Source organism: Micromonospora sp. AP08 (assembly GCF_008085935.1).
In the GTDB taxonomy this organism is placed as follows: Bacteria; Actinomycetota; Actinomycetes; order Mycobacteriales; family Micromonosporaceae; genus Micromonospora; species Micromonospora chersina.
In genome coordinates this window covers 279,680-682,504 of sequence record NZ_VSEZ01000002.1, presented here as the reverse complement: position 1 = coordinate 682,504, position 402,825 = coordinate 279,680, and the positions used below count along the sequence as shown (strand labels likewise).

At 70.7% G+C, this 402,825-nt stretch carries 362 protein-coding genes and 5 pseudogenes (1 of these 367 running past the window's edge); 190 read left to right on the top strand and 177 right to left on the bottom strand.

Going from position 1 to position 402,825, the window contains the following annotated elements; translation table 11 throughout:
• The first annotated feature begins 1,029 nt into the window (after nt 1–1,029).
• The 4 genes from FXF50_RS06370 to mshC all read left to right on the top strand — a co-directional run bounded on the left by FXF50_RS06370 (nt 1,030) and on the right by mshC (nt 4,627).
• Nucleotides 1,030–1,743: a histidine phosphatase family protein gene (locus FXF50_RS06370; protein ID WP_148426254.1), complete on the top strand. Its 714-nt coding sequence runs from the start codon at nt 1,030–1,032 to the stop codon at nt 1,741–1,743.
• A 184-nt stretch (nt 1,744–1,927) separates the two neighbouring features.
• A complete protein-coding gene (locus FXF50_RS06365) occupies nt 1,928–2,506 on the top strand; it encodes a DUF3090 domain-containing protein (RefSeq protein ID WP_148426253.1) in 579 nt (192 codons plus the stop codon).
• Nucleotides 2,503–3,321, top strand: coding sequence for an SCO1664 family protein (locus FXF50_RS06360; protein ID WP_148426252.1), 819 nt, complete (start codon nt 2,503–2,505; stop codon nt 3,319–3,321). Before FXF50_RS06365 ends, FXF50_RS06360 begins: the two co-directional genes overlap by 4 nt.
• Before the next feature lie 67 nt (nt 3,322–3,388).
• Nucleotides 3,389–4,627: a cysteine--1-D-myo-inosityl 2-amino-2-deoxy-alpha-D-glucopyranoside ligase gene (mshC, locus tag FXF50_RS06355; protein ID WP_148426251.1), complete on the top strand. Its 1,239-nt coding sequence runs from the start codon at nt 3,389–3,391 to the stop codon at nt 4,625–4,627.
• A 101-nt stretch (nt 4,628–4,728) separates the two neighbouring features.
• On the opposite strand, the gene FXF50_RS06350 is transcribed toward mshC, so the two are convergent.
• Both FXF50_RS06350 and FXF50_RS06345 read right to left on the bottom strand, forming a co-directional pair.
• Nucleotides 4,729–5,520: a GntR family transcriptional regulator gene (locus tag FXF50_RS06350; protein WP_148426250.1), complete on the bottom strand. Its 792-nt coding sequence runs from the start codon at nt 5,518–5,520 to the stop codon at nt 4,729–4,731.
• Nucleotides 5,521–5,635: 115 nt separating this feature from the next.
• The gene (locus tag FXF50_RS06345; protein ID WP_030504102.1) at nt 5,636–6,505 is read right to left on the bottom strand and encodes a PAC2 family protein; all 870 of its coding nucleotides are present in this window, start codon (nt 6,503–6,505) and stop codon (nt 5,636–5,638) included.
• Between the two features lie 215 nt (nt 6,506–6,720).
• Here FXF50_RS06345 and metH point away from each other — a divergent pair, with 215 nt between their 5' ends.
• Complete coding sequence (metH, locus tag FXF50_RS06340; RefSeq protein WP_187399551.1) at nt 6,721–10,236, top strand: methionine synthase; 3,516 nt, start codon at nt 6,721–6,723, stop codon at nt 10,234–10,236.
• Nucleotides 10,237–10,293: 57 nt separating this feature from the next.
• Here the strand turns inward: metH and FXF50_RS29730 are convergent, their stop codons facing one another.
• A complete protein-coding gene (locus tag FXF50_RS29730; protein WP_255509915.1) occupies nt 10,294–10,611 on the bottom strand; it encodes a hypothetical protein in 318 nt (105 codons plus the stop codon).
• A 281-nt stretch (nt 10,612–10,892) separates the two neighbouring features.
• Between FXF50_RS29730 and FXF50_RS06330 the strand changes: the two genes are divergently transcribed.
• The 4 genes from FXF50_RS06330 to FXF50_RS06315 all read left to right on the top strand — a co-directional run bounded on the left by FXF50_RS06330 (nt 10,893) and on the right by FXF50_RS06315 (nt 13,488).
• A complete protein-coding gene (locus FXF50_RS06330) occupies nt 10,893–11,555 on the top strand; it encodes a DUF402 domain-containing protein (protein ID WP_148426249.1) in 663 nt (220 codons plus the stop codon).
• 207 nt (nt 11,556–11,762) lie between these two features.
• Nucleotides 11,763–12,158, top strand: a complete 396-nt coding sequence (locus FXF50_RS06325; RefSeq protein WP_148426248.1) for a hypothetical protein — start codon at nt 11,763–11,765, stop codon at nt 12,156–12,158.
• Between the two features lie 236 nt (nt 12,159–12,394).
• Nucleotides 12,395–12,847 (top strand): hypothetical protein, encoded by a 453-nt coding sequence (locus tag FXF50_RS06320; RefSeq protein ID WP_148426247.1) that lies wholly within the window; start codon nt 12,395–12,397, stop codon nt 12,845–12,847.
• Nucleotides 12,848–13,062: 215 nt separating this feature from the next.
• Entirely contained in the window at nt 13,063–13,488 is a 426-nt protein-coding gene (locus FXF50_RS06315) for a nucleoside deaminase (RefSeq protein ID WP_148426246.1), read from the top strand.
• Between the two features lie 64 nt (nt 13,489–13,552).
• On the opposite strand, the gene FXF50_RS06310 is transcribed toward FXF50_RS06315, so the two are convergent.
• On the bottom strand, nt 13,553–14,212 hold the full coding sequence (locus tag FXF50_RS06310; protein WP_148426245.1) for an HNH endonuclease family protein: 660 nt from the start codon (nt 14,210–14,212) through the stop codon (nt 13,553–13,555).
• Nucleotides 14,213–14,427: 215 nt separating this feature from the next.
• Here FXF50_RS06310 and FXF50_RS06305 point away from each other — a divergent pair, with 215 nt between their 5' ends.
• Complete coding sequence (locus FXF50_RS06305; RefSeq protein WP_148426244.1) at nt 14,428–16,254, top strand: glycoside hydrolase family 15 protein; 1,827 nt, start codon at nt 14,428–14,430, stop codon at nt 16,252–16,254.
• Nucleotides 16,255–16,453: 199 nt separating this feature from the next.
• The gene (locus tag FXF50_RS06300; RefSeq protein WP_148426243.1) at nt 16,454–16,633 is read left to right on the top strand and encodes a hypothetical protein; all 180 of its coding nucleotides are present in this window, start codon (nt 16,454–16,456) and stop codon (nt 16,631–16,633) included.
• Nucleotides 16,634–16,712: 79 nt separating this feature from the next.
• Here the strand turns inward: FXF50_RS06300 and FXF50_RS06295 are convergent, their stop codons facing one another.
• From FXF50_RS06295 to FXF50_RS06280, 4 genes are all read right to left on the bottom strand, one after another.
• Nucleotides 16,713–17,450 carry a class I SAM-dependent methyltransferase gene (locus FXF50_RS06295; RefSeq protein WP_148426242.1) on the bottom strand — a complete coding sequence of 246 codons (738 nt, stop codon included), beginning with the start codon at nt 17,448–17,450 and terminating at the stop codon, nt 16,713–16,715.
• A gap of 129 nt (nt 17,451–17,579) precedes the next feature.
• Complete coding sequence (locus tag FXF50_RS06290) at nt 17,580–18,821, bottom strand: RNA polymerase sigma factor (protein ID WP_148426241.1); 1,242 nt, start codon at nt 18,819–18,821, stop codon at nt 17,580–17,582.
• Nucleotides 18,822–18,824: 3 nt separating this feature from the next.
• Nucleotides 18,825–19,226, bottom strand: a complete 402-nt coding sequence (locus tag FXF50_RS06285; protein ID WP_148426240.1) for a YciI family protein — start codon at nt 19,224–19,226, stop codon at nt 18,825–18,827.
• An 88-nt stretch (nt 19,227–19,314) separates the two neighbouring features.
• The gene (locus tag FXF50_RS06280; protein WP_148426239.1) at nt 19,315–20,130 is read right to left on the bottom strand and encodes a class I SAM-dependent methyltransferase; all 816 of its coding nucleotides are present in this window, start codon (nt 20,128–20,130) and stop codon (nt 19,315–19,317) included.
• Nucleotides 20,131–20,182: 52 nt separating this feature from the next.
• On the opposite strand from FXF50_RS06280, the gene FXF50_RS06275 reads away from it, so the two are divergent.
• Entirely contained in the window at nt 20,183–20,398 is a 216-nt protein-coding gene (locus FXF50_RS06275; protein WP_148426238.1) for a hypothetical protein, read from the top strand.
• Nucleotides 20,399–20,434: 36 nt separating this feature from the next.
• Here the strand turns inward: FXF50_RS06275 and FXF50_RS29215 are convergent, their stop codons facing one another.
• A complete protein-coding gene (locus tag FXF50_RS29215; protein ID WP_187399550.1) occupies nt 20,435–20,575 on the bottom strand; it encodes a hypothetical protein in 141 nt (46 codons plus the stop codon).
• Between the two features lie 56 nt (nt 20,576–20,631).
• Between FXF50_RS29215 and FXF50_RS06270 the strand changes: the two genes are divergently transcribed.
• The 3 genes from FXF50_RS06270 to FXF50_RS06260 all read left to right on the top strand — a co-directional run bounded on the left by FXF50_RS06270 (nt 20,632) and on the right by FXF50_RS06260 (nt 22,735).
• Nucleotides 20,632–21,126 (top strand): hypothetical protein, encoded by a 495-nt coding sequence (locus FXF50_RS06270; protein ID WP_148426237.1) that lies wholly within the window; start codon nt 20,632–20,634, stop codon nt 21,124–21,126.
• 97 nt (nt 21,127–21,223) lie between these two features.
• Entirely contained in the window at nt 21,224–21,973 is a 750-nt protein-coding gene (locus FXF50_RS06265; RefSeq protein WP_148426236.1) for a neutral zinc metallopeptidase, read from the top strand.
• 114 nt (nt 21,974–22,087) lie between these two features.
• Nucleotides 22,088–22,735 carry an HAD family phosphatase gene (locus tag FXF50_RS06260; protein ID WP_148426235.1) on the top strand — a complete coding sequence of 216 codons (648 nt, stop codon included), beginning with the start codon at nt 22,088–22,090 and terminating at the stop codon, nt 22,733–22,735.
• Between the two features lie 6 nt (nt 22,736–22,741).
• On the opposite strand, the gene FXF50_RS06255 is transcribed toward FXF50_RS06260, so the two are convergent.
• The 6 genes from FXF50_RS06255 to FXF50_RS06230 form a co-directional block, all read right to left on the bottom strand.
• Nucleotides 22,742–23,116, bottom strand: a complete 375-nt coding sequence (locus tag FXF50_RS06255) for a carboxymuconolactone decarboxylase family protein (RefSeq protein WP_255509914.1) — start codon at nt 23,114–23,116, stop codon at nt 22,742–22,744.
• A 103-nt stretch (nt 23,117–23,219) separates the two neighbouring features.
• Nucleotides 23,220–25,769: an ABC transporter permease gene (locus FXF50_RS06250; protein WP_148426233.1), complete on the bottom strand. Its 2,550-nt coding sequence runs from the start codon at nt 25,767–25,769 to the stop codon at nt 23,220–23,222.
• A complete protein-coding gene (locus tag FXF50_RS06245) occupies nt 25,769–26,536 on the bottom strand; it encodes an ABC transporter ATP-binding protein (protein WP_148426232.1) in 768 nt (255 codons plus the stop codon). The genes FXF50_RS06250 and FXF50_RS06245 overlap by 1 nt, the downstream gene beginning before the upstream one ends.
• Nucleotides 26,537–26,792: 256 nt before the next feature.
• Entirely contained in the window at nt 26,793–27,476 is a 684-nt protein-coding gene (locus tag FXF50_RS06240) for a response regulator transcription factor (protein ID WP_148426231.1), read from the bottom strand.
• Between the two features lie 29 nt (nt 27,477–27,505).
• Nucleotides 27,506–28,699 (bottom strand): sensor histidine kinase, encoded by a 1,194-nt coding sequence (locus FXF50_RS06235; protein WP_148426230.1) that lies wholly within the window; start codon nt 28,697–28,699, stop codon nt 27,506–27,508.
• Nucleotides 28,700–28,775: 76 nt separating this feature from the next.
• The gene (locus tag FXF50_RS06230; RefSeq protein WP_148426229.1) at nt 28,776–29,693 is read right to left on the bottom strand and encodes a PD-(D/E)XK nuclease family protein; all 918 of its coding nucleotides are present in this window, start codon (nt 29,691–29,693) and stop codon (nt 28,776–28,778) included.
• 138 nt (nt 29,694–29,831) lie between these two features.
• On the opposite strand from FXF50_RS06230, the gene FXF50_RS06225 reads away from it, so the two are divergent.
• From FXF50_RS06225 to FXF50_RS06215, 3 genes are all read left to right on the top strand, one after another.
• Nucleotides 29,832–30,974 (top strand): site-2 protease family protein, encoded by a 1,143-nt coding sequence (locus FXF50_RS06225; protein WP_148426228.1) that lies wholly within the window; start codon nt 29,832–29,834, stop codon nt 30,972–30,974.
• Nucleotides 30,971–31,927 carry a tRNA (adenine-N1)-methyltransferase gene (locus FXF50_RS06220; protein WP_148426227.1) on the top strand — a complete coding sequence of 319 codons (957 nt, stop codon included), beginning with the start codon at nt 30,971–30,973 and terminating at the stop codon, nt 31,925–31,927. The genes FXF50_RS06225 and FXF50_RS06220 overlap by 4 nt, the downstream gene beginning before the upstream one ends.
• A 167-nt stretch (nt 31,928–32,094) precedes the next feature.
• Entirely contained in the window at nt 32,095–32,667 is a 573-nt protein-coding gene (locus FXF50_RS06215) for a hypothetical protein (protein ID WP_091308775.1), read from the top strand.
• Nucleotides 32,668–32,718: 51 nt separating this feature from the next.
• Here FXF50_RS06215 and FXF50_RS06210 read toward each other — a convergent pair whose 3' ends face one another.
• A complete protein-coding gene (locus FXF50_RS06210; protein ID WP_107077135.1) occupies nt 32,719–33,012 on the bottom strand; it encodes a ferredoxin in 294 nt (97 codons plus the stop codon).
• A gap of 177 nt (nt 33,013–33,189) precedes the next feature.
• Here FXF50_RS06210 and arc point away from each other — a divergent pair, with 177 nt between their 5' ends.
• The 7 genes from arc (at nt 33,190) to prcA (ending at nt 40,153) form a co-directional block, all read left to right on the top strand.
• The gene (arc, locus tag FXF50_RS06205; RefSeq protein WP_148426226.1) at nt 33,190–34,971 is read left to right on the top strand and encodes a proteasome ATPase; all 1,782 of its coding nucleotides are present in this window, start codon (nt 33,190–33,192) and stop codon (nt 34,969–34,971) included.
• A 94-nt stretch (nt 34,972–35,065) separates the two neighbouring features.
• A complete protein-coding gene (locus tag FXF50_RS06200) occupies nt 35,066–35,830 on the top strand; it encodes a hypothetical protein (RefSeq protein ID WP_148426225.1) in 765 nt (254 codons plus the stop codon).
• 161 nt (nt 35,831–35,991) lie between these two features.
• The gene (gene dop, locus FXF50_RS06195; protein ID WP_148426224.1) at nt 35,992–37,509 is read left to right on the top strand and encodes a depupylase/deamidase Dop; all 1,518 of its coding nucleotides are present in this window, start codon (nt 35,992–35,994) and stop codon (nt 37,507–37,509) included.
• A gap of 106 nt (nt 37,510–37,615) precedes the next feature.
• Nucleotides 37,616–37,822: a ubiquitin-like protein Pup gene (locus tag FXF50_RS06190; protein ID WP_073836803.1), complete on the top strand. Its 207-nt coding sequence runs from the start codon at nt 37,616–37,618 to the stop codon at nt 37,820–37,822.
• A gap of 13 nt (nt 37,823–37,835) precedes the next feature.
• Nucleotides 37,836–38,495: an endonuclease VII domain-containing protein gene (locus tag FXF50_RS06185; protein ID WP_148426223.1), complete on the top strand. Its 660-nt coding sequence runs from the start codon at nt 37,836–37,838 to the stop codon at nt 38,493–38,495.
• On the top strand, nt 38,414–39,253 hold the full coding sequence (gene prcB, locus FXF50_RS06180) for a proteasome subunit beta (RefSeq protein ID WP_187399549.1): 840 nt from the start codon (nt 38,414–38,416) through the stop codon (nt 39,251–39,253). Before FXF50_RS06185 ends, prcB begins: the two co-directional genes overlap by 82 nt.
• Before the next feature lie 63 nt (nt 39,254–39,316).
• Nucleotides 39,317–40,153: a proteasome subunit alpha gene (gene prcA, locus FXF50_RS06175; RefSeq protein ID WP_091308756.1), complete on the top strand. Its 837-nt coding sequence runs from the start codon at nt 39,317–39,319 to the stop codon at nt 40,151–40,153.
• A gap of 91 nt (nt 40,154–40,244) precedes the next feature.
• Here prcA and rfbB read toward each other — a convergent pair whose 3' ends face one another.
• The gene (gene rfbB, locus FXF50_RS06170) at nt 40,245–41,222 is read right to left on the bottom strand and encodes a dTDP-glucose 4,6-dehydratase (RefSeq protein WP_148426222.1); all 978 of its coding nucleotides are present in this window, start codon (nt 41,220–41,222) and stop codon (nt 40,245–40,247) included.
• A gap of 118 nt (nt 41,223–41,340) precedes the next feature.
• Here rfbB and pafA point away from each other — a divergent pair, with 118 nt between their 5' ends.
• From pafA to FXF50_RS06155, 3 genes are all read left to right on the top strand, one after another.
• Complete coding sequence (gene pafA, locus FXF50_RS06165) at nt 41,341–42,699, top strand: Pup--protein ligase (protein WP_091265859.1); 1,359 nt, start codon at nt 41,341–41,343, stop codon at nt 42,697–42,699.
• Nucleotides 42,700–42,760: 61 nt separating this feature from the next.
• Nucleotides 42,761–42,982, top strand: coding sequence for a hypothetical protein (locus FXF50_RS06160; RefSeq protein ID WP_148426221.1), 222 nt, complete (start codon nt 42,761–42,763; stop codon nt 42,980–42,982).
• 139 nt (nt 42,983–43,121) lie between these two features.
• On the top strand, nt 43,122–43,670 hold the full coding sequence (locus tag FXF50_RS06155) for a carboxymuconolactone decarboxylase family protein (RefSeq protein ID WP_148426294.1): 549 nt from the start codon (nt 43,122–43,124) through the stop codon (nt 43,668–43,670).
• A gap of 4 nt (nt 43,671–43,674) precedes the next feature.
• On the opposite strand, the gene FXF50_RS06150 is transcribed toward FXF50_RS06155, so the two are convergent.
• Nucleotides 43,675–44,760, bottom strand: a complete 1,086-nt coding sequence (locus tag FXF50_RS06150; RefSeq protein ID WP_148426220.1) for a DUF3866 family protein — start codon at nt 44,758–44,760, stop codon at nt 43,675–43,677.
• Nucleotides 44,761–44,817: 57 nt separating this feature from the next.
• Nucleotides 44,818–45,831 carry a cation diffusion facilitator family transporter gene (locus tag FXF50_RS06145; protein WP_148426219.1) on the bottom strand — a complete coding sequence of 338 codons (1,014 nt, stop codon included), beginning with the start codon at nt 45,829–45,831 and terminating at the stop codon, nt 44,818–44,820.
• A gap of 150 nt (nt 45,832–45,981) precedes the next feature.
• On the opposite strand from FXF50_RS06145, the gene FXF50_RS06140 reads away from it, so the two are divergent.
• The 6 genes from FXF50_RS06140 to FXF50_RS06115 all read left to right on the top strand — a co-directional run bounded on the left by FXF50_RS06140 (nt 45,982) and on the right by FXF50_RS06115 (nt 50,248).
• Entirely contained in the window at nt 45,982–46,980 is a 999-nt protein-coding gene (locus FXF50_RS06140) for a YafY family protein (protein ID WP_148426218.1), read from the top strand.
• Nucleotides 46,977–47,984, top strand: a complete 1,008-nt coding sequence (locus tag FXF50_RS06135; RefSeq protein WP_148426217.1) for a YafY family protein — start codon at nt 46,977–46,979, stop codon at nt 47,982–47,984. The genes FXF50_RS06140 and FXF50_RS06135 overlap by 4 nt, the downstream gene beginning before the upstream one ends.
• A gap of 10 nt (nt 47,985–47,994) precedes the next feature.
• On the top strand, nt 47,995–48,243 hold the full coding sequence (locus tag FXF50_RS06130; RefSeq protein WP_148426216.1) for a hypothetical protein: 249 nt from the start codon (nt 47,995–47,997) through the stop codon (nt 48,241–48,243).
• 214 nt (nt 48,244–48,457) lie between these two features.
• Entirely contained in the window at nt 48,458–48,739 is a 282-nt protein-coding gene (tatA, locus tag FXF50_RS06125) for a Sec-independent protein translocase subunit TatA (RefSeq protein WP_148426215.1), read from the top strand.
• A gap of 20 nt (nt 48,740–48,759) precedes the next feature.
• On the top strand, nt 48,760–49,713 hold the full coding sequence (gene tatC, locus FXF50_RS06120; protein WP_148426214.1) for a twin-arginine translocase subunit TatC: 954 nt from the start codon (nt 48,760–48,762) through the stop codon (nt 49,711–49,713).
• Nucleotides 49,714–49,852: 139 nt separating this feature from the next.
• Nucleotides 49,853–50,248, top strand: coding sequence for a hypothetical protein (locus tag FXF50_RS06115; protein ID WP_222866008.1), 396 nt, complete (start codon nt 49,853–49,855; stop codon nt 50,246–50,248).
• A 121-nt stretch (nt 50,249–50,369) separates the two neighbouring features.
• On the opposite strand, the gene FXF50_RS06110 is transcribed toward FXF50_RS06115, so the two are convergent.
• The gene (locus FXF50_RS06110) at nt 50,370–51,254 is read right to left on the bottom strand and encodes an ABC transporter substrate-binding protein (RefSeq protein WP_148426212.1); all 885 of its coding nucleotides are present in this window, start codon (nt 51,252–51,254) and stop codon (nt 50,370–50,372) included.
• Between the two features lie 160 nt (nt 51,255–51,414).
• On the opposite strand from FXF50_RS06110, the gene FXF50_RS06105 reads away from it, so the two are divergent.
• The 5 genes from FXF50_RS06105 to FXF50_RS06085 all read left to right on the top strand — a co-directional run bounded on the left by FXF50_RS06105 (nt 51,415) and on the right by FXF50_RS06085 (nt 56,865).
• Complete coding sequence (locus FXF50_RS06105; RefSeq protein ID WP_187399548.1) at nt 51,415–51,792, top strand: SCP2 sterol-binding domain-containing protein; 378 nt, start codon at nt 51,415–51,417, stop codon at nt 51,790–51,792.
• A complete protein-coding gene (locus FXF50_RS06100) occupies nt 51,789–53,840 on the top strand; it encodes a glycogen debranching N-terminal domain-containing protein (RefSeq protein ID WP_148426210.1) in 2,052 nt (683 codons plus the stop codon). The genes FXF50_RS06105 and FXF50_RS06100 overlap by 4 nt, the downstream gene beginning before the upstream one ends.
• A gap of 146 nt (nt 53,841–53,986) precedes the next feature.
• Nucleotides 53,987–54,685, top strand: a complete 699-nt coding sequence (locus FXF50_RS06095) for a hypothetical protein (RefSeq protein WP_148426209.1) — start codon at nt 53,987–53,989, stop codon at nt 54,683–54,685.
• Between the two features lie 137 nt (nt 54,686–54,822).
• Nucleotides 54,823–55,866, top strand: coding sequence for a zinc-dependent alcohol dehydrogenase family protein (locus FXF50_RS06090; RefSeq protein WP_148426208.1), 1,044 nt, complete (start codon nt 54,823–54,825; stop codon nt 55,864–55,866).
• Between the two features lie 72 nt (nt 55,867–55,938).
• Nucleotides 55,939–56,865 carry a diacylglycerol kinase gene (locus FXF50_RS06085; protein ID WP_148426207.1) on the top strand — a complete coding sequence of 309 codons (927 nt, stop codon included), beginning with the start codon at nt 55,939–55,941 and terminating at the stop codon, nt 56,863–56,865.
• On the opposite strand, the gene FXF50_RS06080 is transcribed toward FXF50_RS06085, so the two are convergent.
• A complete protein-coding gene (locus FXF50_RS06080; protein WP_148426206.1) occupies nt 56,828–57,793 on the bottom strand; it encodes a DMT family transporter in 966 nt (321 codons plus the stop codon). The two genes, FXF50_RS06085 and FXF50_RS06080, sit on opposite strands and share 38 nt — an antisense overlap.
• Before the next feature lie 68 nt (nt 57,794–57,861).
• Nucleotides 57,862–58,626 (bottom strand): HAD family hydrolase, encoded by a 765-nt coding sequence (locus tag FXF50_RS06075; protein ID WP_148426205.1) that lies wholly within the window; start codon nt 58,624–58,626, stop codon nt 57,862–57,864.
• Between the two features lie 86 nt (nt 58,627–58,712).
• On the opposite strand from FXF50_RS06075, the gene FXF50_RS06070 reads away from it, so the two are divergent.
• Both FXF50_RS06070 and FXF50_RS06065 read left to right on the top strand, forming a co-directional pair.
• Nucleotides 58,713–61,514, top strand: a complete 2,802-nt coding sequence (locus FXF50_RS06070) for an RNA helicase (RefSeq protein ID WP_148426204.1) — start codon at nt 58,713–58,715, stop codon at nt 61,512–61,514.
• Nucleotides 61,515–61,680: 166 nt separating this feature from the next.
• Nucleotides 61,681–62,565: an MHYT domain-containing protein gene (locus FXF50_RS06065; RefSeq protein ID WP_148426203.1), complete on the top strand. Its 885-nt coding sequence runs from the start codon at nt 61,681–61,683 to the stop codon at nt 62,563–62,565.
• Between the two features lie 55 nt (nt 62,566–62,620).
• Here the strand turns inward: FXF50_RS06065 and FXF50_RS06060 are convergent, their stop codons facing one another.
• Nucleotides 62,621–63,544: a 5'-3' exonuclease gene (locus FXF50_RS06060; protein ID WP_148426202.1), complete on the bottom strand. Its 924-nt coding sequence runs from the start codon at nt 63,542–63,544 to the stop codon at nt 62,621–62,623.
• A 100-nt stretch (nt 63,545–63,644) separates the two neighbouring features.
• Between FXF50_RS06060 and FXF50_RS06055 the strand changes: the two genes are divergently transcribed.
• Both FXF50_RS06055 and FXF50_RS06050 read left to right on the top strand, forming a co-directional pair.
• Complete coding sequence (locus FXF50_RS06055; protein WP_222866007.1) at nt 63,645–63,941, top strand: hypothetical protein; 297 nt, start codon at nt 63,645–63,647, stop codon at nt 63,939–63,941.
• Nucleotides 63,942–63,998: 57 nt separating this feature from the next.
• Nucleotides 63,999–65,072, top strand: a complete 1,074-nt coding sequence (locus tag FXF50_RS06050; protein ID WP_148426201.1) for a DUF4037 domain-containing protein — start codon at nt 63,999–64,001, stop codon at nt 65,070–65,072.
• A gap of 48 nt (nt 65,073–65,120) precedes the next feature.
• On the opposite strand, the gene FXF50_RS06045 is transcribed toward FXF50_RS06050, so the two are convergent.
• Entirely contained in the window at nt 65,121–65,966 is an 846-nt protein-coding gene (locus FXF50_RS06045; RefSeq protein WP_148426200.1) for an MBL fold metallo-hydrolase, read from the bottom strand.
• A 54-nt stretch (nt 65,967–66,020) separates the two neighbouring features.
• Here FXF50_RS06045 and FXF50_RS06040 point away from each other — a divergent pair, with 54 nt between their 5' ends.
• Nucleotides 66,021–66,392: a helix-turn-helix domain-containing protein gene (locus tag FXF50_RS06040; protein ID WP_148426199.1), complete on the top strand. Its 372-nt coding sequence runs from the start codon at nt 66,021–66,023 to the stop codon at nt 66,390–66,392.
• Between the two features lie 6 nt (nt 66,393–66,398).
• On the opposite strand, the gene FXF50_RS06035 is transcribed toward FXF50_RS06040, so the two are convergent.
• On the bottom strand, nt 66,399–67,661 hold the full coding sequence (locus FXF50_RS06035) for an MFS transporter (RefSeq protein WP_148426198.1): 1,263 nt from the start codon (nt 67,659–67,661) through the stop codon (nt 66,399–66,401).
• 83 nt (nt 67,662–67,744) lie between these two features.
• Between FXF50_RS06035 and FXF50_RS06030 the strand changes: the two genes are divergently transcribed.
• Complete coding sequence (locus FXF50_RS06030) at nt 67,745–68,635, top strand: winged helix-turn-helix transcriptional regulator (RefSeq protein WP_148426197.1); 891 nt, start codon at nt 67,745–67,747, stop codon at nt 68,633–68,635.
• A 10-nt stretch (nt 68,636–68,645) separates the two neighbouring features.
• Here FXF50_RS06030 and FXF50_RS06025 read toward each other — a convergent pair whose 3' ends face one another.
• The gene (locus tag FXF50_RS06025; RefSeq protein ID WP_148426196.1) at nt 68,646–69,362 is read right to left on the bottom strand and encodes a TetR/AcrR family transcriptional regulator; all 717 of its coding nucleotides are present in this window, start codon (nt 69,360–69,362) and stop codon (nt 68,646–68,648) included.
• A 102-nt stretch (nt 69,363–69,464) separates the two neighbouring features.
• Here FXF50_RS06025 and FXF50_RS06020 point away from each other — a divergent pair, with 102 nt between their 5' ends.
• On the top strand, nt 69,465–70,448 hold the full coding sequence (locus FXF50_RS06020) for an NAD(P)-dependent alcohol dehydrogenase (RefSeq protein WP_148426195.1): 984 nt from the start codon (nt 69,465–69,467) through the stop codon (nt 70,446–70,448).
• Between the two features lie 24 nt (nt 70,449–70,472).
• Here FXF50_RS06020 and FXF50_RS06015 read toward each other — a convergent pair whose 3' ends face one another.
• Nucleotides 70,473–71,042: a GNAT family N-acetyltransferase gene (locus tag FXF50_RS06015; RefSeq protein WP_148426194.1), complete on the bottom strand. Its 570-nt coding sequence runs from the start codon at nt 71,040–71,042 to the stop codon at nt 70,473–70,475.
• Nucleotides 71,043–71,293: 251 nt separating this feature from the next.
• On the opposite strand from FXF50_RS06015, the gene FXF50_RS06010 reads away from it, so the two are divergent.
• From FXF50_RS06010 to FXF50_RS05995, 4 genes are all read left to right on the top strand, one after another.
• Nucleotides 71,294–72,631, top strand: coding sequence for a PHB depolymerase family esterase (locus FXF50_RS06010; RefSeq protein WP_148426193.1), 1,338 nt, complete (start codon nt 71,294–71,296; stop codon nt 72,629–72,631).
• Between the two features lie 216 nt (nt 72,632–72,847).
• Nucleotides 72,848–75,433 (top strand): discoidin domain-containing protein, encoded by a 2,586-nt coding sequence (locus FXF50_RS06005; protein WP_148426192.1) that lies wholly within the window; start codon nt 72,848–72,850, stop codon nt 75,431–75,433.
• A 110-nt stretch (nt 75,434–75,543) separates the two neighbouring features.
• Nucleotides 75,544–75,666: a 50S ribosomal protein L36 gene (locus tag FXF50_RS06000; protein ID WP_091265774.1), complete on the top strand. Its 123-nt coding sequence runs from the start codon at nt 75,544–75,546 to the stop codon at nt 75,664–75,666.
• Between the two features lie 4 nt (nt 75,667–75,670).
• Nucleotides 75,671–76,444, top strand: a complete 774-nt coding sequence (locus tag FXF50_RS05995; protein WP_148426191.1) for an SDR family oxidoreductase — start codon at nt 75,671–75,673, stop codon at nt 76,442–76,444.
• On the opposite strand, the gene FXF50_RS05990 is transcribed toward FXF50_RS05995, so the two are convergent.
• From FXF50_RS05990 to FXF50_RS05975, 4 genes are all read right to left on the bottom strand, one after another.
• Nucleotides 76,404–77,162, bottom strand: a complete 759-nt coding sequence (locus FXF50_RS05990) for a glycosyltransferase family 2 protein (protein ID WP_148426190.1) — start codon at nt 77,160–77,162, stop codon at nt 76,404–76,406. The genes FXF50_RS05995 and FXF50_RS05990 overlap by 41 nt on opposite strands.
• Nucleotides 77,163–77,230: 68 nt before the next feature.
• The gene (locus FXF50_RS05985) at nt 77,231–77,899 is read right to left on the bottom strand and encodes an ElyC/SanA/YdcF family protein (RefSeq protein ID WP_148426189.1); all 669 of its coding nucleotides are present in this window, start codon (nt 77,897–77,899) and stop codon (nt 77,231–77,233) included.
• A gap of 55 nt (nt 77,900–77,954) precedes the next feature.
• On the bottom strand, nt 77,955–78,230 hold the full coding sequence (locus tag FXF50_RS05980) for a DUF4873 domain-containing protein (protein WP_148426188.1): 276 nt from the start codon (nt 78,228–78,230) through the stop codon (nt 77,955–77,957).
• Entirely contained in the window at nt 78,227–78,943 is a 717-nt protein-coding gene (locus tag FXF50_RS05975; protein ID WP_148426187.1) for a TetR family transcriptional regulator, read from the bottom strand. The genes FXF50_RS05980 and FXF50_RS05975 overlap by 4 nt, the downstream gene beginning before the upstream one ends.
• 48 nt (nt 78,944–78,991) lie before the next feature.
• Here FXF50_RS05975 and FXF50_RS05970 point away from each other — a divergent pair, with 48 nt between their 5' ends.
• The gene (locus FXF50_RS05970; RefSeq protein ID WP_148426186.1) at nt 78,992–79,894 is read left to right on the top strand and encodes a diiron oxygenase; all 903 of its coding nucleotides are present in this window, start codon (nt 78,992–78,994) and stop codon (nt 79,892–79,894) included.
• Between the two features lie 26 nt (nt 79,895–79,920).
• Here FXF50_RS05970 and FXF50_RS05965 read toward each other — a convergent pair whose 3' ends face one another.
• Together FXF50_RS05965 and FXF50_RS05960 are read right to left on the bottom strand one after the other, a co-directional pair.
• Complete coding sequence (locus FXF50_RS05965) at nt 79,921–80,211, bottom strand: BON domain-containing protein (RefSeq protein ID WP_148426185.1); 291 nt, start codon at nt 80,209–80,211, stop codon at nt 79,921–79,923.
• A gap of 44 nt (nt 80,212–80,255) precedes the next feature.
• Nucleotides 80,256–80,795: an STAS domain-containing protein gene (locus FXF50_RS05960; RefSeq protein WP_148426184.1), complete on the bottom strand. Its 540-nt coding sequence runs from the start codon at nt 80,793–80,795 to the stop codon at nt 80,256–80,258.
• 86 nt (nt 80,796–80,881) lie between these two features.
• On the opposite strand from FXF50_RS05960, the pseudogene FXF50_RS05955 reads away from it, so the two are divergent.
• The 3 genes and pseudogenes from FXF50_RS05955 to FXF50_RS05945 form a co-directional block, all read left to right on the top strand.
• Nucleotides 80,882–81,256, top strand: a pseudogene (locus FXF50_RS05955) (GerMN domain-containing protein); the annotation flags it as partial.
• Between the two features lie 155 nt (nt 81,257–81,411).
• Nucleotides 81,412–82,224: a SigB/SigF/SigG family RNA polymerase sigma factor gene (locus FXF50_RS05950; RefSeq protein ID WP_148426183.1), complete on the top strand. Its 813-nt coding sequence runs from the start codon at nt 81,412–81,414 to the stop codon at nt 82,222–82,224.
• A gap of 278 nt (nt 82,225–82,502) precedes the next feature.
• A complete protein-coding gene (locus tag FXF50_RS05945; protein ID WP_370464082.1) occupies nt 82,503–86,954 on the top strand; it encodes a HAMP domain-containing protein in 4,452 nt (1,483 codons plus the stop codon).
• Nucleotides 86,955–87,006: 52 nt separating this feature from the next.
• On the opposite strand, the gene FXF50_RS05940 is transcribed toward FXF50_RS05945, so the two are convergent.
• Nucleotides 87,007–89,040, bottom strand: coding sequence for a glycosyl hydrolase family 28-related protein (locus tag FXF50_RS05940; RefSeq protein ID WP_148426181.1), 2,034 nt, complete (start codon nt 89,038–89,040; stop codon nt 87,007–87,009).
• Between the two features lie 253 nt (nt 89,041–89,293).
• On the opposite strand from FXF50_RS05940, the gene FXF50_RS05935 reads away from it, so the two are divergent.
• From FXF50_RS05935 to FXF50_RS05910, 6 genes are all read left to right on the top strand, one after another.
• Nucleotides 89,294–90,295 carry a LacI family DNA-binding transcriptional regulator gene (locus FXF50_RS05935; RefSeq protein WP_370464081.1) on the top strand — a complete coding sequence of 334 codons (1,002 nt, stop codon included), beginning with the start codon at nt 89,294–89,296 and terminating at the stop codon, nt 90,293–90,295.
• Nucleotides 90,296–90,632: 337 nt separating this feature from the next.
• A complete protein-coding gene (locus FXF50_RS05930) occupies nt 90,633–92,012 on the top strand; it encodes an ABC transporter substrate-binding protein (protein ID WP_148426179.1) in 1,380 nt (459 codons plus the stop codon).
• Between the two features lie 84 nt (nt 92,013–92,096).
• The gene (locus FXF50_RS05925; RefSeq protein ID WP_148426178.1) at nt 92,097–93,053 is read left to right on the top strand and encodes a carbohydrate ABC transporter permease; all 957 of its coding nucleotides are present in this window, start codon (nt 92,097–92,099) and stop codon (nt 93,051–93,053) included.
• Nucleotides 93,054–93,065: 12 nt separating this feature from the next.
• Nucleotides 93,066–93,953 (top strand): carbohydrate ABC transporter permease, encoded by an 888-nt coding sequence (locus tag FXF50_RS05920; RefSeq protein ID WP_148426177.1) that lies wholly within the window; start codon nt 93,066–93,068, stop codon nt 93,951–93,953.
• 115 nt (nt 93,954–94,068) lie between these two features.
• Entirely contained in the window at nt 94,069–95,694 is a 1,626-nt protein-coding gene (locus tag FXF50_RS05915; protein ID WP_148426176.1) for a glycoside hydrolase family 13 protein, read from the top strand.
• A gap of 118 nt (nt 95,695–95,812) precedes the next feature.
• Nucleotides 95,813–98,689 carry a discoidin domain-containing protein gene (locus FXF50_RS05910; protein WP_148426175.1) on the top strand — a complete coding sequence of 959 codons (2,877 nt, stop codon included), beginning with the start codon at nt 95,813–95,815 and terminating at the stop codon, nt 98,687–98,689.
• A 159-nt stretch (nt 98,690–98,848) separates the two neighbouring features.
• On the opposite strand, the gene FXF50_RS05905 is transcribed toward FXF50_RS05910, so the two are convergent.
• From FXF50_RS05905 to FXF50_RS05885, 5 genes are all read right to left on the bottom strand, one after another.
• Entirely contained in the window at nt 98,849–99,907 is a 1,059-nt protein-coding gene (locus FXF50_RS05905) for an SRPBCC domain-containing protein (protein WP_148426174.1), read from the bottom strand.
• 49 nt (nt 99,908–99,956) lie between these two features.
• Nucleotides 99,957–101,288 carry a low temperature requirement protein A gene (locus tag FXF50_RS05900; RefSeq protein ID WP_148426173.1) on the bottom strand — a complete coding sequence of 444 codons (1,332 nt, stop codon included), beginning with the start codon at nt 101,286–101,288 and terminating at the stop codon, nt 99,957–99,959.
• Between the two features lie 66 nt (nt 101,289–101,354).
• Nucleotides 101,355–101,981 (bottom strand): N-acetyltransferase, encoded by a 627-nt coding sequence (locus FXF50_RS05895; RefSeq protein ID WP_148426172.1) that lies wholly within the window; start codon nt 101,979–101,981, stop codon nt 101,355–101,357.
• 28 nt (nt 101,982–102,009) lie between these two features.
• Nucleotides 102,010–102,372, bottom strand: coding sequence for an MmcQ/YjbR family DNA-binding protein (locus FXF50_RS05890; protein WP_148426171.1), 363 nt, complete (start codon nt 102,370–102,372; stop codon nt 102,010–102,012).
• A 30-nt stretch (nt 102,373–102,402) separates the two neighbouring features.
• Complete coding sequence (locus FXF50_RS05885) at nt 102,403–102,993, bottom strand: TetR/AcrR family transcriptional regulator (protein ID WP_148426170.1); 591 nt, start codon at nt 102,991–102,993, stop codon at nt 102,403–102,405.
• A gap of 101 nt (nt 102,994–103,094) precedes the next feature.
• Here FXF50_RS05885 and FXF50_RS05880 point away from each other — a divergent pair, with 101 nt between their 5' ends.
• The 3 genes from FXF50_RS05880 (at nt 103,095) to FXF50_RS05870 (ending at nt 106,233) form a co-directional block, all read left to right on the top strand.
• Nucleotides 103,095–103,565, top strand: a complete 471-nt coding sequence (locus tag FXF50_RS05880) for a MarR family winged helix-turn-helix transcriptional regulator (protein WP_222866006.1) — start codon at nt 103,095–103,097, stop codon at nt 103,563–103,565.
• Complete coding sequence (locus FXF50_RS05875; RefSeq protein WP_148426168.1) at nt 103,562–105,202, top strand: MDR family MFS transporter; 1,641 nt, start codon at nt 103,562–103,564, stop codon at nt 105,200–105,202. The genes FXF50_RS05880 and FXF50_RS05875 overlap by 4 nt, the downstream gene beginning before the upstream one ends.
• A gap of 98 nt (nt 105,203–105,300) precedes the next feature.
• Entirely contained in the window at nt 105,301–106,233 is a 933-nt protein-coding gene (locus FXF50_RS05870) for a phosphatase PAP2 family protein (protein WP_255509911.1), read from the top strand.
• Between the two features lie 12 nt (nt 106,234–106,245).
• Here the strand turns inward: FXF50_RS05870 and FXF50_RS05865 are convergent, their stop codons facing one another.
• Nucleotides 106,246–108,321 carry a cellulose binding domain-containing protein gene (locus FXF50_RS05865; RefSeq protein ID WP_148426167.1) on the bottom strand — a complete coding sequence of 692 codons (2,076 nt, stop codon included), beginning with the start codon at nt 108,319–108,321 and terminating at the stop codon, nt 106,246–106,248.
• A gap of 246 nt (nt 108,322–108,567) precedes the next feature.
• Here FXF50_RS05865 and FXF50_RS05860 point away from each other — a divergent pair, with 246 nt between their 5' ends.
• A complete protein-coding gene (locus tag FXF50_RS05860; RefSeq protein WP_148426166.1) occupies nt 108,568–109,311 on the top strand; it encodes a lytic polysaccharide monooxygenase in 744 nt (247 codons plus the stop codon).
• A 71-nt stretch (nt 109,312–109,382) separates the two neighbouring features.
• On the top strand, nt 109,383–109,940 hold the full coding sequence (locus FXF50_RS05855) for a DUF305 domain-containing protein (RefSeq protein WP_148426165.1): 558 nt from the start codon (nt 109,383–109,385) through the stop codon (nt 109,938–109,940).
• A 12-nt stretch (nt 109,941–109,952) separates the two neighbouring features.
• Here the strand turns inward: FXF50_RS05855 and FXF50_RS05850 are convergent, their stop codons facing one another.
• Nucleotides 109,953–110,453, bottom strand: coding sequence for a DUF1772 domain-containing protein (locus FXF50_RS05850; RefSeq protein ID WP_148426164.1), 501 nt, complete (start codon nt 110,451–110,453; stop codon nt 109,953–109,955).
• 81 nt (nt 110,454–110,534) lie between these two features.
• On the opposite strand from FXF50_RS05850, the gene FXF50_RS05845 reads away from it, so the two are divergent.
• Together FXF50_RS05845 and FXF50_RS05840 are read left to right on the top strand one after the other, a co-directional pair.
• Nucleotides 110,535–111,467, top strand: coding sequence for an AraC family transcriptional regulator (locus FXF50_RS05845; protein WP_148426163.1), 933 nt, complete (start codon nt 110,535–110,537; stop codon nt 111,465–111,467).
• Between the two features lie 163 nt (nt 111,468–111,630).
• Nucleotides 111,631–113,217, top strand: a complete 1,587-nt coding sequence (locus FXF50_RS05840; RefSeq protein WP_148426162.1) for a DHA2 family efflux MFS transporter permease subunit — start codon at nt 111,631–111,633, stop codon at nt 113,215–113,217.
• Between the two features lie 82 nt (nt 113,218–113,299).
• Here the strand turns inward: FXF50_RS05840 and FXF50_RS29205 are convergent, their stop codons facing one another.
• Complete coding sequence (locus FXF50_RS29205) at nt 113,300–113,815, bottom strand: DinB family protein (RefSeq protein WP_187399546.1); 516 nt, start codon at nt 113,813–113,815, stop codon at nt 113,300–113,302.
• Between the two features lie 117 nt (nt 113,816–113,932).
• Here FXF50_RS29205 and FXF50_RS29200 point away from each other — a divergent pair, with 117 nt between their 5' ends.
• The 5 genes from FXF50_RS29200 to FXF50_RS05815 all read left to right on the top strand — a co-directional run bounded on the left by FXF50_RS29200 (nt 113,933) and on the right by FXF50_RS05815 (nt 117,408).
• Nucleotides 113,933–114,346 carry a nuclear transport factor 2 family protein gene (locus tag FXF50_RS29200; protein ID WP_187399545.1) on the top strand — a complete coding sequence of 138 codons (414 nt, stop codon included), beginning with the start codon at nt 113,933–113,935 and terminating at the stop codon, nt 114,344–114,346.
• A 60-nt stretch (nt 114,347–114,406) separates the two neighbouring features.
• Nucleotides 114,407–115,345, top strand: a complete 939-nt coding sequence (locus FXF50_RS05830) for a sigma-70 family RNA polymerase sigma factor (RefSeq protein ID WP_148426160.1) — start codon at nt 114,407–114,409, stop codon at nt 115,343–115,345.
• A 55-nt stretch (nt 115,346–115,400) separates the two neighbouring features.
• Nucleotides 115,401–115,958: a dihydrofolate reductase family protein gene (locus FXF50_RS05825; RefSeq protein ID WP_148426159.1), complete on the top strand. Its 558-nt coding sequence runs from the start codon at nt 115,401–115,403 to the stop codon at nt 115,956–115,958.
• Nucleotides 115,959–116,041: 83 nt separating this feature from the next.
• Nucleotides 116,042–116,269, top strand: coding sequence for a hypothetical protein (locus FXF50_RS05820; RefSeq protein WP_148426158.1), 228 nt, complete (start codon nt 116,042–116,044; stop codon nt 116,267–116,269).
• A 35-nt stretch (nt 116,270–116,304) separates the two neighbouring features.
• On the top strand, nt 116,305–117,408 hold the full coding sequence (locus tag FXF50_RS05815; protein WP_148426157.1) for a PIN domain-containing protein: 1,104 nt from the start codon (nt 116,305–116,307) through the stop codon (nt 117,406–117,408).
• Between the two features lie 19 nt (nt 117,409–117,427).
• Here FXF50_RS05815 and FXF50_RS05810 read toward each other — a convergent pair whose 3' ends face one another.
• Entirely contained in the window at nt 117,428–118,630 is a 1,203-nt protein-coding gene (locus tag FXF50_RS05810; protein ID WP_148426156.1) for a hypothetical protein, read from the bottom strand.
• A gap of 90 nt (nt 118,631–118,720) precedes the next feature.
• Between FXF50_RS05810 and FXF50_RS05805 the strand changes: the two genes are divergently transcribed.
• Nucleotides 118,721–119,194, top strand: coding sequence for a molybdenum cofactor biosysynthesis protein (locus FXF50_RS05805; RefSeq protein ID WP_148426155.1), 474 nt, complete (start codon nt 118,721–118,723; stop codon nt 119,192–119,194).
• 153 nt (nt 119,195–119,347) lie between these two features.
• Nucleotides 119,348–119,923 (top strand): sigma-70 family RNA polymerase sigma factor, encoded by a 576-nt coding sequence (locus FXF50_RS05800; RefSeq protein ID WP_148426154.1) that lies wholly within the window; start codon nt 119,348–119,350, stop codon nt 119,921–119,923.
• A gap of 25 nt (nt 119,924–119,948) precedes the next feature.
• Here the strand turns inward: FXF50_RS05800 and FXF50_RS05795 are convergent, their stop codons facing one another.
• Together FXF50_RS05795 and FXF50_RS05790 are read right to left on the bottom strand one after the other, a co-directional pair.
• Nucleotides 119,949–120,686 (bottom strand): zf-HC2 domain-containing protein, encoded by a 738-nt coding sequence (locus tag FXF50_RS05795; protein WP_148426153.1) that lies wholly within the window; start codon nt 120,684–120,686, stop codon nt 119,949–119,951.
• 58 nt (nt 120,687–120,744) lie between these two features.
• Nucleotides 120,745–121,086, bottom strand: a complete 342-nt coding sequence (locus FXF50_RS05790; protein ID WP_187399544.1) for a hypothetical protein — start codon at nt 121,084–121,086, stop codon at nt 120,745–120,747.
• A 261-nt stretch (nt 121,087–121,347) separates the two neighbouring features.
• Between FXF50_RS05790 and FXF50_RS05785 the strand changes: the two genes are divergently transcribed.
• From FXF50_RS05785 to FXF50_RS05775, 3 genes are all read left to right on the top strand, one after another.
• A complete protein-coding gene (locus tag FXF50_RS05785; RefSeq protein WP_148426152.1) occupies nt 121,348–121,893 on the top strand; it encodes a GNAT family N-acetyltransferase in 546 nt (181 codons plus the stop codon).
• A 98-nt stretch (nt 121,894–121,991) separates the two neighbouring features.
• Nucleotides 121,992–123,080 carry a hypothetical protein gene (locus FXF50_RS05780; protein WP_148426151.1) on the top strand — a complete coding sequence of 363 codons (1,089 nt, stop codon included), beginning with the start codon at nt 121,992–121,994 and terminating at the stop codon, nt 123,078–123,080.
• Between the two features lie 103 nt (nt 123,081–123,183).
• Nucleotides 123,184–124,161, top strand: a complete 978-nt coding sequence (locus FXF50_RS05775) for a hypothetical protein (protein ID WP_255509910.1) — start codon at nt 123,184–123,186, stop codon at nt 124,159–124,161.
• 143 nt (nt 124,162–124,304) lie between these two features.
• Here FXF50_RS05775 and FXF50_RS05770 read toward each other — a convergent pair whose 3' ends face one another.
• On the bottom strand, nt 124,305–124,604 hold the full coding sequence (locus FXF50_RS05770) for an adenylyltransferase/cytidyltransferase family protein (RefSeq protein WP_255509909.1): 300 nt from the start codon (nt 124,602–124,604) through the stop codon (nt 124,305–124,307).
• A gap of 57 nt (nt 124,605–124,661) precedes the next feature.
• On the opposite strand from FXF50_RS05770, the gene FXF50_RS05765 reads away from it, so the two are divergent.
• Nucleotides 124,662–125,159 carry a DinB family protein gene (locus FXF50_RS05765; RefSeq protein ID WP_148426150.1) on the top strand — a complete coding sequence of 166 codons (498 nt, stop codon included), beginning with the start codon at nt 124,662–124,664 and terminating at the stop codon, nt 125,157–125,159.
• 38 nt (nt 125,160–125,197) lie between these two features.
• Complete coding sequence (locus FXF50_RS05760) at nt 125,198–125,695, top strand: YcxB family protein (RefSeq protein WP_148426149.1); 498 nt, start codon at nt 125,198–125,200, stop codon at nt 125,693–125,695.
• A gap of 2 nt (nt 125,696–125,697) precedes the next feature.
• Here the strand turns inward: FXF50_RS05760 and FXF50_RS05755 are convergent, their stop codons facing one another.
• A complete protein-coding gene (locus tag FXF50_RS05755; protein ID WP_148426148.1) occupies nt 125,698–126,303 on the bottom strand; it encodes an SLATT domain-containing protein in 606 nt (201 codons plus the stop codon).
• A 243-nt stretch (nt 126,304–126,546) separates the two neighbouring features.
• On the opposite strand from FXF50_RS05755, the gene FXF50_RS05750 reads away from it, so the two are divergent.
• Together FXF50_RS05750 and FXF50_RS05745 are read left to right on the top strand one after the other, a co-directional pair.
• Nucleotides 126,547–127,545 carry an RNA polymerase subunit sigma-70 gene (locus FXF50_RS05750; RefSeq protein WP_148426147.1) on the top strand — a complete coding sequence of 333 codons (999 nt, stop codon included), beginning with the start codon at nt 126,547–126,549 and terminating at the stop codon, nt 127,543–127,545.
• A gap of 54 nt (nt 127,546–127,599) precedes the next feature.
• Nucleotides 127,600–128,055 carry a DUF6069 family protein gene (locus FXF50_RS05745; protein WP_148426146.1) on the top strand — a complete coding sequence of 152 codons (456 nt, stop codon included), beginning with the start codon at nt 127,600–127,602 and terminating at the stop codon, nt 128,053–128,055.
• Nucleotides 128,056–128,084: 29 nt separating this feature from the next.
• Here FXF50_RS05745 and FXF50_RS05740 read toward each other — a convergent pair whose 3' ends face one another.
• Nucleotides 128,085–129,494: an acyl-CoA synthetase gene (locus FXF50_RS05740; RefSeq protein ID WP_148426145.1), complete on the bottom strand. Its 1,410-nt coding sequence runs from the start codon at nt 129,492–129,494 to the stop codon at nt 128,085–128,087.
• Nucleotides 129,495–129,723: 229 nt separating this feature from the next.
• On the opposite strand from FXF50_RS05740, the gene FXF50_RS05735 reads away from it, so the two are divergent.
• Complete coding sequence (locus FXF50_RS05735; protein ID WP_148426144.1) at nt 129,724–130,860, top strand: CaiB/BaiF CoA-transferase family protein; 1,137 nt, start codon at nt 129,724–129,726, stop codon at nt 130,858–130,860.
• A 4-nt stretch (nt 130,861–130,864) separates the two neighbouring features.
• On the opposite strand, the gene FXF50_RS05730 is transcribed toward FXF50_RS05735, so the two are convergent.
• Nucleotides 130,865–131,440 carry a TetR/AcrR family transcriptional regulator gene (locus FXF50_RS05730; RefSeq protein WP_148426143.1) on the bottom strand — a complete coding sequence of 192 codons (576 nt, stop codon included), beginning with the start codon at nt 131,438–131,440 and terminating at the stop codon, nt 130,865–130,867.
• Nucleotides 131,441–131,582: 142 nt separating this feature from the next.
• Here FXF50_RS05730 and FXF50_RS05725 point away from each other — a divergent pair, with 142 nt between their 5' ends.
• The gene (locus tag FXF50_RS05725) at nt 131,583–132,776 is read left to right on the top strand and encodes an acetyl-CoA C-acyltransferase (RefSeq protein ID WP_148426142.1); all 1,194 of its coding nucleotides are present in this window, start codon (nt 131,583–131,585) and stop codon (nt 132,774–132,776) included.
• A 14-nt stretch (nt 132,777–132,790) separates the two neighbouring features.
• Here FXF50_RS05725 and FXF50_RS05720 read toward each other — a convergent pair whose 3' ends face one another.
• The gene (locus FXF50_RS05720) at nt 132,791–133,219 is read right to left on the bottom strand and encodes a PPOX class F420-dependent oxidoreductase (protein WP_148426141.1); all 429 of its coding nucleotides are present in this window, start codon (nt 133,217–133,219) and stop codon (nt 132,791–132,793) included.
• Between the two features lie 136 nt (nt 133,220–133,355).
• Here FXF50_RS05720 and FXF50_RS05715 point away from each other — a divergent pair, with 136 nt between their 5' ends.
• Nucleotides 133,356–134,555: an LCP family protein gene (locus FXF50_RS05715; protein ID WP_255509908.1), complete on the top strand. Its 1,200-nt coding sequence runs from the start codon at nt 133,356–133,358 to the stop codon at nt 134,553–134,555.
• 9 nt (nt 134,556–134,564) lie between these two features.
• On the opposite strand, the gene FXF50_RS05710 is transcribed toward FXF50_RS05715, so the two are convergent.
• Nucleotides 134,565–135,230, bottom strand: coding sequence for a DUF402 domain-containing protein (locus FXF50_RS05710; protein ID WP_148426140.1), 666 nt, complete (start codon nt 135,228–135,230; stop codon nt 134,565–134,567).
• A gap of 49 nt (nt 135,231–135,279) precedes the next feature.
• Nucleotides 135,280–135,720 (bottom strand): VOC family protein, encoded by a 441-nt coding sequence (locus FXF50_RS05705; RefSeq protein WP_255509907.1) that lies wholly within the window; start codon nt 135,718–135,720, stop codon nt 135,280–135,282.
• A gap of 326 nt (nt 135,721–136,046) precedes the next feature.
• On the opposite strand from FXF50_RS05705, the gene FXF50_RS05700 reads away from it, so the two are divergent.
• Nucleotides 136,047–137,366: a hypothetical protein gene (locus FXF50_RS05700; protein ID WP_148426139.1), complete on the top strand. Its 1,320-nt coding sequence runs from the start codon at nt 136,047–136,049 to the stop codon at nt 137,364–137,366.
• 19 nt (nt 137,367–137,385) lie between these two features.
• Here FXF50_RS05700 and FXF50_RS05695 read toward each other — a convergent pair whose 3' ends face one another.
• Nucleotides 137,386–137,853, bottom strand: coding sequence for a hypothetical protein (locus tag FXF50_RS05695; RefSeq protein WP_255509906.1), 468 nt, complete (start codon nt 137,851–137,853; stop codon nt 137,386–137,388).
• A gap of 75 nt (nt 137,854–137,928) precedes the next feature.
• On the opposite strand from FXF50_RS05695, the gene FXF50_RS05690 reads away from it, so the two are divergent.
• The 3 genes from FXF50_RS05690 to FXF50_RS05680 all read left to right on the top strand — a co-directional run bounded on the left by FXF50_RS05690 (nt 137,929) and on the right by FXF50_RS05680 (nt 140,164).
• A complete protein-coding gene (locus FXF50_RS05690) occupies nt 137,929–138,543 on the top strand; it encodes a DinB family protein (protein WP_148426138.1) in 615 nt (204 codons plus the stop codon).
• A gap of 216 nt (nt 138,544–138,759) precedes the next feature.
• Nucleotides 138,760–139,578 carry an SDR family NAD(P)-dependent oxidoreductase gene (locus tag FXF50_RS05685; RefSeq protein ID WP_148426137.1) on the top strand — a complete coding sequence of 273 codons (819 nt, stop codon included), beginning with the start codon at nt 138,760–138,762 and terminating at the stop codon, nt 139,576–139,578.
• Nucleotides 139,568–140,164: a TetR/AcrR family transcriptional regulator gene (locus FXF50_RS05680; RefSeq protein WP_148426136.1), complete on the top strand. Its 597-nt coding sequence runs from the start codon at nt 139,568–139,570 to the stop codon at nt 140,162–140,164. The genes FXF50_RS05685 and FXF50_RS05680 overlap by 11 nt, the downstream gene beginning before the upstream one ends.
• A 51-nt stretch (nt 140,165–140,215) precedes the next feature.
• Here the strand turns inward: FXF50_RS05680 and FXF50_RS05675 are convergent, their stop codons facing one another.
• On the bottom strand, nt 140,216–140,806 hold the full coding sequence (locus FXF50_RS05675) for an NADPH-dependent FMN reductase (protein ID WP_148426135.1): 591 nt from the start codon (nt 140,804–140,806) through the stop codon (nt 140,216–140,218).
• An 87-nt stretch (nt 140,807–140,893) separates the two neighbouring features.
• Here FXF50_RS05675 and FXF50_RS05670 point away from each other — a divergent pair, with 87 nt between their 5' ends.
• Nucleotides 140,894–141,415, top strand: coding sequence for a MarR family winged helix-turn-helix transcriptional regulator (locus tag FXF50_RS05670; RefSeq protein ID WP_148426134.1), 522 nt, complete (start codon nt 140,894–140,896; stop codon nt 141,413–141,415).
• Nucleotides 141,416–141,505: 90 nt separating this feature from the next.
• Nucleotides 141,506–141,760, top strand: coding sequence for a hypothetical protein (locus FXF50_RS05665; RefSeq protein ID WP_222866005.1), 255 nt, complete (start codon nt 141,506–141,508; stop codon nt 141,758–141,760).
• Between the two features lie 57 nt (nt 141,761–141,817).
• Here FXF50_RS05665 and FXF50_RS05660 read toward each other — a convergent pair whose 3' ends face one another.
• The gene (locus FXF50_RS05660; protein WP_148426133.1) at nt 141,818–142,030 is read right to left on the bottom strand and encodes a hypothetical protein; all 213 of its coding nucleotides are present in this window, start codon (nt 142,028–142,030) and stop codon (nt 141,818–141,820) included.
• Nucleotides 142,031–142,601: 571 nt separating this feature from the next.
• Here FXF50_RS05660 and FXF50_RS05655 point away from each other — a divergent pair.
• Nucleotides 142,602–142,910: a TraR/DksA C4-type zinc finger protein gene (locus tag FXF50_RS05655; protein WP_148426132.1), complete on the top strand. Its 309-nt coding sequence runs from the start codon at nt 142,602–142,604 to the stop codon at nt 142,908–142,910.
• A 19-nt stretch (nt 142,911–142,929) separates the two neighbouring features.
• Here the strand turns inward: FXF50_RS05655 and FXF50_RS05650 are convergent, their stop codons facing one another.
• Entirely contained in the window at nt 142,930–143,817 is an 888-nt protein-coding gene (locus FXF50_RS05650; RefSeq protein WP_148426131.1) for a S9 family peptidase, read from the bottom strand.
• Nucleotides 143,818–143,939: 122 nt separating this feature from the next.
• On the opposite strand from FXF50_RS05650, the gene FXF50_RS05645 reads away from it, so the two are divergent.
• Nucleotides 143,940–144,470 carry a GNAT family N-acetyltransferase gene (locus FXF50_RS05645; RefSeq protein WP_148426130.1) on the top strand — a complete coding sequence of 177 codons (531 nt, stop codon included), beginning with the start codon at nt 143,940–143,942 and terminating at the stop codon, nt 144,468–144,470.
• Between the two features lie 20 nt (nt 144,471–144,490).
• Here the strand turns inward: FXF50_RS05645 and FXF50_RS05640 are convergent, their stop codons facing one another.
• Both FXF50_RS05640 and FXF50_RS05635 read right to left on the bottom strand, forming a co-directional pair.
• Complete coding sequence (locus FXF50_RS05640) at nt 144,491–144,808, bottom strand: DUF4326 domain-containing protein (RefSeq protein ID WP_107077330.1); 318 nt, start codon at nt 144,806–144,808, stop codon at nt 144,491–144,493.
• A 45-nt stretch (nt 144,809–144,853) separates the two neighbouring features.
• Complete coding sequence (locus FXF50_RS05635; protein WP_148426129.1) at nt 144,854–145,894, bottom strand: LacI family DNA-binding transcriptional regulator; 1,041 nt, start codon at nt 145,892–145,894, stop codon at nt 144,854–144,856.
• Nucleotides 145,895–146,172: 278 nt separating this feature from the next.
• Here FXF50_RS05635 and FXF50_RS05630 point away from each other — a divergent pair, with 278 nt between their 5' ends.
• Together FXF50_RS05630 and FXF50_RS05625 are read left to right on the top strand one after the other, a co-directional pair.
• Complete coding sequence (locus tag FXF50_RS05630) at nt 146,173–147,123, top strand: LamG-like jellyroll fold domain-containing protein (RefSeq protein WP_148426128.1); 951 nt, start codon at nt 146,173–146,175, stop codon at nt 147,121–147,123.
• 38 nt (nt 147,124–147,161) lie between these two features.
• On the top strand, nt 147,162–149,267 hold the full coding sequence (locus FXF50_RS05625) for a sorbosone dehydrogenase family protein (protein ID WP_305069328.1): 2,106 nt from the start codon (nt 147,162–147,164) through the stop codon (nt 149,265–149,267).
• Nucleotides 149,268–149,369: 102 nt separating this feature from the next.
• Here the strand turns inward: FXF50_RS05625 and FXF50_RS05620 are convergent, their stop codons facing one another.
• Both FXF50_RS05620 and FXF50_RS05615 read right to left on the bottom strand, forming a co-directional pair.
• The gene (locus tag FXF50_RS05620) at nt 149,370–151,763 is read right to left on the bottom strand and encodes a DUF4132 domain-containing protein (protein WP_148426127.1); all 2,394 of its coding nucleotides are present in this window, start codon (nt 151,761–151,763) and stop codon (nt 149,370–149,372) included.
• Nucleotides 151,763–152,149 (bottom strand): hypothetical protein, encoded by a 387-nt coding sequence (locus tag FXF50_RS05615; protein ID WP_148426287.1) that lies wholly within the window; start codon nt 152,147–152,149, stop codon nt 151,763–151,765. Before FXF50_RS05615 ends, FXF50_RS05620 begins: the two co-directional genes overlap by 1 nt.
• Nucleotides 152,150–152,212: 63 nt before the next feature.
• Between FXF50_RS05615 and FXF50_RS05610 the strand changes: the two genes are divergently transcribed.
• The 3 genes from FXF50_RS05610 to FXF50_RS05600 all read left to right on the top strand — a co-directional run bounded on the left by FXF50_RS05610 (nt 152,213) and on the right by FXF50_RS05600 (nt 154,478).
• Nucleotides 152,213–152,764 carry a YciI family protein gene (locus tag FXF50_RS05610; protein ID WP_148426126.1) on the top strand — a complete coding sequence of 184 codons (552 nt, stop codon included), beginning with the start codon at nt 152,213–152,215 and terminating at the stop codon, nt 152,762–152,764.
• Nucleotides 152,765–153,061: 297 nt separating this feature from the next.
• Complete coding sequence (locus FXF50_RS05605) at nt 153,062–153,652, top strand: GrpB family protein (protein ID WP_148426125.1); 591 nt, start codon at nt 153,062–153,064, stop codon at nt 153,650–153,652.
• A 313-nt stretch (nt 153,653–153,965) separates the two neighbouring features.
• Nucleotides 153,966–154,478, top strand: coding sequence for a hypothetical protein (locus tag FXF50_RS05600; RefSeq protein WP_148426124.1), 513 nt, complete (start codon nt 153,966–153,968; stop codon nt 154,476–154,478).
• A 492-nt stretch (nt 154,479–154,970) separates the two neighbouring features.
• On the opposite strand, the gene FXF50_RS05590 is transcribed toward FXF50_RS05600, so the two are convergent.
• Genes FXF50_RS05590 through FXF50_RS05560 form a run of 7 tightly spaced genes read right to left on the bottom strand, consistent with a single transcriptional unit; the run spans nt 154,971 to nt 161,967 of the window.
• Nucleotides 154,971–156,062, bottom strand: a complete 1,092-nt coding sequence (locus tag FXF50_RS05590) for a glycerate kinase (RefSeq protein ID WP_148426123.1) — start codon at nt 156,060–156,062, stop codon at nt 154,971–154,973.
• Nucleotides 156,062–156,901: a sugar phosphate isomerase/epimerase gene (locus FXF50_RS05585; protein ID WP_148426122.1), complete on the bottom strand. Its 840-nt coding sequence runs from the start codon at nt 156,899–156,901 to the stop codon at nt 156,062–156,064. The genes FXF50_RS05590 and FXF50_RS05585 overlap by 1 nt, the downstream gene beginning before the upstream one ends.
• Entirely contained in the window at nt 156,898–158,061 is a 1,164-nt protein-coding gene (locus tag FXF50_RS05580; protein WP_148426121.1) for a dihydrodipicolinate synthase family protein, read from the bottom strand. Before FXF50_RS05580 ends, FXF50_RS05585 begins: the two co-directional genes overlap by 4 nt.
• Complete coding sequence (locus tag FXF50_RS05575) at nt 158,058–159,209, bottom strand: Gfo/Idh/MocA family protein (protein ID WP_148426120.1); 1,152 nt, start codon at nt 159,207–159,209, stop codon at nt 158,058–158,060. Before FXF50_RS05575 ends, FXF50_RS05580 begins: the two co-directional genes overlap by 4 nt.
• A gap of 19 nt (nt 159,210–159,228) precedes the next feature.
• The gene (locus FXF50_RS05570) at nt 159,229–160,050 is read right to left on the bottom strand and encodes an ABC transporter ATP-binding protein (RefSeq protein ID WP_091308372.1); all 822 of its coding nucleotides are present in this window, start codon (nt 160,048–160,050) and stop codon (nt 159,229–159,231) included.
• Between the two features lie 5 nt (nt 160,051–160,055).
• Nucleotides 160,056–161,072: an ABC transporter substrate-binding protein gene (locus FXF50_RS05565; RefSeq protein ID WP_148426119.1), complete on the bottom strand. Its 1,017-nt coding sequence runs from the start codon at nt 161,070–161,072 to the stop codon at nt 160,056–160,058.
• 16 nt (nt 161,073–161,088) lie between these two features.
• Complete coding sequence (locus tag FXF50_RS05560) at nt 161,089–161,967, bottom strand: ABC transporter permease (protein WP_148426118.1); 879 nt, start codon at nt 161,965–161,967, stop codon at nt 161,089–161,091.
• A 229-nt stretch (nt 161,968–162,196) separates the two neighbouring features.
• On the opposite strand from FXF50_RS05560, the gene FXF50_RS05555 reads away from it, so the two are divergent.
• Both FXF50_RS05555 and FXF50_RS05550 read left to right on the top strand, forming a co-directional pair.
• Nucleotides 162,197–163,195, top strand: a complete 999-nt coding sequence (locus tag FXF50_RS05555; protein ID WP_255509905.1) for a LacI family DNA-binding transcriptional regulator — start codon at nt 162,197–162,199, stop codon at nt 163,193–163,195.
• On the top strand, nt 163,192–164,358 hold the full coding sequence (locus FXF50_RS05550; protein ID WP_148426116.1) for a mandelate racemase/muconate lactonizing enzyme family protein: 1,167 nt from the start codon (nt 163,192–163,194) through the stop codon (nt 164,356–164,358). The genes FXF50_RS05555 and FXF50_RS05550 overlap by 4 nt, the downstream gene beginning before the upstream one ends.
• Nucleotides 164,359–164,374: 16 nt before the next feature.
• On the opposite strand, the gene FXF50_RS05545 is transcribed toward FXF50_RS05550, so the two are convergent.
• From FXF50_RS05545 to FXF50_RS05535, 3 genes are read right to left on the bottom strand one after another with little or no spacing between them, the layout of a single operon-like run.
• Nucleotides 164,375–164,947: a TIGR03086 family metal-binding protein gene (locus FXF50_RS05545; RefSeq protein WP_148426115.1), complete on the bottom strand. Its 573-nt coding sequence runs from the start codon at nt 164,945–164,947 to the stop codon at nt 164,375–164,377.
• On the bottom strand, nt 164,934–165,416 hold the full coding sequence (locus FXF50_RS05540; protein WP_148426114.1) for an SRPBCC domain-containing protein: 483 nt from the start codon (nt 165,414–165,416) through the stop codon (nt 164,934–164,936). The genes FXF50_RS05545 and FXF50_RS05540 overlap by 14 nt, the downstream gene beginning before the upstream one ends.
• The gene (locus tag FXF50_RS05535) at nt 165,349–165,744 is read right to left on the bottom strand and encodes a metalloregulator ArsR/SmtB family transcription factor (protein WP_148426113.1); all 396 of its coding nucleotides are present in this window, start codon (nt 165,742–165,744) and stop codon (nt 165,349–165,351) included. Before FXF50_RS05535 ends, FXF50_RS05540 begins: the two co-directional genes overlap by 68 nt.
• Before the next feature lie 144 nt (nt 165,745–165,888).
• Between FXF50_RS05535 and ggt the strand changes: the two genes are divergently transcribed.
• Nucleotides 165,889–167,691 carry a gamma-glutamyltransferase gene (gene ggt / locus FXF50_RS05530; RefSeq protein WP_148426112.1) on the top strand — a complete coding sequence of 601 codons (1,803 nt, stop codon included), beginning with the start codon at nt 165,889–165,891 and terminating at the stop codon, nt 167,689–167,691.
• A gap of 71 nt (nt 167,692–167,762) precedes the next feature.
• Here ggt and FXF50_RS05525 read toward each other — a convergent pair whose 3' ends face one another.
• The 4 genes from FXF50_RS05525 to FXF50_RS05510 form a co-directional block, all read right to left on the bottom strand.
• A complete protein-coding gene (locus FXF50_RS05525) occupies nt 167,763–168,707 on the bottom strand; it encodes a sugar phosphate isomerase/epimerase (protein ID WP_148426111.1) in 945 nt (314 codons plus the stop codon).
• A gap of 18 nt (nt 168,708–168,725) precedes the next feature.
• Entirely contained in the window at nt 168,726–170,837 is a 2,112-nt protein-coding gene (locus FXF50_RS05520) for a PQQ-dependent sugar dehydrogenase (RefSeq protein ID WP_148426110.1), read from the bottom strand.
• A gap of 223 nt (nt 170,838–171,060) precedes the next feature.
• Complete coding sequence (locus FXF50_RS05515; protein ID WP_222866004.1) at nt 171,061–171,783, bottom strand: GNAT family N-acetyltransferase; 723 nt, start codon at nt 171,781–171,783, stop codon at nt 171,061–171,063.
• 16 nt (nt 171,784–171,799) lie between these two features.
• Entirely contained in the window at nt 171,800–173,626 is a 1,827-nt protein-coding gene (locus FXF50_RS05510; RefSeq protein WP_148426109.1) for a long-chain fatty acid--CoA ligase, read from the bottom strand.
• Between the two features lie 201 nt (nt 173,627–173,827).
• Here FXF50_RS05510 and FXF50_RS05505 point away from each other — a divergent pair, with 201 nt between their 5' ends.
• Nucleotides 173,828–174,199, top strand: coding sequence for a YciI family protein (locus tag FXF50_RS05505; protein ID WP_148426108.1), 372 nt, complete (start codon nt 173,828–173,830; stop codon nt 174,197–174,199).
• A gap of 43 nt (nt 174,200–174,242) precedes the next feature.
• The gene (locus FXF50_RS05500) at nt 174,243–175,469 is read left to right on the top strand and encodes an RNA polymerase sigma factor (protein ID WP_187399543.1); all 1,227 of its coding nucleotides are present in this window, start codon (nt 174,243–174,245) and stop codon (nt 175,467–175,469) included.
• Here FXF50_RS05500 and FXF50_RS05495 read toward each other — a convergent pair.
• Entirely contained in the window at nt 175,434–176,600 is a 1,167-nt protein-coding gene (locus FXF50_RS05495) for a P1 family peptidase (protein ID WP_255509903.1), read from the bottom strand. The genes FXF50_RS05500 and FXF50_RS05495 overlap by 36 nt on opposite strands.
• Before the next feature lie 234 nt (nt 176,601–176,834).
• On the opposite strand from FXF50_RS05495, the gene FXF50_RS05490 reads away from it, so the two are divergent.
• On the top strand, nt 176,835–177,926 hold the full coding sequence (locus FXF50_RS05490; RefSeq protein ID WP_148426107.1) for a CapA family protein: 1,092 nt from the start codon (nt 176,835–176,837) through the stop codon (nt 177,924–177,926).
• 21 nt (nt 177,927–177,947) lie between these two features.
• On the opposite strand, the gene FXF50_RS05485 is transcribed toward FXF50_RS05490, so the two are convergent.
• Entirely contained in the window at nt 177,948–178,373 is a 426-nt protein-coding gene (locus FXF50_RS05485) for a DUF2809 domain-containing protein (protein ID WP_148426106.1), read from the bottom strand.
• Between the two features lie 58 nt (nt 178,374–178,431).
• On the bottom strand, nt 178,432–181,263 hold the full coding sequence (locus tag FXF50_RS05480) for an MXAN_6230/SCO0854 family RING domain-containing protein (RefSeq protein WP_148426105.1): 2,832 nt from the start codon (nt 181,261–181,263) through the stop codon (nt 178,432–178,434).
• Between the two features lie 441 nt (nt 181,264–181,704).
• On the opposite strand from FXF50_RS05480, the gene FXF50_RS05475 reads away from it, so the two are divergent.
• Nucleotides 181,705–182,181, top strand: a complete 477-nt coding sequence (locus FXF50_RS05475) for a hypothetical protein (protein ID WP_148426104.1) — start codon at nt 181,705–181,707, stop codon at nt 182,179–182,181.
• Nucleotides 182,182–182,211: 30 nt separating this feature from the next.
• On the top strand, nt 182,212–184,041 hold the full coding sequence (locus FXF50_RS05470) for a glycoside hydrolase family 15 protein (RefSeq protein WP_148426103.1): 1,830 nt from the start codon (nt 182,212–182,214) through the stop codon (nt 184,039–184,041).
• 86 nt (nt 184,042–184,127) lie between these two features.
• Here FXF50_RS05470 and FXF50_RS05465 read toward each other — a convergent pair whose 3' ends face one another.
• Complete coding sequence (locus FXF50_RS05465) at nt 184,128–185,501, bottom strand: MFS transporter (protein ID WP_148426102.1); 1,374 nt, start codon at nt 185,499–185,501, stop codon at nt 184,128–184,130.
• Nucleotides 185,498–185,845 (bottom strand): nuclear transport factor 2 family protein, encoded by a 348-nt coding sequence (locus FXF50_RS05460; RefSeq protein WP_148426101.1) that lies wholly within the window; start codon nt 185,843–185,845, stop codon nt 185,498–185,500. The genes FXF50_RS05465 and FXF50_RS05460 overlap by 4 nt, the downstream gene beginning before the upstream one ends.
• Nucleotides 185,846–185,923: 78 nt before the next feature.
• Between FXF50_RS05460 and FXF50_RS05455 the strand changes: the two genes are divergently transcribed.
• The 4 genes from FXF50_RS05455 to FXF50_RS05440 all read left to right on the top strand — a co-directional run bounded on the left by FXF50_RS05455 (nt 185,924) and on the right by FXF50_RS05440 (nt 191,446).
• Complete coding sequence (locus FXF50_RS05455) at nt 185,924–188,539, top strand: helix-turn-helix transcriptional regulator (RefSeq protein WP_148426100.1); 2,616 nt, start codon at nt 185,924–185,926, stop codon at nt 188,537–188,539.
• 397 nt (nt 188,540–188,936) lie between these two features.
• Complete coding sequence (locus tag FXF50_RS05450; protein ID WP_148426099.1) at nt 188,937–189,395, top strand: GNAT family N-acetyltransferase; 459 nt, start codon at nt 188,937–188,939, stop codon at nt 189,393–189,395.
• Nucleotides 189,396–189,535: 140 nt separating this feature from the next.
• Nucleotides 189,536–190,039, top strand: a complete 504-nt coding sequence (locus FXF50_RS05445) for an NUDIX hydrolase (RefSeq protein ID WP_148426098.1) — start codon at nt 189,536–189,538, stop codon at nt 190,037–190,039.
• Nucleotides 190,040–190,882: 843 nt separating this feature from the next.
• Entirely contained in the window at nt 190,883–191,446 is a 564-nt protein-coding gene (locus FXF50_RS05440) for a dihydrofolate reductase family protein (RefSeq protein ID WP_148426097.1), read from the top strand.
• Between the two features lie 210 nt (nt 191,447–191,656).
• On the opposite strand, the gene FXF50_RS05435 is transcribed toward FXF50_RS05440, so the two are convergent.
• Nucleotides 191,657–192,316, bottom strand: coding sequence for a hypothetical protein (locus FXF50_RS05435; protein WP_148426096.1), 660 nt, complete (start codon nt 192,314–192,316; stop codon nt 191,657–191,659).
• Nucleotides 192,317–192,479: 163 nt separating this feature from the next.
• Here FXF50_RS05435 and FXF50_RS05430 point away from each other — a divergent pair, with 163 nt between their 5' ends.
• Complete coding sequence (locus FXF50_RS05430; RefSeq protein ID WP_148426095.1) at nt 192,480–193,211, top strand: hypothetical protein; 732 nt, start codon at nt 192,480–192,482, stop codon at nt 193,209–193,211.
• Between the two features lie 180 nt (nt 193,212–193,391).
• On the opposite strand, the gene FXF50_RS05425 is transcribed toward FXF50_RS05430, so the two are convergent.
• From FXF50_RS05425 to FXF50_RS05415, 3 genes are all read right to left on the bottom strand, one after another.
• On the bottom strand, nt 193,392–193,973 hold the full coding sequence (locus tag FXF50_RS05425; RefSeq protein WP_148426094.1) for a GNAT family N-acetyltransferase: 582 nt from the start codon (nt 193,971–193,973) through the stop codon (nt 193,392–193,394).
• Between the two features lie 225 nt (nt 193,974–194,198).
• Entirely contained in the window at nt 194,199–194,735 is a 537-nt protein-coding gene (locus FXF50_RS05420; RefSeq protein WP_148426093.1) for an alpha/beta hydrolase, read from the bottom strand.
• Between the two features lie 38 nt (nt 194,736–194,773).
• Entirely contained in the window at nt 194,774–195,352 is a 579-nt protein-coding gene (locus FXF50_RS05415) for an alpha/beta fold hydrolase (RefSeq protein WP_148426092.1), read from the bottom strand.
• 612 nt (nt 195,353–195,964) lie between these two features.
• Between FXF50_RS05415 and FXF50_RS05410 the strand changes: the two genes are divergently transcribed.
• Both FXF50_RS05410 and FXF50_RS05405 read left to right on the top strand, forming a co-directional pair.
• Entirely contained in the window at nt 195,965–196,291 is a 327-nt protein-coding gene (locus FXF50_RS05410; RefSeq protein ID WP_148426091.1) for a TraR/DksA C4-type zinc finger protein, read from the top strand.
• A 318-nt stretch (nt 196,292–196,609) separates the two neighbouring features.
• Nucleotides 196,610–197,272 carry a Type 1 glutamine amidotransferase-like domain-containing protein gene (locus FXF50_RS05405; RefSeq protein ID WP_148426090.1) on the top strand — a complete coding sequence of 221 codons (663 nt, stop codon included), beginning with the start codon at nt 196,610–196,612 and terminating at the stop codon, nt 197,270–197,272.
• Between the two features lie 196 nt (nt 197,273–197,468).
• Here the strand turns inward: FXF50_RS05405 and FXF50_RS05400 are convergent, their stop codons facing one another.
• Entirely contained in the window at nt 197,469–197,948 is a 480-nt protein-coding gene (locus FXF50_RS05400; protein ID WP_255509902.1) for a heme-degrading domain-containing protein, read from the bottom strand.
• Nucleotides 197,949–198,239: 291 nt separating this feature from the next.
• Between FXF50_RS05400 and FXF50_RS05395 the strand changes: the two genes are divergently transcribed.
• Entirely contained in the window at nt 198,240–198,845 is a 606-nt protein-coding gene (locus tag FXF50_RS05395) for a YdeI family protein (protein WP_148426088.1), read from the top strand.
• A 125-nt stretch (nt 198,846–198,970) separates the two neighbouring features.
• Here the strand turns inward: FXF50_RS05395 and FXF50_RS05390 are convergent, their stop codons facing one another.
• The 3 genes from FXF50_RS05390 to FXF50_RS05380 form a co-directional block, all read right to left on the bottom strand.
• Nucleotides 198,971–199,960, bottom strand: coding sequence for a BtrH N-terminal domain-containing protein (locus tag FXF50_RS05390; protein ID WP_148426087.1), 990 nt, complete (start codon nt 199,958–199,960; stop codon nt 198,971–198,973).
• A complete protein-coding gene (locus FXF50_RS05385) occupies nt 199,957–200,802 on the bottom strand; it encodes a MerR family transcriptional regulator (RefSeq protein ID WP_148426086.1) in 846 nt (281 codons plus the stop codon). Before FXF50_RS05385 ends, FXF50_RS05390 begins: the two co-directional genes overlap by 4 nt.
• Nucleotides 200,803–201,035: 233 nt before the next feature.
• Nucleotides 201,036–202,022 carry a serine hydrolase gene (locus FXF50_RS05380; protein WP_148426085.1) on the bottom strand — a complete coding sequence of 329 codons (987 nt, stop codon included), beginning with the start codon at nt 202,020–202,022 and terminating at the stop codon, nt 201,036–201,038.
• A 203-nt stretch (nt 202,023–202,225) separates the two neighbouring features.
• On the opposite strand from FXF50_RS05380, the gene FXF50_RS05375 reads away from it, so the two are divergent.
• A complete protein-coding gene (locus FXF50_RS05375; RefSeq protein ID WP_222866003.1) occupies nt 202,226–203,182 on the top strand; it encodes a sulfotransferase in 957 nt (318 codons plus the stop codon).
• 100 nt (nt 203,183–203,282) lie between these two features.
• Here the strand turns inward: FXF50_RS05375 and FXF50_RS05370 are convergent, their stop codons facing one another.
• A complete protein-coding gene (locus FXF50_RS05370; protein WP_091308247.1) occupies nt 203,283–203,741 on the bottom strand; it encodes an Lrp/AsnC family transcriptional regulator in 459 nt (152 codons plus the stop codon).
• Nucleotides 203,742–203,850: 109 nt separating this feature from the next.
• Here FXF50_RS05370 and FXF50_RS05365 point away from each other — a divergent pair, with 109 nt between their 5' ends.
• The 3 genes and pseudogenes from FXF50_RS05365 (at nt 203,851) to FXF50_RS30225 (ending at nt 205,939) form a co-directional block, all read left to right on the top strand.
• Nucleotides 203,851–204,909 carry a Glu/Leu/Phe/Val dehydrogenase dimerization domain-containing protein gene (locus tag FXF50_RS05365; RefSeq protein ID WP_255509901.1) on the top strand — a complete coding sequence of 353 codons (1,059 nt, stop codon included), beginning with the start codon at nt 203,851–203,853 and terminating at the stop codon, nt 204,907–204,909.
• 46 nt (nt 204,910–204,955) lie between these two features.
• Nucleotides 204,956–205,351 (top strand): annotated as a pseudogene (locus tag FXF50_RS30230) (DUF2000 domain-containing protein); the annotation flags it as partial.
• A gap of 138 nt (nt 205,352–205,489) precedes the next feature.
• Entirely contained in the window at nt 205,490–205,939 is a 450-nt protein-coding gene (locus FXF50_RS30225) for a DinB family protein (RefSeq protein ID WP_148426284.1), read from the top strand.
• Between the two features lie 137 nt (nt 205,940–206,076).
• Here FXF50_RS30225 and FXF50_RS05350 read toward each other — a convergent pair whose 3' ends face one another.
• Complete coding sequence (locus FXF50_RS05350) at nt 206,077–207,075, bottom strand: DMT family transporter (protein ID WP_148426083.1); 999 nt, start codon at nt 207,073–207,075, stop codon at nt 206,077–206,079.
• Between the two features lie 80 nt (nt 207,076–207,155).
• On the opposite strand from FXF50_RS05350, the gene FXF50_RS05345 reads away from it, so the two are divergent.
• From FXF50_RS05345 to FXF50_RS05330, 4 genes are all read left to right on the top strand, one after another.
• Entirely contained in the window at nt 207,156–208,055 is a 900-nt protein-coding gene (locus tag FXF50_RS05345; protein WP_148426082.1) for a LysR family transcriptional regulator, read from the top strand.
• A gap of 661 nt (nt 208,056–208,716) precedes the next feature.
• Nucleotides 208,717–209,445 (top strand): GntR family transcriptional regulator, encoded by a 729-nt coding sequence (locus FXF50_RS05340; protein ID WP_148426081.1) that lies wholly within the window; start codon nt 208,717–208,719, stop codon nt 209,443–209,445.
• A gap of 11 nt (nt 209,446–209,456) precedes the next feature.
• Nucleotides 209,457–210,146: a deoxyribose-phosphate aldolase gene (gene deoC / locus FXF50_RS05335; protein ID WP_255509900.1), complete on the top strand. Its 690-nt coding sequence runs from the start codon at nt 209,457–209,459 to the stop codon at nt 210,144–210,146.
• Nucleotides 210,147–210,179: 33 nt separating this feature from the next.
• Nucleotides 210,180–210,542 carry a hypothetical protein gene (locus FXF50_RS05330; protein ID WP_148426079.1) on the top strand — a complete coding sequence of 121 codons (363 nt, stop codon included), beginning with the start codon at nt 210,180–210,182 and terminating at the stop codon, nt 210,540–210,542.
• Nucleotides 210,543–210,667: 125 nt separating this feature from the next.
• Here the strand turns inward: FXF50_RS05330 and FXF50_RS05325 are convergent, their stop codons facing one another.
• Both FXF50_RS05325 and FXF50_RS05320 read right to left on the bottom strand, forming a co-directional pair.
• Nucleotides 210,668–211,513: an alpha/beta fold hydrolase gene (locus FXF50_RS05325; protein ID WP_148426078.1), complete on the bottom strand. Its 846-nt coding sequence runs from the start codon at nt 211,511–211,513 to the stop codon at nt 210,668–210,670.
• A gap of 493 nt (nt 211,514–212,006) precedes the next feature.
• Nucleotides 212,007–212,390 carry a hypothetical protein gene (locus FXF50_RS05320; RefSeq protein ID WP_255509899.1) on the bottom strand — a complete coding sequence of 128 codons (384 nt, stop codon included), beginning with the start codon at nt 212,388–212,390 and terminating at the stop codon, nt 212,007–212,009.
• Nucleotides 212,391–212,685: 295 nt separating this feature from the next.
• Here FXF50_RS05320 and FXF50_RS05315 point away from each other — a divergent pair, with 295 nt between their 5' ends.
• Nucleotides 212,686–213,222, top strand: coding sequence for a barstar family protein (locus tag FXF50_RS05315; protein ID WP_148426077.1), 537 nt, complete (start codon nt 212,686–212,688; stop codon nt 213,220–213,222).
• A 31-nt stretch (nt 213,223–213,253) separates the two neighbouring features.
• Here FXF50_RS05315 and FXF50_RS05310 read toward each other — a convergent pair whose 3' ends face one another.
• Nucleotides 213,254–213,868 carry a dihydrofolate reductase family protein gene (locus FXF50_RS05310; protein WP_148426076.1) on the bottom strand — a complete coding sequence of 205 codons (615 nt, stop codon included), beginning with the start codon at nt 213,866–213,868 and terminating at the stop codon, nt 213,254–213,256.
• 635 nt (nt 213,869–214,503) lie between these two features.
• Here FXF50_RS05310 and FXF50_RS05305 point away from each other — a divergent pair.
• Nucleotides 214,504–215,199 (top strand): hypothetical protein, encoded by a 696-nt coding sequence (locus tag FXF50_RS05305; protein WP_148426075.1) that lies wholly within the window; start codon nt 214,504–214,506, stop codon nt 215,197–215,199.
• Nucleotides 215,200–215,543: 344 nt separating this feature from the next.
• Nucleotides 215,544–216,152, top strand: a complete 609-nt coding sequence (locus FXF50_RS05300; RefSeq protein ID WP_148426074.1) for a hypothetical protein — start codon at nt 215,544–215,546, stop codon at nt 216,150–216,152.
• Nucleotides 216,153–216,182: 30 nt separating this feature from the next.
• Here the strand turns inward: FXF50_RS05300 and FXF50_RS05295 are convergent, their stop codons facing one another.
• Both FXF50_RS05295 and FXF50_RS05290 read right to left on the bottom strand, forming a co-directional pair.
• Nucleotides 216,183–216,464 (bottom strand): hypothetical protein, encoded by a 282-nt coding sequence (locus FXF50_RS05295; protein WP_148426073.1) that lies wholly within the window; start codon nt 216,462–216,464, stop codon nt 216,183–216,185.
• 344 nt (nt 216,465–216,808) lie between these two features.
• A complete protein-coding gene (locus tag FXF50_RS05290) occupies nt 216,809–217,624 on the bottom strand; it encodes an inositol monophosphatase (RefSeq protein WP_187399541.1) in 816 nt (271 codons plus the stop codon).
• Between the two features lie 279 nt (nt 217,625–217,903).
• Here FXF50_RS05290 and FXF50_RS05285 point away from each other — a divergent pair, with 279 nt between their 5' ends.
• Nucleotides 217,904–218,641, top strand: a complete 738-nt coding sequence (locus FXF50_RS05285) for a hypothetical protein (RefSeq protein WP_148426071.1) — start codon at nt 217,904–217,906, stop codon at nt 218,639–218,641.
• Here the strand turns inward: FXF50_RS05285 and FXF50_RS05280 are convergent.
• Nucleotides 218,565–219,260 carry a cysteine hydrolase family protein gene (locus FXF50_RS05280; protein WP_187399540.1) on the bottom strand — a complete coding sequence of 232 codons (696 nt, stop codon included), beginning with the start codon at nt 219,258–219,260 and terminating at the stop codon, nt 218,565–218,567. The two genes, FXF50_RS05285 and FXF50_RS05280, sit on opposite strands and share 77 nt — an antisense overlap.
• A 59-nt stretch (nt 219,261–219,319) precedes the next feature.
• Here FXF50_RS05280 and FXF50_RS05275 point away from each other — a divergent pair, with 59 nt between their 5' ends.
• From FXF50_RS05275 to FXF50_RS05260, 4 genes are all read left to right on the top strand, one after another.
• The gene (locus tag FXF50_RS05275) at nt 219,320–220,336 is read left to right on the top strand and encodes an aldo/keto reductase (RefSeq protein WP_222866001.1); all 1,017 of its coding nucleotides are present in this window, start codon (nt 219,320–219,322) and stop codon (nt 220,334–220,336) included.
• Nucleotide 220,337: 1 nt separating this feature from the next.
• Complete coding sequence (locus FXF50_RS05270; RefSeq protein ID WP_148426281.1) at nt 220,338–220,802, top strand: MarR family winged helix-turn-helix transcriptional regulator; 465 nt, start codon at nt 220,338–220,340, stop codon at nt 220,800–220,802.
• 193 nt (nt 220,803–220,995) lie between these two features.
• Entirely contained in the window at nt 220,996–221,214 is a 219-nt protein-coding gene (locus tag FXF50_RS05265; RefSeq protein ID WP_148426069.1) for a hypothetical protein, read from the top strand.
• Nucleotides 221,211–221,690, top strand: a complete 480-nt coding sequence (locus tag FXF50_RS05260) for an Imm1 family immunity protein (RefSeq protein ID WP_148426068.1) — start codon at nt 221,211–221,213, stop codon at nt 221,688–221,690. Before FXF50_RS05265 ends, FXF50_RS05260 begins: the two co-directional genes overlap by 4 nt.
• Nucleotides 221,691–222,003: 313 nt before the next feature.
• On the opposite strand, the gene FXF50_RS05255 is transcribed toward FXF50_RS05260, so the two are convergent.
• Nucleotides 222,004–222,666, bottom strand: a complete 663-nt coding sequence (locus tag FXF50_RS05255; protein ID WP_187399539.1) for a hypothetical protein — start codon at nt 222,664–222,666, stop codon at nt 222,004–222,006.
• 263 nt (nt 222,667–222,929) lie between these two features.
• On the bottom strand, nt 222,930–223,625 hold the full coding sequence (locus FXF50_RS05250; protein WP_255509898.1) for an MOSC domain-containing protein: 696 nt from the start codon (nt 223,623–223,625) through the stop codon (nt 222,930–222,932).
• Between the two features lie 241 nt (nt 223,626–223,866).
• Between FXF50_RS05250 and FXF50_RS05245 the strand changes: the two genes are divergently transcribed.
• From FXF50_RS05245 to FXF50_RS05230, 4 genes are all read left to right on the top strand, one after another.
• On the top strand, nt 223,867–224,334 hold the full coding sequence (locus FXF50_RS05245) for a hypothetical protein (protein WP_148426067.1): 468 nt from the start codon (nt 223,867–223,869) through the stop codon (nt 224,332–224,334).
• A gap of 432 nt (nt 224,335–224,766) precedes the next feature.
• Nucleotides 224,767–225,972: a cytochrome P450 gene (locus FXF50_RS05240; protein WP_148426066.1), complete on the top strand. Its 1,206-nt coding sequence runs from the start codon at nt 224,767–224,769 to the stop codon at nt 225,970–225,972.
• Nucleotides 225,973–225,974: 2 nt separating this feature from the next.
• Nucleotides 225,975–226,925 carry an alpha/beta fold hydrolase gene (locus FXF50_RS05235; protein WP_148426065.1) on the top strand — a complete coding sequence of 317 codons (951 nt, stop codon included), beginning with the start codon at nt 225,975–225,977 and terminating at the stop codon, nt 226,923–226,925.
• 231 nt (nt 226,926–227,156) lie between these two features.
• Nucleotides 227,157–227,588 (top strand): RidA family protein, encoded by a 432-nt coding sequence (locus tag FXF50_RS05230; protein WP_187399538.1) that lies wholly within the window; start codon nt 227,157–227,159, stop codon nt 227,586–227,588.
• Nucleotides 227,589–227,719: 131 nt separating this feature from the next.
• Here the strand turns inward: FXF50_RS05230 and FXF50_RS05225 are convergent, their stop codons facing one another.
• Nucleotides 227,720–228,361: a tetratricopeptide repeat protein gene (locus FXF50_RS05225; RefSeq protein WP_148426064.1), complete on the bottom strand. Its 642-nt coding sequence runs from the start codon at nt 228,359–228,361 to the stop codon at nt 227,720–227,722.
• A gap of 858 nt (nt 228,362–229,219) precedes the next feature.
• Between FXF50_RS05225 and FXF50_RS05220 the strand changes: the two genes are divergently transcribed.
• Nucleotides 229,220–229,657, top strand: a complete 438-nt coding sequence (locus FXF50_RS05220) for a hypothetical protein (protein WP_148426063.1) — start codon at nt 229,220–229,222, stop codon at nt 229,655–229,657.
• 326 nt (nt 229,658–229,983) lie between these two features.
• Nucleotides 229,984–230,769, top strand: a complete 786-nt coding sequence (locus FXF50_RS05215; RefSeq protein WP_148426062.1) for a maleylpyruvate isomerase N-terminal domain-containing protein — start codon at nt 229,984–229,986, stop codon at nt 230,767–230,769.
• A 149-nt stretch (nt 230,770–230,918) separates the two neighbouring features.
• On the opposite strand, the gene FXF50_RS05210 is transcribed toward FXF50_RS05215, so the two are convergent.
• The 4 genes from FXF50_RS05210 to FXF50_RS05195 all read right to left on the bottom strand — a co-directional run bounded on the left by FXF50_RS05210 (nt 230,919) and on the right by FXF50_RS05195 (nt 233,295).
• Nucleotides 230,919–231,311 (bottom strand): hypothetical protein, encoded by a 393-nt coding sequence (locus tag FXF50_RS05210; RefSeq protein WP_148426061.1) that lies wholly within the window; start codon nt 231,309–231,311, stop codon nt 230,919–230,921.
• A gap of 185 nt (nt 231,312–231,496) precedes the next feature.
• Entirely contained in the window at nt 231,497–232,153 is a 657-nt protein-coding gene (locus FXF50_RS05205; protein ID WP_222866000.1) for a hypothetical protein, read from the bottom strand.
• Nucleotides 232,154–232,314: 161 nt separating this feature from the next.
• Complete coding sequence (locus tag FXF50_RS29720; protein ID WP_255509897.1) at nt 232,315–232,845, bottom strand: hypothetical protein; 531 nt, start codon at nt 232,843–232,845, stop codon at nt 232,315–232,317.
• A gap of 231 nt (nt 232,846–233,076) precedes the next feature.
• Entirely contained in the window at nt 233,077–233,295 is a 219-nt protein-coding gene (locus FXF50_RS05195; protein WP_255509896.1) for an AAA family ATPase, read from the bottom strand.
• A gap of 219 nt (nt 233,296–233,514) precedes the next feature.
• Here FXF50_RS05195 and FXF50_RS05190 point away from each other — a divergent pair, with 219 nt between their 5' ends.
• A complete protein-coding gene (locus tag FXF50_RS05190; protein ID WP_148426060.1) occupies nt 233,515–234,138 on the top strand; it encodes an HIT family protein in 624 nt (207 codons plus the stop codon).
• Nucleotides 234,139–234,329: 191 nt separating this feature from the next.
• Here FXF50_RS05190 and FXF50_RS05185 read toward each other — a convergent pair whose 3' ends face one another.
• The 5 genes from FXF50_RS05185 to FXF50_RS05165 all read right to left on the bottom strand — a co-directional run bounded on the left by FXF50_RS05185 (nt 234,330) and on the right by FXF50_RS05165 (nt 242,425).
• Nucleotides 234,330–234,692, bottom strand: a complete 363-nt coding sequence (locus tag FXF50_RS05185; protein ID WP_148426059.1) for a hypothetical protein — start codon at nt 234,690–234,692, stop codon at nt 234,330–234,332.
• A gap of 851 nt (nt 234,693–235,543) precedes the next feature.
• Nucleotides 235,544–238,213, bottom strand: coding sequence for a DUF6493 family protein (locus FXF50_RS05180; protein WP_148426058.1), 2,670 nt, complete (start codon nt 238,211–238,213; stop codon nt 235,544–235,546).
• On the bottom strand, nt 238,206–239,552 hold the full coding sequence (locus FXF50_RS05175; RefSeq protein WP_148426057.1) for an SWIM zinc finger family protein: 1,347 nt from the start codon (nt 239,550–239,552) through the stop codon (nt 238,206–238,208). Before FXF50_RS05175 ends, FXF50_RS05180 begins: the two co-directional genes overlap by 8 nt.
• Before the next feature lie 694 nt (nt 239,553–240,246).
• A complete protein-coding gene (locus FXF50_RS05170) occupies nt 240,247–241,572 on the bottom strand; it encodes a hypothetical protein (protein WP_148426056.1) in 1,326 nt (441 codons plus the stop codon).
• Between the two features lie 166 nt (nt 241,573–241,738).
• Nucleotides 241,739–242,425 carry a response regulator gene (locus tag FXF50_RS05165; RefSeq protein ID WP_370464080.1) on the bottom strand — a complete coding sequence of 229 codons (687 nt, stop codon included), beginning with the start codon at nt 242,423–242,425 and terminating at the stop codon, nt 241,739–241,741.
• A gap of 305 nt (nt 242,426–242,730) precedes the next feature.
• On the opposite strand from FXF50_RS05165, the gene FXF50_RS29195 reads away from it, so the two are divergent.
• The 5 genes from FXF50_RS29195 (at nt 242,731) to FXF50_RS05145 (ending at nt 250,295) form a co-directional block, all read left to right on the top strand.
• Nucleotides 242,731–242,934: a mersacidin/lichenicidin family type 2 lantibiotic gene (locus FXF50_RS29195; protein ID WP_187399537.1), complete on the top strand. Its 204-nt coding sequence runs from the start codon at nt 242,731–242,733 to the stop codon at nt 242,932–242,934.
• 63 nt (nt 242,935–242,997) lie between these two features.
• Entirely contained in the window at nt 242,998–246,201 is a 3,204-nt protein-coding gene (locus FXF50_RS05155) for a type 2 lanthipeptide synthetase LanM family protein (RefSeq protein WP_148426053.1), read from the top strand.
• The gene (locus FXF50_RS05150) at nt 246,198–248,402 is read left to right on the top strand and encodes a peptidase domain-containing ABC transporter (RefSeq protein WP_148426052.1); all 2,205 of its coding nucleotides are present in this window, start codon (nt 246,198–246,200) and stop codon (nt 248,400–248,402) included. The genes FXF50_RS05155 and FXF50_RS05150 overlap by 4 nt, the downstream gene beginning before the upstream one ends.
• Before the next feature lie 97 nt (nt 248,403–248,499).
• A complete protein-coding gene (locus FXF50_RS29190) occupies nt 248,500–249,069 on the top strand; it encodes a hypothetical protein (RefSeq protein ID WP_187399536.1) in 570 nt (189 codons plus the stop codon).
• A complete protein-coding gene (locus FXF50_RS05145; RefSeq protein WP_187399535.1) occupies nt 249,066–250,295 on the top strand; it encodes a sensor histidine kinase in 1,230 nt (409 codons plus the stop codon). The genes FXF50_RS29190 and FXF50_RS05145 overlap by 4 nt, the downstream gene beginning before the upstream one ends.
• A 224-nt stretch (nt 250,296–250,519) precedes the next feature.
• On the opposite strand, the gene FXF50_RS05140 is transcribed toward FXF50_RS05145, so the two are convergent.
• Nucleotides 250,520–250,846 carry a helix-turn-helix domain-containing protein gene (locus FXF50_RS05140; protein WP_148426050.1) on the bottom strand — a complete coding sequence of 109 codons (327 nt, stop codon included), beginning with the start codon at nt 250,844–250,846 and terminating at the stop codon, nt 250,520–250,522.
• A gap of 144 nt (nt 250,847–250,990) precedes the next feature.
• Between FXF50_RS05140 and FXF50_RS05135 the strand changes: the two genes are divergently transcribed.
• On the top strand, nt 250,991–252,091 hold the full coding sequence (locus tag FXF50_RS05135; protein WP_148426049.1) for an HAD family phosphatase: 1,101 nt from the start codon (nt 250,991–250,993) through the stop codon (nt 252,089–252,091).
• Nucleotides 252,063–252,440, top strand: coding sequence for an EthD family reductase (locus tag FXF50_RS05130; protein WP_148426048.1), 378 nt, complete (start codon nt 252,063–252,065; stop codon nt 252,438–252,440). The genes FXF50_RS05135 and FXF50_RS05130 overlap by 29 nt, the downstream gene beginning before the upstream one ends.
• Nucleotides 252,441–252,732: 292 nt before the next feature.
• On the opposite strand, the gene FXF50_RS05125 is transcribed toward FXF50_RS05130, so the two are convergent.
• A complete protein-coding gene (locus tag FXF50_RS05125) occupies nt 252,733–253,656 on the bottom strand; it encodes an AEC family transporter (RefSeq protein WP_148426047.1) in 924 nt (307 codons plus the stop codon).
• Nucleotides 253,653–253,883, bottom strand: coding sequence for a hypothetical protein (locus tag FXF50_RS05120; RefSeq protein WP_148426046.1), 231 nt, complete (start codon nt 253,881–253,883; stop codon nt 253,653–253,655). The genes FXF50_RS05125 and FXF50_RS05120 overlap by 4 nt, the downstream gene beginning before the upstream one ends.
• 1,124 nt (nt 253,884–255,007) lie before the next feature.
• Here FXF50_RS05120 and FXF50_RS05115 point away from each other — a divergent pair.
• Entirely contained in the window at nt 255,008–256,003 is a 996-nt protein-coding gene (locus FXF50_RS05115) for a phosphotransferase enzyme family protein (RefSeq protein WP_187399534.1), read from the top strand.
• 73 nt (nt 256,004–256,076) lie between these two features.
• Here the strand turns inward: FXF50_RS05115 and FXF50_RS05110 are convergent, their stop codons facing one another.
• Nucleotides 256,077–256,838, bottom strand: coding sequence for an arginase family protein (locus tag FXF50_RS05110; protein WP_222865998.1), 762 nt, complete (start codon nt 256,836–256,838; stop codon nt 256,077–256,079).
• A gap of 224 nt (nt 256,839–257,062) precedes the next feature.
• Between FXF50_RS05110 and FXF50_RS29510 the strand changes: the two genes are divergently transcribed.
• The 8 genes from FXF50_RS29510 (at nt 257,063) to FXF50_RS05075 (ending at nt 262,639) form a co-directional block, all read left to right on the top strand.
• Nucleotides 257,063–257,332, top strand: coding sequence for an Lrp/AsnC family transcriptional regulator (locus FXF50_RS29510; RefSeq protein ID WP_222865997.1), 270 nt, complete (start codon nt 257,063–257,065; stop codon nt 257,330–257,332).
• Complete coding sequence (locus tag FXF50_RS30220) at nt 257,265–257,501, top strand: Lrp/AsnC ligand binding domain-containing protein (RefSeq protein WP_370464079.1); 237 nt, start codon at nt 257,265–257,267, stop codon at nt 257,499–257,501. The genes FXF50_RS29510 and FXF50_RS30220 overlap by 68 nt, the downstream gene beginning before the upstream one ends.
• Nucleotides 257,502–258,241: 740 nt before the next feature.
• A complete protein-coding gene (locus FXF50_RS05100) occupies nt 258,242–258,580 on the top strand; it encodes a YbaB/EbfC family nucleoid-associated protein (protein WP_148426043.1) in 339 nt (112 codons plus the stop codon).
• 25 nt (nt 258,581–258,605) lie between these two features.
• Nucleotides 258,606–258,929, top strand: coding sequence for a hypothetical protein (locus FXF50_RS05095; protein ID WP_148426042.1), 324 nt, complete (start codon nt 258,606–258,608; stop codon nt 258,927–258,929).
• A 15-nt stretch (nt 258,930–258,944) separates the two neighbouring features.
• Nucleotides 258,945–259,760, top strand: a complete 816-nt coding sequence (locus FXF50_RS05090) for a hypothetical protein (protein ID WP_148426041.1) — start codon at nt 258,945–258,947, stop codon at nt 259,758–259,760.
• Entirely contained in the window at nt 259,760–260,260 is a 501-nt protein-coding gene (locus tag FXF50_RS05085) for a hypothetical protein (protein ID WP_148426040.1), read from the top strand. The genes FXF50_RS05090 and FXF50_RS05085 overlap by 1 nt, the downstream gene beginning before the upstream one ends.
• Before the next feature lie 468 nt (nt 260,261–260,728).
• Entirely contained in the window at nt 260,729–261,892 is a 1,164-nt protein-coding gene (locus FXF50_RS05080; RefSeq protein WP_148426039.1) for a VCBS repeat-containing protein, read from the top strand.
• A gap of 288 nt (nt 261,893–262,180) precedes the next feature.
• Nucleotides 262,181–262,639, top strand: coding sequence for an SRPBCC family protein (locus FXF50_RS05075; protein ID WP_148426038.1), 459 nt, complete (start codon nt 262,181–262,183; stop codon nt 262,637–262,639).
• A 136-nt stretch (nt 262,640–262,775) separates the two neighbouring features.
• Here the strand turns inward: FXF50_RS05075 and FXF50_RS05070 are convergent, their stop codons facing one another.
• Nucleotides 262,776–264,248: a tetratricopeptide repeat protein gene (locus FXF50_RS05070; RefSeq protein ID WP_148426037.1), complete on the bottom strand. Its 1,473-nt coding sequence runs from the start codon at nt 264,246–264,248 to the stop codon at nt 262,776–262,778.
• A 276-nt stretch (nt 264,249–264,524) separates the two neighbouring features.
• Between FXF50_RS05070 and FXF50_RS05065 the strand changes: the two genes are divergently transcribed.
• From FXF50_RS05065 to FXF50_RS05055, 3 genes are read left to right on the top strand one after another with little or no spacing between them, the layout of a single operon-like run.
• Nucleotides 264,525–265,361 (top strand): ABC transporter ATP-binding protein, encoded by an 837-nt coding sequence (locus FXF50_RS05065; protein ID WP_148426036.1) that lies wholly within the window; start codon nt 264,525–264,527, stop codon nt 265,359–265,361.
• Nucleotides 265,358–266,119, top strand: a complete 762-nt coding sequence (locus FXF50_RS05060) for an ABC transporter permease (RefSeq protein ID WP_148426035.1) — start codon at nt 265,358–265,360, stop codon at nt 266,117–266,119. Before FXF50_RS05065 ends, FXF50_RS05060 begins: the two co-directional genes overlap by 4 nt.
• Nucleotides 266,120–266,149: 30 nt before the next feature.
• Nucleotides 266,150–266,920 carry a MerR family transcriptional regulator gene (locus FXF50_RS05055; protein ID WP_148426034.1) on the top strand — a complete coding sequence of 257 codons (771 nt, stop codon included), beginning with the start codon at nt 266,150–266,152 and terminating at the stop codon, nt 266,918–266,920.
• Nucleotides 266,921–267,415: 495 nt separating this feature from the next.
• On the opposite strand, the gene FXF50_RS05050 is transcribed toward FXF50_RS05055, so the two are convergent.
• On the bottom strand, nt 267,416–268,168 hold the full coding sequence (locus tag FXF50_RS05050) for a serine hydrolase (RefSeq protein WP_255509895.1): 753 nt from the start codon (nt 268,166–268,168) through the stop codon (nt 267,416–267,418).
• A 206-nt stretch (nt 268,169–268,374) separates the two neighbouring features.
• On the opposite strand from FXF50_RS05050, the gene FXF50_RS05045 reads away from it, so the two are divergent.
• Both FXF50_RS05045 and FXF50_RS29185 read left to right on the top strand, forming a co-directional pair.
• The gene (locus FXF50_RS05045) at nt 268,375–268,791 is read left to right on the top strand and encodes a hypothetical protein (protein WP_148426033.1); all 417 of its coding nucleotides are present in this window, start codon (nt 268,375–268,377) and stop codon (nt 268,789–268,791) included.
• A gap of 358 nt (nt 268,792–269,149) precedes the next feature.
• Nucleotides 269,150–269,287: a hypothetical protein gene (locus FXF50_RS29185; RefSeq protein WP_187399532.1), complete on the top strand. Its 138-nt coding sequence runs from the start codon at nt 269,150–269,152 to the stop codon at nt 269,285–269,287.
• A 355-nt stretch (nt 269,288–269,642) separates the two neighbouring features.
• Here the strand turns inward: FXF50_RS29185 and FXF50_RS05040 are convergent, their stop codons facing one another.
• Entirely contained in the window at nt 269,643–270,035 is a 393-nt protein-coding gene (locus tag FXF50_RS05040; RefSeq protein WP_187399531.1) for a nuclear transport factor 2 family protein, read from the bottom strand.
• 90 nt (nt 270,036–270,125) lie between these two features.
• Here FXF50_RS05040 and FXF50_RS05035 point away from each other — a divergent pair, with 90 nt between their 5' ends.
• Together FXF50_RS05035 and FXF50_RS05025 are read left to right on the top strand one after the other, a co-directional pair.
• Complete coding sequence (locus tag FXF50_RS05035; protein WP_148426031.1) at nt 270,126–270,575, top strand: MarR family winged helix-turn-helix transcriptional regulator; 450 nt, start codon at nt 270,126–270,128, stop codon at nt 270,573–270,575.
• Nucleotides 270,576–271,482: 907 nt separating this feature from the next.
• Nucleotides 271,483–271,893 carry a DUF2267 domain-containing protein gene (locus FXF50_RS05025; protein ID WP_187399530.1) on the top strand — a complete coding sequence of 137 codons (411 nt, stop codon included), beginning with the start codon at nt 271,483–271,485 and terminating at the stop codon, nt 271,891–271,893.
• Between the two features lie 86 nt (nt 271,894–271,979).
• Here FXF50_RS05025 and FXF50_RS05020 read toward each other — a convergent pair whose 3' ends face one another.
• From FXF50_RS05020 to FXF50_RS04965, 12 genes are all read right to left on the bottom strand, one after another.
• Nucleotides 271,980–272,489, bottom strand: coding sequence for a hypothetical protein (locus FXF50_RS05020; RefSeq protein WP_148426028.1), 510 nt, complete (start codon nt 272,487–272,489; stop codon nt 271,980–271,982).
• A gap of 7 nt (nt 272,490–272,496) precedes the next feature.
• Nucleotides 272,497–273,015, bottom strand: a complete 519-nt coding sequence (locus tag FXF50_RS05015; RefSeq protein WP_148426027.1) for a hypothetical protein — start codon at nt 273,013–273,015, stop codon at nt 272,497–272,499.
• Between the two features lie 76 nt (nt 273,016–273,091).
• Nucleotides 273,092–273,532, bottom strand: coding sequence for a DUF4190 domain-containing protein (locus FXF50_RS05010; protein ID WP_148426026.1), 441 nt, complete (start codon nt 273,530–273,532; stop codon nt 273,092–273,094).
• Nucleotides 273,529–273,933: a hypothetical protein gene (locus FXF50_RS05005; RefSeq protein ID WP_148426025.1), complete on the bottom strand. Its 405-nt coding sequence runs from the start codon at nt 273,931–273,933 to the stop codon at nt 273,529–273,531. Before FXF50_RS05005 ends, FXF50_RS05010 begins: the two co-directional genes overlap by 4 nt.
• Nucleotides 273,930–276,419, bottom strand: coding sequence for an AAA family ATPase (locus tag FXF50_RS05000; protein WP_148426024.1), 2,490 nt, complete (start codon nt 276,417–276,419; stop codon nt 273,930–273,932). Before FXF50_RS05000 ends, FXF50_RS05005 begins: the two co-directional genes overlap by 4 nt.
• A 111-nt stretch (nt 276,420–276,530) precedes the next feature.
• On the bottom strand, nt 276,531–277,391 hold the full coding sequence (locus tag FXF50_RS04995) for an RNase H family protein (RefSeq protein WP_148426023.1): 861 nt from the start codon (nt 277,389–277,391) through the stop codon (nt 276,531–276,533).
• Between the two features lie 103 nt (nt 277,392–277,494).
• Nucleotides 277,495–278,424, bottom strand: coding sequence for a hypothetical protein (locus FXF50_RS04990; protein ID WP_148426022.1), 930 nt, complete (start codon nt 278,422–278,424; stop codon nt 277,495–277,497).
• 81 nt (nt 278,425–278,505) lie between these two features.
• Nucleotides 278,506–279,033: a DUF4352 domain-containing protein gene (locus tag FXF50_RS04985; RefSeq protein ID WP_148426021.1), complete on the bottom strand. Its 528-nt coding sequence runs from the start codon at nt 279,031–279,033 to the stop codon at nt 278,506–278,508.
• A gap of 465 nt (nt 279,034–279,498) precedes the next feature.
• Complete coding sequence (locus tag FXF50_RS04980; protein ID WP_148426020.1) at nt 279,499–282,708, bottom strand: type I restriction endonuclease subunit R; 3,210 nt, start codon at nt 282,706–282,708, stop codon at nt 279,499–279,501.
• Between the two features lie 30 nt (nt 282,709–282,738).
• Nucleotides 282,739–283,875 carry a restriction endonuclease subunit S gene (locus FXF50_RS04975; protein ID WP_187399529.1) on the bottom strand — a complete coding sequence of 379 codons (1,137 nt, stop codon included), beginning with the start codon at nt 283,873–283,875 and terminating at the stop codon, nt 282,739–282,741.
• Nucleotides 283,868–285,484, bottom strand: coding sequence for a class I SAM-dependent DNA methyltransferase (locus FXF50_RS04970; RefSeq protein WP_148426018.1), 1,617 nt, complete (start codon nt 285,482–285,484; stop codon nt 283,868–283,870). The genes FXF50_RS04975 and FXF50_RS04970 overlap by 8 nt, the downstream gene beginning before the upstream one ends.
• A gap of 20 nt (nt 285,485–285,504) precedes the next feature.
• Nucleotides 285,505–287,541, bottom strand: coding sequence for an N-6 DNA methylase (locus tag FXF50_RS04965; RefSeq protein WP_148426276.1), 2,037 nt, complete (start codon nt 287,539–287,541; stop codon nt 285,505–285,507).
• A 164-nt stretch (nt 287,542–287,705) separates the two neighbouring features.
• Between FXF50_RS04965 and FXF50_RS29180 the strand changes: the two genes are divergently transcribed.
• The 6 genes from FXF50_RS29180 to FXF50_RS04935 all read left to right on the top strand — a co-directional run bounded on the left by FXF50_RS29180 (nt 287,706) and on the right by FXF50_RS04935 (nt 301,409).
• A complete protein-coding gene (locus tag FXF50_RS29180) occupies nt 287,706–287,870 on the top strand; it encodes a hypothetical protein (protein WP_187399528.1) in 165 nt (54 codons plus the stop codon).
• A gap of 325 nt (nt 287,871–288,195) precedes the next feature.
• Nucleotides 288,196–290,655, top strand: coding sequence for an AAA family ATPase (locus FXF50_RS04955; RefSeq protein WP_187399527.1), 2,460 nt, complete (start codon nt 288,196–288,198; stop codon nt 290,653–290,655).
• Complete coding sequence (locus tag FXF50_RS04950; protein ID WP_148426016.1) at nt 290,652–291,038, top strand: hypothetical protein; 387 nt, start codon at nt 290,652–290,654, stop codon at nt 291,036–291,038. Before FXF50_RS04955 ends, FXF50_RS04950 begins: the two co-directional genes overlap by 4 nt.
• Before the next feature lie 260 nt (nt 291,039–291,298).
• The gene (locus FXF50_RS04945) at nt 291,299–294,541 is read left to right on the top strand and encodes a hypothetical protein (RefSeq protein WP_148426015.1); all 3,243 of its coding nucleotides are present in this window, start codon (nt 291,299–291,301) and stop codon (nt 294,539–294,541) included.
• Complete coding sequence (locus FXF50_RS04940) at nt 294,538–299,466, top strand: DEAD/DEAH box helicase (RefSeq protein ID WP_148426014.1); 4,929 nt, start codon at nt 294,538–294,540, stop codon at nt 299,464–299,466. The genes FXF50_RS04945 and FXF50_RS04940 overlap by 4 nt, the downstream gene beginning before the upstream one ends.
• A 122-nt stretch (nt 299,467–299,588) precedes the next feature.
• On the top strand, nt 299,589–301,409 hold the full coding sequence (locus FXF50_RS04935) for a hypothetical protein (protein WP_148426013.1): 1,821 nt from the start codon (nt 299,589–299,591) through the stop codon (nt 301,407–301,409).
• Nucleotides 301,410–301,615: 206 nt separating this feature from the next.
• Here the strand turns inward: FXF50_RS04935 and FXF50_RS04930 are convergent, their stop codons facing one another.
• The 4 genes from FXF50_RS04930 to FXF50_RS04915 all read right to left on the bottom strand — a co-directional run bounded on the left by FXF50_RS04930 (nt 301,616) and on the right by FXF50_RS04915 (nt 308,808).
• Nucleotides 301,616–304,246 carry a helicase-related protein gene (locus FXF50_RS04930; protein ID WP_148426012.1) on the bottom strand — a complete coding sequence of 877 codons (2,631 nt, stop codon included), beginning with the start codon at nt 304,244–304,246 and terminating at the stop codon, nt 301,616–301,618.
• Nucleotides 304,247–304,335: 89 nt separating this feature from the next.
• On the bottom strand, nt 304,336–306,339 hold the full coding sequence (locus tag FXF50_RS04925) for a hypothetical protein (protein ID WP_148426011.1): 2,004 nt from the start codon (nt 306,337–306,339) through the stop codon (nt 304,336–304,338).
• Nucleotides 306,336–307,592, bottom strand: a complete 1,257-nt coding sequence (locus tag FXF50_RS04920) for a hypothetical protein (protein WP_148426010.1) — start codon at nt 307,590–307,592, stop codon at nt 306,336–306,338. The genes FXF50_RS04925 and FXF50_RS04920 overlap by 4 nt, the downstream gene beginning before the upstream one ends.
• Before the next feature lie 283 nt (nt 307,593–307,875).
• The gene (locus tag FXF50_RS04915; protein ID WP_148426009.1) at nt 307,876–308,808 is read right to left on the bottom strand and encodes a type II toxin-antitoxin system Phd/YefM family antitoxin; all 933 of its coding nucleotides are present in this window, start codon (nt 308,806–308,808) and stop codon (nt 307,876–307,878) included.
• 340 nt (nt 308,809–309,148) lie between these two features.
• Between FXF50_RS04915 and FXF50_RS04910 the strand changes: the two genes are divergently transcribed.
• Entirely contained in the window at nt 309,149–311,467 is a 2,319-nt protein-coding gene (locus FXF50_RS04910; protein ID WP_148426008.1) for an AAA family ATPase, read from the top strand.
• Between the two features lie 273 nt (nt 311,468–311,740).
• Here FXF50_RS04910 and FXF50_RS29175 read toward each other — a convergent pair whose 3' ends face one another.
• A complete protein-coding gene (locus FXF50_RS29175; protein ID WP_187399526.1) occupies nt 311,741–311,899 on the bottom strand; it encodes a hypothetical protein in 159 nt (52 codons plus the stop codon).
• Between the two features lie 249 nt (nt 311,900–312,148).
• Here FXF50_RS29175 and FXF50_RS04905 point away from each other — a divergent pair.
• Nucleotides 312,149–312,914 (top strand): annotated as a pseudogene (locus FXF50_RS04905) (IS256 family transposase); the annotation flags it as partial.
• Between the two features lie 40 nt (nt 312,915–312,954).
• Here FXF50_RS04905 and FXF50_RS04900 read toward each other — a convergent pair.
• The 8 genes from FXF50_RS04900 to FXF50_RS04865 form a co-directional block, all read right to left on the bottom strand.
• Nucleotides 312,955–315,027, bottom strand: coding sequence for a hypothetical protein (locus FXF50_RS04900; RefSeq protein WP_148426007.1), 2,073 nt, complete (start codon nt 315,025–315,027; stop codon nt 312,955–312,957).
• The gene (locus FXF50_RS04895) at nt 315,024–317,315 is read right to left on the bottom strand and encodes an AAA family ATPase (RefSeq protein WP_148426006.1); all 2,292 of its coding nucleotides are present in this window, start codon (nt 317,313–317,315) and stop codon (nt 315,024–315,026) included. The genes FXF50_RS04900 and FXF50_RS04895 overlap by 4 nt, the downstream gene beginning before the upstream one ends.
• The gene (locus FXF50_RS04890; protein ID WP_148426005.1) at nt 317,299–318,525 is read right to left on the bottom strand and encodes a hypothetical protein; all 1,227 of its coding nucleotides are present in this window, start codon (nt 318,523–318,525) and stop codon (nt 317,299–317,301) included. The genes FXF50_RS04895 and FXF50_RS04890 overlap by 17 nt, the downstream gene beginning before the upstream one ends.
• Nucleotides 318,503–321,583: a DEAD/DEAH box helicase gene (locus FXF50_RS04885; protein WP_148426004.1), complete on the bottom strand. Its 3,081-nt coding sequence runs from the start codon at nt 321,581–321,583 to the stop codon at nt 318,503–318,505. The genes FXF50_RS04890 and FXF50_RS04885 overlap by 23 nt, the downstream gene beginning before the upstream one ends.
• 116 nt (nt 321,584–321,699) lie before the next feature.
• A complete protein-coding gene (locus tag FXF50_RS04880) occupies nt 321,700–323,064 on the bottom strand; it encodes a hypothetical protein (RefSeq protein WP_148426003.1) in 1,365 nt (454 codons plus the stop codon).
• Nucleotides 323,012–323,683, bottom strand: coding sequence for a VWA domain-containing protein (locus FXF50_RS04875; RefSeq protein ID WP_148426002.1), 672 nt, complete (start codon nt 323,681–323,683; stop codon nt 323,012–323,014). Before FXF50_RS04875 ends, FXF50_RS04880 begins: the two co-directional genes overlap by 53 nt.
• A gap of 9 nt (nt 323,684–323,692) precedes the next feature.
• On the bottom strand, nt 323,693–324,727 hold the full coding sequence (locus FXF50_RS04870) for an FHA domain-containing protein (RefSeq protein WP_187399525.1): 1,035 nt from the start codon (nt 324,725–324,727) through the stop codon (nt 323,693–323,695).
• A 349-nt stretch (nt 324,728–325,076) separates the two neighbouring features.
• Nucleotides 325,077–325,562: a hypothetical protein gene (locus tag FXF50_RS04865; RefSeq protein WP_148426000.1), complete on the bottom strand. Its 486-nt coding sequence runs from the start codon at nt 325,560–325,562 to the stop codon at nt 325,077–325,079.
• Nucleotides 325,563–325,682: 120 nt separating this feature from the next.
• Here FXF50_RS04865 and FXF50_RS04860 point away from each other — a divergent pair, with 120 nt between their 5' ends.
• Nucleotides 325,683–331,664 carry a DUF4011 domain-containing protein gene (locus FXF50_RS04860; RefSeq protein WP_148425999.1) on the top strand — a complete coding sequence of 1,994 codons (5,982 nt, stop codon included), beginning with the start codon at nt 325,683–325,685 and terminating at the stop codon, nt 331,662–331,664.
• Between the two features lie 372 nt (nt 331,665–332,036).
• Here FXF50_RS04860 and FXF50_RS04855 read toward each other — a convergent pair whose 3' ends face one another.
• Nucleotides 332,037–332,435 (bottom strand): helix-turn-helix domain-containing protein, encoded by a 399-nt coding sequence (locus FXF50_RS04855; RefSeq protein ID WP_148425998.1) that lies wholly within the window; start codon nt 332,433–332,435, stop codon nt 332,037–332,039.
• A 756-nt stretch (nt 332,436–333,191) separates the two neighbouring features.
• Here FXF50_RS04855 and FXF50_RS29715 point away from each other — a divergent pair.
• A complete protein-coding gene (locus FXF50_RS29715) occupies nt 333,192–333,818 on the top strand; it encodes a leucine zipper domain-containing protein (RefSeq protein ID WP_370464078.1) in 627 nt (208 codons plus the stop codon).
• On the opposite strand, the pseudogene FXF50_RS29710 reads toward FXF50_RS29715, so the two are convergent.
• A pseudogene (locus FXF50_RS29710) lies at nt 333,746–334,120 on the bottom strand (DDE-type integrase/transposase/recombinase); the annotation flags it as partial. The gene FXF50_RS29715 and the pseudogene FXF50_RS29710 overlap by 73 nt on opposite strands.
• Here FXF50_RS29710 and FXF50_RS29705 point away from each other — a divergent pair.
• Nucleotides 334,089–334,229: an integrase core domain-containing protein gene (locus FXF50_RS29705; protein WP_370464077.1), complete on the top strand. Its 141-nt coding sequence runs from the start codon at nt 334,089–334,091 to the stop codon at nt 334,227–334,229. The pseudogene FXF50_RS29710 and the gene FXF50_RS29705 sit on opposite strands and share 32 nt — an antisense overlap.
• A gap of 185 nt (nt 334,230–334,414) precedes the next feature.
• On the opposite strand, the gene FXF50_RS04845 is transcribed toward FXF50_RS29705, so the two are convergent.
• Both FXF50_RS04845 and FXF50_RS04840 read right to left on the bottom strand, forming a co-directional pair.
• Nucleotides 334,415–335,458, bottom strand: a complete 1,044-nt coding sequence (locus tag FXF50_RS04845) for an NAD(P)H-quinone oxidoreductase (protein ID WP_148425997.1) — start codon at nt 335,456–335,458, stop codon at nt 334,415–334,417.
• A complete protein-coding gene (locus FXF50_RS04840; protein WP_148425996.1) occupies nt 335,446–336,240 on the bottom strand; it encodes an IclR family transcriptional regulator in 795 nt (264 codons plus the stop codon). Before FXF50_RS04840 ends, FXF50_RS04845 begins: the two co-directional genes overlap by 13 nt.
• Nucleotides 336,241–336,395: 155 nt before the next feature.
• Here FXF50_RS04840 and FXF50_RS04835 point away from each other — a divergent pair, with 155 nt between their 5' ends.
• From FXF50_RS04835 to FXF50_RS29170, 10 genes are all read left to right on the top strand, one after another.
• Nucleotides 336,396–337,334 carry an ABC transporter substrate-binding protein gene (locus FXF50_RS04835; protein ID WP_187399524.1) on the top strand — a complete coding sequence of 313 codons (939 nt, stop codon included), beginning with the start codon at nt 336,396–336,398 and terminating at the stop codon, nt 337,332–337,334.
• Nucleotides 337,335–337,527: 193 nt separating this feature from the next.
• The gene (locus FXF50_RS04830) at nt 337,528–338,250 is read left to right on the top strand and encodes an ABC transporter permease (protein WP_148425994.1); all 723 of its coding nucleotides are present in this window, start codon (nt 337,528–337,530) and stop codon (nt 338,248–338,250) included.
• A complete protein-coding gene (locus FXF50_RS04825; protein WP_148425993.1) occupies nt 338,247–339,011 on the top strand; it encodes an ABC transporter ATP-binding protein in 765 nt (254 codons plus the stop codon). The genes FXF50_RS04830 and FXF50_RS04825 overlap by 4 nt, the downstream gene beginning before the upstream one ends.
• A gap of 86 nt (nt 339,012–339,097) precedes the next feature.
• The gene (locus FXF50_RS04820) at nt 339,098–340,330 is read left to right on the top strand and encodes an FAD-dependent monooxygenase (protein ID WP_148425992.1); all 1,233 of its coding nucleotides are present in this window, start codon (nt 339,098–339,100) and stop codon (nt 340,328–340,330) included.
• Between the two features lie 27 nt (nt 340,331–340,357).
• Nucleotides 340,358–341,905 carry a class I adenylate-forming enzyme family protein gene (locus FXF50_RS04815; RefSeq protein ID WP_148425991.1) on the top strand — a complete coding sequence of 516 codons (1,548 nt, stop codon included), beginning with the start codon at nt 340,358–340,360 and terminating at the stop codon, nt 341,903–341,905.
• Entirely contained in the window at nt 341,902–343,428 is a 1,527-nt protein-coding gene (locus FXF50_RS04810) for a methylmalonyl-CoA mutase (RefSeq protein WP_255509893.1), read from the top strand. Before FXF50_RS04815 ends, FXF50_RS04810 begins: the two co-directional genes overlap by 4 nt.
• Nucleotides 343,429–343,434: 6 nt before the next feature.
• Nucleotides 343,435–344,154: a sulfite exporter TauE/SafE family protein gene (locus tag FXF50_RS04805; RefSeq protein WP_148425990.1), complete on the top strand. Its 720-nt coding sequence runs from the start codon at nt 343,435–343,437 to the stop codon at nt 344,152–344,154.
• An 84-nt stretch (nt 344,155–344,238) separates the two neighbouring features.
• Nucleotides 344,239–345,420 carry a thiolase family protein gene (locus FXF50_RS04800; protein ID WP_148425989.1) on the top strand — a complete coding sequence of 394 codons (1,182 nt, stop codon included), beginning with the start codon at nt 344,239–344,241 and terminating at the stop codon, nt 345,418–345,420.
• Entirely contained in the window at nt 345,420–346,301 is an 882-nt protein-coding gene (gene pcaD, locus FXF50_RS04795; RefSeq protein WP_148425988.1) for a 3-oxoadipate enol-lactonase, read from the top strand. The genes FXF50_RS04800 and pcaD overlap by 1 nt, the downstream gene beginning before the upstream one ends.
• 17 nt (nt 346,302–346,318) lie before the next feature.
• Nucleotides 346,319–346,594: a hypothetical protein gene (locus tag FXF50_RS29170; protein ID WP_187399523.1), complete on the top strand. Its 276-nt coding sequence runs from the start codon at nt 346,319–346,321 to the stop codon at nt 346,592–346,594.
• Between the two features lie 239 nt (nt 346,595–346,833).
• Here FXF50_RS29170 and FXF50_RS04785 read toward each other — a convergent pair whose 3' ends face one another.
• On the bottom strand, nt 346,834–347,172 hold the full coding sequence (locus FXF50_RS04785; RefSeq protein ID WP_148425986.1) for a hypothetical protein: 339 nt from the start codon (nt 347,170–347,172) through the stop codon (nt 346,834–346,836).
• 573 nt (nt 347,173–347,745) lie between these two features.
• On the opposite strand from FXF50_RS04785, the gene FXF50_RS04780 reads away from it, so the two are divergent.
• The gene (locus tag FXF50_RS04780) at nt 347,746–349,227 is read left to right on the top strand and encodes an ADP-ribosylglycohydrolase family protein (protein ID WP_148425985.1); all 1,482 of its coding nucleotides are present in this window, start codon (nt 347,746–347,748) and stop codon (nt 349,225–349,227) included.
• A gap of 1,044 nt (nt 349,228–350,271) precedes the next feature.
• On the opposite strand, the gene FXF50_RS04775 is transcribed toward FXF50_RS04780, so the two are convergent.
• On the bottom strand, nt 350,272–350,466 hold the full coding sequence (locus FXF50_RS04775; RefSeq protein ID WP_148425984.1) for a transposase: 195 nt from the start codon (nt 350,464–350,466) through the stop codon (nt 350,272–350,274).
• 384 nt (nt 350,467–350,850) lie between these two features.
• Between FXF50_RS04775 and FXF50_RS04770 the strand changes: the two genes are divergently transcribed.
• Entirely contained in the window at nt 350,851–351,801 is a 951-nt protein-coding gene (locus FXF50_RS04770) for a hypothetical protein (protein WP_148425983.1), read from the top strand.
• Between the two features lie 737 nt (nt 351,802–352,538).
• Entirely contained in the window at nt 352,539–352,811 is a 273-nt protein-coding gene (locus FXF50_RS04765) for a hypothetical protein (protein ID WP_148425982.1), read from the top strand.
• Between the two features lie 151 nt (nt 352,812–352,962).
• Here FXF50_RS04765 and FXF50_RS04760 read toward each other — a convergent pair whose 3' ends face one another.
• On the bottom strand, nt 352,963–354,495 hold the full coding sequence (locus FXF50_RS04760; RefSeq protein ID WP_255509892.1) for a class I SAM-dependent methyltransferase: 1,533 nt from the start codon (nt 354,493–354,495) through the stop codon (nt 352,963–352,965).
• Nucleotides 354,496–354,593: 98 nt separating this feature from the next.
• Between FXF50_RS04760 and FXF50_RS04755 the strand changes: the two genes are divergently transcribed.
• Together FXF50_RS04755 and FXF50_RS04750 are read left to right on the top strand one after the other, a co-directional pair.
• Nucleotides 354,594–355,376 carry a hypothetical protein gene (locus FXF50_RS04755; RefSeq protein WP_148425981.1) on the top strand — a complete coding sequence of 261 codons (783 nt, stop codon included), beginning with the start codon at nt 354,594–354,596 and terminating at the stop codon, nt 355,374–355,376.
• A gap of 70 nt (nt 355,377–355,446) precedes the next feature.
• Nucleotides 355,447–357,336, top strand: a complete 1,890-nt coding sequence (locus tag FXF50_RS04750) for a hypothetical protein (RefSeq protein ID WP_148425980.1) — start codon at nt 355,447–355,449, stop codon at nt 357,334–357,336.
• A gap of 127 nt (nt 357,337–357,463) precedes the next feature.
• Here the strand turns inward: FXF50_RS04750 and FXF50_RS04745 are convergent, their stop codons facing one another.
• Genes FXF50_RS04745 through FXF50_RS04735 form a run of 3 tightly spaced genes read right to left on the bottom strand, consistent with a single transcriptional unit; the run spans nt 357,464 to nt 360,251 of the window.
• Nucleotides 357,464–358,621, bottom strand: a complete 1,158-nt coding sequence (locus FXF50_RS04745; protein WP_148425979.1) for a 3-dehydroquinate synthase — start codon at nt 358,619–358,621, stop codon at nt 357,464–357,466.
• Entirely contained in the window at nt 358,618–359,457 is an 840-nt protein-coding gene (locus tag FXF50_RS04740; RefSeq protein WP_187399521.1) for an NTP transferase domain-containing protein, read from the bottom strand. Before FXF50_RS04740 ends, FXF50_RS04745 begins: the two co-directional genes overlap by 4 nt.
• A complete protein-coding gene (locus FXF50_RS04735) occupies nt 359,454–360,251 on the bottom strand; it encodes a phytanoyl-CoA dioxygenase family protein (RefSeq protein WP_187399520.1) in 798 nt (265 codons plus the stop codon). The genes FXF50_RS04740 and FXF50_RS04735 overlap by 4 nt, the downstream gene beginning before the upstream one ends.
• Nucleotides 360,252–360,338: 87 nt before the next feature.
• Here FXF50_RS04735 and FXF50_RS04730 point away from each other — a divergent pair, with 87 nt between their 5' ends.
• From FXF50_RS04730 to FXF50_RS04720, 3 genes are read left to right on the top strand one after another with little or no spacing between them, the layout of a single operon-like run.
• Nucleotides 360,339–361,589, top strand: coding sequence for a hypothetical protein (locus tag FXF50_RS04730; RefSeq protein WP_148425976.1), 1,251 nt, complete (start codon nt 360,339–360,341; stop codon nt 361,587–361,589).
• Nucleotides 361,574–362,551: a BadF/BadG/BcrA/BcrD ATPase family protein gene (locus tag FXF50_RS04725; protein ID WP_148425975.1), complete on the top strand. Its 978-nt coding sequence runs from the start codon at nt 361,574–361,576 to the stop codon at nt 362,549–362,551. Before FXF50_RS04730 ends, FXF50_RS04725 begins: the two co-directional genes overlap by 16 nt.
• Nucleotides 362,470–363,645 carry a Gfo/Idh/MocA family protein gene (locus FXF50_RS04720; RefSeq protein ID WP_370464076.1) on the top strand — a complete coding sequence of 392 codons (1,176 nt, stop codon included), beginning with the start codon at nt 362,470–362,472 and terminating at the stop codon, nt 363,643–363,645. The genes FXF50_RS04725 and FXF50_RS04720 overlap by 82 nt, the downstream gene beginning before the upstream one ends.
• A gap of 164 nt (nt 363,646–363,809) precedes the next feature.
• On the opposite strand, the gene FXF50_RS04715 is transcribed toward FXF50_RS04720, so the two are convergent.
• The 22 genes from FXF50_RS04715 to FXF50_RS04610 all read right to left on the bottom strand — a co-directional run bounded on the left by FXF50_RS04715 (nt 363,810) and on the right by FXF50_RS04610 (nt 391,304).
• Entirely contained in the window at nt 363,810–364,400 is a 591-nt protein-coding gene (locus tag FXF50_RS04715; protein ID WP_148425973.1) for a 5'-nucleotidase C-terminal domain-containing protein, read from the bottom strand.
• 235 nt (nt 364,401–364,635) lie between these two features.
• The gene (locus tag FXF50_RS04710) at nt 364,636–365,247 is read right to left on the bottom strand and encodes a DUF6745 domain-containing protein (protein WP_148425972.1); all 612 of its coding nucleotides are present in this window, start codon (nt 365,245–365,247) and stop codon (nt 364,636–364,638) included.
• A 118-nt stretch (nt 365,248–365,365) separates the two neighbouring features.
• Nucleotides 365,366–368,404 carry a DUF6519 domain-containing protein gene (locus FXF50_RS04705; protein ID WP_148425971.1) on the bottom strand — a complete coding sequence of 1,013 codons (3,039 nt, stop codon included), beginning with the start codon at nt 368,402–368,404 and terminating at the stop codon, nt 365,366–365,368.
• A gap of 21 nt (nt 368,405–368,425) precedes the next feature.
• A complete protein-coding gene (locus tag FXF50_RS04700; protein WP_148425970.1) occupies nt 368,426–370,510 on the bottom strand; it encodes a hypothetical protein in 2,085 nt (694 codons plus the stop codon).
• Nucleotides 370,507–372,924, bottom strand: a complete 2,418-nt coding sequence (locus FXF50_RS04695; RefSeq protein ID WP_148425969.1) for a putative baseplate assembly protein — start codon at nt 372,922–372,924, stop codon at nt 370,507–370,509. The genes FXF50_RS04700 and FXF50_RS04695 overlap by 4 nt, the downstream gene beginning before the upstream one ends.
• 84 nt (nt 372,925–373,008) lie before the next feature.
• Nucleotides 373,009–375,555 carry a putative baseplate assembly protein gene (locus FXF50_RS04690; RefSeq protein WP_148425968.1) on the bottom strand — a complete coding sequence of 849 codons (2,547 nt, stop codon included), beginning with the start codon at nt 375,553–375,555 and terminating at the stop codon, nt 373,009–373,011.
• Complete coding sequence (locus tag FXF50_RS04685) at nt 375,555–375,917, bottom strand: GPW/gp25 family protein (protein WP_148425967.1); 363 nt, start codon at nt 375,915–375,917, stop codon at nt 375,555–375,557. Before FXF50_RS04685 ends, FXF50_RS04690 begins: the two co-directional genes overlap by 1 nt.
• Before the next feature lie 10 nt (nt 375,918–375,927).
• Nucleotides 375,928–376,161, bottom strand: coding sequence for a hypothetical protein (locus FXF50_RS04680; protein ID WP_222865994.1), 234 nt, complete (start codon nt 376,159–376,161; stop codon nt 375,928–375,930).
• 85 nt (nt 376,162–376,246) lie between these two features.
• Nucleotides 376,247–376,786, bottom strand: a complete 540-nt coding sequence (locus FXF50_RS04675; RefSeq protein ID WP_148425965.1) for a phage baseplate assembly protein V — start codon at nt 376,784–376,786, stop codon at nt 376,247–376,249.
• 12 nt (nt 376,787–376,798) lie between these two features.
• A complete protein-coding gene (locus FXF50_RS04670) occupies nt 376,799–377,926 on the bottom strand; it encodes a hypothetical protein (protein ID WP_148425964.1) in 1,128 nt (375 codons plus the stop codon).
• Entirely contained in the window at nt 377,923–378,297 is a 375-nt protein-coding gene (locus FXF50_RS04665) for a hypothetical protein (RefSeq protein WP_222865993.1), read from the bottom strand. Before FXF50_RS04665 ends, FXF50_RS04670 begins: the two co-directional genes overlap by 4 nt.
• Nucleotides 378,294–378,938, bottom strand: a complete 645-nt coding sequence (locus FXF50_RS04660) for a hypothetical protein (RefSeq protein WP_148425963.1) — start codon at nt 378,936–378,938, stop codon at nt 378,294–378,296. The genes FXF50_RS04665 and FXF50_RS04660 overlap by 4 nt, the downstream gene beginning before the upstream one ends.
• Nucleotides 378,935–379,201, bottom strand: coding sequence for a hypothetical protein (locus FXF50_RS04655; protein WP_148425962.1), 267 nt, complete (start codon nt 379,199–379,201; stop codon nt 378,935–378,937). The genes FXF50_RS04660 and FXF50_RS04655 overlap by 4 nt, the downstream gene beginning before the upstream one ends.
• Complete coding sequence (locus FXF50_RS04650; RefSeq protein WP_148425961.1) at nt 379,198–382,956, bottom strand: DUF4157 domain-containing protein; 3,759 nt, start codon at nt 382,954–382,956, stop codon at nt 379,198–379,200. Before FXF50_RS04650 ends, FXF50_RS04655 begins: the two co-directional genes overlap by 4 nt.
• Nucleotides 382,956–384,833, bottom strand: a complete 1,878-nt coding sequence (locus tag FXF50_RS04645) for an ATP-binding protein (RefSeq protein ID WP_148425960.1) — start codon at nt 384,831–384,833, stop codon at nt 382,956–382,958. The genes FXF50_RS04650 and FXF50_RS04645 overlap by 1 nt, the downstream gene beginning before the upstream one ends.
• Nucleotides 384,830–386,089, bottom strand: coding sequence for a DUF4255 domain-containing protein (locus FXF50_RS04640; protein WP_187399518.1), 1,260 nt, complete (start codon nt 386,087–386,089; stop codon nt 384,830–384,832). Before FXF50_RS04640 ends, FXF50_RS04645 begins: the two co-directional genes overlap by 4 nt.
• Complete coding sequence (locus FXF50_RS04635; RefSeq protein WP_148425958.1) at nt 386,086–386,817, bottom strand: hypothetical protein; 732 nt, start codon at nt 386,815–386,817, stop codon at nt 386,086–386,088. The genes FXF50_RS04640 and FXF50_RS04635 overlap by 4 nt, the downstream gene beginning before the upstream one ends.
• A 7-nt stretch (nt 386,818–386,824) precedes the next feature.
• Nucleotides 386,825–387,526 (bottom strand): hypothetical protein, encoded by a 702-nt coding sequence (locus FXF50_RS04630; RefSeq protein ID WP_222865992.1) that lies wholly within the window; start codon nt 387,524–387,526, stop codon nt 386,825–386,827.
• Nucleotides 387,526–388,050 (bottom strand): phage tail protein, encoded by a 525-nt coding sequence (locus tag FXF50_RS04625; protein ID WP_148425956.1) that lies wholly within the window; start codon nt 388,048–388,050, stop codon nt 387,526–387,528. The genes FXF50_RS04630 and FXF50_RS04625 overlap by 1 nt, the downstream gene beginning before the upstream one ends.
• Before the next feature lie 36 nt (nt 388,051–388,086).
• On the bottom strand, nt 388,087–389,634 hold the full coding sequence (locus tag FXF50_RS04620; protein ID WP_148425955.1) for a phage tail sheath C-terminal domain-containing protein: 1,548 nt from the start codon (nt 389,632–389,634) through the stop codon (nt 388,087–388,089).
• A gap of 35 nt (nt 389,635–389,669) precedes the next feature.
• The gene (locus FXF50_RS04615) at nt 389,670–390,449 is read right to left on the bottom strand and encodes a hypothetical protein (protein ID WP_148425954.1); all 780 of its coding nucleotides are present in this window, start codon (nt 390,447–390,449) and stop codon (nt 389,670–389,672) included.
• Between the two features lie 198 nt (nt 390,450–390,647).
• The gene (locus FXF50_RS04610) at nt 390,648–391,304 is read right to left on the bottom strand and encodes a response regulator transcription factor (RefSeq protein ID WP_187399516.1); all 657 of its coding nucleotides are present in this window, start codon (nt 391,302–391,304) and stop codon (nt 390,648–390,650) included.
• 497 nt (nt 391,305–391,801) lie between these two features.
• On the opposite strand from FXF50_RS04610, the pseudogene FXF50_RS04605 reads away from it, so the two are divergent.
• A pseudogene (locus FXF50_RS04605) lies at nt 391,802–391,984 on the top strand (site-specific DNA-methyltransferase); the annotation flags it as partial.
• Between the two features lie 23 nt (nt 391,985–392,007).
• On the opposite strand, the gene FXF50_RS04600 reads toward FXF50_RS04605, so the two are convergent.
• On the bottom strand, nt 392,008–392,742 hold the full coding sequence (locus tag FXF50_RS04600; RefSeq protein WP_148425952.1) for a hypothetical protein: 735 nt from the start codon (nt 392,740–392,742) through the stop codon (nt 392,008–392,010).
• Between the two features lie 302 nt (nt 392,743–393,044).
• Between FXF50_RS04600 and FXF50_RS04595 the strand changes: the two genes are divergently transcribed.
• Nucleotides 393,045–393,569: a DNA cytosine methyltransferase gene (locus tag FXF50_RS04595; RefSeq protein WP_148425951.1), complete on the top strand. Its 525-nt coding sequence runs from the start codon at nt 393,045–393,047 to the stop codon at nt 393,567–393,569.
• Here the strand turns inward: FXF50_RS04595 and FXF50_RS04590 are convergent.
• From FXF50_RS04590 to FXF50_RS29165, 5 genes are all read right to left on the bottom strand, one after another.
• Nucleotides 393,555–393,863 carry a protealysin inhibitor emfourin gene (locus tag FXF50_RS04590; protein ID WP_148425950.1) on the bottom strand — a complete coding sequence of 103 codons (309 nt, stop codon included), beginning with the start codon at nt 393,861–393,863 and terminating at the stop codon, nt 393,555–393,557. The genes FXF50_RS04595 and FXF50_RS04590 overlap by 15 nt on opposite strands.
• Nucleotides 393,864–393,919: 56 nt before the next feature.
• Nucleotides 393,920–395,143, bottom strand: a complete 1,224-nt coding sequence (locus tag FXF50_RS04585; RefSeq protein ID WP_148425949.1) for a M4 family metallopeptidase — start codon at nt 395,141–395,143, stop codon at nt 393,920–393,922.
• Between the two features lie 894 nt (nt 395,144–396,037).
• On the bottom strand, nt 396,038–399,157 hold the full coding sequence (locus tag FXF50_RS04575) for a patatin-like protein (RefSeq protein WP_187399515.1): 3,120 nt from the start codon (nt 399,155–399,157) through the stop codon (nt 396,038–396,040).
• A 176-nt stretch (nt 399,158–399,333) separates the two neighbouring features.
• Nucleotides 399,334–402,501 carry an NACHT domain-containing protein gene (locus tag FXF50_RS04570; RefSeq protein WP_187399514.1) on the bottom strand — a complete coding sequence of 1,056 codons (3,168 nt, stop codon included), beginning with the start codon at nt 402,499–402,501 and terminating at the stop codon, nt 399,334–399,336.
• A 278-nt stretch (nt 402,502–402,779) separates the two neighbouring features.
• Nucleotides 402,780–402,825: the 3' portion of a hypothetical protein gene (locus FXF50_RS29165; RefSeq protein ID WP_187399513.1), read on the bottom strand. 233 nt of this gene lie beyond the right edge of the window; only the last 46 of its 279 coding nucleotides appear in the window; its start codon lies off the right edge, out of view; the stop codon is at nt 402,780–402,782.

The window sequence follows — 402,825 nt, the reverse complement described above, 5'->3', positions numbered from 1 at the left end:
AAAGTCTTGGGGGATCATCCGGCGTGCGGGGCGGGGCCTCTTCGTCGCTCCGGGACCAGGTACAACGACCGGCGGCCCACCATCATTCCGGGCCCGGGACACCCGCGTCGGCGGGCCATCCTCCTCGGTCGTTCACGGGGATACAACGACGCCCACCCGCCGGCCATTCCGCCGCCAGAGTGCCGCCGACCACCGGCGAACCGGACATCCGGCCCCAGGTTGACACCCGTCGGTGGAACGCCATGGGCGTATCCCGGCGCCGGAGACAGTCATGACGTTCCGCCCAAGGGCCGCCGTCCCCGTCAGTGGAACGATATGGAGGTATCACGGCCTCGGAGACATCCATAGCGTTCCACTCACGGCCCGGACTCCGGCGCAGACCGGACATTCGTGCCAGATCCCCGAGATAGGCCCGGATCGCCCGACCAGCTCCGGATCACTTGCGCGGCCCCTTTGCTCTGCAGCCACATAAGCAACACGACCGAATCTCGGGCGTTGCGTGGAGGGCTGCAGAGCAAAGGCGGTGTTGACCATCGGCCACCCGCGCTGGTGCGATCGCACGTGATCCGTCCCGACCTCATTGGCACAGCGGATGGGGCCGAACCCAGCAGTCCGGGGGCAGGCCCCCTCCGGAGTGCGAGGGGAGTGGGCGGAAACAACAGCGCCGCCCGGCCCCGGAGGGGCGGGCGGCGCTGTAGGTGTCGGTGTGCAGGTCGCCTCTCGGCGAGTGGCGCGACGCGGCTCCAGCCGAACGGTATTCCGCGAAGGCAATTTAGGTGAGGCCCGGGGACACTGGGCACACCGACGCTCTGCACAACGACCCGACCGGGTCCGGTGTTCCGGGCGGCGACGTGTCCGCCGTCACGCCCGCCAGGTGGAGCGCACGAACTGACTCCGTCGCGGCGCGACCGGATTCCTTGCGGCCCGCCCGCCCGCTCCACACCAGGTCGGGGAGGTGGGGGTGTCGAAGGTCCGGTGATACCGCCACATCGCGTGGTGGAGTCGATCAAGGGGGTGGAAGCGCCTAGGGTGGTCAGCGTGGCGACCCTTCTGCTTCTGCGACACGGCCGGACCACCGCGAACGCCGATGGGGGCCTGGCCGGTCGGCAACCGGTCGAGCTGGACGAGACCGGGCGCGGCCAGGCGGCGGCGGTCGGCGAGCGGCTCAAGGGGTTGCCCCTCGCGGCCGTGGTGACCAGCCCGCTGATCCGCTGCCGGCAGACCCTCGAGCTGGCCCTGCCCGGCGCCGAGCCGGTGGTCGAGGAGGGGCTGATCGAGTGCGGCTACGGCGCCTGGGAGGGCCAGCCGCTGAAGAAGCTGGCGAAGGAGCCGCTCTGGCCGGTGGTGCAGCAGCACCCGAGCGCCGCCGTCTTCCCCGAGGGCGAGTCGATGGCGGCGATGTCGGCGCGGGCGGTCGCCGCGGTGCGCGCCTGGGACGCCCGGATCAGCGCCGAGCACGGGCCCGAGGCGGTCTGGCTGGCCTGCAGCCACGGCGACGTGATCAAGGCGATCGTGGCCGACGCGCTTGGCGTACACCTGGATCTTTTCCAGCGGATCGTGGCCGACCCGGCGTCGGTGACCGCGATCCGCTACACGGCGCTGCGGCCCTTCCTGGTGCGGCTCAACGACACCGGCGGCGACCTGGCCAGCCTGGTCCCGCCGCCGCGCAAGCGGCGCCGGCGGGCGACCCGGGCGACCGACTCGGACGCGGCGGTGGGCGGCGGCGCCGGGGCGGCCCGATGAGCGGCCCCAGCACGCCCAGGAGCGACAGCCCCGTGAGCGGCACCACCACGACCAGGAACGGCAGTCCCGTGAGCGATCCCGCCACGCCCGGGGACGGCCGGGGTCGGCCATGGCGTTTCGCCCTGGGCGGATTCGGCGTCGGTGCGCTGCGCGACGGTTCCACCCGCCGGATAGGGTCGTGGGTATGACCCACCAGGTGCACGCCTTCGAGCCGCCGGAGCGGTTCGTCGCCGGAACCGTCGGCCCGCCGGGGGAGCGCACGTTCTTCCTCCAGGCGCGCGGCGGTGGCCGGCTGGTCAGCGTCGCGCTGGAGAAGGTCCAGGTGTCCCTGCTCGCCGAGAAGCTGGAGGAGTTGCTCTCCGAGGCGCAGCGCCGGTTCGGCGTCGACCTGCCGGAGACGGCCCCGGTGACGGGCGACAACGACCCGCTCGACACCCCGGTCGACGAGGAGTTCCGGGTGGGCACCCTGGGCCTGGCCTTCGACGTGGACACCGCCACCGTGGTGATCGAGGCGATCGCCGCTGGTGAGGCGGAGGTCGAGGTCGAGCTGGGCGAGGCGGACGACGACACCGACGAGGACCCGGACGAGCCGGACGACGACCTCGACCGGCTCCGCGTCCGGTTGACGCCCGAGGCGACCCGCGCGTTCATCGAGCGGGCCCGCCGGGTCGTCAACGCCGGTCGCCCGCCCTGCCCGCTCTGCGGCCAGCCGCTCGACCCGGCCGGTCACCTCTGTCCCCGGCACAACGGTTATCACCGGTGACCTCGTCGGAACTTCAGCCCCGACAGGACGCCGCCGGCTCGCTGCGACTGCTCACCGACGGTGAGCTGACCCTGGAGGGGCGGCTGGTCGACGCCTCCAACGCCACCCTGCGCGGCATCATCACCCTCGACGGGGTGACCGCGCACTGCGTCTACAAGCCGGTCCGCGGCGAGCGGCCGCTCTGGGACTTCCCGGACGGGACGCTCGCCGGCCGGGAGGTGTTGGCCTACCTGGTCTCCCAGGCCACCGGCTGGGACCTGGTGCCGCCGACCGTGCTGCGCGACGGCCCGTTCGGGCCCGGCTCCTGCCAGCTCTGGATCGACGAGCCGGAGGACGCCGAGCCGCTGGTCGGTTTCGTGCCGGCCGAGACGGTGCCGCCGCGCTGGTTCCCGGTCGCCGCGGCGCGCGACGACGACGGGGCCGCGTACGCGCTGGCGCACGCCGACGATCCCCGCCTGGCCCGGCTGGCGGTCCTCGACGCCGTGATCAACAACGCCGACCGCAAGGGCGGACACGTGCTCGTCGGCCCCGATGACCGGATCTACGGGGTGGACCACGGGGTCTGCTTCCACGTCGAGGAGAAGCTGCGCACCGTGCTCTGGGGCTGGGCCGGCCGGCGGCTCCCGCCGGACGCCGTGGAGATGCTCGACGGGCTGGCCGGGCAGCTCACCGGGGCGCTCGGCGACGAGTTGGCCGAGCACCTCACCCTCGGCGAGGTCGCCGCGGTGGCGGCCCGCGTGGACCGGCTGCGGGAGACCGGGCGGTTCCCGCTGCCCCCGGAGGAGTGGCCGGCCATGCCCTGGCCGCCCATGTGAGCCGTTGTCGCGTTGATCACCCGAGGCGCGCCACCTGAGCGCGTGACGGCTCGTTAGGCTGGCGTTCATGGAGTCTTGGGCGGGACATGAGGTGCCACGGCTGCCGGGCAGGGGCGAGCCACTGAGGTTGTACGACTCGGCGCGGCAAGGTCTCCACCCCAGTCAGCCCGACGGCGCGGCCAGCATGTACGTCTGCGGCATCACCCCGTACGACGCCACCCACCTCGGGCACGCCGCCACCATGATCACGTTCGACCTGGTGCAGCGGATGTGGCGGGACGCCGGCCTGACGGTGCGGTACGTGCAGAACGTCACCGACATCGACGACCCGCTGCTGGAGCGGGCCGAGCGCGACGGCGAGGACTGGAAGGTCCTGGCCATGCGGGAGACCGCCCTGTTCCGCGAGGACATGGAGGCGCTGCGGATCATCCCGCCGGCGCACTACGTCGGCGCCGTCGAGTCGATCCCGGACATCGCCGAGAAGGTCCTCGTGCTGCTCAAGGACGGCGCGGCGTACCGGCTCGACGACGGCACCGGCGACGTCTACTTCGACGTGGCCGCCGCACCCGCGTTCGGCTACGAGTCCAACCTGTCCCGCGAGCAGATGCTGGAGATCTTCCCGGAGCGCGGCGGCGACCCGGGCCGGGCCGGCAAGCGTGACCCGCTCGACCCGCTGCTGTGGCGCGGCGCCCGCGACGGCGAGCCGTCCTGGCCGGGCGGCGAGCTGGGCGCCGGCCGTCCCGGCTGGCACATCGAGTGCGCGGTCATCGCGCTGAACCTGCTCGGCGACCGGATCGCCGTCCAGGGCGGCGGCAACGACCTGCTCTTCCCGCACCACGAGTGCTCGGCGGCGCACGCCGAGCGGCTGACCGGCCAGGCGCCGTTCGCCGACCACTACGTGCACGCCGGCATGATCGGCCTGGACGGCGAGAAGATGTCGAAGTCCAAGGGCAACCTGGTCTTCGTCTCCCGGCTGCGGGCCGACCAGGTCGACCCCATGGCGGTGCGGCTGGCCCTGCTCAGCGGGCACTACCGCAGCGACCGCTCGTGGACCGACGAGCTGCTCGTCACGGCCCAGGAGCGGCTGGCCCGCTGGCGCCGCGCCGCCGCCGTGCCGGCCGGCCCGTCCGGCGAGGAGCTTCTGGCGGAGGTACGCGCCCGTCTCGCCGACGACCTGGACACCCCGGGCGCCCTGGCCGTGGCCGACTCCTGGGCCGCCCAGGCCCTGGCCGGCGTGGCCGACGACGCGGAGGCCCCGAAGCTGTTCGCCGAAACGGTGGACGCCCTCCTGGGCATCGCCCTCTGACCGACGCCCCTCCCACCCGGTCGATCTTGCACTTGTGGCCCCTCGGATGTCGTAGATGTCCCATCCGTCGGGGCGGAAAGTGCAAGATCGCGGGAGGCGGGTCAGCCCAGCACCAGGCCCGGGTCGGGGTCGGGGTCGTCGGCCGGGGCGGGGATCCGGTACTCCTCGGTCAGCGTGGTCATCGGGCCGGGCCAGGTGGCGTGGGCGACCTCGATCGGCTTGCGCTGGGCGTCGTAGGCGACGTGCAGCAGGTGCAGCACCGGCGTGTCCGGCCGGATCTGGAGGATCTCGGCCTCCTCCCGGCTGGGCTGGCGGGCGCTGATCGTGTCGGTCGCGGTGACGTACCGGCGGCCGGTGGCCTCCTCGGCCTCCTGGTAGAGCGGGCGGCCGAACGCCTCGGCCCGTTCGAGGGCGGTGCCGGCGGTGTCGGCGGGCAGGAACCAGGAGGCGCCCACCTCGACGGGTGAGTCGTCGGTGCGGACGAGGTGCCGGCGGCAGAGCAGTTCGGTGCCGTCGGCCACCCCGAACGCGTCGGCCACCTCGGGCGGGGCGGGGGCGCGGCCCACGGAGACGAGCTGCTGCCGGTACCGGGCGGCCAGGTCCGTGTGATAGCCGCGGAAGCCGCCGTACCGGCCCCGGGAGAGCCGGTTGAGCCGGCGCCGGGTGCCCCGGACGTACGTACCGGAGCCGGGTTTGGTGATCAGGATGCCCTCGACCCGCAGCTGGTCGACGGCGCGCTGCACGGTCTGCTTGGCCACGCCGAACATCTCGGCGATGGCCGGGATGGACGGCAGCCGCTCGCCGGGCCCCCAGTCGCCGCGGCGCACCTGGGCCTTGAGCTGCGCGGCGATCTGCCGGTGCGGGAACTCGGCCGCGCCGGGATTGATCTGCATGCCCGCCTCCTCATGACAGCTAGGTTCCTAGGATGCCGTAGAGGGGGTGAGGTCGCCACCCCGGACACGAAGAAGCCGGGCCCTCAAAAGGACCCGGCCTCGTCGAAAAGGGGTTCTACCAGGAGCCGGCGGTGGGGCCTGCGGAGCCGCCCCGGCGGCGCAGGTACTTCTCGAACTCCTGGGCGATCTCGTCACCGGTCAACGGGGTGATGCCGGCGTCGCCGACCCGCTCCTCCAGCTCGCGCACGTACTCGCCCAGCTCGGCGTCCTGCTCGGCGGCGCTGCGCACCCGCTGCTCCCACTCGGCGGCCTCCTCGGCCAGGTCGGCCATGGGCACCGGCAGGTCGAGCACCTCCTCGACCCGGTGCAGCAGCGCCAGCGTGGCCTTGGGGCAGGGCGGGTTGTTGGCGTAGTGCGGCACGTGCACCCAGAACGACACGGCGTCGACCTCGGCCCGGGTGCAGGCGTCGTGCAGCACCCCGACGATGCCGGTCGGCCCGTCGTAGCGGGTGGGGGTGAGCTGGTAGCGCTTGGCGGCGTCGGCGTCCGAGGCGCTGCCGCTGATCGGCAGGGGCCGGGTGTACGGCACGTCGGCCAGCAGCGCGCCGAGCAGCACCACCCGTTCCACCTCCAAGCTGTGGCAGATCTCCAGCACCTGCTCGCAGAAGGTGCGCCACCGCATGCTCGGCTCGATGCCCCGGATCAGCACCACGTCCCGCTCGGTGCCCTCCGGGCTGGCCACCATGAAGCGGGTGGTCGGCCACTCGACCCGGCGGGTCTCCCCGTCGGCCATCGTGATGGTCGGCCGGCTCACCTGGAAGTCGTAGAAGTCCTCCGGGTCCAGCTCGGTCACCTGCCGGGCCTGCCAGACCTGCTCCAGGTGTTCCACGGCCGCGGTGGACGCGTCCGCGGCGTCGTTCCAACCCTCGAAGGCCGCGATGGCGACGGGAGACCGCAGCACCGGCAGTCCGTCGAACTCGGTCACGCCGTCACCCCACCCGTCGCACGGTCGCGTCGCTGATGTCCTTCACGTCCGCCAGCCTACGTGCCGCCGCGGGACGCGGCCCGTCGGCCGCGCCGGTCGGCCGGCCGGACCACTCGGGCGAACCGGATGAAACGTACGCGGTGATCCCGCTGACAGTATGTGGGAAGCCGAGGTTGCGGTGACCCGTCGAGGCCGCGCCGCACTAACCTGGCCCTGTGCGGACTTCGTTGCTCGATGTGCTGGCGGACCGGATCCTGATCGCCGACGGGGCGATGGGGACGATGCTGCAGGCGGCCGACCTGACCCTGGACGACTTCGACGGCCTCGAGGGTTGCAACGAGATCCTCAACGTGACCCGGCCGGACGTGGTCCGGAGCGTGCACGAGGCCTACCTGGCCGCCGGGGCGGACTGCGTCGAGACCAACACCTTCGGCGCCAACCTGCCCAACCTCGCCGAGTACGGCATCGCGGAGCGGATCCGCGAGCTGTCCGAGGCCGGCGCGCGGCTCGCCCGGGAGGCCGCCGACGCGTACGCGACGCCGGAGCAGCCGCGGTTCGTGCTCGGCTCGATGGGCCCCGGCACCAAGCTGCCCACCCTCGGGCACGCGTCGTACGCCAGCCTGCGGGACGCCTACCAGGAGAACGCCGCCGGCCTCATCGCCGGTGGGGCGGACGCGCTGATCATCGAGACCTGCCAGGACCTGCTCCAGGTCAAGGCCGCGGTGGTCGGGTCGAAGCGGGCCCGGGCCGAGCTGGGGCGGGACGTCCCGATCATCTGCCAGGTGGCCGTGGAGACCACCGGCACCATGCTGCTGGGCAGCGAGATCGGCGCGGCGCTGACCGCCATCGAGCCGCTCGGCGTCGACCTGATCGGCCTCAACTGCTCGACCGGCCCGGCCGAGATGGGCGAGCACCTGCGCTACCTGTCCCAGCACGCGCGCATCCCGGTCTCGGTGATGCCGAACGCCGGCCTGCCCGTGCTGACCGCCGACGGGGCGTACTTCCCGCTGAGCCCGGTCGAGCTGGCCGACGCCCTGGAGCAGTTCGTCACCGACTACGGCGTGGCCCTCGTCGGCGGCTGCTGCGGCACCACCCCGGAGCACATCCGGGTGCTGGTCGAGCGGCTGGGCGGGCGGCGGCCGGTGGCCCGCGAGCCGCGCCCCGAGGCGGGCGTCTCGTCGATCTACCACCATGTGCCGTTCGCCCAGGACGCCAGCATCCTGATGGTGGGGGAGCGGACCAACGCCAACGGGTCCAAGGCGTTCCGTGAGGCGATGCTCGCGGCCGACTGGCAGGCCTGCGTGGAGATCGCCCGCAGCCAGGCCCGGGACGGCTCGCACCTGCTGGACCTGTGCGTCGATTACGTCGGCCGGGACGGCACGCAGGACATGCGCGAGCTGGCCGGCCGGTTCGCCACGGCCTCCACCCTGCCGATCATGCTCGACTCGACCGAGCCGGCCGTGGTCGAGGCGGGGCTGGAGATGCTCGGCGGCCGCTGCGTCGTCAACTCGGTGAACTTCGAGGACGGCGACGGCCCGGAGTCCCGCTACGCGCGGGTCATGCCGGTGGTCCGGGAGCACGGCGCCGCCGTGGTGGCGCTGCTCATCGACGAGGAGGGCCAGGCCCGCACCCGCGACTGGAAGGTACGCGTGGCGTGCCGGCTGATCGACGACCTGACCGGCCGGTGGGGGCTGCGGCGTGAGGACATCCTCATCGACGCGTTGACCTTCCCGATCGCCACCGGCCAGGAGGAGACCCGCCGCGACGGGATCGAGACGATCGAGGCGATCCGGGAGATCGCCGCCCGCTACCCGGGGGTCAACTTCACCCTGGGCATCTCGAACGTCTCCTTCGGCCTGAACCCGGCGGCCCGGCAGGTGCTCAACTCGGTGTTCCTGCACGAGTGCGCGCAGGCCGGCCTCACCTCGGCCATCGTGCACGCCAGCAAGATCCTGCCGATGTCGAAGATCCCCGACGAGCAGCGCGAGATCGCGCTCGACCTGGTCTACGACCGGCGCCGCGAGGGTTACGACCCGGTGCAGCGGTTCATCGAGGTCTTCGAGGGCGTCGACGCCGCCTCGGCGCGGGCCACCCGGGCGGAGGAACTGGCCGCGCTGCCGCTGGACGAGCGGCTCAAGAGGCGGATCATCGACGGCGAGCGCAACGGCCTGGAGGCCGACCTGGACACGGCCATGGCCGAGGGTCGCACGCCGCTTTCCATCATCAACGACCTGCTGCTGGACGGCATGAAGGTGGTCGGTGAGCTGTTCGGCTCCGGCCAGATGCAGCTGCCGTTCGTGCTCCAGTCCGCCGAGGTGATGAAGACCGCGGTGGCCTACCTGGAGCCGCACATGGAGAAGACCGACGACGACGGCAAGGGGCGGATCGTCCTCGCCACGGTCAAGGGCGACGTGCACGACATCGGCAAGAACCTGGTGGACATCATCCTGTCCAACAATGGCTACGACGTCGTCAACATCGGCATCAAGCAGCCGATCAACGCGATTCTCGACGCCGCCGAGGAGCACCGGGCCGACGCCATCGGCATGTCCGGCCTGCTGGTCAAGAGCACGGTCATCATGAAGGAGAACCTGGCCGAGATGGCCTCGCGCGGGGTCGCCGAGCGCTGGCCGGTGCTGCTCGGCGGCGCGGCCCTCACCCGGGCGTACGTGGAGGACGACCTGCGGTCGGTGTTCCCCGGGCAGGTGCACTACGCCCGGGACGCGTTCGAGGGACTGTCCCTCATGGACCGGGTCATGACCGCGAAGCGGGGCGGCGCGCCGGTGGTGGACCCGGAGCGGGAGGCCGCCCTGGCGGCCCGCCGGGAGCGCCGGGAGCGGCAGCGGGCCCTGGTCCGCGAGGCGCTGCCGGAGCTGGACGACGCCTCCGTCCGCTCCGACGTGGCCGTCGACGTGGAGGTGCCCACCCCGCCGTTCTTCGGCACCCGGGTGGTCAAGGGCGTGCCGCTGGCCGACTACGCGGCGCTGCTCGACGAGCGGGCCACCTTCCTGGGTCAGTGGGGGCTGCGCGGCGCCCGGGGCGGCAAGGGCCCGTCGTACGAGGAGCTGGTGGAGACCGAGGGGCGGCCGCGGCTGCGCTACTGGCTGGACCGGCTCATCGCCGACCAGGTCCTGGAGGCGGCCGTGGTGTACGGCTACTTCCCGGCCTACTCCGAGGGCAACGACCTGGTGGTGCTGGACGAGAACGGGCACGCCGAGCGGGCCCGGTTCTCGTTCCCCCGGCAGCGGCAGGAGCGCCGCCTCTGCCTGGCCGACTTCTTCCGGCCGAAGGGCGAGCAGCTGGACGTGGTGGCGTTGCAGCTGGTCACCGTCGGGCAGCCGATCAGCGAGTACACGGCGAAGATGTTCGCCGGCAACGAGTACCGCGACTACCTGGAGGTGCATGGCCTGTCGGTGCAGCTCACCGAGGCGTTGGCCGAGTACTGGCACCGGCGGATCCGCGCCGAGCTGGTGCTGCCGGGTGGGCGTACGGTCGCCGACGAGGACCCAGGGGACCTGGCCGGCCTGCTGCGCACCGACTACCGGGGCTGCCGGTACGCGTTCGGCTACCCGGCCTGCCCCGACCTGGAGGACCGGGCGAAGATCGTGGAGCTGCTCGGCGCCGAGCGGATCAACGTCCAGCTCTCCGAGGAGTTCCAGCTCGTCCCCGAGCAGGCCACCGACGCCATCGTCGTCCATCACCCCGAGGCCAACTACTTCAACGCCAAGTGATCGCCGCAGGTGCCCTGACCTGCGGCGGAGCGCCCGGAACCGGCCCGATTTCCATGATCATGCCGTTTCCAGGCCGTCGGGGGTCTGCGGGTCGTCGGCGAAGGCGTGGTCGATCGCGCGCCGGGTGCGGTCCTCGCTGGCTGGCAGCAGGTGGGTGTAGATCCGGAGGGTGAAGCCGGGGTCGGAGTGCCCCAGGTACGCCGAAAGGGCTTTGACGCTTTCGCCAGCGTCAAGGCGGCCCGCGCGGCGGGCCGCTCGCGCCGCCGAACCTGGGCCGGGCCGATGGCCCGCCGCCGCGCCTCTGGCCTTCGGCCGCCAGCGCGACGGTGATAGCCCGCCGGCGGCGCGACATACGACGAAGCCCCGGGCCGCCATGATTGCTGGCAGTCCAGGGCTTTGGGTATGTCGAGACACAGGCAGCGCCTCCGGCGGGGGCCAGACGACTCCAGGATGGAGTTTGCCGACGGTTTCGGTTCGTGGTGGTTGAGGGGGGAGCCATCCCGTCAGCCGTCGACCCAGGCAGAGCCGAGCAGACCAGGGCCAGGGCGACAAGGTCGCTCGTCCAGCTGGGCGCTCCACCTTGTCGCCCTGGCCCTGGCCCGCTCCACCAAGGCGTGGGTCGGCGGCGGACGGGATGGCTAGCTTAGGGTTGGCGGATGTCTTTCCGTCCGGGTCAGGCCATCGTTCGCCGCTATCGCAAGCGCGATGTCGTTACGTGGGTTCAGGCCGCCATGGTTGTCGCCGACAACGACGACGGGCTGTTGCTGTGGGAGCCTTGCGGCGCCCCTCTGGTGCTCTACCGCGATTCCGCCGGTCGGAGCCTCAAAGACGCACCGATCGACGAGTTGGTCGGAGCTTCGTACATCCATACCAGCTTTCAGCATTACAGCGCGCTGATGTTGCACCCTGCAGGCGCGAGCTATTCCGTGTGGTGGATGTTCGCGGGTGAGCGCTTCGCCGGCTGGTACGTCAATCTGGAAGCACCGTTCGAGCGGCATGCGATAGGTATCGATACCACGGACCATGCGCTCGATCTGGAGATTGATCCGCAACGCCATGTGTCCTGGAAAGACGAGGCGGAGTTCGTTGCCCGGACCGGTCATCCCTGGTACTGGGATGCCGCCGAAGCGGCGACGATTCGGGCTACGGCCCAGCGAATCGCTGCACTGGCGGCCGCAGGCGCGTACCCGTTCGACGGCACTCACTGTGACTTCCGGCCGGACCCCGCCTGGACCATGCCGGAACTACCCGATGGATGGAACCAAGCGCCGGCGTCGCCGCCCTCGAAGGCAATGAACCTGTCCGGCGGAGCCTTATAGGGCCAAGATCATGCCGTTGCCGGGCGGTCGGCGGCGACCACGGTTGACCAACCATGACAGTTCGCGCCGCAGGTCAGAGGCATCACGTCCGGTTTGATCGACTACGCCCATGGCCTAGATCAATACCGCTGGAAGTGGCCAGCCGTCGGAAGGTCTACTGATCAAGGATCTTCACGTTTCGCGATCACGTCGGTACTCTTCGCACCCATGGCGTCGCGCGAAAAGTCGAAGCTTTGGCAGTACTGGGGCTATGGCGTCCTGGCAGTGCTCCTCCTGTCTCTCGGTAACAACGCGGTCGGCCCCGGCCTCTACGCTGTGCTCGTCGGCCTACTGATTCTCTTCGTCCTCTTCCAAGCGCCCGTGTACTGCGGTGCAATCAACCGGAAGCGGAGCGGTGTCGTGGAGTTCTGCCGCAACAACTCGGCCGGCTTGGTCCTGGGCTGCCATCTTCGACAGCACAAGTGGCAGAAGTTCGGGCGTGACTGGTGGTCTCTCGGCTGGCGCGAGAAGACCAAAGGCATCTGGACCGGGGCATCCGCGAAGCTGGCGACCGTCAGTGGCGTCGTCGGTACCGTCACCGGGGTCATTGGCGTCTTCAAGTAGCCACCCGCCTGCCGCAGCGAGCGATGCAGACCGTTGAGCAGCGGAAGGCTGGCGGCCGGCGAGGCTAAGCGGTACAGCAGCGGAATACAGCAACCGACCACACCGAGCGGAACGATGGTGACCACCATCGGACCGTCGACCAGCGGTGCGAGCCGCACCCGACCGCGTTGCCGATCTCTGGGGTCAAAGGGTCGACGAAGACGAGGTCCCGGGCGCTGCGGCTGTACCATCCGCCGGTGGACCTCGATGGATCTCTCAGGTTGGCCGAGGAACTAGTTCGGCGGGCCTACCCGCCGCAGCGGGTGACGCGGCATGTCGGGCAGGGCATGGACGTCAGTGGCCCCGGTTACCACGTTGTCTCCGTTGCGGTCAGCGACGACTTCTGGGAGGAGTCGGCCGAGCGGTGGGAAGAGGTCTGGGCCCACTTCGAGACCAAGCGCGCACGGCTCGTGGCGGCGCTCACGGCCACGTGGGGACTGCCCCGCCCTCGGTCCTTCCGCAACGACCTTGATCGGGCGATCCGAGGCGAGCTGCTGCCACCGCTCACCGATGTCCTAGTCGAGTTCGTTGCGGACGCCGACACTTGGTACCGCGACGACCGAAGCATCTGCGTCGGCATCGGTCAGTGGGACAAGGAGTTCCCGATCCAACTCGTCCTGGCGGTGGGCGAGCTCGGTGCGGCCGAGTAGTTGAGTCAGACACGCGGTTCGCCACGGCCGCCAGGCGGTCGCCAAGATCATGCCGTCTACAGGCCGTCTGAGGTGAACCAACGGTGACCAATGACGACGATTGACGGCGGTGCTCCGTGCAGGTCAGCAGCCGTTCGGTCCGATTGCCGTTGGTATGCCGAGCGCCTTCCACATTGCAACGCCAAGTGATCGCCGCAGAAGGGCCAGGAGGACGCGTGACCCCCGACGACGAGACGTTTCTCCGCCGTGCCGTGGAGCTCGCCAGCATGGCCGGGGCGTCCGGCGAACGGCCGTTCGGCTCGTTGCTGGTCGGCGCCGACGGCGAGGTCCTGGTCGAGGACCACAACACGGTGGTCTCGGAATCCGACATCACCGCCCACCCGGAACTGAAGCTGGCCCGTTGGGCCGCTCGGGAACTCGCCCCTGACGTGGCGGCCGGCACCACGATGTTCACCAGTTGCCAGCCCTGCCCGATGTGCGAGACGGCGATCGCCCGCTCCGGCCTCGGTCGGGTGGTGTACGCGCTGTCCGCGGAGCAGTTCGAGGCGGTCAAGCCGGCCACCCCGCCGCTGCCTCCGGTGCGGTACGAGGGGCCGGCGCTGTTCGACGAGGCGCGCCGGCCGATCGACAACTACTACTAGGGCCGTCCGCCGCCGCCTTGGAGAGTCGTCGTGAGGCTCTCCAAGGTCGGGGGAGGGGCGATCGTCAGTAGGCGTAGGTGACGGAGATGGTCGCGGCGGGGCAGTTGTTGGCCCAGCTGGTCAGGGCGCTCTTCTCCGCGCTGTCGACGGTGAGCCGCCACCGGACCTTCACGGCGACCCATTCGCCGATGTAGCGGCAGCGGGCGGAGGCGTACGACGGCATCCAGGTGGCCGGGTCCTGGTCGCCCTTGGCCTGGTTGACGTTGTCGGTGACCGCGGCGAGCGCGCGGGAGTCGCCCAGGTCGTTGGCGTACGCCTGGCGGCGGCTGGTGGTCCAGTTGCGGGCGCCGGAGTCCCAGGCCTCGGCGAGCGGGACCATGTGGTCGATGTCGAGGTCGCCGGTGAGCGTCCAGTAGGCGTTGTCGTAGTAGGAGTACCAGCGGCCCCCGGAGAGGGTGCAGGTGCCGCTGATCGTGGGCTTGGTGGTGGCCTCGGCGTAGAGGACCTCGTTTCGGGTGTTGCAGCCGTCACCGTCGGCGTCGATCCAGTGTGGGAAGAGGTCGCGGCTGTAGCCGGTGCGGACCTCGGTGGCCACGGGGAGTCCGGCGACGGCGGTGGTCAGGGAGGCGGAGTAGCTGGCGGCCCAGGCGGGCTGGGTGAGGCCGAGGGTGGCGGCCAGGATCGCGGCGAGGCTGATGGCCGTGGCGCGCAGCGTGCGGGTCATGGGACTCCATCCGGATGGGATTGGCATGTGCTGGCACCCATATAGACAGAGCTGGAAGTAATGGTCTAGATCAAGTTCTGTGAACAGCGGATGACGGGAACCGGACGAACGCCGCTTCGGGCCCGGAACCGGTCGGGATCGCCGCAGCTCAGGTGTGTCCCGGCGGGGCGGGGGTAGACGCCGGGGGCAGCGGCGAGACGAGACGGGAGGTCCCGGTGCAGTCGTACCCCGCGGTGGAGGACCACGGACTGATCGGCGACCTCCAGACGGCGGCGCTGATCACCACGGACGGCACGCTGGACTGGTTCTGCGCACCCCGGTTCGACTCGCCGAGCATCTTCGGCGGCCTGCTCGACCGGCGTCGCGGTGGGTACTTCCAGCTCTCACCGGACGGCGTCGACTACACCAGCAAGCAGCTCTACCTGCCGGGGACACCGATCCTCATCACCCGCTTCCTGAGCGCGGACGGGGTGGGCGAGCTGGTGGACTTCATGCCGGTCACGGGTGACCGGGCCACCGACAACCACCGCCTGGTCCGGATGCTGCGGGTGGTGCGCGGCAGCATGCGGTTCCGGTTGGAGTGTCGCCCCCGGTTCAACTACGGGCGGGACCGGCACGAGCTGGAGGACCACCCGAACGGCACCGTCTTCCGCAGTCCCGGTCTCTCGCTCACCGTGCATCCCATCCAGTACGAACGCCTCTCCGCGGAGCACGAGCCCGAACGGACCGAGGAGGGCGTCCACCTGGTCGCCACCCTGCACGAGGGCGAGGCCGGCGGCGTGGTCCTCGAGACGGGGTGTCCCGGCCCGCCGCGTCCCTACCCGCCCGAGGAGGCGCGGGAGCTGCTCGAACAGACGCGCGACTTCTGGCGGGGCTGGATCGGCCGCTCCTCCTACAAGGGACGGTGGCGGGAGATGGTCGAGCGGTCGGCCATGACGCTCAAGCTCATGACGTACGCGCCGACCGGCGCCCTGATCGCCGCCCCTACCGCCGGGCTGCCCGAACAGGTGGGCGGAGAACGCAACTGGGACTACCGCTACACCTGGCTCCGGGACGCGTCCTTCTCGGTGCACGCCCTGCTCAGCCTGGGCTTCACCGACGAGGCGTGGCAGTACCAGCAGTGGGTCGACGACCGGATACGGGAGGCCGAGGCCGGGGGAGTGCCGTTGCAGATCATGTACCGGGTCGACGGCTCGCCGGACCTCACCGAGGAGGTGCTCCACCACTTCGAGGGCTACCGCGGGTCCGCGCCGGTGCGGATCGGCAACGGCGCGGCGAACCAACTGCAACTCGACATCTACGGCGAGATGCTCAACTCCCTGTACCTCGCCAACGAGCACGGCCTGAAGGGCTCGCACGCGGCCTGGCGGAGCCTCGTCCGGATGATGGACTGGCTCTGCGCGCACTGGGACCAGCCCGAGGACGGGATCTGGGAGACGCGGTCCGGCCGGCAGGACTTCACCTACGGGCGGCTGATGTCGTGGGTGGCCCTGGACCGGGCCGTCCGGTTGGCCGACCGGTGCGGGCGTCCCGCCGACACCGCCCGCTGGACCGAGACCCGGAACCGGATCTACGAGCAGATCATGGCGCGGGGCTACCACTCCGGACGCCGGGCCTTCGTCCAGCACTACGCCACCGACGTGCTCGACGCGTCCCTGCTCGCCATGCCCTCGGTCGGCCTCGTGGCGCCCACCGATCCGATGTGGCAGTCGACGCTGCGGGCCATCGACGGCGAACTGGTCTCCGACAGCCTCGTCTACCGCTACGCCCCGGCCGCCTCGCCGGACGGCCTCGCCGGCCGGGAGAGCACCTTCACCATGTGCAGCTTCTGGTACGTGCAGGCCCTGGCCGCGTCCGGGCGGCTCGACGACGCGCAGTTGACGTTCGAGAAGATGCTCACCTACAGCAGCCAGCTCGGCCTCTACTCCGAGGAGATCACCCCCGCCGGGGAGCAGGCCGGCAACTTCCCGCAGGCGTTCAGCCACCTCGCCCTCATCAGCACCGCGGCGAACCTGGACCGGCTCCTCGACGCCCACGGCTGACCGCCGCGCGTGGTAAACCCGCTGTGCCGCCCGGCGCGGCCCGCTACGGTGACCGGAGTACGCGTTACCGGCCCCGCCCGGGCGGGTAAGCGCCCCCGACCAGCAGCGGACCCCGGCCCGCCGTCCACGGCGGCGCAGCCCGGGAGATGCGGCTGTGACGTCCGAGGACGAGCATGGGGGTACGACGAGAGGGGCGGACATGACCGACGACATCGCTTCGAAGGTTCCGCCGGACCCGGCCCCCGTGCTGAGCGCGCCGGCCGGCCCACCGCCTGTCGAGCCGCCGAGCAGCCTGGACCTGTGGGCCCGGGCGCAGACCCTGCACCGCTGCTTCGGCGACGACGACGGCGAACCGCACATCATGCGCGGCCTGGACTGAGGCCCGCCACATCACCGGCGCCCCCGCGTGGGCGCCGGAATCCGCGCGTCGCCGATCAGTGGTGCGCGACGTCGGTCCGTCAGTCCGGTCGGCGGGCGACCACCGCCAGGGCCATGCCGAAGAACTTCAACGGCGACCGCTCGATGCCGTCGGTCACCGGCCGGATGCGACGCCCGAAGCCTGACCGGTCGAACGGCGGCATGATGTAGTCCATCGCCACCGGCTCCAGCCCGGCCCGGCGTAGGTGGGTGGACAGGCCACGGGCGGTGAAGGAGCGGGCGTCGGCCAGCCGCCGGTGCAGCGGCACGATCCACGGCAGGAACGGACCCCGCGCCGGCCGGTAACGCTTCCCGCGGATGAGGAAACCGTGCGTCTCGAAGGGGAACCACCGGTTGGGCGTGGTCAGCGCGAACCGGCCGCCGGGGGCGAGCACCCGGTGCACCTGACGGAGTGCGGCGTCCAGATCGTCGATGTGTTCCACCACCTCGATGGCGGTGACCAGGTCGAAGCTCTTGTCCGGGTAGTCCAGCTCGGTGGCGGACAGCTCCCGCACGTTGATCTTCTGGGCCGCCGCCGGGTCGGCGGCCAGCCGCTCCCGGAACAGCTCCAGCCGATCCTGTTGAATGTCGACCGCCTCGATCTGCGCGAAGGCGTCGACCAGCCGCATCGTGTAGGTGCCGTCCCCGCAGCCGATCTCCAGCAGCCGCCGGCCGGTCAGTGGGGTGTGCCGGCCCAGCGTGCCCAACCGCTTGGCCACCCCGCGCTCGCCGAACGCGCTACCGTGCCCCAGTCCCAGGTGTCGCGTTGCATCGGTCACGATCGCCGACTCTAAACGCGCCGGCCGCTCCCGTGGGGGCAGCCGGGCACGACCCAGCCCGATGACGACCACCCGGGGCGCCGCCGAGAACCGCGAGCCCCGGCGAGTTCCGTGTGATCCGACGCCGGATCAGTCGTCACACCCCAGGCGGGCCGCCCGCGCGTGCAGGTAGCGCTGCTGGGCCAGGTTCATCGACCGGCGGGCCGCCGCCAGGTACGCCTCCCGGGCCGCGTCCGGCTCCCCGGCCAGCTCCAGCAGGTGCGCCCGGGCCGCGTGGCGGCGGTGGCCCTGGGCGACCCGGCGGTCGGCCGCCAGCGCGTCGAGCAGCGCCAGGCCCGCCCGCGGCCCGCGCGCCATGGCCACCGCCACCGCGTGGTTGAGCCGGACCACCGGGTTGTCGTGCAGGGCCAGCAGCATCTCGTAGAGGGCGACGATCTGCGGCCAGTCCGTCGCCTCGACGCTGGGCGCCTCGTCGTGCAGCGCCGCGATCGCCGCCTGGAGCTGGTACGGCCCGACCTCGCCCCGGGGCAGCGCCGCGCCGACCAGCCGCGTCCCCTCGCCGATCCGGTCGGCCCGCCAGCGCCGCCGGTCCTGCTCGGCCATCGGCACCAGCATGCCGTCGGGGCCGGTCCGCGCCGGCATGCGCGCGTCGGTGAGCAGCATCAACGCCAGCAGCCCGGTCACCTCCGCGTCGTCGGTGAGCCGGTGCAGCAACCGGGCCAGCCGGATCGCCTCGGCGCACAGGTCGGGCCGGTGCAGGCGCTCCCCGCCGGTGCTCGCGTACCCCTCGTTGAAGATCAGGTAGAGCACGTGCAGCACGGCGTCGAGCCGGGCGGCCCGCTCCGGACCGGCCGGCGGGGCGAACGGCAGTCCGCTGTCGCGGATGCGCTGCTTGGCCCGGGTGATCCGCCGGGTCATGGTCGCCTCCGGCACCAGGAACGCCCGGGCCACCTCGGCGGTGCTCAACCCGCCGACCGCCCGCAGGGTCAGCGCGATCTGCCCGGCCGGCGGCAGCGACGGGTGGCAGCAGAGGAACAGCAGGACGAGGCTGTCGTCGGCGTCGTCCGGCACGCTGTCCGCGGGCGGCGCCACCCAGCGGTCCGCCGGCGCCTCCCGGGCCACCCCGTCCTCCCGGCGGCGCCGGGCCTGCTCGGCCCGCAGCAGGTCGGTCAGCCGGCGGGACGCCACGGTGATCAGCCACGCCCGCGGATCGTCCGGGAGCCCGTCGCCGGGCCAGCGGGTGGCGGCGGCGAGCAGCGCCTCCTGGGTGGCGTCCTCGGCGGTGTCGAAATGCCCGTACCGGCGGACGAGCGCGCCGAGGACCTGCGGCGCCAGGGCGCGCAGCAGGTCCTCGACACGCTCGGCCGGCACCGGTCAGCCCTGGAGTTCCTCGACGCCGTCCACGACCGGCCGCACGTCGACGTACTCACCCTCGGCGTCCGGGTTGACGAACCGGGCGGCGATCTCGGTGGCCCGGTCGAAGCTGGCGCACTCCACCAGCGTGTAGCCGGCCAGCACCTCCTGCGTCTCGGCGTACGGGCCGTCGGTGACCACGGGCGCTCCGCCGCGCAGCCGGACCCGGCGGGCGTGCACGGGCGCGGACAGGCCCTGCGCGTCGACCAGTTCCCCGGTCTCGGCCAGGTCCTTGTGGATCGCCTCCATGTGGGCGTGCATGGCGGCGAGCTGCTCCGGGCTCATCGGCGGCTCCTCGCCGGGCCGCCCGGACATCGCGTCGTAGTCCCGCTGGCTGCCGTAGAGCATGATCAGGTACTTCACGGTGTCTCCTCTCGGCGGGCGCCCCGCGGCGCCGCTCACCCGGGACGTCGGAGCCAGGGAGCCGCCGCGGACACCAGCCTAGGGCGAATCAGTCGACCCGGGCGGCGGCGAGCAGCGCGGCGGTGGGCAGCGCCAGGCTGCCGTCGGCGTGCTGGTAGGGGGCGGCGAGCCGTTCGTACTCCCGGCGGATGCGTTCACGCACGGCCACCGGCTGCCGTTCCAGCACCAGGCCGATGGCGCTGATTCCGGCGGCCGGGCCGGCCCACCAGTCCTCCGGGTCGGTGCGGTGCGCCCAGGTCAGGGTCACGCACCGGACGTCCGCCAGCCCGGCCGCGGCCAGCAGCCCGGCGAACCCCGCCTCGGTGCGGGGAAAGTCCCGTTCGGGCGCCAGCCGGGGCAGGTCGGGGGGTGTCGCGACCCCGGCGGCGGCGACGGCCTCACCCCAGAGCCGTTGCAGGGGCGGGTGCGGGGACGGCCAGACGGTCACCGCGACCCGGCCGCCGGGGCGGACCACCCGGCGCAGCTCGGCCACTCCCGCGGCCGGGTCGCCGACGTGGTTGAGCACGAAGTTCGCCACCGCCGCGTCGAAACCGCCGGGCGGGAACGGCAGCTGCGGCAGCACCGCGGCGCGGACCTCGGCACCGGGCGCGGTCCGCCGGGCGGCGTCGCGCATGCTGGGTTCGGCGTCGACCGCCACCACCTCGGCGCCGCGGGCCAGGGCCGCCGCCGCGACGGTGCCCGGTCCGGTGCCGACGTCGATCAACCGCCGTCCGGCCCGCACCGCCGCCGCGTCCAGCAGCGCCTCCGCCGGGTACGCGCAGAGCCGGCCGAAGCTGCGTGCGTACGCCTCGGCCCGGCCCGCCCACCGCGACCGTTCATGTGCGTCGAAGTCCGTGTCGATCATCGCGGCAGCGTAGCGGCGACCCGGGGTGCGCGAGTGTCCTACCGTCATGGGCATGACGACGGTGCTGGTGACACTGGCGGTGGTCGCCGTGGTGGTGGCCACGGCGTTGGGCTACGTCTCCTGGCGGGACCGGCGACGGTCCACCCCGGACGAGGACCGGACCGCCGCCCGCAGCGCACGGGTCCGGCAGTTGAGATACGAGGGCGACCGCCACGCCGCGCAGGGCGACGCGGTGCAGCGCGCCCAGCGCGAGCACAACACCTTCTGACCGGTCGGCTCCGCCGGGTGGGACCGTCCGGCGCGGTCAGCGCACCCCGGCCCCGCCGGCGGTCAGGGCGGTGCGCCACGAGCGGGTGTTGAAGGCCGCGGCGCCGTTGAAGAGCTGGTCGAGGAAGCCCGGCCCGTCGCCGGTAGACGATGCTGGCGTGGGCACGTGGTGGGTCACGCGGGGACTGTACCGGGGCGCCACCAGGGGTGGCCGGCGACGGCTACCCTGCCGGCGTGAAACGCAGACCCCTGCTCGTGACCGTCGTCGCCGTGGCGGGCGTCGTCCTGCTCGCCGCCTGCGGAGGGGTGTTCTGGCTGGCGCGGGCCGATCGCGGGCAGGAGCGGGACTGCGCGGCGCAGGTCGCCACCGAGGAGGCGAAGGTCCGCACCGACCGGCACTGGACGGCGAAGGAGGTGCCCGGCATCGGGGAGTACGCCGAGATCCACTGGCAGGTCGACTTCCCGAGCTTCGCCTGCTCCCGCGCGCCCGGGCCGACCGACAGCCGGTACCAGGGGATCGTGCGGCTGGCGCCGGCCGACGCCCGCGCCCTGGCCGCCGGCTACCCGTGGGCGCCCGTGACCGGGGCCGTGGAGGTCTGGCCGGGCCTGAGCGCGTACGTGCCGCCGCAGGTGCGCTGGCGCCGCAGCCCCGCCTACGACGGGGGCACCCGGGCCAGCGTCCAGTTCGACCCCGACCGGGCGCTGCTGCTGTTCACCGCCGCGGACTGATGAACGAACGCCCGCGCGGGCACGTGATCCCCGGTGGGCATCAACCCCGTGCGGTGGGGGTACTGCGCTGACACAGCGACTCAGCCGGGAGGCAGTGGTGGGGGAGAAGGCGGGACGTCGGCGACCGGGACCACTGGCCGGGCTGCTGGTGGCCGTGGTGGTGGCGGCCGGATGCATGGGCGGCGGGCTGGACCAGGGCGAGCCGGAACAGCCCGGCCCGCGGCAGAACGGCCCGGCGGACTCCCCCGGAGCGGGCTCGACCCGCGCCGACGGCACCACCAGCGTGGCCGAGTTCAAGCAGGACTTCTCCGACGCCGTGGGCATCGCCGAGCGCTACTGGACCGACCGGTTCCGGGCCTCCGGGAAGCAGTTCCAGCCGATCCGGCGGGTGGTGCCGTACACCAGGTCCGGCGAGGTCTCCTGCGGCGGCGAGGGACTGCCCCGCAACAATGCGGTCTACTGCTCGGCGGGTGACTTCATCGCCTACGACGTGAACTGGTCGGTGGGGGCGTTCCGGCAGGTCGGCGACGCCTTCCTGTTCTACCTGCTCGGCCACGAGTACGCCCATGGCGTCCAGGTCCGCCTCGGCATCCGCTACAACTTCACCATCCAGCAGGAGTTGCAGGCGGACTGCATGGCCGGGGCGTACATCGGTGACAATGTGCGCTCGGGGACGTTGAGGCTGGCCGAGGGCGACCTGGACGAGTTCCGGGAAGGGCTGCTGGCGGTCGGCGACGACCCGAACCAGCCCTGGTTCGCCGAGGGCTCGCACGGCACCGCCGAGCAGCGCACCGACTCGTTCTTCCGCGGCTACGAGAACTCCCTGGACGCCTGCGGCCTCGGCTGATGCCGCAGGTCACCCTCGCCGGGGACGGTGGTCGCCCGGCGGGGCCCGGCTGAGAGGATCGGCGGGTACCCGCACCCGAGGAGGCCCCCGCTGAGCAGCAGACATCCCGCCGCCGTGCTCTTCGACATGGACGGCACCCTGGTCGACAGCGAGAAGCTCTGGGACGTCGCGTTGCAGGAACTCGCGGCGGTCTACGGCGGCACCCTCTCCGAGGACGCCCGCACGGCGATCATCGGCACCAGCATGGCCGTCTCGATGCGGATCGTGCACGACGACCTGGGCCAGCCCGAGCGGGACCCGCAGGCCAGCGCCGACTGGATCAACGCCCGGATCCTGGAGCTGTTCCGCGACGGGCTGCGCTGGCGCCCCGGGGCCCTCGCGCTGCTGCGCGCGGTCCGCGCCGCCGGCATCCCCACCGCCCTGGTCACCTCCAGCACCCGGCCGCTGGTCGAGGTCGCCCTCGACACCCTGGGCCGGGACAGCTTCGACGCGGTGGTGTGCGGCGACGAGGTGGTGGCGGCGAAGCCCCACCCGGAGCCGTACCTGACCGCGGCGCGGCTGCTCGGCGTGCCGATCGGGCGGTGCGTGGCGATCGAGGACTCGCCGACCGGGGTGGCCAGCGCCCTCGCGGCCGGGGCCGCCGTGCTGGCCGTCCCGGCCGAGGTGCCGCTGCCGCCGACCGACGGCGTACACCAGGTGGAGAGCCTGACGGCGGCGGACCTGGAGCTGCTGGCGGCCCTGCTCGGCGAACGCCCCGCCTGACCCCGGTCAGCGGGACTCGCCGAACACCGCCACGGCGATCTGGTAGCTGTCGAAGGCGCGCGCGGCGCCGGCGTAGGCGGCCAGGTGGATGAAGAGTTCGACGATCTCCTCGCGGCTCACCCCGGAGTGCAGCGCGATGCGCAGTTGTCCGCGCAGCGGTTCGTGGGTGCCCAGCGCCGCGGCGATCGCCACCGACACCAGGCAGCGGGAGCGCAGGTCCAGGCCCTCGCGGGGCCATACATCACCGAAGGTGTGCTCGGTGGCGAGCCGCCGGAAGTCCGCGCCGACCGCCGGCTCGCCGGGACCGAGCGGCAGGGTGAGCGGCTGGCCGAGCAGCCGCTCGGCGTGCTCCAGCGCCCGCGCGTAGGCGTCCTCCGTCACGACCCTCACCCCCGTGGTGCGAGCCTGGCAGAGGCGGGGAGGATCGGCGACGGAAACGGCCCCCGCCACCGGAAGGTGGCAGGGGCCGTCGTGCGTGCCGGGGTCAGTCGTGGGCGATGGCGCCCAGCACGTTGATCCGCGCCGCGCGGATGGCGGGCAGCACCGCGGCCACCACACCGATGATCGCGGCCAGGACCAGGAACGTCACCATCTGGCTCCAGGGCAGGACCAGGTCGGTGATGCCCTCGTCCTTGAGCGCCCGGACCACGGCCGCGCCGAGGCCGGTGCCGACCACGACGCCGAGCAGGGCGCCGAAGATCGAGATCACCACCGCCTCCACGGTGATCATCCGCATGGTCTGCGCCCGGCGCAGGCCGATGGCCCGCAGCAGGCCCAGCTCGCGGGTGCGTTCCAGCACCGACAGGGCCAGGGTGTTGATGATGCCCAGCACCGCGATCACGATGGCCAGCGCCAGCAGGATCTGGATCATCCGCAGCGGGGTGTCCAGCTGGCTGGTCTGCTGCTTGATGAACGCGGCCCGGTCCGCCACCGACACCTCGGGGCTGTCCGCGAGCAGCCGCTCGATCTGCGGCTGCACCGCGTCGACCGAGGTGCCCGGGGCCAGCTGCACGAAGCCCTGGATGGGCTGCGGGATGGCGAAGTCGGTGGCCGCCTGCGGCGGCAGCACCACCGGGTTGGTCAGCTGCGAACTCTCGTAGATGCCGCTGACCGTGTAGGTGTGGGCCTCGCCCCGGGACAACTGCACGGTCACCGTCGAGCCGACCGACAGGTTGCGGGACTTCGCGGTGTCGGAGCTGAGCAGCATCTGGTCCGGGTTGAGCCGGCTGATGTCACCGGCGTTGGCCTTCGCCCCGAAGATCCGCTCCAGCGCGGCCACGTCGCTGGATGCGGCCACCCAGGTCCGCTCGCCGTTCATGGTGGCCATGTCGCCGTACTCGCCGTCGACCAGCTGCACCCCCGGGATGTCGGCGGCCTTCTCCAGCACCGCCGGGTCGAAGCTCGCCGGCCGCGGGCCCGCCTGGGCGCCGGAGATCACCAGCTCCGCCTTGATGGTGTCCTCGGCCAGCGCGCTGATGCTGCCCTTGGCTGAATCGAGGATCACCGTCACCCCGGTCACCAGGGCGATGCCGACCATCAGCGCGGCGGCCGTGATCGCGGTGCGGCGGGGGTTGCGGCCGGAGTTCAGCCGGCCCAGCTTGCCCGGCACCGACCAGGCGAAGATCGCGCCCAGCAGGGCGACGACCGGCCGGCTGATCAGCGGGGTCAGCAGCGCCACGCCGATGAAGGCGAACAGCACGCCACCGAGGATGGTGGCCAGGGTGTTGTCGCCGGCGTGGCCGCCCAGCCCGAGGAAGAGCAGGCCGGCGCCGATCGCGGTGACCACGGACCCGCCCACGGTCACCTTGGTCAGCGGCCGGTCCGGCGTGGCGACGTCCTGCATGGCGGCGATCGGCGGGATGCGCGAGGCGCGCAGCGCCGGCAGCAGCGCCGCCACCACGGTGATCACCAGACCCACCGCGAAGGCGCCGATCACCGCCGCGGGCGGCACGCCGAGCCCGGCGAGGGTGAGCCCGCCGGCGAGCTTGCCGAACAGGTACGCCAGCAGCGCGCCGACCCCGATGCCGGCGGCGAGGCCGAGCACGGAGGCGATCAGGCCGACCGCCACGGCCTCCAGCACCACCGAGCCGATGACCTGCCGCCCGCTCGCGCCGATGGCCCGCATGAGCGCCAGCTCGCGGGTGCGCTGGGCGACGATGATCGAGAAGGTGTTGAGGATCAGGAAGGTGCCGACCAGCAGCGCCACCGCGGCGAAGCCGAGGAGGATCTTGTTGAAGAAGGACAGGCCCTCCTTCAGGCTCGCGGACGCGTCGTCCGCGAGCTGCTTGCCGGTCTTGACCTCGTAGTCCGTGCCGAGGGTGCGGGCCACGTCGTCGCGCAGCGCCTCGGGCGTGGTGCCGTCGGCGGCCTGCGCGGTCACGTTCGAGAACACGTCCGGCTTGCCGAGCATCAGCTGCTGGGCGACCGGGGTGGTGAAGGCGACCTCGTTGACCCCGCCGACCGAGTCCCGGCCACCGCTGTAGCCGAAGACGCCGACCAGGGTGAACTCCTTCTTCGGCGCCAGGGTCAGCACGCCGACCCGGTCGCCGACCTTGACCTTGGCCGCCTCGGCGAGCGCGACGTTGACCACGATCTCGTCGTCGGCCTGCGGCGCGCGCCCCTCGCGCAGCTTCAGCAGATCGCTCTCGCCGAGCCAGTTCTCGCCGAGCTGCGGCGGGCCGAACGAGGTCACCACCTTGCCGTTGCTGCCGATCAGCCGGGCCCCGTCGGCGTTGACGACGCCCCGCACGTCGGTCACGCCCGGCACCGCCTTGACCCGGTCGACGACCGACGCGGGGACCGGCGCGGCCACCTGCTCGCCCTCGACCTCGGACAGCGCGACCTTCGGCTTCGCGGCCACGTTGACGTCGACTTCGGAGAACGCGTCGGAGAAGACCGCGTCGAAGGACCGGCCGAGAGTGTCGGTGAGCACGAACGCGCCGGAGACGAACATGACGCCGAGCACCACCGCCAGGCCGGACAGCAGCAGCCGCAGCTTGCGCGCCAGCAGGCTCTTCATCGTGGCCCGGAACATCAGCTGCCCACCTCGGCCGGCGCGTCGAGCTTCTTCATGGTGTCCAGCACCGTGTCGGCGGTCGGCTCGATCAACTCCGAGACGATCTGGCCGTCGGCGAGGAAGACCACCCGGTCGGCGTACGCGGCGGCGGTCGGGTCGTGGGTGACCATCACGATCGTCTGGCCGTGCTCGCGGACCGAGTTGCGCAGGAAGTTGAGCACCTCGGCGCCGGAGCGGGAGTCCAGGTTGCCGGTCGGCTCGTCGGCGAAGATCACCTCGGGGCGGGAGACCAGGGCCCGGGCGCACGCCACCCGCTGCTGCTGGCCGCCGGACAGCTGCGCCGGGCGGTGCCCGAGCCGCTCCCGCAGGCCGACCGTGTCGATCACCGTGTCGTACCAGGCCGGGTCGGGCTTGCGGCCGGCGATCGACAGCGGCAGCAGGATGTTCTCCTGCGCGGTGAGCGTGGGCAGCAGGTTGAACTGCTGGAAGATGAAGCCCACCTTGTCGCGGCGCAGCCTCGTGAGGCCGGCGTCGCCCAGCCCGGTCACCGTGGTGTCGCCGATCATGACGGTGCCCCGGGTCACCGAGTCCAGGCCCGCCAGGCAGTGCATCAGCGTCGACTTGCCCGAGCCGGACGGGCCCATGATCGCGGTGAACCGGCCCCGCTCGAACTCGGCGCTCACCCCCCGCAGCGCGATGACCTGCGCCTCGCCGCTGCCGTACACCTTCCACACGTCGCTGGCCCGGGCCGCGGCCTGCGCCTGCTGCCCTACCGTCGCGGTCACGTCATCTACCTCTTCCGTCAGCCTGCTGATCCGCACCGCCCCCGCTGGCCGGTGCGGCAGTTCCATCCTCGGTGCCGCCGGGCGCGGATCCGTCCGCCCCGGGGCGGAACCCTCGCCGGAATTTCCGTTGGGGTCACCCCCGAGGCCGGCTCAGGGTCATCCCTGACCGGCCGGCGGCGCCGACGCTAGAACCTCACGTCGCGTCATGGTCAACCCCGCCCGCCGCCGATGGTCACGGTAGGTGACCGGCGCCACCTCACCCGCCGGGGCGGACCAGGCCGGTCTCGTACGCCAGCACCACCGCCTGCACGCGGTCCCGCAGCCCGAGCTTCGTGAGCACGTGCCCCACGTGGGTCTTCACGGTGGTCTCGCTCACCGACAGCTCCCGGGCGATCTCGGCGTTGGACAGCCCGCGCGCCACCTGCACGAGGACCTCCCGCTCCCGCTCGGTCAGCGCGTCGAGGGCCTTCGGCGGGGTGGCCGCCGGGTCGGGCAGCACGTCGGCGAAGCGGTCCAGCAGCCGGCGCAGGATCCGCGGCGCCACCACCGCCTCCCCGGCGGCCACCGTCCGGATCGCGGTGACCAGATCCTCGGCCGGCACGTCCTTGGCCAGGAAGCCGCTGGCCCCGGCGCGCAGCGCGCCGACCACGTACTCGTCCAGGTCGAAGGTGGTGAGGATGAGCACCCGCACCGGCAGCCGGGCGTCCACGATCGCCCGGGTGGCCGCCACCCCGTCCATCCGCGGCATCCGGATGTCCATGAGCACCACGTCCGGCAGCAACCGCCGGGACAGCTCCACCGCCTCCACCCCGTCGCCGGCCTCGGCCACGATGTCCAGGTCGTCCTCGGTGCCCAGCACCATCCGGAAACCGGTACGCAGCAGCGGCTGGTCGTCGGCGAGCAGGATCCGCACCGGTCGGGTGGCGGTGCTGTCGCTCATCGGTCCCCCTCGTTCGGCCGTGGCGCCGGTCACGCCGGGACCGCCCCGGCCGACTCCAGCGGGATCCGCGCGTACACCCGGAAGCCGCCGCCGGGCCGCGGACCGGTCCGCAGGACCCCACCGTAGAGGGCGACCCGTTCCCGCATGCCGACCAGGCCGTGCCCGATCCGGTCGGGCACCGGCGCCGGGCCGCGCCCCGTGTCGGTGACCTCCACGGCCAGGCAGCCGTCGGTGACGGTGAGCCGGACCAGCGCGGTCGCCCGGCCGGCGTGCTTGAGCGCGTTGGTCAGCGCCTCCTGCACGATCCGGTAGACGGTCAGCGCCACCCCGTCCTCCAGGGGGCCGGGCGTGCCGTCGACCCGTAACGTGACCGGCAGCCCGGCCTCGCGGACCTGCTCGACGAGGGCCTCGATGCCGGTCAACCCCGGCTGCGGGGTCAACTCGGCGGCGGGCTCGGCGTCCGTGCGCAGCACGTCCAGCAGCCGGCGCAGCTCCCGCAGGGTGGCCCGGCCGGTCTCCTCGACCGTGGCCATCGCCTCGTCGGCCGCGTCCGGGTCGCGGCGCAGCACCCGGCGCGCCCCGGTGGCCAGCACGCCCATCACGCTGACGTGGTGGGCCACCACGTCGTGCAGCTCCCGGGCGATGCGGCGCCGCTCGTCGGCGACCGCCTGCTCGGTCAGCGACCGCTGGGTGGCCTCGGCGATCCGGGCCCGCTCCCGCAGCATCCGGGTGGTCTGCCGGCGGGCCTGCACCGCGCGGCCGACCGCGTACGCCACCGACGCGGTGAGCAGGTTGTTGAGCACCAGCACCCCGGGGCCCATGGTGAGTACGCCGTCCAGCGGCGCGACCAGGTTCGCCAGCACCACCGGCACCCAGAGCAGCACCGCGGCGAGGGTGGCCGGGCGCAGCGGCCGGTGCGCCGCCATGGTGTAGGTGAGGACGACGAACGTGAGCCCCTGGGTGGTGGGCGCGAGGTGGAACAGCACCGGCACGGCGAGGGTGGCCACCGCCGCGCCGACCGCCGGCCACGGGGCGAGGCGGCGGATCGCCACCGGGGCGGCGCACAGCACGCTCCAGCCCAGCGCCGCCCAGAGCTGCTCGGGCCGCAGCTCCCGCGGGGTCAGCAGCAGGAACGCCGCGTCCACCAGCGCGAGCGCGACGGCCGTGGCGGCGTCCACGGCCAGCGGCCGCTCCCGCGCCCACGCGCGCAGCCGGTTCGTCATGCTCCGACGCTAGCCGCCGCCCGGCGCCCGCCCTCGTCGCCGATGCCGAACCCCGCCTCCTCCGTGAGGAGGAGCGTCACTCGTCCGCGCCGGGGGCGGCGGGCCGGGAGCGGGCGTCGGTCAGCGGGTCGGCCGGGCCGGCCACCGGGAACGGCGGCGGGGTGCCGCCGAAGCTCGGGCAGAGCGCCTGGTGGCTGCACCAGTCGCAGAGCCGGCTGGGCCGGGGGCGGAAGTCCTGCCGCGCGGTGGCCTGCTCGATCGCCTGCCAGAGCGCCACCACGGTGCGCTCGAAGCGCAGCAGCTCCTCGGCGTCGGGGGAGTAGTCGCACACCTCGGCGTCCTTGAGGTAGAGCAGCCGCAGCACCCGCGGCACCACCCCCCGGGTGCGCCACAGCACCAGGGCGTAGAACTTCAGCTGGAACAGCGCCCGGGCCTCGAACGCCTCCCGCGGGGCGCCGCCGGTCTTGTAGTCGACCACCCGCAGCGCGCCGTCGGGCGCCACGTCGAGCCGGTCGAGGTAGCCCCGGATGAGCAGCTCGTCGTCGACCACCGCGGAGATCAGCGCCTCCCGCTCGGCCGGCTCCAGCCGGCGCGGGTCCTCCACAGAGAAGTAGCCCTCCAGCAGCGCCGCCGCCGAGCGGAGGAACCCCTCCACGCCGGCCGTGTCGCCCTCGGCGAACAGCGTCGCCAGCTCCGGCTGCTCGGTGACCAGCCGGTCCCACTGCGGGGCGACCAGGTCGCCGGCCGACTCCGGGGTGCGGGCCGCCGCCGGCAGGTCGAACAGCCGCTCCAGCACGGCGTGCACCAGGGTGCCCCGGACCTGCTCCACGGTCGGGCGCTCGGGCAGCCGGTCGATGCTGCGGAACCGGTAGAGCAGCGGGCAGGTCTTGAAGTCGGCCGCCCGCGACGGCGACAACGACGCCCGCACCGTCGGCGGCGGCACCTCCGGCGATGCCGTGCCGTGCTGGGTGTCGATCACCGGTTCCGCCGTCATGCCCGGAAGGTTAGGGCACCGGTGTGACAGCGCGACCGTCGCCGCACCGGTGCATGATCCGCATCCTGCCGTCCGTCCTTCGCGACGGTCGGGCTCGCAGAAGCGGCCGCCCCCTCGCGCTCACGTAGCATCGGGCCGATGGAGCAGCGGACCCGACCGTCGCGCCGGCCCGGGCTGACCCTCGGCCGGATCTTCGGGGTGCCGCTGCGGGTCGACGCCTCGATGCTGCTGCTCACCGCGGTCGTCACGGTGCTCTACGCCGCCCTGGCCCGCCGCCAGCTCGACCTCGGGCACCTCGGCGGCTACCTGGTCGGCCTCGGCTTCGTGGTCTCGCTGCTCGGCTCGGTGCTGCTGCACGAGCTGGGCCACGCGCTGACCGCCCGCCGCTACGGCATCGGTGTGCGCGGGATCACCCTGGAACTGCTCGGCGGCTACACCGAGATGGACCGGGACGCCCCCAGCCCCAAGGTCGACCTGCTCGTCTCCCTCGCCGGCCCAGCGGTCTCGGCGGTGCTCGGCGCCGGGGCGGTCGCCGCCACCCTGGCCCTGCCCGCGGGCACCCTCGCCCACCAGCTCGCCTTCCAGCTCGCGGTCAGCAACGTGGTGGTGGCCGTCTTCAACAGCCTTCCCGGGCTGCCGCTGGACGGGGGCCGGGCGCTGCGCGCCGCGGTCTGGGCGGTCACCCGGGACCGGCACCGGGGCACCGAGGTGGCCGGCTGGATCGGCCGCGCCGTGGCCGTCGCCACCCTGGCCCTGGTGGTGCTGCTCACCCTGCGCCGGGCGCTCGCCCCGCTGGCCCTGCCGCTGATGCTGCTCGTCGCCGTGACGCTGTGGCGGGGCGCCGGCCAGTCCATCCGGATGGCCCGCATCGGCCGTCGCCTGCCCCTGGTCGACCTGGCCCGGCTGGCCCGCCCGCTGCTGCCGGTGCCCACCGGCACCCCGCTCGCCGAGGCGCAGCGCCGCCGCGCCGAAGGGGCCACCCCCGACGCCGCGCTCGCCGTGGTCGACTCCGCCGGCCGTCCGGTCGCCCTGGTCGACCCGGCCCGCGCCGCCGGCGTACCCCCGGAACGGCGCCCGTGGCTCGCGGTGGACGCGGTGGCCCGCGACCTGGACGGCGTGCCCGCGCTGCCGGTCGGCGCGGACGGCGAGCGGGTGCTGGAGACCGTGCGCACCCACCCGGGCGCACAGTACGTCGTGACGGCAGGCGAAGATGTGGTCGGCGTGCTGCACATCGCGGATCTCGCCCAGCTCCTGGAACCCAAACGGAAGACGAACACGTGACCGCAGAAACCTCCACCGTCCCGGCGCTGCCACCTGTGCACCGGGGGCCGTTCCGCCCCGGCGACCGGGTCCAGCTGACCGACCCGAAGGGCCGGATGCACACCGTGACGCTGGAGCCCGGCAAGGAGTTCCACACGCACCGGGGGATCCTCAAGCACGACACGCTGATCGGCCTTCCCGACGGCAGCGTGGTCACCACGGCCGGCGGCGGCACCGCGTTCCTGGCCCTGCGCCCGCTGCTCTCCGACTACGTGCTCTCCATGCCGCGTGGCGCCCAGGTGATCTACCCGAAGGACTCGGCGCAGATCGTCGCCATGGGCGACATCTTTCCCGGCGCGAAGGTCCTGGAGGCCGGCGCCGGGTCCGGCGCGCTCTCCTGCTCGCTGCTGCGGGCCGTCGGCACCGAGGGCGAGCTGCACTCCTTCGAGGTGCGCGACGACTTCGCCCAGATCGCCCGGCGCAACGTCGAGGCGTTCTTCAACGGCCCGCACCCCGCCTGGCGGCTGCACGTCGGTGACGTCGCCGAGTGCACCGAGACCGGTTTCGACCGGATCATCCTCGACATGCTCACCCCCTGGGAGATGCTCGACATGGTCGAGCGGGCCCTCGTCCCCGGCGGCGTGCTGATCGGCTACGTGGCCACCACGCCGCAGCTCTCCGAACTGGTGGAGGCGCTGCGCGAGCGGGGTGGCTGGACCGAGCCGCGCGCCTGGGAGTCGCTGGTCCGGGACTGGCACGCCGAGGGGCTCGCGGTCCGGCCCGACCACCGCATGATCGCCCACACCGCCTTCCTGGTCTCCGCGCGCAAGCTCGCCCCCGGGGTCACCGCGCCGCCGCGGCGGCGCAAGCCCAGCAAGGGCGCCGAGGCGTACGCCCAGCGCCGGGACGCGCTGCGCGCTGCCGAGGCGGCCCGGCAGGCGACCGCCGCGGCCGAGGAGCCGGACGAGGCGTGACCCCGCGGCGCGGACGGGTATGAGCGGGCGGATCATGGTTCCCGGCGGGGACGACACCGAGCGGGTGGAGACGGTGGCATGAGCGAGCGGATCGGGGCACGCGGCGGGCGCCGCGCCCGTCCCGGCGGTCCGGACCGGTGGCGGCGCGCGGGCCGGGAGGCGGCGGCATGAGCAGCCCCGGCTACGGCAACGGCGACCTGCCCGCAGTCTTCCCCGACTGGTCGCCCTACGCCGACCTGGAGTCGGCCGCCCGGGCCTACCTGCGCGACCCCGACATCGCCCTGGACGCCCTCGGCGGGGTGCTGCGCGGCGCCTCCGTGCTCGGCTTCACCCTGGAACGCTTCGTCAACGAGGTGAACGGGGTGTGGCAGGAGGTCGTCGTCTGCGACGGCAGCCGGCTGGTGCTCTGGCACGGCGAGGACGTCCCGCCGGGGGAGGGGCCGCCCGGCTCGATGACCTCCTCGCTGCGGGTGGTGCCGGTCTCCACGGTCACCGAGGTCGGCTGCCGCCGGCGGCTCACCCGCGCCGACACCGGCGAGGTCCGGGTCGACAGCATCGACGTCTACCTGCTGCTCAGCTCGCTGGACGAGGCGCCGCCCAGCGACGAGGCGGTCGGCGCGCCCCGGCACGACGCGCTGCGCTTCGGCAAGACCCTCGACGACGGCGGCGCCGGGCAGATCGCCCGGCTGGAGGAGTTCGCCCGGCTGGTGGCCTCGGTCGTCGGCCGCCCGATGCTGTAACAGACGCCACGGGCCGGGGACGTCGGTCCCGGGCCCGCGGTCTCCGTCAGGTCAGTCCTCGGCCTCCGGGCCGGCCACCTCGGCGCCGTCGCGGGCGCGCACCACGTGGATGCACTCGCCCGGGCACTCCTTCGCCGAGTCGATCACTTCGAGGCGCAGGTGCTCCGGCACGTCCACCCGGGCGCCCGCGGCCAGGCGCAGCTCGCCGTCCGGCCCCTTGACGTACGCGAGGCCGTCGACGTCGAACTCGAAGACCTCCGGCGCGTACTGCACGCACAGCCCGTCACCCGTGCACAGGTCCTGATCCACCCAGACCTGCAGCTGGTCCGTCGCGACGTCGGTCACGAAGCACCCCCCATGTTCTCCCGTCCCACGCTCCGACGGTACCCGAACGCCCGTACCCGCCCGTCGACCAGCCCTTGGCGATCAAGCTTCGGTGACGAGCGCGTTGCGGAGGACCGAATCGGGCTCATAGCGGCTAGTGTTAGCTCAGAACGTTCAAGCCCCCCGGGGAGGTGGGACGTGGCACGCAGCGACGACGCGGACTCGCGCGCCGCACGGTGGGAGAAGGAGGCCCACGATCTCTCCACGCAGGTCGCGTTCCTTCAAGAGGAACTCGCTCTGGTGCGGCGCAAGTTGACCGAAAGCCCCCGACACGTCCGGCAGCTCGAGGAGCGGCTGGCCGCCACCCAGGCGCAGTTGGCGCGGCTGACCGAGAACAACGAGCGGCTCGTGAGCACCCTCAAGGAGGCTCGCGCGCAGATCGTGACGCTCAAGGAGGAGATCGACCGCCTCGCCCAGCCGCCGAGCGGCTACGGCGTCTTCCTGGCCAAGCACGACGACGGCACGGTGGACGTGTTCACCGGCGGGCGCAAGCTCCGGGTGGCCGTCTCGCCCTCGCTGGAGGTCGACGAGCTCCGGCGCGGCCAGGAGGTCCTGCTCAACGACGCGCTCAACATCGTCGACGCGTTCGGCTACGAGCGGGTCGGCGAGGTCGTGATGCTCAAGGAGATCCTCGCGGGTCCCGAGGGCGCGCCGGGTGACCGGGCGCTGGTGGTCTCGCACTCCGACGAGGAGCGGATCGTGCACCTCGCCGAGACCCTGATCGGTTCGCCGATCCGGGCCGGCGACTCGCTCATGATCGAGCCCCGCTCGGCGTACGCGTACGAGCGGATCCCGAAGAGCGAGGTCGAGGAGCTCGTCCTGGAGGAGGTGCCCGACGTCGACTACACCGACATCGGTGGCCTCCACTCGCAGATCGAGCAGATCCGCGACGCGGTCGAGCTGCCCTTCCTGCACGCCGACCTGTTCCGCGAGCACCAGCTCCGGCCGCCGAAGGGCATCCTGCTCTACGGCCCGCCCGGCTGCGGCAAGACGCTGATCGCCAAGGCGGTGGCCAACTCCCTGGCCAAGAAGATCGCCGAGCGGCGGGGCGAGGAGAAGCACACCAGCTTCTTCCTCAACATCAAGGGCCCCGAGCTGCTCAACAAGTACGTCGGCGAGACCGAGCGGCACATTCGGCTGATCTTCCAGCGGGCGCGGGAGAAGGCCGGCGAGGGCACCCCCGTGATCGTGTTCTTCGACGAGATGGACTCGGTGTTCCGCACCCGCGGCTCCGGTGTCTCCTCCGACGTGGAGAACACCATCGTCCCGCAGCTGCTCAGCGAGATCGACGGCGTGGAGGGCCTGGAGAACGTCATCGTCATCGGCGCCTCCAACCGGGAAGACATGATCGACCCGGCGATCCTGCGCCCCGGCCGGCTCGACGTGAAGATCAAGATCGAGCGGCCGGACGCCGAGGCGGCCAAGGACATCTTCTCCAAGTACATCCTCTCCGGGCTGCCGCTGCACCCCGACGACCTGGCCGAGCACGGTGGCGACCCGCAGGCCACCGTCGCGGCCATGATCGACGCCGTGGTGCTGCGGATGTACTCGGAGACCGAGGAGAACCGCTTCCTCGAGGTCACCTACGCCAACGGCGACAAGGAAGTCCTCTACTTCAAGGACTTCAACTCCGGCGCGATGATCCAGAACATCGTCGACCGGGGCAAGAAGATGGCCATCAAGGAGTTCCTCACCTCCGGGCGCAAGGGGCTCCGGCTCCAGCACCTCCTCGACGCCTGCGTCGACGAGTTCCGCGAGAACGAGGACCTGCCCAACACCACCAACCCCGACGACTGGGCCCGCATCTCCGGCAAGAAGGGCGAGCGGATCGTCTACATCCGCACGCTCGTCTCCGGCGGCAAGGGCGCCGAGGCCGGCCGGTCCATCGAGACCGCCAGCAACACCGGCCAGTACCTCTGAGGTCGGCCGGCCGGGGCGGCGCCGAGCAGGCGCAGCCCCGGCCGCCGTCCCGATGGGGCCACGGAAGCGGGACTCGCCCGCTAAGGTCCCTCGCGTGCGAAGATCACTCGTCCCGGGTCTGGCTCTCGGCCTCGCCACCCTGCTGACCGCCTGCGGCTCCGCCGGCGACACCGGCCCCGCGCCGGCCGCTTCGGCGTCCGCCTCCACCGCCATCACGGTCGTCGCCGACCCGGTCGCCGCGGTCCGGCAGGGCTTCGACCGGAGCCTGGAGCAGACCGCCAAGCTCGACGTCCTCATCACCGCGGCCGGCCACCGCATCACCATGAACTCCGCCGTCGAACCCGACACCGGCCGGATGACTCTGCACATGTTGACCCCCGACCCGGTCACCATGGTCGTCACCGAGGACGCCGTCTACATCCGGCAGGACGAGTCGGACGGCAAACCCTGGTTGAAGCTCGACCGGGACCGCCTCCGACCGGAAGGACAACTGGCCCAGGGCCTCGACTTCCGGGCCCAGGCCGGCATCCTCGGCGGGGTCGTCTCCGCCGAGCGGATCGGCGACGGCCGCTACACGGGCGTCGCCGACTCCGAGAAGGCCATCGCCGCGGCGGGCAGCGAGAGCCAGCGCGCCATTCTCCAGAGGACGTTCAAGGTCCTCAAGCAGAAGTCGGTGCCGTTCGAGGCCACCCTCGACGCCGAGGGGCGGCTCACCCTGCTCACCTACACCTTCGACACGGCGGCCGGAGCGATCAGGAACGAGTTGAAGCTGCACAGCTTCGGCGAGCCGCTCGCCATCAGCGCGCCGCAGGCGTCGGAGACCGAGGACGCGACGGCCGACGTGTACCGGGTCTTCTGACCCCTCCCGACGGACGTGGGCGGGACGGAGAACGCCGTCCCGCCCACACCGCGTACCAGAGAACGGCGCTCGCCGGGGCCCGGCGCGCCACCTACCGTCGAAGCGGCGACTACTCTCGACGTGACGGGGGACCGGGACGGGCGAGCGGAGCGGGCAGGTCGATGAGCGTTAGACGGATCATGGGCACCGAGGTCGAGTACGGCATCTCCGTGCCCGGCCAGGCCGGGGCCAACCCGATGGTGACCTCATCCCAGGTGGTCAACGCCTACGGGGCGCGACCCGAACTCAACCGGGGCGGCCGGGCCCGCTGGGACTACGAGGAGGAGTCGCCACTGCGCGACGCCCGCGGCTTCACCTACTCCGGGGCGGCCTACGACCCGGCCGAGGCGCTCGCCGACGAGGACCTCGGGCTGGCCAACGTCATACTCACCAACGGCGCCCGCCTCTACGTCGACCACGCCCACCCCGAATACTCCACGCCCGAGGTGACCAACCCCCTCGACGTGGTGCGCTGGGACAAGGCCGGGGAGCGGGTGATGGCCGAGGCGTCCAGGCGGGCCGCCACCATCCCGGGCACCCACCCGATCCACCTCTACAAGAACAACACCGACAACAAGGGCGCCAGCTACGGCGCCCACGAGAACTACCTCATGCGCCGGCAGACCCCGTTCGCCGACATCGTGGCGTACCTGACGCCGTTCTTCGTCACCCGGCAGATCGTCTGCGGCGCCGGCCGCGTCGGCATCGGCCAGGACGGCGGCCAGAGCGGCTTCCAGATCTCCCAGCGCGCCGACTTCTTCGAGGTCGAGGTCGGGTTGGAGACCACCCTCAAGCGGCCCATCATCAACACCCGGGACGAGCCGCACGCCGACGCCGACAAGTACCGCCGGCTGCACGTCATCATCGGCGACGCCAACCTCTCCGAGATCTCCACCTACCTGAAGGTCGGCACCACGGCGCTGATCCTCACCATGATCGAGGAGAAGGCGCTCGGCGCCGACCTGGGCATCGCCGACCCGGTCAGCGAGCTGCGCGCGGTCAGCCACGACCCGTCGCTCAAGCACCTCATGCGGCTGCGCGACGGCCGCAAGCTGACCGCGCTCGACGTGCAGTGGGCGTACCTGGAGCGGGTCCGGTCCTTCGTGGACGACCGCTACGGCAACGACGTCGACGCGCAGACCGCCGACGTGCTCGACCGCTGGGAGAGCGTGCTGGACCGGCTCGGCCGGGACGCCTTCCTCTGCGCCGACGAGCTCGACTGGGTGGCCAAGCTGCGGCTGCTGGAGGGCTACCGGGAGCGGGAGAAGCTCGGCTGGGGCTCGCACAAGCTCCAGCTGGTCGACCTGCAGTACTCGGACGTGCGGCCGGAGAAGGGCCTCTACCACCGGCTGGTGCAGCGGGGCTCGATGAAGACCCTGCTGACCGACGAGCAGACCCGCTCGGCGATGACCGAGCCGCCGGAGGACACCCGGGCCTACTTCCGCGGCCGCTGCCTCGCCCAGTACGCCTCCGAGGTGGTCGCCGCGAGCTGGGACTCGGTCATCTTCGACGTGGGCCGCGAGTCCCTGGTCCGGGTGCCGATGATGGAGCCCGAACGGGGCACCCGCAAGCACGTCGGGTCGCTCTTCGACCGCTGCGACACCGCCAAGGACCTGCTGGAGATGCTGACCGGCGGCTGACCCGGATGCCGGAAGGCCCGTCGAGTGCTGGAACCCGGCGCGCGACGGGCCTTTCGTCGTCCGCGCGAGGTAAGTTGATCGCAGGCGATCGTGGAGGAGGCACACCATGGCGACCCAAGAAGGCGGCCAGACCCAGTCCGGCAAGTCCCACGAGGAGGTCGAGGAGGTCACCGCGCAGGCCAACCCCGAGGTTGCCGAGCGGCACGCCGAGATCACCGAGGACGTCGACGACCTGCTCGACGAGATCGACTCCGTCCTGGAGGAGAACGCAGAAGAGTTCGTGAGGGGGTACGTGCAGAAAGGGGGCCAATGAGGCTTATGTCCGATTGCCGAAGGACTCGGACAAGCTCTGCCCCCAATGCGGCCGGTCGCTGCCGACATCGGCGTTCCACCGCAACCGGCGGCGTCCGGATGGTTTGGCGTTCTACTGTAAGACCTGCGCTGCGGCCCGCTCCGAGGCGAGCCGCCGCAAGCGCGGGATCGCGCCGCAGAAGAAGGCCCCCGTGCCGGTTGCCGACGGACTGAAGTGGTGTCCCGACTGCGAGCAGATCAAGACGGTCGAGGACCTCCCTCGCACCACGAACGCGAGCGGACGGCACAGCTACTGCAAACCCTGCCGCAACGCGCGTGGGAATGAGACCAAGCAGCGGCTCCACGGCGGCAACCGCGAGTACCACCTGCGCCGGCGCTACGGCATTGGCGAGAAGGAGTTCCAGGAGCTTCTCGCCGAGCAGGGCGGCGTGTGCGCGGTCTGCGGGTCACCCGACCCGGAACATGTGGACCACGATCATCGCACCGGATGGGTGCGCGGGATACTCTGCTTCAACTGCAACGGTGGTCTTGGCCAGTTCAAGGACAGCCCCGAGAGTCTGGCCAGGGCGATCACGTACCTGAGAGGAACCACGTGGCAGCGGGTTTTGATCCATCCGGGCGTCTTCCAGATGTGTTCACCAACGCGGGGACGTCCTCCTTCACAACGTTCCTGAGCAGGGTGGCCCCGGAGATGCTGCCCGGCCGTCGGCCGCTGCCGCCCGGCATGGCCGCCGACCTGGCGCCGCACGCGACGACCATCGTGGCCATCTCGGCCAGCGGTGGCGTGGTGATGGCCGGCGACCGGCGCGCCACGATGGGCAACCTGATCGCCCAGCGGGACATCGAGAAGGTGCACCCGGCCGACGCGTACTCGCTGGTCGGCATCGCGGGCACCGCGGGCATCGGCATCGAGCTGATGCGACTGTTCCAGGTGGAGTTGGAGCACTACGAGAAGATCGAGGGCGCCATGCTCTCGCTCGACGGCAAGGCCAACCGGCTGGCCTCGATGATCCGGGGCAACCTGGGCGCCGCGATGCAGGGCCTCGCCGTGATCCCGCTCTTCGCCGGCTTCGACCTGGCCGCCGCCGACCCGGCGCGGGCCGGGCGGATCTTCAGCTTCGACGTGACCGGCGGCCCCTACGAGGAGACCGGCTACGACGCCATCGGCTCCGGTTCGCTGTTCGCCAAGTCCGCGCTGAAGAAGCGGTTCCGCACGGGGCTGTCGATCGACGACGCGACGCGGCTGGCCGTCGAGGCGCTCTACGACGCCGCCGACGACGACACCGCCACCGGTGGCCCGGACCTGACCCGCCGGATCTACCCGGTGGTGATGACGGCGACCGCCGAGGGCACCCACCGGCTCACCGACGCCGAGACGGCGGCGATCGCGGAGGGCGTGGTGTCCGGCCGGATGGAGAACCCGGGCGGCTGACCCCGCTCCCACCTCACCTGAGTCAGCAGTCCGCAGCACAGCGCCCGAAGGAGAACCGCCGCCGTGGCCATGCAGTTCTACGCCTCGCCCGAGCAGATCATGCGCGACCGCTCCGAGCTGGCCCGCAAGGGCATCGCCCGGGGCCGCAGCGCGGTGGTCCTGAGCTACGAGGGCGGGGTGCTTTTCGTCGCGGAGAACCTGTCCAGCACCCTGCACAAGGTCAGTGAGATCTACGACCGGATCGGCTTCGCCGCGGTGGGCCGCTACAACGAGTTCGAGAACCTGCGCCGGGCCGGGGTCCGGATGGCCGACCTGAACGGCCTGAGCTACGACCGGCGGGACGTGACCGGGCTGGGCCTGGCGAACGCGTTCGCGCAGACGCTGGGCGCGATCTTCACCGAGCAGTCGAAGCCGTTCGAGGTGGAGATCTGCGTGGCCGAGGTGGGCGCCACGCCGGACGACGACTCGCTCTACCGGCTGACGTACGACGGGTCGGTCAACGACGAGCCGGGCCGGATGGCGATGGGCGGCCAGGCCGAGGCGATCACCGGGGTGCTGAAGAACGAGCACCGGCCGGAGATGTCGCTGTCGGAGGCGGTCCGGGCCGCGGTGAAGGCGTTGAGCAGCGTCGGCGGCGAGGGCGGGGCGGCCCGCACGATCGCCGCCAACCAGCTCGAGGTGGCGGTCCTGGACCGGCGCCGGGTGGGCCGGACCTTCCGCCGGATCACCGGGGCGGCGCTGACGGCGCTGCTGGACGGGGAGGCGGGCGCGGACGCCGCGCCGGCGCCGGGGCGGGCGAAGACCCCGACGGTGCCGACCGAGGAGGCGAAGAAGCCGACCACGTCGGCGGGTTCGGCGGACCTGGAGGGTCAGCCGCAGGAGGAGCAGCCCGGCGAGTGACGCCGGCCGGGCGCTGGAGCGCGTGCGCCCGGCGCCCGGGGGCCCTGACCGGCTCCGGGGGCGGCGGGGCCGGGCCGCGGGCCGGCGCGGGTCAGCGGTGCGGCTTGAGCGGCGTCCACCAGGCCCGGTTGTCCCGGTACCACTCGACGGTGGCGGACAACCCGGCGTCGAGGTCGACCGTCGGCGCCCAGCCCAGCTCGCGCCGGGTGGTGGTGGTGTCGAGGGCGTACCGGCGGTCGTGGCCCTTGCGGTCGGCGACCGGCCGGACCCGTTCCCACCCGGCGCCGCAGGCGGCCAGCAGCCGGCCGGTGAGGTCGCGGTTGGTGAGTTCGTCGCCGCCGCCCAGGTGGTAGATCCCGCCGGCCCGGCCGCGGGTCTGGGCCAGCGCGACGCCGTGGCAGTGGTCGTCGACGTGCAGCCAGTCCCGCACGTTACCGCCGTCGCCGTAGAGGGGCACGTCGTGCCCGTCGAGCAGGTTGGTGACGAAGAGCGGGATGATCTTCTCGGGGTACTGGTAGGGCCCGTAGGTGTTGGCGCCGCGGGTGACCACGACGTCGAGGCCGTGGGTGCGGTGGTAGGCCAGGGCGAGCAGGTCGCCGGCGGCCTTGCTGGCCGAGTACGGCGAGCTGGGGTCGAGCGGGGCCTGCTCGGTCCAGGCGCCGGTGGCGATGGAGCCGTACACCTCGTCGGTGGAGACCTGGACGAAGCGGCGCACGCCGTGGCGCAGGGCCGCGTCGAGCAGCGTCTGGGTGCCGACCACGTTGGTGGTGACGAAGTCGGCGGCGGCGGCGATGGAGCGGTCCACGTGCGACTCGGCGGCGAAGTGCACGACGACGTCGTGGCCGGCGACGGTGGCGTCGACGAGGGCGGGATCGCGGATGTCGCCGCGGACGAGCCGCAGCCTGGGGTCGGTGCGGACCGGGTCGAGGGCGCCCTCGGTGGCGGCGTAGGTCCAGGCGTCGAGCACGGTGACGGTGTCGGGGGCGAGGTCCGGCTCGGCGGCGGTGAGCAGCCGCCGGACGTACGCCGATCCGATGAAGCCGGCGCCGCCGGTGACGAGGATTCTCACGGCAGGGACCGTACCCGGCGCTGGGATGTGCGATCGCCGGGAATGCCCGTCCCGGTACGGATGAGACCAGCGGGTTGAGCGCTGCCCATCCGGGGCCCCGGGCGGCTAATGTCACATCATGGAGCGGCGAATCTTCGGCCTCGAGACCGAGTACGGCGTCACCTGCACCTATCGCGGGCAGCGCCGACTGTCCCCCGACGAGGTCGCGCGGTACCTGTTCCGGCGGGTGGTGTCGTGGGGCCGGTCGAGCAATGTGTTCCTGCGCAACGGAGCCCGCCTCTACCTGGACGTGGGCTCGCACCCGGAGTACGCGACGCCGGAGTGCGACTCGGTGACCGACCTGGTGGCCCACGACCGGGCGGGGGAGCGGATCCTGGAAGGGCTGCTCGTCGACGCGGAGAAGCGGCTGCACGACGAAGGCATCGCGGGTGAGATCTACCTGTTCAAGAACAACACCGACTCGGCCGGCAACTCGTACGGCTGCCACGAGAACTACCTGGTGTCCCGGCACGGCGAGTTCGGCCGGCTGGCCGACGTGCTCATCCCGTTCCTGGTCACCCGGCAGTTGATCTGCGGTGCCGGCAAGGTGCTGCAGACCCCGCGCGGCGCGGTCTACTGCCTGTCGCAGCGGGCCGAGCACATCTGGGAGGGCGTCTCCTCGGCGACCACCCGCAGCCGGCCGATCATCAACACCCGGGACGAGCCGCACGCGGACGCCGAGCGCTACCGGCGGCTGCACGTGATCGTCGGCGACTCGAACATGAACGAGGTCACCACGCTGCTGAAGGTCGGCACGGCCGACATCGTGCTGCGGATGATCGAGGCCGGGGTGGTGATGCGGGACCTCACGCTGGAGAACCCGATCCGGGCGATCCGCGAGGTGTCGCACGACATCACCGGCCGGCGCAAGGTGCGGCTCGCCTCCGGCAAGGAGGTCTCGGCGCTGGAGATCCAGCAGGAATACCTGGCGAAGGCGACGGAGTTCGTCGAGCGCCGGGGTGGGGACCAGACCGCGAAGCGGGTGGTGGAGCTCTGGGGCCGCGTGCTGCGGGCGGTGGAGACCGGTGACCTGGACCCGGTGGCCCGGGAGATCGACTGGGTGACGAAGCTGCGGCTGATCGAGCGCTACCAGCGCAAGCACGACCTGCCGCTGTCGCACCCGCGGGTGGCGCAGATGGACCTGGCCTACCACGACCTGCGGCGCGGCCGGGGCCTGTACGGGCTGCTGGAGCGGCGCGGCGAGGTGGACCGGGTGGCCACCGACCCGGAGATCTTCGAGGCGAAGGAGACTCCGCCGCAGACCACCCGGGCGCGGCTGCGGGGCGAGTTCATCCGGCACGCCCAGGAGAAGCGGCGGGACTTCACGGTGGACTGGGTGCACCTGAAGCTGAACGACCAGGCGCAGCGCACGGTGCTGTGCAAGGACCCGTTCCGGGCGTACGACGAGCGGGTGGAGCGGCTCATCGCGAGCATGTGACCCGGGGCGGGCGGCCGGTGCTGAGCGCCAGCCGCCCGCCCACCGGTACGCTGGCGTCGCGATGAACACTTCCGAACCTGCCGGCCGCCCCGGCCGCGAGACGTCCGCCGGCCGCGAGAGCGGGGCGGAGAAGCTCAACTGGATCGAGCGGCGCCGGGAGAAGATCCGCGCCGAGATCGAGCGCAACCGCCGCGGCGAGTTCACCGTGCCGACCTGGGTGCTGGCGGTCGCGCTGGTGCTGATCCTGGGCGCCTGGCTGGCGCTGATCTTTCTGGCCGGCTGAGGCGGGGCGCGCCGACGGGAGCGCCGCCGCGTCCGCCGAGCCGGGCCTTGACGCGCCACCCCGCGCATGCTCGTCTATGGCTCACGGGGGAGTCGTGCCGTCGCGCGCTCCCCGGCCGACGACGAGGGAGCGTGACGTCATCGCACACATCGACCTCGGACTGGACGAGCAGGCCCACCCCGGCATCAACGGGCTGGCCCGCTACCGACCGGAGACCGCCGGGCCGCTGCTCGACCTCGCCGACACGTTGCTGCACGCCCCGCATCCCACGCTGACGCCGGGGGAGCGGGAGCTGATCGCCGCGTACGTGTCGGGTCTTAACGACTGCACGTTCTGCTGCGCGTCGCACTCGGCGTTCGCCGCCGCCCAACTGCCGGCGGGGATGCCGCTGGTGGAGCAGGTGCGGCAGAACCCGGACGCGGCGCCCGTCGGGGCGAAGATGCGGGCGCTGCTGCGGATCGCCGGGGCGGTGCAGCGCAGCGGCCGGGAGGTCACCGCCGAACTGGTGAAGGAGGCCCGCGCCGAGGGCGCCACCGACCTGGAGATCCACGACACGGTGCTGATCGCGGCCGCGTTCTGCATGTACAACCGCTACGTCGATGGCCTGGGCACGCTGGCGCCGGCCGACCCGGCGGGCTACACCCGGGCCGCGGCGCACATCGTCGCGCACGGCTACCGGGCGCGCTGAGGGCTCAGCCGAGCAGGCGGGCCGCGTGCCGGCCGGCGGCGGCCGCGGCCAGGAAGTAGGCGTGGTCGCCGTCGAGCCCGCGGCCCATCGTCGACAGGCGGACCGGGCTGGCCCGCAGCGCCGCGTCCAGGCCGTCGGTGGGCACGGTCACGATCCGGTGCCGCGTCGCGAGCGGGGCCAGCGCCGCGGTGACCTCGGCCCCGAGGGCGGGGTCCAGGCCGTCCGGCACGACCAGCTCCGCGGGGGCCAGGGCGACCCGGCCGTACGCGGTGAGGCTGTGGTGGGAGACGCCGCGGTGCCGGGGGCGGGGGTCGGCGTCGGAGATGCGCAGCGAGCCGACCGGCCGCCCGCCCAGCGTGGCGACCGCGTTGACCGCCTCGCCGACGGCCACCCCGGAGAAGCCCCAGCGGGTGCCGGTGCCGAGGTTGCCGGGGCCCTGGGCGACGATCGCGACGTCGGCGCCGAGCACGTGCCGCGCCGCGAGCAGGCCGCTGTGCAGGGTGCTGGCCTCCAGGTCGCCGCCGAACGCCTGACCCACGCTGACCGTGCCGGCGAGCCGGTCGGCGAGCCCGGCGAGGGTGCGGGAGAACCAGGCGGGCAGCGCGCCGCCGTCGGTGAGCAGGTACGCCACCCGGGCGTCCGGGGCGTCGGCGTGGACGCCGGCCAGGATCGCCGGCAGCGCGGAGTGCAGGTCGGCGGTGACCACGGGCATCCCGTCGACGGACTCCGCGGCGGCCAGCCGCGCGTGGTGCGGGGAGGCCTCCTCGTCCACGCCGAGCAGGATCGGTTGCAGCGGGGTGTAGCGGGCCTTCACCAAATGCCCGGCGTCGCGGGTGTCGGCGGCCTGCGGCGGGTCGGCGGGGAGCCGGTCGGGCAGGGCGACGACCAGCGCGTACCCGCCGGTGCCGAGGCCCATCAGCAGGGCGCCGGCGTTGAGCAGCACCCGGTCGCCGGGCTCCGGGTCGCCGACGAGCGCCGGGTACGCCAGGGCGCGCATCCGGCCGCCGTCGGGCAGGTCGACGTCGAGTTCCGCGGCGCCGGCCCACCGTCGCCGTACCGCCGTGACCGTGCCGGACCGCCATCGCACCATGCCGGCACGCTATCGGCCGGCGGCGCCCCGCCGTGCGGCCGGGTCGGCGGGCCCGGGTCAGGCCGGCCCGCCGCCGCCCGCCTCCTCGTCCACCGGCCGCTGGTTCTCGTCCTGCGTGGTCCGGGCCGGGCGCCCGTGGCTGCCGTGCAGGGAGCGGGTCGGGTCGAGGAAGACGTACGCGACCTCCGGGAACCGGTCGGCGAGCCGCCGCTCGGCCTCGTCGGCGGCGGCCTCGATGTCGGCGCCGGTGGCGTCGTCGTGGAAGTCGACCTTGGCGGCGACCAGGATGTCCGTCGGGCCGAGGAGCATGGTCATCAGCGTGTCGATGCGGTCCACTGCCGGCAGCCCGGCCAGCTCCTGCTCGATCTGCCGGTGCACCCGCTCGGACACGGCCCGGCCGACCAGCAGCGAGATGTTGCTGCGGGCCAGGATGCCGGCGACCACCAGCAGCAGCATGCCGATGAGGATCGAGGCGACGCCGTCGTAGAGCTCGTCGCCGGTGAGTTGGGACAGCGTGAGCCCGGCGGCGGCGAGCAGCAGGCCGATCAGGGCTGCGGTGTCCTCCAGGAAGACCGCCTTGACCGTGGTGTCGGCGGTCAGCCGCAGGTAGCGGCGCGGGGTGGCCCGCCAGCGCCGGGACTCCCGGCGGACCTGCCGGATCGCCCGGGCCAGCGAGACCGACTCGATGGCGAAGGAGATCGCCAGCACGATGTACGAGGTCAGGTAGTTGCCGGTGTGCTCGTGCACGAGGATGGTGGTGACGCCGTGGGTGATGGCGAAGCCGGCGCCGACCACGAAGGTGAACAGCGCGGCGAGGAACGCCCAGACGTAGCTCTCCTTGCCGTAACCGAACGGGTGCCGGGTGTCGGCGGGCCGCGCCCCGCGGCGCAGCGCCAGGTAGAGCAGCACCTCGGTGGTGGTGTCGGCCACCGAGTGGGCGGCCTCGGAGAGCATCGCCGCGGAGCCGGAGATCAGGCCCGCGACCAGCTTGGCGATCGCGATGGCGAGGTTCGCCGCGCCGGCCACCACGACCGTGCCGACGCTCTCGTTCTTGATCTGCGCCTCCGCCATGGGCTCACCCTATGGCCGCCGTCGGCCCGCCGCCCGGAGAGCGGCGCGGACTCCGGGCGGTGTGGCGCGGATCGCCCGGCGGCGGGACTCCCGCGCGCCGCGCCCGCGCGGGTGCGCGCTGCGGACGTGCGGGCTGCTAGCGTTTCCCACGTGTCGCGGACCCGTACCGAGCGCCTGGTCAACCTGGTGATCTGCCTGCTGTCCACGCGACGGTTCCTGACCGCCGCGCAGATCGCCGCGACCGTGCCCGGCTACGAGCACGATCCGGACGACGCCAAGGACCACGAGGCGTTCCAGCGCAAGTTCGAGCGGGACAAGGCCGAGCTGCGGGAACTCGGTGTGCCGTTGGAAACCGGCACGGCCAGCGTCTTCGACGCCGAGCCGGGCTACCGGATCGCACCCCGCGAGTACGCCCTGCCCGACATCCCCCTCGAACCGGACGAGGCCGCCGCCGTGGGCATCGCGGCCCGGCTGTGGCAGCACGCCGGCCTGGCCGCCGCCGCCTCGTCGGGGCTGGCGAAGCTGCGCGCCGCCGGCATCGACGTCGACCCGCAGGCCACGCTGGGCCTGGAGCCGATGGTCACGGTCGACCCGGCGTTCGCGCCGCTGACCGCCGCCGCGCGGGACCGGCGCGAGGTCAACTTCGACTACCGGGTGCCCGACCGGGACGCGCCGACCCGCCGCCGGCTCCAGCCGTGGGGCGTCGTCTGCTGGCGCGGCCGCTGGTACGTGGTCGGTCACGACCTGGACCGGGCGGCGACCCGCTGCTTCCGCCTCTCCCGCGTGGTGGGCGCGGTCCGGGTGACCGGCGAGCCCGGCGCGTACGAGCCGCCCGCCGGGGTGGACCTGATCAGCCACGTGGCCCGCTGGTCCGGCCCCGTGGAGCGGACCGGCCGGGCCACCGTGCTGGTCGCTCCCGGCCGCGCCGCGGGGCTGCGCCGCTGGGCGGTGGAGATCGAGGCCGGGCCGGACGGGGACCGCCTGGTCATGCCGTACGCCGACGCCGACTTCCTGGCCGGCCAGATCGTCGGGTACGGCCCGGACGTGCGGGTGCTGGAGCCGCCGGAGGTCCGCGAGGCGGTCATCCAGCGGTTGAAGGAGATCGCGGCCCGCCACGACGACCTGGCGGTGGCCGGGGGTGCCCGGTGACCCGCCCGGCGGCCCGCGGTGGCCGCGCCTCAGCCGACCGGCTGGCCCGGCTGCTCAACCTGGTGCCCTACCTGCTGGCCCGTCCCGGTATCGAGATCGCCGAGGCGGCCCACGACCTGGGGGTGACCGAGAAGCAGCTCCGCGAGGACCTGGAGCTGCTCTGGGTGTGCGGGCTGCCCGGTTACGGCCCGGGTGACCTGATCGACATGGCGTTCGACGGCGACCGGGTGACCATCACCTACGACGCCGGCATCGACCGCCCGCTGCGGCTCACCCCGGACGAGGCCCTGGCTTTGGTGGTGGCGCTGCGGATGCTCGCCGAGACGCCCGGGGTGGCCAACCGGGAGGCCGTCGAGCGGGCCCTCGCCAAGATCGAGAGCGCCGCCGGCGACCTGGCCGGCGCTCCCGTCGAGGTGCGCCTGCCCGGCGACACGGCCCGCGTCCGCGAGCTGCGCGCCGCCGTGGAGCGCGGCCGGGCGCTGCGGATCACCTACTACACGGCGGCCCGCGACGAGACCACCGAGCGCACCATCGACCCGCTGCGGATGCTGATGGTCGGCGGCCGGGCCTACGTGGAGGCGTGGTGCCGCCGGGCGGAGGCGGTCCGGCTGTTCCGCGCCGACCGGATCGACGCCGTCGCCGAGCTGGCGGAGCCGGCCGTGGTGCCGCCGCAGGCCCGCCCGCACGACCTCAGCGACGGGGTGTTCCGCCCCTCGCCGGACCTGCCGCTGATCACCCTGCGCATCGGCCGGGGCGAGCGGTGGATCACCGAGTACTACCCGTGCGAGCGCGTCGAGGCCGACGGCGAGCAGTGGGTGGTGTCGCTGCGCGTGACCGACCTGGGCTGGGCCCGCCGGTTCGTGCTCGGGCTCGGGCCCGACGTGACGGTGGTCGCGCCGACCGAGCTGGCCGAGCAGGTGCGCGCCCAGGCGGCCGCCGCGCTCGACGCGTACGCCACTCCGGCCGACCGCGCCGACCCGGCGGTGGCCGCGGTCACCCAGTAGGCTGACCGCCGTGGTGACGTGGATCGTGCTCGGGGTCGTGCTGTTCGCGCTCGTCGTGCTGGCCCTGGCGGTCCGGCCGGTGCTGGCGCGGCTGCCGCGGCTGCGCCGCGCCGCGCTGGCCCTCCAGCGGCGCGCGACCGAGGCGGAGTCGCTGCGCTCCGCCGCGGAGGAGCTCCAGGCGCGGGCCGAGTCGCTCCAGGAGCGGGTGGGCGTGGCGCAGGAACGCATCGCGTTGATCAAGGCCAGCCGCGGCAAGTGATCGACCGCGGTCGGTCCGCTGTTCGGTAGCTGCGCGTTCGCGGCCGGATCCGCGCAGGATTGCGCCCCGCGGGTGGTTGACGGGACACTCCGGGTTGTCCCAGACTTCACCGACCAGGCCCGCAAACGGGGGCCCGGCAGGGTGGCAACGGTCTTCGACGCACGTACGATGGGCTCCGACCACCCTCACCGACACAGAGCGACTGGAGCTTCCCATGGGTGCCCTCAAGCCGTGGCACATCGCCGTACTCGTGGTCGTGCTGATCCTGCTCTTCGGCGCGAAGCGGCTCCCCGACGCGGCCCGCTCGCTGGGCCGTTCGCTGCGGATCATCAAGGCCGAGACCAAGAGCCTGCACGACGATGACCGGGACCTGGCCGAGAAGGCCGACGCGCAGTCCGGCTACCAGCCGCTCCCGCCGCAGCAGCAGCAGTTCGCGCAGCCGCAGCAGCCGGTCGCCCCGCCGGTCGACCCGGTGCAGCGCGTCCGCGAGAACTGATCCGAAAGGGCCCCACCATCGTGGCCTTCGGGTTGAAGAAGCGCGGCCCGAGCACGTTCGAGCGGGCCGCCGACGGCTCGATGACGCTCATCGAGCACTTCCGCGAGCTGCGCACCAGGCTGTTCCGCGCGTCGCTGGCGATCCTGGTCGGCTTCGGGTTCGGCGTCTGGCTCTCCGGCCGGGTCCTGCACGTGCTGCAGATGCCCTACTGCAACCTGCCGAAGGCGCGGCTCGCCAACGGCGACTGCAACTTCGTGCAGCTCGGCCCGGCCGACCTGTTCCTGTTGCAGATGAAGGTCGCCCTCTGGGTCGGCCTGATCATCGCGGCGCCGGTCTGGCTCTACCAGCTCTGGGCGTTCATCGCGCCGGGCCTGCACCGGCACGAGCGCAGGTACGCCTACTTCTTCACCGCCCTGGCCGCGCCGCTGTTCGCGGCCGGCGCGGTGCTGGCGTTCTTCGTCACGTCCAAGGGCCTGGAGTTCCTGCTCAACGTCTCCGGCGGCGGGGACGTCACCACGACGCTGGACATCACCCGCTACATCGGGTTCGTCACCAACCTGATCCTGCTGTTCGGGGTGGCGTTCGAGTTCCCGCTGATCGTGTTGATGCTCAACTTCGTCGGCCTGGCCAGCGCCAAGCGCCTCCTGGGCTGGTGGCGCGTGGCGATCTTCGTGTTCTTCGCGTTCTCCGCGGTGGTCACGCCGACGCCCGACCCGTTCGGCATGACGGCGCTGGCGATCTGTCTCTCCGCGCTCTACTTCGGCGCGGTGGCGGTGGCGTTCGTCAACGACAAGCGGCGCGGGCGGGGGCGGGAGCTCTACGCGGACGTCGCCGACGACGAGGTGTCGCCGCTGGACCTGTCCGTCGAGCCGGTCGGGGCCGCCGGTGGGGTCGAGGCTGCCGCGCCGGTCGGGGCGCCCGAGCCGGTCGCCGCCCCGGCGCCGATCGAACGCCGCTACGACGACATGACCTGACCGGCCGCGCCGGGCAGCACGTCACACCGGACGCCGTCCCCAGAACGGGGGCGGCGTCCGCGCGTGTCGGCCGGCGACCGGGCCAGCAGACGGAATTTCGGGGCACCATCGGCCTCGGTGGCTCGGCATACTGGCGGCCGTGATCGACAACGACCGGGCGGGCCGCCCCGACCTGCCCTCGGCACTGCGCTTCCTGACCGAACTGGTCGCCTGGGTGGCCACCCCGTGGGCGCTCGCTCCGCACTCCGTGGTGCTGGCGGTCGTCTCGGTGGTGCTGCTGATCGGCCTGCCCGCCGTGTTCGCCACCCCCGGCGACAAGCGGCAGGTCATCGTGCCGGTGCCCGGGCTGGTCACTGTGGCGCTGGTGCTGCTGCAACTGGTCGCCGCGGTGCTCGCGGCCCGGGCGGCCTGGCCGCGGCCGGTCGCGGTCGCGGTGACCGTGCTGGCGGCGGCCACCGTGGTGACCGAGCTGCCCCGCTGGCGCCGTCTCGCGCCGCTCGGCCGCGACGGCCGTCCGGCCAGCCCGGCCACCTGACCCCGCCCGGCCGCGCCGGTTCGACACCGGCTCGCCGGACCCCACGGCGGCGAGGTGGCGGTGTCCGAGGTCCGCGGGATGCGCGACCCAGGCGAGGTGGCCGGCGGCGCAGGCGGCGAGGTCAGGCCACCCGGCGGGCGGCGTCCGGCGGTGGCGCGGGCACGGCGTCCGGGTGCAGGATCGCCGCGATGGCCTCGGCGCCGTCGACCAGGCGCGGGCCGGCCCGCACGATCAGCCCGTCCGCGTCCAGCGCCCAGACCTCCGCGCCGGGGAACCGTGCGGCCACCCCGGCGGCCTGCGCGGCGGCCCCGTCCAGGTGGAAGCCGCACGGCGCGACCAGCACCACCTCGGGCCGGGCGGCCCGCAGCGCCGCCCAGGTGGTCGGCGTGGACCGGGCGCCGGGGTGGGTCGCCACCGGCTCGCCGCCGGCGACCTCGACCAGGTCCGGGATCCAGTGCCCGGCGCCGAACGGCGGGTCCACCCACTCCACCACGGCGACCCGCCGCCGGGTCCGGCCGGCCACCGCCGCGCGGACCGCCGCGAGCCGCCCGCGCAACGCGTCGACCAGGGCCTCGGCCCGGTCGGGCACCCGGGCCGCCGTGCCCACCGCCAGGATCGTGTCCAGCACGTCCGCCAGGGTGTACGGGTCGAGCGACAGCACCTCCGCCCGGCAGCCGAGGTGGTCGACGGCGTCCGCGACCCGGCCCGACGGCAGCGCGCAGACCCGGCACAGGTCCTGGGTGAGGATCAGGTCCGGGTCCAGCCCGGCCAGCGCGCCGGCGTGCAGGGTGTACAGGTCCGAGCCGGCGGCGAGCTGGCCCTTGACGTACGCGTCGATCTCGCCGGGGCTCATGCCCCGGGTGTCCCGGCCGCCCACGACGATCGTGGTGCCGGCCCGGTGCTCGGGCGGCACCGCGCACTCGAAGGTGACGCCGACCAGCTCGTCACCGAGCCCCAGGGCGTAGACGATCTCGGTGGCCGAGGGGAGCAGGGAGACCAGACGCATCCCGCCATCCTGCCCGCCCTCCGCAGTTGCCCGATCCCCAGGTCCACGCCGGGGCCCGGAGTTAGTCTGGGGCGGCGCCCGAGGCGGCGCGGGCGCGTCCGTCGCCGCGGCCCGGCGTCCGTGCCGGCGGCGTGACGACCCTCTGCCGGGAGGCGGTGCCGTGTCCGATCCGATCGAGGCGTTCTTCGCGCAGCTCGCCCGGCGGGCGCCCGAGCGGCTGCTGCGCCGCACCGCCGGCATGATCCGGTTCGATCTGGAGGAGGACGGCGGCCTCGACGTCTGGCACCTGACCATCTCGCACGGCCGGATCCAGGTGGAGCGCCGGGCAGGGGACGCCGACACGGTGATCCGGACCCGGCGGGACTTCTTCCTCCGGATGGCGCGCGGTGAGGCCAAGCCGCTCGCCGCCTGGCTGCGCAACGACCTCACCGCGGACGGGCACTTCCGGTTCGTGGTCCTGCTGGAGCGGCTCTTCCCGGCGTCGCCCGGGGCGCGGCACCCGCGGACCCTCACCGGTGGACGCGGGGAGCCCGGATGAAGCCGGACCTGGTCCGCGTGCTGGACGGCAACGTCTTCGTGCTCAGCGAGGAGAACGGCGACATCGAGGCGAACGTGGACAACCCGTGCGGCTTCTTCGACTTCGACACCCGGTTCCTGTCGGTGTGGCGGCTCACGCTGGACGGTGAGACGCTCCACCCGCTCTCCGTCGCCGAGCGGGACCATCTCCACCTGCGATTCTTCCTCGTGCCGGGCCGGCCGACGCACTACGTGGACGCCAAGTCGTCGGTCATCCGGGAACGGACGATCACCGGCGGCGTCTTCGAGGAACGGCTGACGGTGTTCAACCACGACCACATGCCGGTGGAGTACACCTTACGGCTCGACGTGGGCAGCGACTTCTCCCCGATCCTGGCCGTGTCCATGGAGCGCCAGCCGCCGGGGCGGCTCTACCAGTGCCCCGAGGAGCGCGGCCTTCGCCTCGGCTACCAGCGCGAGAGGTTCCAGCGGGAGACGCTGGTGACCAGCAGCGAACCGGTGCGGGTGGACGAGGCGGGCCTGACCTGGACGGTGCGGCTGGCCCCCAAGCAGTCCTGGACCACCACGCTGCGGGTGCAGGCGCTGGTGCTGCGCCCGGACGGCGTGGACGTCCGCGACCGGTTGGAGCGGCGGCCCCGGGCCGGCGCCGACGATCGCCAGCACGACCTGGCGAACTGGCTGTCCCGGACGCCCCAGCTCAGCTGCGACTGGGAGGCGCTGACCGACGTCTACCGGCGCAGCCTGGTGGACCTGGCGGCCCTGCGGTACTCGCCGCTGACCCTGCCCAGCCAGGCGATGCCCGCCGCCGGCCTGCCCTGGGCGGCCACCATCACCGGCCGGGACAGCATCCTGACCAGCTTCATGGCGCTGCCCGTCGCGTCCGAGCTGGCGTCGGCGACGGTGCGGATGCTCGGCATCGACCAGGGCGCGGTGCTCGACGACTTTCGCGACGAGGAGCCCGGCAAAATCCTCCGCGAGTTCCGCTACGGGGAGATGGTGGCCTTCGAGGAGCGCCCGGAGTCCCCGTACTACGGCAGCGCCGACGCCACCCCGCTCTATGTGATCCTGCTCGACGAGTACGAGCAGTGGACCGGCGACGTCGACCTGGTGCGGGAGTTCGAGGACGAGGCCCGTGCGGCGCTGCGCTGGATCGACGAGTACGGCGACCTGCTCGGCGACGGCTACGTCCGGTACCTGCGCCGCAACGAGCGTTCCGGGGTGGCGAACCAGGGCTGGAAGGACTCCCCGGAGGCGATCTGCTTCGCCGACGGGCGGCTGCCCGGCCCGCCACTGGCGACCTGCGAACTCCAGGGGTACGCGTACGACGCGAAGATGCGCGGCGCGCGGATGGCCCGGGAGTTCTGGGGCGACCCGGCGTACGCCGACCGGCTGGAGCGGGAGGCGGCGGAGCTGCGGGAGCGCTTCGACCGGGACTTCTGGATCGCCGACCGGGGCTACTACGCGCTCGCCCTGGACAGCGACGGCCGGCAGGTCGACGCGCTGGCGTCCAACATGGGCCACCTGCTGTGGAGCGGCATCGTCCCGGCGGAGCGGGCCGCCGAGCTGGCCGCCCACCTGCTCGGGCCCCGGCTCTTCTCCGGCTGGGGCATCCGCAGCCTGGCCACCGGACAGGAGCGCTACAACCCGCTCGGCTACCACGTCGGCGCGGTGTGGCCGTTCGACAACGCGCTGATCGCCTGGGGCCTGCGCCGGTACGGCTTCGCCGAGGAGGCGGGGCGGGTGGCCGAGGCCATTGTGGACGCCTCCCGGTACTTCCAGGGCCGGCTGCCCGAGGCGTTCGCGGGCTATCCCCGCGAGCTGACCGAGTATCCGGTGCGCTACCCGGCCGCGAACAGTCCGCAGGCCATGGCGACAGCCGCCCCGTTCCTGCTGCTGCGTGCCCTGCTCGGGCTGGAGGCGGCCGGCGAGCACCTGCTCATGGCGCCGCGGGTGCCGGCCCGGTTCGGCCGGGTGGAACTGCTCGACGTGCCGGGCCGGTGGGGCCGGCGGGACGTGATCGGCAGCGGGTTGGCCCACGTCGGCCACTGAGCGCCGATCGCGCCGCCCTCACCCCTTGCCAGCACGGCCGGCCCGCTTAGACTCTCCTGACTCCGCCGAGTCCCCCCGGGCGGTGTGCCGGGGTGGTTGTCGGCGCCCGTCCTGGTCAGCACGCTGACCTCCGCTCCGGAGAGCCGATGAAGAGCCGTACCGCCGCCGTCGTGGTCGCGATCTGCGCCACCGCCGCCCTCACCGCCTGCGGTGACGACGACCCCGCCCCGAAGGGCAGCCAGGTCCCGGTGACCGCCACCGACACCAGTTGCGAGGTCTCCACCACCCTCTTCAACCCGGGCGCGGTCACCTTCACGGTGACCAACCGGGGGCAGCAGGCCACCGGGGTCTACCTCTACGGCCGGGAGAAGGCCGGATTCAGCAAGGTGGTCGCCGAGACGGCGGAGGTCGCGCCGGGGAAGACCGGCGACCTGAGCGCCACCCTCGCCACCGGCCTGTACGAGGTCGCCTGCAAGCCCGGGCGGAAGGGCGACGGCATGCGGACCCGGATCACCGTCTCCGACGACGGCGCGGTGGCCAGCGCCGCGGCCGAGACGGCGTACGACCGGGAGGTCGCCGTCGAGCTGACGGCGGCCGGGATCACCGGCGCCGACGGGCTGATCGCCGAGCCCGGCGAGAAGATCGCGTTGCGGGTGACGAACAAGACCACCGGTGCCCGGACGCTGCGCGTGCTCGACCCGGACGCCAAGGCGGCTGCCGAGATCAAGGTGGAGCCGAGCGGCAAGGCGGAGGCGGTCGTGGTGCTCGGCGGCGCCGGCAACTGGACGCTGAAGGTCCAGGGCGACGGCGTCGAGCCGGTGAGCCGGCGGTTCGTCGTGCGCTGACGGTGAGCCCCGCCACCCGGCGGGGAAACCGGGCTCACGGCGTGTCCCGGGCGGTCTAGTGTTCGCCCGGGGCCGCCCGCCCCGCCGCCGGCCGCACCGGCCCGGCGCCCGCCCCGCCCACCGGGAGGACCCCGCACATGCGCGCCACCGTGATCCACGGCCCGAACGACGTCCGGGTCGAGGAGGTGCCGGACGCCGCCGTCCGTACCCCCACCGACGCCGTCGTCCGCGTCGTGCTGGCCTGCATCTGCGGCAGCGACCTGTGGGCGTACCGCGGGGTGGCGCAGCGGCAGCCGGGGCAGCGCATCGGGCACGAGTTCCTCGGTGTGGTCGAGGCGGTCGGCGCCGAGGTCGGCTCGGTGCGGGTCGGCGACCTGGTGGTGGCGCCGTTCGTCTGGTCCGACGGGACCTGCGACTTCTGCCGCGAGGGGCTGCACACCTCCTGCCCGCACGGCGGCTTCTGGGGGTCCGTCGGCTCCGACGGTGGTCAGGGCGAGGCCGTCCGGGTGCCGTACGCCGACGGCACCCTGGTGACGCTGCCCGCCGAGGCGGCCGGCGACGAGCGGCTGCTCACCGCGTTGCTGGCCCTCTCCGACGTGCTGGCCACCGGTCACCACGCCGCCCTGGCCGCCCGGGTCCGCCCCGGGGCCACCGTCGCCGTGGTCGGTGACGGCGCGGTCGGGCTCTGCGGGGTGCTCGCCGCGAAGCGGCTCGGCGCGGAGCAGATCATCGCGTTGGGCCGGCACAGCGCCCGCACCGACATCGCCCGCTCGTTCGGGGCCACCGACGTGGTGGCCGAGCGCGGCGAGGCGGCGATCGCCGCGGTGCGGGAGCTGACCAAGGGGCAGGGCGCGCACGCGGTGCTGGAGGCGGTCGGCACCGAGGACTCGATGCGGACGGCGATCTCCATCGCCCGCGACGGCGGGGCGGTCGGCTACGTCGGGGTCCCGCACGGCGGCAGCGCCGGGGTGGACATCGGGCAGATGTTCAACCGCAACGTGGCCCTCGCGGGCGGTGTCGCACCGGCCCGGGCGTACATCCCGGAACTGCTGGCCGACGTGCTGGCCGGCACCATCGACCCGTCCCCGGTCTTCGACCGGTCGGTGACCCTCGACGGGGTGCCGGACGGCTACCGGGCCATGGACGAGCGGACCGCGCTGAAGGTGCGCATCACCTTCTGACCCGGCGCGCCCCGGCCGGCCCCGGCACGGGACGGTGTCACCCCTGGTGAACGGCCTGGCTCGTGCCGTACGGTGCTCGCCGTGACCGCGCACGATCTTGTCCCGCCCGGCCCGGTGGCCGTGCTCGCCAACCCGACCGCCGGCCGGGGACGCCACCGTGGCCTGCTGCCCCGGCTGCTGGAGCGGTTGGGTGGCGCCGGCCGGCCGGTCGAGCTGCTGCGGGCGCGTACCCCGGAGGAGGCGGAGGCGGCGTGCCACGCCGCGGTGGCCGGCGGCGCCGGGGCGCTGGTCGCGGTGGGCGGGGACGGCACCGTGCACCGGGCCTTGCAGGCGGTCGCGGGCACGGCGGTGCCGTTCGGTCCGGTCCCCGCCGGCACCGGCAACGACTTCGCCGTGGACACCGGCTTCCCGGCCGATCCACTCGCCGCCGTCGACGTGATCGCCGACGCCCTGCGCGCCGGCCGGGCCCAACCGGTCGACCTGGCCCGGCTGACCACCCCCGCGGGCGGCGACCGCTGGTACGGCGCCGTGCTGGCCGCCGGCTTCGACGCGATCGTCAACGAGCGCGCCAACCGGATGCGCTGGCCGCGCGGCCCGCGCCGCTACGACCTGGCCATCCTCGTCGAGCTGGCTCGGCTGCGGCCGCGCCGCTACCGGCTGCGCCTGGACGGGGTGGAGCAGGAGGTCGACGCGGTGCTGGTCGCGGTCGGCAACGCGGCCAGCTACGGCGGCGGCATGCGGATCTGCCCGGACGCCGACCCGCACGACGGGCTGCTGGACGTGGTGGTGGGCGGCCGGTTCGACCGGCGCACCCTCATGCGGGTCAAGCCCCGCATCTACCAGGGCACCCACGTCACGCACCCACTGGTGCGCAGCTACCGGGCCCGCACCGTGGAGCTGGACGCCGAGGGCATCACCACGTACGTGGACGGGGAGCGGGCGTTCGACCTCCCGGTGCGGATCAGCGCGGTGCCGGCGGCGGTGCGGCTGCTGCGCTGACCAGCGCGGCGCCCTCGGCGCCCGGCCCGGCGGGCGGCGGCGGGGCCGCCGGCGCGCCGGCCCGTACCGCGCCGATGCTGGCGGCGATCACCAGGCCGATGGCGAGCACCTCCACGGGGTGCAGCGACTGACCGAGCACGAGCCACCCGGCCAGCGCGGCGATCGCCGGCCCGAGGCTCATGAGCACGGCGAAGGTCGCCGTGGGCAGCCGCCGCAGCGCCAGCAGCTCCAGGGTGTACGGCAGCACCGAGGCGAGCAGGGCCAGCCCGGTGCCGAGCCCCAGCACCGCCGGGTGCCAGAGCCGGCCGCCGGAGCCGACGAGCCCGATCGGCAGGGTGACCAGCGCGGCCACGGCGAGCGCGAGGGCCAGCCCGTCGGCCCGGGGGAACCGCCCGCCGACGCGGGCGGAGCAGACGATGTACGCGGCCCAGAGCGCGCCCGCGGCCAGCGCCAGCGCGGCGCCGACCGGGTTCAGCCGGTCGAACCCGCCCTGGCCGAGCAGGGCCACCCCGGCCAGCGCCAGCCCGGCCCAGCACCAGGCGGCCAGCCGCCGGGCGGTGACCACGGACAGCGCCAGCGGCCCGAGCACCTCCAGGGTGACGGCCGGCCCCAGCGGGATCCGCTCGATCGCCTGGTAGAAGATCGAGTTCATGCCGGCCAGCGCCAGCCCGAAGGCGACCACGGCGGCCCAGTCGCCCCGGCCGTGCCTGCGCAGCCGGGGGCGGCACACGGCCAGCATGAGCAGCGCGCCGATGGTCAGCCGCAGGGTGACCGCCCCGGCCACCCCGGTACGCGGGAACAGCAGCGCGGCCACCGCCGAGCCGAACTGCACCGACAGCGCCCCGCCGAGCACCAGCCCGACCGCACCCGCCCGGCCGCCGGAGAGCCGGCCGGGTACCCGGGAACGAAAGGAGCGGTCGGACGTCATGCCGTTACGCTAGCGCCGCTGGTCAGCCCCACCGCCGGCGGGCCGCCCGGCCGTCGGGACCAGCGCGGTCAGGTCCGCAGGGCCAGGTCGAGGACGGCGCCCAGCCCGTTCGGCCGGCCCGGGTCGGCGCAGGGCAGCACGAGCACCCCGCAGCCGGCCCGCACCGCGCCCGCGTCGGCGGGGGTGTCGCCCACCATGAGCGTCCGCTCGGGATCGACGCCGAGCATCCCGCACGCCCGCAGGAAGATCCCGGGGTCCGGCTTGCAGCGCCCCACCTCGTAGGACAGGGCCCAGGCGTCGACCAGCCCGTCCAGCTTCCAGGCGGCGAACAGCGGCCGCAGGTCGAAGCCGATGTTGCTGACCACCGCCACCTTCACCCCGGCCTCCCGCAGGGCGCCCAGCACCGGCTCGGTGTCCGGGTACGGCACCCAGCCGTCCGGAATCAGCAACCGCTCGTAGAGCGCGTCGGCGAACCCCTCGATGCCGGCGTCGACGGTCTCGGCCAGCCCCGTGTACGCGCCCCGGTGGGCGTGCGGGTAGAGGTCCCGGTCGGCCCAGAGCTCGGCCAGCCGGGGCGGCACCCGGGCCGGCAGCGGCCCGCCCGCCCGGCCGGCGGTCAGCAGCCGGTCGGCCAGCGCGGTGGCCCGCACCCGGTCCAGCTCCACCCCGCAGGCCGCCGCGGCGGCGAGCACCCACTCACGGGGCTCCTCCACCTGGGCGAGGGTGCCGTGGAAGTCGAAGAGCACCGCCTCCACGGGGCGACGGGACGGGCTCGGGCGGACGGCGTCGTCGGCGCCGCTCGAGACTCGGGGCGGTTCGGCATGATCCGGCACGTCGTGCACCCTACCGACCCGCTCCGACCCACCTGCCGGTCGGTCTTGGCCGGTGGCGGTCGGCCCCACCGATTAATCTTGGTGACATGTCGAGCCCCGCCGAGCGGTACGCCGCGGCGCGCCGCCGGGCCGCGCAGGCCTCCGCCTTCCCGGCCCTGGACGAATTCGCCCGCGATCTGGGGTTCGACCTCGACGACTTCCAGCGGGAGGCGTGCGAGGCCCTGGAACGGGGCAGCGGCGTGCTGGTGTGCGCTCCCACCGGCGCCGGCAAGACCGTGGTGGGCGAATTCGCCGTACACCTGGCGCTGCGCGGCACGCCCGGCAAGCCGGCGGCGGCCGACGGCGGCGGGGGCCCGACCACCCGCCGCAAGTGCTTCTACACCACGCCGATCAAGGCGCTGTCCAACCAGAAGTACCACGACCTGGTCGACCGCTACGGCGCCGAGCAGGTCGGCCTGCTCACCGGCGACAACGCGATCAACGGCGACGCGCCCGTGGTGGTGATGACCACCGAGGTGCTGCGCAACATGCTCTACGCCGGCTCGGCCACCCTCGAGGGCCTGGCCTACGTGGTGATGGACGAGGTGCACTACCTCGCCGACCGGTTCCGCGGCGGCGTCTGGGAAGAGGTGATCATCCACCTGCCCGCCTCGGTCACGCTGGTCTCGCTCTCCGCCACCGTCTCCAACGCCGAGGAGTTCGCCGACTGGCTGGTCACCGTGCGCGGTGAGACCGCCGTGGTGGTCAGCGAGCACCGCCCGGTGCCGCTCTGGCAGCACATGCTGGTCGGCAAGCGGATGTTCGACCTGTTCCACGACGCCGACGCCGCCCGCAAGCACGACGTCCACCCGGAGCTGCTGCGCTACACCCGGGACACCGTCCGCCGGCTGGAGCTGGGGGAGGGGCGCAGCGCCGGCCCCGGCGCGGGCCGGCGCGGACCCCGGTGGCGCGGTCCCCTGCGCCCCGACATCGTCGAGCGGCTGGACCGGGAGAACCTGCTGCCGGCGATCCTGTTCATCTTCAGCCGTGCCGGCTGCCAGGCGGCCGTCCAGCAGTGCCTGGCCGCCGGGCTGCGGCTCACCTCGCCCGAGGAGCGCGCCGAGATCCGGCAGGTCGTCGAGTCGCGGATCACCGCCATCCCCGGCGAGGACCTGACCGTGCTGGGCTACTGGGAGTGGCTCGACGGGTTGGAGCGCGGGCTCGCCGCCCACCACGCCGGCATGCTGCCCGCGTTCAAGGAGGTCGTCGAGGAGCTGTTCGTCCGCGGCCTGGTCAAGGCGGTCTTCGCCACCGAGACGCTCGCCCTGGGCATCAACATGCCGGCCCGCTGCGTCGTGCTGGAGCGCCTGGTCAAGTTCAACGGCGAGGCGCACGTCGACCTCACCCCGGGGGAGTACACGCAGCTCACCGGGCGGGCCGGCCGGCGCGGCATCGACGTCGAGGGGCACGCCGTGGTGGTCTGGTCGCCGGAGACCGACCCCCGGCACGTCGCCGGTCTCGCCTCGACCCGCACCTACCCGCTGCGGTCCAGCTTCCGGCCCTCCTACAACATGGCCGTCAACCTGGTCGGCACCGTCGGCGCGGAGCCGGCCCGGGCCCTGCTGGAGTCCTCGTTCGCGCAGTTCCAGGCGGACCGGTCGGTGGTCGGCCTGGCCCGGCAGGTGCAGCGCAACACCGAGACCATCGAGGCGTACGGCGTCGAGGCGACCTGCCACCAGGGCGACTTCGACGAATACTTCGCCCTGCGGGTGGCCATCGCCGACCGGGAGCGCGCCATCGCCCGGCAGGGGCAGACCCAGCGCAAGGCGGCGGCGGTCGCCTCGCTGGAGCGGCTGCGGGTGGGCGACGTGATCCGGGTGCCCTCGGGCCGGCGGGCCGGCCTCGCGGTGGTGCTCGACCCGGCCACCGGCGGCTTCGGTGAGCCCCGCCCGCTGGTGCTGACCCAGGACCGCTGGGCGGGGCGGGTCAGCCCCGGCGACTTCACCACGCCGGCCGAGGTGCTCGCCCGGATCCGGGTGCCGAAGCACTTCAACCACCGCTCGCCGGCGGCCCGCCGGGACCTGGCCGCCGAGGTCAGCGGCACGGGGCTGGACCGGCACGGAGGCCGCCGGGGCGGGCGCTCCCGGCAGGCGGTCGGCGAGGACCACCGGCTCAGCCAGCTCCGCACCGAGCTGCGCCGGCACCCCTGCCACGCCTGCCCCGAGCGGGAGGAGCACGCCCGCTGGGCCGAGCGGCGCCGCCGCCTGGAGCGCGACACCGAGGAGCTGCGCCAGCGGGTGGCCGGCCGGACCGGTTCGCTGGCCCGCACCTTCGACCGGATCGTGGCGCTGCTGACCGCGCGCGGCTACCTCACCCCGGAGGGCGAGGTGACCGACGCCGGCCGGATGCTCGGCCGGATCTGGACCGAGGCCGACCTGCTGGTCGCCGAGTGCCTGCGCCGCAAGCTGTGGGACGGGCTCTCCCCGGCCGAGCTGGCCGCCGCCGTCTCGGTGGTGGTGTTCGAGGCCCGCCGGGACGTCGACGAGCGGGCCGGTCTGCCCCGCGGCCCGGTCGCGGAGGCGGTCGACGAGACGCTGAAGCTCTGGGGTGACATCGAGGCCGACGAGGCGTCCCGCGGCCTGGCGGTCACCCGCGAGCCGGACCTCGGCTTCGCCTGGCCGATCTACCGCTGGGCACGGGGCGAGGCCCTGGCCAAGGTGCTGGCCAGCGGGCACCAGATCGACGGCGAGATGCCGGCCGGCGACTTCGTCCGCTGGGCCCGGCAGGTGGTCGACCTGCTCGGCCAGCTCGCCGATTCCGGCGGTGCGTCCACCGAGCTGCGCTCGACCGCCCGGCAGGCGATCGCGGCGGTCAACCGGGGCGTCCTGGCCTACCACGCCACCGCCTGATCATCACTTTCGGTCACCGCCGGCCGAAAATCGACGCATCGCTCTGTCACTGTGACACCACCCCCCGGAACGTCCGGGGGGTGGTGTCGCGCCTGGTCAGCGGCTCCCACATGATTGCCGGGGCGCAAGTGTTACGCGCCGGTAACCAGCCGGGAGGAAGGCCGTCGTGGCGGAGATCAATCACTTCGAGTACGGGTGGATCACCCCCGCGCTCAGTTACGCGCTGTCCGTGCTCGGCTCGGCGCTCGGGCTGGTCTGCGCCGGGCGGCTCCGGACCGCGACCGGCGCCGGCCAGCGGGCCTGGTGGGGTCTCCTGGCCGCCTGGGCCCTGGGCGGCACGGCGATCTGGGCGATGCACTTCATGGCGATGCTCGGCTTCGCCGTCGCGGGCACCCGGATCCGGTACGACGTCCCGCTGACCGCCGCCAGCACGGCGATCGCGGTGGCCGCGGTCGGCCTCGGCCTCGCCATCGTGGGCACCCGCCGGCTCTCGGCGGTCCGGCTGATCGCCGGCGGCCTGTTCACCGGCGCCGGGGTGGCCGCCGCGCACTACACCGGGATGGCCGCCATGCGCCTGGACGGCACCCTCGGCTACGACCGGGCGCGGGTGGCGCTCTCCGTGGGCGTCGCCGTGGTGGCGGCGACCGTGGCGCTCTGGCTGTCGATGACCGTCCGCCGGGGGCTGGCCATCGCCGCCTCCGCCCTGGTCATGGGCGTCGCCGTCAACGGCGTGCACTTCACCGGGATGAGCGCCCTGTCGGTGCACCCGCACGAGTCGCGCGGCGACCTGGCCGGCGCCGAGGCGAGCAGCCTGCTGGTGCCGATCATCCTGGCCGTGGTCTTCGGCGTGGTCGGGCTGGTGTACGCGCTGCTCGCCGCCCCGACCGACGACGACCGGGCCGGCGCCGCGTATCTCGACTCGCGGCGGGACGGGCTGCCGGAGGCCGCCGCTGCGGAGCCCGCGCCGGACCCGGTGGGCCTGCGCGCCCGGTCCACCCTGGGGCAGCCGGGCACCCCGTTCCCGTCCCGCCGGGACGCCGGCCGCCGCTGACCGCTTTCGGTCGTCGCCGCGGCCTGATCCGGCCGGGCCGACCCGGCCGTCCCGGTCAGGACCGGGGCATCGCGAGGGCGTCCACCAGGCGTCGGCACGAGCCGGCCAGGTTCCACCGCTGCGCCAGCTCCAGCAGCCGGTCCGGGTCCGCCGGCGCCGTGGGCAACGCCGTGGCCAGCTCCGGCAGCGGCACGTCGGTGGCGACCCGGACCACCTTCGGCGCGACGGCCAGGTAGTCGCGGGCGGCGTTCAGCTTGGTGCGCAGCCCGGGGGCGAAGCCGGAGCCCGGGTCGTCCAGCGCGGCGAGGATGCCGGGCAGGCCGTCGTAGCGCTCGATGAGGCGGGCGGCGGTCTTCTCGCCCACCCCGGGCACGCCGGGCAGGCCGTCGCTCGGGTCGCCGCGCAGCGCCGCGAAGTCGGCGTAGCGGTCGGCGGGCACACCGTAGCGGGCCCGGACCGCGGCGTCGTCGCAGTCGTCGAGCTTGGCCACGCCGCGGCCCACGTAGAGCAGGCGCACCTGGCGGGCGTCGTCGACGAGCTGGAAGAGGTCGCGGTCGCCGGAGACCACCTCGGCCGGGCCGGGCTGGGTGACCGAGAGGGTGCCGAGCACGTCGTCGGCCTCGTAGCCGGTGGCGCCGACCGCCGGGATGCCGAGCGCGTCGAGCACCTCCAGGATCATCGGCACCTGCGGGGAGAGGGTGTCCGGCACCACCTCGCCGCCCTCGGGCGCCACCCGGTGGGCCTTGTACGACGGCAGCAGCTCCACCCGCCACGCCGGTCGCCAGTCGTGGTCGAGCGCGCAGACCATCCGGTCCGGCCGCCGGGTGCGGACGAGCTGGGCCAGCATGTCGAGGAAGCCGCGGACGGCGTTGACCGGCTGGCCGTCGTCCGTCTTCGCCGCCGACTCCGGGATGCCGAAGTAGGCGCGGAAGTAGAGGCTCGGGGAGTCGATCAGCAGGATCGGGGGTCGGTGTGCCACGCGGACAGCCTGGCACAGCCCACCGACGAGGTGGGGGACGGCCGGCCGGCACCCGAGCCAACGCGAGCTGGCCGACCACACCGGCCTGGAACCGCTCTACGTGTCGAAGCTGGCCCGGTCCCTGGCGGCCGGCGGCGAGCCGGCCGAGCTGGTCGCCCGGATCGAGGCGTACGACCGGTGGCTGGCCGCCAGCGACCGGGTGCCGAAGCTCCTGCTGACCTTCGAGGGCTCACCGACCCTGCTGATCACCCCGGAGCTGGCCGACTGGTGCGCGCGGAACATGGTGGCCCTGGAGACGGTCGCCTGCGGGCCGGCCGGGCACCACGCGCCCGAGGACCGACCCACCGAGATCGCCGCCGCCATCTCCCCCTGGGCGGACCGCCACCACCTCCGCTGACCGTCGTCGGCCGGAAACCGGGCCGCGCGATCGGCGTGCGGTGCGCAGACTGGCGGGGTGACGTTCGTACCCGGCCTGACCCTGGCGCACCGGTTCCACGACGAGGTGGTCGCCCCGCTGCTGGCCCGCCGGCTGCCGCGCCTGCGCTACGCCGCGGGGCTGCTCGACGGCGGCTCGGAGCTGCTCGGCCTGGACACGCCGCGGTCGACCGACCACGACTGGGGGCCACGCACCCAGCTCTTCGTCGCCGACGCGGCCGAGGTGGCGCCGGTGCGGGCCGTCCTCGACGCGGAGCTGCCGACCGAGTTCCTCGGCTGGCCGACCCGGTTCACCGGCGGCCCGACGGTCCGGCTCGGCGTGGCCCGCGCCGACGGCGAGCGGCACGGGGTGAGCGTCGACGAGCTGGGCGCGTGGCTGCGCGACCGGCTGGGCGGTGACCCGCAGGCCGGGATGACGACGGCGGACTGGCTGGCCGCGCCCACCCAGCGGCTCGCCGAGCTGACCGGCGGGGCGGTGTTCCACGACGGGCTGGACGGGGCGCTCACCGCCGTGCGGGCCCGGCTGGCCTGGTACCCGGACGACGTCTGGCGGCACGTGCTGGCGGCCGGGTGGCAGCGGGTCGGCCAGGTCGAGCACCTGGCGGGCCGCTGCGCCGAGGTCGGCGACGAGCTGGGCAGCCGGGTGGTGACCGCCACGCTGGCCCGCGACCTGATGCGCCTGGGCCTGCTGCTGCACCGCCGCTGGCCCCCGTACGCCAAATGGCTCGGCACGGTCTTCGCCGCGCTGCCCGTCGCGGCGCCGGTGGTGGACGGGCTGACCACGGCCCTGGGCCCGGACGGCTGGCCCCGGCGGCAGGCCGGGCTGGTCCGGGCGCTGGAGACCGTGGCGGCCTGGACCAACGACACCGGCCTGGCCGAGCCGGTCGACCCGACCGCCCGGCCGTTCCACGACCGGCCGTTCCTGGTCCTGCGTGCCGAGCGGTTCACCACGGCGCTGCGCGCCGCGATCACCGACCCGGTGTTGCGGGCCCGCCCGCCGGTCGGCGCCGTGGACCAGTACCTCGACAACGTCGACGTGCTCACCCGCCCGGCTCGGGCCCGCCGGGTCGCCGCGGCCGTCCTGCCGGACTGAGCGCCGGCGACGAATCCGCGCCGGGGTCCGCCGCCGGGCGCCCGCCCGTCAGGCGGGGCTCGCCGGGGCGTCCTGCCGGTGCCGGGCGAACTCCCACGGGTCGTGCGCCGAGACGACGTCGACCTGGTCCGGCTGCTCGGCGAGGAGGGCCCGGAGCCGGTCCACGTTGCGCAGCCGCAGCGGACGGTCCGTCTCCACGGACGCCTGGAGGGCGTCGAACGCCGGCGGGGTCGGCGGCAGGCCCGGCTGGACCTCGCCCCGGTAGAAGTACGCGTCGCCGGCGTGGACCAGCCACGCGGAGCCGCCGCCGGTGGAGCGTCGCACGGCCACGGCGACGTGCCCCGGGGTGTGCCCGGCCAGCGGCACCAGCAGGATCTCCGGCGGCAGGCCGGCGAGCTGCCGCACCCCGTCGAATCCCCGCCAGCGCTCCCCGGCGTCGCCGGAGTAGGTGACCCAGTTCGGCTCGTGCGCCCCGTGCGTCGGCAGGTAGCGGTCGTTTCCGGCGACCGTGGCGGCGCGGTGCTCGGCCTCGTGCAGGTGCACCCGCGCGTGTGGGAAGTCGGCCAGGCCGCCGGTGTGGTCCCGGTGCAGGTGGGTCACCACGATGTGGCGTACGTCGGCCGGCGCGTAGCCGAGCCGCTGGATCTGGCGGACGGCGGTCTCCTCCGGGTCGAGGACGGGCTGGGCCCAGGCGAGGAAGTCGGACCCGAGCCGCCGCTCCGGGTCCTGGACGTCGAGCGTGCCGTAGCCGGTCTCGACGAGCACCAGGCCGGCGGAGTCGGTCTCCACGAGCAGGCAGTGGCAGACTGCGGGCAACGGCCGGAGCGCGCCGTCCGGATCGGACGGTGGGGCGACCTCCCGCATGGAGCCGCAGTTGAGATGGTGGATGCGCATGGTTCCCCCTGAGCTGGCGACGAAGGGCCGTGCCGAACGCTAGGAGGCGGTCTCGTGACTCACCAAACGGTTGGCCACGACGGGGTGGACCTGCGACAGCTCTGCTCCGGCCCGGACGCCCGCCCCGATCCGTCCTGCCCGGTGGAGGTCACCCTGGCCGCGCTGCGCGGCCGCTGGACCGCGCTGGTGATCGGCGCGGTCGCCCGGGGCCCGCACTCGTTCAGCGACCTCGCGCACGCGCTGCCGACCCTGTCGGACAAGGTGCTGACCGATCGCCTGGTCCAGCTGACCGCGGCCGGTGTGGTGGCCCGGCACCGGACCGCGTCCTGGCCGCCTCGGGTGACCTACACCCTCACCGAGCGGGGCCGGGCGCTGCTGCCGGTCCTGCGGGCCATGTGGGACTGGGGCGCGGCGGAGGCCGGTTAGCGGGGGTCACCGCGCGGCGACGGTCTCCGGGACGGTCGGCTCGTCGACCCGCAGGTCGGTCAGGTCGCGCAGGCGGCGTACGGGGGACAGCAACAGGGCCAGGGGAGCCAGCACGGTGGCCGCGGCGAAGCAGAACAGGGTGACCCGGGCGCCGGCCAGCCCGGCGAGCGCCCCGGCGAGCAGCCCGCCGACCGGGATGGCACCCCAGGAGACGAAGCGGACGGTGGCCATCACCCGGGAGAGCAGGTCGGGCGGGCTCGCCGTCTGCCGGTAGGTGCGGGTGGTCACGCTGAGCACCACCACGCCACCGGCGAAGACCACGTTGCCGGCCGCGAACGCGAGGTACGCCGGCCAGCCGGCGCCCACCGGCACGAGGAACGCGCCGCCGACCGCCACCACGCAGGCGACCAGCAGCGACCGGGCGGTGCCCCACCGCCGGGTGATCCACGGGGTGAGGGCCGCGCCGACCAGCGAGCCGACCCCCTCGACCGCGAGCAGCACGCCGACCAGCGCGGCCGGGGCGTGCAGTTCCCGGACCAGGTAGAGCGGGTAGACGGCGAGCTGCGCCCCGCAGACGAAGTTCACCGCGGTGGCCGTCCACATGGTCGGTCCCATCACGGGGTGGCGGGTGACGTACCGCCAGCCCTCGCCGATCATGGCGCGGACCGGGGGCCAGCGGTCCGGGGCGTCGACCCGGCGGGCGGGCAGCGACCCGAGCAGCGCGGCGGAGACCAGGTAGCTGGCCGCGTCGACCAGCACGGCCGGCACGGCGCCGAGGGCCTGCACCGCCAGGCCGCCCAGGGACGGGCCGGTGAGCTGGGTGGCGGCGTGGGTGGCCGAGGTGAGGCTGTTTCGGGCGTGCAGCTGGTCGCGGCCGACGATGGCCGGCAGGAAGGTGGCGTTGGCGACGTCGAACAGCACGTTGGCGAAGCTGACCACCAGCGCCACGACGACCAGCTGGGCGACCGTGAGCCGGCCCCACCACCAGGCGAGCGGCACGGAGGCCACGGCGACGGCCCGGGCCAGGTCGGCGCCGACCTGCGCGCCGCGCAGCGGCAGCCGTTGGACGATCACGCCGGCGGGCAGCCCGATCACCAGCCAGGCGACGTAGCTCGCGGCGGCCACCAGGCCCATCTCGAACGCGGACGCGTCCAGCACGGTCAGCGCGGTGAGCGGCAACGCGACGGCGCCGACCGCCGACCCCACCGAGCTGGTGGTGCCGGCGGCCCACCAGCGCCAGAACACCCCGGCCCCCTGCTCGACGGACATGCCGCCAACCCCCGATCCGAGCCAGTGAGTTCCAATTTGAAACGGACTATAGTCGAGGCTCCGGGTCGAGCGGGAGGTGGGATGTGAGACGGGCGGACCTCGGCGACGCCGACTGCGGCATCGCGCAGGCGCTCGGCGTGCTGGGGGACTGGTGGACGGTGCTGATCGTGCGCGAGGTCGCCGGCGGCACCACGCGCTTCGACGGGTTGCAGCGCGAGCTGGGCGTGAGCCGGCGGGCGCTCACCGAGCGGCTCAACGGGCTGGTCGAGCACGGCGTGCTGCGCCGCGAGCCCTACTCGGCGCACCCACCGCGCCACGACTACCTGCTCACCGCCAAGGGGGAGGCCCTGCTGCCGGTGCTGGTCGCCCTCCAGGACTGGGGCACCCGGCACGTGATGGGCGACGGCGGGCTGACCGCGACCGCCGACGCGGACTCCGCCGAGGCGCGCCGGGTGCACCGGCTCGTCGGCCGGCGCGTACCCCCGATGAGCCTGGCCCGGCACGACGGCGGCACGGAGTCACCGGCGGCGCCCGGGCGGTGGACGGTGCTCTACCTGTTCCCGGGCGCGTTCGCGCCGGGCGCCCCGGCCCTCCCGCCGAGCTGGGGGGAGATCCCGGGCGCCGTCGGGTGCACGCTCGAATCGCGCACGTACGCCGAGCGGCACCCGCTGTTCCACGCGGCCGGGGCCGAGGTGCGGGGCGTGAGCACGCAGCGTCCCGACCAGCTCGCCGCCTTCGCCGCGCACGCCCGGTTGCCGTACCCGCTGCTCTCCGACCAGGACGGTCGGCTCGCCGCCGGCCTGCTGCTGCCCACCTTCCGGGCCGGCGGCGTGGCGCGGTTCAAACGGCTCACCCTGCTGCTGGACCCGGAGGCGGTGGTGCGGGCCGTGCAGTTCCCGGTCACCGACCCGGCCGGCTCGGTCGACGAGATGCTCGCCGAGGTGCGCCGCCGCACCGCCGCCGAGGCGGTCTAGGCGTCCCGCCTCAGCGGGGCCGGCGGGACGAGGTCCAGCCCTGCCGTTGCAGCCGTTCGATGCCGTCCAGCAGCAGGTCCAGCGCGAACTCGAACTCGAACCGGTCGTCACAGCCCTGCCCGACGACCGACTCGTCGTCGTGGGACGCGGCCGTGGCGATCTCCGCGAGGTGCGGGAACCGGGCCGCGGCCTCCGGCGGGAAGCCCGCCGGCGGCTCCGGGTTGGTCGTGCCGGACCGGCCGGCGGTCCGGGCGGCGTCGAACAGTTCCTGGCTGAAGCCCAGGATCCGGCTGCCCATCGCGTGCATCACGTGGTGCGCGAGGTCGGCGGAGAGCCCGCCGGCCCGGAACGTCGCGACCATCGAGTCGAGGTAGGCCAGGATGGCCGGTGTCGCCATGTTCCGCGACTCGATGGCGAGCGGCGCCCAGGGGTGGCGCCGCAGCACCTCCCGCGCCGACAGGATGCGCCGGCGGACCGCCTGCTTCCAGTCGGCGTCGGGCACCGGCGGGTCGATCTCATCGACGACCACGTCGATCATGCCGTCGAGCAGTTCGTCCTTGTTGGCCACGTGCTTGTAGAGGGCCATCGGCACGACGCCCAGATCCTGGGCGAGGTTGCGCATGCTGAGGGACTCGATCCCGGTCAGGTCGGCGAGCGCGATGGCGGCACGCAGGATCCGGTCCCTGCTCAACGGGGCCCGGCGCAGCGTCTCAGCCTGCTCAGCCATCTCGATCCTCGTCTTCCGGCGGCGTAGGAACCATAACGCCCTTGACGGGTGTACGCCGTACACCTACCGTCAGGTGTACGGCGTACACCCGAGGGAGGAAAGATGAAGGCGATCGTGCAGGACCGGTACGGACCGCCGGACACGCTCACGCTCGCGGAGGTGGACACGCCGGTGCCCGCCCCCGACCAGGTACTCGTGCGGGTGGAGGCCGCCGCGCTCAACGCCTACGACTGGCACGCCATGCGCGGCGACCCGCGGCTGGCGCGGCTGGCGATGGGCCGGTCGAGGCCCCGGGCGCGGATCCGGGGCCGGGACTTCGCCGGCCGGGTCGAGGCCGTCGGCGCCCACGTTCGACAGGTGCGTCCGGGTGTTGCCGTCTTCGGCGACCTCGGGGAGGCCAACGGCGCGTTCGCCGAGTACGTCTGCGTGCCCGAGGCCCTGGTCGCCGCCAAGCCGGCGAACCTGACGCCGCAGCAGGCGGCCGCACTGCCCCTGGCCGGCATCACGGCGCTCCTGGGCCTGCGCGACGCCGGGCGGGTGCGGCCCGGTCACCGGGTGCTCGTCAACGGCGCCTCCGGCGGCGTCGGCACGCTGGCGGTCCAACTGGCCAAGGTGCTCGGCGCGACCGTGACCGGGGTGTGCAGCACCCGCAACGTGGACCTGGTCCGCTCCCTCGGCGCCGACCACGTCGTCGACTACACCCGCGACGACTTCACCCGCGACGCCGGCCGTCACGACGTCGTGTTCGACCTGGTCGGCAACCGCTCGCTCACCGCCCTCCGGCGGGCGCTCACCCCGACCGGGACGCTGGTCCTCTCCGGCGGCGGCGTATACCGCGGCGGCAGCCTCGTCGGGCCGGTGTGGCTCATCGCGCGCGGCCGGCTGCTGGCGCCCTTCGTCCGGCACCGCATCGTCACGCTGGCCACGGCGCCCGGCCGGCAGCACCTCGACACCCTGCGCGCCCACGCCGCGGCGGGCCGCCTCACCCCGGTCATCGACCGGACGTACCCGCTCCACGAGGTGCCCCGGGCCATCCGGTACCTCGAAGGTGAGCACGCGCGGGCGAAGGTCGTCATCACCGTCTGACCTGCCCGCCCCGGACCCCCGGCACTACTCCCGGGCGCCGGCCGCCGGCCGGGTGGCGCGCCACTCGGTGGCCAGCAGCGACCAGACCTCGATGTCGAGCCGCTCGCCGAGGAAGGGGAACGCGGCGCGCAGCACGCCCTCCCGGGTCATGCCCAGCCGCCGCGCCACCGCCTGGCTGCGCGTGTTGTGCGGGACGGTCCGCCATTCCACCCGGGCCAGGCCGCGCTCGCCGAGCGCCCAGTCGATCATCCGCTGGACGGCCCGGGTCACCAGGCCGTGCCCCTCGGCCTCCGGCGCGAGCCAGACCCCGATCTCGCACACGCCGGCCGCCGGGTCGAAGGTGCGGAACAGGGTGCCGCCGACCAGCTTCCCGTCCAGCCGGATGCCGTAGATGAAGCCGGCGTCGCGGGCCTGGGCGTCGGCGTAGCGCTGGAGGAAGGCGCGGGCCGTGTCGGTGTCGGTGACGGTGTGCGCCCAGGGGAGCCAGGGCGCGAGGTGGGCGCGGGTGCGCGCGACGAAGTCGGCGAACTCCGCCGCCTGCCACGGGGCGAGCGGGTGCAGGTCGGCGCGGTCGGTGAGGGGAAGGGAGAACATGTCGCTCCATTGTGCGTACCGAACGTTTGTTATGCACTGTAGCGCGTCTGGTCGTCGGCATGGCGCCCAGCGTTTCCGGAACTTGTTGTCGGCCCCGCGGCCGGGACCTAGACTCGCGTTCGGACCGCGTTGATTCGCGGCCGTCTATCTCGTCTCCGAGGGTCCGGGCCGCCGTCGTAGGCGCCTCGCCGGCGAGCACGCCGCGGGCGGGCCTTGCCCTGCGCGGCGTCCCCACCACCTGAGGAGATGCCATGCTGCCCAGAAGGAGAAGACTCAGGCTGCTCGGCGCCGCCGTGGTCGCCGCCGGGCTGGCCGCCCTGGCCGCGCTCACCGCCCCCGGCTCCGCCGCTGCGGCCGCGCTGACCGAGGTGACCAACTTCGGCGCCAACCCGAGCAACCTGCGGATGTACCTGTACGTCCCGAACACCGTCGCGGCGCGGCCGGGGCTGCTCGTGGTCAACCACTACTGCACCGGCTCCGGGCCGGCCATGTACTCCGGCACCCAGTTCGCCGCGCTGGCCGACCGGTACGGCTACCTCGTCGTCTACCCGTCGGTGACGCGGAGCAGCCAGTGCTTCGACGTCTCCTCGCCCCAGGCGCTGCGCCGCGACGGTGGCAGCGACCCGGTGGGCATCAAGTCGATGGTCGACTACGTGCGGCAGCGCTACCCCGTCGACGCGAACCGGATCTTCACCACCGGCGTCTCCTCTGGCGCCATGATGACCAACGTGCTGCTCGGGCTCTACCCCGACGTGTTCAGCGCGGGCGCGGCGTTCGCCGGCGTGCCCTTCGGCTGCTTCGCCACCACCAACGGCTCGGAGTGGAACAGCGAGTGCGCCAACGGCCAGGTCGTGAAGACCCCGCAGCAGTGGGGTGACCTGGTCCGCAACGCGTACCCCGGATACAGCGGGCGGCGGCCCCGGATGCAGCTCTGGCACGGGACCAACGACGAGACCCTGCGCTACCCGAACTTCACCGAAGAGATCAAGCAGTGGACCAACGTGAACGGGCTGAGCCAGACGCCGGCGTACACCGACAGCCCGCAGTCCGGCTACACCCGGACCCGGTACGGCGGCACCGGCGGCACCGCGACGGTCGAGGCGATCAGCATGCAGGGCGTCTCGCACAACCTGCCGGTCGACGCGGCCCAGGCGGTGCGGTTCTTCGGCCTGGACACCAGCACCCCGCCCACGAGCCCGCCGCCGACCAGCGCCCCGCCCACCACGCCGCCACCGACGACGCCGCCGCCGCCCAGCACGCCGCCGCCGTCCGGCGGGTGTCGCGTGGCGTACGCGGTGAACGCGTGGAACACCGGGCTGACCGCGTCCGTCACGATCACCAACACCGCCGCCACGGCGGTCAACGGCTGGAGCCTCGCCTTCACCCTGCCCGCCGGGCAGACCGTCACGAACGGCTGGAACGCCACCTACGCACCGACCAGCGGGGCGGTGACGGCCCGCAACGTCTCCTACAACGGGACCATCGCGCCGAACGGCTCGGTCGACATCGGCTTCCAGGCCACGCACACCGGTGACACCGGCAAGCCCACCTCCTTCACCCTCAATGGCACCGCCTGCGCGGTCGGCTGACGCCGAGCGGCGGCCGCCGGACACCACCCCGGCGGCCGCCCCCGCGCTTAGTTCCGGACTTTTCACAAGACGCGAAAAAAGCTTCGCGTAAGGGTTCGAAGAATTGACATGCGTCGCTTCTCGGAGGAAGGGTCCAGCGGGAACGGCGGGTGACCGCAACATGCCGGAAACCCGTTCGTCGCCCCGTTCCCCACCACCCCCGCCCCGGAGACGCCCATGTCACCCGTCCCGCCGCACCTCAGTCCACCCCGCCCGCCACTGCGTCGGCTGCTCGCCGCGCTGGCCACGCTGCTCGCCACGGTGGCGCTGGTGGCCCCGCCGTCCCCGGTCCGGGCGGCGGACCCGCTCATCTCGCAGGGCCGGCCCACCACCGCTTCCTCGGTGGAGAACGCCGGCACCCCGGCAGGCAACACCACCGACGGGGACACCGGCACCCGCTGGTCGAGCGCGTTCGCCGATCCCCAGTGGATCCAGGTCGACCTCGGCGCCACGGCCACCGTCTCCCGGGTCACCCTGGTGTGGGAGGCCGCGTACGCGCGGTCGTACCAGGTCCAGACCTCCACGGACGGCACCACCTGGACCACCGTCTTCAGCACCGCGGCCGGCGACGGGGGCACCGACGACCTCACGGTCAGCGGCACCGGCCGCTGGGTGCGGATGACCGGCACCGCCCGGGCCACCGCCTACGGCTACTCGCTGTGGGAGTTCCAGGTCCACGGCAGCACCGGCGGCGGCACCGGCTGCGACACCGCGACCAACGCGGCGCAGGGCCGGCCCGCCACCGCCTCGTCCACCGAGAACGCCGGCACCCCCGCCGCGGCGGGGGTGGACGGCAGCACGACCACCCGCTGGGCCAGCGCCGCGAGCGACCCGCAGTGGCTCCAGGTCGACCTCGGCAGCGTCCGTACCTTCTGCCGGGTCGTGCTGAGCTGGGAGGCCGCCTACGGCCGCGCGTACCAGATCCAGACCTCGACCGACGGCGCCGCCTGGACCACCGTGTACGCCACCACCACCGGCGACGGCGGGACCGACACCCTCACCGTCAGCGGCTCCGGCCGCTACCTTCGGATGTACGGCACCGCCCGGGCCACCGGCTGGGGATACTCGCTCTGGGAGCTCACCGTGAACACCACCGGCGGCGGCACCATCCCGGGCGGCGGGTCGCTCGGGCCGAACGTGCTCACCTTCGACCCGTCGATGTCGAGCGCCAGCATCCAGAGCCAGCTCGACGCGGTCTTCCGCACCCAGGAGTCGAACCAGTTCGGCACCCAGCGGTACGCCCTCATGTTCAAGCCGGGCGACTACTCCGGCATCAACGCGCAGATCGGCTTCTACACCTCGATCATGGGGCTCGGCCGGAACCCCGGCGACGTCCGCATCCACGGCGACGTCACGGTCGACGCCGGCTGGTTCAACGGCAACGCCACCCAGAACTTCTGGCGTTCGGCGTCCAACATGCAGGTCTTCCCGTCGGCCGGGTTCACCCGGTGGGCCGTCTCGCAGGCCGCGCCGTTCCGCCGCATGGACATCCAGGGTGACCTCAACCTGGCCCCCAACGGCTACGGCTGGGCCAGCGGCGGCTACATCGCGGACAGCCGGGTCACCGGTGTCGTCCAGCCGTACTCGCAGCAGCAGTGGTACACCCGGGACAGCAACGTCGGCGGCTACCTCAACGCCGTGTGGAACGTGACCAACTCGGGTGTGGTCGGGGCGCCCGCCACCAGCTTCCCCGACCCGGCGTACACGACCCTGGCGCAGACGCCGGTCAGCCGCGACATCCCGTACCTCTACCTCGACGGCAGCGGCGCCTACCAGGTCTTCGTCCCGTCCACCCGCACCAACGCCAGCGGCGCGTCCTGGCTGGGCGGCGCCACGCCCGGCACCTCGGTGCCGCTGAGCCAGTTCTACGTCGCCAAGCCGGGCGACTCCGCCGCCACCATCAACGCGGCCCTGGCGCAGGGCCTCAACCTGCTCTTCACCCCCGGCATCTACCCGGTCAGCCAGACCATCACGGTCAACCGCCCGGGCACCCTGGTGCTCGGCGTCGGCTACCCGACGCTGATCCCGCAGAACGGGGTCACCCCCATGACCGTCGCCGACGTCGACGGCGTCCGGCTGGCCGGGCTGCTCTTCGACGCCGGCCCGACCAACTCGCCGGTCCTGCTCCAGGTCGGCACGGCCGGCTCGACGGCGAGCCACGCCGCCAACCCGACCTCCATCCAGGACGTCTTCTTCCGCATCGGCGGCGCCGGCGCGGGCAAGGCCACCACCAGCCTGGTCGTCAACCAGAACGACGCCCTCATCGACCACATCTGGGCGTGGCGCGGCGACCACGGCACCGGCATCGGCTGGACCGTGAACACCGCCGACACCGGCCTCATCGTCAACGGCAACAACGTCACCGGGCTCGGCCTGTTCGTCGAGCACTACCAGAAGCACGAGGTGATCTGGAACGGCAACAACGGGCGCATCATCTTCTTCCAGAACGAGCTGCCGTACGATCCACCGAGCGCGTCCGCCTGGATGAACGGCTCACGGGTGGGCTACGCCGCCGTCAAGGTCGCCGACGCGGTCAGCACGTTCGAGGGCTGGGGGATGGGCAGCTACTGCTACTTCAACGTCGATCCGACCATCGCCGCGTACCACGGCTTCGAGGCGCCCATCAAGTCCGGAGTGAGGTTCCACAGCCTGCTCACCGTCTCGCTGGGCGGCAACGGATCGATCACCCACGTCATCAACGACACGGGAGGCGCCGCGCAGGGCACGAACACCGTGCCGGTGAACCTCGTCAGCTACCCCTGACCGGACCGGGGGCGGCGGGGGAACCCGCCGCCCCCGGCTCCCGCGCATGACCCCGGCCCCGGCGGGTACGCGACCCCGAACGGGCGAACCACCGGAAACGGAGGTGCGGGATGAAGGTCCGGAGCTCCCTGCGCGCGCTGAAGCGCAAGGCCAACTCGATCGTGGTACGCCGCCGGGGCAAGGTCTTCGTGCTCAACAAGGCCGATCCCCGGCAGAAGGCCCGGCAGGGCTGACCGGGTGGCCGACATCCTGATCACCGGGGCCGGCAGCGGGCTCGGGCGGGGCGCCGCGCTCGGGCTGGCCCGCGCCGGCCACCACGTCGTCGCCGGCGCCGAGATCTGGCCCCAGGTACGCGAGCTGCGCGCCGAGGCCGAGCGGGCCGGCGTGAGCCTCGACGCGATCAAGCTCGACGTCACCGACCCGGCCGACCGCGCGTACGCCCGGCGGCACCGGGTGGACGTCCTGGTGCTCAACGCGGGCGTCCAGGAGGCGGGGGCTGTGGTGGAGATCCCGATGAACCGGGTCCGCCGCTCCTTCGAGGTGAACGTCTTCGGGCACCTGCGCCTCGTGCAGGGCCTGGTGCCGCCGATGCTGGAGCGGGGCGCCGGCAAGGTCGTCTGGATGTCCTCCGCGGTCGGCATCCGGACCCGGCCGTGGGTCGGCGTCTACGCCGCCACCAAGCACGCCATCGAGGCCCTCGCCTGGGCCATGAAGGGCGAGTTGGAGCCGCGCGGCGTGCGGGTCGCCGTCGTCAACCCGGGCCCCTACCGGACCGGGTACAACGACACCGGGGTCGAGGCGATGTTCCAGTGGTGGGACTCCTCGACCGCCCTGCTGGACCGGCCCGACTTCGACGACTACCTGGAGCACCAGCGCGACCCGGGGGAGATGGTCGAGGAGCTGGTCCGGGTGATTCCCGCCGACCGGCACCCCTTCCGGACGGCGTACCCCGAGGAGATCCGGGGGCAGCTCAGGGAGTTCGAGTCGCAGGTCTGGGACGCGACGACGTGACCTCGCCCGGCGCGGGGTCGCCGGCGTCACGCCCTGGCGCGAGCAGCCGGGCGGCGGCGAACCGGACCAGCGGCGCGTAGATCCGCGCCGAGTCGGTCAGCGAGGCGAAGTGCGACGAGGCGCCCTGGTAGTGGGTGACGATGGGGACCTGCTCGATCGGCCGTCCGGCCCGGGACGCGTGCAGCAGCACGTTCATCTCGTACTCGAACCGCTCGCCCGGCACGGTCCGGAGCCAGTCGAGCAGCCCGGCCGGGTACGCCCGCAGCCCGGTCTGGGTGTCCCGGACGCGGCGGCCGGTGGCGAGGCGGAACGCGGCCCGGGTCAGCACGTTGCCGAACCGGCTGCGCAGCGGCACCTCGCCGTCGAACCGGCGGACGCCCAGCGTCAGCGCGCCGGTGTCGCGCATCCGGTCGGCGACCCGGACGACGTCCGGGATCAGGTGCTGGCCGTCGGCGTCCACGCACACCACGTCGTGCCTTGGGTGGTGGAGCGCGGCGTACCGGAAGCCGGTCTTCAGCACCACCCCCTTGCCCCGGTTGATCCGGCGCCGCAGCACGGTGGCCCCGCGGTCGCGGGCCGCCGCGAGCACCCCGGCGGCGGTCGGGCCGCTGCCGTCGTCGACGATCAGCACGTGCGCCGCGGGCAGCGCGGCGGTGAGGTCGTCGACGAGCCGCGGCAGGCGGTCCCCGGGTCGGTACACCGGCACCAGCACGATCACGGAACCTCCCGGGGGTGACCCGTCGCCCGCCGGCCCCGCTCACCGGGGCCGATCGACGTCGTCCGTCCTTACCCGTGCGGCCGGCCGGCGAATCCACCCGGTCCGCGGCGGAACAGCGCGGCGACGCGTTCCGCCGACCGGGCCAGGTCGCGCTCCCGCCGCAGCAGCGCCTCCGGGGTGCGCAGGCCGAGGTAGCACAGCCGGCTGGCCGCCCGGGCGGCCCGCTCGCGCCGGGCGGGCACCGGGTCGGGGCCGGCCACCGGCACGTCCAGCAGCGCGGCGCCGGTGAGCCCGAGCACCTTGCCGGCGAGGAACCGGATCCGGGGCAGGTGCCACGGGTGGGAGACCAGCCCGAGCGGCCGGGCCGGGGTGTAGACCTGACCGGCGAGCAGTCCGTCCTGGACGGTGTGCGCGAGGTTCTGGAGGGTGGTGCGGGACCGGGTCTCCGCGTGCAGCCGGGCGTACCCGTCGAGGCCGGCGGCGCGGGCCAGGGCCAGCATGAGTTCGCCCTCCCGGGACCCGGCCGGCGGGCCCGCCGCCCCGGCCGGGCCGTGCGGCCAGCCGCCGGTGAACACCACCCGCGCCCCGGCGGCCCGCCGGAACTCGGTGGCGTGCGCGCGGACGTACCCGATGGCGGCCCGGGTCCGGGCGGCGCTCTCCGCGGTGAGCCGGTAGCCGTCGTCCCCCGCGAGCACCCCGCGCCCGAACACCAGCAGCACGGTGGCGGTGGGCGTCACCCGACCCACGGTACGCCGGCCGGCGACCGGCCCCCGCCGTCGGCCCGGCCGGGGGTCAGTCCTCGTCCGCGTCGGGCGGCCAGGGCGGTTCGCCGACGCCGGTGATGCGTACCCCGCCCCACGGGTCGGCCTCGGCGAGCCGGCCCCGGACGACGCGCTCGCCGACCCGGACCTCGACGTCGCGCCGGCCGGAGCGGAGCAGGCGCAGCATCCGGGGCTCCGGCTCGATCCGCCCGGCCCAGTGGTAGCGCCCGTCGACCGGCTCCCAGCGGCCGCCGGCGTGCAGCCGGACCGTGGCGCCCGCGATCTCCGCCGTGCCCTGCCAGCTCACCGTTCGATCCGTTCGTGCGCGCGGGTCAGTTCGTGGGGCAGGTCGGCGCCGCGCCGGACGCCTTCGATGCCGCTCCACAGCAGGGTGGTCAGATAGTCGGTGAGCGCGGCCCGGCGGATCGGCTGGCCGTGAGTGGTCCACCAGTCGCCGACCGCCTGCACGAACCCGACGAGGCCGTACGCCCACGGTTCGGCGGGACCGGCGTCGAGGCCGAGCGCGCGCAGCCGGTCACCGATCACCCGGGCCAGCCCGGTGGCCACCTGCCGGCTGGTGCCGGCCACCACCTGCTGGATCCCGGGATGCCCCGCCTCGTGCAGCAGGAACCGGTAGAGCGTCGGCTCGGACTCGATGACGCTCAGGTAGGCGTCGATGGTGGCCTCGACCAGCGCCCGTTCCTCGCGAACCTGTTCCACGGCGGGGGCGATGGTGTCGACGACCCGGGCCGCGACCACCTCGCTGACGGCCAGCCAGAGCTGCGCCTTGTCGGCGAAGTAGCGGTAGAGCACCGGCTTGCTGACCCCGGCCGTGGCGGCCACCTGGTCCATGTCGACCGTCGGCCCGTGCCGCAGCAGCGCCTGCACGGCGGCCCCGATCAGCTCCTGCCGCCGCTGTTCGCGGTGGTCCGCCCAGCGGTCCCGCCGGCCCGTGCGCCGGGGTGCGGGCGGCTCCGGCGGGGAGTTCGAGGCATTGACATCGGTGGAGGTGCGTCGCATGCTACCACTCGTAACAGTTACTGGAAGTTACGTCAACATGGAGGGGTCATGGAGGGGACGCCGACCGGATTCCCGCGCGAGGCCGTGGCCACCCGCCTGCTCGCCGCCTCGGTGCGCACCAGCTACGACCCCGTCGTGGACATCGACTGGTCGGCGCCCCACGTTCCCGGGGCGTACTGGATGCCGCCGGAGCGCAGCAGCCTCTACGGCACATCACTGTGGACGGGGCTGAGCGAGGAGCAGCGGGTCGAGCTGACCAAGCACGAGGTGGCCAGCGCGGCGAGCGCCGGGCTGTGGTTCGAGACGATCCTCATGCAGATGCTCATCCGGCACTACTACGACGCCGACCCGACCAGCCGGCACGCCCAGTACGCGCTCACCGAGGTCGCGGACGAGTGCCGGCACTCCATCATGTTCGGTCGGCTCATCGAGGCCATGGGCTGCCCGGTCTACCGGGCGGACCCGTTCGACCACCTGCTCGGGCGCTGGCTCAAGGCCACCGCCACCGGCCCGCGGATGTACGCGGCCATCCTCATCGCCGAGGAGATCCTCGACGCGTTCCAGCGGGAGGCCATGGCCGACGAGTCGATCCAACCGCTGATCCGGATGGTGTCCCGGATCCACGTGGTCGAGGAGGCCCGGCACGTGCGGTTCGCCCGGGACGAGCTGGCCCGTCAGGTCGAGGCCGCCGGTCCCGTCGGGCTGGCCTACGCGCGGGTGGTGATCGGGCGGGCCGCGTACTCGATCACCCGCCGCCTGGTGAATCCGCGGGCGTACGCGGCGGTCGGCATCCCGCCGGCGGCGGGGGTGGCCGCGGCCCGGGCCAACCCGCACTGGCGGGCCACCCTGCGCTGGTCCGCCCAGCGCATCGCCGAGCACCTGACCGACCTGGGGCTGGTCGCCGGGCCGGGGCGGCTGCTCTGGCGCCGCGCCGGCCTCATCGGGGACTGACCGACGGCGGCCCGCCCGGGGACCGCTCAGCGGCCGCGGCGCTGCCCCGGGTGCAGCCGCAGCGCGTTGCACACGTCGAACACGCCGGACACGTCCCACGCCAGCTCGCCGGCCGCCCGGCGGGTCTGCGCGTCGGCCACCAGCCCGGCCAGGATCACCACCCGGTTCTGCACCGTGACGGTGATCTGCTGCCGCCGGGTGGTCCAGTCGACGCTCAACCGCTGCGCCACCAGGGCGGCCAGCCGCACGTCCTCACCGTCGGGCGCCGGCCCGTCCCCGGCGAACGGGAAGTCGGGGTACGGCCAGGGCATCACCATGTGTCGGGCTCCTTCTGCTCGTTCACGATTCCCGGTCGGGCGGCTCAGGCCGGGCGGGGGCCGGCCGCCCCGCTCATCGCCCGGGTGCGGCTGTCGAAGACCGGGAAGACCCCGTCCAGCCGCATGGTGTGCAGCACGGTGAGCACGAACCGGGACGGCGCCACCAGGCAGAGCCGCCGGCCGTCCTGCCGGCTCTCCTGGTGGGCGCGGACCAGCAGGCCGAGCCCGGCCGAGTCGATCACCTCGACCGCGGTGAGATCGACCAGCACCCGGTCGCCGACCGTGACGGCCTCGTCCAGCGCCCGGCGTACCCGTTCAACGGGGTCGACCTCGGGGACGGGCGGCGCCCCACCCACGTCGTCCAGGTCGTCGACACCGAGACCGCCGTCGTCCACCGCGGCCCGCACACTGCACCGCGGACAGTGGTGCGGCCCGGAGGCGAACGGCGGGCCGACCCAGTCGTTCTCGAACACCAGCGTCCAGACCACCTCGGCGTCCGGCAGGGTGCAACCGGCGCCGGTGACGCTGTCACCGCAGCCGTCGCAGATCAGCATCATCAGGTGCTCCGCCGGTACGACCGTCACGATCCCTCCCTCCGTCGCGCGCCGGGTCGGGGCGGCGGTTCCTTCCCGGCCGGCGGGCGTCCCGCGGTCAGGACGGCGAGCACGGCCTGGCGGCGGTCACCCGCCGGGTCGACGACCTGCCCGGCGTGGACGAGCACCTCCAGCACCTGCTGGCCGGGCCGGACGGCACGGAGCGGGAGCGAGGGCTGGCCACCGCGCTGCCCGGCACGGTGGCGGTGGCCGGAGCCGCCCTCACCGGCACGGTGGCGACCGTCGACGTGCGGCAGGCCGGCGAGGAGACCGGCCGCAACGACGAGGTCCTGGCGTTCGGGCAGATCGTCTGCACGCTGACCCAGCGTCCCGACGTGGACAGCGTCGCGTTCCGCCGGGACGGGCAGCCGCTGGAGGTGCCGGGGGCCGACGGCAACCTGTCCTCGTTGCCGCTCACCGCCGCCGACTACCGGTCGCTGGTGCACCGCTGAGGGCCGGACGCGGCCCGGCTCACCGCTCATTTGTCCGATGCTGGGCGAAATATCCATCGTCCGTTCGGTTGATTGAGCGGCAACCTTTGGTCTAGGGTGACTGGCACGACCGGTGCTCGGGAGGCACCCGTTCTCCTCAGGACAGGAAGGCCAGCATGACCACGACGACCATCGCGCCGACGACGACCAGCGAGGTTCACCGCGCGGCGGTGACCGGCGAGGAGACCCGCGCCAGCCAGCTGATCGCCGCACTGGCCGAGCTGCCCGAGGGCCACCCGGAGCGGTCGGCGCTGCGCAACCAGGTCATCGAGGCCTGGCTGCCGCTGGCCAACCACCTCGCCGCCCGCTACAGCGGCCGTGGCGAGCCGGCCGGAGACCTGGCCCAGACGGCGGCCCTCGGCCTGATCAAGGCGGTGGACCGGTTCGACGCCTCCCGGGGCGTGGACTTCGCCGGCTTCGCCATCCCGACCATCCTCGGCGAGATCAAGCGGCACTTCCGCGACCGCACCTGGAACATCCGGGTCCCGCGCCGCCTCCAGGAGCTGCGGCTGCGCATCTCCGAGGCGAACAGCACGCTGACCCAGACCCTCAACCGGGCCCCGACGGTCGCCGACATCGCCAGCCACCTCGACGTCACCGAGGAGGAGGTGCTCGAGGGCCTGGAGGGCGCCCGCGCCTACAACGCCGTCTCGCTCTCCACCCCGATCGGCGACGGCGACAGCGCCACCGAGCTGGGCGACACCCTCGGCACCGAGGACAACGAGTACGAGCTGGCCGAGCTGCGCGCCTCGCTGGGCCCGGCGCTCGCCACCCTCGACGAGCGCGAGCAGAAGATCCTCACCCTGCGCTTCTACGGCAACCTGACCCAGAGCGAGATCGCCGCCCGGGTCGGGGTGTCCCAGATGCACGTGTCCCGGCTGCTCGCCCGCGCGCTGACCAAGCTGCGCGGCCAGCTCACCGAGGCCTGATCAGCCCGGGGCGGACGTCCGCCCGAGCCGTTCCTCCCGGTTCCCGCGAGCGCTGCCGCCTCGCCCCGGTCCCACGCACCGCCACCGACTCCCCTCGGTGGCGGTGCGTCTTTTCGATCCACCCGCCCGCCGCCCAGCGCGCCGGGGCGGACCTGTGCATACTTGCGCGGATGCAATCGTTGCCGCGGCGGTCCGCCGCGGCTGTGACAGAGGCGGTAGTGGTGGTCGATCAGACGATCCCGCGGCGACGCGACACGGCTCCGGCGGCCGGTGCCCCGGTGGCCGATCCGGATCTCCGCCAGCTGTTGGCCGGTCTCACCGCGGTCCGGGACGGCGACTTCGGCACCCGGCTGCCGGAGGACGCCGACGGGCTGCTCGGCGAGATCGCCACCGTCTTCAACGGCATGGTCGACCAGCTCTCCCTGTTCACCTCCGAGGTCACCCGGGTGGCCCGGGAGGTCGGCACCGAGGGGCAGCTCGGCGGCCAGGCCGACGTGCCGGGCGTGTCGGGCACCTGGAAGGACCTGACCGACTCGGTGAACGCGATGGCCGGCAACCTGACCGACCAGGTCCGCGACATCGCCGAGGTGGCCACGGCGGTGGCCCGGGGCGACCTGTCCCAGAAGATCACCGTTGACGTGCGCGGCGAGATCCTGGAGCTGAAGGTGACCATCAACACGATGGTGGACCAGCTCTCCTCGTTCGCCGACGAGGTGACCCGGGTGGCGCGGGAGGTCGGCAGCGAGGGCCGGCTGGGCGGCCAGGCCGAGGTGCCCGGCGTGGCCGGCACCTGGCGGGACCTGACCGACTCGGTGAACTTCATGGCCGGCAACCTGACCAGCCAGGTCCGCAACATCGCTCAGGTGACCACGGCGGTGGCCCGCGGCGACCTGTCCCAGAAGATCACCGTCGACGCCCGGGGCGAGATCCTGGAGCTCAAGAGCACCATCAACACGATGGTGGACCAGCTCTCCTCGTTCGCCGACGAGGTGACCCGGGTGGCCCGGGAGGTCGGCACCGACGGCCGGCTCGGCGGTCAGGCCCAGGTCAGCGGCGTGGCCGGCACCTGGCGTGACCTCACCGACTCGGTGAACTCGATGGCCGTCAACCTCACCGACCAGGTGCGCAGCATCGCCCAGGTCGCCACCGCGGTGGCCCGGGGCGACCTGTCCCAGAAGATCACCGTCACCGCGCACGGCGAGATCCTGGAGCTGAAGAACACCATCAACACGATGGTGGACCAGCTCTCCTCGTTCGCCGACGAGGTGACCCGGGTGGCCCGGGAGGTCGGCACCGAGGGCCGCCTCGGCGGCCAGGCCGACGTCAAGGGCGTGTCGGGCACCTGGAAGGACCTCACCGAGTCGGTGAACGTCATGGCGGACAACCTCACCGCCCAGGTTCGCAGCATCGCCGAGGTCACCACGGCGGTCGCCAAGGGCGACCTCACGCAGAAGATCCGGGTGGACGCCCGGGGCGAGATCCTCGCCCTGAAGGAGACCATCAACACGATGGTCGACCAGCTCTCGGCGTTCGCCGACGAGGTGACCCGGGTGGCCCGCGAGGTCGGCACCGAGGGCCGCCTCGGCGGTCAGGCCCGGGTCTCCAACGTGGCGGGCACCTGGAAGGACCTGACCGACAACGTCAACGAGATGGCCAACAACCTGACCAACCAGGTGCGGTCGATCGCGCTCGTCGCCACCGCGGTCGCCCAGGGCGACCTGAGCCGGCAGATCACCGTCGAGGCCAAGGGCGAGGTCGCCGTGCTCGCCCAGACCATCAACACGATGGTGGGCACGCTCAGCGCGTTCGCCGACGAGGTGACCCGGGTGGCCCGCGAGGTCGGCACCGAGGGGCAGCTGGGCGGTCAGGCCCGGGTGCCGAACGTGGCGGGCACCTGGAAGGACCTGACCGACAACGTCAACTCGATGGCGAACAACCTCACCGGCCAGGTCCGCAACATCGCCCAGGTGACCACCGCCGTGGCGCAGGGCGACCTGACCAAGAAGATCGACGTGGACGCCCGCGGCGAGATCCTGGAGCTGAAGACCACCATCAACACCATGGTCGACCAGCTCTCCAGCTTCGCGGCCGAGGTCACCCGGGTGGCCCGGGAGGTCGGCAGCGAGGGCCGCCTCGGCGGCCAGGCCGAGGTGGAGGGCGTCTCCGGCACCTGGAAGCGGCTCACCGAGAACGTCAACGAGCTGGCCGGGAACCTGACCCGGCAGGTGCGCGCCATCGCCGAGGTGACCAGCGCGGTCGCCACCGGCGACCTCACCCGCTCGATCACGGTCGACGCCTCCGGCGAGGTCGCCGAGCTGAAGGACAACATCAACTCCATGGTGGAGTCGCTGCGCGAGACCACCCGGACCAACCAGGAACAGGACTGGCTCAAGACCAACCTGGCCCGCATCTCCGGCCTCATGCAGGGCCACCGGGACCTGGAGGTGGTCGCCGGCCTGGTCATGAACGAGCTGGCCCCGCTGGTCTCCGCGCAGCTCGGCACGTTCCTGCTGGTCGACGACGGCGGCGACGGCCCGGGCCTGCGGGTGGTCGGCGGCTACGGCCACGACGCCACCCGCCGCCGGTACGCCCTGGGCGACTCCCTGGTCGGGCAGGCCGCGCTGAGCAAGCGGGCCATCGTGGTGGACGCCGTGCCGGCCGACTACGTCACCGTCTCGTCGAGCCTGGGCGCGGCCGTGCCGCTGCACCTCGTGGTGCTGCCGATCCTCTTCGAGGACCAGGTCCTCGGCGTCATCGAGCTGGCCGGCATGGGCCGGTTCACCGAGGTCCAGCGCGACTTCCTCGACCAGCTCACCGAGACCATCGGCGTCAACGTCAACACCATCGTGGCCAACGCCCGCACCGACGTGCTGCTGACCGAGTCGCAGCGGCTGGCCGCCGAACTCCAGGCCCGCTCGGAGGAACTGCAGGCCCGCTCGGAGGAACTCCAGAGCTCCAACGCCGAGCTGGAGGAGAAGGCCGCCCTGCTGGCCCGGCAGAACCACGACATCGAGACGAAGAACTCCGAGATCGAGCAGGCCCGCCAGGAGCTGGAGACCCGTGCCCAGCAGCTCGCGCTCGCCTCGAAGTACAAGTCGGAGTTCCTGGCCAACATGAGCCACGAGCTGCGTACGCCGCTGAACTCGCTGCTCATCCTCGCCCAGCTGCTGGCCCAGAACCCCAACCGCAACCTCACCCCGAAGCAGGTCGAGTACGCCACCGTGATCCACTCGGCCGGCGCGGACCTGCTCCAGCTCATCAACGACATCCTCGACCTGTCCAAGGTCGAGGCCGGCAAGATGGACATCAACCCGGAGACGTTCGAGCTGTCCACGCTGCGCGACTACGTCGACGCCACGTTCCGTCCGCTCACCACCCCGCGCGGGCTGGAGCTGGACCTGGTCACCGGCCCGGACGTGCCGGCCCGGCTGCACACCGACGAGCAGCGGCTGCGGCAGGTGCTGCGCAACCTGGTCTCCAACGCCGTCAAGTTCACCGAGAAGGGCCGGGTGCAGCTGCGCATCGAGCGGGCCCGCCCGGACGAGGTGCCGGCCGAGATGCCGACGGCCGACGCGGTCATCGCGTTCCGGGTCGTCGACACCGGCATCGGCATCGCCGAGCAGCACCTGACCGCCATCTTCGACGCGTTCCAGCAGGCCGACGGCACCACCAGCCGGCGGTACGGGGGCACCGGCCTGGGCCTGTCCATCAGCCGGGAGATCGCCCGGCTGCTCGGCGGGCAGATCACCGCGGAGAGCGTCCTCGGCCAGGGCAGCACGTTCACCCTCTACCTGCCCGCCACGGCCACCGCGCCGCTGCCCGACGCCGGCGTGGCCGTACCGGGCACCGCGACCGCGACTCCGGTCGAGTCGGAGGCCCAGCGGTGGGTGGAACGGCAGCAGCGCCGGGTGCTGGTGCTGGAGGCGCACGAGAAGGGCCTGCTCACCCTGCTGGCCCGTGGCGTGGCCGCGGAGACCGGCGGCCCGGTCGAGGTGTCCACCGCGGGGGACGTCGACGAGGCGGTCGACACGCTCGCCCGGCACCGCCACCACCTGCTCGTGGTGCAGCTCGACCCGGCCGACGAGCACGGCACGGCCCTGCTCAGGGCGCTGCACGAGCACCCCGGCCTGCGCGGCCTGCCGGTGCTGGCGTACCACGGTCAGCCGCTCGCGGGCGGGCAGGACGCCCTGCTCCAGGGGCTGGCCGCGGACCGCCCGCTGGAGATCCTCGGCAGCCTGGACGAGCTGCGTGAGCGCATCGTGCTGCACCTGACCGCGGACACCCCGGAGCGGGTGCCGTCGTTCGCGACGCCGACCACCGACCGCAGCCCGGTCGGCGACCCGGTCGCCCGCGAGCTGTCCGGCCGCAAGGTGCTGGTGGTGGACGACGACGCCCGCAACGTCTTCGCCCTCACCAACATCCTCGAACTGCACGGCATGGACGTGGTCTACGCGGAGAACGGCCGTAAGGGCGTGGAGACGCTGATGCGGCACGACGACATCGACCTGGTGCTGATGGACGTCATGATGCCGGAGATGGACGGGTACGCGGCCACCGCCGCGATCCGCGCCATGCCCCGCTACGCGGACCTGCCGATCATCGCGGTGACCGCGAAGGCGATGCGCGGGGACCGGGAGAAGAGCCTCTCCTCCGGCGCCAGCGACTACGTCACGAAGCCGGTCGACGCGGAGGACCTGCTCACCTGCATCCACCGCTGGCTGACCAACTGACCCACCAAGCGGCCCGGCGGGCAGGTCGCCCGCCGGGCCGGAACGGATCAGGTCACCACGGTGACGGGGGCGGCGGGGGCACCACGGGCGGGCGGTCGTCGCAGGTGATGGTGTTCGGCAGCAGCCAGGGGGCGAGCCAGCCGTCGTTGCCGCCGAGGTCGGCGAGGCCGAACTCCGACCCGGCCGGGGTGAAGTGGAACGACCCGCAGTTGTTCACGCCGACCGCGCCGACGTTGCGCGCGTCCACGTCGGCGAAGGACGCCGAGCCGGCGGTCCGGGCGCTCACCACCGAGGTGCCGGTACCGTCGACCCGGATGTCCCGGAAGTGTACGTCGCTGATGGACACCGCGTCCTTCACCGGCCAGTCGCTGACCAGCATGATCGCGTTGTAGGTGTTGTCGAGGTAGCTGTCGCCGACCACCTGGATGTCGGCGTCGATGCTGCGGTCCAGCGCGTAGAACCAGATGGCGCCGAGACCGATGTTCCAGTTCAGGTCGTACGTGCCGGCCCGGACCGTGGTGTTGCCGGTGATCCGGAGGTGGCCGGTGAACGGTTCGGCGCCGAACCGGGAGCCGACCTGGATGGCGCTGCCCTCGCGGACCGGGTCGGCGATCAGGTTGTGGGAGACGGTGAGGTCGGCGCCGCCGTAGAGGGCGATGCCGTTGGCCAGGACCGGGGACTGCACGGTGTTGTGGTCGAAGGTGTTGTGCGCGTTGGCGGTCGCCTCCGACCACATGGCGAGCGCGTCGTCGCCGGTGTTGCGGATGAAGCTGTTCGAGATGGAGGAGTGGGTGACGCCGGTGTGGAAGTTGAGCCCGTCGGCGATCTGGTCGGCGACGACCGTGTCGGTGACCCGCAGGTCGGTCATCGGGCCGTCGAACCACAGGCCGACCTTGGTGTGGTGCAGGTAGAGCCCGTCCACCGTGGAATGGTTGAGCGCCCCGCCGATGGCGTTGACCTGGTCGGTGTCGATGCGCTCGCGCACGTCGCCCTCGACGGCGAAGCCGGAGAGGTGGACGTCGCTGCTGCCGCCGTCGGCGGCGTCGCGGCCGTAGAAGCCGACGCCGGTGTGCACCGAGCCGTCGGGGGCCGGGGTGTCCAGGGCCACCTCGCGGCCCTTGACGACGGTGTACCAGCTACCGGCGCCCGCGATGGTCACGTCGTCCACGACGATGTGCCGGTTCACCTGGTACGTGCCCGGCGGCAGGTAGAGCGTGCGGTCCACCCGGCGGGCGTACGCGACGGCGCGGTCGAAGGCGTCGGCGGACTCCCGCCGGCCCGTCGGGTCGGCGCCGAAGGCCAGGACGTTCACGGCGTGCGGCAGCACCCGGGGCGGGGCCACCAGGTGGGAGTCCAGCAGGTCGATCACGGTCCACGCCGCGGCTGTGCCGGTCGGCGCGGTCAGCCGGACCACCTCTCCGGCCCGGTGGGTGCGGCCCAGCAGCAGCCGCTGCTCGTCGTAGAAGTGGTGCGGCCGGAACGGCTTGGTGATGGCGGGCGGGGGCGTGGTGGCGGCCGGCACGCAGGAGCACTCGGTGATCCACCAGTCGGGGTGGAGCAGGTCGGCCTCGGGGTCGTTGGTGAACGGGTACTGGTTGTAGAGCCAGGCGTACTGCGAGGTGAGGGTCATGGTGCGGGCCGGGCCGCGCCCGACGGTGACCCGCAGCGGCGCGGTGATCCCGCCGCCGCCGGGCGCGTCGGGGATGCTGTACCGGACGGTGAGCGCGTTGGCCGCCTTCGGGAGGGTGAACTCGACGTACTGGCCGGGGGAGAGGCGGACCGCCCGCCGCCCGGACGCCTCGCCCGCGAGGGTGTAGGCGGCCCGGTCCGGGCCGATGACGGTGCCGGTGGTCCGGGCGTGCTCGGCCTCCTGCTCGACGAAGTCCACGGTGGCGCCCCGGCCGGCGACCAGCGCCGGGTCGAGCCCGGCCCGGGTGACCACGGGGGCCGGGCCGGCGGGACCGGCCGCGAGGGCGGCGCTCCCGGCCGGTACGACCAGCGCGGCGGCGGTGGCCGCCGCGGCGAGGATCCTGGCGATCGGCACGGCCGGGCGCGGGCCCGCCGCGCCTTCCACGCTCCGCTGCATCGGACTACCCACTTTCACCGGGGGACGGGGGAGACGGTGGTCGCGTCGGCGCGGAGGAAGGGCGCGCCGGCCGGAAAGGTGCCTCATGTTATTCCTGGGGTTTGTCGATATTCAAGCGCCTGCTTGTTTGAATCTTGCGTGACCCAGATCGGCCACCGGCCGCGCACGCCGGGACGGCCGGGCGACCGCGCCGGACCGCCGGCCAGCAGGGCCTTGTTCATTTCTTGCAAGAACACGACGTACGATTGCCGCCGTGACGAAACGGTTGACGGAGGTGGCCCGCAAGGCGGGCGTCAGCGAGGCGACCGTGAGCCGGGTGCTCAACGGGCGGGGCGGCGTGTCCGAGTCGACCCGGACCGCGGTGCTGACCGCGCTCGACGTGCTCGGCTACGAGCGCCCGACCAAGCTCCGCGGCGAGCGGGCCCGGCTCGTCGGCCTGGTCCTGCCGGAGCTGCAGAACCCGATCTTCCCGGCGCTCGCCGAGGTGGTGACCGGCTCCCTCGCGCAGCGGGGCTTCACCCCCGCGCTCTGCGCCCGCACCATCGGCGGGGTGTCCGAGTCGGACTACGTCGAGATGCTCCTCGACCACCAGGTCTCCGGCGTGATCTTCGCGGGCGGGTCGTACGCCCTGGCCGACGCCACCCACGAGCACTACCGCCGGCTCACGGACCGGGGCCTGCCCGTGGTGCTGGTCAACGCGGGCGTCGACGAGCTGGGCTTCCCCCGCGTCTCCACCGACGACGCGGTGGCGGTCGAGCAGGCGTACGGGCACCTGCGCTCGCTCGGGCACGAGCGGATCGGCATGGTGCTCGGCCCGGAGGGGCACGTCCCGTCCCGGCGCAAGCGGGACGCCATGATCCAGGTCGCGGGCTGGACCGACGACACCGGGTACGTCGAGCGGTCCAGCTTCTCCATGGAGGGGGCGCGGGTCGCGGCGACCAAGCTGGTCGAGCGGGGCGTCACCGGCATCATCTGCGCCAGCGACGTGCTGGCACTGGGCACCATCCGGGCCGCGCGGCGCCTCGGCCGCGCCGTGCCGACCGACGTCTCGGTGGTCGGCTTCGACGACTCCGCGTTCATGACCTGCACCGACCCGCCGTTGACCACCGTTCGGCAGCCGATCGAGACGATGGGCCAGGCCGCGGTGGACCTGCTGGTCACCCAGATCGAGGGGGCCGGCGTGCTGCACGACGAGCTGCTGTTCGAGCCCGAGCTCGTAGTCCGCGGCTCCACCGCGCCCGCGCCCCACCGCTGACCGCCTCGCCGGACGCCTCCGGCACTCCACCGCCTCCCTGACCAGCGCACGACGCTCCGGCCGTCGACCGCCCACCCGCGGTCGGCGGCCGTTTCGTCGTTGCCGGCGGAGGTGGCTCCGAAAGGGACGAAAGCCGAAAGCCGGACCCGGCTCCTCCCGCTGACTGCATCTGTCGTAACAAAGTCGTGTTCTTTCATCACGTGATCGAAACCTTGCCGCAATGAGTCCACCTCGCTACAGTGACTCCACTCACACCTGGCCCTGACGTCAGGCGGTGACGTTCACGGCAGATCAAGCGAACGCCATGGATGCCCCCGTTCCCCGAAGGGATGGACAGATGTCCGTACCGCAGTACCGGAAGGCTGCGGCGATAGCGCTCGTGGCCGGCCTGGGGCTCAGCCTCGCGGCTTGCTCCACGAAGAGCGACGACGCGGCGAAGGACGCCAGCGGCAAGGTCACCATCACCGTCGACTGCCAGCCGGTCGGCTCTCAGAAAGAGCTGCTGAAGAACTGGAACGACGACGTCGCCGAGTTCCAGCGGCAGAACCCGAACATCGTCATCAAGAGCGTCAGCGTCGGCGAGCAGTGCAACAACCCGCCGGACTTCACGGCCCGCCTCGCCGGCGGCACCGTGACCGACGTGTTCTACGGGTACATGACCGATCTCCAGCAGGTGCTCGACTCCGGTCAGGCCGTGGACATCACGGAGTACGCCACCAAGGACACGATCCCGACCTGGGACAGTGTCGACCCGGCGCTCAAGAGGGTCTTCACCGACGGCGGCAAGCTCTACGCCGTCCCGGTGAAGAACTACTCGATGGGCCTGGTCTACAACAAGGTCCTGTTCCAGCGGGCGGGCCTCGACGTGAACAACCCGCCCAAGACGTGGGCGGAGGTCCGCGAGGCGGCCAAGAAGATCTCCGCGCTGGGCAACGGCATCGCCGGCTACTCGGAGTACAGCGCCGGCAACACCGGCGGCTGGCACTTCACCTCCCTGCTCTACTCCCAGGGCGGCCAGGTGCTCAGCGAGGACGGCAAGAAGGCCGACTTCAACAACGCCATGGGCAGGCAGGTCCTCCAGAACCTCAAGGACATGCGGTACGGCGACAACAGCATGGGCAGCCGCCAGCTGCTCCAATGGGGCGACCTGCTGACCAACGCCGGCGCGGGCAAGGTCGGCATGTTCATCGGCGCCCCGGACGCCACCCAGGCGATCGTGAGCCAGTTCCAGGGCAAGTTCCAGGACTGGGCCATGGGCCCGCTGCCCGGCCAGGACGGCCCGGCGAAGGCGACGCTCGGTGGCGGTGAGGGCTACTTCTTCAAGAAGGGCCTCACCCCCGAGCAGGTGAAGGCCGGTCTGAAGTGGATCGCTTACCAGAAGTTGACGCCGGGCAGGGGCCAGTTCGACTACGTCCGGGCCAAGCCGCAGAACTACCCGGTGGGTCTGCCCCAGCCGCTGCTGTTCGCCAATGGCAGCGACGCGCAGAAGCAGGAGCTGGAGCTGCGTAAGGCCAACGCGAACGTGGACACCGCGAACTTCGCGGTCTTCGAGGCGAACCCGGTGCCGATCAAGGGCGAGCCCCGCAACGCGCAGGCCATCTACGCGGTGCTCGACGCCGCGATGTCCGGGGTCCTCACGAACCCGAACGCGAACATCGACGCGCTGCTCAAGACGGCCGAGGACAAGGTCAACCAGCTGCTGGCCGCCGGCAGCTGACCCGGCGCGGGTGGGGGCCGGCACCCCCGGCCCCCACCCTCCGCCCGCACACCGTCCGGCCACCGACCTTCCGCAGGAGACGCCTTGGCCATCACCACCGTCCCGGGTACCGCGAGACAGGCGGGTCGCCCCGGGCCGCCGTACCCGTCACCGCGCCGGCGTGCGGGCCTCGGCCGCAAGGTGCGGGACAACCTCACCGGGCACGCGTTCCTGATCGGGGCGGTCCTCTGCTTCGCCGTCTTCTCCTGGTACCCGATGGTGCGCGGCATCGTGATGAGCTTCCAGCGCACCCGCCGGGGCGAGACGACCTGGGTCGGCTGGGACAACTACGCCCGCATCATCGACGACCCCAGCTTCTGGACCGCCTGGCAGAACACGTTCTACTTCACGGCCCTCGCGCTCGTCCTCGGGTACGCGGTGCCGTTCTTCGTGGCGATCCTGCTCAACGAGTTCCGCCACGCCAAGGGCTACCTGCGGATCCTGGTCTACCTGCCGGTGATGCTGCCGCCGGCCTCGGCGCTGTTCCTCTTCAAGTTCTACGCGTACGACCCCAGCGAGGCGGGGCTGTTCAACGCGATCCTCACGGCGCTGCACCTGCCCACGTCGGAGTGGATGCAGTCACCCGGGATGACCATGCCCGCCATGGTGCTGGCGTCGACCTGGATGAACATGGGCAGCGCCGTGCTGATCTACCTGGCCGCGTTGCAGAACATCCCCGGCGAGCTGTACGAGGCGGCCGAACTCGACGGCGCCGGGATCTGGGGGCGGATCCGGCACGTGACCATCCCGCAGACCCGGCTGATCCTCGCGCTGCTGGCGATGCTCCAGATCGTCGCCACCATGCAGCTCTTCATCGAGCCGCTGATCCTCGCCAACGGCGCGGGCACTGGGGACTCGGCGACCTCGGTGGCGTACCTCATCTATCAGCACGGCTTCTTCCAGAACGACCTCAACGGCGCCGCCGCGCTCGGCGTGATCATGCTCGTGGTGCTGGCCGGCTTCTCCGCCGTCTACGTGCGGCTGACCGCGAAACAGGACTAGGACGGACCAGGAATGGCACAGGACTCCGGGACCCGGACCCTCATCTCCCAGGCCCAGCTCACCCGCGGGCGCGGCAGGGTCGTCTACTGGACGCTGCTCGCCGTCGTCGTGGTGGGGTTCACGCTCGTCTTCATCGGGCCGCTCTACTGGATGGTCACCGGCGCGCTCAAGTCCGGCCAGGAGATCGCGCAGACCCCGCCGTCGCTGTTCCCGAAGAATCCCCAGCCGCAGAACTACGTCGACGCCTGGACCAACCTCAACCTCGCCAAGCTGCTGTTCAACACGTTCTACTACGCGACCGGCGCGGTCCTGTTCCAACTGGTCCTCGACACGGCGGCGGCGTACTCCCTGTCGAAGCTGCGGCCCGTGTTCGGCAACGCGATCCTCGGCCTGATGCTGGCCACGCTCATGATCCCGGCGATGGTCCTCATCGTCCCGCAGTACGTGACCGTGATCGACCTGCCGATCCTGCACCTCAACCTGCTCGACTCGCCGTTCGCCATCTGGCTGCCGCTGGTCGCGAACGCGTTCAACATCTTCCTGCTGAAACGGTTCTTCGACTCCATCCCGGCGGACCTCATGGCGGCGGCCCTCGTGGACGGGGCCACCCCGCTGCGTACCCTCTGGTCGATCATCCTGCCGATGTCGCGACCCATCCTCGGCGTGGTCTCGATCTTCGCGGTGACGGCGGTCTGGAAGGACTTCCTCTGGCCGAAGCTGGTCATGCCGTCGCCCGAGACCCGGACGGTCAGCGTCGGCATCTACGCCTTCTCCGGTGGCACACCCATGAACGTGGTGATCGCCGCCTCGGTCATCGCCGCGATACCGACCGTCGTCATCTTCCTGATCTTCCAGCGGAACATCATGTCGGGCCTGACCACCGGAAGCCTCAAGGGCTGACCGCACCGGCACACCATCGGCGACACCTCCCGCGGCGAACGACGACCGTTCGCCCGACCCCCAACATCCAGGTCCGGCGAACCCGCCGACGTACCGACGCAGAAAGCAGGTGCTCGTGTCCACACCAGACAGCGGTCCGTGGTGGCGTGGAGCGGTGATCTACCAGGTGTACCCGCGGAGCTTCGCCGACGGCGGTGGCGACGGCGTCGGCGACATCGCCGGCATCCGGTCCCGGCTGCCCTACCTGTCCGAGCTCGGCATCGACGCGATCTGGTTCAGCCCCTGGTACCCCTCACCGATGGCCGACGCCGGCTACGACGTGGCCGACTACCGCGACATCGACCCGGTCTTCGGCACCCTCGCCGAGGCGGAGGCGCTGATCAGCGAGGCGCACGCGCTGGGCATCCGCACCATCGTCGACGTGGTGCCGAACCACTGCTCCGACGAGCACCCCTGGTTCCGGGCGGCCCTCGCCGGCGGGCCGGACGCGCCCGAGCGGGAGCTGTTCTGGTTCCGCCCCGGCCGCGGACCCGGCGGCGACCAGCGGCCCACCGACTGGGTCGGCGAGTTCGGCGGCCCCACGTGGACCCGGACCGTCAACCCGGACGGCACCCCCGGCGACTGGTACCTGCACCTGTTCGCCCCCGAGCAGCCGGACTTCAACTGGGACCACCCCCGGGTGCGTGCCGAGTTCGAGGACATCCTGCGGTTCTGGTTCGACCGCGGGGTGGACGGCATCCGGATCGACTCGGCCGGGCTGCTGGTCAAGGACGGGACACTGCCCGAGGCCCTGCCGGACCGGCCGCACCCCTTCCGCGACCTCGACGGGGTGCACGAGATCTACCGCGACTGGCGGCGGGTCGCTGACTCCTACCCGGGCGACCGGGCCCTGATCGGTGAGGTGTGGCTGCCGGACCGGCAGCGGTTCGCGAACTACCTGCGCCCGGACGAGCTGCACGCCGCCTTCAACTTCGACTTCCTGGGCTGCGCCTGGGACGCCACGGCGCTGCGCGAGAGCATCGACGGGACGCTGAGCGCGCACGCGCCGGTCGGCGCGCCCGCCACCTGGGTGCTGTCCAACCACGACGTCACCCGGCACGTCACCCGCTACGGCCGGGCGGACACCCGGTTCAGCTTCGCCGCCAAACGTGAGGGCGTCCCCACCGACCTGGAGCTCGGCACCCGCCGGGCGCGGGCCGCCGCCCTGCTGTCCCTGGCGCTGCCCGGCGCCGCGTACGTCTACCAGGGAGAGGAGTTGGGGCTCTGGGAGGTCGAGGACATCCCGTACGAGCTGCGCCAGGACCCGATGTGGGAACGGTCCGGCCGGGTCGACCCCGGCCGGGACGGCTGCCGGGTGCCGCTGCCCTGGGCCGGTGACGCCCCGCCGTTCGGGTTCAGCCCCGACGGCGCGGCGGCCGCGCCGTGGCTGCCCCAGCCGGCCGACTGGAAGGACCGCACGGTCCGCGCCCAGACCGGCGACCCGCACTCGATGCTGGAGCTCTACCGGGCGGCCATCGCGATCCGCCGGGCCGAGGCCGCGCTCGGCGACGGCGGGCTCACCTGGCTGCCCGCCCCCGACCAGGTGCTCGCCTTCGCCCGCGATCCCGGCTTCATCTGTCTGGTCAACCTCTCCGCGGCCGCCGTGCCGCTGCCCGCGCACGAGCGGCTGTTGCTGTCCAGCGGACCGCTCGACGACGACCGGCTGCCGCCGGACACCGCGGTCTGGCTGCGGACCCGCTGACCCGTCCCCGGTGTCGGCGGCCCGTCCCGGCCGCCGGCGCCGCCGAGGAGGAAGGAGGAGCGGAAACACCGCACCGCACGGGGGACCTGGCCATCCGACGAAAGGGAGCGCACCCCTCATGGCCGATCACACCACCCCGCACCACCCGCGCCGCCGCCGGCTCCGCGCGGGGCTGGCCGCCCTCGCCGGCGCCGCGCTGGCCGCCACCTCCGTCACCGTCGTGGCGCTCACCACCACCGCCACCCCGGCCCGGGCCGCCGGGCTGTCCCCGTTCGACATCGCGGGCCGCGGCGCGACCGTGCCCTTCGTCGAGCAGGAGGCGGAGAAGGCCGCCCATACCGGCACCCGGATCGGCCCCGACCGGCGCTACGGCACCCTCCCGTCGGAGGCGTCCGGCCGGGAGGCGGTCACCCTCGACGCCGTCGGGGAGTACGTCGAGTTCACCCTCACGGCGCCGGCCAACGCGGTCACCTTCCGGTACAGCCTGCCGGACAGCGCCGCCGGCACCGGCCGGGACGCCAGCATCGACCTGCGTGCCGGCGGCGCCCTGGTCAGGTCGGTCCCGGTGACCTCCCGGTACGGCTGGTACTACGGCGGCTACCCGTTCAACAACAACCCCGGTGACACCAACCCGCACCACTTCTACGAGGAGACCCGCACCCTGTTCGGCACGACGTACCCGGCCGGCACGAAGATCCGCCTCCAGGTGTCCTCGACCGCGCAGTCACCCACGTTCACCATCGACCTGGCCGACTTCGAGCTGGTCGGCGACCAGATCGCCAAGCCCGCGGGCGTGCTGGACGTGGTCACCGACTTCGGCGCCGACCCCACGGGCGCCACCGACTCGACGGCGAAGTTCCAGGCCGCCGTGGACGCCGGCCGGGCCCAGGGGAAGGCGGTCTGGATCCCCGCCGGCACCTTCACGCTCTGGGACCACGTGGTGGTCGACGGGGTGACCCTGCGCGGCGCCGGGCCCTGGTACTCGGTGCTCGGCGGCCGGCACCCCACCGACCGCAAGCGGGCCGCCGGCATCTACGGCAAGTACGTGCCCGGCGGCGGCTACGGCGGCGAGATCCGGCCGCACGAGGCCGGCGGGCCCAGCCGCAACGTCACCCTGCGGGACTTCGCCATCATCGGCGACATCCGCGAGCGGGTGGACGAGGACCAGGTCAACGCCCTGGGCGGGGCCATGTCGAACTCGGTGGTGGACAACCTCTGGTTGCAGCACACCAAGGTCGGCGCCTGGATGGACGGCCCCATGGACAGCTTCACCATCCGCAACAGCCGGATCCTCGACCAGACCGCCGACGGGGTGAACTTCCACTGGGGTGTCACCAACTCCACGGTGACCAACACGTTCGTCCGCAACACCGGCGACGACGGCCTGGCCATGTGGGCGCAGAGCGTGCCGAACGTCAACAACGCCTTCACCTTCAACACCGTCGGCGTCACCATCCTGGCGAACAACCTGGTCACCTACGGCGGCCGGGACATCCGGATCACCGACAACGTCACCGCCGACTCGGTCACCAACGGCGGCGGCATCCACGTGGCCAACCGCTATCCCGGCGTGAACGGCCCGACCGCCGTCGCCGGCACGATCACCGTCGCCCGCAACACCCTGATCCGCAACGGCAACTCCGACTACAACTGGCGGTTCGGCGTCGGCGCGCTCTGGTTCTCCGCGCTCAACGAGCCGATCCAGGGCGCCACCGTCAACGTCACCGACACCGACATCCTGGACAGCTCCTACGCGGCGCTGCACTGGATCGAGGGGCAGACCAGCGGGATCAACCTGAACAACGTGCGCATCGACGGCGCGGGCACCTTCGCGCTCCAGGTGCAGGCGCCCAGCCAGGTCAGCTTCACCGGCGTCCGGGCCAGCGGCATCGCCCAGGCCAACCCCATGTACAACTGCGTCGGCAGCGGCTTCCAGATCACCCAGGGCGCCGGCAACTCCGGCTGGTACTCGGCCAGCCCGTACTGCGGGCCCTGGCCCGAGCCGCAGTGGGGCAACGGCCCGTCCACCCCGCCCACCCCGACGCCGACCGGCCCGACGCCCAGCCCGACGCCGAGCCCGACCCCGACCACCCCGCCGCCGTCCGGCGGCAACCTCGCTCTAGGCCAACCGGCCACCGCATCGAGCAGCACCCAGACGTACGCGGCGGCGAACGCCGTGGACGGCAACGCCGGCACCTACTGGGAGAGCGCCAACAACGCGTTCCCGCAGACGCTGACCGTGGACCTCGGGTCGGCGCGCACCGTCGACCGGGTGGTGGTCAAGCTGCCGGCGGCCTGGGAGCGGCGTACCCAGACGCTGTCCGTGCTCGGCTCCACCGACGGGTCCACCTGGACCACGCTGAAGGCGTCGGCCGGCTACACCTTCGACCCGGCCACCGGCAACACCGTGACGATCCCGCTGACGGCGGGGGAGCGGCGGCACCTGCGGCTCAGCGTCACCGGCAACACCGGCTGGCCGGCCGGCCAGGCCGCCGAGTTCGAGGTGTACGGCGGCAGCACCACCACGCCGCCGCCGACCACCACGCCTCCCCCGACCACCACCCCGCCGCCGCCGACCGGCAACCTGGCCGCCGGGCGGCCGGTCACCGAGACCAGCCACGCCGACGTGTACGGCGCGGCCAACGCGGTCGACGGCAACGCCGGCAGCTACTGGGAGAGCGCCAACAACGCCTTCCCGCAGTCGCTCACCGTGGACCTCGGCGCGACGTACCCGGTGTCCCGGGTCGTGCTGAAGCTGCCGCCGTCCTCGGCGTGGCAGACCCGCACCCAGACGCTGTCGGTGCTCGGCTCCGCCGACGGCTCGACCTGGACCACGGTGAAGCCCTCGGCCGGCTACACGTTCGATCCGGCCACCGGCAACACCGCCACCGTCACCTTCCCGTCCGCCGGCCGCCGCTACCTGCGGCTGGCCTTCACCGGCAACACCGGCTGGCCCGCCGGCCAGCTCGGCGAGTTCGAGGTGTACGCCACCTGACCGCCCCGGGGTCCCCGCGGCGCGGCGGGGACCCCGTCCACCCCCACCACACCACCTCTCCACGTCCCGGAAGGAGGTGTCCCTCCACCATCAACCGCAACTGACCCTCGGGTCAGCGGGCCGTCGGGGAGGACACGCCTCCCGGCGGCCCGTCGCCGGTCACAGCCCGGCGCAGGCCGCACCGTCGACCGTGCAGCCCTCCGGTCCCGTGGCCGTCAGGTCGGGATCCCGCACGTCGAACCGGATGGTGGCCGACCCGCCCGCCGGCACGGCAGCGCCCGTGAAGGTGACCACCGCACCGTCCTGCTTCGCCTGGGCCCCGTTGACGGTGCCGACGGTGGCGCCGTCGCCGAGCGTGACGGTCACCGTCCAGCCCGACCGCGCCGCCGGACCGGGATTGCTCAGCACCACCTGGCCCCGGTAGCCGAAGACCCGGTCGGAGACGGTCTCGTAGCTGGCGGTCAGCGGAGCGGCCGGCGACGGGCTCGGGCTCGGCGTCCGGGTGGGGGAGGCCGACGGGGTCGGGTCCGGTGCGACGCTGCGGCGGGTGGCCGACGGCGTGGCCCGCGACGGCGTCGCCTTCGGCGACCCGCTGGTCGTCGACGGCACCACGAGCGGCGCCGGCGGCGGCGGGGCGGCCGGCGCCGTCGGCGCGGGCCGGGTGGCCCACACCGTGACCCCGGCGGCCGCCCCGAGCACCACCAGCACCGCGGCCACGAGCAGCGCCCGGCGGCGACCGCCCCGGCGGCGTGCGTCACCGAGCAGCCCGACCACCGGCAACTCGGCGGTCAGCCCGCCCTCGGCGCGGCGCAGGTCGACCTGCTGGAACGCGATCCAGTCGAGGATCGCCGGGAGCCGGCCGGTCACCGCTGCCTGGTGCTGCTCGGCGCGCCGATCGGCGTCCCAGTCGCCCTCCTCCAGCACCTCCCGCACGGACAGCCGGGAACTGTGGCCGGTGGCGACGATGTCGCAGGCCAGGCGGGTGCTCCGATCCGCCTCGCGGCAGCGCAGCACCAGCCGTTCCGGCGCGCGCAGCTCGACCACCTCCACCTCGGTGTCGGCGTCGTACCCGGGCAGCCCCGAGGTCCGCAGCAGCGTCCGCTCACCCAGCGACTCGCTTCCGGCGAACCACTTGGCGAGCAGCTCCTGTTCCGTCAGCGCCCGCCAGATCCGTGCCGGCGGGTGGAACAGGTCGACCTCGGTGGCGATCTCGATCACGCGGAGACTCTAAGGGTCGCCGGTCTCCCCATGTCGGACGGGCGAGCGGCTACTCCTCGGGCCGCTCCGGGCCGCCGTTGTGCCAGCGGGCCCGGAACGCCGCCTCACTGGCCTCGTGGCTGGCCTTCTCCTCGTAGACGGCCCGGCGCAGCGCGGTGCGGGCGTCCGCCATCATCACCAGCTCCGCCGCGACGAGCGCGATGCAGATCGCGGTGAGCAGCCCGAGCGCGGCGAGCGCCGGCAGGTGCCGGCCGACTGGCAGCACGGCGGCGAGCGCCACGAGGGTGGCGACCCGGGTCCACGACACGGTCCGCAGGGTGCGCAGCTGGAACGCCATGTCCGCGGCGAGATAGAGCAGCACGCCGGCGAAGAGCAGTGGCACCGCCGGGCCGTGGGCCCGCTCGGCCACCCCGCCGGCCGGGTCGGTGATGGTCCGGACCAGCTCCTCCGCGCCGAGCGCGAACAGGATCACCCCGGCGATCATGGGCAGGTAGAGATAGGCGTACGCGTCTCGGGCCATCGCCACCCGCGGGCGGCCCTCGGCGGCGTGCAGCGCGATCCGGGCGGCCGGACCGATCATGTCGAAGTGCACCCACCAGAGTGCCGCCGTGAACAGGATGCCGAAGATCGCCGCTGGGATGGCCGGCCAGGTCACCGGCTTGCCGATCAGGTTGCCGCCGACGCCGACGGAGATGACCGACTCGCCCAGCGCGATGATCAGGATGAGGTCGTAGCGCTCGGTCCAGTGCTCCGCGGAGGTGATCTGCCAGCCGTCGGTGCCGGCCAGCAGGCCGCTGGCGTACTGGATGATCACGACGGCGATCCAGAGCCCGTCGCGCAGCCAGAGCCCGAGGTCGGGGTCATCGATCTGGGGCGGGAGCACCGCCGCGACCAGCAGGAGGCAGGTCGTGACCAGCACCTCGGGGATGAACTTCCAGAGCGTGCGCCGGGCCGGCGGGTCGTCCCGGGTGGCGTACGCGTACAGCGAGATGTGCACGGCGCGGATCACCATGTAGCTGACGGTGACCAGGATCGGCCCGGCAGTGCCCTCCTTGAGGGTGCCGAAGGTCTGCGGCAGCGCCAGCGCGAAGGTGAAGAGCGCCACCATGCCGATCACCATGAGCGCCGGCACGAAGCCCTCGCCCAGCCGGAGCCGGGTGGCCACCGCGCTGTGCACCACCCAGCACCACCAGAGCACGGCGAGCACGAGCATGGCGTGCAGCAGTTCCCGCGGGGTCACGTTCGCGGCGGTGGCCCGGGTGATGATGAAGAACGACACCACGAAGACGAGGTCGAAGAAGACCTCGAACTTGTCCACCCGGGCGGCCGGCGCGACCGGTACGGCGGGCCCCAGCCCCTTGCCCCACCCGTCGCGGCCCACCGACCGAGTCTGTCAGCGGCGGGTCGGCCCCCGGGGCGGAATCGACCGGCATCCCGACCGGCCTCGTCAGGTGGTGGACCGGCCCAGGTAGGTGAGCGGACCCGGGTCCGGCACCGGGATCACGTGGAAGCCCAGCCGGTCGTAGAAGCCGCGGGCGCGGACGTTCGCGGTGACCATGCCGACGTGCAGCGCGGGCGCGCCGGCCCGGGCGGCGGCGGCCAGGAACCTCTCCAGCAGCTGCCGGCCGTGGCCGCGCCCCTGGTGGCTGGGGAGCAGGTCGATGTGCAGGTGGGCCGGGTAGGCGGCCAGCTCCGGCACCAGCATCCGCTCGGGGTGGTGGTGCAGGGCGATCATCTCCTCGTCGGGGGTGCGTGGGTCGCCGGACGGCTCGGGGTAGCGGTGTGCCAGCCGGGGGATCCAGACGCGCCGGTAGGCGCGGACGAAGGCGGGGGTGTCGGCGGTGCCCACCACGTAGCCGACCACCCGGCCGCCGTCGGCCAGCACGAACGCCAGATCCGGTTCGAGGTGCACGTAGGGGCCGGCGAAGAGGTCGGGCATGAGGTCGTCGGAGGCGTACCTCCCGCGGGCGTCGCCGCCGGCGTCGGCGGTGCGGACGCAGATGTCGTAGACCGCGTCGTGGTCGGCGGGCCGGTACGGCCGCACGGCCGCCGTGGATGTCGTGGTGCCGCTCATGCCGGGACCGTACGGCGTGGTACCGCTCTCACCGAAGCCCTGGCGGCCCGGGTTCACCCAGCCGCTGGCGGGCCAGGAACTTCGGCACCACCATCCGCCACGCCTCGCCGACCAGCTCGGTCATCTGGTCGTGGTCGAGCCGCTCCAGGTGGCAGCAGACCCAGTTGAACCGCAGGTCGGAGGGGCGGGGGAGGAAGAACAGGGCCGGCTCGGCGGCGATCAGCCCGTCGCGCTGCTCCTTGGGGTAGCCGAAGCCCATGGTCTGCTCGTCGCGGCTGAACGCGACGTAGACGATCGCGCCCACCCGGAACTTGATCCGGTCGTGGATCAGGTGCTCGGTGGTGCGGGGGAGCGTGCGGGCCAGGGCGCGGACCTCGTCGACGGTGACCACACCGAGGACGCTAGCGCCACCCTCCGACAGTCAGCCGGCCGCCGGGGTGGCGTGGGCGAGCGCGGTCCGGAGCGTGCCGGTGAGCGGCTGGTCCGGCGCCTCGATCCACTGCTGGACGGCGACCCGCAGCGTCGCCAGGAAGGTCGCGGCGAGGATCCGGGCGCGCAACGCCGCGTCGGCGCCGGTGAGCCGGCGGCCGATCTCCCCGGCCAGCTCCCGCTCGATCGCCGTGTACGCGGCCACCTGGTGCGCCACCAGGCCCGGGTTGCCGTGCAACCGGCGGCGCCGGGCGAGCCAGGACTCGGCGGTCTCGCCGTACATCTCGTCGGCCTGGCGCAGCGCCGCCCGGCTCAGCGCCGCCCACGGGGTCAGGTCGGCGGGTTGCTCGGCGATCAGGTCCAGCAGGCGGCGCAGCCGCATGGTGTCGCCGTGGAAGAGCGCCTCCTCCTTGCTGGAGAAGTAGTTGGAGAACGTGCGCCGGGACACGTTGGCGGCGTCGGCGATCGCCTCGATGGTGACCCGGTCCGGCCCCTGCTCGGCGGCGAGGCGCAGGGCCGCCTCGTGCAGGGCGAGGCGGGTCGCCGCCTTCTTCCGCTCCCGCAGCCCGGTGGCCTCCTCCATGGCTGCCAGCGTACGTGATCCGTTTCTCAATGAGCAAACTTGCCTACTGCGCAAGATTCGCGAATGATTGCTTGAGGCAACCAAGGCAGGGGAGGGGAAGAGTGGACGCCACCAGCCAGGAGCTCGTCACGCGGTTGCAGGATCTGCTGACCGGCGTGCGGCTGCTCAAGCAGCGGCGCGCGGACGACCGGCCGGCCGTGCCGCCCGGCCTCGTGGGCCTGCTCCGGCACATCGACCGGGGTGCCGACACCGGCTGCCACGCCCGGGACCTGGCCGAACGGGGCCGGCTCGACCCCTCGACGGTCAGCCGGGCGGTCGCCGCCCTCGTCGCCGACGGCCTGGTGGACCGGCGCACCGACCCGGAGGACCGGCGGGCCAGCCACCTGACCGTCACCCCGGCCGGCCGGGCCGCCCTGACCGAGGCCTACGACTGGTACGCCGGGGTGCTCGCCCGGGCGCTCGCCGACTGGACCCCCGGCGAGGTGGCGGCCCTGTCCGCCGCGCTCGCGCGCCTCACCCGCGACCTCGAGGTCGCCCTCACCCGACACGACAACCTGGAGGACGCGCGATGAGCGCACCCACCGCGACGGCGGACGCCGCGCCCATGAACCGGCGGCAGACGCTGGAAGCTCTCAGCGGCCTGCTGCTGGTGCTCTTCGTGGCCATGCTGAGCGGCACGGTGGTCTCGACCGCCCTACCGAAGATCATCGGAGCCCTCAACGGCTCGCAGACCCAGTACACCTGGGTGGTCACCGCCACCCTGCTCACCGCCACGGCGACCACCCCGATCTGGGGCAAGCTCGCCGACCTGTTCAACAAGAAGCTGCTGATCCAGGTGGCCATCGTGGTCTTCCTGGCCGGCTCGGTCGCGGCCGGCTTCGCGCACTCCGCGGGCCAGCTCATCGCCGCCCGTGCCTTCCAGGGCATCGGCGTCGGCGGCCTCCAGGCGCTGGTCCAGGTCGCCATCGCGGCGATGATCCCGCCCCGGGAGCGCGGCCGCTACAACGGCTACCTCGGCGGCGTGATGGCGCTCGCCACGGTCGGCGGGCCGCTGCTCGGCGGCCTCATCGTGGACACCTCCTGGCTCGGCTGGCGCTGGTGCTTCTTCGTCGGCGTGCCGGTCGCGGTCGTCGCGCTGATCCTGCTCCAGGTCACCCTGCACCTGCCCACCGCGCGGCGGGACAACGTGAAGATCGACTACCTGGGCGCCACCCTGATCGCCGCCGGCGTCAGCCTGCTGCTGGTCTGGATCTCGTTCGTCGACGACTCGTTCGCCTGGCTGTCCTGGCAGACCGGCGCGATGGTCGGCGGCTCGGTGCTGCTGCTCGCCCTGGCCGTCCTCGTGGAGTCGCGGGCCGCCGAGCCGGTCGTGCCGCTGGAGATCGTCCGTGAGCGCACCACCGCGTTGGCCATCCTGGGCAGCCTCGCGGTCGGCATGGCGATGTTCGGCGGCGCGGTCTTCCTCGGCCAGTACTTCCAGATCGGCCGTGGCTACAGCCCGACCGAGGCCGGCCTGCTCACCATCCCGATGATGGCCGGCGTGCTGCTCTCGTCGATCATCGCCGGCCGACTGATCACCGCCAGCGGGAAGATCAAGCCGTACATCGTCGCCGGGTCGGTCATTCTGGTCGCCGGCTTCGCCCTGCTCGGCACCATCGACCACGAGACCTCGCTGGTCCTGGTCGGGGCCGCCATGTTCGTGGTCGGCGTGGGCGTCGGCATGACCATGCAGAACCTGGTGCTCGCGGTGCAGAACACCGTGGCGCTCAAGGACATCGGCGCGGCCAGCTCGACGGTGGCGTTCTTCCGTTCCCTCGGCGGCACCATCGGCGTGTCGGTGCTGGGCGCGGTGCTCGCCCGCCGCGTCACCGACCGGATCACCCACGACCTGGCCGCGGCCGGGATCCCCACCTCGGGCGGCAGCGGCGGCAGCACGCTCAACCTCGCCGCCCTTCCCGAGCCGGTGCGGAACATTGTGCGGGCCGCGTATGGTGACGCGACCGGGCACATCTTCCTGATCTCCGCCGCAATCGCGGTCGTCGGGATCCTGGCCGCGCTGTTGCTCAAGCCGGTCACCCTGCGGTCCAGCCTGGACCTGCCCGACACCGCCCGCTCGGTCGCCGTCGCGGCCGACGCGGTCGACGGGGCGCCCGCCTTCGACGAGGTGGCCGTGGACGTCACGGGCCCGGGCGAACGCGCCCGCCGCTGACGCCCCGTCGTCCCAGGGCCATCGCCGGTTCCGGCGGCGGCCCTGGTCCGTGCCCCACCCGGGCCGGCGTACGCCGGCCGTGACCGAATCGAGGCGCTGTGGACACCACGCAGCCCGCGCCGCCCCCACCGGTGGCCGTCGACGCGCGGCCGGTCGAACCGGGGCCGGTCGAAGCGCGGCCGGTCGAGGCGCGGCCGGCCGGGGCGGTACGCCGTGCGCTCCGCGAGCTGACCCTCGTCGCCGTGCTCTTCCTCGCGTACAAGGCGGGCCGTCTGGCGGTGGCCGGGCGGTCCGCCGACGCGCAGGTGAACGGGGAGCGGATCTGGTGGTTCGAGCGCCTCCTGCACCTGCCGGACGAGGCGGCGGTGCAGGCGCCGCTGCTCGTCCACGAGCTGCCGGTCCGGCTGGCCAACTGCTACTACGCGTACGTGCACTTCCCGGCCACCGCGCTGTGCCTGGTGTGGCTCTACCTCCACCATCCCGCGCACTACCGCTGGACGCGGCGGGCGCTCGCCGCGCTCACGGCCTCGGCGCTGGCCCTGCACGTCCTCGTCCCGCTCGCCCCGCCCCGGATGACCGCGCTCACCGGCCTCGTGGACACCGGCCGCCGGTACGGCCCCGCCGTCTACGGCCCGCCCGAGGCCGACACGCTGAGCAACCAGTACGCCGCGATGCCCTCCCTGCACGTCGGCTGGGCCGTGGCCGTGGCCGTCGCGCTCGTGGCGGTCACCGCCGGCCGGTGGCGGTGGCTGTGGCTGGCACACCCGGTGCTCACCCTGCTGGTGGTGGTCGGCACGGGCAACCACTACTGGCTCGACGGGGTGGTCGCCGTGACGCTCCTCGGGCTGATCCTGGCGGCGCTGCCCCGGCCGGACGCGCCACGCCGGCCACCGGCGGGGCCGGTGCCCGCCGCGCGGCTGCGCCCGCACGTGGTTCCGGCCCCGCGCCGCCCGGGCGGCGCGGCCCGCCGACGGAGCCCGCGGACCCCGTCGGCGGCCGACGCCCGGCTCAGGCCACCGCGTCGGGGGTGACCGCCGCCCGGCTCACCGCGTGGTGCACACGGTGCCGTTGAGCCGGAACGCGCCGGGCAGCACGTTCGGCCCGCTGTACGCGCCGACGAAGCCGGCGCTGGTGCTGCCGCCGCCGGCGGCGAGCCGGCGGTTGTCGGGGGTGCTGGTCACCCTGACCTCGGTGCCCACCTGCGACCAGTTGGCGCTCCAGCCGCTGCTCACCTGCTGCCAGCCGGTGGGCCAGGTCCAGGTGAGCGTCCAGCCGTCGAGCGCGCTCGCTCCCGTGTTCACGACCTCGACGGTCGCCACGTAGCCGTTGCCCCAGTCGGTGTCCTTGCCGAACCGGACCGCGCAGGTGCTGGCCGCCGGGCTGCCGGTGGCGAAGGTGAGCGGCGGGGAGGACCAGGAGACCCGGCCCGCGGTGTCCCGGGCGAGCACGTTCACCGTGTACCGGGTGCCCGGGTCGAGGTTGCCGACCGTGAGTGAGCTGCCCGCCGTCTCGCCGAGCTGCTCACTGACCGCACCCTGCTGCCGGTACACCTCGTACTTGGCGATCGGCGCGCCGCCCGGCGCGGCCGGCGGCCAGGAGAGGGTCGCCGTCCGGTCGGTCACCGTGCCCGCGGTGGGCCGGCCGGGCGCCCCGGGCCGGCCGTCGGCCGCGCCGGCGGGGCGCAGCACGAGCGTGGTCAGCGAGTACGGGGGCAGCGTCCGGGCGGTCGCGCTGCCGGAACGGCCGGTGGCCACCCCGCTCGCGCCGTTGGCCAGCGTGTGCACGGTCGGCGCCTCGTCCGCCGGGGTGAAGCCGGCGTAGTCGATCGCCGCCGGGTGGGCGGTGTCCGGGTCCTTGTTCAGCAGCAGGACCGCCAGGCTGCCGTCGGGCCGGCGGGCCGCGTGGGCGGTGACCAGGGGCTGGTCGGTGCCGGCGCGGACGAACTGGTCACCCGCCCGGGCGAAGAGGTTCATCATGGACAGCCCGTGGTACGGCGCGAACCGCGTGTTGAACGGCGGCTCGCAGACCGACCCGTCGGCCGTGCACCCGCCGCTGGACAGCATCCCGAAGTCGCCGTAGTCGGTCTGCCCGGCGACCTCCGAGACCGTGCCGATCCCGTTGTGCACGTTCCACCACTGCACGGTGAAGACGCCCTGCTCCAGCAGTCCGCTGTAGGCGTCGGCCAGGAACAGCGCGCCCGGCTGGGTGTTCTGGCCGGCGCCGACGTTCAGCTCGGTGAAGCTGATCCCGATCCGGGCGGCGTCCGGGCCGGCGTGGCGGGCGATCTGCTGGCGCAGCAGCCAGGCGGCGTCGGGGAGGTGGGCGGTCCGGGCCAGGGACTCGGGGGCGGTGCCACCCGGGTACCAGTGCACGTCCACGAAGTCGATCTTCGGGCCGGCGAGGGAGAGCACCGTCTGGTTCCAGGGGCCGGGGTCGGTGCCGGCGGTCAGCCCGTCCGGCCAGTTCGCCGGCATGGTCAGCACCGCGCCGACCTTGATGCTCGGGTCGACCGCCTTCATGGCGTCGGCGTACTCGACGACCAGGCGGGCGTACTGGGTGGCGCTCTTGTCCGGGTGGTCGTCGGCCTCCCAGGCCGAGCCGTAGTGGCCGTTGCCGTAGTTCTCGTTGCCGACCGTCCACCACTTCGCGGAGTAGCCCTTGGTGACGTTGGCGTACCGCACCCACTCGGCGGCCTCGGCCGGCGTTCCGGTGCCGTAGTTGGCGATGATCATCGGCTGGGCGCCCACCCGCCGGGCCGCCGCCATGAAGGTGTCGAAGTCGGTGTTCGGGGCGACGTACCCGCCGGGCGCGGTGTGGGTACGCCAGTGGTAGATGTCGGCGTACGAGCCGCCCGGGTAGCGCAGCATCTTCACGCCGGCCGCACGGAGCAGGTCCGACGTCTCGGTGGTGCCCAGGTGCTGGTCCCAGATGGCGTGGTTGACGCCGAGCGCGGTGTCCGGCACGGTGGCCAGCCCGGCGCGGGCGTTCACGGTCACCGTCACCGGGTCGGCCGCCGCGCCGGCGGCGGGCGGGTCGAGGGCAGCCGGTGCCGCGGCGGCGAGCAGCAGGACGGCCGCGTACGCGGTGAGCCGGCGCGCGGTGGAGGGGGTTCTGCTCATGCGGGGTTCCTTCAGGGTCGGGCGATCGTCTGTCCGCGTCGCCCTCCCGGAGAGGTGTCCGGGTGCCCGGAGCGACGGCGATCGGCCCCGCGCGAGCCATCGACGCACCAGAATCCCACGCCGGCCCGGACGTGCTCAAGGAGGACCCGGCCTACGCGGCTTAATTTATAGACGGGAGTCTTTACTGTTAACAAGGTTTAATTTATGTTCATTGGCATCTCCCACCGCCCCGAAGGAGTTGCCGACATGCGTCGAAGAATCACCCTGCCGCTGCTCACCACGGGTGCCGTCACCGCCACCCTGGCGGTCGCCGCCCCCGCCCAGGCCCACGGCTACGTGTCCTCGCCCCCCAGCCGCCAGGCGCTCTGCGCGCAGAACCGGGTGCCCGACTGCGGCCAGATCAAGTACGAGCCGCAGAGCGTCGAGGGCCCCAAGGGCCTGAAGAGCTGCCACGCGGGCATCGCCCAGTTCGCCGTGCTCAACGACGACAGCCGCGGCTGGCCGGCCACCTCGGTCGGCAGCTCGGTGACGTTCACCTGGGTCAACACCGCCCGGCACGCCACGTCCAACTGGGAGTACTGGATCGGCAACACCCGCGTCGCGGTCGTCGACGGCGGCGGCCGCCAGCCCGACGCCACCGTGTCGCACACCGTCAACCTGGGCGGCTTCTCCGGCCGGCAGAAGCTGCTCGCCGTCTGGAACATCGCCGACACCGCGAACGCCTTCTACTCCTGCGTCGACCTCCAGATCGGCGGGGGCGGCGGCAACCCGACTCCGTCGCCGACGCCGACCCCGGCGCCGACCACCCCGAAGCCCACGCCCACCGCGACCAGCTCGCCGGCCCCGGGCGGCACCTGGACCGCGGGACGCGCCTACCAGGTGGGGGACACGGTCACCTACAACGGCCTGACCTACCGCTGCCGCCAGGCGCACACCGCGATCGCCGGCTGGGAACCGCCGAACGTGCCGGCGCTGTGGCTCCAGATCTGACTCCGACGGGTGCGGCCACGCTCGGCGTGCGCCGCACCCGGCACCCGCCGTACCCCCGATCGGAGAACCGCATGCGCCGCCCGCTCACCGCCGTCCTGCTGGCCGCGCTGCTCACCGCGGCCGGGTGCGCCGGCCCGCCGGCGCCGACCGCCGCCACCCGCCCCGGGCCCGCCGTCGAGACCGCGACCAGCGGCATCGACGCGCTCTTCCTGGCCATGATGGTGGCGCACACCGAGCAGACCCTGGAACTCGTGCAGGTCGGGCTCGACCGCGGCACCGACCCGGAGCTCCGCACGTTGATCGCCGCCATCCGGGCCACCGAGACCGACGAACTCGCCACCATGCGCGGCTGGCTGCGCGACGCCGGCCCGTCCGCGGTGGCGGCCGCCGAGCGGCACGACCACTCCAGGCACAGCGACGCCGCCACCGGGCTGGCCCGGCTGCGGGCCGCCCCGGCCAACCAGGTCGATCGGGTCCTGGCCGACGTGCTCGCCGCGCACCAGCGGACCGCGGCGGACCTGGCCCGCGCCCAGGTCCAGGCCGGCACCAGCGCCCGGGTACGCGACCTCGCCGGGCGAATCGAACGGTCGCGTACCGCAGAGGTGGCGTTGCTGGCGAGACTGCCCTGAGGGGGGCGGCGGTCAGTCGGGCAGCGACCGGGCCACCAGCAGCGCCCACCCGAGGCAGCCGAGGGCCGCCGTGTTCAACACCGCCCGGACCACGTTCCACCGCACCCACGCGCCCTCGAACGCCGCGCGCAGCTCCGCCGGGTCGGCCAGCCGGGCGGCGCCCGCCTCGAGCCGGTCGTTGAGCGGCACGTTCACCGCCACGGTCACCGCGAGCACCAGCACGTAGAGCGCCAGGGCGGCGATCAGCCAGGACAGCGGCCCGCGCCGCCCGGCGGGCAGGTGCAGCAGGACCGCCGCGAGGGTGCAGACCAGCGCGCCGCCGAAGCAGAGCGCGAACCAGCCGTTGAGGATGGCCTGGTTGATCGACCGCATGCCGGCCACGAACGCCCGGTCGTCCACCCGGGCCAGGCCCGGCATCACCGCGTACGCGAAGGCCGCGAAGAGCCCCGCCGTCAACCCCGTGGTCACCGTGGCCAGCAGCAGCACGCCGACCCGGACGTTCGATGCGATCATGACGTCCATTGGACACCGGGCCGGCTGGACGCTCCATGGCCGGAACGCCCGAAACCATACGCGAGCGTCTATGCTCACCGCGTGGACGTCCTCGCCGACGTGCTCCGCGGGCTGCGCGCCCGGGACGCCTTCCTGCTCCGCACCGTGATGGACCCGCCCTGGTCGATCCGGGTCCGCGACGCCGCCCCGCTGAGCGTCACCACGGTGGTCCGGGGCAGCGCGTGGGTGGCGCCCGACGGCGGCGCGCCGGCGCTGCTCCAGCCCGGGGACGTGGCCGTGCTGCGCGGGCCCGACCCGTACACGGTGGCCGACCACCCGGACACTCCACCGCAGGTGGTGATCCACCCCGGGCAGCGCTGCACCACCCTCGGCGGGCAGGAGCTGACCGAGACCATGGCGCTGGGCCTGCGTACCTGGGGCACCGGGCCGGACGGCGCGACCGCCCTGCTCACCGGCACGTACGCCAGCAGCGGCGCGGTGGGCGGCGGCCTCCTCGCGGCCCTCCCGCCCCTCGTGCTGCTGACCGCCGCCGCCGGCGAGCTGCCGGTTGTCGCGCTGCTCGCCGCCGAGCTGGACCGGGACGGCCCCGGGCAGGAGGCGGTGCTGGACCGCCTGCTCGACCTGCTCGTCATCGGCGTGCTGCGCACCTGGCTGGCCCGACCCGGCGCGCAGCCACCCGGCTGGTACCGGGCCTACGCCGACCCGGTGGTCGGCCACGCGGTCCGGCTCGTGCAGCACGATCCGGCCCGGGCCTGGACGGTGGCCGACCTGGCCGCCGCGACCGGCGCCTCGCGGGCCGCGTTCGCCCGCCGGTTCACCGAACTGGTCGGCGAGCCGCCCATGACCTTCGTCACCAACTGGCGCCTCGCGCTCGCCGCCGACCTGCTCCGCGACACCGAACTGACTCTCACCGCGGTCGCCCGCAGAGTCGGCTACACCAGCCCATTCGCGCTCAGCGCGGCCTTCAAGCGGGTGCGTGGCGTCAATCCGCGCGACCACCGCGCCACCGCCTGAGCGCGGTCAGCGGCGCGGGTGATCCCGGTAAACCGGCCGCGCGTTGTCGCAGCCCGTGACTACGCTTCCTGCCGGACGCCGCCCCACCGCACGTCACCCCACGGCCCCAGGGGCGCGCGGCGCCGCCAGCGCCCCCGACCGGACCTGAACCAGGAGACTGTTTGTGACCCAGCAACCTGTCGCGACATCGAACAAACTCGACGCCGCGGTGCTCAAGGTGGCCGGCGTCGTCGTGCTCGGTGCGATCATGTCGATCCTCGACGTGACGGTCGTCAGCGTGGCGCTGCCGACGTTCCAGGACGAGTTCGACGCCTCGTACGCCCGGGTGGCGTGGACGATGACCGGCTACACCCTCGCGCTGGCCACGGTGATCCCGCTCAGCGGGTGGGCCGCCGACCGGTTCGGCACCAAGCGCCTCTACATGGTGGCGCTGGCGCTGTTCACGATCGGCTCCGGGCTGTGCGCCACCGCCGACTCGATCGGTGAGCTCATCGGCTACCGCGTGCTCCAGGGCCTCGGCGGCGGCATGCTCATGCCGCTCGGCATGACGATCATGACCCGGGCGGCCGGCCCGCACCGGATCGGCCGGCTGATGGCCGTCCTCGGCATCCCGATGCTGCTCGGCCCGATCGGTGGCCCGATCCTCGGCGGGTGGCTCATCGACACCGCCAGCTGGCACTGGATCTTCCTGATCAACCTGCCGATCGGCCTGATCGCCCTGGTCTACGCGCAGCTGGCCCTGCCGAAGGACAACCCGGAGCCGTCGGAGTCGTTCGACTTCCTCGGCATGCTGATGCTCTCGCCCGGCCTGGCGCTCTTCCTCTACGGCGTCTCCTCGCTGCCGGAGGCCGGCACCATCCGCGACAACAGCGTCTGGCTGCCCATGCTGGTCGGCGCCGTGCTCGTGGTGGCGTTCGTGTTCTACTCGTTCCGGCCCAAGCACCCGCTGCTCGACCTGCGGCTGTTCCGCAACCGCAACCTGACCATCGCCGCGGCGACCCTGTTCGTCTTCATCATCGCGTTCATGGGCGCGGGCCTGCTGTTCCCGAGCTACTTCCTGCAGATCCGCGGGGAGTCGACGCTCACCGCCGGCCTGCTCATGGCGCCGCAGGGCATCGGCGCGATGCTGACCATGCCGATCGCCGGCATGCTCGCCGACAAGGTGCCGGTCGGCCGGACGGTGCCGTTCGCGCTGGTGCTCATCGCCGCCGGCTTCTTCACCTTCACGCAGGTCGACCCGCACACGTCCTACTGGCTGCTCTGCGGCTCCCTGTTCGTGATGGGCCTCGGCATGGGCGGCACCATGATGCCGATCATGACCTCGGCGCTGAAGACGCTGCACGCCGCCGAGGTGGCCCGCGGCTCGACGCTGGTCAACATCCTCCAGCAGATCGGCGGCTCGGTCGGCGCCGCGGTGATGTCGGTGATCCTCACCAGCCGGCTGAACGGCTCCGAGGTGATCCCCGGCGCGACCGACCCGAGCGGGAAGCCGGTCACCGAGGCCAGCCTGGCCATCACGTCGCAGCTGCGGCCGGAGCTGCTTCAGCAGTTCCCGGTGCCGCCGTCGCTGATCGAGCGCGGGCTCGACTTCGCGGCCAGCTCCTTCGGGACCACCTTCTGGGTGGGCTTCGGTCTGGTGCTGCTCACGTTCATCCCGGCCGCGCTCCTGCCGCGCCGGCGCGAGCCGTCGCACCTGCTCGACGGCGAGGCGGGGGAGGGTCAGCGTCCCACCCCGGTCCCGATCCACTGACCGGCGGGTCGGTCCGCCGGGCACCGTCCCGGCGGCCCGACCCGGGCAGGCTCGCCGTCGCGGGGCCTGACGCCTACGGGCGTCAGGCCCCGCCGGCCGTTCCGGCCCCGCCGGCACGGCGGATGTCGAGCAGGTGGTGCTCGGCCTCGTGGACCGTGTGCCGCCCGAGCCAGCGCAGCGTCCGCGCCTCCCGCTGGGGCCACGGGTAGACGCCGGTGCGGGCCAGCTCCACCTCGCCGAGCGCCCCGAAGCGGGCCGCGAACGCGTCGGCGGCCGTGGCCAGGTCGGCGAGGACCACCTCCGGGTCCTGCGCGTTGTACCGCTCGGTGATCACCGGCTCGTCGCGGCCCATCGGCGGGAACTCCGGCTCGTCCACCCGCAGCGCCAGCGCCAGCCGCTCAGCCTGGACGCGGAACACGTCCCGGACGTGGCAGGCGTACTCCAGCGGCGACCACACCTCCGGGGTCGGTCGCCGGCGCGGGTCCGGCACCCCGCGCAGGGCCGCCGGATAGTGCGCGGCCACGTCGCGCAGGCGCTGCGGCAGCTCGCCGCTGCCGAGCGCGGAATAGACGAACAGGCACTCGTCACACCGATCCACGCGCTCAGGGTAGGCGGTGCGGCGGAACGACCCCCGCCCGCGGACGCCGCGGCGCAGGATGGGCGCAGGGGCGCCGGCGTCCGGGTGCCCGCCCCGGGAGACGAACGGGAGCCGCCGATGACCGCCAACCGGGAGATCGTCGCGGACGCCTTCGCCGCCTGGTCCGCCGGCACCGGCAGCATCACCGACATCTTCGCCGAGGACCTGCGGTGGGAGATCATCGGTCGCTCGGTGGCGGCCGGGTTGTACCAGCCCGCCCGGCAGTTCGTCGAGGAGGCCCTGAAGCCGTTCGGCGCGCGCTTCACGGCGGAGGACCCGTTCCGGCCCGTGCGGATCCGGGGCATCTACGAGGACCGCACCACCGGGACCGTGATCGTCGCGTGGAACGGGGCCGGCACCACGACGATCGGCACCACGTACACCGACACGGTCGCCTGGTTCCTGACGATGCGCGACGGCAAGGTGGTCGAGGGGACCGCCTTCTTCGACAGCATCGCCTTCAACGAGCTGTGGCAGGACGTGCCGGCCTGACGGTCGCGTGCCCGTCTGCCCGGGCCGGGGCGCGGCCGCCGCGTACGCCAGGATGGGCGCGTGGACTTCGAGCCTCACCGGGGTGAGCTGCTGGCGTACTGCTACCGGATGCTGGGTTCGTTCCACGAGGCCGAGGATCTGGTCCAGGAGACGATGCTGCGCGCGTGGCGGGCCCGCGACCGGTACGACCCCACACGCGCGTCGGTGCGGACCTGGCTCTACCGGATCGCCACGAACGCGTGCCTGACCGCGCTGGAGGGGCGGGCGCGACGACCACTGCCGTCGGGGCTGGGCGCGCCGAGCGCCGACCCGGAGGCGCCCCTCACCCCGGCGCTGGACATCCCGTGGCTACAACCCTTTCCCGACGCCCGGATCGACCCCGACCTGCGCTCCGACCTGCGGCTCGCGCTGGTGGCGGCCATGCAGGCGCTGCCGGCCCGCCAGCGGGCCGTGCTCCTGCTGCGGGAGGTGCTGGAGTTCAGCGCCGCCGAGGTCGCCGCGCAGCTCGGCACCACGGTTCCGGCGGTCAACAGCGCGCTGCAACGCGCCCGCGTCGCGCTCGCGGACGTGGGTGACGCCGGCGCGGTCACCGAGCCGGACGATCCGCGGGTGCGTGCCGTGATCCAGCGGTACGTGCACGCCTTCGAGGCCGCGGACGTTCCCGCGCTCGTGCGGCTGCTCACCGACCAGGCGGTCCTGGAGATGCCGCCGGTCCCGCTCTGGTACCGCGGCACCCGCGACTACGGCCTGTTCCTGGATCGGGTCTTCCACATGCGCGGGACGGGCTGGCGGATGGCGCCCCTGCGCGCCAACGGGCAACCCGCGCTCGCCGCGTACGCGCCGCAGCCCGGTGGGCCGCACCGGCTGCACACGCTGCAGGTCCTCACGGTCACCGGCGGCCGGGTCGCGCACAACGTGGTGTTCGCCGATCCGGGCGTGTTCGCGGCCTTCGACCTGCCTCCGCAGATCTTCTCCGATGATCTTCCGCCGGCGCGATGAGTCCGGGCGGTGCCGCCGGTACGTACGGGTGAGCACCTACCGAAGGGACATCATCGTGAGTGTCACCGTCATCCAGTTCGTCACCCTCGACGGGATCGTGTCCGACCCGGACGGGTCCGGTGGCACGCCCACCGGCGGCTGGGCCTTCCGCCACGGCCCGGAGACCGTCGCGGGGGACAAGTTCCGCCTCGGCGCCCTGCTCGACGACGGAGTCATGCTGCTGGGGCGTGCCACCTGGGAGCTGTTCTCCCGGCTCTGGCCCGGCCGCGACGACCCGTTCTCGCGGCGGATGAACGCCGTGCCCAAGCTGGTCGCCACCCGCACGCTGACCGACGTCTCGGCGTGGGGGAACTCCCGTGTCGTCGACGGCGACCTCCTCGACGCGGTGCGCGGCGAGCGTCGCGACGTCATCGTGACCGGCAGCCTGAGCGTCGTCCACGCGCTGATGGCCGAGGACCTGGTCGACGAGTACCGCCTGCTGACCTTCCCCACCATCCTCCGCACCGGCCGGCGGCTCTTCCCCGCCGGCGGTCCGCCCGCGTACCTGGAGTGCCGGTCGGCGGAGCAGGCGGGCGCCGCCGTTCTCGCGCGGTACGGGCGGGCGGCCCGCTGACCTCGTCGCCTTCGACGAATTGCGGGAGGACGCCCCCGGGCAGCGCCTAGGCTGGCCGGGGGAGCCGGGTGAGAGGCGGAGCGGTGGCTGCTGGCGGTCAGGACCGGTCGAGGGCGCGGCGCAACCGCCTGCTCCTGGCCGGCCTGCTCGCCGTGGTCGGCCTGATTCTGCTGCTGCTCGCCCTCACCGTCGCCAACGGCGCGGTCGCCGGCGTCGAGGTCGTGCTGGCCCTGCTGCTGCTCATCGCCAGCTACGCCATCCAGTACGCGGCCCGCCGCGACACCCTCTACCGCGACCGGCCGCGGCGGTGAGCGGGCGGGCCCGGGTGCCCGGCTAGGCTGACCGGGTGGATCAGGAAGACCGGATCGCGCTGTTCCTCGACTACGAGAACCTGGCGCTGGGGGTACGGGACCATCACGGCGGCCGCGCGTTCGACCTCCGTCCCATCGCCGACGCCCTCGCCGAGCGCGGCCGCGTGGTGGTGCGCCGGGCGTACGCCGACTGGTCCTACTTCGACGAGGACCGGCGGATGCTCACCCGGTCGCACGTCGAGCTCATCGAGATCCCCCAGCGGATGGGCGCCTCGCGGAAGAACGCCGCCGACATCAAGATGGCCGTCGACGCCGTGGAACTGGCCTTCGAGCGCGGGTACATCTCGACGTTCGTGATCGGCACCGGGGACAGCGACTTCACCCCGCTGGTGCACAAGCTCCGGGAACTGAACAAGCGCGTCATCGGGGTCGGCGTGGAGAACTCCACCTCGGCGCTGCTCCCGCCGGCCTGCGACGAGTTCCTCTTCTACGACCGCCTCGAAGGGGTCGAGGTGCCGCCGGCGGCCGGCCGCCGAGGCCGTGCGGCCCGTCCGGCGGCGACCGGGGCGCCGCCGCCGGCCGAGCGTCCGGCCGAGCGTCCGGCCGAGCCAGCAGTCGAGGCCGCCCCGGCCGCCGAGGAGCCGGCGCGGGACGTCGACACCCTTTCCGTGCTGGTGGCCCAGACCGTGGCCGGCATGCAGGGCAGCTCAGGCGGCGAGGTGACCGCGTCCAGCCTGAAGCGCACGCTGCTCCGCAAGGACCCGACGTTCAGCGAGTCCGACTACGGCTTCCGTACCTTCGGGGAGCTGCTGCGTCACCTGGCCGGGCACAACGTCATCGAGCTCGCCGCCGGGCCCGCCAAGGGCGACCCGGAGGTGTCGCTGCCCGAGCGGGGCGACCGCGAGGTGGCCTTCGCGCTGCTGCGGTCCGTGGTGGTGGACCTGGCCGGCGAGGGCGGCGCGGCGGCGCTGTCCGGGTTGAAGGACCAGCTCCGCCGGGCGCGGCCCGACTTCAGCGAGAAGAAGCTCGGCTACCGCAGCTTCCTCCAGTTCTGCAAGGCCGCCGCCACGAGCGGCGCGGTGGAGCTGCGGTGGAGCGCGGAGGCCGAGGACTACCTGCTCACCCCACAGACCGCCTGAGGGCCGGGCCGGCCCCGGCTCAACCGCCGCGGCACTGCGGCGGGTCCACCGGTGGCCGGCAGCCCGTCGGTGACGGCGAGCCGGTCGTCCCGGTGGGGCTTCCGGTCGGACTCACCGTGGGGGACGGGCTACCGGTGGGGCTTACCGCCGGCGGGGTCGTCGACGGCGCCGCCGGCGCGGGCGTCGTGGCGCGGGACGGCGCCGGGAGCACGACCTGCGTCGTGCCCGCCCCGGCCGGGGTCTGCGTCACGGTTGGTCGCGTGGGCCCTCCGGCCGGGTGGGGAAGCGGGGTGGGTTCGCCGGCCGGCGACGGGGCCGGCCCGCCGTCGCCACCGCCCGCCGGGGCGGGGAGCGGATCCGGCGCGAGGCCGCCGTCCGGAGCGGCGGTGGCGCTGCCCGTGGCCGGCCCCGCACGGTGCGCCGGACCTGCCGTGGCCGGCCAGGTGCCCGCGGCCGTCACCCCGAGCAGCACGGCGATCGCCACGGCCCCGGCCGCGGCCAGGCGCTCCGGACGCCGCCGTGCCACCGGGGCGTCCGCCACACCGAGTGGCCGCGGTGGCCGCGGTCGGGCCGCGCGGTGGTCGGCCAGCAGCGCGTCGAGCCGGGCGGCGACGCCGTCGCGGGTCTCCGTGGCGGTGGCGTACGCCAGGGTGAGGTAGAAGCGGAAGTTCGCCGCCGCGTTCACCGGCACGCGCAGCCCGGCCGGGCGCCCGCCGTCCCCGGGGTGCAGCAGGGTGACCGGCGCGTCGGGGTGGTGCCCCGGCCCGAGCAGGTCAGCGTGGGCCCACTCGCGCCGGACGGCCCGCCCGGCGAAGGCGGTCCGCCGGTCGGTCACCACGGCGGCGCCCGTGTCGACCACCCGCAGCCCGGCCGGGAGCGGGCCGTCGGCGGGGTCGAGCAGCTCCGCGGTCAGCGTCGGGTCGGGCGCGGGGAGCCCGGGCAGGTGCCGGGCCTCCGCCTCGACCAGCTCCGCGACCGGCAGGATCCGGTAGACCACCTCGCCGTCGTCGAGCCGCACCGGCAGCTCGGTGCCGGGCAGGGCGCACCCGTGGAACCCGGTCGCCTCGATCCGCAGCCGTTCCAGGTGCTGGTCGCGGCGGCGCCAGTCCCGGGCCGCCGTCTCGTACGCGCGCCGCCGGCGTTCGTTCTCGCGCCGCGCCCATGCAATCTGCCGTCCCAGCTCGGGGTGACGCCCGACCGGGGTGGACCGTCTCGCCGTCACACCCGGTACAACGCCCTCCACCCAGCGTGGACACGTGAGGGCGGCTATCGTCCGGGTTGGTGGCGGTACGTCCGTGTCTACAATCGGCGCATGCCCGAGATCGTCCAGTTGCTCGCCTCGCCGGTGCACCGCTACGTGGGCCGGCCGGCGGACGGCCCGGCCCCGGCGCCGCCCGGCGAGCTGGTGGAGGAGGTCCGGATCCGGGCCGGGCTGGGCATCGTCGGTGACCGCTACTTCGGCCGGCCGGCGCACCGCGAGGCGAGCGTGACCCTGATCGCGCAGGAGTCGCTGCCCGCCGGGGCCGACCTCACCCAGGCCCGGCGCAACGTGCTGACCAGCGGCATCGCCGTGGACGAGCTGGTGGGCCGGGTGCTCACCCTGGACTCCGGTGACGGGCCGGTCAGCCTCCGGGTGCACCGGGCCGCCCCGCCCTGCGCCTGGCTGGACGTCACCATCGCGCCCGGCACCTGGAAGGCGCTGCGCGGCCGGGGCGGCGTGCGCTGCGCCCCGCTCACCGACGGCGTGCTGCGGGTCGGGCCCGTCGAGGTCACCGTCAGCTCCTGAGCGGGCCCGGGAACTTTCCGGCCCCGCCGGCCGACCAACCTGCGACCGCCCGGTCGGCGGCGAGGTGGCAGGGAGGACGCCAGGGATGAACCGAGCGAGGCCCGCGCCCGTACCGTCGCTCATGACGACGGTGGACCGGCGGACCGGTCGCGGATGAGTCCCGACGCCGACGACGAGCAGGTGACCCGGTGGGCGCACCGGGCCGGCCGGGGCGACCAGCAGGCCGCCGCGGCGTTCGTCCGGGCCCTCCAGGGCCCGGTGTGGCGCTTCCTCGCGCACCTGGCGGGCCCCGCGGAGGCCGACGACCTGACCCAGGAGACGTTCCTGCGCGCGCTGCGCGGCCTGCCCGGTTTCGCCGGCCGGTCCGCGGCGCGCACCTGGGTCTTCACCATCGCCCGCCGGGTCGCCGTGGACCACGTCCGGGCGGCCACGGCACGTCCCCGGGTGGCCGCCCTGCCCGACTGGCAGGCCGCGGCCGAGGCGGCCGGTGCGGTCACCCCGGGCGGGGACGACGGGGTCACCCTGCGCGGGCTCATCGCCGGGCTCGCCCCGGAGCGACGGGAGGCGTTCGTCGCCACCCAGGTGGTCGGCCTCTCCTACGCCGAGGCGGCCCAGGTGTGCGGCTGCCCGGTCGGCACCATCCGCTCCCGGGTGGCCCGGGCCCGCGAGGACCTGGTCGCCGCCTGGCAGGGCGACGCCCGGCCGGCCCGGGGCGGCCGCGCGGTCTGACGGCGCTCCCGGACCGGCCGCCCCGTCAGGCGGCCCGGCGGTGGCGGGCCTGCGCGGCGTACGGCGCGGGCGGCAGCAGGCGCAGCGGGGCCGGCTCCGGCGGCTCCTCCGTACGCAGCGACCAGCGCGACCCGGCCGGGCGGCCCTGCCGGGGCGGCGTGCCGCCGGGGCGCCACCGGGGCCGGGCGAGCAGCACCATCACCACCCAGCCGACCAGCAGGAAGCCGTGGCTGACCAGCCGCTGCACCGCCACCTGCCCGGTGATCAGGTCGTTCACCGACAGCAGCACCAGGGTGGCGACGAAGGCGCTGAGCATCGGCAGCAGCCCGGCCGGGGCGGAGCGCCGCAGCGCCACGTAGAGGAAGCCGGCGCCCACCGCCACGTTCCACGCGGCCGACTCGTGCCACAGGTGCTGGCCGGTGGCGTGCCCGTAGTCGATCACGGTCTCGCGGCCGACCTGGGCCAGGCCGAGCACGAGCTGCACCGCGCCGAGCAGCCCGAGCACCCCGCGCAGCCCGAGCGTCAGCCGCTCCCGCCACCCGGGCCGGGGCGGCGGCGCGGCGGCGAGCACGGCGTCGACGAGATCGGGCACCTGCGGGGCGAGCTGCGTACGGGCCCGCCGGGTCACCCCGGCGGCCGCCTCGAACCAGCCCCGGCAGCCCGCGCAGCCCGCCAGGTGCGCGTCGGCCGCCTCGCTCTCCGACCGGGACGCCTCCCCGTCCAGCTGCGCCGACAGGATCTCCCGCCACTGCTCACACACCATGTACAGGTAGTCGTCCGCACGGCCCGCCTGGTTCCCGCGGCCCGGGTCGATCTGCCGGTCAGAGCCCGGAGAAGTCCAGGTAGGCGTCGGTCTGGTGGGCCAGCATGGGCTCGCCAGGGCGCGCCGGGAGGCCACGTTCGCGCGCCGCGCGCAGCAGCGCGGTCTCCGCCGGGGACATGATGATGTCCGCCACGACCGCGTGCGCCGGCAGGTCCGCCACCGCGAACGGCGGCGGGTCGTCGGGCCGCAGCCCCGGCGGCGTCGCGTTCACCGCGAGGTCGGCGTCGGCCAGCCGCGGCCGCGTCCCGGCCTCGACCCGACCCGGGTACGCGGCGGACAGCCGCCCACCCAGCGCGGCGACCCGGTCCGGGTCGGTGTCGGCCAGGTGCAGCCGGGCCATCGCGCGGAGCGGCCCGTACCGACGGGACCGACGACAGTCCTCGGAGTATCGGCCGGGTGGGCGGCCCGGCCACGGGAAACAGGGGCGGCGTGGGGGCCGGGATAGGGCGGACCGGTCGGCCGGACGCCACGTCGTGAGTGATGATCCGAGAGGACCTGACCAGCAGCTCGCGTTCGGGGAGACCGTGCCGCATCCGCTTCTGCCGAATCGAGGTTGCCGAGCTCGATTGCTCGGGCTGCCGGAGAGCCCCAGAATCGGGGCATGCTGCCGACGGAGATGCCGTGTCTCGACGAGCCGCCGGCGCGCTTGCGGGCGTTCCGGTTGGACGACGCACCGCTCGTCGCCTCGGTCGCGTCGGACCCTCTCATTCCCCTCATCACGTCAGTGCCGCCCTCGGATGCCCACGAGGACATCGCTGCCTACCTTGAACGGCAGCACCAACGACTCGCTGAAGGGTCTGGCTACTCCTTTGCCATCGCGGACGCCGAGACCGACGAAGCTGTGGGGAACATCGGCCTCTGGACCAGCCACATCTCCACCGGGCGCGCATCGACGGGCTACTGGATCGCACCGCAGCACCGGCGCCGCGGATACGTCCGGGCCGCTTTGAGCGCCCTCACCACTTGGGCTAGCTCACTGGACGACGTCAAGCGGCTGGAGCTGTTCGTCGAACCATGGAACGAGGGCTCGTGGCGCGCCGCAGAAGCCTGCGGCTACCAGCGCGAAGGACTCCTGCGCAGCTGGCAGCAGGTCGGGACCGAGCGCAAAGACATGTACGTCTACAGCCTCATCCCTGTCCGCGACTGAACGCACGGATCTGCCGCTGGGCGCGCGGTCGTGCCGATGTGCAGATGTCCGATCGTTGGTCAACTACGCGGTTCGGTTCGGGCTCCTATACTCGCCCGATGATCGAGGGATGGTCGGTTGTCCCGGTTCGGGCGGCGGTGGAAGCTGCCGGCCCGAATGCTGAGGTCGTGCATGGTGATGGGGTCACCTTCGCGCATGGGGCCGACGCCCTGGTCGTGATCGCCGACGCCGGAGACCGGCCTCACGGCAACGCTGTCGACAACGCGAACACGCTGATGCTGCGGGAGCCTTTGCCCAGCGAGGCGACTCAGTGGATAGATTCGAAGAACAAGTCCGGCAAGCCACTTCTGGGCTTTGTCAGGATGGTCGATGGCTGCCTGGCTCTCGGTGAGCTCTACCAAGCCTGCAGCATCTATGGCGGGACGGACCCGTCCACCGGGAGAACAGGGCTCCTCACGTTCGCGAGGCTGACCTGGGACAAGGGGCTTCCTCCCGACCTGCTGGACAAGGTGCTACCGACGCCGGCACTGCCGGTACCCGGCATCGACTGGCTGGACGATGTGCCTCAGGACCTGACCCGGGCGCTGCGGTCCTTTCTGATTGGTTGGTACGCCGACGTGCCGATGCCACCAGCGCCACCCCCACGCGCGGCCATGACGCTTCCGCCTCCGTTGCTGGCCTTCCACGACATCGCCGCGGGCCGCGAGGAACTCCTCGGCCGACAGGACTTCATCGAGCCGCTCGACGAGATCGAGTACCTCGAAGACGAGCCCCTGGTGGTCTTCGCGGCCGAGAACCAGGGCGTCTGGGTCGCATCGATCGACCCAACCGACGACGATCCGGTCGTTTGGTACGACGGCGGCCCGGAGCGGCTGCGCGAGCGGGAACGCCTCAGCGGTTTCCTGCTCCAGTTCGCCCTCAATGAAGCGGTGAACACCGCACCGTTCAGCGGCTTCGCCACGATCACCCCGGAGGTGCTGGACCGGTTCGTCGAGGACCTGGTTCCCGTCCCGCTGCAGCCGATGCGTGTACCTGGCGACCCGACGCGCCATTGGGTGGCTCCCGGACTGGTCGCCATGGCCGCCGACTACGGCGAGAGTGGTATCTGGCTAAGCGTCGGCAGCCGGCAACGCTCGGCCCTGCGGCCCCTACGCTCACGCCTCGACTGGGAACACTTCAACGGCTAACCAACGAGATCTCTCCGGTCCCAGCCCGCCGACCGCGGAGAGATTAGGCACGTACCGCTGGTCGGCGGTCTATACCTGAACGACGTTGCCGACCCTACACTCCATGATCATGGCAGTCGAAGTGGTGCTCGGTGAGGTGACGTGTCCATCCGGGCAGTTGGTGATCATGGACGGTGGTTACCTCGAACTGTGGTCCGGTGACCGGGTGCCGGACGACGAGGAGCGCCCGGCGACCGACTTCGCGATCGTGGGGCCGGACGCCGAGGCCGCGGCGGACTCCTTTGACCGGCAGACCGGAACCCGGCTGTACGACATCCCCGCCCACGCCGTCGCCGAGTTCATCGCCACGTTCGACGAACACTGCCGCGAGCATGGGCACAGCGCAAGCCTGCTCGCGTTCGAGCAGCAGGTCCCGCACCGGGAACGCGTCCGACACGCTGTCGCCGCCCGGGAACCCGGATTCATCGTCATGGGCGTTCCGGTGCTGCCGATCGAGGTGCCAGCTGATCGCCCGCTGCGTGTCACCGCCGTCCCCGGCGAGTACGGCTGGCAGTCCATGCGGATCGAGTTCAGTGACGCGCCGGTGGCCGACTCGTGGGTGTTCGGGGAGCTGGGGGTCGACCACGCGCGGTTCGTCTTCGCCGACGCGGACGCGCTGAGCTCGTGGGAGCACGTCAGGCCGTTGGACGGGCTGGCCGACCTGGTCCTCTGGGGTCGCGACCAGGAACAGGTCGCTGCCGAGTTCGGCGCGCCCCCGCTCGGTGACACCGCCGACGTCGAGTACGGGTGGGTGGACCTGCCCATCACGGAGGCATACCAGCGAGGGCTGGCCATCGAGACGCGGAGGAACGAGCCCGGCGGACCGAAATTCGCGTTCGACTTCCGCCCGCACTCGCATCACTGGCAGGTGATGGGTCTGGTCAGGGCCTCTGAACACGAGGCCGGCGTGATCCAGGTCGGCGGAGCGGACATCCTGATGGCGATGACCTCAGTCGGTGACGGCTTCTTTCCTGTCCATCTGGACGTGGATGTCGATGGCATACCAGTCGCCCTGCGCATCGACATCGCCCGCGAGGACTGATCCGACTCCACAGGCGTTGACTATTCGAGTTCGCACGCGCTGCCGCCGCATGTTCGTCAGGCCTCGCTGCATAACGCGAAAGCGTGACGACGCATCGATCGTCCTGCGCGGCTGGGTTAACTCACATGCCGCGATCCGCGCGGTCATGCCGCGCGTGCGACCGTGGACGAATTGCCCCAGGCCGCCGGTATGGCGTCGCGCACGCGTACGGCCCTGGTCGTGGCCTCGGCGGTCGGTCGCTTGTCGGCGTTCACCGCCAGCAACACGATGACCTGGTCGAACATCACCCGGGCACGGGCCACCAGGTCGCGGTGCCCCGGGGTGAACGGGTCGAACGTCCCGGGATACACCGCCAACGTGCCGTGCACCGGCGCCACTCCACGATCCGACGCAGCCGTCACCGCGACTCCCACCACATGGCCACGATCCTCCCAGCCCCACATCTGCCGACCCGACTCCGGTCCCTGCACTCGACGGCGACGGTCTGCAATGCTTCGCTCATGCCTTCCTTCCCGCCCACCTTCGCCGACGAGGTCGTCGCCAAGCCGGCCCAGGCCCAGTTCGAGGCGTTCCTCGACGAGCATCGCGCCGCGCTCAACGCCTGCCTGGACGGGCTGACCGAGGAACAGGCGCGCCGGTCGCTGGTGGCCTCCCGGACCACGCTGCTGGGTCTGGTGAAGCACGCGACCTTCGTCGAGAAGGTGTGGTTCGACGAAGCGGTCACGGGCCGGTCGCGCGCGGAGATCGGCATCCCCGCGGCGTCGGAGGAGTCGTTCGTCCTCGATGACGACGACACGATCGCCACCGTCCAGCGCGCGCACCGCGAAGCCTGCGAGGCAGCACGCCGTGCGACGTCCTCCCTGGGTCTGGACGACATCCTCCGCGGGCACCGGCGGGGCCCGCTTCCGCTGCGGTGGGTGTATCTCCACGTGCTGCGCGAACTGGCCCAGCACTGCGGGCACGCGGACATTCTCCGGGAGCAGCTCGTCAACGAGTAGTACGCGGACGTCCGGTCTGGAGGCACTATCGTTCGGACGTGCACATCCGTTTCGACGTCCCCGCCGATCCCACCTATCCCGGCCGCGTGGCCGCCGCGCTCAGCAGCGTCCGGCTGCGCAGGTACGGCTACATCGGGGCGGTGCTGGCGGCGGTCGGGCTGATCGGTCTCGCCGTCTCGCGGGCGATCGCGCGGGGGGACCGGATCGTGCCGCTGTCCGTGGCGCTGGTCGTAGCCGGGCTGCTGTCGATGCTGTACGCCCCCTGGGTGCGGTGGCGCGCCCGGCGGCGCTCCGGCAGCTACGCCGTCGAGGGCGCCTACGACATCACCGACCAGAACATCATGATGCGCAGCGGCTCGGAGTCCGGCGGCATCGCCTGGGACGGGGTCGCCCAGGTGAAGGACACCCCGGGCTTCTGGATCCTGTACGTCGGCCGGATGCCGGCGACCGTGATCCCACGCCACCTGATGTCCGCGGAGGACGCCGAGACGCTGCGCGCCTTCATGGCCGAACGCGGTCTGCTCCAGCCTCGTTGAACTCATCTGCTGCGGAGTAGGTTTCGCCCTGCGACGTCGCCAGCCTCTTCAACTCCTGGGGCGGAGATCGGGGTGCCGGGCTGCTGAGCGTCGCCCTGCCGTCTGAACTCGACCCACTGCCGACTAACGTCCGCCCAGATCTGTTGCTGATCGGTGAAGAACCCATCCAGGCGCTCGCGCGCGACCTGTTCCGACGGATCGGTTACAAGGAGGTAGTCGATCTCGTCGCGCAGGCGATTCAGGCGGTAGCGCGTCTCTTCCATCAAGATCCACCGGGATCGCCAGTTATGGAACAGTTCGAGTGATCCCAGCAGCGTTACCGTGGCGACCATCGGTAATGCGATCGCTGCGTTGAACGGGATCTGCGGGATCCCCAGGACCACCGTCGACAAGGCAGTCAGCCCAAGCGACAGCCCTTTGGACCACGTGGAACGTCGACGGAAGCGTGCCTTTCGCGAATCCGCCCATTCCATGTCAGCCGAAACAAGCTCTCGAAAGGTGGTAAGAGCCTCCGTCGGGGGCAAGCCCGTCCGGCGACCGGCCAGGACGAGAAGCCCCTGCTCGGACGCCGCCGTCTGTTCATTACCGCGAGCGCGTTGCCGGTTCATCGTCCAATTCATGCAGCGCGTCAGGCGTTCCGAAGGCTGCTGCCGGAAACCCGACAGTCCAGGCTCAGAGCTTCTCTCCTGAGGTACAAGGCCGAGCATCCGCTCATGCGGCCGAGACGCGGACATCCGGGAGCAACTCGTCAACGAGTAGTGCGCGGACGCCTCCCGTCCCCTGGTGATGAGTTGTCGCGCCCGTACCCGTCATACGTAGGACGGGACATGACGACGCGGAAGGATGGCGCGATGAGGGTGGACACGCGGCTGAAGGAGCTGAGTGTGAGCGGACTGGGCGAGGTCGACGAGCCGGCGTTCGCCGGGCTGGTGGAGCGGCACCGGCGGGAGCTGCACGTGCACTGCTACCGGATGCTCGGGTCGTTCGAGGACGCCGAGGACACCGTGCAGGAGACGTTCCTGCGTGCCTGGCGGCGGCGGGAGACCTTCCAGGGGCGATCGACGTTCCGGGCCTGGCTGTACCGGATCGCCACCAACGCCTGCCTGGACCTGCTCGCCAAGTGCCGGCCGGAACCGGCGACCGGAGGCGAGGTGCGGTGGTTGCAGCCCTACCCGGACCGGCTGCTCGACGAGCTGCCCGCGGGCGACGCGGACGCGCCGGAGACCCTCGCCGTCGCGCGGGAGACGATCGAACTGGCGTACGTGGTCGCGGTCCAGCACCTCGCGCCGCGCCCGCGGGCCGTGCTGATCCTGCGGGACGTGCTCGGCTGGCCGGCGAAGGACGTCGCGGAGCTGCTCGGGGACTCCGTCAACTCCGTGAACAGCGCGTTGCAGCGGGCCCGCGCCGGCATGCGGGAGCACCTGCCCGCCGAGCGGCAGGACTGGACCGGTGGCGACGAGGACGCCGGGACCCGGGAGCTGGTGCGCCGCTTCACCGAGGCCAGCGTCGCCACGGACATCCCGGCGCTCGCCTCGATGCTCCGCGACGACGTCCGGTGCTCGATGCCGCCCACGCCGGGCCTGCACGTCGGCCGCGACGCGGTGGTGAACGACTGGGTCGAGGACGGCTTCGAGGGCATGACGGGTCTGCGCGCTGTCCCCACCTCGGTGAACCGGCAGCCCGCCGTCGCCTTCTACCACTGGCGGAAGCGGGAGGGCGCGTACCTGCCGCTGACGATCGACGTCCTGCGCGTCACCGGCGGGAAGATCACCGAGATCGTCATCTTCCACGACGACCAGTTCCCGCGGCTCGGGCTGCCGGAGCGGCTGCCGGCGGACGGCACCGAGTAGTCGCGGTGCGGACGCTCGCGCCCGTACGCCAGCCACCGACGATGGAGGAACAACATGAACAGCACGGATGACACCGGGGTCGTCGCGGTCCCGGCATCGGGCCGGACCGGCCACACCCACCGCCTGCGCGGGCTCGTCGTCACCGGCCTCGTCGCCACGCTCGCCGCGATGGTGGCCACCACCCTCGCCGCCGCGCTCGCCCAGGCCGCGGGCGTCGACTTCGAGGTCCCCGACGGTGGCGAGTCGATCCCGTTGTCCGGGTTCGCCGTGGTGACCGGCTTCTTCTCCATCGTGGGCGTCGTCATCGCCGTCGCTCTCCTTCGGTGGAGCGCCCGCCCCGCCCAACGGTTCCTGTGGACGGCCGTGTCGCTCACGGCGATCTCGTTGGTCCCGCCGCTCGTCGCCGGGGCGGACACCGCCACCACCGTCACCCTCCTCGGGCTGCACCTCGTTCCCGCGGCGGTGATGATCCCCACCCTGACGCGGAGCCTCCGCACCCGCACCGAATGACGACCCCGCCGGCCGGCTGAGCCGGCGCGTCACCCTTCGGCCAGCAGGTTCTTCTGCACCTTGCCCATGGCGTTGCGGGGCAGGGCGTCGACCAGCCGCACCTGCCGGGGCCGCTTGTGCACCGAGAGCTGCTGGGCCACGAAGTCGATCAGCTCGGCCTCCCGCAGCCCGTCGCCGACCACGTACGCGGTCACCTGCTGCCCCAGGTCGGGATGCGGCGTGCCGACCACGGCCGCCTCGCGGACCCCGGGATGGCCGAGCAGCGCGTCCTCCACCTCGCCGGCCCCGATCCGGTAGCCACCGCTCTTGATCAGATCGGTGGCGGCCCGGCCGACGATCCGGTGCCACCCGTCCGGCCCGACCGTCGCCACGTCCCCGGTGCGGAACCAGCCGTCGGCCGTCCGGCTGGCCGCGTCGGCGTCCGGCCGGTGCAGGTAGCCGTCGAAGAGGGTGTCGCCGCGCACCTGGAGCTCGCCCATGGCCGCCCCGTCGGCGGGCAGCGGGTCGCCCCGCTCGTCCACCACCCGGGTGCGCACCCCGGGCAGCGGCAGGCCCACCGTACCGGGCCGCCGCGGCCCGTCGGCCCGGGCGCTCACCGTGATCAGGGTCTCGGTCATGCCGTACCGCTCGACGACCCGGTGGCCGGCCAGGTCGGCGAGCGCCGCGAACACCGGCTCGGGCAGCGCCGCGCTGCCGGAGACCAGCAGCCGCGCCCCACGCAGCGCCCGCGCCGCGTCCGAGTCCGCGGCGATCCGCGACCAGATCGTGGGTACGCCGAAGTAGAGCGAGCCGGCGGCCGCCGCGTACCGCTCGGGGCGGGGCCGGCCGACGTGGTGCAGCCGGCTGCCGAGCCGCAGCGGGCCGAGCACGCCGAGCACCAGCCCGTGCACGTGGAACAGCGGCAGGCCGTGCACCAGCCGGTCGTCGGGCGTCCACGCCCAGGCGTCGGCGAGCCCGTCCAGGCAGGCGGCGACGGCACGACGGGACAGCACGGCGCCCTTCGGGGCGCCCGTGGTGCCGCTGGTGTACAGGATCAGCGCGGTCGCCGCCGGGTCGGGCTCGGGGTGCCGGGTGTCCGACCGCCGGGCCAGGTCGACCGGCACGGCCGGGGGAGCGGCGGGTGAGCCGACGGGCCCGGCGCCGGCGGGCGCCAGCAGCACCTCGGCGCCCGAGTCGCGCAGGATGTGGTCGCGTTCGACCGGCCCGGCGTCCGGCGGTACCGGGACGACGGCGGCGCCGGCCAGCAGCCCGCCCACCACGGCGACCACCGTCTCCAGGCTCGGTGTGGCCGGCACGGCCACCCGCCGGACCCCACGCAGGTCGTCGGCGACGGCCGCGGCCGCCCGGCGCAGCTCCACCCAGGACATCGCCCGGTCGTCGACCCGGATCGCCTCCGGCCGCTCGTCGGAGGACTCGGACAGCCAGCTCAGCAGCGGCATGGTGCGGGCCCCTCTCCGGTCGCGCCGGCGGGCGCGCCACCGCCCCGCCGCCGGTACGGTCGGGGCGGCCCGGCGCGCCGGTGCCGGACGACCCGACCGTAGCGGGGGCACCCCGAGCCGGCCACCCCTGCCGGTGGTGCGCCGATGCCGGGGCGGTGGCCGGTGTGCCATCGTTGGCCGGTCCGGGCCGCCGTGGTGCGCGCCCCGAGAGGGAGGGGAGCGAGCGCCCGTGGGGGAGGGTTCGTCCGGGCCGCTGCGCGGCGTCCTCGTCGCGGACTTCTCCCGGATCCTGGCCGGGCCGTACGCGACCATGCTGCTGGCCGACCTGGGCGCCGACGTGGTGAAGGTGGAGGCGCCGGGCGGCGACGACACGCGGACCTGGCAGCCCCCGGTGCGTGACGGGGTCTCGACCTACTATCTCGGCGTCAACCGCAACAAGCGCTCCCTGGTCCTCGACCTCGCCGATCCCGGGGATGCGGTGCTGGCCCGCCGGCTCGCCGCCCGGTCCGACGTCATGATCCAGAACTTCCGGCCCGGCGCGTTGCGCCGCTTCGGCCTCGACCACGACACGGTCACCGCCGCCAACCCGCGCCTGGTGTACGCCTCGATCAGCGGGTTCGGCGCGGCCGGCGGCGCCGACCTGCCCGGGTACGACCTCATGGTGCAGGCGGCGTCCGGGCTGATGAGCCTGACCGGGGCGGCCGACGGTCCGCCGTACAAGGCGGGGGTGGCGGTCTTCGACGTGATCGCCGGGCTGCACGCGGCGGTCGGGATCCTGGCCGCCCTGCACCATCGGGCGGGCACCGGCGTCGGGCAGCACGTCGAGGTGGACCTGCTCTCCTCGGCCCTGTCCGGGCTGGTCAACCACGCCAGCGCCCACGTCGCCGGGGGAGTGGTGCCGCACCGGATGGGCAACGCGCACCCGAGCATCGTGCCGTACGAGCCGCTGCCCACCGCCGACGGCGAACTGGTCGTGATCGCCGGCAACGACGGCCAGTTCCGGACCCTCTGCCACGTCCTCGGCCTGCCAGGCCTGCCCGACGACCCGCGGTTCCGGCGCAACCAGGACCGCACGGCGCACCGCGACGCGCTGCGGCCGCTGCTGGTGGCCGCCCTGGCCGTCCGGACCAGCGCCGAGTGGTTCCGCGAGCTGCGCGCGGTGGGCGTGCCGTGCAGCCCGATCAACACGGTCGCCGACGGACTGGCGCTGGCCGACGGGCTCGGGCTCGACCCGGTGGTCACCGTCGAGGGAGTCCCGGGGGTGCGCCACCCGATCGGCCTGTCGGCCACCCCGCCCCGCTACGACCTGCCGCCGCCCGGCCTGGACGAGCACGGCGCGGAGCTGCGCGCCTGGCTGGCCGGCTGAGCGGTCAGCGTTTCGCGGCGGCCAGCAGGTCGTCCACCAGTCCGGTGGCGGTGTCCGCCGCGGCGGCGGCGTCCGGGCGACCGGCGCTGCCGTAGAGGCCCTCCACGATCAGCCAGATCCGGTCGGCGAGCCGGCCCGGGTCGGGCGCGTCCAGCCGGGCCACCAAGGTGTCGATCTGGGCGCGGGTGTCGCGCAGGTAGTCGCGGGCGACCCGACCCGGCTCGCCCCCGTCGCCGGGAAACTCGGCGAGGTAGAGGCGGAACGCGCACCCGCGGAAGTCGGGGGCGGTGGCGGTCGCGGCGATCTCCGCTACCAGCGCCCGGAGCCGGGTCGCCGGGTCGTCGGGCAGCCCGTCGGTCGCCGCGTCGCCGGCCCGCTCGCGCTCCCGCCGGCACGCCCGCAGGTAGGCGGCGACCAGGTCGTCCTTGCTGGGGAAGTGGGTGTAGAGCAGATTCTTGCCGCAGCCGGCGGCGTCGATCACCTGGTTCATCCCGACGGCGCGGACCCCCTGGCGGTAGAACAGCTCGCCGGCGGTGCGCAGGATGCGCTCCCGACTTCCCGGGGCCGCGGTGCGGGCCATCGCTCCTCCTTCGCTCGCGCCTGTGGCGAGGATAACGGACCGATCGGTCCGGCGACGATTGACCGGGTGGCGGGCGGCGGCGCAGTATCGGACCACTCGGTCCCGGACCGATCGGTCCGGCTTGTGTTCCCAGGAGGCAGCCATGCGCGACGCGGTCATCGTCGAGGCGGTACGGACCCCGGTGGGGCGGGCGAAGCGGGGCGGGGCGTACCTCGACGTGCACCCGGTGGACCTGCACGCGCACGCCCTGCGCAGCCTGGTCGCCCGGGTGCCCGGGCTGGACCCGGTCGAGATCGACGACGTCGTCGGCGGCGCCGTCGCCCAGGTCGGCGAGCAGAGCACCAACACCACCCGGCTCGCCGCGCTCGCCGCCGGCTTCCCCGAGTCGGTGCCCGGAGTGACCGTGGACCGCCAGTGCGGCAGCAGCCAGCAGGCGCTCAGCTTCGCCGCCCAGGGCCTGGTCGCCGGGGCGTACGACATCGTGGTCGCCTCCGGCGTCGAGTCGATGAGCCGGGTGCCGATCGGCAGCGCCGCCGTGGTCGACGGCGTCCGCACCGACTTCGCCGGCCCCGGCGTCGCGGCGCGCTACCCGGGCGGGCTGGTCCCGCAGGGCATCGCCGCCGAGCTGATCGCGCGGAAGTGGGGCCTGTCCCGCACCCGGCTCGACGAGTACGCCGCCACGAGCCACCAGCGGGCCGCCGAGGCGTGGCGGCAGGGGCGCTTCGCCGGCCAGGTCGCGCCGCTGCCGGGCGTCGACGTCGCCGTGGACGAGACCATCCGGCCCGGGACCACCGTGGCCCGCCTCGCCGACCTGGCGCCGGCCTTCGCCGCCGACCACTGGACCGCCCGCTTCGGCGAGCTGGACTGGAAGGTCACCGCCGGAAACTCCAGCCCGCTCAACGACGGCGCGGCGGCCCTGCTGCTCACCACCGGCGAGACCGCCCGCCGGCGGGGCTGGCGGGCCCGCGCCCGGATCCACACCGCCACGGTGGTGGGCGACGACCCGATCATGATGCTCACCGGCATCATCCCGGCCACCGCCAACGTGCTGGCCCGGGCCGGGCTCGCCATCGGGGACATCGACGCGTTCGAGGTCAACGAGGCGTTCTCCTCGGTCGTGCTGGCCTGGCTGGCCGAGACCGGGGCGGACCCGGCGAAGGTGAACGTCGACGGCGGCGCCATCGCCATCGGCCACCCGCTCGGGGCCAGCGGTGCCCGGCTCGCCACCACCCTGCTGCACGTCCTCGAACGCACCGGCGGCCGCTACGGCCTCCAGACCATGTGCGAGGCCGGCGGCACCGCCAACGCCACGATCATCGAACGCCTCGACGGCTGACCGGGCGCGGCGGCTCAGTCGGCGATGCCGCTGAACGCCACCACGTGCTCGGCGCGCAGGCGCACCAGCAGTTCGCCGGGCACGGCGTTGCGGCGGCCGTACTCCTCGGCCCTTTCGGCGCCCATGTAGCGGGCGGCGATCCGGGTGGACCAGGGCAGCGACTCGGCCGGGTCCTCGCTGATCGTCACCGTGCCCCGCACGGTGACGAAGGCGTACGGCGGGTGCTCCTCGTCGACGCTCAGCGCGGCCCGGGGGTCGCGGACCAGGTTGCGCCCCTTCACGCTGCTCCGGCCGGTGTTGAAGATCAGGTCGTCGCCGTCGAGCACGAACCAGATCGGCGCCACGTGCGGGGAGCCGTCGGCCCGCACGGTGGCCAGCTTTCCCGTGCGGGTGCCGGCCGTCACGAACGCCCGCCACTGCTCGTCGCTCATCCGCTGCGCCATGGCGGCCATTCTGGCCCACCACCCCGACACTCCGGCCCGCTCCCAGCCAGCTCACAGCCGCGCGACCTGTCCGGCCGGCCGGGCCCGACGTAGCCTGGACCGGCCCGCCACCCCCTCTGACCTGGGAGATCACACGGTGTCTCACCCCATCACCGCCGGACCGTCCGGTCCGGTCCCGCCGCGCCGGTCCTGGCCGCGCTGGGCGCGGTGGTGCGTGGCGGTCGGCACCACGCTCATGACACTGAGCGGGGTGGCGCTGGGCGGCAGCGCCTGGCTGCTGCACGCGGCCACCGGCGAGGTCACCCGGCAGAACCTGCTCGGCGCCGCGGCGGCGCCCGCCGAGCAGCATCGGACGATCACCGGGGCGAAGAACATCCTGCTCGTCGGGGTCGACACCCGCCCGAACCAGGACCCGAGCCAGCTCACCCGCGCCGACTCGATCATCCTGCTGCACGTCCCGGCCGACCACAGCCGGGCGTACCTGGTCTCGCTGCCCCGGGACTCGCTGGTCACCATCCCGGCGTACGACAACGGGGCGACGCCCTTCCGCGGCGGACAGAACAAGATCAATTCGGCCTTCGCCTTCGGCAGCCGCGGACTGACCGGCTCCGCGGCGCTCTCGCACGGCTTCGAACTGCTGGCGCTGACCGTCCGCGACCTGACCGGCATCACCCCCGACGCCGGCGCGATCATCGACTTCCAGGGCTTCAAGCAGATCGTCCAGGTGCTCGGCGGGGTCTGCATGTACGTGGACGAGACCACCACCTCGATCCACGTCGGGCACGACGCCGACGGGAAGCCCGCCGCGCCGTACGCCATCAACCCCGACGGCACGGTGAACCACCGCATCGCCGGCGTCACGCCGAACGTCTACACCAAGGGCCAGCACTGCCTCGACCCGGCGCAGGCGCTGGACTTCGTCCGGCAGCGCGACCTGCTGGCCGACCACGACTTCGACTACGGCCGGCAGCGCCACCAGCAGCAGTTCGTCAAGGCCGTGCTCGCCCAGGTGGTCAGCCAGGGGCTCGACTCACCGACGAAGCTGCCCGGCCTGCTGTCGGCCGTCGGCCGCACGATGACCGTGGACGACGGCGGCATCCCCCTCGCCGACTGGGCCTTCGCCATGCACGGCGTGAAGCCCGACTCGATCACGACGATCAAGACCAACGGCGGCACCTTCAACAGCCGTACCGTCCCGGGCGTCGGCAGCGCCGAGATCCTCAGCCCCACCAGCCTGCAACTGATGCGCGCGGTACGCGACGACACGGTCGCGGCGTTCGTGGCCGCCCACCCGACCTGGGTGGCCGACTCGGGCCCGACCACCGCCGACCACTGAGGGCCGCTGTCAGGGCTGGAAGTAGTCCGGACCCCAGCAGGTCGCGTCCGCCGGCAACTCCCACCAGTGCGGCATCACCGTCGGCCGCCACGCCGGATCCGGCTGGAAGTCCGTCCATCGACCGTCGAAGGGTGCGGCCCGTGCGCGGGCCAGGGCAAGCAGTCGTTCGCCCTCGGCCCGGACTCCGGCGGCCTCGGCCTCGTCCCAGAACGCCGGCTCGCCGGTGTACTCGGCGAACGCGTCCTCGTCCTTCCACGACCAGCTACCGTCCGGGTAGACGAGCAGGTCGAGTTCCTGGTCGTAGACGTCGACCCCGCCGGCCCACCGGGTGATCGGACGCTCCAGGTTGACGTACCAGTGAGTGAATCCCGCGTCGGCTCGCCAGCTCCACCAGATCGAATGGGCCGCACCAGGCGGCATCAGCATCAGAGTCCGGAAGGGCTGCCACGTACTGAGGCTGAGCATCGTGGTCATCCGCAGCTCGGTGAGCAGCGACAGTTGTCGGGTCGGCTGGCCGGCGGTGTCGACCCGGCGCAGGGCCTGTGAGCCCGCGTCGATCCACAGCGCCAGTCCGTGCTCGTCGTCGCTGACCACCCGCCCGCACAGCACCGAGCCGACGCGGCCGTCCGGGTACAGGTGCCGGCGGACGATCGTCTGCCCCCGCTCGAAGATCATTCGAGCACGATACCGATGAGGGCGGGTGATGAGGGCCCGTCGGCAGCGGTCAGCTCAGCTGCTCGGCCAGGGCGACGATGATGCCCTCGGGGCCGCGGACGTAACAGAGGCGGTAGATGTCCTCGTACCGCTCCACCTCGCCGACGAGTTCGGCGCCGTGGGCCCGCAGACGGGCGATGACGTCGTCGATGTCGTCGACGGCGAACATGATGTTGCGGATGCCCAGCGTGTTCGGCGGTGCCACGGCCGGCTCGGCGCTGACCGCCGCGGGCGAGCGGAACCGCGTCAGCTCCACCTTGTTGTGGCCGTCCGGGGTCCGCAGCATGGCCATGTCGACCCGGACGTCGTCGAGGCCGTTGACCCGGTCGACCCACCGTCCCTCGACCGCCGCCTCGCCCTCCAGCTCCATGCCGAGTTCGACGAAGAACGCCACCGCGGCATCGAGGTCGCCGACGACGATGCCGACGTGGTCCATGCGCTGAATCGTCACCTCCAGGAGCATAGGGGCCGGAGGTCGGCGGTGTCGGAGACCGGCGGCGTGACGTGGGCGTGACGGCGGGGCGACGGCTCCGCGGGACCCTCGGCGGCGTGAGCAGCTTCCCGGGCAGTCCGCGTACGCCTGCGCGGCGCCATCATCGCGGTGGACCCGCTGGGGCCGCTGTCCCCGGTGGTGGTGTTCCAGTACAACCCGGACCAGGTGCAGCGCACCATCGCGCCCCGCTCCGGCGTGAGTACGGGCAGCGCTGCACACGGCTTCCTCAGCCGTTTCCGCTTCGCCGCCGGGCTCCTCGAACGGTCGAAGGGCTGGCCGGGCGGATGCTCGGCCTGGGCGACGAGTCGGCGCTCGCCGCGAGCCGGGCCGCCCGCGAGGGCGCCGAGACCGGAGCGTCCCGCACCGCCCGGGAGGCCGTCGAGGCCGGCGTGGCCCGGGAGAGCGCGGCGACCGGCGCGTCCCGCTCCGGCCGGGAGGCGGCCCAGGCCCGCGTCGCCCGCGAGGCCACCGAGGCCGGCGGCGCCCGAGCCGGCCGCGAAGGCGCCGAGGGGGCCGCCACCCGGGAGGCCGACGAGCTGGGCGAGGGAGCGGTCCGAGCGGCCGACGAGCCCGGCGTGCCGAGAGTCGCCGACGACGCGGCCAAGCTGGCCCAGCTTCCGGAGGCGGTCGGAGCTGCCCGGCTCATCAAGGCGGCGAACGACCGGGTGGATGGGCCGGTCCCCGCACTGCTCGCCGAGCTGATGCTGCTCAAGCGCCGGTACCGGTGGATCGACACGTTCGAGGCCGTGCCGACCGGACCTGGCGCCTACTGGATCGAGTTGATCGCCAGCCACCACGACCTCGGCGGCTACACCACCGGATTCCGGTCGACCCGCGACACGCTGTCGCGCATGACCGAGAACTTCCAGAACGTGCTGGACGCCGACCCTGCCGTGCGGCCCCGGTTGCGCCGGATCGCCCGGATGGCCCAGACGGACGCAGAGGGCGCGGCGCGGGCCGCGGCGGCCCTGGAGGAGGAGCTGACCAACCGCAGCGGACGCGGCGTGGCGGACCTGTTCGACCAGGTGCAGATGCCGAGCCGGGGCGTCGGTCCCCGGGCGGCCGCGGAGGGGCTGTCCCCGTTGGACCACCCGCACGGCGCTCCGCCGATCGAGAGCGGGGCCCAGGGCGCCGTCGGCGAGGCCCGGCACGCCCTGGAGGTCGCCCCGACCGTGCCGAGACGCGCGAGCGAGGTCGTGTCACCGGCGCAGCAGGCGGAACTGCGGGCCGAACTTCTCAGCGGGGAACGCAGCCTGGTCGATTTCGCGCGGCAGTTCCCGCCGGAGGGTGCCGCCCAGGTGTTCCTGCCCACCAGTTCCGGCGGCGGCCGGTACACCGACCACATGTTCGTCGACGGTTCGACGGTGGTGCTGCGCGAGAATAAGAACGTGCGGATGTTCCGGCTCACCCAGGGGTACCAGACGCAGATCAACAAGGACGTCGAGCTTCTCACCAAGTTCGTCGACGCCCGCGTCGAGTGGCGCATCACGGGCGCGATCGACGACGCCGCCCGCGCCGAACTCGACCTGCTCGTCACGGAGCTGGGGGGGCCGCTTCCGGTACGTGACCGGCGCTCTCTGATCCCGGACGACTCCTGCCGCTGAATTCGACGACCCGGAAATGCTAGGCCACCTGGCCGGCGTCGTGTGGAGAAGCGGTGCCTGGCTGCCGTCCCGCCAGCACCCACGCCGCGGTCCACGCTCCGATGGCGCCGACATCAGTAGCCACACATCCCACGAGGCAGGCCGAGAGCTGGGGCTGAGCGTCGAACAGGTAGTCCTGGACGGCCACCCACCACACGAAGACCGCGATGCCCACCGCCGTTGCCAGGAGCGGCGACAGCAGGCGGGACGCGGGAAGCAGCCCCAGCACGACCACGACGGCGACGGGCAGCGTCAGCGCCAGATACGGCAGGTAGACGAAGAGGTTGGCGGCGAACCGCCCACCGGCCTCCAGGTCGTCCCAGGCCTGCTGGTCAGGGTGGGAGAGGAAGAGGCCGTAGCCGAGCGTCCCCCAGGCGACCGCCACCAGGGACGCGGCCAGCCCTCGCCATGCGTATCGGACCGCGAAGCCCGGCGTCGATTCCTGCACGCCGCGAACGATAGCCTCTGCCGGTGCTGCTCACGGGGCTGCGGCCACCGACCGCGCATGGCAGGGTCGTGACCCATGATCGATGAGTTCGCGAAGGAGTACCTGCACCACGACCTGCGCGACATCCGCGCGACGATGCTGTGGAAGCTCGACGGGGTGCCCGAGTACGACGTGCGCCGTCCCCTGACCGTGACCGGGACCAACCTGCTCGGCCTGGTCAAGCACCTGTCGATCACGGAAGCCAGGTACTTCGGCGAGGTCTTCGGCCGGCCGTTCCCCGAGCCTCTGCCCCGATGGGACGACGCCGCCCACGACGACACCGACATGTGGGCGGGCGAGCACGAGACCCGCGAGGAGATCATCGACCGCTACCGGCGGGTGTGGGCGCACTCGGACGCGACGATCGGCGCCCTCGCCATCGACGCGCCCGGCCACGTGCCCTGGTGGCCACGTCCGAACGTGAAGCTGTTCAACATCCTGGTGCACGTGCTCGCCGAGACCAGCCGGCACGCCGGACACGCCGACATCCTGCGCGAGCAACTCGACGGCTCCACCGGGGCCATGGCCGAGTACGCGCACCTGGAACCGACCGACAAGGAACTCCTGGCGGCGCGGCGCGCGAGGATCGAGCGGGCCGCCAGGGCAGCCGCCGGGCCCGGTCACGACGGTCGTCCCCTCGCTCACGGTTGAGCCGCGGCACCCGCGATCGCCGGTGCTCGATCGATCGAGGATCACGTCCTGCGGACGAAGTCGATCCCGACCGACGCCATGAACGGCTCGACGCTGACGCACTCCCAGCCGATCGGCTCCACGGCTTTGATGATCAGGTCGATCTCGATGCAGGGGAAGATCGATACCGAAACTTGTTCTAGAAATCCGCTTTAATTTCCGTCTACGCTGGCGACCATGGCGGAGACGGTGACGGCGGTCGTGACCGGGGCCAATCGCGGCATCGGGTTCGCGGTGGCCAGGGAACTGGTGCGACGGGACTGCCGGGTGGTGCTGGTGACCAGGGACCCGGTGCGGGGCGAGCAGGCGCTGGCGGCGCTACGGGCGTCCCCGGGCGGCGCGGCCGGCTCGGCGGAGCTGGTGGTGGGCGACCTGTCGGTGGTGTCGTCAGTTCGGGCCGTCGCGGCCGAGCTGAGCGGTCGCTGCGAGCGGATCGACGTGCTGGTGCACAACGCCGGTGTCTGGCCGACCCGGCTGGTACGCACCGAGGACGGGTACGAGCAGTCGTTCGCGGTGAACCACCTGGCGCCGTTCCTGCTCAACCATCTGCTCGAGAAGCGGCTGCGGAGGGTCGTCCAGGTCAGCGCCGGCCTCTACGTCAAGGGCAGGGTAGACCCGGACCGGACGCCCTGGGGCGAGGACTTCCACCGGATGCGCACCTACTGCGACACCAAGCTCGCGAACCTGCTCACCGTGCCGCTGTTCGCCGAGCACTGGGCGAACAGCGGGGTGACCATCGACGCGGTGCATCCCGGCGTGATCAGGACCGGGCTGGGCGATCCCGGTGGCGCGTTGGGTCTCCTGCTCAAGGTGGTCAAGCGCCGGTGGGATACTCCGGAGGCCGGCGCGGCGCCGGTGGTGCGGCTGGCGTTCGCGCCCGGTGAGAGATCCGGTCGCTACTTCGACGGCGACGGTCCGGTACCGCTCGCGCCCGTGGCGGACGATCCCGCTCTGGCGCGACGGCTGTGGGATCAGGGAATGGCTCATGTCGCCTAAGCAGCAGCGGGGCGAGGCGACCGCCGAGCGGCTGCTCGCCGCGGCGCTCGACGTGTTCGACGCCGCCGGCCAGCCCGGCTTCACGGTCAACGCGGTGACCGCCGCCAGCGGGGTCAGCCTCGGCAGTCTCTACCACCACTTCGGCAGCTTCGACGGTCTGGCCGCGGCGCTGTACAGCCGGTGCATGGCGGCGCTGTTCGACGAGCTGATCGCGGCGCTGCGCCGGCCCCGGACGGCCCGCACCGGCGTCCGCGCCATCGTGGTGGCCTACCTGCGCTTCGCCGAGGACAACCCGGCCGCGGCGCGGTTCATCCACGGCTCGGCCTACACCGGCTACCTGGCCGCGCACGCCGAACAGGTCGCCGCCGCGAAGGCGCCGCGCATGGCGGCCGTCGCCGGCTGGCTGCGTCCGCGCATGGCGGCCGGGGAGATCGCCACCCTGCCGGAGCCCCTGGTCGAGATGCTGCTGATCGGCCCGGTGGCGGAGACCGTGCGCCGGTGGCTCGCCGGCGTGCCCGGCATCGACCTCGGGCAGGCCGCCCGCGTCCTGCCCGACCGGATCTGGCGCTCCCTCGCCCCGGACTGAGCCCGGGGCGAGGGCGGAGGTGGCTGCCTGATCAGGCGCCGTCGAGAACGTTCATCCGGCCGCGTGCTGCCGCGCCCGCTCACGGAGCGGGGCCAGGGCCGAGGTCCAGTGCACCAGTTCGTCGAGCATCGCCTTTGCGCTGGCGTCCATGGTCTCGTTGGGTCGCAGCGCCCCGTCGTCGTCGATGAACTGGGCGACGAACGGGATGTGCACGGCCTCGGGGATCGGCGTCATCTTCAGGGTGGTCAGCACCTGCTTGATCATTTGCCCGGCGCGGGTGCCGGCACTGATGCCGCCGTAGCTCACCAGGCCGACCGGCTTGTAGGCCCACTCGTGCGCGAGGTAGTCGATGGCGTTCTTCAGCGGGGCCGTGTAGCCGAAGTTGTACTCGGGCATGACGATCAGGAACGCGTCGGCCCGGTCGATCGTGGCGCTCCAGTCGCGGGTGTGCTGGTGCTCGTAGCGGCGCAGGCGCGGGTGGTTCGGCTCGTCCATGAACGGCAGGTTCCACTCGGCGAGGTCGACGAGCTCCACCTCATCGAAGCCGCCGTGCTTGACCGCCACGGTGTTGATCCACTCGGCGACCGGCAGGCCGAGCCGGCCCGGCCGGGTGCTGGCAATGATGATCTGCAAGGTGGTCATGCTTCGCTTCCTCAAAAGTCGCTGATGTGTCAGCAAATCTATCCGCGCGATGCTGATGTGTCAGCAATTCGTCGTACGCTGTGACGCATGACCCAACCGCGGTGGCTGAACCCCGAGGAACAACGTCTGTGGCTGGCCTTCCTGCGCATGCGGCGCGCCATCGACGCCGCGATCGACGGTCAGCTCGCCGAGGCCGGCCTGTCGCCCGCCGACTACGACGTCCTGGCCCCGCTCTCCCAGAGCGGTGAAGCACTGCGCGTACGGGACCTGGCCGCGCTCATCGGCTGGGACCGCAGCCGGATCGCCCACCAGCTCCGGCGCATGGAACAACGCGGGCTCGTCGTGCGGTCCGGCAGCACGACGGACCGGCGTGGCACGCTGGTTCACCTCACCGACCTCGGCCGTACGGCGATCACCACCGCCGCGCCGGGGCATGTGGAAACGGTCCGCCGGGTGCTGATCGATCAGCTGGACCAGCGGGAGCTGACCCACCTCGCGACCATCGCCGAGCGGGTGGCCGATGCCGCAGGACTCACCGGCATCTCCCGCACCGGCGGCCCGGCTCCGCGCGGCACGGCGCACGGGGGCAGCCCCGAACTGAGATCCTGAACCCTTCCGGCGGTATGTGGATGACTCCAGAGTGGCCGGACCGACCCTCCCGTCGGTCTTGCCGTCGGCGTCTCGGCGGCCCAGGAGGCCATGGTCACCTACATCAAGCCCGAGGACGACCTGCACGCCGAAGCGCAGCTGCTGCTGGAACGTGGCTGGATCAGCCGTGACAGCGAAAGCCGACTGTGGATCACCGAGGCCGGCGAGCAGGCGCGTGTCGACTTGAAGACCCACGCCCCGGCCATCCGGGCGCGGATCCATCAGGGCATCGATGATGCCGACTATGTCACTGCACTGAAGGTGCTACGACGGATGATCGAGAACACCGGGGGGAAGCTGGTCTAGAGCCGTTGCCACCCGGGGCTCTTGTGCCCCCGGTGTGCCCGGGGAGACCTGCTGATGTCAGCTGCCGACAGCTGCGCCCACAAGCCCACCGGCGGACATCGCAAGGCCGAGGCCCAGGACGAAGTAGCGCCACGGGGCGAGCGATGCAACGTGCGCTCGCCCCGGCCCTTGCTGATAAGGAATCCCAGCTGCCATCACAGCAATCGCCACTGGAGCCAGGGCCATCCACGACTCTTCGATGCTGACGATGCGGAAGTACGCGATCACCACCCCCGCACCGACCGCCAGTCCACCGAGAAAGGATGCCCACCCGCGCCCACTGGGCCATCTGATGCGCAGCATTCGGCCAGCCCTACCCGTCCAGGCACGCCTTCACTCCTTCTCCAGGCCGAATGACATCTTCGGGTTCCCAGAAGCCTGGATCGCGCAGGGGTCGCAGCACGGACCGGTCGGCTCCCGGCGTATACAACCCGTACACCTCGGGCCTTGTCATCTGCTGCCGCTGGTGCCGGCGCTCGTTCGCTGCGATGTTGTCAGCCGCAGCCACGGGCAATGTCGTTGGCGAACCGCGCGGGGTCGCCTATGGTGGGCCGATGTACCCGGCCGGGCCGCTGTCCGCGACCGTCGTCACCACGGCGGCGCCCGCTGCTGCCCGGCGCCGGCGTCCCGAGGCCGTACCCGCCCGTCCGGCGGGCACCCGCTCCGTCGCGCCCATCCACGGCCTCCCGAGCCCGATCCCCACCGACCGCGGCCCACCGGGATCCCCATTCATCCGCGTACGGCCACCCAGGGCGAAGCCAACCGGCTTCGGCCCTTTTTCTTTTTCCTGGAGGGGATCCACATGGGCACCGACCTGCACGACGACCGGCTCACCCGGCTTCGCGCAACGCTGACCGAGGACTTCGCGGCGCAGACGACCCGACTGACGGAACTCACTGCCGACACCGGCGACCCCGGCGAGGCGCACACCAGGTCCGCGCTGATCGCGGCCACCCGGCAGAGCCTCGGGCAGATCGGCGACGCGCTGCGCCGGATGGCCGACGGCGGCTACGGCCGCTGCCAGCGGTGCGCCGGGCCGATCCCGGTGGAGCGGCTGGAGGCGGTGCCGCACGCCACCTTCTGCGTGCCCTGCCAGCAGAAGCACGGCTGACCCACTGGGCGCCGGGCCGTCACCACGCGGCCCGGCGCTCCGGCAGCCGGCGCCCGAGCCAGTCCAGCAGGACCCGCTCGTAGTCCGGGCTGACACCGGCCAGGTCGTTACGCCCGTCCAGGGTCGGCACGTGGTCGCAGCCGGCCAGGCGGGCCACGGTCAGCTCCGCGTCGCGTGCGGCCCGCCGCCACACCACCAGGCTCTGCTCGATCGGCGTCCACCCGTCGGTCTCGCCGTAGCAGAGCAGCACCGGGCCGGACAGCTTCGCGAAGACCGGCTCCGGGTCGAAGTCCATGTCGACCCAGGCCCCCGGGGTGTCGGGCAGCTCGCGGGGCAGGTGGGCGAGCGGGAACCAGGGCCGCGGCACGGCGACGTCGAGCTCCGCCTGGGCGGTGGCCCGGGGCACGTCGCCGCGCAGGAACCCTTCGGCGACCCCGCGCAGCCGGTCCAGCTCGGCGAGGTCGGCCTCGCCGTACCCGTGCCGCCGCAACTGCTCCGCGGTGCCGTAGCGCATCTGCGCGGCCGGGCTGACCCCGCTGCACCCGACCAGCACGAGGAAGTCGACCGGACGCCGGGTGGCGGTGAGGGTCGCCGCCCAGGCGCCCTGGCTGAACCCCCACAGTCCGACCGGTACGTCCCCGACCTGCCCGCGCAGCAGGTCCAGGGCCGCCGCCGCGTCGTCGGCCTGCGCGGTCAGTGGCACGTCGTGGCCGTCCACCCGGGGACGCCGGTCGTACCGCAGCACCGCGATCCCGGCCGGCGGCAGCAGCCGGGCCAGGTGCTCGTACAGGAAATGGGACCGCTCGCCGGCGTGCGAGCCGTGCAGCACCACAAGGCCGCCGCGTGCCGGGCCGGCCGGCCGGTCCAGGGTGGCGGGCAGGTCGAGCTCACCGAGGCGCAGCTCCATGCCGGCAGTCAACCACGCCCCGCGCGGTCCCGGCCGCCCCTCCCGCCGCCAGGCCCGCATTCACCGGAGCACCTGGCTGCGTACGCTGGCACGGTGAACCGTCGCGACCGTGGAGACCGCCGATGACCAGCCCGCACACCGTCCGGACCGCCCGTCCCGCCGACGTGGCGGCCCTCGTCGACCTGGTCGAGTCGGCGTACCGCGGGGAGCGGAGCCGGGCCGGCTGGACCACCGAGGCTGACCTGCTCGCCGGGCAGCGCACCGACCCCGACATGGTGGCCGAGGCGGTGACGAGCCCGGACGGGACGGTCCTGGTCGTCGAGGACGCCACGGGGATCGTCGCCTGCTGCCAGCTGGAGCGCCGCGACGACCACGTCTACTTCGGGATGTTCGCGGTCGACCCGGGGCGGCAGGGCGGCGGGCTGGGCCGGGACCTGCTGGCCGAGGCCGAGCGGTACGCGCGGGACGAGTGGCACACCGGCGAGATGCGGATGACCGTGATCACGCAGCGGGAGGACCTGATCGCCTGGTACGAGCGGCGCGGCTACGTCCGCACCGGCGAGCTGAGCCCGTTCCCGTACGGAGACGAGCGGTTCGGCCGGCCGCTGCGACCGGATCTCGCGTTCGAGACCCTGAGCAAGAAGCTGGGCTGAACCACCGGCGCCCCCGGGGTTCAGGCGCGGGGCGGCGCGTCGGCCAGTTCGGCGATCACCTCGGCGTGGCAGCGCTCCGGCACGCACCAGCAGCCGAGCCGGCGCCCGCGCAGGTCCGGCAGCAGCGCGAGCAGGTCGGGACGGCCGAGCAGGTACGCCCGGTACTTCTCGATCACCTCGTCCCGGGTGCCGTCCGGGCCCGGCCGGTACGGGCTGGACAGCGGGGACTGCGGCAGCCGCCAGCCGCCGCGTGACATGGCCCGCCCGACGTAGACCACGTCGGCGTACGCCGGGTCGTCCCGGTGGCCCTTGAGGTTGACGACGGTGGTCGCGCCCATGGCTGTCAGCTCCTCGCGTTCGTGCCCAGGGAGTCAGTCTGGCGGTCAGCCGGCCGGCGCGGGAGCCGGGCCGGTGGAGTCGCGGACGATCAGGGTGTGGCCGGTCGAGCGGCGACGCGGCCGGGTCGACCTGGGCTTCAACGCGAGGGTCAGCGCCATCCGGCCCATCTCGGTCATCGGCAGCCGGACGGTGGTCAGGCTCGGCGCCAGGTCGGCGGCGACGGACACGTCGTCGAAGCCGACCACCGACACGCGCTCGGGCACGCGGATGCGCCGGGACCGCAGCACGGACAGCACGCCGATCGCCATGGCGTCGTTGAGCGCGATGATCGCGGTGCTCTCCGGGTGGTAGTGCAGGATCCGCTCGGTGGCCACGCGGCCGCCGTCGCGCGTGAAGTCGGAGTGGACGACGGCCAGGTCGTCGGGGGAGTGCCCGTGCGCGGCGAGCGCGGCGGTCACCCCGGCGAGCCGGTCGGCCACCGTGGTCAGGCCCGGCGTGCCGGCGGCGACGGCGATCCGCCGATGGCCGAGGGCCAGCAGGTGGGCGCCGATGGCCCGGCCGCCGGCCTCGTTGTCCGGCACCACCGCGTCGACGCCCAGGGCGTGCCGGCCGATGACGGCGACCCGCCCACCGGCCCGCTGGAAGCCGGCGAGTTCGGCGCGCGCCTCCGCCTCCACCCGCGGGTCGTCGTAGCCGGACCCGGCGATGAGGATGATCCCGACCCGCTGGGCGATGAGGTGTCGAAGCTGGCGCAGCTCGTTCTCCGGGTCGCGTCCGGAGTGGGCGATCTGGACCAGCAGGCCCTCCTCGGCGGCGACCTGGAGCACGCCGCTGGCGATCTCGGAGAAGTACGGGTCGTCGATCTGGTGGACGATCAGGCCGACGGTGGAGCTGGCGCCGCCGGCGAGGGTGCGGGCGTACGGGTTGGCGACGTACCCGAGTTCCAGGGAGACCTGCCGGACGTGCCGGGCCACCTCCTCGCTGACGCCCTCGCGGCCGGCGAGGGCGCGGGAGGCGGTCGCCAGGGAGACGCCGGCGCGTTCCGCCACGTCGACGAGACGCAACCGTGGTCCGGGTCGGGGCATGGGTGACTCCTGGGAGGGATTGATCCGCGCCGTGCTCTTGCCTGTGGCGTAGGGCACAGCTTAGAGTACGAAAGCGCTTACGTAAGCGCTTTCGTGCGAACGGCAACGCCGCCGTCCGACCCGCCGCCCGGCGCGCCTCACCTGGCCGTGCGGCGCTCGGACGGACCTCCGTCCTGTCCCGACGTGCCTCCGACTCCACCTCCGGGCACCGCACCACGCCCGGTACGTAAGCGCTTTCGTCACCGCCACCCCCGCACCGACGAAGGGAGCACCTCCCCATGAGAAGACCTCGACGCGTCGCCGTCGCCGCCACCACCCTGCTGGCGCTGGCGCTGACCGCGGCGGCGAGCCCGGCACAGGCCGACCGGCCCGGACCGCACGACGTCCACCCCGCCCTCTGGTCACACCTGGTCGCCTTCTACGACTTCGACCACCCCGTGGTCGGCGACCCCGCGCTCGAACGGGACCTGGGCCGCTCCGGCACCGAGATCGAGCTGGTCAACGGCGCCGAGGCCATGCGGGTGCCCGACCAGGCGTACAAGGGCAGCGGCGACGCGCTGCAGACCCGGCAGGTCAACCCGGAGGCCGCCGGCAACGACGACTGGAAGGCCGGCACCTGGTCCTCCAGCGGCGTACGCACGCTGCGCGCGTTCAGCGGCGCCGAAGGCACCACGGTGATGGGCTGGTTCAAGCGCGAGATGGACGGTCCCGCGCTCAACTCCACCACCGCCAACCCGACCGACCGGTTCAACGCGATCGGCCTGGCCGGCGTGCTCACCGGCGACTCCGACGGGCACGCCGTGCGCGCCCTGCTGGAACTCATCGACGTCAAGGGCGAGCTGCGCCTGGTCGCCCTCGGCCGCCGCGTCGACGGCGGCGCCTCGCAGACCTTCGCCGCGAACGAGGACTGGCGGACCCTGCTGCCGAAGGGGGAGTGGGTGCACATGGCCGCCACCTACGACTTCACCACCGGCACCATGGCGCTCTACCGCAACGGCGAGCCGGTCGACGGCTTCTACACCACCGCGGGCGACCCGTGGCAGCTCAGCGGGCCCGGCCCGCACGTCACCAGCACCACCGACCCGCGCGGCATCAAGATCGGCGGGAGCTTCCCGCAGAACACCCTGGAACGCAACCCGTGCGACTGCCGTATGGACGGCCTCATGTTCCTCGACAGCGTGATCCCGGCCGGCGACATCGCCAAGCAGTACCGCTACATGGCCCGCTGACCGTTCCTCGGACCGTCCCACCGAGAAGGAGAATCCGCGTGTCCATTCGCGCTGGCAGCACCGGCAGGCTCCGCAGAGCCGTCCTCACCGCCGGGGTCACTGCCGCCACCCTCGTCCTGTCCACCCTGGTCGCCGCGCCCGCCCGGGCCGACGGCGCCGTCTACGACCCGATCCCCGAGTCGCCGATCCAGTCGCGGCTGGGCCTGGTGCTCGAGGAGTACGCCAGCTTCCCGCAGTCCACGCCGAACCCGGCCCCGGTCGACCAGCGGCTGGTCCGCAAGGCCCGGATCAACACCATCAGCGAGCTGCCCGACGGCTCGGGCCGGCGGGCCGTGCCGGACCTCAACGGCAACCTCTACCTCGTGGAGAACGGCACGCCGCACGTCTACCTGGACGTGGCGGCCACCTTCGCGCCGCAGTTCTTCTCCGGCCGCGGCCTCGGCCAGGGCTTCGGGTACGTCGCCTTCCACCCGGACTTCGGGCGCAACGGCCGCTTCTACACCATCCACACCGAGCAGGCGTCCCTCGCCACCCGGACGCCGGACTACGCCCAGCCGAACACCATCTACCAGGCCGTGATCACCGAGTGGACGGCCACCGACCCGGCCGCGGACACGTTCGCCGGCGGCCACCGGGAGGTGCTGCGGATCGGCTTCGGCGGCCAGATCCACGGCGTACAGGAAATCAACTTCAACCCGACCGCGAAGCCGCACGACCCCGACTACGGGATGCTCTACCTCGCCGTCGGCGACGGCGGCCAGGGCTACCGCAACGGCGACCCGCAGAACATGGGCATGCCGCACGGCAAGCTGCTGCGCATCGACCCGCGCGGCACCAACGCGCCCAACGGCCGGTACGGGATCCCGGCCGACAACCCGTTCGTCGGGCGGGACGGCGCGCTCGGTGAGATCTACGCCGTCGGCTTCCGCGACCCGCACCGGTTCAGCTGGGACCGGGCCACCGGCCGGATGTACCTGGGCCACATCGGCGAGCACGCCGTCGAGTCGATCTACGAGGTCCAGGCCGGCGACAACTTCGGCTGGAGCGAGCGCGAGGGCAACTGGGTCTTCGACAAGACCGCCACCAAGCCGTGCGACAAGCTCTACCCGCTGCCGGCCGACGACGCGAAGTACGGCTACACCTACCCGGTGGCCGCGTACGACCACAACCCGGCCGCCGGCTGGAACTGCACCTCCGACGTCGGCGTCGCGGTGGCCGGCGGGTTCGTCTACCGCGGCCACACGCTGCCCGCCCTGATCGGCAAGTACGTCTTCGGTGACCTGGTCGACGGCCGGGTCCTCTACACCGAGGCGAACGAGATGCACCGCGGCGAGGGGCTCGCCCCGATCCACCGGTTCGCCCTGTACACCACCGCCGGCGACCTGGTACGCATGCAGGACCTGTCCAGCCCCGGCGCGCCCGGCGACCCGAACCGGGTCGACCTGCGCTTCGGCACCGACGCCGCCGGTGAGCTCTACATCCTCGCCAAGGCGAACGGGAAGATCTGGAAGGTGGTCGGCACGAAGACCGTGGCGGAGGGCGACGTGGGCAAGACGAAGGTCGTCCACACCGGCGGCGCGGAGAACTGGACGCCGGTCACCCCGTCGAAGTGGCAGTTCGACGGCGACGAGGTCATCCTCGCCGAGGCCGGCGTGAGCCGCCCCGGCCCGCGCCGGCCGTTCGAGTACGCCATCCTCAACAAGGGCCCGGCCTTCTCGTCGGTCCAGATCGACGCCCGCGTACGCCTCGACACGCCCGTTGAGGTCACCAACCGGGACGTGATCATCGTGTTCGGCTGGCAGTCGGACACGCAGTACTACTACGCGCACCTGTCCACCGACAACACGATCTACCCGCACAACGGCATCTTCAAGGTCAACAACGCCGACCGGGAACGGATCGACCACCAGTGGAACGGGCGCTCCCGCGGCGCCAACCCGGCGATCACCGACGCCGACTGGCACAAGGTGCGCGTCGTGCACCTGCCCGCCACCGGCGAGATCGCCGTCTACGTCGACGGGCACCAGGATCCGCTGCTGACCGCGAAGGACACCACCTTCACCTCCGGTCGCGTCGGCTTCGGCTCCTTCGACAACATCGGCCGTACCCGTCTCTTCACCGTGACCGGTACGCCGGCGGCCTGACCACCGCCTTGCCTGGGGGCGGCGGCCACCGTACCGCCGCCCCCATCACGCGGTCCTACCGGCACCCGAGAGTCGGGTCACCCGACCAGGCCCGAGTGGTGGTCAACGCCGTGCGCGCAGCTGGGCCACGATCGACGGGTCGGTGATCCGGTTGTCGTCGGCGAGGAGGAACGCCTTGCTGAGGATCAGTGCGAGCCGGTCGTCCTCGAAGGGCAGGAAGACCGACCCGTGTGGCCCGCGCCGGGCCGGCACGATGCAGAGGTACCTGTTTCCCGGCTCCATCAGGATGTTCGCGCTGCCCAGGTGGATCTTGTAGATGGACAGTTGTCCCCGCACGACGAGATAGCGCTCGGTCAGCTCGCATCGATCAGCGATCTTCGTCCGCGGGATGATCCGCTGCAACGCGCTCCGCCGGGTCCGTGCCGTCGCCGTGAGCTCGGCCAGGCTCGCCTCCCGCCAGTAGTCGACGTAGAGGTCGTCCCCGCGATCGATCCAATGAGGATCCGCCGCGATCGAAGTGACCGACACGAACAGGTCCACGTCGCGCATGGCCTCGCTGAGCACGATGGCCGGAACCTCGGACAGCCGCGCCGTCCGCCAGGCGCCGCCGACCCGGCGATCGAACCACACCCGGTCGGTGCTGGCGCACTCCACGCCGTCGGGTTGCTGGTCGCGGTAGTCGTGTCGGAGCCCGACCCGCCAGCCCCCGCCGGGCAGGACCCGGTACGCGTCGTCGGTGTCCCCGCCGTCCCACGGACCGAGCCGCGAACAGGCCCAGCCCCGGCCCCTCATCAGCGCGTAGAGCTGCCGGTAGTAAACGATGTGCGCGGCGAACCGGTTGGAGTAGGTCTCGGTCTGCAGCTCGGCCGGCGTCAGCAGGTAGACCTCCCGGAACGCCTGCTTGAACGGTTGCCGCAGCTCGCGAGCGGTGAGCTCATCCCGCCAGCCCCGGATCTCCTCGGCCGACGTGTTCAGCGGATGCCACAGCCGGATTTCGGCGTCCGGCTCGGGTTCGGGCACCGGCGTCCCGCTCAGGTCCGCGAAACCGTCGTCGGTGGGGAGCGCTGCCCGCCGTCCGCCGGACGCGTCCGGAACCTCCCAGATCAGGCGCCGCACCACGCTCCACCCGAGACCGTTCGCCGCCAGCTCGTCACGCCAGCGCCGGTAGGGCAGGGCGGTGCCGGCGGTGAAGCCCAGTTCCAGCGACCGCGCCACCGTCGCGAGGTGTCCCCGAGCCTGTTTCACGAGGTCGCGCAGTTCCTTGACGGTGTCGGCGTGGTCGCGCCGCAAGGCTGCCGGGACGCTCGCCAGCGCCCTGCCGTTCGCCCACCACGTCAGCTCGACATCGGGGGACAGGGTGATCACGGCGTCGTACCCGCCGACGGTCACGGTGCGGACACCATCGAGCCCGAATCCGAGGTCGGGTAGCCGGAACGCCACGTCGGGCCGATCCCCGAGGGCCAGTTGGATCCGCTGCAGCTCGCGGTCGAGCTGCTTCTGTACGCCCTTGTGCCGGGCCACGGCGCGCGCGGCACGCAGCGCGGCCAACGCCTCCGGCGTGGGGAAATCCTCGACGGCACGGGCCACCTCGTGCAGCAGTGCCTGCGAGGGAGCCGTCCTGGCGGCGGTCGGCGCCACGGCGGCCCCCAGCAGGAGCGGTCGCAGCACGCCCATCAGCCACGGCTCGTCCCGCAGCAGGGCGACCCGCACCGCCCGGCCGAGCGTCCCCACCTCGTCTCTCCCGAACGCCGCGTCCGCCTTGTACGCGATCCTGCCGGACTGGATATCGGAGACCCGCCGGTGCGCCGCATCGAGCGCCCGGTGCGCGAACGACGCGTACTCCAGCATGTCGGCCAGTCGTTGCCACACGTCCGGCAGCCGGGGCGGCGAGAAGTACGAGCGCTCACCGCTCGCCTCGGCGAGCAGCGCCTGCGCGACGGGGCCGAGGGTGGACACCACCGAGGCCTCGTCCCTGGCGATCGAGTGCAGCGACCGCGTGAACAGCGCGCTCTCGATACGCGCCGTCAACCCGCCGCCGAGCCCGGCCAGGGCCATCATCGCGTACGGATGATCATTCCGGTATCGGCCGCCGATCGCCCTGACCAGCTTCTTGGCCGATCGCGCCGCCTCCATCGGCAACGGTCCCTCGCACCGGAGCAGCGCGTTGACGGCCAGGACGGGATTCCCGTAGCCCCACGGCTGCGCCAGCTCGTCCACGAGCGCGGACAGCAGGGCGGCACACGACTCCGGGGTGAACACCGGTTGCCGTTGCTGGCACGCCGCCGTGATGCCCAGCTTCACCCAGTGGGCGGGATCCACTGGCAGCAGGCGATACGCCGCGGCCAGCAGCACGCCGAGTTCCCGGTCACTGAGCCGGGACGTGTCCACCGCCCGACGGGCGATCGGATCGTTCGCCGCCGCTTCGGGGACGGTCACCACCCGCAGCAGGTCGGCGGCGTACGGCGACAGGGCCGCGTCGGGGAGCACCGTGGTCATCAGCCACCGACCAGGGGAACGAGCCGGAGAAACGTGATCTCGGTACCGGTCCGAACCTTGACCTGTACGTCGAGATCCTCGACCTGCCGGTCATCGACGAGCACGATGAAAGCGTTCCGACCGAACGCCTCCACCGCACGATCGTACTGGCGGTGCGGGTCGACCCGGCGGTGCTCGGACCTGCGTGGCCCATTGAGCGCGTGCTCGGTCTCCGACGGCTGCACCAGCCCTCGGAATTCTCCCGAGCGTCGGGCGTTGTGCTCCGCGACCTCCTGGAACACGCGCCGACGAATGACCTCGCGCAGCGGCAGCCGCTCCTCGAAGATCTCCAGATGCCACGCCTCGGGCTCACGCCCCATGGTCGTCTCATCGACGATGCTCACCATCACCACGGCGGTCAGCCTGCCAGACGGGGCCGACAAATCCCGGAGCCGGGCGAGGATGTGGCTATGGACTTCTTCTGTTACCACCGCGACCGACAAGGCTCGATGGCGTTGCGCAAGGAGTTGCTGGAAGCGCACTGGTCCTACATGGACAGGTACGCGGCAGAGATGGTCGCCCGTGGCCCGACCTTCGCCGCCGACGGCGCTACCCCCACCGGCAGTGTGCACATCGTCGACCTTCCGGATCCCGCCGCCGCCCGGGCGTTCGCCTTCGACGAGCCCAACTACCAGGCCGGCGCGTACCGGGACGTGCTCCTGCGCCGGTGGCGCAACATGCTGGGGCGCACCATGTGGGACTTCCCCGGGGGCCGGACCGGCGGCAACCGCTACCTGGTGCTCGGCCTCGGCGCGGGGCAGGCCGCCGACCTCGACGTGCCGCCGGACACGAGCGACCTGATCGCGTACGGGCCGCTGCTCTCCGACGACGCCGCCGCCTGGCTGGGCACGGCGGCGCTGGTCCGGGCGGCCGACCGGGATGAGGCACGCGCTGTCCTGACCCCCGACCGGTACGCCGAGGTCGAGGTGCACGACTGGGCGTTCGGCGGGCGACCATCCTGAGCTGAGGAGGGGTGTCAACTCAGTCGGTGGGAGGACGGACGGCAGCACGGCACCGCCTCGGTCAACGTCTGGTAGCGCCGCCGCCCTCGTCCATGCACCTCACCGTCGGTGGCTGACCAGGATCATCGTCACGGATACGAGCGTCGGAGCCGCACGGATCGGGAAGTGTGGACACGGCGGAAGCTGTGCGGCAATGACCTCGCTTGAGCAGCCTCGTCACGCTGGCTGCCGCGTCCAGGAGCCGCCGCCGACCCTCGGGGGCTGCGAATCACGGGTGGCCTCACTAAGGTGCCTCCAATGCGCATTCCACCTCTGCCTCAGGCATCGCTGGATCTCACCGGCGACAGGGCTGCGAAGCGAGCAGTCGGCAACCGTCCGGCGAACGTCACCTCGCCCATCACGATCGACGCCTACCACCCTGAGTGGCCCGCCATGTTCGCCAAGGAGGAGGCAGTTATCCGGGCTGCGCTTGGCGCACAGGCGCTTGCGGTCGAGCACGTGGGGTCGACCGCGGTGCCCGGTCTCGCGGCCAAGAACCGACTCGACATCGACCTCATCGTTGCGGACCCGGCAGATGAAGATGCCTACGTGCCGCCGCTGGAAGCCGCCGGCTACTTCCTCCGCACTCGCGACCCTGACTGGTACGAGCACCGCTGCCTCTGGACTCACGACCACGGCGTGAATCTGCACGTCTTCGGCCCTGACTGCGATGAGTACCTGCGGCATCTGATCCTCAGAGACTGGCTTCGCACCCATCCAGAAGATCGCGATCGCTACGCGGCCGTGAAGCACCGAGTCGCCCAGGAACACCCGATGGACATGGCGTTGTACGTCCAGGGCAAGTCGGCGGTCATCATCGACATCCTCAAGCGGTGCGGGCTTCGCTGAGTAGAACGCGCCGACCCTCTCCCCATCCTGTCCGCCGCCGACCCACGCACCCTGGCCCTGGTCTGCTCGGCTTGCCTGGCTCGGGGCTGGCACGCGAGCTGGGTCGCGGACCCGCACGGCGCCCGGGCGGCAGCTCGCCGGCTGAAGCACGCCAATGCCAGCGTGACGGCTCGTCACGACGCCCGGCTGTCGACGGTCGGGACGCTGAGCTCGCTCGGCGCCGGGACGCGGCAAGACCGGGACCGTCCCACCGCAAGGCGGGGCGACCAATCGTGTGCTCACTAAAGCGCACTGAAAGGTAGCGGAACAGAGCATGGCAGAACACCCGGCCCCACCACGGTCTGCACTGGCCGCGCCGCACCTTGTGAATGCGAACCGCCTGGCGGTGGGGCAGATGGTCGTGGTCGGTGTGGCGGCCACCCTGTTTCTGCGAGGGACCAGCAGCGGCCCGTGGGTGCTGCTCGCGCTCTTCGTCGGGCTGCACGTCGTGCTGCTCATCGGCGCGGTAGCGCTGCTGACGATGACCTACCTGCTCGGCACCCTCACCCGCCACGGGTCGCCGCTGACCGAAAGTCCCGGCGGCCGGTGCGGCTGGACGCTCCTTATCTGGGCCGGCGGCGCCGCACTCGTCGGCTACGGCCGTTCGGCCCTCGGTCAACTCGGCTTCGAGCCCGACCGGCATCCCGAGGTCGGCCACTGGCTGCTTGGCGTGGGAGTGGCGCTCGTGGTGGGCCTCTTCACCCGGTCACGACATGTACGAGTCGGCTCGGCTGTACTGATCTCGCTCTTCGTCGTGGCCACCGCCGCACTGCGAGCCGTCTGCTGATTTCGCCCCCGAATTGAGGCTCTGCCCTGCAAAGTCGGCTCGGTGCACCTGGCGCTCGCCGGCGAGTGCCGGCAACGCAGTACGCAACAGCCGGGGCGAGCGGGTCGCGACGAACTCGTCGAAGCCCTCAGGTGTGGTCGAAGCAGCCACGCTGGCCGAGGCCATCGACATCGTGTCGCCTGCACCCTGCGCCGTCACGCACGGCGTGGTCGAGGTATGGCCGTTGCAGGAACCGTCGTGAGCGTCGGCTGGGCCTGCCCGCTCATCGGCACGAGCGGTCGGCAGGCTTGTCGCTCGCGCCGGCGCGGCGCCTGACGCCACTCGGCGGCAGATGTGCGCGTGGTCCGCGCCACGAATGGCCATGACCGGTGGTCGGCGGCTGACGACAGCATCACAATCCACGGCCGGCGGCACCGACTCTGCGATCGAGGAGATGGATCAGTCGAGAATGCGGCGGCTTTGATCCCGCCTCGTCCTATGGAGAGCGTAGTGCTATCCGCGAGCCAGCCGCCGGGACAGTACCTTGCCGGCCTCGACCAACCACCGGCCCGGGTCCCGTAGCGCCGCGTCGACCGATCCGGCGAGGTCCACCAGGGACACCGCCGCCGCCGACCCGGGGACGGGCCCGCTGATCTGCCCGGCGGCCACCGCGACGCGTGCGCCGGCGGACGCGGCCGAGTCCAGCAGCGAGCCGACCACCTTGCCTCTCAACGAGGTCTCGTCGAACCGCCCCTCGCCGGTGAGCACCACGTCCGCGCCGGCGAGCGCGTCCGCCAGCCCGACCAGCTCCGCGATCGTCGTCGCGCCCGGCACGATCCGGGCCCCCCACACCGCCGCCAGACCGTACGCGGTGCCGCCGGCCGCGCCGGCGCCCGGCGCGTCGGGTTCACCGCCGGCCAACTCGGCGAATCGGCGCAGCGCCCCGTCCAGCAGGGTCACGTCCGCCGCCCCCGCGCCCTTCTGCGGCCCGTAGACGGCGGCCGCGCCGGCCGGCCCGGTCAGCGGCGCGGTCACGTCGACCAGCAGTCGCACCCCTTCGGGAGGCGCGGGCAGCAGGTAGGCGGCGTCGAGACGGGCCAGGTCGGCCAGCGCCGCGCCGCCCAGCGGCAGGTCCCGGCCGCCTTCGTTCTGCAGCCGCAGCCCGAGGGCGCGCAGCGCGCCGGCGCCGCCGTCGGTGGAGGCCGAGCCGCCGAGGCCGATCACGAGGCGGGTGGCCCCGGCGGCCAGGGCGGCGCGCGCCACCACCCCGAGCCCGTACGTGTGCGCGCCGAGCGGGTCCGGCCGGCGCATCAGCGGCAGCCCACTGGACTGGGCCAGCTCCAGCACGGCCGTGCCGTCGGGCAGCAGCAGCCAGGCCGCGGACACCGGCCGGCCGTCCGGACCCGGCACGGTCATGGTCCGGCGATCGGCGTCGGGCAGCGCGGCGGCGAAGGCGTCGACCGTGCCTTCGCCGCCGTCCGCCAGGGGAAGCAGCCGTACGTCGTCGCCGGGCCGGTGGGCCAGCCAGCCGCGGGCCAGGGCGCGGGCCGCGTCGTCGGCGGTCACCGAGCCCTTGAACGAGTCGGGCGCGACGACGACCCGCATCAGTCGGCGAGCACGAGCTGGAGGTACCGGTCCTTCATGGTGGCGAGGACCTCGTCGGGGTCGGTCGCCCACACCTCGGCGTTGAAGATCTCCACCTCGGTGTCGCCGGTGTAGCCGGCCTCCTCGACCGCCCGCCGGAACGGCGGGAAGTCGATGTGCCCGTCGCCCATCATGCCCCGGCCGAGGAGCACGTCGGCCGGGAGCGGGGTGAGGAAGTCGCACACCTGGAAGCTGGCGATACGTTCCCCGGCCCGGGCGATCTGCCGCCACACGTCCGGGTCCCACCAGATGTGGAAGGTGTCGACGACGACCCCCACCTGCGCGACCGGGAACGGTTCGGCCAGGTCGAGCGCCTGCCCCAGGGTGGACAGCACCGCCCGGTCCGCGCAGTACATGGGGTGCAGCGGCTCCAGGGCCAGCCGGACGCCCCGCTCACCCGCGTACGGGGCCAGCTCGGCGAGGGCGTCGGCCACCCGCTGCCGGGCGCCGATCAGGTCGCGGGAACCGGGCGGCAGGCCGCCGACGACCATGACCAGGCAGTCCGTGCCCAGGCCGGCGGCCTCGTCGATGGCGCGCCGGTTGTCCTCCAGCGCGGCCCGGCCGGCCTCACCGTCGGCGGTGAGGAAGCCGCCCCGGCACAGCGACGACACCCGCAGTCCCGCGTCGGCGACGAGCTTCGCGGCGGCGGCCACCCCGATCTCGGCGACCGGCTCCCGCCACAGCCCGATGGCCGGGATGCCGGCGCGGATGCAGCCGTCGACGGCCTCCCGCACCGACCAGGACTCGGTGGTGCGCTGGTTCAGCGACAACTTCGCCAGGCGGGGATCGACGGCACTCATGCGGTCACCCCGGCCACGGACAGGTAGCGGCGCATCCGGGCGACCGCCAGGTCCGGGTCGAGGAGCAGCCCGGCGGCGTCGGCCAGCCGGAACACCTGGACGAGGTGCGGCACGCTGCGCCCGCTGTGCAGCCCGCCCACCATGGTGAAGCCGGGCTGGAAGCCGTTGAGCCAGGACAGGAACGCGATGCCGGTCTTGTAGTACTGCGTCGGCGGGGCGAAGACGTGCCGGGACAGCGGCACGGTGGGGTCCAGGATCGCCCGGAAGCCCGCCGTGTCGCCGGCGTCGAGGCGTTGCAGCGCCGCCGACGCGGCCGGGGCGACGGCCGCGAACGCGCCGAGCAGCGCGTGGCTGAACCGCTGGCCGTCGCCCGCGATCAGCTCGGGGTAGTGGTAGTCGTCGCCGGTGTAGACCTTGACGGTGGGCGGCAGCAGCTCGCGCAGCCGCACCTCCCGCTCGGCGTCCAGCAGCGACACCTTCACCCCGTCGATCACGTCGGCGTGGGCCTGGATGAGGGAGACGAACGTCTTGGTGGCCTCGTCGAGGTCGGTCGACCCCCAGTAGCCCGCGAGGGCCGGGTCGAACATGTCGCCGAGCCAGTGCAGCACGACCGGCGTGGACGTCTCCCGCAGCACCTGCTCGTAGACGCGCAGGTAGTCATCCGGGCCGGTGGCCAGCGCGGCCAGCTGCCGGCTGGCCATCACCACGGCGGTCGCCCCGCACTCCTGCACGAACCCGACCTGCTCGACGTACGCGCCGACGACCTCGTCGAGGGTGTCCGGCACCCCGGTGAGCTGGTCGGTGGCCGCCCCGGCCACAATGCGCCCGCCGCAGGCGGCGGCCTCGGCGGCGCTGCGCCGGATCAGCTCCCGGGTGGCCGCCCAGTCCAGCCCCATCCCGCGCTGGGCGGTGTCCATGGCCTCGGCCACGCCGAGCCCCCAGGACCAGAGGTTGCGCCGCACGTTGAGCGTGGCGTCCCAGTCCAGCCGGGCGGGCCGGCCGGGCGCGTTGTCGGCGTGCGGGTCGGCGACCACGTGCGCCGCGGCGTACGCGATCCGGCTCGCCGGCGGGGTGGCCGGCCGCTGCCAGCCGGCCGGCTCGCGCAGGGTCAGTTCCTCGGCGCCGCCGTCCGGGCGGGGCAGGGTGATCCGGGCGGTCACAGCCCGATCTCCTCGATCTCGACCCGCCGTCCCTCCCGGGCCGAGCGGAGCCCCGCCTCGGCGAGCTGAACGCCGCGGACGCCGGCCAGGAAGTCCCACGGGAACGGGTCGCCGTCGACGACGTGCCGCAGGAACGCCTCCCACTGCACCTTGAACCCGTTGTCGAAGTCCTCGTTGTCGGGGACCGTCTGCCACTGTGCGCGGAAGTTCTCGGTGACCGGCAGGTCCGGGTTCCACACCGGCATCGGGGTGGCGCCGCGGTGCTGGATGCGGCACTCGCGCAGCCCGGCCACGGCGCTGCCGTGCGTGCCGTCGACCTGGAACTCCACCAGCTCGTCGCGGTAGACCCGGACGGCCCAGGAGGAGTTGATCTGCGCGGTGATGCCGCCGGCCAGCTCGAAGATGCCGTACGCGGCGTCGTCGGCGGTGGCCCGGTAGGTCTGGCCGTTCTCGTCCACCCGCTCGGGAATGTGCGTGGCGATGTGCGCGGTCACCGCCGTCACCGGGGCGAAGATCTGCTCCAGCACGTAGTGCCAGTGCGGGAACATGTCCACGGTGATGCCGCCGCCGTCCTCGGCGCGGTAGTTCCAGCTCGGCCGCTGGGCGTCCTGCCAGTCACCCTCGAACACCCAGTAGCCGAACTCGCCGCGCACCGACAGGATCCGGCCGAAGAAGCCGCTGTCGACCAGCCGCTTGAGCTTGCGCAGGCCGGGCAGGAAGAGCTTGTCCTGCACGACGCCGTTCTTGACGCCCCGGGCGGCGGCGAGCCGGGCCAGCTCCAGCGAGCCGGTCAGCCCCTCGGCGAGCGGCTTCTCGGTGTAGATGTGCTTGCCGGCCTCGATGGCCGCCCGGATGGCCTTCTCCCGCTGCGCGGTGACCTGGGCGTCGAAGTAGATCTGGTGGGAGTCGTCGGCGAGCGCGGCGTCCAGGTCGGTCGTGTACGACGTCAGCCCGTGCCGGGCGGCGATCTCGGCGAGCTTGGCCTCGTTGCGGCCGACCAGGGTCAGCTCGGGCCAGATCCGGCTGCCGTCGCGGGCGGGCAGGCCGCCCTGCTCGCGGATGGCGAGCAGGGAACGGACCAGGTGCTGCCGGTACCCCATCCGTCCGGTCACCCCGTTGAGGATGATCCCGATAGACGTGCGCTCCACGTGTGTGTCCTTCCGGTGGTTATTCGGCGGTCGTCGTCGCACCCAGCAGGTCCCGGATGCGTCCCGTGGCACGGGCGAACTCCGGCGCCGACATGGTCGGGCCGTAGTCCCGCTCGACGGGAAGGTCGACATCGATGACCTCGGCGACGGTGCCGGGTCGAGGGGTCATGACGATCACCCGGTTGGCCAGGTAGACCGCCTCGGCGATGGAGTGGGTGACCAGCAGGACGGTGGTGCCGGTCTCCCGCCAGATCCGCCGCAGTTCGACGTTCATCTGCTCGCGGGTGAGGGCGTCGAGCGCCCCGAAGGGCTCGTCCATGAGCAGCACCGGGGGGCGGTGCAGCAGCGCGCGGCACAGGGCCACGCGCTGCTGCATGCCACCGGAGAGCTCGTTCGGGTACGCGTCCTCGAAGCCGGTCAGCCCGGTCATGGCGATCAGCTCGTCGACGCGCTGGCGCGCCTGCGCCTTCGGCATGCCCCGCATCTCGGCCTGGAGCAGGATGTTGCGCCGGGCCGTGCGCCACTCCAGCAGGGCGGCGCGCTGGAAGACGTACCCGATGTCGCGCCGCGGCCCCCGCACGTCCTCGCCGTGCAGGCGGACCTGGCCCGACGACGGCCGCAGCAGGCCGGACACCAGCTTGAGCAGCGTGGACTTGCCGCAGCCGGAGGCGCCGACGATGGCGACGAACTCGCCCGGCTCGATCCGCACCGAGACGTCCCGCAGCGCCGTGACGTCCTTCTTCTTGGTGCGGAACCGGACCGCGACCTGCTCGATGTCGACCGCGGCACCGGTCGCCGTGGCGTCCGCGGAGCGCTGCGTGGTGGTGTTGCCGACCGTCATCGGTCTCATCCCTTCGGCGCGAAGCTCGCGTCCCAGTACTTCGAGGGCGACTCCGCCTTGGTGATCACGCCGGCGTCGGCGAAGACGGTGATGGTCTTCTGCCAGTCGGACTCGTCGTTGATGCCGGGGGCCTGGCCCTTGGTGGCGTCGGTGTGCAGGAGCTGCACCGTGGCCTTGAACTGGTCGGTCAGGACCTTCTCCGACGGCAGCTGCTGGGAGGCGCCCTGCATCGCCGCCACGGCGCCGGCGGCGTCCTTCTCGGCGGCGGCCCAGGCCTCACTGCTGGCCGCGACCATCCGCTTGACCAGGTCCTGCTTGTTCTTGATGGTGTCGCCGGAGGCGAGCAGGCCGTTGCTGAAGAAGGTCAGGCCGTGCTCGGCGAACTTCAGGTAGGAGACCTGCTTGCCGGCCTTCTCCTGCATGGTCGGGCCCTGGTCGGTGGCGAAGCCGAGCAGCGCGTCGGTCTTGCCCGACATGACGGCGGCCATCTTGCCGGCCGGGTCGGTGTTCTGGAGGGTCACGTCGGTGGCGGCCAGGCCGTTGGCCTTGAGGAACGCCGGGAAGGTCTTGCTCAGGGCGTCGCCGGCCGTGGAGGCGATGGTCTTGCCCTTGAGGTCGGCGGGGGAGTTGATGTTCTTCTCGCTGAAGAACTGCACCGACGACGGGGTGGTCTGGAGGAAGACGCCGACGCTCTTGACGTCCATCCCCTGGCCCACGGCCGACAGCAGCGCCGGGGTGTCGGCCCAGCCGAAGTCGGTCTGCCCGGCGGCGGTGGCCTGGATCGTCTTCTGCGAGCCCTGGCCGGCCTGGATGGTCAGGTCGATGCCGTGCTTGGCGAAGATCTCCTTCTTCTTGCCGTAGTAGAACGGCGCGTGCTCGCCGTACGGGTACCAGTTGAGGGTGAGGGTGACCTTGTCCAGGCCCTGGGCGTTCTTCTCCTGCTCGCCGGAGGACGAGCCGCAGGCGGTGGTGGCCAGAAGGAGTGCCGGCACGAGGGCGGCGGCGAGAGTACGCAACTTCATCCGAGGGTTCTCCTGTTCACAGCGTTGTGGTGGCGGCGTCGGTGCGGCGGCTGGCGTGCCAGGGCAGGACCAGGTACTCCAGCAGTTCGACGACGACGAAGAGGAGCACGCCGAGCAGCGACATGATGATCAGCCCGGCGAACAGGGTCGGGGTGTCGAGGTTGCCGTTGGCCTGCAGGATCACGTAGCCGAGGCCCTCGTTGGCGCCGACGAACTCACCGACGACGGCGCCGGTGACGGCCATGGTGGCGGCGACCTTGAGGCCGGCGAACAGGTGCGGCAGGGCGGCGGGGAACCGGATCTTGCGGAAGGTCTGTGCCGGGCCCGCGCCCATGGTCGCCGACAGTTGCAGCATCTCCGGGTCGATCGACTTCATGCCGGTGACCGTGGAGATGACGATCGGGAAGAAGGCCATCAGGACCGCGACGACGACCTTGGGCGAGAGCCCGAAGCCGAGCCACACGATGAACAGCGGCGCGATCGCGATCTTCGGGATGACCTGGGCGAACAGCAACAGCGGGTAGAGGCTCTTCTCGACGGTGGGTGAGTAGACCATCACCACGGCGGAGAGCACGCCGACCACGATGGCGATGGCGAAGCCCAGCACCGTCTCGTAGGTGGTGATCCAGGTGTGGTGGGCGAAGTAGCCCGGCTGGGCGAGGACGACGTCCAGCGTCGTGCCGGGCGAGGGAACCAGGTAGGGCTTCACCAGGTCGGCGGCGGTGACAAGCCACCAGACGACGAGGATGGCCACGAGGACCGCGGCGGGACGCCAGGTGTTGCGGGCGAACCGCAGCAGGCCGGCCCCCGCTCCGGCCGGGCGGCGGGCGGCCGACGCGGTGGCGCCGGCGGAAGCGGTGCGCTCCGGTTGCTCGATGGTGCTCTGCGCGGCCATGACCCTCCGTTCTCCCTGGCTGGCCGGTGGTTTCCGGGTCTTCAGCCGCTGGGTAGGCGCGTGCCGTCGGCAGGGCCGGACGACCCCGGTGAGGACGGGGAACCGGCCCTGAATGCGCTTTCAGTAAGCGCTTTCAGGGTGCTACGGTAACCACGCCGAAATAATCCGGTCAAGAACTTCCGCAGGGGGAGATTCGATGCCGCCACGGGCGCACGTGACCTTGGAAGACGTGGCCAGAGCCGCCGACGTCTCGCTGGCCACGGCCTCCCGGGCGCTCAACGGCATGCGCGTCACCCCCCAACTACGCGACCGGGTCCTCGCCGCCGCCGAGAACCTGGCCTACACGCCCAACGCGCACGCCCGGGCCCTCGCGGGCGCCTCGCACCGCACCGTCGGGGTCATCTGCCACGACGTCACCGACCCCTACTTCGCCGCCATCGCCGGCGGCGTCATGCGGGTGGCCGGGGACAACGACCTGCTGGTCATGCTGGCCAGCACCTTCCGCGACCCCGAACGGGAGATCGCGTACGTGTCGATGCTGCGCGCCGAGCGGGCCCCGGCCATCCTGCTGATCGGCTCCGGCTTCGAGGACGCCAGCTGGGAGCGGGCCCTGGAGGCCGAGCTGAAGCCCTACCTGGACGGTGGCGGCCGGGTCGCGGTGGTCAGCCGGCACCGCAGCCTGAAGGTCGACAGCGTGCTGCCGGAGAACCGCGCCGGCGCCGCGGCCATGGCCCGCGCCCTGCTCGACCTCGGCCACCGCCGGTTCGCGGTGCTCTCCGGGCCGCGGGCGCTCACCACCGTCGCCGACCGGCTCGGCGGCTTCCGCGAGGAGCTGGCCAAGGCCGGCGTCGCGCTCGACCCCGCCGACGTCGTCGAGGGGCCCTTCACCCGCGACGGCGGCTACGGCGCGATGTCCGAGCTGCTGGACCGGGGATCCGCCGCCACATGCGTGTTCGCCCTGACCGACGTGATGGCCATCGGCGCCTGCGCGGCGCTGCGCGACCGGGGCCTTACCGTCCCCGGCGACATCTCCGTCGCGGGCTTCGACGACATCCCGATCGTCCGCGACCTCACCCCGGCGCTGACCACGGTGGCGCTGCCCCTGCAACGCCTGGGAGAGAAGGCGATGGAGCTGGCGCTGACCGAGAACAACGGACGGCGGCGCCGGCTCCTGCGGATGGGTGGCGAAGTGGTCCTGCGCGGCAGCACCGCCAAGGTGGGCTCGTGAGCCCGCTCGTCGCCGATCTGGCCGGCCTGACCATCGACGCGGTCGAGACGTACGCCGTGGCGCTGCCGACCATCCGCTCGTTCGGCGTCTCCGGCGGCTCGGTCGCCGTCGCCGGCACGCCGAGCATCCGGGTGCTCGTCAAGGTCACCGCCGGCGGCGTCACCGGCTGGGGCGAGGCCACCCCGATCCCGGCGTGGACCTACGAGACGGCCGAATCCATCGTCACCACCGTCGACCGCTACCTCGCCCCGGCGATCCTCGGCCGCCCGGCCTGGGATCTCGACGGGGTGACCACCGCGTTCGACCGCGCGATCAACCGGGGCTTCACCATCGGCGCCCCCCTCGCGAAGTGCGCCGTCGACGTCGCCCTGCACGACCTGCTCGGCCGGGCGCTGGGCGTGTCCGTCGGCGTGCTGTGGGGGCAGCGCCGCCGGGAGACCATCCAGCTCGGCTGGATCGTCTCCGGCCAGACGGCCGCGGAGGTGGCCGACGCGGTGGCCGAGGGCAGGGGCCTCGGGTACGAGGCGTTCAAGGTGAAGGTCGGCCTGCACAGCGAGGCCGAGGACGCCGCCGTGGTGCGGGCGGTCCGCGAGGCCGCGCCCGACGCCGCGCTGTGGGTGGACGCCAACCAGGCGTACACCGTCGACGGCGCGCTGCGGATGGCCGGCCGGCTCGCCGACCTCGACGTCACCGCGTTCGAACAGCCGCTGCCGGCCAACGACGTCGCCGGGCAGCGGCGGCTGCGGGAGACCTCACCGATCCCGGTCGCGCTCGACGAGAGCCTGCGCCACCCGAGCGACCTGGCGACGTTCGTGAAGCTGAACGCCGTCGACGTGGCGATCGCCAAGGTGCAGCGCAGCGGCGGCCTGACCCTGTCCCGGCGGCTCTGCGCCCTGGCCGAGGACGCCGGGGTGCGGCTCATGGGGTCCGGGCTCACCGATTCCGACCTGGGGCTGGCCGCCTCGCTGCACCTGTTCGCGGCGTACGGGATCGACCCCCCGGTCGACCTCAACGGGCGGCAGTTCCTCACCTCCTCCTACGCCACCGGCGCGACGGTCGAAGTGAAGGACGGGGTCGCGCGGGTGCCGACCGGGCCAGGGCTGGGCGTCGAGGTGGACGAGTCGGTGGTGCGGGAACTCGCCGTGGACGTCCTCGCCCGGTAGTCCGGCGGGGTCCGGCTCACGGCCTCGACCAGAACGGGTCCCGGCCGATGAAACCCAGCATCCTGGTCTGGGCGCCCGCGTCATCCGGGACCGCCACTCGCGGGCCGTACTGGCCCGAGGAGCGGATGACCTCCTCCATCTGCTCCATCCCCCCGAGGAGTTCCGCGCAGAACTCCGGGTCCAGCGTGTCCTCCTGGCCGGTGGCCCTGGAGAGGTCCCAGGTGTGCATGAACACGTCGGTGGTGTAGAACCGGTCGATCGCGGCCGCCAGCGGCAGGCTGCCGATGTGGGGGTTGGTGAGCTGGCGGTGCGCCGTCTCCGGGTCGTCCAGCACCGCCTGCACGGCATCGGTGTGGATCTGCCATGCGGCGACCGGGTCCTCGTCCACCGACGGCCCCTTGGGCAGGTCGATGCCGGCGCCGGAGGCGAGAAAGCCGGGGAACCATTCGGTCAGGTGACGCACGACGTCGCGGGCGGTCCAGCCGGCCACCGGGGCCGGCGCGTCCCACGACCGGGTGCCCCGGACCCGGTCGGTGAACAACCCGGCAACCTGGCGGTGCCGCTCAGCCGGACGGTCAGACAGCGCCATCGAGGATCATCCTCTCCAGCTTCGCGTAGCCGTCGTTGACGCCGACCTCCATGCCACTGCGCAGCCACGCGTCGCGGCCTTCGAAGGTGTCGACCAGGGACTGGGTGCGCAGCCGCGTACGGCCGTCGCCCAGGTCCTCGAACCACAACGTCTCCAGCGCTACTCCGTCGGGGTCGCCCTCGAACGTGAAGGTCTGCACGATGCGGTCCGGCCGTACGTCGTGGAAGCAGCCGCGGAACCGGTACTCCGTGCCGTCGTGCACCGAGACGTAGCGCCAGCTGCCGCCGCTGGACGCGTCCCAGTGTTCGATGCGGGTGGCCGTGGTGTCGGGACCCACCCACCGGGCGAACAACCCGGGATCGGTGTGGGCGCGGAACAGTTGCTCTGGTGTTGCCGCGAAGTCACGACTCGTCCGGATGACCGGCACCGTCGGATCGGCTTCGATCATGGCCTCCGTGATCCGGTCCATGCGCGTCTCCTCTCATCTCCGCCAGCACGGCGTCGAGGCGGCGATAGCGCTGCTCGACGCGGCGCCGGTGGCGCTCGATCCAGGTGTCCATCAGGTCGAGGGCCTGGGCCTCCAGGTGCACCGGCCGGGGCTGCGGCCCGCTCGGTCGGCTGACCAGCCCGGCGTCCTCGAGCACCCGCAGGTGCTTGTAGACCGCCTGCAGCGTCATCCGGTACGGCTCGGCCAACTGGCTCACGGTCGCGTCGGCCTCGGAGAGCCGGGCCACCATGTCGCGTCGCGTCGGGTCCGCGAGGGCGGCGAAGGCCCGGGACAGCGCATCCGTGGTCATCCGTCCCGCCCTTTCAACTAGATGGTTTAAAGCACTGTAGGCACCGGGCGAACCTGCCGTCAACAACCCGCCCGGTCCTCGGGTTGCCCGCCCTCGATCGGTGGAGTAGGCAGGAGGTTCACTCATGTCGATCTGGGAGGCCAGATGAGATTTCGGGCCCTCGTCACCGCCACCATCACCCTGACCACGCTCATGGCCGCGAACACCGTTCCCGCCCAGGCGAAGCCGGCTGCGCCGCCGAAGGAGCCGGTGGCCGTCGGCTACGGGGGAGCGGTCTCCACCGTGGACGCCACGGCCACGGCCGTCGGCCTGCAGGTGCTGCGGCGCGGCGGCAACGCGGTCGACGCGGCGGTCGCCGCCGCCGCGACGCTCGGCGTCACCGAACCCTTCTCGGCCGGCATCGGCGGCGGCGGATTCTTCGTCTACTACGACGCGAAGAGCCGGCGGGTGCACACCATCGACGGCCGCGAGGCCGGACCAGCCTCGATGAGCGAGACCACCTTCGTCGACCCGGCCACCGGAGCGCCGTACCGGTTCGACGAGGCCCGGATCAGCGGGCTGTCGGTCGGCGTCCCGGGCACCCTGCTCACGTGGCAGGACGCGCTGGACCGCTGGGGCACCCGCTCGCTCGCGCAGCTGCTCACGCCCGCCGCGCGGGTCGCCGAGGAGGGCTTCCCCGTCGACGAGACCTTCGCCGGTCAGGTCGCCGGGAACCAGGCGGCGTTCGGCCAGTTCAGCTCGACCAGCGCGCTGTACCTGCCCGGCGGGCAGCCGCCGGCGGTCGGCAGCACCTTCCGCAACCCGGACCTCGCCCAGACGTACCGGCTGATCGCCAAGCGGGGCACCGACGTCCTCTATCGCGGCGAGGTCGGTCGCGACGTGGTCGCGACCGTGCAGCACCCGCCGGTGGCGGCGCAGCCGGTCGGCTCCTGGCCGTACCCCATCCGACCCGCCGGAATGACCGCCGCCGACCTGGCCGCGTACCGCACCCGCTTCCCCGAGCCGACCCATTCGGACTACCGCGGCCTCGAGGTGTACGGCATGTCCACCCCGTCCAGCGGCGGCACGGCCGTGGGCGAGGCGCTCAACATCCTCGAACAGTTCGACCTGCGGTCCATGACCGCGACCCAGGCGATGCACCACTACCTGGAGGCCAGCGCGCTGTCGTTCGCCGACCGCAACCGGTACGTCGGCGACCACACCCCGCGCAGCGTGCTCCGAGAGCTGCTCAGCGACACGTACGCCAAGGAGCGGGCCTGCCTCATCGACCCGTCGGCGGCGCTGCCCAAGCCGGTCGCGCCCGGCGTTCCCGACGGCGCCTACGGCGGCTGCTCGGCGGCGACGGTCGCCGACGTCCGCGACGACCGCACCGGCACCACCAACCTGACCGTGGCCGACCGGTGGGGCAACGTCGTGGAGTACACGCTGACCATCGAGGCGACCGGCGGCAACGGCATGGTCGTGCCCGGCCGGGGCTTCCTGCTGAACAACGAGCTGACCGACTTCAACTTCGCGCCGACCCAGGGCACGGCGCCCGACCCGAACCTCCCGGGGCCGGGCAAGCGCCCGCGCAGCTCCATGTCACCCACCATCGTGCTGGCCGACGGCCGGCCGTTCCTGGCCGTCGGCTCGCCCGGCGGCGCGACGATCATCACCACCGTCCTGCAGATGCTGGTGAACCGGATCGACCGGGGCATGACGCTCCCGCAGGCCCTCGCCGCGCCGCGGGCGTCGCAGCGCAACGGCGCCAGCACGCAGGCGGAGCAGGCCTTCATCACCGGGTACGCCACGGGTCTCCCGCCGGGTCACGCCTTCTCGTCCACCGCGGAGATCGGTGCGGCGACCGGAATCGAGTTCCTGCCCGACGGCCGGCTGGTCGCCGCGGCCGAGCCCGTACGCCGGGGCGGCGGCGCGGCGGCCGTCGTCGGCCGCTGGGCGCGCGACTGACGACGCTGTGACGGGCACCAGGGCCGACAGTTCCGGCCCTGGTGCCCGTCAGCACTCCTGCAGGCGGTCTCTCAGTACCGCAGCTTGCGCAGGTAGCGGTAGCCGACCTCGGCCGTCCGCTGCGGCGTCACGTCGGGGGTGTCGTTCTCGACGATGTACTCCAGCACCGAGTGCTCCCGGAAGATCCGGGCGAAGTCGATCATCCCGGTGCCCAGGTCGGCCATGTCGCCGGTGGCCGCGTCCCGGTCCTTGACGTGGTACTGCAGGACGCGCTGCGGCGCGGAGCGGATGACGTCCAGGGCGAAGCCCTCCGGATCCGCAACGCCGTCGCCGGAGTTGATGCCGCCGGTGACCGCCCAGTAGAGGTCGACCTCCAGGTGCACGAGCTTCGGGTCGAGCTCCGCGGTCAGTACGTCCCAGGGCCGCTTGCCGCCGCCGAGGTCGATGGTGAACTCGTGGGCGTGGTTGTGGTAGCCGTAGCGCAGGCCGGCCGCCCGCGCCGCGGCGGCCTCGACGTTCATCTGCTCCGCCCAGCGCTTCCACTCGTCGGCGCTCTCGGAGTAGAGGTAAGGCACCACCATGAACTGCTGGCCCAGGGTGAGCGCGTTCTGGATCTTCTGCTCCAGCCCGGCGGCGTCGGCGCTGATCCCGTCGTGGCTGGAGCTGGCCTTGATGCCGATGCCGTCGAGGAACTGGCGCAGCTGGGCGGCGGTCCGACCGAAGTAGCCGAGCGCCAACTCGACGCGCGGATACCCGATGCGGGCCAGGTGGGTGAGCGTGGCGTCGTAGCCGGGCGAGCCCCACAGCGCGTCGCGCACCGTCCACAGCTGAATGCTGATCAGGCCCGGGGGCACGTGGCGCCGCCCGGTCGGGTGGATGGTGGCCGACGCGGCCGTCGCACCGACGCCGGACGCCGCGAGCCCCACGCCGGCGAGGGTGGCGAGTGAGCCGCGCAGCAGGCTGCGCCGGTCAACGGAGCGCCGCAGCGCGGCCATCCCGTCGTGTCCGTAACACATGATTGCTCCTTTCGAGGGTCATGCGGAGGGGACCAGGACGACCTGGTCGCTGCCGGACAGGGACGGCAGGCCGTCACCGCCGGCGTCGGTGTAGGACGCCACGAACACCGCGGTCAGGTTGTCGTGCTCCGGGTCGTGGCCGGAGGGCACCGTCGTCTGGATCGAGCCGGTGCAGCCGGTGGCGGTGGTCTGCGGGTGCCCGTGCTGGTCGTGGCCGAGGACGTAGGTGACGGTGACCCGGGAGCAGTCCACCGGCTGGTCGTCGGTCACCCGTACCTCGAACTGGACGGTGTCGCCGAAGGCGAAGGGCTGGCCGTCGGCCGGCTTGACCAGTTCCACGACCGGCGCGGCGTTGCCGACCACGATCCGGACCGAGGCGGAGGCCGAGAGGCCGCCCGGGTCGCTCACGTTGAGCGTCGCGTTGTACAGGCCGTTCTTCCGGTACGTGAACGTCGGGTTCGCCGTCCGCGAGTCGACCTTGCCGTCGTTGTCGAAGTCCCACGCGTACGTCAGCCGGTCGCCGTCGTAGTCGGTGGTGCCCTCGCTGGAGAACGTGACGGTCAGCGGGGCGACCCCGTTCGTCGGTGCGGCCGACACCTGGGCAACCGGGGTGTGGTTGCCCGTCCAGCCGGTGTAGTCGATCCGGGCCAACTGCGCGTCGGGGTTCTCGCTGAAGTAGCCGTCGCCGTACTCCAGCACGTAGAGCGCGCCGTCCGGGCCGAACTCCAGGTCCATCGGGTTGTCGAAGGTGATCGAGGGAAGCACCGGCTCGATCCTGGTCAGGTCGCCGTCGGCGTCCAGCCGGAAGCCCTTCACGTAGTCCCGCGTCCACTCGTGGAACAGCGGCATGCCGTCGTAGTAGGCCGGCCACGCCACCGGCACGCGTCCCCGGGTGGTCGGCTGCGAGAACTGGTACGCCGGCCCTGCCATCGGGCCGATGCCGCCGGTGCCCAGCTCGGGGAACTGCGCCGAGGGGCCGTAGTTGTACCAGACCTGCGGCTGTTCCACGGGCGGAAGCTGGCGCAGCCCGGTGTTGTGCGGCGACTCGTTGACCGGCGCGGCGCAGTTGAACGTCGCCCCCGACTGCCCGGTGGCGAAGTCGTAGTCCACGTACGGCAGTTGCGCGGTCGCGCAGTACGGCCAGCCGTAGTTGCCGGCCTTGCGGGCGGCCAGCCACTTGCCGTGCCCCGCCGGCCCGCGCAGCGGATCGGGTGCGCCCGCGTCCGGCGAGTAGTCGCCGACGTACAGGTCGCCCGTCTCGCGGTTCAACTCGATCCGGAACGGGTTGCGCAGGCCCATCAGGTAGATCTCCGGCCGGGTGCCGGCCGTGCCCTCCGGGAACAGGTTGCCCTCCGGGATGCGGTACCCGCCGTTCGCGCCGACCGTGATGCGCAGGATCTTGCCGCGCAGGTCGTTCGTGTTGGCCGCGGTGCGCTGCGCGTCGTACGCCGGATTGCGGCCCGGACGCTCGTCCAGCGGCGCGTAGCCGCCGGACTCGAACGGGTTGGTGTCGTCACCCGTGGACAGGTACAGGTTGCCCGCGGCGTCGAAGCCGATGTCGCCGCCGACGTGGCAGCAGATGCCCCGGTCGACCGGTACGTCGAGGATCTGCTGCTCGGTGGAGAGGTCCAGCTTGTCCTTGACCAGCCGGAACCGGGAGAGCCGCAGGGCACCCTTGAACTTCGCGAAGTCCGCGGCCGTGCCCCAGGCCGGTGCGTCGCCCTCGTTGGCGTCCGGCGTCGACGGGTCGTCGACCGGGGTGTCCAGGGGCGGGGAGTAGTACAGGTAGACCCAGTTGTTGCCGGCCCTGCCGAAGTTCGGGTCGATGGCGACGTTCTGCAGGCCCTCCTCGTCGTGCCGGTATACGTCCAGGGTGGCGGCGACCGTGTTGCGGCCGGTGGTGGGGTCGTGCAACCAGACCTCACCGGCACGGGTCACGTGCAGCACCCGGTTGTCGGGCAGCACCGCGAGGTCCATCGGCTCGCCCGGGGTGTCGTTGAGGGTGACCTTCTGGAAGTCGCTGTCCGGAGGGGGAGCGGCCACGTCGGGCGCGGCCGTCGCGACGGTGGGGGTGGCGACGAGTGCCGTGGTCGTCAGACCCGCTACGGCGAGCGCGAGTCGTCTCTTCATCTGCCTCTCCTTGTGCTCGGGACCGGTCGGGGGCAGGTCGAGGGGGTCAGCTACTCCTTGGTGGACCTGTTGCGGGCATGGCGGAGTCGCCCGTCACCACGCAGGCGCCACTGGGCGGGCGTGCTCGGGAACGGGCCGGCGGACTGGGATAGGGGACAGGTGGCGATCGGTCGGCGGCGACCTGGCGGTTAACCGCGGCGAAACGCCATTGACCTGGCTGACGCTACAAAAGACATGGCGATGTGTCTATAGCTTTCATCCGTTCCAACCAAACTTCCGTCCTGAAACGACGAAAGTGGTTCCTTCGCGTTGCGGTTGCCGGCGGAGTCGGTAGCCTCGCGTGCCGGTCAACCGCACGACGTTGACCGAGTTCACCCAGGCCGCGTGACCGGGGACCGCAGGCCCAGCCACTGCTCGGCGTCCCAGGCCCGGAACCGCTCCACCTCGGTGAACCCCAGCTTCGCCGCGAGGGCATCGAGCTGACGTTGGCGGTCTGGGTGGTGAGCACCACCGGCTCGCCGGGGAGGACGCCGTCGAACCAGTCGAGTGCCGCCGCGCACGCCTCGGCGGCGTACCCGAATCCCCACGCCCGCGGCAGGAACAGGTAACCGAGGTCGACCTTGCCCACGGCGGTCGGGCGACGGTGCTCCGTTGCTCTGCGGAGCAGGATCCGGCCGATCATCGCCCCGTCGAGGTCGACGACGAGACTGCCCGGCCACCGCGCGGGCGCCTCGGGCAGCTCGCGCACAAGCTCGTCACGCTGGCGGGGGCCGCCGAGGTAGGTGTGCACCTCCGGCGACGCCAGCAGCTCGACGAACGCCGCACGGTCCCGGGCCTCGGACTCACGGAGCACGAGCCGCCCGGTCCGGATCGGCGCAGGCGGCCAGGCGACGGGTCCGAGGCCGGTCATGCCGGTCAGCCAACCAGCAGGCTCGGCAGCGATCAAGAGTCAACCCGCGGCCCTAGTGGCCGGCGTAGAGGGCTTCGATCTCGGCGGCGCAGTGCTGCTCCACCACCTCCCGTTTGATCTTCAGGGTGGGAGTCAGCTCGCCGTTGGCCTCGGTGAAGTCGTCAGGCAGGATGCGGAAGGTCTTGATCGCCTCCGCCTTGGAGACCGAGCTGTTCGCCCGGTCCACCACGGCCTGGATCTCGCCGCGCAGGGCGGGGTCGTCGCGCAGTTCCGCCACCGAGGCGTGCGGATGGCCGTGCGCGGCCCGCCACCGCTGCCAGGCCTGCGGGTCGATGGTGATCAGCGCGGCGGCGTACGGCTTGGCGTCGCCGACGAGCATGCAGTTGCTGACCAGCGGATGCGCGCGTATCCGATCCTCCATCGGCGCCGGCACGATGTGCTTGCCGGCCGCGGTCACGAGGATCTCCTTGGTGCGTCCGGTGATGCGCAGATAACCGTCCTCGTCGAGGCTGCCGAGGTCGCCGGTGCGGAACCAGCCGTCGGCGGTGAACGCCGCGTCGGTGGCGGACGGGTTGTGCCAGTAGCCCTGGAACACGACGTCGCCGCGGGCGAGGATCTCCCCGTCGTCGGCGATCGCCAACTCGACGCCCGGTAGTGGCCTGCCGACCGTGCCGATCCGCATGGCCGACGGCCGGTTCGCCGCCAGCGCCGGGGAGGTCTCGGTCAACCCGTAGCCTTCCAGCGGAGTCAGGCCGGCCCCGCGGAAGAAGTGCCCGAGCCGCTCGCCGAGCGGGGCGCCGCCGACGATCGCGACGCGGCATCGTCCGCCGAGCGCCGCCCGCAGCTTCCGATAGACCAGCAGGTCGAAGACTCGCCGCGCCAGCCGGAGCATCCGTCCGGGGCCGGACGGGCGGTCGAGGGCCCGGCTGTACCGCACGGCCACCCGGTCGGCGACGGCGAAGAGGCGACCCTGGTGCTTCTCGATGGCCTTCTGCTGCGCCCGGTTGTACATCCTCTCGAACACGCGTGGCACCGCGAGGACGAACGTGGGCCGGTACCGGCGAAGCTGATCCATGACGCCGCTCATGCTGGCGCTGTGCACCATCGTCGCCCGGGTCCGCACCATGCCCACCTGGATCATCCGGGCGAAGGCGTGCGCCAACGGCAGGAAGAGTACTGTCGACGCCCGCTCGTGGAACAACTCCGGCAGGGCGGCGACCGCGTTGCCGACGTCAAGGCCGATGTTGCGGTGTGTCAGCACGCAGCCCTTCGGCCGGCCCGTCGTTCCGCTGGTGTAGACGATCGTCGCCATGTCCGCGCCCGACACCGCGCCACGGCGGGCCTCGACCTGCTCGTCGTCGACGGCCCGGCCGCGGGCCGCCACCTGCACCAGGTCGCCGGCGCCGATCTGCCACACCTGCCCCAGCCCGGGCAGCCGGTCCCGCAGGCCGGACAGCATCTCGGCGTGCGCGGATGTCTCCACCACGCAGGCCACCGCGCCGGAGTCGGCCAGGATCCAGGCCAGTTGTTCGGCGCTGGAGGTGTCGTACACCGGAACGGTCACCGCGCCGACCGTCCACGCCGCGTAGTCGACAAGGGTCCACTCGTAGCGGGTCCGGCTCATCAGGGCCACCCGGGCGCCGGGCTCGACCCCTGCCGCGACGAGCCCGCGCGCCAACGCCAGCACGTCGTCGCGGAACTGTCGGCAGGTCACCGCGCCCGCATGTCCGGGCGGTGCGGGCCATGACCGGATGTCCGGGTCCGGTCGCAGAAACTGCACGGTGTCCGGTTTCCGGCGCGCGTTCTCCCAGACCACGTCGGCCAGCCCCGCCGACTCGCCGCCGGTCACCGCCGGCTTCACCGCGATGCTGCCCCGCATGCCCGGTACGCCCCCTGGCTGTCGATCGATGCGTCCCCGCAGTCCGCAGCGCGAATGCCCGATGCGTACCCAGGCAAACGCACCCCGTTCCCGCGCCCGGTCGCGGCGAGATTTCTCCGGTGTCGTGTCGATCCGCGGGCCGCTCGTTCGACGTTAGGGTGCGAGGGCCGAGAGGCGGCGCCGCCGAACGAGGAGAACGCGATGCCGAAGTACCTACTCATCATGCGGGGCACCGACGAGTCGAACGCGGCCATGATGGCCGACATCGACGAGATGATGGCCGCAACCCGCCAGTTCATCGACGAGACGGTGAAGGCCGGTGTTCTCCTCGCGGCCGAGGGGCTGGACGATCCGGGCCAGGGCGTCGTGGTCGACTTCAGCGGCGAGGCCCCGGTGGTCACGGACGGGCCGTACGGCGAGACCAAGGAACTGTTCGGCGGCTTCTTCCTGCTCGACGTCGCCTCGAAGCAGGAGGCGGTCGAGTGGGCCAAGCGGGTCCCGGCGGCCCGCGGATCCAAGATCGAGGTCCGGCGGGTGCCCGGGAGCGACGAGGTCCCGCAGGTCGACAAGTGACGGCCACGGACCTGGCCAGGCGTGAGAGCGACGGCCGGACCTGATGGACACGGCCGGCGTGGAGGCCGTCTGGCGGATCGAGTCGGCGCGGATCGTCGCCGCGCTGACCCGGTTCACCGGCGATTTCGGGCTGGCCGAGGACGCGGCCCAGGAGGCGGTGGCCGAGGCGCTGGTGTCGTGGCCGCTCGCCTCCCCGGCCAATCCGGCCGGCTGGCTGATGGCCGCGGCCCGGCGGCGGGCCGTCGACGCGATCCGCCGCCGGACCACCCTCCACGACCGGTACGCCCTGCTGGCGGCCGACCTGACGGTCGGCCCGGCGGTCGACCAGGAGGTCGATCCCGACCGGATCGACGATGACGTGCTCGCGCTGATGTTCATCAGCTGCCACCCGGTGCTCTCTCCCGAGGTCCGGGTGGCGCTGACCCTGCGCGTGGTCGGTGGCCTGTCCAGCGCGGAGATCGCTCGCGCGTTCCTCGTCCCGGTGCCGACCGTGCAGGCCCGCATCACCCGGGGCAAGAAGACGATCGCGGCGGCCCGGGTGCCGTTCGAGCTGCCGGCGGCCGGCGAGCGCCGGGAGCGGCTGAGCGCCGTGCTCAGCGTCCTCTACGTGATCTTCACTGAGGGGTCGACGGCCACGTCGGGCGACCGGCTGCTGCGCCCCGAGGTCGCGTACGAGGCGATCCGGCTGGCCCGCACGCTGGCCGCGCTGCAGCCGGACGAGCCCGAGGTGCACGGCTTGCTCGCCCTGTTCGAGCTGACGGCCGCGCGCTTCCCGGCCCGGACCGCCCCGGACGGTTCGCCGATCCTGCTCGAGGACCAGGACCGGCGGCGGTGGGACGTCGCGGCGATCCGCCGCGGGTCGGCCGCGTTGGCCAGGGCGTCGACCCGCGGCCTCGGCCCCTACGGCCTGCAGGCCGCGATCGCCGCCGCCCACGCGTCGGCGCCCTCGGTCGAGGCGACCGACTGGGACCGGATCGTGGTGCTCTACGAGGCGCTCGGCCGCGTCGCGCCCTCGCCGGTGGTCGAGCTCAACCGGGCCGTCGCCGTGGCCATGGCCTCGGGTCCGGCCCAGGCCCTGGCCATCGTGGGCGAGCTGATCGCCTCGGACCGGCTTGCCGGTTCGCATCTGGTGCCGACCGTTCGCGGTGAACTGCTGGCCCGGCTCGGCCGGCGACCGGAGGCGCGCGCCGAACTGGAGCTGGCGGCCCGGCTGTGTCCCAACCAGCGCGAACGCTCAGTGCTGCTGCGCAAGGCGGCTGAGCTGAGCTGATGCGGGCAGGTCACCGCGCCGGTGGCTCAGTGGGGCGGTGGGGAAGCCGGGTGGATGGTGGGGGTCGGGGGAGCCGTGCGCACCGCTTCCGGGCAGGCGGCCGGCGGTGGCCAACCGCCGCACGGCCGCCTCGTGCGGTACGGCGTGACTGACGCGACCGCCCACGCCGCGGGTGGTCGTGGCGGCGAAGAGCGAGTTGAGCAGCGCCTCCTCGACCGAGTCCAGGACGGCGGCGAAGACCGGATCGAGGTGAGCGTCGGGAATGGTCGGTCGGCCCGGCTCCGCCGTGCTGAACGCGATCGCGTAGTCGCCGCTGCCGTTGGCGTACGCGGCGCCGACCCGGCCCATGGCGAACACGGCCCGGCGGGCCAGCCGCCCGAGCTGCCGGGCGTCCAGCGAGGCGTCGGTGGCCACCACGATCATGCACGAGTTGCCGGGCGGCTCCGTGCGGTCGGCCTGCGGCACGAGCTCGTCGATCGGCAGCGGGACACCCAGCACCGTCAGCACACCGCCGAAGTTGGCCTGCACCAGGGCGCCGACGGTCGCCGGGGCGTCCGCCGCCCGTACCACCCGGGACGAGGTGCCGATGCCCGCTTTGTAGCCCAGCGCCGTGGTGCCGGTGCCGGCCCCGACGCAGCCCTCCGCCGGCGGCTGGTCGGACGCCCGGTCGATGGCGTCGAGCACGTGCCGCTCGGTGACGGGGCGCCGACGGATGTCCGAGAGGTGACCGTCGTTGGTCTCGCCCACGAGCGGGTTGAACGACAGGCCGTCCGGCCGGCGTCGCATCAGGTGGGTCACCACGGCGTCCGCGGCCCGGAACACCGACAGCGTGGCGGTCAGGACGATCGGGGATTCCAGGACACCGAGCTCGTCCACCTGGGTCGAGCCGACCAGTTTGCCGTACCCGTTGCCGGTCCAGACCGCCGCGGGGAGGGCCCACCGCGGCGGGCCGAGGCGGGCCGGCACCACTGCGGTGACGCCGGTGTGCAGGTCGGCGCCGTCGTCGACGGTGGTGTGCCCGACCAGCACGCCGGCGACGTCGGTGATGGCGTTGTGCGGTCCGGTCGGCAGCGGCCCGACGACGACGCCGAGGTCGCGGACGCGGCGGGTCTGCTGCGTCTCGTTCGTCACGGACGCGCATTCTAGTGCTGCGTCCGTAACCCGGCCGATGTTGTGCAGGGCGTCGACCAGCCAGAACTAGCAGGCCAGGAAGGCGCCATCGCGGTCGGGTTCAGCACGGTGAGGTCGGCGCGGCGCCGCGCGATCCGGGCCAGCCGCCGCGCGGCATAAGGCCATCGTTGCATCATGCGTGACCATCGGCCGACGGGTCACCGGGCGTCGGCCGTTGCGCGTACCCTCGGCCGGGTGATCGGCAGGACGGCGCGTGCCTCGCTGGCGGCGCTGACGGCCCTCGCGGTCTGCCTCGGGCTGGCCGGCTGCGCTGCCGGAACGGCCGACCCGGCGCCGGTCTGGCGCGGGGCCACGTCGGGTCCGACGCCGTCGGCCAGCGGCACAGCCGTGCCGAGCGCTTCGGCCGAGGTGCGGCTGGCGTTCGCCGGTGACGTCCACTTCACCGGCCGCACTCTGCGTCTGCTCGACGACCCGGAGACGGCCTTCGGGCCGATCGCGTCGGCGCTGCGCGACGCCGACGTCACGCTGGTCAACCTGGAGACGGCGGTGACCGACCGGGGCACCCCCGAACCGAAGACCTACCACTTCCGGGCGCCGAAGACCGCCTTCGCGGCGCTGCGCGCGGCCGGGGTCGACGCGGCGTCGATCGCCAACAACCACATCCTCGACTACGGCCGGCAGGGGCTCGCCGACACCCACGACGCGGCGAGGGAGGCCCGGTTCCCCGTGTTCGGCGCGGGCCGCGACGCCGACGCGGCGTACGCGCCCTGGTTCACCACGGTCCGAGGGCTGCGGATCGCCGTGCTCGGCATGTCCCAGGTGCACGACCTGGCCGGGTCGTGGCGGGCGACGGACAGCCGATCGGGCGTGGCGATGGCGTTCGATCCCGTCCGGGCCACCGCCGCGGTGCGGTCGGCGCGGGAGCGGGCCGATCTGGTGATCGTCTTCATGCACTGGGGCGTCGAGGGCAACTCGTGCCCGACCGGGGAGATGAAGACGTTCGCCCGGCGGCTGTCCGAGGCCGGCGCCGACATCGTGGTCGGCGCGCACGCGCACACGCTGCTGGCCGACGGCTGGCTGGGCCGCACCTACGTGCACTACGGGCTGGGCAACTTCCTCTGGTACGCCACGTCGCACAGCACCGACTCCGGCGTGCTGAAACTGGTCGTGCGCGGCCGGACGGTGGTGGACAGCCAGTTCGTCCCGGCGACGGTCTCCGGCAGTGGCCAGCCGGTGCCGGCCACCGGGGTCGGCAAGCGGCGCATCCTCGACAAGCTCGCCACCGCGCAGCGGTGCACAGGCCTGGCGGCGAAGCGCCCCGCATAGCGCGGCGAAGCTGGCCGCGTGCTACGGGTGGGCGTCAACCGGGCATGCCGCCGGTGACGCCGTGCGGCGTCGGGCGCGCACGAGGTGGTGCAGCACGACCAGAGGCGCCACGCCGGCCGGGTACCAGGCCAGGTCGACGGGGTCGAACTGCACACCCAGCGCCAGCCTCGCCGCCAGGCTCCGCGCCGAGAGTTCGGCCGGCACCCCGGTGAGCTGCGCGCACTCCACCAACCAGCAGAACACGGTGGCGAGCGTCCCGGCGGGCACCGGCGCCATCCGGGGCCACAGAAAGAGCACCCCGGCCCAGACCATCGACGCGTACAGCGCGGTGCCGGAGTACTGCCGCAGCGCCCCGTCGTCGACGACACGGATCAGCAGGGCGAGACCCAGGAACAGCAGCGCGGCCACCGGCATGAGCAGCCGCACCGCCCGGGAGGTGATCGGCATTCGCGCGAATGTAGCCACCGCCCCACGGTACGGGTCCGGGCCCATGCCGGTGCGGCGGCTACCGGGGCACCAGTTCGGCCGCCAGGTCCGCTGCGGAGACCGGCGTCCACGGCGGCCCAGCCGGTCCGTCGAGCAGTAGGGCGGCCGAGCCGTCGGCCACCTCGCCGTCGAAGAGCACGGTCAGCCGGTCCTGGTCCACCGTCGCGACGAACGCCTTCCCGGCCCGGGGCTGCGGCGAGGCGCCGTCCCCCATATCGTTGGCGGCTGCCGCACGGACCGCGGCCACGGTCTCGGCGCCGCGGCCGGCCGGTACCTGCGTGGTGGTGCCGTCCGCGTGCGCGACGACGATCCGGTCGGCCCGTGCCGAGGCGTGCCAGGCGGCGAGGTCCAGCAGGGTCGGCCGGATGCCGGCGTGAAAGTGTTCCCACAGGTCGGCGGCGAGCCGGCCGAGCCGGGCACCGTACCCGCCCACGTTGTGACCGTACCCGGCGGTGGACAGGCTCGCGTCGATCCACATCACCTGGCCGGTACGCACGTTGACCACCAGCGGCGCGAGCGACCGTGCGTCGCCGCGCAGGTGGAATCGCTGCACGACCCGGGCCGGGTCGAACTGTCGGCCACCCCGCTCGGGCAGGGAGAAGCCGGCGAACGCGGCGTCCAGCGCCTCGAACGGCACGTCGTTGTAGCTGAACACCACGGGTACGGCCCACTCGACCCGTGCCGACAGCAGCGCGGCCCGGTCGAGGTCGAGGAACTCGGTGGCGCCGAGCGGCGGCGGTGCGGACGTCAGGTCACCGGAGTGGATGGCGGCGCGTCCCTTGAACCGCAGGCGCGTGTAGTCACAGTGGCCGCGCGGCGTCCACTCCCGGTCGTAGAACGCGCAGGACAGGTCCAGGTCGACCCGGAACTTCTCGCCGTCCGTCCAGTGCAGGAAGAGCCGCAGCACGTCCAGGTCGGGCAGGTGGCGGACGCTGCCCCGCGGCCAACCGGTCAGCTGCGCGGAGCCCGCGCGGTCGCGTCGCGGGGCGGGCACCCGGCCCAGCGCGGCGTCCAGCACGGCCACGTCGAACCGGTCCAACCCGCCGGCGCGCTCGACCAGTTCGGCGTCGACGCCCGCGCGGATCTCGGCTATCGCCTCGGCAGGTAGCGGGCGGCGCTGCTCCGGCGCGCTCCACGCCCGCACCACGTCCCCCCTGGGGAAGAAGGTGCGTCGCGGCGTGCCCGGCTCCGCGCCCCGAGCCGGCACGGGGCCGGCCGGCCGCCGTGTCCGCAGCCCCAGCGCGCGCCCCAGGGCTGCCCCGACCGTGCCGACGTGCCGGGCCCCGACGGCCTGCGCGGCCTCCGCCATCGACGCGTCGGCGGCCACCTCCACGGCCTCCACGACCGCGACCGTGGCGTCGCGGCCGGTCAGCGCGGCGGCCGCGTCGGCGAGGACGGTCGGCGACACCCGGGGCGCGACCTGCCGCGCGGCGGCCAGCACGACGCGCTGCGCGTCCGGGTCGTCGCCGGCCAGGCGCAGCAGGTGGTCGAGCCGCCGCCACAGGTCGCCGGGCCGCTGGACGAGCAGGGCGGCGGCGCCGGCGGCGTCCCCCTCGGCCACCGCCTGCTCGACCAGTGCGGCGAACGTGCGAACCCGTAGCGACACGGTGCCGTCGGTGTGCCGGGACAGGATCAGCCGCTCCGGGGCGCGCTCACCGGCGGCGACCATCGCGGTGCCCAGCGCGCCTCCCGCCGGTGCGCGGGTGCCGCGCAGCGCCGCGAACGCGACCGCCGCGTCCGGGTACGCGGTGACCCACTCGTAGGGGTGCAGTCGCTCGGCGAGCCGCTTCCAGACGGTGGGGTGGCGTGCCAGGTCCTCGGCCGCGGTGGGCAGGTCGAGGGACCCGAGGAAGGCGAGCACCGTGCGGCGCAGCGGCCGGGGCAGCGCGCGTACCCGCGGCGTGCCGACGGTCACCGCCGGCTCGTCGACCGGCCGGTACGCCTCCGAGGGCGCGTTGTCGCGGCGTCGCCGCGGCAACACGAGGCCGGGATCTCCGCCCGAGTACGCCCACAGCGCGCGGGCGACGTCGGTGGCGGTGTCCCAGCGGGTGGCGGCCTCGGCGAGCACCCGCTCGTGGGCGGCGGTGAGTGCCGTGCGGTGCAGCGCCTCCGCGACCACCACTGCCAGGGTCTCCCGGGCGGGCACCACCGCCGGCAGCCAGTCGAGGCGGTCCGGCGCGGTCGCGGCGACGAGTGTCCGCAGGTCGGCCAGGTCGCCCTCGCCGAGCGCCGTGGGCCGCCCCACCAGCTCGTCCCGCAGCCGGACGGCGGTGCCGGTGGGGGAGTGGTCAAGGGTGAGCCGGCGCAGCCGCACCGGCGGTGCCGTGGCCGACGTCGGCGGCGCCGCCTCGGCCACGAGCGGCAGGTAGGAGTTGCCGGCCGTCAGCCGTCGCCCGCAGATCGGGCAGGCGGTGTACGCGTCGGCGTCGAAGCAGTCCGCGCACACCAGGTGCCCGCAGGGGTCCAGCGCGTGGACCCGGCCCTCCGCTCCGCACAGGACGCACGGTGCCGCGTCGGTCTGCAGCAGGTGCACGATGAGCCGCTCGACGTAGAGCCGGTCCGGGTCGGCCGGAGTGTCCGGGAAGCTACGGAACAGCGGCACGTGTTCCCGGTCGGCGCCGACCAGTTCGGCGGTGACCGCGCAGACGAAGTCGGCCCAGCGCATCCGGGTCACCGGGTCGAGCAGGGCGAACCGCCGCCGGATCGCCGCGTCGAGCAGCCAGCCCGTGGCGGCCAGGTCGGCCTCGAGGCTGGCCACCCAGGCGTCGCCGTCGGCGGGTCGTGCGGCTGCCGGCGACGGCAGCGCCACCGCGCCGGCCCGGCGCAGCAGGATCGTGGCGAGCGCGTCCATCAGCGGCGTCCTCCTTCGACCTGGTGCGCCGGTGGTCGGCGCCGCTGCGGCAGACAGATGCCGGGGCGGAGAGTCGGCACGCTGCATTCAGTCGAAGAAAGGAGAAGGAAGCGCACCTGGGAGCCGCCCCGGCCCGTCGATGCTACGGCCCACCTCAGCTTTCCCGCGACCCGTTTTGCGGCCCGGACAGCGGATCGATCAGGTGGCCGTGTCACTGCCCTGCACGTACCTCGACAAGCAGGCAAATGTGCCCGGCCGGTTGATTTATGGTGAAGCCGGAGCGGCCACGGTGGCCCTGCTGGTGCCAGGCGCGCCCTGACCAGAGCCGTAGGGCCTTCTGTTTTCCGTTTGAGGATGGACCCATGACAGCGAGAACATCCGCCCGTGCCGGAGGGCTTGCCGGGCCGACAGCGAACACGCACGACGTCAGCCATCGCTGACATGGACTGGGCCGGATGGGGTCTGTTCGGACTGGTCGCCACCGCGGCGCTCACCGCGGCGTTGATCACCGCCCAACTGGCCGGCCTCACCCGCCTCGACCTTCCCCTGGTGCTCGGGACCCTGGTCACCGAGGATCCCGACCGGGCCCGGGTCGTCGGATTCTTCATGCACCTCGGCGCGGGTCAGGGCTTCGCCCTCGGCTACGCGGCCACGTTCGCCCTGCTGCACCGGGCCACCTGGTGGATCGGTGCGCTGCTCGGGCTGCTGCACGTCGGCATCGCCCTGACGGTGCTCCTGCCGCTGCTACCGGGTGTCCACCCCCGCATGGCCTCGCAGCGGGCCGGCCTCACCAGCACGGCCGTGCTGGAGCCGCCCGGCGTGCTCGCTGTCAACTACGGCGTGCAGACTCCCGCGGTCGCGGTCGTCATCCACGTCATCTACGGGATCGTCCTCGGACTGCTCGTCCAGGCCGACTGATGGTCGCCGACTCGTGACGGAGCGGTCTTCATGACTAATGGAACCGACCTGGCTCCCGCCCGACGCCCGGCACCGATCAGCGACTACGGGCTGCTGGGCGACACCCGCACCGCCGCCCTCGTGGCCGGTGACGGCGGGATCGACTGGCTCTGCGTGCCACGCTTCGACGGCGAGCCGCTGTTCGGCCGGCTGGTCGGTGGCCCGGAAGCGGGAACGTTCCGGGTCGGACCGGCACGGCCGGCGACGGTCGTCGACCGACGCTACCGGCAGCACACCGCCACCCTGGAGACGACCTGGGCGGTGGGCGACGGCCGCCTCACCCTCACCGAGGGCATGGTGACCGAGGTCAAAGGGCGGCTGCTGCCGACGACTCTGCTGGTGCGGCGGCTGTCGGCCGAGCAGGAGGCGGTCGAGGCCGTCGTGCAGTTCGACCCCCGCCTCGGCGCCCTGCACCGCCGGCCGCGGATCCACCACCGGCGCCAGGCCCTGGTCTGTTCGTGGGGGTCGGTCGCGGTCTCCCTGTCGAGCGCGCCCGCGCTCGCCGTCGAGACCGGACGGTCCACCCCGATCACGGTCCGGCCCGGTAGCCCGGTCACCCTCGTGCTGGCCGTCGCTCACCGCGAACCGCTGATCCACGTCGAGCCGGCGGCGGCCTGGGACCTGCTCGTCGAGGACGAGAACCGGTGGCGGGACTGGACCACCGAGATCGACGGGTCGCTGCCCTTCCGCGAGGCCGTCGTCCGCAGCCTGCTGACCATCCGGCTGCTGACCTACTCGCCCTCGCAGGCTCCGGTCGCGGCGCCCACGACGTCGTTGCCCGAGGACCCCGGCGGCGTACGGAACTGGGACTACCGCTACGTCTGGCCCCGGGACGCCAGCATCGGCGTCAGTGCCTTCCTCAGTGTCGGCAAACCCGAGGAGGCCCACGGCTTCCTCGCCTGGCTGCTGCACGCCAGCCGGCTGCAGCGACCACGCCTGCCCGCACTGCTCACCCTGCACGGCCGCCACGTGCCGGCGGAACGGGACCTGCCCGGCTGGCCCGGCTACCTCGCCAGCGTCCCCGTACGGGTCGGCAACGGGGCCGCGGGCCAGCACCAGCTCGACGGCTACGGCTGGGTGGTCGACGCGGCCTGGGCGTTCGCGCAGGCCGGACAGCGCCTCTACAGCGAGACGTGGCGGGCGGTGCGCGGCTTCGCCGACGTGGTCGCCCGTCGCTGGCAGGAGCCCGACGCCGGCATCTGGGAGGTCCGCGAGCCCACCCAGCACGTCCATTCCAAGCTCATGGGCTGGCTCGCACTGGACCGCGCCCTCCGCATCGCCGACACCCATCCGCTGCCCGACCGCCAGCGCCGGCGCTGGCAGGAGGCACGGGACGCGATCGCCGCCGAGGTCCGGACGCGCGGCTTCGACCCCGAGGCGGGCTGCTACGTCCGCGGGTACGGCACCCAGGACCTCGATGCGGCCCTGCTCGTCCTGCCGCTGCTCGACCTGGACAGCGCCGACTCGCCCCGGGTGCGGGGCACCATCGACGCCATCCGGGACCGGCTCTCCGCCGGCGGTCCGCTGCTCTACCGCTACCCGCCGGGCCGGGACGGCTTCCCCGGCGGTGAAGGCGCGTTCCTGCCCTGCTCGTTCTGGCTCGTGCAGGCGCTGGCCCGCACCGGGCGCCGCCGCGAGGCCGTCGAGCTGTTCCAGACCCTGCTCGACCTCGCCAGCCCTCTCGGCCTCTACGCCGAGGAGATGGACCCCGCGACGCGCGCCCACCTCGGCAACTATCCCCAGACGCTCACCCACGCCGCGCTCGTCCAGGCCGCACTCGCCATCCGCGACGCCCCCACCCGCGGCCCGGTGTCCGCCTGACCGAGGGAACGCCCCGCCGGGAGACCGCCGTGGGGGAGCGGCCCACCGGCCGCCGGCCCATGAGACGGCGGCCGGTGCGTACGGCGTCATCGCCTCGGCAGCAGCTGGATGACGGCGGCCAGCGCCAGTTCCAGCACGATGAGCGCGACCAGCCCGGCCCGGAACCCGCCGGTCAGATCCGCGGCCCGGTAGAACACGATGCCGATCAGGGCCACCCCGACCGCGTTGCCGGTCTGGTTCACCGTGGCCAGCACCCCGGCGGCGGCGCCGGTGTGCCGCGGGTTGATCCGCGAGAGGACCGTGGTGGTGAGCGGGGCGAGCGCGATGCCCATACCGATGCCGTCCACGGCCAGCCCCGGCACGAGCCAGCCGGTGCCGTGCCCGGCCGCCTGCCACATGCCGTACAGGCCCACCGCCATCACCAACGCGCCGACGCTGACCACCTGCCGGCCGAGCCGGGCCGCGATCCGGTGCGCGTAGGTCGAGGTGGCCAGGTAGCCGGCGCCGATGGCGATGAAGACGACGCCCGACTGAAGCGCCGACAGGCCCCGCTCGACCTGGAGGTAGAGCGCCAGGACGAGGAAGAACGACGCCTGCCCCATCCAGAACACCTGGGTCGCCACCAGCCCCACCGAGAACGCCCGCTCCCGGAACAGCGTGAGGTCCACCAGGGGTTGCGCGCTGCGCCGCTGGGTCGCCGCGAACAGCGCGAACAGCAGCGCCGCGCCGGCCAGACTCAACCAGGTCCACAGCGGCCAGCCCTGCTCACGCCCCTCCACCAGCGGCAGCACCAGCGCCACCAGCGCGGCGCTCACCAGGACCACGCCGGCCAGGTCGAGCCGGGTCGCCGGGTGGCGGGACTCCGGCACCCGGCGCAGCAGCGCCAGCGCGGCCACCCCGATCGGCAGGTTGATGAGGAAACACAGCCGCCAGTCCAGGCCGAACAGGTCCGCCCTGATCAGCAGGCCGCCGATCAACTGGCCGAAGACGGCGCCCAGGCCCATGGTCAGGCCGTACCGGGCGATCGCCTTCGGCTGCTCGGCCGGCGCGACGCTGGTGCGCACGATGGCCAGCACCTGCGGCATGAGCAGCGCCGCCGCGAGCCCCTGCAGCACCCGGGCGCCGATGAGGACACCCACGGTTGGCGCCAGCCCGCACAGCACCGAGGCCGCGGTGAACAGCGCCACGCCGAGCCCGAAGACCTGGCGGCGACCGTAGCGGTCGCCCAGCCGGCCGCCGGTGATCAGGCCGGCGGCCACCGCGAGCACGTAGCCGGCGACCACCCACTCCAGCGCGGCCGGGCCGGCGTCCAGGTCGCGCTGCATCGCCGGCAGAGCCACGTTGACGATGAACGCGTCGATCGCGGTCATGAACGTGGAGATCAGCAGCACCGGCAGGAAAGCGCCGGGCCGCGCGGCCGGTGCGGTGACCCGCACCGGCCGCGCGCTCAGGACGGTCATGCCGGCACCCGGTCCAAAAAGCCGTGCACGGTGGCGATCCGGCCGTCGGCGATGACCGCGACATCGAAGCCGACGACGATCGGCTCGGCGCCGGCCGGGCCCAGGGTCCAGGTGAACCGGGCCAGGTCGTGGTGCGCGTCGACCGGGCCGGCCAGGCTGAACTGCAGCCCGGCGAACTGCTGCTGCACGCTGGCGATCAGCGCGTCGATCTGGTCGCGGCCCGCGACGGAGGCCAGCGGGTCGGTGTACGTCCCGTCGGCCGCCCACACCTCGTCGATGAGGGCCCGGCGGGCGGCGGCGTCGGTGGTGTTCCAGGCGGTGAGGTACTTCTCGATGAGTTCCATGGCCACGACGCTAGGGACGATCCGGCGGCCGGGAATCGGTAGCGCTTAGGTACCGCGTACCTGTGTAGGGTCCAAGGAATGTTGCACGGCCGCGCAGCAGAGCAGGAGCGGATCGCGGCGCTGGTGGCGCGAGCCCGGGCGGGGGAGAGCGCCGCGCTGGTGCTGCGGGGCGGGCCGGGCATCGGCAAGACCGCGCTGCTGGACTGGGCCGCCGAGCTGACGTCGCCCACCGGCCGGCCGCTGCGCGTGCTGCGCGCCAGCGCCGCCGAGTTCGAAGCCGAGCTGCCGTTCGCCGGGCTGAGCCAGCTCGTCCGGCCGGCGCTCGACCGCCTCGACCGGCTGCCCGCGCCGCAGCGGCAGGTGCTCGCCTCCGCGTTCGGGCTCGGCGGCGGCGCCCCGGCCGACCGGCTGCTGGTGGGGCTCGCGGTGCTGTCGCTCCTGGCGGACCTGGCCGACGACGGTCCGCTGCTCTGCCTCGTCGACGACGCGCACTGGCTGGACAGCGTCTCCGCCGAGGCGCTGCTGTTCGCCGCGCGCCGGCTGCACGCCGAGGGCGTCGTGATGATCTTCGCGGCCCGGGACGGGGTCTTTCCCGCCCCCGGCCTGCCCGAACTCACCGTCGGCGCGCTCGCGCCGGCCGACGCCGTCCAGCTGCTCGACCCGCAGCTCGCCCCCGAGGTGCGGATGCGGGTGCTCGGCGAGGCGCAGGGCAACCCGCTCGCGCTGATCGAGCTGCCCGGCGTCGTCCGGGCCGGCGACGCCGGCGGCCCGCTACCGCTCACCGACCGGTTGCAGGCGGCGTTCCACGGCCAGGTCGACCGGCTGCCCGCCGGCGCCCGGACGCTGCTGCTCGTCGCCGCCGTCGAGGACACCGGCGACCTGGACGTCCTGCTGCGCGCCGCCGCCCCCCTCGGCGGCAACCCGGCGGACCTGCGGCCGGCGGAGGAGGCCCGGCTCGTCGAGGTCACCGGCCGGCGGCTGCGGTTCCGCCACCCGCTGGTCCGCGCCGCCGTGCACGCCGCCGCCACGTACCCGGAACGTCTCGCCGCGCACCGCGCCCTCGCGGACGTGCTCACCACGCCCGACACCGCCGACCGGCGGGCCTGGCACCTCGCCGCGGCCACCACCGGCCCGGACGAGCAGGTCGCCGCCACCCTGGAACGCACCGCCGAGCAGGCCCGCGCGCGCAGCGGCTACGGGGCGGCGCTGGCCGCGTTCGAGCGCGCCGCCGAACTGAGCGGGGACGCCGCCGCCCAGGCACGCCGGCTGCTGTCGGCCGCCGAGAGCGGCCTCCAGTCCGGGCACCTCGACAACGCGGTCCGGCTCGCCGAGCGGGCCGCCGGCCTGGTGAACGAGCCGGCCTTCCACGCCCGCGTCGCCTGGGTCGAAGGGCACGCCTGGTTCTGGCAGGGCGGCCACCAGACCGCGTACGACCTCATGAGCCAGGGCGCGCAGCTCGACCCCGGACAGCGGGACGCGTTGCTGGTGGCGGTGTTCCACCCGGCCTGGTACCTCGGCGAGCCGTACCTGGGCGCCTGCCTCGACCAGCTCGCGACCCTCGACCATCCGGTGGCGCGCTACCAGGTCGCCGCCGTCCGCGGCCGGCCGCTGCCGCTGGCCGCGGTAGCCGCCCAGGTGGGCGTCGAACCCCGCGACCGCGTGCAGCTCTGCGGGCTCGGCTTCGTCGCCGGGCAGGACGCCGAGACCTACGAGCTGGCCTCCGGCCTGGTCGCCCGCTGCCGGGCCGACGGCGTCCTCGGGCTGCTGCCCACGCTGCTGTTCTTCCTCGCCGAGGCGGAGTTCTTCCACGGCCGGCACCGCGACGCCGCGGTCAGCCTCGACGAGGCGGTCCGGGTCGCCCGCGACGGCAACCAGCCGCTCTGGGTCAGCCAACTGCTCGCCGTGCAGGCCGTGCTGGCCGCGGTGGCCGGCGACGAGGCACGCTGCCAGGAACTCGTGGCCTCGGCGCTGGACGGCGCCGCGGCGGGCGCCGAAGCGGGCGGCCGGGCCTGGACGCTCTGGGCGTTGGGCCTGCTCGACCTCGGCCAGGGCCGCGCCGAGTCCGCCGTGACCCGACTCGCCGCCCTCCAGGAGAACCCCTACGCCCACCAGGTCTGCGCGTACCGCAGCGTGCCCGACCTGGTCGAGGCGGCCGTCCGGGCCGGCGTGCCCGAGCAGGCCGAGCAGGCGTACACCCGCTTCTCGGCCTGGGCGCAGCGGGTCGACCAGCCGTGGGCGACGTCGCTGGCGTACCGGTGCCGGGCGCTGCTCTCCGGCGACGAGCAGGACTACCTGCTCGCGCTGAAGGCCGGCGGACGCCCCTTCGAACAGGCCCGCACCGAACTGCTGTACGGCGAGTGGCTGCGCCGCGCCCGGCGCAAGGCCGACGCCCGCGGCCGCCTGCACCACGCCCTGGACACGTTCGACCAGTTGGGCGCGGCGCCGTGGGCGGCCCGGGCGCGCGGTGAGCTGGAGGCCACCGGCCTGCGCGCCCCGCAACCCGCCGCGTCGGCCGCCGCCGACCTCACCCCGCAGGAGCTGCAGATCGCCCGGCTCGCCGGCACGGGGCTGTCCAACCGGGACATCGCCGCGCAGCTGTTCCTCAGCCCGAAGACGGTCGCGTACCACCTGTACAAGGCGTACCCGAAGCTCGGCATCACCAGCCGCACCGAGCTGGCCGCCCTCGCGTTGTGACCAGCAGTGGTGCCATCAGGTATGGACACGCAGAGGTGCGACAGGTCCAGAGACCTAGAGGCGGCAGGTTGGCCGCTGACGAAACGTCCTGTCATGCCGATGAGCGGATACCCGACCATGGCGGTGAGAGTCCTGGGTGGCTGCGTCGTGGGCATCTGACCGACTTGCGGACGTCGGGTGGAACGAGAATCGCCTGGGCCACGTCGCTCGTGTATCAGCCGGATCAGTCGCGGAGGAGCGCGTCGCCTCGCGGGCTACGCACGTAGAAAACCAGACGCCCGGCCCGCTGCCGAGTGACGAGGCCAGCGGTCACGAGCCGCGTCAGGTGGGCCGAGACTCCGCGTGGGGTCAGCCCGGTGCGGCGGGCGGAGAAGCTTGGCTCGGTAGTCTGGCGATCATGGCGGACTGGGAGATTCGGCCGGCTTCGGTGGCGGACGTCGAGGCGGTGGCCGAGTTGCGGACTGTGGTGCTGCGGGCGGATCTGGAGCGGCTCGGGCGGTACGACGAGCAGCGGGTGCGGCAGCGACTGCGGGACGGGTTCGTGCCGGCGCACACCTGGATTATCGAGGTGGGCGGCGCATTCGCCGGCTGTGTGTCGCTGCGGCCGGCCGAGGACGCCCACTGGCTGGAGCACTTTTACCTGGCCCCGCACCTGCAGGGCAACGGCTTCGGTACGGCCCTGCTGCGCGGGCTGCTGGAGCAGTGCGACCGCGATGGCATCCTGGTTCGGCTGAACGTACTGCAGGGCAGTCCGGCCCGGCACCTGTACGAGCGGCACGGATTCACACTCGAGACCGAGGATCCGGTGGACGTGTTCATGGTGCGCGAGCCGGCCTTGGCCGTGCGTGACAGGTGATCGCCTGGCGGGTTCGCGGAGCCAGAGGATCAGGGATGCCATCCAGCGTCTGCTTGAGCCGGTGGGCACATCTGCCGCAGATAGTGAAAGCTGTGACGTGCCCGTGCCCGTGCCCGTGCGCGGTGCTGAGGTGAGGTTGAATGGCCCCCGTGCCAAGCATGAGTCGGTCCCGGTACGCCGGTGTTCTCGCACATCACGACGACAAAGTCGTTCTCGTGTACGAGGAGTACCCACGGTGGGGCGGCCCCTACTGGAACATCCCGAGCGGGCGGATCGAGGACCACGAGACGCCGTTTGAGGGCGCCTGCCGAGAGTTGGCCGAGGAGACAGGTCTGGTGGTCGCAACCGCGGACCTCGTTCTTCATGGCACGGCGGCGGTGACCGGAGCAGTCACCGTCAGCCGGGTGTGGAACTTCACCGTCGACGTGGTGGATCCGACCCTGCACGTCCGCGACCCAGATGGTCTGATTCAGGAGGCCCGCTGGTTCCCCGTCGAAGAAGCAAGCCGCTTGCTTCATGAGTTGCCCTACCGGCCGCTGTCGGAGCCGTCAGTTGCGCTCCTCACCCGTCAGGCTCAGCCGGGCGCCCATTGGGCGTATTCCGATCCGGAAGCGGAGCCGGTTGTCACCTACCCCAACGGGTGAAGGATATTTGCCACGTCCCTGTCCTGCTGATGACCAAGATGCCCCGAGACCTTGCTGGACCGCGGCGACGAGCCCCGCGGACGGACTACAGCGTGTTCGCCTCCCGAACCGTTCTCGATCTCTGTCGTTTACCGGATCTGCCGCTTTGAGGGCGTCGTGGCTACGTCAGGACGCTGGGGAGCAAGAAGACAAGCGCGGCTACGACAGCGAAGATGAGAGCTGTGCGAATCCCCTGGCGGAAAGTCTGGACGGAGAAACCACCGCCCAACCGGTGGCTCGCGGCAGGTCTACCCACGTTGAGCCTCTTCGGTTTCGGGTTCTTACTGCGCGTAGCCTTCGATTCCGGCAGTAGGACATCAGGGCTGGTCTGGTTGGGCTACGGAGGTCTCGGCCTCATCGGGCTAGTGCTGACCGTAGTCGGCGTCGCCAAGGCGCGGAGCAGCGGTAGCGGTGACTCACCTAGCGAGTGAACGTCCGCTTCTGCCGCGGAGCGGGCGGCAGGGTCTGCCCAGACCATGTCTCAATAGCGGCTGAAGACCTGACGGACCGAGCAGCATCGACACCTGCGCCGCCTCGCCGGATGACAACCAGATGCGGCCAGGGCTGCGAGCTTGAATTTCGAATCGCGCGAAGCCAGCTGGCCAGTCGTATTCCAAGTCGTTGAGCGAGACGGCACCGGCAAAGCAGGGCGTAAACGTGCCCAACTCCTTGAAGCTCGTCGCGAAGGCCTGGTCCATTCGCTCCTGCCACCATGCGATGTGGCCCTCGGTGTGGCCTGACCGATGATTCTTCCGCGCCGTGCTGGTCTGTACGCCGAGTACCGACTCACGGGAGGCTGACACCATGCGAAAACTGAGCTACGGCATGAACCTGAGCCTGGACGGCTACATCGCCGCGCCCGGCGGCGACCTCGGCTGGAGTGTGCCGAGCGACGAGCTGTTCCAGTGGTGGTCCGACCGGGTGGCGGCGACAGGCACGGCGCTGTACGGGCGCAAACTGTGGGAGACGATGAGCTCCCACTGGCCGACCGCCGACCAGCAGCCGGGTGCCACACCGGCGGAGATGGAGTTTGCCCGCCGCTGGCGGGACATGCCGAAGGTGGTGTTCTCCTCGACGACCAGAACGGTCGACTGGAACACCCGCCTGGTCACCGGCGACGCGGTCACCGAGATCACCCGGCTCAAGGCCGAGGACGGCGGCTCCATGGATATCGCCGGTGCCACACTCGCCGCAGCGGCCATGCGGGACGGGCTGATCGACGAGTACGCGATCGTCACCCATCCGGTCCTGGTAGGTGGCGGCACGCCGTTCTTTGCGGCCCTGGACAACTGGGTGAACCTGACCCTGGTGGAGACCCGGACGTTCCCTCAGGGCGTGGTACTGACCAGGTACGAGACCAGGCGCTGAGTACCTCAACCTCGGATCGGCCCGGGCTCCGGGCCGCCCAAGGACCTCGTGACGCTGTGGTTCGAGACGATCGTGATACCCGCCCCGGATCACAGACCGGTATGGCACAAGACAGGCATTGCCGTGCCCGATCGGACACAGAGGCGTCGGCGATTGTCTAGTCCCAACACGTGCTTGCGCTCGCGTTCCACGACATGCTTGACCTTCGACCTAGACGCCGAGTGTGCAGCCAGCTGCTACGAGAAGGTTCCGCCATTCCTCGTACGGGAAGCCCGCTGGGTCGCCGGCGGGCTCGCCGCGCATGCTGTAGAAGGGGTAGTCGCTGTCTTCGTCTTGGACGGCGTAGAGGTTGCCGGACTGGTCGCGGGTCCACGAGAGGCCGCGTCCGCGGAAGTCGCGGCGTGCCAGCCAGTCGGTGACGTTCGGCCAGTAACCGACCCAACCGGCCGGGCGCAGTGACTCGAACGCCGTGTGCATGGTCGAGGTGACCTGCTCGATGTCATCGTCGTCCTGGACGCTGACGAAGCGCGAGAGCAGGACCAGCGTGGGACCAGGGTGCGGCATCAGTGGGTCGAGGGCAGCTACCGCGCGGCAGATCAGGTCGAGTTCCCACCACCGGAGCGCGAACGGGTGCCAGTGAGCCATGTCGTCCCAGCCGATGCTGCGAACTCCGTCCGACAGCGGGGTGCGGATACCGAGCTCGTAGGAGTCATACCGGCCCTGCACTTCAAGCACCAGATGACAACCGTCACCTACGGAAAGCTCAACGGTGGCATCCGGGACTCGGGTGGCACCCTCCGCGTCGAAGAAGAACGTCTGCCAGAAGGCCGGATCACGGAATCGCTCGCGGAGGCTGTGGGGGACGGGCATCGGCGCAGGGTACCGGCCTCAACAGTTGAGCACCGCCCGTCCGTCAAGTATGTGGTGGGACGCGAGTGGGCGATCCGTCCCAGCACATGTTTGACGTTGAGCCTAGAGTCGGCAGTTCGACTTTGGGGAGCGACCGCGCGCCGCATCCGGGGAGGAAGGGCCTGTGGAGGCAATCTTTCGCACTGGCGACGTTCTGAGGCTCTCTTGCCCGTACACCCCAGCGCTGGTGACAGGCACGTCAGGAAGTGACGTCTTCGTGCGGTGGCCGTGGTGGAAGGCCGACTCGGAGTGCGAATGGATCAGGTGGAACGGGGATGTGGCCCTCCCGCGTCGCCCCGGGAGTCACGACTGGGGGCAAGAGCTCTTCCGGACGGACCCGGCGCCCGATGGCCTTCAGCCGGGCGACCAGTGCCTGGTCGGGATACCGCCGGCCCTGGTCCACATCACCGAGGTCCAGCACTTCGACCCCCCGCTGGAGACCGGACGGCTCCCGCGGCCACGCACCTACGTCGTAGTCCTACCCGAGGGCCAGTCGCAGGATCCGAGGCTCGATGAACAGGGGTACGAGATCGACCCCGACGACGACATCCCGATCCGGGTCGACCTCGTATTCCGCCCCTACTCGTTCCTTCATGCCGGTGACGAGCTCGTCGACCAGCACGAGCGTGCATGGCGCTTCGACGCCCCCTGGGACTGGTACGCCTTTGACCGAGGCGAGCCCAGCACGCCTGCCTGGCCCCTGACTCTCCTGACACGTGGCGGCACCTTCGCCTCGAATGTCGCCGGCGCCATCGCCCAGGCGACCAGTGCGAGCTCTCACGAAGAGGAACTGGCACGGTGGAAGGCCCTGACCAAAGCCGAGCCGACACGCCTCCACGTGACAGAACTCGAATGAGCGGGGAGCGGATCGCCTTCAGTCCCTCGATGCGGTCACCATGTAGCCGGACCCGCGCCGATGTGATCATGTCAAGCATCTGGTGGGACGCGATTGTCAAGCATGTCCCGTGGGACAACGGACGCCGCGTGACGCAGCGTGATTGGTCCGCGTCGCGTTGCCGAATTGACCTCTAAAGGATCAAGGCGGCCCGCAAGCGGGCCGCGCCGGCCGGCCCCGGCCTGCTGGCGACCTCCGGCCGGCATCGGCCGGGCCGTCGCCCGCGCCAAACCGCAGCGCCCCGGGCCACCGGCCGATTTCCTTCCAGCCGAGCCGACCGTAGAAGTCCTCCAGGCCGACGCCGCCTCGCGCGCAAAGGCGCAGCTGTTCAAGCCCCATCTCGTCACGGCCGATCTGCCGAACCCGATGCATCATCGCTGCGCCGATCCCGCGACGTCGGTAACCGGGGTGTGTTTGGACCCGGTTGACGGTGCCCCAGTGAGCCACGAGCGGATCCACGTGACGGGATAGGTTCAGCCAACCCGCCAGCGCCCCGTCGACCACCGCCAACAGGAGCCTGCTGCGCTGAGGGTCCAGGTCGGCGATCAGGCGCTCGGCCACGGGAGCGACCTGTTCCAATCCGACGGGCGGGAACGCGAAACCCACCGCACCGCCCGTGTTCGCCACCGTGATCCAGCACTCAACTAGCTCGCGTGTCTGGCTGGCACTGATCTCGGACGGGTGTGAGATCTGCCTGAACTCCACAAGGCCATGGCGGATCATGACGAGAAGTATCGCGCATAGCGCCGGCGGGAACACCAGCGAGCGAAGCGCTCTAGCCACAAACCGATCGGGGCTCCGCCCCAAACCCCGGCCCTCCCTAATAGAGGGGCGGACGGTGATCGCCGCAGGTGGTGGGCCCCAATGAACTTGCACTACTCAGGCCGCGACCGGTGTACGCGTGGCGAGGAATGTCCAGAACCCGGTAGCAGCCGGCGGGGCTAGGGCCTACTTCGGCCAGCCGATCGCGTCGAGGAACTCCTCTACGGCGACCACGACTCGGCTGAGCACTGCGATCGACTCGGTAAGCGGGCCGGGTACGTACATACCGTGATCCGCGCCCTCCACCTCCAGCAGATGGGGTGACAGCCTGCGAGCGGTGTCACCGTCCCACACCTTGTCGGCGGTGCCACCCACGAGCAGGAACGGCGCGGTCGCACGGCCCAACGCCTCAGTCACCCACGGCAGGGTGAGCAAGGGTGTGAGCCACACGGCGGGCAGGGATCTTTCGGCCGCAATCGCTGCCGCGTTCGTGCCGAGCGACTTGGCGATCAGAAGTGGGCGACCGCCGACGGCGTCGATCAGCGGAGTCACCTCACGGCCAACCCAGCTCTCGATTTCCGGCTGATCGGGCTTCGGGAACTCCTCGGACCACGAGTATCGATGCACCGTTGCGCCCCGCTGCTCCGTCACATCGCCGGCGTACATCAGCAGGGGAGCACCCGGTCCGAACCTACCGCCGGGAATCACGACAGCGTCAGCCATGCGGACGACCTTATCCAGGACGGCTGAGCCAGCCGAAGCTATTCCAGGGTGGCGGATCTGAGGTCGTCAGAACTGATCGTCTTCGCGACCTCGCTCAGGTCATTGTTCAGCTGGTGATCGCGCCCGGGCAGTAGGTGCAGCTGTGCCTGCGGGATGGCGCGGGCGTACAGGTCAGCGTGCGACGGTGGGGCAGTCTCGTCCTGCAGCCCATGAAACACCTGCACCGGCACGCCTTGTGGCAGCCTTGCGCCGAGGTCGTGCGGTAGCTCGAACTCGTCGCCGGGCCAGCCTCCGGCACCGACGAAGGGAGCGGCGACCAGCACGATCGCCCTGATCTCCTGCTCCGGCGGCCGCTCGGCGAGCGTGTTGACGAGGATCGTGGCGCCCACCGAATGGCCGACGACGACCGCTCCGCCGTCCAGGGCGGCCATCTCACGCCGGATAGCCGCGCTCCACCTGGCGTAGCTCGGGTCGTCCTCGTCCGGCATGCGCGGGTAGCGGACCTGGTACCCGTCCCCGAGCCCCTGCCTCAGGCTGTCGCACAGCTTGTCGTCCCATTCGTCGTGCGTGCCCGCGCCGCCGCCCTGGATGAACAGGATCTGCCGGGTCCCTGCCATGACGATCCCTTCGCCCTCGTGACGATTCAGTTCGATACCGGCTGCCCGCCCGCGCGAGGCCCCGGCGACCCACCTGGCCCGTTCCAGCCGCGCGAGTCGGGCCCTGCGCGACGTCACGCCGCTCGGTCGGCGTACGGCCGATGGGCGCGTGCGGTGGTCAAAGGGCTGCCCGTTCCCATCGATGCTCGCCAGACGGATTGTCGTCGAGGGTAGACCGTGCGCTTGGAAAACGCTGTCGTGGAGATCGAAGCCGTTCAGTCGAGCCTGTCGCCGTTGACTCGCGTTGCCGTCGTCGGCGCAGTTGTGGCCGGAGCTGTCATCGTCCTTCTATCCTCCGACTCGGAGCATCGGGCGGACATGATTAGGGCGATGGTCGAGCCGATCCACCCCGGCCGGTAGACAGCCGACAGGAACACCCGCTCGATCTGGGCTTCAGGCATCGAGCGGGTGTTCCATCCACCCTGAACGACCCTACCGCTGTTCTAGGGGAGAGGTCGGAGATGACTGTCTCGTCAGATGACAGGCGGGTTAGCAGCATCCTCATTTGCCGCCACCCGTGCGCGTCCCCTCCATGGCCTGTCTGTGCCGGCTGGAGGCCGTTAGGCTGCACATATGGTCCGGGATGAACTGCTGCGGCTGCGAGCGAGGGCGGTGGCTGAGGCAGCGACGCTGGCCCAGGATCTGGAGGCGCTGTTTCTGGCATCGCGGGATTCGAATGCCGACGACGAGCACGACCCGGAGGGCGCCACCATCGGCTTCGAACGCGCCCAGTTGACCGCGCTGCTGGCCGGGGCGCGGGAGCGGATCGCCGACGTTGACGACGCGCTGCGTCGGGTGGACGCGGAGACCTACGGCGTCTGCGAACGATGCGGGCAGCCGATCGGCGATGAACGGCTCGCCGCGCGGCCGTTCGCCCGCTTCTGCATGGCATGCGCATAGGGCATCAAGGAGAGCGAACACCTGGGGGCGCTCACTAATTCCAGCGAAGCGTTTACGCGGGCCACGACCGGATGCGCTCAACTGCCGCTGAGTGTGCGCGGATCTGGCCGATGCGCGGTCGCCGCGACATCCGGATCCTGCGTGCGTCGGTCGGGTGTACTGCTGTGCGGGTAGGACCGGGTGGAGGAGTAGTGGGCAATCGCACCCCGGCGACCTGAGGGACCTCTGAAGGCGTTGCTTCGCCGCCGATGAGTTCCAGCACCGTCCCGAGTCTTTTAAGGCACACATCCACTTTCCGCGCGCGAATTTGGAGGCACCTTGAAGCTCTTGCTCACGTCCGGCGGCGTCACGAACCCAAGCATCCACTCGGCGCTCGTGCAGCTCCTCGGCAAGCCGATCGCCGAGTGCCACGCCCTCTGCGTCCCGACAGCACAATGGGGTCACCCGATGTGCGGTCCGAAATCGGTGCGGGGCTTTGTAGCCGCCGAGCCCGCGTTTCAGTATCTGTCCGGCCTGGGTTGGGCGTCGCTCGGTGTCCTCGAACTCACCGCGCTGCCCACCATCGGCGCGGAGCGATGGGTCCCCTGGGTCCGGGAGGCCGACGTGCTCCTGGTCGACGGCGGCGACGCGACCTACCTGTGCCACTGGATGCGGGAGTCCGGGCTGGCTGATCTGCTGCCATCGCTGCCCGACACGGTCTGGGTGGGAGTGAGTGCCGGAAGCATGGTGATGACGCCCCGGATCGGAACGTACTTCGTCGAGTGGCCGTCCGCGCCGGACGACCGCACGCTGGGAGTCGTCGACTTCTCGATCTTCCCGCACCTGGACGCTTTCCCAACAAACACCCTGGCGGCCGCAGAGCGGTGGGCCGCCGAAATCGGTGTCCCGGCCTACGCCATCGACGAACAGACGGCCATCAAGGTCGTCGGCGGCTCGGTCGAGGTGGTCTCCGAAGGGCAATGGAAGAAGTTCGGGTCATAGCCGCCCGGCATCCGTGACGTCGCGTGTCAGCAGCGGTGGTCCGGCGCGATCGGAGGGGGCAGCCATGACCAGGTGGTGAAGCGTCAGATGCCCAGGCCTGTCGGCTTCCCACTCCTACGACGCCGCATCCTGCTCGGCTGACGTCGCCCTCCGGCACCAGCGAGAGTGAGACAGCCGAAGGTTGAGAAGGAGCCGTTCACGAGACGGGCCCCTTGTCGGAGGCCTTGGAATCCAGGAAGAGTTCGAGGGCCTCGACGACGAGGCGGTGGTCGTCGAGTTGGGGCAGTCCTGAGACGGTGACGGTGCCGACCGGTCCGGTGCCCCTGAGGATGATCGGGAAGCAGCCGCCGTGCGCGGCGTACAGGGCCGCGTCGAGGTGGGATTTTTCCTCGAAGGTGGTGCCGCGGTCGCGGTAGGTCTGGCCCACGAGGTAGGAGCTGTGTCCGAACCGGCGGACGACGCGGATCTTGCGTTCGATCCAGTCGTCGTTGTCGGCGGAGGTGCCGCGCAGTGCGTAGTGGAAGAGTTGGTGGTCGCCGAGGCGGATGTCGATGGTGACAGCGTGGCCGCGCTCTCTGGCAAGCCCGACCAGGAGGGTCCCCAGGGCCCAGGCGTCGTCATGGTCAAAGCGGTCGAACTGGAGGCGTTCTTCCTGCTCCCGAAGCTCCGGCGTCACGGCGTACCGTTCCCTTCCTCGATCGTCATAACGATCTAAGCAGAGGACGAGCCGGCGAGCGGAACGTTCATCGTGCCGTACGCCCATCAGCAGATCGGGGGAGTGCCGGCATCCGACTTCTGTAGCTACTCCGAGTGGGCTGGGTTGGTCACCGCGGTGACGCAGGGTGACGCATTGCTACCTCTCCTGCACTCGCTTCCAGCGCCATACCTCGCGGCCGCTGTGCAGATGGCCCGGCGAGGCGGTCTGGCGCAAGAAGAGGCAACGGCGGCGGCGCAGTAACCTGCGGTCATGGGGAGCGCCGAACTGGATGAGTTGATCGTCGCGGACGCCGACGCGCTGCGGGCGTGGTTGTCGGCCAACCACGCCACGTCGCCCGGGGTCTGGCTCGCCCTGACCAAGAAGGGCGGCACAGTCACGACGCTGACCTGGCAGCAGGCGGTCGACGAGGCTCTCTGTTTCGGCTGGATCGACGGGCAGGCCCGTAAACGGGATGAGGAAACCTCCTGGATCCGGTTCACCCCCCGCAGGCCCCGCAGTGCCTGGTCACAACGCAATGTCGCCCACGTGGCCCGGCTGGAAGCGCAGGGGCGAATGCTGCCCCCTGGCCGCGCCGCGGTGGAAGCCGCGAAGGCGGACGGGCGCTGGACGGCCGCCTACGCCCCGCCGTCGGAGGCCGAGGTGCCGGCCGACCTACTCGCCGTCATCGCCGCCGATCCCGCCGCCCAGGCCATGTTCGACGTGCTCACCAAGACCAACCGGTTCGCCCTCATCTACCGCGTCAATGCCGTCAAACGGGCGGAGACCCGCGAGCGGAAGATCGCCGAGTTCGTCGCCATGCTGGCCCGCCACGAAACCATCTACCCGCAGAAAGCCAAGCCCTCGAACTCGCCCTGATCGGGGATTTCCTGATCATGCAGGCGCATTGTTCCGCCGACCGCGCGTCCAACAGCCGCTACCGCCCGACTCTGCCGATGTAAGCGTGTTCAGACGGCTGCCAGGAGCGGCGATCGTCGCGGTGGTCAGCCGACGCGGATGCCGGCCAGGATATGCATGGCGTGGCGTTCCCGTTCGGCGAGGTCGGTGAGGATTGCCGAGGCGCGGGTCAGATGGTCCGGCTCGCCGGCTTCTCCGGCGGCCGTGATGTGGTGGGCGACCTCGGTCCATAGCGGGGCGATCTCGACGTACAGCTGATGACCGAGGCGGAGGTTGTCGTCGTCGACGATCGTGGCGCATTCGGCGAGGAAGTCGCGGTACATGGTGCGGAACAGGGCGCCGCCGGTTCCGCCCCGTTCCATCAGCGTCGCGGCCAGCGGGAGGTCACGGGACGGGTCGCTGGAGCGGTCGAGCCAGCGCGGCACCTGCCGGGCCGCCTTGCCGATGCCGCGGTAGCCGAGGTTGGCGATGGCCGGGGTGAGGAATGCGTGGGCGTTGCTGCGGATGGCAGCCCGGATGGCCCCGCGCAGGTCGAGCCGGCCGGTGGGGTCGGCGACGGTGTAGGAGAGGTTACGAGCGGTCATCGGCCCGCGTTCGTTGCGGGCCCGCTCCAAGCTCGCCAGCGTGGTCGTCACGGCGCCGCCCTGCTGGGCGGTGTCGATCAGGTAGGCCTGGGTGTCGTCGTAGCCGTACATCGCGACGAAGTGGCCTCCGAAGCGGACCCTCGTGGTGAAGTAGTCGAGGTGGTACGAGTCCAGCTGCAGGCCGACCGGGCGTCCGGCGTCGAGGGCGGCGGCGACGTTCTGCCAGGCCCGGCGGGGCGAGGCGGTCTCCTGGATGTGCAGCGTCAGGCCCAGCCGGTCGGCCACGGTCCGGGTGATCGTGGCCGGCTTGGTGCGGCCGCCGAGGAACGGGAAGTCCATGCTCTTGGCGTCCCAGTAGACGAAGCCCAGACCTTCGCCGAGCCCGAAGAGCATGGGCTCGGACAGGTCGATGCCCTCGTGGTGCAGCAGGGCCCCGAGCGTGGTGGTCTCGCAGTGCCGACCGGCGGGGAACGCCACGTTCTCGATGATCACTTGCTCTCCTCGTCGGCTGGCCCGGAGGGGCCGGACGGGGGTCGGACCGGCCAGGCTATCTCTGTGCGGAGCGCGGCTGCGGGCGCGCCGGGCGTGGGCGGGACAAGGTAGTGCTCCTCGGCCGGGCCCGCCAGCACCCGCGCCTGCTCGGTGATCCACCGCCCCAGCGATCGGTGGGCGGCCTCGATGTCGTCGTACCCGCCCTCGTGGACGGTCGCGGCGAGCAGACAGCCCGGCAGCTGCCCGGGTGCGATCGCGGCGGTCGGCCGGGGCGGGCGCTCCACCGGTACGAACAACTCCACCTTCAGCTCCGCCGCGTCGAGTTCGTCGCCGAGGTAGCGGGCCCCGGCCGGACCGGTCGGGGTGATCCCCTGCTCGGCAAGGCCGGCGAACAGTCGCGCGAACCCGGGCGCCAGCGCCTCGGCCAGCTTGCTCAGTGGGGCGCGCACCAGTGTGCGGGCGGTGGGCTGGGCGTCGCGCCACCGTTCGTACACGTGCAGCCAGCCCGGCTCGACAAGCACGGCCCCCAACCGTACGGCGATCTCGTCAAGCCGGGCTGCTTGCGCGGTCACGCGTTCCCGGTGCCGCTCGATGACGTCGCCTGCCTGCTCCGGGGTGTCGGCCGACAGGATCTCGGCGATCTCGGGCAACGGCACCTCCAACTCTCGCAGCCGCCGGATCAGCCCCGCTCGGGCGAACTGGTCGACGCTGTACCGGCGGTAGCCGGTATCCGGATCGACCCGCGCCGGGACGAGCAGACGCAGCCGGTCATAGTTACGCAGCACCCGGACGGACAACCGGGTCGCCCGCGCGAACACCCCGATCGGCATCAACCCCGTCACCGACGCCTCCCACAGCCTCAACCCTCCCTCTGGGAGAGGGTCAACCTCCCGGCCCGGCCCCTGCCGCGCCGAGCAGAATCAAGATCACACGGAACGCGCCCCTGCCAGCCACGGAGGGGCCTGCGCCCAGGTGCCTTGCGGCGAAGGTAGAAGCTGCCCCAACCGCATGCGCGAGGTGACGGCAGGCCCAGTTGTGTGCCCTGCCGACGGGCTTACCAGCGGGCGCGGCGCCGTCAAGCCATTGCGGGAAGGATGACCCGTTCCAGCACCGTCAGCGGGGTCCGCCACTGGTCGGGGTCGTCGTAGTTGCCGGCGGTGACAGCCACGGTGAGGTCCAGGTCGGGCAGGACGAACAGGCGCTGGCCGCCGTTGCCCATGCCGGCCACCAGCCGATGGCCCTCGATGGATTCGATGTACCACTGGTAGCCGTACTGCGCGCCCCAGGTGGTCTGCAGGCGTGGTTGGAGCATCGCACGGATCCAGTCGATGGGGACGATCCGATGACCGTCCCAGGTTCCCTCGGCCAGCACCAACTCGCCGAGCCTGGCCAGGTCGCGGGGCGCGAGTCGCAGCCCGGACGCGGCGGAGGCCACCCCGTCCGCGCCGGTCATCCACTCGAAACTGCCGATGCCCAGCGGCGCGAACAGCACGGCCTGCGCGTACTGCGGCAGCGACTGCCCGGTGCCGTCGGCGATCAGTCGGCCGAGCAGCGCCGTGGCACCGCCGCAGTAGGTCCATCGGGTGCCGGGCGGCTCGACGATCGGCCGCTCCAGGATGTACCGGTACCGGTCCGGCGCCAGTTCCATCGCGATCTCGGCGTTGGCCGGGCTGTTGTACGGAAGATCCTCGCGCCATTCCAGGCCCAACGACATTGTCAGCGCGTGCTCGACGGTGAGCCGGGCACGTTGGGGGTCGACCGCCAGGTCGGAATACTGCGGGAACAGCCGCAGGAGCGGCTCCGCCGGCGGCGGGACCAGTCCTTCGCCGAGCGCAATGCCGTACAGCAGCACGGTCACGCTCTTGGTGACGGACCGGATGTCGTGCAGCGTCTCCGGCCCGAACTCGATGACGCCCAGCGAATCGCCCCAGGCGAAGTCCTCGCCGGCGCCGTAGTACTCCAGCACGGTTTGACCACCGCGAACCGCCACGACGGCGTGCAGACCGCCGACCTGGCCAGCGTGGAGTACGCCGTCGAGACGGTCACTCATCTGCGTCGTCATGGGCACTCCGGGGGAGCGATGTCGGTCGGCGGACCAGCACGCTCGTTATACCGGAATTCCTCCTTCGAAGCGGACGGGGTGAGAGGGCCGAGCTCGCCCGCCACAGTCAGATCTCGTTCCCGGGTGCGGGTCCGGCCCGTGGCAGGGGGTGAAGGGGGCAAATGGATTGCGCAGGTGCCGGGCTGAGGGTTTGACTTCGCGTCATGTCTTCCCCCTCACCGATCTTCGTCGCGGGTACGGGTCGTTCGGGAACGTCACGGATCGCCGACATCATCGGTGAGCATCCGCTGATCCATCGGATTCCCATGGAGACCAAGTTCCTCATCGACCCGGGTGGCCTGCGGGACCTGACCGACGCGCTCACCGATCGATACGACCCCACCGTCGGTGAGGACGCCCTGCACCGGCTCAGTGACTTCCTCACCGTACGGGTGCCAGGGCGGCGCGATGATCGCGGCAAGACCGTTCCCGAGCTCGTGGGCGAGCGGCGCTACCGGGAGGCGGTGCAGCAGCTCTGGCCGCAGTTGATTGCGTACACGTACGACGAACCCGCGCCCGCGGAAGGCTTCGGAAACGCCGATCGGCCTGCCGGGCCGTTCGCGCCGTCGAGCCGCCGGCGGGTGGTCCCCAGGTATTTCAGCGACCGGGGCGAGCTGCTCGGCATCCTGCGGAACCTGGTCGACACCATGTTCGGGGGAGCGGCCGCCGACGCGGGCAAGCCGACCTGGTGCGAGAAGACACCGTTCAACCTGCTGTGCATGGAGTTCCTCTGGGAACTGGTCCCCGAAGCGACGATCGTGCACATCAAGCGTCACCCGGTCTCCGTGCTCGCATCCCACCTGTCCCAGCCGTGGGCGCCGCCCACCGTCGACGGGGCGCTGGCCTACCTCACGCCGGTCTACCATCGATGGCTCGCGTGGAAGAACACGGTCGACCTGACGGGCAGGCGATACATCGAGGTGAAAGCCGAAGATCTCGCGGCCGACTGGCCCGGGCAGCGCAAGGCCCTGTTCGAACGGCTCGGCGTCGACGACTTCACCACCTCGTCGACGTTTCAGTCGCACCGGCTGGCGAACCGCAACAACCAGTTCGACGGCGAAACCCGCGCGTTCATCGAAGAAGCACTCAACAAGGTCATCCCCGCCATGGGATACGAGTGACGGCTACGGCTATCCACGGTGACGACGCTGCGTTGCGCCCCTCGAACGCCTGCCCAGCGCCGGGTTGCAGCCTGCGGGCCAGGCGGAACCGCGCTTTCGCTCACAGATCGAGTGGTTCGATGACCTGTTTGCGGGCGTGTTGATAGATCACTGAGCTGCGGAAGCCGACGATCTCGCGGCGTCCGCTGAACTTGTCCATGAGGAAGGCGTGCAGGCTGTCCACGCTGGGCACGGCGACATGGACGAGGAAGTCGTCGCCGCCTGCCACGACGAACACCGACAGCACCTCGGGCAGCCCCATCGCGTACTTCTTGAAGCCGTCGATGACGGTGCGGCTCAGGGGCCGGACCTGCACGTGCAGTAGTGCCTGAACGCCGCGGTTGAGGGCGGTGAGGCTGATCTCGGCGTGGTATCCGGTGATCACGCCTCTCTCCCTCAGCGCACGGACGCGCTCGAGGCAGGTCGACGGCGCGATGTTGACGGCGCGGGCCAGTTCGCGGTTGGTCTGCCGTGCATGTGTCTGCAGATGCTGGATGATTGCCGTATCAAGTTCGTCCACGACCGAGATCTTGTCATCTTCCCCGAACGACGTTCGGTCAGAGCCGGTCGGTGCCGGTCATGTGCCTACCGTCGGTCCCGATCTGACGAGCAGGCGAGGGGAAGCCACCATGGTCGCGACCGACATCGACACCGAGTCCATGCACGAACACGTCGTCGTCAGGCGGGGCGCACGATCCGGCCTGCCGATCATCGTCGCGGTGCACTCCACCGCGCTCGGACAGGCCATCGGAGGATGCCGGCTCACGCACTACCGACACTGGCGCGACGGCCTGGACGACGCGCTGCGGCTCTCGGCCGCGATGTCGGACAAGTGCGCGCTGGCCGGGCTGCCCAACGGCGGCGGCAAGACCGTCGTCGCCCTGCCCCTCGGCATGACACTGGACGGTGCCTCCCGCCGGGCGGTGCTGCACGACGTGGGCGACGTCATCGCCGGTCTGAACGGCACCTACGCGACCGGCCCGGACGTGGGCACCGGCCCGGACGACATGGTCACGATCGCCGAACGGACACCGTACGCGTTCTGCCGACCGGTTGGCGCCGGTGGCAGCGGCGACTCCTCCGAACACACCGCCGCCGGCGTCCTCGCCGCACTGCACGCACTCTGCGCCGAGCGGTTCGGGTCGTCCGACCTGTCCACGCGCAGCTTCGCCGTGCTCGGCCTTGGCCGCGTCGGCGGCCACGTGCTGCGGATGCTCGCCGACGCCGGCGCGACGCTGGTGGCAAGCGACGTCGACGACAGCCGACGTGCGCTCGCCGGCGCCGCTGGCGCCGCCTGGGCCAGCCCGCAGGACTGCCTGACCGCCGACGTGGACGTGCTCGTCCCCGCCGCCCTCGGTGGCCTGCTCACCCCGCACACGGTGCCGACGCTGCGCTGCGCCGCGATCGCCGGACCGGCCAACAACCAACTCGACGCCCCGGCCACCGCTGATCTGCTGCACCAGCGTGGCATCCTCTGGGCCCCGGACATCATCGTGAGCGCCGGCGGCATCATCCACGCCACCGCCGTCGAACTACACGACGAGACCTCGGCCCAGGCTACCGTCCGGGTCCGCGGCATCGCCGACACCCTTACCGACATCCTGCGCGCCGCCCGCGCCACCGGCTCGACCCCGGCCCACGCCGCCCGCTCCCACGCCCGCCAACGCATGCGGAGTGGCCACCACTGACCACCACCGCGACCACCAACATCCGATCGCCCTGGAGCACCCCCACATGACCCTGGCAACCAAACTCGTGATCGTCATCCGTGCCGACCTGCCAGCCGCATCGGCGGCCAACGCCGCAGCGGTGCTCGCGTTGAGTCTCGGCGGCCGACTGCCCCATCCACCTGCGGCCGACGTCAAGGACGGCTCCGGCGAGCCCCACGCCGGGCTGAACCCCCATCCGGTGCCCATCCTGAGCGCCACCGCCGACCAGCTCCGCGACCTGTATCGAACGGTGCGCGCCGACGGCGACCTGATCACCGTGGCCTTCGACGAGGTCGCCCGGCGGGCCCGCACGTACGACGACTACGTGGCCGCGCTCGCCGCAACACCCGCGGACGAGATCCACTACGTCGCCGTCGCGGCGTACGGCCCACGCAACCGAATCACCGCCCTGACGAAGCGATTCCCCCTCTACGCCGCCGACGCACCGGTCACCGCGCAGCCGGACGCCACCGAGAGGAGAGCCCGGCTGTTCCCCACCGCCGATGACCGCCGGTTCAGCACACCCGCCAACGGCAGCGAACGGCAGCTGCTGCACGACATGCTTCGAGCCCAGCGCAATACGCTGAAGATGAAGTGCTCAAACGTCGAGGAGGACCTGGCTCGCCGAGCAGTGCCACCATCGACGCTGTCGCTCCTGGGCTTGATCCGGCACCTCGCCGACGTGGAACGCCGCTGGTTCCGCCAGGTCCTGGCCGGGCAACACGCACCCCCACGGTTCTCGTCCACAACGCACCCCGACGGCGATTTCGACGACGCCGTACCCGATCCGGCCGTCGTGGCCGCAGCCCGCCGAGCCTGGCACGACGAGGTCACATTCGCCGACGCCTTCATCGCCAACGCCGACAGTCTCGACGTCGAGGGTCACGACAGCTGGCGCGGCACCGTCTCGCTGCGCTGGGTCCTCGTCCACATGATCGAGGAGTACGCCCGCCACAACGGACACGCCGACCTCCTCCGCGAACGCATCGACGGCACCGTCGGCATGTAACCCTTCCCTCATGATCAGGCGCGCTGTTTTCGAGCCTGTATCGCTAACGGCACCTCTCGGTGTCAAGGCGTTGGGAGCGCGGGATCGACCTCGCGGGTCACCGGGTCTCTGGATCGAACGGCGCGTCAGGATGGGCGTCAGCGGCGCGTCGCGAGGACCACGCCGGTCAGGCAGAGCGAGCCGCCCAGCAGGGCGAGCGGCGCCGGCACCTCGCCCAGCAGCGTCCACGACAGCAGGACGGTCACCGGCGGCGCCAGGTAGGTTGCCGCGGTGGTGCGACCCGCGGTCCAGCGGGACAGGACGTAGCCCCAGGTAAGGAAGCCGATGGCGGTCGGGAACACGCCCAGGTACAGCATGCCCAGGGTGGCCGGCGGCGGTGCCGTGGCGAGCTCTCCGAGGAGCGTGGGGGCGAATGGCAGCAGGGCCGCGGTCCCGGCCAGTGCGCCGAGCCAGGTCATCGTCACGGCGTCCACCCGCGCCAGTAGGCGCTTCTGGAGCAGTACGCCGAAGGCGTACAGCAGGGCGGAGAGCAGCGCCAGCGCCACGCCGACCTTGTCCGCGTGCCCGGTGAAGCCGCTGGCCGCTATCAGAGCGACGCCTGCGAAGGCGATCGCCACCCCGACGCCGAGCCGGCCGGTGAGCCGCTCGTTCAGAACGAGGACCGCCGCGACCGCGACGAGGATCGGCGCGACCGCGACCAGCAGTGCCGCCGTCCCGGCGTCGACCAGCCGCTCGGCGGCGTTGAGCGCCACGTTGTATCCGCCGAACCAGGCCACGCCCCAGACCGCGATCAGCCCCAGAGTTCCGCCACGGGGCAGGGCAGCCCGGCGGAGAGCCGCGGCGTCCGGCCCGGGCAGAGCGTGCTGCGGTCGTGTGCTGCGGCGTCGGACGCTGGCGGTGAATGCCACGAACGCGCTCAGCGCGATGGACGCCGCTGCCATGCGGCCCAACGCCATGGCGCCGGGGGAGTAGTCGTGCCCGGCGAAACGGATGCCGACGAACGCGGACGCCCACAGGAACACGGTGGTCGCGGCGGCACCGACGGTCGGCCAGGATCGGGGGTACGCTGCGCTGGCGCGGTCGCCCTCGGTGATGGCCGGCCGACTCGGGGTAGCGGTGAGCTGTGCACGCCTCATGGAGCGATCTTCGTGCGCCCGAATGTTCAGCACCAGCGACTCTTTCTTCACAACTCTTCAGTGGGGCTTACTGTTGTGGCGTGCTCGACGTCCACCGCCTCCGTGTCTTCCGCTCCGTCGTGGCGTCCGGGTCCGTCCAGGCGGCCGCCGCCAACCTGGGCTACACCCCCTCCGCGATCAGCCAGCACCTCACCGCGCTCCAGCGCGAGACGGGCCTGACCCTCCTCGCCCGAGCGGGACGCGGCCTGCGGCCCACGGCCGCCGGGCATGCCCTCGCCGCCGAAGCGGACCGGGTGCTCGCCCGGCTCGGAGCGGCCGAGTCGCTGATCGCCGACCTGCGCGCCGGCCGCACCGGCGCACTGTCCATCGCGTACTTCGCGTCAGTGGGCGCCGCGTGGATGCCGCTGGTGGTGCGGCGCATCCTCACCGAGCTCCCCGGAGTCCGGCTCGACCTGGAGCTGCGCGAACACATCCCGGACAGCCGGGAGGAACGCGCCGATGTCCAGGTGGTCGTGGCGGGCAACGGCTTCGACCCCGGTTCGGGTTTCACCGCCCACCACCTCCTCGACGACCCCTACGTGGCGGTCCTGCCCGCCGGGCACCGTCTCGCCGGGCAGGAGGAGGTGGACCTGGCCGACCTCGCCGACGAGCGCTGGGTCGACAACGACTTCGCCCGCGGCTGGTGCCGCGCCAACCTCATTGAGGCCTGCACCGCCGCCGGATTCAGCCCGGCCTTCCGGGTCGAGGCGCACGACTATCCGACGGCGCTCGCCTTCGTGGCAGCCGGCATCGGTCTCACGGTGCTCCCCGCGCTCGGCGCGGCCCACCTGCCCGACGGCGTGACCCGCGTCAGAGTGGTCCGCCCGACGCCGATCCGGTCGATACGCGTGGTGGTGCACGACGCGGTCGAGCACACCCCGGCGGTGCGCACGGCGGTCGCCGCGCTGCGGGAGGCGGCCGGCTCCGCGAGCGAGCAGTAGGACGCCGGCGCGGCGTGCCGGGCCGGCCTCGTGCGGCCTGCCGTTCTGAGCACGGTGGTGGCTGCGGCACACCACGCTGACGTGGGTGGGAAGAAACCTTCTGACCACGGCGGACCTGCTGGCCGACGTGACCGGCGCGTGCGAGGCCCCGCCCTATGGGTACGTGCTGGCGGTGGCGCTCGCCGTGGCCGCCGCGTCACTGCCCGGGTCAGCAGCGGGATGGGGGCGCTGCTGCTGCTCGACGCGGTTGCCGCCGCGCATGTGTTCAACGCGCTGCCGCCACCGCCTCTTGGGTGAACCGCTCAGCGCTGCCACCGGAATGCAGCCGTCGCGCAGGCTCGGCGGCAGAGGGCGTAGCCGCACCGCCGCCGCCCTGCCCGGTCATGAAGGGCGAACAACCCGCTGGCTGGCTGGGATGGCCGGGGCCTACCTCTAGTTGCTGATCTGGTGAGCCGGCATCTGGCCGCTGAGTCGGCGTGGTGGACGGGATTTAGCCGGCATGCCGACGGCCGGCAAGGGCGGAGGGTTTGTGTGGCTGCGCTGATTCGGCTTGAGGGCTGCTCCCCGCCACGACGGGTCGTCGGTGCTGTACCGCACAGCGGCTTGACGGGAACCTTGGATCGTGCCAACTTCTAGGTTGTCTAGACGACCTGGAGGAGTCGTGGCCAAGGTGCCGCTGTACGTGCGGATCGAACGGGAACTGAGGACGCGTCTCGCCCAGGCGCAGCCCGGTGACGTGGTCCCGGCTGAGTCGGTGCTCGCCGAGGAGTTCGGGGTCGCCCGGATGACCATCCGGGCGGCGCTCAACGCTCTCGAGTCCGACGGGCTCATCGAGCGGATCCAGGGCCGCGGCACGTTCGTGCGGCAGCGGCCCCAACCGCGGGCCGCCGGGACCTTGATGAGTTTTCAGGATCAGGTGCGCAGTTGGGGGCGTGTTCCGGCATCGCGGCTGGTGGAGGCTGAGGTCCGGGCAGCGTCCCCCGCGGAGGCGGGGGCGTTGCAGCTGACCGCGGCAGCACCCCGGGTGACCTCGATCGTGCGGGTGCGGCTCGCCGATGACGTGCCCCTGGCTATCGAGTACGCCTGCTTCCCGCCTCACCTGAGCACCCTGCTCGACCTCGACTTGGAAACCAGCTCGCTGCACCGCGCCCTGCGCGAGAGGGGGCTGCACCCCACGCTCGGCTCCTCGACGCTGACCGCCCAGCGGGCCGGCTCCGACGGCGAGCTGCTGCACGTGCCAGCGGATGAGCCGCTGCTGGTCGAGACCCGGCTCATCGTCGACCAGCGCTCGGCACCGCTGGAGTACACCGTCAGTCGCTACGTCGGCGACCGCTACGACCTGCACGTCACCTTCGACGTGCAGCCACCCCGGACCGGAGAACGCCAATGAACATCGCCAAGATGATCGACCATTCGCTGTTGCGCCCCGAGCTCACCGCCGACGACATCCGGCGCGGCTGCGAGATCGCCGCATGCCGCCAGGTCGCCTCGGTCTGCGTACGGCCCTCCGACGTCGGACTCGCCAGGGCCGCACTGTCCGGCACCGGCGTCCTCGTCGGTACCGTGGCCGGTTTCCCGCACGGCGATACCCGTACCACGATCAAGGCCACCGAGACCCGCGAACTGGTCGACGCGGGCGCCGACGAGGTCGACATGGTGCTGCACATCGGCCGTCTGCGCAGCGGCGAGACCTCTTACGTGTACGACGACATCGCCGCCGTGATCGCCGCCGCACAGGGCCGGGTGGTCAAGGTGATCCTGGAGAACGCGTACCTGACCGACGAACAGAAGGTCACCGGCTGCCGCATCGCCGAACAAGCCGGGGCGCACTTCGTCAAGACCAGCACCGGCTTCGCCCCCGGCGGCGCCACCCTGGCCGACATCCAGCTGATGCGCGCCGCGGTCTCGCCGCACATCGAGGTCAAAGCCGCTGGCGGTGTCCGCAGCCTCGACACCCTGCTCACCCTGCACGAAGCCGGAGCGACCCGGTTCGGCGCGACGGCCACCGAGACCATCCTCGACGACTTCGCCGCCCGCGAACGTGGCGACCACCCCACCACTGCTGCGGTCCCGTCCGGCAACGACTACTGAACCGACTCGACCAGATCGGTGGCAAGAGCCTGCTTGGCGGCCACCCTGCGCGGTGACCGCCCCACCGACCAGGACCGATACGTCGTGGTCGACGGCGCTGCCGCCGTCCTCGACGGCGAGACCTCCTGGCTGCACACCTACCACGGACCCGAACCGCGTGACGGCGGCTGGTACGCCCGAGCCCTCGGCACGGCGCTGACCGCCCGGCTGCCCGGACACGGCACCGCCCTCAACGTGATCCTCGACGCCCCGATCGCCGACCGCCGTGACGCCTACGGCCTCAAACCCGCCGACAGCCCCTACAGCACCTCCACGGCAGCACCACCATCGACCGGCACATGCTTATCAGAGCCTGGGGCTACCTCGGCATCATCTCCGCCATCGGTCGCGAAGTAGTCGCCGTCGGGCCGCGGGCAGGACTGGCTCGGCCCCGGGTTGGGTGTGCCGGCTCGCACCGGCGCATACCGCGCTCGGAGGACTCCGCCGACCAGCGGCGTGTCACCGACCAACGTGGTGGCCGGTTACGCCTGGAGCGCGAGCATCGCCGCGGCGACCTCACCGGCGGTCGCGTCGGGGATCGCCGTCGCGGCCCGTTCGAGCACGAGCAGCCGCGCACCAGGGATCTCGCGCGCGAGCGCTTCGCCGTTGCCGACAGGGAAGAACGGGTCGCGGCGACCGTGCACCACCAGCGTCGGGATCGCGAGCTCGGACAGTCGCTCGCGCCAGCGCGGCGTGCAGTCGAGCTTGGCGAACACCGTGCCCAGATGATTGGCCATCTGCACCGCGGTCTTCGTGCCCGGCGTGCGGTCCCATCTGCGCGCGGCGGTCGCGCGCGCGGCGACGGGGTCGTCACCGAGGATCTCCGCGCCTTCGGCGGCGAACCCGGCCACCGCGGCGCGGTCGGACCAGTCGGGCATGGCACGCGAGAACAGCCGGCCCATCGTCGCCGCGTCATGGTCAGGCAGGTCGTCGTCGACCGGACCCGGAGCGACGGGCCGCGTTCCGACGAGGGTGAGCGCCGAGAACGCGTCCGGGTGGTCGAGGGCGGCGACCTGGGCGACCATTCCGCCGACGCCGATGCCCGCCAGGTGCGCCGGCCGGTCGTCGAGTTCGCGGGTGAGCGCCGCGGCGTCGGCTGCAAGATCGCGCAGCGTGTACGCCGGAGCCTCGGGGTCGACGGTGGTCGACGCTCCGGAATCGCGCAGGTCGTACCGCACCACGTGGCGCCCGCCGCGCGCGAGCGCCTGGCAGAGTGCGTCGGGCCAGGAGAGCATGGTCGTGCCGCCCGCGAGCAGAACGAGCGGCGCCGCCGCGTCGCCGAAGTGCTCGACGCCGAGGGTGACGCCGTCCGCCTCGACCGTGGTCATCACGCCCCCGCCGTCGCGTTGACGCCGCCGGAAGTGCGGAACGAGTGGACCGTCGGATACATCAGGAACCTCCGCCAGTGGAGCGTCGCGCCGAACGTACGCGACTGGGGTTGGTGCACAGAGATGGACGACTGCCGTGGCGGAAACTCATCGGGACCATGCCCGGAAGGGAACGATGACCAAGCAGCCGCCCTTGGCCCATGGCCCGAACACCCTCGGCGTCACGCCGAACCCGGAGGGCGTCAACCAGTTCCCACGACGGGTCTTCGCGTTCGACGAGTTCGGTCCCCTGGTGATCTGCCCAAGGCCGGCACGGGTGGGCACCGGCTGGGCACCCGCACCGGCTGCCCGCGAACTACAACAAGCTGCACGGAGTCTGACAGGTCCACGGCTGGTACAGCGTGGGTGACGACCGCCCGCATCCGCAGCGAACGACAACGACGCTGGAGCCAACCCGCCATCCACGCAGCCTGACCCCGTCGACATTCCGTGGTCACCGCACTGGCCGGAAACGTCCCGGCCGATGCAGCCAGGGCGCGGCCCTGGGCGCCGACGCGACAAAAGCGACCGCGAGCACCGTGATGAACGCTTGCCCGATCCGGCCGGGCGTGATCCCCGGCGCGGTATCCAGCACGTAGTTGGCATACCCGTTCGCCACCGCGTCGCTGGCGAGCACGACGCAGCCGAGCAACAGCCCTTCAAGCCGGCGCAGCGCCAGCAACAACGCCGCGAGCGGGTCGAACACGGTCAGCGAGGTGAAGTACCACACCAGCCACATCGGCGTGGACGGGCTTGGACCACCCGGCCGGACCCCGAGCAGGTCGCCCAGGTGAACAAAGCCGCCGTACGCAAAGACACAAACGGCGGCGAACACCACGACCCGAACCTGCCTGGGCACACCGGTCCACCGCCGCAGCGATGTCCGTGTCCCCGCCAATGAGCCCCCTCGGTCGGGCAACGGCCCGCTCCCACCGATTCAGCGGTGCTAACGCGAGGGCCAGAAACGTTCGCCTCGCCGATTCTAAGCGGGGACCAGCGGCATTGAGCCATGCCGGGATGGCCGCCTGGCCATGCCGTGACTCTGGCAACGTTTGTGGTCACGGCACTAGGCCGTGTTCCATAAGCCTGGCGGCCACGGTCCGCGTGGTCGAGGCCAGGTACCCTCGCGAATCATGGCGGCCTTCGACCCCGCGACTGAGCTCAGCCAGGATCTCGCCTTCCGTCTGCTGATCAACACCTCGGTGACGTTGTTCTGGCGCCCAGCGATTCTGGACGAGACCACCGCCTGGTTGAGCGCGCACGGCTACCAGGTCACCCGCATCGACGCCTCGCACTGGGCCACCGAGCGCGACCTCCATCGCGAGATCGCGGCAGCGCTGAGCTTCCCCGACTACTACGGGCACAACCTCGACGCCCTCAACGACTGCATGCGAGACGTCGTCAGCCAGGACTACGGCTGGGCGCCGGACACCACCGGCCTGGCGCTCGTGTTGACGGGGTACGACGGCTTCGCCGCCTGCTGCCCCCGTGCGGCTCAGGTCGTGCTCGACATCATGGCTGACCAGTCACGCAGCGCCGCCCTCTTCGGCCGCCGCCTGATGTGCCTGGTGCAGAGCAATGACCCGCGCATCCGCTTCGAGCCTGTCGGCGCAACCCCAGTGATGTGGAACGACGCTGAATGGCTCGACTCCAGGCGCCGCACCGACTGACTCGAACGAGCGACCACTTCTGAAACACGGCCTAGCTGCCTGCTGGCACCTGGTCCGTGACGTCGGCGTAACCGACCTTCGCGGGTGCCGCGGTCGGCGCGTAGATCACGCGAATCACGCCCGTCGGGAAGGTCTCCGTCGCGCTCACGCGGAAGTGGTACGGCGCGTCGCCGTCGTCGAACAGCCTGCGTCCCTTGCGTGCCGCCACCGGATGCACCAGCAGGCGCAGTTCGTCGACCAGCCCGGCGGCGAGCAGTTGCTGCACCACGGAGATCGACCCTGGGATGAGGATGCCTCTGCTGCCGGCATCGGCCTTGAGCGCGGTGACCGCGTCGAGCAGATCGCCGTTGATCAGCTCCGAGTTGCGCCAGCTGAACTCCAGTTGCTGGCGCGAGACGACCACCTTGCGCATGTCTCCGAGCTGCTTGGCGAAAACCGCGTCCTCGCCGCCGGCGGCCTCGCGGTCGGGCCAGGCCCCGGCGAAGCTGTCGTAGGTCTCCCGGCCGATGAGCATCACGTCGGCGGCGTCGTAGTCCTCGCCGACGGCGCGGCCCATGTTCTCGTCGAAGTACGGGAAGTGCCAGTCCGGGTCGATCTCGGCCACGCCGTCGGCCGAGATGAACAGCGTGGAGATGACCTTTGCCATCGCAGGGTCCCTTCGAGTCGGTGGTGTCGACAGGTGGACCGCCGCAGCATCTCAGAATCATCGGCGGGCCAGGGGCCAACCCGCCGACCGGTGGGGGCGGACGCCCGGACGACCGGCGGCAGAAGGGAAGGGCGGCCTGATTCGGTCACCGCCGCCACAGAGCTCGACGGAGCTTCGATCGGTGCGACCACCGTGTCGGTTTCACCCCGTCGTTCGACCGGGCATCTAGAACCCGCCGCCGAGCTGATCAAGGGCGCTTCGCGCATGCCGGTTGGTATCGCGAGAGGCGCATCATCTGTTGACGGCTTGCGCCTGCGTTGACGCTCCGCGGCTAGGCCCAGCTGCCGAATCGCCCGCCGTCCCGCATCGGCGGTCCGACGTCGCTGGAGGCGAACAGTCGCGGTGATGGCGATGGCAGCACCGGTGGACGCCGCCGGCAGTGCGACCAACAGCGTCCCCATGCCGCCACGCTAACCGTCAACGGCAAGCCGCCGGGCCGCTGGAGGTGACCCGTCGGCAACCCGTTGTCCGCAGCGGGACGCCGGCGCACCGTTGCGCGAGTAGGCCATCCGCGACATCACCTGGTTGGCTCGACGGGGTCGCCCGCCGAGCCGCCACCGATAGATCATTAACCCATGCTCGTCGCGTCCGTCGTCACCATGCTGGCGTTTCTCGCGTGGTTGACCGTCGCCCGGCTGCCGTGGCTCACCGGCGTCGTGTTGGTGGCGCTCACCCTGGTCGCGGTCGCCTCGATTTCCCTCGCCGCCGTTGTGCCCCGGGCGGCGGTGGAGGCGCGCCTGCTGCTGTTCCTCGGGGTCGCCGTGACGCTGCTCGTCGCGGGGGAGACGCAGCGCCGCAAGCTCGCCGACAGCGGCGACGACGACCGGGCGGGCCGGCGCTGGCCGTACCGGATGGCGGTCGGCCTTGCCCTGTTCGTCGCCTTGGCCTGCATCCCCGCAGCCGCCTGGGACTTCAACGACGACGGGTTCGTGCCGTCGGCGCGGGACCTCGGCCCGCTGCCCGGCGGGCTCGCCGTTCGAGGCGCAGGCGACGACTCGGAGTGCGGCACCGGTCGTTGCGCCGTCTCCTACGCACTCGTCGGCCAACCGGGCGAGTCGGCCGAACAGGTGACCCGACGGATGTGGAACCACCTGGTGAGCAACGGCTGGCCGGAGCCAGACGGTGGGCGCAGCTGCCGCCCGGCCGGCTGGCTTCTCGACACCCGGGAGACCTGCGTGGAGATCAGCACGGCCGAGGACGGGGCACGGCTCACTTTGGAGGGCGGCCGCCCGTACCCGCGATTTGTAGGTGCCAGCAGCCAGCCGAGTTAAGCCAACATCACCAGCTCGTGCGGGCGCTTCGAACCGCGTTGACCTGCACCTAACGACGTTCAGCGGCATCCTCCTCGGTCTGCGTCCATCCGTACTCGCAGGTCAGGGCGGATGAACGCCTTGCTTCGACAAGCGCACCCCGCTGGTCCTGGCCGCCCTGGACATGGGCCTGTACCGCCGCGACAGGGCCGAGCAGCTCGTTTGCTCGCGCCTGGTGCACCACAAGTGGTCACCGGGGCGGAGAGGGAGCAGCGCTCTAACCTAGAGTGCCTTGACCAGCGCCAGGGGATTGCTCGACGAGTCGCGGCGCACCATGATCGACGGGTGCTGGACAGGGTGGTCCGATGGTAGCCACGGGACGCGGCGGGGTTCGGCCCGTCAAGCCCTCGAACCCGCGCGTGCCGTGGTTGGTTCTGAATGTCGTGGCGTCGATAGCCGCCGCATGCCTGCTCTGGGCCTTCAGCGTTCCCGGTTTCGTCTTCCTTCTGGTGCTCGGCCTGGTTCACGTGCTCGGTCTGGCCGCGGTGGCCTGGATTGTCCTGATGGTGATGGGGATACAGCGTCGACAGTGGTCCTGGTGGTTCCTGCCGGCGCCGGCGGTCGTCGTGCTCGCGCTCGCGCTGGTCGTCGCGGGCGTTCCGTTGCAGGCACGCTGGGCGATGAGCCGTAGCGCGTTCGAGCGGGTGGTTGCCACCGTGCCGACCACAAGCCCGGTGGGCGTCGAGTGGTCCAGCGTTCCGGTGCCGTCGAGGATTGGCGCCTACCGCATCGAAGCGGCTTACCCCGTGCCGGGCGGAGTCGTGTTCTACGAAGCGAACGGATACATGATCGACGACGCGGGGTTCGCCTACCTGCCCGACGGTCCGACGCCGGACCTGGAGACCCCCGACTTCGAGTCCCCGGCCTTCAAGCACCTCGGCGGTCCCTGGTACAGCTGGACCGCGAGCTGGTAGGCCGAGGATCGCGAGGGCGAGCACCGACCGTCAGTTGCTGGTTGCCGTTGACGGCTTCTCCGTGAATGGCCACGGCCGGGCGCCGAACAGGTCGGTGCATGCCGAGAGCAGGCCGCGCTGCGCGTCGGCCATCCGCGCGTTGGTCGGCCCGAGGTCGACGCCTGGATCATTTCTCACGAACAGGTCCCCGGCCTCCTTCGTGACCAGCGCCAGTCGCTGACCCGCCTCCCGGACGCCGGGATCGGTTGCCTTGACGGCACGCATGACGATCCCCGAGTTCGAGGTGAAGCGGAGGTCCTGCTCCTCGATCACCCGGACGACCTGTGCGCAGGCGCTGGCGGCGTACTGGTCCGCGGGAGCGGTCGGGGTGACCGGAGCGGTGGCGGGCGGCTCGGTGGGCCCACATGCGGAGACGAGTAGCAGGAAGGAGACGGCAGCGAGTTTGCGGATCACCGCGAGAGGCTAGCGATCGGCGTGGGCGCGGCTGCGATCCGGGTGCCTCGCAACGGGCACGGCGTCGCCGGGGCACCGACTCCCCGTCACCCGTGCCGCATGCCGTCCGGACATGCCGAATTGAGGGCGTTGCGGTTAAGCGGTGCTGCGAAGATGACTCTCGTGCCGCCAGAGCGACTCGCCGACCGCCTTGACGCGGCGACCTACGAGCATGGCGACGAGGTTGCGAGCGTGTTCGAGTTTTGGTCCGATGGTCCGGGACGCGCCGGGTAGTGCAGCGAAGCCAGCAGCTGACTGTGCAGGATGGCGTTCGAGTACAGGCCGCCGCCCTGATCGCTCGCACGTCCACCGGTTCGATCGGTGAAGCGGCCGCCAGCCTCCTCGACCAGGAGAACCCACGGCGCGTGATCCCACTTGTGGTAACGCTCGGCCAAGAAGGCATCGATCTCACCACGAACGAGCTCGATCAGCGGTAGGGGGCTCGCCGTTGCGCGAGCCGCGCTCGGCGGGAGACGATCTCTGGACTCGTCGTCCAGAGCATCGAGCACGGCATCAGCGAGCGTCGACGTCGTACTGACCTTGAGGCGGCGCGTCTTGCTCTCCTCGCGCGGCCAGGATGACTCGAAGGCACCGCCACCTCGGGTCGCCCACCAACAGCGCCGCAGCGCAGGAGAGGTGACGAGTGCGACCTGCGTGATCCCTCGAATCTCCAGAGCAATGTGGATTCGCCAGTTCGGATCACCCCGACTGAAGAACCCGGTGCCATCGATCGGGTCGAGGATCCAGACCCGATCGGACTCACCGAGCTGACCAAGTTCCTCGCCGAGGAACGCATCTTCGGGGCGTGCCTCCGACAACGTCTCCCGCAGCAAGCGCTCGACTGCCCGATCGGCTTCGGTGACCGGTGTGCCGTCGGCCTTCAGCGTTGCCGAGACGCCAGACTGGAACTGAGCGAGCGCGAGTTCCGCCGCCAGGTCCGCGGTGTCGAACGCGAGTTGGAGGTCATCAACGCTGCCCACAGCCGCTGACGCTATCAACCCAGCCCCACCCCTCAAGAGCCGATGAGGGTGCGCCAGACCGGCGCTCCAGATCGCAGCCGTCTCGGGTCACGGGCGACACACCAGAGGGTCACGGCGCACATGCAGTAGTCACCTGGCCGCGCACTCATTTGCCGCAGACCGTGCGCCCGGTCCGCGCCCGCTCGTCGGGAGATGAGGTAGCTTTCCCTCCCGCACCCGGAAGGAACCGCGGCAGTGGCCGATCTTGGTATGGTCGGCGCCCCTTCGTAGGAGGCGGGCGTGACGGACGTTGCTGTTGAGGGATTCCGTCGTACCCATGTGGCGATGGTCGCGACTGCCGCTGTCGCGCTTGGCCTGCTCGCGTTTGCGGCCGACTCCGTCGCGGGCGTTGTCGGGCAGGTCCTGATCGCGCTGACCAGCAGCGGTTTCGCTTGGGGCTTGGCGGCGTTCCTGGCCGGTCGTTCGGCTGCCACGGGGAAACGAGCGGTTGGCGGTGCCACCGCGCTGTTGGTGTTTGCGACGCTGCTCTATTACCTGCTTGTGCTGATGGTCAGCCGCCGATGGAGTGGGGGCACCCTGGAGGACGGCACGCCGGCCGACCTGCTGGGGCTGCGCTCGGTTGCCATCATGACGGCGCTATGGCTGACCGGGTCCCTCGTCGCGGGAACGATACTCGGAAGGCTCGGCCACATCGTGCGAGTGGGCAAAGCCTCGACCTCGGCGCTGGCCGCGGGTGCGGTATGCGGCCTTCTCTCCGGCGAAGGCTGGCAGGCCGTGATGCTGGCACCGCCATGGCAGCTGCTGACCGTGCCCGACCCGCATCAGGCAGAGTTCTTCCGAGGCGTTGTGATCGCGGAACTCATCAAGATTGTCCTTCCGATCGTCGTCCTGGCCTGGCTGGCGACGGCGCACCGCCTCTGGCGCGTGTGGCCGATGCTGCTTACCGCAGCCATCTCAAGCGGTGCCCTGAGTGCGACGCTGTGGTACCTGCTCTACGCCGCAGCAAACGGCATCTGAGTGCGCCGGCAAGACGGCAGGCGCGGGTGGTCACGCGCGTCAGGCATCCTGATCTGCCGCGATCCGCGCGCTGCGAAGCGTGAGCACCCAGCAGCCCTCGGAGTGTCCGGACATGCCGATGAGCGGATGCCTGATTCCTCTCCAGTAGCGTCACGCCTCGGTCGCGTAGGTCGTCGAGGGTGTCGCGGTGTCCCTGCGGCGTGTTTCCGGCGATTGCCGGCAGGAGTACGGAGACCTTGTATCCCAGCCGCAGGGCGTCGATGGCGGTACTCGCGATACCGCCCTCGGTCACCAGTCCGGCCAGCACGACATCGCGGACCGCGTGGTCGCGCAGCATGCCGTCCAGCGGGGTGCCCGCGAACGCGCTGCGGTCGTACTTGTTGACGACCGGCTCGCCGTCCTCGACCGTCACCGCGTCGACGAAGTGCGTCGTCGACGAGTCCGGTCCGCCGTCCGAGCCGTCGAGGGCCAGGTGCCGCACGTGGACAACAAGGTTTCCAGGGTCCCGGAACGCGCGTCGCGCCTGCTCAGCTGCGCGTGCCGCCGCCATGCCGCCGTCGGGTGCGTACCGCTCGACGACCCACTCCTGGAGGTCGATGAGGATCAGTGCCAGTGCCATAGCCGTCCTTGGTAGTAGGCTGCCGAATGACAGAGTACTGCTATTGGGAGGGTCTCGGCATGCGGATGCGCGAGGTGGGTGCCACCGGACACCGGGTGGGTGCGATCGGTCTGGGCTGCATGGGCATGAGCTGGGCATATGCCGAGAGCACGCGCGACGATGCCGCATCACGAGACGTGGTGCGGGCCGCCGTCGACGCCGGTGTCACCTTCATCGACACTGCCGATGTCTACGGCGACGGCCACAACGAAATCCTTGTCGGCGAGGCGTTGTCCGGTCTGCGCGACACGGTGTTCCTGGCGACCAAGGCCGGGCTTGTGGTCGACAACATCCGCGCCAAAGGCATGCATCGCGACGGGTCGCCCGCCCACCTGCGCGCCGCCGTTGACGCGTCGCTGAAGCGCCTCGGCATCGATTACATCGACCTGTGGTACTTGCACCGCATCGACGACGCCGTGCCGTTGACCGAGTCCTGGGCCGCAATGGCGGACATCGTGCGCGCTGGCAAGGTCCGTTACCTCGGTCTGTCGGAGGTCACCGCCCAGCAGGCCGCCGCCGCGGCCGCGGTGCACCCGGTGACCGCCGTACAGTCCGAGCTGTCTCTCTGGACCCGCGACGCGCTCGGGCAGCCGGGCGGGGGCGTATCCGCGGTTGCTGTCGCCGGCGGTGGCGCGTTGGACGCTGGCGACGTGGTCGGCTGGTGTGCCGCCAACGGCGCCGCGTTCGTGCCGTTCGCGCCGCTCGGCCGGGGCTTCCTGACCGGCGCGATCGACGCCACGACCCAGTTCGAGGACACCGACCTGCGGGCCAATAACCCGCGCTTCACCAGCGAAGCGCGCTCGTCCAATGCCCGCATCGTCGATGCGGTGCGCGCCGTCGCCACCCGCCACGGAGTGACTCCCGCACAGGTCGCGATCGCCTGGACCCTTGAGCAGGGCCCGCACGTCATTCCGATCCCGGGTACGCGTCGGCTCGAACATCTCGTGGACAACATCGGCGCCGCCGGCGTCACGCTGACCGCAGATGACCTCGCCGAACTCGACTCCGCGCCAACGGCTGTCGGCACCCGCTACTGAGATGGAACGGCTCGGCCTCGTCATCAAGCGCGCCGAACAGGCGCTGATCGCCGAAAAGACGCGCGTGCTGCAGGAGTTTCACCTGACCGTCCCGCAGTATGCGGTACTGCTCGTCCTGCAGCAGGCCTCGGAAGCGTCCGCCGCGCAGCTCGCCCGCGCCTGCCTGGTGACCCCGCAGACGATGGCGACCGTGCTCGCCAACCTCGAGGGCAAAGGGCTGATCGAACGAGTGGCGTCGCCGCTACACCAGCGCATACGGGTGGCCCAACTGACAGCCAAGGGCACCGACCTGGTGCGCCGGGCAGACCCCGCCGTTCTCGCCGTCGAGCGGCGCCTGGCCGCCGCGTTCACCGCCGACGAACGGGAGGCGCTCACCGAGCACCTGGAACGGGTGATCGCCGCTCTGGCCCCCCACCAACACCGAGACGACACACCAACGCAACAGCCTGGCGGCGAACAGTTGTAGCGTCGCGTCAACCCGCACGACCCAAGAAACATCAACGCCCGAACGTGCCGCGATCCGCGCCTTACGCAATGTCACGGCGTGCCGGTCGCCGAGTGCGCGGATCTGTCGAGATGAGGATGCTTCCTTCGGTGCCGGAAAAAACCGCGGCGATGCTCGGTCTTGGTATGGCCGGCGCTCTTCGGAGGAGGTGAGCGTGACCGACGTTGCCGTTGGGGGATCCCGTGGCACCCATGCGGCCGTGGTCGCAGCTGCCGCTGTCGCGCTTGGCCTGCTCGCGTTCGCGGTCGACTCCGTTGCGGGCGTGGTGGGGCAGGTCCTGATCGCGGTGACCAGCAGCGGCTTCTTGGCGGCGTTCTTGGCCGGCCGCTCGGCTGCCACGGCGAAACCCACAACTGATCATGGCCGCCGATGACGGCAGGATGGAGTCTGGCCGGTAACCAGCTCACCGTACTGCCCGAATGGCTGCGCAACCCCACGGCTCGCGATCAGCCGGTGAACGCATCTGTGCAAGCGTGGGTCGGTGACACCTGCACCACGGTGGCCGGCGCCGCCGACCTCGACGCCATCCTTGACCGGGTACCGTCCAGCGGCCTATCGCTGATCAGCGAGGACGGCGTCCGGTCCTTGCACATCACCCTTGCTGGGGGCCAATCCGGGCTGGTATGGGAGGACGAAGACGAGATGATGCTCGGTTGGGGACCGGTACCGCCTGGCGCCCCACTCGGCCTGACAGCCGGTGACGCCGAATACGCGTACTCCGACCCGTGGTTCACCGCCGAGGGCGCGGACCCCTTCGAAATCACCGAAGGACAGGCCCGCCAGGCGGGCTACGAATTTCTGCGCACCGGCCGTCGGCCCACTAACGTCCAATGGGTCGACAAGCCATAGGTAGCCCGGGCGTGGAACCCGACATCGACCAGCCCAGCGACCACGTCATCGCACCAGCTGGCAGTGCCAGCGGCTGCAGACCGAGCAAGGTTGGCAGAGGACGGTAGGCCTGGCGATTGTCCGCGAACTTCGCGATGAGTCGGAACGAAACATCCGGATCTGCCGCGGACCGGTGCGGGCTGGGAGTCATCCGAGTGCGGTCCTCACCGAGCAACGGGCGGCGGTCTTGCGGAACCCGCACCATGGCGAGCTGTTCATCGTTGACCAGCCGACGCAACCCTGCCCTGCCCACGCGGACACCCCGGGCCCGCGCTCAGTCCACGTCGGCCGGGATCGGGTCGAACGACGTTCCGTCCGCCGGGCCCACCTCGTGCAACCGCCCGTCCCGCACCAGGTACACGAAATTGTGCCGGGTCCGCGCGGCGAAGTCGGCCCGCTGCTCGTCGGTCCAGTCGTCGCGGTGGGTGCGGGGGTACTCGGCGTGGTCCGGTTCGCTCAGCAGCCGGACCACGTAGACGGCGTTGGCGCGCACCTCGATACGCCAGCGGTCGTCGGGCCACTCGCCCTCGGCCTCGATGACGCCGTCGACGACGTGGTCGAAGGTGAACCTGTCCAGCGCGGGCGGATACACTCGGCCGGGCACCGGGTCGACCCGCTCGCGCGCGACGGTGGCGTCCTGCTTCAGGAACGTGTGTACCAGGTACCCCATCCAGAATTCGGCATTGTAGAACTTCTCGTGCTGGTTCCAGGCGATCGCGGTGCCGTCGGCGGTCGGCGCCCACTTGCACCAGTACCCGGGCTTGCTGGGGTCTGGATCCCTGGCGTCCTCGATCTCGTCGCCATAGCCGAGGGCGTAGGGGCCGGTGGACCGGGGTTCGTGCCTGGTTTCGGCGAACGCCAGCAGGTAGTCGATCTCGTGCTGGTTCAGCGGAGGAGTGATCGTCACCTGGCCGGTGAACCTGGTCTCGTAACCCACGGCGGCTCCCTTCCACGAAGCGTCGCATGTGTATACCAAAGCGTGGAAGGTACTGATCCGAGCGACCAGGAGTTCCGGAGTGGAGTTGACCGGCATGTTGGCGGAGACCCACTGTGAACCGCATCGGCCTGCGATCTTCGAGGCGTCCTACCGGATCCTCGGTTTCGAGGCTGAGTCCTGCCGGTCGGCGGCGTGGCAGCGCAGGAGCCGAACGCAAGATCTGAAGTCAGCGAAGGTATCCGCTTCTGCCGCTGATCGTCTCCCTAGACGGGGGCGAGGGGCACGTGGGGTGTGTCGGGAAGGGCCACCGTGATCGGCTGGCCTGGCACGACCTCGCCGCCGCGTTCCACGACCGCCATCACTCCGGCCTTGCGAATGACCGGCGCGGTGGCGCACTCCGGCGAGGCGGTCGACGGGGCCGGCTCGTCGGTCGGCGTCCCGTCCGCGCGGGACAGCACGACCTTGAGCAGCCCGGGCCGAAAGGCGTTGATCTGGGCACAGGGGTTGCGCAGGCCGGTCAGTCGCACGACGGGACCGCCGAGATCGAGCAGAGTCCCGGTCGGCAACCCGAGCAGGTCGAGGTCGGCGGTGAGGACGTTCTCTCCGAGATCGCCCGGCCCCAACTCATAGCCCATGGCCAGGGCGTCGTCGAAGACCTCGGCGTGGATGAGGTGCACCTGGCGCAGGTTGGGCTGGTTCGGGTCGCGACGGACGCGCGATCGATGCTGGACCAAGGTCCCGGCGTGGGCGTCGCCGAGTACACCGAGCCCGGTCACGAGGGTGATCGACTCGGCCGGCACCTTGCTGAACCGGTGGGTCTCGTCGCGACTGACGGCAACGACACGGGGCATGGGCATACGGTCATCCTCTCGCGTCGCCCGCGTAAAGCATTCGACGAACTCGTTCGGCCAGGGCGCGTGCAGCCTGGCCGGAGCGGTGTGACACGTGGCCATCTGCATCTGCGGCGACCAGCGGGCATTCGAACTCGACCAAGCTTCGCAGTCGAAGCATAGGAGTCGGACGGCCCCGATTGCATGTCCGGTGACATTCGGACAACGTACGGAACTGCCGCGAGTCGCGCTGGCATCACGTCACGGTCCGTAGAGCCACCAGAGCGGCCCGGCGCATGCAATTGCCAGGAACCAGTAGGTCCGCCACCTGGTTGATCAAGCGTGACGCGGATCGGGCATGCTGGGTACCGTGAGCGATGGGTACATCCGTTTGATCCCGACCGACCGGGAGTGGCAGCCCACGCCCGAGGGCGCCGCCGCAGCAACAGCCTACGTAGCTCGGCTCTTCTCCGGCCCCGAGGACGACGTCGAGGAGGTCGAGTATGAGTTCTACGATCGGGTCACCCTGATCGATGCCGGCGAGAACACCACCCGAATCTCTTGCTCGAACTGCAACGGGGACCTCGACGTGGAGTGGCTCAACGACCTGATCGAGGAGAACGGCGAAAGCTTCGACAGCATGGACGTCTCGGTGCCCTGCTGCGGCGCGGTCGTTTCCCTGGATTCGCTACGCTACGACTGGCCGGTCGGGTTCGCCCGGTTCGAGGTGAGCGCCATGAACCCGACTCGCGCCAAATACGAACTCGACGCCGAGGAACTCGCCGACGTGGCCGCGCTTCTCGGTCATCCTGTCGCCCAGATACTCGCTCATTACTGATGGCCGGACCGATGGCCAGCGCCCGTTATTAGAAAGACATGCGCCGAACGCCACCAAGATCGAGTGCACGCGTCTGCCGCGAGTCGGGCGGGTCCGACGGCACGACCGGATCTGCCGAATTGAGTGCGTTGCTCAGGACATTGCCCTCCTGCTGCTAGCCGGGAGAGATCCGGTACAGGACGTGCCGGCGGAGCCAATGGGCCAGCGGTACGTGGGGGTGGCCGAAGTCGGCCAGGTGGTGTGTCCTGGGCTGTTGATCCCTGCCGCTCCACACGCACGTGTCGGTTCTGCCGGGGCTGACGCGACACGCGACATGGCGACGGTGACACATCGTGGGACGTTGATTACAAAGGGTGTCGCGCAGGGGGCCGTGCGGCTACCGTGACCACCGGCATCGATTCATGCACCTAGATCATTCGGTCAGGAGTGACGATGACGACGATCCCCGCCGTGGACCTTCCGTTCCTCGACATCACCGCGCCGGACTTTCGGTTCGACTCTCCCGCGGTCGCCGCCGCACGCGAGGCGAACTGGTGTGCCATGACGCCGATGGGACTCATCGTGCTGCGCCACGCCGAGATGCACCAACTGCTCCGCGACCCGCGGCTGGCGCAGAGCGGCGAGCGCTACCTGGAGCTGATGGGCATTTCCGACGGACCGCTGTACGACTGGTTCGTGCCCATGATCCTGCACCAGCGCGGCGCCGACCATCTACGCCTGCGGCGACTGGTCAGCAAGGCGTTCTCGCCACGGATGATCGAGGGCCTGCGGCCGTTCATGCATGACACCGCGACGAGTCTGACCGCGACGATCGCCGAGCGGGGCGAGTGCGAGTTCATGGCGGATTTCGCCGACCCGATGCCGGTGCGGGTGATGTGCGCGCTGCTCGGCGTCCCACCGACCGATTACGAGTTGTTCCGCCGCTGGTCAACCGATGTCGGACTGGTCTACAGCTTCACCCTGCCGCAGCTGCGTACGCGGGTGGAGGAGGCCGTCGTGGGGCTGCGTGCGTACGTCGACTCGCTGATCGAGCAGCGCCGCGCCGAGCCGCGGGACGACCTCCTGTCGGCGCTCATCGCCGCCGAGGAGAGCGGGGACCGGCTGAGCACTGAAGAACTGCGCAACCTCGCCCTGACCCTCGTGTTCGCCGCGCACGACACGACCCGCAACCAGCTCGGTCAGGCGCTGGCGACGTTCAGCGAGCACCCCGACCAGTGGCGGCTGCTCGCGAAGCGCCCGGAGCTCGCGCCACAGGCCGTGGAGGAGGTCATGCGGTGGGCGCCGGCGGTACCGACGATCTTCCGGTTCCCGGTCGAGGACCTCGACCTGCACGGTGTCCACGTCCCAGCGGGCACCCTCCTGCTGCTCGGCACGCACGCCGCCAGCCGGGACCCGCGCGCCCTCGACGACGGCGACCGTTTCGACATCACGATCCACCGGCAGGTGCCGCACCTGACCTTCGGCGGTGGACCGCACTACTGCATCGGCGCACCGACCGCCCGCGTCGAGATGGCCGAGTCACTGATCGCGCTCAGCAGCCAACTGGCGCCGCCGTCGATAGCCGGCCCCGTGACCTGGCGTCCGCCTACCGCCATCCATGGACCCGAGAGCCTGCCGCTCCGGTTCGGGGGGTGTTGAGCATGCACCGCGCCTGGATCGTCGGCGGCGCGGCCATCGCGCTGCTCGGTGCCGCGACCATCGGGGCGGCACGGGCGGCGGTCGCCAGGATCGAACGCAACCCGGACCCCTTGCCGTACGACCGGCTCGCCCGGGAGCCGCAGGGCGAGGAGGTGCTCGTCCCACGTCCCGACGGAACGGTGCTGCGCGCGATCGCGACCGGGGACGGCCCGCCAGTGGTGCTCGCCCACGGATACGGGGCCTCGCTGCTGGAGTGGAACGTGGTGTGGGACACCCTGGTCGCTCGCGGCCACCGCGTCATCGCCTTCGACCAGCGCGGCCACGAGCGCTCGACACTCGGTTCCGCCGGTACCGGCTCGCAACCCATGGCGGCGGACTACGCCGCCATTCTGGAGCACTTCGACGTGCGTGACGGCGTGCTGGTCGGCCACTCCATGGGCGGATTCATCGCGATCCGTGCCGTGCTCGACCACCCCGAGCTGGCCCGGCGCCTGTGCGGCCTGGTGCTGTTCGCTACCTGGGCGGGCCGCATCCTCGACCGGGCACCGCAGAATCGGCTGCAGATTCCGCTGCTGGAAGCCGGTCTTCTGCAGCGGCTCGCCCGCACTCGTGCCGGTGGTGTGCTGTTCGGAGCCGCGCAGTGCGGCACCCGGCCGTCGCCGGCCATGATCTCCGTGTTCCGGGACGTCTTCGTCCGTCAGAGCCACCAGCCGCTCATTCCGATCGTGCGGGCCTTCAGCCGAGAGGACCGTTACCCCCGGCTGAGCGAGATCACCGTACCGACCGTCGTCGTGGTGGGCTCGGCGGACCGCTCGACGCCCCCGAGCCACTCACACCGGCTCGCCGCCGGCGTGCCCGGAGCACGGCTGGTGACCGTGCCCGATGCCGGACACCTGCTCAACTGGGAGGCGCCCGATGTCCTCGTCGAGGTCATCGCGGCACTCCAGCGGTAAGCACGGCACCGGCGGTCACCACGCTCCGTACGCCGCTTCGGCAGACTGACAGCCCGGGCACCTCGACCGAAGCCTGGCCGGGCCACGGTCGCAGGTCAATGAAACAAGTAGCCGAGTTGAGTGCGTTACGCGGATGAGCGAGTCGGGGTGGCAGCGCCAGTGGAGCCGACGGGCGATGAAGCCGCCGGGCGGGTGCCCAGCGCCTTCCCTGCTCTGCGATGCTCTTGTACCGTGACTTCTTTTCGCCGCTTGGTGACTTCAGGATCACCGCTGGAACCGGAGATCGGCTTCTCACGAGCCGTGCGGATAGGGCCGTACGTATCCGTGGCCGGCACCGCGCCGATCGCGGACGATGGTGCCACAGCCGGTCCGGGAGATGTGTACGCGCAATCCGTGCGTTGCCTGGACATCGCCGAGCAAGCGCTGCGCGATGCCGGTGCAACGCTGGCAGACGTCATCAGAACCAGGGTCATGCTTGTTGACATCGCCCGTTGGCGAGAGGCGGCGCGCGCACATGGCGAACGGTTCTCTCAGGTACGACCGGCGTGCACCTTCGTGGAAGTATCGCGTTTCATCGATCCAGAGTGGTTGGTGGAGTTCGAGGTCGACGCCGTCGTGGCAACAACCGACCCGAGAGACTCTGTTACTCACGAAGGACCGTGAGACGGTCGTGCGGATTCGTGTCTCGAATCGTGCCGCGCCAGCATCCTGATCTGCCGCGGAGCGGTCGCTACGAGCGACCGGATTTGCCGATGAGCGCGCGTTGTCCGGGGCACAAAACGATCGGCGGACGCCTACAGCTGCGTCCGTGCCTCCTCCACCCACCGGAGAACACCCTGTGCCTCGCAGGCCTCCGCGACCGCACCCGCCTCCTCGACCAGCGCCAGCGCGTCGTCGCGTCGCCCCTCTCCGGCGGCCAGGTAGGCCAGCGCGAGCAAGCCCGCGGCGACGCCGGCTGAGAACCCGATCTCCCGGCGAAGCCGTACAGATTCCTCCAACTGCTCACGCGCCCTACTACCGGCTCCGGCGGCCATGTCCGCAAAGCCGAGGTGCCGAACCGCATACGACAGCGTCAGTTTGTCGCCGGCATGCGTCGCCAGCTCGTACGACCGCGCAAGAGGCGGAACCGCGCCGTCATTGTCACCCCTCACCACCTGGTGGAAGGTGCCGACCCAGAACAGCGCCTCGGCCTCGCCGCGCACGTCCCCGAGCAGTTGATACAGCTGCGCCGCACGCTCGAATAGCGCTAGCTCGTGTGGATCTTCGTTACCGTCCTCAAGGAACCGCGCATGAAGGATCCGGCCACGGGCCAGGGCGAGATCTGCCTCGACTCCGTCCAGTTCCCGCTCGGCGATCCCCAGCGCGTCGGCGTCGCCGCCGAAGACGGCTCGTTCGTAGAGCACCCGGGCGTGTTCGATTCGTTGTTCACCGCTCATCGCCGCCCCGTCTCCCAGCCCCGCCTGTCGATTGCGTATCCCCAACGCGGATCCCTCGTGGTTGCGTCCGTGCGCCCGGAGCCTAGATTGCCCGGCGGGGCCTGGCCAGCCCTGGACGAATGCTCGCTCATGCCGCTGTCCGCTTGGAATAGGGCTTGGGACGCCCCGCGAACGGCGAGGCGTCCCCGGACTCGGCCCGGCTCGAACGGGCTGCCACCCTCTCCTGATGCATCAAGGGCGCGGTCATCCGGAGCCACCGCACCTTGGGCGAGGACCGAAAGAGTTTAGCGGACGCGCACGGACATGCCGCGAAGCCCTCGTCACCGATGGTGACGTCGGTGCCGGACGCTGGCGTCCAGACGTGACGATGTCTGTGTTTCCGATCGCCGGCGATGCAGCCGTCTTGGACGATCCCAACGTGCACCCGCGGTTGCAGATCGATTGCGCCTGATGGTCATGCTAAGGCAACCCGGGCAGCGGCCGATTGGAGTGGACCATGACGACCTCCTGGCTCTGGATCGTCCTGAGCGGCGTAGTGCTGCTGCTTGTCGTTACGTCAGCCGTCGTTGTTGTGCGGCACCGCCGGGTGGCCCGCGCATCGTGGACGCGTGACCCCGTCATGCGGAACGCGCGGCGAGCTATGGCCGAGATGCAAGACCAACGTCGGCGTTCCAGCAAGGGCACGATCCGGGGCGAAGGCGCCGGTGGAAACGCGGGAACTATGTATGACGCCGCGTATGGCTCGGACACCTCTGCCGGAGCGTAGTCGGGTCAACGTCACCTGGGATCGTGCACTAATCTGCCGCTGACCGCGTGGTCCGCCATCGACGGCGACGGCTTTCTCCCTACGCTGGCAGCATGGCCACGTGGACATGGTCGGATGCCTGGGTCTTTTCGTCGATCAGAGGCACCGGTCCGGACGATGGTGACAGGCTGAGCGAGATCATCATGACGGCCGACACCATCAATCATGTCGTCCTGACCGAAGCCGAGTTCGCCCGTGCAGTGCCCCGCCTTCTGGCTGTGGGCCTAATCGGGGCCGATGCCGAAGCCGACCGCTACTGGCTTACTGAGACCGGTCGGGCGCTGTACCGACAGCGGATGAGACGACGCGGCCTGTTCGGCTGGATGGACGCGATCCCTCCGGCGTTGGGCCGACTCGGCGAGCCGCAGGACAGCGCTTGGTCTCTGCCCGCGGGTGCCTTCGACCAGGCGGTTGGTGAGTATTTCAAGCAGGCCAAGCAGACCCTCAAACGGCTGGGCGGTCCAACGGTCCAAGATCCTCCAGTGTCGTGATACAGCTTCTCGGTTACTCGATGAGCGCCTCCCTGACGCGTGGACACGGCATCCGGCGGACATACTCTTTTGCCGCCGAGCGGGCGCGCCGGAAGGCAGGAACTCCCGTCGCTCTCCGTAGATGTCCGGCGCTGGCGTCGGCTCGATCCCCGTGCACGCACGTGCCGAAGAGAGTGCGTTCTGCGTCTCGGCGATGAGGCGCGGTAGCCGATATCCCAGGACGCGAGGTGAGTCCCGTCCGCGGGTCATCCAAGGGCACGTATCGGTGCCGCGTCGGCTGCGAAATTCGCTGTCCGGTCGTCGGAGCACAGTGATAGAACGCCGGGGTGCACAAAATTCTCACGTTCGCTGATCATCTGCGGCTGATCAACGAACGGTCGACCGCCTTCCGCGCCGCGGTCGCCGCCGCACCCACCCTCGACGCGCTGGTGCCGACCCATCCCGAGCGGACGCTGTTCGATCTCGTGCAACACGTGGGCATGGCCCGCCGCAGATCGGCCGCCATCGTCGCCGCAGGGCCCGCGGACGCGCCCCCGGAGAAGTCGGCTTGGGACGACGGCATGGGTGCGCCTCGGGAACGCGAGGCTCTCCTGGCCTGGTGGACCGAGTCCGTCGAGCAGCTGACGAGCGTGCTGCGTGAGGCCGGCCCGGACCGCGGTTGTTGGACGTGGTGGGATGACTCGCCGTCACCGCAAACCTCTGGTGCCTGGGCGCGGCGCCAGGTTCCCGAGATCGCGGTGTACACCTACGACGTCCAGCTCACGGTGGGTACCCCGCAGCCGCTATCGGACGAGGTCGCCCTCGACGGTTTCGACGACTGCCAGTTCACCCTCTGCGCGACGACGGTCGCCTGGCCACACGAACCCGCCATCGTCGATTACCACGCCACCGAGGGCCGCTCCTGGCGCCTTCGGCTTTCCCGCGACGGCGCACAGGTCGCCCGCTTCACGCCCGCTGCCGGCGAAGACCCCGACACGGCCGACGCCTCCGCCCAGGGCACGGCCAGTGACCTGGTCCTGTTCTTCTACGGCCGCATACCGCTGGATTCGCTGAAGTTCGAAGGCGACCGTCGTATCTTCGATCAGCTCGCAGCCTGGGACCCCTCCGTGTGACAACCGACGACATGCGATCTCGTGCACCCGGAGGCCGAGGCCGCAGCGAAGTCGCAGGTATCCGGCTCGGGTGTCTACGCTCGTGAACAACGGCGCTTCGCGACGATCGGGCATTCTGAGCTGCCGGTGAGCGGACCGACCGGTCGGACTCACTCTTGGGGGCCGTCTCCCGTTCGCGCCAAGCGCTCGCGACTCAGATACCGAACCGGCTTGCCGAGCGACTCCGCGTAGGCAATCTCGCGTCGGGTTGACTCACCTAAGTAGCCGCCCGGATCCACGATGTACACCTCGTCAGCCATGCGAATCTTTTGGCGGTGAACGCCGCCAAGCCGCCCCTTCAGGTCCGAGCTGTCGACTGTCCAGTCGTAGTCCGGCAGATCGGGGAGGCTGAACATTCCGAGGCTGATCACGACGCAACCTTCCATCGTGAGCCGCTGGTTGACCTCCGCGAACTCAGCCTCAAACCTGGTCGAGCCGCAGAGCGTGATGACCTTCGCCTCGCCCTCGCCCTCGGCCGACTGCGGCGCCTGATGGTCCTCCATGAGGTTCATGATCGGTGAACGGGCAGGACAAGTCTATCGCCGTCCCCTGGACGTCCGCTCATGCCGCCGGCCGCGCGCGTCAGCCGCCCGTCGCCCCTCACTGCGGGTGGTCGGCGCTTCGCGACGGTCGGGCATCCTGAACTGCCGAGTTGAGTGCGTTGCCTGACGTCGAGAGCGCGGCAAGTTCAGCCGAGCTGGAACCGCTGCGATCCACTGCGGCCGAGAAGGGTGCCCGTCGCTTCGGCCATCGCCTGAGCGGCCGGACCGACGCGGTAGCCGGTCAGCCGTCTGCCATTCTGATCTTTGATGCGAGCCGGACGAGTGGTGGCTATCAGCACCGACCGGACCACCCTTGTTTGCCGCATGAGGACCTGGTGGCCGTCGGAACCGACTTCGTCCTCGAACCAGCGAACGGCCAGCCTGCCGGCGTCAAAGTATGCACCGCCTTCCGGGTGCTGATACCCGGCGTCGTGATGGCAGTACGTACCGCCGAGGTCATGCCGACGCGTCGAGCGCAGGAGTTGAACAATGGCAGCGACCGGCGGCCCGTCCGGCAGTGGGACGCCGTCGGCAAGCGTGACGGTTGATGGCAGGCTTGCGCCGATCGGAAGGTGCAGGAACGCCTGAGTTCCCCGGCCGCCGCAGGCCATCGCGTTTGCCAGCGAGCCGTGCAGGTGGACTGGGTGAAGTCCCAGCGGTCCCGGTTGCGAGCATTGCCACGCGGCGCCAGGGAACGTGTCGCGCAACGCCAGGTCGAACGCGTCTTCGTCCTCGGGCAGCAACCAGGTTCCGACATTCATGCTCCGGGAGCCCGCGTAGGCCATCACCAGACGGTACGTCATGCCGATCGCCCATGATCCGGCGCGCTCTCATAGCCGCGATGAGCGCGCTCATGCCGATGTGCGGACGCCAAGGGCCTGATGACATGTACGTCTGTACCCGTCCGAGCCGACAATGCGGACCGAGCGCGGTGCAGACGGACCAGGCGAATGCACCGCCCGGGTCAGTAGCGAGCCAGGACTTGCCTTACTGGATGATCGAGCGCGTTGGCCAGCACCGCCAACTCGCCGGGCCCGGCTAGGACCAGGGTGCGTTCCTGCCCCGTACTGCCCGCGCCGACGAGGCGGTCGAGAGTTGGTCGGAAGACCTCGGCGACCTGGTGATCGGGGATCGCCACAGGATCGCCGTCCGAGGCGGCCAGCATGTGTGCCAGTGCCGAGGCAGCGGCGGCCTTCCATATCGGGTGCCAGTCGCCGCCTGGTTGAGATGGTGGAATGCCGGGCCGCTGGTCGATCAGGTCCGCCCAGTCGAGGACTGGGTACGGGCCGGGGTCGTCCTCGAGTATGTGGGTGGCCAGCGGGTTCAGCCAGGTGGCCTGCCGCAGGCCGCAGTCGTCGATCCGGGTGGCCACGGGCGTGCCGCAGGTGAGGCAGACCATGTTGGGTTCGCCGCCGTCGAGGCCGCAGCATGCGGAGTCGTCGACCAGCGCTGGGTCGATGGCGGCCCCGCGGACATCGCCGGGGGCGAGCAACACTTGACCGGCCGGGCCGGCGGAGATGCTGAACCTGGGCGCGTACCAGCCGAGCGCCTCGGCTTCACCGGGTTCAAGGTCGGCCCATCGGCGCCATGGTGATCCGGAGGGCAGCGGATTACCGCGAACGTGGCCGGCTCGAGTGCGGGGGCGAGCGGTCCTGGCCCGTTGCCGTACTGCTGGTTTGCGTGGACGGGCAGCGCCACCCTTGATACCGGAACCGTCAGGGCGGTGTCACAGATCAGGCAGCCGAAAACCGTCATGTGTCCCCCGCGTGTCGACTGAGCCGCGCAACCGCCGACACGGCGGGTTCGCGAGACCGTAAAGGGCCTTTACCCGCTCGTCCTTCGTGAGGCGAAGAGCCTTCTCCTCGGCTTCTATGCGCCGTGCTTCTGTGGTCTTCCCGGTGCCTGGCAGTCCTACGGTCAGGAACAGAGTCGGTCGTGTCGTCATCGTTTCCCCATCTGAGCGTCGCGCCATCATCGCTGACGTTCGCTCATGCCGCCGACCGGGCGCTACGTCTGGTGACCGTCGCCTGGCGGGCTGCGCCGCCCGCTCGTGACCGACGAGCGGATGCTCCGGGACCATCGAGTACGAGACCATCGGGCGGTGTCCGGCAGCTACAACGGGGCTAGCGATCACTTGGAGTCTTGTCGTACTAGTCTTCGCCGCATGGCCTTGCGACCGGACGAGTTCTATGACCACGCAGTCGCCCTCGCGGACAGCGAGCGCCGGCTTCCGTTGGCACGCATGACGGGGTGGGAGATCAGTCCGTTCGAGCCGGACGGACTTCGCGTAGCGCCGTTGCGCCCGCCGGTGCTCCCGGAGCCCGCGCGGCACGGCGAGGATCCGTCGGACTGCAACGCCTGCCGCGACCGGGACGAAGGGATCTGGTTCAACGATCACTGGCGACTGGTCCGGATTCCGGGAGTGGGCGTCCCGCTGGTGCTCATGCTGTATCCGCGCGCTCACTACGACATGGCGGATCTACCTGACGAACTGGCCGCTGAACTGGGGCTATTGAGCACTCGCATCGTCCGCCACATGCAGGCACTGCCGCACATCTCGCGGGCCCACGTCTACCGCATCGGAGATGGTGGCGCCCACCTGCACGTCTGGTTCTTCGCTCGGCCCGAAGGACAGGCCCAATTGTGGGGGTCGTGGCTGGTTGTCTGGGACGACCTGCTACCGGAGTATCCAGCGGACGTCGCAGAAGCTGACGCTCAAATCGTGGCAGACGCGTTGGTCGCGTCCCACGGAGGCCACCGGTCGCCCACCAGCAAACCGGCCGCCTGACCGGCCTGATCCACGACCCGAATGTCACCGTCGCGGCTGTTGCCACCGCCGCCGTGCGGATTTGCCAAGGTCACGTTTCCGGATCCAGCCGCGATCCGCGCGCTAGCGGCGTCACGAAGCGCTGGCTCGGCCGGCATACGCACATAGCCGATGTCAGTGCACCCTGCGGACGGGTTTCTTGCCGACGTGGACTACTCACCGAGCCACGACAGGGACGTCGCTGGCCGTTCGTCCATGGACCCATCACGGACCTGCCACATGGCGGCCCCGCCGTGTTCGTCGGTGACCAGGAACAAGCCGGCAGGGCGATCACCGTCATCGTCAACCGGCGGCATCGAGGCCATCTCGGTGATCTGTTCGCGGAGCCAGGGCAGCTCTGCTTCGCGGATGTCCCCGCCGTAGAAGAGGTACAGCGTCCAGTTGAACGGCGCTGCCGGGAAGGCCCAGCCGCCGGAGTAAAGATCGTGGTGGTGCCGCCGGACGATCTCTTCAGCAGCGCTTCGCTGTTTGAAATCGATCTGCAGCCAGCCGCGGGCCGACGCGTACATCCCCATGTCATCCCACTGTAGGGCCAGGTACCGCATCCTGATTTGCCGCGGATAAGGCGCGGCATCCGTACGGGCGCCCGGTGGACAGCCGAGCCGTGGGAGCAGGTCGGGAGCGCCAGAGCCTAACTGCCGCTGGCCGGGCGTCAACGTCGACCAAGGCCACTCGGGCCAGTCGCCACGAACCGTCAACGAACGACCCGCAGGACAGTCCTTCTCAGCCTGGCCACAGCAGCCCGGTCGCAAGCTCGGGAGCGGGGGAGCAGCTTGGGAGCAACAGGGTGCACCGAACGGTCTTCAACTGCGTCGAGCAGCACCCAACGGTGTGCAACTGCACCCACCCCTGGCTGCGGCTTCTCGTTTCCGCAGGTCAGAGTCAGTGTGGCGTCCTGCTTCACACGGAGTGCTCAGTGGTTTTGCGCAGCAGCCGACAGCAATATATGTCGACTGGCAGGGGAGTATGCGCAAGTCACAGCGGTAAGGAGCCGCTGGATGCCTGGCCTTGCAAGTGGGAGCAAATTGGGTGCAGGTTGGCGAAGTGGTCACCGCGCCCGAAGTGCTCAACCGACACCCCGGGCAGGGGCGAGGCTATGAGCTGCGGTGATGCGGTCGAGCGGTGCGGCGTGACCTCCCAGAGAAGACCGAAGTGGTCAGGGTTCGCTGGTCCCGCCTGACTGGTGCACGCTATCAACCTGGAGCCTGCCGACCCTAGTCGCTATGACCACATCGCATCGATGTACGGCACTGCGCGCCGTCCTGGTGGCGTCGGTATGGATCCCGCAGGCTGAGATCTGAATCCCGTCGGCAACCCTCTGAGCAGGGCTTCCTGCTCGGTGACCTCTTCGGCGATCCCCAAGAGGTCAGGTCGTCATGAGCGCAGCGAGCCGACGGGCGGTCACGGCGAGGCGGCTGCGGCCGGGCTTGGCGGCCAGCGCGGTCAGGCCCGGCAGGTCCGCCGAGTGGCCGCCGTCGGGAACGGCGCTGGCGGCGAGGTCGACGAGATCGGGCAGACCCCCGCGCGGTCCGGCGGGCAGGAGGATCCGCAGCGCCGCCGACGTCACCTGCCAGACCGCATCGCGGGCACCGGCCCTGAGCGCCTCGGCCAGGGGCTGGACGACCCGCTGCAGCACGATCCGGTTCGTGGCGGCGAGGGTGCCGACCTCCGCGCCGACGCCGGTGCTGTCCCAGTCCGGGCGCGCGGCGAGGGTGATGAGCGCGTCGGCGGCCGCCAGCCGCACGGTCTGCCGGTGATTGGCGAGCGCGTACGCCATCGTCAAGGACATGGCCGGACCGGCCGGGCCGTCGGCCGCTGCCAAACCGGTGAGGAAACCCGTGCCGGCGTTGCCCTGATCCACCCTGGCGGCGACGTGGGGCTGAAGGTGCGCGGCGATCGCCTCACGGTGGGACGGCGCGATCATCGGCCACAGGGCCAGGGTGCCGACCAGCGAGGGGGGCCTGGCCCGTGCGGAGGCGCCGCGCGGATCCGCGAGCTCGGCCGGCAGGCCCGCCGGGTCCAGCATGGCGATCCGCCGACCGCCGGTCTCCTCGACCCACGTCTTCGGTTCGGGTCCGGTGGCCAGCCAGTCGGCGAACCGGCGCCCCGCCGGCGAGACCAGGCGGGTGGTGGCCGTCTGGACGGCAACGTCCACCTCGCGCGGCAGGCGCAGGATGGCCTGCGTCAGGTCGGCCTCGCCGGGCTGCCAGCCGTCGCGTTCCGCCTCCTGCAGGAGGCGGAGAACCCGGGCCGGGTCGACGTGTCCGGCGACAGTGTCCGGCGTGGCCAGCAGCGCCACCGGCGGGGCACTGACCAGCAGCGCGGTGAGTTCGGCGACCCGGCGTTCCACGAAGACCGTCATCGGATGCGGTTCCGGGCGGTACGACGTGTGGTACCACCCCCGGTCGGACGGCGCGTCCCGCTCGATGGCGGCGGCGACCAGGGCCGGCCAGAGCCCGGGCCATTGCGGAATCAGCGGCTCCAGCACTCGAGCGGCCTCGGCCCGGTCGCCGCGTGCCGCCCGCACCAGCCCGTCGAGCACCAGCTCGTGCCGGATCGGGTCGTCGTCGCCCCGGCGCAGCACGATCGCCAGCTCCCCGGCCAACGCGCCGAGATCCAGCGGCGGCGGCATCTCGGCCGGCGTCTCCGCGACGAGGGTAGGGGCGGGCGCGGGGGCGGGGGGCGCGGCGCCGAGCAGCGCGGCGAGTCGTTGCGCGACGAGACCATCCAGCGCGGGCACCTCGGCCCGCAACCGCTCGCGCGCTGCTTCCGACAGGGTTGACAGCCGCGCCTGGACCAGGTCGACGGTGCGTTCGGCGAGGTCGGGCACCGGATGGTGCAGCCCGACGACCAACCCGTCCAGCAGGTCCTCCAGCGGAAGCCTACGCAGCCAGGCAAGGTGTGCCCGGACCAGCTTCTTCTCCTGGCGGGACAGCATGCTGTGGGTGATCTCCGCCAGCGTGACCTGATCCAGCTCGGACGCCCGATGCAGCGCCTGCAGGGAGGTGTACGCGAAGTCGGCAACCGTCGACATCTCTGCCGTCAGCAGGCCGGTCAGCTCCTGTCGGTGCCTGGCCAGCTCGTCGATGCCCGGCGACAGCTGCTTGAGCATGTCGAGGTACGGCTGCAGCAGTCTTTTACGCCCGCCTGCGCGCAGGCGGCGTAGGCACCCCCGGATGAGCACATCGCGGTCGATCCGCCCGCTGGCCGTCAACTCCATCAGCGCCGGCGGCCAGTCACGGCGGGCCACGCTGGTGACGAACGCGGTGGCGACCCGGTCGTCGTCGAAGAGGTACGGCAGTACGTGGTCGAGCCACGGGTCAGCGGCCAGAAAGGCGGCGAGCGAAGGGCGCCACATCTCCACGTACCGTGCGACGGCGCCGGGGGTGTCCGGCGGCTCGGCGCCCACGGCCCGCATGAGCGCCTCGGTGAACGGCCACGGGGTGAACCGACTGCGGGATCCGGCGCGCCGCGCCATGCCGCGGGCCAGGGCAGCCCCCCAGGTCGCGCCGCGCACGCGCAGCAGACCGGGCACCATCTCGGGCACCACCCGCAGCGACGGGCCGACCCGCCACGGACGGTGCAGGCGTCTGACCGCGTCTGTCGCCGTCGGTGTGCACGCCACGACGGCCATCGCCAGAGCCGCGTGGCGGCGCTCGGTCAGCCGGGTGGCCAACTGGGCTGCCTGCCACTCGAGCTGCCGCTTGTTGCTTGTCCACCGGCGCTCGCGCTGGCGCAACCGCTGGCGGGCAACGTACGCCCGGATGCCCTCGAGGTCGCGGGGCGGCGGGCCGTCGTTCGCGGATACGAGGAACCCGACGACGAAGGTGCCGGAGGTGGGCAGTTCGGGCTCGGGCTCGGGCTCTGGCGGTGGCGGGACGACCGGCTCCGGCACGGCGCGGGTCGGGGTGTGCGCCTCCAGCGACGGCAGCAGCGCTGCCCGTCCGTCGGCGTCCAGACCGGCAAGCAGGTCGGCGAGCGCGTCGAAGTCCGCGTCGTCGATCCGTGCGCACACGTCGCGCCAGAGGTCACCCACGCTGCTGTCCCGTCTGCCCGAAGATCATCGCCGCCACGACGTGCTTGCACGGCCCCCGCCGGCCCTGGTGCTCGACCCACCAGGCGCAGGTGCAGGCGTACTCCTCACCGCGCCGATGGACGAGATACGTGGACTCGCCGGAGGTCACTTCGATGCCCGCTGCGCTCACCACCACCCCGCCCGTCGTCGTCAGGATCCGGGCTGCGGCAAGCCGAGGGTGCAGCGCGGCAACCAGATCGGCCCGGTACGGCAGCGGGCGGTGGAACGACGACGCCTCGGCGACGTCGTACCCGACCTGGCCCGCGGTGGCCAGCGCGGCGAGGGCGGACGTGGCCCGTCCGGCGTCCCACCCGGTACGCGCGGCGACCGACGCGCGATCGATGACCGGGTCGACGGCCAGCAGGGCATCCAGTGCGTCGGCGTCAGCGACGGCGGACCCGGACCCGAGGTCGGCCAGCAACTGACCGTCGCCCGCGAAGCCCTGGCTGACGGCGGTCGACAGCAGCAGCGTGAACCGGGCCGTGCCGAAGTCCAGCACCCAGCCACTCACCTCGGCGGGCGCGCCACTGACCGGCGGTGCGTAGAGGGTCACCGTCCGCGCCAGGGGAAGGAGCGGCCGCAGCACCGACAGCCGGAAGCCGTCGGCCACGCAGACGGCGCCGGAGACCGGCCGAGTGGTGGACCGCCACCCGGACCCGGCCGGCACCAGCCAGCGCGCCTGCCGGCCGGTGCGCGCCGACATCTCGGCCAGCAGCGCGACCGCACGCCCGGCGCGGATCTCCAGCCGCGGATCCATCGGCAGCGCGTGCGCCGCCGCCTCGGCCAGCCCGCGCAACCAGCGCGCCGGCAGCGGCACCCGCTTCTCGACGACCTTTCCATCGAGCGTCGACACGGCGAGTTCGTCCTCGCCCACCGACAGGCGCAACGGGTCCTCGCCGCCGACCCGGGTCAGCGACTCGTACAACGCAGGGTTGATGTCCACGTTGGTGGTGCCGCGGCCCACCGTCGCATCGTCGAGCTCGGCGGCGGTCAGGTCCAGCCGACCGTACAAACCACCGCACGTCGACAGCGCCTCGAACCGCAGCCGCTCGCCGTCGCCAGTGACCACCGGGTCACGCCCCGCCGTGCCGGTGCGGACCGGCCGGAAGTCCGCGCCCGCGATGTCGGCCAGAGCCAGCAGGCCCCCGGCGACCACCCGGGGCGTACGCACAAAACCGGCGAAGAAGGTCTGTTCGTCGACCCGATCCGGCGCCGACGTGGCGAGGGCCAGGTTGCCATCGGCCAGTCCGGACGGCTGGCGGTAGATCCGGGTGTCCACGGCGGAGGCCGTCGCGCTCAAATCGCTGATCCTTCCGGGGGTACCGCTCGGCGATCCAGCGAATCCTGCCACGCGACGTTCCCACTACGCTGTCCCACACGGCCAGCCGGGCGAACATTGGCGGCCAGCCTTATCTGACCGTTAGGTAGCCGCTGACAACGCGCGGCGTCCGCGGGCGTTCGTGACCGTCCGTACCCAACGTCCGATCGTTCGCTCCGTGCCGTCGGGCGGCGGGTCCTGCGTCAGGCAGACTGTCCCAGGCTGACCCTGTGGGTCCCAGTGAGGGAGCACGTTGGGAGCAGTCGGGTGCACTGAACGGCGTCCAACTGCACTCAACGGCACCGAACGGCATACGCCCCGACCTGCGGTCTTGCGTTTCCGCAGGTCAGAGGTGGTCCAGCATCCTGCTTCACACGGAGTGCTCAGCCGTTTTGCGCAGCAGTCGGCAGTAATCTATGTCGCCTGGCAGGGGAGTGTGCGCAGGTCACGGCGGTAAGGAGCCGCTGGATGGTCCAGCCTTGCAAGTGGGAGCAGGTTGGGTGCAGGCTGGCGAAGTGGTCACCGCAGCGGAAGGGCTCACCGACACCGGACAGGGACGAAGGCAGCAGCCGCTGCCGAGCCCTCAAGTACTCCCCGCGCGCCCCGCCGCATGTGAGTGGGCCGGCGCCTGCGCGGCCGGCCCACCCATTCGGTAAGCGGAGTCGATTCCTCAGGTTCAGCTGGTCAGCAGGCTCACCTGGTGGGCGACGAGCAGGTAGCCCATATCAACGTAGGCGACCTGATTGAGGCATCCGCTCTGCTGCGGGTTGCCACAGGAGACCGGGCCAAGGCCGCCGACGATCATTCCTGCCGCAAGCACCTTGGCGGGGTCCGCAGCGAGGGTGAACACCGGTCCCCCGCTGTCGCCCGCGCCAACCGCAGGGCCTCCCGATATCTGGGTGCCCAGTGCCACGCCCTCGGCGATCGTGAAGCTGGGCTCCAGGATCACGACCTGATTGATAGCGGTGAGTCTGATGTCGCAGTGGGCGCCGGTGGCCGCTCCCGAGGTGCAGACGAACTGCCCGGGAAAGTTGTCAGCGCGGCCCACAACAGGCTTGGAGAACTCGCCAACGCCTACCCCACCGTCGAAAGTCCGGGCAGCCGCACCCGTCGAGCTCGTAGTGATGATCAGCGAGTCTGAGTGGGGCGCGCTCTGGGCCGTGGGCGGCGGTCCGGCGGTGCCGATGAAAGTGCCGACGCCGGTGGTGAAGCCGACGTTGCCACCGAACGAGCAGTGTTCGGCGGTCAGCAAACCCCGCATCGATTCCCACCACAAGAAGTAGCGGATCACAGCGAAGCCGGTGCTGCACCTGTTGCTGGACCCGACTGGCCGGGCGACGCCGCCCGCCCAAAAGGGCGCGGTGTCGTCGACTCGGCCCATCTGCTTAGCTGCAGGCCCCACCACCACGCGGGTGGGCACCGGGAATGCGAGTGGGGGTCCCGCCGCGATCCGCGTACCGTTTCTGTCGACCACGGCTTCCAGGCCTGTTCCGTCATAGCGAGGGCCGATCCGGAGCAGCCCGGGGTACGCGGCACGGTGGGCGAGAACCGTTCGGGCGGCGTCCCGCAACTCGCGCTCGCTGTAGCGGCCGGGCCGTACGTCGATCGCCACTCCGGTCCGGCGTTGCCGCGCGATCTCGTTCGTCACGCGAGTGGGCGGGGAGCCCTTCCACCAGACGTGCACCCGACGGCGTTCCACATCGAGACTGATTCCCGAGAGGCCGCTGCCTTCGTCGCCGGCGAGCGCTTTGATCCGGGTAGCGGCCGCCAGTAGCGGCGTCTGGGCCGCCATGATCCTGCGGGCGGAGCCCGTGGCCACGGACGGATCGCTAGTGCCGGTGGGCACCGGCTTGCCTCCCGCATCAGCTGGTGGGGCGTCCGATGCCGCCACCGCGGCAGCCGGCAGCAGCAGCCCTGCCACCAACAGCAAGGCCGCAGCGGAAAGCCCGGCGCGCCGGCGCGTCCGGGTGGTTAAGAGGGCGGCTAGTCGCTGTTCATGCATCGCAAGAGTCCTCCCGATCTGACTGCTGAGCTGCACGGTTTCGTGCGACACCCATGCTCGAACCGGGGGACGGGTGGCACATCCGGCGGGAACGTGGTTTCGGGCGTACGCCGGAAGCCGTAGCCGCGGCCGTTTGGCTCGACGGAAGGAGGACCGCCGTCGCGGGCTAGGTGCGCTTTGCCCGCGACGGTGGTGCGTCACCGGGCTGTACCACACCGCTCCGGTACGCCGCAGCTACGGCCTGCGTGCGGTCGCGCAGGCCCAGTTTCATGAGGATGCGCCCGATGTGTGTCTTGGTCGTGGCGACGCTGACGACAAGGTGATCCGAGATCTCCTCGGTGCTCAGCCCGTGCGCGAGCAGGACGAGCACTTCACGTTCGCGGTTCGTCAGCCGTCGCAGGTCCTCAGAGGTCGGCACCGCCGGGTCCGCGCGGGCGGCGAACTCCTTGATCAGGCCCTGCGCCACTACCGGGTCCAGCCAGGCGGTGCCGGCACCCACAGCCCGCACGGCCGCCGCCAGGTCCGCGGTCGCCGCAGCCTTCAACAGGAACCCGGATGCGCCGGCGCGGAGCGCGCCGTACACGGCCGCATCCTCGTGATAGCTGGTCAGCACCAGGACTCGGACCGTGTGGTCGTCGGCGCCGCCGAAGCCGTCGGCCACGATCGCCCGGGTTGCCTCCACGCCATCCATCATCGGCATTCGGACGTCCATCACCACCACGTCGGGGCGTAGCTCGGCGGCCATTCGCACCACCTCGAGCCCGGTACGCGCCCCGCCGACGACCTCGAGATCGGACTCGGCGTCGAGCACCATCGTCAGCCCATCCCGCACGATCTGCTCGTCGTCGGCCACCAGGACCCGCAACCGACCGTCACTCGCGTCGCCGGAAAACGCTGGAGGGCCCGTGGTCCCTTCTGATGTCATGTCTCGCCCTTCCGGCCGGAACCGTAAGTGGACTCGAACGGATTTTCCTCCGCGGCGGAGTATTCCGCGATCCACCCATCGGCGGACGGCATCGACCACCTCCACCGGAAGCGGTAGTCGCACGAGACGGCTTGCGCACGATGTGCCGGTGCCGCGGACCGCCGATCCTCGTCGGTGGGCCGACCGGCCGGCGGCCCACCGACCATTTTCGTTCACCACGAAGGAGAACTGAGATGAACACTCCCGACGTGATCCGCGCCTGGACGGACCCCGCCTACCGGGCCACGCTCAGCGCCGCCGAACTGGCGGAGGTCCCCGACCATCCGTCCGGCGTTATCGAGCTGTCTGATGCTGACCTCGCGTCCGTGGCGGGCGGAGCGATGTGCAGCAAGACCACGTACTCCACCAACAACACCCTCGGCTGGCGCTGCCTCTGAGCAGGGCATCGGTGCCATGGGCCAGCCGGCCCATGGCACCGACAACCAAGAAAGGAGTGCGGCATGTCCGGCCGTTCGCTTGTCAACGATCTTGCTTGGTACGAGGGCCAGCCTCTCTCGCGTAGGCCTCGCGGTCCGCGCGCGACCACCCTCACACCGCAGCAGGCGGCCATCGCCCGCCGCCGTCTTGCCCAATGGCGGGCGACGGACACTCTCGCCGACGACAACGCCTTCCTGCGCCGGCTGGCGAGCGATCTGCTCACTGCCGATGAGCTGCTAGGGCTGCTCGGGGAGACCACTGCGGCGCTGGCGGCGCGCATGGCGCGGCGTCCGTCATGGGTCACCACACTGTGCACCGCCTATCCGTGCGCCACGTCGGTTCCACCGGTGGGCACCCTGCTCGCCCATCCGATGGCGCCGATCCTGTTCGTCGTCGAACCGCTCGTACGACGGGCGTCTGCCCGGCTGAGGCGCAAGGTCGAACAGATCTCGGACGGTGGGTGGCAATCCGGAAATATCGACATCGTCGAATTGTGCATGGCGGGCCTTCAACCGGTGCTCCTCAGCCTTCTCGCGCGGACGATGGTGTTGGAGCTGCACGTCAGCCGTATGGGCGGCCACCTCGTCGGCGACACCCCGGCCGCACGATTCGCCGACTTCTGCCACCGCTTGCGGGATCCCTACGTCGCCCTCAGCCTGCTCGGTCGCTATCCCGTCCTTGCCAGGCGGGCAGTGGAGCGGATCGACGACTGGGTGGACGCGGCAGCAACATTCCTGGTCCGACTGGCCGCCGACTGGCCACGGCTTCGTACGTCGTTCGCCTCCGGCGCCGAACCCGGCCCGGTCGTCCGCCTCGACTTCAGTCGCGGCGACTTGCATCGTGGCGCGCGGGCCGTCGTCATTACCACGTTCGCTTCCGGGCTCCGGCTGGTCTACAAGCCACGGTCGCTTGCTGTCGATGCCCACTTCCAGCAACTCCTCCGCTGGCTGACACGTCGGGAGCGGGACCTGGACATGCGCGTCCTGCGGGTGTTGGACTGCGGCGAGTACGGCTGGGCCGAGTTCGTTTGTTCGGAGCCCTGTGCCGATGGGGACGAGGCCGACAGGTTCTACCGGCGACTCGGCGCCCAGCTTGCCCTGCTGTACGTGCTGGACGGAGCGGACTTCCATCACGAGAATCTGATCGCGGCCGGTCCGCATCCTGTGCTCGTCGATCTTGAAGCCCTGTTCCACGCGCCGGATGCCGCACGGTCGGCGAGTCCACTGTACCGGCGACCGATGCCGGGGTCGGTACTGACGACCGGACTGCTTCCGTTGCCGGGGGACGGCGATGATCTAAGCGGTATGACGGCAACTCCTGGCGAGCGCCTGTCCGGCTTGGCGCCGACGTGGCAGGACGCCGGCACCGACCAGGCGCGGGTGGTGCGCCGGCCGGCCACCGTCGCCGACACGCACCACCGTCCCCGCGTACACGACGGCCTCGCCGACCCCCGCCGACATGTTGAAGCCCTCCGGACCGGTCTGGCGCTGGCCTACCGGGCGCTGGCGGCCGGGAAGGACGAGCTGCTGGCCGAGGATGGGCCGCTCGCCGCGTTCGCCCGGGATGAGGTGCGTGTGATCCTGCGCCCGACCCACACGTACGCGCGGCTGATCGACGAGTCGACCCATCCTGATTTGCTCGCCGACTGGGTGGCCCAGGAGGCGCATCTCAATCGGCTGTGGGACAAGCTGGATGAGCAGCCGCATCTCGCTGCCGTCGTTGCCGCCGAACGCGACGACGTCGAGCGCGGCGACGTCCCGCGTTTCACCACCCGTCCAGGATCGAAGGATCTCTGGACCAGCGCCGGTTCGATCGTGAAGGACTTCTTTGCCACAGCGGGGTTGGAGCGGGCCCGGCGCCGTCTTGAAGGGCTGGACGATTCCGACCTGGCGCGGCAGCTCAGTGCAGTGACAAGTGCACTCGCTCCACGGCCGTTGGCCCCTGTCCTGGCCTCGTCAACATCCGGTGCGCCGGCACGCGCGGCGCTCGATCCAGCCAACCTGGTGGGCTGCGCCGGTGAGATCGGAGACCGGCTTCTCGAGCTTGCCGAGGACAACGGTCCCGGGACGATCTGGCACGGGATCCGGGCCATTCCCGGACACGGATGGGAGGCCGGCCCCCTCGGCCTTGACCTCTACGACGGCAGTTGCGGGGTCGCGCTCTTTCTCGCGGAACTCGGCGAGTGCACGGGCGACGATCGCTACCGGCGCGCGGCGCGCAAGGTGTTCGACACGGCGATCCGGGTGTCCAAACACGGCCGAGTGACTGGTGCGGTGGGGGGCTTCGTCGGATGGGGCGGTGTGATCTATGCGCTGACGGTGGCGGGTGCCCTCTGGTCCGATCACGTGACGATCGATGCGGCGGAGCGTTTGGCCACGCGGCTGCCAGAACTCCTTCCGGCCGACGACCACCTCGACGTCCTAGGCGGTGCGGCCGGCGCGGCGTCGGCGCTGCTTGCCCTGCATACGCTACGTCCTGTGCCATCCGTGCTCGCGGCGGCCGCGCGCTGCGGCGAGCATCTCCTCGCCACGTGCCGACCGATGGCCCACGGCATCGGCTGGGTCTCCGCGACCGCTGGGGACTCGCCGTTGGCCGGGATGTCGCATGGCGTCGCGGGCATCGCGCTGTCGTTGTTCCGGCTGGCCACCGCGACTGGGCAGGAGCGGTTCGCGCGCGCCGCGCAGGCGGGGTTGGAGTACGAACGGAGCCTTTACCGCCCGGACCTGGGCAACTGGCTGGACCTCCGCGGTCGTTCCGGGGCAACTGGTGGCCCGGTTTGTCACCGGTCGATGACGGCATGGTGTCACGGTGCTGTCGGCATCGGGCTTGCCCGCCTGGCGACACCGGCCGGGTACCGGGATTCCGCATTGCGCCGGGAGGTGGGGGCCGCGGTAGCTGCAACGCTGCGGACGGAGGCCGACGGCGATCACACCCCTTGCCATGGCTTTGTCGCCGGCCTTGAGCTGCTGCTCGCTGCCGATGGGGCCGCCGGGCACGGGCTGCGGCCGGAACTCGAACGCAGGGTTGTCCGGTTGCTTGAGGCCGCACGGCACACCGGATGGCACTGTGGCAATCCTGCGGGGGTCGAGTCGCCCGAGTTAATGACCGGGATTGCCGGAATTGGACATGTCCTCCTGCGCCTCGCGGAGCCGACCGCTGTTACGCCGGTGTTGACCCTCGACCCGCCGCGCTCCGCCGTCGACGGGCGTAGCGGAGGCAGGCGATGAAAGGGCCGACCTTCCGCACGGGCCTTCGGCGGCCGTGGTTTGGACATCGACGGCGGGGTCGGGTACCGGTCGTCCTGCAAGCCGCGAACAATGACTGCGCCGCCGCGTGCCTGGCGATGGTGCTCGGCGCGTTTGGGGCTGCGGCCTCACTCCAGGAGTGTCGCAGTCTGTGCCGGGTGCGACGGGGTGGCTCGACCGCCCGCGACATCGTGACAGCGGCACGCCAGTTGGGGCTCCGGACCCGTGCCTTCGCCTGCGCGCCCGCCGCTGCCGCCGACCTGGCCATACCCATGATCGCAGTTGTGCGGCCTCATCACTTCGTCGTGATCGAGCGTTTCACGCGCCGGGCGGTGTACGTGGTCGACCCGACTGTGGGCCGGCGACAGCCGACACCGCAGAGGTTCGCGGCGGATAGCCTGGGTATCTTCCTCACCTTCGCGCCCGGTAAGGTGGCCGGTCGCACTCGGACCCGCGTCCCACCGCCATGGTGGCCGTATGTGCGCTCCAGCCTGACGGCAGCCCGGGGCTACCTGATCGCCATCCTGGTGGCTACCGCCGTCCTGCAGTTGGTGGCGCTCGCTGTGCCTCGATCCATGGCCGTGGTGGTGGATGACCTGGTTCGCGGCAGCGAGGTGGGGGTCGTGTCGCTGCTCGGGTTCGGGATGCTCGGCGTGGCCGCGGCGCATCTCGGATCGGGGTGGCTCCGCGCCACTCTGCTCTCCGTGGTCCAGCGGAGAGTCGACGGACATTTGTGCCGCGGCCTTGTCCACCACCTATTCGCGCTTCCGCTGGAGTTCTTCACCCAACGGACGAGTGCGGACCTCGTCGATCGCGCCGCTGGCACAGCCATGATCCGCGAGCTCGTCATTGGCCACGGCATGAGAGCTCTCCTTGAGGCAGCGTTCCTCGCCATCTACTTCGTTGTCCTGGCAATCAACGACCTGATGACTGCGTCGTTCACGGCGGTGTTGACCCTGGTCCACCTCGCGCTGTTCTTCGCCGCCGGTCCGCGAACCCGCACTCTGGCGCACGAGCATCTGCTCAGCCAGAGCAAGGCCCAGAGCGCGCTGAGCGAGGGACTCAACGGCATACACACGGTCAAGGCCACAGGCGTCGAGCAGTACGTCGTTGCACACTGGTCGATCCTGTTCGACACCGCGCTCGACGCGGTGCAGCGGCGGATGCGGTACGCGGGCGTGTTCGAAGCGGCCCAGTCGTCGCTGTATCTGTGCGGCACGTTGCTGCTGCTGTGGCTCGGTGCCTGGCGAGTCGTCAGTGGCACCTCAACCGTTGGCGAGATGTTGGGACTCAACATGCTTGCCACGATGGTGCTGGCACCGCTGACCTCGCTTGTGATGACCGCCCAACGGCTGCAGGCCGCTCTGGCGCACCTGGCACGGATCGCCGATGTGCTCGACGTCCGGCCCGAGCCTTGTCCCGCGACGCCGGTACGGAGGCACCGGATCAGCGGGCGCGTCGAGCTCCGAGGTGTCGGCTTCCGGTATCACCCCGAGGATCCGCTGGTGTTGGCCGATGTCTCGCTGACGATCGCGCCCGGGCAGAAGGTGGCGATCGTCGGGCCCTCCGGTTCAGGCAAGAGCACGCTCGGCAAGCTACTGCTCGGACTGTATCCGGCCAGCTACGGGGAGGTGCTGTTCGACGAAGTACCGCTCGCCGCCCTGGATGCGGCCAACCTCCGGCGCCAGTTTGGCGTGGTGGCGCAGGATGCTTCCCTCTTCAGCGCATCGATCCGTTACAACATTGCCCTCGGCGATCCGGATCTGTCGATGGAGGCTGTCGTCGAGGCCGCGCGGATCGCCGTCGTCCATGATGACGTCACGGCACTCCCGATGGGGTACGACACGTTTCTGGTGAGTGGCGCCAGCGGCCTTTCCGGAGGCCAATGCCAGCGACTTGCCATCGCCAGGGCGGTGGCACGCAGGCCGGCAGTTCTGTTGCTCGACGAGGCCACGAGCCATCTGGACGTGCACACGGAGCGGCGCGTCGCGCAGAATCTGAACGGACTGACGTGCACACGTATCGTCATCGCGCATCGGTTGAGCACAGTGATCGATGCAGACAAGGTTTTCGTGCTCGACCACGGCCGCCTCGTCGAACAGGGCAGCCCTACGGAGCTTCTGTCGCGCGGCGGCCCGTTCGCGTCACTGGTCGCGCAGAACGACATCACTGACCAGCCGTAAATCGTTCACTCGAGCCTTCGATCCGCTTCTATGATGATGTCGGTCGCTCCACTCTCGCTGACAACCTGTTCGTGCCATCAGCTCATGGAGGCCAGGCATGTGTACAGAGACGGCAATCCGCGCCGACATCAGAGTCTCCGTCCAGGACCGCAGCCTTCCCGATCGCGTCGCCGGCCACGTCGCCACCGGCATACTGGTCGATGCTGACGCCATCCTCGTGCCCAACCCACCCGCGCGACTGCTTGAAGCTGACCTGGACGCGGAGGTCCTGATCTTCCCGACCGATCTCAGCCCGCACATTGCCATTGAGGCCCGGCCGGTCTGGAAGTGGAGCACCTTCCGGGTCGGTGACGGCCAGCCGCTCGCCGCTGTCGCGAAACTTGAACGTAGCTCTCGATACGTGGCGCAGGTCGGCCGCGCCGATGCAGCGACGCTGGCCGTTGCGCTCGGCGAGACCCGTGGTGACCTATGGGAGGCACTGCGCAGCCAGCGACTCATTCGCGACGGCATCGAATGCGTCGACGCCGACCTCCTGACGCGCGCCAGCGAACTGGAACGAATCCAGCGGCGCCCGCGCAACCCCGAGCACGTCTTCGACTCGCACGCCGGACTCACCCGCGGTCTGTGCGTTCTCTTCTGCTTCTGCGAACCGCACGGCCCGCAATGACCACTGCGGCTGCAGTGCCGGCTGCCCACACCCGGCGACCCCTGCCGGCGTTCCGCGACGCGTTGCTCGCGCTGGCCGTCTGGATGCTGGACCTGGCGCTCTTCTCCACGGCGGGCACGGATCTCACCCGCCACGCGGGCCCGGATTCCTCCACCGTGTTCCTCATCGGATATGCCGCTCTTGGTCCGCTCGCTCTGCTGTGGCGACGCCGGGCGCCATCGCGCGTGTTCGCTGCGGTGTGGCTGCACTCCATGATCGGCGCTGTGCTGGTGGACGGCTACCAGCCCGTGCTCGGCATCCTCGTCGGGCTCTACACCGCGGGTGCCTACGCCGAACTCGCCCGTGCGTGGCTGATCGCGCCCGGGCTGGCGCCATTTCTGGTGATCGCGGCGAACGAGGCACTGCTGGAGGGTCAGTCCGATCCCGGCCGGCGGCAGAGTGTGTTCTTCGGTCTCGTTATCGTCTACAGCCTGTTCGTCGGCGGGGTGTGGGCGCTCGGACGGTGGGCCGGGCGGAGCCGCCGACGCCTGGCCGCGTCGGAGCGCCGGCGGGTCACGGCCGCCGAGGAGGCAGTCACCGAGGAAAGGGCCCGGATATCCCGCGAGCTGCACGACATCGTCGCGCATTCGGTGACCTTGATGATCATGCAGGCTGCCGTGGCGAGGCTTGCAATGCGTGACGAGCCGGACCGAGCAGCCAGCGCGCTCATCGACGTGGAACAGCAGGGCCGCCAGGCGGTTGAGGAGCTACGGCGGATGCTTTCGGTCATCGCAACCGACACGAAGGCCTCCCACACTGAGACGGTCGCTTCAGGTCCTCCAGGGCTCGACAACCTCGACGAGTTGCTGTTGTCCATGCGCCGCGCGGGTCTCGCGGTGGACTTGGTGATGGAGGGAACCCCCGGTCCGGTCGACCCGAGCGTGGGGCTCGCGGCGTATCGCGCGGTTCAGGAGGCATTGACGAACACGGCGCGGCATGCCGGCCCGGGAGCCTCCGCAGTAGTGCGGCTGAGATGGGACGAACAACTGCTGGTGGAGATAACGGACGCGGCTGCTTCCGGCGTCCGACCGGAGGCGGCGGTAAACCTCTCGACCGGACACGGCCTGATCGGCCTCCAAGAGCGAGTCGCGGTGGTCGGCGGCGAGCTTTCCGCCGGACCCCTACCTGAAGGCGGGTTCCGAATCGCCGCGCGGCTTCCGCTTCCCGCTGCGGCTCAGCCCGTCTAGAGCCTGTCCTGCCGATCATGGAACGGTGCGGCAGGGCGTCTTGGCTAGAGTCTCGCCGTGGTTGTGGTCAACTTGGTGGAGAAGTTCGGTGTGGTCGATTTCCTCGAACACTCGTGGGATCTGCCATCGGAGGTCATCGAACCGCTGCGTGCGCATGTCGAGGTGACGTCCGACGGGTGGGTCGTTGACGTGTGGCCCATGACGGCGCAGCTCGCCGCCATCGTTCAGCCTTGGATTGATGAGCCCGTCGATGTCGAATCGGTCGGTTGTTCGCCGTCCTCGCCCAGGGCTGAGGCCCACGCGTCGGACCAGCGGGCGAGCGGGCGCAGTGCCTGGTAGACGCCGTGGCCCAGGTCGGTGAGCGTGTAGGCCGTGTCCGGCTGCTGGGCGACGAGGCGGGCGTCAAGGAGTTCGGTCAGCCGTTGCCTCAGGACGCTGGAGGACATGTTGTCGCAGCGCTGCTGCAACGCGCGGAACCCAACCGGCCCGTACTGCAGCTCCCAGATGATGCGCAGGTTCCAGCGGCGGCCGAACAGATCGAGGGCGGCCATGAGGGGTCGCCCGGTGCTCGATCCGCGTACCGGTCGGCCGGGCCTGGGTGCCGTCATCGCCTGCGCCCTTTCTTGATGCTTCGATCTTCGATACAGTAGCGTCCACTGCGTTGATTCGATTTCCGAAGCGACGGGGATGGCTTCGTGAGACGTTTACCGCTACCCGGGACAACCAGGGACCTGGCCGAGCAGGCTGCGACTGCGGTCGGCCTGCTGCCCAGCCCTCGCGGCGTGATGGCCCTTCCACCCCTGCCGGAAGAGGACCACTTCTGCGAATCGTGCGCTCTGCGATACGGCGACCTGACCCCATCTGCGGCCCTCGGGCTGATCCGCGGCCATCCCGGGCGGTACCGGCGGCGCCTGCAGCACCTGCCAGTCGACGTCGTGCGCCGGCGGCCCGCGTCCGGGGTGTGGTCGGATCTCGAACGTAATGCCGACCGGTTCGCCGCCCTCACGAGCGAGATCAGCGAACCGCAGTGGAGCCGGACAGCTGTCCGGCTCCCTGGGGAACGCCGCACCGTCCGGTGGATGGTGCGGCAGGTCGCGCACGAAGGGCTCCATCACCTCCACGACATCGGTGCGGGCGCGAACGACAAGGCGGTGTTGTTCGACGTCGACGGCGTGCTCGTCGACTCGTACCCCGCGTACCGCCGGATCTGGAGCCGATGGGCCGACCACCGCAACCTCGACCCGGACCTGGTCTGGTCGCACACCCACGGCCGCCGGCCCGTCGACACCATCCAGGCCGTAGCGCCACAACTCGACGCCGCCGCCGAATACTCGCTGATCCGGGAATTCATGGCGAACGAAGGCGACGGCTTTCCGGTGTACCCCGACGCCGCCGCAGTGTTGCGCCTGTTGCAGAACCGGCGGTGGGGCGTCGTGACCTCAGGCCGAACGCCCACCGTCCTGCAACGCCTGCGCGCAGGCGGGCTACCCGACCCTCCGGTCCTGGTCGACAGCAGCCAGGTCCGCCGCGGCAAACCGGATCCGGAGGGCTACCTACGCGCGGCTCAACTCCTCGACGTGACGGCGCCCGACTGCCTGGTGATCGAGGACGCTCCTGCCGGCGTCCAAGCAGCCCGAACCGCCGGCATGACAGTGGTCGCGGTACGCACCACCCACCTTGACGACGAGCTCGCCGGCGCACACCACCGCGTCGACACCCTCAGTGACACCGTCCCACTCATCACCGGCTGGCTGGAAGGAAACACCCGTGAACCAGGGAACCGAACGACTCGCTGATTCTGGTGGCCTCCCGTGCCCCGACTCGAACGGCTCGACTCACAAGCTGTTGGTCCTGTATCCCACGCCCACCGATCCTGACCACTTCCGCGACTACTACGTAACCAACCACCTTCCGCTGGTCACCCGCCTGCCCGGCCTGCTGGCGTGGCGCTACAGCTTCGACGTGGCAGCGACGCAGGGAGAGACGCCGTACTTCGCGGTCTTCGAAGCCGAGTTCGCCGACGCCGCGGCAATGACCGCGGCGAGGGCGTCGCCACAGGGCCGGCAAGTGACCGCCGATGTCGCCAACTACGCCACCGGCGGTGCGGTCGTCATCCACTATCCGGTGCAACACGGCACCGCCTGAACCCGGGACTTAGCGCCCGATATCCACGGAGCGCACCGGTGGCCTCAACACCAACGGTGCCAGCCCCGGCGGGCCTACACCGCGGCCGTCCACGATCGGCCGAACGTCTTGGACCGTCCGTGCCGACCCAACACAGCACACCGCCCCGCTGCCGGCGGGCGCGCTCTCACGGCCAGTACGGCATCGAGATCGCCTGCCGCATCATCAGGCGATGATCGTGGCTGCAGACCTGTTCGCCAGCGCCGTGGTCGGCGTGGTTCACCATGATTGCTGGACGAGTCAGCTGGCGGACCTACCCGAGCAGCGCCGCCGCCGCGGCCAGGGTGGCCAGCGACAGCGTCGTGGTCACCACCACCGTCCGGTTGGCCACCGCCTCGCCGACGCCGTACTCCTGGCCGAAGATGAACGTGTTCTGCGCTGTGGGCAGGCCCGCGCACACCACCACGGCGAGCAACTGCGGCGCGGACAGGTGCAAGGCCAGCCCGGCCGCGTACGCGATGACCGGCTGTGCGACGAGTTTGAGCGCGGTGATCACGGCCAGCTCGGCCGGCTCGGGCGGCTCTGCCCGCGACGGCGCCGTGCGGTGCAGCGACGCGCCGAGCGCGACCAGGGCGGCCGGAACCGCGGCGCCGGACAGCAGGGTGAGCGACGCGCCGGCCGCCGACGGCAGATGCAGGCCGGCAGCCGAGCACGCGACACCGAGCAGCGACGCCAGGATCACAGGGTTGCGTACCGGCAGGGAGGCGATACGGCGGACCCGTACCCGCCCGGCCGGGTCGCTGTGCCGGTCCAGGGCGACCAGGATCACGGGCGTCACCACCAGCACCTGCAGCAGCACCACCGCCGCCAGGAACGACACGTTGCCGAGAACCTGCGTTGCGATCGGGATGCCGAGGTTCGCCGAGTTCACGTACCCGGCGGCCATGCCCCAGATCGGCCGTTCGCCGGGCTCGCGACCGAACAGCCAGCTCGCGCTGACCCACCCGAACCCGATGACCGCGGCCGTGCTCACGGCAAAGGCGAGCAGTGAGCGGCCGGCGAACCCGGAGAGCGGCATTCGGGACAGGGCTAGGAACAGGGCGGACGGCATCGCAAGATGGAACACGAACCGGCCGAGCACCGACGCCACCGCCTCGCCCAGCAGCCCCCAACGACAGGCCGCGTAGCCGACCGCGGTAAGGATCCAGATCGGTACGAACGCCGACACCAAGCTCATACGGGCGTCACCGGCGGGCGGGCGTCACGCCGGCTCAGGGACTGGCGGCCGTCCGGGGCGTACGAGTCGAGAAACCCGGCGGCGTTCTCCACCTGGGCGAGGATGTCATCGACCTGCCGCAGGGTGAGCCCAGTCCCGTGACACTCCACCGCGCTTTCGCTGGTCTTCAGATACACCGACGCGTCCAAGGTGCGTACCAAGCCGCCGGGCAGCCGGGGGTTGTCCACGTGTACGTCGGTCGGGAAGCCACGCCTTCAGCCTCGCATCCCGTCCGGACCGAGCAAACATCCCGCTCATCCGCAGCTTCACGGGGTCATCCCCAACGTGCACATCTGTCGCTCGGGGCGGGCCGATAGCCGCCCCTTGTTCCTCCGGCGGGGCGGGCGGGTGGTGACGTGGGTTCTTTGCCCGGCCGGGGCACCGGACGGGCCGCAGTCTTGACTGGCCAGGAAACGGTGACGGTGGCCTCGGTGAGCCGGTTGGCCGATGCTGGGGGAGCGAGGTGGGAGCTTCGGCATGCGGTGAGCTGAGGCGCGTCCGCGCCGTAGGGGAGGGCTCGACATCCCGTGTCCGGCGCCGATACGGGCCCGGGTCGTGCGCGACGAACGACGGTGCCAGCCGACCAAGTGCCGCCGGTCTCGCGGCCTGAGATTGGGGAGCAGGTCGGGAGCAAGTAGGTGCAGTGAACGGCGCTGAACGGCACCCAACGGTGCTGAACGGCACCCAACTGCACCCACTGCGACCTGCGTGTTCTCGTTCACGCAGGTCAGAGTTCGTGCGGCGTCCTGCTTCACACGGAGTGCTCAGCTATTTTTCGCACCAGTCGACGGTGCTCTATGTTGCCTGGCAGGGAGTATGCGCGGGTCAGGGTCGTAAGCAGCTGCTAGGTGGCCGGGGCCTTGCATGTGGGGAGCAGATTGGGTGCAGGCTGGCGAAGTGCTCACCGCGGTCGAAGTGCTCTCCGACGCGGGACAGGGACGAGGGCTTTGACTTGCGGTGATGCGGGCGAGCGGCCTGGTGTGACCTCCCAGTGAACACCGAAGGGGTCAAGTTTCGCTGCTCCCCGCTTGGCTGGTGCCGGTTGTCGTCTGGATCCCGCCGACGTCAGCCGCCAGGGTGTCGTCGCATCGATGTGTGGCTCTGGGCGGTGCCGTGCTGGCGTCGGCATGGATCCTGAAAGCTGGGACTTGAATCCCACCGGGAACACTCTGACCAGGCTTTCCTGCTCGGTGACCACTTCGGCGGACCCGAAGGCATCAGCGTCCGTGACTTGCGCTGGTGGGGGCGGTGATGCCCTCGACTGTCGAGATCGGTACTGGTCCTGCTGCTGGAGATGTGCTGGAGTGGCCTGGTGGATGCCGTGGACCTCGCGCGACGCTTTGCTCTTGGCGGGGCCGCGAGGCTGTCGGACGGGCCGGTCGCGCGGGGCAGGCAAGGCGTCGTGTGGCGGCTGGAGACGGCAGACGGCAGGTGGGCGGTGAAGGTGCCGTTTCACCAGTCCGGTGAGGACGAGGTGCGGTTGGCGACAGTGTTCCAGGAAGCGGCCTACTCCGCCGGCGTGCCGACGCCTCAGGTGCGGCGCACCACGGAGGGAGGCGTCTTCGCCACCGTGGGAGGCAGGCAGGTCAGGGTGTACGAGTGGGTCGACGTGAAGGCCCCCGACCCCTGTCTCAACCCAGGACTGGTGGGCGCGGTGGTGGCTGCCATTCACCGCGTACCGGTCACTGAGCCCGGCCCGCTGGACCCGTGGTATCGCGAACCGGTCGGCGCCGATCGCTGGGACCAACTGGTTCAGCAGCTTGTGGAAGCGCGGGCGCCGTTTGCCGGCCAGTTGGCCGATCTGCGTGATGAGCTGGTCGCATTGGAGTCCTGGATCGAGCCGCCCCAGACGCTGCGGACCTGCCACCGCGACCTGTGGGCCGACAACGTCCTGCCGACCGCGGACGGTGGAGTGTGCGTCATCGACTGGGAGAACAGCGGGCCGGCTGATCCGAGTCAGGAGCTCGGGTGTGTGCTCTTCGAGTTCGCCCGCGTCGATCCGGGCCGAGCCCGCGCCCTGATTGACGCCTACCGGGAGGCCGCTGGACCCGCGATGGTGAATCGGCCCGGCCACTTCTCGATGCTCATCGCGCAACTCGGGCACATCATCGAGGTCGCCGCCACCGACTGGCTGACGCCAAATGCTCGCTCCCCGAAGCGCGCCGACTCCGCTGCGTGGATTGGTGAGGTTCTTGACGAGCCGCACACCCGCGAGCTGCTCGAAACCCTCTTGGCGGCGGTGTGCGGAGACGCCACCCCGTGGGGGCAGCCACCGGACACTCATGCCGGCGACCGGGCCGTTCCCTGACGGACGTGCGGCGTCACTCTGGCTTGTAGGGCGGCCAAGCCCGCGAGCAGCAGCGACCGACCGCGCCGGCCGCTCATGCCAGCCGTGGGGAACACCAGCTTGTGTCGAGCAGCGGTCGAAGAGCGTCGAGCAGGGGCCCGGGTTGGACGAGGGCGCCCGTCGCGTCCTGTCCGGCCTCGAACTCGCCGATCTCGATGCCGACGAGTTCGTGCAGGGCGAACATGTCGGCGATCGCGCTGAGGTCGTTCAGCGTGAGGCCGCCGGGCACGAGGTAGTCGGTCGGCACGATGCCGGGTTGCAGAACGTCGCAGTCGATGTGTACGTACACCGGGCGGCCGCCGATCGCGGCCTGCAGTCTTGCCGGGAGGTTGGGACCGGCCTCGACGAGTGTGATCACGTCGTGGTCGATGAGCGACTGCTCGGGTGGATCGATGTCGCGGGCCCCGCAGAGGATGACGTTTTCCGGCTTGAGGCCGTCGCCGAGACCGGAGTTCCACATTCCCAGTGGCCCGCTCAAGGCCAGGCCGCCCAGGTAGCCCGTCGTCGTGTTCTGTGGTGTGTTGAGGTCGGCGTGCGCGTCGAACCAGACGACGACTGCGTCGGGGCGGTGCCTGGCGACGATCGGCAGGGTGGCCAGTGCGACGGCGCATCGGCTCAGCGCGGTGATCGGCAGTCCGCCGTCGCGGAAGATCCGCTCGTACTGTTGGGCCATCGCCTGAAGTGCGGGTTCCGCGGCTGCGAGCTCGGCGTCCCAGTTCGTGCAGAGTGCGGGCTCGGGTGTTCCGACGACGAAGGGGTCGATGTTCAGGCGGGTCGCGAGTTCGGTGGCGATCATCCCTGATCCCTGCATCGCGCGGTTGTTGTGATCACCGGCGCGGGCGGCGAAGTGAGTGAGTACTGGCCTTCGGGGGGTCGGGACGTGCATGGGTGCTCACTTCAGGCTGGCTGGGAAACGGACAGTCTGAGCGTGTGTACCGGCGATGTGGTGGGGCAATCGGCAGTGAGCGCGCATTGTGCTTGGTCGCGCGGCATTGTGTATGACGTAGTTGGGCGGTCTGCATGCTCGATGACTTGGACCACAGGCTCATCGCCGCTCTTCGGGTCGACAGCCGGTCTCCGGTGGCGGCGCTCGCGCGTGAGTTGGGTGTCAACCGGTCCACGGTGGCCGCGCGCATCGAGCGGTTGCGCGACTCGGGGGTGATCGAGGCGTTCACGATCCAGCTGAGCAACGACGTCGACCGTGACGCCATCCGTGGCGTGGATGGTTTCGATCGAACCGAACGGCGGCCAAGACGTCGTGCGCGCGATCCGGGGCTTTCCCGAGGTTGAGTTCCTTCATTCGACGATCGGTATGTGGGACCTGGTCGTGCAGTTGCGGGCCGCCTCGCTGTCAGAGTTCGATCTCGCTCTGGAGCGGATTCGCGGCGTGTCGGGGGTGAGGGACACGCAGACGAGCCTCCTGTTCAACTCACTGACTGCCCTTGGCCCGCGAGGATGACGGTCAATCACGCAAACCGGTAGGCGGGTCAGCAGCGAGTCAGCAATTAAGCCGCTGCCCGACACTGCCGGACGGGAAGGAGTGGCTGGGCGGCCCGCACCTGAGGTGCCAGGATGATGCCCGCTGACACAGAATGACAACCCGACCAGGCTCTCCCCGACGGGGTTCGTCGTGAGCATGGGGAGAGCTGGCGATGAGCGATGGCCGGGCGTGTGGTCGGCAAGACGACACCTTCGGAGCTGGCTGAGCGTGCTCCCGGGTCCCGCTGTGGCTGCCGGACCAGATACGGTGCGGTGTCGATGGATCACGCGGGGAGAGGTATGCGATTCGGTGGCGAGTTCGACCTGGACGCTGTGAGGGCCCTCCACGCTGACGCGGCTGTCCTGGCCGGCGAGCTGAGTGAACTGGCGAGCCGCTTCCAGGAAGGGCCCGCGACCGAGGACAGCCTCGTGGTTGAGGTGGCCCTGGACCCCGACGGCGTGGTTACCGCTGTCAACTTGTCGCCGGATTGGCGATCGATGGTGGGACCAGGCGGACTAGGGCGGGCTGTTGCCTCTGCGGTCGAGCGCGCGCTCGCTGATCAGGTAACTCGAGGCCAGGTCAATGCCGATGTGGCTGAGCTGGCCAGCGGTGGAGGCACCAGCGAGGGGGCCGGTGTTGGGTTTTCGCAGGAGGCTTCGGGGCGGTGGATACCGGGAGACCCAAGCTCGGCGGGGTCCGCGAGCAACCTAAGAGATCTGATGGCTCTGCTCGACGTCTTCGATTCTCAGCTGACGAGGCGTGAGGCATCTGCGTCGGGATCGGCCGGGGAAGTGCTCGGAACGAACCCGAATGGCACCGTCCGGGTTCGCATGACGAACGAGGGCGCCCTTCTTTCGGTCGACTTCGACCGTGCCTGGCTGGCTGCCGCAGAGCACGGACGCATCGCGCTGGCGATCCGGGACGCGCTGCGGGATGCGCAGCATCGGAGCGCGCCGCTGCCGAGGGAGCCGGCTGGCAGCTCGCCGGCGGCGGCTGAACTTCGCAGGTTGACCGAGCAGCCGGAGGTGCTGCTTCGAAAGCTCGGCCTGATTCGCTGAGCGCGGCCATGACGGGAGAGAACGCATGACCACACCCACGGGGGATCAGCTAGTCGCCTCTATCGAGGCGCTACGTGCCGACTCTGGCACATGGTTTGAGATGGCTGACGCGCTCAGGTCCGCTGCGAGCAACGCCGCCGGGTTGGGACTTGGGCCCTTCCACTTCACAGGCTTGGGGCACCTGCTCGGCCTCGATGCCGTGTACGAGGACTTCCAGCAGGCGATCGTCACCTTGCTTGAGCAGGGCAGCGCGAACTTCGAAAAGGTGGGGGGCGCGCTGAGACTTGCCGCCGATGCGTACGAGCAGGACGAGATCGACAACGTCCACCGCCTGCGCAACATCTACTGAGACCGAGGCGACAGGATGACACTCCCACTGCCTGCAGGGGCCAGCCCGATCGGCCCCCAGGAGTTCCAGGACATGGTCGATCGCGTCGAGCGCTACATCGGCCAGGTCGAGAAGAACATGCAGCGCTTGTTCGACAACTGCAACCGCGCGGCAGTCGTACTGCCTGCGTTCCTGGCCGACGACCTGCGGCCGCGACTGGAACGGCTACGCGACCTGACCCGGCGGCTCTTCCTTGAGCTGACCAAGGTGGTGGCCAACCCTGGCTGGCCACCAGGGGTGCTCTCCGCGGCGGAAGACTGGACGACTCGCGTTGGCGGCCCGGTCAGTGGCCTCGCCACCCGCCTCACCCCGGACCAGATGAAGCTCGACAACAAGTGGGAGGGCGCGGCCGCCGACGCTTACGCCGAGACACTGCCGACCCAGAAAGCCGCCATCGAAGGCATCAAACAGCTGACCGACGTCCTCGACACGAACCTGACGAAAATCGGGTGGGGTATCGTCGCCATGTGGGCCGGCCTGGCCGTGGCCCTGGCTGCCTTCGTCGCCGAACTCATCGTTGAGGTCGGAGCAGCCGCGACCGTGGTCGGCGCCCCACCAGCCGCGGCCGGAGCGGGAGTTTCCACCGCCAAGGTCATCGGGCTCGTCGGCACCCTCGTCGTCGCGTTCCTGACCTACGTGGGCCTCACCGTCGACGCACTCAGCGGCATGCGACAGAAGCTTGCAGGCCATGAGCCATACCCGGGAGGCTCGTGGCCCCGATCCACCACGACCGACCTCGAAGACGGCAGCCTCAGAGACGGTGATGGCACGGACTGGCGGATGAAGTACTGATGAGCAGCACACACCAGGGCATGAGCTACAACCCGGCAGGACCCATTCTCCCGCCCGGCGCCGTTGCCGCCCTCAGACGCATGTACATCCTTCTGGCGGTTCTCAGCGGCCTGCTCCTGCTCGGCGCGGCAGGTGCCTTCCTGTTGTCAATCGCGTCAGCAGCACGAGGACAGCGGATCGCGCTGCCAGCCGTGCCAGGAAGCCTCGGAGCAGTTGCAGCGCTCGGACTCACAGCGCTGGCCGCGCTGGTCGCCGCCACCGCCTGCCGGACAGCAAGCATGAACGTGAACCTGCTCGGCCTGGCCCGCCGTCTCGGTCTCATCGCCCAGGTCGTCGCCGTTGCTGGCGGACTGGTCGCTGTTGGTTTTGGGGTGGCCCTCGCTGCTGGCGACTCGTCGGCGCTCCTGATCGGGATCGGCGTTGGCCTCCCCACCGCCGCAGTCGCCTTCATCGCCGGCTCGGTCCGGCGATCCATCACACGAGCAACCCGGTCCCGCTAGGACCGCGAAAAACTCAGCAGCAAGCCCGACGAGCAGCCAAGTAAGCAGCCAAACCCGCAGACATGAGCGGACGATCACGGACTGGGACACCACGTAGAGCACGAGGACCGAACGCTGGACCAGCGCTGCGGGACCGACTCGTAATGCGTAGGTCCTGGCATTGCGGCGGCCCCGCCCGCTGCGGGCGCGGACGGGGCCTGATTGTGCCCGTCTCTGTAGAGCCTCGGGGACGCTGAGCTGCATGGTTGAGCGTTTGTTCGGTCGCGCTGCGAACGCAAGGCGCTCGACCGGCAGTCATGGAGGCGGCAGCAGCCAGGGTCGAGCCGGACGTGCCCGGGAATTCACGCCAACCTACGGGCGGGCAAGCCTGTCCAGAGGTTGGCGTGGCAGGGGTTTGCAACGCCGGTGATCAGGGCACGTGGCGCGTGAACGGCCATCGATCGAGGGCCACGACATGACGGGGGCATAATGGACAGAGGTGTAAGAGTCGGTATCGCCACGACGCTGGCCATAGCGGCCGGGGCGGCGGTGCCGATGCCCGCTGAGGCGGCGAGTGGAGGGACATTCGCGGCCGCTAAGTACCTCGCCACGGGGTCGACCGCGACCAACGCCGTCGCTGTCGCCGACGTCACCGGTGACGGGCGACGCGACATCGTGGTCGGCATCGATGCCGTCGACGGCACGCAGACGAGTTCTGTGCTGGTCTTCGCCCAGCGAGCCGACCACACTTACGGCGCTCCCACCAGGATCAAGGCGCACGGCGGTTACAACAGCGACGTGCAACTCGCGGTCGCCGACATCGACGGCGACGGCCGCACGGACGTGGCAATGTCGTCGTCCGCCGGCGTCGATGTGCTGTTTCAGCGGGGCGGGCGCCTCGCCGCGCCGCTGCTGGTCTCCGGGGGTGCCGAGGACGTGGCGATCGCGGATATGACCGGGGACGGGCGGCCGGATCTTGTCGTCGGCGCGCGGCAGGGCGAGGTCAGGATCTACAGGCAGACTGCGGTGCATGCCTTCCAGGCATATCGGACGATCACCGGGCCGCTCATCGCGGGCGTACCCGTGGATCAGGTGTTCGCCGCCGACCTGAACGGAGATGCCCGCATCGACATCGCGCAGTTCTACGGCCACGGCACGTGGGTGCGGCTGCGCCGCGCGGATGGTTCCTTCGGGCCGGCGACGACCTACCGGACGCCCGCGGACGATAGTGGCTCTCGCCGCATCGCCCTCGGCGCGGCGGTCGGTGACGTGACTGGCGATGGCCGGGCCGACCTGGTCACCAGCGTTGACGGCAACACTCCGGACGCCGCCGTCCAGGTCTTCGCGCAGGGCGCCGGTGGGCTCGCCACGACGCCGACCAGATATTCCGCTTACGACAGTGCGGCTGGCCTCACCGTCGGCGATCTGACCGGTGACGGCCGCAAGGACCTGGTCGTCGCGCACCACAATTGGCTCGCGGTGAGCGTCTATCTGCAGCGGTCGACCGGGAAGCTTGGCGGGTACACGGCGAACAGGGTCGACGGGGTCGGGCCCCAGGCGGACTCCGTGGCCATCGGTGACGTCACCGGTGACGGGAAGCCGGACGTCGTCGCCGTCGCGTACGACAAGGTGGCCATCCTTCGGCAGCTCTGACGCTCGCCGGCTGTGGACCGCATGCTCGGGCCGGCCTCGTCGCCCGCCCCGCACGTGGTTCACAGCCGGTGTCACCCTCGTCCATAACATCGACCTCGCCGAGGCGAGCGAGCTTCTGGCAAGACGGCGTCGCTTACGACCCCACCCGCAACTGAGCTCTGCAGGCCGTCCTCGCCTCCGCCGCCTGACACAGGGCTACTCATGCCGCTGATCGTGCATCGCGGAGGCACGACTTCAGCCGATGTGAGTGCAGGTCGATCCCGAGCGCCGGGCACTAGATTCACCTTTATGTACTCGACCCAGGTGTCCCAACTCGTCAAGGCACCGCGCTCAGCTGTCTATCGGGCACTGCTCGACCCGGCCGCGGTCGCCAAGTGGCGGGTGCCCACCGGCATGAGCGGCCACGTGCACGAGTTCGACGCGCGCGAGGGCGGTTCGTTGCGCGTCTCGCTCACCTACGAGGCGCCAGACAATACCGGCAAGTCGACGGCACACACCGACAGCTACCACGGCCACTTCGTCAAGATCGTGCCCGACCAGCAGGTGGTCGAGGTGGTCGAGTTCGAGACCGACGATCCCGCGCTGCGCGGCGCGATGACCATGACCACGACGCTCACCGATGCAGACGGCGGCACCGAAGTCGTCGTCGTGCATGACGGCATTCCCGACGCGATCCCGGCGGAGGACAACGAGACGGGCACGCGCACGGCCCTGGCTAACCTCGCCAGACTCGTTGAACGGGGCTAGCGCGGCCCTGTCATAGCCCCTGGTCGGGCATTGGCTGCTCGGCAGGTGGGGCGCACCCGGCCATGCCGAGAACAGTGCGTGTGATCCCGGCGAGGTGGCGTGCCGATAGCCGGGTACTGGAACGGCGGTCGGGCGGTCAGCCGGCGTAGCGGGGCTCGCTGATCCGGTGGCGGAATTCGGCGTGAGCGGTTTGGAAGACCTCGTTGAGCCGATCGAGCTCGCCCTGGGTCGGTTCTCGCCGCAGCCCGACTTCGATCTTGAAGTCGCCGTCCACGATCGCCACGTCGAGGCGGTCGAGCAGGTCCGCGGGGAGCCTGGTGATGACGAACTCGCGGAACGCGTCGGCGATCGTGCCCGCCATGTCGCCACACCCGCAGGTGCGGCCATCCAGGACCGCGCCGAGGTGGCTGCGGCCGATGATCGCGTCCGGGTGTACGGGGTCCATGACGGCCAGGCCCTCCTCCAGGACCGTGCGGGCCTCCGGCAGCCGCGCCTCATGCTGGAGGAACAGACCGAGGGCAATGCAGGCCCGCCCGACCGGTTCACGGTCGGTGCCGCGGCGCGCCTGGTTGACTGCCTCGGTCAGCCGTTGCTCCGCGAGGCCTACGTGGCCGGCCTCCTTCAGCGCGAGACCCCAGTTGCGCAGCACCTGACTTCGCAGCTCCGGACGACCGATGCGCTCCGCCCTCGCATACGCCGACGCGTACGTGCGCAGCGCCGTCTCGGCATCGCCGGTCTCGTCCTGAGCCATCGCCAAGCCGAGCGCTGCCATCAGCGCCTCCTCCTGCCGGCCCTGGCGGTCGTAGGAAGCGAGCACGCGCTCGATCGCATCTATCCGACCCGCCTGGTCGCCGAGGTCGCGGCCGAGGTTGGCCAGCGTGGACAAAGCGTTGAGCGTCGCCTGGTGGTCAATGCCGAGCCGCTCCTCCAAGGCGGCGACCAGGGCGGTGAGCAGGGGCTTGGATGCCGGGTCGTGGTCCAGCATCTGGGTGACGACTTGCCCGACCTCCTCGACGACCTCGTCCGGCAGTTGCTGCAGGCCCACGAAGAGCGGTTCGCGGGTGCCGCCGGCGTGCACAATCGCTGCTCGCAGCGCCAGCGCGGAGGCCACCCGCTCGTGCCCGTTGCGCCACAGGTTAGCCACCGCCTCCTCGATGACCTGCCGGGCACCTGCCACGTCGCCACGCTGCCGCAGCAGGTCCGCCAGCGGTTCGAGACCGAACGCGTACCCGGCATGCTCGCGACCGTAGAAGGCGAGCCGCTCCTGAACGCCCTGGCGCAACTCGGCCTCGGCCTCGTCGAGTCGTCCGGCCATGCGCAGTGCCATGCCCAGATTGAGTCGGTAGGTCAACTGGTCCTTGCGGGACTCGTGATCGCGTGGCGTCGCGGAGACGGCGCGGCGGTAGCACTCGACCGCGCGGTCGAGTTGATCGGCGTTGAGCAGCACGTTGCCGAGGTCGCACTGGGCCGAGGCCCATTGCGGGCTGCCGTGACCGTGTCTGTCCGCGGCCGCCTGCAGCTCGCGCGTCATCAGGTTCTCGGCGTCGCCCATACGGCCCTCCCGCAACAGCGCGAAGGCCACCTCGACCGGAGTGAGGGATGTCGTCACGAGCCGCAAGTTTAGGGCCCGCCTACTGACGTTCGCGCCCCCTGGGAGCACCTCGTGCGAGGCCCGCCCGGCGCGATCAACCAACCATGACTGGACGTCCCCAGCGGCCGCCGACCGGTCGCTACGGGCCGCGTATCCGGGGCGCTCCGTGCCGAAGGTACTGCCACCCCGAATGAGCGAGCGGTGGATGAGCCTTGACGCCACCCCCGGAATCTGAGCAGACGTCCTGCCATGGGGCTTGACCTTGACGCAGCGTCAACCCCGCATGCTGGCGCCATGTCCATGAATCTCCAGATGACAAGCGAGCAGGTCCGCGGGCCTGTGATCCAGGTCCAGGGCCTGGAGAAGTCATACAAAGAGCTGCACGTCCTGCGCGGCGTGGACTTCGACGTGGCGCGGGGCAGCATCTTCGCCCTGCTCGGCTCCAACGGGGCGGGCAAGACGACGGTCGTGCGGATCCTGTCCACGCTGCTCAAGCCGGACGCGGGGACGGGCCGCGTCAACGGCTTCGACGTCGTCACGCAGGCGGCGAGAGTGCGGGAGTCGATCAGCCTGACGGGGCAGTTCGCGGCCGTCGACGAGATCCTCAGCGGGCGGGAGAACCTGGTGCTGGTCGCCCGGTTGCGGCACCTGCGGGACCCGGGCCGGATCGCGGACGACCTGCTGGCCCGCTTCGCACTGACCGACGCGGCCACCCGGAAGGTGTCGACGTACTCGGGCGGCATGCGCCGCCGCCTCGACATCGCGATGAGCCTCATCGGGAACCCACCAGTGATCTTCCTCGACGAGCCGACGACCGGGCTCGACCCACAGGCGCGTCTCGAGGTGTGGCAGGCCGTCCGGGAACTCGCCCGGCAGGGCACGACGGTGCTGCTCACCACGCAGTACCTCGACGAGGCCGAACAGCTCGCCGACCGGATCGCCATCCTGCGCCAGGGGCGCATCATCGCCAACGGCACCCTCCCCGAGCTCAAGCGGCTGCTCCCGCCCGCCAAGGTCGAGTACGTCGAGAAGCAGCCGACCCTCGAGGAGGTCTTCCTCGCCATCGTCGGCGACGACAGCACCGCAGGAGCCCCCACCTCGACCGCACGAGCCACCAAGGAAACCCCATGAACAGGCACTTCTTCGGCGACACCCTCGTCCTGCTGGGGCGGTCCTTGCGTCACATCAGCCGCAGCCCGGACACCATCATCACGACCGCGATCATGCCGATCGCCTTCATGCTGCTGTTCGTCTACGTGTTCGGCGGCGCGATCCAGACCGGGTCGGACAAGTACGTGAACTACCTGCTGCCCGGCATCCTGCTCATCACGATCGCCTCGGGCATCTCCTACACCGCGTACCGGCTGTTCCTGGACATGAAGAGCGGCATCTTCGAGCGGTTCCAGTCCATGCCGGTCGCACGCTCGTCCGTGCTGTGGGCGCACGTGCTGACCTCCCTGGTCGCCAACCTCATCTCGGTCGTGGTGGTGGTGCTGGTCGCCCTCCTCATGGGCTTCCGCTCGGGGGCCGGCGCGCTGGCCTGGCTCGCGGTCGCTGGCATCGTGCTGCTGTTCACGCTGGCCCTGACCTGGCTCGCTGTGATCCCGGGCCTGACCGCGAAGTCCGTGGACGGCGCGAGCGCGTTCTCGTACCCGCTCGTCTTCCTGCCGTTCGTCAGCTCGGCCTTCGTACCCACGCAGAGCATGCCCGGCCCGGTGCGCGCCTTCGCCGAGAACCAGCCGGTGACATCCATCGTCAACACGCTTCGCGACCTGTTCGCCCAGCAGCACGTCGGCGGCGACATCTGGATCGCCCTCGCCTGGTGTGCCGGCCTCCTCGTCGTCGCCTATGGCGTCGCCATGACCATCTACCGCCGGAAGATCAGTTGACGACGGGCCCTGGCCATGCAGGCTGAGGTCATGCTGACGATCGGCCAGCTGGCCTCCTACGCCGGGGTGACCATCCGCGCGGTGCGGCACTACCACCAGATCGGGCTGCTTCGGGAGCCGGAGCGCGACGCCTCCGGCTACCGGAGCTACGACGCGGCCGCGGTCGTGCGACTCATCCGGATCCGGACTCTCGCCGAGGCGGGAGTCCCGCTGGCCCGGGTCAGCGAGCTCCTCGACGCCGACCCAGAGACGTTCGCCGCCGCGACCACCGAGATCGACCGGCGGTTGCGGACGCAGATCCGCGCGCTGCAGGAGCACCGGCGGCGCATCGCCCGGCTCGGGGGCGGCGACTCCCTGGCCGTGCCTGCGGAGGTGCTCGACTACCTCGACCGACTACGCGCCATCGGAGCGGCGGGGGCCCTCATCGAGGCGGAACGCGACGCGTGGATCCTCATGGCGGCGCGGTGGCCGGAGGTGATACCCGCGCTCATGGTCGAGAAGGTGGCCCAGCTGGCCAACCCGAAGGTCGTCCGGCTCTACCAGCTCATCGGTCGGATCGCGGACGACTGGGAGGACGAGGAGCTGCTGCGCGAGACGGCCGACCTGATGAGCGAGCTGTTCGAGCAGGCGGCGGCCAACGGGGAGCTGGACCAGCAGGACGAGTTCACGCCCGACGCGGCGTTCGTGCGTCTGATGGACTCGTTCGCCGACGCCGCGCACCCCGTCGTCGCGCGGCTACGGGAGCTCGTTGCCGAGCGTGGCTGGATCGGGTGGACCCGGGTCGAGAGGCGCGGGCCCTGAGGTGTCACGCCGTGCCCGTATCCGCTTCTGGTCAAGCAGATGGTGAGGGATTCGGGCCTCTGATGTCCTCCGGCAGACGGCCTCGATCGAGCCGGCGAAGAACATCCTCCTTGGCTCCCCAGCAGGACCATGTCCACGACTCCGGCGCGCCCCACTCGTCGGGATATTCCGCCTCCCACCGCAGGTACAGCAGCGCGAACGGCGCCCACAGCGCCCGAGCGGCATCGTCACCGTCCGCGCCGTCGCGGAAGGCACCGAGCGGCTCGTGGATCGTCTGCCTGTCATGCCACCGGAAGTCGGCGTGCGCCGGTCCATCGCCGCACAAGTGCGGCGTCCGACCACGACGTGGAGATGCGGTACGCCGTGAACCCCTCGTACGTCCGCGCCACGCAGCAACGCGTCGCCGCCTGCGCTCCCCACCCGGGACCCGGGCCATCCACGGCCTTGGAAACGGCGTCGCGGGTGTGATGACGAGGCGGTGACAGTTTCCGGGCATCAGGCGAGAGTGTTTGCCACGGCGACGCGGACCGGATCGGGGTTCGCCCAGCTCCAGTTCGGGTGGGCCCGGTTGGTGAGCAGCACCAGGACTGTGCGCCGGCGTGCGTCGACCAGCAGCGAGGTGCCGGTGAATCCCGTGTGCCCGAACGTGGTGGGGGCGGCGAGCCGGCCCATGAACCACGGCTGGTTCAGCGCCACCCCTAGGCCGTGATCGGAGGTGCGCCCAGGGCGTTCCGGATCGACTGCGGGCAGGCCTGCGTTGGCGTTGCGCAGCCTGCGGTCGACGGTGCTCGGGGCGAGGATCCGCCGTCCGCGGTACGTCCCGCCGTCGAGCAGCATCTGCCCGATGACTGCGACCTCCTCGGCGGTGCTGAAGATCCCGGCGTGCCCCGCGACACCGCCCAGGCGGTTGGCGACGTCGTCGTGCACGACGCCCCGCAGCAGTCCACGGGAGGACCGGGCGTCGGTGGCGACCAGAAGCTTGGCCCGGTCCGCGGCGCCGAGCCAGGTGGTCGGGTTGAACCCGGTGTGCCGCAGCCCCAATGGAAGGGTCAGGCCAGATCGTAGGGCCCCGTCGAGGGGCTGCCCGGTCAGCTTCTCGACGAGCATGCCGACGATCATCAGCCCCACGCTGGAGTAGCGGAACGTCCTCCCCGGCACCGCGCCGGCGACCAGTGGCGTCGTGAGCACCGCCCGCCAGCGCTCGGCCATGGTGGCGTAGCCGGTCACCTTCGCCCCGACCGGACGCACTCTCTCTACGCCGCCTGCTACACCCACCTCAACGACGCGTACAGCACCGGAGTGACCTGCGCGAAGAGCTGCTTCCCCTGCCGATCCTGACCCCGGGCGCGGCAACGCAGCCCGCCATGTCTGGCGCCTCCGTCGTGGGGCCGAGTGGCCTCTCGCCCCCGACCGCCCCGTGGGGTTCGGCGCCTGATGCCCGCCGGACGCCGTGAATGCAGGGCCGGACCGCCTCGGTCAACGGCGGCGACCGTCAGGAGGTGACCGGCGTCGTCGTACCTGTGGGGCTTGCCGGCGGCGACGCCGGATCGGTGGACGCGGAGCCGCTGGGCGCCGGGCTGCTCGGCCCCGGCGTGCCGCTCGACGGGGTCGGACCAGGTGTGGACGGGGACGGGGTGGGAGTGCCGGACGGGCTCGGGGTACCGGACGGGCTTGGGGTGCCGGACGGGCTGGGCGGGGCGGCGGTCGGGGGCAACGAGGGGGTCGATCCGGGCGTCGTCGGCACCGTCGGCTTCGTGGTCGGTGGCCTGGTGGCGGGGCTCGTGGCCGTCGGCCTCGGTGCGCCGGTCGCCGGGCCTGGAGTCGCCGGGGCGGCGGTCGGCTGCCGCACCGACTCGGTCCGGGCCACCTGATCAGTCGGTGGAATGCCGGTGGGAGACGGACCGGAGACGGCGGCGGCACTGGGCGTCGCCGGGGGATCCGGCGTGGGGGTGGCCGGTGCCGGCCGGAGGTCCGGCGCGCCGGCGGCCGGCGCCGGCGCTGTGCTGCCGGGGTCAGCCTCGGCGTCTCCGATCAGCGCGAAGCCGAGACCCGCTCCGCCGACCAGCAGGGCGGCGAGGGCTCCGGTCGCGACGGGCAGCGCGGCCGAACGGGGTGGGCGAGGACGCCGGTGGGCGGGCAACGAACGCTCCTGACCTGCTGGGATGTGGCTGGCGCGACGACGCCGACCCATGACCCTGCCGCCCGCCCTGCGCGACTGCCAATGGCCACATGGCGGAGGTGACCGGGATCACCACCAGGCAGGCAGGCGGCGGCCGAAGCAGCCATCAGACCGACATGTCGGACGCGTGCACCGCCGCGACGAAGGCCATCGCGCTGCTGCGGCTCGCCGAGTCTGGGCAGTGCTGACCGGCAGGGAAGCGTGGGCGGTCGGCAGCGTGGATCACTTACCGACCCGCCACCCCCTCCCCGTGAAAGAGGAAGGGATCGCCCTGGTCGCCGTTGCGCTGGCGGCTGGCGGCCGGGACCTACCGGGTGGTCGCCGCCCGGGTGGGTTGACCGCGAAGCTGCATCGGGCTGCAGTCGTTGTCGAATGTCCGCTGGTCATCCCGGTCCGGGCCGGCCCGGGGTGCACCGCTTCTGCGATGGACGAGCCCGGACCGGGTCCTGGGCGACAAGGTGAAACTTTCGACGGCCTCGGCCGGCGTTACTCGGCCACAGTTCACGTCGCCGCTGCCGGCGGCCGGCGCTGAGTTCGCAGCGATTACGAGGCGCGCTGCCAGAGCGGGGAGATCTGCGCCTGCGCGAGGCGCCAGCCGGTCGGCGTGCGTACGGCGGTGTACCGGGTCCGGAGGCCGGCCATCCGGTGCGGCACCTCGCCCTCGTGGAAGAAGTACACGAGCTGATGAGCCCCGACCTCGGCGCGGTCGCCGTCGAGATCGACCACGACGTCGGTGTTGAAGTGCTGGGTCAACACCTCCTCCGGGCTGGTCCGCCGCACGACGTCGACGATGTCCTCGATACCGCGCAGGGTGCCACGCGGGCTGTGGGTTTCGGCGTCCGGTGCGTAGACGCTCCGCAGGTCGTCGAAGCGCCGCTCGTCCAGCGCCCACGCGAGCCTGGCGACCAGTTCGGCGACCTCGATGCGGTCGGTCATGTGTGACATCTCGAATCTCCATTCGTTGGCGCGACCAACAATATGACAGAACCGTTGGTCACGCCAACGGTTCTGTTAGCATGGTCACCCGTGGAACCGACACCGAGCCGGCTCGCGACAAAGGCGACCTGGTTGATCTCCCAAACCGCCGTGCACGCCCGGCGGTTCGTCGCCGAGGGATTCACCGCCGCCGACGCGCGGGGCTACCACTACCGCGTGCTCGCCGCGCTGGAGGAGTTCGGTCCCGCGAGCCAGGCCGAGCTGGGGCGGCGCAGCCGCATGGACCGCAGTGACGTCGTCGCGGCCGTGACCGAGCTGGAGGGGCAGGGCTTCGTCGCGCGCAGTGCCGACCCGGCGGACCGCCGGCGCAACACCGTCACGATCACCAGGGCGGGCACGCAGCGGCTCCAACGGTTGGACCACGTCCTCGACACCGTGCAGGACGAACTGCTCGCCCCGCTGTCAGCCACCCAACGGCAGACCCTTGTCGCGTTGCTCGGAAAGTTGATCGAGCACCACGGCGGCACACCGACCTCATGATCCGACTTGGGCGCCCACCGACCAGAAACGGACGCGACACACACTCCGCACGCTTCGAGCTGCGCCATGTCGGTGATCGTCCGGACCGCCCGCAGCACACCCGCGTTCACCTGGTTGCCGGTCCGACCAGGCGGAGGGGGTCGCACGCTCGCCCCGATTGCGGCCCCTTCAGCGCCGGTCATCCTGGCGGCCGGTGCTGAGCGGATCGGCATCTCCACTTCGGCGTCGTGGTGAGGAATGGCGCACGCAGGGGAACCGGAAATGCCTTCGGCCTTCCCGACGGCCGCCGCGCGGCGCCGACGGCGGCAGCCATCGTTCACGGGGCCGTCACGACCGAAAGATCGCCCGCGAGCGGAGCATGACGCCGATGGCGAGCTGCCGCCTGGCCGGTGCCCGTAGCCTGTCTTGAGGCGAGGACGGTGCGGGGTTCCGGGGGACGTCGATGGTGACCGAAGGCGGCGCCAACACGGCGGCTCCCACCCACGGGACCCCGGCCGCCCGGCGTTCCTGGAGCTCTTCTTCGACCTGACGTACGTCCTCGCGATGATCTCCCTGGTCAAGACGCTCGCCGGCGACGTGAGCTGGACCGGCGCCGGTCAGACGCTGGTCCTGCTACTCGCGTTCACCGCCCGGCAGGTCTCGCGCGGACCCTCCCGGCAGGCCCGGTCTGCAGCCGCGGATGACCTCGTAGCCGCGCTGGCGCAGCCTCGCCACCACCTCGCCTGCTCGTCCCGTTCCATCGGAATGTCGGGGATGTCGCCGCTGGGCGCTTCGGTGATTCGCCCGATGGGGATGAGGCCGCATCACCCCCTGTCCCAGCAGGCTGTCGAGGTACCAGTTCGCTCAACGAAGCGATGTGATGCGTTCCAGTCGTGCGGCGGGGGATCTGGCCGGAGAGGGGAATCAGGTGGAATACGAGGATTTCGTAAATGCAGTGGCCACGCGGGCTAAGGTGTCGACCGATCAGGCGGCGGCACTGACCGGCGTGACGTTGGAGACGTTGGCGGACCGGATCAGCGCCGGCCAGGCTGAGGACCTCGCCTATCAGCTACCGGATCGACTTGCCGAACACCTGAGCAGACCGCTCGGAGGGGAGATGGCCAGCTCGTACGGGCTCGACGAGTTTGTGCGGCGGGTGGGGGATCGCCCGGAGGTCGACCGTGCGATCTCAGGTGCCGGGGTCCGCGCGGTGCTCACCACCCTGCGTGAGGCCGTAACCCGAGACGAGTTCGAGAACGCCATGGCCCAACTTCCCGAGGAGTTTTCGGAGGTGATCGAACCGGTGGGGGCCGGTGGCGGGCGGCGCCGCGGCTCGTAGCACGCAGAGTTGAGGCAGGAGCAGTCGCCGGCGGCCGACCCTCCCGCCGGCGCTCTTGCCGGCCGATGGCGGGGATGGCCACGCAGCTATCCCGGCATCTCGACGGCGGTCACGCCAGTCGCTTCTTCTCCGAAGAAGACCCGGACCGCCGTCAGCACCTCCTGCGCGTCGTTGGCCATCGCCGTACGCGCCTGGGCGAGCAGCGCCTGGGGTTCGGCCTGCCGCTGCCAGTCGAGGTCGGCAAGCAACTGGTCGATGTCCGGCACGTTCCGTTCGCCGGTCAGCGCGCGGGCGGGTGGCCGGAGGTCCATGAGGTAACAGAGCAGTCGCAGCGGCCGATGCCCGTACACCCGGGTGCCGCTGGGCAGGGCAGGCAGGCCGTAGGTGAGCAGCCGCGCCACGGCGCCGTCGAGCAGCGGGGTCGCCCAGTGGGCGTTGTCGAACAGGCTGTTCGAGGTTGCCCGCGGCAGGCCGAGGCCGGCCACCACCTGGTCGACCTGGCCCGCCGCGGCTTCGGCGACGACGAACACGTGGGGTGAGATGCGGCTGCGGCGGAAGACCTCCGACCACACGCGGCCCGGCTTCGAAGGTGTCACCGAGGTTTTATGCGAGGCGCTCACGCGAGGGTCCCTCCTGGTCGTTGTGCTGACGAGCGACGTCGAGCAGGCGGCTGAGGACTGCGCGGGTCCGGCCGGTTGCGGTGGCGAGGGCGCCGACCGGGTCGGCGTGTCGGCGGCTGGCGAGGTCCTCGTAGACCGCGAGCAGGTCGGCCTCGAACCCGTCCGCGGTCGCACCGCGGGCCTGTGCCAGCTCGGCGAGCCGGCTTTCGATGTAGCGGACCACCATCACCTGGTAGGCGCCGACGCTGGGCATGTCGTGGAACTCCGCCACCATGTCGTCGACCTGCCGGCCCATACGATGCAGGACCGCCGACGTGATGCCGTGCTGACGTACCTCGGGCGCTGCCTCGTCGGAGATGCGGATGACGACCTCGTCCGGTCCGTTGATTTCGTCCGTTGCGGTGTCGCTGTGCCAGCGGGCCGTGACGACGAAGCCGTCGTCCCGCCGGGACAGTTCGAGGGGCCGGTCGGGCACGGCGCGAAGGGGATTCTTCTGGGACATGCATTCCTGCCTTTCCGGCGGCCTCGTGGGCGCCTGTTTCCGGGCCGCGGTGGTGGCCGCGTGTCACACCTGTTGTTCAGGGCGTCGGGGTGGCGGCGCTCAGGACGCTGCCGAAGAAGACCATGACGGTGAAGAGGATCATCGGGCCGACGAAGACATAGCCCAGGACGAGGCCGGCGACCGCCATGCCGTGCCCCGACCGCATGCCGTCGCGGGTTTCCCGCAGGGCCAGGTGGCCGAGGATGACCGCGAGGACGCAGGGCAGCCCGAAGAGGCACCAGCCGCCGAGCACGCCGAGGATCCCGAGCACCAGCGACGCCGTCGCCATGCCCGACGTCAGGATGGGCTGGACCGTGAGCCGCTGCCCGCCCGTCGGGTAGCCGCCGCCCTGGTAGGGCAATGCCGGGACCGGCGCGTACGCGCCGGTGGGCGCGGACACCGGGGGATAGGGGCCCAGGACGGCGGGCAGCGGCGGCTGCGGGCGGGTGGGGTCGAGGCCGGGCTGCGGGTAGGTCATCGGTGCGGTTCCGTTCTTCCGTCGAGGTGGGTGAGCAGGACGCTCACCTCGGTGTGCAGGCGACGCAGCTCGGCGGCGGTGGGCGCGAGCTCGTAGCAGTGGTGGTGGGTGGCGGCCGACAGGGCCGCCCAGGTGAAGGCGACCCGCCGGGCGATGGCGGGGCCGGGCCCGAACCGGCCGCGCAGCATCAGCTGCTTCGCCCGGCCCTGCCGGCAGGCGGCCACGACCGGGCGGGTCCGCCGCCAGTAGGCGTCGATGCCGCCTTCGAGGGCGAGCCGGATCAGGCAGGCGCACGCGCGCGGCCACCACCCGGCGGTGACCGCGGCGGTGCCGAGGGGGCCGGCGCCGCGCAGCATCTGGTCGGCCGCCGCCAGGCAGGCCCGGGGCGTCGGCGCGTTCACGACCGCACCTCGGCGCCGTCGCGGGGCGCGGGCACGGCAGCCGGGGGCGGTTGCAACACCGCCGCCAGGTGCCGGACGTCGGAGACCAGTTCGGGCAGGTCGAACAGGTACGCCCCATGCACGCCCTCCTTGCACGCCTTGTACGCGCCCACCGCCCGCGACCCGTACCGGCGACTCAGGTACCCGAGCACGTCACCGCCCCGGTTGACGTCGTCGAACAGCGCCAGCGCGACGATGCTGGTGAGCCGCCGGGACGCGGCCACGACGGCCTGCTCGATGTCGTCGTGCGGCACACCACGCGCCACCCGCCGCCGCCACACGACCCGGTGGCAGGCCGCCTCGATCGCCGAGCGGCACAGCTCCGCCACCACCGGCCCGCGCACCTCGGAGGCGACCTCCTCGGTGCGGGCCAGCGCGTACGCGTCGTCGAGGTAACGGGTCACCGGGTCGGAGCCGGGCCGCAGGGTCACCACCGACCGCTCCGCGCGGGTCACCTCGACGATGCGGGACCGGCCGAGGTCGAGACGGGCGAGGGCGTCGGGCAGCCGGGTGTCGTGGGTGAAGACCACCACCTGGCGCTGCTCGGCCAGTTCGGCGAGCACCCGGGCCAGCCCGTCCACCTTGGCCGGGTCCATGCTCTGCACCGGGTCGTCGACGACGATGAACCGGAACGGGCTCTCCGGCGCGCAGCCGCGCGGCAGGAACGTCGCCAACCCGAGGGCGTGCATCTCGCCCTGGCTCATCACCCCGAGCGCGGTGCCGTTGTCGGCGCCGTCCACGCTGACCGGGATCACCACCCGCCGCCGGGTGTTCACGCCCGCCAGGGTCATCGCGCCCAGCTCGACGTTGCTCTCCTGCCGCAGCTGCGCCCAGATCCGCTGCGAGTGCTCGGCGAACGGCGCCACCCGCTGGTTGCGCAGCTGCGCCCCGGTCGCCTTCAGCCACGCCCGCGCCGCCTTCACCCGGGCCAGGGCGCGTTCCCGCTGCGGCAGAGTCTCGGCCGACGCGATCCAGTCCCGCAGCTCGCCGGCCACCGCCTGCCAGCCGGTGTCGCGCTGGCGGAGCAGACTCTTCGCGTACGCCTGCGCGGCCTGCGCCGCCGCGAGGACCGCCGGGTACCGGGCGGTCAGGTGGTCGGCCAGCTCCTCCGGCCCGCCCGGTGTCAGCCGCAGCGCCGCCACCGCAGCCTGCAGGTCGCCGACCGGCACCCCGTCGGCGGCGCCGGTGGGCACGTCCAGGTCGTCGATCAGGTAGTGCACACGCTGCAGCAGCGCGGTCAGGCGGGAAGCGGCAGCCTGGGCGGCGAGGGTACGGTCGCGCAGCTCCGCCAGGGACGCCGCGGCCCGGGTCCGCCAGTCGCCGTCGAGGCGGCCCGTCGCGCAGACCGGGCACCGCCCGTCGCCCTGGTCGTCGTGGTGCTCGACGGCCAGCCGGAGCAGCTCGGCGCTGCGCAGCGACGCCCGCGACCGGCCGCCGTCGTGCCGGCGCGCCTGCGCGGCGGCCTCCCGCAGCTGCCCGGCGAGGCGGGTCACCTCGTCGGCGTCGGGCAGCTGCATCGCCGCCAGCCGCCGGCAGAGCAGCACCGACTCGTCGTCGGTCGGCTCGTCCGGCTCGTCGAGGATCGCGGTCAGCGCCGCCAGGTCGGCCGGGCCCCGGGTGCGCAGCAGCGCGGCGGCCCGCCGGGCCCGGTCGTCGTCGATCCCGGCGAGGGTGTCGGTCAGGGTGGCGCGCTGTCCGCGTACCTCCCTGATGGTGGTGTCGACGGGGCGTGCGGCGGCCATCAGGCGGCGGTCGGCGTCGGTGATCGCCTCCAGGCCGAGGATCGCGGAGATGGCGTCGAAGAGCTGGCTCTGTGTGCCGGCGGTGAGCCGGCCCAGCTCGGCGGCGGTGAGGAACGGCCGGTACAGCTCCAGCGGCCGGGCCAACCCCAGCTCGGCGAGGTCCCGGTGCGTGCCGTGTGCGCTGGTAACCGCCACCTCGGCGTCGCCCAGCTCCGCCTCCGACGGCCAGGAACGGACCACCCGGGTGGGCGTGGCCACCCCGTCGACCCGCAGCTCGACGGCGATCCGGCACGGGTCGCCGGCGTGCAGGTTGCGCCACCCGGTACGCCACACGCTGTTGCGGTCCGCCCAGCGCGCGCTGTCCCCGGTCAGGGCAAGTTCCACCGCCTCGGCGAAGCTGGACTTGCCGGAGCCGTTGCGCCCGACCACCACGGTCAGCCCGGGGCCGGGCTCGATGGCGAGGGTGCGCTCCGGGCCGACGCCGCGGAACCCGGCGACGGTGACCGACGAGAGCCAGATCCGCTCACGCGGCTCGTCCATGCCGGTGCGCTGCGGCTCCAACGCGGTCGGCGTGCCGGCGAGGGCCGCGGCAAGGTCGGCCTCGCCGCTCAGTGCGGCGAGGACCACCTCGGCGGTGTCATCGGGTACGCGGTCGGCGGCGAGCCGGTCGAAGATCAGCTCGACCAGGGGTTCCGTGTGGTTCATCAGGCGACCTCCACTGAGGCGGGTGGGGAAGTTCGTGCCGCGCCGAGGCAACGGCTCGACCCCGGTGGCGGTACGGCAACGCTCGGTGACTCTCTACTTGTGGATCGCTGGTCAGGCGGCGAGCGCAACGTGCCATTCGCGCAGAAACGCCTCAACCAGGGCGTGCGCCCGGGCGTGCACGTCGAACGACTCGTCGACCCGGCGGCGCGCCATGTGCGCCAAACTGTCGGCGGCCTCGTTCAGGGCGTGGTGGGCGTGTGCCTTGACGTGCGCGAACGTCAGATCCGGGCGAGCGCCGACCAGGTCGGCGAGCCGGACCAGGGTGGGCTTCATCCCGTTGTGCCGGGGCCGCAGGTCGTAGCCGGCGGGCATCGCACCGGACTCGCCGGCCTGCCAGCGGTGCAGGTAGTTCAGCGCCGGCAGGCTGTCCACGAGCACCGTCACCCTGGCCGGCGGCGTGTCGTAGGCGGTGAGCAGGAACTCGACCGCCCGCAGTTCGCTGACCAGCACCCGCGAGCAGCCGGTCGGGTCGACGCGACCAGGACGCCGGCTGCGCAGGCCATAGCGGCCGTCGCTGACGACGTACCCGATGCCGCCGGCGCGGCCCTTCCAGCTGGCGTCGGTCGCGGCGATGAGCGGCGCGGGTGTGCCCGCCCAGCGGCGGACCTGGCCGCGGCTCGGGTCATGTGCGGCTCCGATGGCGCCGGCCGGCTCGGGCCCCAGCTCGGCGAACAGGTTGGCGCGGCAGGCGAGCTGGTGCCGCGCGGCGAGCTGCTCGGCGGTGTCGAGCAGCTGCACCGCCGAGCCGAACTCGTCGTAGTGGGCGGCGGTCAGCGCCAGCCGGACCGCGTCGCCGACGGCCTGGCAGGCTTCGCAGGGCCGCGGCTTGACGTAGGTGCGCAGAGCGTGGGCGCGGTCGTGCAGGGGAGCGGGGAGTAGGTCCAGGGCGCGGTGGAACTCATCGGGACGCACGACGCCTCCTGACGTCTATAGCCGGCGAAGGGTGGGTGGGTCTGGTGTTCCGGCGGCGGCCGGTAAGCCTCGGCGGTGCTGTGAGGCTGATGTCCTAGACGAATCAGGCGGGCGTGATGGTCCAGTAGCCGTCAGCGGTGACCTGGACGAGCGCGGGCGCCGACAGCGGGCGGACACCGGAGTAGGCGCCGATCTCGTTCACCAGCAGGCCGCCTTCGCCGGTCTCCAGCGAGTAGGCGTGGACGACGAAGTTGGAGTCGCCCCGCCGATGGGTGATCTTGACGGCGGCAGCGTCGCCGCCGAGCACCACCACGTCGTCGCCTTTGCCCGCGGCCTTCCCCGTCGGCGCCTTGGTGGCCAGCTGGTCGACGGTGCCGATCGTCAGCGTCCAGGACCCGGACGCCTCGATCTCGAACTGGGTGGTGAGCGAGTCGTCTTCGAGGTTGATCCAGTGCTTGCCGCTGTACGAGCCGATCTCGTTGACCAGCAGGCCGTCTCCGTCGCTCTTCAGCACCGTGTTGCTGGTGCACTTGCAGGTGAACTTGACGACGGACAGCTCGGACAGCTCACGGATCCGCACCACGTCGTCACCGCGACCCTTGATCACCTTCGGCTTCGGCGAGGGCGGCGCGGTGGTGGGTGCCGGTTCCGTCGTGGCAGGAGCGGCCGAGGTGGGCGCGGCGGTCGTCGGGGCGGCCGTCGTGGGCGCAGCGGTGGTGGGCGCGGCGCTGCTCGGGCTGGCCGACGCGGCCGCGGACTTCGGGTCCGGGTTGTCGGCTCCGTTGAACACACCGATCAGCGTGCCCCCGCAGCAGAGGACAACGACCAGGGCGATGCCGCCGACGATCCAGGCGCGAGCGTTGGAGCGCCGGCCCGGCGCGCTCGGCACGGGCGGCCCGGCGAGCGTGCCGTCCTGGAACTGGGCAGCAGGCGGGGGCACGGCGGCGCCGGGCGGGAACGGGGCCGCCTGCGGCGGTACGCCGGCCGGCTGGGTGGACTGGTCAGGCGGCATCGGGCTGGTCGGGTCCGTCATGGCGGTTTCCTCTGCAGGTCGGCTTCAGTGGCGGGGGAAGGGTGGGCGGGAGGTGGCGCCCGCCCACGATCGAGTCGTAAGTCAGGCGAGGGAGACCGTCACGCCGCCGGAGAACGGCGAGTCGTGCAGCTCGAGCTTGGCGAGCTTGACGTTCTTGGGGATGTCGAAGACGACCACGCCGGTGACCTGGTTGCCGGGGTTGACGTCGTTGAGGAACGTCTCGGCGTTCTTGTTGGCGTAGATGGCGGCCCCGCCGTCGGCGGAGTACTCGGTGCCGTTGGCGGCGTACGCCTTCTGGCTGCTGCCGTCGAACATCTGCGACTCCTTGCCGATGTTCTTGACGTTGACCGTGACCAGGCAGAACTGGCCCTGCGCCTTGGCGCCGAGCATGTCGGTGCCGATCTTGGCGACGCCGCACTTGGACGACTCGACCGTGAATTCGAACTTGCCGTCCCGGGCCGGCTGGCCGATCTTCGCGGTCTTCGGCTTGTCGTCACCCTTGGCGCCCCCGGCGTCGGCCTTGCTGGTGGCGTCGTCGGTGGTGCCGGCGCCGCAGCCGAGCGCGATGAGGCCGGTGGCGAGCAGGGCGAGGGTAGCGATCTTGCGCATGCTGAAGCTCCTGTGAAAGAAGGGAATCGCTGGTCGACTTGCCGGATCGGTGCTTCGTCGACGCCCATAAATCACAACAGGAGCACTACCTGGAGTCCAGCACTTAGGCTTTGCAGCGCTGATAAGCCGGGTTACCAACAAATGGATGGCACGGCGACATCTGGGCGGTTCCATAGTCGGCACGAACAGCGGCGATCCCGAGGTAGGGAGATGCAGAGCTGCTTGATGCCCGCGCCGGCGTCGTTACGTCGCCCGAGATCGCCACGTCGTCCCGCAGTGGAGGGGCCCCTCGTAACCACGTGCTACCGCCGGTCTCCGGCTTCGCACGGCCCTGTCAGGTCAACCGCAGTCCTCCGCTGTTCAAGGCATGGGAGAGCGCCGACCTGCCGCAAGCAGGAGGCCATGGGTCGGCGAAAGGATTCCCAGCCGCCGGCCCACAGCCTCCTTACGTCCGAGCCGGTGTCGCTACTTCGTCGCCGCTCCGGGTGACCACTCGTTGGCGAAGGTCTCCATCTGACGGATGACCAGGTCGACCGCAGCGCGCTCGTGGTCCGGCGGGTAGTCGTAGCGGGCCAGCAGCCGGCGGATGTGACTGCGGAGCTTGGCGCGTACCGGCTCGCGAGAAAACCAGTCCACCGTGATCGACGACTGGATCGACTTCACCAGCTCTCGTGCGATCTCTGCGAGAGTGCCGACGCCCATGAGCTCCGTAGCCGCCCCGTTCTGGGCGACGGCATCATAGAAGGCCAGTTCGGCGTGGTTGAGCGGAGGGTCGAACTGCTGGCCGCGCCGGGCGTCGGCGGACACCTGCTTGGCCAGCTCGACCAGCTCGACGATCAGCTGCGCGCTGGTCAGCTGCTGACGCATGTAGCGGTTCATCAGGTCTTCGAGTTGGGCGGAGAAGCGTTCCTGACGGACCACGTTGTGCTTGGTGACCTCGCGCATCTTTCGCTCGATCAGCCGGCGCAGCGCCGCGGCGGCCAGGTGCGGGGTCTCCGAGTCCTGCAGGCGCTGCAACGCCACCCCGTTGAGTTCGGTGATGTCGAGCTTGCCGAGGCCCGCCTCCTCGTAGATGTCGGTGATGTCGGCGGCGTCGACCACCTCGGCGGCGAGCTGGGACAGGTAGCGTTCCACCTCGGCCGTGTTGGGCAGGCCCCTGGCTTCCCGGTCGGCGGCCTCCTCCTTGACGATCCAGACCCGGACGTCGCGGAAGTAGTGGATGTCGCGGCGCATCCGCTGGATGTCGCCGGCGCGTTCGGCGAAGTCGCGGCTGGTCGCGCAGAGGGTGTAGAACCGTTCCAGCCGGCCCGCCGAGTCACGGAAACGCCGGTGCAGCGGCTTCGTGCCGGGTTCGACGTCGTTGCCGGGGGTTCGCGGGTCGCGCAGGAAGTTGGCGGCCTTCTTGACCGCCCGGCGCCAGCGGGTCGGGTCCTTCTCGTCGTCCAGGATCTCCCGCCAGTTGACCGGGGTGAGCATGGCCTCGAGGACGGAGATCTCGTTGTGCACCTCACTGATCGCCCGCTCGATCTCGCGGCCGAGGGTCTGGTCCTCCTGGTCGCTGGGGGTGTACTCGGTGAGCGCCTTGCGCAGGTTCTCGGTCAGCGGGGCGTAGCCGACCAGCAATCCGTCCTGCTTCTCCCGGAACCGGCGGTTGACCCGGGCGAGCGCCTGCATCAGGTTGGCGCCCTTCATCGGCCGGTCCATGTAGATGGTGTGGATCGGGGGCGCGTCGTAGCCGGTGAGCAGCATCGAGTGCACGATCAGCAGCTCCAGCTCGTCGTCCGGGTCCTTGGCGCGGGCCTGGATGGTCTTCTGCTGCGACGGGCGCAGGTGGTGCGGGCGCAGCACCTCCTTGTCGCTGGGCACCCCATGGAAGACGATCTTCATCTTGCCCTTGTCGACGGCGGGGTCCGCCCAGTCGGGCCGTAGCTCCTTGAGAGCGTCGAAGACGCGGACGCAGATCTCCCGGGTCGCGCAGACCAGCATCGCCTTGCCCGGCCCGCCGAGCTGCGGCCGCATCAGCTCCCGCCGCTTCTCCCAGTGCTCGACGAGGTCCTTCGCGAGGGTCTCGACCCGGTCGGGGGCGCCGTAGACGGTGTTCATGGTGGCCGCGTACGCCTCGGCCTTACGCCGCTCCGCGTCGTCCAGGCTGGCGGTGAGCTGCTCCACCTGCTCGTCGATGCTCTCCGGGTCGATGTCCGGCGGCAGCGACACCGGAATGATCCGCGGCTCGTGGTAGACCCGCACGGTCGCCTCGTCGTCAACGGCACGCTTGAGGTCGTACACGTCGATGTAGTCGCCGAAGACGGCGCGGGTGTTCACCTCGGCGGTGGCGATCGGCGTGCCGGTGAAGGCGATGAACGTGGCGTGCGGCAGAGCGTCACGCAGGTGCCGGGCGTAGCCGTCCAGGCTGTCGTAGTGACTGCGGTGCGCCTCGTCGACGATCACCAGGATGTTGCGCCGGTCGGAGAGGAGCGGATGCGGCCTCCCGGCGTCGCGCTCCTCCTTCGTACGCCCGAACTTCTGCAAGGTGGTGAAGATGATGCCGCCGGCGTTCCGGTTCGACAGCTTGTCCCGCAGCTCGGCGCGGGTGTCGGCCTGCTCCGGCTCCTGGCCCAGCAGCGTCTGGCTGTCGAGGAACGTGTCGAAGAGTTGGTCGTCCAGGTCGTTGCGGTCGGTGAGCACCACGATGGTCGGGTTCTTCAGGGCAGGGTGGCGGGCGGTCAACGCCGCCGTGCACACCATCTCCTCGGACTTGCCGGAGCCCTGGGTGTGCCAGACGACGCCCGCCTTCCCGTCGCTCTGCGATGCCCGCACGATGCACTCGACGGCCCGGACGACCGCGAAGTGTTGGTGCGCTTTCGCGATCCGCTTCGCCTTCGACGTGAAGTTGACGAAGCCGCCGGTGAGCTCCAGGAAGCGCCGCTGGTTGAACAGCCCATAGAGGGCGACGATGAGCGCTTCCGGGCCGTCGTAGGCCGGCGAGGTGGTGTCGACGCGTTCCCCCTCGTCGTCGACGTTCCACGGCGCGAAGTGCTCGTAGGGGGTGAACGGGGTGCCGTACTTCGCGGTGACCCCGTCGGAGATCAAACACAGGACGGAGTGCCGGAAGGCGAGGGGGAACTCCGCGAGGTACGCCTGGAGTTGGGCGTGCGCGCCCGTCAGGGTGGCGTTCTCGTCGGCGGCGTTCTTCAGTTCGACGATCGCGACCGGCAGACCGTTGAGGTACAGCACGATGTCGAACCGGCGCCGGAAGTCGCCGTCGACGATCGTGACCTGGTTGATCGCCCGGTAGACGTTGCGGCCGGGGTCGTCCAGGTCGGCCAGGCGCACGGTGGGGTTGTGCTCGGCGCCGAATGCGTCGGTGTACGTGATCGAACGGATTCCGTGAACCAGCCGCTCGTGCGCCGCCCGGTTCTCAGCGAACGCCTCCCGGGAGGCCACGTCGGTGGCAGCCCGGACCGCGTCGGCGACCGCCGTGGGCGGAAGGTCGGGGTTGTGCCGCTCGATCGCGGCCCGCAGGTCCTCGACGAGCACCAGGTCGGCCCAAGCCTGCCGCTGCCCCGACCCCGGCGCGAAGTCCTTCCCGGCACCCGGCTCCCACCCGAGCTCACCGAGCTCATCCAGCGCGAGCGCCTCCCAGTCCGCCTCGTTCATCCACCCGCCCGCACCCATCACAACCCCTCCCCGTGAACCTTTGCTTACCTAGACCGCTTCTCCGACAACCTTCTCTGCGTCCTTGACCCGCAACCGCCCCGACATCAGTTCCGGAAGCAGCGTGTCTCGCAGCTTGGCGAGCGTTTGGTTCTCCCTGGCCGTCTGCTCCCGCATTGCGAACAGGGGTCGAATGCGTTCAGTGAACTCAGCGATGACCTCCCCGTTAGGCAGATGCACTGGGATGGCCAGGGCCCTTGACCGGTTTAAACCAGGGACAGCTGAGTCGGAGTTCATCTCGCTCAAGCCCAGACGAGTCAGCAGGAAGTAGACATACTCGGTCGTGAGTTGGTCGTCAGTTACCCTAATGTAATAAGTGGTGTCGATCGGGAAGAAGTCGCGGTGGGACCAGTAGACCGAGCCGACAGTGCCCTTACGGCCAACGATGATGCCTGGGCCCCGTACCAGAGGCTCGTCGTGCCAACCCGAGATTCCGCCGCTACCGTAGACGGCTACCGGCCCAGAGCGGCGTTGCGCCGCTGGGAGGGCCTTCCCATAAGTCAACTCGATCACGTCACCGAGAGTGCACGCTCGTTCGGCTAGTTGTGCCACACGAGCGTATTCGGCAGCGGCCAACTTGTGCACAGTCTCAGCGATGCGGTCGTTGACCGCAATCTTGTCATCCAGAGCCCCCAGCACAGCGGCAACTGCCTCTTGCCGTCGCGTTGAAGGTAAAGAGAAGGTGAAGCTAGCAATCTGGCGTCCACTGATGTGAGGAACCGCAGTCCCGGTCTGCACGGCCAGAACGTGGTTGGTGAAGGCGGGGCTGCCCACCAAGTACGCCAGGAACCGCTGAGTTAGGGGTTGCTTGGCGCGAAGCAATGCCACCCGTTGGACCAGTAAGCTCGGAACGTCCTCCCGGCGGACTTCTGCAAACTTCAAGCCTGCTTCAATCCAGGGCCGGTCCATCGCGAGGACAACGTCGCCCTGCCGTACCCGATAGGCGGCCAAGTCTTGCACGTCACCATTTGGCCAGCGCTTAACGCCTGCCCACCGTAAACGACCTTGCCCGATGTTGTCGCCTCGGAGGAGTCGAATATCGTCAAGGTTTTCCGTGAATAGCGCGGACTTGAACGGAAATCCGGTGATGATCTCAGCGACATCACCTAGGCCCACTACGTCAGCCACCGACTCTCCCGATCTGTTCGCGGACGATGGCGTCAAGTCGGGCAGCTTCGTCAAAGTGGGCGTACAGCTCCTTAGTGAGGCGCTCGATGCGGTCGGCGAGCGGCTCGGCGTCCGGGTCCTCTTCGGCTTCCGCAGCGCCGACGTATCGGCCAGGGGTGAGGACGTGGTCGTGGGCGGCTACCTCGTCGAGCTTGGCGGAGTAGCAGAAGCCGGGCAGATTCTCGTACGTCTGGCCCTTGGTCTTGGCGGACTTGGTGCCGCGCCAGGCGTGGTAGGTGTCGGCGATCTTCGCGATGTCGTCGTCGGTGAGGACGCGCTCAGTGCGGTCGACCATGGTGCCGAGGGCACGGGCGTCGATGAAGAGGACCTCGCCGCGCCGGTCGGTCAGCGCCTTCGCGCCTTGCGGGGTCTTGTCCTTGGTCAGGAACCACAGGCAGGCGGGGATCGCGGTGGTGCGGAACAGGTTCGGCGGGAGAGCGACCATGCAGGCCACCAGGTCCGCCTCAACCATCGAACGGCGGATGTCGCCTTCGCCGGACTGCTTGGAGGACATCGAGCCATTGGCGAGGACGACGCCCGCACTGCCGCGGTCGCCTAGCTTGTAGAGGATGTGCTGGAGCCAGGCGTAGTTGGCGTTGCTCTGCGGCGGCACACCGTAGCGCCAGCGCGGATCGCCCTCGCGGCGGGCCCAGTCGCTCATGTTGAACGGCGGGTTCGCCATGATGAAGTCGGCCCGCCGGTCCGGGTGCTTGTCGTCGGCGAACGTGTCGGCCCAGCGGTCGCCGATGCCGACCGGGTCCATGCCGTGGATGGCAAGGTTCATCTTCGCCAGCCGCCAGGTGCGCTCGTTGGCTTCCTGCCCGTAGACGGCGATGTCGTGCGTGTGGTCACGGCCGGCGCGGGCCTCGACGAACTTCTTGGACTGCACGAACATGCCGCCGGACCCGCAGCACGGGTCGTAGACCCGGCCCTCGTATGGCTCCAGTACCTCGACCAGAACCCGCACCACGCTGGACGGGGTGTAGAACTCGCCTGCCCGCTTGCCCTCGGCGCGGGCGAAGCGCTCCAGGAAGTACTCGTACACCTCGCCGAGGACATCCTGTGCCTTACGGTCGCCGTGGCCGGTGAAGCGGGCGTCGCTGATCAGATCGACGAGTTCCTTCAACCGCTTCTGGTCGACGTTGTCCCGGTTGAAGATCTTCGGGAGGACACCGGTCAGCGCCCGGTTCTCCTGCATGATCGCGTCCATGGCATTGTCGAGCAGCTCGCCCACGCCGCTAGGCGCGTTCTCCACCAGGTAGTCCCAGCGGGCGTTCTCCGGAACCCAGAAGACGTTGGCGCTGGTGTACTCGTCGCGCTCGTCGAGGAACTCGGCGCGGCGGTTCTCCGGGATGTCGGAGAGGCTGTCGGCGATCTGGTCGCGACGCTCGGCGAACGCGTCGGAGACGTACTTGAGGAAGACCAGGCCGAGGACGAACTCCTTGTACTGCGCGGCGTCCATGGAGCCGCGCAGCTTGTCGGCGGCCTTCCACAGGATGTCCTGGATCTGCTTGGTGCTGGACATCCCGGGCAGCTCGCCCTGTCCGTTGGCACGTTTGCGTGGGGGCACAGTGTGTTCCGTTCTCTCGTTCAGGAGTTCGTACCGTACAGAGTGGTGAGGGTGCCGTCGGCGAAGCCGGTGACGGCGAGTTCGCGCAGTTCGGCGAGGAGGCCGGCCTGCCGTCGCAGTAGACGCTCGCGTTCGTCGAGGCGGCGCAGCACCTCGTCCAGGCGGGCCGCCTCGTCCCGGCTTAGATCGGGGATCGTCACGTCCCGCAACCGTGGACCGCGAACCGCACCAGGGCTGCGGGTGGTGTTGGGTGCGGTGTCGAGCAGCGCCTTCAGCACTCGCGGGGTGAGGGCGTCGCCGGGGGAGACGCGCAGGCCGCGAGCCGGGAACTCGATCACCGAAAAGCCGTCCTCGTCGAGAACGACACCGAAATGGGGGACCGTGGTGACTACGAGGTCGCTCGGTTCGGTGAGGCCGACGTGCGGGTACTCAGCGGCGAGCGTGAGTCGGTCCATCCAGCGTGTGGACGACTGCGCGACGACCTCCGCAGCGCCAATGACTCGGTGATGACCCCGCGGGCCGGCATGCTCAGGTGACAGACGGTGCCCAGGAAGGGGGCGGACCCGGCGAGCGCTGTGCAGCCCGCCGAGGGAGAGCTCCTTCGGGCGGCTTCCGTCGCGTTGTGCCACCCCGGTGCTCAGGGGGCCATGTTCCTTCGCGTACCGGATGGCCTCGTGCACCGCCTCGGTGAGACGGCCCTCGATCTCGCCGATCAGCGCAGGGCGATCGGCGGCCAGCCGGGCGCGCATGGTGACCCAGGCCGGGCCTGGCGGCCGCAGCGCCGCACCGCGGCGCAAATCGAGGGCGTCGAGCGGGACCACCCACCCGGTCCGCGGGTCGTGGCCGTCGCGCCGGTAGCCCTCGGCCCGCCACAGCAGGATGTCCTCGGCCGCGGCTTCCGCGACGCGCTGATCGAGCGCGGCGCCACTGACGTCGGCGAGTAGCAGGCGGCCCTGGGTGGCCGGAACCGGGTCGCGGGTGAGCAGCCACAGGGCAGCGGAGTGGCCGGGGCGAGCCGGAAAGATGCCGCCGGGCAGTCGTACCACAGCCTCGACGAGACCACTGGTGAGCAGGTCGGACCGCTTGGTGATCGCGTCGGTGTCGCGCAGGTCGTCGACCAGGCTTGCGGCGGGGCCGACCACGACGGCGGTGCAGCCGGGGCCGAGCCGGTCGGCGATGTCGCTGATCTTGCTGAGGTCCTCGGCCGGGTCTCGCTGCTCGGTCGGCTGGTAGGGCAGGCGGGTCACGACCACATCGACGTCGGCGAACTCGTCATTCAGCTCGTCCGGAACCACCTCGGTGTTGAACTCGGGGACACCGGCCAGTAGCAGCCGGCGGCGGATCAGGCGGGCCAGCGCCGCGTCCGACTGCACGGCGTTGAAACTCAGCGCTTCCGGCTCCTGATCGGTCAACAGTGCGGCGAGAAGGTCGCCCGAGCCTGCATACGGGTCACCGACCGTGATCCGGCTGCCGGCGCGTAACCGGCCCGGCAGGTCGGCGGCCAGGCGGATCAGGGTGACCAGGTGCGGGGTAAGTGCGTCGGCACCCATCTCCGGCCAGCCGAGGCGGGCGGCGCTGGCCAGCAGGAACCGGTATGCCCTGCCGGCCTCATAGGCACCCTCGATCAGCTGCTCGACCATTCCCGGAAGATCGGCCAGGGCGGGCGCTTCCTGCAGGTCTGAGAGGAGGAATTCGTCCTCCGGGTCGAACCGGCGGGCCACCTTCACCGGATCGGCCGGCAGGACCTGGCCGGACATCTCGCGCAGGCAGAGAGCGGCGCCCAAGGAGAGCACCAGGCGGCGGCCGCCGTGCTGACGGGCGTACGCGGTGAGGGTGTGCAAAGCGCGCTCGGCACGCAAGGTCTCCGGGTCAGCGTTGCCCAGCTTGCGGTCCAGCAGCCAGGTGAGGACCGCGTCGGCGGGGAAGAGCAACTGAACGCTGGCGCCGGGCACCGGGGCGGGGAAGTCGGGGTACCGGCGCCGCCACGTCGTCACCACCGGGCGCTCGACGTGCGCCAACTGGGCGATTTCGCCCGACGACATGAGCTCAGACATCATGCTCTTCACCCCCTCCTAATCGAGGAGCTCCACCGTAGTCGTGTGGCTTCAGATGTCAATTGGCGACGCTTGATAACCCGCCTTATCAAATACCGAGGTGCGTGCCGGGCGTTTGCGGCGGTTTCCTGGTCGAGCCCGGCCTCGACTTCCGACACGGAGCTCCCATGACGCATCCGCAGAAATCCGCCGCCCGCCCGCTCAGTCCGGCGCGTCCGCAGGCGCCGATGCCGGCGCTGGCAAAGAAGCGCAAGTGGCCGTGGATCGTCGGCGGACTGGCCGGTCTGATGCGCGATCGGGTGCATCGGTGCGGTCACTCTTGGTGGCAATGAGGTGGCCGAACCGGCTGGCGCAGCTCAGCCGACGACCGCTGGGGCGAAGCCGGCCACCACGGCATTGAAGAAGGCCGAGAGCGAGAAGGGCGCCGCCCTCGGCTCAGCGCCAACGCCGCCGATGTCCTGAACTTCGGCGGCGGCGCCAAGGACTCCGCCGGCCGGGTCGCCGACGCCATCCTCTACCCCCGACGCCGAGAGCGGTCACAAGATCCGCGGCCAGTAACGGGCCCCGCGCCACCCCCGAGACGCCGTGCGTCGCGCCACCAGCCACCCGCTGGAGGCGCGGCCACCCGTCCCTCATCCCCCCGTGAGGAGGAACGACGTGACAGGCGACCAGACCGGCACCGTTGACCAGCTCATCCTCGACCACCTCGAGCACGCCAACCTGCCCGAGACCGCCGAGGACCTCATCATCGCCGCCCTGCTCGGCGGCGAGGACCTCGCTGCCGTACTCGGCGGAACCGCCCCGCGGCGGCCCGAACCACCCGCCGCAGAGGAGGCGGCGTCCGAGCCGATCGGCACCTATCTCGCCAGCGTCGAGGTGACCGGCTTTCGCGGCATCGGCCCCACCGCCACCCTCAACCTCATCCCCGGGCCGGGGCTGACGATCGTCACCGGCCGCAACGGCTCCGGCAAGTCCAGCTTCGCCGAAGCCGCGGAGTTCGCCCTTACCGGCAACAACAAGCGCTGGGCCGGCCGTACCGCGGTCTGGCAGAAGGGCTGGCGCAACCTGCACGCCAGCACCGACCCGCGTATCCGCGTCCGCTTGGGCGTAGAAGGCCACCGCGACGGCGCCACGGTCGACTGCCACTGGGCCAACGACGCGAACCTCGCCGAGTACACCACATTCCTACAGGCCACCGGCCAGCGCCGCCAGAGCGTCGCCGACCTCGGCTGGACCAAGTCCCTGGAGCTCCACCGCCCCTTCCTCTCCTACTCGGAACTCGGCGGCCTCCTCGGTGGCAAGGACAGCGAGATGTACGACTCCCTGCAGCGAATCCTCGGACTCGGCCGCCTCGTCGAGATCGAAACGATGCTCAAGACCGCCCGCCGGGAGATGGACCAGCAGCGCAAGCGGGCCGCCGAAAGCCTTCCGGCCCTCAACGCGGCGCTGGCGGAGCACCCGGACCCCCGCGCCCGCCTCGCCGAGCACGCCCTCGCCGGCCGGCTCGCCGATCTCGACCAGCTCGAAACCCTGATCACCAGCGGCGAAGCGACCGAGGACGTGACCGTCGTGCCGCTGCGCCAGCTCGACGTCCTGCACCTGCCCAGCCACACCGAACTCAGCACGGCAGTCGACCGGCTCCGCACCGCGCTGCGCCAGATCGACGCGCTGGCCGGCACCCCGGCCGAGGAGGCCAGGGCACTGGCCGGGCTGCTCCGCGACGCGCTGCGCCACCGCGCCAACCACCCCGATCAGCCTTGCCCTGTGTGCGGGGGTCGCACCCTGGACGAGGAATGGGCCGCCCAGGCGCAGACGCAGCTACAGCGGCTGACGCGACGCGCCGAGCAGCTCGACGCCGCCCACCGGACCGAACGCGAGGCCCGACGCGCCCTGCGCCAGCAGGTGCCCGCCCTGCCTGCCGCCCTGAACCTCGACCTCTCCTCGGAGCAGGTCCACACCGGCGACGCCCGGACGGCCTGGCAGAGCTGGGACGACCTGCTCGGCACCGCGGACTCCACCACGATCGCCGAAACCGCAATCGGCGCCTTCGACGCCCTCGTCACCGCCCTCACTCCGGTGCAAACCGCCGCCCGGGACGCCCTGGCGCGTCGTCGGCAGGCGTGGCAGCCGGTCGCCGACCAACTCCGCACCTGGATCGACACCGAACACGCCAGCCGGCACGCCGCCACCATGTTCGTAGCCCTTAAGACCGCGATCGCCAAGCTGCTGGAGTTCGGAAAGGAGATCCGCGCCGACAAGCTGGCGCCTGTCGCGGCGGAGGCAACCACCATCTGGAACACCCTGCGGCAGGACAGCAACGTCCAACTTGGCGCGATCAAGCTGGCCGGCACAGGCACCACCCGCCGGGTCGACCTCGACGTGGAGGTCGACGGCGTACCCGGAGCGGCCCTCAGCGTCATGAGTCAGGGCGAACTGCACTCCCTCGCCCTGGCGCTGTTTCTTCCGCGCGCCACCATGCCCGAGAGCCCATTCCGGTTCCTCGTCATCGACGACCCGGTGCAGTCCATGGACCCGGCCAAGGTCTACGGCCTTGCTCAGGTCCTCGCCCAGGTCGCGAAGCACCGGCAGGTCATCGTCTTCACCCACGACGACCGGCTCCCCGCCGCCGTCCGGCATCTGCAGCTCGACGCCCGGATCCTCGCCGTCAGCCGCCTCGCCCGCTCCCAGGTGACCGTCACCGGTGATCGAGACGGTGATCCCGGGCAGCGCTACCTCACCGACGCCCTGGCCATCATCCACGACGAGAACATGGCAGGCACCGTGCAGGCCACCATCGTCTGCAACCTCATCCGCGATGCCCTCGAGTACGCCTGCCACGAGCGGATCCGGATCCGTGGCTTCCGCGCCGGCACGCCGATCGCCGACACGGAAGCCGCCATCAGCGAGGCCGAGGGACTGCGCCCCACGCTGGCCCTCGCTCTGCTGGACGACCGCAAGCGCGTCGGTGACCTGCCTGCCGAGTTGAGCAAGCTCGGTCCCACCGCCGCTCGTGTGGTCAAGGCGGCGAACAACGGCTCCCACGGCGGTGCCACCAGCAACCTCGCGGTCCTGATCGAGGAAGCACGGCACCTGGTGAGGAGGCTGCGCCGCCCATGACCCCCGAGCAGCTTCTCGACGAAGCCTCCACCCTGCTGCACCGTCCCAGCCGCAGTATGCGCCGCTGCTGGCAGCGCGGTTGCGCCTGCCTCACCCGCCTGGCGCTTGAACAGGGATTGCGCATCTACTGGGACCGGGTCGCACCCAGCGTCTCCGGATGCCCGATGCGGCATCAACTGCTCGCCCTACCGGCCTTCGTCGATGCCTCGACGGCGCTCCTCGCGAGGACGGCATGGCACGGCCTCTCCCGCGCCATGCACCACCACGTGTACGAGCTGGCGCCTACTGTGTCGGAACTTGAGGGCTGGCACCGGGACGTCACCCGCCTCCTACCGCAGCTCCATGCCGTGACCTTCGCGAATAACACCACCAACTCTGCTTAGCCGCTGCAGGCAACCCATTGCACAGCGACAACGACTTGTCGTTCCCCCGACCGGGGCGACGGCACGAACGATCTTGGTGGCACTTGGTGGGCCGATCGGGCAGCGCACAGGCTGTGACCTGTTGCTCGTCTTGTGCCGACCACGACTCACTTGCATAGTCGCTCTACGGCTGCGGCCGCGTTCTAGAGGGGAAGAACGTGTCACAAACATCTGAGTTCCTCCGCGACCGGGAACTCGCCTGGGCGCCTGCCCTGTCCGCCGTGTCGCTCGTCTCCGAACTCGGCGCCTTGGAAGAGGAGGTCAAAGAGGTCGTCCGCGCACTCGGCCGGGTCTGCGGAGACGCCGCCCCGTACCACCGCCGCCGGCTGCTCGCTCACCGTTACCCAGCGTGCCTGGTCACCGGCCTCGCCGGCATCGGCGCCGTCGGCTACGAACACGGCAACTACTGGAGCGCCGTACACCAGCTGGCGCCGGGCAGGATCGACCAGAGCCTGTGGGGGGAGCTGTTCCGCGCCAACCTCGACCGCTTCAAGCTGGCCCGATTCCCGGGGCTTCCGCAGGTCAACGTCGGTGAGATCCTCATGCACGCCGGCGTCCCCGCGTACTGCATCGGCGACCTGCTGAACCTCCTGCTGCAGCGGCTGGCCCGCGATCCGGGCATGTCCGCGGAGCACTTCCTGGCCTGGGCACTGACCCCCCGCCGCGAGAGCCGCCTGTTCGCGCTCGACAAGCCCGTGCAGCGCTTCATCCAGTACGGCGGCGACTACGCCGAGGACCTCATCGACCGCTGCATCGACTTGCTGGAGCGACTCCGCCAGCCGGTGTTCCACGCCGACGGCCTCGGACTACCTCCCCATCTGATCGCCAAGGCGCAGCACCTTGCCGAGTCGGGCCAGCTCGACTGGACCGGTGCGACGGACCGCGTCCATTCGGGGACCCGGATCACGCAAGCGCGCCCCCATCTGGAACTTGAGCCCTTCGGACGCGGACTCCTGCTGTGGCTGCCCTCGGTGCCCGACGCAGCGGACGGCCACGTGGTGTGGCAGGTGCGCATTGACGGTGAGGCGCAGACCGTGGTCAGCCGGTCGATGTGGCCGGGCGTGCGGGAGACCGTACCCGCGACGGCACTGCCCATCGCACGTCCCGCGCGACAACTCACCGTCGAACTCGCCGCTTACGACCAGGAACACGAGATCGAGGTGGTCGACCCGCGGGATCCGCTGCTGGTGTTCACCGACGACGGTCGACGCGTACCGGCCACTGCCAGCCTGCCGCCGGAACCAGCCTGGCTGCTATACCCCCACGAGACCGACGCCGGCGCACTGCTCGAGCTCCACGTCACCGGCGACCTGCACGACCTCGGCGAAGTCCCCGCCCCCTACGGCTGGCTCGGCTGGATCCTCCGCCGTGTCGACCTGCGCCATGTGGCCGAGCTGCGCCTCGGCAATGGCACGCCACGACGAGTCAAGGGCGCCCGACGCGCTCAGCTGCACCTCGACCCGCCACTGCCCGGCGTGTGCAGCCTCACCGGCGGCCCGGTCGTCACGGCCGCGCCGAAGCTGACCCTGCCCACCGACCCGGGTGTCACGACCGAGTGGTCCATCCGCATCCGCAGACCCGGATCCGATCAGCTGACCACCGAAGTCGTCACCGTCATCCGCGACACCACCATCGACCCCTGGCATCGGCTACCCCGACCCCTCGTCGGCACGTACGAGGTAACCGTCCGCGGTCCCCTCGGCCGCGGCCTGTCCCGCACCCTCGAACTGGTCGAGGGCCTGAACGCCCGCTCCAACCCCTCTTGGCGGGAGATCCGCGCCGACGGTCTGGAACCGGCGACCGTGCGGGCCAGCGCCAGCCTGCATGGCCTGACCGTCACCCCAGCGATGGTGCAGTTGGGCCCGAAGGACGTCACCGCTGAGATGCAGATCGACAGCAGTGCCGGATCAGCCACCGTGCGGGTGACACCAGCGCACATGGCGGTCCAGCGGCTCGGCGGCAACGGCCGCGGTGCCTGGTCCCTGCAGCCGCTGCGTCTGGACAGCGAGACGATCGGCGAGGGGGAGCTCCTGGTTCGGCTTCCCGAGGTGGCAGACGCCCAACTCGTCGTCAAGGCCGCCGGTCGCGAGCTGCAAACCGTCGTCTCCGGTGCCACGTACGGGCAGGCCCTGGCACGGTTCGCCCTCCCCGCCATCGCCGACACCGTCGGCGTCCACGGCATCGCCCAGCTCGATGTCCGCGTCGGCGGCCAGGACTTCCCGGTGGCACGCTGCACCCCGAGGCGCCTCGCCAGCTCCGTCCACCTCGACAAAGACCGGTTGATCCTCGTCGACGGCGTGCATGCAGAGGGACTGGTCGCCGGTCTCTACCGGGTATACGCGCCGTGGCAACCCCCGCACGTCGTGACCTTCAACCAGGACCTGGTCAGCGATGCGCTTCCTGAGGAGGTCACCACCGCCGGGCCTCTGGTGGTGCTGCTGCGCATCGAGGACCCGTGGGTGCCGGCAGAGTGGCCCGACTGGCCCGCGGCCGACAACGCCTTCGACATCGCCGACCGCGAGTGGAAACCCAGCGGAGAGGACACCGCCGACGACGCCGTGTCGGGTTACCTGGCGGGCACCGGCGACCTGCCCGAGCACCCGGACATCGCACCGCTGCTGATCGACCTGTACCACCGGGCGGACGGCCTGCGCGGCAGGGTAACCCGGGACGTCCGCGGCATCTCCGCCATCCTGCGGCGCTATCCCACGCAAACTCTCATCGCGCTGACGAAGACCAGGACCTCGGCCGACCGGCTGGTCGCCCCACTCGTACACTCCGGCCTAATCGCCGCACCCCCCAACGCGTACGTCGGAGAGCGGGACGAGACCAAGCTGTGGGGGATCAGCCCTCTGGCCGGCATGCTCGCCACGGCCCATCGTCTCGGCGAGCAAGACGGGAATGAGGAGCTACGCGAGCAGGTATCGGCAGTCTGCGGCGAGGTGGCGCTGCATCTGCTCGCCGGTGGCATCGACCCCTACCGGACGGTTGGTCGATTCGATGAGTCGGCTCTACGCCTGGCCGAGCTTCCGATTGAGGTACGTGACCGGTTGTGGAAGGCGATGCGCGTCGTGCCGGGCGGTCTGCTCGACGCCGACGAGCGTTTGACGGCAGCCCGGCAACTGTTCGATGTGCGGATACAGCCGGGCCTCGGCAGAGTCTCCAGCGCCGCCAAGGAGCTACTCCTCGTTTCGCGCCAACAGATCCACGCCGTCAGCGGGCAGCGCGTAACGGACGCGGTCCAAGCGCGAAAGCCAACCACAGGCTGGTGTGCACTGCCCGCGCTGTCGCTCGTCCTGGCTTTCGTCGCCCGCCTGGCTGCCCGGGGACACGACGGCTGTGAGCGGCTGCTGCCGCGCACCCTGCCGCATCACGCGACCCTCGCTCGCAGCGCACCCCGCCTCGTCACCATCGATCTTCTGCTTGCCGAGTTCACCCTGATCGGATCCGGAGCCGCCCGATGATCCTCGACCCCATCGCCACCAGCGACGCCATCGTTGCTACTTACCAGCGCTACCTGCGCACGCTGGTGGAACCCAAGGACCCTCGGCTGGCGGCTGCCCTGGAGCGCGCGATCAGCGACGCGATCAACCAGGAAATCACCAAGGGTCCTCTGCTCGAGGCGACACCGCCATACGTCACCGCATCCACCCCACGCGAGCTCATCGATGTCGGCGTCCTGGACCCCGGCATCGCCACGCTCGGCGGCGGCTTCGACCTCGATCGACCGTTGTACCGCCATCAGGAGCGGGCGATCCGCAAGGCCGCCGCCGGCCGCAACCTCGTCGTCGCCACTGGCACCGGCTCCGGCAAGACCGAAAGCTTCCTCCTGCCGATCCTCAACCGCATCATGGCCGAACGCTCGGCCGGAACACTCGGACCCGGCGTCAGGGCACTGCTGCTCTATCCGATGAACGCCCTCGCCAACGACCAGATGAAACGGCTACGCCGTCTACTGGCCGAGGCCCCGGACATCACCTTCGGCCGGTACACGGGGGAGACCCGGCAGACCCGCCGCGAGGCCGCCGAAGTGTTCGAGCGCCAAAACCCCGACGAGCGCCCCCTGCCCAACGAGCTGCTCAGCCGCGAAGAGATGCAGCGCCGGCCGCCACATTTCCTGCTGACCAACTACGCCATGCTCGAGTACCTGCTGCTGCGCCCCCTCGACATGGACCTGTTCGAGGGCGAGCACGCCGGGCACTGGCAGTTCGTCGTCGTCGACGAGGCACACGTATACGACGGGGCGCGGGGCGCGGAACTCGCGATGTTGCTACGCCGTCTGGTCGACCGCGTCAGCACCGAGCGGCCTATCCAATGCATCGCCACCAGCGCAACCGTCGGTGGCGACATGACAGCGGTGGCCGAGTTCGCCACATCCCTGTTCCCGGCCCGATTCGTGTATGACCCGGCTGACGAGAGCCGGCAGGACGTCGTCACCGCCGACCGAGTCGAACTCCCCGCCGGACCGGAGTGGGGACCTCTGCCCGCGCCGGCCTACGCCGAACTCCTGCACGCCGACGACCCCGCCGCCGCCATCCTGGACCACGCCCGACAACACGGGTACGACAGTGACGACCCGGCGAACGCCCTGGCCCGCGAGCAGCGGGTCCGCCGGCTCAGGGCGCTCCTCGCCCACGGGCCGGTGCCACTGCCGGAAGCAGCACAGGCACTGTTCACAACCGGCGACCAGCCCGCCTCTGCAGCGTTGGTCGCCCTGGCCAACAGCATCCACGACGGCGACGGCTCACCTGTGCTGTCCGCCCGTTACCACCTCTTCGCCCGCGCTACCGAGGGTGCCTTCACCTGTCTCGGACCCAACGGCCCACACGTCAGTCTCACCAGACACGAGCGGTGTGAGCAGTGCGCCGACGCTGCCTTCGAATTCGGCACATGCCGCCGCTGCGGCACGGTCTACCTCGCCGGAATGTTGGAGCAGGTCGGCGCGCACAAGGTTTTCCGATCCCGGCGCTCCCGAGATGAACAGCGCGTATGGATGGCGCTGGTCGACACCGTGGCTACCGACGAAGACGAAGAGACGACCACCAGCGCGGCTAACTCCGCCGGCGAGCTGGGCGGTATGTGCAGCCGGTGCGGCGTCTTCCAGGCTGGCCCAGCAACCACCTGCCCCCGCTGCCCGAATGCTTCCATGCGCCACGTTCGTTTCCTCCGGCACCGTACAGATGAACTCACCGCCTGCTTGGCCTGCGGTGGCCGCGGTGACGGCCTCATCCGCCTCTTCTCCAGCGGAAACGAAGCCTCGGCGGCCGTCCTCGCCACCGCCCTCTACCAGAAGTTGCCGGTAGCGCCCGACCCCATCCAGCAAGGCCTGCCAGGAGGCGGGCGCAAACTCCTGTTGTTCAGCGACAGCCGCCAATCGGCGGCATACTTCGCGCCCTACCTCGAAGACTCCTACCACCGTATGCAACACCGACGACTGCTCCACGAGGGCGCCCTCGCTGCCGCCGAAACCGACGGTGAGATCCGGCTGGAAGACATCATCTACCACACCAACCGAGCTGCCGACCGATACGGCCTCTTCGAACGCCGCCAATCACGGCAGGCGCGCGAACGACAGGTCGCCGTGTGGGCGCAAGTCGAAGTCGTCGGTGTCGACGAACGTAACTCCCTCGAAGGTCGCGGGCTCCTCGCATGGGACATGTCCCGCGATCCGGCTTGGACACCGCCCCGTCCCCTGACCGACCTCGGCCTCACCACAGATGAATCCTGGGCACTGATCGGCGAGCTCGTTCGATCGATCCGGCTTCAAGGCGCGGTCGCCGCACTCGACGGGGTCGACCCCCGCGATGAAGCATTCGCACCCAGGCTCGGCCCCATCTACGTCAGGGGCACCGGCGCCGACAACCGTCGAAAGGTGCTCAGCTGGCTGCCCACCAAAGGCGTCAACCGTCGCCTGGACTACCTGCGCCGGCTGATCAACCGGCTCGGGCGCAACCCTGACCCCCTCCAGGTCCTCGACGGGGTATGGCAGCTGCTGACCAGGGGACCGCAGAAGGAATGGCTGATCGGCAGCACCGAACGCGGCATCGGTCAGGTCTACCAACTCGACCCTGCTCTGATCACCTGTACCCCGGTCGGCGGCGACACCGCCTTCTGGCAGTGCTCGACCTGCCGCAAGATCACCCCGTTCAACGTCCGCGGTACCTGCCCGACGATGGCCTGCGACGGCACGCTGGAACACTGGAGTCAACCGGCGGCCGACACCGACAGCGACCACTACCGCAACGTCTACCGGGCGATGGACCCGGTGCCCCTACGCGTTTTCGAACACACCGCCCAGTGGACCAGCGAACGGGCCGCGGAGATCCAACAGCAGTTCGTCCGCGGCGAGATCAACGCCCTGTCCTGCTCGACGACCTTTGAGCTCGGCGTCGACGTCGGCGAACTGCAGGCCGTGATGCTTCGCAACATGCCGCCCACCACCGCGAACTACGTCCAGCGGGCCGGCCGTGCCGGTCGCCGCACGGACGCCGCCGCTCTCGTCGTCACCTACGCCCAACGACGCTCACACGACCTGTCCCGCTTCGCGGAACCGGACCACATGATCGCAGGCGAGGTCCGAGCACCGTACGTACCTCTCAGCAATGTGCGGATCGACCGGCGGCACGCCCACTCCGTCGCCATGGCCGCCTTCTTCCGCCACCAGTTCCGCGTCCACGGCACGATCTGGCGCACGGCAGGCGAGTTCCTCCTGCCTGACGACAGCGGGATAGCTCCGGTCACGTGGGTCCGCGACTTCCTCACCCCTGTGCCGACGGACATCACCGACTCGCTGCGGCAGGTCCTACCCACCGACGTGCAGGCGGCGATCGGCGTCGACCCCGCCGGCTGGGTGGAGCACCTGCTCGACCTCCTCGAATCGGTGCGGGCCGAGCTGCAGCAAGACGTCGACACCTACGAGCAGAAACGACAGGAAGCGTTCGCCGCCCGACACGACGATCAGGCCGCCCGCTACAGCCGAGTCATGAAGACCATCACGAGCCGAGAGCTCCTCGGGCTTCTCGCCAACCGCAACGTGCTACCGAAGTACGGCTTCCCGGTCGACACCGTGGAGCTACGGCTGGCGTTCGCCGACGCCCACCACGCCAAGCAGCTGGAACTGTCCCGCGACCTGTCCTCAGCCATCTACGAGTACGCACCCGGCGCCGAGGTCATTGCCGGTGGGCTGACCTGGAAGTCCGCCGGCGTCTACCGACTACCCGGAAGGGACCTGGAACGGCGCTACTACGTCATCTGCGACGGCTGCGGCCACTACCGCGACTCCATCGACCGCCTCGACCAAGCCTGCCCGGCCTGCGGGGCAGCACCCGTCGGCGCACCCCGCCAGTACTCCATCCCGGTCTTCGGCTTCGTCGCCGCCCGCAACAGCGCCCGGCGGCCCACCAGCGCGCCACGGCGAGCCTGGCATGGGGCGACCTACGTCGTCTCGCCCGGTGCGGAACTGTACGAAGACAAACTGAACTTCGTCGGCGGCACCATAACCATCAGAGCCGGCGCCAGAGGCGAACTCATCGCCATCAGCGACGGAGCAGCCGGCCGCGGCTTCCTCATCTGCGCGACCTGCGGGTCTGGACGCCCGACCATCGACGGGCTGTCCAGCCACCAAAGCCCGCTCAGCGGCCGGGACTGCAGCGGCCGTGTGGAGAACCTGTCGCTGGCACACAAGTACCAGACAGACGTCCTGGAACTGAGCCTCGACGGAACAGCCGTGGGCGGACTCGACGACAGCGCCTGGCGGTCGATCGCATACGCCCTGGTGGAAGGCGCCGTCCTGGCCCTTGAGATCAGCCGCGACGACATAGACGCCACCATGTATCAAACCGACGCCGGACGAAGCGTCATCATGCTGTACGACACCGTGCCCGGCGGAGCCGGCCATGTCCAGCGCATCGCCGAGCGACTGCCCGACGTACTCGAGAAGGCCCGGGGACGTGTCCGCAACTGCGAGTGCGGTCCCGAAACCAGCTGCTACCGATGCCTGCGAGTGTTTCGCAACGAGCGCTACCACGAACAACTACGTCGTGGCGTCGCAGCGGACGTTCTCGGCCGCCTACTCGGCAAGACCGACCACGCCCCGGCTGGCGCCTTGCGGATCTCCCTGTCCGACGTGCATCCCGCCCTCACGGCGACCCGCCGGTTCCTGGTGTCGGAGGCGCCCGGGGAGGTCTTCGAACCAGTTGCCTCCGGCCAACTGGACCTCTACGAAGGTCGCGTCGTCCTTGCCAGCCGCGACGGCAAAGCCGCAGTCGGACGGCTCTGGCTGCGCCGCGACGCCCACGGCATCGTCGGCGCAGGGTTGCAGCAGATTGCGGGAGCGCCACTGGATGGCGAAGCAGACGGTCTCACGCTGATCGGCGTTGCGGTGCTGTGACATGCGGGTCGGCGGTGTCTCACTCACCGCTTCCCGCCGAGCGCAGCCGTCTCATGATGCGGGGCGACCGCAGAGGTCGGGCTTATCCGAAGTGAATCCCTGCCGGGAGGAAGTCGAGCTTGATGGGACAGTCGGGCGTTGGCGGCGTCGCGCCGCCGGAAGTGCGGCGCATCGCTTCGGAGGCTGAGGCCAGCGAGCTCGCGCACTGGTTGTTGGTGCCCGGGCGGCGGTGGCCGGTCGTGGTGTTGACCATTCCGGGGGAGCACGACGAGCCGTTCGGTGATCCGGACGAGGTCAAGCAGGCGGTCGGTGACCTTGCCGAGGTCGTGCTGATGCCCACGAGCGACGTTTCGTGGGCGTTTTCACGGGTGATGCCGGCCATGACGCAGGTGTACGGCGGCGCGGGCCGGGTGTACCCAGTCGATCATGCCTGGGTTTCCGACCCCGGGCGCAGCAGGTTGCGGTTCGCCTACTCGCCGCACGACCGCAAACGCATCACCGACCAGTTGATCAGCGACGCGCTGCAAGCAGCCATGGCAGCCGGACTGGTCGAACCGCGCACTCGTCCGGGAACGCAGCAGCGCTCTGGGAGGGTGCAGGGCATCATCGGGTCGCGCGCGCTGGTCATGTTCGCCGACATGTCCGTGGCGACGGTGTGGGAGGAACTGACCCTTCCCGGCGTTGCCTTGGACAGAGTGCTGGGCAGGGGGCAGTCCGTATCGGGCCGCTACGACCCAGACTCTCGGCGGCTAGATCTGCGTGCCGCGCTGCGTTTCGCCGACGCCGCCAGCGCCCAGGGCGGCATTCAGGAGGCGTATCAGGCCGGTGACGTCGTTCTGGCCGAGGTGGCGGCGGTGGCCGACGAGAGCGTCACAGTGCGGCTACTGCCCGGCCTTTCAGTCGAGATCGATCGGCAGGCGGTCACAAGCAATCAGAAGGACACACTGGTTGGCTTGTTCAGTGTCGGGGAAGTCGTCGCCTGCCGCCTGGTAACGGTCGAGCCGCTGCGGTTGCGGTTGGATGACGTCGACGACGACGAGGTGCCGAGGCCAGCGCCGAGCCTGCTGCCGGGCGGGCCTCCGTGGCTGCGCCTGCCCGAGCCAGACCCGCAATCCCAGGCTGTAGCGCCGTCCCCGCCGCCGACGTCACTTCCCCCGACGGTGGCGCCACCGTTACCGAACGTGCCCACTGTCGCGCCTCGACAGCCAACGCCCCTGGACTTGGTCCATCGCCTCTTCCCGTCGCAACAGACCGTGATGGCCCGGCGTGCCGAAGCGGTACCTGCGGCAGAGCAGGCGCAAGTCCTACTACTGAGAAACGAGCTTGTGGCCGAGCGGGCGACCCGGAAGGCCCTCGCCGGCGAGCTGGTGGGTCTACGAGCTCGGGCTGCCGAGTTGGAGGCCGAGCTTGCGCAGGCAATCCGCGCCATCGAACAGCTCCAGACCCGCTACCGCGGCGCCGATCTGGCTCGGCAGCGCCTGGGCAAGCGGCTCAGGAGCGCTCAGGGCCGCGTCGACCAGACAGCCGGTGTTCAGGGGCCGCTGTTCCTCGATCCAGAAGAACAGTTCCGTTACGAGGTCACCTGTGAGTGGGCGCAGCGCATTCCGGCCGCCGAGAAGGCCGACAAGCCGCTCGCCAAGTACACGCTGGCCGGCGCCTTCCTCGACTCCGTGGAACAACTTGAGGGCATCAGCCGGGCAAAGGTCGTCGCCGTGGTGGTCGAGGTGCTCACGGGTCAGGCGCAGCACCTCCCCGGGCGCGACGCGCACCCCCTACGCACCGGCGAGGCCGGCAGCCCCTACGTCCGCCGCTCCGACGGTGCGATCTGCTGGCGGGTTGCGTTACAGCGAGAATCAGCGGCCGCTCGCCGGCTGCACTACTGGCGTACCCAGAATGGCTACGAGTTCTCCCGCGTGGCGCTTCACGACGACTATCGTCCCTGACCATCGGCATGCGCCGGGGCCACGAAGACGGGGTCCCCTCCCGATCCCTGCACTGATCCGGCCGTAGGCCGAACCGACATCGGGCCGTGGTAACGCGGACTCCGCCTTCTCGACCCTGGCCCAGTGCCGCCGCGACCATCGCCGGGGTCGGACAAAACCCACTGACTCCACGTGGGCCAGTTCTGGGCCCGGCTTGGCGGCGATGCTCATGGACCGACCGGGGTGGCCAGGTCCATGGTGAGGGCGCTGGCGAGCGCTGGGGGAAGGGAGATGCGGGCGGCTTGACGTTCGGTGGCCCACTCGGAGCTGTCGGGGGATTCGCCCATGACGATGCCGAACCAGCGTTCGCGGTCCTTGACGACCCGAAACATCTTCTCGTCGTGGGTGCCGCCGACGTACGGTTCGTAGACGACGACGGGCCGGCCGACCCGGGCGGCCTGGGAGCCGATGCGGTCGACGCGGCCGGTGCGCTGCTCCAGCGTGCTGGGGTTCCAGTCCAGGTCGTGGTGGATGACATGGCGGCAAGCGTGGTGCAGGTCGACGCCCTCGGCCATGACACTGCTGGCGATGAGTACCTCGGGGAAGAATGGGGTGTTGAACGTCTGCATGAGCGTTTCGCGGGTGGCCGGCTTGGCCTCCCCGTTGACGAGGCGGACGTTGGGTAGAAGCACCTCGCGATCGTGGGAGTGCTCGGCGGTGTCGAAGTGTTCGCTGCTGACGCGGATCCCACCGGTCTGGATGCTGGCGAGGGCGTTCAGCACGTCGTCCCGCTCCTTGTCGACCTGTTGGGCAAGGGCGGCGGCGAAGGCACTGATTTGGTCTGCGAAGGTGGCGCCAGGCGCGCCGCGGTCCAGGCCAGCGAGTAGCCCCTCGATGGTCAGGCTGGGGGAGAGGTCGACATAACGGGTCAGGAACGAGGGCGTACGCATGAAACGGACCGCGACGTCCTGCACCCGTTGCGCCGTCTCGTCGTCGAGTCCGTTGACGTAGCTGGCGACTCGTTTCCGGAAGGCGTCGTACCCGCTGACATCGCTGCGTAGCAGACGCTCGGCGATCGCGTCGACCTCAGCTAGCACGTCGTCGTCGGCGGGCCTCCCGAGGGCCTGCGCGGCCCGGTCGATGATCTCGCGACGGATGGCGCGCGAAATGTGATTGCGCAGCGCACGGCCGGTCTCGCGGTAGAAGCAGAAGACCAGGACCTTCTCGCCGCGCCGCCATAGTTCGACCACGCGGCTAACAGTCGCGGCAACCTTCGGGTGCGCCGCCCAGCCGTCGACGGTGTCGTGCGGCAGGGCGGCCTTGATGCGCTCGACGTACCACCGGAGCTGGTCCTTCGCGGCGGTGGCGGACGTGTCCGGCGTGCAGTCGTCGGCTGTCTCGAGGTCGTCGAGCTTGGCGATCCGCTGGGCTCTCGTGTCGGCGTAGGCCTCGAAGGATGAGGCGAGCCCGTAGGCGTAATAGCCCCGCACCGGGCTGGCTTTACCCGCCCGATGGAGGTTTGCGATGGCCTCGGCGCGGGCGGCGAGCAGGAACGGCAGAACTGCGTCGCCTTCGACGGTCAGGCCGGAACCGGTGTCATGTCCGTCCAGGATCGCCCGGCCGGGGTGGTAGTCGCGACGCTGGGTCCGGCTGGCCCTGGTGTGTCGGATGACCCATGGACGCAGCAGCTTCTCGGCCGATCGGAGCTCGTCGTGGGCTGCGGCTGCGGCTGAGATCGCCGTACGGACGCGCTCAGATTGCCCTTCCTGAACGTCGAATGTGGCGGCGGAGGCAACCTGGGGGGCGTCGGACTCCTCGAGCCGCGACCAGGCCCGTTCCAGCCGCAGTGCAGCAGCACGACTTCGGTTGAGCCCGTTCTGTATTTCTTCCACCTGGTCGTCGAACCGCTCCCGCGCCGCCTGCGACGACCAGCGCACGCCATGGAATCTACGCAAGATCCGGATCAGCTCGTCATGGTTGAGCTGGAACGGTGTGGCGGTGAGGAACAGCATCCTCTCGAACATGTTTCCCAGCGCGCCACGCTCGTCAACAGTGTTGGCAAAGAGGTTGCCGAGCTGGGTCCTGTTCTTGACGTGGTGGGCCTCGTCGAGTATCAGCAGTGGCAGCCGGACATCCAGGCGCTGCAGGGCCCCCTTCCATACCTCGCCAAGTGCCCACTCGAGCTGTGCCCGAGCGACCTTGAGCCGCTCTTCCAGGTTGGCAGTGCGGTAGACAGGAACGGCCGCCAACGCCTGCCGTAGGTCCTCGAGGTTTAGCCCGGATACGGCGTCGAGCAGTGCCGCAGGCACCGGGTCGTCGTCGAGCGGATCCTCGGGTCGACCCCGGTCCCACACCTGCTTCCACCGGCCCGGTTGTTTTTCGAGCAGCGTCGCCACCAAGGCCTCGCCGGCCGCGCCCCGGAACCGGGGTTCCCGCAGCAGTGCGTGGGCATGCTTGGCCAGCACCCGGCGGTGCTTGTCCCGATCGCGGTCGTAACGGGTGGCCTGGCGAAGCAGGGCGAGCCGGATCAGCGGGTCAGTGAGCCTGCCGGTGAGCGCTGTGTGCGTGGCGAAGATGAGGTGCTGGCGCTCCTCAGGGGGGTCGTCGAGCATCTTGAGCAGGTCGCTGCCTCGCTTGACCGGCCGCGACCCGCGCAGCCCGTGGCCGGGCGGGAGGCAGTGCTCGGCGAAGACCTGCCACTCGCGGGGCCACTTCTCGGCGACCGCCGCTGGGACCAGGACGACGACGGGGTTGGCGCGCCCGGTTGCTTCCAGCACGGAGACCGCCACTGCGAGGGCAACGTAGGTCTTGCCCATACCGACCTCGTCGGCGAGTACCACGCCGGGCTGATCAGCCAAGGAGCGCAAGATGGCGTCGGCAGTACGCAGCTGCCGCTCGGCGTCCTGTGTGGATATGCGACGAGCCGTAGCGAGATTGATCCCAGGTTTCAGTGGCCACACTTCGCCAGGGCCTCCTCCACGGCATCGCGGACATATCGGTCAAGGGTGGCGTCCTGCGACGAGGGCAGGCGCTGCGTCTGCTCCCGGATCTGCTCCAGCACCGCCGTCACCTCTCGCGTGATTACACTTCGCTCGTCGACGTTGCGGACGGCCGACCAGTCGACGGCTGCGATGGTGAGAGCGAGTTCGGCGAGCATGAACTGCTTCTCACCGTTGACCATCTGCTCGTCGGACGTACGGACCACGCTCTCGGCAAGGGTGAGCGGGCCGAGCGCCCCGTGCAGTCGCCACCGCACCGCATCGAGGTTGCTCGCCGGCCGTGCGAGCCGTCCCTGCAGCCGCATCAGCGCGAGTGAGGACTGCCGGACACGCTGCATCAGGTGCGACTTGTCGTAGCGCGTCAGCGGATCCAACCCGGTATCCGCGCCAACATCTGCGACCCGCTCGAGTTTGCGTAGCTCCTGCTCGACGGCGATGGGCAACGGTCGTGTCGAGGCGAGCGCGGCGAGCAGGGCATGGACGGGGATCTCCCGTAGCTCGCTGGGGGGCGGCAGAGCACCGCGGTCGTCGATATTCGCGGTCCAGGTCGACTCAACCTCCTGCCCGTCGACGTGCCAACGGACCAGCAGGTAGGCCGGCAGCGGCGTGCCCGGCGCGAGCGGAACCCGTACCTGAGGCTGGATGGCTGTAGACGAGGCCGCGCTGTCGTAGAGACGATGGCCTGCTGGGTCGAGGATCCGCCAGCTGGCGGGCAGCGTTGCCGGATCGAGGGTGAGGGTTGCGGCTGGCTCGGGTCGCAGGTGCAGGAGGCAGTCGACGAAACCGTGCGGCAGTTGGTGCCCGGTGGCCTCGTCCTCGTCGGCCGGCGTCTCCCACTCCTGCGCGTCGGGCACGATCGGGTCGCCCTTGGCGGCGAGAGCCCGCAGAGCCTTGCCTTCGGCCGAGTTCAGTTCGCAGCCGATCCACATGTTGAGCTCCCGGTGTGCGCCTGGGTGTAGGCCCAGGCCGTACCTTGTCACGTTCGACGAGCCGACCATCGCCGCGACCCACGTGTCACTCTGCAGGAGCACGAGCTTGGCGTGCAGTGTCCGCCGCTCTTTGTCAGGCCTCGCATAGGCGGACACCGGTGTGCCCTGATCAATCAGGGATGGCGGTCCCTGCACCTTGCCGGTGAATGGGCTGATGTCGGCGAGGATGGTCAGGTGGCGCTCCTGCGTCGGCCGCCCCGTGAGTAGGCGGCGTACTGCGTCGATGCCGGGCGCGGGCGCCACGTCGTCCCAGAACGGCGAAAGCACGGTTGCCCGCAATGGCTTCCCCCCGCGCCAAACCGCCTCGTAACGGTCGAGCGGGTTGACTTTCGGTCTACCGGGCGCGAGTGCGATGTGAATACCCGCAGTTGGCCAGGCGGGCAGGTCGGCGGCCGCGATGCGCTCGCGAAACAGGGTCAGGGTGGCCAGTGCGCGTGCCTTAGGACCGACCTCCGACGATCCAGGAGCGAGGTCGACGAGGTCTAGCAGTTCGTCGTGCAACTCGATGAAGACCGTCCGTGGTATCTGGCAGTGCTCGTCAAGGTCCAGGGCGAGGCCGAACTCGACCTGCTGCCGGTAGCCGGCGGCGGTGAGGTTGGCCGAGCCGAGCAGCACCCGGCAATGACGCTCCCAAAGCAGAACCGCGGCCTTGGCATGCAACAGACCATCGCCTGGTACGGCGACCGGGAGCAGATCCCAGCGCAGGTTGCGCTTCTGGGTGCGCGTGCTGCGGTCGGCGAGGACGGTCACCTGCGTCTCGGCAAGTCGGTCCTCCTCCTCGAGGATCGAGGCGATGGTGGAGATCCGATCGCCGTCGCCGGTGCCTGTCGAGAGCGACAGGAAGCGGGACAGGCAGTCCTGCGCGAAGAAGTCGGCGTCGAAGGTGAATGTGGTGGCCAGGCATGCCGCGGGTCGGCCAGCATGCTGCGGCGCCGACCAATGCTCCAGCAGCCGCAAGCTCATGACGTAGCCCCGATGAAATTGCGCAGAGTGTGAACGCGTACAGGGTGGACGAAGTTGTTGAGGTCCGGTCGTTCAGGGCTGCCGTAGGGCGGGCGGACGACCCAGCCATCGCGCAGCGGCTCGAACCAACTCTGCTTCCCGCCGGGCTTGCCCGCTTGGACCTGCTCGTGATGGTGAAGTACGAACTCGGCAAGGTCTTTCGGTGAGCGAGGGTAGACGAATTCGCCGAGGCGTTGCTCCAGGTCGATGTCATGGGTTACCTCGGCCACGCGGTCGGCGGCGCGCTTGAAAAGCTCGGGGATCTCGCGGGCGCACCGGCCGAGCATCTCGTCGTCGGCGATGTGTGCGGCGGTGAGTGGCTGGCCGCCAAGCGAGTACGACACGCTGCAGAGCAGGCGGAAGGCGGCGTTGACGAGGACCGCCAGCTTCTCGTAGCTGACCACCGCGTCGATGATCCGGCCCAGCTCTTGGGATGCGTGCTTCCGCACGGCGGTGAGCAGCTGTGGCTCGGTGGCGATGCGGTCGTCGCCCGCCAGCAGGAGGGCGAGTTCGGCGCGGTGCTCGTGCCTCGGGTCGGTGAGAAGCCGGCGCAGCACCGCTGCCTCGGTCGGTGCGGCCTTGTCGGGCCGCAGCGTGGTGGCGAGCCGCCCGAGTAGCTGCGCGCCGGTGGCGACCGTAAGGGACCCCTTCTGCAGCGCCGCGCGCACCTCCTCGTGGACCCGCCGTCGGATCGCCCCGCCCTCGGTGTCGGGGGCCTCGTCGGCGAAGCCGGTCAGGCCGTGGTCGTGCTCCCACGCCCGGACCAGCTCGACGCACCGCTCGGCCGGCGCCAGATCCTTTGTCAGCACACCCGCGTCAACAGCGAACGGCTTGTAGACGCCGTAGAAGCCGAAGACCCGCGGACTGTTGAGGTAGGTCTGTCGGGACAGCCGCTCGCCCCGGTTGATCGCGGTGCGCGTCTTCTGGCTGCCAGGGACGTCGGAAGGGAGGGCTCGCTCGATCCGGCGCACGAACGCCTCGATGAGCAGCCACTCGAAGCAGATGGCCGGTGTGGAGACGCCGTCGTGGGGCTGCTCATCGGCCAAGGACTCCGTCGCGACCGCCCCGACCGCCATTGCGGTGGTAAACCGTACCCAGCGCATCCGCGCCCGCAGCGCTGGCACCAACCGCTCGGCGAGCCGATCGGAGATCGCGCCCAGGCCCATCGGGTCGAGGCTCCCCTCACCGGAGGCTGGCGGGTCGTAGGCGGACACCGCCGGAAGTGTGAGTCCCATCAACGGCATTGCGAGAATCACCCCCAGGGGGATGGATAGGAATGCGGCGGCTCTGCCCGGGCGACTGGTAACGAATCTATCTGTGAGCTACGACAATCCGCGGATGAGCGCGCCCAAGGCCTCAGCCCGGGCCGCTGGTCGGACGGCTTCAGCGGCGGAAATGGCGTGTCGCTGCTGGGGGCACGGGACCTTGGATCGAGCCTCGCCAGGAGGCCGGATATGCCGGCACTGTCCGAAAGGCCCCAGCGATCCGGAGTGGGCTCTACGCGTTGCCGTTAAGGTCGGTGCCCTTCCACTTCCCTCGGCCGGCCGGACGCGGGGTCTGCCGCTGATGCAGCCAGATGGCGTGGTCGAGTTCCCACGGCGTACAGCCGATCTTGGGTGCGGTGGCAATAACATGTGTGCGGGCGTCAGCTGCTGTCGGCAGCGACGAAAGGCCCAAGGCGTCACGGACCCATCGGCGCACCATGGTGTCGGGCTTGATCCGCTGGTCGTCGCCGACGAGCATCCAGAAGTAGTCGAGCCGGACGTCGTTCATGCCGTTGCCGGGCACGCGTCGTAGGTCGGCCTCAACGCTCGCTAGGCGGCCGTCGTCGGTCAGGAGTTCAGCCGCATCCAGCAACGATGTGATCCCGTGGCTGCAGAGCACGTCGGCATACGCGATGACCGCGATGCTCTTGTACGGCGCAAGCCGGTTGCGGTGTGTCCTGTTCCGGCATTGCAGGTCCTCCTCAGCCAGGCGATCGGCGCCGCGCTGGACGGCCCAGTCCCGGAAGCTGCACAGATCCTGTTCGCCCCTCACTTTGGACGACTCACCAACGATGAGATAGCGGTCCCTCAGACCGGCGAGGTCCGCATACCGGTTGCAGATCTCGACGACATGCTCGTACCGCTGGCCGATCGAGTACACCGCGTCGAGGATGCACAGACTCAGGTGTGCCCACCGCCGGGTGCGCGGCTCGACCCGCAGCGCGGCGGCCGCCGCGACGAGCGGGTCCACGGGCGCTGCGACGCGCGAGTCGGCTGGAATCGCGGCCGTGAGCTCGGCGAACAAGTCAGCCGGCATCAGCACGGCCTCAGCGCGGCCATGCGCACCGAGGGCAACGGGCACATGGTCGCCGGCTCGGAACCGCTCGAGGATGCTTGGTAGCCGCACCCTCGCGTCTCGCACCGACAGCGTTTCAGCGATGATCATGCCGGCTCCACATCTGAGGTGAACACATCAATGGTGTACACCTTAAGTGGTAGGCGTGGGCGTGGTCAATGTGGAGCGGCCGACCGCGATGCTGACCCACGTATCCGACCATCGATCCTGGCCTCGGCCTGGCCTGACGGTGTCGTGTCAATCGGATGGATAGGCTGGGTAGTCGCCGCTGGGTAACGTTCCCAACCCTGGCCTATCTCCCGTTGCGCCGGGACCGCATGCTCGGCCAAGCTGATGCAGTCGCTGATCCAGGCCGGAGCTGCCACTTCGGTGGCAGGTCGAGCCCGGCATACCGACGGGCGGCCGACCAGGGGCGGAGGGCGAAGGCAGAGTGAGCGAGTTGGAGAGGTTTGAGTTAGCTCCTGAGCTGCTGGGAATCCATGTCGGCGCCTACAAGAATCTGCGTGATCAGTGGCTCGACTGGGCTGACGGCATGGCTCTGTTCGGGCCTAACGGCGCCGGTAAGACCAACTTCCTGGAGGCGCTGGCGATCCTGCTCGGCACGGACCAGACGCTGCTTCTCGCCCACCCGAGGCTGGCGCCTGTCACCACGAACGGCCTCGGGGTTGTGGCGAGGGTGTCTGCCGATGAGTTGCCGTGGGGGCCGTCGACGCTTCTGCCGGCGAACCTCCCGATTCCATCCGATCTTGCGCGCCGGCTGCCAGCGCTGTCACGAGGGCGGCAGGACGCCGCGTGGTGGCAGGCGATCGGTGTCGGTGGCGGGGACAGCTTCATGGCGGGCCTGGCCGAGCTCGCTCTGCCGGTCGAGGTTCGCGAGTACCTGGAGTCCCAGAGCACCCGGCCCGTGATCCGGTACCGGCTTGTCTCGTTCGCCTTTCAGGTCACGGACAGGCTTGAGGATGGCGATCCGATCGCTATCCGGGTGGAGCGGAGATTCTCGCGCACGTTGATGGGCTTCTGCCCGCCGGAAGTCGTGAAGCGCCTCGCGGACGGCCTGCCAGACGTGTTCGCGCCCCTGCGCACCGCCCTGGCAGCGCCGCCGACTGGACCGGACGGGTACCTCGACATTCTGGCGTTGCCAGACGCTAGCGAGCCGCCAGCGCAGCTTGAGTGGTTGCCACGCAGCCGGCGCAGCGGGGAGGTGTACGAACACCTACGTTCCCGGATGGAGGCTGCAGAAAATCCGGCCGAGCGGCTCGCGGAGAGTCTGGCGGACCTGCCGGCGGCTGTCGGCGACTTCGACGCCGACGGACGCTGGTGGGCGCACGAGGTAGCGGCGGAGGCCGCGTCCGCCGAACTGGCCGTCACGCTCGACCACGTTCGGGTTCAGCTGACGGGGGACCACGCGGACCTCGAGTTCCTCGACATCCGCGGCCAGGAGCCGATCTGCATCGGCCATACGCGCGCCGCCGACGCCCTGGAGCGGTTCTCGGCGGGCGAGCGCCGCTGGGTGGACGAGGCGCTGGCCACCGCAGCCCGGGCCGTGGACCGGTTCGCTGCCAGGGCAGAGTGGCAGGCCAACCTGCTGGACAAGCTCGATGAAGCCGCGGTGATCGAGTCACTGGTCGGGGTCAGCGAGTCGGTGCAGAGCCTGGTAAGCCAGGCGGGCTTCTGGACGGCGGAAGCGAAGGAGCGCCTTTTGGGCGTCCTGGAAGGCCAACTGTTGGCCGCCGCTCGCGAAAGGCTGTCGGAGAACGGCAGCTCATTCGGCCGATTCCTCACCGAGCAGAGCGCCGGGTTGTCCAGCCTTCGTCCCCAGACGGTGGTGCGGGTGTTCGATGAACCGGAAAGCCACCTTCATCCGCAGGCCCAGCGCATGATCGCCGTCGCGCTGGACCGGCTTCGCCTGCGCGGTGACAACGTCGTGCTGGCATCGCATAGTCCACACTTCCTGGACTTACCCGAATGGCGGCTCGTGCACGTCCAACGCACGCCGGAGGGGACCACCATGTCTGCGTTGGCTGCGGCCGACCTTGACGCGCGAAAGGCCTTGGCCGGCCAGATGGGACTGACTCGGGGCGAGCTACTGACCCGGATGTCACTCCTGCTGATCGTCGAGGGCGAACACGATCGCCTCCTGCTGGAGGAACTGTACGGGGCTCGCCTCCAGGACGCGGGTGTGGCGATCATCCGGATGCATGGCACGAGCAACCTGCCGGCGACCGCAGAGATGGACTTCATCGAACGTCACCTCGACGTGCCGATCGGCGTCCTTCTCGACTTCACTCGCCTCGAGAAGGTGGACGACAACCGCATACCGACGAGTCACCTCCATGCGGAAGAGCAGGCACTACGACACCTACGCCGTGCCTGTCGGAAAAACCGACGCCCGATGACATACTTCGGCCTGAGCCGGCCCGACATCGTCGCGTACCTCAACGAGGACGCGATCCGGGTCGACGAGCCCGGATTTCCTGGCTGGACGAGGGTGACGCGCGAGTTTGCTGCGGTCAGCGGACATCTGCGACAGGCGCAGCCCTCTGCAGAGCGCCCCAGTTTCAAGCCGTGGCTGGAAAAGAGGTTCGGCGTCGACCTGACACGTACCGACCGGGTGCGGCAGGTGGTGGAGCGGATGGTCCAGGAGGGCCTTCCTGCCGGCGCGGAACTCACGAAGGTAGTGCGTGAGGTGGAGCGGAAGGCCGCCGCCGGGCGGTGGCCAGAACAGCCTGCGGCCGGGCCCGCTCACTGAGCAATGCCGTCCAAGGCGTCCGAAGGCCACGCCAGCGGTGCAGGCGGCGGGAGCAATTGTTGGCCCGGACCCTGATCTGGAACGCCCGGCGCCTTCTCTGTCGTTGCCCACGCTGGCCTCCCGTCCCTTCTCCCCGGTCACCCAACGCTATGGCCGACCGAAGGCGGGACCATGACATGCACGAGGTAGCACCTGACAACCTGCGGCACCTCTGCCGCTCGACGGGGCAGCCGAAGCATCGACCAGTGCGCCAGTGCCTACGCTCGTCGCCATTCAGTTCACAGTCGTCGATCCTCCACCAATGTACCGCCAGGGCGCCAGGTGGTCCTTGCTGGTGGAGCCGCAGGTCCGCCTGGCGGGCTGCCGTCCGTTGACGTCGACGATGACCGCGGTGCGGGTGCGCTTGTGCGCGTCGATCCCGATGACCACCATGGGTGGTGTCTCCTTCTGACTGAGGGAATGCGGGCCGGTCGGTAGGCAGATCCCAGTCGGGCGCTGACACGCTCCTCTCAAGCCATACCGGCCGGTCCTTCAGGTCAGGAAGGCCGCAGAGGGCACAACAGCCACGAAGGCAAGTAACAGGTAGAGCGATGCTGCCGGACCCTTCGAGCGTGACACTGGATCTTACGGTGTTTCCGGCCTGACCCGCCGGGCGTAGTGCCGGGCGAGGAAGGTGCCGTGATGACCGCGACACTGAACGATGTGGCCCCACGGAAGAGGAAGCCTGAGCCGTCGGCGGAGGAGCAGGCCGCCGCGGAACTGGTCCGGCTGTCCAAGGAACAGGGTTTGTCGCTGACCGGCCCGGACGGGCTGCTCAAGCAGCTGACCAAGTCGGTGCTCGAGACCGCGCTGAACGAGGAGATGACCGAGCACCTGGGCTATGAGAAGCACGATTGGGCCGGCGGCGTCGGGCAACGCCCGCAACGGCACCCGCTCGAAGACGGTGCTGACCGAGGCGACTGGTCATGTCGAGATCGACGTGCCCCGTGATCGGGCTGGGACGTACGAACCGCAGATCATCCGTAAGCGGCAGCGCAGGTTGTCCGGGGTCGACGAGGTCGTGTTGTCGCTGTATGCCAAAGGGTTGACGACCGGGGAGATCTCGGCGCACTTCGCCGAGATCTACGCGGCGTTGGTGTCGAAGGAGAGGATCTCCCGGATCGCCGACAGAGGTCATCGAGGAGATGACCGACTAGTCCCACCGGCCCTTGGACGAGGCCTACGCGGCGGTGCTCATCGATGCCATTGTGCTCAAGGTCCGTGAGGGGCAGGTCGCCAACCGGCCGTTCTACGCCGCGATCGGGGTCACCTTCGACGGGACAAGAAAATCCTCGGTCTTTGGGCCGGCGCCGGCGGTGATTGCGCCAAGTTCTGGATGAGCGTGCTGACCGACCTGCGCAACCGCGGCCTAAAGGACGGGTTCTCCCTCGTCTGCGACGGCCTCAAACGTACTACGCAGGCATGGCGCAATACGAGCCAAGTAGGGCTCAGGTGCCTTTGGCGCCATGGCATCGGGAACACGCCTTACCTTCTGAATGATCGCTGATCGGGCAGGCACCGCATGACGGACAGACGTACCGGTTTGGAACGGTTCGAGCCCAGCATGGAGACGCGAGTGCGTCACGTCCGAAGATGCGCTCGACCCACCCGATGCCACTGACTTCTGGATTGGGCACGTCACGGGTGGGCTCAAGAATCGCTATCCGCGACTGGCAGCTGCCGCACCTCTCGTGCCCCCACCTAAAGTTGCAGCTTCGACAGGTGATTGAAAAGATGTCGCTTGATCGAGTTACTTGCTCCGGACCAGCTGCTACGCCGCAGCCAGGGCAGCGCAGAAGGCCCCGCACCTGCTCCGCCGCTGTCTCAAGAGCTTCACGAAGCTGCGTGATCGCCGTCGCGATATCTCGTTCCCAACCCCGCCTGGCTGTGGCCTGCTGCTCCAGGACAGAGAGAACGCTGTCCAGCCTGGTCTGTTCGATGGTTGTGAGTGGCCGGCGCATGCAGATGTGATCCAAGCCCGGGCGATCAAGAAGCGGCGGTAGGCCCTCTTGGGCGATCTTGGATTCCCAAAGGTAATCGATCAAACGGCGCGGAAGCTTTCCGTGAGGTAGCCGGATCTCGGGCGGGTAGGCGGCGAGGGCAGGCTCCAGCGTGGCGATCGAGACGGCGCGTGCCACTCGCTCGAGGCTGGTGGTCTCGAGGGGAGAGACGGGGACGCCGACGAGCGTCGAGCGCCCATGCTGCCCGTCGGGTCCGCTGGAGAGTGCCGGAAGCGATAGGTCGGGTACGAGGCCCCGGACATGCTCCGATGACGCGAGGAAGACGACAACCGTGGGACCCACGCTGGCACTTGACAGACTCCGCCAGCGCTCGCGGATCTCAGACTCATCAGCATCGGGGGACAGAAGGTCGAGCAGCGGAACGAACCTCGTACGCACACCGGCAGACTCGACGATGGTCACGCCCGTGTGCTCGCGGTGAATCGTCACTGGCCCCCAAGGGCCGTCGAGTGAGGCGGGCTGATCGGGCAGAGATATCTGGCCGGCGGTTGGAACGCATGCGAGGTTGTCGAGCGATCGGGCGATGAGGCCCATGACGTAGTCGTCGAAGAGGCGGTGCCGGGCACCAAGCCGTTCGTGTCGGGCGTCGGTCGACTCGCGTTTCGTTTCTGGGCGCTCGTACTCTCGCCACACGATCCCCGCCGCGTGGTAGTGCCGGTCGTTGTCCGTGACATTGGTCCGCCGGAGCGAGCGCTGCCCAGTGCGCCGCCCGCGGAGGAGGGTTGCGAGTTCGCTGCCTCGGAGGGTCTGGACTCGAGTGAGCAGTTTTTCCAGCGCACGCAACGTCTGGGTCGCCTGGCCGGTGGGTTTACTCGCGTTGATCGCCTCGGCGCCCCAGAACCTGTAGAGGCGGTCCAGCCGCAGGCGCGTGCCTTCGTGCCGAGCGCGTTCGAGGTCTGCGAGGTCCTGCTTCAGGCGGCGAAGAAGGTTGATCCGGCTGCGGAGGTCGCCGTCGAGGATCGGGTGGATCAACTCAACGACCATACGGTTCTCGTACAGGTCGGCGTCTTCGGTCCGTGTGATAGCCAATGCTCGGCGTGGGATCGGTCCGGCCAAGGTGCGAGCCGCCCAGTCCTCGGTGTGCCCGACCAAACGATCGATCGCCCGGCGGGCGGGCCGCTTGACGCGCGCGACAGGCAGGAGTTCCGCTCGTTCGCCAAGGCGGGTGATGAACCGACTGCACACGCGCGCGATCGACTCGATGTGCTGCTTCAGCACCTGCTCACGTTGCTGCAGTTGGAGTGTCTCGTCGTCGTGGCTGGCGAGCAACTGGCACGACGCTAACTCGGTCCACATGCCTGACGCGCAGGCGTCCGTCAGCGGCTTCTCCAGCGTCGCCAGCGCGTCCAGATCGGCGGAGGTGATGTCGTCACGGGTATGGGCACCGGCAGCCGCGGATGCAGTGTCGAGGACATGGTGGCCGTCGTCATACCACCTTCCTGTCCAACCCTGGGCGGCAAGGCTGAGGGCACCAGAAACGCGATCGACAGCTCTTGTCATGAGCCGAACCCGCCTCGAAGCCGTTCGGCTTCCTTCCGAACCTTTTCGATCGTCTTGGTCGGAGGGCTCGTTCTGTCGAAGCTGCGCCAGGCTTCATCAATGCGATCTGCCAAGCTATCGAGGCTGTCAGGCTGGACGCCGAAGCGGTCCTCCAGTTTCCGCACCAGCTTGGTCGCCACCACGTGGTCGAGTGCTTCGGTAGGCGTGCCACCGGCAGCGACGACGACGGGCAGGAAGCGGTCGAGTTGCCGCACGAGACGGTTGCCCCACCCTACTCCGAAAGTGGCGAAGGACTGACGGAGGCTGTCGTCCAGAAGTGACTTCGCCCGGGCCACTACGTCTTCATGCGCGTTTGCGGCGTCGTGGAACAACTCCATGAGAGCGTCAAAGGAAACAGGGCCCGTCTCGGGTCGGCTCGAGAGTCTGAAAGGCTGGTGGAGCGACGGCAACTCCTGGACGTGCGCTCGGTCGTAGGTCTTGTCTGCAAACGCCACGGTCGTCTCGTCGTGGTTGGCTGTACCGACGAACCAGACGTTTGTCGGCAGTGGGAGTCGGTTGCCGTAGAACTCTCGTGGCAGGTTGTCCAGGGGACTGGTCAGGAGGTCGAGGTATCCCGCCTGATCGATCGAGTTCTCTAGGACCGAGAGCATCGTTCCGAAGTACTGCTCGGGATGCGCGAGGTTCATCTCGTCGAGGACGATCACCATGGGGCGGTCGGCGTTGGCTGGGAGGAGCGCACGGTAGAGCGCCTTGGTGAACTCGCTCTCCGCGAATCGCTTCTCAAAGGCGTTGTAGTACCCGAAGAGGTCGTCCTTGTCACGCCAACCCGCTTGGACTTCGACGATTTCGACGGCGTCGTCGCCGCCACTCAGCGCCTTGAAAAACTCGCGCGGCAGACTTGTCTTCCCGGTCCCGGAGATTCCTTGCAGCAGGTGGAGCCTGTTCGATGCTAGACCGGCCAGGAACAGGCGGACGTCTGTCTCCGTGAAGTAGAAGCCGGCCGAGTGCGCCATCTGGTGGCGAAGGTCGTCCGCAAGTGCGGCGAGGGTGTCTGGTTGGCGTAGGTACCGCTTTTCCTGCAGATCCGGGTCATGGTCGTACGCGGAGCACGCTGGGAACGGGTCATTGGATCCGACCTTCGACTGGAGTTCCTCCCACTCCGTGCGCTGTTGCTTAATCGACTGACGCAGCGTCTCGTTCTGTGCCGCGAGCGCATCGCGCTGATCCCTCAGGACCTCGAGCTCTCCGACGTTGATGAGCTGATAGCGCAGCTGCCGGTCGAGTTGGTCGCGTTCGCGCCTTAGCGCTTCCGCCTCCGCCTGTGCTTCCTCGGCGCGGGCGGCGCGGGAGCGCAGTTCGTCGATCTCGCTGGCTGGTGGGCGGCGAGAGAGCTCGTCGAGCAGCCTCTGGCTATGCTCGGCGAGTTCGTCGATGCGTGCGTTGGCGGTTCGCGGGTCGCCGCCGTAGCGGGCGAGGACGGTTCGAAGCTCCGCGCGCTCCCGCTCGAGCGCTTCACGTCTCGCACGTTCAAGCTCGTAACGGTCCCGTGCAATGTCGCGTTCCTCCTTTACGGAGGCCACCTCCATGCCCAGTCGGTTCTCGAACTGATGCCCCAGCATCGCTTGCTTCGCCTCAGCCAGTTGTGTGTTGGCCTCTAGCCTGGCCTCGCGCTCGGCGAGCGCGTTCTCTCGGGAGTAGAGCTTCGCACGCTCTTGCGATAGAGCATCGACCTGATCCTGGACGGCTTGCTGCGCCGCCTCTCGAATCTGATGTGCCTGAGCTCTCGCTTCCGCGAGGATCTTCTGAGCCTCGGTGTTAGCCCGGTCCTCAAGCGACGAGTTCTGCTCAAGAAGCTCCGCGTGCCTCCTCTTGAGGTTGTCAAGCACGCTGCGGTGCTCGTCGGCAAAGCCTTCCCGCGCGGCGAGGCGAGCCCTCTCGATTTCGGCTTCCCTCTGCGCGAGCTCGGCGTCCATCACGGCAGCGAGCTCTTCACGCTCGGCTAATGCCTGCGCACGATCGGCGAGCTTCGCGCGTTCCTCCTCGGCTGCCCTCTGCGCGGCCTCCGCACGGGTCCGCGCCCTTTTCCATGCGTCCTCGTGGGTCTTGGCAGAGATCCACGCGTTGCGAAGACGCGTAGCGTTGATCGCCTCGTCGTTTGGCGACGTCTCCTCGGCCTTAGCCTCGGCTAAGAGATCAGCAGGCGGGGTCTCGGCAGCGGCGATACCGCGCTCGACCTCGTCGAGTTTGGCCTTGTCGCCTGCATCGCGGTTCCTACTCGGTTTGGCCACCAGCGACCACCTCCTGGCTGTTCTGCAGTTGCGCGCATAGGTCGATCACGCTTTCGGCAAGCTCCTCCAAGGAAGCCTGCAGGCCGTGTCGGACCACATCGACCCACCGCGCAGTAACGTCCGCGAGCTCCCTGAGCCACTCTGCGTCGATCTCGAGGAAGGCTGGGTCGCTGGCGAGTTTGAGGACCGCCTCCTCGACGCTGCCGAGTCCGGCACGCATGAGGGTGTTCGCGCGTTCTCTCGACAGGCCCAGCTTCTCAATCAGTTGGTCCCTGCTCGCCTCATCGGCCGAGGTCTCGAAAGAGTCACGGCGCGCGGTGTACCAGCGCTGGTCGCAGGCCCGGCGCAACGCTAGCTCTGCTCGGCTGATGAGGTGATCCCGGTCCGAGCGGCTGGCTCGCCACTCCGCGAGCGCTTCATGAAGCTCATCAATGGCTGCAGCGAGCGGTGTTCGTTGCTGGCGATCTGGCCGTTTCGTCGCCGGGACGTTCTGGAGCCAGCGCCGCGCCTGCTGGTTCTGCGCTGAGAACCTGCTCAGTGCCTGGGTGAGTGCGACATGCGGCGTACCGAGCGATGTCATCACGGCGGGGCCCGAGCTCGTCTGCATCAGAGGGCTCATGACCAGGCATCGCTCCGCGTCGCTCACGAGCACCGTACGCCGGTTGGGGTCCTTTGAGGCGCTGCTGAAACGCGCAAGCTCAATACTGGTTGGCACTCTCGGCTCGGGCGCCTCGTTGTCGAGCAATAAGCAGTGAATCAACACTGGGCGGCCCGCGGTTCCGGCCTCGTGTGTTCCCACAAACTTTCGCTCATAACGCATATTCTTCTGTGGTGCGTCAGTCGCCGGCTCCGGCCAAAGTTCCCCCGTCGCGAGATCGCGATAGATCCAGGTAACGGATGACTTGCCCGTACGGATTTGTCCGCCTGGCGAATACTTGAGCTTGTCGGTGACGATCCGAGCCTGCAGATTCTGGACGAGGTCAACCGGGATCTGCAATAGGTCGCTGATACGTTCGCTGGACGTCTCGCCCGCCATGCGAAGCTGGAGCACCGTTTCGAGCAGGATATCGCTGGAGATCGGTGTGAGCTGCTCAACGACCACGCGCCAGCGGGCTGCGGGTGTGAGGACGGTGTGCCTTGTCGAGCGGACCCAACGAGAGAGTTCCGACAGGGTGTAGACGGGCAGTTCACGGACGTCGACGGAAGCCATGTTCACCCCCCGTCAGATCGAAGAATGCGTGGAGTGCAGGTACCGCCTCGCGTGCCTTGTCTGTGCTGTACATGTCGGCGTCGCCGACAGCGATGAGAAGTCTGCGCTGGCGGCTCATTGCGACGCAAAGACGGTTCGGTAGGACGAGGAAGCCGAATTGCGGCCTCTGCCGTGACCCTGTTCGCTTGGACCGCGTTGTCGAGAGGAACACGACATCGAACTCGCGCCCCTGGAACGCATCGACGGTCCCGATCCTCACACGGGGCAGCCCGCGTGAGGACCACAACGCGGGGTACGAGGAGTTCAACGTGTCGTCCTTGCCTGCGAGTCCGGCTTCGCGCATCTCCCGCCAGATTGCTGCCTCCTGCCCCTTATAGAACGTCACGACCCCGAAGGTGAGGTCGTTGCTCTCCTTGAGCGCGTCCTTGAGTTCGTTCACGATGACGGTGGCCTCAGCGGGTCGGCTGAAGCTGCTCCCTGAACGGACCTCGGCGCCTGACTCCGGTGGCACGTCGAGCCAGCCGCAGGCAGCGCCCGAATACTTCGAGAGTCCGTGCGCAAATCGTGCCTCGTCGGAGAATCCGTTCGTGACGTGCTCTCCGTACGGGGCGTAAAACTGCTGGTTTATGAACGTGCCGAGCACCGGATGCATGCGGTATTGGCGGTCGAGGGTGATGACGCGCTTCTGCCCGTCCCGGCGTTCTGCCTCCTGCAGCTTCGTGAATAGGCGCTCGAACAACGACCGGCTCAGCACATTCCTCACCACCACGGAGTCATGACGGGCCGAGATCTTCGGTTCGATCGTCTCGTCCAGCAGTTGAGGCAGCTGACGATGGTCGCCGACGAGGATCGCACGCCCACTGGCCAGAGCGAGCGGGATCATGAGATCGAGCGGGTTCGCGCGGGCTGCCTCATCAACGATGACGGTGTCGAAGGGAACTGATTGAACGTCGCGCATCGAGCCGGAGACGGACTGCTGGCAGGTTGCGGCGAGCGCGCGCGTGTGGGCCATGATCGAGTCCTGGACGGCCGCGGGTTGGCGTTCGACGACGTCCCGGAAGCCGGCAACGACCCGATCGATCGAGGTAACCTGCACGTCGACCTGTCGCTGTGCTTCGTTCTGGGCGCGCTGAAGAATCGCGTCCACTTCCGGGAAGCGTGAGACGAAGCCAGCCCGGGCGCGGCTGTCCAGCACGCGGTCTATGACGCTGTCGCGGATGGCTGCCATGGTCTTGATCGCGTCGTCGATGGTGAGGTCCCCGCATGCGGCGGCCTCGAGGTTCCGGCGTTGTTCGCCGTCGAGGGTGTCGTGGAACGACTGCGTCGTGAGGGCGGCACGAGCATTGTCTGGGCCGTCATCCCCGTACCCGGCAGCTGTGGTCCGCAGTCTCCTAGCGAGGGCGAGGATCCGCTCTTGGTTCACACGTGCGCCGGCGGCGCCGAGTTCGTAGGTGAGTCGGCGTGCCGCTCTGCCGGCGTCGACGGCGATCGCAGCACCCACAAGGTCGACATGTCGTTCGAGCCAGCCGAGAAGTTCGACGGTCTCGGAGACGTTCGGGTTGACCTTCAGGTAGTAGTCGGTCCGGTCCGCGAGCTCGCGCTGCGCCCGAAGCAGGTCGCTGGCATGGGACGTGCCGTGTCTGCGCTCGAGCCGTTGGATGAGGTCGTGTGTCCACGCGGCAAGGTGCGATTGATCCTCTCGTCCGTCCTGCCGGCCAAGTTTGACTGGAGGTAGGGTCCCGTCGTCCGCGGCCTGGACGAGGTTCGCGACCGCGTCATGCTGGTAGCTCGTGAGCAGGACGCGATGAGTTAGGGCGGACTCGCCGCGGTTGATTTCCGCGAGTCTCGCTTGGATCGCGGCGACGACGCGGGTCTTTCCCGTGCCAGGAGGGCCCTGAATCAGGGCGACGTCCGGCGAGTTGATTGCCATGTCGATAGCTTGTAGCTGTGCGGGAGTTGGCTGACCGCCGAGGATCTCTCGAACCCGTGTGGACATGGGGGAGTGCAGGCGACGGCGGCCAATCGGGATGGGCGACTTGTCGCCGAGGATTGTCGCCAGTTGGCGCACAGGCACGGTTGCGCCACCGGCTATCGCCTCTCGGGCCCTACTCCGGCGTTCGATCCGGACTTTGTCGAGTGTGAAGGCGCCCGCCACGTGCCCGCTCTGGGGGAGCTCGACGTGGCCGTTGTCTGCGGATGGGCTAATGACGATGTTGCCCTGCTGGGTTACGCGGCCCAGCCCGATGATCACTTTGGCCGTGGATGAGCCTGCGGCATCCACGGTCTCGTCGAAGGCGACTCTGGCACCGGTCTCGAGCCCGACGGTCTCCGAGCCAATCCGGTCACGCAGGGCATCCGATCGCAGATGCGCACGCAACTCGAATTCCCAACTGCCGTCGGCCCGACGGGCTACGCGGTCATATGGCGCCCAGCCGATATCCCGAGCGGCGGCCGCAGCTGCGTTTAGCTCGAGTCGGTTGTACTCGTCCCAGATCGCCAGGTAGGCGTTGTTCTCTTCGGCGAGCCGGCGCAACTCCTGCTGCTGGACATACGAGAGCGGCGCCGTGCGCGAGACGTCCCTGAACCGGATCTCTCCCCGCACAAGCAGGAGTCGACGTTCGGCGCGTGGCTGGTCGCGAGCGAATCGGGAGGCGACGAGCCGGTCGTCAAGACGTTTGACATCCAACGCGAACCCAGCGCCGACGAGCCGGAACGCTTCGTTCTTGTCGTCGCGCGTCCCGGAGGTCGCTACTACGACGGCCAACGGATCGGGGCCCGCGAGGCAGATCGTATCCGTCAGCCAGTCGATGACGTCAGTGGAGCCCTTCAGCGATCGGTTGACCCTCCGAGCAGTCTCGACGATCAGGTCATCGACCCCGATTTCCCGTAGCTCGGCCCAGTGCTGGACGCCGTCGAAGGTGAGGACGCGAAGGACCACGTCGGTGCCCGGTTGAAGGAGTTCGACGACATAGGTACCCGCGGACGCCACGGTCTGCAGCCACTCCAGATCGTCTCGCTCGGGCGGGTCGCACATCCATGAGGTCCCGTCCGCTGTCAACAGGACTCCTGAGCCGGAGAAGGACAAGCGAACCCGCTGGCCAGCCGCACCGCCGACGCTGTCTCGCGAATTGAGCCGAATTGTGCGATCCCCGCTGCAGGGAAAGCCGTGGAGTTTCACGACGCAGCCATCGTCCGGAGCGCCAGCATCCGCGCTGGTCGGCCAGGCGCTTCCAGCTTGAGCCGCACAACGCGTCCGGCCGCGGGGAGGCGCAGGCGCTGGGTGACCTTGCCGGACTTGTCGGTAAGCGTGACGTCATGTTGAGGCTTTACTTCGAGCCCTCGACTCGTCGGTTGGAGGGTGACGACGGCGTCGTGCTGGTCGAATCTGCCCCAGAGGTGCCGGGGAAGGACCGCGGTGTCGCTGCTCTGTGAGACGACGAAGGTGTCGCGTTCGGAGAGCGGCTGCTCGAAGTCGCCGCCATAGACCGAGAGTAGGGCCACGGCACCCGTCTGGGTCCCGCAACTCGGACAGGCCTTGAGAGTCCGAAAGTACGACCAGCCGCAAGACGCTGGGCAGTCGATGACGTTGTTCAACGCTGCGAACAGGACTTCGCGCCAGCGTGCAGAGCCGGGGCGCTTCGTTGGGTCGAGGCGTCCCTCGGAAAAGGTTTGACGGCACAGTTTCTGCACTTGCTTGCTGAGTACGAGGTCGAAGATGCCCCACGCGAATGTTCCGCGCGCCAGCCGATTGGAGTCATCGTCGCGGTCTGCAACATAGGGCAGGTCGCCGCGGTCCATCCGTTCGCGTGCCTCGTTGCCGTCGAGTGCGTCGGCCAAAACACCCTCAAGCGGGTGCCGCAGCACGAGCATGCGGAATACGTGCACGCCGAGGATGTAGGCGTCGGCGAGCGTGGACGGGGGTGCTTTGCGCTTGCGTTCGGGTGCGGCATATCCGCGGAAGCCGAGGACATCCCACTTCGGCTTGGACATCGACGTTAGGTTGTCGCAGTCGATCAACCACGTCACGTCTCGGGTGAGGTCGTCGGAGACCATGACGTTGTTGGGGTTGAGGTCGACGTAGGTCAGGCCGAGTCCGTGGAGCTTCGCAATCACATCGGCGGTGTTAGCCGCGATGGCCAGCCGTCGCCGGAGGCCGCCTGTTTCCGAGTACCACCTCGGGGTCGTCTCCCGGGGGCCGAAGTCGCTTGGAAGGTACGGCTCCCGCAGGGGTTGCATGTCGCTGGCAAGGCGCATTGTGTACCCCGAGCGGCGGCCCTGGATCAGGGTCACGGGTGCGGCCACGGGAAGGCCGTCGAGTGGTAACCGGCGAACGCTTCTAATCCGTTCGAGGTCCTCCGGCCTTTCGAGCAGCTTGATGGCCACTTCGGGGTAACCCTCGACCCGGTAGACCGCCCCCTGCCCGCCTTTAGCGATCAGAGGGCCGAGCGTGAAGTTGACCCCGGCGTCGTCGGTAACAACCGTCGCGTCAGAACGCATCGTCGCCCTGGAGTCGCGCGATTGATGCGGCGGAGTCAGCATCGTCCTGCACCGAGTCGAGAGCGGTCAGGGTGACGTTGGTGACCGTGTTTGTGACGAACTGGAGGAACTTGCGGATCTCACCAGCGCGGTCCGCCGTGTGGGGTTGACTGCCGCTGAAGCGCGCCAGCATGTCCCGGTCTGCGTCGGCTCCGACCGCCAGCGCGAACTTGGTGCACTTCTGCCCACGTTCGCTTGCAAGGAGCGCGCCGAGTTCCTCCTCCCAGTTCCTGTCAGTAGGGAGCCCGTCCGAGACGAGGGCGATGGTGGGTCGGTAGGCCCGCGAAGGCAGAGCGTCCTTGTCCTCGATAATCGCCCGGGCGAGCCGGAAGCCATCACCGAGCGGCGTCTTTCCACGAGCGGTAAGGGAACTGAACTCGACCTCGCCCGCCGGCGTATGCGCGACGATCACCTTGGCACTGCTGCCGCCGAAGGTCACGATGCTAAGAGTGATGTAGCCATGGCCAGCATCAGCTTCCGCGAGTTCGTCAATCATCTCTGTGACGGCATCGTTGAGAACATTGATCTTGTTGTCCTCCTGCATGCTGCCACTCGTGTCCAGCAGCAGGATGACAGGGAGCGTCCTCGCAGCGGCGGGTATGAGGCTGTCGAGTAGAGACATCGGCGTTCCTTACCCTAAGTCGTGTTCTCTGTTCGGGTTTGCCCACGGCGGCGTCGCAAGATCAGGGTCCCAACGAGCGCGAACCCGGTTGCGCCCAGACCGCCGAATCTGAAGCGCACCCTTCGCCAGACTGATTCGGGTGCCCTGAAGGACTCTCTGCCGCACGTTCGGCTCAAGTGCAGTCGTCGTTCCGTCGTGATGCAACTTGGTGCCGTTCTTTGACCCGAGGTCCTCGACGAAGAGGCCGCCGTTGACGTTAGATACCGCGAGGTGATCGCGGCTCACGAGGCCAAACTGAGCTTCTTCCAGCACGTCACGTACGCAATATCGGTCCTCACCTCTCGCGCGCCCGACGACAATCGTTCGCCCTTCGGCAACGGCGAAGCGATCAATCTCCTCGGTGCCAAGGAGGACGACGACCTCTCGGGTGTGGCCCATGGCCCCGACACGATTGACCGGCTCCCCGCAGTCAGGACACCGCACGACACCGTCGCGGTAGGACGGGTCTTTATCGATAACGGGCAGCCCGCCCCAGACGCACTCAGGGTTGACGCAAGCCCACTCGCTATCCAGGACCCGCCGAGCCTCGGGCGAAGCTAGGCCTCGCGGTTTGAGCCCAGCGGCCTCAACACGCATGGACATTTCAGACTCGTCGATTGGCGCCATCGCCAGTTGCTCGAAGCTGACCTTCCCGTCCGCGTAGACCGGGCTGAGGAATCTGTTAGATCCCTGAAGCCACGGGTGATCACGCCGCAGGTCACGGTAGAGGTCCCTGGTGATGACGACCGCGTCGGGGTGCTGCTCGGCCAACTCGATGATATGGGGGTCGGCGAATGGTACCGAACGGGCCATCTTGCGCTTTTTCCAGTCGGTCAATGCTCGCTTGCCCACTTGGTCGAGGCAGTGCCAGAGACTGTTATCGGCGACGCCGTAGAAGGTTGCGTTGTTGTCGCGCTGTTCTCGCCAGGCGCGAACGATCTTCTCGACTAGGCCCCAGTCGTTGAGATTATGGTCGCGGACGACGGGCGAAAGGTCGATGATCACCGTCGGTGATCGCATGACTTCCTCGCTCTCTCAAGTCCTCGCCCGGGGCCGGGGCCGGGGCCGGGCCGGGGTACGACATTATGCCCAATGCGAGGAAGTTAAGCATTTCCGCAGGTCATCGGCCTGGGTTGGCGGTCGGACCCGGCCGTCGTCAATCTGAGCGCCTCCGGACCTCGCCAGTTGGCGGATGACCGAGGCTCTACAGAAGCCGGGCCGGAGCACCCCGACGACAGCGTTCCGACTGTGTCCGGCGGCCTTCCCAGCCTGAACAAGCGCCGCCGGTGAGCGTGAGCCACAGGCGACGCCAGCCGGCAAGCGATGCCGGCGTCTCCCGTCGTTCCTCAGCCGGTCACCACCCGATGCCGACGCCGTCGAGCAGGTTGATCAGTTCGTCGTCGCGGGTCAACTCGTAGCCACGCTCGCGCAGCTCCGCGACCAGTTCCGCCTCCCCGTCGAGCGGCACCTGGAGGTACTCACCGTCGTGAACCGTGAGCACGACTTCGCCGTACCGGTCCTGCAGGTCCTGTGGCAGCACGTCGATCGCCCGCGTCGTGACCATCTTGGGCCAGTACCCGTCCACGATCGCACCCAGCTCGGTGACGTCGAAGGGCTTGTCGTCGGCGTAGTCGTCCTCTTCGTAGCACTCGGGGCCGGCGGGGTTCTCCAGGTGGGTCATCTGCACCTGCCGGGCCTCGCCCCAGGTACGCGCGGCGGCAAGGGCCCTGATCTCCGCGGCCTCCCCTGCGGCGGTGTCGGCGTCGACGAAGGCCAGGCAGTCGTGATTGGTGGCGTGGCCGTAGACCAGGCTCCGGGTGTTCGGGTGGTGCGTCGTCATGGCGCATATCCTGCCCGAGGGGTACGACAACCAAGATCGGCAGACGGGCCGGGGGCGGATCCACCGGTCGGGTGACCGCTAGGCTGACCATTCCTGGCCTTGCCACCTGGAGAAACGCCCATGTCCGACAGCGTCTTCGCGCAGTTCACCGCCGACGACGACCAGCTCGCCGTCGTGTTGCTCGTGCAGCCGGCCATCAACGCCGCCCTGGTGCACAACCGGGTGCCGCTGGTCCGCCACCTCACGCTGGTCAACCGCGGCACGGAACCGCTGGCGGACGTGACCCTGACGCTGGAGCTGCTCGGCCCCGACGGTGCACTCATCGAGCCGTGGACGCGTACCCTCGGCGCGCCGCTGCGGCCCGGGGCGAGCACCGGCTGGGACGACTTCCGGGACATCACCCCGGAGCGAGCGCTGCTCTACCGCACCGACGAGGCGTTCCCGGTCGACTACCGCCTCACCGTCGAGGCGGATGGCCAGGCATTGACGCTGGTCGCCCCGTCACGAGTGCTCGCACACAACGAGTGGTTCAACAGCCCGGCCCTCTACGACAGCCTGGCGGCCTTCGTGCAGCCGAACACCCGGGCGGTCGAGGCGGTGCTGCGGTCGGCGGCGCAGGTGCTGCTCGCGCGTACGGGCTCCGGCTCGCTGCAGGGCTACCAGGACGGCTCGGAGCGGGCGGCGCTGATCGCCGGCGCCGTGTACGAGGCGCTGCGCCAGCTCGAGATCACCTACCAGACCCTGCCGGCGTCGTTCGAGAACAGCGGCCAGAAGGTGCGGACGACCGCCGCGGTGCTGGACGGGCGGCTCGGCAACTGCCTCGACCTCTCCGTCACCTACGCCGCGTGCCTGGAGGCGGCGGGGCTGCACCCGCTCATCTTCATCAGCGAGGGGCACGCCTTCGGCGGCTTCCTGCTCGAAGAGGAGCGGCTCGGCTCGGCGGCCGTCACCGAGACGAACCTCCTGATCTCGATGGTCGACTCGGGCCGGGCGGTGCCGGTCGAGCTGACCCGCATCGGGCCCGGCGCCCAGTCGGCGACCTTCACCGAGGCGGTACGCGTCGGGCTCGGTCACTTCCGCGGGGAGGGTCACCGGCTGCAGGGCGTCGTCGACGTCCACCTCGCCCACCGCTCCGGCATCCAGCCGCTGCCGTCGGCCGACGAACTGGTCGCTCCCACGCCCGTCGACGCCGAGATGACCCCCGACGCCGGCGCGTCGCTCGACCTTCCGCCCGGTGTCGCCGCCGCGAAGCTGCGCCAGCTCGCCGACGAGGGCGACGAGGTGCCGCAGCCCTCCGACGGTTCGCCGGGACGCATCCAGCAGTGGCGAAAGTCCCTGCTAGACCTGAGCCTGCGCAACCCGCTGCTCAACCTGCCTAAGCGCGGTCGGGGCCTGGACCTGCACGTGCCGGCCGGGGCCCTCGCCCTGCTGGATGACCTCATCCATGACGGCCGCCAGGTGCAGGTCATCCCGCAGGACGACATCAGTCACGTGCATGAGCTGGCTGGCGCGCGCCGGGCGCAGGACCTCGACGCCGAGATCCTCACCCGGGAGCTGCGCACCGACCGGCGGGTCTACGGCGCCGTCACCGAGGCCCGCTACAAGACCGCCATGCGGGCGCTGCAGCGCGAGGCGCGCACGATGGAGCAGGAGACCGGCAGCAACTACCTCTACCTGACCATCGGCACCCTGGTGCACACCAAGACCACCGGGGGAGAGGCGTACGCGCCGCTGTTCCTCCTGCCGGTGCGCATCGAGGGCGGCAGCGGCCGCCGCCCGTACGCGATGGTCATCGACGGCACCGAGGTGGCCAGCCCCAACTACTGCCTCATCGAGTGGCTGCGCGTCAAGCACGGCGTGCGGATCCCGGCGCTGGAGCAGCCGGTCCTCGACGAGCACGGCATCGACATCGCGAAGACCCTGGCCGCCATCAACACCGGGCTGGTCGACAACCGGCTGAACTACCGCATCGACGAGACCGCCAGCCTGCGGCTGCTGCAGTTCTCCACCTTCCAGATGTGGCGGGACCTCGGCGACCACTGGCCCCGGTTCATGGAGAACCCCGTCGTCCGGCACCTGGTGGAATCCTCCGGCGCCACCTTCGACGACCCGGCCCGCCCGGACCATCACGCCGACGTCGCCGTGGACGAGGGAGAGCTGCACCTGCCGATCCCCGCCGACGGCTCCCAGATGCAGGCCATCGTCATGGCCGAGCGCGGCCAGTCCTTCGTCCTCGAAGGGCCGCCCGGCACCGGCAAGTCGCAGACCATCACCAACATGATCGCCCGCGCGGTCGCCGCCGGCCGATCGGTGCTGTTCGTCGCCGAGAAGCAGGCCGCCCTCGAGGTCGTGAAGCGCCGGCTCAAGCAGATCGGCCTCGGACCGTTCGCCCTGGACCTGCACGGGCGCAAGCAGTCGCTCAACGCCATCCGACAGCAACTGCGCGACGCCCTCGACCAGTACGACCTGGGCAGCGACGGCGACTGGACGGCCGTCGAAACGGCCTACCGGACGCGGCTCGCCCCGCTGGCCGAGTATCCGACGCAGGTCCACACCGCCAACCCCGTCGGGATGTCGCTCTGGTCGGCCTACGAGCAGGTCCTCGCGTACGGGGACGGCCCGGCCGCCCCGGTTCCGGTGAGCTACCTGCACGCACCCGCCGAGGTACGCGCCCGGGTGGAGACGACGCTGCGGGAGTTCCCGGCCGCCGCCCGCTCGGCGCGGGTCCGGCCCGAGCATCCCTGGGCGCTCAGCGGCTGCCGGACCCTCGACGGGCTGCACGGCGCGGCCATAACCGAAATCGCCGCCGAGCTCGAACGCCTCCGCGCCGACCTCGCCGCGCACCGCCACCTGGTCGGGCTGCTGCGCACGCTGCCGACCCCGGAAACCGTCACCGAGCTGCAGGCCGGCGCCTGGCTCGCCCTACGCGGAATGCTCCCGGACCGGGAGACCACCTTGCGCGCCGGCGACCGGCGGTGGGACGAGGCCGCGGCCCGGCTCCAGGGGGAGCTGGCCGCCTTCCACCAGGGCTTCGCTGGTGAGCTCGCCACCTTCCGGCCGGACGTGTTCGCCCGCCCCGAACTGGCCGCCTGGCACGCCGAGGCGCAGGAGGCGGCGAAGAAGCTGCTCGGCAAGCGCAAGCGCCGGCAGGCCGTCGTCGACAAGCTGTCCGTGCACCTGGTCGCCGGCGCGACGCTCGACGTCGAGCGGGTCGAGGTGACCACCGGACGCCTGGTCGCCGCCCAGGCCCAGGCCGCCGCGCTGCACCAGCACGCGGTCGCGCTCGGCGGCCTACGGATCCCGGCGTGGCAGCCCACGAACCCGGACGCGCAGCAGCGGCTGGCCGAGGCGATCGAGGCGACCCGGGCCAGCCGCACGCTCCTCGCCCGGCACCCGCAGGCCTGGGAGCTGTTCCAGCGTGGCATCTCCGACGTCGACGCCGCACTCCTGGACCGGCTCGCCTCCCGGTGGCGGGCCTGGCGCGGGGTGCTGCGCTCCGCAGAGCCGGAGCTGACCCTGTGGTCGGCCGGCTCGCACTGGGTCGACGCCTGGCAACGGGACGGCGCGACCTGGCTGCACGACCTGCGCATCGAGGAACTCTTCCCGCTGCGCCGCTGGGCCACCGTCCTCACCCACGCCGACGTGCTCGCCTCCGCCGGCCTCGGCGACTACCGGGACCAGCTGCTGCGCGCCGAGGTAAACGGACAGTTGGCCGAGGAGGCGTACCGGCGTGGCGTCGCCGCCGCCTCCCTCGGAGAGAGGCTACGAACCGGCGGGCTGCAGTACTTCGACCGGGAACTGCACGACGACGAGATCGCCCAGTTCGAGACGGCCGCCGGTGAGCTGCGGTCGGCGCTGCCCGAGCGCCTGCCCTCGGTGCTGGTCCGCCGCCGCCCGTTCAGCCCTTCCGACCGGCGGGGCCGCTTCGCCGACTTCGCGGCGGAACTGCGCCGCAAGCGCGGCGGCCGGTCCTTCCGGGAGCTGTTCGAGCACTATCCGGACGCCGTGCTGGCGTTGACGCCGTGCGTGCTGGTCAGCCCCGCCTCGGCGGCGAACTTCCTGGCCCCGGGAAGCCAGCGCTTCGACCTGGTCATCTTCGACGAGGCGTCGCAGATCCGGGTCGCCGAGGCGATCGGCGCGATGGGGCGGGGCAGTGCCGTGGTGGTCGTCGGCGACTCCCGGCAGATGCCGCCGACCAGCATCATGCAGGCCAGCCACACCGTTGACGACGTCGACGAGGGCGACGGCCCGGCGCTGGAGGACCTGGAGAGCATCCTCAGCGAGGCCGTCGAGTCGGGGCTGCCGCAGCGGTGGCTGTCCTGGCACTACCGCAGCCACGACGAGTCGCTGATCGCCTTCTCCAACCGGTACTACTACGACAACAAGCTCTCCAGCCTCCCGTCGCCCGGCATGAGCAGCTCCGCCGGCATCGCCTGGCGGCGGGTCGACGGCCGGTACGACCGCGGCGGCTCGCGGACCAACGACGTCGAGGCGCGGGCCGTCCTCGCCGACATTACCCGGCGCCTGCACGACCCGGCCACCGCCGGGCAGTCGATCGGTGTGGTCACCTTCAACATTCAGCAGCGGGACCTCATCCTCAACCTGCTGGAAGACAGCGCCGACCCGACCATCCGCGAGCAGCTCTCCGGCGCGGTCGCCGAGCCGATCTTCGTCAAGAACCTGGAGAACGTGCAGGGCGACGAGCGGGATGTCGTGCTGTTCTCCCTGGCCTTCTCCACCAACCCGGAGACCGGCCAGCTTCCGCTGAACTTCGGTCCGCTGAGCCAGGCCGGCGGTGAGCGGCGGCTCAACGTGGCGATCACCCGGGCCCGCCGGCAGGTGGTGCTGTTCTCGTCCTTCAACCCGTCGGACATCGACCTGTCCCGCACCTCGGCCGTCGGCACGCAGCACCTGCGGGCGTACTGCGAGATGGCCGCCGCCGGCGCCGACCGGCTGGGCGACCTGACCACCGATCGGACCGAGCGGCGCAGCCGCATCCGCGACGAGGTGGCCGCCGCGCTGCGCGACCGCGGCCACGAGGTCCGCACCTCACACGGCCTGTCCGACTTCACGGTGGACCTCGCCGTACGCCGGCCGGGCTCGGCCCGCTGGCAGGTGGCCGTCATGCTGGACGGCCCCGACTGGAGCGCCCGCCCGACGGTGGCCGACCGGGACCTGGCGCCCGCCCTGCTCCGGACCATCATGGGCTGGCCGGAGGTGGTGCGGTTCTGGCTCCCGGCGTGGATCCACGACCGGTCCGCGCTGCTCGACCGCGTCGATGAGGCCGTCGCGAAGGCCGACGCTCCAGAGCCGCCCGCGCCAGCGGAGGCCGTCGCGCCCCGCGGCACGGTCGATCTGCCGGCGCCCCGCGCTGCCGAGGACGTCGAGCAGGTCCACCTGGTCGAGCTTTCGGGTCCACGCGTCGCGGAGGACACCGAGCCCGCCACGGGAGCGTCGCCGGCACCCGTCACGGGCCTCGCCGTCGCCTCCGCGCCGGCCCCCGTCGCGAGCGCGCCGCCGGCGACGACCGGCGCCATCGAAGTCAGTCCCTTCGTCCCGTACGCCCCGACGCCGCTCGGCGACCAGAGCGACCTCGACCTGCTCTCCACCGACCAGCGGGTACGCGGGCTCGTCCGGGAGGCGCTGCGCGAGATCATCGCGGCGGAGGGCCCGGTCGAACAGCACCGGCTCGCCCGCTTGGCCCTGGCCCGGTTCGGCTTCCTGCGTACCCGGGAGGACCGGCGTCTCGCCGTGCTCGCACTCGTCGACACCCGCCGGCTGTACGGCCATCCCACCGTGGGGCGGTACGCCTGGCCCGAAGGGACGGATCCGCAGACCTACCGCGCGTACCGGGTCACCCAGGCGAGCAACGACCGGGCGTTCGAGGAGGTGCCGCCCGAGGAGGTCGCGAACGCGTTCGTGCACGTTCTGCAGAGCGTCTCAAGCATGGACGAGGAGCGCCTGCTGCGCGCGGGGCTGGAGCGCCTCGGCTACCGGCGGCGCACCGACAAGATCGACAAGCTGCTCCGGTACGGCCTGCACGTCGCGGTGACCAGCGGCCGAATCCGGTTCGACCAAGAGGGACGCCTCACCCTGGGTTGACGTGTCACCAACGTGACCGTGCTTGGGCAAAGGCCTCGCCGGTTACGCCGGCCAACTTTCGCTTGTCTCATGGTGCACCGCGTTCGTCCGGCCGACGACCGATCACCTTGCCAGCAGATAAGCGATGGTCGCGATCATGCCCGGCGCTCGATCGCCTCTGAGCGGCAGGGTATGCACCTGCCAGCGGGTTGGCCAATGTGCCCCGGACGCGAGCAGCGGCGGCCGCCGCCGGTCATCGGCGGCGCCGTGCCGCCACGCTCGGCGCAACCCGGAGCGCGGGTCTGCTTTTTCTGCCGAGCAAACCGGTCGGAAGCCGGTGCCCGCCTGTCTTTCGTTGATTGGTCTTCAAGGCTTCGGGTGACACCCTGGCTGTCACCCCCCGCCGGCCGAATCTGTCACCCTGCCCTGCTGATTTGTCACCCCAGAGGCGGTTCCCGTCCGCCCGTCTCCGCTGACGAGGCGGTAGACGCGGGTGGCGATCCCGGCGGCCTTGGACACGGCCAGGCGGCCGAGCTGAACCAGCTTGGTGAGGCATCGCTGCAACGTCCGCTCTGAACAGCCGGCGTAGTTGGCGATGGTGGCGACCGAAGGCCAGGCCTTACCTTCCTGGTTGGCGTGTGCAGCGATGGCGATAGCCACGGCACGCTCGTTCTTCTCAAGATCTTTCGTCGCGAGAAGAGCGACTTTAACGGCTAGACTCATTGGCGTCGGACCTCCTACGTCCGCCTGGGCCACGGGCAGGTGTTCTGCGCCGACGCGGCCGAGCTTCATGTGGCATCCTGCGCCGCACCAGCGGCGGGTTCAGTGATCTACGTTCACCTATCGCTCACGGTCAAGTCGCAGAGGAGAGCCGGGGCATCCCAACCGGCCGTCGACTGCCTCCGGATCGAACTCCGCGAAGGGTCTCAGCCCGGATCCCGATACGAGCGCGCTGAGCGTCGGAGGTCGGCCCAGCGGCACGCCAGCGAAGGCTACCCACGGCCAGCCCGCGCCATCGGACGCTCAGCTCACGCCGTGGAGGTAATGGGGCCCTCGCCGCCGTGGGCCTCATGCGCGGCCAGCTGAACGGCGTGTAACAGCGCCCAAAGGCACCGAACGGCGCTCAGCTGCACCTACCACGACCTGCGGGTTTCCATTTCCGCAGGCCAGAGTCGACGGGGCGTCCTGCGGGAGACGAAGTGGTCACGCTTCGTTGTCCCGCCTGACCGGGGCAGCGGTCGTCCTGGACGCGCCGCCTCCAATTAGGAAGGACTGCAGTACATCGACGTATGAATTGGGCCTCGCCGTCGCGGCGTCGGCATGGATCCCGAGAGGTGAGACCGCTATCCCACCGACAACTCTCTGACCTGGGCTCCCTGCTCGGTGACCTCCTTGGCGGACCGAACGAGTCAGGCCCAGGGCCATCGGCAAGCCGCGCCCCGGTGGTCGGCCGGGTCTCCGGCGCCAGCTCGGTCAACCCGATGACCTAGCTGTACTGCCCAGGGACGTTGGTTGAGGTCGTGTGACGACACGACGTAGATAGACGTGATGACGAAGGCCTCCGGTTGTGGAGTGGAGCTGTCTAGGAACCGCTCCGCCAACCAGGAGGCCTTCGTGTCCCACGCTAATGCCGCTTTGACTCCTCGTGCACGTCTTCGGCTCGCGCGTCTGATCGTGGACCAGGGGTGGCCGGTCGCCCGGGCCGCGGAACGCTATGACGTGTCCTGGCCGACGGCGAAACGATGGGCGGTGCGCTACGCCGAGCTCGGGCCCGAGGGAATGGCCGACCGGTCGTCACGGCCGCACCACAGCCCTACCCGCACCTCCCAGCCGCTGGTCCGAAAGGTCGTGCACCTGCGGTGGAGACACCGCCTGGGCCCGGTGCAGATCGCCGGCCGCCTCGGCATGCCCGCCTCGACCGTTCACGCGGTGCTGACCCGCTGCCGGGTCAACAAGCTGTCGCACATCGATCGGCGCACCGGTGAACTGGTGCGCCGCTACGAGCACGACCAGCCCGGAGCGATGCTGCACGTCGACGTCAAGAAGCTCGGCCAGATCCCCGACGGCGGCGGCTGGCGCTACGTCGGCCGCATCCAGGGCAAGCGGCCCAGGGCCCAGCCGTCGGTCAGGGTTCGGTGGAAGCGTTCGACCTTGCCGTTGGTCTGGGGCCGGTAGGGGCGGGTCTTCTTCGGGCTGATGCCCAGTTCGGTGCAGGCGTCGCGCCAGGCGTAGGACTTGTAGGCGGCGCCGTTGTCAGTGAGCACCCGCTGCACGGAGACGCCTCTGGCGGTGAACCATGCGACCGCGCGACGCAGCACGGCGATGGCGGTAGCGGCTTTCTCGTCATCGCAGATCTCGGCATATGCCACCCGCGAATGGTCATCGACGACGGTATGCACGAACGCCGTTCCTACCTGCGGTTGCCAGAGGTGGTTACGGGCTCCGGTGCGCCGGGCGGTCGCCTCCCGATTGCGCTTCTACTCCTCCGAAGCCGCCCGCCGCAAAGCCCTGCCTACCTGGCTACATCACTACAATCACCACCGGCCCCACACCGCAACCGGCGGCAGCCGCCCATCACCAGGTTGACCAACGTCCCTGGGCAGTACACCTAGCCCAGGGCGTCGCCGCTGTTGCTCTTCAACACGGCCAGCGGAGCCCGCGAGCCTGAGGGCCTAGGAACAGCTGCTCGTCGACATTGGCGATCAGACGGGCTTGACGGATCACGTGATGGATGGGGCTCGCACGTGAGACCCACGAGCCAGATCGCGGGCTCAACCAACGGTAGCGGCGTGTCGTGCTGGTGAAAGTGGATGAGACCCGCCGAGGCTGTCGGGTGCCCTGTTCGGCTGCTGCGTCAACAAGACCTTCCCGATGTGCACTCCGCTCTCTAGATGCTTGTGCGCCGCGAGCGCGTCCGACATGGGGAACTGCGAATCGACGACGGGCAGGAGTTTCCGGGATTCGATCAGCGGCCAGAAGGCTGCCTGGGTGGCGCGTACGATCTCGCCTTTCTCTGCTCGTCCGCGCTGGCGCAGGGACGTGGCATGGACCGTTGCCTGCTTCGCCATGAGAGGACCGATGTTAAAGCTGCCCTGCCTGCCGCCCTGGGACCCGATGATGACGATTCGCCCTCCCCGCGCGAGAAGGCCGATGTTCCGGTCCAGGTTGTTGGGGCCCACGTTGTCGAGGACCAGATCCGCCCCGCGGCCTCCGGTCGCCTCGAGCACAAGGAAGGGTAGATCTTCTTCGCGGTAGTCCCATGCCTGTTCGGCGCCCAGTTCGACACAGAATTTCACCTTCGCCTCAGTGCCGGCGGTTGCGAAGACGCGACAGCCGAGTGCGACAGCCGCCTGGATGGCGGTGGTCCCGATGCCACTCGCTCCGCCGTGTACGAGGACGGCGGTGCCCGGCTGTGCCTGGCCCACCATCACCAGGTTCGACCAGACCGTGGCCGCGACCTCTGGCAGCGCGGCGGCGACCGCTACCGACATGTCCTGGGGCACTGGAAGAGTCAGAGTTCGGTCGACGCAGACGTACTCGGCGTACCCGCCACCGTCGAGCAGGGCGCACACCTGTTCGCCGATGTGATGTGCCGAGACCCCTTCCCCGACCTCGACGATCTCGCCCGCGCACTCGAGGCCGAGAACCTGCGATGCGCCGGCGGGCGGGGGGTAGAGACCCTTGCGTTGCAGGATGTCCGCTCTGTTCAGCGCGGATGCCGCCACGCGGATCAGGACCTCGTTCGCCTCGGGCCTGGGGGTCTGGACCTCTGTCCATCCGAGGGCGCCATCGCTGGTGACTGTCACGGCATGCATGGTGCGAAGTCCTCCGGGTTGTTCATCTGCTGGGGGACGCGGCGCGACTGGTGGATGAGCTGCAGCTTCTGCGACAGGTCTCGACCGATGTCGCGCAGTCGACTCTCCGGCAGCCGGTCGGCCGGCCCAGTGACGTTGACGGCGGCGGTCGCCTCGCCCGACGAGTCCCGTAGGGGTGCGGCGACGGCATGTGCGCCGGGAATGGTTTCGCCGAAGCTGATCGCGTATCCGTCGTGGCGCGCCTGTCGGAGGTCGGCTCGGAGCTTGGCCTGATCGAGCCCGGGGGCAGGTTCACGGAGGACTGATTCGATCTGGTCCGGGCGAAGCCAGGCGAGGATCGCTTTGCTGGCCGCCGCCGCTGTCAGCGGATAGGTGTGCCCGATTCCCGATACCACCCGGACGCGGTGCGGGCTCTCGAGCTCCAGGACGCAGACCCGCTGGCTCCCTACCCGTACGTGTAGTCCCACGGTCTCCCCGGTTTCCACCCTGAGGGTCTCGAGAAGGGGGCCGACATACGCGAACGCGGAGTGGCCTATATCGGTCAGTTGCGCCAGCCGAAGCACGGCCGGGCCGACGCTGAACCGGCGGGAGACCTCGTCGCGCGTGAGGAACCCCCGATCCACCAGGGCGAGTGCGATCCTGTGCGCCGTCGGAGCGGTCAGCGCCGTCGCCTCTGCGATCTCTGCGATCGTCATTGCAGGCCGTGACTGGCTGAATGCGTCCAGTACGGCAAGCGCCCGGTACACCGCCTGGGCACCGGGAACTACGCCCTCGCCGGTCACTCTCCACCCCCATGTGGCTCGGTGATTGGACCTCTATTGACTGCCGCTGTGGGGCATCTTACAGTGACTCCACCTTATAGAAGCAACCTCCACATTGTGGAGACTTTCCGGGAGGCGCCATGCGTCGGAGCCGATGGACATCAAGACCTTCCCGCGTGCTGCTCGTCGCCGGACTTGCACTCGCGATCAGCGGATGCGGGGCGGCCTCGGACGCTGGTGATCAGGCGGGCAAGCAGTACGTGATCGGCTCCTGGACGCGCGGCTTCAGCGTCGTCCTGACCGACCGCGTTGCCGAGACTGCTACCGGCGACAAGCAGTTGAAGGTCACCAACTACTCCGACCTCCAGCAGCTCTACACCGATGTGCTCTCGGGCAAGGCCGACATGACCATCGGCGGCCCGGACGTATTCGCCAGCCAGGCCGCGAAGGGCGCCCCGATCCACATCGCCGCGACGGTCTCGCCGAACTCCACCGCCCTGGTCGGCAAGTCGGACATCACGTCGGCCGCGGACATCAAGGGGAAGCGCATCGCCGCCATCACCACCAGCGGCGGGTGGCGTATCACCAAAGCCCTGCTCGCCGACAAGTTCGGGGTCAAGGAGGGCAAGGACTTCGAGGTCGTCAACGTGCCCAACGCCGAGAGCGGCGTGACCCAGGTGGCCGCCGGCACCGCGGACTTCGCGGTCGGCTGGGAACCGGCTGTCACGTCGGCCGTGCGGGCCAACCCGGGGATGAAGGTGGCGTTCAGCTCCTCAGGCGCCAAGCCCGGCGAGACCTTCGGTACCGGGTGGCAGCTCGTCCTCGCGGTCCGCGACAGCGTGAACAAGGAGGCCGAGCAGCGCGCCGTCCAGCGCCTGCAGGAGGCGGCCCAGTGGCTGAACGAGCACCCGGACGAGGCTGACAAGTACGCCGCCAAGCAGGGGTTCAAGCCGGGCACGGCGGCCAACGTGATGCAGCAGTCGGTGCACGCCTTCGTGGTCAAGCCGGTCGAAGGCGAGATCGTCACCCAGCTCAAGGACCAGCTCGCGCTGATCCACCGGACCGGAACCAACGAGAAGGAGCCGCCAGCGCGGTTCTACGGCGCGTCGAACTGACGCAGCCGACCACCACCCAAGCAGCCAGCGAGAGGGGCAGACCTTGCCCGACACCGGAGTCACCACCCGTCCGACCCCACTGAATCACGACCCCAGCGCCGCGATCCCTGAGCCTGCTGTGCCTCCGGACGCTGCGACCGGCGGCTGGCGGCGGCACCTGTCCTCCCGGCGATCTCAGCTGTGGACAGCGCTCGTGCTGCTGGTCATGCTCGCCGGGATCCAGATAGCCAGCCTGTTCATGCCGGAGTACGTCTTCCCAGACCTCCCGGCGATCGGTCAGGCGCTGATGGAGGTCCTGCGCGATGAGCGCGGCGACATCATCGCCACCGTCGCGCGGTTCACCGGCGCCCTGCTGGGCGCGATGATCGCCGGCTGGGCCATCGGCCTGCTGATGGGCGCCTTCCGCAACACCGTCGGCGAGCTGCTGCGACCGGTGTTCGGCATCATGCAGGCGGTCCCGGCGTTGTCGTGGATCCTGGTCTCGGTCATCTGGCTGCACAGCGTCGAGGCGCGGATCTTCTTCATCGTCTTCGTCATCGGCGTCCCGTTCTTCGTGGTCGCCGTCTTCGAGGGCATCCGCAACATCGACCACGAGCTGATGGAGGGCATCGGCCAGTTCCGGCCGTCCCGCCTGCAGATCTTGCGGGTGCTGTTCATTCCACAGTCGCTCACCTACATGCTGATGACCCTCCGCAGCGCCGGCGCGTTCTGCCTGCGGATCCTCGTGTTCGCCGAGCTGATCGGCGCGACCGCCGGCGTCGGGTACTCGATGGGACTCGCGCAGGCAAACTTCCGGATCGACCTGATCTTCGCCTGGACCGTGGTGTTGATCGTGTTCAACTTCCTCCTCACGGCGGTCGTCGATCTGGCCGAACGGTATCTGCTCAGGTGGCGCAGGGAGGCGGTCGTCCGATGACCGAGGAAACGTTGGTTGAGATCGACCAGGCTTCGGTGAGCTTCGACTCGGTGTGCGCGGTCGACCGGTTCAGTCTGCGACTGCCCCGCGGCGAGCGGGTCGCGCTGATGGGCCGGACCGGCGCCGGCAAGTCGACAATTCTGTCACTGCTGGTCGGTTCGATGCGGCCGACCTCGGGCAATGTGCGCATCCTCGGGCTGGACCCGTACGCGCAGCACGCTCAGCTCCAAGGCCGGGTCGCCATGGCCTTCCAGACGCCCCGGCTGCTGCCGTGGCGGACCGCGCTTGGCAACGTGGCCGTCGGCCTGGAGATCTTGCGCCGGCCCAAGACCGAACGCAAGCGGATCGCCGAGGAGTGGCTCGGCCGGGTCCACCTGCAGGACGCTCTGCACAAGTACCCGAGCCAGTTGAGCGGAGGGATGCGCCAGCGCGTGTCGCTGGCCCGCGCCTTCGCCGTAGAGCCGGAGCTGATCTTCCTCGACGAGAGCTTCTCGGCGCTCGACGAAGTCACCGCCCGCAACCTCCGGGCCGACTTCGTCGAGCTGTGCGAGTCGACGGGAACCTCCGCCGTCATCGTCACGCACAGCATCGAGGAGGCGTTCACGGTGGCCGACCGGGTCATCGTGCTCGGCCGCCCGGCCCGCGTGCTGTGCGAGTACGACACGGCGCCCGTACGCGCGGCCGGCCAGGCGGAGCTGGAGGCGGTCAGCACCGAGATCCGGGCCCGGCTGGCCGAGGAGACGGCCGTTCCGGTGCGCTGAACCGCGGCCGGCACGTGACCGACAGAGACGAGACGGACAACTACCGCCGAGGGGCACTCGGTGCGAGCGAGAGGGCGTGGCAGGGGATGCGGATTGCGATCGTAGGCGGCGGAATCGGGGGACTCGCTACCGCCGTGTGCCTGGAGCGGCAGGGCTTCGACGACATCGTCCTGCTGGAGCAGGCACCGGAGTTCAAGGAGATCGGCGCCGGCATCCAGGTGTCCAACAACGGCGCCCGCCTGCTGCGGCACCTCGGCCTCGAGGACGAGCTGCGGGCGTGGGGCGTTGTCAGCCGGGGCAACTACTACTACGACATCGAAGACGGCGAGCTGATCCTGGAGACCAGGGCCGGCGAGTGGGGTGAAAAGACCTACGGCGCGCCGTTCTTCCACATCCACCGCCACCACCTTCTGGACCTCCTGCGCCGTGCGGTCACCCGGACCCAGCTGCGCCTGGGCACCACCGTCACCGGAGTGGAGCAGGACGGCCGCGTCGCGCGGCTCACCACGGCCGCCGGTGACGTCATCGAGGCCGACGTGGTGATCGGGGCGGACGGCATCCGCTCGACCCTGCGCGCCCAGCTGTTCGGCAAGCAGGACCCGGAACCCTCCGGCTACCTCTGCTGGCGGGCGCTCATCCCACGGGAGCGCCTCGAGGGCGTGGACGTCCCGCCGAGCTGCACGGCGTGGTGGGGGCCCGACCGCAGCGGCGTCGTCTTCTGGGTCAACGGCGGCACCCACATGAACTTCGTCGGAACCGTGCCGTCGGGCGAGGTCCGCTCGGAGGCGTGGGAGTCCCGCGGGGACATCGACGACCTGCGGCGCTCGTACGCGGGCGCGACCGAGCCCCTGGCCACCATCGTCAATGCCATCGACACCCCGTTCATCACCGGCATTTTCACCCGCCCGTTGCTGGAGCAGTGGTCGGTGGGGCGGATCGGACTGCTCGGGGACGCCGCGCACCCGATCTGGCCCTTCCTGGCCAACGGCGCGACCCAAGCGATCGAGGACGCGTACGTCCTGTCGCGGTGTCTCGCCCGCGGCTCCGTCGACACGGTCGAGGAGTCCCTGCGCGAGTTCCAGCAGCGACGGTGGGACCGCGTCGCGGAGGTCGCCCGTGTCTCGCGGGAGATGGCGACCGTGTACCACCTCAGCGACCCGGAGGCCATCACCAGGCGCAACGAGCAGATGCGTGAACGAGCCAAGACCGACCCGTACGGCCTGTGGCTGCGCGGCTGGCTCTGGGGCTACGACGTGGTCTCGGCGGCCGACGCCCCGCTTGACCGGCCGGTGGAGATCCAGGCACCCACTCTCGTCTGAGCCGGCATCGGAAGGAAGGAGGACACGATGAGGGACGTCGGCCAACTCGTGGCCAGCGCTGCCCGGCGGTTCGGCAACCGGGTGGCGGTGGACGGCCCCGGCGGCACGGTGACCTTCGCCGAGCTCGGCGACCGGGTCACCCGGCTGGCCAACGGGCTGCGCGCTATGGGGCTGCGGTCGGGCGACCGCGTGCTCGACCTGCAGTCCAACCAGAACAGCTACATCGAGACTGACCTGGCCATCCGCAGTGCCGGCCTTGTGCGCGTCGCACTCAACTACCGGCTGCACCCCGACGACTGGGCGCGGATCGCCGACGACTGCGGCGCAGCGGCACTGATCTACGACGCCCGCTTCGCGGAGCAGGCGGAGTCGCTGTGCTCGGGCTTCGCCGGCCGGCTCGTCGTGGTCGGCGACGGCCCCGGCACGCCGTACGAACGGCTGCTGACGGACGCGAGCCCCGCGGGGCTGGGGCCGCTCGACGTCGACGAGCTGTGCGGACTGCACTATTCGAGCGGCACGACCGGCCACCCGAAGGGTGCCCTGCGTACCCACCGCAACTGGTTCGCCAGCCTGGTGAACATGAGCTACGACGTGCTCGGCGGACGGCCCGGCCCCGACGACGTCTACGTGCACGCCGGTCCGATCACCCACACCAGTGGGCTGTTCGTCCTGCCGTTTCTGGTGGCCGGCGCGGCGCAGCTGATCCTGCCGTCCTGGGACCCGGACGCGTTCATTGAGGCGGTGGAGCACCGGGGTGCCACGCACACCGCGCTGGTCCCGACCATGGTCGCCCGACTGCTAGCCCGTCCCGACATCGACCGCCAGCGGCTGGCGAGGCTGAAAATGCTCGGTTACGCCGGCGCCCCGATGCCCCCCGAACAGATGAGACAGGCCTACGACCTCCTCACCCCACACCTCGTGCAGTACTACGGCCTCGTCGAGGCGATTCCCCCGGTCACGGTTCTCGACGCGGCCGACCACGTACGGGGCCTCGCCGACGACCCGGAGCTGCTCACCTCGGCCGGTCGGCCCGCCCTGGGCGTGGAACTGGCCATCGTGGATGAGTCCGGCCGGCGGCTGCCCGCCGGGCATGTTGGCGAGGTCATCACCCGGGGCGACCACGTGATGCGCGGCTACTGGAACGCCGAGGGCCGCGACGACCTGTCCAAGGCCGTCCGCGACGGCTGGCTGCACACTGGCGACCTCGGCCGGCTGGACTCCGCCGGCAGGCTCTACCTCGTCGACCGCAAGGGAGACATGATCATTTCCGGTGGCTACAACATCTACCCCCGCGAGGTGGAGGACGTCATCGCGGAGGTGCCGGGTGTCGCCGAGGTCGCGGTGCTCGGCGTCGACGACCCGGACTGGGGCCAGCGTGTGACAGCCCTCTACACGGTGCACAGCAACGCCACCGTCACCGACGACCAGGTGCTCGACCACTGCCGCCAGCGGCTGTCGTCGTACAAGAAACCCAAGGAGCTGCGCCGGGTCGACAGCTTCCCGCTCAGTTCCACTGGGAAGATCGCCAAGAAGGTCCTTCGCGAGCGGCTCCTCACTGAGGCGGCGAGTCTGTGACGCGCCGGCTGAAGGTGGACTACGCGCCGGCGGGGGCCGAGCGACCCGGCGAGTACCCCTACACCCGTGGGATATCGGCCGAGCCCAAGCCCTGGATCATGGGCCAGTATGCGGGCTTTGGCACTCCGGCCGACTCCAACCGTCGGTTCAAGACACTGCTGGACGCCGGGGTGACCGGGTTCTCCGTGGCGTTGGACCTGCCGACCCAGATGGGCCTGGACTCCGACGACCCCCGGGCGGCCGGCGAAGTCGGCCGGGTGGGCGTCGCCATCGACTCACTGGCCGACATCGAGACCCTCATGGACGGCATCCCGCTCGAGTCGATCTCACAGGTACGCACTACCGCCAACTCCGTGGGCTACGTGTGGGCGGCGATGTTCATCGCGCTGGCCGAGAAGCGCGGTGTCGACCCGGGCGAGTTCGGCATGTTCATCCAGAACGACGTGCTCAAGGAGTTCATCGCCCGCGGCACCCAGATCTTCCCACCGAAGCCCTCGCTGCGCTTGGCGGTGGACACCATCGAGTACGTCGCCCGCAAGGTGCCACGCTGGGTGCCGCTCGCCATGTCCGGCTACCACATTCGGGAATCGGGCGCCGACGCCGTCCAAGAGATCGCCTTCACCTTCGCCAATGCCCGCGCGTACCTCGACGAGGCGGTTCGGCGCGGGGTATCGGTCGACGAGGTCGCGCCGACGCTGTTCACATTTCTCGCCATCACCATGGACTTCCTGCCCGAGGTGGCGAAGCTTCGCGCGGCGCGCCGAGTCTGGGCAAGGCTCATGCGGGACACCTACGGTGCCCGCGATCCCCGCTCACAACAGCTACGCATCTTCGCGTTCACCGCCGGCTCGACGTTGACCGCGCAGCAGCCCCTGAACAACGTGGCGCGCACGACGGCCGAGACCCTCACCGCCGCGCTGGCCGGCGTACAGACCCTGCACGTGTCCGCCTACGACGAGGCGCTCGGCGTACCCACCGAGGCCGCCGCGACCCTCGCCTTGCGCACCCAGCAGGTCGTGGCGAATGAGACCGGCCTGGTGCACACCCTCGACCCGCTGGCCGGCTCGTACGCCGTCGAGACGCTCACCGACGACCTCGAGCGGCGCATCTTCGACGAGCTGGACCGCATCGAGCGGCGCGGCGGCGCGCTGGCGTGCATCGAATCGGGCTGGTTTGCCCGGGAGCTCTCCGACGCGGCCTACGCCCACGCGCGGCAAGTGGAAAGCGGCGAGCGGATCGTGGTGGGGGTCAACCGCTATCCGGCGCAGACCGAGCCGCTCGAGGTCTTCAGGGTCGACCCCGCGCTTGAGGAGGCCCAGGCGCGGTCGCTCGCCGCGTTGCGGGACCGCCGCGACGGCGTGGCCGTGGCCGCGGCGCTCGAGGACCTCACCGCTGCGGCAAAGGCCGGCGAGAACATCATGCCGGCGTGCATCGACGCGGTCCGCGCGTATGCGACGGTGGGGGAGATCGTCGACAGGCTCCGTGAGGTCCACGGGCCGTGGATGCCGAGTACCTCCTTCTGACTACCGATGTTCAGCTACCAGCTTCTCCTCGTTGTCGGAATCGCCGCATGTGTCGGCGCCCTCGTACAGAGCTGTGTGGGCTTCGGCCTCGGTGTCGTTGCGGCACCGGTCATCACCGTGGCCGACCCGTCGCTGATGCCCGCGTCGCTACTCGTGATCAACGGCCTGTTGCCGCTGTTGACACTGGCTTGGGAGTGGAAGCACATCGACTTCCGCGGCCTTGGCTGGGCGCTGGTCGGCCGCATCCCCGGCACGATCTGTGGCGTCTGGCTGGTCGCCGCGTTCCCCGGGCGCGGCATGGAGGCCGTGGTCGCCATGACGGTGCTGGTGGCCGTGGGCATCAGCCTGCTACCCGTGGAGGTGCCCCGGACGCGTCTGACCCTGTCCCTCGCGGGCGGCGTCGCCGCAGTCACCGGCACCACAGCCGCCATTGGAGGGCCGCCCATGGCGCTCATTTACCAGCGCGCGGGAGCCGCCCGACTGCGCGCCACCCTCGGGGCGTTCTTCGTCGTCGGCGCGGTCGGCTCGCTTGGCATGCTGCAGCTGGCCGGTCATCTCGAGCGGCGCTCGGTCATCGGCGGCCTGTTCATGCTCCCCTTCGTCGCTATCGGATTCGCACTGGCGGCCCCGCTGCGCCGGCACCTCGACGCGGGACGTATCCGGCCCGCCGTGCTCGCCGTCGCCGCGTGCGCAGCCACGGCTCTGCTTGCCAGGGCCGCTCTCTAGAAGTCCCCACGGCCGCCACCAACGACAAGACGCGCCGGTACGCCACGAGGCGGTCCCGGGCGTTCTGAACGGAAAGGACCTCAAGTGGCTGATGTCTTCGTCCTCGACGCCGCGCGTACGCCCGTCGGCCGCTATGGCGGCGCCCTGGCGGACGTGCGTCCCGACGATCTCGCCGCCCATGTCGTACGGGCGCTGGTCGATCGGTCCCCGGCACTCGACCCCGCCACGATCGACGAGGTTGTCTTCGGCAACGCCAACGGAGCCGGTGAGGACAACCGCAACGTCGCCCGGATGGCGGTCCTTCTCGCCGGACTACCGACGTCGGTGCCGGGCGTGACGGTCAACCGGCTGTGCGGATCAGGCCTGGAGGCCGTCGTCCAGGCCACACGCGCGATCGAGACCGGCGACGCCTCACTCGCGCTGGCCGGGGGAGTCGAGTCCATGAGCCGCGCGCCGTGGGTCCTGCCCAAACCCGCCCGGGCCTATCCGCGCGGACACGAAACGCTGCACTCCACGACGCTCGGCTGGCGCATGGTCAACCCGCGCATGCCCCAGGAGTGGACGATCGCCCTCGGCGAAGGCGCGGAACTGATGGCCGACATCTACGGCATTTCCCGGGAGGCCCAGGACGCCTTCGCGCTGCGCAGCCACACACGCGCCGCTGCAGCGTGGAAGAACGGCATCTACGACGGCGAGATTGTGCCCGTTGACGGAAGCGGATTGACCAGCGACGAGGGCATCCGCGGGGATGCCACGGCGGAGACGCTGGCCGGCCTCAAACCGGTCTTCCGTACCGACGGCACGGTAACCGCGGGCAACTCTTCACCGCTCAATGACGGAGCGGCGGGCCTGCTGCTGGGTGACGAGGCCGGCGCACGCGGCACCGGCCGCGAGCCGCTGGCCCGTATAGCCGGCCGGGCAGCCACCGGCGTCGACCCTCACATGTTTGGCATTGGACCGGTGCAGGCTGCATGGACCGCGCTGGAGCGAGCCGGTATCGGTTGGGATGACCTGTCCGTGGTCGAGCTCAACGAGGCGTTCGCGGCGCAGGCCCTGGCCTGCCTGGCCGAGTGGAAGGAGCTTGATCCGGAGATCGTGAACCCCAACGGCGGCGCCATCGCCATCGGTCACCCACTCGGCGCCTCAGGCGCCCGCATTCTCGGCAGCCTGGCGCACGAGCTTCACCGGCGCGGCGGTGGGTGGGGTCTCGCCGCACTCTGCATCGGCGCCGGACAGGGGCTCGCTGTCGTACTCGAGGCCTGCTGATGAGTGCACCGCTAGACGCGAACCGAGCAGCCCAGCTGTCGCGCGACCAGGAACAGGAGGAAGGCTTGCAGGAGGTCTCATACCCCACGCACCGCGTCGCTGGTCGCAGGCCGGTCGATGTCCACGCCGTTGTGGAAGGCCCCGAAGGCGCCCCTGTTGTCGTTCTGTCCCCAAGCCTCGGCAGTACCCACGCGATGTGGGAGCCGCAGGCGGTATCACTTCGCGACCGGTTCCGCGTGGTGCGCTACGACCATCGCGGCCACGGCGAGTCGCCCGTACCGCCCGGACCCTACGAACTGGCGGACCTTGGCGCCGACGTACTGAGGTTGCTGGACCGGCTGGAGGTCCAGGCGGCTCATTTCTGCGGGCTTTCCTTGGGGGGCATGACCGGCATGTGGCTCGCAGCGCACGCTCCCGAACGCGTCCGCCGGCTCGTCCTATGCTGCACGTCCGCCCGCCTCGGACCGCCGGAGTTCTGGGCGGAACGGGCGGACTTGGTTCGGCGAGAGGGAACCGCAGCGGTAGCCGATGGCGTCGTGACGAGGTGGTTCACCCCCGGCTGGGTACGGTCGCACCCGGAGGTCGTCCGGGACATGCAAGCGATGGTGGCCGCTACGCCGGCGGAAGGCTACGCATCCTGCTGCAGCGCCATCCGCCGCATGGACCTCACCGACGCCCTGCCTAGGATCCGCGCCAAGACGCTCGTCATCGCGGGTTATGAGGATCCGTCCACTCCACCCGAGCACAGCCACGCGATCGCCGAGGGCATCAGGGACGCACGTCTCGAGGTGCTCTCGCCCGCCGCGCACCTCGCCAACGTCGAGCAGCCAGAGGCCCTCACCCGTCTTCTCGTCGAGCATCTACTCGGGGAGGAGGAATAATCGGGTGCACGTCTCACTTGCGGATTCGGTACATACGACGTCAGTCGGGCGCAGCAACGGGCGCCGGTCCCGAGGTTCACGCGGGCATCCTGTCGGCAAACGGCTCCGAGTGCCGCGGGGCCGCCTTCCCCGACCAGCAGATGTACGGCAAGGCGATGCCAATCAAGACCTTTCAGGCGCAGATCTCAGGTGATCTGGCCCGAGTGACCTACACCTATGACGTGCCTGCCCTGAACCAGAACAAGGAGCCGTGGGTGCGGGAAGACGGCACGTGGAAGCAGGACGACTGCTGAGCCTTGCCTCAAGTTCGGCACGCTCAGCCGCGCCAGCCTGAGCGATCGTTGGCGAGGCTCCGGTGGCGGTCCATCGGCGAGGATGAAACCGAGCTCGACCTCCACCACCGGAACCTCAAACACTCAGCGCCTTCGTGGCGCCGTCTCGGTCGAGTCGGCGACGAGGCTCCACTCGTCGACCATGTCGGTCAGATGGCCCGAGGCGTTTTTGAAGGTCAGGTACTTGCCGCAGCTGACTGCTACCAGGCCTTTCCGCGGATCGGGGGCACGTCGAGGTCGGGCTCGTCGCCGCGGTGCTCGGCGAGCAGCTGCCGACGGATCGAACGCCAAGCGACCCGCTCCTGCCGGTGGGCGAGCTTACGGTGCGACTGGAAGGTGCAGAGCTGACAGCCGCAAAGGTTCGGGGCCTGAGCCGAGGGCTGCCGGTAGCAGCGAGTGCGGTTCCAGGCGGGCGAGGCGAGGTACTCGTCGAGGTCGCAGGGGCCGGAGCCGTGTCGGTGGATGTCGGTAAACCAGCGACGCAAGTGCGGATCCAGCTGCTGCACTCGCTCGGGTCGGTGAACGTCGGTACGGGCCATGTGACGACCGCCTTCCGGCCGCCCGCGCACGGTGCGCGGGACTTAACGCCTGGGTGGCATGTCGATCACCTCCAAGGGGTGGGGCGGACGCCTGGTATGCGAGTGGTGGGGGCGTGCCCGGCACCCAGATCAGCCGGGGGAACACCCGTTACAACTTTTTGGGTTGCGCCGTACATGTTAGGCCCGGGCTCCGACGAGATTTGACCACCTAGCCGCGGCCGGCGTCCTCGGCTACCAAGCAAAGCTCCGAGCTGGCGATAGCCGGGGAGCAGAGGGATGCCGGACCTGTACGCCGGTAGCGGTGGGTCGGCTGCGCGGCACGGGCGTCCACGACTCGTGGCTAGTGGGACATCTCGTCCATTTCCTGCTCCCGCTGACCTTGCCGCAGGCGCGGCGGTTCGTTCCCCTGTTCGACCCGAAGGCGGACAGGCGCCCATAGGTCGCCTGGTTCAGCGCGTTGATGGAGGCCCGAGCGGCGGACAGAACGTCGTACCCGGCTGACATAGTGACCAGCGGCCTTGTGACGGTGGCGACGGCCATGAGGATGTGGGAGTTGCGAGGGTGGGGGAGTTGATGACAGCGACTGTGCCGCTGTATGCGATTCAGAGCGACCGGGCTGCCGGTGTTCTCCTCGGTGCGGCGTGCGGTGACGCGCTGGGCGTGCCGTACGAGTTCGGACCGCCGCTTCCGGCGAACGAGCAGCCGGAGATGCGCGGTGGGGGACTCGGCCCGTACGCGCCGGGTGAGTACAGCGATGACACCCAGATGGCGATGTGCATCGCGGAGGTGTCCGCCACCGGGGCGGACCTGCGCCGCAGCAACTCCCTCGACCGCGTTGCCGGCAACTTTCTCCGGTGGAAGCGGGAGGGCGCCAGCGACATCGGGGCCCAGACCCGCAAGGTCCTGGACGCGGTCCCGCACGTGAGCGGACCGGGCATTGCCGCGGCGATGCGAAGCGCAGCCGCCGATCTGCACCGGCGGACTGGCCGCAGCGCCGGTAACGGGTCCCTGATGCGGACCGCGCCGGTTGCGCTGGCCTATCTCGGCGACCCGGAAGCGCTCGCGGAAGCCGCCCGCGCAGTCAGTGAGCTGACCCATTACGACCCCCTGGCTGCGGACGCGTGTGTGCTGTGGTGCGCCGGGATCCGCCGGGCGGTTCTCGACGGGACCTTCGACGGGGTACGCGAGGGTCTGGACCTGCTGCCCGCGCAACGCCGTGACCGATGGTCGGGCTGGTTGGCCGAGGCGGAGTCCAAGCCGCCGGAGCAGTTCCGACCCAACGGGTTTGTGGTCCCCGCGTTGCAGGCCGCCTGGTCGGCGATCACACACACCGACATCCCAGACCACAACCCGGGCCACGGCAGCTTCCCCTGCCAACATCTCGAACACGCCCTGACGGCAGCGATCCGTGCCGGCGACGACACCGACACCGTCGCGGCGATCGCCGGGGCCCTGCTCGGCGCCCGGTGGGGCTCCTCCGCGGTGCCCCTGGCCTGGCAGCGCGTCGTTCACGGCTGGCCGAGGCGGCGCGCGGCGGACCTGATCCGCCTGGCCGTGCTGACCGCCCAAGGCGGCCAAGCCGGCCAGGGCGGTTGGCCGGGCTGCGCCCGCGCGCCACGGCCTGTGGTTGCACCGTTGATGCAGGCACACCCGCACGACCCCGGGGTGATCCTCGGCAACCTCCACACCGACGCAGCTGCAGCGCGCGCCACCGCGGTGATCTCCCTCTGTCGCGTTGGCTGCGACGATTTCGACGACGTGCCCGTCGCCAACAGGGTCGGGGCGTGGCTCGTCGACCAGCCCGGCGCCAACGCACACCCGCACTTCGTGGTCGATCAGGCCGCCCGCATGCTGCTCGAGTTGCGCAAGGAGGGCCATGTCGTGCTGCTGCACTGCGCCGCCGGTCAGAGCCGCACGCCAGCGGTCGCCGCCCGCTACACAACCTTGACCACCGGCACACCGGCGCGCGCCGCGCTGGCCGAGCTGCGTCGGCTGCTCGACACGCACGGCTGGACACTCAACCCGGAACTACGGCAGGTCGTCGAACAGCTGTGACGCGCTACGCCGCGGCTGCTGTAGGCCGCGCAGGCACAGGCGAGAAGCCGGCTGCAGGCGAGGCGGACCTATGGCCCGGCCCATGAAGGGAGCGGCCCACACCACCTGCCGGAACAACTTTGGTGCGGTCGGGGGACCGCCTGCCCATGGAGACCGGGATCCCGGGGGGAGCGGGATGGAAGAAGACGGGTGCACGCAACGACAGCCAGCTGCACCCAACGGCACCGAACAGCAGTGAACGGCACTGGGGCCCACCTGCAGTTCTGCGCTTCCGGAGGTCGGCGGCGGTGCGACGTCCGGCTTCACACCGGATTGCTCAGCCATTCTGAGCGGCAGTCGGCCGCAATCTATGTCCCCTGACAGGGGAGTATGCGCAGGTCAGAGCGGTAAGGAGCCGCTGAGTGCCTTGGCCTTGAAGTGGGAGCAGATTGGGTGCAGGTTGGCGAAGTGGTCACCGCGCCCGAAGTGCTCACCGAGGCCGGGCAGGGCAGAGGCCTCTGACCTGCGATGATGCGGGCGGACGGTCCGGCGTGACCTCCCAGAGAAGACCGAAGAGGTCAGACTTCGGCGCTCCCCGCTTGGCCGGTGCCGGCTGTCGTCGTGGAGCCCGCTGACGCCACTCAAGAGTGTCTGTCGCATCGGCGTACGGCTCTGGGGCCGGCCGTGTTGCTGGCGGTATCGATCCCGGGGGCTGAGACTCGAATCCCACCAGCAACCTCCTGGCCAGGGCTGGTTGCTTGGTGACCTCTTCGGCGGACCCGAAGGAGTCACCGCCTACGTGGTTCTTGCGCTTCTGGTCATCCTGTTCACGAGCTCGGTCGTCACGTTGGCGATCACATGGCTGCCTTGTCTTGGCGTGAGGCGGCCTCGGTGGTTGGGTGCTCATGTCGGCGTGGATGCCCGGCTTCGTCGGCATGTTCGCCGGGCTTGCATGGATGTGGTTGCTGGCGCTGCTGCCCCTCGCGGGCCGGTCGTCACCCTGGCCACGGTCGGGCCCGCCGCAGCCGGCGCAACTCCTCCAGCTCGGAGGTCGTGGGCCGGTCGTCACGCTGGCCACGGGCGGCCCCGCCGCAGCCGGCGCAACTCCTCCAGCTCGGAGGTCGTGGGCCGGTCGTCACGCTGGCCACGGTCGGCTTCGTCCTGGCGGATCCAGTTCCGCAGCGCCTCGTGGTGCACCCCAGGCTGCCGCGCCAACTGGCGGATCACGGGCTTCGGGTCAGACTCCCGATACAAAGGCACGGCAGGTTACGCAGCTCATCGGGGTACTTCTTCGGTGCTGCCACGGATGACTCCCTTCAGCTCCATCGGAGCGTGATCGAAAGCCTCCGAGCTACCGGGGGAACCTCACCCCACGCCTGCTCGGCGACACGAGCCGTTACCAGACAGCAGTGGGCGACACTTTGAGACCGCATCCGCCGGCAGGGGTCAGCCCCCTCCGGGGTTGCGTGCTCCGCCGCAGGTCCCGGCTCCTTGTCACCAGCCACTGTCTGGCCTGACCGATGATCAATCGTGGCCGACGGTCAATGGTGTCGCAAGACTGCGGTAGCCGAATTTGGCCGTTTAGATGTCGGGTTAGGGCCGCCAGGCTGTTGCCCGCGTCGATGCCGGGTGTATCGTCCCGGCATGCGTTGTCCTCAATGTCACGGCATTGATGTCCGAGAGCTAAACGACGGGCTTTGGCAATGTCAGGGCCAAGTCATCGTGAATGCAGTCCCGCCGGGGCTGGGCGGAAACGCGGGGGCCGTTCCAATTCCCATTTATGGGCGGTGTGGTGCGACGTTCTCATTAGAGGATGAGCAGCGCGCGCAACGCCACCGGGAGACCCAATCGGCCCGTCGTGATTCCGAGGCGAAGTTGTGGTTCGAGCGGGATCAACTTAACAAGGACCCCGAAACGCGGAAGCGGATCGCGGAGCTGGCCCAGAAACTCATCAATGCGCGATCCGAGGACACGGTCGGAGTCATCGTCGACGTTAAAGTCCCCCGAACGCTACCGTTCTTGAAGGCCAAACACGGACGAGCTGAGGTTTATCGAGCTTGGCCGATAGGCAAGAGCAGCAAGGGTGAGCCGGCCATACGGGAGGGCATGGCTATCACTCGCGATGGGAAACTCGTTAGCGTCAGCCATAAGTCGCCGTCGGTGCAGTTCTCACCATCCCTTCAGTGGGTGGATCCGGCGCGGTCAGATTTCCGGGGCAACATAACTGGGCAGATTTTTTTTGACGATTTCGATCGCTTCCCCTACGCGCTCGTATTGCAACGACTAGAGCGAGAGTGGCGGGCCACTGTCCATCAATCGGATAGCGAGAAGCCGGCGGAGGCGCCGAGCCTGCCAGTACGCGGTAAGGCCCTGAGTGAGCGCGATATTCGCAAGCTGGGCCGCCTGTATGACAAGCTTGGAGCGCTCAAACGCGCCAATGACCGGCAGTTGGATTTTTATGGAACGCCGGACAACCCCAGGGAGCGTGGCCGCCCAAGCCGGGCGGCTCGTAAGAGCTTCGCTCAGCAGCGCCGGAACGAGGCAGAGATGCAGCGTCTACAAAACGAAATTGACCGGATCGAGGGGCTGATTTGACGCCTGCGGATGGGTGGCTGTTGACCGCAGCGGTGACAGAGCATCTGTCCGGGACGAGGGGCCTCGTCAAAAGCGTTCACTTCGGTCTTTCGCGGTGGGCCAGTATGGACGGCTGTCCGCGGCAAACCGCCATGGGTCGGCTCGATCGAGGTGCCCGGTCCGATTAAGGAACCGACAGGTTCAGCGCGGCGCGCCCGTCGTTGCCGAGCTTATCGACCGCGACACGGTGGTCGTCGCTAAACGACGCCGCTGCCGCCGCGTCTTCCCGTCGACCGGTCCGCCCAGAAACCATGCCTCTACTGCCGCCACAGGGTCATCCGGCCTCCGCCCGCCTCTCCGTGCCTGACATCATGCCTGAAACACGACGGCAGCCGAAGGCAAACGCTTGCGTACTGCGAGAGAGGTGCAACGCGGACGTCACGTACCTCAGGGAACGCCACGACTTTTGCCGGAAGCGCCTTGCAAGCGAGGGGTAGCCCTACATCGCCATGGATCCAGCAGCCGCCGTCGCGCCAGCAGGCGGTGGCGCTGCGTTTGGTCCTCGACGGGAACGCCGACGTGGTGGTGTAGCTAATCTGCTATTGACCGGGGCGGGAGCCACGCGGTTAAGGTGGGCCACCTTGGGTGCTAACGCACCTGGGCGAGGCGTTGGGGCGCACCGCCGGTAGCACGGCTGCGACAAACCGGTATGGGAGGCCGAGGTGGGTCTGTTCCGCCGGAGCTCGAAGGATCCACTGTTGACGGACGGCCACGTCACGGTCTTGCTCCATCGGGCCACGGTGGAGATGGACTACCAGGCAGTGCTGCAGCTGCACCGTATCTATGCTGGCCAGGCACCGCCCGGTGAGCTGTGGACGTGGTGGCTCAACCAGGCGGAGGCGTTGGCGAGGTCTGGCGAACGGAGCCTTGCCGCGGCGGCGATCGACTTGTCACGCAAGGCCAACATCGAGCCGTGGGACCCGTTGACTGCTGGACACTACGCCCGGATGCGAGCCATCGAGGCCATGTGATATTCGGCGCGGGTGGCCGGATCCGGCGACGCCGCCTAGAAGGAGATGCCCCGCCACCGGCCCCGCGTGCTCCGCTGCCCAGGCCGGATTAGCTTTCGCCGGTCCTGCGCCAGTCATCCGCGGCGACATGCACCCAGAACAGGGCGGCCGCTCACCCGTTCCAAAAACGGCGGGCGACGGTGAGGATGTGGGTGGTCGGCCAGTCGAGGGGACGGTCATCGAGATCGGTGAGTGAAGCGACCGGCGCAATCCGGTTTTCGATTACCCAGTCGTTGCGGAGCCGGGTAGAGGCGGGGTCGATCTTGAAGCCCGCTTCGGTCAGCAAGTCCGTCCACTCAGCGAACCCGAGGCCGCAGAACTGCTCTTTCGTCTCCGACAGCCAGTTGTCGGCATAGTCCTTGCGGGTCAGGTAGTCCATCGCGGAGCCCAGTTCGAGTTGCACCGTGCCGTCGGCCAGGGCCTCGTAGGTGAACGGGAACGCGAAGTCGGTCGCGAACTGATCCAGCCGCGCCCGCGTCGACAATCCCCCCACGTACCGCCTGACCTCGACGGAGCTGAGACTAGCGAGATCGCGCCGTGGCGATGCCGGGTTGTCGCCGTCGTCGGTGGCGAGCCGCAGGATCACCGGACGGTAACGGTCATCCGGACCGCACACGTCGCTGTTGATCCAGACGCCGCCCGGCACGGTGTGGTCGTGGATGCGGCGGGCGAACTGCAGTACTGACTCCCGCTGCCGCCCATACGACCAGATCTCGTGGGTCAGGGAAAAGGTCAGCGTGGTGTCCACCGATCGGTCCTTGAGGATCGCTCCGCCGAGGACGTTCCGCTGGAAGAAGTACACGTTGGCATTGCGGAAGACACCCTGCGCCTTTTTGTGCATGCACTCCTGATAGAGGTGGCGGGCGACCTCGACGCCAATTAGGTCGCTTTCGTGCAGGCCGGCTTCTCGGTCGGCCAGTTCCAGGACCGCCCCGGCACCGCAGCCGATGTCCACAATCCGGCCGGGCTGCACGTACCGGCGGACGGCGGCCCATTTACGCTCGGCGGCGCTGGCGAAAGCCTCCACGTACGTCCGGTAGTCGCGGGTGGTGGTGAGGCCGCCCTCGTCGCCGACGAGGGGATCGTTGACCACCGACCGGACCGTCTCGACCAGGTGGTAGCGCTCGAAGACGTCGATCGTGGCGGGGTGGGTCAGCTTACGCCAGGTGTCGTCGCCCGCAGCCAGGCGCAGCAGGACGTCCCACGGCCGTTCGGGCATGGTGCGGACGTCGGGGTCGGCCTCAACCAAGGCGATCGGGAAGCCGAGCCGTTCGTAGAGCTTGGTGACCTGCGGCGTGGAGCAGGCGACCAGGGTGTCCGCGGGGGTGAGTTCGAGCCCGGTGGCGACCGCGATGGTCTTCAGCGTTACCTCGGCGAAGGCGTCGGTGGGCGCGGTATCGAAGATCGGCACCACCACCGAGCGCAGCCCGCTCAGCACACTGAACCGCTCGATCGCGGCCTCACGTCGGTGGTACGGAACCGGATTGCGTCTGGTGTTCTCGTGATTGGCAGAGGTCACCGCCCAGACGATCGTGGCAGCGCCGTCCTCAGCGAGCCGGTGCAGGTAGTCGGCCTGGAAGCAGGTAAGCAGGTGATGACGCCCCGGGAAGAGCACAAAGCGGGTCGGCAGGCTAATCGTGATCACCTCACGCGGTACCGGGGCCGACGGGCGGACTCAATCATACCGGGGCTTGTCCGTCTCCTCTGATCGGTGGAGCGCCACCCCACACATTGAGCGGCATCATGGATGGGGTTGTCGGTTGGAAACTGAGATCGGAGTTGATGGTGCGACGCCGTTTCAAGCAGATCCTCGAGGACCTCCGGCACCGCCGCCTCATCGACCTCTACGCCACCACGCTGGTCGCGTTCATCTTCGCCGCGTTGCTGCTGGTGGGTGCGGATCTGCCGGACAGCGTACGGTGGTCGTTGCTCTTCGCCGGGCTCGGTTTCCTGCTGCTGCGGGCCGCACTCGCGAACCATCGCGAGGAGCGGTTCCTGGACCGCAGCGACTACGACCGCACCCCGATCACCGACGATCTCCGTGCCGCGAAGGATGTGTGGATCTTCGCGCCGGTAGGGTCCAACTTCCTCACTGAGGAGCGCTGCGACATCCTGCGGCGTGGCCCCCTGGCAAAGGATGACGGGACCGTGCGGATCGTGGTGCTCAAGCAATTCGACCCAGGCGATCCGATCTCCGAGCAGCTCGACGCGTTACTGGACTTCCCGATACAAAAGGCAGCCGACTCGCTGCGGGAAACGCGCGCCCGGCTGGCGTCCATGGCGCAGTGGACGGTGAAGGGCACCTTCGCCTATGGCGAGATCGCGTTCAACCCGGGCTTCAGCATCGTCGCGGTTAACCCACACTCGCCCGGCGGCTATGCGAACGTCGAGTTCCACGGCTTCCGCAACGATGCAATCCGCTCCCGCATGCACATCCACCTCACCCGCGACGACGGGCCGTGGTACACCTACTGGCTCGACCAGTTCGAAGCGATCTGGCGCTCAACCCTCGCCGACCCCTCATGACGGCGAAGCGACATCGAACACGGGGGCCCTGGGCGAGGTACGTGAAATCGCCTACCGCATCGGTGCGCGGTTGGTCGTCCGGCAGACCGTCGCGGCGCTCGTTTCGGCCGGCGGCAGCCGGCCGCAGGGAGGTGTAATTCTGCTGACTACGGCGATCTTCACCGGGGCGGGGATCAGCGGCGACGAGCCGGCGGCCCTGCCGCGCGGGTTCGGCCTGCGTGACGACGTGCTGAAGACCATGCACGCGGCCGCCCGGGACGTGCTCGGCTCGCTCGTAACCGACGACCAGCTCGACCGGTTCCGCAGCGGAGCGTACAAGCTCGAAGTTGTTCTCGGTCGGCTGTGGGGGACCGTCGGCCCGGACGCGCTGGACTGCATCTTCGCGTTGCGGGTCCGCATCCCCAACGAAGCGCACATGCTCTCCGCTCTGCACCTGCTCCGCGGGGGCACGCACGTCACCGTCAACTTCGACATCGGCGTGGAGCTTGCTTACGACCTGATCTCTGGCCGTGCCGACCTGCCGGTTGACGCGCCGCACGACTATCGCGGCGCACTCCCGGCCTGGCGGGCGCTCGCCCAGACCGACCCGCCGGCCCTGCTTACCGTGTCCAGCCATGACGAATTCGCCGCCTGGCTGCGGGCCGGCCGCCCGGCCGCCCTGCTCAAGGTGCACGGTGGGCTTGACCGGGAGCAGCGCGCGTTGGCCGACGTGGTCGTGGTGGACATCGAGGAGCTGGCCCAGCTGACGGCCGAGCGCACTGCAGCCGTTGAGGGCCTGAGCGCGGCTGGCCGGCTGCTCATCACCGGCTACTCGGGCGGCGACCCGGACGTGTACGGCCCATTGCTGGCCGCCGCCGCACAGACCTCCGCCACCTGGTGCTGCCTGAGCCTGCCCGCGAGCTCCGTCGTCCTGACGGACGCACGAGAGCACGGCGTCGACTTGGTGCAGGGGGAGCCGGACGGGCTCGCCGTCACCGCGTTGCGGCATGAGCTGGGCGCGCCCGGCCCGCCACCCTGGCCGTCGGTGCCGCTCGCCGGTGAAGCATACGCGGAGCGCTTCGCGCACTGGCGAAAGCAGCTGCGAGATGCACACCCGGCCGAACTGATCGCTCAGTCCTGGGCCTGGCTGATAGCCGACCTCGGCGACCTGGACACCGCCGAGGCGATGTTCGCCGCGCTACCTGAGGTTGCGCCGGGCGCCCGGCTGCGACACGCGGAGATCCTCTACAACCGTGCCCGGGGCGACGACCGAACCCGGGCCGGCCGGATGTTCCGGGAAGTCGCGACGGGTGCTGAGGACGCGGCCACGCGGCTGCACTGCCTTCTGCGGCTTGGCGACCTGGCGCGCGGCCGGGCGAGCCGGCGGAACAGCGGCGTGCGGGTCGTGTCGGATCTCGCGGAGGCCTACGCCCGTCCCGTCCAGGTCCTGATCGCCACTGGCAACGGACGCCACCTGCCCGAGGAGGCCGGCGGTGCGTACCGGGCGCTGCAGCAGACGTCGCTACGCCTCCTCGAGCAACTGGCATCAGTCGCGCCTCGGGCGTTCTGGCCGTCCATCGCCGTGCTCTGCTATCTCGCCACCAAGCTGGGTGGACGTGCCATGCGGCTGGTTCGCAACGGCAACAGGCTCTCGCTGGTCCGCCAGCATCGTGCCTTACTTCGGGCGCTGGCCGCTCTGCTGCGAGGCGGCCCGGCGCCTGGCGACGTCCGTTCAGACATGCTCGCGTTGCGAGCTACCTACCGCGCCGCCGACGACTTGCCTGGGGCGGCCAATTGCGACGTCACCCTTGCCGTGCTGGCCTGCGCAGACCGCGATTGCAGGGCGGCCCGGGCGCTGGCCGCTGAGGCGCTCGCCGGGTACGCCGAAGGCCGTCCTGATGGTCGTCCGTTACCGTCCGGCCAGGCTCTGGTCGATGTCGTGGCCCGGCTGATCGACAAAGCTGACCCGTCTGGTTGTTGACCGAAGGCGCGGTGCTCTTGCTGTGCGGGTGGCAGCGCCTGCCGTCGGCTATCCGATGGGGATCCAGCACGCGCGGTCATATGTTCGCCGCCCTCGATCAGCAGATCTGCCGCCTATGCCGTCCCCCTCACCGGACGTCTTGCCAGGCTACCCCTGCCGGCCAGGAAGGCAGACTCGTCGTCGCGCCGAGCCCTTTGGGAACAACGATATGCAGCGATCCATTGCGTACCCGCTCGATGCGGACAAGGTGGTCCCACACGGCTTGGGTGACCTCGTCAGGAACGTGCACGGGAAGACTGAGCCGCTCCAGCACAGCGAGGACGCGCGCCACCAGGTCGGGGTCGGTGTGGCCGGTTCGCGCCCCCAACCTCGACGCGACCGCCATGCCAGCCGCTACACATTCCCCGTGCAGCCAGTCATAGCCCAACTCCGCTTCGATGGCATGACCGACGCAGTGGCCGAAATTGAGGGGGCGACGCAGATCTCCCACCTCCATTGGGTCGCGACTCAGTTGTCGTAGTTTCTCCCTGATGGCGAGCCGGACGACCGCCCACGCTAGCGCGGGATCGGATCTGAAGTTTCCCAGGGTGGCGGTTGCTACGGTCTCGAAGAGCTCTGGGCTCCCGATGACAGCCACCTTTATCACCTCTGCCAGACCGGAGGCGAGCACTCGGTCGGGCAAAGACCGGATTGCGTCCGGGTCGATCACAACGCCGATTGGATGGTAAAAGGCGCCGATGAGGTTCTTCTGCCCGTGCAGGTTGATGCCTGTCTTCCCGCCAATGGCAGCATCGACCTGCGCCATGAGGGTCGTGGGGAGCAGGGCGTACAGCACACCGCGCATATACGTGCCCGCAATGAAGCCGGTGATGTCGCAGGTCACGCCGCCTCCGATGCCGATCACGAGGGTGCGGCGCAGCACGCCGGCCGAGGACATCTCTCGCCATATCCGCTGGACCGATTCGATGCCTTTGTCCGACTCCTGCCCTGTGAGACTGGAGGTGCCCAGCGTGGCGAGGCCGCATGTTAGAGCTTCCTCCCGTGCGGTCTCCAGCACCGACTTGCAGGCATGGTCAGCAACAAAATAGACGGTCGAGCACTCATACCGGTCGCGGGCGGCCGCCAGCAACTGGCTGAGGGGCACGGTGAAGGGTGACCCGACGCTCAGGGTGTATTCCTCCGTGTGAATCCACGAGACCGTAATCTCGTCATCGCCCTCGACGCTGCACAGCCGCGAAACTCGGGGAGCAGCGGTGCCGAGCGCCGACCTCCGGCCGGTGGTCATCGGTCGTCCTTCAGGGCCAGACCCTCTGACGCTGCTAGGGGGTCGGGGACGGAGACTAGAGTTCCGGGGCGTGCCGGTCCATACAGCCGCAGCACCGTATCTGGGCGTTCGGCGATGAACCGATAGCGCTCCGGAGTGCCAAAGTCCCAGAAGAACCGGTCGCCGATGTCGAAGGTACGCATCCGCCCTGCGCTGATCCACGGAGGGAACAGGTCCTTTTCCATGGATGCGCCAGGCTTGAGGTCCATCGCGGTGAGCGCGGTGCGGTCTATCAGGGCGGCGCCGGTACTGCTCTTCCGCGTTCGAGCGATGCCCGGGAAACCGATGGCATCTGGACCCCCCTCGGCCGAGGACAGCAGCAAGCCATCGGCGCGGACTTCCAAGGCTCCCTCGTTCTGAGGGCTGCGGTCGCAGACGACGAGATTGCAGTAAGCAGGTTGTGCCTTGACGGCAGCGACAAGGGCGAGTGGATCGAAATCAGCGACGATATCGCCCATGACGAGGAGCACCCAGTCGGTCCGCACCGCCCGCGCGGCTCGGACGAGGTCATGGCCGGTGCCCTGAGGCTCGGAGATGTCCACGACGACCCCGCTTCCGAGCCATGGCTCCCCGCGAAAGTACTCAGCGATGGCTTCACCCATGTGCCCTGCCGCAACGCGTACAGACGCCACCCCACAACGGAGGTAATGGGCCGCGAGGTAGCCGATGTATGGCTGGCCCCCAATGGGCAACATGGCCTTCGGCAGGGGCGATCTAAGGGCAGCGAGCCGGGTTGCTCTGCCGCCCGCGAGGACGATGACCGTGACATCACGCAGGGTGTCTGGGGGAGTGTTCACCGACCCTCCGACTCGCTTCCTGTAGGAAAGATGTCCCCCTGCCAAGAAAGCCGTTCGGTGTCGACGTCATTGCCGCGGTAGATGGCCTGACCGCGGACGAGATGTGCATATCCCACGGGCGTCGGCTGCAATTCGTCCACCGACCTGTATCCGAGAGTCATGCTCATGCGTTCGGAGGTGCCGCGATTGGCCCCCGCGGAATGAAAGAGGAGGCTGTTGAACAGCAGAACGCCCCCGCGTGGCACCTCGCATATGAGGGCCTGATCGGCGTATCCCGCATATTCCTCGTGCTCCGCAAGGTGGTTGCCGCCGCCTCCGTCGGACGGCAGCCCGACGTAGGGAAGAAGCTGGTGAGATCCCGGTATGAGCCGGGTCGCTCCGGTATCGACAGTGGAGTCGTCGAGATAGACCAGAACGGTCACAATCGGACGGCTCCACTGGAGCGAGTCTCGGTGCAGGCCCGCACCGCCGCGCCCGGGCACCTGGTGTTTCGGCCCGTTGAGGGTCAGGTGATTGTGGCGGCGCGTCAGGTATTCGATGTTCGGCCCCAGCAAGTCCTCAACGGCATCAAGGAGCCGAGGATGCTCGATGACCTCGCGGTACACGATGTTCCGGTCCCAGAGTTGGTCTAGACGCGCGATGGAGCCGCCAACTAGCCTGTATGGCCTGACGTGTTCCGCGATTTCGCACCGTGCGGCTGCTTGGACCTTGTCGATAAGGGCGGAAGGGATTAGGTCATTCACAACGAGATAGCCATTGACCTGGAAAAAGGTGCACTGGGCATAGTCGAACATTGCCCCTGCCTCCGCATCGCTCGTTGGGAGCCAAGCTCCGGGGAAGCTAGACGCTACCCGAACAACCTTGATCATTGGTAGGAGCCGATGAACCCGTTCTGGTACTTCGCCCATCGAGCCGCGCAGCAGTCCACGTTCACGGCCACACGGGCCGCGCCCGAGTCCGGGTATCGCATCTGCATTGAGGGACTGGGCGACTGGGGAAACCGCGTGTACCGGCCGGCGATCGGTGCGGCACGGGCGAGCGGTTCATCGATTCACGCCCTGTACCGGGACGTTCGCCCGCTTTCTCTGACCCCGGAACTGCGGACGTGGGAGCAGTTCGAAGAGAAGCGGAGTGCCTACGAGCCGCCGCCCGAGGCCTGCGACCTGCTGATCGTCGCGACCCCAGACACAGCTCACCTCGGAGTTCTCGAAGCGGCGGCGCACCCGGTTGGTGTGGCGATTGTCGAAAAGCCGTTCGCCGCCACGGCGGCCGAAGCTGCCCGGGCGTGCGACCTTCCCGGACTGGTGCTAGGCGTCGATCACTACCCGGCCTACATCGCCGCCGCTGCCGACTATGCGGATCAGATCTGGGAACATCTTGGCGCAGAAGTAGAGTCGGTCCGCTTCGTGCTGCTCCAGCGCGCGCCCATCGAGGTGCCTCGGATACCTTCGTTGGGCACTGGCCTCACCTTCGACATGCTGTCCCACTTCCTGGCCCTGCTGGTCTCATTGGGAATCATGGGACCGCTTCAGTACGCCGCCGTGGCGGGTGCCGGCCAGCACCTGCCGCTGTCCCCAGCCACTTCCGCCGGGGGACCGGGTCATCCCGAAGGTCTTGTGTATCAGGCCGAGACATGGTCTGAAACCCGGTTCACACTCGCCATCGGGCAGCCCCCGTCCACCGTGTCCTGTACAGGCCTTGTGGGGAAGGGCTTCCCAGTCGACGTCCGCTTCCTGGAACTTGTCGCCAGCTCCGGCGCGGCAGTCCGACTCGATCTGGGCAGCTTGTCGTGGCGCGAAGTCGGATACCCCCACGGCGTCGTGTCACTGCTGAGCCCCGCGTTCCGCAACAACCCTGGCACGTGGCTGCGTCCGGATCCTTCACAGATCCTTGCGGTCGGCCCCCAGCTCACGACGACCCGGCCGTACGACGGCATCGTCGGGCAACTGACCGGCGGCCCCACGGCCTCTCGGGTCTCGTCCTGCCTCTTCACTCTCAAGGAGTGTCAGTGGATGATGAACCTTCTCGAACCCCTCGGGACAGCGGCCCGGCAGCTAGCACGCAGCAATGACCGCGCTGACCACGACCTAGGTAAGTATCCGGCCATCGACGATCGGTGGATCTGGTGCTGAACCGGTCGGGATCCATGTCCCTGCTGGTCGAGGGCGGCGGGTCACACACGTGGGTCGCGGTGACCGACGGAGAGCGAGTCCGGGCGGAGGCGAAGCTGCCCTCTCTCAACACCATTGGTGCCCCTCGCGGGACGCCGCGTGCCCTGCTGCGGCAGGTAGCGGCGGTGACAGGGGGAGTTACCGGAATCGAGGAGGCCCTGTTCGCGGTCGGTGCGGTCGGCACATGGCACTACCTGGAGGAGTTCAGCAAGCTGCTCGTCAATACCCTCCCAGAGTCGCTACGGCCGGTCCGCCGCACCTTCGTCACGAATGACGTCGTTCCGCTGCTCTTCGCCGAGGACCGTAGATCGCAGCAGTTGGTGGTTATCGCCGGGACGGGCTCAGGTGTAACTGCCCGTCGTGGCTTCGAGGCGGTCGCCCGGCACGGCGCCCACGAATACCTGTTCGGTGACGACGGTGGCGCCTACGACATCGGGCGCCAAGCGCTGCGAGCGGTCATCGCCGCGGCGGAGGGGCGCGGTGAGCCGACACAGCTTGCGGCGCTCGTGGAACGGCGCACCGGCGGTATGGAGTTGGACTATTACGTTTACGGGTCGGACAACCCTAAGCAAACCGTCGCGGACTTCGCCCGCGACGTCTTCGTCGCTGACCAGGACGGTGACCAGACGGCGCAGCATATCCTGGACTGCGCGGCCGACCGTCTCGTGGACGTTTGCCGAGGAGCCCTCACGGCGGTTGGGGCCAAGTCCCCGGTGACCGCGACATTTACTGGGACCCTGGTCACCGAGCCGACCGGTCGCCTACGTACTCGACTCGAGCGGAGATTACTGGCCCTGGGTGCCACAGCCTTCCGGTCTCAGACGGTGGATGTTGCTCTGATGTGCAGAGCATTGAAGGAGCTGCAATCCGACCAGGCGCTGTTCGACCGGATTGCAGGGGCAGTGCCCACGGTTCGGCTGTGAGGGTCCGGCCCGCCCCGCTACGCGTGGCGATCGTCGGGTATGGGGTCGTCGGCCCACTTCACGCACTCGCGTATCAGACGATGACCAAAACGCTTCCCGGCCTCCCGCGAAAGCCGGAGGTGGCATTGGTCGTCGATCCTGACGCGGCGGCGCGCGCCCGGGCATGCACCGAGTGGTCCGTGCCCTCGCGGCCGCCCGGGGCGCATCTTTGGGACGAATTCGCAATTGACATCGTGGACTGCTGCGCTCCCTCGAACCTGCACGCGTCAGTCTGTAGTGGGGCCTTGTCAGCCGACCGGAGTGTACTGTGCGAAAAGCCGCTGACCGGGAGCGGCGATACGTCTGCCGCTCTGGTGGCGCTGGCGGAAACCAGGCGTGTCACGTTTGGTGTCAACTTTAATTTCAGGTGTATTCCGGCCCTGCGGGAGGCCAGACGCCTGGTGCGCTCTGGCGCGCTGGGCGAAATTCGCAGCCTACGGGTCGAGTACCACCGGTCTAGTAACCTGGCCCGTCACCAGGTCGGAAACCCGCCGGTCAACGTTAACCGTGGCGCCCTGCTCGACCTCGGCCCGCACGCCATTGACATGGTGCATTTCCTATTTGGCGCTATCACCGGAGTCTCCGCCCGTACACACTTTCACGACCCGTGCGCGTCTACCGCAGCGGACGACATCGCGAAGATGGAATGCGTCCTGGATAAGGGTGCGCTCGGCAGTGTGGAGGTATCGAAGATGACTGCGGGCGCGACGAACGACCTGCGGGTGTTCGCGTACGGCACCGAAGGCGCTCTGCGGTTCACCAGCGTTGAGTCCGATACGCTCGACCTCTTCCAGGGTGCGCAGTACGCGACCGCGCACCAGCGGTTGCGGTTCGGCATGGGCGGCCTGGATGAGGAGATCGCAGTCATTCCGCCGGAGACAGGTAGCAGCGTTTTGACCTGGCACGCGGCGTCTCTCGCCGCGTTTGCGCGTCGGGTAGCGGGCGAGGACATCCCCATCGCGTGTGCCCGCGATGGTCTCGGTGTGGATCGTGTCCTGGACGCCGCCCGCACCTCGGCCGCCCGATCGGCGGTGTGGGTGCCGGTCGCCGCCTAGCTGCGGGCGGTCAACGGACCCATGCGATGTCGTCGATGCAATCCCTCTCGCGCCAGAGCTTGAACGCATCGACCCGCGTCGGATCGACAGCCATGAATCACAATGGCCGGCCGCGGGTCGACGCGGCAGCGCGTGGATCCGGGGCCGGGCCATGGCATATGGACTCACACTGCGGCGACCGGTGTTGCCCGGCCCAGCGCCGGCGGCCTCACCGGACACAGCTTGTCCAGGTAGCGCCAGAGCGCATCACCGCCGTTGTAGAGGCTGCGGTCCTGCTTACGCGCCTCGAACAGGGCGGTGAAGCCGGTCGTGGCATTCTTGGCGAAGAAGTTGTTCGCCAGGGTGGCGATCCGGTAGGTGGCGTGCGGGTTGACCGGCCGGTTGCCGATCCGGATGCTGGCCGGGGCGACCCGCTCGCCGACCGGCGTCGTCGGGTCGTAGGTGTAGCGGACGTTGCTGGAGGCCGAGATTTGCCGGTATTGCACGGACCCGTCGGCGGCTCGCTGCCACTGGCTCTCCAGCAGCGCGTCGAGCTGCGCGCCGGTGATGTCACCCCGGACCAGGCCGACGCCGATGCCGCTGTCGTAGACGGTGCCGACGGCGAGTTCGGAGAAGAGCACCCGGCCCGGCGCGTTGGCTGGGTTGGCCGGGTTGGCGGCGTATTTGTCGTCACGGCGGAGGATGCCCGGCATCGCGACCGCGAGGTCGGCCCGTCCGTCCTGGTCCGCCGCCCACTGAAAGGCGTCAGCGGCCACGTTTTACATGGTCGACTCGGCGGCGTCACCCGGCGCGCGGGTCAGGTCGCCGGTCTTCGGCGTGCGCAGCCCCGGGCTCGGGTGCGGCAAGACCCGTGCGGGATGGCCGCGCAGGGTTGGAGCGCAAGAACCGCTGAACCCTCGCGGAGCGCGGGTGAGGTGCCACCGGACGGGATGCAGCGGTTGCCTCACCGATCCGGCCAGAAAGAGGTGATAGCGTTCGAGCCGAATGCAGTTAGGCAAGGTCCGTTCGACCAGCTCGGACGGCTGCCGTCGCTAGCAAGGGCTCATCGGTCCCATGCCAGCCGTCGACAGAGCCCAGAGGGCACACCAAACGACGGATGTGCCCCCTTACCAGTGCTGGGTCACCCAACCGCGGATGAAGCGGCAGCGGGTTATCCATTGCGAGCTGCGTGTGTCGGATCGTTATGGCTTTGCCATCGCGCGCCCACACCTGGCTGCCGTCGGGCCAGACGACTGCAGGCTCGCCCTCGGCGTGAAGCTGGTCCTGTGCGTTGACCCGCAGGGTGGTGGGACGTTCGCTCATGACGGCTAGGTCGGTCAGTGGCCACCAAGGCCCGGCCGCCAGCGCCACGTCCCTGCAACCCGTCCAGGCGGCATGTGGCCTGGTGCCTAGAATCTCTTGGCAGGTATCGATAGTGGCGAGCAGGAGCCAGTCCGGGTAGTAATTCCAGGCCGGCTCGAAGAACCAGTCGCGGGGATTGAGACAATAGCGAATGACGGCGCGTCCTTCGTCGTCTTGATCGACGATGCTGCTTTCAGTGTCCCAAAACCAGGCGGGCAGCATGGTGTAGCTGGCGGTGAGGTTGCGGTCGATGGTCGCCACACACCCGTAGGGGCCGATGCGCTGGATCCCGTGATCCGCTGCGGCGCGGACAATGACCCATACTTGCAGCAGTGCGAATTCGCCTGCCTATGTCAATACGAGCTCAAAACGAGCGGATTTATGGGGCTACCATGAGGTCGGCGTTGGCTGCCTCGACGCGGACGGGCGATGAGAGTACGAGGAACGACTCGCGACCGGGGCCTATATTCGTCGTGGCGCTCACCTTGTTCCCGTACACCAGGCCCGCGAGCCGAGCCCCGCCACTGTCGAGGTCGTTGGCGCTGAACGTGACGCGTCCGGCAGCGAGTTCGACGAGACCGCCGATGAGGCGGTTGTTATCGAAGGCGGCGCTGCCGAAGGTGAGCAACTCCTTAGGGTGGCCGGCAAGCAGCACCCAAGCGAGCGAGTTGCCCTCGACGAGAAGCCGAGAGAACCCGGAGTTGAGCTCGCCTGGGTCTCGGGCTTCGCCCAAAATGTCGTCGATTCGGTCGTTGAGTTCGTCGATTCTCTGCGGTGACGCGACGCCGTACAAGCTCAAGCCGCCGGCGATCATGTTGCCCCGCACCCAGACCGGCCCGTGCGGCTCCTCCAGGCACAGCGCCGCCCGAGGGTGGCCGCTCCTAACCTCGAGGTGGTCGGCAAGCTCGCCGATGTCGGGCAGCAACTTCTCGAAGTTCTCGAGGCTGGCGCCGGCGCGGATCAGCTCGGCGGCGGCGGTCGCGACGCGTGCCAATCGTCGGTCTGCCAGACCGGTTGGGGACAGGGCGAACCCCTCGAGCTGACCGGCTGCGACTAGGCGACGGGTGATCGCGGTACGACGGTTGTTCTCGGCTACGGTCTTCAGCGCCTGCAGATCGACGTCGCGCGCCGCCGTGAGGAGGGACCTGGCGACGCCCGTGAAGCGCGGCGACGCATCGGCCTGGACCTCGACAGATGCTGCCATAGTGCAGTCGTCCACGCGGGTCGAGCCGCAGCCGATCAGGTGGACGAGGGTGCGGACCTCCTGGCCACTGAGGTGCACCCACAGCCCGCGCAGGCGTACCTCGCTAACGGCGACGAGCCGGACGAGGTGTTCCTCGAGCCCCTCGTCTCCGATGATCTCGAGATCGGACAGCTCAACCGCGTCGGCCTTGAGCACCTCGAGAGGGGTGCGCAGCCGCAGCCTCGCCCCGCAACCGTGGATATTCAGGCGCCGCACGAACTCGATCGGATCGTGCTCGAACTCGTGGTCGCCCGCGAGTAGGCAGATACACACGTCACCCGCATGCCTGTCTGCCAGATCGCGGATCGCCTCCTCCAACCGCCCGTAGTCGCCGCCGTCGCCGACAGTCGCGCAGCAGCCCGGGCCCCGGCCCGACGGTCGTTGGCACAGCTTGTCGAGGGCCTCCTGGACGGTGCCCACGCCGCCGAGGTCACCGCACGCGCCTGGCTGATAGGAGACGGTGGCGGCACGCCTCGTACGGGCGCTGAAGCGCACCGGCAGACCGGTCGGCTGGCTGGCGGCGTCGAGGAGCCGTGCCTCCAGGGTTGTCTGGTCCGACGAGGCGTGGATGGACCAGGCGACGCTCGCCGTACCGTCGGCCGCGGTCGGCACCTTGACCGGTCCGCTGCCGCCGTTGACCGTGCCGCCGCCTCCGGTGACGGTGAATTCAACCGACCGCCCTTCGAGCGGGATCGGACCTCGTGACACCCCGACCGTGGGCCGGACCGGCAGTGCGACAGGTGCGGGCGCCAGCGTGTTTGGCGTAACCTCCTGCCCGTCGCCGGCGACGTAGAACAGCGCGTCGAGCCCGGTAAATGGCGGGAACACTGGCCTGAGGTCGGTCACCTTGCTGCCCTCGACGAGCGCGAGTGGCGCGTAGTGCGCGTGGATCCCCGCGGCGGGCTGGTCTGCCGTCTCGTGGCCCTTGGGGTCCGCCGTCCGGGCCGGAACGAGCCAGTAGTCGCCCGTGCGGAGCTTCCCGCCGGTCGGGGCGGTGGAGAAGGCGACCGTCAAATTGTGCTCGAGCAGCAGCCGGGTGCCGGGAGCGGGGATCGTTATGGTGCCCCCGGCCAGGGCGGGGTCCGAGACCGGGTTGCCGGCCTCGTCGAATAGAGAGCTGCCCTGGTCCCACCGACGGACACGAAGGTTGCTCCCGACGACGGGCTGGCCCTGCGCATCGAGTGCGAAGTCGGTCGCGGCCAGCGGCTGGGTGAGCAGCACGGTGCGCGTCGCCTCGTCGATGCCACCGCCGGACTTGATCCGGCGCATGACGCCGGGCTGGCCGGCGAGCTCACGGGCTGCGTCGAGGATCTCGATCCATTCGCCGTCGTGCAACGACAGCACTTCGTCGGGACCGAGCCGGTCGACGACGAGCCGGTCCATCGTCGCGGGGACTGAGGTAACTCTGGCAGCCACGGTCGCGTTATCGCGGGACCACTTGAACGTCGCTGTTCCAGCCACACCGGGCGTGTGCACCTCGATGCGGTACAGGTGGTTCTCAACGCCGGTGTATCCACCGGTCGGCGCGATCTGGCAGGGGCTAGGGTCGACGTCGACCGTCGCGGTACCGACCGTCAGGCGCGCCACCGTCGGCGGCTCGGCTTCGAGGAACGGCACCAGCGTCTCGAACGGCGCGCCTGGGACGTAGTTCGCCGGCACCTGCACCGCCTTCACCTGCCAGACGGTGCGCAGCCGGGTGGTGGTGTCCACGCCCAGGGCGGGCTCGACCAGGCCCGGATCGTCGACGGCGGTAAGCTCCCGGCGCCACACCTTCAGGTACACCAGTACCTTGCCCGAGCTCGGGACCTGCGGTGGCTTCGGCAGGTGCGGCTGCTCCATGTAGAGGATGGCGGTCGTGCCCACGAGTTCCGCGAGCGTCGACCGCCACCCCTCGGGCGGTGCGCCGTGGTTCTCTGCAAGGATGCCGTCGACGTACATTCGGCCGATGCCGATGGACAGCGCCCCCGCGTTGAGCGAGACCTTGAACCCGTCAGGGGTCTCGGTGGGAACGCCCGCCCGCCCGATCGTGTCCAGGGCCTCGGCCTGGACGCGTCGCTGTATGCCGGCTGCCTGCTCGTTCCAGTCGGCATCGGTGAGGATGCGCCCCTGCTGGAGCAGGACGGCGGTGTCACCGTCGCGCGCGTCATGGGTCCAGCGACTGTAGTCACCGCTCACGGCGTCCTCCTTGATGCTTGTTCACGACTCATGGATGACCCCCGCTCGCAGGCCAAGCCTGAGGTACTCGTCGAGACGGGTGACCAGATCCGCGGTGCGCTGCGGCTCCTGCAACCGGTGGTGCGCACCCATCTCGGACTCGTCCTCCGCGCCGCGACGGATCGCGGTCGGGGTACGGGCGGCCAGCCGGGCGTACGCCGGTGCGGCGAAGCGCAGCGAGGTGAAGTGCGGAACGTCGTCAGGTGCGTTGGGCGCGCACCGGTACCGCTGCGGCGTCAGGGAGCCCGGCGGAAGGTAACTGAACCGTGCGCAGCCGGCCTGCCGGTTCACGACCTCGACAAGGCCGAGCGCGATCGAGTCGGAGATGGATAGTCGCTGTGCGCGCAGCCGCCCGATGATCGTGGACGCTTCCACGACCAGCTCGCCGGTCGCGGTGCCGCCCGCTCCGACCGCCTCGAGCTCGAGGTCGGTGGCGTCGACGATGCTGTCGATGATGGTCATCCGCGTGCGCGACGTGCCCTTGAGTGCGCCGACGCTGCTGCTTTCGACGACGAGCTCGGTCTGGTCGCGGCGTACGTCGACGGCGAGCGCCCCAGGGGCGACCGGCGTGCCATCCGCCTTCAGGCTGGCACCCGGTACCACCGTGCAGTGCCGCAAGGTCACCCTGACCAGAGACGTATTGGCCGGCACCATGACCGGTCGGTTGGCGATCTGCAGACCGTTGAGCTCGACCTCGGAGCCGGCTGCGCCCTGCACGGTCAGCATGCCGGCCAGCGCCAACGTCGGGCGCCGGCCGTCAGCGGCCCGGAGCTGGATCATCGCGCCGGGCGAGACGGTGACGGTGAGGTTCTCCTGGTAGATCCCGGAGTCGGTGATCTCGACGACGCCGGCGCCGCCGAGCTCGTCCAGGGCCGCTTGGACGGTGGCGTGGTCGTTGGGCACCCGGACGACCGACCCGTCGAAGGAGCCGAACGTGTGCGCTCGTGGGTATTCGCCACCGAAGGCCCCGGTCACGCCGCCGCGGTGGAACATCACCCGTACGTCGGTTGGGCTGCTGGAGGTTGTGAGCCGGCCGAGCACGGGGTCCACCGCCACCTTGCCGGGGGGCGCCGGCCGCATCCAGCCGCCTCCCGAGTCCGCCAGGTTGGCTGCCAACACGTCCGCCGCCGGCACGAGTACGCCGTCGAGCCAGATCGCCAGACTGCGTTCCGGACCGTAGAGACGGGGCAGGTCGTCATGCATGCGGCGCCGCGTGATCGGCCCCGGCACGTTGACGGGCTCGGCCAAGTGGCTGATCTCGTCCTCCCGCTCCGGGCGTTGCACGAGCGGGCAGTCGATGTTCAGCGGATGGAACCTGTAGCGCTTGACTGCAACCTTGACGGCCGGGCTTCCCTCGAGGCGCAGCGCGCCCAGCCGCCACACGAAGAAGGCGACGTTGCCGACGTTGACGCGGGCTGCCCCGGACTCGATGGCGCGTACGTCGAGGGTGCGGGGGATCGCGTCGAACGCCGTACCGACGCGGTCGGTGGCAGTTCCGTCACGCAGCGACGGCGCCACCTGATTGTGCAGGCGCACGTGGTTGGTCGACTGGGTGGTCGCCAGTCGCGTAAAGAGCTCGGCCACGGCGGCACCAGGGAATCCGGTGACGTCCCGGACGAGCTGCTCCAGCATGGACGCTGTGCCTTTGCGTCGTCGCAGCGCAATGGTGTGACCGATTTCGGCACGGCGGTCCCAGGCAGCTCCCTCACCCGAGCTGCTCGGATGGAGCAGGCGGTAGCCGATGAGATCGCCGAGGTAGGGCAGCGCCCACGGCGCGGCCGTCTCCACAAAAAGGTCGTCGTACAGCTGGTCGATACTGTCCTCGAGAATCGTGACCTGCTCTGCGACGAGCTCGAGGAAGGCCCCGAGCGGTCCGCGAGTCAACTTCGCGCGGAGTACCTCCCGGCGCACACTGTCCTTCTCGTCTGCGCTTCCGCCCAGAGCATCCAGAGCGAGCAGCTCGCTCTCCTCTGCCGCGGTCAGCTGCGCCGGAAGCCGGCTGGCGATGGCTTCGTCACGCAATCGGTAGATCGCTGGGAGCAGAGCCAGCAGCTCGGCGCCTCTCATGTGAGCACCTCCAGCGTCAGATCTTCGTTGCGCAGCGTGATGATCTCTGCCGGCTGCAGCGCATTCGCGGGCCCGAGCCCGCCTGGATGGGCAGGGACCCGATGCTGAACGTCGACATCCGCCGGAGCGTCAGACCGGCGCAGGCGCTCGACGTCCACGGCCACCACGCCAGGAGCGCGGTGAGCGAGCGTGACCACCTCGTCGACGCTGGTCCGCTGCCCGAGCTCGCGGGACTCCAACCCGAAGGCGTCCAGCAGGAGCCGGCGCACGTCGGCGAGCACGGCCTCGGCCACACGATCCGGATCAGGGAGCACCCGAAGGGCCAAGGTGAGGAACACCGGCACATGGCTGAGCAGCGTGACTGCCAGGCTGGTGTCGCTCGCGCTGCGCAGTGCGTCCAAGAGGTTCTGGTACGTCGGCACCGACGCATCGATCAACGCCCCGCCCGGCCCCATCACGGTCAGCGCCAACCCCCGGGAGGAGCCGGTCGGAATCCATGCGGCACTGGCCGTGAGCACTCCCGGATAGGCGCGCGCGTAGTCCTCGACGTCGAGCCGCGAGACGACTCGGTCCAAGGTACGCACGGTAACCGGCGCGTTGCGGCGGGCTTGCGTGAGAGGCTCGGGGTCCTCACCTCCCATGGCCGGCGCCGGGTTGGCGACCGAGGCGATGCCCAGCGGGCGAGACAGCAGGGTGGTCAGCTGGCCCGTCCTCACGTTGCCGTCGGCGCCGAGGCCGGTGCGGTAGCGAGCACGTACGTTGGCTTGACCGGTCGGGAGACGGGCTCCTTCGACACCGTCACCGAAGCGGACGAGAGACGTTCCGTCGTCGCGAGTCTCGACCGTGTACACACGGTCCTCGGCGCCGGCCCCGAAGAGGCTGCTCCGGTGATCCCAGGCCACCTCGTCCACCCGCACTTCCAGCTGCGCGTCGCGCCCGCCTGCACCGGCGGTCCAGGTCAGCGGCTGCTGCTTGAGCACGAACGCCTGGCCCACTGCCGTCGCGTCGCCACTGCCGAGAATCTCTCCCACGCCCGCCCCTTCGATCGCGGGGGCGACGTTGGCGTTGAATGTCGTGCTGGTGCGGTCGTACGCCCGCGACAGAGCACGCACGAACCGCACGGTCGTGCGGCCCGAGGCGACCACCACGGCGTCTGCGGTGGCGGCGATGCGAACGACCTCCGAGAGCAACTCGGCACCTAGCGGCGCGCCGGCGGCGGGGCCTTGGACAGCGAGCGGCTGTCCTGACACGAGGGGGACCTCCGTGTCCAGGACCACCTGGTCGCCTTCGACAGCACTCGTCAGCGCATCGGCGGTGAGCGGGAGTTGCTCCGACTGTGCGTACACCACCGAACTCCTGCGCTCGAACGTCGAGGGCAGCGTGTTGTCCAGCATGACGCGGGTGATCTTGGCGGACAGGCCGAAGTCACTGCAGGAGGGCAACGAGACGCCGCTCACCCGAGCGAGATGGTCGGACTGGCCCTGCTGCTGTGCGAGCACCCAGCCGTTCTTGACCACCTGCGGGTAGGCCTGATCGAGGTCGACCCTGTCGGTGGGAAGAGCGAAGTTGTTCCAGGTGCCCGTAGCAAGGTCCGCGAGGTTCCCCAGCGAGGTCCCCGAGGTGGAGAGGAGCCAGGGGCTAGGTGCGTTGTGTCCGAACATAGGGGCCCGGAGCCGGAACACGTGCACTGTCGCGCCGCTTACGGGGATCGCTTTGGTCAAGGCCACGTCCCACGTGACCACGGTGGTGTCGGTGGCGCTGTCCTCCTCGACGCCCGACAGTGCACGCACCTCCCAGTCGGTGCTGCTGCTCTGCGTCGCCCGGGCAGATCCCAGCATGAGCAGCCGGTCGCCCGGGTTCAGCCGGTGCCCGGTTCGGGCCAGCGTCAGCGACGTACGACCCTTGAGCTCCGAGGGCCACTGGGAACGAACGGGTGGGATGGCGTTCCATTCCGCCCTGGCTTCGATCGGCGCGACGGTCTCGAACGTCACGGGCAGCTCGTTCTGACCGGGAACGCTCTGCACCTGCGTACCGACATGAACCTGGACCGGCCGTGCTGGCTGGTGGGGGAGCGTCCGGGCTTCCTCGACCGTGAACGCGAGCCACGCCTCCGCGGCGACGCCGGGGTCGGGTCGATATCCGATCAGCCGGGACAGCTCGACGATCGAGAGGCGTTCGACGGCCGTCCGCAAGAACGACTCGTGCGCGATCCGCTCGGTGTAGAAGGTCAGTACCTCGGCCATGCAGGCGAAGCCGTCGGCGAGAGCGATCGTCGGATCGACGTCGTCGCGGGCCCCGAGCCCCGCCAGCGCAGGCAGGTTGTGGTCGGCCAGACCGCGCAGGATCGACGCCTTGACCGAGCTGTGTCTCCCGACGCGGTAGCGAATTTCGGCAAGGCCGGGTGCGTTGCTCACGACCTCGGGCGTGGCCGGCGCCGGTGCCTCGCACACGCAGCCACAGCTCCCAGAGCACGCTCCGTGGCAGGTCATCGGCCCACCTCACTTTCCGCCGTTCAGGACGATCCGGAGCACACCGTGCTCGGGGAAGTCCGGAGAGCTCTCGAGGCGAGCCACCTCGAGGCGGCTGAGCGTCAGTCGTCCCTCCGCAAGGGCCACCCCTGAGGTTGACCCGAGACGCCGGAACACGGTGGCCTGCACCGAGTCCACGCCTGGCACCGCCCGCGCCGCAGCCAGGATCGGGGACAGGTACACCGGCTGACCGAAGCTGAAGGCGTCGGGGTGGAAGTGGCCGCGCGTGCCATCACCGTTGTCGGTAGCCGACAGGGCTGCGGCCAGTCGCTTACGGACATCGCTGCGGAAGTACTCAGCCGCGACGCAGACCTCGAGTTCGAGCTCGAGCGCGACGAACCGGGGTCCGTCCACCTCGAGATCGTGGCCGGCCAGCCGGAAAGGCTCGACGTACCCGAGCAGGGCCTCCTCGAACGACCGGTCAACTGTGTTCTCGCCTGCAGGATCCACGGTGAGGAACACCGTGTGCCAGCTGCCGGTCCAGCGCAACGTCGCGGCCGCGCGCTGCACCGCGGGGGACTCCAGGGCGACCCGCTCGTAGTCTGCCGGCGTGACAGCGCGGCGTTGGGCTCGGAAGGCCTCCGGCGCCCGGCGGCGTGCCTGTTCGATGGTCTCGGGTTCTGTGCCGCCGCGAGCCGGCAGCGGGTTGCGCACGCCGGTGACTCGACCGTCGGTGGTGACCACGTGGCCGAGAGAGTCCGCACCGATGTTGCCGGCGGCGCCGTTTCCGTGCCGGTAGGTGGCGGTGAAAGCCTCTGCCGGCCGAGGCGACCGGCCGTGCCCGTATGCGCCGAAGCGCAGCCGGCAGGTCCCGTCGACCTCCACTTCGGCCACGACCTCGGGGCTCTCCGCGCCGGAGTCGAGCAGGTCGGGGACGGCCGTCCAGTCCGTGGTGTCCCCGTCAAGCGTGCTGTGCGGCCAGAGCTGCGGGCGGGCCGTGGCCGGCTGGACGTCGAGTGCGGCGTACGCCGGCGCCGTCGAGTCGAACCGCAGCCGGACATGGCCCCGATTTTCCCGCCGCACCCGCACGGTCGCGGCCTGGGTCAACGGGCCGTGGGCGAGCGTGGGGCAGAACCGACGGCCCGTCACGCTGCCCAGCTTCTCCTCGCGCACGGTCCGGCCGTGGTCGGCCAAGATGACATTGCCCCATGCCGCTGTGCCTCGGGTGACGGGCGGTCGACCCGCCGGAATGTCGCCGGCCGCGGCGACGCACAGCCCGAACGGCAAGGCATCCGCCTCGGTCCAGAAGACACGGGTGATCTCCACGTCGGTCAGCGGGTCCGTCAGGTGGTTTGGACCATCGAATGCCTCCACCGCCGTGAGCCGCACAGCGTGCCGCAACGTCGGATCGGCATCGGCTGCCAGGCCGGTGACCGGACTGTGCGCCTGCGCGAAAACCAGCACGTCGCCAGCGGAGAGCTGCGGGAAGTGACCCTCCAGGGTGGCCTCGGTCGAACCCGGGGCAAGGGCGTAGTCGGGGAATGCCCAGTCGTACACCCACATCTCGTCGTGGGCGGCGGCGAAGGTCAGCTCCGGCACCGCGATCGAGGGGTCCAGCTCCGCGATGACGGGCTCAAACCACTGGGCCGCTCCCGCCTCCGCGGCCGACTCGTCGCGCGTGCCCGGCGCGATGCGCTCGGGCAGGTCCGGCAGCCGGGTGAGGAACCTGAGGTTTGCGGACGCCACGGTGGTGTCAGCGTTCACGCGCACTTGCACCCAGGTGCGTGCGTTGCACCCGTCATGCATCGAGTAGTCGACCAGCCGCGCGTGACGGCGAACCGAGCGGCGCAACCGTGCGGTGCCCAGATAAGCCTCCGTCGCCACCGCGTCCTGCGCATAGCTGAGCCGGTCGCCGACGTACGCGAAGAGCTCGACCAGCGCCATCCCCAGGTCGGCGGGGGATCGGATGGACCAGTCCGGGTTGATCAGGGAGAGTCGGTCGAGAATCAGCCGCCGGAACGTCGCGTAGTCCTTGGCCAGGTAGTCCAGCCGCGGTTGGGTCGGGCTGGCGCTCAGGCAAACGCCCCCGTGGCGGCAGTCGAGGTCACTTGGACAGCTGACCTTGAACGTGAAGTCCATGCCATTCAGCAGCGGGTCGAATCCTGCCGGGGCGCGGCGGTCGATAGCGGATCGCACCACCTCCAGCCGGTAGCGCGAGGTGTCCCCGGCTGCGCTCGTGCGGAGGGTGACGCTTTCCAAGCCGGTGCCCAGAACGCTGACCGAGGGCGCTGGAATCCGCTCGCCGCCGGAGATGACGACGCCGGTCGCGGAGAGTGCCGCTTGGTGGGTCGCTGTCAGGGGGTTGACGAAGTGCACGGTCAGTTTCCGCTGCCACAGCAGCTGGTCACGCTGCGGTCCCGGTGGCATCGAGGCGTACTCCGCCTGCTGGGCAGGCGGGAGCTCGCCGGGCACGAGATCGGCGACCTCGAGCCAGTCCACCGCGTTCAGCTGCGGCTTGGCGGCCACCGCGGCACGGCGTACCTCGGCGTCAACGTAGCGGAAGACCAGAGGCTCCATCAGCCGACATCCCTTCGCTCGAACGTCTCGACGTGGGACTCACCGGTCGAGATCTCGGTGAAGGCGACGGTGACCAGCAGGGTCGAGTCCTGGGCCCGCACCTCCACCCGCTCGACGGCGAGCAGGTCCCCCAGCCACTGCTGAAGGGCTGCCTGGACTAGGAAGTCCGTGGCAGCGCCTAGCTCGTCGCTGAGCCCTTCGAACGGCAGCTGGCGAAGGCCGGAGCCGAACGACGGCCGGTTCACCCGCTCGCCCGGCTGCGTCAGCAGCACTTGCTCGACCAGCCCGCGCAGCCACATCGCACGAGGCCCGTCGGCCGTTCGGCCGCGGCCGTCGAAGTGGAAGGGATGCTCGAGATGCATCGGGCGGCTCCTAGCTGGCGATGACCCGGGTCTGGGCGGAGACGGGCAGCAGCGGCGTGCCCGTCGGCACGCAGACAGAGGCTCCCGTCTGCAGGACGATCGGCAGCCCGTTGACCAAGACGCGGGTCGAGCCGACGAGCCATTGACCTGTCGTGCATGGCCCGTTGGCGGGCGGCACGAACGAGCAACCGGCGACGAGGTACGGCGCTGGCAGCGACGCGACCGGCATGCCGCTCACCAGCACCCGGGGAACCGGAGCGGACGGCGTGGCCTGGCCCCCGTGTGAGCAGGTGACCACGGCACCGGCGTGTAAGACCGGACCGGGCATGTCACACCACCGTCAGCGCGCCGGCGTTGACCGTCACCGTCGGGCCGACCATCACGATGGAAGCGCCCTTCCCGTTCTGGATGTAGATCCCGGTGTCGTTGACGATCAGGGTCGCGCCGGTCGCGCTCTTCAGCATGATGCCGCCGGTGGGTCCCGGGACATCCGAGATCGCGATCGCGTTCTGGCCGGCCGTCTGCATCACGATGCTCGGGGACACGGGCAGGCCGTTGAGCGCAAGAGTCGGAGGGTCCGCTGGTGAGCCCCAGCGACAGCCGGACCAGACCGGCCGTGAGAGGTCACCACGCTCGAACTCGACCCAGACGCCGGCGCCGACGGGAGGAACGAACCAGGTGCCCATCGGTGGCCCTGTGGGACCGGCCAAGGGCACGCACGCTTCCGCCCAGCTGGACGGCGCCAGGCCGATCGCGTCGGGGACCTCGACCAGCAGCCGACCGCGCATCATCGGGTCGATGTTGTTGACCACGGTCCCGCGGTACTTGCCGAAGTGTCGGGTCGCCCTGTGGCTGGTGGTGGCGGTCATCGGAGTGCCTCTCTAGACGGGAACAACCGGGGTGGGGGAGATCAGACCGTCGCGCGACAACGAGAAGGACTGCTTGTATGAGCGCGGCTTCAGGTCGTGGGTCACGCGGTTGACGTAGTAGAGGCCGTCGTACGCCGTGCCCGCGCCTCGCACGCCGACGAGCTGGCGAGCTCGAAGCGGCCGGCCGTACGCCAGGACGTCCAGGGTGCCCTCGCCAGTGATCGCGTGGGAGGACTTCATGAGATCCCCGAGGATGCGCTTGGCCGCCTCGGGTGGCTCCAGAGAGCCGCCCTCCTCCGCGAACTCCACTCGTGCCGGCGGGGTCGGCCGCAGGCCCAGCGGTGGCTTGAAGAGATTGACGTTCGGCACCGGCACCGGGATCGGTATCTTGTGCGTCACGGGGTCGAAGATCGTGTAGACGGTGACCTTCTTGGCCTTGCCGTCCAGGCTGAACGACAGCGACTCCACGTTGGTCGCCTCGTCGAGGTTGACGCTCAGCGCAGGTTGAGGAACAGGCAGGCGCACGTCCGGCCCGAAGTAGGCGACGCTTGATCCCGGGAGCGGCCCGGGCTCGACGTAGAACACGTAGCCGCACCGCGACGCGTGCTGCTGGATGTAGTCGAGGTCGGTGCCGGTGTGCGTGTCGATCCCGTCGAGAGGGTTTCGCAGCGCACTCACGATCGGCGGGATGACTACGGGGGCGACGCCGAACGCGGCGTACTTCGCGAGGATCATGTAGAGCTGCGTGATCTCGGGCATGGCGGGGGAGCGCATGAACGGCATCTCGACGAGGTCCATGAGCACGGTGAGGTCCTCACCGGTCACCGTGAGAGTGGATCCGCCGGGGGTGTTGGAGGGCGTGACCTCGTGGTGTGTCACCACGCCGTCGATGAGCACGTGGGGCAGTCCCCGTATGGACACCATGACGATGACCCGAGAGACGATCGGGTCGAAGTATCCGGCGGGAAGCAGGGTCCGCACCACGTCAGAGGCGGGGCCCGCCTCAAGGACGATCTGGAACCCGGCCTGCTGCGTGCCAGTCGTCACCCGCACCGAGCTGACGGCCTGCATCACGCTGCGCGGAGCGGGCACCGGGACTCCGGGACCGATGAGCAGGGTCAAGTCGGCGGATTCGATCATAGCGGACCTCCCGGTAGCCCCTCGGGAAGCGTGATGCGCAGCCGGCGGCCGACGACTGCGGTCAGCTCGTCGGGATGCAGGCAGCGGTTGGCGTCGCAGATGCGCCAGAAGAGCTCCGGGTCCTGCAGCGCCTCGGTAGCGATCAGGTCGAGTCGGTCGCCGGGGGCGACGCGGTGCTGGGCGAACTGCACCAGTGCCGCGGGGTCGGGCAGGAAGCGGCGGCGCAGGTAGCGCACGGGATTGCCGTCGGAGTCGACGAGCGTTGCCACGGGCGTCACGTGGTAGCGACTGTTCTGCGGGAAGGGCGGGACCACCGTCGATGCCTGCGAGAGCAGGTTCGCCAGCTGCTGACGGGCGTGGTCGTCGCTCATGGCAGACCTCCGATTCCCAGGGTGTTGAGCGTGGTTCTCGACACCCGTGTCGACAGTGACTCCTTGGCTCGCAGGTAGGACAGGTAGATGCCGCCACCACGGCGGTCGTAGCCGAGGTCGCCGGCGGTGAGCACACGCATCCCGATCGAGACCTTCGCGCGAATCGGGTTGAGCAGGGCGTCGAAGGCTTCCTCGGTCACGGCGAACTCGGTGACCTGGACGGGAAGGATTCGCCTGGCGCTCCAGACGAACAGGGTCAACGGCCCCCGGCTGGGCAGGATCTCGATCGCGCCCGAGGCGGCAAGGGCGTCGCGGCGGATGAGGTCGTCGACGCGCGGATGCACCAGGCCCTCCAGAGCGGCCAGTTGCGAGTGGATGCCCAGGGCCACCGTCGCCGGATGCTGCTCCGGTTTCTCCATGGCATCCGTTGCGTCGAATTCGGCCTCGATCTTCAGCGTCTCGATCGGTGGTCCCGTGATGCGCAGCGCCTCCGTGACGTCAGATCCTTCGGCGGACTGCTGCAGCTTGAGGTTTCTCGCCAGGCTGTCCGGGTTGTACTGCAGGCTCACCACGCGCAATATGGCACCCGTGCCGCCATCCACCTGTACCAGGCCACCCTTGACCAGACGCGGGCCGATCACGGCAGCACCGCCCTGGTCACCTCGGCCGCGACCTGGCGACCGAGCCCGGCGGCATCGCGTGCGGCCGGCTCGCGAAGGTCCACCGTGACGTCGGCGTGGCGCGTCGTCGTCGGGACGTCGTGGCCGAGCCGCTCCGTGAGGTGCTCGCGGAGCGCGTGCTCGACGGCGTCGCGGACGGCCTGCTCCCCACCGCACCCGGCGGGCAGCACGAGGGCGTCGATGCTGAGCTCGACGTGGACCGATCGACCTGGTCGCGCTGTCATGGCTTCGCCTTCGACCGGCCGCCGTACCCACGCACACGGGGCTCGATGCCCTCGACGGTGAACCACTTCTTCGTGAGGGTGTAGAGGGTCCCGGTGAGGAGCTTGGTCGAGCCCTTCTTCTCGAGGTACTGGATGCCGTAGTTGCGGTACCACGTCCCGTTGAACGCGTGCCGGTTCTTCTCGCGATTCAGCGGCCACAGGTTGGAGTACCTGTTGGTGCCCTGGAACGCGAGGTCTCTGATGTGGTCGATGTCCTTGTCCTCCCACTGGCTGTAGCCGGCGTGCTTCAGGGCGGACTTGAAGTTGTCGATCGGTGTGGGGTCGCGCTCGTCGCCCCTCTCGCGATACAGCAGCGTGCCCTTCTCGACGATGTTGCTCTTGTCGACACCGATGGGCACCTTGGTCCCGTCCTTCAACGTGACATCGCGGGGCCCGTCGGTCATCCTGAAGTCGACAGCCTCGCCGTCGATGGTCAACTTCATCGGCTTGGCGTATCCGGGATACCAGGACTTGTCCTTGTACCAGTAGATCGGGATCGGGTCGCTCTTCTCGCCCGTGTGCAAGCCGTTCAGGTCGTCCACGTCGGCGATGTCACGGCGAGCGGCGTTGCCCATCCTGCCGACCACGGTGAAGCCGGACCGGTCCGCAGTGGTGTGGTCGACCACGTCGAGGGCGGCGTAGGAGTACGCCGTCTTGAACTGCGCGATCGCGCTCTCGATCGTCGCCTTGGTCCGGCTCGCGGCGTCGAGCTTGCCGACCGCGCGCTCCACAGCTTTGCGCCCGGCCTCCCACCGGTCGCGATAGCCCATCAGTACCTGGGCCTCGGCCTTGACCGTCGGCGAACCTTTGCGCGCGATGGTGACCCGCCATTCGCCCTTGTCGGCGACTCGCCCTACGGCGACCCGGCCGCACACCTTGCTGTGCTTCTTCTTGATTTTGTTGGCCTGCTTGAGCAGAGAGTTCTTTGTCGCGCCCTCGGTCAGGTTCTTGCCCGGCAGCGCGTTGACCTTCATCACCACCTGCTGCCACTCGACGTCGTCCGGACCGGTGCTCTTGGGATCCTTCGGATCTTTCGGGTTCTTCGGGTCTTTGGGATCGTTGGGGTCCTTCGGGTCCTTGGAGTCCTTCGGCTCGTTCTTGTCCGAGTCCTTGTCGGGGTCGGTCTTCTTCTTGCTCGGCTTGTCTTGGTCGGGCTCGTCCGCCTTCTTCTTCGCGTCCGGCGAGTTGTCGGTCTCCGGCTTTCTGGCCGGGTCATTGGTGTCGCCGGATTTGGCCGGAGTCTTCGGCTTGGCCGAGTCGTCCTGGGTGGGAGGCGCCTTCTTGTTGGGCTCGTGGGGCTTGCTCACGTCCTTGTCCGGGTCGGCGTCGCCCTTCTTCTTGGTGTTGTGAGGCGCGACCGGCTTTCCCGGGTCCTTCTTTGTGGGGCTCGGCGTCTTCGGCTTGGCCCTCGGCTTGTGTTTCGCGGTCTTGAGCTTGGCGCGGGTCTTGGCAGCGCCGGGCGCCTTGTAGCCCTGCTTGCCCCTGCTCGCACGATCGATGACGTTCAGCAGCCGGTCGCTGAGGTCCTGCTCCGTCATCAGGTCGGAGAGCTTGGAGCCGATCTCGCGAGCGAGGAAACCGACGAAGGGATAGAGCAACGCGCCGACCAGGACGGACTTGTAGGTCAGCAGCTTGACCGCCTCCAGGTCCCGTCCGCTCGCCCGGTACCGTGCCATGAGCGCGTTGAGCTCCTGGAGACCCTTGGGAATGTTGAACAGAATCTGCCGCAGGTCCTCCTCGGTGGCATCCTCCGGGATGTCGAAATACTCCAGGAGTGCGCCGACGCCGGTGTTGTTCTCCAACTGCGCCAGCATCTTCTCGACGAGCTTGTTCTCCTGCTCTTCCAGCTTCTCGACCGCCAGCTCGGCGGCCTTCTCGTCGAGATTCGGGTCATCGGTTAGGTCTTGGAGCCTTCCGAGCTCGGCCAGGCCGTCGGCGAAGTTCGCCTCGAACGACTTGTACGTCGCGTAGGCCGCGCTGACCTTGGAGACGATCGAGGTGATCCGCTGGTAGGTCGAGTACACCTGCTCGACCTTCTGGAGGAACTTGCGCAGCTTGTTGAGCCGATGCAGGAGCATGGCTCCGCGGGCCGCCGCCAGGCCGGTACCGATGGGCCCCGTGAGGGCGCCGATGATGTAGCTCGCGCCGAGCTCGGCGGCCAGCCAGAGGATCTCCTCCAGGACGTAGTCGCGGATCCCGGCGATGCTCTTGGTGAGGTCCTTGGCGGACTCCTCGATCTTGGCCGACCTCTGGCTCGCTCCCGCGAGGAGGCCCTCGAGCATCATCATCTCCCGGAAGACCGGGAGCTTCTCCAGCTCGATGGGGTCGAGGTCAGCCTCCGCCTTGTCGAGCAACGTGTCGTGGGTGACCTTGGCGTGGATCTTCTTGAGGTTCTTGAGCGCGTCGTTGACCTTGGCGGTGTTCTCGGCGAGCGTCTTGGTCTTGTCCGAGGAGACCGTTAGCGCGATCTTCACATCGTCCGGCAGCTCGCCTGCCTTGGCATCGGTGAGCAGGTGCTGGTTGATCCGGAGGAGCTCCCGGTCGGACGGACTCATCTGGAGGTACTTGTCGAGCTCGGCCGACTCGTCGATCGGCGTATCCGACTCTGCCGCTGTGGTCTTGAGGTACTTGAGCACGTCCGCGAGCTCCGCGCTGCTCATCTCCGCGAACTTGTCGAGCTGCTCCTTGGTCAGCGGCTTTCCCTGCGCGTTGGACACGGACTTGAGCTCTTTGAGGACTCGGTCGACCTTGGCCTTCTTCTCGGCATCGCTCTCAGGTGGCAGTCCCTGCTCGGTGCCGCCCGTGTCTCCGCCCTTCCTGTCCTTGTCCCCGCCAGTCTTGTCCCCGCCCTTCTTGCCCCCGTCCTTGGCGTCTCCCGACCCGGTGCCGCTGCCCGTACCACTGCCCGAGGTTTGGCTTCCCTTGCCGCCTTTGGCCCCCTTGTCGGACTGGAGCTCCTCGTCGCGAGAACCGGGGCGACGCAGGTCGTAGATCGTGATCTCGTACTCGGAGGTCGCGAGTTCGGTCCAGGTGTAGGGCACCCCAGGAGGCGGCTGGATGTACAGCTTGTCCAGCTTTCCCACTTCTTTGTTGTCCGACGTCTTGATCGAGTCACCGCCGGGGTTGTCCTTGACGTGGCTTGCCGTGTAGCTCCCCGGCGGCAGCGTGCCTTCCTCCTTCACCAGCTTCAGCGTGAACATCGTGCCGTCAGTGAGGATGACGCTGATCTTCTTCGCCTTGCGGTAGATCAGCACTTTCTTGATGCCGGGCGCGGTCTTCGGCTGCCGCTGGACGGTTCCCGCCAACGCGGGTGTTCGCGACTGCTGGACGACGTGCGCGAGTTCGTGCGCCATCAGCCGGCGACCCGCGGTGCTGTTCATGTCCGGCGGCCGGGAGAAGGTGATCGAACTGCCCTGCGTGAACGCCGCTGCGCCCAGCGCGTCGGCGCGCCGGCTCGCGGCGGTGTCGGCGTGGATGCGCACGCTGGCGAAGTCGTACCCGAAGCGCGGCTCGAAGTACGCCGACTCCGCACTGGTCAGCGGTCTGCCGCCGCCGCTGCTGGAGGAGGCGTTCGCCGAACGCGCGAACGACTGGGGCTGTGTGGCGAGCGCCCGGTCCGCCGCCCGGTCTGCCTGCGCCTCGTACGTGTCCTGGGCTGGACGCGATGCGGTGCCACCCGAGTCCGCGTGGTCGGAGGTGTACTCGTGCTCACTCATCACGTACTCCAGCCCGCGAAGTCGCTCGGTGCGGCGGTGCGCTCAGCCTTGGCCAGCTCGGCTCGCGCTGCCCAGGCGATCTCCTCCATCCGGACGGGTCCCTCCGCGGCGGCGGCGCGGAAGGCGGCGGCGACCGCGATGTTGCGGATCGCGCCGCCACTCACCGCGAGTGAAGAGAGCACGCGTGGTTCCAGGCCCTCGGTCGGGGTCCGATCCGGGAACGCGCCCGCCCAGATGCGCGCCCGATGGTCCGCGTCGGGGAAGGGGAACTGCACGATGAAGCCCAGGCGGCGCACGAACGCAGGGTCGAGGCTCGCCCGGGCATTGGTCGTGAGCACCGCGAGCCCGCGGTAGGCCTCCATCCGCTGGAGCAGGTAGCTCACCTCGATGTTGGCGTACCGGTCGTGACTGTCGCGTACCTCGCTGCGCTTGCCGAAGAGTGCGTCGGCCTCGTCGAAGAGCAGGATGGCGCCGGTCTCGTCCGCGCCGTCGAAGATGCGCCGAAGGTTCTTCTCGGTCTCGCCGATGTACTTGCTCACCACCGCGGACAGATCCACGTGCAGCAGCTCGAGGTCGAGTTCCCGCGCGATCACCTCGGCGGCCAGCGTCTTGCCGGTGCCGGGCTCACCGGCAAAGAGTGCGGTGGTGCCGAGTCCTCGGCCGCCCTTTTCGGCGAAACCCCAGTCGTCGTGGACCACCCGCCGGGTTCGTACCTGGTCGGCGAGAGCGTGCAGCAGCTCCAAGCGGTCCGCCGGCAGCACCAAGTCCGACCAGCGGGCTCGTGGGCGGATCACCCGAACCAGGCCGTCGAGGTCGCTGCGTCGCAGCTGTGCCCGCAGGGTCCGGGTGAGCTCACCCGGGTCATCGGCCTTCGCAGTCAGGCGAGTGCATCCGACGATCTCGCGTGCGCTGAGCCGGTGCGTCGATGCGAGCACGTCCGCGGTCTCCAACCACGAGTCGTCCGCGTGGTGCTCCGCCAGGGCAGATCGCCACAGGTGGCGCTGCTCGGCTGCGGGGGGCCGGGACACCTCGTGGTGTACGACGCCCGAGCCACCCGCCCGGTGCCGAGAGCAGATGAGCACCGGGCCGTTGACGCGCTCCAGCCATCCACCCACGGCGACCTCGGTCAGGTCGTTCTCGAGCACCAGCGCAGCCCCCGACAGCAGTGAGTCGCGGGTCCAGACCCGTGCGAGCAGGTCACGCTCGACCGGACCGGCCGGCAGGTCGGTTCCCCTCACGAGGAACGGCTCGAGGCCGAGGGCTGCGCACGCCGCCCAGGCCACGTCCAGGCGCCCGTCCTCGTCGTCACCGTGCAGGGAGACCGCAACCCAGGGGGACGTGGGATCTGCCCAGGCTCGCGCGATCTGGTCGGCGACGGCGACGTGCGACGCGGGAATCAGGCCGGCCGGCCGGAGCCGGGCGGCCAGCGGGACGAGCAGCGGGTCGAGCTCGTCGACGCCCACCAGGAAGTTCAGCATGCGCTCACCGATGTGCAGGGGCGCGTGGGCTACTGGTCCTGCCCCCAGCTCCAGCAGGTGCCAGCGACGCAGGGTTCCCCCCGGGGACATCGCCGACCAGTGCGGCTCGGGCAGCAGGTCGTGAGCAAGCGCCCAGGTGACGGCCCCTGCCGCCTCGGCGACGGCTCGGCTCAGCCCCAGGTGCAGCTGCGCACCCGCGCAGAGAGTGAGCAGCCCGCGCTCGAAGGCGGTGAGGCCGAACGCGTTCGCGACGTGGCCGAGTGCTGTTGCCGAGGACGGGGGATCCAGCTCGACGGTCGTCTCACCAGCGAACGCGGTGAGCAGACGCTCGAACTCGTCGTTCAGCGCTTGCTGATTCGTGCCGGTCCACTCCCTGCCCGGCAGCTGGCTGATGCTCACGACACCACCACCCGCACGTCGAGGAAGACCGGCGGACTGACCGTCCGGTCGACCACGACCGACTCGACGCCGTCGACCCGGAGGCGCGCGAGGTGTGACCCCACGGGGGCGTCGGGGACGACGAACTGCAGCGAGGTCGCCGGAGCCGGGTGTGGCTGGGCGTCGACCTCGCGCGTCCCGAGGATGAGCGACACCTGCTGGTCCGGTGCGACGCTGGGCGCGCAGTCGATGGTCAGGGTCGCCGTCCCGCTGCCGTCCCGGTTGACGGACAGCGGAAAGGTGTTGGTCATGCGCGGGGCCACCGTGAGGGGCAGCCGGTTCGTGGTACGGCTCGGTGCCGAAGGGCTGGGCTCGACCTGGACGGTCACGTCGTACGTCCCCACATCGAGCGTCGCCGGCACCGTGAAGTTAAAGCTCTGGCCGCCGGCACCGGCTCCGACCACCACCTCGGCGGTCACTCCTCGGCGTCGGTCCACCAGCTGCACGACGCGCTGAGTGCCGGCGAGCAGCTCACCGTCGACAACGACCGCACCGCCCGCTCGCGCCACGTGATGCCCACCGGCCGGGCGCAGCCCGAACAACGTCGGGACCCTGGTTCGGAGTTCGGGCGCGACCGTCACGCCGGCCTCGGCCCCGCCGGGGAGCCTGCCGCCCCGTACCAGGACAGGAAGCGCGGACCTCACGGGCACCGACGTCTCGATGAGCACGACCGACACGCTGTAGTAGAAGCTCGGACGGTACTTTGCCTGGAACGCCGACCAGAGCCGTGACGCCTCCTCGCCGGTGATCGACTCAGGGGCGACGCGTAGCAGCTCGACCTGCGTGGAGAGCCCAGCTGCGGCAAGGCTCGCGGGAAGCAGGTCGCCGAGCATCTCGCGGGTGATGAACGGGTGTTGCTGCAGCGCCTGCATTCCGTGGCCGAGCAGCTTCTCCGGCTGGAGCTGGCCGACGCCGTAGGCGGACAGCACGAGGTGCAGGTCGAGCGCAAGCGGGGGGTTCGCAGTCCGGTTGCCGGCGCTGTCCACCGACGGCATACCGGCGTTGCGCCACCCCTGGTTGAGGGAGACCCTGTGCAGGAACAGATTGAGGCCGAGCATCGCGCCCGGGCCGCTGAGGGAGAGCTGGTCCGGGGGAACCGCGGAGACCGTGGCGTGCCCGCCGTCGAGGTCGGCGTCCACGCTCGCATCCGCCAGCCACACCTCGAGCAGGCGGCGTAGTGCCTCGGTAGCGGCGGCGACCGCCAGCGCCGTACTCACGACCAGCCCCGGTCGGGCCGATCGAGGTACTCCTCGAGACTCAGCCGCGGACGGTACGCCGGGCGTGGTGCGGTGACGGGCGCCTCGACCCGTGGCGTCTGACGAACCGGCACCGGCGCCGAGGGCCGGATCTCGATGCGGCCGATGCTAATGGAGACAGTCGTCGTGCGCGTCAGTGCCTCATCCAGCACATTGTGAACCTCGGCGTCATCCACGCGGTCGGCGGCACCGGGGAGCATCGGAGCCGGAAGCGCGCGCGATCGTCGTTCGGCGGCCTCGGTCGGGAGGCGCTCACCGTTCGGGATCGGCTGCCGGGCCGGGGACGGTGGAGTCTTGGCTACCTGGTCGGCGGGGGCAGCGAGGTGCCGGTGCAGCACCGGCTCGCTGCGCTCGACGACTCTCTCGACGACGGGGGCGATGGTGGTTCGCGCCACGGGCTGCGCCAGCGGCGGTGGCGGCGCCGGGACCGGCTCGGACGGCACGAGCACGGGTGCCGAATCACGTCGCGTCGCGGCCTGAGTGACGGCCGGGCGCTCGGGCTCGCCGCGCCGGCCGACGTGGGCGACGGGGGCCGGCAGCGGGCGCACAGCCGGCTCGGTCCAAGCGGACGCGACCTCTTCGACCTCTCGGGGCGCGTCGGTGACCGGTTCATAGCGCGAAGGCAGCTCAGGGCGTACGCCGGTCAGCGGGCGGCGCTGCCGATCGACGAGCCGGTCGAGAAAGTCCATGGCAGGCTCACCCCGCCGTCAAGGCCAGGTAGGCACGCCGCCGCGCATCGGGGAGGTCGAGGATCGCGTGCTCGGACCAGCCGAACGCACGCGCGAGCTCGGCCACGTCAGTGAGCAGCCGGACTCCATGGTGGGCGATCTCGGCCGTGACGAATCGGGCCACGTCGAGCACGTCCTCCCACTCCGCGCCGCAGTGCGCACACGTACAGGCCAGCAGGATCTCGGCGCCCCTGTCGTGCTCGGCGAGGCTCGCGGCGACGGCCGCCGACATGCCCTCGTCGGGGTTCTCCTCGCCCGGTGCCCTCCCGAGCACGGCCCGGACGAGGGCGGCGCGGGCCTCCTCGGGCGACCCGGCGTGCACCGCCGCGGCCACGTCCCGGCTGGTGAGCGCCCGCATTTCGTAGCTGGCGCCCTCATGCTCCAGCTGCCAGCAGCGGTCGGTGGACATGTCGCCGAGCAGGGCCGACACGGTGAGCTCGACGCCGGCCCTCTCGCCGCACGCCGGGCAGGTGGCCTGTGCGCTCAGCCGCTCGCCGACGACCTCACGGCGCAGGGCGAGCAGCGCGGCGTCCCGGTCGCCGAGCGGAAGGGCAGCCGGGTCGTCGAGGTCGGGCAGGGCGACGGCGAGGCACCGGACCGCGGCGTCCACGGGATGCATGCCCGTGACCGCATCCCAGAGCCGGAGCCGGTCGCGAGGTGAGATCGGCATCAGGCCGGCTCCGAGAAGCTCGGCTCGGACGGCTCGACCACGTCGTAGTCGCGCTCCCAGCCCTCGTTCTCCAGCTTGATCGACTGGATCGCCACCGCGTTGGCGTTGGCATCGAGATCGGGCTGCGCCTGGAACTCCGAGACCCAGCACCGGTAGACCTTGTAGGCGATCGCGACCTGGCCGGACTCGTTGTACATCTCGATGATCAGGTCCTTGCGGAAGTCCTTGAGGGAGACCTCCGTGCCGAGGCCGGAGCCGTAGTTCCAAACCTTGTTCGCCCACTGCTCGAAGTCCGGGTCGTGTGTCACGCCACGCTCAAGCGTGATCGCCTCGTACTTCGTCCGGCCGGGCGACTTGCGAGCAGAGGACGGATCACCACCCTCGCGGTGCTCCACGACCTCCGTCGTGCGCTTCAGCGAGCTGACCTTGGACACACCCGCGACGTAGTGACCGTCCCACTTCACGCGGAACTTGAAGTTCTTGTACGGGTCGAACCGGTGGGTGTTCACCGTGAACGTCGCCATGAGGCTGCCTCTCTCGTGTGCTCAGGTGCTGACGTGCTAGACCGCGACCTGGCCGGCCAACTGCTGGATGGACACCACGACGAACTCAGCCGGCTTGAGCGGCGCGAACCCGACGGCGATGTTGACCACGCCGCGGTCGATGTCGCTCTGCGTGGTCGTTTCCCTGTCGCACTTGACGAAGTACGCCTCGCGTGGGGCCTTGCCCTGGAACGCACCCTTGCGGAACAGGTCGTTCATGAAGGACCCGACGCTGAGGCGGATCTGGGACCACAGCGGCTCGTCATTCGGCTCGAAGACGACCCACTGCGTACCGCGGAAGAGGCTCTCCTCGATGTGGAGGGCAGTACGCCGCACGGGCAGGTACTTCCATTCCGACGCCAGCTGGTCCGCACCCACGAGGCTCCGGGCCCCCCACACCACACGCCCGGCGATCGGAAACTGGCGCAGGCAGTTGACCCCGTGGGGGTTGAGCCGCCCGTTCTGCCCGTCGGTCAGCGCGTACCCCAGCTCATCGACCCCGAGCAGGACCGCCTCAAGACCAGCGGGCGCCTTCCAGATGCCGCGGGTGGCGTCCGTTCGGGCGATGACACCGGCAACGGCGCCGCATGGTGCGAAGGTGTCGGGACGGTTCTCCCGCAGCGGGTCCGGGCACTTCACCCGGGGGTAGTAGATCGCCGCGTTGCTGGTGCGGGTCACGTGAGCGGAGAGACCGCTGATCACGGCGTCCGGGTTGGCCCAGCCGCTGGGCGGGTCCACCAGCACGATCGCGCGGCGTCGTGCCGCATAGGACTGCGCCGCGTCCCACGTTGTTTTGCCGACGTCGTTGGTGCGGGTCAGTGGCGGGATGCAGATCAGGTTCACCATGTCAGCGAGCTCGAGAAGCCACAGCCCCCGCTTCGGAGCCTCGAGCGCTGCGTCGGAGATCTGCGTGTCCGTGATCGCGCTGCCGTCTGAGCCGTCGCTCCCGAATCCGGTCGAACTCGCGGCGTGCTCGAGCGGGTCGGCGCCGGCGGGAGCGGCACCGCTGGCCGCGGGCCGCGTGGCGGGTACGGCTCCGCGAATCCGGACCAGCTCCGAGCCCGCGGCCAGGACGTTCGTCACGAAGCGCCGATGCGTGGGCGTCGTCGAGAGGTTCAGAAAACTCTCGACCTGTCCGGTTGCCGTGTCCTTGACGAGCAGGTTGAAACGTGTGCCCGGCGCATCGCCAGTCTCCTCGGCAGCGTTCTCGACACGCACGCGCAGGCGGCTTCCCCAGGCGCCCTCACTGGCAGCCTCCAGACCGAAACCGGTGGGGAGAGTTGCCGTCGCCTTCGCGCCGCCGTTGTGGACCCGGCAGATCAGCGCGTCACGGCCACCGTTGAGGAAGTACTGCGAGACCGCGTAGCTGAGCGGGCTCTCGGTCCACAGCCCGCCGTACACACGGGCGAACTCGGCGAAGCCCTGTACGGCAACCGGCCGGTCGGTCGGACCGCGCAGAGCACGTCCGACGAACGCCGTGACCGAGGTCGCGACGCCGGTGACGGTCCGCACGCCGCTTCCTACCTCGCGGACGTAGACACCGGGGTGGCTGAGGTTGAGGGTCATCGCAGGCTCCCGTCAGGTGCTGGCGTTCGGGCGGATCAAGGAGTGGCGTCACGGCCGAGGAAGATCTCCACAGCGGCGTCCTGGCTCCCGGCATTGGAGAACGTGAGCCCGGCCGGGTTGCCGGTGAGGTCGACGGCCCCTCCGAAGAGGAACTGCGGCTGGTTAAGCTTGATGCCGGTGCCGTCGACGTCGTACGACAGGTGGTCGCTGGGCTCGGTCGGCATGATCACCAGACAGCTGATGCGTCCTGCTGCCGCCGGCCCGAGGTCGACGGCGAGGTCATCTCCGGCAGGCACGACGACGGACAGCTTGTCGTAGGCGTCGACCTCCATCACGCCCGAGTCGTTCAGCTGCGGACCGCCGTCGGCGCGGACGGTGACGTCCCAGATCAGGTGCTCGGGCATCTCATGTCCTTGGGGTCGGAGGTCCTGCTGGGGCTCGCTTGACGGTGCTCCGTTGCGGATGGTGTCGACGAGGACGGCGGGGGAGGGCGCGCCGAGCCTGGTGCGCTGCGGGGTCAGTTGCCAAAGCGACGCCTCTCGGCCGTCGCCGAGAGTGGCAAGCACCCGGGGCGCGCCGTGGGCATCGCACAGCCAGGCGGCCACGGCCGCCTCGTCCGCCTCTTTCCACACGAGGAGGTCGGCCTCGAGTGGACTCAGGGCGTGGAGCGCGCCGGGCTCGACGGCCGCGACGACGTCGAAGTCGGGCTGGTCGCGGACCGTCCTGCTGATGATCTCGCCCAGCAGGCCGGTGCAGCCGACCAGCGCGACACGCACGCGCCGCGAGCTGTCCTCGCCGCCGTGTGCCGAGCCCACGTACGCCTCCTTCGGTCGCCCTCCGGCCAGTAGGCGGTCCGCGGCACGGCGTAGGCAATAGATCCGTGGGTGGGTCTTGGATCCAGGGACAGGACAGGCCCGGACCCAGGTCGGCTGGGCAGGTGGGGTGGAAAGGACGTGACAGGTGGTCCCGTGGCCCCCTTTCCGGCGTGCGGCGCCGGCGAGGGACGGGAGGATTCAGCCGACGGCCGGCTCAGGTACCGGATCCAGATCCAGACGGGCGAGAGCCTGGGGGATCTCGGCACGGCCGGACGCGCCCAGCTTTGTGAGGATGTTGTGCACGTGGTTTTTCACCGTGCTCAGCCGCAGGTCGAGAGCGCGGGCGATCTCCTTGTTGGTCATCTCCGTCTCCAGCAGCCGCAGAACCTCGCGTTCACGCCTGGTGAGCTGGATGGGTGTGCAGCCATGCTGCCGCAGCCGGGCCTGGTGCGCGATGTGCCGGATGAGACCGGCCGCGACCTTTCCCGAGCAGGGGGCCTCACCGCGCACCGCCGCGCGCAGCGCCTCGGCCAGGTCGTCGAAACCTGCTTCACGCGAGACATAGCCGGCCACGCCTGCTTCGGCGCAGGCGACGATCTCAGGGCCGTCCTCCTTCACACCGAGTGCGACGACGTGGATGTGGGGCCGCGCGGCCACCAGCGCACGGGCGGTCCGGGTGCTGTCCTCCATCCCCATGTCAAGCAGGACGACGTCGCAATCAATGCGTCGCGCACTCGTAACGGCGGCAGCGCTGGTGGCGGCCGAGGCAGCAAGTTCCACATCGGGGAGCACGCGTAGAGCAGCTGCCACACCCTCGCGATACAACCGGATCTCAGTGACTACCAGTACATTCATCGCAGAGCCCCACGTCCGACGCATTACCGGGCCCGAGAATCCGATTCAGCGGGTCTCTCGTACACCGGCTTAGGAGCAGCCCGGGCCGTACGTGATTCGGTCACCGACGATAGCAAGTAAAAGCTCGACCGGACAGACTTACGTAGTCGCTCAAATGCACGTTTCGCTGCCTGCGCACCGGGCTGGCATCGCTGCACGTCGCACGGTTGACCAGTCCTTGGGACGCTCGGAGCGGACGAACGGTTTCGTGCGCCTCATCCGTGCTCATTCCTTGCTCTCCTACCGGCAAGCCAGTAGCCATAACTGTGCGGCTGAAGACTTCTCAGCCGCAAGGACGAGTCGGATTTTGTGCAGAACATCTGGCGGACTGGCCAATTGATGCCGCCGAACCGCCTCCCGATGAGGCGAACCACCCGGCCGTACTCGTACGAATGCTTGACCACCGGTAAGCGGTCCACCGAAGATCCACTAGGGACCGTCGGGAGATGGCGGGCGGTGTCGGATCCGGTCGAGTCGTCGCCCGGCCGTCGTTCTTCCAACTCCAAACCGTGCGCAAGGCCCGCACCGGCGGTATCCCGCTGCACCTGATCACGCACGAGGACGTGCTGATCTTCCGCCGGCCGCAAGCCCTCCCGACGCCGGAAGACCTCACGGACACCGAAGGTGGTCCGTCCCGATGACCACCCGTCGCCGCAGCCGGCTGCTACCCCTCGTCCATCAACCACTCACCGGGCAACGCCCGCCGCACCCCGGCGATACCGCCCGCCGTCGCCGCGCCCACCCACAACCACGCTCCGCCGTCCTCACGCAGGACCGCCCCCAGCCCGTCGAACCACCTCATCGGCCTGCCGTCGGGCCCGGCCCAGAACGGGTAATCGGGCATCGGCAGCCGACGGAACCCCTTCTCGAGCAATGCGATGGCCTCATCGTCCAGCTCACGGTTGTCGGCGAACACCTCACCCGAGAACATCCACTCCGACAGCACCATCTCCACACACGCCAACGAGACCCGATCGAGGAACGGCTGCCAGTCCCGCTCGGCCTCGCTGGCCGACTCAACCCGGAACACCACCGGCGGGTCGGGCTCCGTCACGGCCGACAGCGGAACGCCCCACTGCGCCACGTTCTGGTTCTCCACCCGGAAGACCAGCACCTGGCCCGTGCCGTCGACGCCGACCTCATTCGGAGCAAGCAGACGGTCCTGACTCCGGGTCAGGTCATAGCGCCTGCCGACCAGCGCATAAGCCTCACGCAGGGACGCCGGCAGGCGGAAACCCAGCCGGGTCTCCGCCGCCCGCAACTCGCTGTCGTCGCGGCCGTCGCCGGCCATGATCGGGCTCGCATACCGCGCGGTGAAGAGCCGGATGAATCGCCAGGCGCCAGCGGCGTCGCGAACGCCCTGAGCGAGTTCGTCGTGGAGATCAAATCCGCCGTTCACGAGGCAGACCATAGCGGCAGCCGGACCGCCATCCCCGGAGCACGACACCGGGCTCCCCAACGGGACCTTGACCGGAACTCGGCTGCGCCCCGCCGCGCCAACCACCTGATCGGCCGCCCGCCAACGACGCCGGGCAGCGATCCTGCGCCGGCAGGTTCTCCTGCATCGGGCGGATGCCCGCCGACGAGCTCGACCTCCGGCCAGTGCCGACGCAAAGGCGGGCTGTCGTGCATTGGCTTCCACCCCGCCCCAGCGACAGAGCCGGCTGGGGCACGCCGTGGCCGCGCCGGGGCGGGAGGTGCGTGACTGACCACCGAGCCGCACCGCGCATCGGATCGCTGTGCACCGGTAGCGGCGGCCTCGACCTGGCCGTCGAACTGGTGCTCGGCGGTCACCTCGCCTGGTACGCCGAAACCGACCGACACGCCCGCACCGTCTGCGCCCACCACTGGCCGCACGTGCCCAACCTCGGCGACATCCGCACCATCGACTGGACGCGCGTGCCGCCCGTCGACGTCCTCACGGCAGGCTTCCCCTGCCAGGACATCTCCAACGCCGGCAAACGCGCCGGGATCACCGGACCCCACTCCAGCCTCCGGCACCACATCACCAAAGCCCTTCGCGTCCTTCGACCACCGCGCGTGTTCGTGGAAAACGTTGCCGCGCTGCGCCGACGCGGACTCGACGTCGTCCACGCCGACTTGGCCACGCTCGGGTACGACACGAGCTGGCTATGCCTTCGCGCATCCGACATCGGCGCACCCCACCGACGATTCCCGCGTGGCGCCACGGCTCGTGATGACCCTCTCACGTCATTCCATCGCTAGGCGTCGTTCGAGCCATGTGAGCAGGGCGGCGAAGGCCGGCGACATGGTCGTGTCCGACTGGGTGAGGACGGCCGACCGGCCAGCGTCCTCCACCGTAATCGTGTAGCTCATCGCGTCCCGGGCCTGTCCGGGTCTCCGTTCCTTGGCAGCCGGAGCTGTCTTCGCTGCTTCCACCAGCTCGGCCAGCTCTCGCGCTGCCTGCTCGGGCAGAGCCTCGGCGTCCACGACTCGGGGCGGGAGACGCAGGTTGATCGCGGCCGCTTGCCCGCCATGGGTCGCCAGCGTCACCTTCATCCCACGCTCCGAGCAGTCGGGATCGTCCGAATATCCTACGGTTGGCGCGCAAGCGGTCATGGCTTCGGCGTCAACACACTGACGCCCTCGGCCAGCGCATTCACCTGTGCGGAAAGGGCCTCGATCTGCCGTTTGAGGGCCGGGATTGTTGTCCCATCGTGAACCAGGCCGTCTCCCCTACCGGCCGGGACGCGTTCCCGAAGGGCTTCCGCGCCGCCCGGCGCGCCGCTGACTCGTATGCCGACCTCGCTCCACGCTGCCAGCACCGCCTGCTGCTCGGCGCTGCCAGCTCCGTACAGCTGTCCCGCCTTCAAATAGGTGGTGTCGGCGAATTCCTGGAACTGGGTCTGAGCGCTGGACGCTTTGAGGGACTCGTACCAGATGTGCCCGGGTGCATCCCACGCATACCCGCCAATACCCACTGCTGTCAAGTAGAAAGCCCTGTTGGGAATGCCAGAGTTGATATGCACCCCGCCGAAGTCACCCTGTTCGGTGTCCGGCAGCTTGACGTAGTGGCTCATGTGGGCGGGCTGCGGATCCTTGCCGAACAGCTCGTTGTCGAACGCCGTTCCCGGCGCCTTCATCGACCGCAGCGCATCAGCCTTGATGCCTGGCGTGAATACCTCCGCCCCGATCAGCCAATCCGCCTGGGCTGCCGTTTGGTGCAGCGTCCACTGCTTGACCATCGCCCCGAAAACGTCCGACATTGACTCGTTCAGTGCCCCCGATTGATTGTGATAATCCAGCCCGGCGGTGTGTTCGGTGACTCCGTGCGCCAACTCATGGCCGATCACATCGAGGGATCCGGTGAAATCTGTGAAGATGCGTCCGTCTCCATCGCCGAACACCATCTCTTGTCCGTCCCAGAATGCGTTGTTGTAGCGCGTTCCGAAGTGGACGTATCCTTGCAGGCGCATTCCGCGATTATCAATCGAATTGCGGTCGAACACCTTTTTGTAAAAGTCGCGTGTCGCGCCGAGTCCGTCAAATGCGCGGTTGACGGACGCATCGGCGACGGGTGGATCAGACTCGGACCTGACCAACGCGGCGAGCGGAAGTGGAGTGCTGTTGTGGCAGTCAAAGATCGTTCGGCGGCCGTTGACGGGGGCCGCGGCGGCGCCAGCGAAACTTGCGCGTACGGCTCGCCCTCCGCGCAGTTGGGCCGTGCTTACAAGCGTATTCAGGGCGGCCTGACGGATATCTTCTTCCCCGCTCTCGATGAGCTTTTTCAGGATATAGGGAGGAGTAACGCAGTTCAGGCAACGGCGCGCTGTGGTCATGGAACACCTCGGAATTGGTCGGGTCGAGGTCAGCCTACCCGGGCAGGTCCATAATTTCCGTACTTTAGGGGCACAAGGCCCGCTCCGCTGAGCCGGGGCGGCCATGAACAAACCATCGAACTGGCGCTCGCCGATGGATTGCAACGGAGGGCAGGGCGCCAAACGGCCTCCTGCACAATTGCGAATCCTTGAGTATCGGTGATCGTTGTTCAGCTTCAAGTGGTGGAAGATCCGCGATCTTGAAGAGCGCAGGTCGTTTGGCTCGGAGCGTAAGGTCTTTGACCACGCCCAGCCGATAGTTCTGCTCAGAGAGCACGAATTTTCATCCGTCGATACAACAGACGTCCGGCAAGGAGGTGGGCAGGAGGCACACCACTTGGGCGATCGGGCGTTGGCCTTCTCTTCAGCCTGACGTCACAGTGGCCGGTGGCCGGGTGGGCGGGGCCTCGTATGCCGACAGCTGGTGCGCAAGCTCAGCCTCGATTGTCCGGCCGGCGCAAGGGTTCAACGGCCCGCAGCGCTCATGCCCGGGTCGCGGCCGAAGGCGCCGAGCGGGGCCGGAGAGCGCGGGTGAGTTCGATCGCGATGGGGATGTGAAACCGCTGTCGGAGCCGATGGCGGCGTGGATCTCGGGATCGTGACCGCGGAGCAACCCCCGGGTGGATGCGCACGACCAACCCGTCGTCGCGCGACATCCGGGCCATCTCGAAGAGCATGTGAGCCGCGAACGCTTGGGCTCCCGCAGGGGTCACGGTGGCGTCGCACGCGTCGATGTAGATCGGGCGGGCATCGTTTAGGGCGAGCGGCTCGGCGGCGGTGACGTGTCCAAGGCCGGTGGCGCGGGCGCCACAAACGCCACCGGTCCTCGGAGGCTTGCGGTTGGCCCGTCGCGACCTATCCGCGGTCGCGGCCGGAGTGCCGGGGGCCGGCGCGGGCCACCCACCAGCCGAGCAGGACGATGAGCAGCGTGACCCCGAGCTTGATCGACAGGCTCCAGATCAGCGCCGTGCCGTTGCGGGACCAGTCCCACCACAGAATGCCGCCGAGTGCGAGCAGGACGACAAGCGCCGCTGCGACCAGACGCAGACCGACCGGCCTGGTCCGGGGCGAGAGCAGGCCGGCGGCCGAGAACCCGGCCAGCAGCAGGAGGACCGCGAGGAGGCTCAGCGCGACCGGCACCGCGGGCACCAGCAGAGAGACGGCCAGCAGCACAGCGCCGGCCGCGACGGCGATCTCCACGGCATGCGTGCCCATCGCGCTGTGGCGGGTGAGCAGGGCCACCATCGCCCAGACGGCGAGTGCGTAGCCGCGGAAGGCGGAGAGCATCACGGCCAGCGGCTTGGTGCGCGCCGTGTCGCCGGCGACGTTGGCGAGAACGGTGGCCGTGTGCGACATCGTTCGGGCGAAGGTGTCACTGCCGACATCGCCCTCGATGCGTTCGCTGCCGATCTGTGCTGCCTCGTCCCACAACCGCCACAGGTCCTGGGCCGACATCTGCTGACCTGACTTCCGGTCGGCGGCGTCGAAGGACGCCAACCACGTCGTGCTCGTCCTGGCGCGATCGATCCCCTCGGCACGTACTGCGTCAGCGAGTCCGGGTAGGTCCTCTCTGAGCACCGCGGTCTGGATCGGTCGGGCGAGGGCCCGGGTGCAGGCGTTCAACGAGCGGGCGTCCGAGTTGGCGAGGATCTGTTGCGCCTCGCGTTCGCACGCCGCGCGGTCCTGCGCCCACTGCTCGGCCAACCACACTCGGTCCGACGACTGGTCGGGAACCGCGCATCGCTCAAACGCCTCCACCAGCCGATCCACCGCCTCGGTCCGAGCCGGCCGAGGACCGGCGCAGGTCGTTGCTCCGGGTGCCAGCAGGCATTGCCGTAGTCGCTCCGGTGCCAGCAGGATCCGGATGAGCTGTTCGACCGCGTCCATCCGGCCGTGCAACCAGTCGTTGAGGCGCCACGAGCCGCGGTAGAAGGCACCGAAGTGATGCAGCTGGATGCCGGTCAGTCGGCCCGGGTGCAGCGACGAGACCTTGGCGAGCTCGACCTCCTGCTCCGGTTCCTGACTGGCGCTGGTGAAGGCGAGCTGCACGACGTCGAGGCGCAACATGTTCTGCAGCACCGTCTCGTCGGCGGACCGCATCGGGACGAGGAACTGGTGGAGTGCGGCAAGTCGCTGCGTCCACTCGCCGTCCGGATCGAGCACGTCGTTTCCTGCCTCGCTCACCGTCCGCAGGGCGGGGGCGACCGCGCGAAGACTCCGGGCCAGTTCGAGGGCTTGTCGGTGCAGCCGGGCCCGTCGCACGCCGTCACCGGGGACGGGTAGGGCGTCCCACGCCGTCAACGCTGCGGCGAGCCAGCGTTCGAGTTCGGGTAGGTTGTCGGCCGTCTGGTTCAGCGAGCCCCGGCGCCTGGGCATCGGGTCGATGCCGTACTGCGCCGGCCCGGTCGGTGCGGTGGACCAGTAGCGGTTGAGATCTTCCCGGTCTGCGTAGATCTCCTTCAGCGTGTCGGCTGCCTGTTCGCGGCAGCGCACGATCGCCGTCCGCTCCGGCGTCCCGAGGTGGGCCAGCCACACCGACCGTTTGAGCAGGTCGACGGTCATGTCGGCCAGGCGCTGGACTGTGGTCTGCCCCCAGTCCCAGCTCGCTCCGGCTCTCCCCAGCGCTTCCGCGAGAGGGCCCTTCGGGACGAACGACATCCGTTGCCGCCGAAGCGCGGCGAGCAGTTCCTGCCTGCTCCACTGCTCGGCGGGTCGGCCGCGCTGCCCCGCCACAAGTAGCGGGGCGATCGTGTTGGCCGCGTTCTCGACGCGCACCTCCAGGTACGCCGGCCACGCCCCCTCGGAAAGCTGGTCGGCGACGCCGATCATCGCCGTCGCGAACCGGTCCCGAGCCCGGCGGCGCATCCGCACGGTGGTGTTGCGGCTGCGAATCTCGGTGAGTTCCCGGGAGACGGAGTCGGTCGCACGTAGCCGAGTGAGGACTCCGAGCAGAACCTCGTGGGCCGACGGGAGCGGCGACCCCGGGCCGGCGGCGTCCGCATGCCCAGCGGCCGGCGAGTCGGCGGCGGGGGAGGGGCAGAGCGGCTCGCCCGGATCCGGGACGACGTACGCGAGTACCCGGCGCACCTGGAACCCGGCGGTCTGCCGGTACACCGCCTCCAGCGCAGGGCGGATCGGCTTGTTGAGGAGCACTCCGCCGTCCACCACGTGCTGGGCCTCCCGGAAGTTGGCCCGGCCCGCCGCGGACTCCCACCGCAGATCGCCGCCTGGATCTCCAGGGCTCACCCGCACGAAGTGTGGCTCGAACGCGCCCGGGAAGGACGACGTGCATCGCGCCGCGGCGGCCAACTCATCGAGCACCGCATCGGCGGAGAGGTCACCACTGACCGGCCGTCCGTCGCGGTAGCCAGCCCGAAGATCGGCGAACCGGAAGGTGGCGTCGTGGTCGGTCTCGGTGATCCCGACACCCAGGTCGTCGGTGAACGCCGTGGACCGACCCTGCCAGAGCGTCCCGGTCAACACCAGCTCGATCGGCGCTCGTTCGTCGTCGGTCCGGCCTGATGGCGACCTGGTGGCCGAGACGAGCTTCTCCAGGGCGTCTCTCACCTTTGGAAGGAAGAAATCGTCCCCCTTGAGCAAGGACGGTGGACGGCGCGTCAACGGATCGCGCAACAACCGGTCGAGGCTGCCATGTTCGTGCCACAGGTCCCGCATGACGGACAGGTCCCCGCCTCTGGCCAGACCCAGTGCGAGGGAGGCGCCATTGAGACCGCCCGCCGAGGTGCCCGAGATGACGTCGACACGAACATCGGCCCGAAGCAGATCCAGCAGCGATGCGTACGGCGATTCCGTGCCCGTGCGTGCCGTGGCCAAGCGGAAGACCTCTAGGGTGACGCCGCTGATCCACACCGCCAGGCTGAGTCCACCGGTCATCACCACGGCAAGGCGAATGTCCTGCCGGTCGGCTTCGTCGTTGGAGGACACCGGCCGCGGCCGTGCCTGGTCCTCACGCATTTTCGCCATTATTGCCCGACGGTGAGGGCGAGCGAGGGCGTGACCGCTCGGGGGAATCGTCCGTACATGTCCGATACCGTACGCCGGCGGCAGGCTCAGCGGAGCCCGTTCCTGCCGGTTGCGACGCGCGTCGGCACGCAACCACAGGTAGTCATTCGCCTCGGTCGGCGGGCTGGCTACTTCCGCCAAGCGGGGGCCATCCGCTCGGACATCTCCCGCCAGAACGTCCGCAGGTCCTGCCGGTTGACCGCCTGCCAGTCCGCGCGCCCGGGCGAGCGGAGCGAGCGCCCGACGAGGTCGATTTGGTGGGCGCAGAAGGCCTCGTCCATCTGGTATGGCAGCTCGTCGCCCTTGGGCGGTAGCGGGCACAGCCGGAACGGGCAGTCGTCGATGCAGGTGGCGCCTGGTTGTACGTCGTGGGCTTGGCGGCGGCTCAGGTTGACCCGCATGGCGGTGCGGTCGATGGTGAGGCACGGGGGGAGTTCGGCTCGGCTGGCGCGGGTGAGCCGGCGGGCCCGTTGGTCGTTGTCGCGTCCCCGGTCGGCGAGGTTGAGCAGCAGCATCACGTCGGCCAGTAGTCGTTGGGCCCGCGGTTCCAGGACGGCCCAGCCGTGCGAGGGTGGCAGCCAGGAGGCCTGGTGCCGGCGGATGTCCGGCTGGGGGCTGACCGACCCGATCTGCCCGACGATCTCCCGCTCGTCCAGCCAGCAGTGTCGCTCGGGGTGGCGGTCGATGAGCGCCTGGACGCACAGGTCCGCGACCTCGAGGACGAGGGGGTGGGCCGTGCCGCTGCCGGGCTGCGGGGCGCGGTGTCCGCCGCCGGCGATGGAGGTCCAGAAGCTGACCAGGCCGCGTGGGTCCGAACCGTGCCCCCGTTCCCGTAACGCTTCGCCGGGGTCGCGGGGGAGGGCGAGCAGGGTGAGCGCCTGGATGAGCACCAGGTGGGAGTACCAGAACCGGGAGTGCCGCAGGGCCTTCTCGGCTTCCTCGATCAGCACGCTGCGGTGCGCCGGGTAGGTGCGGCAGTTGGCCGCCATCCGGAACCCCTGTGCCAGGGTGATCTCGTAGACGCGGGCCCCCTCGCGGAAGTCGGTGGCCAGGCGGTCGACCCAGCGGCGCAGGGTATCCCGCGCCACGCCCTGCCAGTCCGGTTCGCCAGGGGTGTGTGCGGCGTCAGTGTGGAGGAACAGTGACGGGGCGAGCCAGGTCCGCAGCTCCTCCAGGCGCTCCCGGCCCTGGGTGTCGGCCGTCTCCGGCGGCTGGTCGAGCAGGTCGCGCAGCGAGCCGACCGCGGCGTTGCCGCCGCTCGCGATCTGGCGGGCCGCGGTCAGCCGGGGTAGGTACGACGTCTCGTGCGCCATCATCTGGAACAGTTGCCGGTATTGCGGTGTGGGCGGCTGTCCCCGGAATCCGGTGGGCTCTGGGGGCCGGTCCCGTAGTTGCCGTGCGGCGTCGCCGTACCGGTGCACCAGGGCGACCTTGGCGTCCTCGAGCGGGCGGTCGGTGACCGAGCCGTCTCCCTGGTAGTTCGCCCAGGCGCCGAGGATCGCGTCCGCCAGCTTCCGGTGCACGGTGTGCCCGCTGGCGGCGTCCATCTCCAGCGCCGCCGCGAACAGCTCCAAGGCTCGGGTGCGGTTGCGTGTCCCGGTCGCCGCGGTGCAGAGCCGGTGGACGAGAGCGATGGACCGGTCCCGGGTGGTCCTCGAGTCGCCGGCGCTCGCGGACGGTCGCACCGCCTGCCGGACCGCGTTGCGGAGCCTTACCAGGGTGCCGTGCGCCACCGATGGATTTCGCCGCCCGTCAAGCCGCTCGAATGCGCCAGAGCTGCGGGTGTAGAGGGTGAGGGCGGCGAGCAGCTCCCGTCCTGGGCCGCGGTTCTCGGTGAAGGCCTGCTCCAGAAAGTCCTCGTCGCGTAGGGCCGCGGTGAGGTAGCGCGAGCCGAGGTACGCCTGCAGCACGCCGCTCTGGAAACGCACCCCGTCCTGCCGCTTCACCACGATGTTCAGCTCCTCCCCGGTGGTCTCGGCGAGCCCGAGGTCCTGCGGGTTGTCGGCACTGAGCTTGCGCAGCCGCGCCCGGAGCTCGGCCAGAATCCACCGCCGACCAGCGTCCTTCACGCCGTCGGCGCTCAGGAGATCGGTGGTACCCACCGACAGCCGGTTGTCCCGCAACCCGATGCAGGCGAGCGCGGAGAGCACCTCCATGGCGTCGGTCCGTTCGGTCTGCGGCATGCCGTAGTCCTCGTACAGATCCCCCGCGACGATGGCCGCCCACCACTCCTCCAGCAGCCACCAGCGCAGCGCAGATCTGCCCTGATCCGTCGGCCCGACCCGATGCAGGCGGTCCACCTGGTGCAGCTGGCTGATGACCCGGAGGTAGAACGGTGAGCCGGCGACGTCGGCGGCCTTGACCAGGTCGCCGATCCGGTCCCAGTGCTGGCCGGCGTCCGAGCGGTGGCTGCGGGCCTGCACGTACTCCAACGCGGCACCGTTGGAGAGCGGCTCCAGTTGCAGCAGCAGCGCGTCCAACCCGCGCAACGGATCGTCCGGCCGTGAGGCGACCACCAGGGGGAGCCGCTCGCGGACCGCGCCCCGCACGGCCTCGCGGAGGACGCTGTCCCGGTCGGCGGGCTGGCCGGAGTCGGCGAGCGCCTCCTCCAGGCCGTCGGCCAGCACCACGATCCGGTTCTCCAGCCACAGCCGCCGCCACACCTTGTCGGCCTCGCCGGAGGCGTGCAACTGGCTGTCGATGGTCTTCTGGAACTGTTCGAGGGCAAGCTGGTGGAAGTTCAGCTTCGCCGGGTCCGTGACGGTGCGCAGATCGATGCCGACCGGCACGACGTCGCTGGCCAACAGCATCTCCGCGAGTCGGACCAGAGTCGCGGTCTTGCCGGTCCCGATGCCACCCACCAGCAGTAGCGGCCGCCGGCGGTGCTCGTCGCGCAGCCGCTGGACCATCAGTTCGCACAGCTCGTCCCGGCCGACGACCGAACTCGCTGTGCTGTCGCGTTCCGCGGTGGGAAGCACCATCCGGAGATTGCGAAGGGCGTTGCGGTCGTACCAGCGACGGACCGGGACGTACCGCCAGAACAGAAAGGCCGCGAGCCCCAGCGCCAAGATGAGCGGCCCCTTGACGAACCCCTCCACCTGCCCGCAGTAGTACGACCTCGGCTGGTCCCCCGCACACCACTTCGACACTCGCAGGAAACCGGGCTCGCTGTTGAAGACCGTCAGGACCAGGGAGAAAACGGTCCACACCACGAGCGCCCCGGCGGCGGCGACGATCCCCCACCGCAGCCCGCGGTGGTGCCGCCAGCTCATCCGGTGGTCGGGCCGCTCGTCCATCCGTCGACGGCGGCTCCGCTCGGCCTGCCGTTCCCGTCGGGTACGCCACCTGCGCCGGCGCTGACGTATCCACAACTGGGCCGCCCAGACCGGACCACGTTTCGGCCCACGCATGGACACCCCCATGATCCACGCCGTTGGTACCGGCCAACGGTGGCGATCCCCCCAGTCCCACGCTAGTGCTCGCACCCGGGGGCCAGCGCGGCGTTCGGGCAAATCCCGCGGCCGTTTGTCGACAGCACAGTCGACGAGCTGGACGCGTGGCCTGACCTTTCGCTCTAACCACGCGGCGAGCCGGCCGCCCACCAGGTGAGAGCGCCGAGG

Bases quoted from the DNA above. Each gene is read 5' to 3' on its own strand.
- FXF50_RS06365 (WP_148426253.1), top strand. From the start codon at position 1,928: ATGACCCACCAGGTGCACGCCTTCGAGCCGCCGGAGCGGTTCGTCGCC.
- mshC (WP_148426251.1), top strand. From the start codon at position 3,389: ATGGAGTCTTGGGCGGGACATGAGGTGCCACGGCTGCCGGGCAGGGGC.
- FXF50_RS06350 (WP_148426250.1), bottom strand. From the start codon at position 5,520: ATGCAGATCAATCCCGGCGCGGCCGAGTTCCCGCACCGGCAGATCGCC.
- FXF50_RS29730 (WP_255509915.1), bottom strand. From the start codon at position 10,611: ATGGCGGCCCGGGGCTTCGTCGTATGTCGCGCCGCCGGCGGGCTATCA.
- FXF50_RS06330 (WP_148426249.1), top strand. From the start codon at position 10,893: ATGTCTTTCCGTCCGGGTCAGGCCATCGTTCGCCGCTATCGCAAGCGC.
- FXF50_RS06325 (WP_148426248.1), top strand. From the start codon at position 11,763: ATGGCGTCGCGCGAAAAGTCGAAGCTTTGGCAGTACTGGGGCTATGGC.
- FXF50_RS06310 (WP_148426245.1), bottom strand. From the start codon at position 14,212: ATGACCCGCACGCTGCGCGCCACGGCCATCAGCCTCGCCGCGATCCTG.
- FXF50_RS06300 (WP_148426243.1), top strand. From the start codon at position 16,454: ATGACCGACGACATCGCTTCGAAGGTTCCGCCGGACCCGGCCCCCGTG.
- FXF50_RS06280 (WP_148426239.1), bottom strand. From the start codon at position 20,130: ATGATCGACACGGACTTCGACGCACATGAACGGTCGCGGTGGGCGGGC.
- FXF50_RS06275 (WP_148426238.1), top strand. From the start codon at position 20,183: ATGACGACGGTGCTGGTGACACTGGCGGTGGTCGCCGTGGTGGTGGCC.
- FXF50_RS06250 (WP_148426233.1), bottom strand. From the start codon at position 25,769: ATGTTCCGGGCCACGATGAAGAGCCTGCTGGCGCGCAAGCTGCGGCTG.
- FXF50_RS06240 (WP_148426231.1), bottom strand. From the start codon at position 27,476: ATGAGCGACAGCACCGCCACCCGACCGGTGCGGATCCTGCTCGCCGAC.
- FXF50_RS06235 (WP_148426230.1), bottom strand. From the start codon at position 28,699: ATGACGAACCGGCTGCGCGCGTGGGCGCGGGAGCGGCCGCTGGCCGTG.
- FXF50_RS06230 (WP_148426229.1), bottom strand. From the start codon at position 29,693: ATGACGGCGGAACCGGTGATCGACACCCAGCACGGCACGGCATCGCCG.
- FXF50_RS06225 (WP_148426228.1), top strand. From the start codon at position 29,832: ATGGAGCAGCGGACCCGACCGTCGCGCCGGCCCGGGCTGACCCTCGGC.
- FXF50_RS06215 (WP_091308775.1), top strand. From the start codon at position 32,095: ATGAGCAGCCCCGGCTACGGCAACGGCGACCTGCCCGCAGTCTTCCCC.
- dop (WP_148426224.1), top strand. From the start codon at position 35,992: ATGAGCGTTAGACGGATCATGGGCACCGAGGTCGAGTACGGCATCTCC.
- FXF50_RS06190 (WP_073836803.1), top strand. From the start codon at position 37,616: ATGGCGACCCAAGAAGGCGGCCAGACCCAGTCCGGCAAGTCCCACGAG.
- pafA (WP_091265859.1), top strand. From the start codon at position 41,341: ATGGAGCGGCGAATCTTCGGCCTCGAGACCGAGTACGGCGTCACCTGC.
- FXF50_RS06160 (WP_148426221.1), top strand. From the start codon at position 42,761: ATGAACACTTCCGAACCTGCCGGCCGCCCCGGCCGCGAGACGTCCGCC.
- FXF50_RS06150 (WP_148426220.1), bottom strand. From the start codon at position 44,760: ATGGTGCGATGGCGGTCCGGCACGGTCACGGCGGTACGGCGACGGTGG.
- FXF50_RS06145 (WP_148426219.1), bottom strand. From the start codon at position 45,831: ATGGCGGAGGCGCAGATCAAGAACGAGAGCGTCGGCACGGTCGTGGTG.
- tatA (WP_148426215.1), top strand. From the start codon at position 48,458: ATGGGTGCCCTCAAGCCGTGGCACATCGCCGTACTCGTGGTCGTGCTG.
- FXF50_RS06110 (WP_148426212.1), bottom strand. From the start codon at position 51,254: ATGCGTCTGGTCTCCCTGCTCCCCTCGGCCACCGAGATCGTCTACGCC.
- FXF50_RS06100 (WP_148426210.1), top strand. From the start codon at position 51,789: ATGAAGCCGGACCTGGTCCGCGTGCTGGACGGCAACGTCTTCGTGCTC.
- FXF50_RS06095 (WP_148426209.1), top strand. From the start codon at position 53,987: ATGAAGAGCCGTACCGCCGCCGTCGTGGTCGCGATCTGCGCCACCGCC.
- FXF50_RS06090 (WP_148426208.1), top strand. From the start codon at position 54,823: ATGCGCGCCACCGTGATCCACGGCCCGAACGACGTCCGGGTCGAGGAG.
- FXF50_RS06080 (WP_148426206.1), bottom strand. From the start codon at position 57,793: ATGACGTCCGACCGCTCCTTTCGTTCCCGGGTACCCGGCCGGCTCTCC.
- FXF50_RS06070 (WP_148426204.1), top strand. From the start codon at position 58,713: ATGTCGAGCCCCGCCGAGCGGTACGCCGCGGCGCGCCGCCGGGCCGCG.
- FXF50_RS06045 (WP_148426200.1), bottom strand. From the start codon at position 65,966: ATGCGCATCCACCATCTCAACTGCGGCTCCATGCGGGAGGTCGCCCCA.
- FXF50_RS06035 (WP_148426198.1), bottom strand. From the start codon at position 67,661: ATGTCCGTCGAGCAGGGGGCCGGGGTGTTCTGGCGCTGGTGGGCCGCC.
- FXF50_RS06025 (WP_148426196.1), bottom strand. From the start codon at position 69,362: ATGGCTGAGCAGGCTGAGACGCTGCGCCGGGCCCCGTTGAGCAGGGAC.
- FXF50_RS06020 (WP_148426195.1), top strand. From the start codon at position 69,465: ATGAAGGCGATCGTGCAGGACCGGTACGGACCGCCGGACACGCTCACG.
- FXF50_RS06015 (WP_148426194.1), bottom strand. From the start codon at position 71,042: ATGTTCTCCCTTCCCCTCACCGACCGCGCCGACCTGCACCCGCTCGCC.
- FXF50_RS06010 (WP_148426193.1), top strand. From the start codon at position 71,294: ATGCTGCCCAGAAGGAGAAGACTCAGGCTGCTCGGCGCCGCCGTGGTC.
- FXF50_RS06005 (WP_148426192.1), top strand. From the start codon at position 72,848: ATGTCACCCGTCCCGCCGCACCTCAGTCCACCCCGCCCGCCACTGCGT.
- FXF50_RS06000 (WP_091265774.1), top strand. From the start codon at position 75,544: ATGAAGGTCCGGAGCTCCCTGCGCGCGCTGAAGCGCAAGGCCAACTCG.
- FXF50_RS05975 (WP_148426187.1), bottom strand. From the start codon at position 78,943: ATGCGACGCACCTCCACCGATGTCAATGCCTCGAACTCCCCGCCGGAG.
- FXF50_RS05970 (WP_148426186.1), top strand. From the start codon at position 78,992: ATGGAGGGGACGCCGACCGGATTCCCGCGCGAGGCCGTGGCCACCCGC.
- FXF50_RS05965 (WP_148426185.1), bottom strand. From the start codon at position 80,211: ATGGTGATGCCCTGGCCGTACCCCGACTTCCCGTTCGCCGGGGACGGG.
- FXF50_RS05950 (WP_148426183.1), top strand. From the start codon at position 81,412: ATGACCACGACGACCATCGCGCCGACGACGACCAGCGAGGTTCACCGC.
- FXF50_RS05940 (WP_148426181.1), bottom strand. From the start codon at position 89,040: ATGCAGCGGAGCGTGGAAGGCGCGGCGGGCCCGCGCCCGGCCGTGCCG.
- FXF50_RS05930 (WP_148426179.1), top strand. From the start codon at position 90,633: ATGTCCGTACCGCAGTACCGGAAGGCTGCGGCGATAGCGCTCGTGGCC.
- FXF50_RS05920 (WP_148426177.1), top strand. From the start codon at position 93,066: ATGGCACAGGACTCCGGGACCCGGACCCTCATCTCCCAGGCCCAGCTC.
- FXF50_RS05910 (WP_148426175.1), top strand. From the start codon at position 95,813: ATGGCCGATCACACCACCCCGCACCACCCGCGCCGCCGCCGGCTCCGC.
- FXF50_RS05895 (WP_148426172.1), bottom strand. From the start codon at position 101,981: ATGAGCGGCACCACGACATCCACGGCGGCCGTGCGGCCGTACCGGCCC.
- FXF50_RS05885 (WP_148426170.1), bottom strand. From the start codon at position 102,993: ATGGAGGAGGCCACCGGGCTGCGGGAGCGGAAGAAGGCGGCGACCCGC.
- FXF50_RS05875 (WP_148426168.1), top strand. From the start codon at position 103,562: ATGAGCGCACCCACCGCGACGGCGGACGCCGCGCCCATGAACCGGCGG.
- FXF50_RS05865 (WP_148426167.1), bottom strand. From the start codon at position 108,321: ATGAGCAGAACCCCCTCCACCGCGCGCCGGCTCACCGCGTACGCGGCC.
- FXF50_RS05860 (WP_148426166.1), top strand. From the start codon at position 108,568: ATGCGTCGAAGAATCACCCTGCCGCTGCTCACCACGGGTGCCGTCACC.
- FXF50_RS05855 (WP_148426165.1), top strand. From the start codon at position 109,383: ATGCGCCGCCCGCTCACCGCCGTCCTGCTGGCCGCGCTGCTCACCGCG.
- FXF50_RS05850 (WP_148426164.1), bottom strand. From the start codon at position 110,453: ATGATCGCATCGAACGTCCGGGTCGGCGTGCTGCTGCTGGCCACGGTG.
- FXF50_RS29200 (WP_187399545.1), top strand. From the start codon at position 113,933: ATGACCGCCAACCGGGAGATCGTCGCGGACGCCTTCGCCGCCTGGTCC.
- FXF50_RS05805 (WP_148426155.1), top strand. From the start codon at position 118,721: ATGCCCGAGATCGTCCAGTTGCTCGCCTCGCCGGTGCACCGCTACGTG.
- FXF50_RS05800 (WP_148426154.1), top strand. From the start codon at position 119,348: ATGAGTCCCGACGCCGACGACGAGCAGGTGACCCGGTGGGCGCACCGG.
- FXF50_RS05795 (WP_148426153.1), bottom strand. From the start codon at position 120,686: ATGGTGTGTGAGCAGTGGCGGGAGATCCTGTCGGCGCAGCTGGACGGG.
- FXF50_RS05790 (WP_187399544.1), bottom strand. From the start codon at position 121,086: ATGGCCCGGCTGCACCTGGCCGACACCGACCCGGACCGGGTCGCCGCG.
- FXF50_RS05785 (WP_148426152.1), top strand. From the start codon at position 121,348: ATGCTGCCGACGGAGATGCCGTGTCTCGACGAGCCGCCGGCGCGCTTG.
- FXF50_RS05780 (WP_148426151.1), top strand. From the start codon at position 121,992: ATGATCGAGGGATGGTCGGTTGTCCCGGTTCGGGCGGCGGTGGAAGCT.
- FXF50_RS05775 (WP_255509910.1), top strand. From the start codon at position 123,184: ATGATCATGGCAGTCGAAGTGGTGCTCGGTGAGGTGACGTGTCCATCC.
- FXF50_RS05770 (WP_255509909.1), bottom strand. From the start codon at position 124,604: ATGTGGGGCTGGGAGGATCGTGGCCATGTGGTGGGAGTCGCGGTGACG.
- FXF50_RS05765 (WP_148426150.1), top strand. From the start codon at position 124,662: ATGCCTTCCTTCCCGCCCACCTTCGCCGACGAGGTCGTCGCCAAGCCG.
- FXF50_RS05755 (WP_148426148.1), bottom strand. From the start codon at position 126,303: ATGAACCGGCAACGCGCTCGCGGTAATGAACAGACGGCGGCGTCCGAG.
- FXF50_RS05750 (WP_148426147.1), top strand. From the start codon at position 126,547: ATGAGGGTGGACACGCGGCTGAAGGAGCTGAGTGTGAGCGGACTGGGC.
- FXF50_RS05745 (WP_148426146.1), top strand. From the start codon at position 127,600: ATGAACAGCACGGATGACACCGGGGTCGTCGCGGTCCCGGCATCGGGC.
- FXF50_RS05740 (WP_148426145.1), bottom strand. From the start codon at position 129,494: ATGCCGCTGCTGAGCTGGCTGTCCGAGTCCTCCGACGAGCGGCCGGAG.
- FXF50_RS05730 (WP_148426143.1), bottom strand. From the start codon at position 131,440: ATGGCCCGCACCGCGGCCCCGGGAAGTCGGGAGCGCATCCTGCGCACC.
- FXF50_RS05725 (WP_148426142.1), top strand. From the start codon at position 131,583: ATGCGCGACGCGGTCATCGTCGAGGCGGTACGGACCCCGGTGGGGCGG.
- FXF50_RS05720 (WP_148426141.1), bottom strand. From the start codon at position 133,219: ATGGCGCAGCGGATGAGCGACGAGCAGTGGCGGGCGTTCGTGACGGCC.
- FXF50_RS05710 (WP_148426140.1), bottom strand. From the start codon at position 135,230: ATGATCTTCGAGCGGGGGCAGACGATCGTCCGCCGGCACCTGTACCCG.
- FXF50_RS05700 (WP_148426139.1), top strand. From the start codon at position 136,047: ATGCTCGGCCTGGGCGACGAGTCGGCGCTCGCCGCGAGCCGGGCCGCC.
- FXF50_RS05690 (WP_148426138.1), top strand. From the start codon at position 137,929: ATGATCGATGAGTTCGCGAAGGAGTACCTGCACCACGACCTGCGCGAC.
- FXF50_RS05685 (WP_148426137.1), top strand. From the start codon at position 138,760: ATGGCGGAGACGGTGACGGCGGTCGTGACCGGGGCCAATCGCGGCATC.
- FXF50_RS05680 (WP_148426136.1), top strand. From the start codon at position 139,568: ATGTCGCCTAAGCAGCAGCGGGGCGAGGCGACCGCCGAGCGGCTGCTC.
- FXF50_RS05675 (WP_148426135.1), bottom strand. From the start codon at position 140,806: ATGACCACCTTGCAGATCATCATTGCCAGCACCCGGCCGGGCCGGCTC.
- FXF50_RS05670 (WP_148426134.1), top strand. From the start codon at position 140,894: ATGACCCAACCGCGGTGGCTGAACCCCGAGGAACAACGTCTGTGGCTG.
- FXF50_RS05665 (WP_222866005.1), top strand. From the start codon at position 141,506: ATGGTCACCTACATCAAGCCCGAGGACGACCTGCACGCCGAAGCGCAG.
- FXF50_RS05655 (WP_148426132.1), top strand. From the start codon at position 142,602: ATGGGCACCGACCTGCACGACGACCGGCTCACCCGGCTTCGCGCAACG.
- FXF50_RS05650 (WP_148426131.1), bottom strand. From the start codon at position 143,817: ATGGAGCTGCGCCTCGGTGAGCTCGACCTGCCCGCCACCCTGGACCGG.
- FXF50_RS05645 (WP_148426130.1), top strand. From the start codon at position 143,940: ATGACCAGCCCGCACACCGTCCGGACCGCCCGTCCCGCCGACGTGGCG.
- FXF50_RS05640 (WP_107077330.1), bottom strand. From the start codon at position 144,808: ATGGGCGCGACCACCGTCGTCAACCTCAAGGGCCACCGGGACGACCCG.
- FXF50_RS05635 (WP_148426129.1), bottom strand. From the start codon at position 145,894: ATGCCCCGACCCGGACCACGGTTGCGTCTCGTCGACGTGGCGGAACGC.
- FXF50_RS05630 (WP_148426128.1), top strand. From the start codon at position 146,173: ATGAGAAGACCTCGACGCGTCGCCGTCGCCGCCACCACCCTGCTGGCG.
- FXF50_RS05620 (WP_148426127.1), bottom strand. From the start codon at position 151,763: ATGACCACGGTGCTCCCCGACGCGGCCCTGTCGCCGTACGCCGCCGAC.
- FXF50_RS05615 (WP_148426287.1), bottom strand. From the start codon at position 152,149: ATGGTGAGCATCGTCGATGAGACGACCATGGGGCGTGAGCCCGAGGCG.
- FXF50_RS05610 (WP_148426126.1), top strand. From the start codon at position 152,213: ATGGACTTCTTCTGTTACCACCGCGACCGACAAGGCTCGATGGCGTTG.
- FXF50_RS05605 (WP_148426125.1), top strand. From the start codon at position 153,062: ATGCGCATTCCACCTCTGCCTCAGGCATCGCTGGATCTCACCGGCGAC.
- FXF50_RS05600 (WP_148426124.1), top strand. From the start codon at position 153,966: ATGGCAGAACACCCGGCCCCACCACGGTCTGCACTGGCCGCGCCGCAC.
- FXF50_RS05590 (WP_148426123.1), bottom strand. From the start codon at position 156,062: ATGCGGGTCGTCGTCGCGCCCGACTCGTTCAAGGGCTCGGTGACCGCC.
- FXF50_RS05585 (WP_148426122.1), bottom strand. From the start codon at position 156,901: ATGAGTGCCGTCGATCCCCGCCTGGCGAAGTTGTCGCTGAACCAGCGC.
- FXF50_RS05570 (WP_091308372.1), bottom strand. From the start codon at position 160,050: ATGACGGTCGGCAACACCACCACGCAGCGCTCCGCGGACGCCACGGCG.
- FXF50_RS05565 (WP_148426119.1), bottom strand. From the start codon at position 161,072: ATGAAGTTGCGTACTCTCGCCGCCGCCCTCGTGCCGGCACTCCTTCTG.
- FXF50_RS05560 (WP_148426118.1), bottom strand. From the start codon at position 161,967: ATGGCCGCGCAGAGCACCATCGAGCAACCGGAGCGCACCGCTTCCGCC.
- FXF50_RS05545 (WP_148426115.1), bottom strand. From the start codon at position 164,947: ATGGCGCTGTCTGACCGTCCGGCTGAGCGGCACCGCCAGGTTGCCGGG.
- FXF50_RS05540 (WP_148426114.1), bottom strand. From the start codon at position 165,416: ATGGACCGGATCACGGAGGCCATGATCGAAGCCGATCCGACGGTGCCG.
- FXF50_RS05535 (WP_148426113.1), bottom strand. From the start codon at position 165,744: ATGACCACGGATGCGCTGTCCCGGGCCTTCGCCGCCCTCGCGGACCCG.
- ggt (WP_148426112.1), top strand. From the start codon at position 165,889: ATGAGATTTCGGGCCCTCGTCACCGCCACCATCACCCTGACCACGCTC.
- FXF50_RS05525 (WP_148426111.1), bottom strand. From the start codon at position 168,707: ATGTGTTACGGACACGACGGGATGGCCGCGCTGCGGCGCTCCGTTGAC.
- FXF50_RS05520 (WP_148426110.1), bottom strand. From the start codon at position 170,837: ATGAAGAGACGACTCGCGCTCGCCGTAGCGGGTCTGACGACCACGGCA.
- FXF50_RS05510 (WP_148426109.1), bottom strand. From the start codon at position 173,626: ATGCGGGGCAGCATCGCGGTGAAGCCGGCGGTGACCGGCGGCGAGTCG.
- FXF50_RS05505 (WP_148426108.1), top strand. From the start codon at position 173,828: ATGCCGAAGTACCTACTCATCATGCGGGGCACCGACGAGTCGAACGCG.
- FXF50_RS05500 (WP_187399543.1), top strand. From the start codon at position 174,243: ATGGACACGGCCGGCGTGGAGGCCGTCTGGCGGATCGAGTCGGCGCGG.
- FXF50_RS05485 (WP_148426106.1), bottom strand. From the start codon at position 178,373: ATGCCGATCACCTCCCGGGCGGTGCGGCTGCTCATGCCGGTGGCCGCG.
- FXF50_RS05480 (WP_148426105.1), bottom strand. From the start codon at position 181,263: ATGGACGCGCTCGCCACGATCCTGCTGCGCCGGGCCGGCGCGGTGGCG.
- FXF50_RS05475 (WP_148426104.1), top strand. From the start codon at position 181,705: ATGGACTGGGCCGGATGGGGTCTGTTCGGACTGGTCGCCACCGCGGCG.
- FXF50_RS05470 (WP_148426103.1), top strand. From the start codon at position 182,212: ATGACTAATGGAACCGACCTGGCTCCCGCCCGACGCCCGGCACCGATC.
- FXF50_RS05465 (WP_148426102.1), bottom strand. From the start codon at position 185,501: ATGACCGTCCTGAGCGCGCGGCCGGTGCGGGTCACCGCACCGGCCGCG.
- FXF50_RS05460 (WP_148426101.1), bottom strand. From the start codon at position 185,845: ATGGAACTCATCGAGAAGTACCTCACCGCCTGGAACACCACCGACGCC.
- FXF50_RS05455 (WP_148426100.1), top strand. From the start codon at position 185,924: ATGTTGCACGGCCGCGCAGCAGAGCAGGAGCGGATCGCGGCGCTGGTG.
- FXF50_RS05450 (WP_148426099.1), top strand. From the start codon at position 188,937: ATGGCGGACTGGGAGATTCGGCCGGCTTCGGTGGCGGACGTCGAGGCG.
- FXF50_RS05445 (WP_148426098.1), top strand. From the start codon at position 189,536: ATGGCCCCCGTGCCAAGCATGAGTCGGTCCCGGTACGCCGGTGTTCTC.
- FXF50_RS05440 (WP_148426097.1), top strand. From the start codon at position 190,883: ATGCGAAAACTGAGCTACGGCATGAACCTGAGCCTGGACGGCTACATC.
- FXF50_RS05435 (WP_148426096.1), bottom strand. From the start codon at position 192,316: ATGCCCGTCCCCCACAGCCTCCGCGAGCGATTCCGTGATCCGGCCTTC.
- FXF50_RS05425 (WP_148426094.1), bottom strand. From the start codon at position 193,973: ATGATCCGCCATGGCCTTGTGGAGTTCAGGCAGATCTCACACCCGTCC.
- FXF50_RS05420 (WP_148426093.1), bottom strand. From the start codon at position 194,735: ATGGCTGACGCTGTCGTGATTCCCGGCGGTAGGTTCGGACCGGGTGCT.
- FXF50_RS05415 (WP_148426092.1), bottom strand. From the start codon at position 195,352: ATGGCAGGGACCCGGCAGATCCTGTTCATCCAGGGCGGCGGCGCGGGC.
- FXF50_RS05410 (WP_148426091.1), top strand. From the start codon at position 195,965: ATGGTCCGGGATGAACTGCTGCGGCTGCGAGCGAGGGCGGTGGCTGAG.
- FXF50_RS05395 (WP_148426088.1), top strand. From the start codon at position 198,240: ATGGGGAGCGCCGAACTGGATGAGTTGATCGTCGCGGACGCCGACGCG.
- FXF50_RS05380 (WP_148426085.1), bottom strand. From the start codon at position 202,022: ATGACGACGCAGATGAGTGACCGTCTCGACGGCGTACTCCACGCTGGC.
- FXF50_RS05375 (WP_222866003.1), top strand. From the start codon at position 202,226: ATGTCTTCCCCCTCACCGATCTTCGTCGCGGGTACGGGTCGTTCGGGA.
- FXF50_RS05365 (WP_255509901.1), top strand. From the start codon at position 203,851: ATGGTCGCGACCGACATCGACACCGAGTCCATGCACGAACACGTCGTC.
- FXF50_RS30225 (WP_148426284.1), top strand. From the start codon at position 205,490: ATGCTTCGAGCCCAGCGCAATACGCTGAAGATGAAGTGCTCAAACGTC.
- FXF50_RS05350 (WP_148426083.1), bottom strand. From the start codon at position 207,075: ATGAGGCGTGCACAGCTCACCGCTACCCCGAGTCGGCCGGCCATCACC.
- deoC (WP_255509900.1), top strand. From the start codon at position 209,457: ATGATCGACCATTCGCTGTTGCGCCCCGAGCTCACCGCCGACGACATC.
- FXF50_RS05325 (WP_148426078.1), bottom strand. From the start codon at position 211,513: ATGACCACGGTCGAGGCGGACGGCGTCACCCTCGGCGTCGAGCACTTC.
- FXF50_RS05315 (WP_148426077.1), top strand. From the start codon at position 212,686: ATGGCGGCCTTCGACCCCGCGACTGAGCTCAGCCAGGATCTCGCCTTC.
- FXF50_RS05310 (WP_148426076.1), bottom strand. From the start codon at position 213,868: ATGGCAAAGGTCATCTCCACGCTGTTCATCTCGGCCGACGGCGTGGCC.
- FXF50_RS05305 (WP_148426075.1), top strand. From the start codon at position 214,504: ATGCTCGTCGCGTCCGTCGTCACCATGCTGGCGTTTCTCGCGTGGTTG.
- FXF50_RS05300 (WP_148426074.1), top strand. From the start codon at position 215,544: ATGGTAGCCACGGGACGCGGCGGGGTTCGGCCCGTCAAGCCCTCGAAC.
- FXF50_RS05280 (WP_187399540.1), bottom strand. From the start codon at position 219,260: ATGGCACTGGCACTGATCCTCATCGACCTCCAGGAGTGGGTCGTCGAG.
- FXF50_RS05275 (WP_222866001.1), top strand. From the start codon at position 219,320: ATGCGGATGCGCGAGGTGGGTGCCACCGGACACCGGGTGGGTGCGATC.
- FXF50_RS05270 (WP_148426281.1), top strand. From the start codon at position 220,338: ATGGAACGGCTCGGCCTCGTCATCAAGCGCGCCGAACAGGCGCTGATC.
- FXF50_RS05260 (WP_148426068.1), top strand. From the start codon at position 221,211: ATGACGGCAGGATGGAGTCTGGCCGGTAACCAGCTCACCGTACTGCCC.
- FXF50_RS05250 (WP_255509898.1), bottom strand. From the start codon at position 223,625: ATGCAGATGGCCACGTGTCACACCGCTCCGGCCAGGCTGCACGCGCCC.
- FXF50_RS05240 (WP_148426066.1), top strand. From the start codon at position 224,767: ATGACGACGATCCCCGCCGTGGACCTTCCGTTCCTCGACATCACCGCG.
- FXF50_RS05235 (WP_148426065.1), top strand. From the start codon at position 225,975: ATGCACCGCGCCTGGATCGTCGGCGGCGCGGCCATCGCGCTGCTCGGT.
- FXF50_RS05225 (WP_148426064.1), bottom strand. From the start codon at position 228,361: ATGAGCGGTGAACAACGAATCGAACACGCCCGGGTGCTCTACGAACGA.
- FXF50_RS05220 (WP_148426063.1), top strand. From the start codon at position 229,220: ATGGCCACGTGGACATGGTCGGATGCCTGGGTCTTTTCGTCGATCAGA.
- FXF50_RS05210 (WP_148426061.1), bottom strand. From the start codon at position 231,311: ATGGAGGACCATCAGGCGCCGCAGTCGGCCGAGGGCGAGGGCGAGGCG.
- FXF50_RS05205 (WP_222866000.1), bottom strand. From the start codon at position 232,153: ATGACGTACCGTCTGGTGATGGCCTACGCGGGCTCCCGGAGCATGAAT.
- FXF50_RS05195 (WP_255509896.1), bottom strand. From the start codon at position 233,295: ATGACGACACGACCGACTCTGTTCCTGACCGTAGGACTGCCAGGCACC.
- FXF50_RS05190 (WP_148426060.1), top strand. From the start codon at position 233,515: ATGGCCTTGCGACCGGACGAGTTCTATGACCACGCAGTCGCCCTCGCG.
- FXF50_RS05185 (WP_148426059.1), bottom strand. From the start codon at position 234,692: ATGGGGATGTACGCGTCGGCCCGCGGCTGGCTGCAGATCGATTTCAAA.
- FXF50_RS05170 (WP_148426056.1), bottom strand. From the start codon at position 241,572: ATGCATGAACAGCGACTAGCCGCCCTCTTAACCACCCGGACGCGCCGG.
- FXF50_RS29195 (WP_187399537.1), top strand. From the start codon at position 242,731: ATGAACACTCCCGACGTGATCCGCGCCTGGACGGACCCCGCCTACCGG.
- FXF50_RS05155 (WP_148426053.1), top strand. From the start codon at position 242,998: ATGTCCGGCCGTTCGCTTGTCAACGATCTTGCTTGGTACGAGGGCCAG.
- FXF50_RS05150 (WP_148426052.1), top strand. From the start codon at position 246,198: ATGAAAGGGCCGACCTTCCGCACGGGCCTTCGGCGGCCGTGGTTTGGA.
- FXF50_RS29190 (WP_187399536.1), top strand. From the start codon at position 248,500: ATGTGTACAGAGACGGCAATCCGCGCCGACATCAGAGTCTCCGTCCAG.
- FXF50_RS05145 (WP_187399535.1), top strand. From the start codon at position 249,066: ATGACCACTGCGGCTGCAGTGCCGGCTGCCCACACCCGGCGACCCCTG.
- FXF50_RS05140 (WP_148426050.1), bottom strand. From the start codon at position 250,846: ATGGCCGCCCTCGATCTGTTCGGCCGCCGCTGGAACCTGCGCATCATC.
- FXF50_RS05125 (WP_148426047.1), bottom strand. From the start codon at position 253,656: ATGAGCTTGGTGTCGGCGTTCGTACCGATCTGGATCCTTACCGCGGTC.
- FXF50_RS05110 (WP_222865998.1), bottom strand. From the start codon at position 256,838: ATGATCGCCACCGAACTCGCGACCCGCCTGAACATCGACCCCTTCGTC.
- FXF50_RS29510 (WP_222865997.1), top strand. From the start codon at position 257,063: ATGCTCGATGACTTGGACCACAGGCTCATCGCCGCTCTTCGGGTCGAC.
- FXF50_RS30220 (WP_370464079.1), top strand. From the start codon at position 257,265: ATGGTTTCGATCGAACCGAACGGCGGCCAAGACGTCGTGCGCGCGATC.
- FXF50_RS05100 (WP_148426043.1), top strand. From the start codon at position 258,242: ATGGCTCTGCTCGACGTCTTCGATTCTCAGCTGACGAGGCGTGAGGCA.
- FXF50_RS05095 (WP_148426042.1), top strand. From the start codon at position 258,606: ATGACCACACCCACGGGGGATCAGCTAGTCGCCTCTATCGAGGCGCTA.
- FXF50_RS05090 (WP_148426041.1), top strand. From the start codon at position 258,945: ATGACACTCCCACTGCCTGCAGGGGCCAGCCCGATCGGCCCCCAGGAG.
- FXF50_RS05085 (WP_148426040.1), top strand. From the start codon at position 259,760: ATGAGCAGCACACACCAGGGCATGAGCTACAACCCGGCAGGACCCATT.
- FXF50_RS05080 (WP_148426039.1), top strand. From the start codon at position 260,729: ATGGACAGAGGTGTAAGAGTCGGTATCGCCACGACGCTGGCCATAGCG.
- FXF50_RS05075 (WP_148426038.1), top strand. From the start codon at position 262,181: ATGTACTCGACCCAGGTGTCCCAACTCGTCAAGGCACCGCGCTCAGCT.
- FXF50_RS05065 (WP_148426036.1), top strand. From the start codon at position 264,525: ATGTCCATGAATCTCCAGATGACAAGCGAGCAGGTCCGCGGGCCTGTG.
- FXF50_RS05060 (WP_148426035.1), top strand. From the start codon at position 265,358: ATGAACAGGCACTTCTTCGGCGACACCCTCGTCCTGCTGGGGCGGTCC.
- FXF50_RS05055 (WP_148426034.1), top strand. From the start codon at position 266,150: ATGCTGACGATCGGCCAGCTGGCCTCCTACGCCGGGGTGACCATCCGC.
- FXF50_RS05045 (WP_148426033.1), top strand. From the start codon at position 268,375: ATGCAGGGCCGGACCGCCTCGGTCAACGGCGGCGACCGTCAGGAGGTG.
- FXF50_RS29185 (WP_187399532.1), top strand. From the start codon at position 269,150: ATGGCGGAGGTGACCGGGATCACCACCAGGCAGGCAGGCGGCGGCCGA.
- FXF50_RS05040 (WP_187399531.1), bottom strand. From the start codon at position 270,035: ATGACCGACCGCATCGAGGTCGCCGAACTGGTCGCCAGGCTCGCGTGG.
- FXF50_RS05015 (WP_148426027.1), bottom strand. From the start codon at position 273,015: ATGTCCCAGAAGAATCCCCTTCGCGCCGTGCCCGACCGGCCCCTCGAA.
- FXF50_RS05010 (WP_148426026.1), bottom strand. From the start codon at position 273,532: ATGACCTACCCGCAGCCCGGCCTCGACCCCACCCGCCCGCAGCCGCCG.
- FXF50_RS05000 (WP_148426024.1), bottom strand. From the start codon at position 276,419: ATGAACCACACGGAACCCCTGGTCGAGCTGATCTTCGACCGGCTCGCC.
- FXF50_RS04990 (WP_148426022.1), bottom strand. From the start codon at position 278,424: ATGACGGACCCGACCAGCCCGATGCCGCCTGACCAGTCCACCCAGCCG.
- FXF50_RS04985 (WP_148426021.1), bottom strand. From the start codon at position 279,033: ATGCGCAAGATCGCTACCCTCGCCCTGCTCGCCACCGGCCTCATCGCG.
- FXF50_RS04980 (WP_148426020.1), bottom strand. From the start codon at position 282,708: ATGGGTGCGGGCGGGTGGATGAACGAGGCGGACTGGGAGGCGCTCGCG.
- FXF50_RS04965 (WP_148426276.1), bottom strand. From the start codon at position 287,541: ATGATGTCTGAGCTCATGTCGTCGGGCGAAATCGCCCAGTTGGCGCAC.
- FXF50_RS29180 (WP_187399528.1), top strand. From the start codon at position 287,706: ATGACGCATCCGCAGAAATCCGCCGCCCGCCCGCTCAGTCCGGCGCGT.
- FXF50_RS04950 (WP_148426016.1), top strand. From the start codon at position 290,652: ATGACCCCCGAGCAGCTTCTCGACGAAGCCTCCACCCTGCTGCACCGT.
- FXF50_RS04940 (WP_148426014.1), top strand. From the start codon at position 294,538: ATGATCCTCGACCCCATCGCCACCAGCGACGCCATCGTTGCTACTTAC.
- FXF50_RS04935 (WP_148426013.1), top strand. From the start codon at position 299,589: ATGGGACAGTCGGGCGTTGGCGGCGTCGCGCCGCCGGAAGTGCGGCGC.
- FXF50_RS04925 (WP_148426011.1), bottom strand. From the start codon at position 306,339: ATGAGCTTGCGGCTGCTGGAGCATTGGTCGGCGCCGCAGCATGCTGGC.
- FXF50_RS04915 (WP_148426009.1), bottom strand. From the start codon at position 308,808: ATGATCATCGCTGAAACGCTGTCGGTGCGAGACGCGAGGGTGCGGCTA.
- FXF50_RS29175 (WP_187399526.1), bottom strand. From the start codon at position 311,899: ATGGTGGTCATCGGGATCGACGCGCACAAGCGCACCCGCACCGCGGTC.
- FXF50_RS04900 (WP_148426007.1), bottom strand. From the start codon at position 315,027: ATGACAAGAGCTGTCGATCGCGTTTCTGGTGCCCTCAGCCTTGCCGCC.
- FXF50_RS04890 (WP_148426005.1), bottom strand. From the start codon at position 318,525: ATGGCTTCCGTCGACGTCCGTGAACTGCCCGTCTACACCCTGTCGGAA.
- FXF50_RS04880 (WP_148426003.1), bottom strand. From the start codon at position 323,064: ATGCTGACTCCGCCGCATCAATCGCGCGACTCCAGGGCGACGATGCGT.
- FXF50_RS04875 (WP_148426002.1), bottom strand. From the start codon at position 323,683: ATGTCTCTACTCGACAGCCTCATACCCGCCGCTGCGAGGACGCTCCCT.
- FXF50_RS04865 (WP_148426000.1), bottom strand. From the start codon at position 325,562: ATGACGACGCACCACCCGAACACCCGGAGCCTGGTCTACGGCCACGCC.
- FXF50_RS04860 (WP_148425999.1), top strand. From the start codon at position 325,683: ATGTCCGACAGCGTCTTCGCGCAGTTCACCGCCGACGACGACCAGCTC.
- FXF50_RS04855 (WP_148425998.1), bottom strand. From the start codon at position 332,435: ATGAAGCTCGGCCGCGTCGGCGCAGAACACCTGCCCGTGGCCCAGGCG.
- FXF50_RS29715 (WP_370464078.1), top strand. From the start codon at position 333,192: ATGACGAAGGCCTCCGGTTGTGGAGTGGAGCTGTCTAGGAACCGCTCC.
- FXF50_RS04845 (WP_148425997.1), bottom strand. From the start codon at position 335,458: ATGCATGCCGTGACAGTCACCAGCGATGGCGCCCTCGGATGGACAGAG.
- FXF50_RS04825 (WP_148425993.1), top strand. From the start codon at position 338,247: ATGACCGAGGAAACGTTGGTTGAGATCGACCAGGCTTCGGTGAGCTTC.
- FXF50_RS04820 (WP_148425992.1), top strand. From the start codon at position 339,098: ATGCGGATTGCGATCGTAGGCGGCGGAATCGGGGGACTCGCTACCGCC.
- FXF50_RS04815 (WP_148425991.1), top strand. From the start codon at position 340,358: ATGAGGGACGTCGGCCAACTCGTGGCCAGCGCTGCCCGGCGGTTCGGC.
- FXF50_RS04805 (WP_148425990.1), top strand. From the start codon at position 343,435: ATGTTCAGCTACCAGCTTCTCCTCGTTGTCGGAATCGCCGCATGTGTC.
- pcaD (WP_148425988.1), top strand. From the start codon at position 345,420: ATGAGTGCACCGCTAGACGCGAACCGAGCAGCCCAGCTGTCGCGCGAC.
- FXF50_RS04785 (WP_148425986.1), bottom strand. From the start codon at position 347,172: ATGGCCCGTACCGACGTTCACCGACCCGAGCGAGTGCAGCAGCTGGAT.
- FXF50_RS04780 (WP_148425985.1), top strand. From the start codon at position 347,746: ATGACAGCGACTGTGCCGCTGTATGCGATTCAGAGCGACCGGGCTGCC.
- FXF50_RS04770 (WP_148425983.1), top strand. From the start codon at position 350,851: ATGCGTTGTCCTCAATGTCACGGCATTGATGTCCGAGAGCTAAACGAC.
- FXF50_RS04755 (WP_148425981.1), top strand. From the start codon at position 354,594: ATGGATGGGGTTGTCGGTTGGAAACTGAGATCGGAGTTGATGGTGCGA.
- FXF50_RS04745 (WP_148425979.1), bottom strand. From the start codon at position 358,621: ATGACCACCGGCCGGAGGTCGGCGCTCGGCACCGCTGCTCCCCGAGTT.
- FXF50_RS04735 (WP_187399520.1), bottom strand. From the start codon at position 360,251: ATGTTCGACTATGCCCAGTGCACCTTTTTCCAGGTCAATGGCTATCTC.
- FXF50_RS04730 (WP_148425976.1), top strand. From the start codon at position 360,339: ATGAACCCGTTCTGGTACTTCGCCCATCGAGCCGCGCAGCAGTCCACG.
- FXF50_RS04700 (WP_148425970.1), bottom strand. From the start codon at position 370,510: ATGAGAGGCGCCGAGCTGCTGGCTCTGCTCCCAGCGATCTACCGATTG.
- FXF50_RS04690 (WP_148425968.1), bottom strand. From the start codon at position 375,555: ATGGAGCCTCTGGTCTTCCGCTACGTTGACGCCGAGGTACGCCGTGCC.
- FXF50_RS04685 (WP_148425967.1), bottom strand. From the start codon at position 375,917: ATGCATCTCGAGCATCCCTTCCACTTCGACGGCCGCGGCCGAACGGCC.
- FXF50_RS04675 (WP_148425965.1), bottom strand. From the start codon at position 376,786: ATGACCGCCACCACCAGCCACAGGGCGACCCGACACTTCGGCAAGTAC.
- FXF50_RS04670 (WP_148425964.1), bottom strand. From the start codon at position 377,926: ATGATCGAATCCGCCGACTTGACCCTGCTCATCGGTCCCGGAGTCCCG.
- FXF50_RS04665 (WP_222865993.1), bottom strand. From the start codon at position 378,297: ATGAGCGACGACCACGCCCGTCAGCAGCTGGCGAACCTGCTCTCGCAG.
- FXF50_RS04655 (WP_148425962.1), bottom strand. From the start codon at position 379,201: ATGACAGCGCGACCAGGTCGATCGGTCCACGTCGAGCTCAGCATCGAC.
- FXF50_RS04650 (WP_148425961.1), bottom strand. From the start codon at position 382,956: ATGAGTGAGCACGAGTACACCTCCGACCACGCGGACTCGGGTGGCACC.
- FXF50_RS04635 (WP_148425958.1), bottom strand. From the start codon at position 386,817: ATGGACTTTCTCGACCGGCTCGTCGATCGGCAGCGCCGCCCGCTGACC.
- FXF50_RS04630 (WP_222865992.1), bottom strand. From the start codon at position 387,526: ATGCCGATCTCACCTCGCGACCGGCTCCGGCTCTGGGATGCGGTCACG.
- FXF50_RS04625 (WP_148425956.1), bottom strand. From the start codon at position 388,050: ATGGCGACGTTCACGGTGAACACCCACCGGTTCGACCCGTACAAGAAC.
- FXF50_RS04620 (WP_148425955.1), bottom strand. From the start codon at position 389,634: ATGACCCTCAACCTCAGCCACCCCGGTGTCTACGTCCGCGAGGTAGGA.
- FXF50_RS04610 (WP_187399516.1), bottom strand. From the start codon at position 391,304: ATGAATGTACTGGTAGTCACTGAGATCCGGTTGTATCGCGAGGGTGTG.
- FXF50_RS04590 (WP_148425950.1), bottom strand. From the start codon at position 393,863: ATGAAGGTGACGCTGGCGACCCATGGCGGGCAAGCGGCCGCGATCAAC.
- FXF50_RS04585 (WP_148425949.1), bottom strand. From the start codon at position 395,143: ATGACCACAGCGCGCCGTTGCCTGAACTGCGTTACTCCTCCCTATATC.
- FXF50_RS04575 (WP_187399515.1), bottom strand. From the start codon at position 399,157: ATGCGTGAGGACCAGGCACGGCCGCGGCCGGTGTCCTCCAACGACGAA.
- FXF50_RS04570 (WP_187399514.1), bottom strand. From the start codon at position 402,501: ATGGACGAGCGGCCCGACCACCGGATGAGCTGGCGGCACCACCGCGGG.